379 protein-coding genes, 7 tRNA genes, 7 pseudogenes and 3 riboswitches (2 of these 396 running past the window's edge) are annotated in these 458971 nt (G+C 71.0%); of the genes and pseudogenes, 212 read left to right on the forward strand and 181 right to left on the reverse strand.

Going from position 1 to position 458971, the window contains the following annotated elements:
* The 3 genes from ACZ59A_RS11630 to ACZ59A_RS11640 all read right to left on the reverse strand — a co-directional run.
* Nucleotides 1-729, reverse strand: partial view of a ribonucleotide-diphosphate reductase subunit beta gene (locus ACZ59A_RS11630; protein ID WP_470956704.1) — the 5' portion only. 303 nt of this gene lie to the left of the window's left edge; the window shows 729 of its 1032 coding nt (coding positions 1-729); the start codon lies at nucleotides 727-729; its stop codon lies off the left edge, out of view.
* Between the two features lie 17 nt (nucleotides 730-746).
* Entirely contained in the window at nucleotides 747-3143 is a 2397-nt protein-coding gene (locus ACZ59A_RS11635; protein WP_468054199.1) for a ribonucleoside-diphosphate reductase subunit alpha, read from the reverse strand.
* A 127-nt stretch (nucleotides 3144-3270) separates the two neighbouring features.
* A riboswitch (cobalamin riboswitch) is annotated at nucleotides 3271-3399 on the reverse strand.
* Nucleotides 3400-3507: 108 nt separating this feature from the next.
* Nucleotides 3508-4977, reverse strand: coding sequence for an FGGY family carbohydrate kinase (locus tag ACZ59A_RS11640; RefSeq protein WP_470956708.1), 1470 nt, complete (start codon nucleotides 4975-4977; stop codon nucleotides 3508-3510).
* Nucleotides 4978-5088: 111 nt separating this feature from the next.
* On the opposite strand from ACZ59A_RS11640, the gene ACZ59A_RS11645 reads away from it, so the two are divergent.
* The 3 genes from ACZ59A_RS11645 to ACZ59A_RS11655 are packed head-to-tail and all read left to right on the forward strand — an operon-like array spanning nucleotide 5089 to nucleotide 8056.
* The gene (locus ACZ59A_RS11645; protein ID WP_470956711.1) at nucleotides 5089-5721 is read left to right on the forward strand and encodes a histidine phosphatase family protein; all 633 of its coding nucleotides are present in this window, start codon (nucleotides 5089-5091) and stop codon (nucleotides 5719-5721) included.
* Nucleotides 5718-6497, forward strand: coding sequence for a DeoR/GlpR family DNA-binding transcription regulator (locus ACZ59A_RS11650; protein ID WP_470956713.1), 780 nt, complete (start codon nucleotides 5718-5720; stop codon nucleotides 6495-6497). The genes ACZ59A_RS11645 and ACZ59A_RS11650 overlap by 4 nt, the downstream gene beginning before the upstream one ends.
* Before the next feature lie 47 nt (nucleotides 6498-6544).
* Nucleotides 6545-8056, forward strand: a complete 1512-nt coding sequence (locus tag ACZ59A_RS11655) for an FGGY-family carbohydrate kinase (RefSeq protein ID WP_470956716.1) — start codon at nucleotides 6545-6547, stop codon at nucleotides 8054-8056.
* Here ACZ59A_RS11655 and ACZ59A_RS11660 read toward each other — a convergent pair.
* Nucleotides 8046-8204: a DUF7196 family protein gene (locus tag ACZ59A_RS11660; RefSeq protein ID WP_470956719.1), complete on the reverse strand. Its 159-nt coding sequence runs from the start codon at nucleotides 8202-8204 to the stop codon at nucleotides 8046-8048. The two genes, ACZ59A_RS11655 and ACZ59A_RS11660, sit on opposite strands and share 11 nt — an antisense overlap.
* A 23-nt stretch (nucleotides 8205-8227) precedes the next feature.
* Nucleotides 8228-8515, reverse strand: coding sequence for a hypothetical protein (locus tag ACZ59A_RS11665; RefSeq protein ID WP_470956721.1), 288 nt, complete (start codon nucleotides 8513-8515; stop codon nucleotides 8228-8230).
* 384 nt (nucleotides 8516-8899) lie between these two features.
* Between ACZ59A_RS11665 and ACZ59A_RS11670 the strand changes: the two genes are divergently transcribed.
* Nucleotides 8900-9754 carry an IPT/TIG domain-containing protein gene (locus tag ACZ59A_RS11670; RefSeq protein WP_470956723.1) on the forward strand — a complete coding sequence of 285 codons (855 nt, stop codon included), beginning with the start codon at nucleotides 8900-8902 and terminating at the stop codon, nucleotides 9752-9754.
* A 64-nt stretch (nucleotides 9755-9818) separates the two neighbouring features.
* Here ACZ59A_RS11670 and phsA read toward each other — a convergent pair whose 3' ends face one another.
* Nucleotides 9819-11660, reverse strand: a complete 1842-nt coding sequence (gene phsA / locus ACZ59A_RS11675; protein ID WP_470956726.1) for an O-aminophenol oxidase PhsA — start codon at nucleotides 11658-11660, stop codon at nucleotides 9819-9821.
* Nucleotides 11661-11854: 194 nt separating this feature from the next.
* Nucleotides 11855-11920: riboswitch (guanidine-III (ykkC-III) riboswitch) on the forward strand.
* A gap of 33 nt (nucleotides 11921-11953) precedes the next feature.
* Between phsA and ACZ59A_RS11680 the strand changes: the two genes are divergently transcribed.
* Nucleotides 11954-12268, forward strand: a complete 315-nt coding sequence (locus ACZ59A_RS11680; RefSeq protein WP_468054216.1) for a DMT family transporter — start codon at nucleotides 11954-11956, stop codon at nucleotides 12266-12268.
* Nucleotides 12269-12333: 65 nt separating this feature from the next.
* Here the strand turns inward: ACZ59A_RS11680 and mctP are convergent, their stop codons facing one another.
* From mctP to ACZ59A_RS11695, 3 genes are all read right to left on the reverse strand, one after another.
* Entirely contained in the window at nucleotides 12334-13968 is a 1635-nt protein-coding gene (mctP, locus tag ACZ59A_RS11685) for a monocarboxylate uptake permease MctP (protein WP_470956729.1), read from the reverse strand.
* Nucleotides 13965-14234, reverse strand: coding sequence for a DUF3311 domain-containing protein (locus ACZ59A_RS11690; protein WP_470956731.1), 270 nt, complete (start codon nucleotides 14232-14234; stop codon nucleotides 13965-13967). The genes mctP and ACZ59A_RS11690 overlap by 4 nt, the downstream gene beginning before the upstream one ends.
* A 129-nt stretch (nucleotides 14235-14363) precedes the next feature.
* A complete protein-coding gene (locus tag ACZ59A_RS11695; RefSeq protein WP_470956733.1) occupies nucleotides 14364-15137 on the reverse strand; it encodes a GntR family transcriptional regulator in 774 nt (257 codons plus the stop codon).
* Nucleotides 15138-15489: 352 nt separating this feature from the next.
* On the opposite strand from ACZ59A_RS11695, the gene ACZ59A_RS11700 reads away from it, so the two are divergent.
* The 3 genes from ACZ59A_RS11700 to ACZ59A_RS11710 all read left to right on the forward strand — a co-directional run bounded on the left by ACZ59A_RS11700 (nucleotide 15490) and on the right by ACZ59A_RS11710 (nucleotide 19942).
* Nucleotides 15490-17061: a glycoside hydrolase family 3 protein gene (locus tag ACZ59A_RS11700; RefSeq protein WP_470956735.1), complete on the forward strand. Its 1572-nt coding sequence runs from the start codon at nucleotides 15490-15492 to the stop codon at nucleotides 17059-17061.
* Between the two features lie 41 nt (nucleotides 17062-17102).
* Nucleotides 17103-18173, forward strand: coding sequence for an SIS domain-containing protein (locus ACZ59A_RS11705; protein WP_468054225.1), 1071 nt, complete (start codon nucleotides 17103-17105; stop codon nucleotides 18171-18173).
* Between the two features lie 296 nt (nucleotides 18174-18469).
* Complete coding sequence (locus ACZ59A_RS11710) at nucleotides 18470-19942, forward strand: sensor histidine kinase (RefSeq protein WP_470956739.1); 1473 nt, start codon at nucleotides 18470-18472, stop codon at nucleotides 19940-19942.
* 184 nt (nucleotides 19943-20126) lie between these two features.
* Here the strand turns inward: ACZ59A_RS11710 and ACZ59A_RS11715 are convergent, their stop codons facing one another.
* Together ACZ59A_RS11715 and ACZ59A_RS11720 are read right to left on the reverse strand one after the other, a co-directional pair.
* On the reverse strand, nucleotides 20127-20384 hold the full coding sequence (locus ACZ59A_RS11715) for a WhiB family transcriptional regulator (protein WP_003953983.1): 258 nt from the start codon (nucleotides 20382-20384) through the stop codon (nucleotides 20127-20129).
* A 319-nt stretch (nucleotides 20385-20703) separates the two neighbouring features.
* Nucleotides 20704-21672 (reverse strand): diacylglycerol/lipid kinase family protein, encoded by a 969-nt coding sequence (locus ACZ59A_RS11720; RefSeq protein ID WP_470956743.1) that lies wholly within the window; start codon nucleotides 21670-21672, stop codon nucleotides 20704-20706.
* A 95-nt stretch (nucleotides 21673-21767) separates the two neighbouring features.
* Between ACZ59A_RS11720 and ACZ59A_RS11725 the strand changes: the two genes are divergently transcribed.
* A complete protein-coding gene (locus ACZ59A_RS11725) occupies nucleotides 21768-22289 on the forward strand; it encodes a hypothetical protein (protein WP_470956745.1) in 522 nt (173 codons plus the stop codon).
* Nucleotides 22290-22465: 176 nt separating this feature from the next.
* Here ACZ59A_RS11725 and ACZ59A_RS11730 read toward each other — a convergent pair whose 3' ends face one another.
* The 4 genes from ACZ59A_RS11730 to ACZ59A_RS11745 form a co-directional block, all read right to left on the reverse strand.
* A complete protein-coding gene (locus ACZ59A_RS11730; RefSeq protein WP_470957903.1) occupies nucleotides 22466-23506 on the reverse strand; it encodes an RNA polymerase sigma factor SigF in 1041 nt (346 codons plus the stop codon).
* Nucleotides 23395-23808, reverse strand: a complete 414-nt coding sequence (locus tag ACZ59A_RS11735; RefSeq protein WP_009715155.1) for an ATP-binding protein — start codon at nucleotides 23806-23808, stop codon at nucleotides 23395-23397. The genes ACZ59A_RS11730 and ACZ59A_RS11735 overlap by 112 nt, the downstream gene beginning before the upstream one ends.
* Nucleotides 23809-24054: 246 nt before the next feature.
* Nucleotides 24055-24594 (reverse strand): GNAT family N-acetyltransferase, encoded by a 540-nt coding sequence (locus ACZ59A_RS11740; protein WP_470956748.1) that lies wholly within the window; start codon nucleotides 24592-24594, stop codon nucleotides 24055-24057.
* 101 nt (nucleotides 24595-24695) lie between these two features.
* Nucleotides 24696-24956 (reverse strand): UBP-type zinc finger domain-containing protein, encoded by a 261-nt coding sequence (locus ACZ59A_RS11745; RefSeq protein WP_468054233.1) that lies wholly within the window; start codon nucleotides 24954-24956, stop codon nucleotides 24696-24698.
* 43 nt (nucleotides 24957-24999) lie between these two features.
* On the opposite strand from ACZ59A_RS11745, the gene ACZ59A_RS11750 reads away from it, so the two are divergent.
* On the forward strand, nucleotides 25000-26610 hold the full coding sequence (locus ACZ59A_RS11750; RefSeq protein WP_470956752.1) for a Na+/H+ antiporter: 1611 nt from the start codon (nucleotides 25000-25002) through the stop codon (nucleotides 26608-26610).
* A 37-nt stretch (nucleotides 26611-26647) separates the two neighbouring features.
* Here ACZ59A_RS11750 and ACZ59A_RS11755 read toward each other — a convergent pair whose 3' ends face one another.
* Nucleotides 26648-27238, reverse strand: a complete 591-nt coding sequence (locus tag ACZ59A_RS11755) for an N-acetylmuramoyl-L-alanine amidase (RefSeq protein ID WP_470956754.1) — start codon at nucleotides 27236-27238, stop codon at nucleotides 26648-26650.
* 169 nt (nucleotides 27239-27407) lie between these two features.
* Between ACZ59A_RS11755 and ACZ59A_RS11760 the strand changes: the two genes are divergently transcribed.
* From ACZ59A_RS11760 to ACZ59A_RS11770, 3 genes are all read left to right on the forward strand, one after another.
* Nucleotides 27408-28319 carry a glutaminase gene (locus ACZ59A_RS11760; RefSeq protein ID WP_470956756.1) on the forward strand — a complete coding sequence of 304 codons (912 nt, stop codon included), beginning with the start codon at nucleotides 27408-27410 and terminating at the stop codon, nucleotides 28317-28319.
* Between the two features lie 68 nt (nucleotides 28320-28387).
* Nucleotides 28388-28612 carry a hypothetical protein gene (locus tag ACZ59A_RS11765; RefSeq protein WP_470956758.1) on the forward strand — a complete coding sequence of 75 codons (225 nt, stop codon included), beginning with the start codon at nucleotides 28388-28390 and terminating at the stop codon, nucleotides 28610-28612.
* Nucleotides 28609-29325, forward strand: a complete 717-nt coding sequence (locus tag ACZ59A_RS11770; protein ID WP_470956760.1) for a helix-turn-helix domain-containing protein — start codon at nucleotides 28609-28611, stop codon at nucleotides 29323-29325. The genes ACZ59A_RS11765 and ACZ59A_RS11770 overlap by 4 nt, the downstream gene beginning before the upstream one ends.
* Nucleotides 29326-29399: 74 nt before the next feature.
* Here the strand turns inward: ACZ59A_RS11770 and ACZ59A_RS11775 are convergent, their stop codons facing one another.
* From ACZ59A_RS11775 to ACZ59A_RS11785, 3 genes are all read right to left on the reverse strand, one after another.
* Nucleotides 29400-29771 carry a VOC family protein gene (locus tag ACZ59A_RS11775; RefSeq protein WP_470956761.1) on the reverse strand — a complete coding sequence of 124 codons (372 nt, stop codon included), beginning with the start codon at nucleotides 29769-29771 and terminating at the stop codon, nucleotides 29400-29402.
* A gap of 77 nt (nucleotides 29772-29848) precedes the next feature.
* Entirely contained in the window at nucleotides 29849-30787 is a 939-nt protein-coding gene (locus tag ACZ59A_RS11780; RefSeq protein ID WP_468054247.1) for a beta-ketoacyl-ACP synthase III, read from the reverse strand.
* Nucleotides 30788-30953: 166 nt separating this feature from the next.
* Entirely contained in the window at nucleotides 30954-31595 is a 642-nt protein-coding gene (locus ACZ59A_RS11785; protein WP_470956764.1) for an HAD family acid phosphatase, read from the reverse strand.
* A gap of 302 nt (nucleotides 31596-31897) precedes the next feature.
* Here ACZ59A_RS11785 and ACZ59A_RS11790 point away from each other — a divergent pair, with 302 nt between their 5' ends.
* Together ACZ59A_RS11790 and ACZ59A_RS11795 are read left to right on the forward strand one after the other, a co-directional pair.
* On the forward strand, nucleotides 31898-32290 hold the full coding sequence (locus ACZ59A_RS11790) for an STAS domain-containing protein (protein ID WP_470956767.1): 393 nt from the start codon (nucleotides 31898-31900) through the stop codon (nucleotides 32288-32290).
* A 259-nt stretch (nucleotides 32291-32549) separates the two neighbouring features.
* Nucleotides 32550-33014: an STAS domain-containing protein gene (locus ACZ59A_RS11795; protein WP_470956770.1), complete on the forward strand. Its 465-nt coding sequence runs from the start codon at nucleotides 32550-32552 to the stop codon at nucleotides 33012-33014.
* Nucleotides 33015-33050: 36 nt separating this feature from the next.
* Here ACZ59A_RS11795 and ACZ59A_RS11800 read toward each other — a convergent pair whose 3' ends face one another.
* Both ACZ59A_RS11800 and snpA read right to left on the reverse strand, forming a co-directional pair.
* Nucleotides 33051-33260 carry a hypothetical protein gene (locus ACZ59A_RS11800; protein ID WP_470956773.1) on the reverse strand — a complete coding sequence of 70 codons (210 nt, stop codon included), beginning with the start codon at nucleotides 33258-33260 and terminating at the stop codon, nucleotides 33051-33053.
* Nucleotides 33261-33499: 239 nt separating this feature from the next.
* On the reverse strand, nucleotides 33500-34165 hold the full coding sequence (gene snpA, locus ACZ59A_RS11805) for a snapalysin (protein ID WP_470956776.1): 666 nt from the start codon (nucleotides 34163-34165) through the stop codon (nucleotides 33500-33502).
* A gap of 280 nt (nucleotides 34166-34445) precedes the next feature.
* On the opposite strand from snpA, the gene ACZ59A_RS11810 reads away from it, so the two are divergent.
* Entirely contained in the window at nucleotides 34446-35477 is a 1032-nt protein-coding gene (locus tag ACZ59A_RS11810; protein WP_470956779.1) for a LysR family transcriptional regulator, read from the forward strand.
* 27 nt (nucleotides 35478-35504) lie between these two features.
* Here the strand turns inward: ACZ59A_RS11810 and ACZ59A_RS11815 are convergent, their stop codons facing one another.
* Entirely contained in the window at nucleotides 35505-36719 is a 1215-nt protein-coding gene (locus ACZ59A_RS11815) for a serine hydrolase domain-containing protein (protein ID WP_470956782.1), read from the reverse strand.
* A gap of 121 nt (nucleotides 36720-36840) precedes the next feature.
* Between ACZ59A_RS11815 and ACZ59A_RS11820 the strand changes: the two genes are divergently transcribed.
* Entirely contained in the window at nucleotides 36841-37350 is a 510-nt protein-coding gene (locus ACZ59A_RS11820) for a pyridoxamine 5'-phosphate oxidase family protein (protein ID WP_470956785.1), read from the forward strand.
* Between the two features lie 11 nt (nucleotides 37351-37361).
* Here the strand turns inward: ACZ59A_RS11820 and ACZ59A_RS11825 are convergent, their stop codons facing one another.
* Both ACZ59A_RS11825 and sodN read right to left on the reverse strand, forming a co-directional pair.
* Complete coding sequence (locus ACZ59A_RS11825) at nucleotides 37362-39734, reverse strand: SpoIIE family protein phosphatase (RefSeq protein ID WP_470956788.1); 2373 nt, start codon at nucleotides 39732-39734, stop codon at nucleotides 37362-37364.
* A 90-nt stretch (nucleotides 39735-39824) separates the two neighbouring features.
* The gene (gene sodN / locus ACZ59A_RS11830; protein ID WP_009715136.1) at nucleotides 39825-40220 is read right to left on the reverse strand and encodes a superoxide dismutase, Ni; all 396 of its coding nucleotides are present in this window, start codon (nucleotides 40218-40220) and stop codon (nucleotides 39825-39827) included.
* Between the two features lie 176 nt (nucleotides 40221-40396).
* Between sodN and sodX the strand changes: the two genes are divergently transcribed.
* Nucleotides 40397-40843 carry a nickel-type superoxide dismutase maturation protease gene (gene sodX / locus ACZ59A_RS11835; RefSeq protein WP_470956791.1) on the forward strand — a complete coding sequence of 149 codons (447 nt, stop codon included), beginning with the start codon at nucleotides 40397-40399 and terminating at the stop codon, nucleotides 40841-40843.
* On the opposite strand, the gene ACZ59A_RS11840 is transcribed toward sodX, so the two are convergent.
* Nucleotides 40765-41376 (reverse strand): CGNR zinc finger domain-containing protein, encoded by a 612-nt coding sequence (locus ACZ59A_RS11840; RefSeq protein WP_470956793.1) that lies wholly within the window; start codon nucleotides 41374-41376, stop codon nucleotides 40765-40767. The two genes, sodX and ACZ59A_RS11840, sit on opposite strands and share 79 nt — an antisense overlap.
* 100 nt (nucleotides 41377-41476) lie before the next feature.
* Between ACZ59A_RS11840 and ACZ59A_RS11845 the strand changes: the two genes are divergently transcribed.
* A complete protein-coding gene (locus ACZ59A_RS11845) occupies nucleotides 41477-42253 on the forward strand; it encodes a class I SAM-dependent methyltransferase (protein ID WP_468054267.1) in 777 nt (258 codons plus the stop codon).
* A 91-nt stretch (nucleotides 42254-42344) separates the two neighbouring features.
* Here ACZ59A_RS11845 and ACZ59A_RS11850 read toward each other — a convergent pair whose 3' ends face one another.
* The 3 genes from ACZ59A_RS11850 to ACZ59A_RS11860 are packed head-to-tail and all read right to left on the reverse strand — an operon-like array spanning nucleotide 42345 to nucleotide 45053.
* Nucleotides 42345-43106: an amino acid ABC transporter ATP-binding protein gene (locus tag ACZ59A_RS11850; RefSeq protein ID WP_063727693.1), complete on the reverse strand. Its 762-nt coding sequence runs from the start codon at nucleotides 43104-43106 to the stop codon at nucleotides 42345-42347.
* 4 nt (nucleotides 43107-43110) lie between these two features.
* Nucleotides 43111-44040, reverse strand: a complete 930-nt coding sequence (locus ACZ59A_RS11855) for an amino acid ABC transporter permease (protein WP_470956797.1) — start codon at nucleotides 44038-44040, stop codon at nucleotides 43111-43113.
* A gap of 50 nt (nucleotides 44041-44090) precedes the next feature.
* On the reverse strand, nucleotides 44091-45053 hold the full coding sequence (locus ACZ59A_RS11860; RefSeq protein ID WP_470956800.1) for an ABC transporter substrate-binding protein: 963 nt from the start codon (nucleotides 45051-45053) through the stop codon (nucleotides 44091-44093).
* Nucleotides 45054-45567: 514 nt separating this feature from the next.
* Here ACZ59A_RS11860 and ACZ59A_RS11865 point away from each other — a divergent pair.
* The 3 genes from ACZ59A_RS11865 (at nucleotide 45568) to ACZ59A_RS11875 (ending at nucleotide 50854) form a co-directional block, all read left to right on the forward strand.
* Nucleotides 45568-46800: an NAD(P)-dependent malic enzyme gene (locus tag ACZ59A_RS11865; protein ID WP_470956803.1), complete on the forward strand. Its 1233-nt coding sequence runs from the start codon at nucleotides 45568-45570 to the stop codon at nucleotides 46798-46800.
* Between the two features lie 134 nt (nucleotides 46801-46934).
* Nucleotides 46935-47897 carry a zinc-binding dehydrogenase gene (locus ACZ59A_RS11870; RefSeq protein WP_470956806.1) on the forward strand — a complete coding sequence of 321 codons (963 nt, stop codon included), beginning with the start codon at nucleotides 46935-46937 and terminating at the stop codon, nucleotides 47895-47897.
* Nucleotides 47898-48112: 215 nt separating this feature from the next.
* Nucleotides 48113-50854: a type 1 periplasmic-binding domain-containing protein gene (locus tag ACZ59A_RS11875; RefSeq protein ID WP_470956809.1), complete on the forward strand. Its 2742-nt coding sequence runs from the start codon at nucleotides 48113-48115 to the stop codon at nucleotides 50852-50854.
* Between the two features lie 22 nt (nucleotides 50855-50876).
* On the opposite strand, the gene ACZ59A_RS11880 is transcribed toward ACZ59A_RS11875, so the two are convergent.
* The 3 genes from ACZ59A_RS11880 to ACZ59A_RS11890 form a co-directional block, all read right to left on the reverse strand.
* Entirely contained in the window at nucleotides 50877-51356 is a 480-nt protein-coding gene (locus tag ACZ59A_RS11880; protein WP_470956812.1) for a TIGR03668 family PPOX class F420-dependent oxidoreductase, read from the reverse strand.
* A 69-nt stretch (nucleotides 51357-51425) separates the two neighbouring features.
* Nucleotides 51426-52505 (reverse strand): helix-turn-helix transcriptional regulator, encoded by a 1080-nt coding sequence (locus ACZ59A_RS11885; protein WP_470956814.1) that lies wholly within the window; start codon nucleotides 52503-52505, stop codon nucleotides 51426-51428.
* Complete coding sequence (locus ACZ59A_RS11890; protein ID WP_470956816.1) at nucleotides 52505-53440, reverse strand: DUF4097 family beta strand repeat-containing protein; 936 nt, start codon at nucleotides 53438-53440, stop codon at nucleotides 52505-52507. Before ACZ59A_RS11890 ends, ACZ59A_RS11885 begins: the two co-directional genes overlap by 1 nt.
* Before the next feature lie 322 nt (nucleotides 53441-53762).
* Between ACZ59A_RS11890 and ACZ59A_RS11895 the strand changes: the two genes are divergently transcribed.
* The 3 genes from ACZ59A_RS11895 to ACZ59A_RS11905 are packed head-to-tail and all read left to right on the forward strand — an operon-like array spanning nucleotide 53763 to nucleotide 58003.
* Complete coding sequence (locus ACZ59A_RS11895; protein ID WP_470956819.1) at nucleotides 53763-56582, forward strand: alpha/beta fold hydrolase; 2820 nt, start codon at nucleotides 53763-53765, stop codon at nucleotides 56580-56582.
* A gap of 8 nt (nucleotides 56583-56590) precedes the next feature.
* A complete protein-coding gene (locus tag ACZ59A_RS11900) occupies nucleotides 56591-57589 on the forward strand; it encodes an NAD-dependent epimerase/dehydratase family protein (protein WP_470956822.1) in 999 nt (332 codons plus the stop codon).
* A gap of 6 nt (nucleotides 57590-57595) precedes the next feature.
* A complete protein-coding gene (locus tag ACZ59A_RS11905; RefSeq protein WP_470956824.1) occupies nucleotides 57596-58003 on the forward strand; it encodes a nuclear transport factor 2 family protein in 408 nt (135 codons plus the stop codon).
* A gap of 101 nt (nucleotides 58004-58104) precedes the next feature.
* Here the strand turns inward: ACZ59A_RS11905 and ACZ59A_RS11910 are convergent, their stop codons facing one another.
* Nucleotides 58105-58725 (reverse strand): malonic semialdehyde reductase, encoded by a 621-nt coding sequence (locus tag ACZ59A_RS11910; RefSeq protein ID WP_468054290.1) that lies wholly within the window; start codon nucleotides 58723-58725, stop codon nucleotides 58105-58107.
* 152 nt (nucleotides 58726-58877) lie between these two features.
* Here ACZ59A_RS11910 and ACZ59A_RS11915 point away from each other — a divergent pair, with 152 nt between their 5' ends.
* Nucleotides 58878-59540: a TetR/AcrR family transcriptional regulator gene (locus ACZ59A_RS11915; protein ID WP_470956826.1), complete on the forward strand. Its 663-nt coding sequence runs from the start codon at nucleotides 58878-58880 to the stop codon at nucleotides 59538-59540.
* 20 nt (nucleotides 59541-59560) lie between these two features.
* Nucleotides 59561-60376 (forward strand): AfsR/SARP family transcriptional regulator, encoded by an 816-nt coding sequence (locus ACZ59A_RS11920; RefSeq protein WP_470956827.1) that lies wholly within the window; start codon nucleotides 59561-59563, stop codon nucleotides 60374-60376.
* A gap of 29 nt (nucleotides 60377-60405) precedes the next feature.
* On the opposite strand, the gene ACZ59A_RS11925 is transcribed toward ACZ59A_RS11920, so the two are convergent.
* Both ACZ59A_RS11925 and ACZ59A_RS11930 read right to left on the reverse strand, forming a co-directional pair.
* Nucleotides 60406-60588: a DUF6104 family protein gene (locus tag ACZ59A_RS11925; protein WP_470956830.1), complete on the reverse strand. Its 183-nt coding sequence runs from the start codon at nucleotides 60586-60588 to the stop codon at nucleotides 60406-60408.
* A 64-nt stretch (nucleotides 60589-60652) separates the two neighbouring features.
* Nucleotides 60653-61951, reverse strand: coding sequence for a tetratricopeptide repeat protein (locus ACZ59A_RS11930; RefSeq protein WP_470956833.1), 1299 nt, complete (start codon nucleotides 61949-61951; stop codon nucleotides 60653-60655).
* A gap of 262 nt (nucleotides 61952-62213) precedes the next feature.
* Between ACZ59A_RS11930 and ACZ59A_RS11935 the strand changes: the two genes are divergently transcribed.
* The gene (locus ACZ59A_RS11935) at nucleotides 62214-63323 is read left to right on the forward strand and encodes a methyltransferase domain-containing protein (protein WP_470956836.1); all 1110 of its coding nucleotides are present in this window, start codon (nucleotides 62214-62216) and stop codon (nucleotides 63321-63323) included.
* Nucleotides 63324-63377: 54 nt separating this feature from the next.
* Nucleotides 63378-64079 (forward strand): helix-turn-helix domain-containing protein, encoded by a 702-nt coding sequence (locus ACZ59A_RS11940; protein WP_470956839.1) that lies wholly within the window; start codon nucleotides 63378-63380, stop codon nucleotides 64077-64079.
* 72 nt (nucleotides 64080-64151) lie between these two features.
* Here the strand turns inward: ACZ59A_RS11940 and ACZ59A_RS11945 are convergent, their stop codons facing one another.
* The 4 genes from ACZ59A_RS11945 to ACZ59A_RS11960 form a co-directional block, all read right to left on the reverse strand.
* Nucleotides 64152-67997, reverse strand: coding sequence for a multifunctional oxoglutarate decarboxylase/oxoglutarate dehydrogenase thiamine pyrophosphate-binding subunit/dihydrolipoyllysine-residue succinyltransferase subunit (locus ACZ59A_RS11945; protein ID WP_470956842.1), 3846 nt, complete (start codon nucleotides 67995-67997; stop codon nucleotides 64152-64154).
* Nucleotides 67998-68230: 233 nt separating this feature from the next.
* Nucleotides 68231-69439, reverse strand: coding sequence for a sensor histidine kinase (locus tag ACZ59A_RS11950; RefSeq protein ID WP_470956845.1), 1209 nt, complete (start codon nucleotides 69437-69439; stop codon nucleotides 68231-68233).
* Nucleotides 69436-70176 (reverse strand): response regulator transcription factor, encoded by a 741-nt coding sequence (locus ACZ59A_RS11955; RefSeq protein WP_055547848.1) that lies wholly within the window; start codon nucleotides 70174-70176, stop codon nucleotides 69436-69438. Before ACZ59A_RS11955 ends, ACZ59A_RS11950 begins: the two co-directional genes overlap by 4 nt.
* Nucleotides 70177-70316: 140 nt before the next feature.
* Nucleotides 70317-71072 carry a spermidine synthase gene (locus tag ACZ59A_RS11960; protein WP_470956848.1) on the reverse strand — a complete coding sequence of 252 codons (756 nt, stop codon included), beginning with the start codon at nucleotides 71070-71072 and terminating at the stop codon, nucleotides 70317-70319.
* Nucleotides 71073-71287: 215 nt separating this feature from the next.
* On the opposite strand from ACZ59A_RS11960, the gene ACZ59A_RS11965 reads away from it, so the two are divergent.
* The 4 genes from ACZ59A_RS11965 (at nucleotide 71288) to ACZ59A_RS11980 (ending at nucleotide 75994) form a co-directional block, all read left to right on the forward strand.
* Nucleotides 71288-72127, forward strand: a complete 840-nt coding sequence (locus ACZ59A_RS11965; protein ID WP_470956851.1) for a rhomboid-like protein — start codon at nucleotides 71288-71290, stop codon at nucleotides 72125-72127.
* An 89-nt stretch (nucleotides 72128-72216) separates the two neighbouring features.
* Entirely contained in the window at nucleotides 72217-74625 is a 2409-nt protein-coding gene (gene lon, locus ACZ59A_RS11970) for an endopeptidase La (protein WP_470956853.1), read from the forward strand.
* 144 nt (nucleotides 74626-74769) lie between these two features.
* Nucleotides 74770-75351, forward strand: a complete 582-nt coding sequence (locus ACZ59A_RS11975; protein ID WP_468054314.1) for a Uma2 family endonuclease — start codon at nucleotides 74770-74772, stop codon at nucleotides 75349-75351.
* 91 nt (nucleotides 75352-75442) lie between these two features.
* The gene (locus tag ACZ59A_RS11980; RefSeq protein ID WP_470956855.1) at nucleotides 75443-75994 is read left to right on the forward strand and encodes an NAD(P)H-dependent oxidoreductase; all 552 of its coding nucleotides are present in this window, start codon (nucleotides 75443-75445) and stop codon (nucleotides 75992-75994) included.
* Between the two features lie 68 nt (nucleotides 75995-76062).
* Here the strand turns inward: ACZ59A_RS11980 and ACZ59A_RS11985 are convergent, their stop codons facing one another.
* Both ACZ59A_RS11985 and ACZ59A_RS11990 read right to left on the reverse strand, forming a co-directional pair.
* Complete coding sequence (locus ACZ59A_RS11985) at nucleotides 76063-76641, reverse strand: TetR/AcrR family transcriptional regulator (protein ID WP_470956858.1); 579 nt, start codon at nucleotides 76639-76641, stop codon at nucleotides 76063-76065.
* A 150-nt stretch (nucleotides 76642-76791) separates the two neighbouring features.
* Nucleotides 76792-77667, reverse strand: a complete 876-nt coding sequence (locus tag ACZ59A_RS11990; RefSeq protein WP_470956861.1) for a lysozyme — start codon at nucleotides 77665-77667, stop codon at nucleotides 76792-76794.
* Between the two features lie 210 nt (nucleotides 77668-77877).
* On the opposite strand from ACZ59A_RS11990, the gene ACZ59A_RS11995 reads away from it, so the two are divergent.
* On the forward strand, nucleotides 77878-78411 hold the full coding sequence (locus ACZ59A_RS11995) for a MarR family winged helix-turn-helix transcriptional regulator (protein ID WP_468054322.1): 534 nt from the start codon (nucleotides 77878-77880) through the stop codon (nucleotides 78409-78411).
* 116 nt (nucleotides 78412-78527) lie between these two features.
* Here the strand turns inward: ACZ59A_RS11995 and ACZ59A_RS12000 are convergent, their stop codons facing one another.
* Nucleotides 78528-79298, reverse strand: a complete 771-nt coding sequence (locus tag ACZ59A_RS12000; RefSeq protein WP_470956864.1) for a hypothetical protein — start codon at nucleotides 79296-79298, stop codon at nucleotides 78528-78530.
* Between the two features lie 318 nt (nucleotides 79299-79616).
* Between ACZ59A_RS12000 and ACZ59A_RS12005 the strand changes: the two genes are divergently transcribed.
* The 5 genes from ACZ59A_RS12005 (at nucleotide 79617) to ACZ59A_RS12025 (ending at nucleotide 85517) form a co-directional block, all read left to right on the forward strand.
* Nucleotides 79617-82634: a sensor histidine kinase gene (locus ACZ59A_RS12005; protein ID WP_470956865.1), complete on the forward strand. Its 3018-nt coding sequence runs from the start codon at nucleotides 79617-79619 to the stop codon at nucleotides 82632-82634.
* Complete coding sequence (locus ACZ59A_RS12010) at nucleotides 82631-83116, forward strand: roadblock/LC7 domain-containing protein (RefSeq protein WP_468054328.1); 486 nt, start codon at nucleotides 82631-82633, stop codon at nucleotides 83114-83116. The genes ACZ59A_RS12005 and ACZ59A_RS12010 overlap by 4 nt, the downstream gene beginning before the upstream one ends.
* The gene (locus tag ACZ59A_RS12015) at nucleotides 83113-83538 is read left to right on the forward strand and encodes a DUF742 domain-containing protein (protein ID WP_470956867.1); all 426 of its coding nucleotides are present in this window, start codon (nucleotides 83113-83115) and stop codon (nucleotides 83536-83538) included. Before ACZ59A_RS12010 ends, ACZ59A_RS12015 begins: the two co-directional genes overlap by 4 nt.
* Nucleotides 83539-83542: 4 nt before the next feature.
* Entirely contained in the window at nucleotides 83543-84184 is a 642-nt protein-coding gene (locus ACZ59A_RS12020; RefSeq protein WP_468054332.1) for a GTP-binding protein, read from the forward strand.
* 76 nt (nucleotides 84185-84260) lie between these two features.
* Nucleotides 84261-85517 (forward strand): styrene monooxygenase/indole monooxygenase family protein, encoded by a 1257-nt coding sequence (locus ACZ59A_RS12025; protein WP_470956870.1) that lies wholly within the window; start codon nucleotides 84261-84263, stop codon nucleotides 85515-85517.
* An 8-nt stretch (nucleotides 85518-85525) separates the two neighbouring features.
* Here ACZ59A_RS12025 and ACZ59A_RS12030 read toward each other — a convergent pair whose 3' ends face one another.
* The 4 genes from ACZ59A_RS12030 to ACZ59A_RS12045 all read right to left on the reverse strand — a co-directional run bounded on the left by ACZ59A_RS12030 (nucleotide 85526) and on the right by ACZ59A_RS12045 (nucleotide 89000).
* Entirely contained in the window at nucleotides 85526-86776 is a 1251-nt protein-coding gene (locus tag ACZ59A_RS12030; protein WP_470956872.1) for a C40 family peptidase, read from the reverse strand.
* Nucleotides 86777-86935: 159 nt separating this feature from the next.
* On the reverse strand, nucleotides 86936-87202 hold the full coding sequence (locus ACZ59A_RS12035) for a hypothetical protein (protein ID WP_470956875.1): 267 nt from the start codon (nucleotides 87200-87202) through the stop codon (nucleotides 86936-86938).
* On the reverse strand, nucleotides 87199-87990 hold the full coding sequence (locus tag ACZ59A_RS12040) for a TetR/AcrR family transcriptional regulator (RefSeq protein WP_470956877.1): 792 nt from the start codon (nucleotides 87988-87990) through the stop codon (nucleotides 87199-87201). Before ACZ59A_RS12040 ends, ACZ59A_RS12035 begins: the two co-directional genes overlap by 4 nt.
* 83 nt (nucleotides 87991-88073) lie before the next feature.
* Nucleotides 88074-89000, reverse strand: coding sequence for an AurF N-oxygenase family protein (locus ACZ59A_RS12045; protein ID WP_470956880.1), 927 nt, complete (start codon nucleotides 88998-89000; stop codon nucleotides 88074-88076).
* Between the two features lie 117 nt (nucleotides 89001-89117).
* On the opposite strand from ACZ59A_RS12045, the gene ACZ59A_RS12050 reads away from it, so the two are divergent.
* The gene (locus ACZ59A_RS12050) at nucleotides 89118-90227 is read left to right on the forward strand and encodes a ferritin-like domain-containing protein (RefSeq protein WP_470956883.1); all 1110 of its coding nucleotides are present in this window, start codon (nucleotides 89118-89120) and stop codon (nucleotides 90225-90227) included.
* A 26-nt stretch (nucleotides 90228-90253) separates the two neighbouring features.
* Here the strand turns inward: ACZ59A_RS12050 and ACZ59A_RS12055 are convergent, their stop codons facing one another.
* Entirely contained in the window at nucleotides 90254-90790 is a 537-nt protein-coding gene (locus ACZ59A_RS12055; protein WP_470956886.1) for a hypothetical protein, read from the reverse strand.
* A gap of 87 nt (nucleotides 90791-90877) precedes the next feature.
* Between ACZ59A_RS12055 and ACZ59A_RS12060 the strand changes: the two genes are divergently transcribed.
* The 3 genes from ACZ59A_RS12060 (at nucleotide 90878) to ACZ59A_RS12070 (ending at nucleotide 93368) form a co-directional block, all read left to right on the forward strand.
* On the forward strand, nucleotides 90878-91720 hold the full coding sequence (locus tag ACZ59A_RS12060; protein ID WP_470956888.1) for an isocitrate lyase/PEP mutase family protein: 843 nt from the start codon (nucleotides 90878-90880) through the stop codon (nucleotides 91718-91720).
* A 260-nt stretch (nucleotides 91721-91980) separates the two neighbouring features.
* Complete coding sequence (locus tag ACZ59A_RS12065; RefSeq protein ID WP_470956891.1) at nucleotides 91981-92493, forward strand: GNAT family N-acetyltransferase; 513 nt, start codon at nucleotides 91981-91983, stop codon at nucleotides 92491-92493.
* Entirely contained in the window at nucleotides 92493-93368 is an 876-nt protein-coding gene (locus ACZ59A_RS12070; RefSeq protein WP_470956893.1) for a carbohydrate deacetylase, read from the forward strand. The genes ACZ59A_RS12065 and ACZ59A_RS12070 overlap by 1 nt, the downstream gene beginning before the upstream one ends.
* Here ACZ59A_RS12070 and ACZ59A_RS12075 read toward each other — a convergent pair.
* Complete coding sequence (locus ACZ59A_RS12075) at nucleotides 93335-94375, reverse strand: LysR family transcriptional regulator (protein ID WP_470956896.1); 1041 nt, start codon at nucleotides 94373-94375, stop codon at nucleotides 93335-93337. The two genes, ACZ59A_RS12070 and ACZ59A_RS12075, sit on opposite strands and share 34 nt — an antisense overlap.
* A 91-nt stretch (nucleotides 94376-94466) precedes the next feature.
* On the opposite strand from ACZ59A_RS12075, the gene ACZ59A_RS12080 reads away from it, so the two are divergent.
* Both ACZ59A_RS12080 and ACZ59A_RS12085 read left to right on the forward strand, forming a co-directional pair.
* Nucleotides 94467-95690: an MFS transporter gene (locus ACZ59A_RS12080; protein WP_470956899.1), complete on the forward strand. Its 1224-nt coding sequence runs from the start codon at nucleotides 94467-94469 to the stop codon at nucleotides 95688-95690.
* 52 nt (nucleotides 95691-95742) lie between these two features.
* Nucleotides 95743-95973 carry a hypothetical protein gene (locus tag ACZ59A_RS12085; RefSeq protein WP_468051962.1) on the forward strand — a complete coding sequence of 77 codons (231 nt, stop codon included), beginning with the start codon at nucleotides 95743-95745 and terminating at the stop codon, nucleotides 95971-95973.
* 127 nt (nucleotides 95974-96100) lie between these two features.
* Here ACZ59A_RS12085 and ACZ59A_RS12090 read toward each other — a convergent pair whose 3' ends face one another.
* Nucleotides 96101-98413, reverse strand: coding sequence for an MFS transporter (locus tag ACZ59A_RS12090; RefSeq protein ID WP_470956902.1), 2313 nt, complete (start codon nucleotides 98411-98413; stop codon nucleotides 96101-96103).
* An 86-nt stretch (nucleotides 98414-98499) separates the two neighbouring features.
* Here ACZ59A_RS12090 and ACZ59A_RS12095 point away from each other — a divergent pair, with 86 nt between their 5' ends.
* The 4 genes from ACZ59A_RS12095 to ACZ59A_RS12110 all read left to right on the forward strand — a co-directional run bounded on the left by ACZ59A_RS12095 (nucleotide 98500) and on the right by ACZ59A_RS12110 (nucleotide 105115).
* Nucleotides 98500-99030, forward strand: coding sequence for a MarR family winged helix-turn-helix transcriptional regulator (locus tag ACZ59A_RS12095; protein WP_470956905.1), 531 nt, complete (start codon nucleotides 98500-98502; stop codon nucleotides 99028-99030).
* 47 nt (nucleotides 99031-99077) lie between these two features.
* A complete protein-coding gene (locus ACZ59A_RS12100; protein WP_470956908.1) occupies nucleotides 99078-99458 on the forward strand; it encodes a DUF427 domain-containing protein in 381 nt (126 codons plus the stop codon).
* 71 nt (nucleotides 99459-99529) lie between these two features.
* Complete coding sequence (locus tag ACZ59A_RS12105) at nucleotides 99530-99991, forward strand: hypothetical protein (RefSeq protein WP_470956911.1); 462 nt, start codon at nucleotides 99530-99532, stop codon at nucleotides 99989-99991.
* Nucleotides 99992-100180: 189 nt separating this feature from the next.
* The gene (locus ACZ59A_RS12110; protein WP_470956914.1) at nucleotides 100181-105115 is read left to right on the forward strand and encodes a DUF3320 domain-containing protein; all 4935 of its coding nucleotides are present in this window, start codon (nucleotides 100181-100183) and stop codon (nucleotides 105113-105115) included.
* Nucleotides 105116-105163: 48 nt separating this feature from the next.
* Here the strand turns inward: ACZ59A_RS12110 and ACZ59A_RS12115 are convergent, their stop codons facing one another.
* Nucleotides 105164-107053 (reverse strand): DNA/RNA helicase domain-containing protein, encoded by a 1890-nt coding sequence (locus ACZ59A_RS12115; RefSeq protein WP_470956917.1) that lies wholly within the window; start codon nucleotides 107051-107053, stop codon nucleotides 105164-105166.
* 116 nt (nucleotides 107054-107169) lie between these two features.
* Nucleotides 107170-109071, reverse strand: coding sequence for a DNA/RNA helicase domain-containing protein (locus ACZ59A_RS12120; RefSeq protein WP_470956920.1), 1902 nt, complete (start codon nucleotides 109069-109071; stop codon nucleotides 107170-107172).
* Nucleotides 109072-109183: 112 nt separating this feature from the next.
* Here ACZ59A_RS12120 and ACZ59A_RS12125 point away from each other — a divergent pair, with 112 nt between their 5' ends.
* Nucleotides 109184-109372, forward strand: a complete 189-nt coding sequence (locus ACZ59A_RS12125) for a hypothetical protein (RefSeq protein WP_470956922.1) — start codon at nucleotides 109184-109186, stop codon at nucleotides 109370-109372.
* 32 nt (nucleotides 109373-109404) lie between these two features.
* Here ACZ59A_RS12125 and ACZ59A_RS12130 read toward each other — a convergent pair whose 3' ends face one another.
* Together ACZ59A_RS12130 and brxD are read right to left on the reverse strand one after the other, a co-directional pair.
* The gene (locus ACZ59A_RS12130; RefSeq protein ID WP_470956925.1) at nucleotides 109405-111546 is read right to left on the reverse strand and encodes a DEAD/DEAH box helicase; all 2142 of its coding nucleotides are present in this window, start codon (nucleotides 111544-111546) and stop codon (nucleotides 109405-109407) included.
* Nucleotides 111543-112880: a BREX system ATP-binding protein BrxD gene (brxD, locus tag ACZ59A_RS12135; RefSeq protein ID WP_470956927.1), complete on the reverse strand. Its 1338-nt coding sequence runs from the start codon at nucleotides 112878-112880 to the stop codon at nucleotides 111543-111545. The genes ACZ59A_RS12130 and brxD overlap by 4 nt, the downstream gene beginning before the upstream one ends.
* 164 nt (nucleotides 112881-113044) lie before the next feature.
* Between brxD and ACZ59A_RS12140 the strand changes: the two genes are divergently transcribed.
* Together ACZ59A_RS12140 and ACZ59A_RS12145 are read left to right on the forward strand one after the other, a co-directional pair.
* Nucleotides 113045-114811: a GmrSD restriction endonuclease domain-containing protein gene (locus tag ACZ59A_RS12140; protein WP_470956928.1), complete on the forward strand. Its 1767-nt coding sequence runs from the start codon at nucleotides 113045-113047 to the stop codon at nucleotides 114809-114811.
* An 8-nt stretch (nucleotides 114812-114819) separates the two neighbouring features.
* Nucleotides 114820-115854, forward strand: coding sequence for a CBS domain-containing protein (locus tag ACZ59A_RS12145; protein ID WP_470956930.1), 1035 nt, complete (start codon nucleotides 114820-114822; stop codon nucleotides 115852-115854).
* A 59-nt stretch (nucleotides 115855-115913) separates the two neighbouring features.
* Here the strand turns inward: ACZ59A_RS12145 and pglZ are convergent, their stop codons facing one another.
* The 4 genes from pglZ to ACZ59A_RS12165 all read right to left on the reverse strand — a co-directional run bounded on the left by pglZ (nucleotide 115914) and on the right by ACZ59A_RS12165 (nucleotide 124198).
* A complete protein-coding gene (pglZ, locus tag ACZ59A_RS12150; protein WP_470956932.1) occupies nucleotides 115914-118847 on the reverse strand; it encodes a BREX-2 system phosphatase PglZ in 2934 nt (977 codons plus the stop codon).
* Between the two features lie 19 nt (nucleotides 118848-118866).
* Nucleotides 118867-122823, reverse strand: coding sequence for a BREX-2 system ATPase PglY (pglY, locus tag ACZ59A_RS12155; protein WP_470956935.1), 3957 nt, complete (start codon nucleotides 122821-122823; stop codon nucleotides 118867-118869).
* Between the two features lie 290 nt (nucleotides 122824-123113).
* Nucleotides 123114-123317: a DUF397 domain-containing protein gene (locus ACZ59A_RS12160; protein ID WP_470956938.1), complete on the reverse strand. Its 204-nt coding sequence runs from the start codon at nucleotides 123315-123317 to the stop codon at nucleotides 123114-123116.
* Nucleotides 123314-124198, reverse strand: coding sequence for a helix-turn-helix domain-containing protein (locus ACZ59A_RS12165; RefSeq protein ID WP_470956941.1), 885 nt, complete (start codon nucleotides 124196-124198; stop codon nucleotides 123314-123316). The genes ACZ59A_RS12160 and ACZ59A_RS12165 overlap by 4 nt, the downstream gene beginning before the upstream one ends.
* A 104-nt stretch (nucleotides 124199-124302) precedes the next feature.
* On the opposite strand from ACZ59A_RS12165, the gene ACZ59A_RS12170 reads away from it, so the two are divergent.
* The gene (locus tag ACZ59A_RS12170; RefSeq protein ID WP_470956943.1) at nucleotides 124303-125046 is read left to right on the forward strand and encodes an ATP-binding protein; all 744 of its coding nucleotides are present in this window, start codon (nucleotides 124303-124305) and stop codon (nucleotides 125044-125046) included.
* A gap of 3 nt (nucleotides 125047-125049) precedes the next feature.
* On the opposite strand, the gene pglX (ACZ59A_RS12175) is transcribed toward ACZ59A_RS12170, so the two are convergent.
* From pglX (ACZ59A_RS12175) to pglX (ACZ59A_RS12185), 3 genes are all read right to left on the reverse strand, one after another.
* On the reverse strand, nucleotides 125050-128610 hold the full coding sequence (pglX, locus tag ACZ59A_RS12175) for a BREX-2 system adenine-specific DNA-methyltransferase PglX (protein WP_470957907.1): 3561 nt from the start codon (nucleotides 128608-128610) through the stop codon (nucleotides 125050-125052).
* A 283-nt stretch (nucleotides 128611-128893) separates the two neighbouring features.
* A complete protein-coding gene (gene pglW, locus ACZ59A_RS12180; RefSeq protein ID WP_470956946.1) occupies nucleotides 128894-133630 on the reverse strand; it encodes a BREX system serine/threonine kinase PglW in 4737 nt (1578 codons plus the stop codon).
* Between the two features lie 396 nt (nucleotides 133631-134026).
* On the reverse strand, nucleotides 134027-137839 hold the full coding sequence (gene pglX, locus ACZ59A_RS12185; RefSeq protein WP_470956949.1) for a BREX-2 system adenine-specific DNA-methyltransferase PglX: 3813 nt from the start codon (nucleotides 137837-137839) through the stop codon (nucleotides 134027-134029).
* A gap of 191 nt (nucleotides 137840-138030) precedes the next feature.
* On the opposite strand from pglX (ACZ59A_RS12185), the gene ACZ59A_RS12190 reads away from it, so the two are divergent.
* The 3 genes from ACZ59A_RS12190 (at nucleotide 138031) to ACZ59A_RS12200 (ending at nucleotide 140697) form a co-directional block, all read left to right on the forward strand.
* Nucleotides 138031-139449: an AAA family ATPase gene (locus ACZ59A_RS12190; RefSeq protein ID WP_470956951.1), complete on the forward strand. Its 1419-nt coding sequence runs from the start codon at nucleotides 138031-138033 to the stop codon at nucleotides 139447-139449.
* Nucleotides 139446-140081: a hypothetical protein gene (locus tag ACZ59A_RS12195; protein ID WP_470956954.1), complete on the forward strand. Its 636-nt coding sequence runs from the start codon at nucleotides 139446-139448 to the stop codon at nucleotides 140079-140081. Before ACZ59A_RS12190 ends, ACZ59A_RS12195 begins: the two co-directional genes overlap by 4 nt.
* Nucleotides 140082-140409: 328 nt before the next feature.
* Nucleotides 140410-140697 carry a hypothetical protein gene (locus ACZ59A_RS12200; protein ID WP_470956957.1) on the forward strand — a complete coding sequence of 96 codons (288 nt, stop codon included), beginning with the start codon at nucleotides 140410-140412 and terminating at the stop codon, nucleotides 140695-140697.
* 3 nt (nucleotides 140698-140700) lie between these two features.
* On the opposite strand, the gene ACZ59A_RS12205 is transcribed toward ACZ59A_RS12200, so the two are convergent.
* From ACZ59A_RS12205 to ACZ59A_RS12220, 4 genes are read right to left on the reverse strand one after another with little or no spacing between them, the layout of a single operon-like run.
* On the reverse strand, nucleotides 140701-143655 hold the full coding sequence (locus ACZ59A_RS12205; RefSeq protein ID WP_470956960.1) for a pPIWI_RE module domain-containing protein: 2955 nt from the start codon (nucleotides 143653-143655) through the stop codon (nucleotides 140701-140703).
* A gap of 11 nt (nucleotides 143656-143666) precedes the next feature.
* Nucleotides 143667-147257: a pPIWI_RE_Z domain-containing protein gene (locus ACZ59A_RS12210; RefSeq protein WP_470956963.1), complete on the reverse strand. Its 3591-nt coding sequence runs from the start codon at nucleotides 147255-147257 to the stop codon at nucleotides 143667-143669.
* Nucleotides 147250-148395 carry a pPIWI_RE_Y domain-containing protein gene (locus ACZ59A_RS12215; protein ID WP_470956966.1) on the reverse strand — a complete coding sequence of 382 codons (1146 nt, stop codon included), beginning with the start codon at nucleotides 148393-148395 and terminating at the stop codon, nucleotides 147250-147252. The genes ACZ59A_RS12210 and ACZ59A_RS12215 overlap by 8 nt, the downstream gene beginning before the upstream one ends.
* A 10-nt stretch (nucleotides 148396-148405) precedes the next feature.
* Nucleotides 148406-150034, reverse strand: a complete 1629-nt coding sequence (locus ACZ59A_RS12220) for a PD-(D/E)XK nuclease family protein (protein WP_470956968.1) — start codon at nucleotides 150032-150034, stop codon at nucleotides 148406-148408.
* 141 nt (nucleotides 150035-150175) lie between these two features.
* On the opposite strand from ACZ59A_RS12220, the gene ACZ59A_RS12225 reads away from it, so the two are divergent.
* A complete protein-coding gene (locus tag ACZ59A_RS12225) occupies nucleotides 150176-151663 on the forward strand; it encodes a serine/threonine-protein kinase (protein WP_470956969.1) in 1488 nt (495 codons plus the stop codon).
* Nucleotides 151664-151666: 3 nt separating this feature from the next.
* Here ACZ59A_RS12225 and ACZ59A_RS12230 read toward each other — a convergent pair whose 3' ends face one another.
* From ACZ59A_RS12230 to ACZ59A_RS12255, 6 genes are all read right to left on the reverse strand, one after another.
* On the reverse strand, nucleotides 151667-153667 hold the full coding sequence (locus ACZ59A_RS12230) for an N-6 DNA methylase (RefSeq protein ID WP_470956972.1): 2001 nt from the start codon (nucleotides 153665-153667) through the stop codon (nucleotides 151667-151669).
* 724 nt (nucleotides 153668-154391) lie between these two features.
* Nucleotides 154392-155060 (reverse strand): lytic polysaccharide monooxygenase auxiliary activity family 9 protein, encoded by a 669-nt coding sequence (locus ACZ59A_RS12235; protein WP_470956975.1) that lies wholly within the window; start codon nucleotides 155058-155060, stop codon nucleotides 154392-154394.
* Between the two features lie 110 nt (nucleotides 155061-155170).
* A complete protein-coding gene (locus ACZ59A_RS12240) occupies nucleotides 155171-155992 on the reverse strand; it encodes a hypothetical protein (RefSeq protein ID WP_470956978.1) in 822 nt (273 codons plus the stop codon).
* Between the two features lie 376 nt (nucleotides 155993-156368).
* On the reverse strand, nucleotides 156369-157148 hold the full coding sequence (locus ACZ59A_RS12245) for a hypothetical protein (protein WP_470956981.1): 780 nt from the start codon (nucleotides 157146-157148) through the stop codon (nucleotides 156369-156371).
* Nucleotides 157145-160432, reverse strand: coding sequence for a hypothetical protein (locus ACZ59A_RS12250; RefSeq protein WP_470956984.1), 3288 nt, complete (start codon nucleotides 160430-160432; stop codon nucleotides 157145-157147). Before ACZ59A_RS12250 ends, ACZ59A_RS12245 begins: the two co-directional genes overlap by 4 nt.
* Complete coding sequence (locus tag ACZ59A_RS12255) at nucleotides 160429-160827, reverse strand: DUF6507 family protein (protein ID WP_470956987.1); 399 nt, start codon at nucleotides 160825-160827, stop codon at nucleotides 160429-160431. Before ACZ59A_RS12255 ends, ACZ59A_RS12250 begins: the two co-directional genes overlap by 4 nt.
* Nucleotides 160828-160895: 68 nt before the next feature.
* On the opposite strand from ACZ59A_RS12255, the gene ACZ59A_RS12260 reads away from it, so the two are divergent.
* Complete coding sequence (locus ACZ59A_RS12260; RefSeq protein WP_470956988.1) at nucleotides 160896-161030, forward strand: hypothetical protein; 135 nt, start codon at nucleotides 160896-160898, stop codon at nucleotides 161028-161030.
* 309 nt (nucleotides 161031-161339) lie between these two features.
* On the opposite strand, the gene ACZ59A_RS12265 is transcribed toward ACZ59A_RS12260, so the two are convergent.
* From ACZ59A_RS12265 to ACZ59A_RS12295, 7 genes and pseudogenes are all read right to left on the reverse strand, one after another.
* Nucleotides 161340-161477: a hypothetical protein gene (locus tag ACZ59A_RS12265; RefSeq protein WP_470956991.1), complete on the reverse strand. Its 138-nt coding sequence runs from the start codon at nucleotides 161475-161477 to the stop codon at nucleotides 161340-161342.
* Between the two features lie 68 nt (nucleotides 161478-161545).
* A pseudogene (locus ACZ59A_RS12270) lies at nucleotides 161546-161635 on the reverse strand (DNA-binding protein); the annotation flags it as partial.
* A gap of 14 nt (nucleotides 161636-161649) precedes the next feature.
* The gene (locus ACZ59A_RS12275; protein WP_470956993.1) at nucleotides 161650-161913 is read right to left on the reverse strand and encodes a CopG family transcriptional regulator; all 264 of its coding nucleotides are present in this window, start codon (nucleotides 161911-161913) and stop codon (nucleotides 161650-161652) included.
* A 44-nt stretch (nucleotides 161914-161957) separates the two neighbouring features.
* Nucleotides 161958-163205 carry a TIGR02679 family protein gene (locus ACZ59A_RS12280; RefSeq protein ID WP_470956996.1) on the reverse strand — a complete coding sequence of 416 codons (1248 nt, stop codon included), beginning with the start codon at nucleotides 163203-163205 and terminating at the stop codon, nucleotides 161958-161960.
* A gap of 68 nt (nucleotides 163206-163273) precedes the next feature.
* Nucleotides 163274-167419 carry a TIGR02680 family protein gene (locus ACZ59A_RS12285; protein ID WP_470956998.1) on the reverse strand — a complete coding sequence of 1382 codons (4146 nt, stop codon included), beginning with the start codon at nucleotides 167417-167419 and terminating at the stop codon, nucleotides 163274-163276.
* On the reverse strand, nucleotides 167416-168681 hold the full coding sequence (locus ACZ59A_RS12290; protein ID WP_470957001.1) for a TIGR02678 family protein: 1266 nt from the start codon (nucleotides 168679-168681) through the stop codon (nucleotides 167416-167418). The genes ACZ59A_RS12285 and ACZ59A_RS12290 overlap by 4 nt, the downstream gene beginning before the upstream one ends.
* Nucleotides 168682-168690: 9 nt before the next feature.
* Entirely contained in the window at nucleotides 168691-170280 is a 1590-nt protein-coding gene (locus ACZ59A_RS12295; protein WP_470957004.1) for a TIGR02677 family protein, read from the reverse strand.
* Nucleotides 170281-170755: 475 nt separating this feature from the next.
* On the opposite strand from ACZ59A_RS12295, the pseudogene ACZ59A_RS12300 reads away from it, so the two are divergent.
* Both ACZ59A_RS12300 and ACZ59A_RS12305 read left to right on the forward strand, forming a co-directional pair.
* Nucleotides 170756-170913 (forward strand): annotated as a pseudogene (locus tag ACZ59A_RS12300) (AAA family ATPase); the annotation flags it as partial.
* 226 nt (nucleotides 170914-171139) lie between these two features.
* Nucleotides 171140-171772, forward strand: a complete 633-nt coding sequence (locus ACZ59A_RS12305) for a hypothetical protein (protein ID WP_470957007.1) — start codon at nucleotides 171140-171142, stop codon at nucleotides 171770-171772.
* 177 nt (nucleotides 171773-171949) lie between these two features.
* On the opposite strand, the gene ACZ59A_RS12310 is transcribed toward ACZ59A_RS12305, so the two are convergent.
* Nucleotides 171950-172008, reverse strand: a tRNA-Ser gene (locus tag ACZ59A_RS12310).
* A 321-nt stretch (nucleotides 172009-172329) separates the two neighbouring features.
* Here ACZ59A_RS12310 and ACZ59A_RS12315 point away from each other — a divergent pair.
* Both ACZ59A_RS12315 and ACZ59A_RS12320 read left to right on the forward strand, forming a co-directional pair.
* Nucleotides 172330-172596: pseudogene (locus ACZ59A_RS12315) on the forward strand (helix-turn-helix domain-containing protein); the annotation flags it as partial.
* Between the two features lie 142 nt (nucleotides 172597-172738).
* The gene (locus tag ACZ59A_RS12320) at nucleotides 172739-173284 is read left to right on the forward strand and encodes an NUDIX domain-containing protein (protein WP_470957008.1); all 546 of its coding nucleotides are present in this window, start codon (nucleotides 172739-172741) and stop codon (nucleotides 173282-173284) included.
* A gap of 5 nt (nucleotides 173285-173289) precedes the next feature.
* Here the strand turns inward: ACZ59A_RS12320 and ACZ59A_RS12325 are convergent, their stop codons facing one another.
* The 3 genes from ACZ59A_RS12325 to ACZ59A_RS12335 all read right to left on the reverse strand — a co-directional run bounded on the left by ACZ59A_RS12325 (nucleotide 173290) and on the right by ACZ59A_RS12335 (nucleotide 176995).
* Nucleotides 173290-175824, reverse strand: a complete 2535-nt coding sequence (locus ACZ59A_RS12325) for a TIR domain-containing protein (protein WP_470957010.1) — start codon at nucleotides 175822-175824, stop codon at nucleotides 173290-173292.
* Entirely contained in the window at nucleotides 175821-176411 is a 591-nt protein-coding gene (locus tag ACZ59A_RS12330) for a hypothetical protein (protein WP_470957012.1), read from the reverse strand. The genes ACZ59A_RS12325 and ACZ59A_RS12330 overlap by 4 nt, the downstream gene beginning before the upstream one ends.
* A 512-nt stretch (nucleotides 176412-176923) precedes the next feature.
* Nucleotides 176924-176995, reverse strand: a tRNA-Arg gene (locus ACZ59A_RS12335).
* Between the two features lie 228 nt (nucleotides 176996-177223).
* On the opposite strand from ACZ59A_RS12335, the gene ACZ59A_RS12340 reads away from it, so the two are divergent.
* The 5 genes from ACZ59A_RS12340 (at nucleotide 177224) to thrC (ending at nucleotide 182735) form a co-directional block, all read left to right on the forward strand.
* On the forward strand, nucleotides 177224-177655 hold the full coding sequence (locus tag ACZ59A_RS12340; protein ID WP_470957015.1) for a response regulator: 432 nt from the start codon (nucleotides 177224-177226) through the stop codon (nucleotides 177653-177655).
* A gap of 141 nt (nucleotides 177656-177796) precedes the next feature.
* Entirely contained in the window at nucleotides 177797-178702 is a 906-nt protein-coding gene (locus tag ACZ59A_RS12345; protein ID WP_470957018.1) for an ArgS family protein, read from the forward strand.
* 18 nt (nucleotides 178703-178720) lie between these two features.
* Entirely contained in the window at nucleotides 178721-180112 is a 1392-nt protein-coding gene (lysA, locus tag ACZ59A_RS12350) for a diaminopimelate decarboxylase (RefSeq protein ID WP_470957020.1), read from the forward strand.
* Nucleotides 180113-180238: 126 nt separating this feature from the next.
* Nucleotides 180239-181531 carry a homoserine dehydrogenase gene (locus ACZ59A_RS12355; RefSeq protein ID WP_468052009.1) on the forward strand — a complete coding sequence of 431 codons (1293 nt, stop codon included), beginning with the start codon at nucleotides 180239-180241 and terminating at the stop codon, nucleotides 181529-181531.
* Between the two features lie 97 nt (nucleotides 181532-181628).
* Nucleotides 181629-182735 (forward strand): threonine synthase, encoded by a 1107-nt coding sequence (gene thrC / locus ACZ59A_RS12360; protein ID WP_468052011.1) that lies wholly within the window; start codon nucleotides 181629-181631, stop codon nucleotides 182733-182735.
* A 126-nt stretch (nucleotides 182736-182861) separates the two neighbouring features.
* On the opposite strand, the gene ACZ59A_RS12365 is transcribed toward thrC, so the two are convergent.
* A complete protein-coding gene (locus ACZ59A_RS12365; RefSeq protein WP_470957023.1) occupies nucleotides 182862-183005 on the reverse strand; it encodes a hypothetical protein in 144 nt (47 codons plus the stop codon).
* A gap of 229 nt (nucleotides 183006-183234) precedes the next feature.
* Between ACZ59A_RS12365 and thrB the strand changes: the two genes are divergently transcribed.
* From thrB to ACZ59A_RS12465, 20 genes are all read left to right on the forward strand, one after another.
* Nucleotides 183235-184149: a homoserine kinase gene (thrB, locus tag ACZ59A_RS12370; RefSeq protein ID WP_470957026.1), complete on the forward strand. Its 915-nt coding sequence runs from the start codon at nucleotides 183235-183237 to the stop codon at nucleotides 184147-184149.
* Nucleotides 184150-184547: 398 nt separating this feature from the next.
* Nucleotides 184548-186704 (forward strand): transcription termination factor Rho, encoded by a 2157-nt coding sequence (gene rho / locus ACZ59A_RS12375; protein ID WP_470957028.1) that lies wholly within the window; start codon nucleotides 184548-184550, stop codon nucleotides 186702-186704.
* Between the two features lie 318 nt (nucleotides 186705-187022).
* Nucleotides 187023-188159, forward strand: a complete 1137-nt coding sequence (locus tag ACZ59A_RS12380; RefSeq protein WP_470957031.1) for an LCP family protein — start codon at nucleotides 187023-187025, stop codon at nucleotides 188157-188159.
* Between the two features lie 160 nt (nucleotides 188160-188319).
* Nucleotides 188320-188544, forward strand: coding sequence for a 50S ribosomal protein L31 (gene rpmE / locus ACZ59A_RS12385; RefSeq protein WP_385440252.1), 225 nt, complete (start codon nucleotides 188320-188322; stop codon nucleotides 188542-188544).
* Nucleotides 188545-188716: 172 nt separating this feature from the next.
* Entirely contained in the window at nucleotides 188717-189787 is a 1071-nt protein-coding gene (prfA, locus tag ACZ59A_RS12390) for a peptide chain release factor 1 (RefSeq protein ID WP_470957034.1), read from the forward strand.
* Between the two features lie 41 nt (nucleotides 189788-189828).
* The gene (gene prmC / locus ACZ59A_RS12395; protein ID WP_470957036.1) at nucleotides 189829-190674 is read left to right on the forward strand and encodes a peptide chain release factor N(5)-glutamine methyltransferase; all 846 of its coding nucleotides are present in this window, start codon (nucleotides 189829-189831) and stop codon (nucleotides 190672-190674) included.
* Nucleotides 190675-190721: 47 nt separating this feature from the next.
* Nucleotides 190722-191369, forward strand: a complete 648-nt coding sequence (locus tag ACZ59A_RS12400) for an L-threonylcarbamoyladenylate synthase (protein WP_470957038.1) — start codon at nucleotides 190722-190724, stop codon at nucleotides 191367-191369.
* Nucleotides 191366-192028 (forward strand): arsenate reductase/protein-tyrosine-phosphatase family protein, encoded by a 663-nt coding sequence (locus ACZ59A_RS12405; RefSeq protein WP_468052021.1) that lies wholly within the window; start codon nucleotides 191366-191368, stop codon nucleotides 192026-192028. Before ACZ59A_RS12400 ends, ACZ59A_RS12405 begins: the two co-directional genes overlap by 4 nt.
* A gap of 94 nt (nucleotides 192029-192122) precedes the next feature.
* Nucleotides 192123-193394 (forward strand): serine hydroxymethyltransferase, encoded by a 1272-nt coding sequence (locus tag ACZ59A_RS12410; RefSeq protein ID WP_470957042.1) that lies wholly within the window; start codon nucleotides 192123-192125, stop codon nucleotides 193392-193394.
* Nucleotides 193395-193574: 180 nt separating this feature from the next.
* Complete coding sequence (locus ACZ59A_RS12415; protein WP_470957045.1) at nucleotides 193575-194960, forward strand: MraY family glycosyltransferase; 1386 nt, start codon at nucleotides 193575-193577, stop codon at nucleotides 194958-194960.
* A 234-nt stretch (nucleotides 194961-195194) separates the two neighbouring features.
* Nucleotides 195195-195650 (forward strand): hypothetical protein, encoded by a 456-nt coding sequence (locus ACZ59A_RS12420; RefSeq protein ID WP_470957046.1) that lies wholly within the window; start codon nucleotides 195195-195197, stop codon nucleotides 195648-195650.
* 261 nt (nucleotides 195651-195911) lie between these two features.
* The gene (gene atpB / locus ACZ59A_RS12425) at nucleotides 195912-196721 is read left to right on the forward strand and encodes a F0F1 ATP synthase subunit A (RefSeq protein ID WP_468052026.1); all 810 of its coding nucleotides are present in this window, start codon (nucleotides 195912-195914) and stop codon (nucleotides 196719-196721) included.
* A 78-nt stretch (nucleotides 196722-196799) separates the two neighbouring features.
* Nucleotides 196800-197048, forward strand: a complete 249-nt coding sequence (gene atpE, locus ACZ59A_RS12430; protein WP_358623954.1) for an ATP synthase F0 subunit C — start codon at nucleotides 196800-196802, stop codon at nucleotides 197046-197048.
* A gap of 43 nt (nucleotides 197049-197091) precedes the next feature.
* On the forward strand, nucleotides 197092-197652 hold the full coding sequence (locus tag ACZ59A_RS12435) for a F0F1 ATP synthase subunit B (RefSeq protein ID WP_468052028.1): 561 nt from the start codon (nucleotides 197092-197094) through the stop codon (nucleotides 197650-197652).
* The gene (locus tag ACZ59A_RS12440) at nucleotides 197649-198464 is read left to right on the forward strand and encodes a F0F1 ATP synthase subunit delta (protein WP_470957050.1); all 816 of its coding nucleotides are present in this window, start codon (nucleotides 197649-197651) and stop codon (nucleotides 198462-198464) included. Before ACZ59A_RS12435 ends, ACZ59A_RS12440 begins: the two co-directional genes overlap by 4 nt.
* Before the next feature lie 89 nt (nucleotides 198465-198553).
* Nucleotides 198554-200125: a F0F1 ATP synthase subunit alpha gene (gene atpA / locus ACZ59A_RS12445; protein WP_470957052.1), complete on the forward strand. Its 1572-nt coding sequence runs from the start codon at nucleotides 198554-198556 to the stop codon at nucleotides 200123-200125.
* 2 nt (nucleotides 200126-200127) lie between these two features.
* Nucleotides 200128-201042, forward strand: a complete 915-nt coding sequence (locus ACZ59A_RS12450) for a F0F1 ATP synthase subunit gamma (RefSeq protein ID WP_470957055.1) — start codon at nucleotides 200128-200130, stop codon at nucleotides 201040-201042.
* Nucleotides 201043-201046: 4 nt separating this feature from the next.
* Nucleotides 201047-202489: a F0F1 ATP synthase subunit beta gene (atpD, locus tag ACZ59A_RS12455; protein WP_470957058.1), complete on the forward strand. Its 1443-nt coding sequence runs from the start codon at nucleotides 201047-201049 to the stop codon at nucleotides 202487-202489.
* 112 nt (nucleotides 202490-202601) lie between these two features.
* Entirely contained in the window at nucleotides 202602-202979 is a 378-nt protein-coding gene (locus tag ACZ59A_RS12460; protein ID WP_470957061.1) for a F0F1 ATP synthase subunit epsilon, read from the forward strand.
* Between the two features lie 120 nt (nucleotides 202980-203099).
* Complete coding sequence (locus ACZ59A_RS12465; RefSeq protein WP_470957064.1) at nucleotides 203100-203549, forward strand: DUF2550 domain-containing protein; 450 nt, start codon at nucleotides 203100-203102, stop codon at nucleotides 203547-203549.
* A 9-nt stretch (nucleotides 203550-203558) separates the two neighbouring features.
* Here ACZ59A_RS12465 and ACZ59A_RS12470 read toward each other — a convergent pair whose 3' ends face one another.
* Nucleotides 203559-204236: a response regulator gene (locus tag ACZ59A_RS12470; protein ID WP_470957066.1), complete on the reverse strand. Its 678-nt coding sequence runs from the start codon at nucleotides 204234-204236 to the stop codon at nucleotides 203559-203561.
* Between the two features lie 29 nt (nucleotides 204237-204265).
* A complete protein-coding gene (locus tag ACZ59A_RS12475; protein ID WP_470957069.1) occupies nucleotides 204266-205462 on the reverse strand; it encodes a sensor histidine kinase in 1197 nt (398 codons plus the stop codon).
* A gap of 166 nt (nucleotides 205463-205628) precedes the next feature.
* On the opposite strand from ACZ59A_RS12475, the gene ACZ59A_RS12480 reads away from it, so the two are divergent.
* Nucleotides 205629-206180: a hypothetical protein gene (locus tag ACZ59A_RS12480; RefSeq protein ID WP_470957072.1), complete on the forward strand. Its 552-nt coding sequence runs from the start codon at nucleotides 205629-205631 to the stop codon at nucleotides 206178-206180.
* Between the two features lie 593 nt (nucleotides 206181-206773).
* Here the strand turns inward: ACZ59A_RS12480 and ACZ59A_RS12485 are convergent.
* Genes ACZ59A_RS12485 through ACZ59A_RS12495 form a run of 3 tightly spaced genes read right to left on the reverse strand, consistent with a single transcriptional unit; the run spans nucleotide 206774 to nucleotide 208925 of the window.
* Complete coding sequence (locus ACZ59A_RS12485) at nucleotides 206774-207346, reverse strand: cob(I)yrinic acid a,c-diamide adenosyltransferase (protein ID WP_470957075.1); 573 nt, start codon at nucleotides 207344-207346, stop codon at nucleotides 206774-206776.
* 23 nt (nucleotides 207347-207369) lie between these two features.
* The gene (locus ACZ59A_RS12490; RefSeq protein ID WP_470957076.1) at nucleotides 207370-208125 is read right to left on the reverse strand and encodes an ABC transporter permease; all 756 of its coding nucleotides are present in this window, start codon (nucleotides 208123-208125) and stop codon (nucleotides 207370-207372) included.
* A gap of 17 nt (nucleotides 208126-208142) precedes the next feature.
* A complete protein-coding gene (locus ACZ59A_RS12495) occupies nucleotides 208143-208925 on the reverse strand; it encodes an ABC transporter ATP-binding protein (RefSeq protein WP_470957079.1) in 783 nt (260 codons plus the stop codon).
* A gap of 79 nt (nucleotides 208926-209004) precedes the next feature.
* Between ACZ59A_RS12495 and ACZ59A_RS12500 the strand changes: the two genes are divergently transcribed.
* The 4 genes from ACZ59A_RS12500 (at nucleotide 209005) to ACZ59A_RS12515 (ending at nucleotide 213842) form a co-directional block, all read left to right on the forward strand.
* Nucleotides 209005-209646 (forward strand): TetR/AcrR family transcriptional regulator, encoded by a 642-nt coding sequence (locus tag ACZ59A_RS12500; protein WP_470957082.1) that lies wholly within the window; start codon nucleotides 209005-209007, stop codon nucleotides 209644-209646.
* Between the two features lie 82 nt (nucleotides 209647-209728).
* Nucleotides 209729-210577, forward strand: a complete 849-nt coding sequence (locus tag ACZ59A_RS12505) for a 3-hydroxyacyl-CoA dehydrogenase family protein (protein ID WP_468052053.1) — start codon at nucleotides 209729-209731, stop codon at nucleotides 210575-210577.
* 158 nt (nucleotides 210578-210735) lie between these two features.
* The gene (locus ACZ59A_RS12510; protein ID WP_468052055.1) at nucleotides 210736-211059 is read left to right on the forward strand and encodes an STAS domain-containing protein; all 324 of its coding nucleotides are present in this window, start codon (nucleotides 210736-210738) and stop codon (nucleotides 211057-211059) included.
* A gap of 197 nt (nucleotides 211060-211256) precedes the next feature.
* Nucleotides 211257-213842, forward strand: coding sequence for an ATP-binding protein (locus ACZ59A_RS12515; protein WP_470957084.1), 2586 nt, complete (start codon nucleotides 211257-211259; stop codon nucleotides 213840-213842).
* 222 nt (nucleotides 213843-214064) lie between these two features.
* Here ACZ59A_RS12515 and nucS read toward each other — a convergent pair whose 3' ends face one another.
* Nucleotides 214065-214727 carry an endonuclease NucS gene (gene nucS, locus ACZ59A_RS12520; protein WP_450876151.1) on the reverse strand — a complete coding sequence of 221 codons (663 nt, stop codon included), beginning with the start codon at nucleotides 214725-214727 and terminating at the stop codon, nucleotides 214065-214067.
* 210 nt (nucleotides 214728-214937) lie between these two features.
* Between nucS and ACZ59A_RS12525 the strand changes: the two genes are divergently transcribed.
* Nucleotides 214938-215330 carry an SCO5389 family protein gene (locus ACZ59A_RS12525; protein ID WP_055547655.1) on the forward strand — a complete coding sequence of 131 codons (393 nt, stop codon included), beginning with the start codon at nucleotides 214938-214940 and terminating at the stop codon, nucleotides 215328-215330.
* A gap of 37 nt (nucleotides 215331-215367) precedes the next feature.
* Here ACZ59A_RS12525 and ACZ59A_RS12530 read toward each other — a convergent pair whose 3' ends face one another.
* Complete coding sequence (locus ACZ59A_RS12530; RefSeq protein WP_470957088.1) at nucleotides 215368-216399, reverse strand: LLM class flavin-dependent oxidoreductase; 1032 nt, start codon at nucleotides 216397-216399, stop codon at nucleotides 215368-215370.
* Nucleotides 216400-216604: 205 nt separating this feature from the next.
* On the opposite strand from ACZ59A_RS12530, the gene ACZ59A_RS12535 reads away from it, so the two are divergent.
* Nucleotides 216605-216922 (forward strand): ATP/GTP-binding protein, encoded by a 318-nt coding sequence (locus tag ACZ59A_RS12535; protein ID WP_470957090.1) that lies wholly within the window; start codon nucleotides 216605-216607, stop codon nucleotides 216920-216922.
* Between the two features lie 27 nt (nucleotides 216923-216949).
* On the opposite strand, the gene ACZ59A_RS12540 is transcribed toward ACZ59A_RS12535, so the two are convergent.
* From ACZ59A_RS12540 to mce, 6 genes are all read right to left on the reverse strand, one after another.
* On the reverse strand, nucleotides 216950-217960 hold the full coding sequence (locus tag ACZ59A_RS12540) for an ABC transporter permease (RefSeq protein ID WP_470957091.1): 1011 nt from the start codon (nucleotides 217958-217960) through the stop codon (nucleotides 216950-216952).
* Nucleotides 217960-219147: an ABC transporter ATP-binding protein gene (locus ACZ59A_RS12545; protein WP_470957094.1), complete on the reverse strand. Its 1188-nt coding sequence runs from the start codon at nucleotides 219145-219147 to the stop codon at nucleotides 217960-217962. The genes ACZ59A_RS12540 and ACZ59A_RS12545 overlap by 1 nt, the downstream gene beginning before the upstream one ends.
* Nucleotides 219148-219226: 79 nt before the next feature.
* Nucleotides 219227-219976 (reverse strand): hypothetical protein, encoded by a 750-nt coding sequence (locus tag ACZ59A_RS12550; protein ID WP_470957096.1) that lies wholly within the window; start codon nucleotides 219974-219976, stop codon nucleotides 219227-219229.
* Between the two features lie 236 nt (nucleotides 219977-220212).
* Nucleotides 220213-221151 carry a cellulose-binding protein gene (locus tag ACZ59A_RS12555; RefSeq protein WP_468052065.1) on the reverse strand — a complete coding sequence of 313 codons (939 nt, stop codon included), beginning with the start codon at nucleotides 221149-221151 and terminating at the stop codon, nucleotides 220213-220215.
* 196 nt (nucleotides 221152-221347) lie between these two features.
* On the reverse strand, nucleotides 221348-225349 hold the full coding sequence (gene scy / locus ACZ59A_RS12560; protein WP_470957098.1) for a polarized growth protein Scy: 4002 nt from the start codon (nucleotides 225347-225349) through the stop codon (nucleotides 221348-221350).
* Nucleotides 225350-225600: 251 nt separating this feature from the next.
* On the reverse strand, nucleotides 225601-226041 hold the full coding sequence (gene mce, locus ACZ59A_RS12565) for a methylmalonyl-CoA epimerase (RefSeq protein WP_468052068.1): 441 nt from the start codon (nucleotides 226039-226041) through the stop codon (nucleotides 225601-225603).
* Between the two features lie 155 nt (nucleotides 226042-226196).
* Here mce and ACZ59A_RS12570 point away from each other — a divergent pair, with 155 nt between their 5' ends.
* From ACZ59A_RS12570 to ACZ59A_RS12585, 4 genes are all read left to right on the forward strand, one after another.
* Nucleotides 226197-227372, forward strand: a complete 1176-nt coding sequence (locus ACZ59A_RS12570) for an acetyl-CoA C-acetyltransferase (protein WP_470957909.1) — start codon at nucleotides 226197-226199, stop codon at nucleotides 227370-227372.
* A 55-nt stretch (nucleotides 227373-227427) separates the two neighbouring features.
* The gene (gene meaB / locus ACZ59A_RS12575) at nucleotides 227428-228393 is read left to right on the forward strand and encodes a methylmalonyl Co-A mutase-associated GTPase MeaB (protein ID WP_470957100.1); all 966 of its coding nucleotides are present in this window, start codon (nucleotides 227428-227430) and stop codon (nucleotides 228391-228393) included.
* A gap of 65 nt (nucleotides 228394-228458) precedes the next feature.
* Entirely contained in the window at nucleotides 228459-229115 is a 657-nt protein-coding gene (locus tag ACZ59A_RS12580) for a response regulator transcription factor (RefSeq protein WP_470957103.1), read from the forward strand.
* A complete protein-coding gene (locus tag ACZ59A_RS12585; RefSeq protein ID WP_470957105.1) occupies nucleotides 229108-230493 on the forward strand; it encodes a sensor histidine kinase in 1386 nt (461 codons plus the stop codon). The genes ACZ59A_RS12580 and ACZ59A_RS12585 overlap by 8 nt, the downstream gene beginning before the upstream one ends.
* Before the next feature lie 8 nt (nucleotides 230494-230501).
* Here the strand turns inward: ACZ59A_RS12585 and ACZ59A_RS12590 are convergent, their stop codons facing one another.
* Together ACZ59A_RS12590 and ACZ59A_RS12595 are read right to left on the reverse strand one after the other, a co-directional pair.
* The gene (locus ACZ59A_RS12590) at nucleotides 230502-230978 is read right to left on the reverse strand and encodes a MarR family winged helix-turn-helix transcriptional regulator (protein WP_470957107.1); all 477 of its coding nucleotides are present in this window, start codon (nucleotides 230976-230978) and stop codon (nucleotides 230502-230504) included.
* Nucleotides 230979-231072: 94 nt separating this feature from the next.
* Nucleotides 231073-231753 carry an AIM24 family protein gene (locus tag ACZ59A_RS12595; protein WP_470957110.1) on the reverse strand — a complete coding sequence of 227 codons (681 nt, stop codon included), beginning with the start codon at nucleotides 231751-231753 and terminating at the stop codon, nucleotides 231073-231075.
* A gap of 178 nt (nucleotides 231754-231931) precedes the next feature.
* Between ACZ59A_RS12595 and ACZ59A_RS12600 the strand changes: the two genes are divergently transcribed.
* A complete protein-coding gene (locus tag ACZ59A_RS12600) occupies nucleotides 231932-233137 on the forward strand; it encodes an RNA-guided endonuclease InsQ/TnpB family protein (RefSeq protein ID WP_470957112.1) in 1206 nt (401 codons plus the stop codon).
* A gap of 34 nt (nucleotides 233138-233171) precedes the next feature.
* Here the strand turns inward: ACZ59A_RS12600 and ACZ59A_RS12605 are convergent, their stop codons facing one another.
* Together ACZ59A_RS12605 and ACZ59A_RS12610 are read right to left on the reverse strand one after the other, a co-directional pair.
* Entirely contained in the window at nucleotides 233172-233822 is a 651-nt protein-coding gene (locus tag ACZ59A_RS12605; RefSeq protein WP_470957115.1) for an AIM24 family protein, read from the reverse strand.
* The gene (locus ACZ59A_RS12610; protein ID WP_468052081.1) at nucleotides 233822-234460 is read right to left on the reverse strand and encodes an AIM24 family protein; all 639 of its coding nucleotides are present in this window, start codon (nucleotides 234458-234460) and stop codon (nucleotides 233822-233824) included. The genes ACZ59A_RS12605 and ACZ59A_RS12610 overlap by 1 nt, the downstream gene beginning before the upstream one ends.
* Nucleotides 234461-234596: 136 nt before the next feature.
* Here ACZ59A_RS12610 and ACZ59A_RS12615 point away from each other — a divergent pair, with 136 nt between their 5' ends.
* The 6 genes from ACZ59A_RS12615 (at nucleotide 234597) to ACZ59A_RS12640 (ending at nucleotide 239366) form a co-directional block, all read left to right on the forward strand.
* On the forward strand, nucleotides 234597-234941 hold the full coding sequence (locus tag ACZ59A_RS12615) for a DUF3817 domain-containing protein (protein WP_470957118.1): 345 nt from the start codon (nucleotides 234597-234599) through the stop codon (nucleotides 234939-234941).
* Nucleotides 234938-235231 (forward strand): MTH1187 family thiamine-binding protein, encoded by a 294-nt coding sequence (locus ACZ59A_RS12620; RefSeq protein ID WP_470957120.1) that lies wholly within the window; start codon nucleotides 234938-234940, stop codon nucleotides 235229-235231. Before ACZ59A_RS12615 ends, ACZ59A_RS12620 begins: the two co-directional genes overlap by 4 nt.
* Before the next feature lie 46 nt (nucleotides 235232-235277).
* Nucleotides 235278-236594 (forward strand): MFS transporter, encoded by a 1317-nt coding sequence (locus tag ACZ59A_RS12625; RefSeq protein ID WP_470957123.1) that lies wholly within the window; start codon nucleotides 235278-235280, stop codon nucleotides 236592-236594.
* Nucleotides 236595-236637: 43 nt separating this feature from the next.
* Nucleotides 236638-237162: a MarR family winged helix-turn-helix transcriptional regulator gene (locus tag ACZ59A_RS12630; RefSeq protein ID WP_470957126.1), complete on the forward strand. Its 525-nt coding sequence runs from the start codon at nucleotides 236638-236640 to the stop codon at nucleotides 237160-237162.
* Nucleotides 237163-237214: 52 nt separating this feature from the next.
* Entirely contained in the window at nucleotides 237215-237553 is a 339-nt protein-coding gene (locus ACZ59A_RS12635; protein ID WP_470957128.1) for a DUF3817 domain-containing protein, read from the forward strand.
* Between the two features lie 112 nt (nucleotides 237554-237665).
* Nucleotides 237666-239366 (forward strand): acyl-CoA mutase large subunit family protein, encoded by a 1701-nt coding sequence (locus ACZ59A_RS12640; protein WP_470957130.1) that lies wholly within the window; start codon nucleotides 237666-237668, stop codon nucleotides 239364-239366.
* A gap of 40 nt (nucleotides 239367-239406) precedes the next feature.
* Here the strand turns inward: ACZ59A_RS12640 and ACZ59A_RS12645 are convergent, their stop codons facing one another.
* Nucleotides 239407-240066, reverse strand: coding sequence for a TetR/AcrR family transcriptional regulator (locus ACZ59A_RS12645; RefSeq protein WP_470957133.1), 660 nt, complete (start codon nucleotides 240064-240066; stop codon nucleotides 239407-239409).
* Nucleotides 240067-240201: 135 nt separating this feature from the next.
* Between ACZ59A_RS12645 and ACZ59A_RS12650 the strand changes: the two genes are divergently transcribed.
* The 7 genes from ACZ59A_RS12650 (at nucleotide 240202) to ACZ59A_RS12680 (ending at nucleotide 247775) form a co-directional block, all read left to right on the forward strand.
* The gene (locus ACZ59A_RS12650) at nucleotides 240202-241164 is read left to right on the forward strand and encodes a tetratricopeptide repeat protein (protein ID WP_470957135.1); all 963 of its coding nucleotides are present in this window, start codon (nucleotides 240202-240204) and stop codon (nucleotides 241162-241164) included.
* Between the two features lie 566 nt (nucleotides 241165-241730).
* Entirely contained in the window at nucleotides 241731-242348 is a 618-nt protein-coding gene (locus ACZ59A_RS12655; protein ID WP_470957138.1) for a DUF6230 family protein, read from the forward strand.
* 139 nt (nucleotides 242349-242487) lie between these two features.
* Nucleotides 242488-243018 carry a DUF6114 domain-containing protein gene (locus tag ACZ59A_RS12660; RefSeq protein WP_470957141.1) on the forward strand — a complete coding sequence of 177 codons (531 nt, stop codon included), beginning with the start codon at nucleotides 242488-242490 and terminating at the stop codon, nucleotides 243016-243018.
* Nucleotides 243019-243091: 73 nt separating this feature from the next.
* Nucleotides 243092-244336 (forward strand): hydrogenase expression protein HypF, encoded by a 1245-nt coding sequence (locus ACZ59A_RS12665; RefSeq protein WP_470957144.1) that lies wholly within the window; start codon nucleotides 243092-243094, stop codon nucleotides 244334-244336.
* A 188-nt stretch (nucleotides 244337-244524) separates the two neighbouring features.
* Nucleotides 244525-244890, forward strand: a complete 366-nt coding sequence (locus tag ACZ59A_RS12670) for an effector-associated constant component EACC1 (RefSeq protein ID WP_470957147.1) — start codon at nucleotides 244525-244527, stop codon at nucleotides 244888-244890.
* 2 nt (nucleotides 244891-244892) lie between these two features.
* Entirely contained in the window at nucleotides 244893-246194 is a 1302-nt protein-coding gene (locus tag ACZ59A_RS12675; RefSeq protein ID WP_470957149.1) for a caspase family protein, read from the forward strand.
* A 3-nt stretch (nucleotides 246195-246197) separates the two neighbouring features.
* Entirely contained in the window at nucleotides 246198-247775 is a 1578-nt protein-coding gene (locus ACZ59A_RS12680; RefSeq protein WP_470957152.1) for a Clp protease N-terminal domain-containing protein, read from the forward strand.
* A 47-nt stretch (nucleotides 247776-247822) separates the two neighbouring features.
* Here ACZ59A_RS12680 and pyk read toward each other — a convergent pair whose 3' ends face one another.
* The 3 genes from pyk to pta form a co-directional block, all read right to left on the reverse strand.
* The gene (gene pyk / locus ACZ59A_RS12685; RefSeq protein WP_470957155.1) at nucleotides 247823-249250 is read right to left on the reverse strand and encodes a pyruvate kinase; all 1428 of its coding nucleotides are present in this window, start codon (nucleotides 249248-249250) and stop codon (nucleotides 247823-247825) included.
* A 67-nt stretch (nucleotides 249251-249317) separates the two neighbouring features.
* Nucleotides 249318-250463, reverse strand: a complete 1146-nt coding sequence (locus ACZ59A_RS12690) for an acetate kinase (RefSeq protein ID WP_470957158.1) — start codon at nucleotides 250461-250463, stop codon at nucleotides 249318-249320.
* Nucleotides 250460-252574, reverse strand: a complete 2115-nt coding sequence (gene pta, locus ACZ59A_RS12695; RefSeq protein ID WP_470957161.1) for a phosphate acetyltransferase — start codon at nucleotides 252572-252574, stop codon at nucleotides 250460-250462. Before pta ends, ACZ59A_RS12690 begins: the two co-directional genes overlap by 4 nt.
* Before the next feature lie 200 nt (nucleotides 252575-252774).
* Between pta and ACZ59A_RS12700 the strand changes: the two genes are divergently transcribed.
* The 3 genes from ACZ59A_RS12700 (at nucleotide 252775) to ACZ59A_RS12710 (ending at nucleotide 256272) form a co-directional block, all read left to right on the forward strand.
* A complete protein-coding gene (locus tag ACZ59A_RS12700; protein WP_470957164.1) occupies nucleotides 252775-253800 on the forward strand; it encodes an ATP-dependent 6-phosphofructokinase in 1026 nt (341 codons plus the stop codon).
* 73 nt (nucleotides 253801-253873) lie between these two features.
* Nucleotides 253874-255160: a hypothetical protein gene (locus tag ACZ59A_RS12705; protein ID WP_470957167.1), complete on the forward strand. Its 1287-nt coding sequence runs from the start codon at nucleotides 253874-253876 to the stop codon at nucleotides 255158-255160.
* Nucleotides 255151-256272 (forward strand): hypothetical protein, encoded by a 1122-nt coding sequence (locus ACZ59A_RS12710; protein ID WP_470957170.1) that lies wholly within the window; start codon nucleotides 255151-255153, stop codon nucleotides 256270-256272. Before ACZ59A_RS12705 ends, ACZ59A_RS12710 begins: the two co-directional genes overlap by 10 nt.
* A gap of 6 nt (nucleotides 256273-256278) precedes the next feature.
* On the opposite strand, the gene ACZ59A_RS12715 is transcribed toward ACZ59A_RS12710, so the two are convergent.
* From ACZ59A_RS12715 to ACZ59A_RS12730, 4 genes are all read right to left on the reverse strand, one after another.
* Nucleotides 256279-257103: a carbohydrate ABC transporter permease gene (locus ACZ59A_RS12715; protein WP_470957172.1), complete on the reverse strand. Its 825-nt coding sequence runs from the start codon at nucleotides 257101-257103 to the stop codon at nucleotides 256279-256281.
* 106 nt (nucleotides 257104-257209) lie between these two features.
* Entirely contained in the window at nucleotides 257210-258349 is a 1140-nt protein-coding gene (locus ACZ59A_RS12720) for an LCP family protein (RefSeq protein ID WP_470957173.1), read from the reverse strand.
* A 444-nt stretch (nucleotides 258350-258793) separates the two neighbouring features.
* Nucleotides 258794-260890 carry a bifunctional polysaccharide deacetylase/glycosyltransferase family 2 protein gene (locus ACZ59A_RS12725; protein ID WP_468052124.1) on the reverse strand — a complete coding sequence of 699 codons (2097 nt, stop codon included), beginning with the start codon at nucleotides 260888-260890 and terminating at the stop codon, nucleotides 258794-258796.
* A 264-nt stretch (nucleotides 260891-261154) separates the two neighbouring features.
* Entirely contained in the window at nucleotides 261155-262051 is an 897-nt protein-coding gene (locus ACZ59A_RS12730) for an RNA polymerase sigma-70 factor (RefSeq protein ID WP_470957176.1), read from the reverse strand.
* A gap of 169 nt (nucleotides 262052-262220) precedes the next feature.
* Between ACZ59A_RS12730 and ACZ59A_RS12735 the strand changes: the two genes are divergently transcribed.
* Nucleotides 262221-262706 (forward strand): carboxymuconolactone decarboxylase family protein, encoded by a 486-nt coding sequence (locus ACZ59A_RS12735; protein ID WP_470957178.1) that lies wholly within the window; start codon nucleotides 262221-262223, stop codon nucleotides 262704-262706.
* Nucleotides 262707-262737: 31 nt separating this feature from the next.
* Here ACZ59A_RS12735 and ACZ59A_RS12740 read toward each other — a convergent pair whose 3' ends face one another.
* The gene (locus ACZ59A_RS12740) at nucleotides 262738-263382 is read right to left on the reverse strand and encodes a dihydrofolate reductase family protein (protein WP_470957180.1); all 645 of its coding nucleotides are present in this window, start codon (nucleotides 263380-263382) and stop codon (nucleotides 262738-262740) included.
* A gap of 83 nt (nucleotides 263383-263465) precedes the next feature.
* On the reverse strand, nucleotides 263466-264041 hold the full coding sequence (locus ACZ59A_RS12745) for a TetR/AcrR family transcriptional regulator (RefSeq protein WP_470957183.1): 576 nt from the start codon (nucleotides 264039-264041) through the stop codon (nucleotides 263466-263468).
* A gap of 70 nt (nucleotides 264042-264111) precedes the next feature.
* Here ACZ59A_RS12745 and ACZ59A_RS12750 point away from each other — a divergent pair, with 70 nt between their 5' ends.
* Nucleotides 264112-264702: a dihydrofolate reductase family protein gene (locus ACZ59A_RS12750; RefSeq protein ID WP_470957185.1), complete on the forward strand. Its 591-nt coding sequence runs from the start codon at nucleotides 264112-264114 to the stop codon at nucleotides 264700-264702.
* An 80-nt stretch (nucleotides 264703-264782) separates the two neighbouring features.
* Here the strand turns inward: ACZ59A_RS12750 and ACZ59A_RS12755 are convergent, their stop codons facing one another.
* The 3 genes from ACZ59A_RS12755 to ACZ59A_RS12765 form a co-directional block, all read right to left on the reverse strand.
* The gene (locus ACZ59A_RS12755) at nucleotides 264783-265244 is read right to left on the reverse strand and encodes a hypothetical protein (protein ID WP_470957187.1); all 462 of its coding nucleotides are present in this window, start codon (nucleotides 265242-265244) and stop codon (nucleotides 264783-264785) included.
* A gap of 150 nt (nucleotides 265245-265394) precedes the next feature.
* Nucleotides 265395-266234, reverse strand: a complete 840-nt coding sequence (locus ACZ59A_RS12760; RefSeq protein ID WP_470957189.1) for a DUF1963 domain-containing protein — start codon at nucleotides 266232-266234, stop codon at nucleotides 265395-265397.
* Between the two features lie 64 nt (nucleotides 266235-266298).
* Nucleotides 266299-266988, reverse strand: coding sequence for an SDR family NAD(P)-dependent oxidoreductase (locus tag ACZ59A_RS12765; protein WP_470957192.1), 690 nt, complete (start codon nucleotides 266986-266988; stop codon nucleotides 266299-266301).
* A 221-nt stretch (nucleotides 266989-267209) separates the two neighbouring features.
* On the opposite strand from ACZ59A_RS12765, the gene ACZ59A_RS12770 reads away from it, so the two are divergent.
* Entirely contained in the window at nucleotides 267210-267956 is a 747-nt protein-coding gene (locus ACZ59A_RS12770) for an AAA family ATPase (RefSeq protein ID WP_470957195.1), read from the forward strand.
* 20 nt (nucleotides 267957-267976) lie between these two features.
* On the opposite strand, the gene rox is transcribed toward ACZ59A_RS12770, so the two are convergent.
* The 3 genes from rox to ACZ59A_RS12785 form a co-directional block, all read right to left on the reverse strand.
* On the reverse strand, nucleotides 267977-269455 hold the full coding sequence (rox, locus tag ACZ59A_RS12775; RefSeq protein WP_470957198.1) for a rifampin monooxygenase: 1479 nt from the start codon (nucleotides 269453-269455) through the stop codon (nucleotides 267977-267979).
* A gap of 207 nt (nucleotides 269456-269662) precedes the next feature.
* A complete protein-coding gene (locus ACZ59A_RS12780) occupies nucleotides 269663-270427 on the reverse strand; it encodes an alpha/beta fold hydrolase (RefSeq protein ID WP_470957200.1) in 765 nt (254 codons plus the stop codon).
* Nucleotides 270428-270491: 64 nt separating this feature from the next.
* On the reverse strand, nucleotides 270492-271355 hold the full coding sequence (locus tag ACZ59A_RS12785) for an NAD(P)H-binding protein (RefSeq protein WP_470957202.1): 864 nt from the start codon (nucleotides 271353-271355) through the stop codon (nucleotides 270492-270494).
* Between the two features lie 91 nt (nucleotides 271356-271446).
* Between ACZ59A_RS12785 and ACZ59A_RS12790 the strand changes: the two genes are divergently transcribed.
* From ACZ59A_RS12790 to ACZ59A_RS12800, 3 genes are read left to right on the forward strand one after another with little or no spacing between them, the layout of a single operon-like run.
* Nucleotides 271447-272169, forward strand: coding sequence for a TetR/AcrR family transcriptional regulator (locus tag ACZ59A_RS12790; protein ID WP_470957205.1), 723 nt, complete (start codon nucleotides 271447-271449; stop codon nucleotides 272167-272169).
* A gap of 59 nt (nucleotides 272170-272228) precedes the next feature.
* Nucleotides 272229-272873, forward strand: a complete 645-nt coding sequence (locus ACZ59A_RS12795) for an RNA polymerase sigma factor (RefSeq protein WP_470957208.1) — start codon at nucleotides 272229-272231, stop codon at nucleotides 272871-272873.
* Nucleotides 272870-273943 carry a CU044_5270 family protein gene (locus ACZ59A_RS12800; protein ID WP_470957211.1) on the forward strand — a complete coding sequence of 358 codons (1074 nt, stop codon included), beginning with the start codon at nucleotides 272870-272872 and terminating at the stop codon, nucleotides 273941-273943. The genes ACZ59A_RS12795 and ACZ59A_RS12800 overlap by 4 nt, the downstream gene beginning before the upstream one ends.
* 137 nt (nucleotides 273944-274080) lie before the next feature.
* Here ACZ59A_RS12800 and ACZ59A_RS12805 read toward each other — a convergent pair whose 3' ends face one another.
* Nucleotides 274081-274986 (reverse strand): carbohydrate ABC transporter permease, encoded by a 906-nt coding sequence (locus tag ACZ59A_RS12805; protein ID WP_470957214.1) that lies wholly within the window; start codon nucleotides 274984-274986, stop codon nucleotides 274081-274083.
* On the reverse strand, nucleotides 274986-276350 hold the full coding sequence (locus tag ACZ59A_RS12810; protein WP_470957217.1) for an ABC transporter substrate-binding protein: 1365 nt from the start codon (nucleotides 276348-276350) through the stop codon (nucleotides 274986-274988). Before ACZ59A_RS12810 ends, ACZ59A_RS12805 begins: the two co-directional genes overlap by 1 nt.
* Before the next feature lie 357 nt (nucleotides 276351-276707).
* Here ACZ59A_RS12810 and ACZ59A_RS12815 point away from each other — a divergent pair.
* Nucleotides 276708-277946 (forward strand): annotated as a pseudogene (locus tag ACZ59A_RS12815) (RNA-guided endonuclease InsQ/TnpB family protein).
* Here ACZ59A_RS12815 and ACZ59A_RS12820 read toward each other — a convergent pair.
* Together ACZ59A_RS12820 and ACZ59A_RS12825 are read right to left on the reverse strand one after the other, a co-directional pair.
* Nucleotides 277943-278671: a response regulator gene (locus ACZ59A_RS12820; protein ID WP_470957220.1), complete on the reverse strand. Its 729-nt coding sequence runs from the start codon at nucleotides 278669-278671 to the stop codon at nucleotides 277943-277945. The pseudogene ACZ59A_RS12815 and the gene ACZ59A_RS12820 sit on opposite strands and share 4 nt — an antisense overlap.
* 174 nt (nucleotides 278672-278845) lie before the next feature.
* Nucleotides 278846-280465 carry a sensor histidine kinase gene (locus ACZ59A_RS12825; protein WP_470957223.1) on the reverse strand — a complete coding sequence of 540 codons (1620 nt, stop codon included), beginning with the start codon at nucleotides 280463-280465 and terminating at the stop codon, nucleotides 278846-278848.
* Between the two features lie 164 nt (nucleotides 280466-280629).
* Between ACZ59A_RS12825 and ACZ59A_RS12830 the strand changes: the two genes are divergently transcribed.
* Nucleotides 280630-282078 carry a cation:dicarboxylate symporter family transporter gene (locus ACZ59A_RS12830; protein ID WP_470957226.1) on the forward strand — a complete coding sequence of 483 codons (1449 nt, stop codon included), beginning with the start codon at nucleotides 280630-280632 and terminating at the stop codon, nucleotides 282076-282078.
* A 167-nt stretch (nucleotides 282079-282245) separates the two neighbouring features.
* Here ACZ59A_RS12830 and ACZ59A_RS12835 read toward each other — a convergent pair whose 3' ends face one another.
* Entirely contained in the window at nucleotides 282246-282440 is a 195-nt protein-coding gene (locus ACZ59A_RS12835) for a hypothetical protein (RefSeq protein WP_470957229.1), read from the reverse strand.
* Nucleotides 282441-282586: 146 nt separating this feature from the next.
* Here ACZ59A_RS12835 and ACZ59A_RS12840 point away from each other — a divergent pair, with 146 nt between their 5' ends.
* Nucleotides 282587-285439, forward strand: a complete 2853-nt coding sequence (locus ACZ59A_RS12840; RefSeq protein ID WP_470957233.1) for an AfsR/SARP family transcriptional regulator — start codon at nucleotides 282587-282589, stop codon at nucleotides 285437-285439.
* Here ACZ59A_RS12840 and ACZ59A_RS12845 read toward each other — a convergent pair.
* The 9 genes from ACZ59A_RS12845 to ACZ59A_RS12885 all read right to left on the reverse strand — a co-directional run bounded on the left by ACZ59A_RS12845 (nucleotide 285436) and on the right by ACZ59A_RS12885 (nucleotide 300542).
* Nucleotides 285436-286866: a glycoside hydrolase family 16 protein gene (locus ACZ59A_RS12845; protein ID WP_470957236.1), complete on the reverse strand. Its 1431-nt coding sequence runs from the start codon at nucleotides 286864-286866 to the stop codon at nucleotides 285436-285438. The genes ACZ59A_RS12840 and ACZ59A_RS12845 overlap by 4 nt on opposite strands.
* Nucleotides 286867-286966: 100 nt before the next feature.
* On the reverse strand, nucleotides 286967-289159 hold the full coding sequence (gene glgB, locus ACZ59A_RS12850; protein ID WP_470957912.1) for a 1,4-alpha-glucan branching enzyme: 2193 nt from the start codon (nucleotides 289157-289159) through the stop codon (nucleotides 286967-286969).
* Nucleotides 289160-289496: 337 nt separating this feature from the next.
* Nucleotides 289497-290978 carry a maltokinase N-terminal cap-like domain-containing protein gene (locus ACZ59A_RS12855; protein WP_470957239.1) on the reverse strand — a complete coding sequence of 494 codons (1482 nt, stop codon included), beginning with the start codon at nucleotides 290976-290978 and terminating at the stop codon, nucleotides 289497-289499.
* Nucleotides 290979-291395: 417 nt separating this feature from the next.
* On the reverse strand, nucleotides 291396-293135 hold the full coding sequence (gene treS, locus ACZ59A_RS12860) for a maltose alpha-D-glucosyltransferase (protein WP_470957242.1): 1740 nt from the start codon (nucleotides 293133-293135) through the stop codon (nucleotides 291396-291398).
* The gene (locus ACZ59A_RS12865) at nucleotides 293132-295126 is read right to left on the reverse strand and encodes an alpha-1,4-glucan--maltose-1-phosphate maltosyltransferase (protein ID WP_470957244.1); all 1995 of its coding nucleotides are present in this window, start codon (nucleotides 295124-295126) and stop codon (nucleotides 293132-293134) included. Before ACZ59A_RS12865 ends, treS begins: the two co-directional genes overlap by 4 nt.
* Nucleotides 295127-295472: 346 nt before the next feature.
* Entirely contained in the window at nucleotides 295473-296699 is a 1227-nt protein-coding gene (locus tag ACZ59A_RS12870; RefSeq protein ID WP_470957247.1) for a S8 family peptidase, read from the reverse strand.
* A 113-nt stretch (nucleotides 296700-296812) separates the two neighbouring features.
* The gene (locus tag ACZ59A_RS12875) at nucleotides 296813-297628 is read right to left on the reverse strand and encodes a pectate lyase (RefSeq protein ID WP_470957250.1); all 816 of its coding nucleotides are present in this window, start codon (nucleotides 297626-297628) and stop codon (nucleotides 296813-296815) included.
* A 129-nt stretch (nucleotides 297629-297757) separates the two neighbouring features.
* Entirely contained in the window at nucleotides 297758-298549 is a 792-nt protein-coding gene (locus ACZ59A_RS12880) for a pectate lyase (RefSeq protein WP_470957253.1), read from the reverse strand.
* A gap of 43 nt (nucleotides 298550-298592) precedes the next feature.
* On the reverse strand, nucleotides 298593-300542 hold the full coding sequence (locus tag ACZ59A_RS12885; RefSeq protein ID WP_470957256.1) for a rhamnogalacturonan lyase: 1950 nt from the start codon (nucleotides 300540-300542) through the stop codon (nucleotides 298593-298595).
* Nucleotides 300543-300682: 140 nt separating this feature from the next.
* Between ACZ59A_RS12885 and glgP the strand changes: the two genes are divergently transcribed.
* The gene (glgP, locus tag ACZ59A_RS12890) at nucleotides 300683-303313 is read left to right on the forward strand and encodes an alpha-glucan family phosphorylase (protein WP_470957259.1); all 2631 of its coding nucleotides are present in this window, start codon (nucleotides 300683-300685) and stop codon (nucleotides 303311-303313) included.
* Between the two features lie 3 nt (nucleotides 303314-303316).
* On the opposite strand, the gene ACZ59A_RS12895 is transcribed toward glgP, so the two are convergent.
* Nucleotides 303317-304009, reverse strand: a complete 693-nt coding sequence (locus ACZ59A_RS12895; RefSeq protein WP_470957261.1) for a hypothetical protein — start codon at nucleotides 304007-304009, stop codon at nucleotides 303317-303319.
* Between the two features lie 385 nt (nucleotides 304010-304394).
* Between ACZ59A_RS12895 and ACZ59A_RS12900 the strand changes: the two genes are divergently transcribed.
* Nucleotides 304395-305936 carry a substrate-binding domain-containing protein gene (locus tag ACZ59A_RS12900; RefSeq protein WP_470957264.1) on the forward strand — a complete coding sequence of 514 codons (1542 nt, stop codon included), beginning with the start codon at nucleotides 304395-304397 and terminating at the stop codon, nucleotides 305934-305936.
* Between the two features lie 75 nt (nucleotides 305937-306011).
* Here ACZ59A_RS12900 and ACZ59A_RS12905 read toward each other — a convergent pair whose 3' ends face one another.
* The 3 genes from ACZ59A_RS12905 to ACZ59A_RS12915 form a co-directional block, all read right to left on the reverse strand.
* Complete coding sequence (locus ACZ59A_RS12905; protein ID WP_470957267.1) at nucleotides 306012-307598, reverse strand: M4 family metallopeptidase; 1587 nt, start codon at nucleotides 307596-307598, stop codon at nucleotides 306012-306014.
* Between the two features lie 153 nt (nucleotides 307599-307751).
* On the reverse strand, nucleotides 307752-309392 hold the full coding sequence (locus ACZ59A_RS12910) for a M4 family metallopeptidase (protein ID WP_470957914.1): 1641 nt from the start codon (nucleotides 309390-309392) through the stop codon (nucleotides 307752-307754).
* Nucleotides 309393-309670: 278 nt separating this feature from the next.
* Nucleotides 309671-311902, reverse strand: coding sequence for a M4 family metallopeptidase (locus ACZ59A_RS12915; protein ID WP_470957917.1), 2232 nt, complete (start codon nucleotides 311900-311902; stop codon nucleotides 309671-309673).
* A gap of 365 nt (nucleotides 311903-312267) precedes the next feature.
* Here ACZ59A_RS12915 and ACZ59A_RS12920 point away from each other — a divergent pair, with 365 nt between their 5' ends.
* Nucleotides 312268-312771: a DinB family protein gene (locus tag ACZ59A_RS12920; protein ID WP_470957270.1), complete on the forward strand. Its 504-nt coding sequence runs from the start codon at nucleotides 312268-312270 to the stop codon at nucleotides 312769-312771.
* A 10-nt stretch (nucleotides 312772-312781) separates the two neighbouring features.
* Here ACZ59A_RS12920 and ACZ59A_RS12925 read toward each other — a convergent pair whose 3' ends face one another.
* The 3 genes from ACZ59A_RS12925 to ACZ59A_RS12935 are packed head-to-tail and all read right to left on the reverse strand — an operon-like array spanning nucleotide 312782 to nucleotide 317781.
* Nucleotides 312782-314029, reverse strand: coding sequence for a hypothetical protein (locus ACZ59A_RS12925; protein WP_470957272.1), 1248 nt, complete (start codon nucleotides 314027-314029; stop codon nucleotides 312782-312784).
* Between the two features lie 51 nt (nucleotides 314030-314080).
* Entirely contained in the window at nucleotides 314081-315949 is a 1869-nt protein-coding gene (locus ACZ59A_RS12930) for an ABC transporter ATP-binding protein (RefSeq protein ID WP_470957276.1), read from the reverse strand.
* Nucleotides 315946-317781: an ABC transporter ATP-binding protein gene (locus ACZ59A_RS12935; protein ID WP_470957279.1), complete on the reverse strand. Its 1836-nt coding sequence runs from the start codon at nucleotides 317779-317781 to the stop codon at nucleotides 315946-315948. The genes ACZ59A_RS12930 and ACZ59A_RS12935 overlap by 4 nt, the downstream gene beginning before the upstream one ends.
* A 68-nt stretch (nucleotides 317782-317849) precedes the next feature.
* Here ACZ59A_RS12935 and ACZ59A_RS12940 point away from each other — a divergent pair.
* Nucleotides 317850-318882 (forward strand): annotated as a pseudogene (locus tag ACZ59A_RS12940) (RNA-guided endonuclease InsQ/TnpB family protein); the annotation flags it as partial.
* Nucleotides 318883-318916: 34 nt separating this feature from the next.
* On the opposite strand, the gene glgX reads toward ACZ59A_RS12940, so the two are convergent.
* Complete coding sequence (glgX, locus tag ACZ59A_RS12945; RefSeq protein WP_470957282.1) at nucleotides 318917-321274, reverse strand: glycogen debranching protein GlgX; 2358 nt, start codon at nucleotides 321272-321274, stop codon at nucleotides 318917-318919.
* A 344-nt stretch (nucleotides 321275-321618) separates the two neighbouring features.
* Here glgX and ACZ59A_RS12950 point away from each other — a divergent pair, with 344 nt between their 5' ends.
* The 5 genes from ACZ59A_RS12950 to ACZ59A_RS12970 all read left to right on the forward strand — a co-directional run bounded on the left by ACZ59A_RS12950 (nucleotide 321619) and on the right by ACZ59A_RS12970 (nucleotide 325794).
* Nucleotides 321619-322839: a L,D-transpeptidase gene (locus tag ACZ59A_RS12950; RefSeq protein ID WP_470957285.1), complete on the forward strand. Its 1221-nt coding sequence runs from the start codon at nucleotides 321619-321621 to the stop codon at nucleotides 322837-322839.
* Nucleotides 322840-322926: 87 nt separating this feature from the next.
* Entirely contained in the window at nucleotides 322927-323694 is a 768-nt protein-coding gene (locus tag ACZ59A_RS12955; protein WP_468052199.1) for an enoyl-CoA hydratase/isomerase family protein, read from the forward strand.
* A 257-nt stretch (nucleotides 323695-323951) separates the two neighbouring features.
* The gene (locus ACZ59A_RS12960; RefSeq protein ID WP_470957288.1) at nucleotides 323952-324458 is read left to right on the forward strand and encodes an ATP-binding protein; all 507 of its coding nucleotides are present in this window, start codon (nucleotides 323952-323954) and stop codon (nucleotides 324456-324458) included.
* A gap of 413 nt (nucleotides 324459-324871) precedes the next feature.
* On the forward strand, nucleotides 324872-325501 hold the full coding sequence (locus tag ACZ59A_RS12965; RefSeq protein WP_470957291.1) for an N-acetylmuramoyl-L-alanine amidase: 630 nt from the start codon (nucleotides 324872-324874) through the stop codon (nucleotides 325499-325501).
* Between the two features lie 77 nt (nucleotides 325502-325578).
* Nucleotides 325579-325794 (forward strand): EF-hand domain-containing protein, encoded by a 216-nt coding sequence (locus ACZ59A_RS12970; protein WP_468052204.1) that lies wholly within the window; start codon nucleotides 325579-325581, stop codon nucleotides 325792-325794.
* 57 nt (nucleotides 325795-325851) lie between these two features.
* On the opposite strand, the gene ACZ59A_RS12975 is transcribed toward ACZ59A_RS12970, so the two are convergent.
* The 4 genes from ACZ59A_RS12975 to ACZ59A_RS12990 form a co-directional block, all read right to left on the reverse strand.
* Nucleotides 325852-326160 (reverse strand): hypothetical protein, encoded by a 309-nt coding sequence (locus tag ACZ59A_RS12975; RefSeq protein ID WP_468052206.1) that lies wholly within the window; start codon nucleotides 326158-326160, stop codon nucleotides 325852-325854.
* Between the two features lie 147 nt (nucleotides 326161-326307).
* The gene (locus tag ACZ59A_RS12980; protein WP_470957294.1) at nucleotides 326308-326958 is read right to left on the reverse strand and encodes a glycoside hydrolase family 25 protein; all 651 of its coding nucleotides are present in this window, start codon (nucleotides 326956-326958) and stop codon (nucleotides 326308-326310) included.
* A 170-nt stretch (nucleotides 326959-327128) separates the two neighbouring features.
* Nucleotides 327129-328340 carry an aromatic acid exporter family protein gene (locus ACZ59A_RS12985; RefSeq protein ID WP_470957297.1) on the reverse strand — a complete coding sequence of 404 codons (1212 nt, stop codon included), beginning with the start codon at nucleotides 328338-328340 and terminating at the stop codon, nucleotides 327129-327131.
* 68 nt (nucleotides 328341-328408) lie between these two features.
* On the reverse strand, nucleotides 328409-328921 hold the full coding sequence (locus ACZ59A_RS12990; protein ID WP_470957300.1) for a PadR family transcriptional regulator: 513 nt from the start codon (nucleotides 328919-328921) through the stop codon (nucleotides 328409-328411).
* Between the two features lie 55 nt (nucleotides 328922-328976).
* Here ACZ59A_RS12990 and ACZ59A_RS12995 point away from each other — a divergent pair, with 55 nt between their 5' ends.
* Nucleotides 328977-329654, forward strand: a complete 678-nt coding sequence (locus tag ACZ59A_RS12995; RefSeq protein WP_470957303.1) for a cysteine hydrolase family protein — start codon at nucleotides 328977-328979, stop codon at nucleotides 329652-329654.
* Here ACZ59A_RS12995 and ACZ59A_RS13000 read toward each other — a convergent pair.
* On the reverse strand, nucleotides 329646-330617 hold the full coding sequence (locus ACZ59A_RS13000) for an STM4015 family protein (RefSeq protein ID WP_470957306.1): 972 nt from the start codon (nucleotides 330615-330617) through the stop codon (nucleotides 329646-329648). The two genes, ACZ59A_RS12995 and ACZ59A_RS13000, sit on opposite strands and share 9 nt — an antisense overlap.
* A 198-nt stretch (nucleotides 330618-330815) precedes the next feature.
* On the opposite strand from ACZ59A_RS13000, the gene ACZ59A_RS13005 reads away from it, so the two are divergent.
* On the forward strand, nucleotides 330816-332909 hold the full coding sequence (locus tag ACZ59A_RS13005) for an ATP-binding protein (protein WP_470957308.1): 2094 nt from the start codon (nucleotides 330816-330818) through the stop codon (nucleotides 332907-332909).
* Between the two features lie 330 nt (nucleotides 332910-333239).
* Here the strand turns inward: ACZ59A_RS13005 and ACZ59A_RS13010 are convergent, their stop codons facing one another.
* The 5 genes from ACZ59A_RS13010 to gcvT all read right to left on the reverse strand — a co-directional run bounded on the left by ACZ59A_RS13010 (nucleotide 333240) and on the right by gcvT (nucleotide 339394).
* Nucleotides 333240-334907, reverse strand: a complete 1668-nt coding sequence (locus tag ACZ59A_RS13010; protein ID WP_470957311.1) for a hypothetical protein — start codon at nucleotides 334905-334907, stop codon at nucleotides 333240-333242.
* A 46-nt stretch (nucleotides 334908-334953) separates the two neighbouring features.
* Nucleotides 334954-336336 (reverse strand): L-serine ammonia-lyase, encoded by a 1383-nt coding sequence (locus ACZ59A_RS13015; RefSeq protein ID WP_470957314.1) that lies wholly within the window; start codon nucleotides 336334-336336, stop codon nucleotides 334954-334956.
* A 108-nt stretch (nucleotides 336337-336444) separates the two neighbouring features.
* Nucleotides 336445-337710 carry a serine hydroxymethyltransferase gene (gene glyA, locus ACZ59A_RS13020; RefSeq protein WP_470957317.1) on the reverse strand — a complete coding sequence of 422 codons (1266 nt, stop codon included), beginning with the start codon at nucleotides 337708-337710 and terminating at the stop codon, nucleotides 336445-336447.
* Between the two features lie 25 nt (nucleotides 337711-337735).
* Nucleotides 337736-338116 carry a glycine cleavage system protein GcvH gene (gene gcvH / locus ACZ59A_RS13025; RefSeq protein ID WP_470957320.1) on the reverse strand — a complete coding sequence of 127 codons (381 nt, stop codon included), beginning with the start codon at nucleotides 338114-338116 and terminating at the stop codon, nucleotides 337736-337738.
* Between the two features lie 150 nt (nucleotides 338117-338266).
* Nucleotides 338267-339394: a glycine cleavage system aminomethyltransferase GcvT gene (gcvT, locus tag ACZ59A_RS13030; protein WP_470957322.1), complete on the reverse strand. Its 1128-nt coding sequence runs from the start codon at nucleotides 339392-339394 to the stop codon at nucleotides 338267-338269.
* Between the two features lie 202 nt (nucleotides 339395-339596).
* Nucleotides 339597-339706, reverse strand: a riboswitch (glycine riboswitch).
* Between the two features lie 162 nt (nucleotides 339707-339868).
* On the opposite strand from gcvT, the gene ACZ59A_RS13035 reads away from it, so the two are divergent.
* The 11 genes from ACZ59A_RS13035 to ACZ59A_RS13085 all read left to right on the forward strand — a co-directional run bounded on the left by ACZ59A_RS13035 (nucleotide 339869) and on the right by ACZ59A_RS13085 (nucleotide 350881).
* Nucleotides 339869-340549 (forward strand): AAA family ATPase, encoded by a 681-nt coding sequence (locus ACZ59A_RS13035; protein ID WP_470957324.1) that lies wholly within the window; start codon nucleotides 339869-339871, stop codon nucleotides 340547-340549.
* Nucleotides 340550-340772: 223 nt separating this feature from the next.
* On the forward strand, nucleotides 340773-341570 hold the full coding sequence (locus ACZ59A_RS13040) for an enhanced serine sensitivity protein SseB (protein WP_470957326.1): 798 nt from the start codon (nucleotides 340773-340775) through the stop codon (nucleotides 341568-341570).
* Nucleotides 341571-341725: 155 nt separating this feature from the next.
* Nucleotides 341726-342478 carry an enhanced serine sensitivity protein SseB C-terminal domain-containing protein gene (locus tag ACZ59A_RS13045; protein WP_468042528.1) on the forward strand — a complete coding sequence of 251 codons (753 nt, stop codon included), beginning with the start codon at nucleotides 341726-341728 and terminating at the stop codon, nucleotides 342476-342478.
* A 296-nt stretch (nucleotides 342479-342774) separates the two neighbouring features.
* Nucleotides 342775-343779 (forward strand): ABC transporter permease, encoded by a 1005-nt coding sequence (locus tag ACZ59A_RS13050; RefSeq protein ID WP_470957329.1) that lies wholly within the window; start codon nucleotides 342775-342777, stop codon nucleotides 343777-343779.
* Between the two features lie 86 nt (nucleotides 343780-343865).
* Nucleotides 343866-345626 carry an ABC transporter substrate-binding protein gene (locus tag ACZ59A_RS13055; RefSeq protein WP_470957332.1) on the forward strand — a complete coding sequence of 587 codons (1761 nt, stop codon included), beginning with the start codon at nucleotides 343866-343868 and terminating at the stop codon, nucleotides 345624-345626.
* A 131-nt stretch (nucleotides 345627-345757) separates the two neighbouring features.
* Entirely contained in the window at nucleotides 345758-346756 is a 999-nt protein-coding gene (locus ACZ59A_RS13060; RefSeq protein ID WP_470957335.1) for an ABC transporter permease, read from the forward strand.
* The gene (locus ACZ59A_RS13065) at nucleotides 346753-347862 is read left to right on the forward strand and encodes an ABC transporter ATP-binding protein (protein ID WP_470957338.1); all 1110 of its coding nucleotides are present in this window, start codon (nucleotides 346753-346755) and stop codon (nucleotides 347860-347862) included. Before ACZ59A_RS13060 ends, ACZ59A_RS13065 begins: the two co-directional genes overlap by 4 nt.
* Nucleotides 347863-347882: 20 nt before the next feature.
* Entirely contained in the window at nucleotides 347883-348941 is a 1059-nt protein-coding gene (locus ACZ59A_RS13070; RefSeq protein WP_470957340.1) for an ABC transporter ATP-binding protein, read from the forward strand.
* Between the two features lie 41 nt (nucleotides 348942-348982).
* Nucleotides 348983-349642, forward strand: a complete 660-nt coding sequence (locus ACZ59A_RS13075) for a trimeric intracellular cation channel family protein (RefSeq protein WP_470957343.1) — start codon at nucleotides 348983-348985, stop codon at nucleotides 349640-349642.
* Nucleotides 349643-349688: 46 nt separating this feature from the next.
* A complete protein-coding gene (locus tag ACZ59A_RS13080) occupies nucleotides 349689-350009 on the forward strand; it encodes an ArsR/SmtB family transcription factor (protein ID WP_470957346.1) in 321 nt (106 codons plus the stop codon).
* Complete coding sequence (locus ACZ59A_RS13085) at nucleotides 350006-350881, forward strand: SRPBCC family protein (RefSeq protein ID WP_470957348.1); 876 nt, start codon at nucleotides 350006-350008, stop codon at nucleotides 350879-350881. The genes ACZ59A_RS13080 and ACZ59A_RS13085 overlap by 4 nt, the downstream gene beginning before the upstream one ends.
* 131 nt (nucleotides 350882-351012) lie before the next feature.
* Here the strand turns inward: ACZ59A_RS13085 and ACZ59A_RS13090 are convergent, their stop codons facing one another.
* Complete coding sequence (locus tag ACZ59A_RS13090; protein WP_470957351.1) at nucleotides 351013-351906, reverse strand: alpha/beta fold hydrolase; 894 nt, start codon at nucleotides 351904-351906, stop codon at nucleotides 351013-351015.
* 107 nt (nucleotides 351907-352013) lie between these two features.
* Between ACZ59A_RS13090 and ACZ59A_RS13095 the strand changes: the two genes are divergently transcribed.
* On the forward strand, nucleotides 352014-353183 hold the full coding sequence (locus ACZ59A_RS13095; protein ID WP_470957353.1) for a cysteine desulfurase family protein: 1170 nt from the start codon (nucleotides 352014-352016) through the stop codon (nucleotides 353181-353183).
* Nucleotides 353184-353363: 180 nt separating this feature from the next.
* Nucleotides 353364-354716 (forward strand): hypothetical protein, encoded by a 1353-nt coding sequence (locus ACZ59A_RS13100; RefSeq protein ID WP_470957356.1) that lies wholly within the window; start codon nucleotides 353364-353366, stop codon nucleotides 354714-354716.
* A 7-nt stretch (nucleotides 354717-354723) separates the two neighbouring features.
* On the opposite strand, the gene ACZ59A_RS13105 is transcribed toward ACZ59A_RS13100, so the two are convergent.
* Nucleotides 354724-355416: an N-acetylmuramoyl-L-alanine amidase gene (locus ACZ59A_RS13105; RefSeq protein WP_470957920.1), complete on the reverse strand. Its 693-nt coding sequence runs from the start codon at nucleotides 355414-355416 to the stop codon at nucleotides 354724-354726.
* 137 nt (nucleotides 355417-355553) lie between these two features.
* Here ACZ59A_RS13105 and ACZ59A_RS13110 point away from each other — a divergent pair, with 137 nt between their 5' ends.
* The 3 genes from ACZ59A_RS13110 (at nucleotide 355554) to ACZ59A_RS13120 (ending at nucleotide 359524) form a co-directional block, all read left to right on the forward strand.
* Nucleotides 355554-356465 carry a TIGR03619 family F420-dependent LLM class oxidoreductase gene (locus tag ACZ59A_RS13110; protein ID WP_470957357.1) on the forward strand — a complete coding sequence of 304 codons (912 nt, stop codon included), beginning with the start codon at nucleotides 355554-355556 and terminating at the stop codon, nucleotides 356463-356465.
* 51 nt (nucleotides 356466-356516) lie between these two features.
* Nucleotides 356517-357689: a tRNA 2-thiouridine(34) synthase MnmA gene (gene mnmA, locus ACZ59A_RS13115; protein WP_470957359.1), complete on the forward strand. Its 1173-nt coding sequence runs from the start codon at nucleotides 356517-356519 to the stop codon at nucleotides 357687-357689.
* Nucleotides 357690-357874: 185 nt separating this feature from the next.
* Nucleotides 357875-359524 (forward strand): glycine/sarcosine N-methyltransferase, encoded by a 1650-nt coding sequence (locus tag ACZ59A_RS13120; RefSeq protein WP_470957923.1) that lies wholly within the window; start codon nucleotides 357875-357877, stop codon nucleotides 359522-359524.
* A gap of 78 nt (nucleotides 359525-359602) precedes the next feature.
* Here ACZ59A_RS13120 and ACZ59A_RS13125 read toward each other — a convergent pair whose 3' ends face one another.
* From ACZ59A_RS13125 to ACZ59A_RS13140, 4 genes are all read right to left on the reverse strand, one after another.
* Nucleotides 359603-359866 (reverse strand): hypothetical protein, encoded by a 264-nt coding sequence (locus ACZ59A_RS13125; RefSeq protein ID WP_470957362.1) that lies wholly within the window; start codon nucleotides 359864-359866, stop codon nucleotides 359603-359605.
* Nucleotides 359863-360228, reverse strand: coding sequence for a hypothetical protein (locus ACZ59A_RS13130; RefSeq protein WP_470957364.1), 366 nt, complete (start codon nucleotides 360226-360228; stop codon nucleotides 359863-359865). The genes ACZ59A_RS13125 and ACZ59A_RS13130 overlap by 4 nt, the downstream gene beginning before the upstream one ends.
* Before the next feature lie 208 nt (nucleotides 360229-360436).
* Complete coding sequence (locus ACZ59A_RS13135; protein WP_470957366.1) at nucleotides 360437-361255, reverse strand: hypothetical protein; 819 nt, start codon at nucleotides 361253-361255, stop codon at nucleotides 360437-360439.
* Nucleotides 361256-361524: 269 nt separating this feature from the next.
* A complete protein-coding gene (locus tag ACZ59A_RS13140; RefSeq protein ID WP_470957369.1) occupies nucleotides 361525-361881 on the reverse strand; it encodes a winged helix-turn-helix transcriptional regulator in 357 nt (118 codons plus the stop codon).
* A gap of 140 nt (nucleotides 361882-362021) precedes the next feature.
* Here ACZ59A_RS13140 and ACZ59A_RS13145 point away from each other — a divergent pair, with 140 nt between their 5' ends.
* Entirely contained in the window at nucleotides 362022-362918 is an 897-nt protein-coding gene (locus ACZ59A_RS13145) for an NAD(P)-dependent oxidoreductase (RefSeq protein WP_470957371.1), read from the forward strand.
* 9 nt (nucleotides 362919-362927) lie between these two features.
* Here ACZ59A_RS13145 and ACZ59A_RS13150 read toward each other — a convergent pair whose 3' ends face one another.
* The 4 genes and pseudogenes from ACZ59A_RS13150 to ACZ59A_RS13165 form a co-directional block, all read right to left on the reverse strand.
* Nucleotides 362928-364361: a WGR domain-containing protein gene (locus ACZ59A_RS13150; RefSeq protein WP_470957373.1), complete on the reverse strand. Its 1434-nt coding sequence runs from the start codon at nucleotides 364359-364361 to the stop codon at nucleotides 362928-362930.
* 80 nt (nucleotides 364362-364441) lie between these two features.
* Nucleotides 364442-364693 carry a DUF397 domain-containing protein gene (locus tag ACZ59A_RS13155; protein WP_470957376.1) on the reverse strand — a complete coding sequence of 84 codons (252 nt, stop codon included), beginning with the start codon at nucleotides 364691-364693 and terminating at the stop codon, nucleotides 364442-364444.
* Nucleotides 364690-365067, reverse strand: a complete 378-nt coding sequence (locus ACZ59A_RS13160) for a DUF5753 domain-containing protein (protein WP_470957378.1) — start codon at nucleotides 365065-365067, stop codon at nucleotides 364690-364692. Before ACZ59A_RS13160 ends, ACZ59A_RS13155 begins: the two co-directional genes overlap by 4 nt.
* A gap of 67 nt (nucleotides 365068-365134) precedes the next feature.
* Nucleotides 365135-365509: pseudogene (locus tag ACZ59A_RS13165) on the reverse strand (helix-turn-helix domain-containing protein); the annotation flags it as partial.
* A gap of 99 nt (nucleotides 365510-365608) precedes the next feature.
* Between ACZ59A_RS13165 and ACZ59A_RS13170 the strand changes: the two are divergent.
* Together ACZ59A_RS13170 and ACZ59A_RS13175 are read left to right on the forward strand one after the other, a co-directional pair.
* Nucleotides 365609-365905, forward strand: a complete 297-nt coding sequence (locus ACZ59A_RS13170) for a hypothetical protein (RefSeq protein WP_470957381.1) — start codon at nucleotides 365609-365611, stop codon at nucleotides 365903-365905.
* Nucleotides 365906-365915: 10 nt separating this feature from the next.
* Nucleotides 365916-366443 (forward strand): LOG family protein, encoded by a 528-nt coding sequence (locus ACZ59A_RS13175; RefSeq protein WP_470957384.1) that lies wholly within the window; start codon nucleotides 365916-365918, stop codon nucleotides 366441-366443.
* On the opposite strand, the gene ACZ59A_RS13180 is transcribed toward ACZ59A_RS13175, so the two are convergent.
* Nucleotides 366425-367042 (reverse strand): SRPBCC family protein, encoded by a 618-nt coding sequence (locus ACZ59A_RS13180; RefSeq protein WP_470957386.1) that lies wholly within the window; start codon nucleotides 367040-367042, stop codon nucleotides 366425-366427. The genes ACZ59A_RS13175 and ACZ59A_RS13180 overlap by 19 nt on opposite strands.
* Nucleotides 367043-367154: 112 nt before the next feature.
* On the opposite strand from ACZ59A_RS13180, the gene ACZ59A_RS13185 reads away from it, so the two are divergent.
* From ACZ59A_RS13185 to gatB, 8 genes are all read left to right on the forward strand, one after another.
* Nucleotides 367155-367844, forward strand: coding sequence for an SDR family oxidoreductase (locus tag ACZ59A_RS13185; RefSeq protein ID WP_468042161.1), 690 nt, complete (start codon nucleotides 367155-367157; stop codon nucleotides 367842-367844).
* A 32-nt stretch (nucleotides 367845-367876) separates the two neighbouring features.
* A complete protein-coding gene (locus tag ACZ59A_RS13190; RefSeq protein ID WP_470957389.1) occupies nucleotides 367877-368890 on the forward strand; it encodes a methionine synthase in 1014 nt (337 codons plus the stop codon).
* A gap of 15 nt (nucleotides 368891-368905) precedes the next feature.
* The gene (gene ligA, locus ACZ59A_RS13195; RefSeq protein ID WP_470957392.1) at nucleotides 368906-371140 is read left to right on the forward strand and encodes an NAD-dependent DNA ligase LigA; all 2235 of its coding nucleotides are present in this window, start codon (nucleotides 368906-368908) and stop codon (nucleotides 371138-371140) included.
* A gap of 280 nt (nucleotides 371141-371420) precedes the next feature.
* Complete coding sequence (locus tag ACZ59A_RS13200) at nucleotides 371421-373505, forward strand: putative bifunctional diguanylate cyclase/phosphodiesterase (RefSeq protein WP_470957394.1); 2085 nt, start codon at nucleotides 371421-371423, stop codon at nucleotides 373503-373505.
* A 181-nt stretch (nucleotides 373506-373686) separates the two neighbouring features.
* A complete protein-coding gene (gene gatC / locus ACZ59A_RS13205) occupies nucleotides 373687-373983 on the forward strand; it encodes an Asp-tRNA(Asn)/Glu-tRNA(Gln) amidotransferase subunit GatC (protein ID WP_398322280.1) in 297 nt (98 codons plus the stop codon).
* 5 nt (nucleotides 373984-373988) lie between these two features.
* Entirely contained in the window at nucleotides 373989-375482 is a 1494-nt protein-coding gene (gene gatA / locus ACZ59A_RS13210; protein ID WP_470957396.1) for an Asp-tRNA(Asn)/Glu-tRNA(Gln) amidotransferase subunit GatA, read from the forward strand.
* Nucleotides 375479-375718 (forward strand): hypothetical protein, encoded by a 240-nt coding sequence (locus ACZ59A_RS13215; RefSeq protein ID WP_398322287.1) that lies wholly within the window; start codon nucleotides 375479-375481, stop codon nucleotides 375716-375718. Before gatA ends, ACZ59A_RS13215 begins: the two co-directional genes overlap by 4 nt.
* Nucleotides 375719-375732: 14 nt before the next feature.
* Nucleotides 375733-377238 (forward strand): Asp-tRNA(Asn)/Glu-tRNA(Gln) amidotransferase subunit GatB, encoded by a 1506-nt coding sequence (gene gatB / locus ACZ59A_RS13220; RefSeq protein ID WP_470957400.1) that lies wholly within the window; start codon nucleotides 375733-375735, stop codon nucleotides 377236-377238.
* 197 nt (nucleotides 377239-377435) lie between these two features.
* Here the strand turns inward: gatB and ACZ59A_RS13225 are convergent, their stop codons facing one another.
* Nucleotides 377436-378920, reverse strand: a complete 1485-nt coding sequence (locus ACZ59A_RS13225) for a M81 family metallopeptidase (protein ID WP_470957403.1) — start codon at nucleotides 378918-378920, stop codon at nucleotides 377436-377438.
* Nucleotides 378921-379098: 178 nt separating this feature from the next.
* On the opposite strand from ACZ59A_RS13225, the gene ACZ59A_RS13230 reads away from it, so the two are divergent.
* The gene (locus ACZ59A_RS13230) at nucleotides 379099-381216 is read left to right on the forward strand and encodes a phosphocholine-specific phospholipase C (RefSeq protein ID WP_470957406.1); all 2118 of its coding nucleotides are present in this window, start codon (nucleotides 379099-379101) and stop codon (nucleotides 381214-381216) included.
* A 135-nt stretch (nucleotides 381217-381351) separates the two neighbouring features.
* Entirely contained in the window at nucleotides 381352-383577 is a 2226-nt protein-coding gene (locus tag ACZ59A_RS13235; protein ID WP_470957409.1) for an MMPL family transporter, read from the forward strand.
* Between the two features lie 24 nt (nucleotides 383578-383601).
* Here ACZ59A_RS13235 and ACZ59A_RS13240 read toward each other — a convergent pair whose 3' ends face one another.
* The 3 genes from ACZ59A_RS13240 to ACZ59A_RS13250 form a co-directional block, all read right to left on the reverse strand.
* Complete coding sequence (locus tag ACZ59A_RS13240; RefSeq protein ID WP_468042178.1) at nucleotides 383602-383769, reverse strand: DUF6191 domain-containing protein; 168 nt, start codon at nucleotides 383767-383769, stop codon at nucleotides 383602-383604.
* A gap of 73 nt (nucleotides 383770-383842) precedes the next feature.
* Entirely contained in the window at nucleotides 383843-385030 is a 1188-nt protein-coding gene (locus tag ACZ59A_RS13245; RefSeq protein WP_470957413.1) for a PQQ-dependent sugar dehydrogenase, read from the reverse strand.
* Nucleotides 385031-385166: 136 nt separating this feature from the next.
* Nucleotides 385167-386165 carry an aldo/keto reductase gene (locus tag ACZ59A_RS13250; RefSeq protein WP_468042180.1) on the reverse strand — a complete coding sequence of 333 codons (999 nt, stop codon included), beginning with the start codon at nucleotides 386163-386165 and terminating at the stop codon, nucleotides 385167-385169.
* A 73-nt stretch (nucleotides 386166-386238) separates the two neighbouring features.
* Between ACZ59A_RS13250 and ACZ59A_RS13255 the strand changes: the two genes are divergently transcribed.
* The 8 genes from ACZ59A_RS13255 (at nucleotide 386239) to ACZ59A_RS13290 (ending at nucleotide 398599) form a co-directional block, all read left to right on the forward strand.
* Nucleotides 386239-387243: a 2-hydroxyacid dehydrogenase gene (locus tag ACZ59A_RS13255; RefSeq protein ID WP_470957415.1), complete on the forward strand. Its 1005-nt coding sequence runs from the start codon at nucleotides 386239-386241 to the stop codon at nucleotides 387241-387243.
* 342 nt (nucleotides 387244-387585) lie between these two features.
* Nucleotides 387586-390507, forward strand: a complete 2922-nt coding sequence (locus ACZ59A_RS13260; RefSeq protein WP_470957417.1) for a putative bifunctional diguanylate cyclase/phosphodiesterase — start codon at nucleotides 387586-387588, stop codon at nucleotides 390505-390507.
* Nucleotides 390508-390717: 210 nt separating this feature from the next.
* On the forward strand, nucleotides 390718-392577 hold the full coding sequence (locus ACZ59A_RS13265; RefSeq protein ID WP_468042186.1) for an acetolactate synthase large subunit: 1860 nt from the start codon (nucleotides 390718-390720) through the stop codon (nucleotides 392575-392577).
* A gap of 37 nt (nucleotides 392578-392614) precedes the next feature.
* Nucleotides 392615-393139 carry an acetolactate synthase small subunit gene (gene ilvN / locus ACZ59A_RS13270; RefSeq protein ID WP_470957418.1) on the forward strand — a complete coding sequence of 175 codons (525 nt, stop codon included), beginning with the start codon at nucleotides 392615-392617 and terminating at the stop codon, nucleotides 393137-393139.
* Between the two features lie 75 nt (nucleotides 393140-393214).
* Nucleotides 393215-394213, forward strand: coding sequence for a ketol-acid reductoisomerase (gene ilvC, locus ACZ59A_RS13275; RefSeq protein WP_470957420.1), 999 nt, complete (start codon nucleotides 393215-393217; stop codon nucleotides 394211-394213).
* Nucleotides 394214-394542: 329 nt separating this feature from the next.
* Nucleotides 394543-396144, forward strand: a complete 1602-nt coding sequence (gene serA, locus ACZ59A_RS13280; RefSeq protein WP_470957422.1) for a phosphoglycerate dehydrogenase — start codon at nucleotides 394543-394545, stop codon at nucleotides 396142-396144.
* Nucleotides 396145-396336: 192 nt separating this feature from the next.
* The gene (locus ACZ59A_RS13285; RefSeq protein WP_470957424.1) at nucleotides 396337-397050 is read left to right on the forward strand and encodes a TetR/AcrR family transcriptional regulator; all 714 of its coding nucleotides are present in this window, start codon (nucleotides 396337-396339) and stop codon (nucleotides 397048-397050) included.
* 43 nt (nucleotides 397051-397093) lie between these two features.
* Nucleotides 397094-398599 carry an MFS transporter gene (locus ACZ59A_RS13290; RefSeq protein ID WP_470957425.1) on the forward strand — a complete coding sequence of 502 codons (1506 nt, stop codon included), beginning with the start codon at nucleotides 397094-397096 and terminating at the stop codon, nucleotides 398597-398599.
* Nucleotides 398600-398611: 12 nt separating this feature from the next.
* Here ACZ59A_RS13290 and ACZ59A_RS13295 read toward each other — a convergent pair whose 3' ends face one another.
* The gene (locus ACZ59A_RS13295; protein ID WP_470957426.1) at nucleotides 398612-399568 is read right to left on the reverse strand and encodes a glycoside hydrolase family 6 protein; all 957 of its coding nucleotides are present in this window, start codon (nucleotides 399566-399568) and stop codon (nucleotides 398612-398614) included.
* A 141-nt stretch (nucleotides 399569-399709) separates the two neighbouring features.
* Between ACZ59A_RS13295 and ACZ59A_RS13300 the strand changes: the two genes are divergently transcribed.
* Entirely contained in the window at nucleotides 399710-400303 is a 594-nt protein-coding gene (locus ACZ59A_RS13300) for a TetR/AcrR family transcriptional regulator (protein ID WP_470957428.1), read from the forward strand.
* 75 nt (nucleotides 400304-400378) lie between these two features.
* On the opposite strand, the gene ACZ59A_RS13305 is transcribed toward ACZ59A_RS13300, so the two are convergent.
* Complete coding sequence (locus ACZ59A_RS13305) at nucleotides 400379-401671, reverse strand: PucR family transcriptional regulator (protein WP_470957430.1); 1293 nt, start codon at nucleotides 401669-401671, stop codon at nucleotides 400379-400381.
* A 167-nt stretch (nucleotides 401672-401838) separates the two neighbouring features.
* On the opposite strand from ACZ59A_RS13305, the gene ACZ59A_RS13310 reads away from it, so the two are divergent.
* The 3 genes from ACZ59A_RS13310 (at nucleotide 401839) to ACZ59A_RS13320 (ending at nucleotide 405025) form a co-directional block, all read left to right on the forward strand.
* A complete protein-coding gene (locus ACZ59A_RS13310; protein ID WP_470957431.1) occupies nucleotides 401839-402765 on the forward strand; it encodes a proline dehydrogenase family protein in 927 nt (308 codons plus the stop codon).
* Nucleotides 402766-402822: 57 nt separating this feature from the next.
* Nucleotides 402823-404454: an L-glutamate gamma-semialdehyde dehydrogenase gene (gene pruA, locus ACZ59A_RS13315; protein WP_468042207.1), complete on the forward strand. Its 1632-nt coding sequence runs from the start codon at nucleotides 402823-402825 to the stop codon at nucleotides 404452-404454.
* Between the two features lie 445 nt (nucleotides 404455-404899).
* Nucleotides 404900-405025 (forward strand): hypothetical protein, encoded by a 126-nt coding sequence (locus ACZ59A_RS13320; protein ID WP_470957434.1) that lies wholly within the window; start codon nucleotides 404900-404902, stop codon nucleotides 405023-405025.
* Between the two features lie 63 nt (nucleotides 405026-405088).
* On the opposite strand, the gene ACZ59A_RS13325 is transcribed toward ACZ59A_RS13320, so the two are convergent.
* Entirely contained in the window at nucleotides 405089-406672 is a 1584-nt protein-coding gene (locus ACZ59A_RS13325; protein WP_470957436.1) for a purple acid phosphatase family protein, read from the reverse strand.
* A 130-nt stretch (nucleotides 406673-406802) separates the two neighbouring features.
* Here ACZ59A_RS13325 and ACZ59A_RS13330 point away from each other — a divergent pair, with 130 nt between their 5' ends.
* From ACZ59A_RS13330 to ACZ59A_RS13355, 6 genes are all read left to right on the forward strand, one after another.
* Nucleotides 406803-407840, forward strand: a complete 1038-nt coding sequence (locus tag ACZ59A_RS13330; RefSeq protein WP_470957439.1) for a 3-isopropylmalate dehydrogenase — start codon at nucleotides 406803-406805, stop codon at nucleotides 407838-407840.
* Between the two features lie 206 nt (nucleotides 407841-408046).
* Entirely contained in the window at nucleotides 408047-409132 is a 1086-nt protein-coding gene (locus ACZ59A_RS13335; protein ID WP_470957442.1) for a branched-chain amino acid aminotransferase, read from the forward strand.
* Between the two features lie 312 nt (nucleotides 409133-409444).
* On the forward strand, nucleotides 409445-411043 hold the full coding sequence (cimA, locus tag ACZ59A_RS13340; protein WP_470957444.1) for a citramalate synthase: 1599 nt from the start codon (nucleotides 409445-409447) through the stop codon (nucleotides 411041-411043).
* 179 nt (nucleotides 411044-411222) lie between these two features.
* Entirely contained in the window at nucleotides 411223-413604 is a 2382-nt protein-coding gene (locus ACZ59A_RS13345) for a polysaccharide lyase 8 family protein (RefSeq protein ID WP_470957447.1), read from the forward strand.
* 227 nt (nucleotides 413605-413831) lie between these two features.
* Nucleotides 413832-415415, forward strand: coding sequence for an acyl-CoA carboxylase subunit beta (locus tag ACZ59A_RS13350; protein ID WP_470957450.1), 1584 nt, complete (start codon nucleotides 413832-413834; stop codon nucleotides 415413-415415).
* A gap of 25 nt (nucleotides 415416-415440) precedes the next feature.
* Nucleotides 415441-415683: an acyl-CoA carboxylase subunit epsilon gene (locus ACZ59A_RS13355; protein WP_470957453.1), complete on the forward strand. Its 243-nt coding sequence runs from the start codon at nucleotides 415441-415443 to the stop codon at nucleotides 415681-415683.
* 128 nt (nucleotides 415684-415811) lie between these two features.
* On the opposite strand, the gene ACZ59A_RS13360 is transcribed toward ACZ59A_RS13355, so the two are convergent.
* The 8 genes from ACZ59A_RS13360 to ACZ59A_RS13395 all read right to left on the reverse strand — a co-directional run bounded on the left by ACZ59A_RS13360 (nucleotide 415812) and on the right by ACZ59A_RS13395 (nucleotide 426341).
* Nucleotides 415812-416390 carry a GTP-binding protein gene (locus ACZ59A_RS13360; RefSeq protein WP_468042224.1) on the reverse strand — a complete coding sequence of 193 codons (579 nt, stop codon included), beginning with the start codon at nucleotides 416388-416390 and terminating at the stop codon, nucleotides 415812-415814.
* On the reverse strand, nucleotides 416371-417045 hold the full coding sequence (locus tag ACZ59A_RS13365; RefSeq protein ID WP_470957456.1) for a DUF742 domain-containing protein: 675 nt from the start codon (nucleotides 417043-417045) through the stop codon (nucleotides 416371-416373). Before ACZ59A_RS13365 ends, ACZ59A_RS13360 begins: the two co-directional genes overlap by 20 nt.
* Nucleotides 417046-417132: 87 nt before the next feature.
* The gene (locus ACZ59A_RS13370; protein ID WP_009714795.1) at nucleotides 417133-417546 is read right to left on the reverse strand and encodes a roadblock/LC7 domain-containing protein; all 414 of its coding nucleotides are present in this window, start codon (nucleotides 417544-417546) and stop codon (nucleotides 417133-417135) included.
* A gap of 10 nt (nucleotides 417547-417556) precedes the next feature.
* Nucleotides 417557-420607 carry a sensor histidine kinase gene (locus ACZ59A_RS13375; protein WP_470957458.1) on the reverse strand — a complete coding sequence of 1017 codons (3051 nt, stop codon included), beginning with the start codon at nucleotides 420605-420607 and terminating at the stop codon, nucleotides 417557-417559.
* Nucleotides 420608-420943: 336 nt separating this feature from the next.
* A complete protein-coding gene (locus tag ACZ59A_RS13380; protein ID WP_470957461.1) occupies nucleotides 420944-421531 on the reverse strand; it encodes a GTP-binding protein in 588 nt (195 codons plus the stop codon).
* Nucleotides 421512-421922, reverse strand: a complete 411-nt coding sequence (locus tag ACZ59A_RS13385) for a DUF742 domain-containing protein (RefSeq protein ID WP_055547352.1) — start codon at nucleotides 421920-421922, stop codon at nucleotides 421512-421514. The genes ACZ59A_RS13380 and ACZ59A_RS13385 overlap by 20 nt, the downstream gene beginning before the upstream one ends.
* Before the next feature lie 99 nt (nucleotides 421923-422021).
* Entirely contained in the window at nucleotides 422022-422435 is a 414-nt protein-coding gene (locus ACZ59A_RS13390; RefSeq protein ID WP_009714791.1) for a roadblock/LC7 domain-containing protein, read from the reverse strand.
* Nucleotides 422436-422444: 9 nt separating this feature from the next.
* Entirely contained in the window at nucleotides 422445-426341 is a 3897-nt protein-coding gene (locus ACZ59A_RS13395; RefSeq protein WP_470957464.1) for a sensor histidine kinase, read from the reverse strand.
* 595 nt (nucleotides 426342-426936) lie between these two features.
* Between ACZ59A_RS13395 and ACZ59A_RS13400 the strand changes: the two genes are divergently transcribed.
* From ACZ59A_RS13400 to ACZ59A_RS13435, 8 genes are all read left to right on the forward strand, one after another.
* A complete protein-coding gene (locus ACZ59A_RS13400; RefSeq protein ID WP_470957467.1) occupies nucleotides 426937-427116 on the forward strand; it encodes a hypothetical protein in 180 nt (59 codons plus the stop codon).
* A gap of 121 nt (nucleotides 427117-427237) precedes the next feature.
* Nucleotides 427238-428029 carry a fumarylacetoacetate hydrolase family protein gene (locus ACZ59A_RS13405; RefSeq protein WP_470957470.1) on the forward strand — a complete coding sequence of 264 codons (792 nt, stop codon included), beginning with the start codon at nucleotides 427238-427240 and terminating at the stop codon, nucleotides 428027-428029.
* Entirely contained in the window at nucleotides 428022-429509 is a 1488-nt protein-coding gene (gene gltX, locus ACZ59A_RS13410) for a glutamate--tRNA ligase (RefSeq protein WP_470957473.1), read from the forward strand. Before ACZ59A_RS13405 ends, gltX begins: the two co-directional genes overlap by 8 nt.
* A gap of 168 nt (nucleotides 429510-429677) precedes the next feature.
* Nucleotides 429678-429749, forward strand: a tRNA-Gln gene (locus ACZ59A_RS13415).
* Between the two features lie 50 nt (nucleotides 429750-429799).
* Nucleotides 429800-429872: transfer RNA gene (locus tag ACZ59A_RS13420), tRNA-Glu, on the forward strand.
* Between the two features lie 31 nt (nucleotides 429873-429903).
* Nucleotides 429904-429976 (forward strand) — tRNA-Glu (locus tag ACZ59A_RS13425).
* A gap of 13 nt (nucleotides 429977-429989) precedes the next feature.
* A tRNA-Gln gene (locus tag ACZ59A_RS13430) sits at nucleotides 429990-430061 on the forward strand.
* A gap of 25 nt (nucleotides 430062-430086) precedes the next feature.
* Nucleotides 430087-430159 (forward strand) — tRNA-Glu (locus tag ACZ59A_RS13435).
* A gap of 46 nt (nucleotides 430160-430205) precedes the next feature.
* On the opposite strand, the gene ACZ59A_RS13440 is transcribed toward ACZ59A_RS13435, so the two are convergent.
* Nucleotides 430206-430859: a MerR family transcriptional regulator gene (locus ACZ59A_RS13440; RefSeq protein ID WP_470957476.1), complete on the reverse strand. Its 654-nt coding sequence runs from the start codon at nucleotides 430857-430859 to the stop codon at nucleotides 430206-430208.
* A 103-nt stretch (nucleotides 430860-430962) separates the two neighbouring features.
* Between ACZ59A_RS13440 and ACZ59A_RS13445 the strand changes: the two genes are divergently transcribed.
* Nucleotides 430963-431454 carry a DUF4188 domain-containing protein gene (locus tag ACZ59A_RS13445; protein ID WP_470957478.1) on the forward strand — a complete coding sequence of 164 codons (492 nt, stop codon included), beginning with the start codon at nucleotides 430963-430965 and terminating at the stop codon, nucleotides 431452-431454.
* Between the two features lie 40 nt (nucleotides 431455-431494).
* On the opposite strand, the gene ndgR is transcribed toward ACZ59A_RS13445, so the two are convergent.
* A complete protein-coding gene (gene ndgR / locus ACZ59A_RS13450; protein ID WP_009714784.1) occupies nucleotides 431495-432211 on the reverse strand; it encodes an IclR family transcriptional regulator NdgR in 717 nt (238 codons plus the stop codon).
* A 141-nt stretch (nucleotides 432212-432352) separates the two neighbouring features.
* On the opposite strand from ndgR, the gene leuC reads away from it, so the two are divergent.
* The 4 genes from leuC to ACZ59A_RS13470 all read left to right on the forward strand — a co-directional run bounded on the left by leuC (nucleotide 432353) and on the right by ACZ59A_RS13470 (nucleotide 435466).
* Entirely contained in the window at nucleotides 432353-433783 is a 1431-nt protein-coding gene (leuC, locus tag ACZ59A_RS13455; protein WP_470957481.1) for a 3-isopropylmalate dehydratase large subunit, read from the forward strand.
* Nucleotides 433784-433789: 6 nt separating this feature from the next.
* A complete protein-coding gene (leuD, locus tag ACZ59A_RS13460; protein WP_470957483.1) occupies nucleotides 433790-434383 on the forward strand; it encodes a 3-isopropylmalate dehydratase small subunit in 594 nt (197 codons plus the stop codon).
* A gap of 124 nt (nucleotides 434384-434507) precedes the next feature.
* Nucleotides 434508-434753 (forward strand): SCO5555 family protein, encoded by a 246-nt coding sequence (locus tag ACZ59A_RS13465; protein WP_470957486.1) that lies wholly within the window; start codon nucleotides 434508-434510, stop codon nucleotides 434751-434753.
* A 125-nt stretch (nucleotides 434754-434878) separates the two neighbouring features.
* Nucleotides 434879-435466: an HU family DNA-binding protein gene (locus ACZ59A_RS13470; RefSeq protein ID WP_468042248.1), complete on the forward strand. Its 588-nt coding sequence runs from the start codon at nucleotides 434879-434881 to the stop codon at nucleotides 435464-435466.
* 99 nt (nucleotides 435467-435565) lie between these two features.
* Here the strand turns inward: ACZ59A_RS13470 and ACZ59A_RS13475 are convergent, their stop codons facing one another.
* The gene (locus ACZ59A_RS13475) at nucleotides 435566-435769 is read right to left on the reverse strand and encodes a hypothetical protein (protein ID WP_470957489.1); all 204 of its coding nucleotides are present in this window, start codon (nucleotides 435767-435769) and stop codon (nucleotides 435566-435568) included.
* Nucleotides 435770-435819: 50 nt separating this feature from the next.
* Nucleotides 435820-436509: a 2-phospho-L-lactate guanylyltransferase gene (gene cofC / locus ACZ59A_RS13480; RefSeq protein WP_470957492.1), complete on the reverse strand. Its 690-nt coding sequence runs from the start codon at nucleotides 436507-436509 to the stop codon at nucleotides 435820-435822.
* 142 nt (nucleotides 436510-436651) lie between these two features.
* On the opposite strand from cofC, the gene ACZ59A_RS13485 reads away from it, so the two are divergent.
* Genes ACZ59A_RS13485 through ACZ59A_RS13495 form a run of 3 tightly spaced genes read left to right on the forward strand, consistent with a single transcriptional unit; the run spans nucleotide 436652 to nucleotide 439600 of the window.
* Complete coding sequence (locus ACZ59A_RS13485) at nucleotides 436652-437395, forward strand: lysophospholipid acyltransferase family protein (RefSeq protein WP_470957495.1); 744 nt, start codon at nucleotides 436652-436654, stop codon at nucleotides 437393-437395.
* Nucleotides 437392-438393: an NAD(P)H-dependent glycerol-3-phosphate dehydrogenase gene (locus ACZ59A_RS13490; protein ID WP_470957497.1), complete on the forward strand. Its 1002-nt coding sequence runs from the start codon at nucleotides 437392-437394 to the stop codon at nucleotides 438391-438393. The genes ACZ59A_RS13485 and ACZ59A_RS13490 overlap by 4 nt, the downstream gene beginning before the upstream one ends.
* A 34-nt stretch (nucleotides 438394-438427) precedes the next feature.
* Nucleotides 438428-439600 (forward strand): D-alanine--D-alanine ligase family protein, encoded by a 1173-nt coding sequence (locus ACZ59A_RS13495; RefSeq protein ID WP_470957499.1) that lies wholly within the window; start codon nucleotides 438428-438430, stop codon nucleotides 439598-439600.
* Nucleotides 439601-439625: 25 nt separating this feature from the next.
* Here ACZ59A_RS13495 and ACZ59A_RS13500 read toward each other — a convergent pair whose 3' ends face one another.
* The gene (locus ACZ59A_RS13500) at nucleotides 439626-440138 is read right to left on the reverse strand and encodes a DUF3515 domain-containing protein (RefSeq protein WP_470957501.1); all 513 of its coding nucleotides are present in this window, start codon (nucleotides 440136-440138) and stop codon (nucleotides 439626-439628) included.
* A 20-nt stretch (nucleotides 440139-440158) separates the two neighbouring features.
* Nucleotides 440159-440392, reverse strand: coding sequence for an Lrp/AsnC family transcriptional regulator (locus ACZ59A_RS13505; protein ID WP_398301697.1), 234 nt, complete (start codon nucleotides 440390-440392; stop codon nucleotides 440159-440161).
* 137 nt (nucleotides 440393-440529) lie between these two features.
* Here ACZ59A_RS13505 and ACZ59A_RS13510 point away from each other — a divergent pair, with 137 nt between their 5' ends.
* On the forward strand, nucleotides 440530-441498 hold the full coding sequence (locus ACZ59A_RS13510; protein WP_470957504.1) for a thiamine-phosphate kinase: 969 nt from the start codon (nucleotides 440530-440532) through the stop codon (nucleotides 441496-441498).
* 16 nt (nucleotides 441499-441514) lie between these two features.
* Nucleotides 441515-442357, forward strand: coding sequence for a bifunctional hydroxymethylpyrimidine kinase/phosphomethylpyrimidine kinase (gene thiD, locus ACZ59A_RS13515; RefSeq protein WP_470957927.1), 843 nt, complete (start codon nucleotides 441515-441517; stop codon nucleotides 442355-442357).
* A 204-nt stretch (nucleotides 442358-442561) separates the two neighbouring features.
* Here the strand turns inward: thiD and rpmB are convergent.
* Nucleotides 442562-442672 (reverse strand): annotated as a pseudogene (gene rpmB / locus ACZ59A_RS13520) (50S ribosomal protein L28); the annotation flags it as partial.
* Nucleotides 442673-442924: 252 nt separating this feature from the next.
* Here rpmB and ACZ59A_RS13525 point away from each other — a divergent pair.
* The 9 genes from ACZ59A_RS13525 to mutM all read left to right on the forward strand — a co-directional run bounded on the left by ACZ59A_RS13525 (nucleotide 442925) and on the right by mutM (nucleotide 452295).
* A complete protein-coding gene (locus ACZ59A_RS13525; protein ID WP_470957507.1) occupies nucleotides 442925-444676 on the forward strand; it encodes a DAK2 domain-containing protein in 1752 nt (583 codons plus the stop codon).
* 63 nt (nucleotides 444677-444739) lie between these two features.
* Complete coding sequence (recG, locus tag ACZ59A_RS13530; RefSeq protein ID WP_470957509.1) at nucleotides 444740-446953, forward strand: ATP-dependent DNA helicase RecG; 2214 nt, start codon at nucleotides 444740-444742, stop codon at nucleotides 446951-446953.
* 151 nt (nucleotides 446954-447104) lie between these two features.
* Nucleotides 447105-447692: a 16S rRNA (guanine(966)-N(2))-methyltransferase RsmD gene (gene rsmD / locus ACZ59A_RS13535; protein WP_468042267.1), complete on the forward strand. Its 588-nt coding sequence runs from the start codon at nucleotides 447105-447107 to the stop codon at nucleotides 447690-447692.
* Entirely contained in the window at nucleotides 447689-448198 is a 510-nt protein-coding gene (gene coaD, locus ACZ59A_RS13540) for a pantetheine-phosphate adenylyltransferase (protein ID WP_470957512.1), read from the forward strand. The genes rsmD and coaD overlap by 4 nt, the downstream gene beginning before the upstream one ends.
* Nucleotides 448199-448315: 117 nt before the next feature.
* Entirely contained in the window at nucleotides 448316-449464 is a 1149-nt protein-coding gene (locus tag ACZ59A_RS13545) for a cell division initiation protein (protein WP_468042271.1), read from the forward strand.
* Between the two features lie 86 nt (nucleotides 449465-449550).
* Nucleotides 449551-450213: a YceD family protein gene (locus tag ACZ59A_RS13550; RefSeq protein ID WP_470957515.1), complete on the forward strand. Its 663-nt coding sequence runs from the start codon at nucleotides 449551-449553 to the stop codon at nucleotides 450211-450213.
* A 2-nt stretch (nucleotides 450214-450215) separates the two neighbouring features.
* The gene (rpmF, locus tag ACZ59A_RS13555; protein WP_009714764.1) at nucleotides 450216-450389 is read left to right on the forward strand and encodes a 50S ribosomal protein L32; all 174 of its coding nucleotides are present in this window, start codon (nucleotides 450216-450218) and stop codon (nucleotides 450387-450389) included.
* Nucleotides 450390-450408: 19 nt separating this feature from the next.
* Complete coding sequence (gene rnc, locus ACZ59A_RS13560; protein ID WP_470957518.1) at nucleotides 450409-451338, forward strand: ribonuclease III; 930 nt, start codon at nucleotides 450409-450411, stop codon at nucleotides 451336-451338.
* Between the two features lie 66 nt (nucleotides 451339-451404).
* Nucleotides 451405-452295, forward strand: coding sequence for a bifunctional DNA-formamidopyrimidine glycosylase/DNA-(apurinic or apyrimidinic site) lyase (gene mutM / locus ACZ59A_RS13565; RefSeq protein WP_470957521.1), 891 nt, complete (start codon nucleotides 451405-451407; stop codon nucleotides 452293-452295).
* On the opposite strand, the gene ACZ59A_RS13570 is transcribed toward mutM, so the two are convergent.
* Both ACZ59A_RS13570 and ACZ59A_RS13575 read right to left on the reverse strand, forming a co-directional pair.
* Nucleotides 452247-452687: a winged helix-turn-helix transcriptional regulator gene (locus ACZ59A_RS13570; protein WP_470957524.1), complete on the reverse strand. Its 441-nt coding sequence runs from the start codon at nucleotides 452685-452687 to the stop codon at nucleotides 452247-452249. The two genes, mutM and ACZ59A_RS13570, sit on opposite strands and share 49 nt — an antisense overlap.
* A gap of 65 nt (nucleotides 452688-452752) precedes the next feature.
* Nucleotides 452753-453643, reverse strand: coding sequence for a CAP domain-containing protein (locus ACZ59A_RS13575; RefSeq protein WP_470957527.1), 891 nt, complete (start codon nucleotides 453641-453643; stop codon nucleotides 452753-452755).
* A 156-nt stretch (nucleotides 453644-453799) separates the two neighbouring features.
* Here ACZ59A_RS13575 and ACZ59A_RS13580 point away from each other — a divergent pair, with 156 nt between their 5' ends.
* The 3 genes from ACZ59A_RS13580 to ACZ59A_RS13590 all read left to right on the forward strand — a co-directional run.
* Nucleotides 453800-454081: an acylphosphatase gene (locus tag ACZ59A_RS13580; RefSeq protein WP_468042281.1), complete on the forward strand. Its 282-nt coding sequence runs from the start codon at nucleotides 453800-453802 to the stop codon at nucleotides 454079-454081.
* A gap of 386 nt (nucleotides 454082-454467) precedes the next feature.
* The gene (locus ACZ59A_RS13585) at nucleotides 454468-454674 is read left to right on the forward strand and encodes a hypothetical protein (RefSeq protein ID WP_358621148.1); all 207 of its coding nucleotides are present in this window, start codon (nucleotides 454468-454470) and stop codon (nucleotides 454672-454674) included.
* Between the two features lie 239 nt (nucleotides 454675-454913).
* Nucleotides 454914-458971: the 5' portion of an AAA family ATPase gene (locus tag ACZ59A_RS13590; RefSeq protein WP_470957530.1), read on the forward strand. The gene runs 292 nt beyond the window's last position; the window shows 4058 of its 4350 coding nt (coding positions 1-4058); the start codon lies at nucleotides 454914-454916; the stop codon falls past the right edge of the window.

Here is a 458971-nt window from a genome sequence, read left to right on the forward strand (position 1 = left end):
GTCGTCGAAGAGGTCGGGCTCCTCCTCGCGGACGGTGTCCACGACCGAGAAGGCGAACTCCATGTGCATGGACTCGTCGCGGAACACCCAGTTGGTGCCGGTCGCCAGGCCGTGCAGCAGACCGCGCGAGCGGAACCAGTAGACGTAGGCGAAGGCGCCGTAGAAGAAGAGCCCCTCGATGCACGCCGCGAAGCAGATCAGGTTGAGCAGGAAGCGGCGCCGGTCGGACTTGCTCTCCAGCCGGTCGATCTTCTCCACCGAGTCCATCCAGCGGAAGCAGAAGTCCGCCTTCTCCCGGATGGAGGGGATGTTCTCGACGGCCGCGAAGGACGCCGCCCGGTCGTCCGGGTCGGGGAGGTAGGTGTCCAGCAGGGTCAGATAGAACTGGACGTGCACGGCCTCCTCGAAGAGCTGCCGCGACAGGTACAGCCGCGCCTCGGGGGAGTTGATGTGCTTGTAGAGCGTCAGCACCAGGTTGTTGGAGACGATCGAGTCGCCGGTCGCGAAGAACGCCACCAGCCGGCTGATCATGTGCTGCTCGCCCGGGGAGAGCTTGGCGAGGTCGGCGACGTCCGAGTGGAGGTCGACCTCTTCCACGGTCCAGGTGTTCTTGATCGCGTCCCGGTAGCGGTCGTAGAACTGCGGGTACCGCATCGGCCGCAGGGTCAGCTCGAAGCCCGGGTCCAGCAGGTTCTTGGTATGGCCCGGCGCGGTGTTCACGGTGGTCATCTCGGATGCGGTGGGCATTACTGGCAGGCCTCGCAGGACTCGGGGTTTTCCAGGGAGCAGGCGACCGCGTCGTCGTCGGCGGGCGCCGCCTGAGCGGGGACGGTGGCCGTGGCGGCGCCGCCACGGGCGCTCTGGGCGATCCGGGTCGCCGGGCGGGAGCGCAGGTAGTACGTGGTCTTGATGCCGCGCTTCCAGGCGTACGCGTACATCGAGCTGAGCTTGCCGATGGTCGGCGCCGCCATGAAGAGGTTCAGCGACTGGCTCTGGTCGAGGTACGGGGTACGGGCCGCCGCCATGTCGATCAGGGCGCGCTGCGGGACCTCCCACGCGGTCCGGTACAGGTCGCGTACGTCCTGCGGGACCCAGGAGAGGTCCTGGACCGAGCCGTTGGCCTCGCGCAGCGCGTCCCGGGTCTGGGTGTCCCATACGCCGAGCTTCTTGAGGTCGTTCACCAGGTAGGAGTTGACCTGGAGGAACTCACCGCTGAGCGTTTCGCGCTTGAAGAGGTTGGAGACCTGCGGCTCGATGCACTCGTACACGCCCGCGATGGAGGCGATGGTGGCGGTCGGCGCGATCGCCAGGAGCAGCGAGTTCCGCATGCCGGTCGTCGCCATCCGCTGCCGCAGCGCCTCCCAGCGCTCGGGCCAGGTGGCCCGCGCGCCGGTGTAGTGGTCCGGGTGGAGCACGCCGCGCGCGGTGCGGGTCTCGGCCCAGGCCGGGTGCGGGCCGTGGCGCTCGGCGAGGTCGCAGGACGCCTCGTACGCGGCGAGCATGATGCGCTCGGAGATCCGGGTGGAGAGCGCCGTCGCCTCGGGCGAGTCGAACGGCAGCCGCAGCCGGAAGAAGACGTCCTGGAGGCCCATCAGGCCCAGCCCCACCGGACGCCAGCGGGAGTTGGAGGCGCCCGCCTCCTCGGTGGGGTAGAAGTTGATGTCCACCACGCGGTCGAGGAAGGTCACGGCGGTGCGGACGGTGCGGTCCAGCCGCTCCCAGTCCATCTCGCCGCCCTCACCGAGGTGGGCCGCGAGGTTGACCGAGCCGAGGTTGCAGACGGCCGTCTCGCCGTCGTCGGTGACCTCCAGGATCTCGGTGCACAGGTTGGAGGAGTGGACGACCCGGCCCGGCTCGGCGGTCTGGTTGGCGGTGCGGTTGGCGGCGTCCTTGAACGTCATCCAGCCGTTGCCGGTCTGCGCGAGGGTGCGCATCATCCGGGCGTACAGCTGGCGCGCCGGGACCTGCTTGAGCGCCCGCCCCTCGGCCTCGGCCTTCCGGTACGCGGCCTCGAACTCCTCGCCCCACAGGTCGACCAGCTCGGGCGCGTCCGCGGGCGAGAACAGCGACCAGTCGGCGTCCGCCTCGACCCGGCGCATGAACTCGTCCGGGATCCAGTGCGCGATGTTGAGGTTGTGGGTGCGGCGGGCCTCTTCGCCCGTGTTGTCCCGCAGCTCCAGGAACTCCTCGACGTCCGCGTGCCAGGTCTCCAGGTAGACGCAGGCCGCGCCCTTGCGCCGGCCGCCCTGGTTGACGGCGGCCACCGAGGCGTCGAGCGTGCGCAGGAACGGCACGATGCCGTTGGAGTGCCCGTTGGTGCCGCGGATCAGCGAACCGCGGGCGCGGATGCGGGAGTACGACAGACCGATGCCGCCCGCGTGCTTCGACAGCCGCGCCACCTGGTGGTAGCGGTTGTAGATCGAGTCCAGCTCGTCCAGCGGCGAGTCCAGCAGATAGCAGGAGGACATCTGCGGGTGCCGGGTGCCGGAGTTGAACAGCGTGGGGGAGCTGGGCAGGTACGACAGCGTGCTGGTCATCCGGTACAGCTCGGCGACGTCCGCCAGCGCCCGTGTCGACAGGTCCTCGGCGAGCCCGCAGGCCACGCGCAGCAGGAAGTGCTGCGGGGTCTCGATCACCTGACGGGTAATCGGGTGGCGCAGCAGGTAGCGGCTGTGCAGGGTGCGCAGCCCGAAGTAGCCGAAGCGGTCGTCCGCCCCGTCGGCCAGCGCCTGGTCGACCAGCGCGTCCAGCCGGGCGGCGTGGGTGGTCGCGAACTCGGCCGTGGAGTCGGCGATCAGGCCCTCGCGGTGGCCCACGGCGACGGAGGCGGAGAACGAGTCCGCGCCCTGCCCGGCCGCCTCGTCGGCGATCGCGCGGGTCAGCAGCCGCGCGGCGAGCTTGGAGTACTCCGGCTCCTCGCCGATGAGTCCGGCCGCCGCCTCGGTCGCCAGGGAGCGCAACTCCGCCTCGTCCGAGCCGGGATGGCGGCCGCGCAGGGCGGCGGCCGCGACCTTGCCGGGGTCGGTGGCGGGCAGGTCGGCGGTGAGCGCGGTCAGGGTCCGCAGCAGGGCGGTCCCGGGCGCGTCGGCCACTGCCGGAGTATCGGCTGCCTCTGAAACCGGGTCGGCGGGCGCGATGGTCACTGAAGTGTTCTCCCTCGCTCGGCTGGGGGCCTTCGAGGGCGGTGCGCGATGGCCGCTCACGGGCATGCCGATTTCGTTTCACGGCACACCGCGCAGCGTCCATCGACCCACCCCGCGAGGCCCGGACGTATGCAGACGGCCGTCGGCAGGTCATCGGACTCACGGGTACGCGAAAGCGCACACGTACACCGTTGCGGGACAGTTCCGGATTCGCACCGGATTCCCCTGCGGCGACAGCGAGGACGAGCATACATCTTGTGTCGTGCTGCGCACGCGCCCCCAGATGTTGTGTCGTCAGCTGGGGGGATTCGTATATATGTACGAGTTGCGCCGGGTCTTGGCCGCGCCGGAATCCCAGGAAAAACTAGCTTCCCGGACCGCTCGCCCGCCATTCGCCCAGGGCACGGGCGAGGCGGTCGCGGTAGTCGGCGTAGCCGTCCTCGTAGGCGCCGCGAAGATCGTCCCGCGGCTCGACGGTACGGGACGCGGCGCGCCAGCGGGACGCGTCCACGGGGTCGCCGAGCGACCGCCAGGCGACCGCGGCGGCGCCCCGCGCGCCGACCTCCGGCTCGTCCGGTACGGCCACCGGGCGGCCCAGGACGTTCGCGAAAATCTCCGTCCACGCGGCCGAGCGCACGCCCCCGCCGCACAGCGCGAGCCGCCCCGAGAGCCCGGCCGCCTCCAGGCAGTGGCGGGCCGCGTAGGCGATGGCCTCGCACACGGCCCGTACGGTGTCGGCGCGGGTGGAGGCGAGGGTGAGGCCGTCCAACCGCCCCTGGGCGGCGGGCTCCACGAAGGGGGCGCGCTCCCCGGCGCCGGACAGGAAGGGCAGCGCGGTCACGCCGTTCGCGCGCGGCGGGCTCCGGTCGAGCAGGGTGTCGAGGTCGGCGGTGGTCGTCCCTGTGAGATCGAGCACCCACTCCAGCGCGGCGGTGCCGACCATCGCGGGCATCGCGCGCAGCCAGCGGTCCGGGTCGGGGGTGCACAGCCACATTCCGGCCGGATCGGCCGAAGGGTCCACCGCCGCGCGGTCGGTGAGCACCTGGCAGGCCAGCGTGGTGCCGACGATGAGCAGCCCGTCGCCCACGTCCCGCACCCCGCTGCCGATGGCGCACGCCGGAAGGTCGTACGGACCGGAGACGACGGGCAGTCCGGGCGGCAGCCCGGTCAGCCGGGCCCCCTCGTCGTCCAGTGCGAGTACGGAGCCGGGCGCGGCGGGGCGCGGCAGCAGCCGGGCGTGGTCGGCCAGTCCGCACAGCTCCAGCGCGGCGGGCACATAGGTGCGGGTGGTGACATCGAGGAACGGCAGGGAGGCGTCGGAGGCGTCCACGGTGAGGACACCGGTCAGCCGCTGGGCCACCGCGTCCACGCAGTAACCCGCGACCGCAGCCCGCTCCAGCGCCTCCGGCTCGTGCTCGGCCAGCCAGCGCAGCAGCGGGGCATGGCAGCCCGGGAACAGCCCGGAGCCGGTGCGGGCGTAGAGGGCGGCGAGCGTGCCGTCGGCGCGCCAGCGGGCGATGGTCCCGCCGCCCCGGCCGTCCAGCCAGGAGATCGGCGGACGCACCGCCCGGCCCGCCTCGTCCCGCAGCCACAGCCCGTCGCCCTGGCCGGTGAGCGCGAGCGCGACGGGCGGGCCGGGGAGCGCCGCGGCCACCTCGCGCACCACCTCGGCGACCGTGCGCAGCACGTCCTCCAGGTCCTGTTCGACCCGGCCGCCGGGGAGGCGGTCCAGCGTGCTGGGGCGGGCCGCGGAGGCGAGTGCGACCCCGTCGCGGCCGAAGGCCACGGCCTTGGTGACGGAGGTGCCGACATCCACTCCGATGATCACGCGCATTCCCTGCCGCCCTCCGCAATCCCGGTGCTGTCCGGTGCTCCATCACATGAGCGATGCTAGATTTAACATCCGATACGTGATGAGGCAATGGCTGACGCAGGGGAGCCCCGGATGACCGCCCGACTGCTGCTCGTTCGCCACGGAGAGACCGTGTGGCACGCGGAGAACCGGTACGCCGGAATCTCGGACATCGCGCTGACCGAGCGCGGCCACCGGCAGGCGCGGGCCCTCGCCCACTGGGTGCGGGGCCGCGGGATCGACGCGGTGGCCTGTTCCCCGCTCGGCCGGGCGCGGCAGACCGCCGAACCGGCCGCCACCGCGCTGTCCCTGGTCCCCGAAGTCGTCGGGGATCTGCGGGAGATGGACTTCGGCCGGTGCGAGGGCCGCACCCTCGCCGAGCTGGAGGCGGAGGACCCGGCGGCCGTCCGGGCGTTCCGCGACGACCCCGAGGCCGGTGCCTTCCCCGGCGCGGAGCGCCCCGGCGAGGCCGCGGCCCGGGCCGTCGCCGCCCTGCGCGGGCTGGCCGCCGCGCATCCGGACCGCACGGTGCTCGTCGTGGCGCACAACAGCCTGCTGCGGGCCGCCCTGTGCACCCTGCTCGGCATCCCCGTCGGCCGCTACCGCGCGGTCTTCCCCCGGCTGGACAACGCGGCGGTGACCGAGATCGGGATCGACGGCGACCGCACGGCGCTGCGCTCCCTGAACGTGCCCACCGACGGCGCCACGACAGGATCCCGCCCATGACCGCGGTCCGCTCCCAGGACACCCGCCGACAGACCATCACCGCCTACGTCCTCGCGCACTCCACCGCCACCGCGGCGGAGCTGGCCGACCTCACCGGCGTCAGCCTGATGACCGTGCACCGGGACCTGGACGAGCTGGCCCGGCTCGGCGTGCTGCGCAAGTTCCGGGGCGGGGTCTCGGCCCTGCCCTCGTCGGTCTTCGAGTCCAGCCTCGCCTACCGGATGGGCGCCCACCGGGCCGAGAAGGAGGCGGTGGCGGCCACCGCCGCGGAGCTGGTCGAGCCCGGGATGTCGGTGATGCTGGACGACTCCACGACCGTCCTCGCCCTCGCCCGGCTGCTGGTGGAGTCCGCCCCGCTGACGGTGGTGACCAACGCCCGCCGGGTGATCGAGGTCTTCGCCGGGGTGCCCCGGATCCGGCTCATCGGGCTCGGCGGGGAGTACTCGCACACCCATGACTCCTTCCTCGGCGTGCCGTGCGCGGAGGCGATCGGGGCGCTCTCGGTGGACCTGGCGCTGGTCAGCACCTCGGCCATGGACGCGGCGACCACGTACCACCAGGAGCAGGACGTGGTGCTGGTCAAGCGCGCCATGCTCGCCGCCGCGGCCCGTACGGCGCTGCTGATGGACGCGTCCAAGACCCGGCGCACGGCGCTGCACCGGCTGCGCCCGCTGGCCGACTTCGACCATCTGGTGGTGGACGGCGCGGCGGACGCCCGGCTGGTCGCCGAGTGGCGGGAGCGCACGGATGTCAGGATCGCGCCCGGCCCTTCTTAACATCGCCAGTGTTAACTTGACTCCACGTGTGAGGGGCGTGATCTGTGATGTCCGAGCGGGCTGAGGTCGTCGCGGGAATCGACATCGCCACGGCGGCCGTGCGGGTGGTGTGCGCCGACGCGCACGGGCGCGTACGGGCGCGGGGTGGCGCGGAACTCCCGCCCCCGCGCCGGGGCGCGGGCGGCCGCGGCGAACAGGACGCCACGGCCTGGTGGCCCGCCGTCGCGGCGGCCCTGCGCCAGGCCACCGGGGCGCTCCCGGCGGGCGGCCGGGAGGTCGTGGCGGTGGCCGTCGCCGCCACCTCCGGCACGATCGTCCTCGCGGACGGGCGGGGCGAACCCCGCGGCCCCGCCCTGATGTACGACGACCGCCGCGCCGCCGGGCTCAACGCCCGCGCCCAGGAGGCGGGTGCCGCGCGCTGGCGGGCCCTCGGCCTGTCGGTCGGCCCGACCGCCGCGCTCGGCCGCATCGCCTGGCTGGCGGGAGCGGAGCGGCCTGCGGATGCCCTTGGGCACCGGGCCCATGGGAACCGGCATGTCGCCCATGAGGTCACCCGGCATGTGCTCCACACCCCCGACCTCGTCGGGTGGCGGCTCACCGGCGGGCCTGTCGCCACCGACTGGTCCCACGCGCTCAAGAGCGGCTACGACGCGCGCGCCGGGGAGTGGCCGGGCGAGGTGTTCGACGCGCTCGGCGTCCCCGCCCGGTGGCTGCCGTCCGTCCGGGCACCGGCCACCCCGGTCGGCACGGTGTGCGCGGAAGCCGCCGCGGAGACCGGGCTGCCGACCGGCTGCGCGGTCCGTCTCGGCATGACCGACGGCTGCGCCGGACAACTCGCCACCGGGGCCGTGCGGCCCGGGCAGTTCGTGGGGATCCTCGGCACCACGTACGTCCTCAAGGGCGTCACCCGTGACCTGGTCACCGACCCCTCCGGCGCGCTCTACAGCCACCGCCACCCCGACGGCTGGTGGCTGCCGGGCGGTGCCTCCAGCACCGGTGGCGAGGCCCTCGCGCACCTCCCGTCCGACGGGCTGCCCGCGCTGGACCGCGCCGCCGCGGACCGCGGTCCGGCCTCCGTGGTCGCGTATCCGCTGCGCCGCGAGGGCGAGCGCTTCCCGTTCGTCAGCGGCGCGGCCCGGGGCTTCGTCCTCGGCACTCCGGCCGACGACGCCGACCGGCACCGCGCCACGCTGGAGGGCGTGGCCTTTCTGGAACGCCTCGCGCTGGAGCGGGTCGCGGAGTTGGGTGTCGCTGTGGAGGGCCCGCTGTGGGCCGCGGGCGGCGGCAGCCGCAGCCCGCTGTGGACCCGGATCCGCGCCACCGTCTCCGGTCGCCCCGTGCGCGTCGCCGACCAGGCCGAAACGGCCTTCGGCGCCGCCCTGTTGGCCGCCTCCGGGACCCTCCACCCGGACCTCACGGCGAGCGCCGCCGCGATGGTCCGCCCCGGCCGGGACGTCGAACCGGACGCGCGCGAGCACGCCGCCCTCGATGCCTCGTACGCCACGTTCACCGCGGCTCTGCGGGAGCGTGGCTGGCTGCCGCCGCCCGTCACTGGGTGACGGTGCTGATCACTCCGGTGGAACCGGCGCGCTTGTTGGCCGCCTCGGCTTCCTGATACGTGACGTAGCGGCGGACCGTGCCGTCCGGCAGCGTCAATTGGTAAAGGACGACTCTTCGCGGTGCTCCGCCGCCACAGTTGCAGCCCATGGTGGTTCTTCCTTTCAGTCGCGTCAGTCCAGCCACCGCGATGCCACACCGGCGAGATAGGAAAGCGTCAGGGCGGTGGCCGGGATCTGGAACCACGCGGTGGAGTCCAGTGAAAAGGCGTAGACGGCGGTGGCTCCGGCCACCCACGTGCTCGTACACCAACCGCAGTTGACGAGATAGGTGACCGGGGAATCGTCACCGAAGCGGTCGGCGATCCAGGTCCGGAATCCCGCCGCCAGGGTGTCCTTGGTGATGAAGCGGGTGATACGGCAGGTGGTGCCGAGGGCGAGAAGGAACGCGGCAAGGCTCATCGGATCGTTCCCCATCGGTGCGATGTCATTTATTACAAGCACGACGGGCCCCAACAGGCGATACTCCGTCAGCGGATTCCCCCGAATAGCGGAGCGTTCGTCATATAAATGTGCCACTGTGCGAGCTCGTATGCGCCAAACGAGTGATGGCTGTTCTGAGGTCTTGAGCGACACGGGTGGGCGTGGATAACTGGGAACGTGGCATTCGAGGCTGCCCCATACCTCGTCGGCCATTCAGGAGCCGGGCGTTCGCTCCGCTTCTCCCGCCTCATCCGTGCACCGCTTCTGCGCTCTGCCCGGCGGCCCACCAGCTTTCCTCTCCTCCGCTGTCGGCCTGCGTGCGCCCAGTGCACCTCATCTGACCCTTCCCCGGGAGGACCTGTCATGACCTCGACCGATCTCGTGTCCGCAGCCGCACCCACCGCCGGCTACTGGCCCTGGCCCCCGAACTGGCCCCCGACACCGGTGGGGCCGCCGTTGCTGGTGTCCGTGGTGCCCAACTCGGGCCCCACCAGCGGTGGGAATGTCGTCCAGCTGACCGGGGTGAACCTGCGCAACGTCATCAGCGTGACCTTCGGCGGCATCCCCGCCGCCATCGTCAGCCAGAACGGCAACGACACCATCGTGGTGCTCGCTCCGCCGCACGCGGCCGGGAGCGTCCAGGTCCTCGTCACCACCACCGCCGGCACCAGCAACAGCCAGCCGTACACGTATGTGGCGCCGCCCCCGCCCACCGCCACCTCCATCACCCCTGCCGTGGGCCCGACCACCGGCGGCACGGTGTTCCTGATCAACGGCACCAACCTGAGCACCGTCACCAGCGTCACCTTCGCCAACGTCCCCGCGACCATCGTGGCCGTGAACCCCGCCGGTACCCAACTGGTCGGCGTCACCCCGCCCGGCTCGGCCGGCACCGCCGCCGTGGTCGTCACCGGCCCCGGTGGCTCCGTCTCCATCCCGGGCGGGTTCACCTACTTCGTCGCTCCGCCCGTGCCGGTGCCCGTCAACATCGTTCCCAACACCGGACCGGTGGCCGGCGGTACCCCGTTCACCATCAACGGCACCAACCTCGGCGGCGTGCTGGGCGTGCTGTTCAACGGCGTTCCCGCCACCAGCGTGGTCGCCACCGCCACCACGGTCACCGGCGTCACTCCGCCCGGAGCGGCTGGCACCGCGACCGTCCTCCTGGTGACGGCCTTCGGCACCGCGACCGTCCCGGGCGGCTTCCTGTACGTGTGACACGTGTGAGCCGTACGGCACCGGCAGCCGGGCCAAGCGCCCCGGCTGCCGGTGCCCACGCGTCCTACGCGGCGCCGTGGTGGCCGCCGCCCGGGCGGTGGTGGTCGAAGGCGAGCACCGGCCCAGGGGTGACCAGGAACGGCCGCATCATGGCCATGTCCTCGTGCTCCAGGATGTGGCAGTGGTACATGAAGCGGCCGGTCGCCCCGGTGAAACGGCCGATGACGTTGACCATCTGGCCGCCCGCGACCTGGATGGTGTCCTTCCAGCCCCGCTCGCTCGGCAGCACCTCCAGCTCCCCGGAGTACGTGACCGGCGCGCCCTCGCGGGTACCGCCCAGCGCCGGATCGAAGCCCGTAGCCGCGTACGACTGACGGCTCATCGCCTGAAAGCTGATCAGGTGGATGTGCATCGGGTGGGTCGGACCGCCCAGGTTGAGGAAGCTCCACTGCTCCCAGGAGTCCAGCTCGACGCTGAAGCCCATGGCGTCGTCGAAGGTGCGGGAGATCCGCTGGTACGTGACCGTCTCGCCCTTGTCGTTCCTGACCTGGATCACCCCGTCACCCGGGATCGTCACCTCGGCCGCCGCGACCTCCCGCAGCTCCCATATCTCCGGGTGGCCCTTGCCGCCGGCCGTGCCGGGCGGGGTGAGGGCGATGATCCGGTGCCCGTGCGCCGGGGCGTTGGCGTGGGTGAGCCGCTGGAAGGAGGAGAGCACCTTCGGCAGCACGAAGCGGTCGCGGACCGGCTCGCGGCCCACCCGGAACCGCATCACCTGCGGATACGGCACCCCGCTCGCCTCGTCGGCCTCGCCCGGACGCTTCCCGGCCGGAGTGTTGACCAGACGCAGGCTGCGCCCGCGCAGCCGGGAGAAGTCGATCAGCAGGTCGAGCCGTTCGGCAGGGGCGACGGACACCGGGGCGTCGAGGTCCACCGGGCGGTCCAGCAGCCCGCCGTCGGTGCCGATCTGCTTGACTGCCCCGGTCACCTGCTCACCGGTCGCCTCGTCGATCAGCGCCAGCCGGAAGAAGCGGGCGTTGGACGCGTTGACCACCCGGAACCGGTACCAGCGCGCCTCGACGTCCAGGTACGGCCAGATCACCCCGTTGACCAGCGTGTACGGCCCGGAGAACGGCGTGGTGACATTGCGCCCCTCGGGGTCCTTGCCGACGGTCTGCACCTTGTGCAGCAGCCGCCCGGTCAGCCGTCCGTCGGGGTCCGTGTCGAGGTTGCGGTCCATCAGCACCAGCGGCACCTCGTACTCGTCGCGCGGCAGCCGCAGCGCGTCCTCCTCCTCGTCCCGGACGAGGTACATGCCCGCCAGGCCGGTGAACACGTTCCACCGGGTGATGTGCATGGCGTGGTCGTGGTACCAGAGCGCCGTCGCGCGGCAGTCGTTCGGGTACTCGGAGAGCTGGGAGTCGCCGGGCGAGACCGCGTTCTGCGCCCACCCGTCGTTGCCCGCGCCGGTCGGGGCGCCGTGCAGATGCGTCACCGTCCACGGCGTCAGCTCCGCCACGCCCTTGACCTGCTCGGCGCCGGCCTCGTCGTGCCCCGGCACGTTGCTCGCGGGCGGGGTGGCGGCCGGTACCTCGTACGCGGTCACCGGGTACGCGCCGGACAGCCGGTTCGTCCACGCCACGCGCAGCCGCTGCTTGCGGCGCACCTCGATGGTGGGCCCGGGGAAGTGTCCCTCGTAGGCCCACACCCGGGTCGGCGGCAGCTGTGAGTGCAACCGCACCCAGGTGGCGCGCAGATCGACGTTGATCCCCTGAAGCGCTTCGGCCTTCCCCGGCCGCAGCCGCGGCGGTATGCGCAGGGCGTCCATGAAGGGCACGAGCCCCGCGGCCGGGGCGCTCTGCTCCTCCGTCTCCTCGGAAATGTTCTGGACAAGCGTGTCGGACATGGCCGAAACCCCCGTTTGTGTTTCCCTCGGGCCACCGTTGGTCTTCGGCGCACCCCTTTCGCCCTCTCAGAGGGGCAGGGGGCGCACGGGAGTTGCGCGGAAGATGGCGGAATGCGCCCTTCTGCGAGGATTGGCCGGAACGAGATGGTGGAGGGGCTTGCTCCGGCCCCCTCCGCCCGGTCCGGTGTTACGTTGGAACGCGGAGTCCCTCGGCACCCCGGACGAGCACGTCGTACCCGGTCAGGACAAGACGACGTAGTAAGCGATGCCCGTTACTACGTGAGGTTCCTGTCATGGCGTGGATTCTTCTGATGCTGTCCGGTCTGCTGGAGACGGTCTGGGCGGCGGCACTCTCGGCGTCGCACGGCTTCAGCCGCCTCCGCCCCACCCTGCTGTTCGTCGCGGCCGCCGCGCTGAGCATGGCCGGGCTGTCGTACGCGATGCGCTCCATCCCCATCGGCACCGGCTACGCGGTGTGGGTCGCGATCGGAGCGGTGGGCACCGCGGCCTACGGCATGATCGCGCTCGGCGACCCGGTGAGCGCGGGTCGGATCGTCTGCCTGGGCCTGATCGTCAGCGGTGTGGTGGGCCTGAAGCTGCTGCACTGAGCGCACACGAACGGGCCGCCGGCTCCCACGAGGGAGGCGGCGGCCCGTTCGGCGCCTTGCCGGACTCAGTGGCCGCCGGGGGCGCCCGCCGTGGCCGGGGGCAGGTCGGCCTTGACGCCGGGGTCGCCCGCGTCCGCCTTGTAGTCGGCCGGGGACGTCTCGTCCACGCCGTCGGGGGCCTTCAGCGCCCGCAGGACGAACGTGAGCACCACGGTGACCGCGATGTTGAGGACGAAGGCGGTGAAACCGATGTAGCCGATCTCCCCGATGCCCGGGATCTCGTCCGAGCTGCCGCCGAAGTGCTTCTGGGTGGGGCTGGCCACGCCGTACGCCGCGACCGTGCCGTAGACCATGCCGACCGCCCAGCCGCCGAGCAGTGCCCACCGGTGGAACCAGCGGGTGAACAGGCCGCCCACCAGGGCCGGGAAGGTCTGGAGGATCCAGATGCCGCCCAGCAGCTGGAAGTTGATGGCGACCGTCTTGTCCATGGTCAGGACGAAGGCGAGCGCGCCGACCTTCACCAGCAGCGAGACCAGCTTGGAGACCTTGGTCTCCTGCGCCGGGGTGGCGTCCGGCCGCAGGAAGTCCTTGTAGATGTTGCGGGTGAACAGGTTCGCCGCGGCGATGGACATGATGGCCGCCGGGACGAGGGCGCCGATGCCGATGGCGGCGAAGGCGACGCCCGCGAACCAGTCGGGGAACATGTTCTCGAAGAGCTGGGGGATGGCCAGCTGCCCGTTCTCCACCTTCACGCCCGCCGCGATCGCCATGAAGCCGAGCAGCGCCAGCAGGCCGAGCATCAGCGAGTACAGCGGCAGGATGGTGGCGTTGCGGCGGATCACCTCGCGGCTGCGGCTGGAGAGCGTGGCGGTGATCGAGTGCGGATACATGAACAGCGCCAGCGCCGAGCCGAGGGCGAGCGTGGCGTAGCCCCACTGCTGTTTGTCGCCGCTGGCCAGCGCGCCCTTGGGCTGCCCGGTGGCCGGATTCTCCTGCGACAGCGCGTGGCCCGCCTTGGCGAAGATGTCGTCGAAGCCGCCCAGCTTCATCGGGATGTAGATGATCGCCACCGCGATGACGATGTAGATCAGCGTGTCCTTGACGAAGGCGATGAGCGCGGGGGCGCGCAGCCCGGAGGAGTAGGTGTACGCCGCGAGCACACCGAAGGCGATCAGCAGCGGCAGGTCCTTGATGAACCAGTTGGTGTCCTCGCCGCCGCCCACGCCCATGACGTCCAGCACCGCCTGGATGCCGACGAGCTGGAGGGCGATGTACGGCATGGTGGCGAGGATGCCGGTGATCGCGACGGCCAGCGAGAGCCCCTTGGAGCCGAAGCGGCCGCGGACGAAGTCCGAGGTGGTGACGTATCCGTGCGTGTGGGACACCGACCACAGCCGGGGCAGGAAGGTGAAGATCAGCGGATACACGAGGATCGTGTACGGCACCGCGAAGAACCCGGCCGCGCCCGTCGCGTAGATGGCGGCCGGGACGGCGACGAAGGTGTACGCGGTGTAGAGGTCGCCGCCGAGCAGGAACCAGGTGATCCAGGTGCCGAAGCTGCGGCCGCCGAGCCCCCATTCGTCGAGGTTGTCGGAGTTCTCCGCGGCCCGCCAGCGGGCGGCGAGGAAGCCCATCACCGTGACGGCGAGGAAGAAGAAGATGAAGACGGCGAGTGCGACGCCGTTCACGCCGTCGTTCATGCGGAACCGCCCCCCTCGCGCGCCCGCTTCTCACGGCGGACCAGGATGTACGCGGTCGTCGTCAGCACGGCCGAGATCGGCACCCACAGCATCTGGTACCAGTAGAAGAACGGGATGCCGATGAAGGTGGGCTCGATCTTGGCGTACGAGCCGACCCACAGCATCGCCACAAAGGGCGCGATCAGGCACAGGGCGGCCACCACGCGGGTGGGCGTGACGACCGGGCTCCTGCCCGGCGGACCCGATGAAGCTGACGTGTCTGACATGGCGGCGGGCTCCCGTCCCCTCGGCTCATCACCTGCGCGTGATCATTTGTGCAATGTGCAGGGAAATCTAAGCCCGGGGACCGGTGGCCGTCACTACCCGTCCGTATATCGGTATGAGAAAGAATCCGGTCAGCCGTTGGGGCGCTGCAGTCGGGCGACGAACTTGTAGCGGTCGCCGCGGTAGACCGAGCGCACCCACTCCACCGGCTCGCCCGCCGCGTCCAGCGAGTGGCGCGAGAGCATCAGCATCGGCAGGCCCACATCGGTGCCCAGCAGCCCGGCCTCGCGCGGGGTGGCCAGGGAGGTCTCGATGGTCTCCTCGGCCTCGGCCAGATGCACGTCGTACACCTCGGCGAGGGCGGTGTACAGCGAGGTGTACTTGACCAGGCTGCGGCGCAGCGCGGGGAAGCGCTTGGCCGACAGATGGGTGGTCTCGATCGCCATCGGCTCGCCGCTGGCCAGCCGCAGCCGCTCGATGCGCAGCACCCGGCCGCCGGTCGCGATGTCCAGCAGCGCGGAGAGCCGGTCGTCGGCGGTGACATAGCCGATGTCCAGCAGCTGGGAGGTGGGTTCGAGGCCCTGGGCGCGCATGTCCTCGGTGTACGAGGTGAGTTGGAGGGCCTGGGAGACCTTGGGCTTGGCGACGAAGGTGCCCTTGCCCTGGATCCGCTCCAGCCGTCCCTCGACGACCAGTTCCTGGAGCGCCTGCCGCACGGTGGTGCGCGAGGTGTCGAACTCGGCGGCCAGGGTGCGCTCCGGGGGGACCGAGGTGCCGGGCGGCAGGGTCTCGGTCATCTCCAGCAAGTGGCGCTTGAGGCGGTAGTACTTCGGTACGCGCGCGGTGCGCGTCGCGCCGGAGCTGTTGCCGCCCTCGGCGGTGGCCGTCGTGGCCGTCGCCGCCATTGCCCCCTCGGTCTCCATCGCGCCCTTTCCGACGTCTGGTCTGCTGCCGTCACCGGCCTCTGATGATGTCAGCGGCTCACATCGTGGCACGCCCTGGCCCCGGGGTGGCTGCCCTGCCCGGATCTCGAAAGGTGTCGGTCCGGTAACGGAGCCGGAAGCGGCGTTGTCCACTCTTGACACCCCTATAGGTCTAGGCCACGCTGCGTGAAGTGGTCTAAACCATTAAACCTCTCATTCGGCGATGTGGGGAGTAGGGCGTCGTGAAGTGTGACCGCGTGGCGGCGGCGGAGGCCGCGGCGATGCCGGTGTCGGTGGGCTCGATTCCGGCGCGGTGAAGGGAAGATCCACGTCCATGACGACCCTCGCGCACGGTTCGCCCACCCTCACCCGGGACGCCCTCACCGTCCTCCAGCCCGGCTTCACCGGCACCTCCGCCCCCGACTGGCTGCTGCGCCGGCTCGGCGAGGGACTCTCCTCCGTCGGGCTGTTCGGCCGCAACGTCGCCTCGCCCGAACAGCTCGCCGCGCTCACCGCCCAGCTGCGCGCCGAACGCGACGACGTGCTGGTGGCGATCGACGAGGAGGGCGGCGATGTCACCCGGTTGGAGGTACGCGGCGGCTCCTCCTTCCCCGGCAATCTGGCCCTCGGCGCGGTCGACGACACCGGGCTGACCCACGCCGTCGCCCGCGAACTCGGCCGTCGGCTCGCCGCCTGCGGCGTCAACCTCAACTGGGCACCCTCCGCCGACGTCAACTCCAACCCGGACAACCCGGTCATCGGCGTCCGCTCCTTCGGCGCCTCGCCCCGGCTCGTCGCCCGGCACACCGCCGCCTGGATCGAGGGGCTGCAGGGCGCCGGGGTCGCCGCCTGCGCCAAGCACTTCCCCGGGCACGGCGACACCGCCGTCGACTCCCACCACGCCCTGCCGCGTATCGACGCCTCCCCCGCCACCCTGGCCGACCGCGAACTGGTGCCCTTCCGGGCGGCCGTCGCCGCCGGCACCAAGGCCGTGATGAGCGCGCACATCCTGCTGCCCGCGCTCGACCCGGCCCTGCCCGCGACCCTCAGCCCCGCAGCCCTGCACGGGCTGCTGCGCGCCCCGGCCGCCGACGGCGGGCTCGGCTTCGGCGGACTGATCGTCACCGACGGCATGGAGATGCGGGCCGTCGCCGACGCGTACGGCATCGAGCGGGGCAGCGTCCTGGCGGTCGCCGCCGGGGCCGACGCGATCTGCGTCGGCGGCGGCCTCGCGGATGAGGGCACCGTGCTGCGGCTGCGGGACGCGCTGGTCACGGCCGTCACCGAAGGGCGGCTCCCCGAGGCGCGGCTGGCCGAGGCCGCGGCGCGGGTCCGGGCCCTGGGGGAGTGGGCGAGGACCGCCGGAGGACCGGACGCGGCGCGGCGCGTCGCGCCCGCCCCGCAGGTGGGGCTCGCCGCCGCCCGCCGCGCCCTGCGGATCACCCCGGCGGACCCCGCGTACCGGCCGCCGACCGGTCCCGTCTTCGTCGCCGCGCTCACGCCGGTGGCCAGCATCGCCGTCGGCGACCAGACCCCCTGGGGCGTCGCCGCCGAACTGACCCGGCTGCTCCCCGGCACCACGACCGCCGCCTACGGCCCCGAGGACACCGCGGCCCGGGACGCGTCCGCCGTGGTCGCACAGATGCTCGACGCGGCGGCGGACCGTAGGATCGTCGCTGTGGTACGTGACGTCCACCGCCACGGCTGGATGGCCGGGGTGCTGGACGCCCTGCTCGTGGCCCGGCCGGACACGGTCGTCGTCGAGATGGGGGTGCCCCAGGCACCGCCCGCGGGGGCCCCGCACATCGCGACCCACGGCGCCGCCCGGGTCTGCGGGCAGGCGGCCGCCGAAGTCATCACCGGCGCCGATACCGGCGTCCTCACCGGCAACGAGGCCGGGCACTGACACTCCACGCACAACCGCACAGCCCACTGGAGGCACCCAGTATGTCCGCCACGACGACGGCCCCGCGCAGCGATCAGCCGGGCCGGATCATGTCCGGCGAGATGAACGAGCAGCCCGCAGTGCTGCGCCGCATTCTCGACCAGGGCGCTCCGAAGATCCGCGAGACCGCCGAGCGGATCGCCGCGCGCGCCCCCCGCTTCGTCCTGCTCACCGCGCGGGGCACCTCCGACAACGCGGCGCTGTACGCCAAGTACCTGCTCGAAGTGCTGCTCGGCAAGCCGTGCGGCCTGACCTCCATGTCCACCACCACCGCGTACGGCGCGCGGCAGGACCTCACGGACGTGCTGGTGATCACCGTCAGCCAGTCCGGCGGCTCGCCGGACCTGGTCGCCTCCACCGAGGCCGCCCGGGCCGCCGGGGCGATCACCCTCGCGGTGACCAACAACGCGGACTCGCCGCTGGCCGCCGTCTCCGAGTTCCACATCGACGTACTGGCCGGGCCCGAGAAGGCGCTGCCCGCCACCAAGACCTACACCGCCGAACTCCTCGCCCTCTACCTCTTCGTCGAAGGGCTGCGCGGCGGCGACGGCGCGGCCGCCAAGGTGCTGCCCGACCTCGCCCAGCAGATCCTGGACCGGCAGGACGAGGTGAAGCAGCTCGCGAGCCGCTACCGGTTCGCCGAGCGGATGGTCCTCACGTCCCGGGGCTACGGCTATCCCACCGCCAAGGAAGCGGCCCTGAAGCTGATGGAGACCAGCTACATCCCGGCCCTGTCCTACTCCGGCGCCGATCTGCTGCACGGCCCGCTCGCCATGGTCGACAACATCTCGCCGGTGATCGCGATCGTCACCGAGGGCAGGGGCGGCCAGGCGCTGCAGCCCGTGCTGGAGCGGCTGCGCGGCCGCGGCGCGGACCTGGTCGTGATCGGCAGCCAGGCCGAGGTGGACCGGGCGTCCGCCGGTTTCGCCCTGCCGACCGAGGGGGTTGGCGAGGAGGTCCAGCCGATCCTGGAGATCCTGCCGCTGCAGATGCTGGCGTACGAGGTCACGATCGCCCGGGGGCAGGACCCGGACGCGCCGCGCGCGCTGGCCAAGGTCACCGAGACCCGCTGAGACATCAGGGGGGAGGGGCGAGGAGCCGCGGAAACACCCGCGGGCCGCGGCGCCGGGGCGGGACCCTCAACCCACCCGGCACCGCAGCCCGGAGCTTCGTCGGCCGAACGGCCGACCTCAAGAGGCGTACGGAGCGGTCAGGGCAGAGCGCGCCGTGTGCCTCTGATCCACCCTCCTGTGCGGGGAGGGCGGAAGATCGCATCGCAGGCCATTCTGGACTAGACCAGTCTCATCTGTCCACGCTTATGTGTGAAGAGGCTCATCGTTCATCCGGGTAGGCTCGCCATGTGCCCTCCATGAACGATCTCGTACACCAGCACACCGCACTCGACGAATCCGATCTCGAGTGGCTCCACCTGCTGGTATCGGAGTGGCAGCTGCTCTCCGACCTCTCCTTCGCCGATCTCGTCCTGTGGGTGCCCACCAGCGACGGCACCCGCTATGTCTCGGTCGCGCAGATGCGGCCCAACACCGGGCCCACCTCCTATCAGGACGACATGGTCGGCCATCTCGTTCCCCGTGGCCGCCGTCCCATGCTCGATGCCGCGCTGGACGAGGGCCGCATCGTCCGGGAGGGCGATCCCGAATGGCGCGAGGAGGTCCCGGTGCGGGTGGAGTCCATCCCGGTCCGCCGGGAGAGCCGGGTCCTCGGCGTGATCGCGCGCAACACCAATCTGCTCACCGTACGGACCCCCAGCCGACTGGAGCTGACCTATCTCCAGAGCGCGTCCGACCTGGCCCAGATGATCGCCGCCGGGGCGTTTCCCTTCCCCGGTCAGCAGGTCGACATGGACGCCTCGCCGCGCGTCGGCGACGGGCTGATCCGGCTCGACGCGGACGGTGTGGTCCAGTACGCCAGCCCCAACGCCCTCTCGGCCTATCACCGGCTCGGGCTCGCCGCCGACCTCGTCGGCCACCACCTGGGTGAGACCACCGCCGAACTGGCTCCGGCGCGCGGCCCGGTGGACGAGGCGCTGGTCAAGCTCGCCAGCGGCTGGGCGCCCCGCGAGTTCGAGGTCGAGAGCGGCGAGAACGGCGTCATCCAGCTGCGGGCCATCCCGCTCAAGCCCAAGGGCGTGCACATCGGCTCGCTCGTCCTGCTGCGGGACGTCACCGAACTGCGCCGCCGCGAGCGGGAACTGATCACCAAGGACGCCACCATCCGGGAGATCCACCACCGGGTGAAGAACAACCTCCAGACGGTCGCCGCGCTGCTGCGGCTCCAGGCCCGCCGGATGGACTCCGCGCAGGGGCGGGAGGCGCTCAACGAGGCGGTGCGCCGGGTCGGTTCGATCGCGATCGTCCACGAGACCCTGTCCCAGACCCTCGACGAGCGGGTCGAGTTCGACGACATAGCCGACCGGGTGCTGGCGATGGTGGCCGAGATATCGCCCGGCAAGGTCACCGGCAGCCGCACCGGACGGTTCGGAATCCTCGATGCCGAGGTGGCCACCCCGCTGTCCATGGTCCTCACCGAGGTGCTGCAGAACGCGCTGGAGCACGGCTTCGGGCCGGGGGAGCAGGGCACGGTCGAGGTCTCCGCGGTGCGCGGCGGCACCGGCGAGGAGGGGCGGCTGGTGGTGATGATCCAGGACGACGGGCGCGGGCTGCCCGAGGGATTCGACCCCCAGCGCGCCGGAAATCTCGGCCTCCAGATCGTCCGCACCCTGGTGGAGGGCGAACTGGGCGGCACTTTCGACATGGTGCCCGCTCCGGAGCGCGGTACGCGTGTGGTCCTCGACATACCGGTGGGTGCCGAGAAGACTTGAGCATCTTCACGGACTCTTCGCGGCCCTTTCACCGGGGAGCGCGGGGCGACCGGGGGCAACTGGGGGCCGCGGGCAACGCACTGAGCCCCGGACCGGGATGGTCCGGGGCTCAAAAGCTCACGTTGCTGTGCGCATCGGGGCTACTGCGCGCTGCGGCTCGGGGGCCACGGGGCGTGTCTCAGGGTCAGGCGCTGGCGTTCCGCGCCCGGTTCCGAGCGGCACGGCGCTTCATGGCGCGGCGCTCGTCCTCGCTGAGTCCACCCCAGACGCCGGAGTCCTGGCCGGACTCAAGCGCCCACTGCAGGCACTGCTCCATGACGGGGCAGCGGCGGCAGACGGCCTTGGCTTCCTCGATCTGCAGCAGCGCAGGACCGGTGTTGCCGATGGGGAAGAACAGCTCGGGGTCTTCCTCGCGGCAAACGGCGTTGTGACGCCAGTCCATGGCTGCTCCATCTCCTCGTATTGCGGGCTTGTTGCTTGTGAATGTGAACGCTTTCACGAATCCCTCGACAAGGACAGGGCCGCCGCCAGTTCGGGAACCGGTGCGATCCGTGAGTTTGAGGAGGGGGTTCGGGCTCTCAAGGGGGCCGTTCGTCCGGCCGTCCCGATCGCCAAGAAGAGATTCGCAAACCTCGGCGGCGGATACAACCCCTTCCGGAAAGTTTTTTTTGATTCCTTGGTGTCGGCTGTATCACAGCCGTACTTCCGGGGGGTGGATCCCAGCCTAAACGTTCGACTGGAAGGACTTTATGGGGTCTGACTCACACAATCACACGCAGTGCACGGCGTACGCCTGTGAACGTCACGCTCGTACGCAGTCCCAGATGGTCTCCGTCCATCTGGAACGGCAGTGGCGCCTGGGATTGCAAGGTGAAGTCCGTCAGATCGTGCAGCCCTACCACATGCTTGCCGTGGGGTCCCCGGTCGGGCGTCGACATCAGCAGCTGGGTCGCGTAGCGGGTCATCGCCGGTGCCGACAGTTTGGCGAGTCCCAGCACGTCAAGGGCGGTGTCGAAGGACGCGCGCGGCGCCGCGTAGACCGGGCGGTTGCCCAGGAAGGTCCACGGGGAGGTGTTGCAGACTATGGACAGCGCCAGCTCCCTGACCGGGTCGTGGCCGGGCCGTCCGAGAGTGATGGTGCCCTGCCGCCGGTTCGGCTCCCCGAAGAACTGGCGCATCATCTGCCGTATGTAGAGAGCATGAGTCGAGCGCTTCCCGCGCTCGCGCTGCTGCTCGACCCGGCCGATCACGCTCGCGTCGAAGCCGAAGCCCGCGCAGAAGGTGAACCACCGGGCGGGCACCGACTCGTCCGCGGTGCCGGGGGTGCCGCCCGCGAGCCCGAGGCCCACGGTGCGCTCGGTGCCGTCCCGCAGCGCGTCCAGCAGGGCGCCGGTCGCCTCGACGGGGTCGTTGGGCAGGCCGAGGGCGCGGGCGAACACATTGGTGGAGCCGCCGGGGACCACCGCGAGGCGGGGCAACTCGCCCGGAGCGGGGCCATTGTGCAGCAGTCCGTTGACGACCTCGTTGACGGTGCCGTCGCCGCCCAGCGCCACGACCAGCTCATGAGTGCCGCCGTCGACCGCGCGGCGGGCCAGATCGCGGGCGTGCCCCCGGTACTCCGTGGTCGCCACGTCCAGCTTCAGATCGCTGGCGAGCGCGTGGATCAGGACGTCACGAGTGCGGGCACTGGTGGTGGTTGCTGCCGGATTGACCACGAGGAGTGCGCGCATGAGCGCCAGCCTACCGACCCGCCGGGGCACTCCCCGAATCCCGGGGGCGCCCGCCGGGCCGGGGCGGCGGCCGGGACATGCCCTAGGCTGCTGGCGTGAGCAGGAAGAAGCCCGCCCCCGCCAAGACCGCCAGGACCGCCGCTCCGGCGGCCGGGGCCACGAAGGCCGCCAAGCCCGCCACGAAGGCCGCTCCCGCCGCCGAGACCGCCGACGCGGCGCCCGAGGGGCCCCGGCCGGTCCGGCTGACCGTGGCCGCGGCGCTCGCCGCCGTCGAGGGCCTGGTGCTCGTGGGGTTCGGGATCTACGTCCTGATCATGGGCCTTGCCGGGAACCCGGAGAGCCCGCAGCAGGCGGAGACGCTCGGGATCACCGTGCTCGCCCTGGCCCTGCTGCCGCTGCTGGCGGCCCGCGGGCTGTGGCTGCGGCGCCGGTGGAGCCGCGGCCCCGCGATGATCACCCAGCTGATGGCGCTGCCGGTGGCCTGGACGCTGGTGCAGAACGGCGGCGGGCTGATCGCCATCGGGGTGCTGACCGCCGTAGCGGCCGTCGCCGTCCTGGCCCTGCTGATCAACCCGACCGCGACCGAGGCGCTGGGCATCGGCCCGCGCGACGCGTAGTCCCCCACCCCGCCCCTTCCCGAACCCGGGGGCAAGCCCCCGGACCCCCGCCGGGGCTCTGCCCCGCACCCCGCCGGGGCTCCGCCCCTGGACCCCGTTCGGGGCTCTGCCCCGCGCTCCGTTCCTCGAAGGCCGGAGGGCAGTCCGTGCCCGGGGCGTGCCCCGGGCACCGCTCGCTATTCCTCGACCAGGAGCCTGTCCCGCAGCTGGGCGAGGGTGCGCGCCAGCAGCCGTGAGACGTGCATCTGGGAGATGCCGACCTCCTGGGCGATCTGCGACTGCGTCATGTTCCCGAAGAAGCGCAGCAGCAGGATCTTCTTCTCGCGCGGCGGCAGATCCTCCAGCAGCGGCTTGAGGGATTCGCGGTACTCGACGCCCTCCAGCGCCTCGTCCTCCGCGCCGAGGGTGTCGGCCACCGCCGGGGACTCGTCGTCCGTGTCCGGTACGTCCAGCGACAGCGTGCTGTACGCGTTGGCGGACTCCAGGCCCTCCAGCACCTCTTCCTCGGAGATGGCCAGATGCTCGGCCAGCTCATGGACGGTCGGGGCGCGCCCGTGCCGCTGGGACAGCTCGGCGGTGGCCGTGGTCAGCGAGAGCCGCAGCTCCTGGAGCCGACGCGGCACCCGCACCGCCCAGCCCTTGTCGCGGAAGTGCCGCTTGATCTCGCCGACGACCGTGGGGGTCGCGTAGGTCGAGAACTCCACACCGCGGTCCGGGTCGAACCGGTCCACGGACTTGATCAGTCCGATGGTGGCCACCTGGGTCAGGTCGTCCAGCGGCTCGCCGCGGTTGCGGAAGCGCCGGGCCAGGTGCTCGACCAGGGGCAGGTGCATTCGCACGAGGTTGTTGCGCAGCTCGGCCCGCTCCGTGGAGCCCTCGGGGAGTCCCCGGAGCTCGATGAACATCGCCCGCGCGCCGCTCCGGTCGTGCGGATCGTGCTGCTGATGCACCTGCTCCTGCTCGTGCTGATCCATGTGGTCCGCCCGCTCTGGTCGGTCTCCTGCCGCCTCCGAGTCCGCGGGATGCGGTCGGGCCGGCGGGTGCGGGATGGCCGGGGTGCGTACTCCCCGCGATGATGCAGTGCTCACGGAGCCCCCTTTTTCCGTCACGGCTGTCCGGGGCCGGCGCCGCGCTCCTTGTACAGGCTGATGCTGACCGTACGGTCCTCGGCGACGGTCGAATCCACCTTGCCCGCCAGTGCGGAGAGCACCGTCCAGGCGAAGGTGTCGCGCTCGGGGGCGCGGCCGTCGGTGGTCGGAGCCGCCACGGTCACCTGCAGTGCGTCGTCGATCAGTCGGAAGACGCAGCTCAGCACACTGCCGGGGACGGCTTGCTGCAGCAGGATCGCGCAGGCCTCGTCGACCGCGATGCGCAGATCCTCGATCTCGTCGAGGGTGAAGTCCAAGCGGGCTGCCAGGCCGGCGGTCGCCGTACGCAGCACCGACAGATAGGCCCCCGCAGCGGGCAGCCGGACTTCCACGAAGTCCTGGGTCCCGGGCTCGCCTGCGATCTGGGACACCCTCACCTCCAAGGTGACACAAGCTGTTTGAGCTGAGCTGATTGGAGCGTCGGCCATATGCCCTTATGGTGGAGGGATAACGGACCGGCGCGATGTGCGGTTCGGCTGCGACGCTATCGCGATCTGCCACTCGGTGTCGCCCGGACGAAGCACGGCCCCCGTCACGGGTGAACCCCCGAGATGAACATTCCCGATATCACTCATAGTAAGCATATGAGTACGCAGCGTGGCTAGGGGTCTGCGGTCTCAATTCGAAAGAGATGTCGCCTCACTCAACGAACCGCTGGTCGAAGCTATGCCCGGCGCCTGGGCGGCCAGCGCCCGCAGCGGCTCTCCCGACATCCTTCGCACGGTCCATTCGTCCATCGGCTCCGCGCCGAGGGACGCGTAGAAGCCGATCGCCGGTTCGTTCCAGTCCAGCACCGACCATTCGAAGCGGGCATATCCCCGCTCCACGCAGATCCGTGCCAGCGCGGCCAGCAGCGCCTTGCCGTGGCCGCCGCCGCGGGCCCGCGGCGTGACGTACAGATCCTCCAGATACACCCCGTGGGTGCCCGTCCAGGTGGAGAAGTTACGGAACCACAGGGCGAACCCGACCGGCTCGGCCGCTCCCTCGCCGACTTCCTCGGCGATCAGGGCGAACACCGCCGGATGCTCGCCGAAGAGCGCCGTGCGCAACTGCTCCTCGGTGGCCCTGGCCTCCTGCGGTGCCCGCTCGTACTCGGCCAGCTCGCGGATCATGGCGAGGATGGCCGGGACGTCGGACGGCTCGGCTGTTCGGATCATGTGGTGAAGGCTAGCTCGCCACACCGACAACACGGCAGCGGATTCCCCCGCGCACCACGTCCCGGCACCCGCGTCCGCCCTGCCCGGGATGCCGGAGGCGGCTAGACAATCAGCAGGTCCACGTAGCACCAGCGCCAGTCCTCGCCCGGTTCGAAGCTGCGCATCACCGGGTGCCCGGTCTCCTCGAAGTGCCCGGTGGAGTGTCGATAGGTCGATGAATCGCAGCACCCCACGTAGCCGCACTCCAGACAGATCCGCAGCTGCACCGGATGGCTGTCGAGCGCCTGGCACTCCGGACAGGTGGCGGCCTGCGGCTCCGGTTCGGGGCGCGGCAGGGCCGGTACGTGCGGGCACTCCTTCATGATTGCCAGACTAGCGAGCTGACGAATCGGGACGGGCCGGGGCATGGACGTAACTCCGCTGTTGATGCTGGTCGCGGGCAGCGCGGCGGTCGCGGGCGCGGCCCGGCGCACCCCGGTGCCCCCGCCGCTGCTGCTGGTCGCGGCCGGGCTGGTGGTGTCGTATCTGCCGGGGGTGCCGGACTACACGCTGGAGCCGGAGATCGTGCTCCCCCTGGTGCTGCCGCCGCTGCTGCACACCGCCGCGCTCGACAGCTCCTATCTGGACCTGCGCGCCAATCTGCGTCCCGTGGCGCTGCTGTCGTTCGGCTACGTGCTGTTCGCCACCCTCGCCGTCGGCTGGATCGCCCATCTGCTGGTGCCCGGGCTGCCGCTGACCGCCGCCCTGGTGCTGGGCGCGGTGATCGCCCCGCCGGACGCGGTGGCGGCCACCGCCATCGCCCGCCGGGTCGGGCTGCCCTCCCGGCTGACGACCGTCCTGCGGGGCGAGTCCCTGGTCAACGACGCGACCGCGATCACCGCCTACCGGGTGGCGCTCGCCGCGGCGGTGGGGGAGGGCGCCACCTGGACCCATGCCGCCGGGGAGTTCCTGCTCGCGTCGGTGGGCGGCGTCGGCGTCGGCCTGGTCCTCATGGTGCCGCTGCACTGGCTGCGCACCCGGCTGCGCGATCCGCTGCTGCAGAACACCCTGTCGCTGCTGATCCCTTACACCGCCTACGCGGCCGCCGAACAGGTCGAGGCGTCGGGCGTGCTGGCGGTCGTGGTGGTCGCGCTCTACCTCGGGCACCGGTCCTGGCAGGTCGACTTCGCGACCCGGCTCCAGGAGGCGGCCGTGTGGAAGATGATCGCCTTCATCCTGGAGTCGGCCGTGTTCGCGCTGATCGGGCTGCAACTGCGGTTCGTGGTGGGCGGCCTGGGGGAGTACGGGGCGGGCGAGGCGGCCTGGTACGCGGTGGCCGTCTTCCTGGCCGTGGTGGCCGTACGGTTCGTCTGGGTCTTCCCGGCGACCTTCGTGCCGCGCGGGCTCTCCCGCCGGATCCGGGAGCGGGAGCCCGGCACCGACTGGCGGGCGGCGGTGATCGTCGGCTGGGCCGGGATGCGCGGAGTGGTGTCGCTGGCCATCGCCTTCTCGATCCCGGAGACCGTGCACGGCGGAGGCGGCTTCCCGGCCCGCACCCTGATCCTCTTCCTGGCCTTCACCACCGTCATCGGGACCCTGGTCCTCCAGGGGCTCACCCTGCCCGCCCTGATCCGGGCGCTGGGCGTGCCGGGGCGCGACGTCCAGGCCGAGACGCTCGCCGAGGCCCAGGCGCAGGCCCAGGCGTCGCGGGCCGCCGAGGACCGGCTGGACGCGCTCCTCGCCGACGAGCGCAACGCGCTGCCGCCACCGCTGGCCGACCGGCTGCGCCAGGTGCTGGAGCGGCGCCGCAACGCGGTGTGGGAACGGCTCGGCACGGTCAACGAGGTGACGGGGGAGTCGGCGGACGACACCTACCGCAGGCTGGCGCGCGACGTGATCAGCAGCGAGCGCGAGGTGTTCGTGAAGCTGCGGGACGCGCGCCGGATCGACGACGAGATGCTCCGTACGCTGCTGCGCCGACTGGATCTGGAGGAGGCGGCGGCCTACCGCGAGGAGACCGCGGAGGGCGGAACCTGACCGGCTCCGGCCGGGGCCCGCCCACCGCGGCGGGCTCCTACTTCAGCCGCTCATGGACGCGTGCGCGCATCGAGGCCATCGTGAACCCCCGGGGATCGATCTTGCCAGGCTGCCATTCGAGATGGCCGATCACGGACCGCTCCGTCCAGCCGTGACGGCGGCAGACCGCCGCCGCTGCCCGGGCGATCGCGTCCAGTTGGGCCTCGGGCCACGGGTCCTCGCCGTCGCCGAGGTTCTCGCATTCGAAGCCGTAGAACGCGCGATTGCCGTCCGTGTTGGCCTCGTTGTCGGGCGGGAGCGCCTTTTCGGCGATCACGGCGCGCAGCACGTCGTCGTCGCCGAGCCCCGCGTGGTTGGCGCGGCCGTAGCCGACGAGATGCACCCCGCCGTCCTTGGCGATCACGCCGTGGCACAGCGGGCCGGGCAGCTCCTCGTCACCGTCGCGGCAGATCTCGACGGTGAGGTCGGTGCCCGAGGTGACGGTGTGGTGGATCATCACACCGTGCACTCCGCCCCACGGCCCCTTGTGGTTCCGGTTGTGGTTCCGCCAGTCGCCGACCTGCACCACGCGCAGGCCCTCGTTCTTCAGCACCGCCAGGAAGTCCCCCGCGGACATGGGTGAGGCCATGACCGCCTCCGTTCTGATCGTGCGGCGGACGCCGGTCGCGCCGCGCCTGCATCACCATATGCTTACCCATAAACACGCTTGGTCATCGAGTCCTGGCTGAGGGACGGTCGAGAGCGGCCGTTATGGTGCGTCTGACCCGCTCGACGACGCGCAGGAGAACCACCGCACCATGGACTACCAGGATGTACTCGACGAGGTCGCGGCCCATGTGGCGCCCCATATCGGCCGGGGTCAGGTGGCCCAGTACATCCCCGCGCTCGCGGCGGTCGACCCGGACCGCTTCGGTATCGCCCTCGCGGACGTCGACGGCAATGTGACCGGCGTCGGCGACTGGGAGCGGCCCTTCTCCGTGCAGTCGATCTCCAAGGCGTTCGGCCTCGCGCTGGTCCTCGCGCAGGACGGGGAGAAGCTGTGGCGCCGCGTCGGCCGGGAGCCCTCGGGCAATCCGTTCAACTCCCTGGTGCAGCTGGAGCACGAGAACGGCATCCCGCGCAATCCGTTCATCAACGCGGGCGCGCTGGTCGTCACCGACCGGCTGCACAGCCTCACCGGCGACGCCAGCACCACCATGCTGGACTTCCTGCGCGCCGAGAGCGGCAACCCGGGGCTGGCCTTCGACCCGGTCGTCGCCGAGTCCGAGTCCGGCCACGGCGACCGCAACGCCGCCCTCGCGCATTTCATGGCGAGCTACGGCAACCTCGACAACCCCGTACCGACCGTCCTCGAACACTACTTCTGGCAGTGCTCGATCGAGATGAGCTGCCGCGACCTGGCCCTCGCGGGCGGCTTCCTGGCCCGCCACGGACTGCGCGCGGACGGCTCCCGGCTGTTGTCGCGGCGCGAGGCGAAGCGGGTCAACGCGGTCATGCTCACCTGTGGGACGTACGACGCGGCGGGCGACTTCGCGTACCGCGTGGGGCTGCCCGGCAAGAGCGGCGTGGGCGGCGGGATCGTCGCCGTGATCCCGGGGCGGTGCACGCTGTGCGTATGGAGCCCCGGTCTGGACGCCCGCGGCAACTCGGTGGCCGGGGTGGCGGCGCTGGACCACTTCACGACGGTGACCGAGTGGTCGGTGTTCTAGGCGGCCCTCAGGGTGGCGCCGGGCCGGTGGCGGCGGGAGCATGGAGGGGTAGCAGGAGGTGTGGCGCCATGCAGCACGAGATGCGCGCGGAGTACGAGGAAGGCAGCTCCGGGCGGGTGGCGGGCGCGCCGGTCAAGATCTGGCACATGGTCCGGAGCAACGGCACGACCGCGATGTGCGGCCGTGAGCTGGCCCCGGACGCCGAGACGCAGGCGGCGGACCTGTGGGCCACGGGCGACTCCGGGCCCTTCTGCCACTCCTGCGGCGCGATGTATCTGCGCGAGGTCCCTTGAGCGACGGCGGGGGCGACTACCGGGAGCGGACGTCGCGGCTGGGCGGCGGCGCGGTGGTGTGGACCCGCACCGCGGGAGCCGGGCCGCAGCGGGTCCTGCCCGACGGCTGTACGGACCTGATCTGGGCCGACGGCAGGCTGCTGGTCGCCGGGCCCGATACGCACGCCCAGCTGGCCGCCGGGCCCGCGGGGACGCGCGCGGTGGGGCTGCGCTTCGCCCCGGGGACGGGGCCCGCGGTGCTGGGCGTACCCGCCTGTGAACTGCGTGATCAGCGGGTGCCGTTGGCCGCGCTCTGGCCGGAGGCCGAGGTGCGCCGCCTGGCGGAGCGGGCCTTCGACGGGCGGGCCGGGCAGGCCGGGCAGGTGGCGCGGGCGCTGGAGGCCGTGGCGCTGGACCGGCTGCGGGAGGCGGAGCCCGCGGATCCGGTGGTGGGCGTGGTCGTGGCGGGGCTCTCGGGCGGGCGGAGCGTGGCGGAGGTGGCCCGGGTAGCGGGGCTGGGCGCCCGGCAGCTGCACCGCAGGTCGCTGGCGGCCTTCGGGTACGGGCCCAAGACGCTGGGGCGGGTGCTGCGGCTGAACCGGGCGCTGGAGCTGGCGCGCGGCGGGGTGCCGTTCGCGGAGGTGGCGGCGGTGGCCGGGTACGCGGACCAGGCGCATCTGGCGCGGGAGGTGCGGGGGCTGGCGGGCGTACCGCTGGGCGGGCTGCTGGGGTAGCCGTGGCGGTGTGCCACCGCAGTTTCCCGGGGCGGGTCCCGCGGCGGTGCCCCGGCCCTGCCCCCGCGAGGCCGTCAGCCGGGCAGCGGTGCGAACAGGTCGACGGTGTTGCCGTCCGGGTCCAGGACGGTCGCGTAGCGCTGCCCCCAGAAGGCGTCCCAGGGCTCCTTGGCGCCCCGTACGCCCGCTCCCGTGAGCTTCGCGTACAGGGCGTCCACCTCCGCCGGGCTGTCGCACAGGAAGGCCGGTGCCATCCGTCCCGGCCCGCCGGGCGGCGGGGTCTCGGCCCGGTCCCACATCAGCCGTACGCCGCCCGGCAGCACGGCCTCGGCGTGCGGCTGGGCGTCGGCCTCGGCGGGGATGTCCAGGCCGAGCATGCGGTAGAAGGCGAGGGAGGCGGCCATGTCCGCGACGGCCATGCCGATCGCGTCGAATCGTGGTGTCATGCGGGCAGCGTAGGCAGCCCCCGACCCGCCGGTCTTGAACGAATCGGACGCCGGAGGGTGAGGGTCGCGGGAGGGCGTCAGGGGCAGCGGATGACCTGGCCGCCGTAGCTCAGGTTGCCGCCGAAGCCGAACAGCAGCACCGGGCTGCCGGACGCGATCTCGCCGCGTTCGACCAGCTTGGACAGGGCGAGCGGGATGCTGGCCGCCGAGGTGTTCCCGGAGTCCACGACGTCCCGCGCGATCACCGCGTTGACCGCGCCGAGCTTGCGGGCGACCGGTTCGATGATCCGCAGGTTGGCCTGGTGGAGCACGACCCCGGCCAGGTCCACCGGTTCGATCCCGGCCCGGGCGCACACCTCGCGGGCTATGGGCGGCAGTTGGGTGGTGGCCCAGCGGTACACGGACTGGCCCTCCTGCGCGAAGCGCGGCGGGGTGCCCTCGATACGGACGGCGTTGCCCATCTCGGGCACCGAACCCCACACCACCGGCCCGATGCCCGGCTCCTCGGCCGCCGTCACCACGGCCGCGCCCGCACCGTCGCCCAGCAGGACGCAGGAGGAGCGGTCGGTCCAGTCGGCGGCCTCGGTGAACTTGTCCGCGCCGATGACCAGCGCCGCGGTGGCCGAGCCCGCCCGTATCGCGTGGTCGGCGGTGGCCAGGGCGTGGGTGAATCCGGCGCACACCACGTTGATGTCCATGGCGGCGGGGCAGGTCAGGCCCAGCCGGGCGGCGACGCGGGCGGCCATGTTGGGGCTGCGGTCGATGGCGGTGGACGTGGCGACCAGCACCATGTCGATGTCGGTGGCGGCGAGGCCGCTGTGGGCGAGGGCCTTGGCGGCGGCCGCCGCGGCCATCTCGTCCACCGTCTCGTCGGGGCGTGCCACATGGCGGGTGCGGATCCCGACCCGGGCGCGGATCCACTCGTCGCTGGTGTCGACCATGGCGGCGAGGTCGTCGTTGGTGAGCACCTTCGCGGGCTGGTAGTGGCCGAGCGCCCGTACGCGTGAACCGGTCATCACTCCAGTCTTGGGGGAGACGGGCTCGTCCGGTGCGCGGGCACCTGCCAACGTTCGGGCCCGAGATCTGGAGCTTTCGGCCTTCCCAGGCGTCGGTGGCGGCCTTCCGGGGCCTGTCCGGGGGCCTTCCGGCGAGGTCCGCCACCGCGCGCTCATGGCCGTACGGTCAGGACAGCTGGCCGTCGTAGTCCGGGAGCTTGAAGGTCTTCTCGGCGTGGCCGCCGACCAGGTCGGTGGGGCTGTTGCCGATGTTGGCGATGATCGTGTAGCCCTTCTTCTCGATCTCCGCGCGCTTGGCCGTCTTGTACGCGCCGACCTCGTCGAAGAGGTCGGGGAGGCTGCGCACGTACAGCCCGGCCACCGGGTAGCCCACCGACTCCAGGTTGTAACGGGTGGGCAGGGTCAGGATGTCCGGGCGCGCGGTGACGAAGAAGAGGTCCACGCCGCGGGTGTGCGCGTACTTCGCGAGCTGGAGGGCCGGCTCCACGGCAGGCGCCGGGTAGCTGAACTTGAAGTCCGACTCCAGCGTGGTGTTGTCGATGTCGAAGACGATGGCCTGCTTCTGGCCCCCGGGGTTCTGGGTGCGCTGCTCGATGTAGGGCCGGGCCTGGTCGATGACGGCCTTCACGTCGCGCTTCCAGGTCTCGTAGTCGACCTTCGCGGCGGTGGTGGTGGCGGTGGTGCCGGTGGCGCTCGACGTGGCGGCCGATGTGGCCGCGGCGGTGGCCGTGCCGCCAAGGCCGATGGCGAGGCTGAAGGCCACCGCCGTCACGCCGAGCCGTCGTGATCGCACGCGTGCTGCAGTCATGGGTTCCGTCCCTCGTCGTCGTGTCGAAGTGTTTGCCCGGGTGGCATGTTCACGTTCGACGGTGGACATGAGAAGACCGCTGCGTTTACTGATGAGTAACGATTGGCGCGGAGTGAGCCTCCCGTGCCGGAAATAGGCCAACGACACGTGCCGTGCCGTTCTTTGACTGGTCAGCCGGTAGATGGGTATGTCATGTACTGAAGGGCCGGCCTGGACCTCGGCGGTGCACGCACCCCGCCCGGACGTCGTGTCATCCCCAGGGCTCCGGTGTCGCGCGCCTCCACCCTGCCGAGGAGGCTTGCATGTTCGATGATCGGCCCGCCTTCGGTGTCCGTGTGCGTGTGCTGGGCGGTGTCACGGTTGCCGAGGTCGCGGGAGAGCTGGACATCTTCGCCGCGGGACGGATCTCCGCACGGCTCGATTCCCTGGCCCGTACGGGATGTCCGGATCTGGTGCTGGATCTGCGGCGGGTCACTTTTCTGGACTGCGCCGGGGTGTCGTTACTGTGCCGGCTGCGCAACCGTGTGCTGGAACGGGAGGGCCGGCTGCGGCTCGTCATCGTCGATTCGCGGTTCCTGCGACTGCTGCGGATGGTCCGGCTGGAGGACGCCTTCGAGGTGCTGGAGGATCTGACACCGGCGGTCGCGGGCGCGGGGAACGCGGCGGCGGGCGGGAGCGGCGACGCTCTCGCCTGAGACGCGGACACGGCGGCGGATGCGTGCCGTCGCGCATCTGATCAGGCGTCAATAGGAAGAAACGAATTTCACTCGAACGGGGGTTTTTCGCTCGGGGAATGCCGCGTCCCTCTCTCTGTAACCGGCGGTCACCCCCTTACGCTCGCCTGCACGTCACCCAGGGCCCGGCGGAACCGCACCCTATGCTCCACTCTGCCCGCTTCCGGGAGTCCGAGGACGGTGAAAAGGGGGCAGTGTGCCGTTCCGAGGGGAATTCGTGATGTCGCAGCAAGGCGCTCCCCGTGGCGCATCCATGCCGCAGGGGTCGTCGCACGCGACGCCGGACGCCGCGCCGGGTTCCGACGCGGCCGCCGGTGACTTATGCCGCCTGCCGGACCGCCCGGTCCCGGCCCCGTACGCCCGTACGTCCCTGGTCGGCGGATACACCGTCGTGGCGCTGCACGGCGAGATCGACATCGCCGGGCTGGCGGACGTCGGCCCGGCGCTGGACGCCGCCACGGGGGCCCGGGCGCCCCGGGTCGTCGTCGACCTGACGCCGACGACGTTCTTCGACTGCTCCGGTCTGGGGCTGCTGTGCCGTGCCCATCGGCGCGTCGCCGAGCGCGGCGGGCGGCTGCGGCTGGTGTGCGGCGACCCCCTGATCCTGCGCACCCTGCGGGTGGGCGGGCTGCTCGACGAGCTCGGCCCGGTGGCCACGCTGGAGGAGGCGGTCGGCGAGGAGTGACGCGTCGGACGCGCGGTACGCCGGACCCTCGGTACCTCAGACCCGCGGCGGCGCCACCCCGTGGCCCCGGTGCGACCGCCCGCGGCCCCAGCCGCGGCGGTGGGAGTGGTGGCGGTGGTGGGCCGGGACATCGCTGTGGCGATCGGGCGCGATCTTGTTGCCGGTCTGGGCGTTGACCCGGTGGATCAGCAGCACACCCACGGCGATCATCGCCAGGATCACGGCCACGGTGACGAGGGTCTCCATGGTGTTCACTCCCTGGGGCCGGGCCCCGGCCTGGAGGAATTCCGGCCGAAATGCGCGGAACCTCAATGAATACACGGTACCTCCGCACACGGGCGGGAGCGCTCCGCGCGCAGGTCCTTCGGAAAACACCGGCCGCCCGCACCGGCGTCGAGGGACCGGGTGCGGGCGGCGTGCCCTGATTCAGTGGCTCAGTGACTCAGTAGCTCAGTGACTCAGGGGCGCATCGGTGGCGCGGGTGCTCAGTGGGTCTTGGCCAGCTCCTTCTTCTGCAGGGCGGCCAGGCCGTTGGCCCACAGCTGGTTCACGCGGTTGACCTCGGCCTGGTTGGGCTTCGAGTTCGTGCAGGACGTCCCCGGGCCGCCGCCGGACATCAGCTCGCTGCACGGGCCCGTGTAGTGGTCCGGCAGACCGAGCACATGGCCGGTCTCGTGCGCGGTGACCCGCGTGGAGTCGTACTGCTGGTTCTGCTTGTAGTCCAGGAACACGTAGCCGCTGCCGTGGCCGTCGGTGCTCGCGTACGACCCTCTGGAGTCGTTGCCCTCGCGGTAGGTGAAGTCGGGGCTGCTGCCCTCCCGCAGCTTCACGTTGGTCACCGCCGCGTTCCATATCTGGGTGCTGCGCGCTATGACCGACTTGAAGGTCGGCGCCGAGCTGGCGCTGTAGGTGACGGTGACCGCGGCGGTCAGGCTGGGCGCCTTCGCCCGCTTGGCCAGCGCCGACTTCATCACGGCCTTGATGAAGGCGTCGGTGTCGGCCTTGTCCTCGGCACCGGGGACGTACCCGGCGGACGCGGTGGTCGTCGCGGTGTGGTGTTCGGGCGTGGCCGCCGACGCGGGCACGGCGGCGAGGCTCGCCGCCAGACCGAGGCCGAGGGTCGCGGACAGCGCCAGCTTGGGAAGTGTCACGTGGGGGGCTCCTCATCGTCCTCGGGCCCCGGCCGCCGTGTGGGGTGCGGCGGGCGGAGCCCTGGATGAACTCTTGGTGCCGCAGAGTCTTGAGGAGATCCGGCGTGGCGCGGAGATGCCAACCGGCGATAGGCCCAGGGCATATCCCACCACCGGCCGGGCCGATCCCCCGTCGGCGCCGTCGGCTCGCCCCGCGAAACCCGACTCGCCCCGCAGAAAGGGGAATTGGTGCGGTATCAGTGTCTGGTGTGACGCGCGAGAGCGCCGTTATGCTCCCGCCGTGGAGCTCGAGGTGAGGCACCTTCGTGCGCTGTGCGCCATCGCCGACACCGGCAGCCTACGGAAGGCGGCGCGGCAGCTGGGCATGACCCAGCCCTCTTTGACGACACAGCTCCGGCGCATAGAGAACACCGTCGGCGGCCGGTTGTTCTCGCGGGAGGTCACCGGCAGCCGTCCCACCCCGCTGGGGCGAGTCCTGCTGAACCGGGCCCGGCCCATAGTGGCCGAGATGAACGACCTGGTCAGCGAGGTCCGGTCGGAGGTGGGGCAGGCCGCGGGCGAAGCCTTGCGCATCGGCAGCACCGGCAGCAGGGCCGTGGTCGGATGGCTGCGCAGGCTCCGGGCCCGCTTCCCGGACACCGACACCACCATCCACATCGACGTGTCCGCGAACGCCCTGCTGGAGATGGTCGCCGCGGACCAGCTCGACGCCGCGTTCGTCCATGAGGTCGAGGGCGCCCCGCTGCGGGTCCCCGAGGGCGTGCGGCGCCGCGTACTGCTGGCCCGCGAGCCGCAGTTCGTGGCCCTCGCCGAGACGCATCCGGCCGCCGCCGCGCCGGTCGTACGGCTCACGGACCTCGCCGGGGACCAGTGGATGGTCGACCCCGCGGGGGACGGTGAAGGTGCCGGGCTGCGCCGCGTCCTCACCGCCGCCGGGCTGAATCCCCGGGTGGTGTACGGGGACTATCTGACCGCGGCCGACTTGGTCGCCTCCGGGGAGGTGGTCGCCCCGTGCCAGCCCACGGCCCGGTCGCGCTCGGGCATGGCGGTGCGGCCGCTGCACGGGGATCCGCTGGGGGTCGGGCTGTTTCTGGCCTCGCGCGTGCCGGACGCGGCGACCCCGGCCGTCTCCGCCGACGTCGACGCGCTCTTCGCCGAGCTGGAGACCGCGTACCTGGAGATCGCCTGGGGGAGCGACACCTACCGCCAGTGGCTGCTGCGGAACGACAGCCCCCTGGTGCGGATCCGCGACGCCGGTACGACGGTCCCGCTGGCCGGGATCGGCCTCGCGGGCCCGTCGGACGGCGCGTAGCGCTCGCGGCGTCGAGGCGTCGCCGCCTCAGTCGTCGATCGCCTGGTAGGCCAGCGTCCAGAAGTCGAGGTACAACGGGGAGAACAGCGGGAACTGCGCGCGCTGGGTCAGCAGGACCGACACCATCTCCTCCGCGGGATCCGAGGCCCATGAGGTGCCGAACCCGCCGTCCCAGCCGAACCGCCCCGGCACCGCCGCGACGCCGTCCCGCCCGGTGACCACCGAAACCCCGAACCCCCAGCCCAGGTGGGACCACGCCCCGGGGACCAGGCCGGACACCGCCTTCTGCGCGGGGGTGAGCTGATCGGTCGTCATCAGCTCCACGGACGGCCGGGACAGGACGCGCTCGCCCTCGCCGTACCGCCCCCGGTCCAGCATCATCCGGCCGAACGCCAGAAAGTCGTCCACCGTGGAGACCAGGCCCCCGCCGCCGTCCGGGAACGCGGGCGGGACGGCCCATCGGCTGTCCTCGACCCCGTCGTACCGTTCGAGCTTCCCCGACTCGGGGTCGGCGAGGTACGAAGTGGCCAGTCGGCCGAGCTTCTCCGGCGGTACGTGGAAGCCGGTGTCCGCCATGCCCAGCGGCTCGAAGATCCGCTCGCGCAGGAACTCCTCCAGCGGGCGGCCGGTGGCCCGCGCGATGAGCACCCCCAGCACCTGGGAGCCGGTGTGATACATCCACTTCTCGCCCGGCTGGTGCATCAGCGGCAGCGTGCCCAGGCGCCGCATCCACTCATCGGGCTCCGGCACCGCGGCGGGGTCCGGCATCCCCACCCCGACCCCCAGCTCCTGTACGGCGCGCGCCACCGGATACGTGTCCTCCCCGGGGCCCGCGAGCATGCCGAGGCCCAGCCGGAAGGTCAGCAGATCGCGCACGGTGATCGGGCGGATCGCCGGAACGGTGTCCTCCAGCGGCGCGTCGATCCTGCTGAGCACCCGCCGGTCCGCCAGCTCGGGCAGCAGCCGGTCCACCGGGTCGTCCAGCCGCAGCACACACTCCTCGACGAGGATCATCGTCGCGACCGCGACGACCGGCTTCGTCATCGAGGCGATCCGGAAGAGGGTGTCCCGGCGCATCGGGTCCTCGGAGCCGACCGCTTTCGTACCGATCACATCGACATGTGTCTCACCGCGCCTGCTGAGCGCCGTGATGAGCCCGGGCGCCTCGCCCCGGTCGACGTGGCGGGCCATGACGTCGTGCATCCGGCCCAGCCGTGCGGTCGAGAATCCTCCGGTACGCATACGCGCGTCCCCCTTCGTCCGGTGAGAGCTGCCCGTGAAGATTCCCATACGGGCGCCGATGAGTTCCGGCCCGCCGCGCGGTCCCCCTTACCCGAGCCCGCGACAGCAAGGAGCGTCCCCGATGACCACGAGCCCCGAGCCGCGCACCGAACTGGACACCCGCTTCAGCGGCCCCGGCGCCACCGCCACCGCCTGGCCCGAGGGGCGCGCGGGGCTGGCGGACGCGCGGCTGTACTGGCTGTCGACCGTGCGCCCCGACGGCCGTCCGCACGTCACCCCGCTGATCGCGGTCTGGCTCGACGGCGCCCTGTACTTCTGCACCGGACCCGACGAGCAGAAGGCCAGAAACCTCGCGCGCAACCCGCACTGCGCCCTCGCCACGGGCGAAGGCGCCCTCCACGAGGGCCTGGACCTGGTGGTCGAGGGCGATGCGGCGGTGGTGCGCGACGAGGACCGGCTGCGCCGCGTCGCCGACGCGTACGTGGCGAAGTACGGCGAGGAGTGGCGCTTCCGGGTGCGGGACGGCGCCTTCCACCACGAGGGCGGTGAGGCGCTGGTCCACGAGGTCGCCCCGGCCCGGGCGTTCGGCTTCCGCAAGGGCGAGTACAGCCAGACGCGGTGGCGCTTCTGACCCCCTGCCGGTCAGCCGAGGTCGGGCGGCGCGCCCGGCAGCGGCTGCTCCGCCCAGATCGTCTTTCCGTCCGCGGTCTGGCGGCTGCCCCAGCGGCGGCTGAGCTGGGCGACCAGCAGCAGCCCGCGGCCGCCCTCGTCGAAGGTGCGGGCGCGGCGCAGATGCGGGGCGGTGTTGCTGGCGTCGGACACCTCGCAGATCAGCGAGTGGTCGTGGATCAGGCGCAGCTGGATGGGCGGAATTGCGTGCCGGATGGCGTTGGTGACCAGCTCGCTGACGACCAGTTCGGTGGTGAACACGGCCTCGTCGAGACCCCAGTCGGTCAGCCGCTCGGTGACGTCCCGGCGGGAGCGGGCGACACAGGCCGGGTCGGCGGGCACGTCCCAGGTGGCCACGTGCGCCGCGTCCAGGGCGTGGGTCCGGGCGAGGAGCAGGGCGACGTCGTCCAGCACGCCGTGCTCGGGCAGCAGCGTGCGCAGTACGGAGTCGCAGGTGCCCTCCAGCGAGGCGGCGGGGTGGGCCAGCGCGTCGGCCAGCAGCACGCGCCCCTCGTCCACGTCGCGGTCCCAGCCGCCCAGCAGGCCGTTGGTGTAGAGGGCGAGCACGGTGTCCTCGGGCAGTTCGAGGTCCATCGCCTCGAACGGCAGCCCGCCCACCCCGAGCGGCGGGCCCACCGGCAGGGTGAGGAACTCCACCGGCCCGCCGGGGGTGACCACGGCCGGTGCGGGATGCCCGGCCGCGGCCATGGAGCAGCGGTGCGACACCGGGTCGTAGACCGCGTACAGGCAGGTGGCGCCGACGTCCCCGGTGGTCTCCTCGTCCCCGGCCTCCGCGGACAGATGGATCACGAGGTCGTCGAGACGGGTGAGGAGTTCGTCCGGCGGCAGATCCACATCGGCGAGCGTCCGCACCGCGGTGCGCAGCCGCCCCATGGTGGCCGACGCCTGGATGCCGTGGCCGACCACATCGCCCACCACCAGCGCGACCCGCGCCCCGGACAGCGGAATCACGTCGAACCAGTCCCCGCCCGCCGCCGTGTACGGCCCGGCGGGCAGATAGCGGGAGGCCACCTCCACCGCCGACGGCCGCAGCACCGCCTGCGGCAGCAGACTGCGCTGGAGGGCCAGCGCGGTGTCGCGTTCCCGGGTGAAGCGGCGGGCGTTGTCCACACAGACCGCGGCCCGCGTGGTGATCTCCTCGGCCAGCAGCACATCGTCCTGGGTGAACGGCCCGGGGCGGCGGTGGCGGACGAACATGGCCACCCCCAGGGTCGTGCCCCTGGCCCGGATCGGCACCGACATGACCGAATGGATGCCGAATTCCTGGATCTTGGCGCCGCGGGCCGGTTTGAGAGCGGTCCATGCCGTGATGACGGGATCGTCGGCGGCGTAGATGATGGGCCGCCCCGCCACCAGGCACTCGGCCGTCGGCGAGATCTCCGGATAGGTGTCCACCTGCCCCGGCGCGATCACCGCCTCCGGACACCCCTCGATGACCGACTTCCGGGCGGCGCGGCGCAGCACGACCGGGCCGGTGAGCGGGCCGGTCGGCAGCTCCTCGTCCTGGTCGAGCCGGTCCAGCAGATCGACGGTCACGAAGTCGGCCAGCCGCGGTACGCACACCTCGGCGAGCTCCTGCGCGGTGCGGGTGATGTCGAGGGTGCTGCCGATTCGTACGCTGGCCTCGCTCAGCAGGAGCAGCCGCTGCCGGGCCCGGTACTGCTCGGTGATGTCGTGCGCCGCCAGGCATACGCCGTGCACCTGGCCGTCCTTGGTCTTCAGCGGCGCGAAGTGGGCCGACCAGGCGTGCTCCCGCTCCTCGCCGCCGGTGCGCGGATACGTCTCCATATGGCGCCGTTCGCCGGTGCGCAGGACATGCCGCATCAGCGCTTCAAGACCCTCGCTGCGCAGTGTCCCGGCGATGTCCTTGAGCCGCAGCCCGTGGAGGTCCCCCTCGGGCAGCCCGATGACGCGCGCCATCTCGGCGTTCACCTTGCGCAGCCGCAGATCGGTGTCGTAGATCGCCATGGGGCAGGGCGACTGGGCGTACGCCCAGGTCAGGAGCGTCGCATCGGAGGGTGCCGCGGTGTCGTCGGCGGGGATCGGGGCGATCAGCAGCCAGCCGTCCCCGGTGCGGTGGGCCAGCAGCCTCACCTCCAGCCGCCGCCCGTCGCGGTGGCGCACCGCCAGCGTGCCGTGCCGGCTCGCCCGTACCGCCCGGGCCCGCTCCACCACGCCCTCGACCGGCTCGGCCAGCAGCGCCGTGGCGGGCCGCCCCACCACTTCCGACGGCGGGTATCCCAGCAGCCGCCGGGCACCGTCGTTCCAGCCGGTCACCGTGGCATCGCCGCCGACGGTGACCCGCGCCGCGCCCGCTTCGTCCACGTGTCCAGTATGGCCGTCAAACGAAGACCGCACCCGGCCGCGGTGGCGTGCCGGGTGCGGGCAGAGGGCCTCAAGGGCCCCAGGGCCGGGTCAGGCCTTCTTGGTCTCCCAGAAGATCTTGTCGATCTGGGCGATGTAGTCCAGAGCCTTCTGGCCCGTGGCCGGGTCGGTCGACCCCTTGGCGGCGCTGAGCGCCTTCAGGGTCTCGTTCACCAGCTGGTGCAGCTCCGGGTACTTCTCGAAGTGCGGGGGCTTGAAGTAGTCGCTCCACAGCACCGAGACGTGGTGCTTCGCCAGCTCCGCGCGCTCTTCCTTGATGACAGTGGCGCGGGCACGGAAGTGCGGGTCCTCGTTGGCCTGGAACTTCTCCTGGACGGCCTTGACGGACTCGGCTTCGATGCGGGCCTGGGCCGGGTCGTACACGCCGCACGGCAGGTCGCAGTGCGCGCTGACCTGAACCTTGGGGGCGAACAGGCGGGAGAGCATAGAGCTGTCCTTCCATTCGTGATCGTCTTCTCAGGTGCGAGATTACTCCGTGTGGGAAGGCTTTTCTCGGGCGGGCTGGGGGGCCTAGGTCAAAAGTCCGGTGACATTCCGGGCGGCCTGGGCGTGTGACCTGGGATGGTGGGGCGGATGACGGCGTATGGACCGGAGGTGCCGTGATGCAGGAGCAGCTGCACGATCGCGGGCAGGAGCGGGACCGCGAGCAGCATGGGCTGCTGCGGATGGGGCTGGCCGAGGTGTACAACCCGTCGATGCAGCCGTCGCTCTACCCGGGTGACCAGTTGGTGGTGCGCTACGGGGTGTCCGTGCGGCCGGGGGACGTGGTGGTGCTCCGGCATCCGTTCCGGCAGGACCTGCTCATCGTCAAGCGCGCGGTGGAGCGGCGCGAGGGCGGCTGGTGGGTGAAGGGGGACAACCCGGACGTGGAGAACGACAGCCGGGAGTTCGGCGTCGTACCGGACGAGCTGGTGGTGGCCCGGGCGTGGTTGCGGGTGCGGCCCATGCCGGGGCGGTCCGGGGCGCGGGGTCAGCGGTCGATGGCGGGGCTGCTGTCGTGGGCGCTGTCGGCGGTGCGGCCCGCGTCGAGGCGCTTACGGGCGCGATAGGCGGCGACGTTGGCGCGGGTGGCGCAGCGGTCGGAGCAGTAGCGTCGGGAGCGATTTGTCGACGTATCGAGATAGGCGTTGCGACAGGGCGGCGCCTCGCAGATGCCGAGCCGGTCCGCGCCCAGTTCGGTGAGGTGGAAGGCGAGCCCCATGGAGGCGGTCGCGGCGAAACCGGAGCTGGCGTTGGCGGCGTAGTCGGCGATGTGCATGTGCCAGTCGGGGCGGCCGTCCGCGTCCCGTAGCTCGTGGCCGGAGATCTGCGGGCTCACCGGGAACTCGATGAGCAGCGCGTTGAGCAGATCCACCGCCAGCACCTCGTCCCGGTCCGCCGCCGCCTCGAAGACCGCGCGCAGCCGGGCCCGGACCGACCGCAGCCGTGTGACGTCGGCGTCCGTCGCGCGCCTGGCCGACTGCTGGCTCTCGCCGAAGAGGGTGCGGACGGCGTCGACCGAGGTGAGCGCGTCGGTGCCACGTGCGGGCTCCTCGCTGTTGACCAGACGCACGGCGAGGTCCGAGTAATAAGCCAGTTCCACTTGTGGTCCTTACGGGGGCGGTCTAGGGTCGGTTCCGTCAGGTCAGGTAATGGGTGCTATAGGTGCCAGGGTATTACGGACTACGGCATGGAGGAGCGCGATGACGGACACCCTCGCCGCGGCGGACTGGCAGGCGTGGCAACGGAGCTGGGACCGGCAGCAGGAGTGGTACCTCCCCGATCGTGAGGAGCGGTTCCGGGCGATGCTCGACGCGGTCGAGGCGCTGGTCGGACCGGAGCCGAGAATCCTCGACCTCGCGTGCGGCACGGGCAGTATCTCGGATCGGGCGCTGCGCCGCTTCCCCGGCGCCACCAGCACCGGCGTCGATCTGGACCCCGCGCTGCTGGCCATCGCGCGCGGGTATTTCGCGGGGGACGGCCGCATCACCTTCGTCAGCGTGGACCTGCGCGACCCGGGGTGGACGGGGCGGCTGCCGCACCCCACATACGACGCCGTGCTCACCGCGACGGCCCTCCACTGGCTGGGCTCCGATGAACTCCGGGCGCTGTACGGCCAGGTGGCGGGCGTGGTGCGGGACGGCGGGGTGTTCCTGAACGCCGACCACATGCCGGACCCGGACACGCCCCGGCTCAACGACGCCGACCGCACGTACCGCAAGGAGCGGCAGGCCCGGGCCAAGGCCGAGGGCGCCCAGGACTGGGTGGACTGGTGGGGCGCCGCCGCGGCGGACCCGGTGCTGGCGGAGCCCGTCGCCGAGCGGTTCACGATCTTCGGCAATCCGGCGGACGGCGACCACGCGGACGGCGAGGTGCAGTCCGCGGGCTGGCACGCGGACGCGCTGCGCGAGGCGGGGTTCGCCGAGGCGCGGCCCGTGTGGTGCTCGGTGTCGGACGCGATGGTGCTCGGGCTCAAGTAGCTCACGTAGCTCATGTAGCTCGCGTGCTCGCATCACTGCGCGAGGGCGGTACGGGGCCCTGGAGCCCCGTACCGCCCTCGTGATCGCTTCTCTACAGCACCTTCGACAGGAACGACTTCGTCCGCTCGTGCTGCGGGTTCGTCAGCACCTCGCGCGGAAGTCCGGACTCCACGACCACTCCGTCGTCCATGAAGACGACGGAGTCCCCGACCTCGCGGGCGAAGCCCATCTCATGCGTGACGACGATCATCGTCATGCCGTCCTCCGCGAGCCCGCGCATCACATCGAGGACGTCGCCGACCAGCTCCGGGTCGAGCGCCGAGGTCGGCTCGTCGAAGAGCATCAGCTTCGGCTCCATGGCCAGCGCCCGCGCGATGGCGACCCGCTGCTGCTGGCCGCCGGAGAGCTGCGAGGGGTAGTTGCCCGCCTTGTCGGCCAGGCCGACCCGGTCCAGCAGCTTCAGCGCGCGCTCCCGGGCGACCGCCTTGGTCTCCCGCTTGACCTGCACCGGCGCCTCGATCACGTTCTCCAGCGCGGTCATGTGCGGGAAGAGGTTGAAGCGCTGGAAGACCATGCCGATGTCGCGGCGCTTCGCGGCGACCTCGCGGTCCTTCAGCTCGAAGAGCTTGTCGCCCTTCTGCCGGTAGCCGACCAGGTCGCCGTCCACGTACAGCCGCCCGGAGTTGATCTTCTCCAGGTGGTTGATGCAGCGCAGGAAGGTGGACTTCCCGGAGCCGGACGGGCCGATCAGACAGAACACCTCGCGGGGGGCGACCTCCAGGTCGATGCCCTTGAGGACCTGTACCGCGCCGAAGGACTTGTGGACGCCCTCGGCCTTCACCATGGCGTTCATACGCTCACATCCCCTGGCGGTTGGAGCCGGACAGCAGGTTGACCCGGATGCGCTGCAGCGGCGTGGTGGGCAGGTTCCGGGTGGTGCCGCGCGCGTAGTACCGCTCCAGGTAGTACTGGCCCACGCTGAGCACCGAGGTGAGGATCAGGTACCAGGCGGCGGCGAGGAAGAGCATCTCCGCGGTGGCACCGGAGTTCTGGCCGACCTCCGAGGTGGCCTGCAGCAGGTCCCAGTACTGGACCGCGATCACCAGCGAGGTGGTCTTGAGCATGTTGATGAACTCGTTGCCGGTCGGCGGCACGATCACCCGCATGGCCTGCGGCAGGACGACCCGGCGCAGGGTCTTGGTGTGGCTCATGCCCAGCGCCTGGGCGGCCTCGGTCTGGCCCTCGTCGACCGACTGGATGCCCGCCCGGCAGATCTCCGCCATGTACGCGGCCTCGTTCAGCCCGAGGCCCAGCAGGGCGGCCAGGAACGGGGTCATGAAGTCCGACCACTCGTCCTTGTAGATCGGCATGATGTTGATGTAGTGGAAGACCAGCCCCAGGTTGAACCACACCAGCAGCTGCACATACACCGGGGTGCCGCGGAAGAACCAGATGTAGCCCCAGGCGATGGAGGACGTCACCGGGTTCTTCGACAGCCGCATCACGGCCAGGACGATGCCGAGGGCCACGCCGAGGACCATCGAGAGGATGGTGATCCAGATGGTGTTGCGGACGCCCTTGAGGACTTCGCCGTCGAAGAAGTAGTCCGGGATGGCGGCCCAGTTCACATCGCCTTCGGCGAAGGCGAAGACGAGCATCGCCAGCAGGGCGATGGCGACGACCGCGGAGATCCAGCGGCCGTAGTGCCGCACCGGGATGGCCTTGATGTTCTCCGGCGCGGGAGACGGGGTGCCGACGGGCCCCGTCTTGTCGATCTTTGTTGTCACGGGTGAGTGCCTTTCAGCGCGAGCGCGCGAGCTTCAGGGTCGGCCGGGGGTCACTTGCCGCCGTTGACGATGGCCTTGGTGACCGCGCCGTCCTTCACGCCCCACTTCGCGATGATCTTGTCGTAGTCGCCGTTCGCGATGATGAGGGCGAGCGCCTGCTGGAGGGCGTCGCGCAGCTCGGTGTTGTCCTTGGAGACGGCGATGCCGTACGGAGCGGCGTCCACCTGCTCGCCGACCAGCTCGAAGTCCTTGCCGCCGCCGGACGTCTTCACCGCGTACGCGGCCACCGGGAAGTCGCTGGAGCCCGCCGTGGCACCCCCGCCGCGCAGCCGGGTCTGGGCCTCGGTGTCATTGCCGAACGCCTCGACGCCGATCTTCTTCTTGCCCTTGGTCTCGCACTTCTTCGACTCGGCCTTGGCCAGGTCGTGCGAGACGGTGCCGCGCTGCACGACGATCTTCTTGCCGCAGAGGTCGTCCCAGGTCTTGATCCCCTGGTCGGCGCCCTTCTTGGTGTAGATCGAGACACCGGCGGTGAAGTAGTCGACGAAGTCGACGCCCTCGCCCGCCTTCTTGCCGGTGTCGGGGTCCACGCCGTCCTGGCGGCCCTTGTTGTCGGTCATGGCCGACATGGCGATGTCGTAGCGCTGCGAGCGCAGACCGGACAGCAGGGTGTCGAACGTGGCGTTGTTGAACTCGAACTTGACGCCGAGGACCTTGCCGAGGGCGTCCGCCAGGTCCGGGTCGATCCCCATGGGCTTGCCGTTCTTCTTGAACTCGACCGGCGGGTAGTTCATGTCGGAGCCGACCTTGACCACGCCGGCGTCCTGGATCTTCTTCGGCAGCTTGCTGAAGAGCGGCCCCTTCTCGGAGGCGTTGCCGGAGCTTCCCGTGTTCGCCTTGTCGGTCTGGTCGCCACAGCCCGTCAGCAGCAGGGCGCCCATGGCCATGACGGCGCCGACAGCGGCCGTCCGGGACGTCGTGGTGACCCGACGGCGCGTGAAGCTGGCGGTCATGCTGGTTCCTCCGGCAGGGTGAGGGGGTATCCGAGGGGCGGGAACACTCGTGTGGATGTCGCGCTCTCGTGTGATTGGGGCATCTTGCCATCTGGACGGGCCCGCCCGGGCGGCGATCCATGTCAAAATCGGATAACGGGCGATCCCCGTGGTGCACAGGAAACGGACACCGGGCTGTACAGCCCAGGTGCGGGGAGCGGTACGAAATTGTGATCATGCGGCGAACGACGTGTGACGGCGGCCTGCACATTCGAGGCTGCTTCGACCGCTTCCGACGGTTATGAGAAGTTTCCGAACACCAATGCAGCGGAACCCGTTCGTTCTGGGCATCCGCTTCCGGTAGAAAAGACGGCTACACCCCTCATCCGGGGCTCAGGGCGCGAGTGCGACGCGTCCGGCGTCCGTATCTGACTCCGCGTGGCAGATGTCTGTTCCGCGGCACCGGACGCGGTGCCCGCCCGCTCCCAACCTGGGGCGGTTACCCTCGACAGAAAAACGACAAAGGGGTCTAAAAGTGGCAGCGGAGATGGTGAATCCTCGCAGCGACAAGGCAGGCGACAGCGGCGAAGGAGCCGACGGAGTGACCGACGGAGAGCCCTTCGACCCCGCGTTCGCGCTGCACCGCGGCGGCAAGATGGCCGTCCAGGCGACCGTGCCCGTGCGCGACCGGGACGATCTGTCCCTCGCCTACACGCCGGGCGTCGCGAAGGTCTGCAGCGCGATCGCCGAGCAGCCCGAACTCGTCCATGACTACACCTGGAAGTCCCAGGTCGTGGCCGTGGTGACGGACGGCAGCGCGGTGCTCGGGCTCGGCGACATCGGTCCGGAGGCGTCGCTGCCGGTGATGGAGGGCAAGGCGATCCTCTTCAAGCAGTTCGGCGGCGTGGACGCGGTGCCCATCGCGCTCGACTGCCGCGACGTGGACGAGATCGTCGAGACCGTGGTCCGGCTCGCGCCCTCGTTCGGCGGCGTCAATCTGGAGGACATCTCCGCGCCCCGCTGCTTCGAGATCGAGCGCAAGCTCCAGGAGCGCGTCGACATCCCGATCTTCCATGACGACCAGCACGGCACGGCCGTCGTCACGCTGGCCGCGCTGCGCAACGCGGCCAAGCTGACCGACCGCGCCCTCGGCCAGCTGCGCGCCGTCATCTCCGGCGCGGGCGCCGCCGGTGTGGCCATCGCCCGGATCCTCACCGAGGCGGGCATCGGAGACGTCGCGGTCTGCGACCGCAAGGGCGTCGTCTCCGCCGACCGCGAAGACCTCACCGAGGTCAAGCGCGAGCTGGCCGGCTTCACCAACAAGGCCGGGCTCACCGGTTCGCTGGAGGCCGCGCTGGACGGCGCCGACGTCTTCATCGGCGTCAGCGGCGGCACGGTGCCGGAGGAGGCGGTGGCGAAGATGGCGCCCGGCGCCTTCATCTTCGCGATGGCCAACCCCAACCCGGAGATCCACCCCGAGGTCGCGCACCAGTACGCGGCCGTGGTCGCCACCGGGCGCAGCGACTTCCCGAACCAGATCAACAACGTGCTCGCGTTCCCCGGCATCTTCGCCGGTGCCCTCCAGGTCCGGGCCTCCCGGATCACCGAGGGCATGAAGCTCGCCGCCGCCGAGGCGCTGGCCTCGGTCGTGGCCGACGAGCTGAGCGCGGACAAGGTCATCCCGTCGCCGTTCGACGAGCGGGTCGCCCCGGCCGTCACCGCGGCCGTGGCCGCCGCCGCCCGCGCGGAGGGCGTGGCGCGCCGCTGAAGCCTTCGCCGACCGGCGTACGGGGCCGGGCCGTCCACGGGGCGGCCCGGCCCCGCTGCTTTCGCGGACAGGCGGTGTGACTCACACCGCGCCGTGGTTCCGTCGCCCTCGGGTCGCGGCCTATCGTCGGGATCATGTTCGCTGCCTACGCCGCACGTATCGACCGCGACCAGCCGCTCAGCGGCCTCGAACTGGGCGAGCGCCCCGAGCCGGAGGCGCGGCCCGGCTGGACGACCGTCAACGTCAAGGCCGCCTCGCTCAACCACCACGACCTGTGGTCGCTGCGCGGGGTCGGGCTCGGCGAGGAGGCGCTGCCGATGATCCTCGGCTGTGACGCCGCCGGGATCGACGAGGACGGCAACGAGGTCGTCCTCCATTCGGTCATCGGCCAGAGCGGCCACGGCGTCGGACCGCGCGAGCCCCGCACCATCCTCACCGAGCGCTACCAGGGCACCTTCGCGGAGAAGGTCACCGTCCCCAGCTGGAATCTGCTGCCCAAGCCGAAGGAGCTGTCCTTCGAGGAGGCCGCATGCCTCCCGACGGCCTGGCTGACCGCCTACCGCATGCTGTTCACCAACGCGGGCGTACGGCCCGGGGACAGCGTGCTGGTGCAGGGCGCGGGCGGTGGCGTGGCCACCGCCGCGATCGTGCTGGGCGCCGCCGCGGGCTTGCGGATGCTCGCCACCAGCCGGGACGAGGCCAAGCGCAAGCGGGCGGTCGAACTCGGCGCCGAGGGGGCGTACGAGCCGGGGGAGCGGCTGCCGCGTCGGGTGGACGCGGTGATCGAGACGGTCGGCGCCGCGACCTGGTCGCATTCGGTGAAGTCCCTCAAGCCGGGCGGCACGCTCGTCATTTCGGGTGCCACCAGCGGCCCCAACCCGCAGGCCACCGAGCTGAACCGGATCTTCTTCCTGGAGCTGAAGGTCGTCGGGTCGACGATGGGCGGCAAGGACGAGCTGGAGGACCTGCTGAGCTTCTGCGCCGCGCGGGGGGTGCGGCCGGTGATCGACTCGGTGCTGCCGCTGGACCGGGCGCGCGAGGGGTTCGAGAAGATGGCGGGCGGCGATCTGTTCGGCAAGGTCGTGCTGACGGTCTGACGGTCTGACGTGCTGGCAGCCTGGCGGTCTGACGTGCTGGCAGCCTGGCGCGCTGGCGGCCTGATGTGCTGGCGGCCTGATGGGCGGTCACATCTGGCTCAAATTGCACTCTTGTTCGGCCCTTCGCGGTCAAGAGCGATGTATTGCCATCACTCTCGGTAAAGGGTCTGGTGCTCTCCGAAGTGGGCGCGGATAATCGTGCCGGGGGGATGCACATGACTGCTTCAGTACCGCCTTTGCCGAAAATCGAGTTGCTGGTCGACGCGCTCGAACAGCTCGTCACCCTGCCGCCGGGCCGCCGCGGCCCGGCGCCGCAGATCCTGCTCACCCAGCTGGCCGAGGGGCCCGAGGCCGGGCGGGTCGCGGACGGCCTGTGCGCGCGCTTCAGCGCGGGCGGCCGCGCCCGCGTGCCGTTCGCCCAGGTGGCGGGCGAGGCCGAGGCCCCGCGCCGGGAGCGGGTGGGGGCCACGTTCCAGAAGATCGAGGAGGAACTGCTGCGCAACCGGCCCGGCGGCTTCGGCAGACTGCGGCTGCCGCAGTTCCGGCTGATGTGCGGCATCGTCGAGGCCGACCTCGCCGGATGCCCGGCCGGCACACAGGCCACCGAGCTGCGCGACCAGAGCTACGAGGCGCACTGCGCCCGCTCGGTCTTCCTGCGCACCCTCCAGGCCGTGAGCGGTGGGGAGGAGCCGCCGCCGAGCATCCCGGGCACCGCCTGGTACTGGCTGCGCCGACCGCTGTTCGGCCTGCTCCCGCGCTGGTGGTACGGGCGGCGCCAGGGCCGCCGGATGACCCGCAAGGGCAGCTGGTACCGCACCTGGGCCGAACTGCCCGAGGGCGGGCCCGGCTTCTTCGCCGACGCCTGTCGGCTGACCGTGGGCGCGCCCGGCGCCGCGCGGCGCGAGCCGATCGTCGATGTGCTGCTGCGGGCGCTGCTCGCCGACCTCGAGCGGGCCTTCCGCCACCCCCGGCTCTCGCCCTGGGGGCGGCGCCGCCGCCATCGCGTGGTGCTCGTCTTTCCGCAGCCCCCGGCCATCGGTGATGACACCGGGCGACTGCTGGAGCAGTTCCCCCGGGCGGTCGAGCAGACGGGCTGCACCGGGGTGATGCTGGTGGCCGCGGTGCGCCCGGGCCGGGAGCGTACGGAGAGCTTCGCCGAAGCCGCCATCACGCTGAAGTCCTGGATCGGGACCACCGGCGCGGGCGGCGCCCGGGTGGTCCGGGTGGGCGTCGAGCCGCACGCGGACGACGAGGACGCGGCCCGCTGGCTCGGCCGCTATCCGGAGATCGCCGTCGGCAGGAGCCGTTCCGATGCGGCGCCGCGGGTGGAGGCAGCCGTCGCGGCGGTGGCGGGCGTCGCGGTGTTCGGGCTGCTCGGTGGCTACGTCGTGGAAGTGGTGACGGCGCGCAGCGACACCTCCTGCCTCGGCGGGGGCGGCGGTGCGTCGTCGGCGGCCCCGGCCGCGTCCGCTTCCCCCGCCTCGTCGTCCGGTGACGGGCGGGGCCGCCTGCCGAAGCAGACCCCGCGGGAGGTCTACGAGGAGGCGGTGGACGCCATCACCGGCCAGAACAAGCAGGCGGACAAGGCGGCCCGGTCCGGCGCCGTGGTCCGGACGGTCGGCTATCTGGGTGTGCCGGTGACGGCCGAAGACTGGGGCGAGGCCAAGTACAGCGGCGCCATCCCCGAGGTGCGCGGCATCGCGCTGGCCCAGGCGGAGATCAACGAGCAGGCGTCCGACCAGAAGAGCAGCAAGGTCTGGCTGAAGGTCCGCCTGATGGACGCGGGCGAGCGCTTCTCACGGGCGTCCGCGGTGGCCACGAAACTCAAGAAGGAGGTCAAGGCCGCCGAGCAGGCCGGGCACGGCGAACAGTTCCTGGGTGTGGTCGGCCTCGGCCAGAGCCGCCCGGGCACGCTGAGCGCCCGGGACCACCTCGCCGAGGCCGGGCTGCCCATGATCGGCACCGCCGCGACGGCCGAGGAGATGCAGGACTCGCCGATGTACCGTCAGGTCGCCCCCGACAACCACCGGGAGGCGCGCATCGCGGCGGACTTCGCGCGGCACGCCAATATCGTGCAGACCGGCCCGAAGACATGCGCACCCGCCAGGAGGGCGGTGGTGATCGGGGACCCGACCGACATCTACAGCGCGAATCTCAGCGACCGGTTCGCCGAGGAATTCGAGGACGTCCACCGCATCTGGTATCCGGTGCAGCGTCCCTCCGCCTCGCCGTCCACAGAGCAGAAGGCCCGAGGGGACGAATGGGTCTCCCACACCTCCCAGATGGCCGAAAGCATATGCCGGAGGCTCAAGGAGGAACCGCGCACCGTGGTGTACTGGGCGGCCCGCGCCCATGAATTCGAGAATTTCCTCAACGACTTCGACCGCCTCACCGGCTGCAACGGCCAATCGACCGTGCTCGGCGGCAACGACCTCGACAATGCGGTGGTCGAGCAGCAGCGCCCCAGCGAGAAGCACCTCAAGCTCCGGCTGTACTACACGGCGCAGGCCCTGGCGAAGGACAACTCGCCCAATGTGAAGGGCGACGACTTCCGCCGGAGGTACGCCGCCGCCCATGGAAGCGACCTGTGGAGCAATGACGCCCGGGTGCCGCTCGCCTCGGACGCGCTCGGAGTGCTGTCCGAAGGGATCAACGCGGCGTACCAGAGCGCGGGCACGGCGCCCTTCGGGCGGGGCGGGGTGCAGTCGGCGCTGGAGCGCGGGGCGGGCGGAGCGGAGGGGCTGCGCGGGGCCACCGGTTCACTGATCTTCGGCGAGGGCGCCAAGGTGCCCGCCAACAAGCGGCTGCTCATCCTGCACGACACCAGGGGCGCGTCGCCGGAGATCGCGCTGGAGTGCGGCATACGCGACAGCGGTGACGAGGCGAAAACCTGGGGGCCGAGGAGCGCGTTCGACTGTCCGCGCGACCAGGACGACGACGAGGGGGACGACGACTGAGACCGAGGCGGGCGACGACTGATCAGCGGTCCGGCTGCTCCTCGGCGAACGCCCAGCCCGACCAGCGGGTGACCTCGACGGCGATCACCGGTCCGTGTGGCGGCCGGTCGGCGTACTGCGGGTACTTGTCGACCAGCCGTCGCACCGGGTCCGCCCGCTCGGCCGCCGCCTCGGCCGGGACGATCCGCGCCCGGCCGTCGGCCCGCACCCACCACAGCTGCCGCCAGTCCTCGTCGTAGTGGTCGACCAGGAGGGAGACCGCCGGGTTGGTGCGGATGTTGCGCAGCCGCTTGAGGTCCTGGTGCCGCTTGGGCTTGTGGTCCACCGCGGTGACCACGGTGTCCATGCCGTCCCCGCCGCCTCCGCCTTCCGCGCCGTCCCGGGCGGTGAGCGCGAAGGTGGCGGGCACGAGATGCGGTCGGCCGCCCTCGTCGGTGGTGGCCAGCCGCAGCACCCGGGCGCGGGCGAAGCGCCGCCGCGCCTCGGGGGTCTCCAGTCGCATAGCGGCGAGGCTACTGCCGCGCCTCGTCCCGCGGCGGGACGAAGCGCCGCCGGGCGCGCGCGACCGGGGCTACTCCTTGGCCGGGCCGCGCAGCCGACCGTTGATCCGGGCCGCCGTCTCCGCCAGCCGCCGATGGGCGTCGGCCAGTTGGGCATCGGTCACCCCGTGGTCCCGGGCGGTATCGCGGATGTCGTCGCGGAAGCGGTCGAGCAGCCGGTCCAGATCGCGGGCGGGGTTGCCCGACGGCGTGAACTCCCCGGCCCACGCGGGCTCAGGCGCCGCGCTGTCGCTGTCGCCGTCGATGTCGCCGTCCTGCCGGGCGGCGCCGGACGCCGGTTCCGGTGCGTCGGTGCGCGGGGCGGTGGTCTTCGTTCCCTCGTCCGGGGCCGTCCGCCCCGACGGGGACATGCCCTGCCGGGAGATGCGGCTCATGCTGCGCGACACCTCGGACAGCCCCTCCCGCACGGCCTGCTGCCAGTCGCCCGCCCGGATGTGCTCCTGGGTCTGCTCCTGAACGCGCCGGGCGATCCGCTGGACCTCTTCGACCGCGAACTCCTGGGCGTCCTTGGCCTGCTTACGGGCGCGCTGGGCGTCCTGCCGGGCGCGGCGGCTCTCCTCCTTCGCGCGGCGGGCCTGCTCCTTCCACTCGTCCTTCGCCCGCCGCAGCTCCTCCTTCGCCTGCCGCCACCCCTCGCTGTTGTCCCACGGCCCCTCCCAGGGGCTGTGTGCGCTCTCGCCGGTGCCGGTACCGGTACCGGAGGCGCGGGCCTGCTGGGCGGCCTCCCGCATCTCCCGCCGCAGGTCGTCGGCGGAGCCGCGCACGTCCTCGCGGATCTCGGCGGCGAGTTCGGCCACCGATTCGCGGATCTCCAGCTCCAGGTCGGCCAGCTCACCACTGCGGTCGGCGAGTTCGGCGCGTCCGGCGTCGGTGATGGAGTAGACCTTGCGGCCGCCCTCGGTGGTGTGGGTGACCAGACCTTCGGCCTCCAGCTTGGCCAGGCGCGGGTAGACGGTTCCCGCGGAGGGCGCGTATAGCCCCTGGAAGCGCTCCTCCAGCAGCCGGATGACCTCATAGCCGTGGCGCGGGGCCTCGTCGAGCAGCTTGAGGAGATACAGGCGGAGTCGGCCGTGGGCGAATACGGGGGGCATCAGAGGACCTTTCCCTGCGAGCCGCCAGTGCTGTCGGCCGTGCTGTCGGCCTGGCTGTCGGCCGTGTTGTCGGTGCCGCCGCCGGGCGGCCCGTCACTGTAGCCGTCGCCGTCCTCGTCGGCGGGCGGGCGGCGCAACAGGGCTATCGCACCGGAGACGGTGGTGGCCTTGAGGCTGCCCCGGCCCGAGCCCAGGTTCCCGGTGATCCGCTTGGCGCCCCACTGGCCGGTGACGCGCAAGTCCTCGAACGCGTTGGAGACGGGCCCGCTCGCGGTGTTGGCCTCGATCCTGGCGTCGGCGGGGTGCGGCAGCCGGATGGCGATCTCGCCGGAGACGGTGCTGAGGCTGATGTTCGCGTGCTTCGCGGTGGGGGCGAGGTCGAGCACCATGTTGCCGCTGACGGAGTCGGCCTTGACGACCGGACCCGAGCCCTCGATCACGGTGAGGTCGCCGGAGACGGAGTTGAAGCGCAGATCGCCGGTGACGGCCTGGGCCGCGACCCGGCCGGAGACGGTGTCCGCGCGCACCGGACCGGTCAGCCCGACGAGGGTGGCGTCGCCCGAGACCCCGCGCAGATCCGTCCGGCCGCTCAGCCCGGAGGCGACGGCGGAGGCGTTGACGACCCCGATCGAGGTGGCGGTGCCGGTGGGCACGGCGAGGGTGACATGGACCGTGCGGTGGAATCCCTTGCGGTCGAGCCACTTGAGCAGGCCCTTCCAGGGGAGGTCGTCGTACGCGACGCTCAGGGTGCCGTCCTCCAGGGTCACCTTCAGCGGTGGCCCCTCGATCTCGGAGAGCTCCAGCCGCGCCGGGCCGCCATCCGTCCCGACCACGTTGACCGTGCCCTCCACGATGCGTAGGTGGAGGGCGGAGACGGGCTCGTCGAAGGTGAGCTTGTGTGGTTCGCCGAACGACCACTCTGACCGGGCTGACATCCCTGGCCTCCCTGGCTGGATGCGGTCACGCAACATATCGTGTCTTGGTAGACACGATATATCGTGGATCGCTGGAGTCAACCCCCTCGCGGGCCGCCCGCGGGCGCCCGGACCCGGACGCCTTTACCGCGCGTATGTGTCCGGTGCGGAGCGTGGCGATGGTTTACCTGTTGCGTAAATCGCATGCCGCCCGGTCCAATGCCGCTCCAGGAATTTCCGCTAGAGCATCGCTAGAGCATTGGTAGAGCATCATGGAGTACGAATGTTCGAGGCTGTTACCTTCGTGCCTTCAGAATCGGGAAGAAAGAGGGCAGTGAAGGTAATGGCGTCACAACCCTTGAAATGCTCGGCACCCATCGATTCCCATGATCTGCGCTCCGTCGCCCAGTTGCTCTTGCGGGCAGCGCACGACCACCCCGATTCCGGGGTACGTTACGTGACCGCCGAGGCGGGGCGCGACACAACACGCCAGTCCTATACGGAACTTCTGAGATCCGCGCGGCAACTCCTCGCGCCGCTCCGCGGGTACGGGCTGCGGCCGGGCGACAACGTGGCCCTGCTGCTGGACGGTCAGCGGGAATTCCTGACGGTCTTCTGGGCCTGTCTGCTGGGCGGGTTCGTACCGTGCCCGATGGTGCCGATCCCCGGTGACCCGGCCCGCTGGGCCGCCCAACTTTCCCACGTCAACGAGCTGCTGGACCGTCCGCTGCTGGTCACCACGGAGGCGATGAGCGCCGAGCTGCCCGACGTGCCCGGGCTCGCCGTGGCCACGGAGGAGCGCCTGCGGGACGCGGTCGGCGCATCCGGCGCGGACGGCGGCGTCTCGCCCGGGATTCACCTCGCCGCACCGGAGGATCTTGCCCTGCTGGTGCTGACCTCCGGCTCCACCGGGAATTCCAAAGCGGTCATGCTCACCCATGGAAACCTTCTCGCTGCCATGGCGGGAAAGGCCGGAAAGCAGCGGCTCACGGAGGCCGACACCACCTTCAACTGGATTTCCTACGACCATGTCGCCGCGCTTCTGGAAGCCCATATGCTGCCGCTGTACGTCGGCGCGGACCAATTGCATGCGGCGGCGTCGGTCGTTCTTGAGGAACCGTTGAATTTCCTCCGTATCATCTCCCGTCACAAGGTCACGATGACCTTCACCCCGAATTTCCTCCTCGGCCCGCTGAATGCCTCGGCGCGCGATCTGTCCGAGGAGATATCGGCGGGCGGTGAAGCGCTCGACCTCGGCTCGCTGCGGCATATCGTGAGTGGCGGCGAGGCCAATGTCGTCGCCACCGGCGAGGCGTTCCTCGCCCACTACGCCCCGTACGGACTGCGGGCCTCCGCGCTCTGGCCCGCCTTCGGGATGACCGAGACCTGCGCCGGGTCCCTCTACAACCCTGCCTTTCCCCTCACCGACGCGGGCCAGGAGTTCGCCAACCTCGGCACCCCCGTCGAGGGGCTGAGCATCCGGGTCGCCGACGACGACCACCGGCCGCTGGCCGCGGGCGAGGTCGGGGAACTCCAGCTCAGCGGGCCGATGATCACCAGCGGCTACTACCACGACGAGGCCGCCACCAAGGAGGCGTTCACCCCCGACGGCTGGTTCCGCAGCGGTGACCTCGGCCGCGTCGACGACGGTCGGCTGACCCTCGTCGGACGCAGTAAGGACAGCGTCATCGTCAACGGCGTCAACTACTTCAGCCATGAGATGGAGGCCGTGCTGGAGCAGCTCGACGGGGTGGCGGGCGGCTATGTCGCGGCGTTCCCCACCCGGCGCCCGGGCAGCGACACCGAACAGCTGGTGATCGCCGTCCACCCCGAGCTCGCGGACGACGACGAGTCCGGACTGCACCGTCTGATCACCGCGGTGCGCTCCACCGTGGTGATCCACTGGGGCTTCCGGCCGTCCCTCGTCCTGCCGCTGCCCAAGGACGCGTTCCCCAAGACCAGCCTGGGCAAGACGCTGCGCAGGCGGATGCGCGAGCGGCTGGAGTCCGGCGGCTTCGACGAGGTCATCGGGCGGGTGGCGGAGCTGACCACCCGGCGGCTGGGCGGCCACACCCCGCCGGAGGGCGAGACGGAACGGGTCCTCGCCGAGATCTACGCCGAGCTGTTCGACACCGGCCCGGAACGGATCAGCGCGACGGCGAGCTTCTTCGATCTCGGCGGCACCTCGCTGGACATCCTGCGGCTGCGGCGCCAGGTCACCCGGCGGCTCGGGGTGGCGGACCTGCCGATCATCACCGTGCTCACGGCGCCCTCGGTGCGGCAGCTCGCCGCCCGGCTGACCGGGGGCGGCACGCCCGCCGCCGAGGCGTACGACCCGATCGTGCCGCTCCAGACGGGCGGCGGGCGGACGCCGCTGTTCTGTGTGCACCCGGGCGTCGGCGAGGTGCTGGTCTTCGTCAATCTCGCCAAGTACTTCGTCGGCGACCGGCCGTTCTACGCCCTGCGCGCCCGCGGGTTCAACGAGGGGGAGAGGCCCTTCGAGAGCTTCCAGGAGATGGTGGACTGCTATGTGCGGGCCATCCGCGCCAGACAGCCGCACGGCCCGTACGCGGTCGCCGGGTACTCGTACGGCGGCGCCGTGGCCTTCGAGATCGCCAAGGCGCTGGAGGCGGAGGGCGAGCGCGTCGACTTCGTCGGCAGCTTCAACCTGCCGCCGCACATCAAGTACCGCATGGACGAGCTCGACTTCATCGAGACGGCCGTCAATCTGGCCTTCTTCCTCGACCTGATCAACAAGAGGCAGGCCCTCGACCTCCCGGGCGAGCTGCGCGCCCTGCCCCGGCGGGAACAGCTCACCCGGCTGCTGCGGATCGCCCCACAGCGCCGACTGGACGAACTCGACCTGGCCATGGACAAGTTCGCCGCCTGGGCGGAGCTGGCCCATGGGCTCACCGGCCTCGGCCGCACCTTCCGGCCCAGCGGCACCACCCGGTCCATGACGGTCTTCTACGCCATCCCGCTGCGCGGCACCAAGGAGGACTGGCTGAACCACGAGCTGCGCAGATGGGACGAGCACACCACGGAGCCGAACCGGTACCTCGACGTACCCGGTGAGCACTACACCCTCATGGGCCCCCGGCATGTCGCGGCCTTCCAGGCCATCCTCCGCAAGGAGCTGGACCGCGCGCTGGGCGACGTATGACCCGGCGGATGACCGTACGGACAGCGGAACGGACAGAGGAGAAGAGCACGGTGGAAGGCAAGAAGATCCTGGTCACCGGCGCCACTGGGCAGGTCGCCCGGCCGGTGGCGGAAGCGCTGGCGGTACACAACGAGGTGTGGTGCCTGGGCCGGTTCGGCGCCCCCGGCGTCGAGGAGGAGCTGCGCGCCCGCGGCATCACCACCTTCCGCTGGGACATGAACGACCCGGGGGCGTCCGGATACGAGGGGCTGCCGGACGACTTCACCCATGTCTTCCACTCGGCGGTGCGGCGCGGCGAGGACGGCGACTTCAATGCCGCCGCCGAGGTCAACTCCGTCGCCTGCGGACGGCTGATGAACCACTGCCGCACCGCCGAATCGTTTCTGTTCGTCTCGACCGGCGCGCTCTACAAGCGGCAGACCCTCGACCATCCGTACGCCGAGGACGACCCCGTCGACGGCGTGGCCGACTGGCTGCCCTGCTACCCCGTGGGCAAGATCGCCGCCGAGGGTGCGGCGCGGGCGTTCGCCGGGGTGCTGAACCTGCCGACCACCATCGCCCGGCTCAACATCGCGTACGGCCCGGGCGGTTACGGCGGGGTGCCGATGCTGTACTTCAAGCGGATGCTCGCGGGCGAGCCGATCCCGGTGCCCGTCGAGGGCCAGAACTGGTGCTCGCTGCTGCACACCGACGACCTGGTCGCCCAGGTGCCCGCGCTGTGGGCAGCCGCGTCGTCCCCGGCCGCCCTGGTCAATTGGGGCGGCGACGAGCCGGTCGGAGTGACCGATCTGGTGCGGTACCTGGAGGAACTGAGCGGGATAGAGGCGCGGCTCGTACCGAGTGAGGTGACGAGGGAGACGTACCAGTTCGCCCCCACGCGCCGCCGGGAGATCACCGGGCCCTGCCGGGTGCCGTGGCGCGAGGGCGTACGCCGCACGCTCCGGGCCCTGTACCCCGAGCACATCAAGCCGCGGTACGCCGCCCTGAGGGGAACTGAGGAGACCTGAGGAGTGATGAAGACCGTGGCATCACGAAACGTCGAGGCCATCCGCGCCGCCTACGCGGGATTCCGGGACCGCGACATCGAGGGGGTCCTGTCGGCCATGCACCCGGACGTCGCCTGGGTCCATCCGGAGGGGATGGAGAAGTACGGCCTCGGCGGCACCAAGCTGGGCCACACGGGGATCAAGGAGTTCCTGGCGCATGTGCCGAGCGTCCTGGGCGGGATGAGACTCGCGCCGCGGGAGTTCATCGAGCAGGGCGACCGGGTCGTGGTGTTCGGCACCCGGGAGGTGACGTCGCGCGGCGGCAGAACCGTGACCCTGGACTTCGTCCACTCGTGGACGATGCGGGACGGCAGGGCGACGAGGATGGAGGACATCTTCGACACCGTGGCGTTCCACGACCTGATCGAGGGCTGACGCCCCCGCGGGCCCCGGGCCGCCCGCCCTCATTTGTCGCGAGGGCGGGCCCGCCTGCGGGGGAGACGGCGGCCGAACGGTTCGGACGGCGGCCGAACGGGTCAGACGGTGGTGACGACGTCGTCGTACGTCAGCCGCGGCAGGCGGCCCATCCAGGCGTCCGGGCCCGGCTTGCCGATGTTGACGACGCAGATCGCCCGGTGGCGGCCGTCGCTGAAGAACTCCTTCGACACGGCGGCGTGATCGAAACCGATCATCGGTCCGGCGGCCAGCCCGGCGGCGCGCACGCCCATGATGAAGTAGCCCAGCTGAATGGCGGTGTTGAACCGCGCCGAGGTCTCCCGGGGGCCGGGGTCCGCGAAGATGTTCTGCGGGTTCTCGATGAACGGTACGAGCCGGGGCAGCTCCTCGTGGAAATCCAGGTCCGCGGCGAGGATCGCCGTCAGCGGCGCCTGCGCCGTCTTCCCCTGGTTGTTCCCCGCCATGTGCGCCACCAGGCGGCCGCGGGCCTCCTCCGAGCGCACCATGACGATGCGCAGCGGCTGCTGGTTCAGCGAGGTGGGCGCGTACTTCACCAGCTCGTAGATGGCACGGACCTGCTCCTCGGTCACCGGTTCGTCGGTGAAGGTGTTGGCCGTACGGGCCTCCAGGAACAGCTGCTTCTGCGCCTCCGGCGCGAGGGTGAGGTGCCGCAGGGCGTCGCTGTTCTCCGGTGCGCTCATGGAGCTTCTCCTCATGGCTCGTACGCGGTCCGTGGACGCGTACGTGATGATGAATTAAATGGACTGGACGGGCTAGTCCATTATGGTGAGGGAAGGCTAGACTCACAGGTCCATCGAGAGCAAGACCCGCTCGGAGTGAGGAGGTTGGACCGTTGCGGACGGACAACGGTCCGCGGCGCGGTGTCGCGGGACGGCCGGTGGGCCCGCAGCCCGCCAAGCGCCAGGCGATACTGGAGGCGGCCGTCGCGGTCTTCCTGCGCGAGGGCTACACACGGGCCGGTGTCGACGCCATCGCCGACCAGGCGCGGGTCTCCAAGCAGACCGTCTACAACCACTTCGGCGACAAGGAACGGCTGTTCCTCGCCGCCGTCGACGGCGAACGGGAGCGGGTCGCCGCGGGCTTCGCCCCCGAATCGCTGCGCACCCCCTCCGCGGAGGACGACCGGGCGGACGTCCGCGCGGCTCTCACCGCCTTCGGCCACCGCGTCCTCGGCGTACTCCTCGACGACCGGGCCTCCGCGCTGCGCCGCCTGATCATCGCCGAGGTCGCCCGCCACCCCGCGCTGCGTCCGGCCTGTGCCGAGGGCGAGTCCCAGCAAATGGTGAAATACCTGGCCGAAATGCTCGGCCGCCGTACCGACCGGGGCCAGCTGGACGTCCCCGACCCGGCCTCCGCCGCCCAGCAGTTCGTGGCCCTCGTCGTCCAGCAGGGCCTGTACCAGTCGATGTACGGCACCCGCCCGATCGCCGCCGTCGATGCCACGGCCATCTGCGAGAAGGCCGCCGACCTGATTGTCCGCGCGTACCGCACATGACGTGCGAGGAGGTGGCACCCATGCGTGCGAACGTTCTCGGACCGCTGACCCTGCGCCACGGCGCTCTGTCCGGAGTCCCCAGCGCGATGAAACCGCGCAAAGTCCTGTCCCTGCTGCTCCTCGGCGACGGCCGCTTGGTGCCGGTGCAGGCGCTGATGGCCGAGCTGTGGGGCGACAAGCCGCCGCGCACCGGGCTCACCACCCTGCAGACGTACATCCTGCACCTGCGCAAACTGCTCGCCCAGGTGTTCGATATGTCACCCGCCGTGGTCACCCGTGACGTCCTCCAGACCAGACCCGGCGGCTACGCGTTAGTGCTGCGCCCCGGCCAGCTCGACGTCCACGACTACCGCACCCTCGTCGCCCAGGCCGAATGCGCCCTGGAGGTCGGCGACGAACGGGCCGCCGACGCCGCCTTCCGGCAGGCCCTCTCCCTCTGGCAGGGCCCCGCCCTGGTCGACGTCGCCCCGCACGGCCGCCCGCTCCAGGCCGAGGTCGCCCGGCTGGAGCAGTCCCGGCTCACCGTCACCGAGCGCGGCATCGAGACCCGGCTGCGGCTCGGCGGCCATCTGGAGGTGCTGAGCGACCTCGCCTCGCTCGTCGTCGAACACCGCTTCCACGAGGGGCTGCACGGCCAGTACATGCTGGCCCTCCACCGCTCCGGCCAGCGCACCCGCGCCCTCGGCGTCTACCAGCGGCTGCGCATGACCATGGCCGAGGAGCTGGGCCTCGAACCCTCCGCCAAGCTCCAGCGCCTCCAGCAGGCCGTCCTGGCCTCCGACCCCCGCCTCGACCACGAAGCGGGCACCCCGGGCCGCGGCCCGGTGGTGGCGTAGCGGCTGCGCCCTCGACGACGGCGGCGTCCTCAGATGTCGTCGTCCTCGTCATCGAGCCGCGCCAGCCACGTCGCCAGCCGCTCCACCGGAACCTCGAAGTCCGGGTTCAGGTCGACGAACGTCCGCAGCTGCTCGGCGAGCCACTCGAAGGTGACCTCCTCGTCGCCGCGTCGCTGCGCCAGCTCCTCGATGCCGCGGTCGGTGAAGTACAAGGGTCGCTCCGGGGGTGGATGAGGCGGATCTACGGCCCCAGGATATGCGGCCCGGCCCGGACGCTCAGCCGCAGTCGCCCAGTGCGTCGATCAGCCCCCGCGCCTGGGGCGCGCCCCGCCGGAGGAGCAGCGCGGCGGTGGTGTGCAACTCGTTCCAGGCGTGAGGTCGGCCCACGTCCGAGGCGTCGGCAGTGCAGCCGAGCGCGGTGTGCGCGGCCGCGTCGGCATGACCGGCCGCGGCGAGCGCGTGCGCGAGGCACGCGCTGAACCAGGACCGATCGCGCCGGTAGGAGGCGGGGAGGGCGTCGATGCCGGTGCGCAGCAGGTCTGCGGCGGCGTCCCAGCGGCGGAGATGCATCGCGGCCATGCCGCGCTGAAGGGTGAACCAGTTCTCGCCGTAGAAGTACATCCACGGCGGCTCGTCCTCCGGTCGCTCGGCGGCGCGGGCTATGAGGTGCTGCGCCTCGTCGAGGAGGCGGTGGGCCGCGTCGGCCTCGCCGCTCAGCGCGTATCCGCGAGCCTCCATCTGGGCCGCCATGCCGTGGACGCCCCGTGACGTCCCGGGCGAGGCCCAGCGGGCGGCCTGTGCCAGGCGGGCGCAGCGGCGGCCGTCGCCCACTGACCAGGCCACGTGTGCCTTCATGCTGAGCGTCGTGGCCGCCATGTCGCCGTCGGCCGCTTCCATGGCCCATTCGTGGGAACGGTCGTACCAGGCGAGAGCGGTCGATGAGTCCCCCTGGTCCTGTGCCATCCAGGCGAGGAATTGCGCGTGCTCGGAGGCGAGCCGTACGACGCGGGTGGCCACGTCACCCGAGGCCGCGTCGTGGAGCCCGGCCACCGTGGCCAGCTGCTGCCGCATGATCCCGACGAGCGGGCGCGAGCCGATGTCGTCCTCGGCCTTGCGATGCTCGGCGAGGAGCCGGTCGAGCCAGTCGAGAGTCGCGCTGTCGGCACGGGTAGCGCCGCGTACGGTCTTCGTCAATCGGTCGAGCAGATCGGGATCCGGGGCGAGGGAGGGCAGCTCAAGCGATGCGATGGGAGCCGCTTCGTCAGTAGCCGCTTGTGGTCGGCCGCTTTCCCAGGGGCGGGGGCTGAGACCCACCAGGTGGCCTGGGATGCGTAATGCGTCGGCGATCTGCGTGATCTTCTCGTACGTCGTGATCGAGCCCTCGCCCCGGGCCAACTTGCCCACGCGTTCCGGCTTGATGTCGCAGGCATCCGCGATCTTCGAGAAGCTGATCCCGCCCCATTGCCGGGCGAGTTTGAAGACGGCCCCGAAATCATGGCGCTCCAGGGCCCTCCGCACATCGGATCGGTCGAGAACGTGGGGAGGAAGCGCGGCGGGGGAGAGGTAGCTGGACATGTGATTCCCAAGTTTCAGTGATGACAGGGAGATATCAGCACTCTCAAGCCGGATTGTACCCATCATGGGGATACCTCTGATGGGGAATCGGGACCTTCCCCGCAGCGGCACGCTGGTCACACGCCAATCGAAGGGGACCCAACTCCATGGGCAATCACGGGAAGCCGCCGGCGCCGAACCCGCAGCCTCCGCAGCTATCGCCACGGGACAGCGACGGTCAGCATCCGGATGTGTCGAGGCCCGGAGGCGGGACGCACCGGAAATGAGTCCCGATGAGTTGCGGGCACGGGCCGCCGAGGCCCTCGACGGCCTGGAGGGGTTCGCCGAGCCGTGGATGCGCGCGGCTTTCCTCAAGGTCCCGCGGCATGCCTTTGTCCCCGACACCGTATGGATCTGGCGCGGCGATGCCTACCGCCCGCTGCGTGCCGCCGACGACCCCGGCGCATGGGCCGCGCTGGTCCACGATCCGCTGGCGTCCGTCGTCACCCAGGTCGACGACGGGGCCGCCGAGGCCGAGGGCACGCTGCCGACCAGCTCCCTCAGCGCCCCCAACGCCGTCTTCACCATGCTCGCCGCCGCAGGTGTGCGCCCCGGCATGCGGGTGTTGGAGATCGGCACCGGCACGGGGTACAACGCCGCCCTGCTGTGCGAACGGGCCGGGGCGGCGAACGTGACGTCGGTGGAGGTGGACGCGGGGATTGCGGCCTCGGCCACCCGGCGCCTGGCGGAGGTCGGATACCACCCCCGCGTGGTGGCCGCGGACGGCGAGGACGGCTGGGCACCCGAGGCCCCGTACGACCGGGTGCTGTGCACGGCCTCGCTCCAGCGGGTCCCCTTCGCCTGGGTGGAGCAGACCCGCCCCGGCGGGCTCATCGTCACGCCGTGGAAGACGACGCTACAGCCGCATGGGATGGTGCGCCTGCGCGTCTCCGATGACGGCACGTCGGCGAGCGGCCACTTCGGCCAGCCGATGTCATTCATGGATCTGCGTGGCCAGCGCCGACCGGATTCGCCGCTCGGCGCGGTGTACTCCGCCGCGTCGTGGGAGGAGAGCCGCGACAGCCGTACCGCGCTCGACCCGTCGTTCCTGGACACCGGCTTCCACGCCCGATTCGCCCTGGGGCTCCGGCTTCCCGGAGTGCACTGGGCCGACGACGGATGGCTCGCCACCACCGACTCATGGGCGCACGTCCGGGACGGGTGCGTCCAGCAGTGGGGCCCGCGTGACCTGTTCGGCGAGCTGGAGCGGGCGTACGAGTGGTGGCGGGAGGCCGGTTCGCCCGAGCTGTACGACTTCGGCCTCACCATCACCGCCGACGGCCAGACCGCCTGGCTCGGCAGCCCCGGCGCGGTCATTGCGTCGTCCGGCTGAGGAGGCCAGGCCACCACCGCGCGCACGGCGCCGGTGAGGGCGGCGGCGGTCAGGGTGAGGAGGGCGGTGGGGGTGTCGCTGCGGGTCTTCGCCGTACGGGTGCATTACGACGCGGGAACCGTCTCGCGCTACCTCAACGGGACCGTCGTACCGCCCGCTGAGTTCGTGGACCAGCTGCTCACGCACGCGGCCAAGGCCACCGGGCGGGCCTCCTCGGCGGAGGTGATGGCCCATGTGCACGCCCTGCAGCGGCGGGCGTTGCAGGCCACCAACAGGGTGGGCTGGGAGCTTCAGCGGCTCCGTGATTGCCATTGGCTCGGGAACCAACACCCCTACAGCATCGGCGCCTCTGCGAATCATGCGCTCGTCCTGACGGAGGCGGACGTGAGGGCCCAGATGCTGGAGAGGGCCCTGACGGACATGACCGCCGCGCTCGGCCCCCGGCACCCCTGGACGCTGGGCATCGCACTCAACGCGTCGGCGGTCCAGTTGCCCACAGACGCCTGCGCCATGAGCCGGGAGACCGCCCGCCGGGCCGCCGAGGCGCTGGGGGAGCGGCATCCGCTGACCCTGCTGGCCCAGGTCGCGCTGGCCGCGGATCTGCGCGCGATCCGTGGCGGACGGGACGAGGCGGACGTGATCGAGGAGGTGGCCGTGCGCGCGCTGGAGGCCGTCCTGGGGCCGGAGCATCCCGAGACCGTGGCGGCCCGCCACCGCGTCCGGCCCGTCTGGGACTTCGAGCCGCTGCCGGTCTGAGCCGCCCGGGACGCCGGAAGGCCCGGCCCCGCGCGAAGCGGGAGCCGGGCCTTCCGTAGCAAGCCAGGTGAATCAGATGTCGAAGGCCTCGCTCACCAGCGCCTGCTGCTCCGCCTGGTGCCGCTTGTTCGACCCCACCGCGGGCGAGGACGAGTGCGAGCGCGACACGCGGACCAGCCGCTCGGCCGCCGGGACGTCGGCGCCGACCGCCAGCTCCAGGTGGTCGATCAGGTTGAGGGCCATGAAGGGCCAGCCGCCCTGGTTGGCCGGTTCTTCCTGCGCCCAGACGAACTTCTCGACGTTCGCGTACTTGGCGATCTCGGCCTGCACCTCGGCGCCCGGCAGCGGGTACAGCCGCTCCAGCCGGATGATGGCCGTGTCCGTCGCACCGCGCTTCTGACGCTCCGCGTCCAGGTCGTAGTAGACCTTGCCGGAGCAGAAGATCACCTTGCGGACGCCCGCCGGGTCCACCGTCTCGTCGCCGATGACGGGGCGGAAGGCACCGGAGGTGAACTCCTCGGTCTTCGACGCCGCGGCCTTCAGACGCAGCATCGACTTCGGGGTGAAGACGACCAGCGGCCGGTGGTGCGGGTTGTGGACCTGCCAGCGCAGCAGGTGGAAGTAGTTCGACGGCAGCGTCGGCGTGGCGACCGTCATGTTGTTCTGCGCGCACAGCTGGAGGAAGCGCTCGATCCGGGCCGAGGAGTGGTCCGGCCCCTGGCCCTCGTAGCCGTGCGGCAGGAGCAGGGTGACGCCAGAGGTCTGGTTCCACTTCTGCTCGGCGGACGAGATGAACTCGTCGACGATGGTCTGCGCGCCGTTGACGAAGTCGCCGAACTGCGCCTCCCACAGGACCAGCGCCTCCGGGCGGGCCAGCGAGTAGCCGTACTCGAAGCCCATCGCCGCGTACTCGCTGAGCAGCGAGTCGTAGACGTTGTAGCGGGCCTGGTCGTCGGAGAGGTAGAGCAGCGGGGTGTAGTCGTCGCCGGTCTCGCGGTCGACGAGCACCGCGTGGCGCTGGCCGAAGGTGCCGCGGCGGGAGTCCTGGCCGGCGAGCCGGACCGGGGTGCCCTCCATGAGCAGCGAGCCGATGGCGAGAGTCTCGCCCATGCCCCAGTCGATCGTGTCGTCCTCGATCATCGCCGCGCGCCGCTGGAGCTGCGGGAACAGCCGCGGGTGGACGGTGATCCGGTCGGGGGTGTTGACCTGGGACTCGGCGATCCGCTTGACGACCTCCTGGGAGATCGCCGTGTTCACCGGGACCGGGAACTCCGGCTGCGGCTCGGGAACCTCGGGCTGGGCCGGGGTCGAGATGGCGTCGCGGACCTCGGTGAAGACCTTCTCCAGCTGGCCCTGGAAGTCCTGGAGCGCCTGCTCGGCCTCTTCGAGGGTGATGTCGCCGCGCCCGATCAGCGACTCGGTGTAGAGCTTGCGCACCGAGCGCTTCTTGTCGATCAGGTCGTACATCAGCGGCTGGGTGAAACCGGGGTTGTCGGTCTCGTTGTGGCCGCGGCGGCGGTAGCAGATGAGGTCGATGACCACGTCCTTGTTGAACGCCTGGCGGAACTCGAAGGCCAGCCGGGCGACGCGGACGACGGCCTCGGGGTCGTCACCGTTGACGTGGAAGATCGGCGCCTCGATCATGCGCGCCACGTCGGTGGCGTACATCGAGGAGCGGGACGCGGCCGGGGCGGCGGTGAAGCCGACCTGGTTGTTGATGACGATGTGCACGGTGCCGCCGGTGCGGTAGCCGCGCAGCTGCGACATGTTCAGCGTCTCGGCGACCACGCCCTGGCCGGCGAAGGCGGCGTCGCCGTGGAGCTGCACCGGCAGGACGGTGAAGTCCGTACCGGCCTTGCCGATGATGTCCTGCTTGGCGCGGGCGACACCCTCGACGACCGGGTCCACCGCCTCCAGGTGGGAGGGGTTGGCGGTGAGCGAGACCTTGATCTGCTCGCCGTCGAGGCCGGTGAAGGTGCCCTCGGCGCCCAGGTGGTACTTGACGTCGCCGGAGCCGTGCATCGACTTCGGGTCGAGGTTGCCCTCGAACTCGCGGAAGATCTGCGCGTACGACTTGCCGACGATGTTGGCGAGGACGTTGAGGCGGCCGCGGTGGGCCATGCCGATGACGACCTCGTCCAGCCGCGACTCGGCGGCCGCGTCCAGCACGGCGTCCAGCAGCGGGATGCTGGACTCGCCGCCCTCCAGGGAGAACCGCTTCTGGCCGACGTACTTCGTCTGCAGGAAGGTCTCGAACGCCTCGGCCGCGTTGAGGCGGCGCAGGATGCGCAGCTGCTCCTCGCGCTCCGGCTTGTCGTGGCTGCGCTCGACGCGGTCCTGGATCCACTTGCGCTGCTTCGGGTCCTGGATGTGCATGAACTCGATGCCGGTGGTGCGGCAGTACGAGTCGCGCAGCACGCCCAGGATGTCGCGCAGCTTCATCATGGACTTGCTCGCGAAGCCGCCGACCGCGAACTCGCGCTCCAGGTCCCACAGGGTGAGCCCGTGCTCGATGATGTCGAGGTCGGGGTGCTTGCGCTGGCGGTACTCCAGCGGGTCGGTGTCGGCCATGACGTGGCCGCGGACCCGGTAGGCGTGGATCAGGTCGAAGACCCGGGCCGCCTTGGTGACGTCGTCGTCGTGGCTGACGTCGATGTCCTTGAGCCAGCGGACCGGCTCGTACGGGATGCGCAGCGCCTTGAAGATCTCGTCCCAGAAATCGTTCTCGCCGAGCAGCAGCTGGTTCATGATCCGCAGGAACTCGCCGGAGGCGGCGCCCTGGATCACCCGGTGGTCGTAGGTGCTGGTCAGCGTCATGACCTTGGAGACGCCCAGCTTGTTCAGGGTGTCCTGGGAGGTGCCCTGGAACTCGGCCGGGTACTCCATCGCGCCGACGCCCACGATCAGGCCCTGGCCGGGCATCAGCCGCGGCACCGAGTGCACGGTGCCGATGCCGCCGGGGTTGGTGAGGGAGGCGGTGACGCCGGTGAAGTCATCCATCGTCAGCTTGTTCGCGCGGGCGCGGCGGACGATGTCCTCGTAGGCCTGCCAGAACTCGAAGAAGTTCAGCGTCTCGGCCTTCTTGATCGCCGCGACGACGAGCTGGCGGTCGCCGTTGGGCTTGACCAGGTCGATGGCGAGGCCGAGGTTGACGTGCTCCGGCTTGACCAGGGTCGGCTTGCCGTCCTTCTCGGTGAACGAGTAGTTCATCGAGGGCATCGCCTTCAGCGCCTGCACCATGGCGTAGCCGATGAGGTGCGTGAAGGACACCTTGCCGCCGCGGGCGCGCTTGAGGTGGTTGTTGATGACGATGCGCTGGTCGAACAGCAGCTTGACCGGGACCGCGCGGACCGAGGTGGCCGTCGGCAGCTCCAGCGACGCGTTCATGTTCTTCGCGACGGCCGCGGAGGGGCCGCGCAGCGTGACCAGCTCGGGACCGGCGGCCGGCTCGGCCTTCGCGGGCTTCGCGGCGGCCGTGGGCTCGGCGGGCGTCGGCTTGGCCGGCGCGGGCTTGGCCGGGGCCGGAGCCTTCGCCGCGGGGGCCGCGGCGGGCTTCGCGGGCGCCGGGGCAGCCGCGGCGGGCTTCGCGTCCGCGGGCTTGGCCTCCGCGGGCTTGGCCGGGGCCGGGGCCTTCGCGGGCTGAGCGGCGGCAGGAGCCGCCGCGGCGGGAGCCGGGGCAGAGCCACCGGTCGCTCCCTGTGGTGGCGTGGCCACCGCGGAACCGGTGTCCTGGCCCGGCTTGTAGTCGGCGAAGAAGTCCCACCAGGCTCGGTCGACCGAGTTCGGGTCCTGGAGGTACTGCTGGTAGATCTCGTCGACGAGCCACTCATTGGGGCCGAAGGCAGCGGCAGGGCTAGTTCCCTGCCCGTCCTGCTCGTCGGTCGAGACGCTCGAGGTGTTGGGGGACTGTGGCGACACGGCGGTAACCGCCCTCTTCCGCTTCACAAGGTGGTGGACAGCGGGAATAAAGGCTACGCCTCTCGACCCCTTACGTGCAGGCCGCACTGGTCATCGTCGTCTAAGTCACACTCATCGGCGGGTTTCAGCGCATGGCGTGGCGGGAAACACACGTGGTTCCGCTACGACCGTCCAGCATGTGGGAACGCAAAAGAGCACCCACACCGCTCAGATGTGTGCTTCCGTCCTCGACTTTACGTCAATTTTGATCTCTGGACGTCCCCCGGAAGGGTGACTTTGATCCGGCAGCCCCGAGAGGATTCGGCCACCCCGATGCGTCCGCCGTGCAGATCGACGGCCCAGCGCGCGATGGCCAGACCCAGACCGGTCCCCCCGTCGCTGCCCTGACCGGGCCGCGGGCGGGCGCCGGGCGCCGGGCCTGCCGGGTTCGGTGAGAGGCTGCCCCGGTTGAAGCGTTCGAACACCCGGTGCCGCTCCGCCTCCGGGATGCCCGGCCCCTCGTCCTGCACCTCCAGCTCCAGGCTCCCCGGCCCCTCACCGCGCCGCGCCCGCACGCTGACCCGGCCGTGCGCCGGGCTGTGCTTCATCGCGTTGTCGATCAGGTTGGCCATGACCTGGTGCAGCCGCTCGGCGTCCGCGTACGCGGCCAGCTCTGGCGGGGAGACGTCGAGATCGAGATGGACGTCCTTACGGGTGTGCTTGCCCGAGCCCGCGTCCGCCCCCTTGGCCATGCTGGCCTCCTTGAGGATCCCGGCCAGATACGGCCAGACCTCGAAGCTGCGCGCGTGCAGCGGTACGACCCCGTTGTCCAGCCGCGACAGATCGAGCAGCTGTTCGACCAGCCTGCCCAGCCGCTCGGTCTGGCGCAGCGCGACCCGCATCGTCTCCGGGTCCGCCTCCGAGACGCCGTCCACGACGTTCTCCAGCACCGCCCGCAGCGCCGCGATCGGCGTGCGCAGCTCGTGCGAGACGTTCGCGACCAGCTCCTTGCGGTGGGTGTCCACCGCCTCCAGATCGGCCGCCATCCGGTTGAACGAACTCGCCAGGTCGCCGAACTCGTCCCGGCGCTGGGCCGCCCGCACCCGCTGGGTGTAGTCACCGTGGGCCATGGCCTTGGTGACGAGGGTCATCTCGTCCAGCGGGGCGGTCAGCCCGTGCGCCACGAACTGGGTGATCAGCAGCGAGGCGATGATCGAGAAGACCGTGATCACGCGCAGCTCGGTGTCCGAGTGCATCGCCGCGAACACCAGCAGGGTCGTGATGATGACCGACCCGATGACCAGCGCGCCCAGCGCCGCCTTGACCGAGCGGTACGGGTCGAACGGCCGCAGCGCCTTCCACACCCGGCTCCACGTGGTGCGGATCCGCTCGCTCCGGGGCAGGCTCCGGACCCGCCGGAGGTGCCGGTCCAGATCCCAAGGTGTCCCGGGAGGCTTCCTCATGCCGCGGGCGTCTCCAGGGCGTAGCCGACGCCGTGCACCGTACGGATCCGTTCCGCGCCGATCTTCCGGCGCAGCGCCTTGATGTGGCTGTCGACGGTCCTCGTACCGGAGGCGTCCGCCCAGTCCCACACCTCGGCCAGCAGCTGTTCCCGGGAGAGCACCGCGCGCGGGGTGTTCGCCAGACAGACCAGCAGGTCGAACTCGGTCGGCGTCAGATGGACGTCCGAGCCGCGCACCCGCACCCGGCGCTGGGCGTGGTCGATCTCCAGCTCGCCCAGCCGCAGGATCCCGCTGCGCGGGGTGTTCGCGGCCAGCGCCGCGCGCTCGACCCGGCGCAGCAGCACATGCACCCGGGCCGCCACCTCGCGCATCGAGAACGGCTTGGTCATGTAGTCGTCGGCGCCGACTCCGAGCCCCACCAGCATGTCGGTCTCGTCGTCCCGCGCGGTCAGCATCAGAACCGGCACCGGCCGCCGCGCCTGCACCCGGCGGCAGACCTCCAGGCCGTCGAAGCCCGGCAGCATCACGTCGAGGACCAGCAGATCGGGCTGCCACGCCTCGGCCGTATCGACGGCCGCCGGGCCGTCCGAGGCCGTCTGTACCTGGAATCCTTCGGCGCGCAAGCGGGCCGCGATGGCGTCCACTATGGTCGGGTCGTCCTCGACGACGAGGATCCGGCGTTGCGCGCCCGGGGTGGTCGTGGCGCCCCCGTTGTGGCCGTTGTGCATCTGCTCCATACGCCCGCCCCTGCGTCGTTCCCGTGAATCCGCGGCCGCCTACCGTCACGCGGGTGTCGAAACCCACGCCTTCCGCGCCTGGTCATTAACCGGCCACATTTCGTAGGCATGCAAGCGTAAGGGCAGCCTACGCGGCTCGGCTACGCGCCTCGAATTCCGAGATGCACCACGTCGGGAACACCCCGGGCAACCGCGATCTCTTCCGTACGCACCCGCGTGAACCCGGCATTCCGGAGAGCCTGCTCGAACGCGGGCGACGGCTGGGCCGACCACACGGCCAGCACTCCGCCGGGGGTGAGACGGCTCGCGCAGGCGGCGAGCCCGGCGGGGGAGTACAGCCCCTCGTTGTCCTCGGTGACGGTCCAGTCGGGGCCGTTGTCGATGTCCAGACACAGCGCGTCGTACGGCTCCGCGCCCTCCGCACCGGCCCGCAGATGCGCGACCAGATCGGCCTGGACGATCTTCGCCCGCGGATCGCCCAGCGCCTCGCCGGACACCGCCGCCAGCGGTCCGTTCCGATGCCAGTCGATCACCGCCGCCTCCCGCTCGACCACCGCGATCCGCCCCCACCGAGGCTCGGACACCGCCTCGACCAGCGAAAACCCGACCCCCAGGCCGCCGATGAGCAGCGCGGGGGAGCGGCGGCCGGACGGCAGCGCGTCGAGCGCGGCGCGGATCAGCAGCCGCTCGGAGCGGCCGTCGGAGGTGTCCATGAGGAAGCACCCGTTGGCGATGATCTCGAAGACGGCCCCGTCTCCGCGGCCGCCCTCGCCGACCGCGCCACCCCCGCTCGCGCCGCCCCCGCCCCGCCGCCGCAGCACGACCTCGCCGTAGGGGCCCTCCCGGCGGTCGACCGTCACCGGCCGGTCCTCAGCGATGTCGTACGGCGACTGCATGGGGCGGGTCCTCCCGGGCTTCCAAGCGTGACGTCCACGCGCGCGGACGGCCTCATCCTTGCGCCGCGGCGCCCCGCCGGTCCAGCCGAATATGTGGCTACCTTCACATCGCGGGACCGGTGAGATGACTCACCGGCCGATGGTTGTTGAGGCGTCTGCGGGGAAATGCGCCGCATAGCCGCCGGGAGCGGCGCGTGAGGAGAGAGGGGCCCGCCGTGACGACATCGGTGGAACGGGCCGAAGCGCCCGCCGGGGCAGTGTTCCCCCCGAACCCCCGTACCGCCCCGCCCGCTGCCCACCCACCGGACACCGCCCCGCCGACCCAGGCCGCCGTGCCGGGCCCGGCCGCCCCGCCGACCCCGACCGCCTCGTCGGCCCCGGCCGCCCCCGGCGCCGGTACGCCCCAGATACCGGCCCACCGGCCCCGTACGCCCGGGTGGTCCCGGCTCCAGGGCCTCCTCCCCACCCCCACCGGGACGCCGTTCGCCCTCTGCTACTCCCTGATCCTCCTCGGCACCGGCCTCTACGCCCACCTCGGCGACCCCCACACCGTGCACGCCCTGCTCACCGGCTCCAGCACCGATGTCTCGAACCTGTCCCAGCGGCCGCTGCTGACCCTGCTGGCCAGCGGGCTGTGGGTGGTGGGCGGCATCACCTCGCCGTATCTCGTCGTCCTCCTCCTCGTGCTCGGCGCGCTCGAACGGCGCGTCGGCGGACTGCGCACTGCCGGGGTCTTCCTGCTGGGCCACGTCCTCGCGACGCTGCTCACCGAGATCCCGGTCGCCGCGTCCGTCGCCGTCGGCCAGCTCCCCGACAGCTCCCTGCGCCGCCTCGACTACGGCGTCAGCTACGGCCTCCTCGCCTGCGCCGGAGCCCTCGCCGGGCTCCTGCCGCCCCGGCCGCGATGGGCGCTGACCGGCGGGATCGGCGCGGCGCTGGTCGCCGGAAGCCTGGTGCACTTCGACCCCCTCACCGACTGGGGCCATGCCCTCGCCCTCCTGATCGGCGTCGCCTGCTGGCCGTTCGTACGCCGCGTCGCTCGGCGCCGAGGGTGATCGCTCACAGCGAACGCCGGGTCGGGAACACCTGAGGGCTCAGCGGCATTGAGTCTGCATAGCTCAACTTGCCTGCCTAAGGGGAGATCATGGCTTCGCTGTCCACACCGCTCACCCTGCCCGTGCTGCCCCTCGACGACGAGGTGGTGCTGCCCGGCATGGTGGTGCCGCTGGACCTTTCCGACACCGACGTTCGCGCCGCGGTGGAGGCCGCGCAGGCCGCCGCGCGGTCCGACGGCGGGAAACCACGGGTGCTGCTGGTGCCGCGCGTCGACGGGACGTACGCGGGCATCGGCACGCTCGGCACCGTCGAGCAGGTGGGGCGGCTGTCCGACGGTGATCCGGGGGCGCTCATCCGCGGGGTGCGGCGGGTGCGGGTGGGGGCCGGGACCACCGGGCCCGGGGCCGCGCTCTGGATCGAGGGCACCACGGTCGAGGAGATCGTTCCGGATCCGCTGCCCGGTTCCGTCACCGAGCTGATGAAGGAGTACAAGGCGCTGGCCACCAGCTGGCTGCGCAAGCGCGGCGCCTGGCAGGTCGTGGACCGGGTGCAGCAGATCGACGACGTCTCGCAGCTCGCCGACAACTCCGGATACTCGCCCTTCCTCAGCGTCGCCCAGCGCGTGGAGCTGCTGGAGACCGCCGATCCGGTGGCCCGGCTCAAGCTGGCCGTGTCCTGGCTGAGCGACCACATGGCCGAGCAGGACGTGGCCGAGTCGATCGCCAAGGACGTCCAGGAGGGCGTCGACAAGCAGCAGCGCGAGTTCCTGCTGCGGCGGCAGATGGAGGCCGTGCGCAAGGAACTGGCCGAGCTGAACGGCGATCCCGAGGACGAGTCCGACGACTACCGGTCCCGGGTCGAGGCCGCCGAGCTGCCCGAGAAGGTGCGCGAGGCGGCGCTGAAGGAGGTCGACAAGCTGGAGCGGGCCAGCGACCAGAGCCCCGAGGGCAGCTGGATCCGCACCTGGCTGGACACCGTTCTGGAGCTGCCGTGGAACGAGCGCACCGAGGACGCGTACGACATCCAGGGCGCCAAGGCGGTGCTCGACGCCGACCACGCGGGCCTGGCGGACGTGAAGGAGCGGATCACCGAGTACCTGGCGGTGCGCAAGCGCCGCGCCGACCGCGGCCTCGGGGTCGTGGGCGGCCGGCGCGGCGGGGCCGTGCTGGCGCTCGTCGGTCCGCCCGGCGTCGGGAAGACCAGCCTCGGCGAGAGCGTGGCGCGCGCGATGGGGCGGAAGTTCGTCCGGGTCGCGCTCGGCGGCGTCCGCGACGAGGCGGAGATCCGCGGCCACCGGCGTACGTACGTGGGCGCGCTGCCCGGCCGGGTCGTACGGGCCATCAAGGAGGCGGGCTCGATGAACCCGGTGGTCCTCCTGGACGAGGTCGACAAGGTCGGTTCCGACTACCGAGGCGACCCGGCCGCGGCCCTGCTGGAGGTCCTGGACCCGGCGCAGAACCACACCTTCCGGGACCACTACCTGGAGGTCGAACTCGACCTGTCCGACGTGGTCTTCCTGGCCACGGCCAACGTCCTGGAGGCCATTCCGGAAGCGCTGCTGGACCGCATGGAGCTGGTGCGGCTGGACGGCTACACGGAGGACGAGAAGGTCACCATCGCCCGCGACCACCTGCTGCCCCGGCAGCTGGAGCGCTCCGGTCTGGAGCCGGGCGAGGTCGAGGTGGCGGACGAGGCGCTGCGCAAGCTCGCCGGGGAGTACACCCGGGAGGCGGGCGTACGGACCCTGGAGCGCTCCATCGCGCGGCTGCTGCGCAAGGTGGCGGCCCAGCACGAGCTGGGTGAGCGCGAACTGCCCTTCACCGTCGGGGCGGAGGAGCTGCGTCCGCTGATCGGGCGGCCGCACCACACCCCGGAGTCCGCACAGGACCCCGCCGAGCGCCGCACCTCCGTCCCCGGAGTGGCGACCGGGCTCGCGGTGACGGGCGCGGGCGGCGACGTGCTGTACGTGGAGGCGTCGCTCGCGGACGCCGAGGCGGGCGGCGCGGGGCTGACCCTCACCGGCCAGCTGGGCGACGTCATGAAGGAGTCTGCCCAGATCGCCCTGTCGTTCCTGCGCTCCCACGGCGCGGAGCTGGAGCTTCCGGTCGGCGACCTGAAGGAACGCGGCATCCACCTCCACGTACCGGCGGGCGCGGTGCCCAAGGACGGCCCGAGCGCGGGCATCACCATGACCACCGCGCTGGCCTCGCTGCTGTCGGGCCGCCAGGTGCGGCCGGACGTGGCGATGACGGGCGAGGTCTCGCTGACCGGGCGGGTGCTGCCGATCGGCGGCGTCAAGCAGAAGCTGCTGGCGGCGCACCGGGCCGGGGTGACCACCGTGATCATCCCCAAGCGGAACGAGCCGGACCTGGACGACGTGCCCGCGGAGGTCCTGGCGAAGCTCGACGTTCACCCGGTCTCGGACGTCCGCCAGGTCCTGGAGCTGGCTCTCCAGTCCGCCTCGGCGAGCACCCCGGAGGTCCCGGTGGCGGCGTGACGGACGCCGCCGGTGACCGTGGCCCGGAACCCCGTGTCGAACGGGATTCCGGGCCACGCGTGACCTGGCGCCGTGCGTATCGTTGGACTAACCGCTCGCGCGCGTTCTCGGTGTGCGGCGGGGAGGAGCGGCACAGTGACCGTCATGCCGATTGACAGGATCGAGATGGCCGACAGCGACGAACTCAGCCTGGACGCGTTGTTCGACTGGTTGGAGCGGAGCCACGTCCCCGAGGGCTACAAGGTCGAGGTCGTCGAAGGGGCCGTCTTCATGTCACCACAACGGACCGTGCACTGGCGCATCATCCGTCGCATCGTGCGGGCGCTGGAAGACCGCTTCGGCGTGGATGTGAATGTGCTGTCGGACGTGCGGATCGACTTCCCCGGAGAGGGGAACGGCTTCGCCCCTGACGTCGTCAAGCTCGCGGATGCCGCCCAGATGGCCTCCCCCGGCGGCTGGCGGCACCAGGACGTCGAATTCGTCGCCGAGGTGATCTCCAAGGACACGGCGAGGAACGACTACGGACCGAAGAAGCTGGCCTACGCGACGGCCGGGGTGCCCGTCTATCTGATTGTCGACGCGTACACCGGCAGGTGTCACGTCTTCACCGAGCCCAAGGACGGCGACTACCTCACCGAGTTGACCGTCTCCTTCGGCGGGGAACTCGATCTGACCGACACCGTCGTGGGGCTGACGCTCAAGACCGACGAGTTCCCCCGGGACTGATACGAGAGCAGGCAGACAGGTCTGTCTGGTAGCTTTGGCGGCGAACCAGACAGACCTGTCTGTTCGTTTATCGCTCTCGCGGAGGAAAGCCGTGCGCACTCTCGTCGTCCTCGCCCACCCCGACCTCGCCGCCTCCCGCGTCAACGCCGCCCTCGCCGAGGCCGCCGGGCCGGTGGACGGCGTCACGCTGCACGACCTGTACGCCACCTACCCGGACCTGCTCCTCGACGTCGAGCGGGAGCAGCGGCTGCTGCTGGAGCACGACCGGATCGTGCTCCAGTTCCCCTTCTACTGGTACTCGGCGCCGCCGCTGCTGAAGAAGTGGCTGGACGAGGTGTTCCTGCGCGGCTTCGCGTACGGCTCGAACGGCACCTCGCTGCGCGGCAAGGCGCTGCTCGTCGCCACCACGACGGGGGCGTCGGAGGAGATGTATCGCCCCGAGGGGTTCAAGCGCTTCACGGTCGCCGACCTGCTGGTCCCCTTCGACGCGACCGCGAACATCACCGGCATGCGGTACGAGGAGCCGTTCGTCGTCCATGGCACCCACGGGCTGGACGACGCGGCGCTCGCCGCGCATCAGGAGCGCTACCGCGCGCTGCTGGCATCCCGGGTGCTGAGGGAACGCGACCTCGCCGTCGCGTGACGCCCAATAAAGAAACGAAGGGCCCGGCCGCATCGCGTGCGGCCGGGCCCTGAGTCGTCTCCGGGGAGCTACACCCGCGCCGGGCACGCCTCCGTGACCAGCTCCCGCGCGGCCTCCCGCGCCGCCTCCGCGAACTCCGGCCGGGGCTCCAGCGCCGCCGCGGCCATCGCGCCGTCGACGAGGAGCGAGATCCGGAGGGCGAGCTGCGCGGGGTCGGCGGCCCCGGCCGCCTCGGCCAGTTCGGTCAGCCAGGCCCGTACGGCGCGCTTGTGCTCGGCCGTCGCGGTGTGCGAGTCGCTGCCCGGCTCGGTCTCGCCCGCGGTCCTGATGAACGCGCAGCCGCGGAAGCCGTCCCGCAGGGTCGCCGCGCTCAGCGCGTCGAAGAGGCCGGTGAGCTGGTCGCGCGGATCGGGCCCGGCCGCCTCGGCGGCCTGGGCCAGCGCGCCGCGCCAGTGGGTGTCCGCCTGGCGCAGATAGGTCAGGACGAGGTCGTCCTTGCAGCGGAAGTGGGAGTAGAGCGTCGCCTTGGCCACGCCCGACTCGGCGATGATCCGGTCGACTCCGACGCCCCGGATGCCGTGCGCGTTGAACAGCTCCGTGGCGGTGGACACGATCCGCTCGCGGGCGGATGGCCGGGCGCTGCTCATGGTGACGCTCCTCGGGTGGGGCAGGGGCGCGGCCGGAGGGTACGGCCGACGCCCTCCAGCGTACAGACAGACCTGTCCGTGCACCGGAGGGCGAGGAGCGCCGGGGGTGGCCGCCGGGTGTGGGGGGTGGGCGGCTCAGCGGTCGTGGTCTCAGCCGTTGGCGAGCGCCTTCAGCCGGTCGATCGCGCCGTTGAACAGGTTGTGGTCGCCGACCGTCGGGCCGGAGGAGGTGTACTGCCAGATGGTGTGGAAGCCCCAGCCCGCGGGCAGCTCGCCGACGGAGGAGCCGTAGCGCGGGATCCACAGCGGGTTGACGGCGCCGAAGGCGCTGGAGTTGCCGGTGCAGCTCTTCCACCAGCTGGTGGAGGTGTAGATCACCGGATCGCGCCCGGTGCGCGCTTTGTAGGTGCTGGTGAAGTCCTTGATCCAGCTGACCATCGCGCTGGCGCTCTTGCCGTAGCAGGTGGCGCCGTACGGGTTGTACTCCATGTCCAGCGCGCCCGGCAGCGTCTTGCCGTCCTTGCTCCAGCCGCCGCCGTGGTCGACGAAGTAGTTGGCCTGGGCGGCGCCGGTGGAGTTGTCCGGCAGTGCGAAGTGGTACGAGCCGCGGATCATGCCGACGTCGTACGAGCCGGTGTACTGCTGGGCGAAGTACGGATTGGTGTAGCTGGTGCCCTCGGTCGCCTTGACGTAGGCGAACTTGACCCCGCTGCTCCAGAGGGTCGACCAGGCGACGTTGCCCTGGTGGCTGCTGACGTCCACGCCTTCGACGGTGGCGAGCAGATCGGACGGCGGTTCACCGGACGTGGAGCCGCCCTCGTGTTTGAGGATCTGCGAACCCGCCCAGTCGTCCTCGGGGTGGGGGATGGCCTTCGTGCCGCCGTCCACGGCCGGATCGTCGCTGTCGGCGAACGCGGGGCCGGACAGCGCGAGGGTCGCGGTCAGGAGGGCGGTGAGGAGGGCGGCGAGCAGGCCGGTCAGCGCGCTGGGGGTGCGCCGGGTCGGGCCGGATCTGTGCACAGGCATGGCGTGCCTCCGAAGCCTCGGTGGGGGGAGCGGGGAAGACATGCGGTTGGGATGGCCATGTCATAAATGACGCTACGGGCGTAGATAGCGAGGGGGAAGAGCCGGAGCGGGCTGCCGTTGGTCTAATCCTGCGAAATACTGGTGGAGCTGCGGTAACAGCCGTGCGTGCAAGAAAGTTTCACGATGTGAAAACCCGGAGAGGGCTCTGACGTGCACAACAACGGGGCAACGCCCCCCGAGGAGGGTGCGGGCGGCACCTTGGGCGGAATTGGTGTAGACCACGCGTTCCTGGCGCTGGAGCGCGAATTGGCGGTCTTCCTCCGCCGCGCCCGCGCCTCCTCGGGCGAATTGGCCCGCGAGGTCCACCCCGATCTGGAGTCCGCCGCGTACGGACTGCTGATGCGCCTGGAGGACGCGGGGGAGCAGCGTGCGACGGACCTGGCGGCCTATATCGGCGTGGGCAAGGCGACGATGAGCCGTCAGCTGCGCGCGCTGGAAGGGCTCGGACTGGTGACCCGGGCGCCCGACCCGGCGGACGGCCGGGCCTTCCTGGTGCAGCTCACGGACGAGGGCCGGGCCCGCTTCCGGCGGGTCCGGGTCGCCCGGCGCGCGCGGTACGCCCGCCGCCTCGCCGCCTGGGAGCGCAGCGAGGTCGCCGAACTCGCGCGGCTGCTGCACCGGTTGAACAGTACGCAGGAAGCCGACGAGCCCGGGCAGGCGGCCCGCGTGGAGCGGGACCAGTAGGGCGCTCATGTACGTCAGGATCCGCGAGCCGCGCGGATCCGGCGACGTGGGTGTGGCGACTGCGCTACGCGTCCCCTGAATGAGCGGGTGTCAGACCCCTGCGGCCCCTGCCGTGGCTACGGCTCGACGAGCACGGCCGCCGCGTCGTCGTGGGCCTTGCCGCGCGGGAAGGCCGTCCGGTCCGGGTCGGCCCGCTCCGCCGCCCGCACCCGGTCGATCAGCGCCTGCGGCCCCTCCTTGCGCAGCAGCCCGAGGCAGGCGGCCCAGTCGCCCTCGCGGAACACCTCGACCCAGCGCGACGCGCCGTCGGTGAGGGCCGCCAGGGCCCGTACCTCCGTGCGCGGCAGGCTGCCGGTGACCGCCTTGGCGGTGACCGCCGGATCGGCCGCGGCGGTGAAGAAGCCGCCCTCGACGTTGCGCAGCGGGCCGACCCGCCGCCCCTCGGCGCGCAACCGGTCGATGCGGTCGTCCAGCACGGCCGTCACCCCGCCCCCGGTCCGCTCGATGAGCAGGGCGGAGTCGGAGAGCACCAGGTACTCGACCCGCTCCACGTCCCAGCGCGCCACGACCACGGTCGCCTGGGGAGTGAGGGGGTGAGAAAGGTCACAAGTTGAACTATGTGCCTCGGCGGTGCGCGCGATGGCGTACGCGAGGCAGTCGGCCGGTGACGTATCCGGGCGCGAGCCGGTCAGTTCGAGCAGCGCGCCGCCGAGCCGGGCGGTGTACCAGGGCACGCCGTGGGCGCATCCGGAGTCGCCCTCGGGCGGGGTCACCCCGTCCAGCACCACGAGCGCGCCGCCGTGTCCGGACGCGGGCAGGGCCACGGACGCGTAGTCCTCGTTGGGGCGCCGCGGATCGCCGGGGGCGGTCGCGAGTTCGATGCGCATGCCGTCATTCTGCCGCTCACACCTCGTGCGGGTGCGGGCAGGGGGATGCGCATCCTGCCAGGACGGGCAAGCGTTTTCCAGCCCGTGAAATTCGGCCGCCGGGTATGGTCCGTGACGAAAGTTGGTGCTCAACTACGCAATGCGGTTCACTCGTTCGGGTGGGCCGAGTGGGTGATGCGTACCCGCTCCGGAGCCGTCCCTGGAAGGGTCGGAATCCCCACCGGAGGTGGGGAAACGCAATGTTGATCCGTCGTCACCTCCGGAACCACAAGCGGTCTGGAACCACAGCGGTCGGGCGAGAAAAGATGGTGAGCACCGGTGCGGAAGAAGCGGCTTCGCGGCACCCAGCGCGAGCACATCAGTGAGCCCCGCGAGCAGCACGAGCAGGAGACGGCCGGGGCTGCTCCGAAAGCCTTAGCGCCACAGCCGCCGCGGGGGCGCCCCGCGCGCGTCCGCAACCGGCTGACCGCGTCCGTCGCCCTCGTCTCCGTCGCCGTCCTCGCCGCCGGGGCCCCCGCCGTCCTCAGCGCCCTCGACGACGCCACCGAGGCCCAGCGGCTGGTCGACCTCGCCGAGGCCAACCGCGGCACGGTGACCCTCGCGCACTCGCTCGCCGACGAACGCGACGCCATGACCGCGTTCGTCGCCGCGGGCCGCACCACCACCGCGGGCGGAGGCGTCTCCGAGGACCAGCGCGCCCGCGTCGACCGGCAGGTCGCGGAGGTGCGCGGCCAGGTCCCGGCCGCCCTCGCCGCGCGCTTGAGTACCCTCCCCGAGATCCGTCAGCAGGCCCTGACCGGCAAGGGGTCCTCGCTCGACGTCTTCGACGCGTACACCGAGGCCGTCCAGGCGCTGAACCGGGTCGCCGACACCCTCGCCCGCAAGCTACCGGCCGATGCCGACACCGGTCCCGCCCCCGCGCTCGCCCCGCTCGGCCGCGCCGTGGAGGAGGCGTCCGCCACCCGCGGGCTGCTGCTCGCCGCGCTCGCCGACCCCGGCGGCCAGTCCCGGCTGACCACCGCCGCCCAGCGCACCGAGGTGCGCGAGCAGTCCGCGCTCGCCGACTTCCACCAGCTCGCCCCGGCCTCCGCGCGCGACGCCTACGGCCGCACCGTCAACGGCACCGAGGTCACCACCGCCGAGCGCTACCTCGACCGGCTCACCGATCAGCCCCAGCTCTCCGGCCAGGAGCTGGCCGTCGACAAGACCCGCCTCGAAGCGGCGCTGACCGCCCGCATCGACCGGATGCGCGGGGCCGAATCGGCGCTCGCCTCCACCGAGATCACCCGGCTCGGGCAGCTGCGCGACGACGACGTCACCGCCCTCGAAGTGAGCATCGCCCTGGCCGGTGCCTGTCTGCTGCTCGCCCTCGGCACCAGCATCCACAGCGCCCGCTCGATGACCCGCCCGCTGGCCGCGCTGCGGCTCGGCGCCCGCCGGGTCGCAGCCGACCCGGCCGCCGAGGGCCAAATCGCCTACAAGGGCCGTAACGACGAGTTCGCCGACGCCGTACGGGCTGTCAACGAGCTCCACCGGGCCGCACTGCGCCACCACGAGCACCTGGCCGAGCTGCGCGGCGACCACACCCGGCTGGCCGGTGAGCGGCAGCGGCTGGCCGACGAGGCCGCCGAGCTGCGCGCCGAACGGGACGCGGTCGCCACCCGGCTGGAGGGGCTGCGCGCCCGGGTCCACAGCAGCTTCGTCAACCTGGCGCTGCGCAGCCTCGGGCTGATCGAGCGCCAACTGGCGATCATCGAGTCCATGGAGGAGCAGGAGCAGGACCCCGACCGGCTCGAAACGCTCTTCCAGCTCGACCACCTCGCCACCGGCATGCGCCGCTACGGCGAGAACCTGCTGATCGTCGCGGGCTCCGAGCACCAGGCGAACCATCCAGGGCCGGTGCCCCTGCTGGACGTGCTGCGCGCCTCGATCAGCGAGGTCGAGCGGTACGACCGGGTGCACCTCCAGTCGCTGCCGCCGCACGCCCAGGTCGCCGGGTTCGCGGCCGACAGCATCAGCCATCTGATCGCCGAACTGCTGGAGAACGCCACGACGTTCTCGCCGCCGGACGTCGGGGTGCAGGTGTCCGGCTGGCTGCTGGAGAGCGGCGAGGTCATGCTCTCCGTCCAGGACGAGGGCATCGGCATGACGCCCGAGCGCCTCACGGAGCTGAACGAGCGGCTCGCCGACCCGGTCCCCGAGTACTGCCAGGGCCCGCAGCCGGACGATCCACTGGGGCTCGGCCTGTACGTGGTGACCCGGCTCGCCGCACGGCACGGCGTACGGGTGTCGCTGCGCGAGCAGCAGCCGGGCGGCGGGGTGGCCGCCGTCGTCGTCCTGCCCACCAGGATCCTCCCGTCGGGCCCGCCCGGCGCCGGACTCCCGCCCGCCCCTCCCGCCACCACCGGCCTGCCCGCCTTCCCGGGCGCCGCGGCCGAGGCCAACGGCAACGCCCTCCCGTCCCACGACCGTCCGGGCGCCCCGGCCGGAGCGGGGGCCGGAGCCGGTGCCAGTGCCGCCGCCGCGGCCGCCGAGGCGGAGGGCCCGGCCGGTACGGAGGTCCCGGGCGTACCGGGCCAGCGCCGCCCGGAGCCGACCGCCGAGGAGCCGGACCCGGCGCCCCAGGCGCCCGCCGCGCCCGCCGCGCAGGACCCGGGCCCCGAGACGGTGTCGTGGGCCGCCCCCGGCGAGGCATGGGCGGACGCCGCGGACGAGGACCCGTACCTCATGGAGCCGACCCCGCCGCGCGGGCATCCGGCCCCGGGCGCGACGGGGGAGGAGCTGCCGGTCCTGCCGAAGCGCACCCCGAAGACGCCCAGGGCCGACGACCCCGCCGAGCCCGCCACTCACGCCCCGCCCGCCGCCGAGCGCACGATGGAGCTGACCGTGCCCGGCGCCGAGCAGGCGTTCGACAGCCGCGCCGTACGGCCCGCGAGCGCGGACGCCTGGGGCCCGGCCGAGCCGGAGCGGGAGCCGGAGCAGGGCGAGGAGCAGGAGCAGGAGCCGCGGGACGAGCCCGCCAACCCGTACGCGATCGGCCCCGACCAGCACTCGCACGCCCCGGAGCCGACCGGCGAACTGCCCCGCACCGGCAAGGGACTTCCCAAGCGGACACCGCGGAACGTGGCCCGCCGCGACCCCGACCCGCAGGAGCGCACGGGGTCGGTGAACGCGGAGGAATTGCGGCGTAGGCTGGGCGGGTTTCAGCGCGGCGCACGGGACGGCCACCGGGACGCGGAGGCCGAGATCGCCGCTCGCGGCACGGCCGGGCAGCGGGGCACGGCGCCAACGGGGGCGCAGGACGGGGGCGGCACGGTTGAGGAGGCACGCGGGTGAATGCGCCCAGTAGTACGTACGGGTTGAGTCCTCAGGCCCGTAATCTGCACTGGCTGCTGTCGAGCCTGGTCGAGGAGGTGCCGGGCGTCCGCTCGGTGGCCGTCGTCTCGTCCGACGGGCTGATGCTGCTGTCCTCCGACGCGCGGCACACCGCCGCCCCCGCGGGCCCGACGGTCCAGGACGGCCCGAAGGGCTCCACCGCGGACCTCGCGACCATCGTGTCGGGGCTGGGCAGTCTGACGCTCGGCGCGGCGAAGCTGATGGACGGCGGCGGCGTCAAGCAGACGGTGGTGGCGATGGACGAGGGCAGTCTCTTCGTCATGTCGATCAGCGACGGTTCGCTGCTCGGGGTGCACGCCACCCCGGACTGCGACATGTCCGTCGTCGCGTACCACATGGCGCTGTTCGTGGGCCGGGCCGGGCATGTGCTCACCCCCGAACTGCGTTCCGAACTACGGAGGTCGATGGAGTCGGCGCAGTGACGGCAGGGTCCGGCCGGGCCGCTCGCAGACCGGCCCGGGTGCGCCCGTATTCGCTCACCGGCGGGCGCACCCGCTCGGGGCATGTGCTGCTGGTGGAGACGTTCGTGGCCTCGCTGGAGCCCGCGGACGGCCCGGTGGACGGACCGCTGGATCCGGCGCCGGGCGCGGCGCGGGAAGCCGCACCGGGCGGTCCGGGGGCGCGGATGCTGCCGGAGATACGGGCCATCATCGAGCTGTGCCGCAGGATGCGTTCGGTCGCGGAGGTCTCCGCGATGCTCAAGATTCCGCTGGGCGTGGTGCGCGTCCTGCTCAGCGACCTCGCCGACCAGGGAAAGATCCGTGTGTACGGCACCGGGCGGGGCCCGGGACAGCCGGATCGCGCGTTGCTCGAAAGGGTGCTCGTTGGACTTCGCAGACTCTGAGACGATGACGGTGACGCCGCCGCATGTGTCGGAGATACCCGGCGCCGGTATACCCGGGGCCGAAGAACGGCTGCAGAGCTGGCAGACGGACCGCTCGCGGGCGCCGATTGCCACGAAGATAGTGATAGCGGGGGGTTTCGGCGTCGGGAAGACGACGTTCGTGGGCTCGGTCTCGGAGATCACTCCGCTGCAGACCGAGGCCCTGATGACACAGGCCAGTGAGGACGTGGACGACCTCGGCGCGACGCCGGAGAAGCTGACCACGACCGTGGCGATGGACTTCGGGCGGATCACGCTCGAATCCGATCTGGTGCTCTATCTCTTCGGCACCCCGGGCCAGCAGCGGTTCTGGTTCATGTGGGACGACCTGATGCGCGGGGCGATCGGGGCGGTCGTGATGGCCGACACCCGGCGGCTGGAGGACAGCTTCCCGGCGCTGGACTACTTCGAGAGTCTCGGCCTGCCGTATGTGGTGGCGGTCAACCACTTCGAGGGGACCCCGCTCTACGGCCCCGAGGACGTCCGGGACGCGCTCTCCGTATCGCCCGGGGTACCGGTGGTGACCATGGACGCGCGGCAGCGGGTCGCGGCGGTGGACGCGCTGCTCGCGCTGGTGGGGCACGCCGTTGACGTGTCACCCGGGTGAACTAACCTCGGCTCCGCTCGCGGAATGGAATGTCCCGTTCCTTTTCCTGTCCTGAGCCTGAGAGAGAGCCACCGTCATGCGGAAGATACTCATCGTCGGAGCCGGGCAGTCCGGTCTCCAACTCGCCCTCGGCCTCCAGTCCGAGGGCTACGAGGTCACCTTGATGGCCAACCGCACGGCCGACGAGATCCGCTCCGGGCGCGTCATGTCCACGCAGTGCATGTTCCGCACCGCGCTGCAGCACGAGCGCGACCTGACGCTCAACTTCTGGGAGGGGCAGGCGCCGCGCATCGAGGGCCTCGGCGTGTCCGTCGCCGGACCGCCGACGCCCGAGGGGCCCCACTCCCGCGCCGTCGACTGGGTCGGGCGGCTCGACGGATACGCCCAGTCCGTCGACCAGCGGGTCAAGATGGCCGGGTGGCTGGAGCTGTTCGAACAGCGCGGCGGCCGACTGGTCATCCATGGTGTTTCCGTCTCCGACCTGGACTTCTTCACCCAGAGCCACGATCTGGTGCTGGTGGCCGCGGGCAAGGGCGAACTCGTCTCGCTCTTCGGCCGCGACGCCGCCCGCTCCCCGTACGACACCCCGCAGCGCACGCTGGCCGTCGCTTACGTGCACGGGCTGGACCCGCGCCCCGAGCACCCCGACCACGACGCGGTGCGCTGCAATCTGGTCCCCGGCGTCGGCGAGCTGTTCGTCATGCCGGCCCTCACCACCAGCGGGCGCGCCGACATCCTCTTCTGGGAGGGCGTCCCGGGCGGTCCGGCCGATGTCTTCCAGGGCGTCACCGACCCGTCCGAGCACCTGGCCCGCACGCTGGAGCTGATGGAGCGGTTCACCCCGTGGGAGTACGCGCGGGCCACCAAGGTCGAGCTGACCGACGCGGGCGGCACGCTCGCCGGTCGGTACGCCCCGACCGTACGCAACCCGGTCGGCGAACTGCCCGGCGGCGGCCTGGTCCTCGGCGTCGCCGACGTCGTGGTCGCCAACGACCCGCTCACCGGCCAGGGCTCCAACTCGGCCGCCAAGTGCGCAGCCTCCTACCTGGACAGCATCGTGGCCCACGGTGACCGGCCGTTCGACGCCGCGTGGATGCGGGACACCTTCGACCGCTACTGGGCCACCGCCCGGCACGCCACCAAGTGGACCAACGCGATGCTCGCCCCGCCGCCCGGGCACATCGTGGAGCTGCTCGGCGCGGCGGGCGGCCTGCCGCCGGTGGCCGACCGGATCGCCAACGGCTTCGACGACCCGTCCGACTTCGAGCGCTTCTTCTACGAGCCGGACAAGGCCGCGGCCTACCTCTCGTCCGTGGCCGCCGGATCCTCCTAGGGGGTGACCTAGCGCCGGGCCGCGCCCGGACGGACCACGCCCTGCACCGGATTGGACGCCAGCGCCGAGAGCCGCACCGTGGTGCCGGGCCGGGGCGCCTGCACCACCTGGCCGCCTCCCGCGTAGATCGCCACATGGCTTGCGCCCTTGTTGTAGATCACCAGGTCACCGGGGCGGATCTGGCTGAGCGAGATCCTCGGCAGCCGTCGCCACTGCTCCTGGCTGGTGCGCGGGATGACCCGTCCGGCGTGCGCCCACGCCTGGGAGGTCAGCCCCGAGCAGTCGAAGGAGTTCGGCCCTTCGGCGCCCCACACATACGGTTTGCCGATCTGGTTGAGCGCCCACCGCAGCGCCCGCTGCCCGGCCGACGCCGAGGCCATCGGGAGGCGGCCCGGTGTCTTCGGCACGGAGGGAGTGGTGGCCGTGCCCCCTGCCGGGGCGCTCGGGGTCTGGGCGGCGCCCGAGTCCTGGCCGCCGCCGGTGTCCTGGCCGCCGCCCGTGTCCGCGCCCTGGTCCTGACCGGGGTCCGGGAGGGGCGGCGGGGCGGCGGCGCCCTGGGCCCGGCGACCGCCCAGCGCCCCGGAGGCGACCAGCTTGCGCTGCGCCTTGTCGGTCTCCTCGCGCTCCTTCTCCGCCACCTGGGTGATCTGGCGGGCGGTCAGCGAGGCGAGCATCTTCTCGATCTTCGTGAGCCGCTTTTTCACCTTGTCGCGCTGTTTCTTCTTCTTCGCGCTCAGCGACAGCTGCTTGTCCAGGGCGGCCCGGGCCTTGGTGGCGAGGGCGTCGGCGTGCCGCTCGCCCTTGATCAGCCGCGCCACGACGGCGGCCTCGCGGCCCGCCGCCCGGTCCAGCTCGCGCGCCTGGTCGACGGCCTTCTCCGGGTGCGGGGTGAGCAGCGTCAGCAGGAAGGTGTACGTGGAGAGCTGGGTGTGGCCCTGGTACTGCTGGCGGGCCAGCCGCCCCGCGTCCTGGCGGCTGTCGGCCAGGTCGGTGCGGCTGTGGGCGAGGTCGTCGGTCAGCTTCCGGGTCTTCGAGCGCTGTTTGCGCAGCTTCTCCTCGGTCGCGTTGTACGCCTCGGTCGCCTCCTCGGCCTTCCGGTACAGCGTCTTGAGCTGGGTGAGCAGCCCGGCGACGGACCGGTCGGCGGGACGGGCGGAGGGCTGGACGGGGGCGGCCGTGGCCGCCGGGACGGGCGGGACGAGCGCGGCGGCCGCGGTGATCGCTGCCGCGCAGACCGAGCCTACGATCCGTCCTGACACGGGCTCACACCTCCGGCTGCGGGAACAGGGTCCGACGACTACCTCAGCAGGAACGTGGCGCGACAGTCGTATCTTCGGGAGAATGATGGGCGAGTCGGCTCAATACGGTCACCCGTGCGGAGGGCGGTCGCGGCTGGCGGAGCGGCTTTCGGGCACGTCTCAGCCCGGCTTGGACCACGGCCACTTCGGTCCGCTGCCCGGCCTGCCCTCCGGGTCGTACTCGTAAGCCCAGCCCCGGATCAGCCCCAGCCGCCGGGTCGTGCCCACCGGGACGCGGCGGTAGACGTACACGGTCGGCGGTCCACCGGCGTCGTCCGGGACCGGGACCTCGTACGTCTTCGGCGGCTGTCCCGTGGCGCCGACCAGCACCGACAGCACCCGGCCGTCCAGCGGCCCGCCGACGAACGGCGTCTCCTCGCTTCTCACAGCAGGTGCCGCGCCGCGCCGAACACCGGCGCCACGCGCCGCGCCAGCGCGCCCACCGGGCCCTGCGCGGGCTCCGCGGCGAGCGCCGCCCGTATCACCCGGGCCGCCTGCGGATCGGTCGCCGCGGTGGCGGCCAGCAGGGCCACGAAGTGGTCCACCAGCCAGTCCCGCAGCTCCCGGGCCGACGGCTGCTTGTCCTCGTCCAGCCAGATCAGCGAGGCCGCCTCGACCGCCGTGATCCAGGTGCGCACCATCATCCGCAGCCGGGCGCCGGGTTCCTCGGCGGGTTCCTCGGCCGCCAGATGCCGCAGGATCTGCTCGGCCGCGGCCCGCCGCACCTCGTCCACTATGGCGCTCGTCCGCGAGGTCTCGGCCACGCTGCCGCCGTGCAGCAGTGCGCTGAACCCCGCGTCGTGCTCGTCCACGAAGGTGAGATAGCGGTCCAGCACGTTGGCCAGGCGGCCGCTGAGCGGGCCGGTCCGCGGCTCCTCGAAGCACCCCTCCAGCTCATCGGCCGCGCTGCGCAGCGCGGCCTCGTACAACTGCTGCTTGCCGCCGGGGAAGTAGCGGTAGACGAGCGGGCGGGAGGCACCGGCGGCCGAGGCGACGTCGTCCAGCGACACGTCCTCGGGCACGTGGTGGGCGAACAGGCCGAGCGCGGCGGTGATCAGTTCGGCGCGCCGCGCCTCGACGCTGAGCCTGCGGTACGTCCCGCGGCGCACGGTGGCCGGGGGCGCCGGGGTCGCCCGGTCCGCGTCCGCCGGGGCGGTGCCACTGCTCGTCGTCATGCCTGGCAGCGTAACCGCACCCGGGCGGATGGCGCGGGGCGGCCCGTTGACGGAGGCGCCTCGCGGCCCGCCGGCGAAGCCCCCTACAGCAGGCCGCTGCTCTGCCACAGCCTGCGGCCCACGCCGCGCAGCACCCCGACGTCGTCGAGGAATTCGGTCAGCCGCCGGGCGCCGCCGCGCATCACCTCGCGGCGGTGGCCGCTCGCCCGCACCTGGGCGACGGCCGCCCGCCGGTCGAGGCCGACATCCGTGTACACCTGAGGGTTGACGAAGGCGAGCGAGAAGAGCCGGGCGAACTCGCCCGAGCCGACGCGGGTCAGCTCCTTCTCCCAGCGCGGCGCCCGTACCATCTGGCGGCGCAGCTCCTCCCGGGCGTACCGCACATGGCGCGCCTCCTCCACCACATGGATCCGGGTCACGCCGCGCACCAGCGGCTGGACCCGCTCATCGGGGAACGTCAGCCGCTGCATCCAGTCCAGCACCTCCTCGCCGAGCAGGGTGGCGGTGAACGAACCGGGCGTGGTGGAGCACGTCTTGAAGAACCGGCCCACGTTCTGGTGGAGCCGGGACACCGGGTACGCGGGGGTGCCGCCCTTGGCGATCAGCCGGGCGAACATCTGGGAGTGGCGGCACTCGTCGGCGATTTCGGTGAGCGCGTAGCGGACGTGGGCGCTGGTCGGGGACTTGTCGTAGATGTGCCGGGTGAGCAGCTGGATCAGGATGATCTCGAACCAGATGCCGAGCGAGGCCAGCGCCGCGGCCTCGTGCCGCGCCAGCAGCATCCGCTGCTCCTCGGGCATCCGCCGCCACATCGGGGTGCCGTAGAGGGAGACCAGCTCCGGCGGCCAGAACCACTTGTCCGGCTCGTGCGGGGCGTCCCAGTCCAGCTCGGTGTCGGGGTCGAACGAGTGCCGGGCGGAGGCCAGCAGCAGCCGCTCCGCCACCTGTTCCCGGTCCCTGAGGAGCCCGAGCGCGTCCCGGGACGCGGCTGATGCGGTCGCGGTCGTCATCGCTGGAGACACCTCGGAGGAATGGTCGCGGCTGGACACCCCTTATGAGACTCTGTGTCAGCAAGCCCGTCAATCCCCCGCGGAAGTGTTGGTGCGCAGCGAGGCGAAGGAGACGCCGTGTCGACGCAGGAGCTGTACTCCATGGACCCCGGCGACCCGATGTGGCAGGTGCCCGCCGCCGGTGCCGCCCGGTTCAGCTGGGAGTACGACGACCACCGGTCCCGGCTGCTCGCCCTGTACCAGAAGGGCAAGGACAAGCAGTGGGACGCGACGAAGCGGATCGACTGGGACCTGGAGGTCGACCCGTACGACCCGCTCGGCACCCCCGACGAGGCCCTGGCCCTCTACGGCACGCCCCACTGGGACCGGATGTCCGAGCGGGAGCGGGCCGAACTGCGCCGCCACGCCGCCTCCTGGCAGTTCAGCCAGTTCCTGCACGGCGAACAGGGCGCGATGGTGTGCGCCGCCCGCATCGTAGAATCGGCGCCCGACCTCGACGCCAAGTTCTACTCCGCCACCCAGACCATGGACGAGGCCCGCCACGCCGAGCTGTACGGCCGCTTCCTGCACGAGAAGATCGGCCTGCTCTACCCGATCAACGACAACCTGCAGGCGCTGCTCGGCGACACCCTCCGCGACTCCCGCTGGGACATGGCCTATCTGGGCATGCAGGTCCTCATCGAGGGCCTGGCGCTGGCCGCCTTCGGCCTCATCCGCGACACCACGGACAAGCCCCTGCCGAAGCAGCTCCTCGCCTACGTCATGCAGGACGAGGCCCGCCACGTCGCGTTCGGCCGGATGGCGCTGCGCGACTACTACCGCGACCTGACCGACGCGGAGCTGCGCGAGCGCGAGGAGTTCGTCATCGAGGGCTGCTACCTCATGCGCGACCGGCTGCGCGGCGTCGAGATCATGGAGAACCTGGGCATCCCGAAGGCCGAGGCCGAGGAGTACGCCGAGCGCTCCCCGTACCTCCACATGTTCCGCAAGCTGCTCTTCAGCCGCATCGTGCCGTGCGTGAAGGACATCGGCCTGTGGGGCGAACGCCTCCAGCGCGCCTACGTCGACATGGGCGTCCTGGAACTCGGCGACAGCAATCTGGACCTGCTGATGAACCAGGACGAGGAAATCGCCCAGCGGCTGGACGCCGAGCGCTTCGCCGCCGAGGAGGCCGCCCGGACGGGCGAGGTGGAGGAGGCCATCGCGCAGGGCGCGGCCGAGGACTGAGGCGGCTCAGCCGTCGCCGGAGGGGCTCAGACGCCGGCCGGGCGGGCCGGGCGGATGGCCTCGGCGGCCGCTGAGGCGAATCCGGCGAGGGCGCGGGGGCAGCGCCAGCGGGATTCCACCTCGGCGGGGGAGAGTTCGCCGGAGTCGGACCCGCCGGACCGCTCGGCGAGCTCGTCCCAGGACACGTCCTCGCTCGCGGGGTCGCCGATCAGCTCCAGGGCGGTGGGGAAGCCCTCCAGCTGTCCGATGTCGAGGCCCTCGTCACTCGGGTGCCCCGGATGGCCGCAGGGCGCCTGCGCTCCGTCCGCCGCGACGGCGCGCAGCGCGGCGGCGGTCCGGTCCGCGAGGCCGGGGGCCGAGTGCCACATCACGTGCCCGTACATCAGCACCAGCCCGAGGGCCGGGAACGCCACTTCGGCGGAGCCGGTGCCGTGCGCCGCCCGGGCCGCTTCGAGCCGGTCCACGCACGCGGTCACCACCGCGTCGATCTCCTCGTCCTCGCCCAGGTAGTAGCCGTGGTGGATGCACTCGTAGTCGTCGATCAGGTCCTGCAGCTCATTCATGATCGCTGCGACGCGTTGTCGGTGGCGTGTGGTTCCCTCGGTGCTACGAGCGTCGCCTGCCGTTCCGCCGCCGAGAGGACCCGCCCCATGACCACCCGCCGCCCCGCCGCCGCCTTCCGCCGCCTCCACGACGACCGCACCGGCTTCCTGATGCCGAACGCCTGGGACGCCGGGAGCGCGATCGTGCTGGCGGAGGCGGGGTTCGAGGCGCTCGCGACGACCAGCGCCGGGATCGCCTTCTCGCTGGGCAGGCCCGACCACACCATCCCGGAAGGCGGCAAGGCGGTCTCCCGGGCCGAGATGTTCGACCGCGTCCGCCAGATCACCGAGGCCGTGGACCTGCCGGTCAACGGCGACCTGGAGGACGGGTACGGGGCGGAGCCCGAGGCGGTCGCCGAGACCATCCGGCTGGCCGTCGACGCGGGCCTCGCGGGCGGCAACATCGAGGACTTCGCGGACGGCGCCCTGTACGACGAGGAGCTGGCCGTCGCCCGGATCGCCGCCGCCCGCGAGGCCGCGGACGCGGGCGGCACCGGCTTCGTCGTCACCGCCCGCACCGACGGCCTGATGCTGCGCTCCCCGGACCCGCTCGCCGACGCGATCCGGCGCGCGGGCCGTTACCGGGAGGCGGGCGCGGACTGCCTCTACGTACCGGGCGTCAACGACCTCGCGAGCATCACCACCCTGGTGAACGAGATCGACGGCCCGCTCAACGTCGTGATGGGCCTCGGCGCCACCAGCCTCACCGCCGACGCCCTGCGCTCCGCCGGCGTCGCCCGCCTCAGCCTCGGCGGCAGCATCGCCCGCGCCGCGCTGGGCTTCGTACGGGACAGCGCCCGGGAGCTGCGGGAGCGGGGGACGCTGACGTTCGCCGAGACCCAGATCCCGCAGGGCGAGCTGAACGAGCTGTTCGCCCGAGACCGCCCCTGACCCGTTCTTGGGCGCGGTTTCCCCGTCGGATCGCCTCTCCGGCCAGGGTGTTTCGCGCCATGTGGCGGGGACGTGACCGCTCCAACACCGGTCCGTTACCCGGGTTTTGCTAGGTTCTTGATCACCGCCACCGGAAAGGCCGAGGTCATGTGGGGATGACTCGGGCCGGGGGCGGGTTGTGTGATGGAACGGCCAAAGGGTGCTCTCCACGGCGGTGGGGGGCACCCCTTTGTCAGGCCGATCCGGAGGATGATGGTGGGGTGCGGATTCGAACGAGCACCATCGAGGAACTTCCCCAACTCCAGGACATAGAGCGCGCCGCGGGACGGTGCTTCCGGGACATCGGGATGGACGAGATCGCCGACGACGAGCCGCTGACCCTGGCCGAGCTGGAGCGCTATCAGCGCGCCGGGCGGGCCTGGGTCGCGGTGGACGGCACGGACCGGGCCATGGCCTACGTGATCACCGACCCCGTCGACGGGAACACGCACATCGAGCAGATCTCGGTGCACCCGGACAGCGCCCGCCGCGGAGTGGGCCGGGCGCTGATCGAGCACGTCGCGGCGCGGGCCGCCGCCGACCGCGTACCCGCCCTGACCCTGACCACCTTCGTGGACGTGGCGTGGAACGCCCCCTACTACGCGGCCCGTTGCGGCTTCCGGACGCTGACGGAGGACGAACTGACCCCCGGGCTGTGGCAGATCCGCCGCAGCGAGGCCGGGCACGGGCTGGACCGGTGGCCACGGGTCTGCATGCGAAGGGACACCCGCTGATGGGCCCCGCCGACCCGATGGACCCCGCGCCCCCGGCCACCTCCACCGAGCTGCTCGGCCTGGCAGCCGACGCCCGCGCGCTCCTGGTCAACGCCGACGACTTCGGGATGTACCCGGCCGTCAACACCGCCGTCGTCGAGGCCATCGAGGACGGCATCGCGGCGTCGTGCAGCCTGATGGTGCCGTGCCCGGCGGCGCCGCACGCCATGGAACTGCTGCGCGAGCGGCCGCACATCCCCTTCGGCATCCACCTCACCCTCGTCCGCGACCTGCCCCGCCTCCCCTGGGGACCGCTGTCGCCGAAGGAGCGGGTGCCCTCGCTGCTGAACGGGGCGGGGGAGCTGTACGACCCCGCCGGGATCCCGGAACTGCGGGCCCGGGCCCACCCGGCGGAGGTCGAGAGCGAGTTCCGCGCCCAGATCGAAGCCGTACTGGACGCCGGACTCGCACCCGCCCACCTGGACTGGCACTGTCTGGCCGACGGCGGCCGCGAGGACATCCGCGACCTGACGCTCGCACTGGCCGCGGAGTACGGCCTGGCGGTACGGATCTGGCTCGATCCCGCGCGGCGCACGCTGCGGCGGCGCGGGCTGCCCGCCCTCGACCACCCGTTTCTGGACAGCTTCAGCCTCGCCCTCGACGGCAAGGCGGCCCGGTACGCCCAGTTGCTGCGCGACCTGCCGCCCGGGCTCAGCGAATGGGCCGTACACCCGGGGCTGGACGACGCGCACGCCCGGGCGGCCGACCCCGGCGGCTGGCCGGTCCGCAGCACTGACCACGCCTTCCTGACCTCACCGCAGGCCCGCGACATCCTCCGAGAGGAGGGCATCGCGGTGGTCGACTACCGGGCGCTGCAGCGGATCTGGGCTGCCTGAAAGGGGGCTGCCTGGAAGGGGGCTGCCTGGAAGGAGGCTGCCTGAAAGGGGGCGACGCACAGCTCGTCCACGGCCCGCCGCAGCGCCCGTATCCGCGCCGTCTCGCCGCCCCGCCGCCACACCAGGCCGAGCATCGAGTCCGGCAGCCCCGCCACCGGGAGGGACGTGATGTCGCGGCGGCCGTGGTACTCGGCGGTCGGCGCGCACAGCAGCATCCCGCCCCGGCCCGCCGCGACCGCCGTCAGCCCCTCCTGGAGGGTGCGCACCCGCGGGCCGCGGGGGATCGGACGGCCGCCGGGGGTGACGGGCGGGGCCATGAACTCCCGCCAGTAGCGGGGCGCGGGATCCGACGGGGCGACGAGCGGGCAGTCGGCCAGCTCCTCGGCGTCCACCGCGCCCGCGCCGTCCACCGTGCCCGTGCCGCCCACCGTGCCTGCGCCCGTACCCATGCCCGCACGCCCGCCCCGCCCCGCGAGCCGGTGCCCGGCGCGGACCACCAGCGTCTGCGGCTGCCGGGAGAACACCGGACCGAGGACCAGATCCGGTTCCTCGACCGGCAGACAGACGATCGCCGCGTCCACCTCACCGCCCCGCACCGCGCCGAACGGATCCGCCATCGGGATCTCCACGGTCTCCGGTTCGCAGCCCGGATGCCGGTCCCGGAAGGCCGCCAGCGCGGCCATCACCCGCTCGTCGGCGGCACCTTGGAAGCCGACGCGCAGCACGCCCGTGAGGCCGCGCGCCGCGCCCCTGGCGCCCTCGACCGCCCCGGACAGCGCGTCGTACGCGGGCCGCAGTTCGGCCAGGAACCGCTCGCCCAGCGGCGTCAGCCGCACCCGTCGGCTGGTGCGGTCCAGCAGCCGGGCACCGATCCGCCCCTCCAGCGCGCGCAGCAACTGGCTGACCCTGCTCTGCGATACGTACAGCCGCTCCGCCGCGCGGCCGAAGTGCAACTCCTCGCTGAGCGCCAGAAAACACTCCAATTCGCGCATTTCCAGCCCGGACATCGGCCTCCCTCCACTGATCCATGAGTCCCGCTCATAGAAGACTGAAGACTTCGGCGTTGTTCCCGGCCGAACCCAGCGGTTCATTTGAGTCATGTCGAATTCCACGCCCCCTACCACGGAACTCACCGCTCCGGCAGGCGCATCCGGGTCAGCCGCGCCCGACCCCGCGCACTCGCCGCTCAGAGCCTGGCTCGCCGTCGTCGCCGTGGCGTTCGGCACCTTCTCCGTCGTCACCACCGAGATGCTCCCGGTCGGCCTGCTCACCTCCATCGGCTCCGCACTGCGGGTGTCGCCCGGTACGGCGGGCCTGACCATGACCGTGCCCGGGCTGGTCGCCGCGGCCGCCGCGCCGCTCCTGACCGTCACCGTCGGCCGCCTCGACCGGCGGCTGGTGCTGTGCGCCCTGATGGGGCTCCTCGCGGCCGCCAACCTGGCCTCGGCCCTCGCCCCCGGCTTCGCCGTGCTGCTGCTGTCCCGGGTGCTGGTCGGGGTGTGCATCGGCGGGGTGTGGACCCTGGCCGCGGGGCTCGCCGTACGGCTGGTGCCGGAGAAGTCCGTAGGCCCCGCCACCTCGCTGATCTTCAGCGGGATCGCCGTCGCCTCCGTCCTGGGCGTACCGGTCGGGACGCTCATCGGCGACCTGCTCCACTGGCGCGCCGCGTTCGCCCTCATGGCCGCGCTGGCGCTGGCGATCGCCGTGGCCCTCGCCGTCACCCTGCCGCCGCTGCCCGCCACCGAGACCATCCGGCTGCGCGAGGTGCCGGGGCTGTTCCGCAACGCCCGGTTGCGGGTCGCGCTGATCACCACGCTGCTGCTGGTCACCGGCCACTTCGGCGCGTACACCTACGTCCGCCCGGTGCTGGAGGACGTCTCGGGCGTACGGCCGGGGCTGATCAGCACCCTGCTGCTGGCGTACGGCGTGGCGGGCATCGCCGGGAACTTCCTCGCGGGCGCCACCGCCCACCGCGACCCCCGCCGCACCCTCATGGTCATCTTCACCGCTCTGGCCACCGCGGTCCTGCTCGTACCCGTGGCGGGCGGCACCCTCGGCGGCGCGGTCGCGCTGCTGGTGCTGTGGGGGCTGGCGTACGGCGGGGTGTCGGTGACCTCGCAGACCTGGGTGCTGCACGCGGCGCCGGACACGCGGGAGGCCGCCTCGGCGCTGTTCGTCGGCGTCTTCAACATCGCGATATCGCTGGGCGCGCTGCTCGGCGGCCAGGCGGCGGACGGGATCGCGCTCGTGGGCGTGATGTGGTTCGGCGGAGCGCTCGCGGTCCTGGCCCTGGCGCATGTGGCGATCTTCGGAAGGCGGTAGCCGCGTGCCGTGAGACCCTGAAACCAGGGGGCTCGTCTTCGGGAGTGGTCCGATGGCAGTGAGCATGCACGTGGTCTGGAGCAAGACCGAGCCGGGGCGCGTCATCTACGAGACGCACTCGATCGAAACGATCACCGACGGCAAGGGCGTCCACGCGACGGTCGACAGCCACACCTACGAGATCTCCGTCAGCAGCCGCGCGGAGGCCGAGTCGATCGCGGACGCGGAGGGTTACGAGCTGTTCCGCAAGGGCGAGGCGTGGGAGAGCCTGCCCGAGGAATGAGCGGGACCAGCGCCGCCGGGGGCCGCTTTTCGCTGCGCGTATCGCCGCGCTGATCGCTGCGCGTATCGCTGCCGTGCGCCGCTCAGCCCAGCCCGGGCTGAGCGGCGTATCGCGTCTCAGCCGCGTCTCAGCCGTGACTCAGCAGGAAGTCGACGTCCCGGGCCTCCGGCGCGTCCCCGCCGACCGTGACCGGCCGGGTGGCCGGGGCGTAACCGCTGGCGACCACCGTGTAGTGCTCACCGGTCAGGCCCTCGAAACCGAAAGCCCCGTCCGCACCCGTGATGAACTGCCCGACGACATCGCCGGAGCCGTCCAGCAGCGCCACGCGGGCGTCCTCCAGCGGCCGTCCGCCCTGGTCACGTACGGTGCCCCGGACGCGAGCCGCGGCCCGCAGCGACACCTCGACCCGCACCGGCTCACCGGCGGTCAGCTCGACCTGGGTGGCGTGCGGACGGTGATCCTCGGCGCTGAGCGTCAGCGTGTACGTGCCGGAGCCCAGCTCCGGAAGCGCGAACTCACCCTTCTCGTCCGTCCTCGCCGAGCCCGCCACCTCGCCGTCCGCGCCGGTCGCGGTGGCCGTGGCCCCGGCCAGCGGCGCGCCGCCCTCGGCCCGTACGGACCCGGTCAGCCCGCCGCCTCCGGCCAGCCGGAGATCGCAGACGACCGGGACGTCCGACACCATCAGCGTGGCGGCCTGCGGCTGATGGCCGGGGGCCGAGCCGATGAGGACGACGCTCGCGCTGCCGGGCGCGGCCACGGTGTAGCCGCCGTCGCGCCCGCTGACCGTACGGCCGAGCTGGCGGCCGCCGGTGTCGATCAGGGTGACGGCGGCGTCGGCCAGCGGGGTGCCGTCGGGGCCGAGGACCCGGCCGTGGATGACGCTGCCGGTGAGTGCGGCCTTCTCGACGACGGCCTCGACCGGCTCGTCGACGGGCTCCTCCACTACGGTCGGCGTCGAGGCGGTCGCAGGCGCGGACGTGACACTTCCGACGGAAGCCCGCCGCTGCCCCGGCAGACAGAAGGCGATGAGCAGACCCACGACCGAGGCCGCGCACGCCACCATGAACGACATCTGGAAGCCGTCCTTGCTCGGCAGCGCGACCCCGCCGAAGTCCGTCGTCTGGTGGGCCAGGATCACCCCCACCACCGCGCTGGAGGTGGACATGCCGATGGACCGCATCAGGGTGTTCAGCCCGTTCGCCGCGCCCGTCTCCCGGGCCGGTACGGCGCTGACGATCAGGGTCGGCATGGCCGAGTACGCGATGCCGATGCCGATGCCGAGCGCGGTGGACAGCACCACGATCTGCCAGATGTGGTCGATCATCACCAGGCCCGCGCCGTACGTCGCACCGATCACGATGATGCCGCTGATCAGCGAGACCTTGGGGCCGCGGGAGGCGTTGATGCGCGCGGACAGCGGCGAGACCAGCATCATCGCGACGCCCATCGGGGCGAAGTACAGCCCCGCCATGACCATCGACTGGCCGAGTCCGTAGCCGGTGGCCTCCGGCAGCTGGAGCAGCTGCGGCAGGATCAGCGACATCGCGTAGAACGAGAAGCCGACCATGATCGAAGCGAGGTTGGTCAGCAGCACCTGGCGGCGCGCGGTGGTCCGCAGGTCGACCAGCGGTTCGGCGGTGCGCAGCTCGAAGAGGCCCCACAGGAGCAGGATCACCAGGGCCGCGCCGAACAGCCCGAGCGTCGTGCCGCTCGTCCAGCCCCAGTCGCCGCCCTTGGTGATGGGCAGCAGCAGACAGACGAGCCCGGCCGTCAGCCCGACCGTACCGATCAGGTCGAAGCGGCTGGGCGTACGTACGGAGGACTCCGGTACGACGGCGAGCACCAGCGCGATCGATATCGCGCCCAGCCCGGCGGCCCCGTAGAACAGCACGTGCCAGCTGGTGTGCTGCGCGACGAACGCGGCGGCGGGCAGGCCCAGCGCACCGCCGATGCCGAGCGACGAACTCATCAGGGCCATCGCCGAGCCCAGCCGCTGCGGCGGCAGCTCGTCCCGCATGATGCTGATGCCGAGCGGAATGGCGCCCATCGCCCCGCCCTGGATGGCCCGGCCGACCACCATCACGACCAGATCGGAGGTGACGGCGCAGGTCAGCGAGCCGATGACGAGCAGCGTCAGCGCGACCATCAGCATCCGGCGCTTGCCGAACATGTCCCCGAGCCGCCCCATGACGGGAGTCGAGACCGCCCCGGCGAGCAGGGTCGAGGTGACCACCCAGGACGCGTTCGAGCTGGTGGTGTGCAGCAGCTGCGGCAGCTCGCTCACGAGCGGGACGACCAGCGTCTGCATCACCGATACGGCGATGCCGCAGAACGCGAGCACCGCCACGAAACCGCCACCGACCTCGCGCTGCGAGAGCGACGTGCCGGGCGGCGCGGCGCTCAAGGGCTCCTCGACGCGGGCTGGGGCTGACTGGGCCATGCGGATGCGGCCTCCAAGCGGTACAACAGGGATGAGTGGGAGATGTGCATCCTACACATGATGTGTATCGTGCACACTTCTGTTTCATGGAGCGGGGGCAACGAGGAGGAAGCGTGCTGGAGCGGCTGGAACTGCTGGAACGCGAGCTGATGCTGGTAGCCAGGTGCCACGTCCTGACACCGAGGGACCGCAAGACATCTTCTGATGAACCCTGCGCGCCAGACCGCCTCGACCGCTCCGCCTACCTCCTCCTCTCCCGTCTGGACACGGAGGGCGCGATGTCGATCGGCCAGCTGGCCGACGCGTTCCAGCTCGACGTCTCGACCGTCAACCGCCAGACCGGCGCCCTGCTGCGCGGCGGCCTGGTCGAGCGCATCCCCGACCCCGACGGCGGCCTCGCCCGCAAACTCCGCGTCACCGCCCTGGGCGCCGACCGCCTCACCGCCGAACGCGACCGCCGCCGCACCAGCCTGGCCCGGCTGCTCGAAGACTGGACCGAGGAGGACCTGTCCCGCTTCGGCGAGGCCCTGACCCGCTTCAACCGCGAGGTCGAGACGCTGGACGGCCACCCCTGGCCCCGCGAGGAGACGGAATCCCCGACCGAGGCCAAGCGTTGACCTGAACAGAACCGCTCAGCCCGCCCGCTCCGAGGAGGACTCCCACCATGCCCACTCACCCCCACACCGGCTCCGGAACCGGCCACCGCGTGGAGGTGGCCCGCGGCACGCAGCACGTGAAGGTCACCATCGACGACCAGGTCGTAGCCGAGACGAACCGCCCCCTGCTGCTCCACGAGACCGGCCTGCCCGTGCGCTACTACCTCCCGCCGGAGGACGTGGACCTGACCCTCTTCGAGCCCACCGACACCCGCACCACCTGCCCCTTCAAGGGCGAGGCGGCGTACTGGACGTACATCGGCGCGGACAGCGGAGGCGAACTGCGCCCGGACGTGGTCTGGGCATACCCGCAGCCGATCGACGCGGTGGCCGAAATCAAGAACCACCTCTGCTTCTACGACACAACGGCCAAGCTCACCATCTCCTAGCCCCCAGGGCCAACGCCCCCATCACCCCATCAGTGGCCTTCCCCTGAACCCTCCGGGGGAACGGCTGACGCGTGCACCTCCACGCGTACTCCTGGCTGGGCGAGAAGGAGCTGTTCGACCACGAAAACCTCCGCCGCCTCCCCGACCGCCCCCTGCCCCCGGTCACGCCGGAGGACGAGGAGCACTACCGCGCCGCCCTCGACACCTTCCGCCGCTCCGAGCTGCCGCCCATGGAAACGGCGTACTGGCTCCTCAAAGCCCCCACCCTCATCCGCGCCACCTTCCACGAACCCAAGGACGCCGCCACCTGGCTGGGCCAACAGCTCACCGAACACGCCCCCGGCTTCCTCTCCCGAGACGAAGCCAACACCGCCCGCCTCTCCCGCCTGCTGGCCACCACCACAACCCGCCTCACCCAAGGCGCCGACGTCTCCTTGGGCTTCTACACAGGCCGCACGTCCTTCCTCTCCCTGGCCGTAGTCCAGTGCTCCCCGAACCCCTCGTCCCCGGACCTCCTCTGCCCTGCTCGGTGACATACCTCGCCCGAGCCCATGCGATCACCTGCGGGACCTGCTCTGTGCCGTGCTCAGGGCGTCCGATCGGCATCGGAGTCGCCGTTTCAGGTGTGTTGTGTGTACTGGGCTGGTAGATACGGTGTTTAGGGGGCTCTCGGTAGTGGATCGTCCCCATATGCGTTCTTGCTCCTGGGAGGTAACGCCCGTATGACACCCCGGCACGTGACCGGCGCCGCACGCCCCCGCATCAGCGATCCCGGTCTGGATCGGTTGAAGGCGGTCCTCGGTGGCTGGCGCGGTTCGCTGCTCGATATGGGCGGACGGAACAGACTTCTGAACTTCCGCCACACGAGGACCGCCACCCTGGAAATCACCTCGCCCGGCGCCGCGGCCGTGCTGAACGGCCTGGCGCGGGGCTGGGACTTCGCTCCTGTCGAGGAGCGAGAGGACGACGAAGGCGACGAGGAGACAACCCAGAAGACGCTGCCTCCCGAGGAACGCCACAAGGCGGTATTAGGCGGGCGACTCGTCACCCAGAAGACCCGACAAACAGCTCTGCACGGGGCGCTCCGCCTCCTTCGCGGCAAGTCGGCCCAGGTGTACAACGACTACGGTCTGTGGGTGCTGTGGCTGGGCGTGGGCATGCTCGACTGGCGGGAAGCGGGCGCCCAGGAAACCAGCTCGGCCCCGCTGCTGCTCGTTCCGGTGGAGTTGCGCCGCGATCGGCGAACCGGCCAGGCGCGACTCTACCCGGCGGAGGGCCAGGAGCCGGTCCACAATCCGGCCTTGGAAGTGAAGTGCGACCGGCTGGGCATCGACTGGTCACCGGTGACGGGAAACGACGTCGCCGACCTCGGCCCGGTACTCGCCGCCGCGCGTCACATCGCCTCCGGGCAGGACGGCTGGTCCGTCGACGAGCGGGTGGTGCTCGGCCTCTTCTCCTCGTACAAGGAGGCCATGTACCAGGACCTCCAGCAGAACGAGGACCGTATCCTGGCCCACCCTCTGGTACGCGCGGTCGCGCTCGGCCCCGACGCCGAACTGCCCGCCGACGCGATCTCCTTCGAGCCACCCGAGCTTGACCGTATCGACGAGGTCCAGCTTCCAGAGCGGACCCCGCTGGTCCTCAACGCCGACGCGTCCCAGCGCCAGTGCATCGCGGCGGCCCTCGACGGGCGTTCCTTCGTGATGAACGGTCCGCCCGGAACGGGCAAGAGCCAGACCATCACCAACATGATCGCCGCGCTCATGCACGCGGGCCGCAGCGTGCTCTTCGTCAGCGAGAAGGCGGCGGCCCTCGATGTCGTACGCAATCGGCTGCGCCGCGTGGGCCTCGGTGATTTCGCCCTGGCCCTGCACAGCGGCGACACCACCAAGAGGGCCGTGGCGACGGAACTCGCCCGGGTGCTCACCACCGAGGCACGGGTCTCCGGAGCAGCCGAGCACGAACTGGAGCGGGCCCGCCGGCTGCGTGAGGACCTCTCCAGCTACGCGGCGGCAATGAACCAGGTGCGGGAGCCGATGGAGCGCACGCTGCATGACGTCCTGGGCCGCTTGGTACTCCTCGAACAGGACGGCACGCCTCAGCTCACCCTCCGCGCGGACCACCGCAAGGCCGTCAGCGCCCTCGATGCCGGGGCTGTGGGGAACCTCCTGGTCGCCGCCGAAGCCATCAGCCGCGCCTGGCGACCGGCGGCTGAGGGGGAGGCGTTCGCCTGGCGAGGGTTGGTGGGGTCCTCCGCCCTGCCGACCGTGTCAGAGGCCGCCGAAGCGCTGTCCGCGCTGCGCGCCGTCGGTGAGCGCAGGCCCTTCGCGGCCACGATCGGCGAACCCCGTACGGTGCACGATCTCACGCGGGCCGTAGGGACACTCCGTGCCGGACTGCCGGAGCGGAGCCCCGTGTCGGGGGCCGCTCTCCCCGAGGACATCTCGGGCACCCTCGCCCAGCTCGCGGACCACCTCGGCGCCCGCAAACCGGATACGGCAGAGGACGCGTTCGCGCTGTTCGCGCTGACCGATCTTGCCTCTGAGGCCCATCGGCCGCTGAGCGGTTGGTTCGGTCCGGACACCCTGCGCGACGCTCACGCGGCCGCGGAGGAGCTGCGCCGAGCATTCGTGATTCTTGCGGAAGCGCGCGGCGCGGCCGGTGACGTCTTCGGCGAGCAGGTCCTCACCGCAACGGAACTTCCCGAACTCGTACGCCGCTTCTCGGAGGAGCACCGAGGTCTCACAGCCCGCTTTTCCGCCCAGTACAAGGCCGACCGGGCGGCCGTCACCGCGCTCACCCGGGACGGCACCTGGCACAAGAAGCTCATCGGCCGGCTCGACCAAGCCCTGGCATGGCAGCGGGCGGATGCGGAGGCCGCTCGCCTCGCCAGCCTGCACGGCGACCTCCTGGGACGGTATACGCCCCGGACCGAGGCGGACCTGGCGCCACTCGACAAGGCACTGGCGACGGCCGACCGCATAGCCCGGCTCTCGGGCGGCATCGAGCGCACGAGCGTGCTCGTCTCCTACCTCGCCGACGGCGATTCGGTCCCGGACCCGCTGCCACGGCTGCTGGCCCGCAGCGGACGGGACGCCCTGGGAGACTGGTGCGACGCCGCCGCGCAGCGTGCCGACCGCTGGTCCAGCGCGGCGACGGCACTGCTCGGACTCTTCGACGACACGCGGCGATCACAGCTTTCCCCCGCGCTGCTGGGCACCCTCGATCAGGCTCAGCGGATCGTGGACGCTCTCCTGGCGGACCCGCAGGGGCCCGAGGAGTGGCGGGCGTACCACGACGGGCTGACCGTGCTGGCCGGCCACCGGATCGACGAACTCGTCTCCCGTGCGGCGGAGCGCGCCATCCCGGCGGAGCGGCTGTCCGCCGTCGTGGAGTACGCGGTGCTCAGGGCGTGGGCGGACGAGCTTCTCGACACCGATGAGAGGCTTCGTACGACCCGCTCCGCGGATCTGGACGCACGGGTGGCGGACTTCCAGGAGGCCGATCGCCGCCTGGTCGAGGCCGCGGGCGGCGCAGTGGTCGAGGCGTGTAACCGGCGCAGGCCCCGCAGCTTCAGCAGTGGCTCGGGCAAGGTGATCATTCGGCAGGCGGAGCTGCAGCGACGCCACATGCCCGTACGCGAACTGCTCGGCCGTACGAGGGAGGTGGTGCAGAAGATCAAGCCGTGCTTCATGATGAGTCCTCTGACAGTCAGCCAGTTTCTCCCTGCCGACTACCACTTCGATGTCGTGATCTTCGACGAGGCGTCGCAGGTGCGTCCCGCCGACGCCATCAACTGCATCTACCGGGGTGACTCCCTCGTCGTCGCCGGCGATGAGAAGCAGCTTCCGCCGACGTCCTTCTTCGACTCGGCCGTCGAGGACGACAGCGACGAGTACGACGAGGACGTGCCGGACTCCTTCCAGTCCTTGCTCGACGCCTGCAAGGCCGGTGCCTTGAACGTGCTGTCCTTGCGATGGCACTACCGCAGCCGTCACGAGGACCTGATCACCTTCAGCAACCGGGAGTTCTACAACAACTCCATGGTCACCTTCCCCGGCGCACTGGACCACGGAAACGACGTGGGCGTCCGTTTCTTCCCCGTGGACGGTACGTACGACAGGGGCGGACGGCGGGACAATCAGCTCGAGGCCGAGGCCGTCGCCCAGCGCGTCATCCACCATTTCGACACCCGCCCCGGTCACACCCTGGGCGTCGTAGCCCTGTCCCAGGCCCAGGCATCGGCCATCGACCTGGCGGTCCAGCAAGCCCGCCTGATGCGCCCCGACCTCGACCACCGCTTCACCGAAGACCGGCTCGACGGCTTCTTCATCAAGAACCTCGAATCGGTCCAGGGCGATGAGCGAGACGTCATGATCATGTCCGTCGGGTACGGCCCCGACGAGAACGGCAAACTCGGTCTCAACTTCGGCCCCATCAACAAGGACGGCGGCTGGCGCCGGCTCAACGTGGCCGTCACCCGTGCCCGCTACCGCATGGAGGTCGTCGCCTCCTTCCGCGGCGGCAGCCTCGGCGAAAGCCCGAACAAGAGCGTCCAGCACCTCAAGCGCTACCTCCAGTACGCCGAGGACGGACCCGGCGTCCTCGCGCAGGACCTCCTGCAGTCGGCCGACGCCGAGCCTGAGAGCCCCTTCGAGGAATCGGTGCTCCAGGTGCTGCGCGACTGGGGATACGACGTCCAGCCACAGGTCGGCGTCGCCGGTTTCCGTATCGACATGGGCCTGCGTCACCCCGACGCACCCGGCACGTATGCCCTGGGCATCGAGTGCGACGGGGCGATGTACCACTCCTCCAAGACGGCCCGCGACCGTGACCGGCTGCGTGAAGAAGTCCTGCGGGGCCTGGGCTGGAAACTCCACCGCATCTGGGGCACGGACTGGTACCGGGCGCGGGCCGCCGCCGAGGAGCGGCTCAAGGAGGCGGTCGCGCGGGCCCTCGCGATGGATCCGCTGACGGCACCGGCTCCCGAGCCGCCGCTCCCCGCGCCGGACCGCGCTGCGATCCCGGCTCAGCCGACGACGAGCCCGGACGCCGGGCCCACCGCCGAGGACCATGAGCGAGTCCCCGTCGACACGGAGCCCGACCGCCCCTGGAGCGCCCCGTACGCCGTGTACGAGGCACACGTGACGTCGACGGCCGAACTCCACACCCCCGAAGCCCAGCCCGCGCTGCGCCGGATCCTGACCCGGGTCATCGAAGCCGAGGGTCCCATCCACGAGGAGCTGCTGGTTCAGCGTGCCCGTGAGGCATGGGGTGTGGCGAGGGCGGGCTCCAGGATCCGCGAGAACATCCGGCAGGTGGTGCGTGGCCTCCGACGCACAGGAGCGGTCAACGCGGACGGTGACTTCCTCGACACGGCGGACAGGCAGGACCTCAAGGCCCGCCACCCGGCGGACGGCGCCCCCGCACGCCAGGCTGCCCACATCGCCCCGGCCGAGCGCCGGCTCGCACTCCGGGAGCTGGCCGCCGAATGCCCGGGCATGTCGCGCGAGGAACTGCTCCGCCAGGCATGCGATTTCTTCGGCTGGCGGCGGCTTGGCCAGGACATTCGAGCAGCCCTGGAGTCGGATGTCGCCGAGCTGTACGCACAGGGTGTGTTCATGGGAGCGGAGGGCCGCATCACGGTGACGCGATGAGCCCGGTCGCCCAGCACGGCGGATCCCGCAGGCCGCATCAGGGCACCGTCAGCCCACCGGCTCCGGGGTCCGGGCCTCGGCCTGGACGAGTTCGCGCAGCTTGGCACGCGTCTCGGCGTCCGTGGAGTAGATCACGGTGCCTTTCATGCCCCGGGTCAGCAGCACCTTGTACGTGTTGCGGATCAGCCGGTCCACATCCTCATACGGGGTGGATTTCTTGAACACCGGGTCCTTCGAGGCCGAACGGTCGGCCACCCATCGGTCATCGCGCCACACCAGGTCCGGCCCCATGATGACGCCACTCCAGTCGTACTCGAACCCCTGTGCCGTATAGACACAGCCGACCTGACCGAAGCCGGCCGGGTCGGTTGCCCACAGCGCGGCCGGGGGCGCACCCGCCACCGCCCGGTCACCGTAGACGTTCCACGGCCTGGCCCAGCCGCCGATGACGACATCCTCCGGGAGCGACTGACCCGGCGCGATCTTGGTGGTCCACTTCCAGCAGTACCCTGCGGACATGCGGGCGCCGTACCCCTGAGCGCGTCGGCTCTCCAGGAACGCCTCCATCTGCTCTGGAGTGTCCGCCACCATGAGTTCCATTTTGGAGTCGGGCTCCCAGTCGACCGGGCTCTCGTCCTCCAGGCCGAGCAGCCGCACCACCCAGTCCAGGTAGGCGTCACTGCCACCGCAACGGAACTGGCCGTCGAGGGGCACTGTAGTGACGGGCAGCCCCTTGGCAGCCGCCGCGTCTTCGATCTCGCCCAGGGAGCCCATCTCGCCGGGTCGTACGACCTGGTGCTCGTCCAGGAGGAAGACCGGCACCCGGGCCGCGTCGATGAGTTCCTCCACCTGGCGCTTGCCGGTGCGATCAGCGGCCCGCGTGTAGCGGTTGGCTGAAGTCTGGCGCATCCGGTGTGCCTCGTCGCAGATCAGCACGTCGAGACCGTTGCGCTCGGCGGTCATGAAACTGTTGAAGTACTTGAAGAGATCCTGGACTTCCCGCTTACGGGACCCCGCGACCTTCCGCATGGTCTTGGTGAAGGAAGCCGAACCCGTGGCGTGCAACGCGGACCGCCCCTGGCGGTACAGCTCGCCGAGAAGGGACAGCGCGATCACGCTCTTCCCGCTCCCTGGGCCACCGGTGACGACGATGACTTCCTTGTTGTCGGCCTGCCGCGAGTTCCTAACGGCTTTGAGCACGAGTTCGTACGCGATCTGCTGCTCAGCGAGCAAGCGGAACTGTTCCCGGTCTCGGACCTCCTGAGCGGCGACATCGATGAGCTGAGTGGACGGCTTGATCTTTCCTGCTTGGAGGGCATCGGCAGCAAGGGCGCCGGCCTCCGGTGCGAGGTGCTCCTGGAGGAACTCGATGAACTTGCCCCGCTTGTCCCCGGTGAAGAAGCGACCGCGCGGACTCTGCCCGGCGACATCCAGCGCTCCGACTCCGAACTCAGTGGCGTTGTGGAGGTAGGCCGCACCGACGACCTGGTGTTCCCGCCCGTCCAGCGCCCCGTTGAACCGGGCCAGGTAGTCGCAGTACCCCCGGACCTGCTCGATGGGATTGAGCATCGGGCGGGAGCGCATTCCGTCGACGTGGCAGAGCCTCGGGGCTTCCTCGTCCGGATGCGCCTCGGTCCACTGCTTCAGTTCCACGACCACGTAGGAGGGTTCACGGGTCTTCGGGTGTACGCCGGCGAGTATGGCGTCGGCACGCTTGCTGGTGAGCGGCAGCGTGTACTCCAGCATCACCTCGACCTCGCCGAGACCAGCCTCCATCACGGCGTTCACCAGCGCGGGCAGAGAACGCTCCCACGATCGGCGCTCGCCGTAAGAGGGCTGATGTCCGTGGGCGTGAACGAATCGGTCCGCCAGATGGAAGTACAGCGCTCCCGACTGGATCTCGGCGGCGGCCGACGCGACGGATTCACGGATCAACAAGAAGAGCCCCCAGACAGCACACGATCGCTGGTGCGGGTGGGGGCGTGTCCTTCACATCCTGTACGGGGGGAAGCCCGTCAGAAGCGGAAGCCCGGCGGGCCGCAGAAAAGTCGGTATCAACTGTAGTTGCCTTCGACGGCGCTGTGGCCGGGGAGCACAGTTCGGAGGAACTTCTGGGTCTCGGGATCGGTGGAGTACAGACGCGTGCCTCGCGTGCCCCGAGTGGAGAGGACCCGGTAGGAGTTCAGCGCGTACCGCAGGTACTGCTGAGGGGTGAGGTGTTTCATGACCGGGTCTTCGCTCTCGCCAGGCTGGGCGCGCCACCCCTGGGCCGTCCAGACAAGGTCCTTTCCCAGAATGACCGCCCCGTAGTCGTACTCCATGCCTTGCGCGGTGTAGACGCACCCGACCTGGTGCTGTCCGCCCTCGTCCGTGGCCCAGAAGGCGCGTCCCGGGACCCCGTCTCCGGCGACGATCATGTCGGCCCGTGAGTTCCAGGGCCGCTCCCACAGGTGCTCCCCGGAAGCGTCCTTCCAGCGAATGGAAACGTCCGGCAACAGAGGTGGGACATCGGGGGAATTCCAGCGCCAGCAGTAGCCGGCGGTGATGCGCGCGCTCAGGCCGTCGCGGATGTGACCGGTGATCCACTCCTCAAGCTGTGCGGGATTCTCCGCGAGGGCCAGGTCGTAATCGTCGCCACTCCAGCGCCGCGGGCGTGCTTCCGGAGACAGCAGGGCGTCCACCCAGTCCAGATAGGGGCGAGAGCCGCTGCATCGGAACTGGGCGGGTAGATCGACGTGGGCAAAGCTGCAGCTCTCCTGCTCGGCCATGCGCCGCAGCTCATCCACGGTGGTGCCTTCGCCCGGGCGGACGATCTGGCTTTCGTCGAGGAAGAGGACAAGGACGGCACACTCAGCTATCAGGTCGGTCAGCAGCTTGGGGAATTCTTTGGTGCGCAAGCCTTGGCCCGTGCGGGCACGGTGGGCCTCATCCAGCAGCACAACGCTCGAATCTTTGTTGAGCTCGCGGGGCAGGCGGGTGGTGAATGTGGCGATGAGCCCCCGCGCCGTTTCTCCGACGGCGCGACCGAGCTGCTGAGACAGGGTCCCCGTAGGGGAGAGAAGACGCGGGTTGGCGCCGGGGTCCCGACAGAGGTCACCAAAAATCCGGGTCGCGATGGCGGTTTTCCCGGTCCCAGGTCCTCCGGTGACGACGACGATGTGCCCACGGCGTCCCTGCCGTGCGGCTTTGATGGCGCTGTCGATGCGCTGACGCGCCTCGTCCTGCTCTCCGATGAGGCGAAACGTTTCGTGGCCGCTGATGACGTCGGCGACCCTGGCCAGCAGCTTCGGAGACGGGCGGTGTCGCGTCTCCAGGAATTCGGTGACACGTTCCGGGGCCGCTGGCTGCAGGCCCGGGCAGTGGAGGCGTTCGGCCAGCAGATGCGGCGGAGTGTCAGCGGTCACGTCGTCGGGGCCGAGTATGGAGTACGCGGCGCTGGGGCCCGACTCCTGAAGCCCCCGCAAGCCGTCGATCAGGTCCGGAGGAGCCGCATGGAGATAAGCGAGGCCTTCGACGTCGAGGTGCAGCTCGGGAGGAACCCACTCGTTGAGGTAGTTGACGTAGCCACCGACCTGACGCGCCGGGTGGAGCACTTCCCTCTTTCCTACGTGGAGCATCCCCGACCCCGCGTCGTGGGGCGCGGCATATTTCCACTGCTTGAGTTCGACGGCCACAGCGACCAGGGACTCTGCCCCGGGACGATGGCCAAGAAGGAGCGCGTCGATGCGCTGGCTGGTGCCCGGCAGCTCGTACTCCAGCAAGAGGTGCAGCTCGCTCAGCTTCGCTGCGAGCAGGACCTCCAGCAAGGGCGGCCAGCTGTTCACCCAACTCTCTACTTCTTCTTCGCCGGGGGAGCGTCCGTGGATGGTGCGGTAGCGATGGGTGCACTCTCTGATGAACTCGGGATCGGTGACCTTCACCGCAGCCTCAGCTACCGTTCCTCCGAAAATATGCATGGCCACGATCTAATCAGTGGTGCCCGCAGTCAGCCGCGTCGCCCCTTGGGCACGCGGCGGTGGCTGATTTCGCCCTCTACCTGTCCACACCCGGCCAGGTCACGCTGGTCAGATGCGGCACCACGTGCAGTTCGACAGGCTCGCCATCTACATCGACCAGGACTGGGTGGTACGGCGGAGTGCGGACGACACGTTCGTCGGCGGTCTCCATCGGCACCCTGAGCACTTCATCAATGAAGAGCACGTCCGTTACCACCGAGGCTTGTGCGGCCGGAACCCGGTGGACACGGAAGCAGAGTGACCCGGCCAGGTGCCCCAAGCGGCATCGCGGCGTTATCCAACCCGGGTCAGGAACCTGACGGCCTCGCGTAGCGCCGCTGCCGCTCCGTCCAGGTCGGCCAGGCGGGAGGCGAGCGTCGCCTCTGCCAGCCGCTGTGGAAGAGCCGCGCTGAACTTCAAGCCGGTCAGGGCGCGCGGGTCCACTGCGGGCAGGCACAGGTGCTCGGCGCCCTCCGCAGCGGCCTTCTTCCATTCCAGTGGGGTGATGTCCTCGCGCAGCCGGACGTACGCGTCCGTGGGGCGCTGGAGGGGGTCGGCGACAGAGGTTAGCGTGGCGGCGAGGGTGGCGTTGGCGCGGTATCCCGCCCACGTCCACCAGCGGACGTTCGTGTCCCGCCCGCCCCGCATGATCACGGTGCCGCCGGAGTGCACCAGGTTGGTGCTCGCTTCGCGGGCCTGGGTGAGCGCGCGCTCGGCGCGCCGGGTGAGTGCGACCGGAGGTGTCGCGCCAAGCAGCACTTCGCGTGCCGCCCGCGACAGCTCGTACGAAGCGGCGCGGGCGAAGCCGACGCTGCCCCAGCGGGCCCTTCCACCGCTGTCCACCGGCTCGACGAAACAGCGGCGCCGCGACCAGTCGATGTAGGTCACCTGCCAGCTGCGTCCGGCGAGCAACAGTCGGCGCGGCCCGACGATCTCGTCGGTGAGCAGCGCGGGGTCCGTGGTGCCGATCACGGTACGGCCGGACAGCACGGTGAACTCCGGCGCGGCGGTGAACACCGCAGTGAGGTCCATGAAGTGCCGGAAGCCGAAGCGCTGTTCGGCTTCGGGACCGATGAACATCAGCCCATCGTCCCGGTCGAGATATCCCTCGTCGACCAGGTGGCGCACGATGGGCTCGGCCGAAGCGCCGAACGGGCCGAGTCCGCCCCACCAATCCCGCCACAGCCGGTCACCGACCCGGTGCTCCTGAAGGCACAGGGCGAGGATCTGCTGGGCCGCGATGTGCCGGGGTTCCGGCGGAGCGACGACCGGTTCCACCCAGCCGCGGGACCAGAGCAGGAGAAGGGCGGCCGCCGAGAGCAGACCAGGCTCGTCCACCGCCAGGAAGAGGCAATTACGCAGCGAGCCCGGTCGCCGTCCCGTGCGGCCGAGGCGTTGCAGGAACGAGGCGACCGTGCCGGGAGCGTCGATCTGGATGACCCGGTCCAGGTCACCGACGTCGATGCCGAGTTCCAGCGTGCTCGTGGAGACGATCACGCAGTCACGGGCCTCCGCGAAGGCTTCCTCCGCGCGGCGTCGCTCGTCAGCGGACAGCGAGGCGTGCGACAGGAAGGTGGTGACGCCTTTCGCCCGCAGCGCTTCGCCGAGCTTCTCCACATCCCGGCGCGCCTCGCAGAACACCAGACGCTTCTCGCCCCGGTGCAGCGCCGCGATCACGGTCGCCGCGTTGGCCAGGGAACCCACATAGTCGAGTTCGACCTCCCCGGGCGGCGGAAGCGCCGGAGCCTTCTCCCGCAGGTGGGGAGCGACGACCCGCGCCGTGCGCTTGCCCGCACCGGATCCCTGGAGCCAGGTCAGCAGCTCCTGCGGATTGCCCACCGTCGCGGAGAGGCCGACACGCTGGACCGGCCGGTTTGCCACCCGCTCCAGACGCTCCAGTACGGCCAGCAGATGCCAGCCCCGGTCGTCCCCCGCGAAGGCATGCACCTCGTCGACGACGATCGTGCGCAGCCCCGAGAAGAAGGCCCGGTGATCGACGTTGGCACTGACCAGCATCGCTTCCAGCGACTCCGGAGTGGTCAGCAGCACGTCCGGCCGGTCGTGCAAGATGCGCTTACGACGGGTCTGGGGTACGTCACCGTGCCAGAGGGCGGAGGTGCGCCCCAGCCACGAGGTGTACGTCTCCAGCCGGGGCAGCAGGTTGTTCAGCAGCGCCTTCAGCGGACAGACGTAGAGCACCGAGGTGCCGGTCCAACCTCCCTCCGCCATCCGCGACAACAGAGGGAAGCATGCCGCCTCGGTCTTGCCTCCGGCGGTGGGCGCCAGCAGCACCGCGTCCGCCCCGTCCATCAGCGGCGCGATCGCCTCTTCCTGGAGCGGCCGCAGGCCCGGCCAGCCCAGAGAATTCACGATGTGGTGCACCAGACCTCGGTGCAGTCGGTCCAGCGGGTCGGGGCCCGCGGGCGCCTCCGTCACGGGAGGTCCAGCGCGATGTCATCGGCGCTCGTGGTTGCCGCGGCGTTGCGTTCGACCTCGCTCAGCTCCGTCGCGTTCACGGTCAGGGCGTAATGCTCGCGCGGGTCGAAGTCCTCGAACTGATCGATGCGGTCGAGGACATCGCCGACGAGCTTCTTCAGGAACACCCGGGGTGCCACACCCACCTTGCCGCCCAGCGCCCCGCCCACGGCCTTGGCGAGGTCGGCGATATAGACCTCGTCCGCGAGGGCCTTGACGCGCTCCGGGTTCGATGAACCACTCGCGTACAGATCACGAATCGTCAGCCCCAGACCGATGAGCGAGTCGAGCGTGAAGCCGGACAGCCGGAGCTGCACCGCGCGGGGGTTGTCGAAGCGGGGGTCCGTGCTGAAGTCGGTGGCCAACCGCTGTGCGAGCGGCGCCAGTCGCTGCACGCCCTGCTGTCCGTCGTAGAACGCCGGTGTTCCGGTGATCATCAGGTACAGCCCCGGGAAGCGCCCGGAGTGCACCTCGTCGATCAGCTGGCGCAGCGCGTTGAGCGCCTTGTCGCGCGCGTCGGAGCGGACCCGCTGGAGCGTCTCCACCTCGTCCAGGACGACGAACAGCCCGGCATGCCCCGAGTCGCGCAGCACCGTCAACAGCCCCTGCAGGAAGCCGAGGGCGCCGAAGTGGTCCAGATCGCCGCGCACCCCGGCCGCCTTGCGGGCAGCGGCGGCCACGTGCGGCTGTCCGCCCAGCCAGGCCATAACCGCTGACGCGGTGGCCTCGTCGCCCGCCGCGAGCGCGTTCCGGTATCCGCGCAGCGCGATGGCGAACGACGGAGCGTGCCGGGAGACCTCGACGAGCCGGGCCGTCATCAGCCGTTCGACCTCGTCGGGCAGCTCCTCCTCCGAGACTCCGTCGGCGAGCGCGTCCTCCTCCAGGGCGTAGGACCAGGCGTCCACCACGGGCCGCAGGGCGCTTGGGGGAAATCCAGGTGTGGTCAGCCGCTCGGTGAGACGGCGGTAGACGGTCTCCAGCTTGTGCAGGGGCGTCTCGTTCTCGGAGACCTGGATCTCGGCGACGGCGAACTTACGGCGCTTGGCACGCTCGCCGAGCCACCGCGTGAAAAACGTCTTGCCGGATCCGTACTCGCCACGGACGGCCTTGAAGACGGAAGCGCCCGACGCGGCAGCGTCGAGTTCCGCGTCGAGCGCGCTCTCGAACCGTTGCAGACCTGTCGCGAGGAGATCGAGCCCGCTTTCGGGGACGGCACCACGCCGAAGCGCGTCGATGACGTCACGGCGCCGGGCCGCGCTGACGGGTCCGGTTCGGGCAGGGCTGTCTGTACTCACCCCATCAGTCTCGCACTGCGGTGGGCGGCCCTGGCGGCCCTGCCGTAGCACTTGACGCACGGTTGGTCACTTGGTGCAATCGTGAGTTCACCGCTCAGCCTCAAACGGGGAGAAGACCCAGCGTGGCGCTCGACGGCCTCAATCTAGGCGCTGTACTCAAGGACGTGGCTACAGGAGCCCTGCAGCTACCTGATTTCCAACGCGAGTGGAAATGGGATGACGAACGCATCAGGGCCCTCATCGCGACCGTGACGCTCGAATATCCGCTCGGTGTCGTGATGGCGCTGCAGACTGGTGGAACGGCCCAGTTCAAGCCCCGCACGCTGAGTGGTGCGGAGAGCGCCGAGGGGACGACGCCGGACTTACTGCTCCTGGACGGGCAGCAGCGCATGACCTCCTTGTACCAGTCCCTGTACCGGGATCAACCGGTTGAGACGGTCGACGCGCGGGGGAAGGACCTCAAGCGCTGGTACTACATCGACATCGCCAAGGCCATCGGAGCACCGGCGGACCGTGACGACGCGGTCGTCTCCGTGCCCGAGGACCGCATTCTCCGGAGTGACTTCGCCCGCAAGGTCGTCCTCGATCTGAGCACGGTCGAGAAGGAGTGCGCGACCGGTTTCTTCCCGCTCCACATCGTGTTCGACATGCAGCGCGTGACCCAGTGGCTGCAGGAGTTCGTGAAGGCCGACGGTGCGAACTGGGAGATCTGGAGCACGTTCCAGGAGCAGGTCCTCAACCATGTGACGCAGTTCCAGGTGCCGATGATCAAGCTCCCGGCCTCCACCACGATGGACGCCGTGTGTGCCGTCTTCGAGCGGGTGAACACCGGCGGAGTGTCACTCAACGTCTTCGAGCTGCTCACCGCCACCTACGCGGGCAACCAGGAGCATCTCGCGGAACGCGGCGACTACTACCGGCTCCCGGTCGAGTGGGAGCAGATCAAGAAGGACCTGACCTCCTCCTACCCGGTGTTCGGCCGCATGGAGGCCGGTGTTGAGGACGGTCTGAGCAGCAGCGACTTCCTCCAGGCCGTCGCGCTCGTCCGCACCTGGGAGGAGAAGGGGGCCGGGCAGCGCAGCGCGGTGTCCTGCAAGCGTCGCGACCTGCTGCAGCTGCCGCTCACGGACTTCCGGCGCCTGGCGCCCCGGGTGGCGGAGGCGTTCAAGTGGGTGGGGGCCTTCCTGGAGCAGCAGTGCATCGTCCGCACGGCGGACCTTCCGTACCGCACCCAGCTCGTGCCCCTGGCCGCCGTCCGCGCCATCCTCGGGGAGGAGCTGGACACGCCGGGCTCGGATGAGCGGATCGCCCAGTGGTACTGGTGCGGTGTGCTCGGCGAGATGTACGGCGGGTCGACCGAGAGCCGTTTCACGCGCGACGTCGAGCAGCTCATCGGCTGGATCCGTGGTGAGGAAGGGACCATCCCCGACACGATCGCCGAAGCCGCCTTCCTGGACGACCGGCTGGACAGCCTCACCACCCGCAACAGCGCCGCCTACAAGGGCATCTACGCCCTGCTGGTCAAGCAGGGTGCCGTGGACTGGTACTTCACCGACGCGCCTCTCACGGCGGGCCGGCTGATCGAGTACAACGTGGAGGTGCGGCAGATCTTCCCCAAGGGGTGGATCGCCAAGAACGGCTCGGCGCAATCGGGCAAGGCGAATTCCATCGTCAACAAGACGCCGTTGTCCGCCCGGGCGAGCCGCAGCCTCGTGGGATCTCCCGCCGTGTACCTCAAGTCGCTGACGCTGGAGTCCGGGATGCGCCCGGAGTGGTTCGACGACGTTCTCGCCACTCATCTCATCGATCCGGCCGCCCTGCACGAAGCCGACTTCGAGCGCTTCTACGAGAACCGTGCGCTGCAGCTGCTCGACCTGGTGAGGTCCGCCATGGGTAAGCGCACCGTCTTCCGTGACACGGCGAGCTGGTGAGCGCGGGGATGTCGCATACACCGTCCGAGGAGCAGCTCCGCGAACTCCGGGGCAAGCTGATCCCGGTCTCCGAGCTTCTCGCGCTCTTCGGTACGCGAGTGAGGAACGACCAGTCCGTCCTGTTCATCACGCAGACGCTGAAAGATGCCGGACTCTCGACCATCCCCTATTTCGCCCACTGCAGCCTCAGGGCCGATGTGCAGGTCGTCCCCGAGGAGTCGGTCGCGCCCCCGGAACCCGACGGCGGGGAGGACGAGGAGGCGGAGCGGGACGCACTGTCACGAGGGACGCTGCCGCAGCATTCCTTCAGAATCGGTGATCTCCCGGCTGCCCGTAACGGGGTCGACTCCGTTCCGTCCACCGCACAGGTCAAGACGGCCACCCATCTCATGCTCGTCAAGAACTACTCCCAGGTCCCGGTCATCGACGGCATGTCGACGCTGCGTGGTGTGGTCACGTGGAGTTCGGTGGCCAGGATGTACGAGAAGAACGATGACACCGCCCTCGCGAACGCGATGGTGGAAGATCCACCGACGGCCGATGTCCACGGAGACTTCTTCTCCTTGTTGCCGATGATCAGCGAGTACGGCTATCTGCTCGTCCGGGACATGAGCGGCCGTATCACCGGCATCGTGACGGCCGCCGACGTCACCGAGCGTTTCGAGGCGACGGCATGGCCCTTCTTCGTCATCGGTGAGATCGAGTTCCGGCTCCGCAAGTGCCTGGGCGCGGCGCTCGAACCGGACGCCATCCGCGCGGTGCAGCGGAAGAACAAGCAGACGGGCCAGATCACGGACCTGATGTTCAACGGCTACGTGAAACTTCTCGACGGCCACCAGGAGAACCCGGCGCTCTGCCAGAAGGCGGACCAGAACTGGCAAGCTCTTGGCTGGTCGCTCGCGGACCGCGTCCAGTTCGTGCGGCAGCTCGACCGGGTGCGGGAGATCCGCAACATGATCGCGCACTTCGACCCCGAGCCGCTGTCGCAGAAGCTCTGCCAGGAACTACGCCAGTTCCTCGGGCTGCTCCGCCTGTACACCTGACGGCCGCCGGGTGCCGGACCGGCTGTCCGGTCCGGCACGCAGCGGCCTGCCTCAATCCGTCACCGCAGCTCGAACTGGTCCCGCAGCAGGCCGGTGTGCAGCCGCACCGTCCTGCCGTCCGGCAGCGTCTCCAGGACCTGCACCCCGTCGTGGTTCAGCAGCTGCCGCAGTACGGCGGCGAAGCCGTCGGCCGCCCTGGAGGCGGGCAGGCCGACGCGCTGCGCCAGCGCCGTCACCGGAAGCGTGCCACCGGCGTCCAGCAGCGCCCGTACGGCCCTCTCCACCCGCGCCAGCTCCGGCGGGCGGGGCCTGCGGGCGAGCAGGTCCACCTGAGCCTCGAAGATCTCGGACGCCATCAGCCCCTCGACCAGCGCGTCATCCGGAGAGACCGGTGAGACCGGTGTCTTGGAGAGCAGGGCGTCATCCCCTTCCGAGGGGACCAGCGCCACGTCGAAGAGCGAGTCGTGGCTCTTGGCCAGATCGGCGTCCGCCTTCGCCCGCTTGGACGGCTTCCTCGCCGGGGCGGGCGCCGCGGCGGGCCGTACCGGCGTCGGCGCGTCGGCTGCCGTGTCGAGCGGCCACCACGGCGGCTGCTGGCTGCCCAGCTCACGCCAGCCGCTCGGTGGCTCGGCGCCGAAGGGGAGGAAGGCCAGGACGGGGATGGCGACTTCGGCTAGGGAAGCGCCGCCGTGGTAACCGGCCTTGTGCGAGGTGTAGCGGGAGTCCGCGTCCCAGAGGGCGACGATCTCGCCGCCGGGCTCCGGGGCGACCACGCGCGGTCCCGAGAGCGCGATCTCCGTCTCGGCGAGCGGGCTGTTGCCGGAGCGGTGGCGGGCCGACTCCACGCGCTCCGGATCGGTGCCGACCCGGTTCCCGCGCCGGTCGATGACATGGCCGTGGTCGCTGGTGAGGATCACGGCCCGGCCCTGGGTGGCGGCGAAGTGCAGCAGGTCCCGCAGCCGCCCTATGTCCCCGAGCCGCCAGGCGCCGTCGCCGAGCTTCTGCTCGGTGGCGAGCCGGTCGTCGACGGTGTTGAGCACCACGGCGACATGGGTACGGTCGCCCTCCAGTGCCTCGTGCAGTTCGGGCCCGAGGGGCGCACCGCTGGTGTCGCCGCGCAGGTCGTCCTTGTGGAAGACGGCGGCCTCCTCCTCGCCCCAGAAGCGGTGCTCCGGGAAGAGCCGCTTCTCGTCGGCCTGGGTGCCGTTCATGAGGCGGGCGGCGAACAGAGAGGTGCGCGACACGGCCGTGACGGTGGGCAGCGCGGCGGCCATCGCCCGGCGCACCGGGGTGCCCTTCGCCTTGGGCAGCGGGTCGTACTCCACCCAGTGCTCGCGCAGTTCCTCGCCGAGCTGGGCGGCGATGGCCGCGCTCATCCCGTCGAGGACCAGCAGCAGCACCCGGCGCTTCCCCGCCTTCACCACGGGGGCGACGACCTTGGGCAGGAAGGTCTCCACCGTCAGCATGTCCTCCGGGGGCCTGCCGCCCGCCGTCCAGGCCGCGAGGGACCGGGCGAAGTGGCGGTCGATGTCCCGGCGGCGGGCGCGTACGGAGGTGCCCAGGACGTCGTAGGCGGACTTCAGCGTCGCATCGGGGTCCCCGCCGGACTCGATGTGGTCGAGTGCGAGGTCCACCCAGCCGGTGTCGGTGACGTGCCGTCCGATTCCGGCCCGCACGCTTTCGCTCTCCGCCTCGCCACCGGTCGCCGGTTCGGTCGCGAGCCACCGGGTGAGCCGCTGCGCCATGCGGGCCCGCTCGATCCGCGGCCGGGCATCGGGTTCGGGCGCGAGCCGGTGGTGGTCGAGCGCCGCCACCGCCCGCGCGATCCGCGCCTGCTCTCCGGCCGACAGCGCTTCCCCGACGGCGGTGAAGCGGGCCTCCAGCCCCGCGGCCAGCACAGGGCTCGTACGGGTGGCCCGCTCCGCGCCGAACTGCCGCGCCAGCGAGGCCGCACGGTCGCGTACGGAGCCGGAGAGGCGCCGCGCTGTCGCCGCCGACTCCTCATGGGCCGACCGTCCCGTCAGCAGCAGCCCGGAGACGTACTCCTCGCAGGCGCGGCCGAAGGCCGCCACCAGGATGTCCAGGGCCTCGCCGTGGGCGGGCGGCTCCTCGCCGAACCAGCGTTCGGCCCGCCCCCGGGCCCGGTAGTTCTCCGCGTCCGCCGCCGCGTCGGCATGCACCCACAGCGCGGCGCAGACCAGGCCGAAGGCGACGGCGTCCGGTCCGTGCTCGGCCTCGGCCAGGGCGAGCAGCGCCCGTCCGGCCTGGCCCGCCTGGTCCGACGAGCCGAGGAACTCACGGATACCGGCCCGCTCGGGGGCGCGCAGCGCCAGGTAGCGGTCCGGGCCGCCGGACGCGAGCGACCACCGCAACAGCGTGTGGATGTCGAGTTCGTCGCCGTTCGCGGACAGGGTGTGCTGCTGATCGCGGTCCGGGTCGTACCGGCCGATGCCGAGCCTGCGGAGAGTGAGTTCGCCCAGCGCCTTGTCCCGGGACAGCACCCCGCCCGGAAGCCGCGGCCAGCCGCCCGGCGGGGTGGCGTCCAGCAGCGCCTCGGCCGCCCAGGTCTCATCCACCAGCCAGCGGTCGGCGCTGGCCGCGCCGAAGGATTCCCGGACGACGTCCCACGAGTCCACCACGTTGACGCGGTGCCGGTGCACCTTGGCCAGCAGGTCGGGGCCGAGTTCGGCCTCTTCCCGGTCGGTGAGCACCACCAGCACGTCGGGGCCGGGCGCCGCCGGCGCCTGGTGCGCCAGCACCAGTTCGTACGCGGCGAGCGGCGAGGGCGCGGTGGCCACCGACGCGTGCCGGTGCTCGCCCCACGCCAGTTCGGCCGGGCCGTCCCAGCGCGGCGCGGCGCGCAGCAGTACGGCCCGGCGCTTGCCCGGGGTCAGGCCGGGCTGGGACGCCAGGTACTGGGCGATGGTGGCGGAGTTGAGCCGTGCCGCACTGGTGGTGGGCCCCGCGCTCGTGTTCGTCGTCGTGGTCGTCACCGCACCTGCCTCGTTCCGCTCATTCCACGACCCGCCAGCTGATCTCGATCGTCGCGTCGGGGTCGGTGGCCGTCAGTTCGTCCAGTTCGGCCCGGAGCTGGGCGATCACCTGGGACGCCTTGGCCCGTCCGCCGCCCGACCGGCGCGCCGCACGCGGGCCGGGGAGCGGGTGGTTGGTGGACACCGGCGGCCGGGCGGTGTCGTCGTTCAGGCTCACCGCGTCGGGCGTGGTGAGCTGGGCGGGCGGGGACACGGGGACCGGCGGGACCGTGGGCGTGGGCGGCTGCGGGCGGGCTGCCGCCTGGCTGCGTTCGATGACCGAGACGATGGACTTCCGCGCGTCCCGCAACGCGTCCTCGAGCCGCATCGTGCGCTGATCGGCGCGCGCCGCGCCGCGCAGTGCCTCCAGCACCGCCTCGCCCTGCGGCCCGTAGTTGGGCGCGAGCTTCAGCATGTCCCAGGCCGCGACGACGAGCGCGTCGGCGACGGTCTTGGCCTGCTTGATCGTGGCCCCGTAGCGGCCGGCGGACGCCTCGCCCAGCTCGAAGGTGGCGAACGTCGTGATGACCTGCTTGGCCGCCGCCGAACCCCCGACCGTGCTCTCGGAGAGGTCGCGCAGCTCCTTGAGCAGGTCGCGGGCGCGGCGGGCGAGGGTCAGCCTGCCCGTCGCGGACTCGTCGGCGCCGTCCAGGCCGAGCAGCTTCGCGTGCTTCTCCAGCTCCTCGACCAGCGTGTCCACATGCGGCTTGTAGTCGCGGGCCTTGGCCGTGATCTGCCGGGCGAAGTGGCTGACCAGTCGGCCCCGCCGCAGCTTCGGGGGCTGCTCGCCGAAGATGTCCCAGAACCGGCGCCCCGCCTCCTCCCAGACCGCCTCGTCCGGCAGCGGCTGGGAGCGCAGACCGTCCTGGGGCTTGATGGCCGACAGTTCGGGCGCGGGGTCGAGCAGCGACCCGGCGCGCACCCACACCCGGTCGTCCATCTCCGCGTACGAGGCGATGACCAGGTTGACGAGGAACGCGTCGAGGCCCATCGGCTCGGGCCGGTCGATCCACTCGGCCAGCTTGACCACGCTCAGATCGCCCGGACCGCCGTCGGTACGGGCCTGCAGGTTGAAGTGGTCCACCCAGCGGCTGGAGGGCCGGAAGTAGACCTCTCCCTGCTGGCCGAGCCCGAGGGGCGCGGCGATCCGCCGCATCAGGGGCCGGTCCTTCGAGGGAACCTCGACCTGCCGCTCGGCGGATTCCGCCGCCGCCCGGATGTGCCCGAACACGGTACGGGCCTGCGCGGGCGTGACCGCCGTGTTGGTGCCGTCGGGGTCGAGGTCGGGGTGCGCGGGGAACTGGTGCGCCAGCAGCTTCTTCGCGATGTGCCGCGCCCCGTCGGACAGGCTCTGGCCGATGGAGACCTTGAGGTCGGAAACGTCACGCAGCGATGCGAAGTGGTCATCGAAGGACACATCGACGTCGGACGCCTTCTTGTCCGCGCAGCCGTACGCCTGCTTGAAGGCCGCCGTCACGGTCTTGATCAGGGACTCCCGCTGCTCTTCGAGAAGCACCCTGGCCCGCGCCCGGTTGTCGGCGTTGAGGTGCTGGGCGTAGTGGGTGTCGAAGCGCCGCTGGTCGGCCAGCGCGTAGTCGATGACGACCAGCTTCTGGAAGTCCTTGTAGCGGGGGGCCGACAGGTAGGTGGGGATCCAGCCCACGGTGCGGGTCCCCGTACCGGACTGCTCGCGTAGCGTGCGCAGCCGGTTGACCGCCTCGACGGAACCGTGTTCGCTCTCCTGGTACGGCAGGTCGATGACCAGCCGCCACAGCCCGTCCTGGCTCGGCGAGAACTCGTGGTCGGGCAGGTTCTCCTGGTCGTTGACATCGCCGATGACGACTTCCGCCGTGCGGTTCGAGCCGCGCCAGACGAGCGCCAGATCGTCCGCGCTGCCCAGCCGCTCGTGCACCTCCAGGCCCAGTTCCTTGGCCAGGAGCCGCCGGGCCAGGGCCCGGCGGTTGGAGCGGTTGTTGTTCACGTTCGCGTTGGCGATGACGGAGTCGACGTCCACCCCGGCCAGTTCGAGCCGCACGCCGGGGTTGAGCTTGGTGCCGGTCGACTTGATCTCCACGAAGTGGGTGGCCCACTCGTCGACCTTCGCCTTGATCATCCCGACCTCCGCCCCGGGAATGGGGGAGAGGACCGAGCCGTGGTTGAGCGCGCCGAGCCGCCGGATGGTGAGGTCGCGGAGGGCGGGCACGCCGGGGGCGAGGGCGGACAGCAGCAGCGTGCACATCAGCCGGTTGTCGCCGACGAAGCCCCGGCAGCGTTCGAGGAGCTGCTGGTCGGTGATGGTCTCGCGGCGGTGCTGGTAGCGCTCGACGTCCTCCTCGGTGATTTCGTACGTCCCGAGGAGGTGCGGCCGCAGCTTGGTCCGGTACAGCTTGTCGGCGACCTTGAACTCCACCTTCAGGCTGTCCACGAACGGCCTGTCGCCGCCGTCTGCGATGACGGGGTAGAGGTCGCCGAGGGGGATCAGGTTCTCCAGCGTCGCGTCGTCGCGGTGGTTGGCGAGGAGCTGGCCCATGAGCTTGAGGCCGGTGCGGGACCGCTGGAGGGCGGAGGAGATGTGGACGAGGGTGTCCATGAAGGCGGGGGAGAAGGGGTACGTCAGCCGGAACGACTCCTCGTCGGCCCCGGTCGTGATCTCGTCCGAGCCGAGCAGTACGTCCCAGATCTGCGGCCCCACGCGCTTGACCTTCGCGAAGGCGGCCTCCAGCTTGGCGGCGGCTTCCGCGTCCTTGGGCGTGAGGAGGCGCGCGTGGGCGATCTGGGGGAGGTTGCGGTCCTCGAGGGTGATCTTGTCGAAGCGGCCGGAGGCGAGGTTGAGGCTGTCCTGGATCGCGGTCTCGGCCGCGCCGGAGGTCTCCTCGCCGACGAGTTCACGCAGGTCGCGCTGGCGGGCGATGAACGACACGATCGGGATGGCGCGGCGGGAGTCGGCGCCCTCCACGAAGTTGGTGATCTTGTCGGTTTCGCGGGAGACGAACTTCTGGTCGTGGATGCGGTTCGCGAGCCAGAGGATCAGCTCGTCCAGGAAGAGGATCAGTCCGTCGTAGCCGAGCGACTTCGCATGCTCGGCGATGACGGCGAGGCCGGCGTCGAGGGAGATGAACCCGTGCTCGTCCTCGGCCGCGTGCCGGGCGAAGCCGGGGAACCAGGTCATGCTCGCGTCGTGAACCAGCTTCGCGCGTAGCTCGGCCGGGGTGCTGGGGTTGACGAGGTTGAGGTTCACCTCGCCGCCGTCCAGCTCCTCGGCGGCGAGTGCGGCGTCCAGGAGTTCCGGCGTCCAGGTGAACGGATCGCCCCACTCGTCGTCGTCCTCGTCGTCGGCGCTGGCGCCGGGGGTGGGGGCGTCGGCGAGCCCCGCGATGAAGGCTTCGTCGCCGACGCGGTGGCGGTGGGAGCGGATGTCCTCGAAGAGCGAGTCCGTCCGGTACACCTGCGGGGTCGGGGCGTCCTTGTGCTGGGGCAGGGACTTGACGTGGCTGACGTAGCCGCCGAGGACGCGCTGCTCCAGCGACTTCGCGCCGAGCATGTGGTAGGGGACGAGCAGGAACCGCTTGCCGTCGGCGCCCAGCCACTCGTGCTTGGTCAGCACGGGGTCGAAGTCCCCGCGGCTACGGACGGCAGCGTCGCCCCGGAGGAGGGCGTGGAGCACGGCCATGAAGTGGGACTTACCGGAACCGAAGGAGCCGTGGAGATAGGCGGCCTTCGAGGTGTGCCCGTCGAGGGATGCCTTGATGAGGCTGAGGGCCTCGTCGAAGTTCTCCAGGAGCCGTTCGGTGACGACGTAGTCCCGCAGCGCGCGGGCCGCCCCTTCCTCGGTGACGGCCTCGGCGAGCTTCAGCACGAAGTCGGAGGTGGAGATCGACGTCTTGATGTCGATGACGTCGCGGAGGAGAGGTGCCGTGCCGGTGGCGTTCGGGGCCATCTGTGTCTCGCTTCTCCTGGTTCCTGCGTCCTGGGTGCGCGTGAGCGCGTGGGCTGGACAGCAGGGTCTCCCCCCCCTGACCCGGGGCGGCGACGGTTACGGATGGTCTCCGCGCGGCCCCGGTGTGTTGTCGTCAGTCGTCGTGCGACGGCTGTGGCCCGTCCACGATCGTAACGGTTTGTGTAAAGGGGAGAACCGCTGCGCGGGGCGGGCCGGGGTGGAGTGACCGGTGGGGGAGGGACTACAGGTTGTCGAAGTCCCCGGCCGTCATTCCGGCCTTTTGGCCCGGCTCAGCGCAGGTGCGTGACGAATGCGGCCCAGGCCGCCCGGCTGACGCGTATGACGGGACCGGCGGGGTGCTTGCTGTCGCGGACGTGGACGAGGTGGGAGAGGTTGTCCGCGACCTCGACGCACTCATTGTTGCCACCGCTGTACGTGCTCCTGCGCCATCTCGCACCTGGCAGGTCCGGTGCTATGTGGTGTGCGCTCTTCATGATCTGTGCTCCTTGGCCCGGCGACGGATGATGCCACGGGACTCCATCGGAGAGAGCGCAGACGTGCGTGCGGCGCCGAAGAGGTCTTGGTAACGGGAGACCTCGGCCTCCTGCTCGAACCAGATGGAGCCGGTTGGGTTGTCCGCCAGCACGACGTCGAGTGCACTCTCCTCGGGGAAACCCAGCACTACGTACGGCCCGAACATACTCGCATGTGCTCCGCGCGAGAACGGCAGCACCTGGATGGTCACGTTGGGGTTCTCGGAGAGGTCCAGCAGGCGCTGGAGCTGCGCCTTCATCACCTCGGCTCCGCCAACTTGTTGGAGGAGCACGGCCTCTGACAGAACCGCCCAGACATGCAAGGCGGAGTCGCCAGTGAGGCGTTCCTGCCGGGCGAGCCGCACTCGGACGAACGCTTCGATCTCGTCTGCGGTCTGCCACTGCTGGGAAGCAACGGTCACGGCCCGGATGTACTCGGGGATCTGGAGCAGACCGGGGACGAGTTGCGCCTGGAACGTGTGGATAGAGCTGGCCATGGCCTCCAGAGCGATGTAGTCGCGGTAGGTATCGGCGAGCACCGAGCCGTACTGGTTCCACCAGCCCTGCCTACGTCGGCGATTGGCCTTGCGCGCCAGCGCAGCCAGTCGTCCTCTCACCTCGGCATCAGTCACGCCGTACGCCTGCAGCATCGCCGTCAGATCCGGCAATCGCACCGCTACGCGTCCGTTTTCGATGCGGCTGATCTTGCCTTTTGTGCAGTCGAGGGCCTCGGCGGCTTGGGCGGTGGTGAGACCTGACGCGTCTCGTAACCGCTTCAGCTCATCGCCAAGTTGGCGGCCGAGAACGGTCGACGGGTTCGGGCTGGTGCTTTTCGCAGGCATGCGTACAGCTCTAGCAAAACAGCGGCCCCGGCGGGCTGAGCTTAACTCGAAAGGGGGAAATTTGACATCATTCCAGTTGGCAACGTTGCAGATTCGTGTGGTGCATGGCCATTCTGCTGGGCACGGACATCGGCGTCCTGCGGCTGTCGGCCATGGGATTCCGGGCGAACTTGGACCTCATGGGGGCCGTCATGGCTGCACCGAACGAAGTCACCTTCCGGCTGTCCCGGCGTCGCAGTAGCGTCCGAAGGGCGCGGGCCTTGCTGTACGCAGCACTCGGCAGTTGGGGAGTCGAACAAGACGCTGTGGAGACAGGGGAGTTAGTTCTGTCCGAGTTGGTGACCAACGCGCTGCGGGTGCGAGTACCGCGTGACCGGCTGGTGGGCGTACGGATCGCTTGGCTGATGGAAGAGGGCATGCTGCGCCTGGAGGTCAGCGACGCAGGAGAAGGGAAGCCCGAGGTGCGGGCGCCCGGTGAGGACGACACGGGCGGGCGGGGGCTCATGCTCGTGGAGGCGTTGGCTGATCGTTGGGGTTTCGAGCAACGTGCGTGCGGGATTGGAAAAACCGTCTGGGCCGAGCTGCAGGCCCCGGACCGGGTTCCTGAACACGACGGAGCTGAGATCGCTGCGGCAGCGGTCCGCCCGGGTCAGTGCGTACGGGTGTGGGGCGCTTGGCGGACGGTCCGAAGCGTGGGTACTGAGCGTTCTGCGTCCGGCGACGGGTGCACTGTCGTGCTTGAGCTGGACGACGGCCCCGCGCTGCGGGTCGACCCCACCGCGCCGTTGACCGTACGAGACGCCGCTGTGTCCTCCCCGCGCAAAGGCGGGGAGGACACAGCGGGATAGTGATCAGCCCTTGGCCGAGCGCCGGCCACGAGTGGCCGGGGCAGGCCGCCAGGCCCGCAGGTCGTCATCGGTCAGGTCGTGTTCGCCTTGCTGGGTGGCGCGGTAGCCCGCGAAGAAGGCTGCGGGAGAGCTGCCGTAGAGCGGGTCGAAGTCGTTGTGCCACTGGTCGAGCCACGGCTGTAGTTCGAGCAGCCCCGCGAGCAGCGGTGTCATCTCTTCGGAGGACAGCCCGTCGTGGTTGGTGAAGTACGTGGCGAGCGCCTGCGCCTGCTCTCGATGGTCCCAGCCCGCCCAGCCGAACAGCTTCGGCGTCCCAGAGATCGCCCCGGTCGCATACGAGATGAACCGTTCCTTGGGCACGTCCAGCTTGCCCCGGGCCCGCCAGTAGGACGGCTTGAGGAAGTCGGCCGAGGTGTACTTCGGCGGCACCGGGATGGTGTCCCGGATCTTCCGCTTGGCGGGCTCGTCCGGGGCGGCGTCTTCCTTCCGCTGGAGATCCCAGACGTGCTCCCAGTCTTCGCGCTTCTTAAGGCCGCTGGGCTTGTAGCGGAGCGCAGGGAGGAACGGCACGTGCTCCTCGGTGAGGAGGTCGGCGACGACGGTCGCCAGCTCTGTGCGCGGGGCGTACAGCTCCGCGACGGACACGAAATCCTCATCGAGGGACAGCGCGGAGGTGAGCTGGCCGAGGGTGAGGATGGTCGGCTGCCCGTCCGGGAACCACAGCTCACGGTTCTCCATCCGGTTCAGCAACCAACTCTTGAGCGCACGCTCCTGGAGGACATCCCAACCCTCGGTTGCCCAGCGACGCTTGTATTCAGGGCGCTCGATCATCCCGATGGCTCGGGACGTCTCGATGACATCGATGCGCTTCTGGACGACGGCCTTGTAAGCGTCGGACCAGTGGTCGGGCAGCTCAGTGATGGGAGTGGAGCCGTGCCGCTTAAACCACTCGTCGGATGCCTCCCCCTTCTTCATACGCCGGGCGAGCACGATCTCAAAGGCGCGCTCACCGAGGGAAAGTGCTGGGACTTCCGCTTCGGGGGTACGTAGATCTTCCGAGTGCAACTTATACAGAGAGTAAACCTGCCAGTCCAGCTCTTCTTGGAGCGCGATCATCCGAGTACGAATGGACTCCCACTTGCCTTGGGCTTCGCTTAGGGATGCGGCAGTGGGGGCGGGGTACTCAGTCCTGGTAAGTGCCGCAGGGATCGTGGCAGCAAGTTCCTGCGCGCAGTTCTCGAGAGAAGTCGCAAGTACCGTCGGGTAAGTCGACGGTAGGGGGAATCGTTCCAGATTTGTTCCGTTGAATTGATAGCTCCAAGACCACGGTTGATCCGATTGGCCCCCGCCAGATTCTGGGCTTCCGCCCTTCTTGTGGCAGTTCATCTTGAGCCAGAAGCAAGCAGCCGAGCTGTTAAGGAGTCCCAGTAGCTTGAGGTGCGCCTCCTCGCTGGCCTCATCCTGAAGCTTGATCACAGGTGCTGTTTGCTTAAATACGCTTCCGCCTCGATCCAGCACGAAGTGATTGTGCGTGGAAACTTCAGCGAAGCTGATGGACAGGGGTGTCCGGTAGGCGGAAGCGGTGAACTGCATATAATCCCACCACTTCAGGCCAGCATCTTCCATGTCGCCTTGGAAGGTGCGTCGCGCTTCGAGTACGCGCCGCAGGGACCAGAGTTCGACTTCGAGGTCGCCAGGACCAAGCTGCTCAGCGTATGGAAACCAGATTGCTTCATGCGGTTGTGCGCTCCAGTCGCGCACGATTTCGCCGACCATTAGGGGGCGAAGGGCGCGTCGGTCCGCCACCGTACGATAGCTGGAGCGCCTAGGGCGAATATAAGCTTCATCGGCACCAGCCCGAATGCCTCGACCAATTGGCGGTTCGATGGCACCCTTCAGGGGCGATACTCTTGCTTTGTCTAGCTGTTCGACCATTTCGAGCCCGCCGTCAGCCAGCATCCAAGGCTGCTTCGAGAAGTAGCGATCGCGATCGAGATCGTCCACCGAAATCCACTGATCGGTTGAACCAGGCTTATCGATCTGATCTACGATTGCTCTCCATACGAGACCATCCTCGCCATTTTCTGGCGCTCCCGGCTCGCCTTGAATGCTACGAGCGGTGCGAATTGTTGGATTGCGTCCATGTCCGGATCGTCGTCGACCCACAAGGATGACCGTAGGTGTTCCGTGGCCCGGGATGAACGCTCCCGAAGTGTCAACGACTTCGGTCAATTCGACCTTGTGTGCGAAATATTCTTCAATCAGTTTATTTCCGAACTCGCGTTTCATGAAGGAGTTCGCGGTGATTTGACCAACCAATCCGTAACCGCAGCCATCTGGTTCCCCTGTTTTGGCTAGCTGGAAGAATCGCTCGGCGAAGGGAACAGACAGTGCGTAGGTTCCAGCACAGGAAGCGTACAGACTCCGATACAACTCGTTCAGTTTTTTGTCCTTGACCGTGATGTAGGGCGGGTTCCCCACCACCACGTCGTACCGCCCCTGTTCCAGAATCCCCGGATACTCGTGCACGTCCTCCGTCGCGTACGAGAACTCCGCCAGCGGATCCCCGGACTCCTCACCCAGCAGCGTCAACTCAAGCTGCCGCGCCTTGATCAGTGAGTCGCCCACCGCCAGGTGAATCGGCCAGTCGTACCTGCCCGCCTGCGCCAGCCTCCGCACACCCGCCGCCGCCATCCCCGCAACCAGCAGCCGGAACCGCGCAATCGCCACCGCGAACGGGTTGATGTCCACCCCGTGCACCGCGTTCAGCGCATCCCGCACTCGCTCGTGCACATCCCGCCCCGGCTCTCGCTCCGTAAACAGCCGGACCATCCGCCGAAACGCACCCAGCACGAAGTGCCCCGACCCGCACGTCGGGTCGATCATCTTCAGCTCGCCGAACTTGCCGCCCAGCTCCCGCACCACCGGGTCCATCGTCCGGTCGAGGATGAACTCCTCCACGAACTCCGGCGTCTGAAGCAGCGCATACGTCTTCCGCGCCGACTCCGACAGCCACTGGTATAGGTCACCCAGGAACCGGGTGTCCCACCCCTTCGTGGGGTCGTTCTCATCCAACGGGTCGGTGAAGTCGTGAACCAGCCGGTCCCCGTCCTCCCCCTCACCCCGCTCACGCCAGAACTCCACCAGCGCCCGAGCCGCATCATGCGACAACGGAATCTGGTACAGCGGATTGCGCCGCTTGTCGAACAGCAGCTTCCCGGCCTGCCCCCCGCCCAGTTCCTCGAACGCCCGCTCCAGCCACCCGCGATACGTCGGGTCCGGGTTCTCCTCCACGTACTGCGCGTACCGGGCCTCCGCCAGGTCCCGACGCTCCGCGTCCGGGCCCGTCAGAAACGGCTCCTCAATCAGCCGGTTGTCCTCACAGAACCGCACGAACACCGTGCCCAGCACCCACGCCACCGCGACCTGCGTGACCCGTTCGTCCAGCCACGCGTTCCACGTCGCCGCCGTACGACCCAGCTTCCGCGCCTCGTCGTACTCCGTCCGGAGCCGCCCCGCGACCGCGTCCGCCGCCCGCACTCGCTCCACGCGGTCCGCCGACAACTCACCCTCAGCCGAACCCGAACCCGAACCCAAACGCGCATCCAGCCACGCACTCCACCTCGGGGTCGCCGGATCCGCCTTGCTCGCCTTCTCGAACTCCTGCCGCAGCGGTTTGAGGACCGACTCCCCGTCCTTGACCTGCTTGGCGAGATCCACCTCGATCGCCTTGACCTGCTTGATCAGGTCCGTCCGCAGCGCTGGAGCGTCAATCACGTCGTCACATCTCCCGTGTTCCCCGTTGTCCCCAATGTGCCCATCGCTCCGGCGGCTCCCGCCCCCGCCGCTAGCCGTCCCCCGGCGAGCCCGCGCGCGCCGCCAACGCCTCCGCCCGGTGGGCGTTGGCCACCCACGACTCGGGCAACTCGATCCATTCTCCCAGCCCGGACTGGTACGGCACAGCAACCGCGCCCAGCCTCGGCGGTCGGGCCGGGTCGCTCTGCGGGCACAGCAGCCACAGCCCGCGCCCGCCGTCCCGCGCCGCGTCGGCGAGTCGTTCCAGGACCGCCATCGCGTCGTACCGCGCGAACGCGCCCGCGTCCGTCAGCAGCACAGGAGACCCCGAGCCCGACCCCCGTGCCCCTGACACCAGCTCCCGCAGCCGGGGCTCCACCGTGCCCCAGCTCGTCCGCGCGTACTCACCGAACCGCATCGCCGCCTTCGAACCCGGCTCCGCCGCGTCCGCGCGCAGGATGGTCTCCCACGTCGGCTTCGGCCGCGGGTCCACCTGCTCGTGCAGGGCCCGCACGAACAGGTCGGTCACCGACACCGCCTCCGCGCCGAAGCGGTCCGACGTCAGCTCGCACACCGCGCGGCCGGCCAGCCCCGTCCGTACTGTCAGCACCCGGAAGCCGTCCCGCGGGGCCGAGGCCAGCAGCCGCTCCTCGGCCACCGCCGCGCCCGCGAGCTGCGGGTCGTCGGAGTAGCGGTGCGCGGTGAGGACGCCGGTGGCCTGGCGGGCGGCGTCCGACGACAGGTACGTGGACTGGCCGTCCCGCTGGCGCGGGATGTAGCGCAGCGTCCCGTGGCCCTCGCGGGTCTTCAGCTCCAGGTCGAACCCGGCCTCCCGCAGTGCCCGCGTCAGCGGCCCGTCCGTCGGCAGCGCGTGCCCGCGCCGCTCGTTGAGCAGCTCGGGGAAACGGGCCCGTACCCGTTCGTGGATGTCCTTGGCCGTGAGCCCCGGCTGCCGCTCGTCCGGCATGCCGGGGATGCGCGGCACCAGACCCGCCTGGGTGAGGCGCAGCGCCCGTACGAGCGGCAGATCGCGGGGGTAGATCTCCAGGCGGGGGGTCGCGGCGGCCCGGCGGGAGGCGGCGGCGGCGATCTCGACGATGCGCCGCTCGTCCCATTCCACGGCCGGGCTCGGAGGCGCGATGGTGCCCAGCTCGGCCAGGACCGTGGCCGCCGTCGGCAGGGTGTCGAGCTTCGCCAGCCGGTCGGCGGCCTTGCCCAGACGCTGGGCGTAGTGGAGCAGACCGGGCCCGGACGGGGTCTCGGGCGCGTCGTCGGGGACGACCTCCAGGGCCAGGAGCCCCGCGCCCATGCCCTCGTCGGCCGCGTCACGGTTCGGCGCGTGCTGGAACTCGGCCTCGTCGGGGACGAGTTGCTCGACCTCGACCACCGCGCGTACGGCGGCCAGCGCGAGCGCCCGGCGCTGCTCGCGCTCGGGGAGCTGGGTGCCGCGCCGCACCGCCAGGGCGTCGGCGATCTCCGCCGCGGAGGCGACCCGGCCCAGGTCGCGCAGCAGATCGAGGATCTCGGCGCGCAGCACCCGTACCGCCGGTTGTTTCTTCCAGCGGGTGCGCTGGTTCTTCAGCATCTGCGGGATGCGGCCGGCCGACAGCCCGAGCGCGCTCGCCACGTCCTTCTGCTTGGGCCAGACGCCGATGTCGGGCAGGGTGCCCCGCTCGTCGGGGAGCCGGAGCAGCAGCCGCACCATCTCGCACTCGTTGCGGTTCGCCTCGTCCTTCTTCAACTCCGGTACGAAGATGGTGGCGAGGGTGTCCAGGGTGACCCTGCGCAGGGCGCGTTCGGGCAGGCCCTCCGCGTCGCCGTTCTCCGCGATCGCGGTCGCGAGGGCTGCCTCCGCGACCGACAGTTCCTCCTTGGCGTCCTTGCGCCCCTCGGGGGTGAGTGGGGCGGCGGGCTGTTCGGCGAGCCGCTGCCGCCACTCCTTGATGCGGCGGAGGACTTCCTTACGGGTCTTGGCGCCCAGGCCGGGCGCGTTGACGAGCTGATGGCGGCTGTAGTCGAGCAGACCACCGACGTCGTTGACGTGCAGCCCGTAGACGAAGGACTGGGCGGCCGGGCTGAGGCCCGAGGCCGAGATGGGGGTTTCGCGGTCGGCCTCGGCAGCCAGCCGGTCGCGCTGCTGCTCTGCGCTCTCCTCCTCGGCTTCCGGGATCGGGGCTTCCTGGGCCTCCGCAGGCGTCTCCCCGGAGCCGCCCGTACCGCCGCCCGTACCGCCCGTACCGCTCGCGCTGCCCGGCGCGGCGGTGGGCTGACGGGAGCGGCGCGACGACGGCTTCGCCTCGTCCATGGCCAGGAAGATCTTCTTCCAGGCGTCCCGCATCGGCTTGAGATCGGGGTAGCGCCGAGCTGCGTCCCGGTGCAGGGCCTTGCGGAAGAAGTCGACGAGGCCGTCCTGCACCGCCGGATCGAACGCATCGGCCGCGATCTTCGGGTACGGCTCCTTCTTGGCATCGGTCTGGCGGGGCGAGACCCGGCCGTCGCCCCAGACGGGAAGCTCCCGGGACGCCATCTCGTGCAGGGTGACCGCCAGGGCGTACCGCTCGGCGTGCCCGTCGTACACCGAACGCTCGGTGAGCGTGCCGATGAACGGATCCAGATAGCCGTCCGTCCCGGCCCCGGTCTCCTGCACCGGATAAGCGGCCAGCGAGAAGTCGATGAGCACCAGCTCACGGGTGCGGTTGGGGCGGATGCGGATGGCGATGTTGTCCGGCTTGATGTCGCGGTGCCACACGCCCTCGCCCTCGAGGAAGTCCACCGCGCCGAACAGGTAGTCGCCGTACGCCTCGAGCTGGTCCACGGACAGGCGGCCGAACTCCCGGAGCTGGCGGGCGACGGTCTCCTCGCGCCGCCTGCTCCTGCGCTCCCCGGGCCCGGCCGGTTCGCCGTCCTCGGCCTCGCGCTCGTTCCCGACGTACTCCATGACGAGGACGGTGCGGCCGCCGATGCGCTGCGGCTCCGGCTCGACGAGGCGGATGATCCGCGAATCGGGGCGCAGCCGTCCCATGATCTCGGCTTCGCGGGCGAGCATCTCGCCCTTGCTGTCCGAGTTGGCGACCTTCAGCACCGCGAGGGTCTTGGAGAAGCGCACCTCGGGGCCCGCCGTCAGGTCCCGTACGAGGAACGCGCGGCTGGTCGACCCCGTACCGAGGCGGCGCCTGACCTCCCAGCGGCCTGCCAGCACATCGCCCGCGACCGCTTCCAGCGGGTCCTTCTCGGGCTGGGCCGGCCGTGCGGGCTCCGCGGGGGCGGGTTCGGTCAGGTCCGCCTCGACGACCTCCAGCATCTCCAGGAAGTCGTCCACCGAGTCCAGGCGGTGGTCGACGTGGTAGGCGGTGGCCGCCTGCACCAGCTCGTCGACATACCCCGACAGGCCGTCCACCACGGCGCTCGGCCGGAGCCCCTCGCCCGCCTCGTACCGGGCCAGCAGCTCGGCCTGGCTGGCGGCCGGGGCCTTGCCGGTGGCCAGCAGGTAGGTGAGGACGCCGAGGCCGTAGATGTCCAGCGCCACGGGGTCGGCCTTCAGCGCGGTCAACTCGGGGGCGAGGTACGGGTCCGCGCCCTCCGCGAGATGGGCGCCGGCGCGCGAGAGCGTGGTCGGCGCGAACCGCTCACCACTGCTCGGCGTGCCGGACCCCGGGCCGCGCTGGACGGCGACCTGCCAGTCCGAGATCTGCAGATACGGGGCGAGCCAGGCCGCCTCCTCGCCGTTCCCGTTCCCGTTGCTGTGCGCGTTTCCGTCCGCGCCCGCCGCCTGCTTCCGGGGGCGGGGCATGACGTGGATGGCGCGGGCCGCGAGCGTGCGGTGGTAGATCCGGCGGCCGTGCGCCGAGCGCACGGTCTCGGCGAGCTGCCGGACCAGCGCCATGCGGCTGAGGATGTCCAGCTTCTCGCCGTACTGCGCCAGATACTCGTCCAGGCGCAGCGTCCGCGGATCGAAGTCGAAGATCAGCGCGGGGCCCGCCGAGTGCCCGGACGGGTCGTACTGCTTCAGATAGACGACACCGGGGTGCTGGAAGCGCCGCAGCACCGCGGCCTCGCGCCGCGCCGCCCGGTCCACCGAGGCCCGCAGCTCGGCGTCCGAACCGCGCTCCCGCAGGTAGACGCGGATACGGGCGGCCTCGGGCAGCTCGCTGTGCCGGGCCAGGTAGTCCGCCCAGGTCGGCCCCGAGTCGAAGGACTTCCGGTGCAGCAGGTACGGGCCGACTTTGTACTCGGCGTCGCTCCGGCCGATGCCCACCCGCTCCAGGGCCGACTTGATGCGGCGCGACCGCGACCGGTCGATCCGGCGGTGCTCGTCGCGCGGGGGCTGGGCCAGCATCTGTGTGAGCTGGTGGACGGTGTGGAGGCCGTGCTGGTCGTGGGCGGGCAGCCGGTTCTTCAACGAGGAGTCGGTGAAGCAGACGGCCTCCGACACCCACACCCGCTCGCCCTCCTGGGCCAGAAGGCCGGCCAGCTCCTTGGCCTTCTTGTTGGCCAGGTGGAGCGGGTTGCCGTGGGTGATCTGCCGTCCGCTGGGCTGGGTCTGGAGCCAGGTGCCGTTGCGGGACTCGACCGAGCCGTGCCAGTCCTTCAGCTCGATCAGATACACGCCGCCGGGGGCGACGACGAGCAGGTCCACTTCCCTGACGTGGCCGGTGTGCGCGGTGAAGGTGAAGTTCGACCAGGCCCGCCACGGATCGTTGTCGGGGAGCTTCTCCCGGATGGCCTCCAGCCCCCGGCGCTCGTGCTGGAACTCGGATTCGGTGACCGTGACCCACCGGCCGTCCCGCATGCGCCATCCCCGCTTCGTGTTCACGTCGATCTGTACTGATTGCGGCTGCTCGGCAGCAATATCCCCGGCACAGATCGTAACTGTTGCCAGGACGGTCCGGGAGCTTCGCGGCATTCGCCGGAGCTGGGGCACCCCCATCCCGTGGCGTGCGATGGGATCCGGTCTCGGGGCAGGGTTTGAGACTGCGCCCCCGCCAGAGGCTCGCATTGGACATGCCCCCGCGAGTCAGCTTCTCCTATCAGGGGACGGATCTGTCGTCCCATGCGTGTCGGATCATCTGGCGGTCCGCCAACGCGCCCGCACCCGCCCATCACAAGGACCCAGGTCGGCGGCGCCACGGGGGTACCTGGGTGGGGTACTCGGAGGCATTCTCAGCTTAGCTCGGTGGAAGCCGGCTCAGGGGAGCCACCGTCTGGCTTGAGCACGGCTGACGCGCGCCGCGTCGACGTACCACAAGCGACTCTGTGCGTCCCAGTGTGCGTGGAGCTGTTCCTTCGCCGTGTCCTTCTCGTCGTAAGGAACCTGGAGATAGAGCCGACCGTCCACGACATCGCCGGGTGAAATGCTCTTGCGTGACTCTCTGCGGGGCCGCCAGGCAGCCACGTCGTGCCTGCTGAGTCCGTAAGCTGTCCGCAGATCGTCCAGGCGCTGTTGGAATTCCTCGGCGCTTTGGGCTTCCCACTGGCGGACCCACGGGAGCAGTTCCTGAACGCCTGCGAGGAGGGGAGTGAGTTGGTACACGGTCCAGTCGGGCCGCTGGCAGAGCTCACTCGTCAGATCCAGCAGGACGTGCACGCGGTCCGTCTCGCTCCAGCCGGACCAGCCGAGCAGCAGAGAGCCGTCTTCGGCGGCGCCTTCAGGATAGGAGAGGAAGCGCTCCCGGGGGATATCAAGGCCGCCTCGACGCGACCAGTAGGAAATACGACGAAAATCGTGCGCACTGAACTTGGGCGGGACCGGGATCCCGAGCGCCTCGCCCGTCCTGTCCTCGCTCCGCTGGAGTTCCCAGACCTGTTCCCACTGGGCGCGCTTACGCAGCCCCGACTCCTTGTATCGCAGCGCTGAGACGCAGGGCACGTGCTCGCTGGCCAGGACCGCCGCCAGCACGTCACCGAGAGTCGCGTCCCGCATCCCCAGGTGATCTGCCGCGTAGAGGGCAGCGACGGAACGCAGGTCGGCGTCGTCACCGAGTTCCTGAGCGAGTTGGCCCGCAGTCCGGGGACGCGGGCGGGCAGCACCGCTCCCGCGGTCGAACCACAGCCGCTCGTCCTCACAGCGGTCGAGCAGCCAGGAGCGCAAGGCTTGTGCCTCGCGCCTTTCCCAAGGCTCCGAAAACCACCGCCGCTTGTACTCCGGGCGCTCGACGAGAGTGATGACCGGGTGCGATTCGATGGCGTCAATCCTGGCCCGCACGATTTCCCGATAGGCGGTCGGCCAGTGCGACGGAATCTCGGTGATGGGTGCCGCATCGCTTTCCGTGAACCAACGGTCTCTCGTGAACCAGGAGTCCGCTGCTTCTTCGGCGCGCACTTTGCGTGCCAGCACGATTTCGAAGGCACGCTCACCTGGCCGCAGCGGAGGCGGCGCGGAACCAGGAGGCATGGCCAGGCGGGTTTGATCACCGGCGGAGAGCAGTCCGTAGGAGCCGTAGACCTCCCAGTCCAGTTCTTCCTGATGGGCGATCATCTGGTGACGCAGCTCCTCCTGAGAAGATCGCGCCATATCCAGGGCCTCCCGGTCGGGCGGGCGTTCATCCGCGCACATGGCGCTCGGCTCATGGGCATCGAGGCGGAGCCCGAGGGCGTGCAGCGCCCGTGCGTGGCCGAGGGGGGCGTCGGCGGGCAGCGGAAACCGGGAAAAGGATGTCGTCGCGAAGGTGCAGGACCGTGCCCATTCCTCGCCCGGCAGCGGAATGCCCAGCCCGTCGGATCCGGTACTGGAGTTGACCTGCTTGAGCCAGAAGCAGGCCGTCGACGAGTTGAGGATTCCCAGAAGGGCGACGTACTCCTCCTCGTCCGCGGTTGAGGGCAGCCGCAGGACCGGAGCGGTTCGGCTGAATGCCTTTCCGTCCTCCTCCAGCGCGAAGTGGTTGTGTGAGGCCACATACGCGAACGTGATGGCTGGCCCTTTTACCCCACCGCGCGGCCAGCGCCTCCAGGCCCACCAGTGCCGGGTCCGTGACGGCTGGTGCGACCCGGGTGCCGCCCGCAGAACCTGCCGCATCGTCCAGAGATGGCGTCCCCACGAGGTGGTGAGGTCCGGGAGGAGCGGCGAGCCGTCCGCGTCATAGGGGGCCAGGACCTCCGTCGCCGTACCCGCACGCCAATCCCGTACGGCCTCGCCCGTGACCAGGCGGCGGCCCAGTGCGGCCGAGTCCGGATGCCTGCTGAACCAGGGCCGGCCGAGAGCGAAGACGTCTTGCTGCCCTGGATCGGTGACGACGCCGACCGGGGCGGCGAGAACGTCGGTCAACTGCCGCGGCGCTCGGGAGAGCGCGTCCATGAGGTCCGCTCCTCCTCCACCCGTGAGAGTCCACGGGAAGCGGTGGAAGCGCTGACGGGGTTCGTCCTGGACACTTACCCACTCAGAGGTGCTGCCGGGCCGCCCCGCTTGGCCGAGGATCGCCTGCCACACGAACCCTTGGGCTGGATCCGCCGGCCGCATCGGTTCTCCGTGCACGCCGAGGACTGTCCGCACGGGCATGTCAGGCATGCCTGGATCATTGCGCCCGACCAAGATCAGAGTTGGGGTTCGATGGCCTGGTACGAAGACTCCTGAGGTGTCGATGACGTGCGTGAGCCGGACACGTGGAAAGAATTCCTCGATCAGCTTTTCGCCGAAATTGCGTTGCGTGAACGAACTCGATGTGTACATTCCGACGTAGCCGCCGTGCTGTCCGTCGGCTTTTCGTGCCGCGAGCTGGAACATGCGCTCGGTGAAGAAATTGGAAAGAGGGGGTGTCCCTGTGGCCGATGAGTAAGCGTCGCGGTATGCCGCGCTCATCATCTTGTCGCGCGCCAAGATAAAGGGCGGCTCTCCTAGTACGGCATGGTAGGAGAAACGGCTCAAAAGGTTGCAGCGTTCGGAAAATTCTCGGATATGCCGGACTGTTCCGCCACCTTCATCCTCCGTCTCGGGGAAAAGATGCGGCGGTGTCTCCTCGGGCGCACCGGCTCCCTCCAGCAAGGCGTCGCCCACCGCTACGTTGATGATGTGGCCGGGGGTCTGGTCCAGGGTCCCCGCGCCACTCTCCCGGGTGGCAGCGAGCAGTAGCCTGAAGCGCGTGATGCTGACGGCGAACGGATTGAGGTCGCAGCCGTGGACGGACTCCAGCGATCGCAAGATCAGCTCATGGTTCGCGGTTTTGGGTTCCGCCAATCGCCACGCGGTCAGTAGCCGTTGGAAGACTCCGAGCGGAAACTCCCCCGATCCGCATGCCGGATCGATACTACGGAACCCCTTGAGGCCGAACTCCGCGACAGCCGGGTCAACGACGAGGTCGAGAACGAAGTCCGCGATGAACTCAGGCGTTCGGATGAGCCCGTAGCTCTTCCGCGCGGCCTCGCTGATGTCCTGGTACAGATCCCCCAGGAAGCGTGTGTCGAGTTCAGGATCGGTGAAGTCGAAACGGACCGAGCCGTCCTTCTCGCGTCGTCGCCAGAACGCCACCAGCGCGGCCGCGGCCTCAGGGGAGGGCGATAGCTCCCCGAGCGGGCCGTGCTCCATATCGAAGATGCGGGACATCGCCTCGTGCGAACGAGCCAGGTGTATGAACGCTTCCAGCAACCAGTCCCGGTCGTTCTTCTCCGGGTACTTCGCGCCATAGGCTTCGTGCCGCTCTTCCGCCTCCACCGAGCGGTCTCCAGGCCCCGTGAGAAACGGTTGGCGGATTAGTCTGTTGTCCTCGCAGAAGCGCACGAATACCGTGCCCAGAACCCACGCGACAGCGGCCTGCGTGATGCGCTCATTCCGCCAAGCTCCGTACGTGCTTGCCGTACGGGAGGACGTCCTCGCATGTTCGTACGCGCTCTTCAGACGGGCGCGAAACCGCTCAACGTTGTCGCTGCGCTCACGGAGGTCGTCCTCCATCGCCAGAACCTGCTTGCGCAGGTGAGGAATGAGCCCAGCCCTGTCCAGCGAGGACGTCCCTGCATCAGCTCCGCCAGTCGGAGGCACAGCGGCGACCTCTCCTCCGTACATCGTCAACATTCACGATCCACTGTCCTGTCGGATACATCCTGCCAGCTCTCGGGTCCGACAGCCCGGATCGCCGACCGTCGTCGGCCGGTGTGCACGACCCGTCACGGCTTGGGCCCTATCATTCCTGTGCGTGCCGGTCTGAGCACAGCCGGGCACCGCTGTGTCAGGGTGAGGTCGGGCTGGATGATCAAGGGGGACACATGCTGACACGGCTTGAAGTCGATGGCTTCAAGAACCTTCTGGATCTCAGGGTCGAGTTCGGCCCGTTCACCTGCATCGCGGGCGAGAACGGCACGGGGAAGTCGAACGTCTTCGACGCGATCCAGTTCCTCAGCCTGCTCGCCGACCACTCCATGATCGAGGCTGCCCAGGGAGTCCGTGGAACCCACGGCGAGCTGCACGGCGACGCGCGCGACCTGTTCTGGAACGGTTACGCGGCCGGCGAGCACATGATGACGTTCGCCGCGGAGATGATCGTCCCGGGTGAGGTGGAGGACGATTTCGGCCGCCTGGCCGAGCCGACGTCCACGTTCCTCCGCTACGAGCTCCGGCTCGGGTACCAGCCGCCGCGCGGCGGGGAGCGGGGCGGCAGACTGACGCTGCGGTCCGAGGACCTGATCCAGATCCGACCGCGTGACGCCGGATCACATCTGCGGTTCTCGCACAGTGCCAAAGGTTTCCGGAACGCCGTGGTCCGCGGACGCCGGTCGCCCGCGCCCTACATCTCCACGACACTCGATACCGGTGACGCCGTCGTCCGTATCCACGCTGACGGAGGCCGTAGAGGTCAGCCGCGTCCCGCACCCGCGAGCCGGGCCCCGCGGACCATGCTGTCCACGATCAACGAAAATGACGATCCGACCATCCTGGCGGCGCGGCGTGAGATGCAGTCCTGGCGGCGGCTGGCGCTTGAACCCTCTGCACTGCGCACCGCCGACCCCTATACGGACCCCGACGAGATGCAGCCCGACGGCCGACATCTGCCGCGGTACCTGGACCGGATCGCCCGGGAGAAGTCGCCGGACGACCCTGCTCGGATCTACTCGCGCGTGGCGGGGCGCCTCTCGGACCTGTCGGGGCTGCATGTCCGCACACTGGATGTAGAGGCCGACGGCACGCGCGAGTTGCTGACGATCAAGCTTCACGAGATCGACGGCATGGTGCTGCCCGCCCGTAGCTTGTCCGAGGGGACTCTGCGCTTCCTGGCCCTGTGCGTCCTCCTGGAGGACCCGCGGGCAGGCGGTCTGATGTGCATGGAAGAGCCGGAGAACGGCATCCACCCGGCCAACCTCTTCGCGATGGTGAGCCTGGTGCGTGACCTGGCGGCGGACGCCACCGAGCAGGTTGATGAGGAGGACAACCCGTTCCGGCAGGTTCTCATCAACACCCACTCGCCGGGGGTCGTGGAGCTGGTCGGCGCGGCGGATCTGCTGATCGCCGACACCTCGACCGTTCCCGAGGCCGGTGGCAGGACGGCACGCAGTTTGCGTCTGCGCCCCCTGGCCGACACCTGGCGCGCCGGCGGTGCCGAGAAGGGGTACGGCACCAAGGCCGACATCCTCGCGTACCTCACGACTCCGCCACAGGCCCGGCTGACCCTCGAGGGGAGCGACTCGTGACCGTGCGCGCCCTCTACCTTTGCGAAGGGTCCAGCGACACGGGCCTGCGCTTCCACATCGAGGCGATCGCCGCAGAGACGGGCCGGGAGGTGCTCGTGACGGTTCCCGACCTCAATCGCCTGCCCGACAAGCCTGGCCACTCGGTCAAGGACAAGCTCCGAGCCGCACAGCATCTCAGCGATGGCGGGCACCCGTACGACCTCGTCGTCATCCACCGCGATTCGGACGGCCACCCCGCGGATGTTCGCCGCAGAGAGATCGCCGAAGCGGTGGCCCAAGTAAGCCCAGGCCTGGCACACGTACCGGTGATCCCCGTGCGAATGCTGGAAGCGTGGCTGGTGCTCGACCATGCCGCGATCCGCGAAGTGGCAGGAAATCCCAACGGCAAAGTGGCACTTGACCTGCCGAAGGCGACCCGGGTCGAATCGGAGTCCAATCCCAAGGCTTTGCTCAAACAAGCGCTCGCCACGGCAAGCGAAGAGAAGGGCCGCGGTCTGAAGAAGCTCCAGGCACGCTTCCCGGAGAATCGCGCGCGACTCCTGCAGATGCTGGATCGCGAAGGGCCTGTCAAGCAGCTCGCGTCATGGCAGTCGTTCACATACGACTTGCACGAGGCGTTAGGCAACGCTTGACCGGCACCCACTCGGGCTCCTGCGCTGAAGTGGAGTAGGGGCGAGACGCATGTGGGGCTCCCGTAGGTTGGAGGAGGCCACCCGGCCGCAGAGCGTCGCTCTCGTACTGGCGTCGCTCACCCGGTAGCGCGCGGCGCCACAACGACGAGTTGGCTCAGGACCGTCACACGGTCACCGCGGCCGGATTCACCGCCCGTCACCTCGCTGCGGCGGACGGTCTGCACTCTCCCCTCCGCCGCCGTCTCGGCCTGCACCTGCCGCCCGCATGCACGAAATGGTCTCGGGCGAGCCGTTGTTCACTCACGACTCGCCGCTTCTCATACCCGGGATGCACGGCGAGGCCCAGCCCACCCCGCTGCGCCAACTCGTACCGGACGTCCCCGCCGCCTTCGAATCCCTCGTTCTCGAACTGCTCGACAAGGACCCCGGCGACCGGCCCGCGCACCCGGGTGAGGTCTACCGTCGGCCGGCCGCCAGGCTGCCCGTTCCCGACCTGCCGGAGAACACTCTGCGGCCGTGGACGGAGGTCGATCCGGCCCGGCCCTTCCGGTACCCGAGGGGGCCCGACGCCCGCCCTGTCCGCCGGTGGCCGAACGAGGCGGGCGGTATGCCCTGACCGTTACGGCAGGCCAGGCCCGTCGTCGAACAGCGACAACTGCCCCGGTGCGTCGTCCGGTTCCGGCCCCGTGGTCAAGCCGGGGGCGGCCGCGGCGTCCGGGTCGGTGTCTGCCGTCGGGTCGGCGGCGTTCGGCTCCGTTTCCGAGGTTTCTTCCTCCTCGGTGCGCGTCGGCAGCACGTACTCCTGGGCGAGACCCGCCAGATGGAGCGGCAGCGGCAGACTCAGCGCGTCCGGCAGGTCCGGCGCCTGACGGAGCTGGTGAGCCGCGAGGGCCAGGGCCTCCGGAGAATCGCCGTCCTCCCGGTGGCAGCCGAGGACGGCGAGCTCCACGAGCCCTGGATTCCAGGCCGCCTTGTCGGTGTCCACCGTCATCTCGCCGGCCCGAGGTCCCAGAGTGAGGGCGCGCGGGGCGAGCTTGTCGGCCGCCACCGACAGCTTGAACGTGCGTGCCTTCGGCGTCGTGGACCAGAACACGCGTGCCGTCTCAGGATTAGCGGACGGGTCGGTCCACAGATGGGCGGCGAATCCGTTCGGGCCCTCGGGGTTCACGGCCCACCACTGCGCCGTCTCCCGGCCACGGGCCGTACGGACCCGCACCAGCCGCAGATCCGGCTCCAGGCGACGGGCCGGGGCGTGGCCGTCGCGGAACTTGTCGGCCTCCACCCGGCCGTCCTGCAGCCAGGTCCAGTGGGACCGCATGTTCTGCGCGTGCGCCAGCATCATCGTCGGCTCGCCGAGCACCGAGTCGCGTACCTTCTGCAGCCACTCCTCTGTGGCGCGACGCTGCTCGGTCATGTCCGTCCACCACGACACGCGCCCACCGTTCTCCGCTTCGCCGTCACCCGCGGGCGGCATCAGGTCCTTGGGGACCTCCGCGCGCCGGGTCAGCCGCAGCAGCAGCTCCGGGTAGGGGATCCACTCACGGGCGTCCTCATCCCACCCCTGCACCCGTGCCAGGCCGGAGCCGGGCCGCTCCGGCGTGACGAGGACCGCCACCGGCACGTGCCCGGCCCAGCGGGTCCGGCTGCGCTTGTTCTTCCGGACCATCCAGACCGCCAGATACCGCAGTCCCGTCGGCAGCTGTTCACCGAGACTGTGCTCGGGATGGACCCGTACGCCCAGCTGCCGCAGCCCGTCGTCCCAGGCCTTCGCGGCCCTGAAGCCCGCGTTCTTCTCGCTGTTGTACCCCTTCGCCTTCTTCGGAACGCCCATGAACTGCGTCAGCACGCGCGCGTCCGCGCAACCCAGCCGGAGCGCGAACTTCGGATCATGGGCGGCGGAGCTGAAGTCCTTGGCCCGGTCGAGCTCCACCAGGGCCAGGGACGGCAGGCCGACCCGCCCCGCGGCGGTGAGAAAGGCCGCCGTCTCCTTCCGGCGGAGAGCGAGTGCAGCCGTCACCGACTCGCGTGAGTGCCGAGTGCCCTCGGGCAGTGGAAGATCGCCGCCGAGCGAGCCGGTGAGCTTCAAGCAGCGCAGCCGTATCCTCAGCTCCGGCATCTCCCACTCCAGGATCACCGGCCCGCTCTCGTAGCCGCCGGCGTCCTCCGGTGCCCCGCCGTCGCCCTTCAGATCCAGATGCTCGGCGAGCGCGGTGATGGCGGTGTCACGCATCGTCGAGGTCTGCCACAGCACACTGGCTTCAAGGACCGGAATATCGCCGGGGTCGGCGTCCGGAGCCAGGCAGCGCAGCGCGAACGCGGCTCCCAGGCGGCGCGCTTCCGCCCGCTTGCGCTCCTCGGCCGCCTTCTTCTCCGCCTGGGAAGGATCGCGGCGCGGATTGGCCGGGACGCTGCCCGACAGCCGGGTGTGCACCAGCGCGGGAGCCGGACGCAGCTCATCGGGCAGGGCTTGCTCCGCCCACCGGGTGATCTCGGAACGCTGATGGGACATCAGGCCCGCACCCACCTCGTGCGAGCCCATGGCGGTGCTGTACACGACAGCCGCCCGCATGCCGTCCCGAAGCCACTCCTCGGGGCCGGTGAGAATGGACTCGGCGTCCGGGAAAGGCTCGGAGAGCGAGATGTTCCGCAGAATGCCGGCGGGCCCGCCGCCCACCCAGTCGTGGCCTCCCTTCCCCCAGGCGAGCCGGGCCAACGCGAACCGGTCGGTCGCCGGAGCCCCGGGCAGCCACGGCACGCGAGGCCGCAGCAGCACCGTGGTCCGGCGGCCGTACGGGAGATGGAGCCGCCCCGACTTCGCCCCGATCCGCGTGGCGTAACGCCGGATGTGCGTGTGCAGATGGAACCGCGGGCGCGGGTCGAACGGCACCGTGTGCAGCGTGATGTTGAGGACCACGGAGAACCACTCGGTGCCACGGCTCCCCTCGTGGGGCAGCGCCTGTGACACCAGCTCCGCGCCCTGGTCACGGGGCCCGCGGGGCACGGCGCGGAAGCGCAGCCGGCCGGCGCCGAAGTCGTACGGCTCCAGGGCGAGGATCCGCCGGGCCAGCCAGTCGGTCGTCAGCTGGAACTGCCGGGAGTCCGGAGCGGCGGTGCCTCCCTTGGCGGACTCGCACCGCACCAGCTCCACCTCCACGCCTTCCTGCCACTCAGGTGGTTGCTCCCACAGCAGCGCCCGCGTCTCGGTGAGGAGCGAGCGGTACTCCGGTTCGGGCCGCAGGTCGCGCAGCCAGGCGCCGAGCAGCCCGCGGAAGGCGGCCGGCGGAAGGGGATCGGGGACGCTCTCCGGCGCGTACAGCCAGAAGTCCGGGCCCTCGCCGCGGTGCCGGGCCGGCCGCGGCCGCACCAGCAGATCCGGGGCGAGCGACTGGAGCACCTGGTCCATGCGGAACGTCGGGACGGTCTCCAGGGGCTTCTCACGGCCCTCGTTGCACAGCGCGAGGAGTGGACCACGCCACTGCTCGGGAAAGGGGAGGGCGCGGTAGCGCGCCGTCACGGAGGTGTCGGGGGCGGGCAGCCAGGAGGCGGTGCGGATCGCGTCGTAGCGCTGGGCCATGTCGGTGTCCCTCAGGAGGTGTGGTGGGTGATGTCGCGCAGGGCCTTGTACAGGGGCGCGTACAGCAGGCGGGCGACTGCCGGATCACCGGGATCGGTGACGTACGGAGGGGGAACGCTCGCGTTGAAGTACGGCGCGAGGACGTCCCGGAGCCCGGTCAGCAGGCCGTCCTCGCGCGGCAGGGTGGACGCCGCCACGCTGGGGGCCAGCGCTCTGGCGGTCTTCGGCGCGAAACGCGCGTCCACGAACACCACGCGGGCGGGTACGCCGCCGCGTACAAGTCGCCCGATGACCTGCCAGATGGTCACCAGCTGGTCCCAGGTGAAGGACCGCCTCTCACGCTCGGACAGCCGCGAGTAGATGTAGCGGCGGGCCAGCAGCCTGCGCCATTCGGCGCGCGCCACATGGCGGAAGGCGAGTCCGGCGGCGTCGAGCGTTTCCGCGCCGACGGCGAGCTTGCCGAACGTGCCCTGCTCCAGGCCGGGTTCGTCGCGGACGAACCGGGCTGCCCAGTCGTTGATCGCGAAGACGGCCAGGGCCAGGTCGTCGGGTCGCGGGTGCGGCCGGGCGAGGAACAGCGCGGCACCGAACGCCGCGTTGCGCTGGGCGTTGAGGATGTTGTGGCCACGCTCGACGGCCATCAGCGGCGCCACCAGGATCTCCGCGCTGGAGTCCTCGGCGAACGAGGCGAGGTCACCCCTGCGCAGCACGGTGGCGCGCTCCGCCTCCGGGCGCCCGGGGGGACCGGAGCCGCGTACGGACTGCTCCAGGTCGGCGTCGTCCGCCGCCAGGACCCGCACCCGCCCGTGCCAGCGCTCGATCCCGTTCAGCACGTCGGCGGCGGTGCCGGCCTCCTTGTAGCTGCCGACCAGCAGGATCGCGCGCCTGCGGCGGTCGTCGGCGATCCTCGCCAGCTCCTGCTCCAGAGGGCTGGGCGAACCGCCAGGCCCCGGGGAGCCCAGCCGACTGACCAGCGCCCGCGCCGCCGCCGGCCTGGCCTTGGGCTCGGTGCCGGACAGGCTCATCGGGCGACCCTCGTCGTCGTACAGGAAGTGGGTGGTGAATACGGACTCGCCGACGGCCTCCAGCGAACTCTCCGACGGCTTGAGCACCGCCCCTACAGGGGCGAGCACATGGGCGCGGGTGGAGGTTCCCGCCCAGCTCGTACCGGACATCAGCACCACGTGTGGCCCCGGGCGGCCGGCGCCCGGGTCGGCACCCACCTCGTGCAGGGAGAGCAACAGCTCCCGGCCGATGCCCGCGCAGCGGAAGAAGCGCAGGGTGCCGCTGTGCCGCCCGTCGTCGTCCCGCTCGCGTTCGTCAGGCAGGTACTGGAAGCCCAGCACATTGCCCATCGGGGCCTCCGGAACCAAGGGCGCGTAGTCCAGCGGAGGGCGGCGGGAGAGCTCGTTGCCGGTCGAATCCAGATGCAGGGCCGCCTCGACCTGCGGCCACAGGAAGACGAGGCGGTCGAGACGTTGGTTGAGCGCGCTCAGCAGCAGCATGAACTCAAGTCGCCGGGCCGTCAGATCGAGCCAGCTCTCGTCCGCCGCCTTCACAGCCGCCGGTGTCCCCTCCAGCAGTTTGTGCAGGACGGTCAGAACGCGCTCCCGCGTGGCCGGGGCGGACAGGGTGGTGAGCAGGTCATGGGCGAGGGTGACCAAGCCGTCCGTCACGTCGCCGTACGGGCCGTTGCCGCCCAGCGGATCATCGCGGAAGGCGTCGAAGCGGTCCCTCAGCTCCGCGCGGCGGTCGTCGGCCTCGGCCCCCGCCGATTCCGGTTCGGGAGCGTCGTCCTCGTACGCCTCGTACAGCTCAGACTCATCCGCCACCCCGTCCGGCGCTCCCGACGTGTGGTCCACCGAGAACCAGTCGCCCAGCAGCTTCTCCTGGAGAGTCCAGGGGCTGAAGTATTCGATGTCGGCCCACTCGCGCAGCTCACCGTCGGAGATCAGCAGTTTGTACAGCCGGTCCGTCGCCGAGTGGGCCACGGTCAGGGAAGCCGACCAGCGTTCGATCTCCTGGTCCGTGAGAGGCAGTCGCCCTTGCTTGGACAGCTCCTCGATCCGATGGGTCTGCACCGTGTCGAGCCAGGAGTCCAGGCCCGGGGAGACCAAGGTGGCGGAGGGCGCGAAGATCTCGTCCAGCTTCATCTGCACCGAGTCCGCCTCATCCACGATGATGATGTCGCTGCGCAGGCAGGCGAGCTCGAGGTGTCGCAGCCGCTCCGCGCCCAGATGCCGGGGCACGGCCGACTGCACCAGACTTGCCGGGTTCGCCACCCAGATCAGCGAGTCCACCAACTCGCGCGCCGGGCGGTGGCGCGGGCAGGCATGCCACAACGGGCAGCCATGCGGGGCGCCCTTCGGCTCGGCGGGCCGCTCGGCGGCGGTGCGCTGGGTCCCGCCCGGACGGTACGGGGCGGGCAGCGACGTCGCCTCCGAAGCCGGGGCCGTCTTCTCCGGGTAAAGCGAGGCACAGGGCGCGTCCGCGTACCGCAACGGCTCGGCCGCTTCCGTGCCACGCAGCGCGTCCACCACGCATACGGTGCTCAGATCGTCGAAGCCGGGCGCGTCGTGGTCGAGGAGGTTGTCCAGGCCCCGGGCGGCGAGCCTGCGGTGCAGCCGCTGGACATGCGTCGGGCGTGTGGTCAGGCCCAGCACGGGGGGTGCGGCCAGCCCCAGGTCACCGAGCAGACCGCTCAGACGCAGCTGCTCGGCGACATCGCCGACGACGAGCGTGGTACGCAGCCCTCGCCGCGCACCCCACACGGCGATGAGGATCATCAAGGTCGACTTGCCCGCGCCGACCATGCCGGCGAGGTGCAGCAGCCCGTCGAGGCGGAGGACGTCGGAGTCGGTGAAGGACCTTCCGTCGGCGTTCCGTGGAGCGATCCGCAACTCCGCCAGCCGTTCCTGCCAGTGTCCAGGGCCGGCGGCATCGTTCTCCCGCTCCGTCTCGTCCATCCAGCGGGCCGTCTCGGAGAGTTCGGTCCGCGTGATGGTGAGGGGGATTCCGTCTCCGGGGCGTCCGGCCTCCGGATCGTGGCCGGGAGCGGGTTCGGGACGCGGCCGCTCGGGCAGCGTCACGGACATGGGCCGCCGCCAGGCGAGAAAGGTCGACCGTCCCGCCGGGGCCAGGGGCAGCTCCTTGCGGGCGAGTGGTGGCAGGGAAGCCACAGCGGCGTCGTAGACGGCGAACCGGTCCGATGCGACGGCCGGATCCACGCGGGTTGCCGGAGAATCCTCGGACGGCACCTCGTACGCGCGCAAGCGCGGCGGCAGTGCTCGGTAGGTCTCCAGAGCCTGCTGCCAGGTGCGGCGACGCCGCAGCGTCCACAGCAGGTGTCGACCCGACAGGAGCATCGCCGTGTGAGCGTCCGTGACGGACAGACTTCGCGCGGGCATGAAGGGGTAGCCCCCGAACATGACGTAGGCCCCTCGCACCGGTTCCTCCGGTGCGATCCGCTCCAACAGCCGCAGCGCGAGTTCGACCTGACACACCAGCGAGGGCTTCACACCGGAGAGTTCAGGAGGCACCTCGCTCCACAACCGGGCCAACTCCTTGCTCACCGGCCTGTGCCAGCTGTCCCGGTCACGCACCTTGTACTCCTTCCGTCTCGTCCCGTCGCGCGCGGGCCCGCTCGATCAGCGCGGTGTCCGTAAGCAGCTCCAGTCCGCGCGCCGCGGCGGGGCGGTTGCGCTCGTACGAGGCGACGTAGCCGGGGCGGTCGTCCGCCCGGCTCTGCGGCACCACCCAGAAGGCCTCGTTGTACGGCGGCTCCTGCGGAACCGGCCGCGCGGCCCGGCCGAGGAACGCGGGATGGGCCCAGTCCTTCACATCGACGGCCCAGACCCAGCCGTCGGGGAAGGAAATGTGCAGGTCGTAGGCGTCATACGCCGGCCACATCCGTACCCGCAGCCCCAGCGCACTCAGCTGTGTTTCCAGCTCCGTCTCCGCCTGGCCCGGGGCGGTGACGAACTGGCGCAATGGACGTTCCAGCTGGAGGAGCTCGCCTGCTTCGTCGCGTGTGATGCGGTGCCCCACCGGGGGCGGGCCCTGGCGGCGGCAGCGGTCCCTCTCGCACCACCAGGAGCCGTCACGGACCGGCGTCAGCAGGGTGCGGCAGCGTCCGCAGGTCGCGTAGACGTCGCCGCGAAGATAGCTCTCCGGTACCGGCTGGTAGACGCGGCCGATCAGCTCCTTCACCGGATCCAGCACGTGGTCCACGGAGACGACGAAGGCTTCGGCGGACGTCAGGACGGGCCGGGTGACGAGCAACCGCCGGAACTCGGTATACGCGTCCTCCTCGCCGTACTCCCGGCACAGCCGGAGCGCGTAGTGAATCACTTCACGGTCCCGGTGAACCTGGGCGCTGTCCCGGGACTTCTCCGCCCACTCGTGGCACAGCTCGGTGGGGCGGGAAGAATCCGGATCCAGCAGCAGGTCGCCCGGGCCGACGGCATCCGCGGGCAGGTCCACCGGCCAGTCGGCCACCGGCCGTGCGCGGCACCAGGCCAGCAGGTCGGGGAGGCTCACCGGCGGCTCCGCGCCCCGCTCCAGGCAGGCCAGCACCGTGCGGTCCAGGGCCTGCTGCACCCGAGGCGGGTACGGCAGGGTGAAGGCGTCCAGACCCGTGACGTCCTCCAGCACGGCGAGCGCGGAAGCGACCGTTCGCATCAGCGGGACACCGGCGTGAGCCGACCAGTCGGAGGCGTGCGGCGGGAGATCGTCTGTCATCCGCACCTCGTCACCCGGCCTTCACATGGGCCTGGCCGGCGTCGCAGAGGCCGAGCATCTCACAGCCGCCGCAGTGCTTTCCGGTCTTCGGCTCGTATGTCTCGTCCACGGCCCACGGACCCGCCATGCCCGCTATGGTCCGTCGTGCTTCAGCCTGGGTGTCCGGCTCTCCCGGGTCTATCACCTCACGCCATGACGTGTCCTCGAGCAGAAGCTCCAGTTCGATCCGGGACCGGCGCGGATCGCCGCCGGGGACGTCGGCGGACATCAGCAGAATGGCCAGAGCGAGCTGGGGGTAGGTCTGCAGGAGCTCCTCCCCTTCCCAAGGGGGACGGGTCGTCGTCTTGGTCTCGTGCCAGATCCACCCCCCGGACCGGGTGTACAGCAGATCCGGGTCGGCGATGATCAGCACATCGAGCTCCGGGTCGTACGCGGTCAGGCGTTTCTGCACGAGGACTTCCTCGCCGGGGGCGAGGCCATCCAGCGGGCAGGCGCGCACATGCTGCGCGAGCATGGCGAGCGCGGTCGCCTGCTCTTCGTCGGCCAAGCCGGGCAGCGCGTCCGGGAGCGTCACTCCTCGGCAGCGTCCCTGCCGGTGCCGCTGGTTGAGCCAGTCATCGACGGCACGTCCCCTGCGGATCGCCGGGCTCTCCGGTGCGGCCGACCGCAGGTGCAGGACCCGGGTGAGGTGGAACAAGGCCGGACAGCGGGCGTGCATGCGCAGATCGGTGGCCGAGACGGAGCGGCGTTTGCGGGGGCGACGCGGTCCCGGTACACCAAGCAGGCCGTGCGCCCTCGGAGGCTGCTCACAGCCGAGGAGAGCCTCGCACCGCGTACAGCTGGAGCCGGGATTCAGCCGGTCATCGGCGATGACGCGGCCGAGCGCGGGCTTGGCGTCCCGGGAGAACTTCTGAGCGACCTCGTGGGCATCCCAGTCGGCGAGGACGGTGTGCTCGCCGTCGCCGCAGCCGACGCCGACGATCCGCACCCGGTCCGGACGGACGGTATTCCCGGGAACAGGATGGTGGGGCTCGCGGAAGGCCGAGCGGGACGGGGCTCCCGTGGCCACGACCGACGCCGCTTCGGCGATCAGCGCCGACGGACGGTCCTCCTTGAGGACGTTGACCGACAGCAGCCACAGCTCACGCTCCGAGCCGTCGGCGGACGCGTAGCGTCGGCCCCAGGCGGTGCGCTCGTAGCGGGTTGCCCCGTGGGCGGTGGGAGTTCTGAGATTCGTGATGGATGTCCACTCCTCCCGGACGGCGACCGTCTTGGGCCGTCCGGACGCGACCCGGCCCGTCTCAGCCCTTTCGCGCGCCGCCAGGTAGTTCCGTACCGCTTTGTGGGTCCAACGCACGTGCGATGGGTGATACTTGCGGTTGCGGGCGATTCGCCGGAGTGCCTCCGCTGCTTCGACGCCGTCCAGTTCGATGGCGTCGAGAGCGTTCATGACCGGCGCCAGGGAGAAGTCCTCGATGGGCTTGCCGCGGGGCCGCTCCGGTGCTTGCTCGATGAGGGGCCTGGCTCGCAGAGCGTTGCCGCGTGGGCAGTCCTGGGGGTCTTCCTGGAACAGGGGGAGCGAGGTGCGGATGAGCCAGGCGCCGCCATCCGTATCGGGCGGAGGCAGTTGAAGCGTCACGGCGAACCCCTCACTGGAGACAGGAACGGTTCACTCAGGGAAGCGCATGTCTGTGAACTAAGTCAAGCGATGCACTTCGCGTGAGTCGCGCAACGGGTATGGTGGTGATGCGTAAAGGCGCCATGGAGAACGGGGTGCGTTGTGGAAGCCGGGGACGTCCTCGACGGCCGCTATCGGGTCGACGAGCCGCTCGACCAGGGCGGGATGGGCAGTATCTGGAAGGCGGTGGACAGCGACACCGGGGCGTGGGTGGCCGTCAAGGTGTTGCGGCTCGACGCCTACACGCAAGGCCGGTTCAGCCAGAGTGAACGGACGCGGCGAAGGATCGAGCTCCTCAAGCGGTTCGAGCGCGAGGGCACGATCCTCGAAGAGCTGAAGCACCCCGCGATCCCGCGCCTGCTGCACCGTGGATACCACCGCGAGGAGCCGTACCTCGTCATGGAATACGTCGAGGGGGAGACCTTGCGCGACTTCCTGGACCGTCGCCGTCCCCTTCCCCTGGGAGCCGCCTGCGCGATCGCCGTGGACGTCGCCGAAGCGCTCGTGCACGCACATACCCGCGGCGTGGTGCATCGAGACCTCAAGCCCGGCAACATCGTGCTGGCCGCCGATGGGGCCGCGAAACTGCTCGACTTCGGCATCGCGTTCCTCACCGACCCTGACGCGACCCGCTACACCGTGCTCGGCGCCACCCCGGGCAGTGCTGGTTACATGGCTCCGGAGCAACTGCGCGGGCAGCAGACGGTCTCCGCCTCCGTGGACCTCTACGCCCTTGGCTGCGTGCTCTTCGAGCTGGTGACCGGGCGGGCCCCGTTCGAGGATCAGCCGGACCGCAACAAGGACACGCAGCACCTGGAGGATCTGCCCCCGCGCATCAGGGCTTTCAACCTCGGCCTTCCTGCTGACCTCGATGACCTCGTCTGGGATCTTCTCGGCAAAGCTCCGGCGGACCGTCCCGCGCATGTGGGCGTGGCTCTTGAGGTGCTGCGTGGTTACTTGCCGGCACCGGGCGAACCACCGCCTGAGCCCGCGCTGGATCCCGATCCCACGGCGCGCCACCGGTCGAGTTCCTCCACGGGTTCCGAGTCGGTCCGTGGCCCCGCGGACGTCGCGCGACGCCCGGCCCGGCGGCGCGCTGCCTGGCTCGGGCGCCAGGAGTTCGCGGCCCTGCTGCGCCGGGCGCGTGACGAACTCGACGCGCACAACCCCAGCCGCGCGTGCGAACAGCTCTCGCGCTCGCTCGAGCGGGCTGTCGCGAATTGGGGGCTGGGAGAGTCCACCGTTGCCGATGCCCAATTGGCATGTGCCGATGTGGTGCGGCTCGAAGGCGACACCCACCTGGCGAAGCCGCTGTACGAGCAGGTCGCGATGGCCCTCGGTCATCACGGGGATCAGGCGTCGCGGGCGCTGGCGCTGGAGGCCCGGGTCGGGGTGGCCGAGTGCAGGGTGCCCGAGGGGGATCTGCGTGGCGCGCTGCAAGGGTGGACGGACGCGGTCGCCGATGTGCTCAGCCTGGTGTCCCCACCCGCGAGGCTTGTGGCGCGGTGCCGTGAAGTCGCGCTGGAACTCAACGAACGGGGTTGCGCGGTGACGATCGCACCATTGGTCGCCGAGCTCGAGGAGAGGTGAGGGTCAGTTTCGCGGGAGTCGGCCGGTGGCCAGGAGGTCGCTGAGCGACCGGGCCAGTTCGCCACCCGATGCGCGTAGCTGGCCCAGTTCCCGTTGGAATACGGTCAGTCTCCGGTAAATCTCACCGTAACCCTGCTGCTCATCGAGTGACAGGCGAGGGACCCGAAGGCGACGTACGTCCACGCGCGAGGACGTGGAGGCATGTGTGCCTGCCCGGCGGACATTGCCGGGCGCGTGCAGGCACCCCGCGAGGAACCACGGGTCGAGAACCGCTGGATCCGTGCGGAGCGCGTACAACTGGGGCCCTAGCACCGACGGCGCATCGGTGTCCACGCGCACCTCAAATGCTCTGACCGCCCCCACCACGATGACATCCGGTGAAGCGGTCACGGTGAGGCTGCCATCGGCTTCACCACGCGCCACGTACTCCGTTGGCAGCCAGTACTCGGTCTCCTCCGCGATCATGAGACCTGGGACGGTCAGGACGGGGACCGCGTCTTCGGGCCGTTCACCTCGCTGGACGAGCTCATCGGGCAGGCCCTGACCACCGTGGATTTCGAGAGCGCCGGCTCGCTCGAGCTCGGCCACAGTCGTGTGCGTAGCGGAACCGTCGACTTCCTGAGGGGCGACAGCGGACAACAGCCCTGCCACTTCTCGTAGTTCACGCAGATGTGTATTAAATCGTGTCCACGATCGATGCAAATCAGCAATATTCGCCACATCGACGCCCGGAATGTGGCGACCCGGAGTCAGGTCGACTTGCTCGTCGAGCAGCTCTATCACCGGGACGGACGCGCTCTCCGAAAGGCGCTCACCGCTCAGAGCCGCCGTCACGCTCTTCGTCAACCGGGGCCAATCGATGCTGCCCTTGCCCATCGAGGCAGGTCCCAGCCCGTGCGCGGTGTCCACGAGGAGCAGGCGATCGCTGCACGGAAGGCCCTCCGAGGTGCCCAATACCCACAGATGGAGGCCCACGCCATGCGGCGGGGCGGCCCCGGGCGGCAGGGCGATCACGGCGCGGAGCATGCCGGCGCGCAGGAGCCCTGCCCGGATGCGTCGTCCTGCCCGTCGGGCCGCGACCGCGGGAGGGAGTACCAGTACCGCGACTCCACCCGGGGCCAAGGCGGCGACAGCGTGCTGAACCCAGGCGAGTTCGGGCTCGGTGCGCGGCGGGTACCCATAAGCCCAGCGGTGGTCGGTCGCGAGCTCCGCGTGTCCCCAGTCGCGTTCGTTCGACGGGGGATTGCACAGCACCACATCGGTGCGCACGTCCGCGTGGGCGTCTGCTCGCAGCGTGTCCGCAGTGGTCACTTCGGCTGCGGAGCCGGCCATGGCAAGCCGGGCGGTGGCCAGGGCCGCGAGTACGGGATCCCTGTCCTGGCCGAAGAGCTTCGGCGCGCGCGTCGCCTCCTCGCGTGGCTTCCCAGCCGCCTGGAGGAGCGTTCCGGTCCCGCACGCAGGATCGAGCACCGTGTGCACTTCTCCGCGGTGGACGAGTGCGGAGATGTGCGTCATGAGGTCGGCCAACGGCTCTGGTGTGGCGCTGACCTGGCGGAAATGCGTCCGTAGCCACCGTTCGAGCAGAAAATCGAACGTCCTCTCCGCTCCTTCGTCGGCGGCAATCCCGATGGCTCGTTCCAAGAGGTCGGTCTGCTGAGCATCCAGAGCAGGTGGTTCCATTACACGGCTGAGATCACCGCCCGAGCCCAGCCTCAAGCCCACGGCTGCCACGAGGTAGCCCATCGTCTCGCGGTCGCCGAGTGCCTCAAACTCTGGCCAGAGACGATCCAGAGGTTCCACCGTGGCTTTGATCTTGTTCTCGGCCCGTAGCCACTGCTCGACATCGAGCAGAGAGAACTGGGGGCTGGTGTCGCTGCCCCCGACCGGGGCGGGAAAGGTCTCGTAGCGTCGTCGCCAATTACTGACGGCGGCACGGCCGACCCCGGCGAGCCGCGCGATCTCCGCGAGGGTCACGAACACGACCGACTCGGAGGCTTTGCTCATCACGGTCTCCAACGGGCGACGATGGGTCGTTAGGGCAAAGTACTCGCCTGTAGGCGGCACCCCTGCGATCCAGCCGTGGCGGATGTTCCTTGACTTAGTTTACAGATGGGTGGTCGAAAGTCGGAGCAGCGGGTTCACTGCAGGGAGTAGAGATAGCACAGATGTTCGCCATGCTGGGGCTGGGCTGTGGGGAGCGTATGAGGCGCCGCCCCGTCGGGCGGAGGCGAGCGACGACGCGGCATCCGCCCCGCCGTCCGTCTGCTGCCGAGGGACTTGGCGGAGCTGGTCGCGCTGGGTCTGAAACCTCTTCCTCGGCGACGGGGGCGCGGTTGGCCTCGGCGGCCTGGATGATTCGTTGAGATCGTCTCGCTCGATCAGTGCCTACGCGTGAGACAGGGCTACCCCTTCTGACGGGGGCGTCCCTCGTAGACTGGGTGGCCTGATCCTTGGGCCCGACCTCACCTGGGACGGCGGCGCATGGACCGTGCACCGCAACCATATGCGAAGCAAAGCCAGGAGGATCCGTTCGGGTGACGAGCTCGTACGCGGCATTCGCAATGCCCGCGGTGCCCTCATGACGCGATCGATCCGTGGCACGGTCCTGTATTCAACCGACCCGGTCACCAGGCAGCCTTTTGCCGATCTCGGCGTTCCAAAGATCTGACCGCCGGGCCGCAGAGGTTGTCCCGCCGGACGCGGCGGCGCCCGGCGGGGACGGGGCGGCTCAGGAGAAGTTCACGTCGCTGCACAGGAAGTACGTCTGGTCCATGTGCGAGGCCTGCCAGATCGTGTAGACGACGTGGCGGCCGGTGTAGCCGGAGGTGCTGACGTCGATCGAGTAGTTCTGGCTGGGCGCGTACTTACCGGTCGTGGTGACCAGTTGCAGGTCGCTCCACTTCAGCGGCTGGGTGGTGGGGTCGTACCCCTGCCGGGTGACGTAGACCTTGAAGTAGTCGGCGCCGTGGCTGGCCTGGTCGTACAGCTTCACGGTGAAGTTCTTGCCGATGGTCGTGGTCTTCCAGGCGCCCGGGGTGTCCAGGGAGTCGTAGCGGCCACCTTCGGTGTGGCCGCCGCTGCACAGCTGTCCGTCGGGGACGGCGGCCGGGAAGTTGCCGGCGGAGCCGTTGCGGTAGAGCCCGTTCCAGTTCCACATGGCGTTGGGGTTGGCCTGCCAGGCCTGCCAGCACATGGGGTCTTTCTGGGCCATCTCCGGGTTCAGGTGGTCGCTGCCCCAGCGCAGCCAGCAGCCGTAGTTGCGGGAGGCGGGGTCGATGACGGATCCGTGCGCGCTGGCGGTGCCGGACCAGGGGATCAGGCCGAGCAGCAGCGCGGACAGCAGGCCGAGGACGCGAGTTGCCCAAGATAAGAGATTGCCGCGTTCATGACAAATCATTGCGCGATCTTCCTCCATCGTCCGTGGGGGAGCGGGAGAGATATGGGAGCGCTCCCAATCGCCAGCTTGCCCGACGGCGCCTATGCGAAACGTTCCGTTGCCCGCGCGGACTACGCCGGAGGCGACGCCAGCGAGACCGTCACCACCACCGGCAGCAAGCGCCCCGCCCCACGCAAACCCTCCGCGACCATCTCCAGCAGCCACACCGCGATATCCGGCGACCACTCCCGCGTACGGCAGCTCAACCGCATCGCCTCACGCATCCCCTCGGTGTGCGGCACCCGGTCGAGATCGAGTTCCAGTCCCGTCAGGTCGCCTTCCGGCGCGGACGCGGAGACATCCACCGTCCCCTGCGCCATCTCCCGCACCGCTTCGCGAACGGCCGCCGCATCGCCCGAGCCCACCCCGCCCGCCTCGGGATGGCAGGAGACGGTGACCACCACCTCGTACCGAACATCCGGATCCGCCAGGCCGAACCACGGCGCCAATTCGGTCTGGCGGAAAGCCGCATTGTGTTCGGCCGCCTGCAACGGCAGCAGGGCATGCAGACCGGTGAACGTTACGGTGCCCACGCGAGCCAAAGTCTCGGACAACACCAAAGACATCGGCCGAACAGGAAGACCCGGACGCGGAGGGTCGGTAAGAACCCCCGCCTGCAACCAGGCCAGCTGATGAACCCCGCCATCCTGCGTCCAATCACCGCCGACCTCCTCATGAGCCCAGGAAGTGGGCTCATGGCGAGCCGTGACCTCTCCGTCCTCATGAAGCCAACTGGTCAGGGATTGCCAGCCGTAGGAATCGGCCCGGTCGATCGCAAAGCCGAGGACATCTTCCTCAACCGTGCCTTCGTCGTCCTGCTCTACTGCCCGCTCAAACCAGGGATTCCGCTGGAGAATCCCATGCAGACCAACAATCACGGTGGGCGGAATCACGGGCACTCCCGGAAAATGTGCGGCGCTGGAAGGTGTCCTTCCAACGCCGCTCTCAGCTCTTGATCACGTGCCACAGTAGTGGCACACCTTGCCGACAGAGCACCGATCAAGGCATCGCCCAAATGCGCGTACTTCTAGGCATTGGTCAACGGCGCGGGTTCCCGATGATGCTCCAGCCAGGTGCGGCTTAGACGTCGTCTCATTTGGACCTGTCAGCTCCCCCCTTTCAGGGCCCGCAACGGTGCCCGTACGGGCCTGGGCTGACGCTGTGGTGGAACAAGCCCCCCCGGCCAATCAGGCCGGAAGGAAGCAGCGACCCGTATGGAAGTCACCCTCGGGCAGCCGTGCCGGCCTGGCGGGCAGCTTGTATGAGAACTCAGTTGCCACTGGTGAGTTTCTTCGTTACCGATTCAATGAATGCGGCGGCTTCTGGCTCGGTGATCTCCACATGGTCGACATCGTTGTGCCCCAAGTCGTAGAGTCGCAAGTATTCGGTGGGCTCCCAGCGGAGGTTGCGAGTGAAAGCCTCGTCATGCCTTTCGTCGCCACTGCCGATGAGGCGCCGCCGTACGATGCCCCGCGGACTGCTGCGCGGATAACCCTCGCTGACCTTCGCGTAGTACGTGATTCGCCCTTTACCGTCGAGAGCGTCGAGCGTGGTCGGCGCGAGGGTGAGGAATGGCATGGCGGAGAGATTCTCCGCCAGATTCCCCTGAGGGATGGCCACACCTTGCAGATCGATGAACTGTCCGATCGCATAGTCGCCACCGCGCTCGAACAGGAGCAACAACGGCTCGTACATTTCCGGGATGTCCGGCAGCGTGGCCTTGCTCTCGGCGCGGACCGCGGCCCAGTGCACCACGCCGCGGCAGGTGGCCTGGATCGATGGCGTGCCCACGTTCAGCCGGATGAATTCCTCGAGATCGGCGGAGATCTCGGGGTCCAGTTCGACGGACGGATCTACGTACTCGGCAAGGTCGAAGAAAGGCCAGGCGGCTTCGGCGTCATACGCCCGCGCCCACTGGGCCGCCCGTCGCAGATACTCCCGCATCAGCAGGGCGCGGGAGCGGGCGTGACGGAGTGACGTGGCGAAGTCGTCGTCCCAGGTAATGGCGCGCAGCCGATCAAGGACGATGCGCGGTTCCTCTGCGGTCACTTCAGGTTCAGCCCCTTCGAACGCAGCTCCTGCGCGACAGCCTTCACTACGTCGTCAATGTTGGACATGTCTTCCCGAAGCATGACATCGGGTTCCCTGAGCCCCAGAGCGCCCCAGTGCTTGAAGCCGCCCTTCCGCTCGTTCGGAGCCAGGTCGTGTGCTCCGGCATCCCGAGGTTTGTCCGGGAAGTTTTTATAATACTTTCCATCCGCCGGGTCCACTTCCCAGAGGTGGGGGTGCGGCTGGGTGTACGGCAGTCCCGCCTTCATGAGCCGGCTCTCCACGTACTCGTGTGCCATCAGTGACCGGAAACGCAACATTTCCGCTTCTGAAAGGCCGCCCCGCTGTGCCTTGGGCCACAGCTCGGCGATGTCGTCGGCCGGTTCGAACAGGCCGTGGCGAACCTGGTTGGGGCCGGTCGTCACATCGTGCTGCGCCCGGAACAGGTGAGTCTTGACTTGCCGGAGTACGGACTCGTCGATGCCCGTATTCTGGGCGATTCTGGGTAGATCCTCTCGGTTGGGCGTCGCCCGGATCTCGTCGTAGACGCGCCCGGCGAACTCCGAGGGTTCGGTTACCCAGTAGGCGCCGCCGGGGCCACCGGTCGGACCGCCCTCGCGAGGCATGCCAGGAACATCGGTGTCGTGCTCATCGTTTCGAGTGCCGTCCGCAGCGTCGTCTGCGGTGTCTGCCGCGTCGTCGCCCACATCTCCGAGATCGTCACCCACCGACCCGAGGTCGTGGGCCGTCGAGTCGAGGTCCTTGCCGAGCGCGGGTGTCACGTCGTCGGTGCCGTGCGCGCCGATCCTGATGACGCCCGCGTCGCGCGGTACCGGCACCCTGCCGAACAGCTCCGCCTGCTCGGCCCTGATCGCGGTGAGTTCCTCCGGGGAGACGCCGGGTAGACGCTCCTTCTCGTACAGGGCGTGACCGTCCATCTTGGCCGCGAAGCTGTCCGCCGTGTGGAACTGAAGCTCGAAGACCTGGCCACTGACCGTGTCTCGCCAGGTCGAGTTGATGCCCTTGTAGCCTGCGGAGTCCCAGGTGTTCTTGAACGTGACGTTCTCGAACCCTTTTGCCCGAAGGTCGTTGATCGCCTGCTGGACACCGTGGGTGTAGCTGTTGCTGGGGACCTCCATCGTGTAGCGGATGGAGTCCTTGATGCCGCCGAGTACCGCGCCGTGGTCCACGCCGATGTCTTCGAGCATGTCCGTGGCGAGCTTGCGCTTGAGGGAGTCCTCGCCCTTGAGGCGATACTCGAGGCCGGTCAGCTTGCCGTCGTCGACCCTGCCCGCGATGTCCTGCATCGACTCGGTGATCCGCGGTTCCGCCTCCGTGGATCTGCGCATGAAGTCGTCCGCGGCGGCATTTGCCTCACGGTCCAGGCGCAGACCGTTCTCGCCTGCCCAGGCGCCGTCAGGCAGATTGCCCTCCGGGCCCTCGGGCAGGGCCGCCCCGGGGCTGCCGAGGTCACCTCCATGGGGCGGAGTCGGGACATCGGCTCCGGAGCTGCCCGGAATGTGATCGTCCCCGGCGCCCCCTGGGGTGCGGTCACCGGTGGCTGGTACTTCATGACCGCCGCTTCCCGGGCCGTCCCCGTGCTCACCGCGGGCGGGGGGTTCGTGGCTGGCGGATGGGCTGTGGCCGAGGTCGTCGGCGTGTCCGCCGGAGAGGTGGTCGCCTGCCCCGCCGCCGGGGAGGCCGTCGCCGGTGCGGCCGATGTCGTCGAGGTTGTGGTCGAGGCTGTCACCGAGGCGGATGACGTTGCCTGCGTTGCCGGCAGTGTGGGTGCCCGCGCCGACCAGGGCAGGTTCCTTGACGGGGGCGTCCACCCGGGGGGTGTCGGCTCCGGTGGTGGGGTGAGTGGTCTTGTCCACCGCGCCCGTGGGGGCTTTCTCGACTTTCTGGAGGACGTTGCCCTTCTCGTCGAGGAGGTTGCCGTCGCCGTCGTAGTACCGGGCGGGCTCGCCCGGACCGGTCGGCAGTTTTGTGGCGTCCTCGGGGAGTGCGGGGACGTCGTCGGGCAGTTTGACGGTGCCGTCGGGGAGCTTGGCCGCGCCCTCGGGGATGGCGGCTCCCTCGGGGAGGTCGATGGTGCCGTCGGGGAGTCTGACGGTGCCTTCGGGGAGTTTGATCGTGCCGTCGGGGAGTTTGGGGATCTCGATCGCTTGGATGCCCTTGAGGCCCTTGGCGATGTCGCCGATCTTGGAGAGTCCTGCTCCGGCGCCCTTGGCGACGTAGGTCATGGGGTCGATGACGCGGCCGACTTTTCCGGTGGCGGAGAGGACCTTGGCGACGGCTCCGGCTTTGCCGGCGCCGGAGGCGGCGCCGCCTGCGCCGCCGGTGAAGACGGTGGTGACGACGTTGAAGGTGACGGCTCCGGCGGCCCGGCCGGGGTTCTTGCCCCATTCGTCCCAGGCGACGAGGGCTTTGCCGGTCTGTTTCATGGTGTTGCGGGAGTCGCGGAGCCAGGAGGGGAGCTTGTCGTCGGGCAGGCCCCAGAAGGCTTCTCTGGCGCCGGGGATGGCGCTGATGGCCAGGCCGGTGCCGAGTTGGGCCAGGCCTTTCCAGGCTTTGCCTGCCGCGTCCCAGCCGTCGACGCCGACGAGGGTGCCCAGGCCCTTGATGGTGCCCCAGACGCCGTCGACGATGACGCCGTCCCAGACGAAGGATTTGACCCAGTGGCCGACTTCCCAGGCGTGGTGTTTTTCCTCGACCGGGTCGCCCCAGGGGAGTTTGGCGTTCTTCAGGTCGTCGGCCGCGAAGCCGTACTGGTTCTTGGCTTTCGATCCGTCGCCGGCGACCATCTGGGTGCCGCCGAACAGGGCGGTGATCTTGTTGTGGCAGGTGCGCTCGGCTGCCCAGAAGGCTGCGACGGCGGCGGTGATGTCGTCGCGGAGCTGGTTGTGCTCGTCGACCTTGTCGCCGTCGTACTCCCAGTCGTCGTCATCCTTGTTGTCGTTGACGAAGGTGGTGGCGTCGGCTTTGAGCTGGGTGAGTTTGGTGACCAGGGGGCGGATCTCGGTCGCGTATTCCGAGAGGGCGGAGGAGACTTTGCCCAGGTCGTCGGCGAAGGTGTCGGCGCGGTCCTTGACCGGTTTGGTGGTCGCGAAGAGCCGTTCGGCCTCAGGGGCCTTGTAGTAGGCGGACAGGCCCTGGAAGTGGGTGTGCACATCCGCGCCGGTGTCGCGGATGTGCCCGGCGTCCTTCGTCAGGTCGCCGTGAGCCTTCTCCAGCAGTTCCAGGTTGCCGGTGTACTGGGGGATCTCCTCCGGCTTGATCACTTGGTCTGCACCCCCGGTTTCTTCAAGTCCAGATCCGGTACACCAAGAGCCTTGTGCTGTGCGTTCGCCGCCAGTTGGAGATCCCCGTCCAGGTACGCTGTCGTCGCGTCCATCGCACCCTTCAACGACTTCACAGCACTCGCGGCGTTGAACTTCAGATCCGTGGACACCTGCTCTGCGAACTGCGACAACGCCAGCGCGCCCAGTCCGCCCGCGGCCTTCTGAGCGCCCTTACTGCCGCCGCTGTTGCCCTCGGCACTGATCGTGTCCGCGCGCGCCGCCGACCGCAGATGCCCCCCGTACGACTTCGCGTGCTTCTCGATCTTCCTCGCGAACTCATCCGCCGTCTTCGGGACACCCGAAGAACCCTGCGGTCTCAGGTCCCACCTCGCCATGCCCCTGCCCCTGTTCCCCCGCACCCCGAGGGCGGGTCAACCGATCTCGTCCACCGTAGCCTTCGCCCGTGACAGCGTGTGCCGCGCCGTCCCGTCGCTCAGCGGCCACCGGAGTGCGCCGCTATTCGCTGCCGACATCCGCGACGCGCGTTGTCACCCTGCTCCTGGTCACCCTGGACCACGCCGAGGCCAACCCCGACTGACCCATCCGAACTCCCCGACAGCGAACTCTGGAACGATGACCAGATCTCATCCGACCGCGCCTTGAACGAGTCGAACGCCGCTTCCCCGGCCGTTGAACTTCCCCTCCAACAGTTGCGCCTGCCTGCGCCAACTACGGAGCTATCCTTACAACTCCGCGAAATCAGCGCAATCGAGAATCGCCGCGCTGTGACGCAGACGTGACAGGGACAGCTGGACGGTTGATTCTGGGGTACCCCACGAAGCGCTGACTGCCCCGCACCATGGTTGCTGGCCGAGCAGGTCTGAGCGGGCATCAGGCCGTACACCCGTTAAAGGAGGCGACGGGCGGACGCCGAGGCGGCCCGTCGTACGGCGGCGTCCGCCACGGTGCCGCCATCGCCTCCCACCGTGGCGGTGAAGCGGGCGGCGAATTCATCCTCGTCCCGGCTCAGCACCCAGTTGTCCACGGCCGTGGTCAGTACGGTTCGCTGAGCGCGGCGGCGTACTCGGCGAGGAGTCCGACGTATGCGCGCCGTCAGATCTTGATGACGGTGACGTGTCCGCCGCACAGTGCCGTGCTGTCCTCGGGGTCGGAGGTGAGCACTGTGGCGGGTCCGGGTACGGCAGCGGGTGATCGCATCACGCCGCGTCCGCTCCGTCGGGTGTCTGCTGCTTACGGGCCTGCTGGAGTTGGTCCCGGAGCGCTTGGACCTCCTCGTCGGTGATCGGTCCGTGTTCGGCCTCGGCGACCGTGATGAGCTCGTTGAGGTTGTCGCGCTCGATCTGGCGGGCCACGGCCGCGGCGACGTATGCGGACAGGCCGGACGGCCCGCTGCGAGCGCGAGCGGCTTCGGCGATGTCCCGTGGCATCGTGATCGAGCACTTCTGGGCGGGCTCGGACATGCTCCTTACGCTGCTACGCATACTCCCCGTGTTCCCGTGAGTTGTCAGGGCGCGAGGTCGGCCAGGAGATCGTCGAGGACGGTTTCCTCCTCGACGCGTACGCCGAGTTCGCCGAGGGCGGCCCGCAGGTCCGGGTCCCAGGGAGCGGAGGCAGGCGTGCCCGTCAGGGATGGTGCCATGGGGCTTCTGCCGGCGGCGGCGCGGTAGTCGACGGTGGTGTAGCGCCAGGGGCGCCAGGGCACGCGCTGCAGCAAGGCGGCGGCGATGCGTATGCCGCCCCAGTCGAAGTCGCCGTGGTAGAGCAGCTTTGCCCGGTGGGAGTGCAGGTGGCGCAGCAGGGTGAGGGCGGCGGCCGAGGGCTGGCCCTGGAGACAGATCAGGGGTGGGCAGGCCGGGCCGTAGGTGTCGGCCGCGGTGGCGAGCACGGTCGGGTTCTCGCAGATGTGCACCGCGGGGGGCGCCTCGCGGGGAGGGGTGCGGGTGAGCTGGCGCAGGGTGAGCACGGCGGGTTCCCCGGTGCCGGTGGCCCAGTCCAGCGCGGGTGTGCCGCGTAGGCCCAGGGTCAGGACGGTGGAGGACAGGGCGTCTTTGAGGAGGCCCGCGGAGGCCCATGCTTCGCGGCGCCACTCGGCTCCGGTGCCGTCGGGGAAGCCGGTCAGGGCGCGGATGCCGGAGTGGACGAGGGTGGCGAGCGGGGCGCCGTCGTCGAGGGCGTGGGCATCGCCGAGAGTGCGGGCGGCGAAGGCCGGGAGGGAGACGGCCGGATCCGTGGGCAGGCTCCGCAGCGCCGTCGCGGTGGAGGCGAGAAGGGCCCGGGCGGTCTCCGGGGTGCGGGCGAGGCGGCGGACGAGGCCGCTCACACGTATGTGCTCGCCCCAGTCGGTCAGTTCGGGCCGCTCGGAGCACAGGCCGGTGAGCGGGGTGTACGCGTCGTGCCAGGCGTCCGCCTCCCGCTGGCGTGCGTCGCTGAGGAGGGTGACGGGTCCGGTGAGGGCGATGATGGCGGTGGCGAGGCCGTCGGGGCTGACGCCGGAGCGGCGCAGGATGGTGTCGACGGCGTCGAGCCGGATGCTCAGCGAGCGCCCGCCACCGGGGGTTCGGCCCAGCAGGCGCTCGGCGGCGGCCCGTTCGCCGTCGGTGGGCGCGGCCAGGATGACCGGGCCGGTGAGTGGCTCGGCGCGTTCCATGCGGCGGCGTATCCGGTCCAGCAGCCAGGCACAGCCCGGATCGCCGAGGAGACGGGTGAGGCGGTTGTGGTCGACGCGCCCGATGGGGGCGTCGGGTGTGCTCATGTGAGTGTCTTCCCCTTTTCTCGCCATGGGCGGCCCTTTCCTCTCCACGGTCGGTCCTGGGTCACTTCTCAGGCCCACAGGGCGTCCTGGCCGGGTGCGGGATTCTCGGTGGGGGTGGACCCAGGCTCCCCGGGGGAGTGTGCCGGTGCGGGGACCGTCGCCATGCGGCGGTCGGGTTCGGGGGCCCGTGCCCGCTCGGCGCCGTCCCACTGCCAGCGGGTCACCAGGACCGCGGCGATGTCGTCGACGCGGGAGAGCTGCGCGATGGCGATGCCGGGTACTTGCGGGTAGCAGGCCCATTCACGCTCGCTGGTCATCACCACGTCCAGGTCGAAGGCGTGGAGCAGGCCCAGGCACTTGGCGCGGGAGTCGTCGTCGACGCCGGCGAAGGCTTCGTCCAGGGTGACCAGGCGCGGGGCGTGTGGAGCGGCGGTGGCGTAGTGAGCGGAGGCGGCGGCGAACAGGGGTACGGAGACGGCCAGGACGCGTTCGCCGCCGGAGGCAGGCCCGGTGGCGGGCACCCAGGCGCCGTGCTGGTGGCGTTCGATGCCGAATTCGTGCCAGGCGCGGTAGTCGAGCGCGGTGGTGAGCACTTCCAGCCAGCTGCCTGTGGCGTTCTCGGCCTGCGCGCGGGCGATCTGGGCTTGCAGGAACTCGCCGACCGCCGCCCGGTCCTCGGCCGCCCAGGCGTCGGCGGACTGGCGCAGCCGCGCCCGCGCCTGTGCCAGTCCGACCGGTGCCTTCCGGGAGGGACGCCACATCAGGCGCAGCTTCATGCCGGTGGAGGTGGGCCGCTGCTCAAGTTCGGTGTTCATGGCGTGTACCTGGCGCTCAGCAGTGTTGATCAGCTCCTGCAGGGTGCCGGCGACCTCGGTCAGCAGGTGGGTTTCCAGGATTTCGCGTTCGTGCGCCGACAATATGCGGGTCAGCTCCTGGACCTCGGTGGCCAGGGCCTCGGCCAGTTCGGGCACGGCCCGCCCGTGGCCCTGGTAGACGAGGTCGACGATCATCCCGTCCTCGGTCATGCGCGCCGTGGCGCTGTGGCCGCCCCGGGAGAGGACGTCCTGGAGCTTCTTGTACTCCTCGCTGAGCCGCTTCTGCACGCGTTCCCAGGCGCCCTCGGAGTCGTCCGTACCGGACAGTGCCGCCTCGATCGCCCGGGCGAGGGCGATCGCCGGGGTGGCGGCCCAGGATCCGCCGTCCAGCGGCGGTACGGGAGCCTCAGGCAGGGCGACGGTCAGCAGACCGGTGGCCGTGAACCGCTGGAGCGCGGCGATGGCCTCGGCGCGTGTGGCCGCCGCTTCATGGACGTCCTTGTCCAGCTGCTCGATACGGCCCTCGGCACGACCAGCGCGGCGGTCTGCGGCGGAGTACTCGTGACGGGCCTGCTTCTGGTCCCGCTCGCAACGCTCGAGAGCACCCGCGGTTTCGGCCAGACGGTGCTCCAGTTCGGCGACGGCCGCGCCGACGGTCGAGCGGAGAGTGGTGTGGTGTTCGTCCGCGGCGGCGGCGAGCCGGGCCGCCTCGGCCATACGCTGGTCCAGTTCGGCCACCCGCTCCCCGGTCCGGCCGGCTTCCGCCTGCTCGTCGGCGACACTGCGTCGCGCCTCGACCCGGTCGCGCAGGGCCGGCCACAGGGCGGCGAGGGCGGCCGTATGGTCGGCCAGGGCCTGGCGGACGGCCGTGAGAGCCGGTCGATCGGCGGGCAGGTTCACGGCGTCGGCCGTCTCGGTCAGTGCGGTGGCCGCTTCGGCCTCGCGGCGGGCCGCCTCGGTGAGTTCGGCCGCGCGTTCCTCCTGGCGGGTGTGGGACCGGTGGGCGGCGTCCGCCGCTGCGGCGGCCACCGCGTGGGCGTGGCGCAGGGGGGCGTCGTCGGGGACAGCGGCCAGTTCGGCGTCCAGGGTGCGCCGGCGTGCGGCCACCGTGGCGCGTTCGGCTTCATGGCGTGCCGTGTCGGCGGCCAGGGCGTCCAGTTCGCCGCGCAGGGTGGCGATCCGGGCGCGGCGTGCTTCCTCGCGAGCGCCTTCACCCACGTACACGGCCGCTTCCTTCGACCAGCTGCCGGTCAGCGCGCCGATGCGGAAGTGACCGTCCGCCGCCACCCATGTGCCGGGCGCACCGGTATCCCCGAGACCGATGGCCGCCAGGAGGGCGGACACGGCCGGTTCACCGACCTGCGTGGCCCGGGGATCGCCGTGGTCGACGGCGGGCCGCAGCGCGTCGGCGAGCACGGAGCCGGCCCGCGACGCATGCGAAGGCAGCGGGGACAGCAGCACGTCGTGCCCGCCCGCCTCCAGCATGGTGCCGTCCGGACACACCCACGCGTCCAGGAGCCCGGACGCCTCCAACGCGGCCTCCAGCCCCGCCCGTTCGTCCGGAGTGACGTGGTCGTGGAAGTCGACCAGCCTCCACAGAGGCGCACCGGGAGTCCGGTCGCGCAGGCCCGGGGTACGGGTGCGGGGTGCCTCCGGTCCGCGCTGGCCACCGGCCTCCAGCTCCGCCAGCTCCCTTTTCGCCGCGGTGCACCGCTCGGCCAGTTCGGCCAGCCGCTGGCCGAGTGCGGCGGCCTGGTCGGCCAGGTCCGCGGCCTGCCCGCGGTGGGCTGCCGCGGCCTGCTCCCGGGCGGGGCTGGGGCCGTGCAGATGCGTGCCCCAGTCGTGCAGAGCGTCCAGGAGCCCCGCCGGGTCGGGAAGGTCCAGTTCCGTGCACTGGTCGAGGTGTTCGCGTACGGCACCCACCAGGTCCTGGCCAGCCTGTGTGGCGGATGCCTCCGCCTGGGCCTGGCGTTCGGCGGTGTGGGCGGCCTCGGTCTGGGCCTCGTCCAGCCGGCGAGCGGCGGCCCGCCGTTCGCCGGCGGCCTGCTCGGCCCCCGCGGCCAGCTCCTCCACGTGGTCGAGGGTGCGCCTCCGGCGTGCCACCGACTCCTCGGCCGCGTGGCGCAGTTCTGCCTCCGGGACCGCGTCGTGGGGCCCCAGCACGTCGTCGATCCGGGCCGCCCGGGCCGTCTCCCCTGCCTGGCGCAGTGTGCTCTCGACCCGCTGCTCGGCCGCTGCCAGCCGTCCTTCGGCGCCCGTCAGGCGGTCGAGGGCGCGAGAGTTCACCTGGGCGGCCTGGTCCCGGTCCGTTTCCGCTCGGGCCCGTTCGTCGGCGGTGCGCCGCGCATCGGCCGCCGCCTGCTCCAGCTCCCGGGCGCTGCGCATCTCCGGACCCGCGCGCAGCGCGGCATCCTGGGCCGTCAGCCGCACGGCCGTCTCCTCCAGCTGGGCGATCCGCTCCGCGGCCTCCGCCCGTTGCCCCTCGGCATCCTCCCGCTCGGTCCGCGCCTGGGACAGGTCGCGGTGCAGCTGTTCGTAGCGGGCGTGTTCGCTGCGCGGCAGCCGGGCCCGTCGGCGGGTAGCCACGCGGGCGTAGCGGCGGTAGTGGTCGAGGAAGGCGGAAGCGGCCCGTTCGGCCTCACCGGCCGCCCGCAGTTCCTCCTTCTCCTCGTCCAGGGAGCGGAACGCCTCGGCCACATCGGCGATCACCGCCTGGTCCATGGGCGGCAGCGCCTCGGTCAGCGCGCGGGACAGCGCCGTCTCATTGGGGCGCTTGGACAGCTGGGGCTGGCGCAGCTGGATGAGCAGGTCGACCAGGGCGGCGTAGCGCCGCTCGCCGAGCCCGAACAGCGCCTCGTCAACCGCCCTGCGGTACGCCTTCGCCTGGTCGTGGACCATACCGCGTCCGGCGACGGCCTCGGCCAGGCGATCCCGCGACAGCGCGGTGCCGGTGGCGTCGAGCAAGCTCAGCTCCTCGCCGACGCGCTGGTCGGTGACCGCGTACCAGTGGCGGGCGATGCCGCGGCCCGTTACCGCTTTCAGCCCGCACAGCAGCGTGCGGAAGTGGGCCCGGCCCGATTCCTGGTCACGGCGGCCGAATTCGATCCAGGTGTAGCCGAGCCGCTCCGGGTGCGGGTGCCGGCCGCCGAGCAGCAGGTTCCACTCCATGCGCTTGCCCGGGTCGGCGTCGGGTTCCACCCGACGGGCGGACAGGTCGCCGTCCAGGAGGAAGGGCAGGGTCAGGGCGAGCACCTTGGACTTGCCGGTGCCGTTGTTGCCGCGCAGCAGCAGGCGGCCGTCACGGAACCAGAACTCCTCCGTGTCGTAGTGGAAGAGGTCGACCAGGCCGATGCGCAGCGGTTGCCACCGGCCGGGTGTCGGGTCGGGCAGGGCGGTCACGACTGCGGTGCCTTTCGCTTGGGTGTGCGGGGCGTGCGAGGAGCACGGGGTGTGCGGGAGGACACCTGTCCCGGTTCCGCCACGACGGTCTCGCCGACCGCGTACCGCGCGAGCGCGGGCAGCGGGACGATGCCCTTCGGGGCGGCGGCGGCCAGGCCGAGCGCGGTGAGCCTCTCCAGCGCCTGGCCGACCAGCTCCGCCTCCGCGCCGGGCTGCTTGGCACTCTTCGACCAGAACGCACCGTGTTCGGCGGCCAGCTCCTGAACCTTGCGTTCGAGGTCGGCGCGGCTCACCTCGCCGTCCATGGCCGCCAGGTGTTCGGCGAGCAGCAGGGTGACGTGCCCGTGGGTGCCCTGCTCCGGCATGCGTACGTCGGTCAGATCGTCGTACGGGTCGACCATGGCGATGCCCTCGGCCCGCACCTCGGCGACCAGGCCGGTCAGTTCCGTGATGCGGGCGGTGAGGAAGGCGCGCTGGCGGGTCAGGTAGACGAGTTCCTCGTCGGTCAGCTCCTCGTAGTACAGCACCGGGTCGTCCAGCAGCTTCCGGGTCAGCCGCTGGCGGATCGCGCGGAAACGGAGCTCGTCGCTGTCCAGCGCGCTCTCGGCGGTCAGCTCGGCCAGTCGGTCCTCGAAGTCCTCGGTGATGATCGTCGACGGGCCCCGGCGGGCGGCCAGCAGCCCGGCCAGGACGCGCCGCTGCACGTCGTAGAGCACGTCGCCGCTACCGCTGACGTATGCCTCTTCCTCGCCGGCCACCCGCCGCAGCACCCCATGGCGCAGCAGCAGCCGCACCACCGCCGCCAGATCCAGGCGTTCGTCGCGGCGCTCCATGGTGAACTCCACCCCGGCGGCGGCCAGGTGGGGATCGGCGGCGTCCAGCACCACCTGCTCGGCCAGGCGGCCCAGGGCGATCTGCGCCTCACCCCGCTCCAGCGCGGCCAGCGCCAGACACAGCAGCACATACCGGCGGCGCGTGAACGCGGCGCGGCCACGGGACGCCTCGCGCGCCGGATGGGTGGGATCGGCCAAGGTGCCGGGCGTCCGGGCCAGCCGGGCGGCCTCCGCGTCCACCCGCAGCGACCAGCCGGTGTTGCGGTCGAACCAGTCGCGCAGTTCCGAGGCGTGCTGCCGCACCAGCCGGAACTCGTCCGCGTGCGGGCCCTGCGCCAGCAGCAGCGGCTCCTTCAACAGCGTCCGGGCCGCCTTGTGCACCTCGGCCGTTCGCCGGCCGTCCAGCACCTCGCCCAGGGGCGTGGTCATGGTTCCCCCTCAATCGTCTCGGCCGGTGCGCGGCCGTCCCGCGCGGCCGGGCCGGGTGAGGTCGGTGATCTCGATCAGGTGGTCGGGGCCGCGGAAGGTCCCGCCCGGCGTACGGATCTCGGCCGTCGTCCCGTCGGCGAGGGCCGTCAGCCGGATCTCCATCGAGCCGTCGTTGCTGGTCGCCACCGTGTTCGTCATACCGGGGCGCCACGTGGCCAGGGCATCGCCGAGCAGCTGCAAGAACAGCCCGAAGGCCACCGGGTCCAGTTCTCCCACCGCGGACAACCGTATGGTGTCGTCCGTCGCGAGCCGGGCACGGGCGGCGGCGATCTCCTCCGCCTGCCTGGCGGCGATCTCGGCGAGCCGGTGTCGCTGCTCGGAGCGGTCCTGCACCCGGCGGGCCCGCCCGCGGCGTTCGTAGCTTCCGGTACGGCGCAGTTGCGGGCTGATCCGCAGCGGCTCGGCCTCGGCCCACGACGTGGACGCGGGCACCGGGCGGGCCGTGCGCTCGGCCAGGGTATCGGCGTCCACGGTCAGATGACGCGCGGAGTACAGACCGAAGGCGGCGCGCCACAGCCGGTGCCGCGCCTCGTCGTCCGGGGCCTCGGCGAACCAGCGGGCCAGGGTACGGAAGTCCGCGGACCGGTCCGAACGCCCGGCCCGACGCTCGTTCAACTGTCTGACAACCGCGAGGAGTTGCGGGATCGCCCCGAGGGCCCGCCCGCGCAGCAGCCGGGCCTGTGACTCACGGCCGTCCGCGGAGACGAACCAGGCGGTGAGCCCCGACCACTTCGCCGCCCACCGCTCATACGCCTGCTCCTCGGCGCTTTCGGCATCCTCGGGCGCGGCGTCGGCCGCCTCACGGGCCGCCGCCAGCCGCAGCAGCGCACCGGCCCGCCCGTCCTGCTCCAGCTCGCCGATGAGCACCGCGATCCGCCCGCCCAGCGTGATCAGGTCCTGGATGAACCGCTCCAGGTACTGGATCAGCCGGTCCTTGTAGGCGAGGAACACCTCGACCTCCACACCGTGCAGATCCATGGTGCGCTGCAGCGACCCCATGAACGCCCGCGCGTTCTCCGCCAGCGCCTCGAACCGGCCCGTCAGCGCCGACAGTGCCAGATGCGCCTTCGCCGCGTCCGGCCCGCCCTCCTCCCGCTCAGCCGCGATCACCAGAAGGGCCCGGAGCTGCGTGACGATGTCGTGCAGCGCCACCGCCTGTAGCGCACCGCGCCGCCCCAGCGCCTCGTCGTACACCGACAACGCCTGCTCGGCGGCTTCCCCGGCCTGCGTGAGCTGGTAGATGAACCGCTTGCGGTAGAAGTCCTCGACCGCGGTGACCCGGGAGGTGTCCGGATCCGCCCGCAGATTGCCCCACTCCACGAGGCTGTCCAGGGCCTTCACCACCGCGTCCGGATCCGTCGGCCGGTGCTCCGGCGGCAGCGCGGCGTGCACGTCCTCGGGCCGCAGATGCACCGCGAACCGCTCCTTCGCCGCGAGGAACGCACACATCACCTGACGGTACAAAGCCGCGTTCGGCACGGTCAGATGGATGAACGGCGCGTGCTCGCTGCCGCGCGGACCGGAAGCTGGTGACGTCATCGTCCCGGCATTCTTCCCGACACGTACAGCGGGACGGAAATCCCCGCCGCGGGGCTTGACAGGACGCCCCGCCGCTTACGCGTCACACTCCGCTTGCGCAGAGCGACCGATCGCTTGCAGACCACACCGACCTCCCACCGAGAGCGCAATGACGCGACGTTCCGCCTCCGCAGCCGGCGTCGCCGCCAGGAACATCGCCGGCCAGGAAGAAAACGGTACGGCGCACCACTGACAGACCCGGCGAACGCAGCGCGACTGCCGCCGCGCGTGGGGGTGAGAACACGTCTTGCCCACGTCCCCGGCCAGATCTTGATAACGGTGACCAGGCTGCCGCGCAGTGTGGCAGGGCGACCACCAGCAAACGTGCCGTCGTGCGTATCGCCTCCTTGGTGTCGGCCGACGATCATGTGCGGCGAAGGCTGATCTGTTGCGGGATCTGTCTTTGCCGCGACCGCGTACCGGATAGGTTCATCCCATGCCCAGCCGTCTCCTCGAACTCCACGTCGAGAACTTCCGAAGCCTGCGCGACGTGACCATCCCGCTCGGTCCGCTGACCGTGCTGGTGGGGCCGAACGGCGTGGGCAAATCGAACGTGTGAAGGTTTTCGACTTCCTTGCCGACATCATTCGCACGGCCCCCGCTGTCGGACGCGTCTCCTGAAGCTCGATCCGGGCGTGGACCGATCGACGCCGAGAGCACGACCGGCGGCCTGAAGCAGCGCGACGACGGCGAGGCGCGGGTCGAGAGCCCCGGAGCGATCCGGGGCTTTCGTCATGCTGAGACGGCAGGCGCCGGACCTTCCGGAGGTGGCGGGAACGCCCGTTGCTGAGGGTAGGCCGACCTGCGGATCATGTCGTGTGTGCCGAACTGGACTGATCTCATAAGCCAAGCGCTCAGCGCCTTACTGGGGACCGTCGTCGGCGGCGCCATCACGGTATTTGTTGCTCGCTGGCAGACTGCCAAGACGATCAACGCACAGACTCAACTTGCAGCTGACCAGCATGCCGCCAGCGTTCAACTGGCGCGGGCCGAGAGGGAGCGGGAGAACTCGGCGGCGGCAGCCAAGCAGCTTCTTGAACGCTTGGCCGATCTCTATGCCTGGTTGCCCTCACTGCCAGACGTAGCTCTTGAAAATCCCAGGCTGAGTGAACATGCGCGGGTGCGATGCGCTGACGCGGTGGAATCTGTCCGGCGTGCGATGTTCACCGAGCTATTCTCGATCACGGACGCCGAGATGCGTGAGCGGTATCGAGCATTGGTACGTCTCGTCTACGACGCAGGCTGGCGCGGGGCAGGAGGCCAGCGTCCTGAACGGCTGATCCGCGATGTGCGCAACTACCTGCGTTACGTGCAGGTGTCTCTCGGGTGCGTCATAGACGGCGAGTCTCTGCCCATCCACGAAGAGCCTCCGATTCTCGACCGAGACTCACCTGCTGTCTGGTTGCCGTCCAGTTCTTCGGTGATCTGGAGCGATCCGGCCGACGGCAGCTGAAGAAGGAGACGGCGCTCAAAGTGCATGTGGCCTGTGTATTTGGCCTTCAAGATCATTACGTGGTCATTGCGTGATCACTGTCATGAGGCTGATTTCGGCGGCGTCCGGCCGCGTATACGCGAAGACCCCGCATCCAGCGTTGCGGCTGATGTCGGGGTCTGCTGGCACCTTTCGAGGTGCCCCCGGCAGGATTCGAACCTGCGCACACGGCTCCGGAGGCCGCTTCGGTCCCTGGCGTATGCACAGGTCAGCGCTACCCCGCAGCGCGGTGGGTCGGAACTCGTCCACAGATAGTCCACGATCTCTGGCTGCGGACGAGTTTGACGACAAGATCAGCTGTCAGCGGTCATGTGTTGGGTGCGCCTAAAGAGGTAGAAGCCAACGGTTTGCCCCTTGAGCGCGACGTTCTGGCCAGAGGACATGAACTTGTCGCGGCTCTGCTGCCCCTGCTCTCGGCGTCGATCGAACTCTGACCCTTTGACGGCGTGTCAATACTGACCCATTTGTGGATCTTCATCTGATTCTTGGCCTTGGTGATCAAGGTCAGGAGGGAAGGGGTGATCCTCGTGGAAGACTGGGCAGAGATCCGTCGTCTGCACCGGGCGGAGGAGATGCCGATCCGGGCGATCGCGCGGCATCTGGGCATCTCGAAGAACACGGTCAGGCGGGCCCTGGCCAGTGACCGGCCGCCGAAGTACGAGCGGCCGGCGAAGGGCTCGGCGGTGGACGCGGTCGAGGTGCAGATCCGCGAACTGCTGCGGGAGACGCCGACGATGCCCGCGACGCGGATGTGGCGTTTGCACAGGTGGTCGCGGATGGCGCGGGAGGAGGACGCCTTGTCGGTCAGGACCATGCCCGGTCTGGTGCGGGGTCATCCACGGTGTTGGGGAACCCGCCCGAGCGCCGCGGCACGTACCATCGCAGCACGCTGACGCCGAACTGGTGAACCCCGGCAGGACTTCCACCATGACCGAACGACGAGGACCATGGACCCGCCACGGCCGGATGCCACTGTGCACGACACCATGCCTCACCGCCTACCGGGACGAGGTCACGCTTCCGCACGGAGAGCGAGGCATCTACGACTGGGTGCAGGTGCCGGATCAGGTGCGGGTGGCCGCGTTGGTCGACGGGGCGCTTCTCGTCGTCGAGCAGTACCATTACCTCGCGGGACCGATGTGGCAACTGCCAGGCGGGTCCGTGGATCCGGTGGACCGCGGCAGTCGCGCAGCGGCCCAGCGGGAACTGGCCGAGGAGACCGGCTACCGCGACGGACGGTGGGGCGACAAGGGCTCGCTCCACGCCCTGCCCGGGCTCACGCCCGCCCGCGTCCACCTGTGGAGCACGATCGACCCCACGCCGTCCCGTGCCGCACCGGAACCCGCAGAGGCAGACCTGGTGATCCGCCTCATTTCCCTGGATGAGGCGGTGTTCGCGGTACGGGACGGGCGCCTGCGGTGTGCGGCCAGTGCTGCCCTGGTGATGATGCTGGCCCTGGAACGGAGTCCGTGAACCCGTCAGCCCAGGTCGCCCCGCGCGTCTAGGTCGAAGTCCTCCTCACGGCCGGCGAGCCGGTCCTCGCACCGCTTCAGCTCCGCCTTGAGATCGGCGCGCCGCTGCGGGGCGAGCGCGGTCCGTTCGAGCATTCCCCGCAGGGCGTCCCGCCGGATCAGGAGGTGGACGGGACGCTCGGGGCTGATGAACTGCTCCGTGTATGCGTACGCGGTCTGGTAGTCCTGCTGGGCAATGCTCAGCCGGGCCCTGAGGCCGGTCCGAATGTCACGGCGCTGCCTGCTGAACTTGCGGTCGAGTTGGTCCAAGGCTGTGCTTGCCTCGTCGACGCGTGAGGTGCGCAGCGCACAGAGCACGTAGTTGGCCAGCACCTCGAAGCGTACGTTGTCGGACTTCTCCACTGCCTTCTGGGCGAATTCATAGGCAGTTCCCACGTTGCCGCAGAGGTACTCCACGCGTGACGCGCGGTGGCTGACCATCTCGGCGCGATCGATGTCCGCCAGGCGCACGAGTAGCGAGAGTGCCGTGTCCCGGTCGCCCAACTTGCAGGCGATCTGGATCTTCAGGTCTACGACGTAACGGTTGTCGGGCTGCTTCTCCTCCGCTCGCGAGATGTGTTCGTTGGCCCGGGGCAGATCGCCCAGACGAAGACAGCAGTCGGCCATCTCGCGGTGAATCGCCATACCACCGCGGCCGCTGTCGAGTGCCTTCTGGTAGTGGTTCAGGGCCTCTCGGTGCTCGCCCCTGTGCCTCTCCAAAAAGCCCATGAGGAAGAACGCGTCGCGCACCTGACCACGCTTCTTGAGCTCTGCGATGTGTTTGTCCGCCTCCGCGAACTCGCCGAGCTTCACATGGGCGCGAATGAGCGTCGTCCGGGCCTGGTGGATGCTGGGATCGGCGTCGAGCGCGTCGGTCGCCATGTCGGCGGAGCGCTGGTACTCCTGCTCGTGGTAGTAGTGCTCGGCCAGCTTCACTCGGTCGGTGAGCAGGGCGTACGCCCGGGGAGTGGACTGCTGCCCGGCCTTGTCCATGGCGCGGAACAGGGTGCGTTGCAGGGCCAAGTAGTCGGTTCCGTCTTCGGACCGGGCCAGGAACTCGTCGAGTTTGCTCGCGACCGCACCGTACTCGGCCTTACTGCAAGCACCGAACTCGCGGCGGATCGCGTCCACGGCGGGCCCGGACACTTCGTACCAGCCGCCGGCGGTCGGGACGATCAGAGAGACGTCGATGAGATGGATCAAGGCCTTCTCAACACCGTCGTCCGAGGTACTGGTTGTCTCTTGCAGGACGGACAGCGGAAGCGGGCTGTTCGCCGCCATGACTCGGAGGATCTTCTGCTCCAGGTTGCTGAACTTGTTCTGTTTGAGATAGGTGGTGAGCGGCGACGCGCCGAAATCCGAGAGCATCCGGCCGCGGATCCCGAGGTCGGGCCCGTAGGCCGTGATCAGTTCGAGCGCGTACATGACCGAGGGCGGATAGCCGCGGACCGCTGTGGTGATCTCCTTGACGGCCGCGGGGGCCAAGGTGATCTGGTGGGCCTTCGCCATGAGGCCGACGAGACGGCTGATGTCTGCATCTTCCAGGGGCCGGAGATGGACCACGCCGAGCGGGCGCATTCCTCGTGCGATGAAGTGATCCGGCGAGGGCCGCCTGTTCGTGAGCAACGCGGTGACGATGTCCGGGTACTGGCTCAGCGACTCGATCAGGTCGAGGATGTACGGCGCGATGTCACCGTCGTTGTCCAGGAGCCCACCCTCGTCATGGAGCACGGGCATCTGGTGGTACTGGCAGATCTCCTGGAACTTGGCCAGCGCATGTGCAAGGGCCTGCGCGTCACTGAGCGCGGTGATCTCTCTGGTCCGCTGCAGGGACTCTTCGGGGGTCTCCGAGGGATCGACCAGCGCGGAGAGCTTTGCGGCCAGGGACTGCACCGTGTCGCCGGGTTCCACGTCGATGACCAGGAGGGTCTCCAGGTCCAGCGACTCGCGGACCATCTTGGTCAACGTGGCGCGTCGGCCTATGCGGGGAAGCCCTGTCACGCAGGCGACCTGGCTCTCCGCTCCCGGTTCCGGCGCGGAGTACACGTCCTGAAGTGCCGCGATCTCGGCGGCCCGGCCGACGAAGCGGGGGCTCTGGCCCTGACGCACCAGATCGTCGATGAGGGTTCTGATCCCGCGTGCGGCAGGCTTCGCCGCGATCGTCGTGATGTGCTTGGTGCGGTTCAACCACTCCGGCAGATCCTCGGGCGCGATGTCCGGGTCCAGGCGGACCACCAGGACGTTCTTGATCCGCCCCATCGCTGTCTGGAAGCGTGCCTCACGGATCTCGTGTGCCACCCAGGGGGAGGCCAGGGCGGCCTTACTGAGGAAGAAGACGAAAGCCGCTGATTCCTTGAGGGCCTCGTCGATGGAGCCAAGGATGTCGCCGCCAGCGTGGAACGACCGGTAGTCGATCGTGGCAAAGGCGCGGCCGACCTCGGACGCTACTTCTCGTACGAAGGCGGCGTCCTGGGTCGAGTAGGAGAAGAACGCCTTGATCACGGAACGGCCGGTCCTCTCGGGGCGGGCGGCTGGGACGAGACGGACGCTCGCGGAGCCTGGGCTGGAACGACCTCCGAGGTCCCGATCAGATCCGCGGCCCCTGCGACGTTACCCAGCACCTGGGCCAGTTCCAGGAGAACCAGACGCAGCGAGTCGAGATCGGCTCGTAGAGCGCCGATCTCCTGCCAGGTGTTCTCGTGCTCGATGGCGGAACGGCCGGCCGGGGCGGAGTTCTCCCAGGCCGTGAGCCGCGGATGCCACTTGCTGAGGACGGGCCGCACCGCCCTGTTCAGCACGGTTACGGCGAGGATCCCGAACGACACCTCGTTACGCGCCCCGGGTGGCGCGACGTCGGGGCCGTACCGTTTGAGGATGTCGCGGACCGTTGCGAAGAGGACGTACATGGAGGTCAACGCCTCACGTGCCGAACCTTCGTCCTCACGCAACGGGGCGACGGAAACCCGCGTTACCAACTCCACGTAGAGCTCCCAGGCAGCCCTCTGCTCGGCGTCGTCGGGCTCCCACTCACCACCAATCTCCCCCAGGAATGGAATGGTGATCTTGACGTTCAGACGCTTTGGCCGCATGTGTCCCCCTGTGCCCCCTGCACGTGTCGATCCGTCAGATGGTAGATCAGTCACGGGAGCACCGGAGGCCGGATTCAGAGAGGGGGGGAGGGACTGCTTCCCCGAGTGCTGACCATGGCAGTGGTGAGGCAAGGCGGTAAGGGTGTGTGACTTCAACGCGTCGCTTCAGGTCGTCACCGGGACCTGGCACGCCACAACCCCTCAAGTTACTTCTCTTCTCTGGCATCCGTGCGGATGATCGCAACCGTGGCCTTTAACCTCCAGCGGCCGTGGCGTTCGTTTGCCGATCTAGCCACCTTGGATGGTGCGCGGGACTGAGCGGCGAGCGCGTAAGAAGAGCGCCGAACCGCTGTCCGTCCATTTACCTGCGGCGATGCCCCAAGATCCCGTCCACAGCTCGTCCACGGACCCCGACATACAGCCGCTTCGAGCGGCATACGCCTGCACAAACACGAAGACCCCGGCCTCAGCGTTTCCGCTGGTGACGGGGTCTCTGGGCACCTCATACAGGGTGCCCCCGGCAGGATTCGAACCTGCGCACACGGCTCCGGAGGCCGTTGCTCTATCCCCTGAGCTACGGGGGCTTGCCTGTCGCTGCTGTCTCGCGGCGACGGGTAGAACACTACCAGTTCGCCGGGGGTGGTCATGAACGCTTATCGGGAGAGAGGCGGGGGAGGGGACGGGCGGGAGCGGAGGGGGGTATACCGCATGTGGAGGGTGGGGCGCAGGGGAGTGGGGGAAAGGTCCCTCGCACGTGGCGGAAGTGGGCAAAACGCGGACGCGGGGGCGGGGGCGCGCCTACTCTTCGGGGTGTGCCTGGCTTGTCCGGCCGGGTCCTTGTCGTCGACGACAACAAGGTCATCCGGCAGCTGATCAGGGTCAACCTCGAGCTGGAGGGCTTCGAGGTCGTGACCGCGGCCGATGGTGCCGAGTGCCTGGAGATCGTTCACCAGGTGCGGCCCGATGTGATCACTCTCGATGTCGTCATGCCCAGACTGGATGGGCTGCAGACGGCGTCCAGGTTGCGTGCTGATGCTCGGACCCGGCAGGTGCCGGTGGCGATGATCAGTGCGTGTACGCAGGTGGAGGTGGACCGGGGGCGGGTGCTGGGGGTGGATGCCTTTCTGGCGAAACCCTTCGAGCCCGCTGAGCTGGTGAAGCTCGTGGGGCGGCTGATGAAGCGAGGGGCTGCTGGGGCGGCGGCGCCCGGTGATGCTGAGCCGGCTGTGGGGCCCACCGGCTAGCCGAGGTATTGGGTTGGCCGGTGGGCGCCGGTCTGGAAGGTGAGGGGGAGGGGCTCGTCGCGCCCCGGTTGAAGGGGTGCGCACGTCCGAAGGGCGAAACCGGTTCGCGGGGGCACCCCCCTCCTCCCATACGCTTGTGCCGTGACACCCGCCCAGCTCTCCCGCACTGTGCTGCACACCGTGCGTCGCGCCGTCGAGGCCGACGAGCTGTGTGTCGATGTGCCGGAGCGGGTGAAGGTGCAGACCCCGCCGCGGCCCGGGTGCGGGGATTACGCCACGAACGTTGCCTTGCAGCTCGCTCGGGGGCGGGGCCCAGGGGCTGCCGCGGGCATTGCTGAGGTTTTGCGGCGGCGGCTCGTTTCTGCGCCCGGGATCGCGGCCGTGGATATCGCCGGGCCCGGGTTTCTCAACATCACCCTTGATGCGCGCTCGCATGAGCAGATGGTCGGGGTCGTGCTGGAGCAGGGGGATGCTTACGGGCTCGGGGACGGGCTCGCGGGGACCCACGAGTGCTTCGCGCCTGCCCACGAGGTGCGGGCCGCGCTGGTGCTGCATGTGGTCAGGGGGCTTGTTGAAGGGTGTGGGGGGTCCGTCGACGTAGCGGTCGGCGGTGAGGTTATTTCTGTGCGGGATGCTGGGGTCGGGGCCCGTGAGCTGCTTACTCGGCTTGGGGGAGATGCCGCTCGGTGGGGGTTGTTGCGGTCCGCCGCCCATGACGTTCCCGACCTCGACCCGGCGCACCTGCTGGCCCAGCGGGAGGGGAATCCGCTCTTCCGGGTGCGGTATGCGCATGCCCTCGCTCACCGGTCCCGCAACGACGCGGAGGGTGCCGACGACGGCGCGCTGCTCGGGTTGCTCGGCGACTTTCCCCGTACCGTCGAGGCCGCCGCCCGGCACCGGGCGCCCGATCGGCTTGCGCGGCACCTTGTTGCCACTGCTGATGCCTTCCTTCCGGGTACGCGGCGAAAACGTCTTGCCGAGGCCACCCGCGTCGTGCTCGCGAATGGCCTCCGCCTGCTTGGCATCAGCGCCCCGATACGCCTTTGATCAATTGAGAGAGACAGCATGAGCCGTTCCGCCCACCCCGCCGGGCCCCGTCACGCCGATGTTCTGCCCGAGGGGCATTACGCCGCGCCGCCCGCCGATCTCAATCAGCTCGATGCCCGGGTCTGGTCCCGCACGGTCAGCCGGAATGCCGACGGTGTCGTCACCGTCGGCGGGCTCGACGTCGCGACGCTCGCCGAGCAGTTCGGGACGCCCGCGTACTTCCTCGACGAGGACGACTTCCGCGCCCGCTGCCGGGCCTGGCGGGAGGCGTTCGGGGAGGACGCGGACGTGTTCTACGCCGGGAAGGCGTTCCTGTCCCGCGCCGTGGTGCGCTGGCTGCACGAGGAGGGGCTGAACCTCGACGTCTGCTCCGAGGGGGAGCTGGCCACCGCGCTCGCCGCCGGGATGCCCGCCGAGCGGATCGCGTTGCATGGGAACAACAAGAGCGGTCAGGAGATCGAGAGGGCCGTCGGCGCCGGGGTCGGGCGGATCGTGCTCGACTCCTTCCAGGAGATCGTGCGCGTCGCGCACATCGCGCAGAAGCTGGGCAAGCGGCAGAAGGTCCAGATCCGGGTCACGGTCGGCGTCGAGGCGCATACGCACGAGTTCATCGCGACCGCCCACGAGGACCAGAAGTTCGGCATTCCGCTCGCGGGCGGGCAGGCGGCCGAGGCGGTACGGCGGGCGCTGAAGCTCGACGGGCTCGAGCTGATCGGCGTGCACTCGCACATCGGGTCGCAGATCTTCGACACCTCCGGCTTCGAGGTGGCCGCCCACCGCGTGGTGGGGCTGCTCAAGGAGGTCCGGGACGAGCACGGGGTCGAGCTGCCCGAGATCGACCTCGGCGGCGGTCTCGGCATCGCGTACACCCCGGACGACGATCCGAGCGAGCCGCACGACATCGCGAAGGCACTGCGGGAGATCGTCACCCGGGAGTGCGCGAGTGCCGGGCTCTCCGTGCCGCGGCTGTCCGTCGAGCCGGGGCGGGCGATCGTCGGGCCGACCGCGTTCACGCTGTACGAGGTGGGTACGGTCAAGGAGCTGCCGGGGCTGCGGACGTACGTCAGCGTCGATGGGGGCATGTCCGACAACATCCGTACGGCGCTCTACGATGCGGAGTACTCGGTGGCGCTGGTCTCCCGTTCGTCCACGGCCGAGCCGATGGTGTCCCGGGTCGTCGGCAAGCACTGCGAGTCCGGAGACATCGTCGTACGGGACGCCTTCCTGCCCGCCGACCTGGCGCCCGGCGATCTGATCGCCGTCCCGGCCACCGGCGCGTACTGCCGCTCGATGGCCAGCAACTACAACCACGCGCTGCGGCCGCCGGTCGTCGCCGTCCGGGACGGTCAGGCGCGGGAAATCGTCCGGCGGGAGACGGAGGAGGACCTTCTGCGGCTCGATGTCGGATAGCGACTAACGGCGTCAGTCGGCGTCGGTTAGCGAGAAGTAAATCTCGGATACTGGACCCGGGGCAGGAAACCCCGACCCAGTGCAAGAGACTGGTGCACCACCTAGATGGATGAGAAGCGAGGTCGGATGATGCGTACGCGTCCGCTGAAAGTGGCGCTGCTGGGCTGTGGAGTCGTCGGCTCAGAGGTGACGCGCATCATGACGACGCACGCGGACGACCTCGCGGCGCGCATCGGCGCCCCGGTCGAGCTGGCCGGGATCGCGGTGCGGCGCCCGGGGCGGGTCCGGGAGGGCGTACCGGCCGAGCTGGTGACCACCGACGCCACCGCCCTGGTCAAGCGCGGGGACATCGACGTGGTGGTCGAGGTCATCGGCGGTATCGAGCCCGCCCGCACGCTGATCACCACCGCCTTCGAGCACGGCGCGAGCGTGGTGTCGGCCAACAAGGCGCTGGTCGCCAAGGACGGCGCGGCGCTGCACGCCGCCGCCCAGGAGCGCGGGGCGGACCTGTACTACGAGGCGGCGGTCGCGGGCGCGATTCCGCTGGTGCGGCCGCTGCGCGAGTCGCTCGCGGGCGACAACATCAACCGCGTCCTCGGCATCGTCAACGGCACCACGAACTTCATCCTCGACCGGATGGACGGCAGCGGAGCCGGGTATTCCGAGGCGCTGGACGAGGCCACCGCCCTCGGGTACGCCGAGGCCGATCCGACCGCCGACGTCGAGGGCTTCGACGCCGCCGCCAAGGCCGCGATCCTGGCCGGGATCGCCTTCCACACCCGGGTCACCCTCGACGATGTGCACCGTGAGGGCATCACCGAGGTGACCGCGGCCGATATCGCCTCCGCCAAGCGCATGGGGTGCACGGTCAAGCTGCTCGCCATCTGCGAGCGGGCCGCGGACGGCCGGTCGGTGACCGCGCGGGTGCATCCGGCGATGATTCCGCTGGCCCATCCGCTGGCCTCCGTCCGCGAGGCGTACAACGCGGTCTTCGTGGAGGCCGACGCCGCGGGTCAGCTGATGTTCTACGGACCGGGCGCGGGCGGTTCGCCGACCGCCTCGGCCGTCCTCGGGGACCTGGTCGCGGCGTGCCGCAACAAGCTGGCGGGCACCGCCGGGCCGGGGGAGTCCGCGTACAGCCAACTGCCCGTGAGTCCCATGGGCGAGGTCGTCACGCGCTACCACATCAGCCTTGACGTCGCCGACAAGCCGGGTGTCCTCGCTCAGGTCGCGACAGTCTTCGCCGAGCACGGCGTGTCGATCGATACGGTCCGGCAGCAGGGGAAGGACGGCGAGGCGTCCCTCGTCGTCGTGACCCACCGCGCGAGCGACGCCGCGCTCTCGGCGACCGTCGAAACACTGCGTCGGCTCGACACCGTTCGTGATGTCGCGAGCATCATGCGGGTCGAGGGCGAATAAGCAGGCGGCCGATTGCAGGGCCGATAGCAGGCCGATTGAGGGCCGACAGAGGCGGAGCAGAGGCCGAGTAGAGGGCGAGCGGAGAAAAAGGGAAATCATGAACGCAATTGCTGACGCCGGGCCTCGAATGTCCGGCACCCGCCAATGGCACGGCTGGCGGGGCATCATCGAGGAGTACCGCGACCGCCTGCCGGTCGGCGAGACGAGCCCCGTCGTCACCCTCCGCGAGGGCGGGACGCCGCTGGTGCCCGCGCAGGTGCTCTCCGAGCGCACCGGCTGCGAGGTCCACCTCAAGGTCGAGGGCGCCAACCCCACCGGGTCCTTCAAGGACCGCGGCATGACGATGGCCATCAGCGCGGCCAAGGAGGCCGGCGCGAAGGCCGTCATCTGCGCCTCCACCGGAAACACCTCGGCCTCGGCGGCGGCGTACGCCGTACGGGCCGGGATGGTCTGCGCGGTGCTGGTCCCGCAGGGCAAGATCGCCCTGGGCAAGATGGGCCAGGCGCTGGTGCACGGCGCGAAGATCCTCCAGGTCGACGGCAACTTCGACGACTGCCTGACGCTCGCGCGCGGCCTGTCCGAGAAGTACCCGGTGGCGCTGGTCAATTCGGTCAACCCGGCCCGTATCGAGGGGCAGAAGACCGCGGCCTTCGAGATCGTCGACATGCTCGGCGACGCGCCCGACATCCATGTGCTGCCGGTCGGGAACGCGGGCAACATCACCGCCTACTGGAAGGGCTACCAGGAGTACGCGGCCGAGGGCGGCCCGTCCTCCCGCACCCCCCGGATGTGGGGCTTCCAGGCGGCGGGCTCGGCTCCCATCGTGCGCGGTGCGCCGGTCAAGGAGCCCGCCACCATCGCCACCGCGATCCGGATCGGCAACCCGGCCTCCTGGTCGCAGGCCGAGCGGGCGCGGGACGAGTCGGGCGGCTTCATCGACGAGGTGACCGACCGTCAGATCCTCGCCGCCTACCGGCTGCTCGCCTCCCAGGAGGGCGTCTTCGTCGAGCCCGCCTCCGCGGCGAGCGTGGCCGGGCTGCTGAAGGCGGCCGAAGAGGGCAAGGTCGACCCGGGCCAGCGCATCGTGTGCACGGTGACCGGCAACGGGCTGAAGGACCCCGACTGGGCGGTCGCGGGCGCACCGCAGCCGGTCATCGTCCCGGTGGACGCCGACGCGGCGGCCGTACGGCTCGGACTGGCGTAACGCGCGAGGCGGGCCGGGGCGATCCGAGGACGGCACCCCGGCCCGGCCCCGGCCCGCTCTCGGCCCGGCCCCGGCCGCTCTCGGCCCGGCCCCGGCCCGGCTTCCGTGCCTGCATGAACTTCCACGTCAGCGGGTGCTGGGCCCCGCGCAGGAGAGCGCCGGGCCGCCCATGAGGGGGGCGTGCGCCCGCTTCCCGCCGCCACCGTTCGGCGGGGCGATCTCAAGATCCAGTCGAGTGATGGACGAGATGCGCAGGAACGATGAGGGCACGTGGAACCCTCCAGTAGAGTGGACCTGGTCGACGACAGGGAGTGCGACACGCATCGTGCGCCTCCCGTGCGCCCTATGTCGCCACAGAACCTTCCTTCGATAGGCTGTACTGAATCCGCCCCGACGCAGAGCGTCCACCTCTGTGCGGCGTCGCCGTACTGTCACGGCCCCCGCGGTGTTCCGTACCTCTTCGAGCAATCTCACGTCACACAAGGAGAGTCATCGAGCGATGGCCGGTCCAGCGTTCCGCGCCGCCGCCGTCCGAGTGCGCGTCCCTGCCTCGAGCGCCAATCTCGGTCCCGGCTATGACGCCTTCGGTCTCGCCCTGGGGCTCTACGACGACGTGGTGGTGCGGGTAGCCGACTCCGGTCTCCACGTCGACATCGCGGGCGAGGGCGCCGAGGGCCTGCCGCGCGACGAGAGCCATCTGCTCGTACGGTCCCTCCGTACCGCCTTCGACCTGCTGGGCGGGCAGCCGCGCGGCCTCGAGGTGGTCTGCGCCAACCGCATTCCGCACGGCCGCGGGCTCGGCTCCTCCTCCGCCGCCATCTGCGCCGGGATCACCGCCGCGCGCGCCGTGACGATAGGCGGCGCCGAAAAACTCGACGACGAGGCGCTCGTGGAGCTGGCCACCGAGATCGAGGGCCACCCCGACAATGTCGCCGCCTGTCTGCTCGGCGGCTTCACCCTCGCCTGGACGGACGCGGGAGCCGCCAGGGCGATCAGAATGGACCCTGCCGATTCCATCGTTCCGGTGGTCTTCGTGCCCGGGAAGCCGGTGCTCACCGAGACCGCCCGAGGACTGCTGCCGCGCACCGTCCCGCATGTGGACGCGGCCGTCAACGCGGGGCGTGCGGCCCTGCTCGTGGAGGCCCTGACCAGGCGTCCCGAGCTGCTGCTCGCGGCGACGGAGGACCGGCTCCACCAGGAATACCGCGCTCCGGCGATGCCCGAGAGCGTGCGCCTGGTGCACCGACTGCGCGCGGACGGCGTCCCCGCGGTCGTTTCCGGCGCGGGCCCCACGGTGCTCGCGCTGGTCGAGGACGGTGCGGCCGACAAGGTCGCACGACTGGCGGGCGAGGGATGGGCGGCCAACCGGCTGGCTCTCGACGCCGGGGGGGCGAGCGTCCTGCCGCTCAGCTGACCCAGCCGCCCGGGGCGTCCCCGGGCCCAGCACAACTCGATTGCCGGTTGGAGAGGGGGAATGTTTGTTGGATCCGGTAGTGTTAACCTCAAGTCTGCACTCAAAGCCTCTTGGATGTATTCGGAGGCGTAGTGCTCAGTGTCCCCATCCGGGACCACCCTTCTTCCGGGAGCCTCCCACACTGCCTGAGCAGCCTGCCTGAGCAGTGTCGTGCACGCTCCGGAATCGGCGTGGCGGTCGAAGCGAACCATTCTGCCGCGTCGGAACCATGAATGTTCTCTCCGCCGTACCGGCGGACCACCGCCCCGGCCCGGTCCGTAACGGAAGGACCACAGCCGGACAGCACAACCGGTCGCCGAGCCAGACAGGCCGACGCCCGCTCCAGGGAAGGACCCTTCGTGAGCGACACCACCGATCTGATGGGCGTGAACGCCTCCGGCACCTCCGACAGCGGTGTCGGCAATGCCGCCGCGCCCGCTACGGACGCTTCCGCGCCTGCCACCGGTGCTGCCACTGGCACTGCCCCGCGGCGACGCCGCTCGGGCACCGGCCTTGACGCCATGGTCTTGGCAGAGCTGCAGCAGCTCGCCTCGAGCCTGGGAATCAAGGGCACCGCGCGGATGCGCAAGAGCCAGCTGATCGAGGTCATCAAGGAGAAGCAGGCCGCATCCGGCGGCGGAGCCCAGGGCTCCGAGTCCGCCCCGTCCGCCGAGGGGGGGACCAAGCCGAAGCGCCGCGCGACCTCCAAGGCCCGTACGGGCGATGACAGCGCGGACGCGGGTAAGCAGAACCAGGCGGACAAGGCCGAGAAGGCCGCCAAGGCCGACCAGGCCGCGGATGCCGAGAAGGCCGGCAAGGCCGGTAAGGGCGGCAAGGCGGACAAGGCCGCCGCGCAGGGGCAGATCGACATCCCGGGTCAGTCCGGGGAGCCCGCCGCCGACGAGCAGCCGGCCGGTGAGCGCCGTCGCCGCCGGGCGACCGCGCCCGCCACCGCCAACGCCGAGTCGGGCGGCACGGCCACCGCCGTCGAGACCCGGACGGAGAACCGGACCGACGCCCGTTCCGAGGCCAGGACCGACACCAAGGGCGACGCGGCGGCGGACACCGCCGAGGGCAAGGGCGCCAAGGGCGGCGACCGTCAGGACCGCCAGGAGCGCGGCCAGAAGGGCGACCGCCGCGAGCGCGGCGGCCAGCGCGACCGGGGCCGCGGCGGCAAGGGCGACGACGCCCAGCAGGGTGGCGGCGGCCGTCAGCAGCGCGACGGCGGGCGCGGCCAGGGCCAGCAGCAGCAGCGCCCGGACGACGACGACGACTTCGAGGGCGGTCGCCGCGGGCGCCGCGGCCGCTACCGCGACCGGCGTGGCCGTCGTGGCCGCGACGACTTCGGCAACGAGCCGCAGGTCTCCGAGGACGATGTCCTGATCCCGGTCGCGGGCATCCTCGACATCCTCGACAACTACGCGTTCATCCGGACCTCCGGCTACCTGCCGGGCCCGAACGACGTGTACGTCTCGCTCGCCCAGGTCCGCAAGAACGGTCTGCGCAAGGGCGATCACGTCACCGGTGCGGTCCGTCAGCCGCGCGAGGGCGAGCGCCGCGAGAAGTTCAACGCGCTGGTGCGGCTCGACTCGGTCAACGGCATGGCGCCCGAAACCGGTCGCGGACGGCCCGAGTTCGGGAAGCTGACGCCGCTTTACCCGCAGGACCGGCTGCGGCTGGAGAGCGAGGCCGGCGGGCTGACGACCCGGATCATCGACCTGGTCGCGCCGATCGGCAAGGGCCAGCGCGGTCTGATCGTGGCCCCGCCGAAGACCGGTAAGACCATGATCATGCAGGCGATCGCCAACGCGATCACCCGCAACAGCCCCGAGTGCCATCTGATGGTCGTCCTCGTCGACGAGCGGCCGGAAGAGGTCACCGACATGCAGCGCTCGGTCAAGGGCGAGGTCATCTCCTCGACCTTCGACCGTCCCGCCGAGGACCACACCACCGTCGCCGAGCTGGCGATCGAGCGGGCCAAGCGGCTGGTGGAGCTGGGCCACGACGTGGTCGTGCTGCTGGACTCGATCACGCGTCTGGGCCGTGCGTACAACCTGGCGGCGCCCGCCTCCGGCCGCATCCTGTCCGGTGGTGTCGACTCGACCGCGCTCTACCCGCCGAAGAAGTTCTTCGGTGCCGCGCGGAACATCGAGGACGGCGGCTCGCTGACCATCCTGGCCACCGCGCTGGTCGAGACCGGCTCGCGGATGGACGAGGTGATCTTCGAGGAGTTCAAGGGCACCGGCAACATGGAGCTCAAGCTCGACCGGAAGCTCGCCGACAAGCGCATCTTCCCGGCGGTCGACGTCGACCCGTCGAGCACCCGTAAGGAAGAGATCCTGCTGGCGCCGGACGAGCTGAACATCGTCTGGAAGCTGCGCCGGGTGCTGCACGCGCTCGACTCGCAGCAGGCGATCGAGCTGCTGCTGGACAAGATGAAGCAGACGAAGTCGAACGCCGAGTTCCTGATGCAGATCGCCAAGACCACGCCCAGCCCGGGCAACAACGGCGACTGATCGCATAGGGAGTGGTCACACTCCGTCGTCCGAGGTCCCCCCGCACCGCGGGGGGACCTCGGTTTTTTATGAGAGGTGAACCACACCAAAAGGGACAGTCACGGAACGGTCTCGATGCCCTTATCACCTGCGAAAGCGCAGGTGGGAGCGGTAAGGCGGACGAACGGGACGAACGGCGCCGGGGGCGCCCCGGACGAAAACAGACGGCGCTCCGTATGCAACCCTGGCGCTCGGCCTGTCATCTGTCAGGTCGAATCCGCGACGCCACGCCTGACCGTGACGGCAGGGGGTACCCGGGATACGAGGACTGAGGAGCACATGGCTGACGACCAGCAGAGCACGCCGGTGAACCCGGGCCGTCATCGAGCCCGTGGAGGCGGCTCGACGAACCGCCCCTCAGGCCGCCGACGCAAGCGCCCCAGCACGCGCCGCAGGGCCACCCACGTCACCGTCTGGTCGGTCGCCTCCGTCCTGGTCCTCGGCGGCGCCGGGGCCGGGTACCTCTACTACAAGCTCAACGGCAACCTCACCGGCGTCGACGTCAACGCGGCCCTGGGTTCCGACCGCCCCAAGAACGTCGACAACGGCTCGATGGACATCCTCGTCCTCGGCTCCGACTCGCGGGCCGGGAAGAACGCCAAGTACGGCACGGATGAGGGCACCTCCCGTTCCGACACCTCGATGATCGTCCACGTCTACAAGGGCCGTAAGAAGGCCAGTGTGGTCAGCGTGCCCCGGGACACGCTCGTCAAGCGCCCGTCGTGCGAGAAGGACGGCAAGGAGAGCCCCGCGGTCCAGGAGGCGATGTTCAACAGCGCCTACGAGACCGGCGGCCCGGCCTGCACCATCAAGACCGTCGAGGCCATGAGCGGCATACGCATGGACCACTTCCTGGAGGTCGACTTCTCCGGCTTCCAGCAGCTGATCGACGACCTCGGCGGCGTCGACATCACCACCACCCAGGCGATCCACGACCCTAAGAGCCACCTCGACCTGAACCCCGGCCCGCACACCCTCAACGGTGAGCAGTCGCTGGGCCTGGTGCGGACCCGGCACGGCGTCGGCGACGGCAGCGACCTCGGCCGGATCAAGCTCCAGCAGGCGTTCGTCAAGGCGCTTCTCGACCAGATCAAGCAGGTCAACCTCTTCGGCAACCCGAAGAAGCTGTACGACCTGGCGGACACCTCCACGAAGGCGCTCACCACCGACTCCGAGCTGGCCTCGGTCAACAAGCTGTCGGGCTTCGCCAAGAGCCTCCAGGGCATCGGCTCGGGCAACATGAAGATGACCACGCTGCCCGTGCAGTACGACCCGAACGACCCGGCCCGGGTGCTGCCCATGGAGTCCAAGACCAAGCTGATCTGGAAGGCGCTGCGGGCGGACAAGCCGATCCCGGCGGCCGCCACCAAGGGGTCCGCGGGCGACGCGAACGACGCCGGCAAGGTGGTCAAGTAGGACCACCGGGCGGATGTCGGACGGGGTCGGGAATATCCCGGCCCCACCCCCGGTTTTGGGGGATACGGCCAGTGCTGGCAAACTGGTTCGTCGGCCCCGGTTCACGACGTGCAAACCCGCCCGTCGACCCGGCGCCCTCCCGAGAACACAGGAGAACCCCTTGAAGCGCGACATTCACCCCGAGTACGTCGAGACGCAGGTCAGCTGCACCTGTGGGGCGTCCTTCACCACCCGCAGCACGATGAGCGGCGGCACCGTCCGTGCCGACATCTGCTCCGAGTGCCACCCGTTCTACACGGGCAAGCAGAAGATCCTCGACACCGGTGGCCGTGTGGCGCGGTTCGAGGCCCGCTTCGGCAAGAGCGCTGGGTCCGCCAAGAAGTAGCGACCCGCACGGCGCCGGTCCTCGGTCGCCCCCGCGCAGGGGCGACCGGACCGGCGTTTTGCGTCGGCCAGCCCTTCGGCCGGTCCGTCAGCCGGTCCGTCGGCAGTCCTGCCCGGCGTCCTGACCGGCCTGTATCCCCCCGCGTCCACGCAGACCCACCCAGGGAGCCCTCATGTTCGAGGCGGTCGAGGAACTGATCGGCGAACACGCCGACCTCGAAAAGCGGCTCGCCGACCCCGCGGTCCACGCCGACCAGCGCGAGGCGAAGCGGCTGAACAAGCGCTACGCCGAGCTGACCCCGATCATCGGCACCTACCGCGGCTGGAAGCAGACCGGGGACGACATCGAGACGGCCCAGGAGCTGGCCCAGGACGACCCCGACTTCGCCGACGAGGTCAAGGAGCTGGAGGTGCGCCGCGCGGAGCTGACCGACCGGCTGCGGCTGCTGCTGGTTCCGCGCGACCCCAGCGACGACAAGGACGTCATCCTCGAGGTCAAGGCGGGCGAGGGCGGCGAGGAGTCCGCGCTGTTCGCCGGTGACCTGCTGCGGATGTATCTGCGGTACGCCGAGCGGATCGGCTGGAAGACCGAGATCATCGACGCCAACGAGTCCGACCTCGGCGGCTACAAGGACGTCCAGGTGGCCGTGAAGGCCAAGGGCACCATCGAGCCCGGCCAGGGCGTGTGGGCCCGGCTGAAGTACGAGGGCGGGGTGCACCGCGTGCAGCGGGTGCCCGCCACCGAGTCCCAGGGCCGTATCCACACCTCCGCGGCCGGTGTGCTGGTCACGCCCGAGGCCGAGGAGGTCGAGGTCGAGATCGGCCCCAACGACCTGCGGATCGACGTCTACCGCTCCTCGGGCCCCGGCGGCCAGTCGGTGAACACCACCGACTCCGCGGTGCGCATCACCCACCTGCCCACCGGCATCGTCGTCTCCTGTCAGAACGAGAAGAGCCAGCTCCAGAACAAGGAGCAGGCGCTGCGCATCCTGCGCTCGCGGCTGCTGGCCGCCGCCCAGGAGGAGGCCGAGCGGGAGGCGTCGGACGCCCGCCGCAGCCAGGTCCGCACCGTCGACCGCTCCGAGCGCATCCGTACGTACAACTTCCCGGAAAACCGTATTTCGGACCACCGGGTCGGTTTCAAGGCGTACAACCTGGATCAGGTGCTCGACGGGGAGCTGGCGCCCGTCATCCAGGCGTGTGTCGACGCCGACGCGGCGGCGAAGCTCGCGGCCGCGCAGTAGGACCTTCCTCTTCGCAACTACGGACCGGCTGGAGGAATTCAGTGAATGTGCTGCTCGCCGAGGTGGCCCAGGCCACCCAGCGGCTGGCCGACGCGGGCGTGCCCTCCCCGCGCTTCGACGCGGAGGAGCTGGCCGCCTTCGTGCACGGCGTCAAGCGGGGGGAGCTGCACGGCGTGCTCGACGCCGACTTCGACGCCCGCTACTGGGAGGCGGTGGCCCGTCGCGAGGCCCGCGAACCCCTGCAGCACATCACCGGCCGCGCCTTCTTCCGCTACCTGGAACTCCAGGTGGGCCCCGGCGTCTTCGTCCCCCGGCCGGAGACCGAGTCGGTCGTCGGCTGGGCCATAGACGCGGTCCGGGCCATGGACGTCGTCGAACCCCTCATCGTGGACCTGTGTACCGGCTCCGGCGCCATCGCGCTGGCCCTCGCGCAGGAGGTGCCCCGCTCCCGGGTGCACGCCGTGGAGCTGGACGAGGGTGCTCTCCTGTGGGCCCGCAAGAACGTCGAGGGGTCCCGCGTCGTTCTCCAGCGAGGAGACGCGTTGACGGCCCTGCCCGAGCTGGACGGGCAGGTGGACCTCGTCATCAGCAACCCCCCGTACATCCCGCTGACCGAGTGGGAGTACGTGGCGCCGGAGGCGCGCGACCACGACCCCCAGCTCGCGCTCTTCTCCGGTGAGGACGGCCTCGATGTGATCCGCGGCCTGGAGCGCACGGCCCACCGGCTGCTGCGGCCGGGCGGCGTCGTCGTCATCGAACACGCAGACACCCAGGGCGGCCAGGTGCCGTGGATCTTCACGGAGGAGCGTGGCTGGGCGGACGCCGCCGACCACCCCGACCTGAACAAACGGCCCCGATTCGCCACCGCGCGGAAGGCCATGCCGTGACCGCGGCACCGCACCACACACTGGCCACGTACGAGGAGGACCGTTAAATGGCACGGCGATACGACTGCGGGGACGCGACCGACCGCAAGACCGGCCTGCGCGAGGCCGCGTCCGCCGTCCGCCGCGGCGAACTGGTCGTGCTGCCCACCGACACCGTCTACGGGATCGGTGCGGACGCCTTCAGCGCGGAGGCGGTCGGCGATCTGCTGGAGGCCAAGGGCCGGGGCCGCAACATGCCGACCCCCGTCCTGGTCGGTTCCCCGAACACCCTCCACGGCCTGGTCACCGACTTCTCCGAGATGGCCTGGGAGCTGGTCGACGCCTTCTGGCCCGGCGCCCTCACCCTCGTCGCCCGGCACCAGCCGTCGCTGACCTGGGACCTGGGCGAGACCCGGGGCACCGTCGCGGTACGGATGCCGCTGCACCCGGTCGCGATCGAGCTGCTGACCGACTTCGGCCCGATGGCGGTCTCCAGCGCCAACCTCACGGGACACCCGTCCCCGCAGGACTGCGACGCCGCCCAGGACATGCTGGGGGACTCCGTCTCGGTCTACCTCGACGGCGGCCCCACCCCCGCCGCGGTGCCCTCCTCCATCGTCGACGTCACCGGCAAGGTCCCGGTGCTGCTGCGTGCGGGCGCGCTCTCCGCCGAGCAGCTCCGTGAGGTCGTACCCGACCTCGAGGTGGCGAATTGACAGCCCCTGAGACGGGCCGTGGCATAGCGGAACACCGTGCGAAGCACGCCGAGACCTCGTTCCGCATCCTCCACGTCAGCACCGGCAACGTCTGCCGCTCGCCGATCACCGAGCGGCTGACCCGGCATGCCCTCACCCACCGGCTCGGCACCGCCCGCACCAGCGGGCTGATCGTGGAGAGCGCGGGCACCTGGGGCCACGAGGGCGCGCCGATGGAGGCGCACGCCGCCACCGTCCTGACCGACTTCGGCGCCGACCCGGACGGCTTCCTCGGCCGGGAGCTGCTGGACGAGCACGTCATCCGCGCCGACCTCGTGCTGACCGCGACCCGGGACCACCGGGCCCAGGTCATCTCGATGGGCCACTCGGCGGGCCTGCGCACCTTCACGCTCAAGGAGTTCACCCGGCTGGTACGGGCCATAGACCCCGCGACGCTGCCCGATCCGGAGGAGGCGGGCGGCGTGGTCGAGCGCGCCCGCTCCCTGGTTCAGGCCGCGGCCGCGCTGCGCGGCTGGCTGCTCGCGCCGACCGAGGAGGCGGACGAGGTGCACGACCCCTACGGGGCGCCCATCACCTTCTTCCGCTCCATCGGCGACGAGATCAACCAGGCGCTGGACCCGGTCGTCACCGCGCTCACGGGAGTCCCGGCCCCCGCGTAGGCCCCGTCGCCGCCCCCGTGGCCCCGGCCGCGGCGCGCGCCGCTTCGGTCGCGGGCCTACATTGGGGGTGACGCCCGACGAATGTGAGCACGCGATGGCCGTCAGCGCGGTTCCGTGGGGGCCCGACTTCGGCGAGCTGGCCCGGCAGGACCCCGAGCTGGCCGGGATCATCATGAGCGAGTCGGAGCGCGTCCGGGGCAGTCTGCAGCTGATCGCCGCGGAGAACCACACCTCGCGGGCCGTACTGGCCGCCCTGGCCTCGCCGCTGGCCAACAAGTACGCCGAGGGCTACCCCGGGGCCCGCCACCACGGCGGCTGCGAGCTGGTGGACGTCGCCGAGCGGGTGGCCCAGAGCCGGGCGACGGCGCTGTTCGGCGCGAGCCACGCCAATGTGCAGCCGCATTCGGGCTCCTCCGCGGTGCTCGCCGCGTACGCGGCGCTGCTGCGGCCCGGCGACACCGTGCTGGCGATGGCGCTGCCGCACGGCGGCCACCTCACCCATGGCTCCCCGGCGAACTTCTCCGGCCGCTGGTTCCGCTTCATCGGCTACGGCGTCGACCCGGCCACCGGGCTGATCGACTACGACCGGCTGCGCGAGCTGGCGCTCGCCCACCGTCCGAAGGCGATCGTGTGCGGCTCGATCTCGTACCCCCGGCATCTGGACTACGCCGCCTTCCGCGAGGTCGCCGACGAGGTGGACGCGTACCTCGTCGCCGACGCCGCGCACCCCATCGGCCTGGTGGCGGGGAAGGCGGCGCCGAGCCCGGTGCCGTACGCGGATGTGGTGTGCGCCACCACACACAAGGTGCTGCGCGGGCCGCGCGGCGGAATGCTGCTGTGCGGCGCGGAGCTGGCCGAGCGGGTCGACCGCGCCGTGTTCCCCTTCACTCAGGGCGGCGCCCAGATGCACACCGTGGCGGCCAAGGCGGTGGCGTTCGGCGAGGCCGCCACGCCCGCGTTCGCCGCGTACGCCCGGCAGGTCGTCGCCAACGCGCGCACCCTCGCGGACGGGCTGGCGGCGGCGGGGCTGACGGTGGCCACCGGAGGCACCGACACCCATATGATCACCGTCGACGTGTCCCCGCTGGGGCTGGACGGCCGTACGGCGAAGGCCCGTTGCGCGGCCGCCGGGATCATCCTGGACACCTGCGCGCTGGCCTCCGCCACCGAACCCGGCGGCTGCGTCAGGGGGCTGCGGCTGGGCAGCGCGGCGGTGACGACGCAGGGCATGGGGGAGGCGGAGATGGAGCGGATCGGCGCGCTGCTGATGATTGCCCTGCGCGAGGACGAGGAGGCGCCCCGGACGCGCGGGGTGCGCGCGGAGGTCGGCGAACTGGCCGCCGCTTTTCCGCCGTATCCACCGTGAGCGTGTGCGGCATCCGCTGTGATCAAGTTCGGCCCTTCGGGCTAGTGTGAGGGTGCCCACGGTGCGCGTATCGCAGCACCTGTGCCGCTGCCGGTCCCGGGCACACCGGGAACCGGAGCAGGCTAGGGTGAGGTCTCCTAGGGTGTGGCCCTGATCTGCCTCGCGACGTCTGGGGAATAGGTGCGTGAATACCTGCTGACTCTGTGCATCGTGGCCGCGGTGACGTATCTGCTCACCGGGCCGGTGCGGAAATTCGCCATCGCCGCTGGTGCGATGCCGGAGATCCGCGCGCGCGATGTGCACCGTGAGCCCACTCCGCGGCTCGGAGGCATCGCCATGTTCGGCGGGCTCTGCGCGGGGTTGCTGGTGGCCGCTCACCTCACCAACCTCAAGGACGTCTTCGAGACGTCCAACGAGCCGCGCGCGCTGCTCTCCGGCGCCGGGCTCATCTGGCTGCTCGGGGTGCTGGACGACAAGTGGGGCGTGGACGCGCTGATCAAGCTGGGCGGCCAGATGATCGCCGCCGGTGTGATGGTGCTCCAGGGTCTGACCATCCTGTGGCTCCCGGTGCCCGGTGTGGGCCCGGTCTCCCTGACGCCCTGGCAGGGCACGCTGCTGACGGTGGCTCTGGTCGTCATCACCATCAACGCCGTCAACTTCGTTGACGGGCTTGATGGTTTGGCGTCCGGCATGGTGTGCATCGCCGCCGCCGCGTTCTTCATGTACGCGTACCGCATCTGGTTCGGCTACGGGCTGGAGGCCGCCGCCCCCGCGACCCTGTTCGCCGCCGTCCTCATGGGCATGTGCCTGGGCTTCCTGCCGCACAACGCCCATCCCGCGCGGATCTTCATGGGCGATTCGGGCTCGATGCTCATCGGGCTGGTGCTCGCGGCGGGGGCGATCTCGATCACGGGCCAGGTGGACCCGGACGCGATGAAGCTGTTCGCCGGATCCGAGACGGCCGCGGTGCACGCCACCGTGCCGGTCTACATTCCGCTGCTGCTGCCGCTCACCGTCATCGCGGTGCCCTTCGCGGACCTGGTGCTCGCCATCGTCCGGCGCACCTGGCGGGGCCAGTCGCCGTTCGCGGCGGACCGCGGCCATCTGCACCACCGGCTGCTGGAGATCGGCCACTCGCACAGCCGGGCCGTGCTGATCATGTACTTCTGGTCGGCGCTGATCGCCTTCGGCGCGGTCGCGTACTCGGTGAACTCGGCGGGTGTGTGGTTCGTGCTCGCGATCGTCGTGCTGAGCGCGGTGGGGCTGGTGCTGTTGCTGCTGCCGCGGTTCACTCCGCGCGTACCGCGGTGGGCGGAGGCGTTCGTACCGCCCCGCTACCGGCGCCGGGCCGCGACCGCGCAGCCCGCGGCGGCCGAGCCGGTCCCGTCCGCCGAGGTCGCGCAGGTGGTTTCGCCGGAGCAGTCCGAGCAGCCGGACGCGACCGGGCGGCCCGAGCAGCCGGAGGTGGCCGAGCCCGAGCCGGTTCCGGCCGGACTCAACGGCGCCACCGCCATCGGCGACCGGTCCCGTTTCACCCACCGCAGGAGGATCGGAACTCCGCAGTAGCGGCGACGCAGCGCGTCAAATCCCTACACTCGCTGTAACCCACTCGTGTGACGTGCAGCACACTGGACGGGTAAAGACCTCATCAAATAGTTTGTGATACCGTTCACTAAACCCGGTGCTTAGAGCCGAGGGGCCGCAGTGCGACGGCTCTTCGTCGCGAGGTTCCCTCTGTCCCCGGGGATACGCTCGTCCACGACGAATCGTTGCTTCCGACTCTTGCCGGAGAAACCCTTCATGCAGTCCAACGACGCCAGAACGCTGCTCAGTTGCGCCGTGCCCACCGCTGTGGTCGGCGTTGTCGCAGCCGTGCTCAGTGGTGTGCTCGCCGGTGGCAAGGGTGTGTTGGGAGCCGTCTTCGGCACGGTCCTTGTGGTTGCGGTCATGACAGTCGACCTGATCGTGCTGCAGCGGACGGCGAAGTACATGCCGCATCTCTTCCAGATGATGGGGCTCGCGCTCTTCGCGGTGCAGTTCCTGCTGATCGCGGTCGCGCTCGCCGTCTTCAAGGACACCACCCTGTTCAACACCAGGGCCTTCGCGGCCGCGCTGCTCGCCGCGACGCTGACGTGGGTTGCCGCGCAGACCCGCGCACACATGAAGGCCAAGATTCTTTACGTGCAGCCGGAAGCCGAGGACGAACGGAAGCCCGCGGGGGAGAAGAATGCCTCCCCTGCCGGGCACCCGTCGTGATCTGTAGGGCCGGTATAAGAGCACACACGCTCACCTGCTATCGTCCGGTGCCATCTGAGGCACAGCGGGCGCAGGTGGCTGAACCCCCGGAATCCACGGGACGGAATCGGCCGCCCATGCAGCTGCTGCCCACCATGACCGCTGGCTTGCGCCGACAAGCCGCCCCCACATTCGCAAGACGTCCAGTGCCGTTCCGCGGCAATGCCCCGCGCCGACACAACGAGGTTGCCGTACCCATGCGCCACGCTGAAGGAGCTCGCGGTGAGTCCTGACCAGACGCTCGCCTTCGAGACCGATTGCCACATCTTCGACGGGTGCGGCTTCCCGGCCCCAGGGCTTCACTCGTTCACGTTCGAGCCGATCGCGACGATCGGCGGCTTCGAGCTCAACAAGCCGATGCTGCTGGCCTTCCTGGGGACCATCGTCGTCGTGGCGTTCTTCTGGGCCGCCTTCGGGAAGGCCAAGGTCGTCCCCGGCAAGCTCCAGATGGTCGGCGAGGCGGGCTACGACTTCGTACGCCGCGGCGTCGTCTACGAGGCCCTGGGGAAGAAGGAGGGCGACAAGTACGTCCCCCTCATGGTTTCCCTGTTCTTCTTCATCTGGATCATGAACCTCTGGTCCGTGATTCCGCTGGCCCAGTTCCCGGTGACGTCGGTCATCGCCTTCCCGGCGGGACTCGCGGCGATCGTCTACATCCTCTGGGTCAGCCTCACCTTCAAGAAGCACGGCTTCGTCGGTGGCTGGAAGAACATCTCCGGCTACGACAAGTCGCTCGGCGGGGTTCTGCCGGTGGTCATGGCGCTGGAGCTGCTCTCCAACCTGATCATCCGGCCCTTCACCCACGCCGTCCGGCTCTTCGCCAACATGTTCGCCGGACACGTCCTGCTGCTGATCTTCACGATCGCCAGCTGGTACCTGCTGAACGGCATCGGGATCGCCTACGCGAGCATCTCGTTCGCGATGACCATCCTGCTGACCGCCTTCGAGCTTTTCATTCAGGCCCTTCAGGCGTACGTCTTCGTCCTGCTGGCCTGTAACTACATCCAGGGCGCTCTCGCCGAGCATCACTGAGCACCCAGTCAGCTCCCGTCCTAAAGGGCGTCCGGTGGCCAACCCCCACCGGTCCGTGAAAGAGAAGGAAGAAACGGCATGTCCGCTCTCGAGACGTCCCTCGCCGCTGTCCAGCTCAAGGGCAACCTCGGCTCGATCGGCTACGGTCTCGCCGCGATCGGCCCCGGTGTCGGCGTCGGCATCATCTTCGGTAACGGCACCCAGGCCATGGCCCGCCAGCCCGAGGCCGCCGGTCTGATCCGTGCCAACCAGATCCTCGGCTTCGTGCTCTGTGAGGCGCTGGCCCTGATCGGTCTGGTTATGCCGTTCGTCTACCCGTCCAGCTGACGACGCGGCGTAAGCCCAGCCGTATCCGACGAAAGGCAATGATGTGAACGCCCTGGTACACCTGGCGGAGGAGCAGCAGAACCCGCTCATCCCGCCGATCCCAGAGCTTGTCATCGGCCTGATCGCCTTCGCCATCGTTTTCATCTTCTTCGCCAAGAAGCTCCTCCCGAACATCAACCGTGTTCTGGACGAGCGTCGCGAGGCGATCGAGGGCGGAATGGAGAAGGCCGAGGCAACTCAGGCCGAGGCCCAGCAGGTCCTCGAGGACTACCGCGCCCAGCTCGCCGACGCCCGTCACGAGGCCGCCCGCCTGCGCCAGGAGGCGCAGGAGCAGGGTGCCGCGCTCATCGCTGAGATGCGCGCGGAGGGTCAGCGGCAGCGCGACGAGATCGTCGCGGCCGGGCACGCCCAGATCGAGGCAGAGCGCAAGCAGGCCGGTACGGCCCTGCGCCAGGACGTGGGCAAGCTCGCCACCGACCTGGCCGGGAAGATCGTCGGCGAGTCCCTCGAGGACGTCGCCCGGCAGAGCCGCACCATCGACCGCTTCCTCGACGACCTCGAGGCCAAGGCGGCCGACGACTCGAAGGCCGAGGCCGGACGATGAACGGAGCGAGCAGGGAGGCTCTGGCAGCCGCGCGCGAGCGCTTCGACGCGCTGACGGACAACACGTCCGTCGACGCGGGCGTTGCCGCCGACGAGCTGGCCGCCGTCACCGCGCTGCTCGACCGTGAGGTCTCGCTGCGCCGGGTCCTCACCGACCCGGCGCAGTCCGGCGAGGCCAAGGCCGAACTGGCCCAGCGCCTGCTGAGCGGGCAGGTCGGCGGCGAGGTCATCGACCTGGTCTCCGGCATGGTCCGCTCCCGCTGGTCGCGCTCGCGCGACCTCGCGGACGCGGTCGAGGAGCTGGCGAGCAGCGCCGACCTGGTGGCGGCCCAGCGGGCCGGCACGCTGGACAACGTGGAGGACGAGCTGTTCCGGTTCGGCCGGATCGTCTCCTCCTCGTCCGAGCTGCGGTCGGCGCTGGCCGACCGGCGCGCGACCGGTACGGCCAAGGCCGGGCTGGTCGGCGAGCTGCTGGGCGGCCGGGCCGACCGGGTCACCGAGCGGCTTGTCGTGCGTCTTGTGACCCAGCCGCGCGGACGTAGCCTGGAGGCGGGTCTCGACGAGCTGTCCAGGCTCGCCGCGGCGCGCCGGGACCGGATGGTCGCGATCGTCACCTCGGCGGTGCCGCTCGGCGACCAGCAGAAGGAGCGCCTCGGCGCCGCCCTGGCGAAGCTGTACGGACACAAGGTGCACCTCAACCTTGATGTGGACCCGGAGGTCCTCGGCGGGGTCGAGGTGCGCATCGGCGACGAGGTCATCAACGGGACCATCGCGGACCGCCTCGGCGAGGCGAGCCGACGGATGGCCGGCTGACCCAGCCACCAACTCAACAAGCATGTAAGCGGCCCGAGTTGGGCCGTAGTCACTTACTTCGGGCCCAACAAGGAGAGCAGGGAACCCAGATGGCGGAGCTCACGATCCGGCCGGAGGAGATCCGGGACGCGCTGGAGAACTTTGTCCAGGCGTACAAGCCGGACGCGGCCTCGCGCGAGGAGGTCGGTACGGTCAGCGTTGCCGGCGACGGCATCGCGAGGGTCGAGGGTCTTCCCTCGGCCATGGCGAACGAACTGCTGAAGTTCGAGGACGGCACCCTCGGCCTCGCCCTCAACCTCGAGGAGCGCGAGATCGGTGCCGTTGTCCTCGGCGAGTTCAGCGGCATCGAGGAGGGCCAGCAGGTGCACCGCACCGGCGAGGTCCTCTCGGTAGCTGTCGGCGAGGGCTACCTCGGCCGCGTCGTCGACCCGCTGGGCAACCCGATCGACGGCCTCGGCGAGATCGAGACCGAGGGCCGCCGCGCCCTCGAACTGCAGGCCCCCACGGTCATGGACCGCAAGTCGGTTCACGAGCCGATGGAGACCGGCTACAAGGCCGTCGACGCCATGACCCCGATCGGCCGCGGCCAGCGTCAGCTGGTCATCGGCGACCGGCAGACCGGCAAGACCGCGCTCTGCGTCGACACGATCATCAACCAGCGTGACAACTGGCGCTCCGGTGACCCGAAGAAGCAGGTCCGCTGCATCTACGTCGCCGTCGGCCAGAAGGGCTCCACCATCGCGTCCGTGCGCGGCGCGCTGGAAGAGGCCGGCGCCCTGGAGTACACGACGATCGTCGCCGCCCCGGCGTCCGACCCGGCGGGCTTCAAGTACCTGGCCCCCTACACCGGCTCGGCCATCGGCCAGCACTGGATGTACCAGGGCAAGCACGTCCTGATCGTCTTCGACGACCTGTCCAAGCAGGCCGACGCGTACCGCGCCGTGTCGCTGCTGCTGCGCCGCCCGCCGGGCCGTGAGGCCTACCCGGGTGACGTCTTCTACCTGCACTCCCGGCTGCTGGAGCGCTGCGCCAAGCTCTCCGACGAGATGGGCTCCGGCTCGATGACCGGTCTGCCGATCGTCGAGACCAAGGCGAACGACGTGTCGGCGTTCATTCCGACCAACGTCATCTCCATCACCGACGGTCAGTGCTTCCTGGAGTCCGACCTGTTCAACGCCGGTCAGCGCCCGGCCCTGAACGTCGGTATCTCGGTCTCCCGAGTCGGTGGCTCCGCGCAGCACAAGGCGATGCGCCAGGTCTCCGGCCGACTCCGCGTGGACCTCGCCCAGTACCGCGAGCTGGAGGCGTTCGCCGCCTTCGGTTCCGACCTGGACGCGGCCTCGAAGGCGTCGCTGGAGCGCGGTGCGCGCATGGTCGAGCTGCTGAAGCAGGGCCAGTACGCCCCGTTCTCCACCGAGGACGAGATCGTCTCCGTCTGGTCCGGCACCAACGGCAAGATGGACGACGTGCCCGTCGAGGACGTCCGCCGCTTCGAGCGTGAGCTGCTGGACTACCTGCACCGCGAGCACAAGGGTCTGCTGACCAGCATCGTCGAGGGCGGCAAGATGTCCGCCGACACGATCGAGGCGCTCGGCGAGGCCGTCGACGGTTTCAAGAAGCAGTTCGAGACCTCGGACGGCAAGCTGCTGGGCGAGGGCTGAGTATGGGTGCCCAGGTCAAGGTCTACAAGAGGCGGATCAAGTCCGTCTCCGCGACCAAGAAGATCACCAAGGCGATGGAGATGATCGCCGCCTCGCGCGTCGTCAAGGCGCAGCGGCAGGTGGCGGCGTCGACCCCGTACGCCACCGAGCTGACCCGCGCGGTCGGCGCCGTGGCCAAGGGCTCCACCACCAAGCACGCGCTGACCACGGAGTCCCAGAGCCCGACCCGCGCCGCGGTGCTGCTCATCACGAGCGACCGCGGGCTCGCGGGCGGCTACTCCTCCAACGTCATCAAGTCGGCCGAGCAGCTCACCGAGCGGCTCACCGGTGAGGGCAAGGAGGTCGACACCTACATCGTCGGCCGCAAGGGCGTCGCCTACTACACCTTCCGTGAGCGCAAGGTCACGGAGTCGTGGACGGGCTTCACCGACAACCCGACCTACGCCGACGCCAAGAAGATCGCCGGACCGCTGATCGAGGCCGTGCTCCAGGAGACGGCCGACGGCGGCGTGGACGAGCTGCACATCGTGTCCACCGAGTTCGTCTCGATGCTGACGCAGACCCCGGTCCAGGACCGGCTGCTGCCGCTCAGCCTCGAGGAGAAGGCGGAGGAGCAGCAGAAGAAGGGCGAGATCCTCCCGCTCTTCGAGTTCGAGCCGTCGGCCGAGGACGTCTTGGACGCCCTGCTGCCGCGGTACGTCGAGGCTCGGATCTACAACGCTCTGCTGCAGGCCGCCGCCTCCAAGCACGCGGCCACCCGGCGGGCGATGAAGTCGGCGACCGACAATGCCGACGAGCTCATCAAGTCGCTCACGCGGCTTGCCAACGCGGCCCGCCAGGCCGACATCACCCAGGAAATCAGCGAGATCGTCGGTGGCGCGAGCGCTCTGGCCGACGCCTCTGCGGGGAGTGACTGACAATATGACCACCACTGTTGAGACGGCCACGGCGACGGGCCGCGTCGCGCGGGTCATCGGCCCGGTCGTCGACGTGGAGTTCCCCGTCGACGCGATGCCGGAGATCTACAACGCACTGACCGTCGAGATCGCCGACCCGGCCCAGGACGGGGCGAAGAAGACCCTGACGCTCGAGGTCGCGCAGCACCTCGGCGAGGGCCTGGTGCGCTCCATCTCCATGCAGCCCACCGACGGCCTGGTCCGCCAGGCCCCGGTGACCGACACCGGCAGCGGCATCACCGTGCCGGTCGGCGACGTCACCAAGGGTCGGGTGTTCAACACCCTCGGGCAGATCCTCAACGAGCCGGAGGCCGAGTCCGAGGTCACCGAGCGCTGGGCGATCCACCGCAAGGCCCCGGCCTTCGACCAGCTCGAGTCCAAGACCGAGATGTTCGAGACCGGCCTGAAGGTCGTCGACCTGCTGACCCCGTACGTCAAGGGCGGCAAGATCGGCCTGTTCGGCGGCGCGGGCGTCGGCAAGACCGTCCTCATCCAGGAAATGATCATGCGTGTGGCCAAGCTGCACGAGGGCGTTTCCGTGTTCGCCGGTGTCGGCGAGCGCACCCGTGAGGGCAACGACCTCATCGAGGAGATGGCCGAGTCCGGCGTGCTCCCGCAGACCGCGCTGGTCTTCGGTCAGATGGACGAGCCCCCGGGCACCCGTCTGCGCGTCGCCCTGGCCGGTCTGACCATGGCGGAGTACTTCCGCGATGTGCAGAAGCAGGACGTGCTGTTCTTCATCGACAACATCTTCCGCTTCACCCAGGCCGGTTCCGAGGTCTCGACCCTGCTCGGCCGCATGCCCTCCGCGGTGGGCTACCAGCCGAACCTGGCCGACGAGATGGGCATCCTCCAGGAGCGCATCACCTCGACCCGTGGTCACTCGATCACCTCGATGCAGGCGATCTACGTCCCCGCGGACGACCTCACCGACCCGGCCCCGGCGACCACCTTCGCGCACCTCGACGCGACCACGGTGCTCTCCCGGCCGATCTCGGAGAAGGGCATCTACCCGGCGGTGGACCCGCTGGACTCGACGTCCCGGATCCTGGACCCGCGCTACATCTCGCAGGACCACTACGACTGCGCCTCGCGCGTGAAGTCGATCCTGCAGAAGTACAAGGACCTCCAGGACATCATCAACATCCTGGGCATCGACGAGCTGGGCGAAGAGGACAAGCTCACCGTCTTCCGCGCCCGCCGCATCGAGCGCTTCCTGTCGCAGAACACCCACGCGGCGAAGCAGTTCACCGGTCTCGACGGATCGGACGTGCCGCTGGACGAGTCGATCGCCGCGTTCAACGCGATCGCCGACGGCGAGTACGACCACTTCCCCGAGCAGGCGTTCTTCATGTGCGGTGGCCTGGACGACCTGAAGGCCAAGGCCAAGGAGCTGGGCGTCTCCTGAGCCCCGTAGTCTGAGGAGAGGGGTGGGCCCGGTCCCGCCCCTCTCCGCACGCCCGTTATTCTTTGACGAAAGCCCTGTCGTCCCCGGCAGGATTCAGACCCGAGGAGCCACGTTGGCTGCTGAGCTGCACGTCGAGATGGTCGCGGCGGACCGTAGTGTCTGGTCCGGCACGGCCACCTTGGTCATCGCGCGCACCACATCGGGTGACATCGGCGTCATGCCCGGCCACCAGCCGCTGCTCGGTGTGCTGGAGTCCGGCCCGGTGACCATCCGTACGAGTGACGGCGGAACGGTCCTCGCCGCGGTGCACGGCGGGTTCATCTCCTTCTCCGACGACAAGCTCTCGCTGCTGGCCGAGGTCGCGGAGTTGTCCGACGAGATCGATGTCAAGCGCGCGGAGCGGGCGCTGGAGCGCGCCAAGTCGGCGGCGGACGCCGCCGCCGAGCGGCGCGCCGACGTCCGGCTGCGTGCGGTGGCGGGAGTGCACTGAGCCTGTCACGTACGGTCGGAAAGCCTCAGCCGCGGACCTCGCTGGAGTTCCTCTTCAGCGGTCCGCGGCTGAGGCGATGCAGGTGCGGTTTTTCCGGATGAGGCGAGGAGGTCGGTGAAGATGGTCCTCGCTCTGCTTGTGAGCGGCGTGGTCGTCGCGCTGGTGGTGGCGGGACTCTTCGTCTTCGGGCTGCGGCGGCGGCTGATCCAGCGGTCCGGCGGCACCTTCGACTGTTCGATGCGCTGGGGCGCGCCCGGATCCGAGGCGGAGCCCAGCGGCAAGGGGTGGGTGTACGGCATCGCCCGCTACAACGGTGACCGGATCGAATGGTTCCGGGTCTTCTCGTACGCGTACCGCCCTCGGCGGACGCTTGAGCGCGCCTCGATCGAGGTGCTGGAGCGGCGTACCCCCAAGGGCGAGGAAGAGCTGGCCCTGCTCTCCGACGCGGTGATCCTGGCCTGTCGGCACACCGGTACGCGGCTGGAGCTGGCGATGAGCGAGGACGCCCTGACCGGCTTCCTGGCCTGGCTGGAGGCCGCCCCGCCCGGCCAGCGCGTCAACGTCGCGTAGCGCCCCGTCTCACACCCCCAACTCCTGGGCCAGGACGGCCGCCTGGACCCGGCTGCGCAGCTCCAGCTTGGCGAGCAACCGGCTGACGTGGGTCTTCACCGTCGCCTCCGCCATGGTGAGATGGCCCGCGATCTGCGCGTTCGACATCCCCCGGCCCAGCGCGCCCAGCACCTCGCGCTCGCGCGGGGTGAGCGCGGCGAGCACCGAGGGATCGGCCGCCGTTCCCCTTGCCCCCTTGGCGAACTCCGCGATCAGCCGACGGGTCACCGCGGGCGCGATCAGCCCCTCGCCGTCCGCGACCGTACGGACCGCCTCGACCAGCCGCGCCGCGTCGCTGTCCTTGAGCAGAAACCCGGCCGCCCCGGCGCGCAGCGCCCCGAAGACGTACTCGTCCAGGTCGAACGTGGTCAGCACCAGGACATCGGCCAGCCCCTCGGCGACCACCTGCCGGGTCGCGGAGACCCCGTCGAGCCGGGGCATCTGGACGTCCATCAGCACCACGTCGGGCCGCAGCTCCCGGGCCCGCGCCACGGCCTGTTCGCCGTCGGTGGCCTCGCCGACCACCTCGATGCCGGGCGCCGACCGCAGGATGAGCACGAGCCCGGAGCGCACCGCGGCCTGGTCCTCGGCGACGAGCACCCGGATGGGTCCCGGCGTCGTCTCCGGCGTGGGGTGTAGCTGATTCACCGCGGCTCCTGCGCTGTCGTGGGTGGTCGTCATGGCTCGTCCCCCAGCGGCAGGGCGGCCCGGACCCGCCACACCGTGCCGGAGGGGCCGGGGGCGGGGCCCGCGTCGAGGGTGCCGCCGAGCAGTGTGACGCGTTCCCGCATCCCGATCAGCCCGGTGCCGGAGCCGGGCGCCCGCGGCGCGGGGCGCTCGCCGTACGGGCTGACCACGCTGACCTCCAGCGCACCGTCCGTACCGCCGCCGGGATGCGCCAGCGTCACGTCCACCTTGCCCGGCCCGGCGTGCTTGAGGGCGTTGGTCAGGGACTCCTGGACGATGCGGTACGCGGCGAGCTCGACCGGGGCGGGCAGCGCGGCGGAGCCCGCCGGGCGCTCGTCGTACAGGACGAAGTCCTGGCCGCCGGGGGTGCTGGCCGTCCTGGCCTGCTCCAGCAGGGCGTCCAGGGCGTCGAGGGTGGGTGCGGGCGCCGTCTGCTCCTCGCCGTCGCGCGCGTCGCGCAGCAGACCGATCAGCCGCCGCATCTCGGCGAGCCCGCGCACGCTGTTCTCCCGGATGACGCCGAGTGCCTCCTCCGTGGCGGCCGGGTCCTTGAGGGACTGGGCGGCGGTGGAGTGGATGGCGATGGCGGAGAGGTGGTTGGCCACCATGTCGTGCAGCTCGCGGGCCATTCGGGAACGCTCCGCGGTGACCGCCTCCCGGCGGTCCAACTCCACGAGCAGCGCGACGCGTTCGGCCTCCAGACGGGCGGCCTCGGCCTCCTCCCGGTGGCCACGGACCAGCACCCCGGTCCATGCCGGGCTGATGGTGAACACCGCGACGAGCATGCCGATCAGCAGCGTCTCGGGCTCCTGGACGACCGCCAGCGGCACCGCCGTCGCCAGCGCCGTGACCAGCAGGCACAGGCGCGGTACGCGGCGGGCGGTGGCGGGGGTGCCGTACATGACGCACGCGTAGATCAGGTCCGTGTACATCAGGAGCGTCGCGGCGAGCCCACCGCTGCACAAGTCCGCGGCCACGGCGGCGGTCCCGATGCCGAGCCCCGCGACCGGCGCCGTACGCCGCAGCAGCTCCGCCCCCGAGATGACGACCAGGGCGACCAGCCCCAGCCACTGGGGCGTACCGAAGAACGGCGGATTGTTGTGCAGCCCCAGCGTCCACAGCAGCAGCCCGCCGAGCACCCCGGCGAGGCCGATCAGCATGTCGTCGCGGTGCGGGCGGGAAGGCATGGCTCCATCACAGCACGCGGCGCGGGGCGCGGTCCTCCCCTCCGGGTCGGTCCTGCGGGCGCGCGGCGTACATCGAAGGATGCAGCCGCGTCTCGTCGCCCGCGACGAGGCGGACGCCCGGATCGCACGGAACGGTGAGAGAGGAGAAAACGAGAGGAGCGAAACCGTGATTGTCGCGCTGATCATCGCCTGTGAGGTCGGCTTCTGGGTGCTGCTGGCCGTGGGGCTGGCGCTGCGGTACGTGGCCAAGATGCCGCGCGCGAGTGTGGCCGTGCTGCTGTGTGAACCGATGCTGGAGCTGGTGCTGTTCGTGGCGACCGCGATCGACCTCAAGAACGGCGCCGAACCGGACATGCGGCACGGGATCGCCGCGGCCTACATCGGCTTCTCGGTCGCCCTGGGCCACCAGACGATCAAGTGGGTCGACGCCCGGGTGGCCCACCGCTTCTTCGACGGCCCGCCGCCGGTGAAGCCGCCGAAGTACGGCATGGCGCGGGCGGCCCACGAATGGAAGACCGCCGCCCGCTGGATCCTGGCGGCGCTCATCGCGATGGCGCTGCTCCAGGGCGCGGTCTGGTACGTCGGCGACGACGGCGACATCGGCTCGCTGCGCGAGTGGCAGACGAAGATGCTGTTCGTGATCGGCATCAACGTGATCATCGCCCTGTGCTACACCCTCTGGCCGAAGCAGGAACCCGCGAGGTCGAACGCGAGGTAGCCCCCACCCCGCCCCTTCCCGAACCCGGGTGCTCCGCCCCTGGACCCCGGCTGGGGCTGCGCCCCTGGCCCTGCTCGGGGTTGGGCCCTCGCTGGGGGTGCGCCGCTCGGCGCTGGTTGGGTTGCGCACCTGGGGCCTCGCTCTAGGTTGCCCGGGCCCCGGTTGGAGGCTGCGCCTCCGACCCCGTTGGGGCTCCGCCCCGGGCCCGCCGGGGCTGCGCTCTTGGCCCTCGGCTGTGGGCTGCGCCCCGGGGCCCGCGGGGGTTGTGCCCTCGCGCCCGGGCTGGGGTTGTGCCTTCGTCTTCGGCGGGGCTTCGTTGGGGCTGGGCCTCTGGGCTCCCACCGGGGCTGTGCCTCCGCCCTCGCCGGGGCACGGCCGGGGTTGCGTTCCCGGGGCCCGCCGGGGTTGCGCCCCCCGCCCCCCGGCTGGGGTCGCGCGCCCCTCCAATGGGGCTGTGTGCCGGGCACTCCCGGGCTCGTAGGAGTCGCGCTGGACCTCACGTGTCTCCGGCGGGGCCTCAAACGGCCGGGGTCCGGGGGCTTGCCCCCGGTTTCGGGAAGGGGCGGGGTGGGGGAGGCCCCGCGCCAGCGGTTCTAGCGGTTTTCGCCGGGGACCCAGAGGACGTCGCCCACCTCCTTGTTGGCCGCGCGGGCCAGGATGAAGAGGAGGTCCGAGAGGCGGTTGAGGTAGGTGGCGGTGAGAGGGTTCATCGTGTCGCCGTGGACGGCGAAGGCCGCCCACGTGGCGCGCTCCGCGCGCCGTACGACCGTGCACGCCTGGTGCAGCAGGGCCGCGCCGGGCGTACCGCCGGGGAGGATGAAGCTGCGCAGCTTCTCCAGGTCCTCCAGGAAGCGGTCGCAGTCCGCCTCCAGCTTGTCGATGTAGGTCTGCTCGACCCGCAGCGGCGGATGCTCGGGGTTCTCGACCACCGGGGTGGACAGGTCGGCGCCCACGTCGAACAGGTCGTTCTGGACCCGGACCAGGACGTCGGCGATCTCGGCAGGCAGCGAGCCCAGTGCGATGGCCACCCCGATCGCGGCGTTCGCCTCGTTCGCGTCGGCGTACGCGGCGATCCGCAGGTCGGTCTTGTCGGTGCGGCTCATGTCGCCGAGGGAGGTGGTGCCCTTGTCCCCGGTGCGCGTGTAGATGCGGGTGAGATTGACCATGAGTCCGAGCCTACGCGCAGCCGCTACGCCCCGGCCTGCCGGAAGAGCCGGGTTCCGAGGGTGAGGGCGACGGCGGCGAGCCCGGTGGCGACCAGGCAGGCGAGGCCGATCTTGCCGTCCCCGTAGTCCCCGGCGAAGGCGGCCCGTACGCCGTCCACGAGGTAGCGGAACGGCACGAAGTGCGAGGTGATGTCGAGCCAGCGCGGGCCGAGCGACATCGGCAGCAGGATGCCGGAGAGCAGCATCGCGGGCATGGTGACGGAGTTGATGACGGGGGCGAAGCCCTGCGGCGACTCCACGCGCATGGCCAGTGCGTACGAGAGCGAGGCCAGCGAGATGGTCAGCGCGGCGACGAACGCGAAGCCGATCAGGATGCCCGGCACGGGCGCGCGCAGCCCCATGGCGACGGCGACGAGCACGACCACCACCGACTGGAACAGGAGCTGCACGACGTCCTTGAGCACCCGGCCCATGAGCAGGGCCAGTCGGCTGACCGGGGTGACCCGCATCCGCTCGATGACGCCCATGCGCTTTTCGAAGATGATGCCGATCCCGGCGAACGAGGCGCTGAACATGCCGAGCTGGATGAGGATGCCGGGGACGATGGTCTGCCAGGAGTCGCCCTCGCCGCCCAGCGGTATGCCGGTGAGCAGCGGGCCGAAGAAGACCAGGAACAGCAGCGGCTGGACGAGGCCGAAGACCATGGCGGGCTTGGAGCGCAGGGTCTGGCGGAGGTGACGGCGGAAGATCAGGGCCGTGTCGGAGACGACGTGAGACATGAGGGCTTCTTCCGGGGTCAGAGGGCGAGCGGGGCGGGGTCGTTCGGCGCGGTGCGCCGCCCGGTGATGGCGATGAAGGTGTCCTGGAGCGTGGCGTCCGGCGAGCCGCCGTACTCGGTCTTGAGCCGCTTCGCCGTGCCCTCGGCGGCCACCCGGCCCTGGTCGACGATGACGAGCCGGTCGGCGAGGGCGTCCGCCTCGTCGAGGTAGTGGGTGGTCAGGAAGACGGTCGTGCCGTGCTCGGCGCGCAGGCGGCGGATCAGGTCCCACAGGTCGGCGCGGGCGGCCGGGTCCAGCCCCGTCGTCGGCTCGTCCAGGAACAGGATCCCGGGCCGGTGGACCAGGCCCAGCGCGATGTCCAGCCGCCGCCGCTGCCCGCCGGAGAGCGCGGCGCAGGGGCGGTCGAGCAGGTCGGTCAGGCCCAGGTCGTGGGCCAGTTCGTCGGCGCGGGCCAGGGCTTCGGCCTTGGGGAGCCGGTAGAGGCGCCCCTGGGTGACGAGTTCCTCCCGTACGGAGACGGTGAGGTCGACCCCGCCGGACTGGGCGACGTACCCGATGCGGCGGCGCACCCCGGCCGGGTCGGTGGCGAGGTCGTGACCGGCGACCGTGGCGGTGCCGCCGGTGGGCGGGAGCAGCGTGGTGAGCATGCGGAGCGTGGTGGTCTTGCCCGCGCCGTTGGGGCCGAGGAACCCCAGGATCTCCCCGGCCTCCACGGTCAGGTCGATGCCGCGGACGGCCTCCACGGGGCCGCGCTTGGTCCGGAAGGTGCGGGCGAGCCCGCTCGTGGTGATGACTGGCATGGCCCAAGAAAAGCAGGGTCACTTAAATTTTGCAATGACCCCAAAGATGTAGCAGACCCAGCGAAGCTAGGATGGGGGCATGGCGGAAGGGCTCAGGGAGCGGAAGAAGCGGCAGACCAGGCAGCACATCTCGGATGTCGCGACCGGGCTGTTCATGGAGCGCGGCTTCGAGGCGGTCACGATCGCGGAGATCGCCGAGGCGGCCGAGGTCTCCGTGAACACGGTCTACAACTACTTCCCGGCCAAGGAGGACCTCTTCGTCGACCGCGAGGAGGAGATCGTCGACCGCCCCTCCCGGCTCGTACGGGAGCGCGCGACCGGCCAGTCGGCGGCGCGGGCGATCGTGGAGCAGCTGCGCCGGGACATCCGCGAGCGGCACGCCTACGTCGGGCTGACCGAGGGCTACGACCGGTTCCGGCAGGTCATGACGGAGTCGCCCGCCCTGATGGCCCGGCTGTTCACCATCCAGGGCAAGGCCGTCAACCAGCTCGGTGTCACGCTGCGCGAGGAGGCGGCCGCGGCTCCTGAGGACCCGACCCCCGAGTTCGTCGCCCACCAACTGGTCGGCCTTCAGAACGCCGTTCAGCGCTGCATCATGCGCGCTCTCACGGAGGGCGGTGGCGTGGACGAGGTCGCCGAGGACGCGCTGCGGAAAGTGGACGTCATGGAGTCGCTTCTCAGCGACACGGTCCTCAACTATGCGGCGAAGAACACACCGTGACGCGCCTTACTGGGGGCTGCCCCAAGGGGTGAACGGGCGTTAAGGTCCACGCACACCGAACGTCGACGAAGGGGTGTGTGTCGTGGCCAAGAAGCTCGCGGTCATCGGAGCCGGACTCATGGGGTCCGGTATCGCGCAGGTCTCCGCCCAGGCGGGCTGGGACGTCGTGCTGCGCGATGTGACCGATGAGGCGTTGCGGCGCGGCACCGACGGCATCCGCGCCTCGTACGAGAAGTTCGTCTCCAAGGGCAAGCTGGACGCCGGGGACGCCGAGCAGGCGCTGGCCCGCATCACCACCACGACCGACCTCGACGCCGCCGCCGACGCGGATGTCGTGGTGGAGGCCGTCTTCGAGAGGATCGACGTCAAGCGGGAGATCTTCCGCACCCTCGACGGACTGGTCAAGGACGACACCATTCTCGCGTCCAACACCTCCGCCATTCCGATCACCAAGATCGCCTCGGTCACGGAGCGCCCGGAGCGGGTCGTGGGCACGCATTTCTTCTCGCCCGTCCCGATGATGCAACTGTGCGAACTGGTGCGCGGTTACAAGACGAGCGACGAAACGCTCGCCACGGCAAGGGAGTTCGCGGAGGGCGTGGGCAAGACCTGTATTGTCGTCAATCGCGATGTCGCGGGCTTCGTCACCACGCGCCTGATCTCGGCACTCGTGGTCGAGGCCGCCAAGCTCTACGAGTCCGGGGTCGCCACGGCCGAGGACATCGACATCGCCTGCAAGCTGGGCTTCGGCCACGCGATGGGACCCCTCGCGACGGCCGACCTCACCGGCGTGGACATCCTGCTCCACGCCACCGACAACATTTACACCGAGTCCCAGGACGAGAAGTTCGCGCCACCGGAGATCATGCGCCGGATGGTCGACGCGGGTGACATCGGCCGCAAGAGCGGTGGGGGCTTTTACCGCTACTGAGGGCTCTGGTGCGGCGCCAGGCCCGTAACTCACCCTCTCGGGTGAATTCGGTATCGGTTCGCTTACAGACGGCAACTTCCTCGGGTGAGAGGCAGTCAGTTCTGTAGAGAGAAATGGCGCATTGACGAAACGACGACGCACCATCCAGGGGAGCGCATATGCACATCAGGGGCGACCACGCCGAGCTGGTCGTCGGGGGCCGTCTGGACGTCCGGAGCGCGGCGGACGCCCGTACGGCCCTGCACACCGCCGTTGATTCCGGTGGAGGGGATCTCGTACTCGACCTGACCGAGCTGGACTCCTGGGACGCCACCGGCCTCGGCGTGATCATGGAGGCACATCGGAGAGCGGGCCGCGCGGGCAGGCGGCTCGTCCTGCGCGGGGTGCCGCCGCAGATGCAGCGGCTGCTGGTGGCCACCCGGCTGCACCGCATTCTGGCGATCGAGGGCGGGCTCGAGGCGGAGACCTTGCCGCGCGTCTGAATCCCGGGCGGCCCGGATCCCCGGGTGGTCCCGGATCCTCGGGTGGTCCCGGATCCTCGGGCGGCCCGAATCCCCGGGGTGGCGCGGGCCGTTCCGGGGCCGGTGGATACTGTGACGAGGTCTTGTCCGGCGTTCGCCGGACATCATCCCTACGGCGGCACACACGGGCGCGCCACGCATCTGGGGGGCACAGGGCCATGGAGCAGCACAACCGCGCACCGCACGAGCAGGGCCACGACGACCCGAGCCCGCGTTCCGCGGATGCCGCCGCCGGGCCGCAGCCGCCGCGGGACGCGGACGCGCCCGCGGCCCTGCCCGCGGTCCCGTCCGCGGTTCCGCCCGCCCGGGGCGGCTCGGGCGCGGCGGAGGGCGTCCCGGAGCCCGGGCCCGTCCGTACCGTACGCATCGTCGCCGGCGACCATCTGCTGACCGTCAACCCGGTCGACGGCAGCGAGATAGAGCCCTGCCCGCCCGGAGACCGGCGGGCCCGGCCCGAGCGGCACACCCCCGACCAGCGGGCCGAGCTGCGCCGGGCCGCGGCCGCGCCCCGGCCGTCCGGCACGGTGGTGCCCGACCTGCCGATGCTGGAGCGGGACGAGGAGCGCGAGCGGGTGGCCCGGCTGCTGGCCCGCGGCCGCTCCGTACGGGTCACCGGGCCGTCCGGCGCCGGGCGCAGCGTGCTGCTGGAGGCCATCGCCGCGGACTGCGAACGCCTGGCGCCCGACGGCGTCGTACGGCTCTCCGGCTACCGCCGCACCCCCACCGACCTGCTGTACGACCTGTACGCCGCCGTCTACCGCGCCCCGCTGTACCGGCCCGAACGGGCGGAACTGCTGGCGGCGGTGCAGGAGATCGGCGCGGTCGTCGTCCTCGACGACATCGAGTTCGGCGGTGCCGCGCTCGACGAGTTCCTCGACGCGACGCCCGAATGCGCCTTCCTGATCTCCGCCACGCCGGATGTCGCTGCCCCGTCCGCCGAATCGCACCTCGAAGAGGTCTTCCTCCCCGGGCTGAGCCGGACCGCCGGTCTGGAACTGCTGGAGCGGGCCCTGCGGCGCCCGTTGGAGGAGGACGAGTCGAGCTGGGCGGCGGACCTGTGGTTCGAATCGGAGGGGCTGCCGCTGCGGTTCGTCCAGGCGGGTGCGCTGCTGCGGCAGCGCGAGGCGGTGGCCGCCGACGCGGACGCCGAGCGGGGCGACGTCGAGCCGGGTGACGCCGAGCCGCGTGACGCGGTGCCCCTGCCCTCGATACCCGACGCCGCGGCTCCGGCCGCGCTGCTCGCCGCGGGGCCGGGGCTGGGCGAAGCGGCCCGCGACGCCCTGCGGTTCGCGGTCGCGCTCGGCGGCGAATGCCCGCACCAGGCCCATCTGCCCGCCCTCACCGACGACCCGCACGCGGACGCGGCCCTCGGCGAACTGCTCGCCCACGGCCTGGTCACCACCGTCGGCCCGCACTACCGGCTGGCGGCCGGGGCGGCGGCCCAGCTCGCGGCGGAGGGGTACGCGGGCGACGCGGCCGAGTCCGCCGGGCGGGCGCACGCCGTGGCTCGGCACTACACCTGGTGGGCCGGTCACCCCTCGGTGGCCCCCGAGCGCGTCGCCGTCGAGGCGGACGCGATACTCGCCGCGATGGCCGCCCTGGTCGCCGACCGGGAAGCCGGTCGCGCCGACGCCGCCGTCGAGCTGGCCCGGGCCGCCGCCCCCGCCTTCGCCGCGGCGCTGCACTGGGGCGCCTGGGAGCGCGCCGTGCGGCACGGCCAGGAGGCGGCGAGGCTGGCCGGACAGGTCGCCGACGAGGCGTACTTCCACCACGAGCTGGGCGTCCTCGCCCTGTGCACCGGCAACCTCGACCGGGCCCGCGCCGAACTGGAGGCGTCCATCGGGCTGCGCGGCGCCCTCGCCGACAAGCGCGGAACGGTCGCGGGGCGCAGGGCGCTGGCGCTGGTGAGCGACCGTACGGGCGCGGCGATGCCCGGCGCGTTCGGGCCCGGTGTCGTACGGCCGCGTCCGGAGCCGGAACCGGAAACGACGCCGATTCCGGTGCCGGGGGCGAGCGCGACCACGATCATCACGCCGGTGGTGGGCGAGACGGCGAAGATACCCCCGGCCGTCGCCACGGCGACGCTGGCGACGGTGGCGACCGCCGCCGCCGATGCCACTCCGCCCGCCAAGCGCGCCCTGCCGGGGCTGAAGGGCCTGAAGGGTCTGAAGGGGCTGCGAGGGGTCGGGCTGACCGGCGCCCGGCGCAATCTCGCTGCCGCGGGGGCGGGGGTGCTGCTGGTCGCCGTGCTCGGCACGGTGGTGACGCTCGGTGCCATGGGCGGCGACGACAAGGAGTCGCCCGACCGGGTCAAGCCGCGTGAGACGGCCTCGCAGCAGGACGACGACAAGGACCTGACGGCTGATGAGCCGTCGGACGCCCCCAGCCAGGGCGCGCCCCAGCCGGGGCTGAGCAACGTGCCGCTGTCGTCGCCGTCCTCGGTGCCGACGAGCAGCGGGGCGCCGAGCGGGTCGACCGGGCCGGTGGATCCGTCCACGAGTGGTGGGCCGACGCAGCCGCAGAGCCCGTCGGCGCCGTCGTCGCCGCCGACCACGGACGAGCCGACGCACGAGCCGACGCACGCGCCGACGGATACGCCCACGGCTCCGACGACGCCCCCGTCCGACACTCCGACGGATCCGCCGACGACGGCGCCCACGAACACCACGTCGAACACGGCCAGTGGCCCGCCCGCGAGCGGCTCGCCGTCCCCGGCGGGGTCGTCGTCGCCCGTGACGGCGTAACGGGGGCTTTTCCCCCACCCCGCCCCTTCCCGTAACCGGGGCTCCGCCCCGGACCCCGGTCCTCAATCGCCGGACGGGCTGGATTTTCCAGCCCGTACGGCGATTGAGGACACGCCCGGAGGGCGTTCGGGGGCCGGGGGCTTGCCCCCGGTATCGGGAAGAGGCCGCCGGAAACCGGCCAGGCGGGGTCGGCCAGCGTGGCCGGAATGGGTGGGTCCGGGGTCAGAAGAGGCGGAGCTTGTCGTCCTCGATGCCACGGAGCGCGTTGTAGTCGAGGACGGCGCAGCCGATGCCACGGTCGGTGGCGAGCACCCGGGCCTGCGGCTTGATCTCCTGCGCCGCGAACACACCCTTCACCGGCGCCAGGTGCGGATCCCGGTTGAGCAGTTCGAGATAGCGCGTGAGCTGCTCGACGCCGTCGATCTCGCCCCGCCGCTTGATCTCGACGGCCACCGTCGTGCCGTCCGCGTCACGGCAGAGAATGTCCACGGGGCCAATGGCAGTGGGGTATTCACGCCGAATAAGCGTCCAGCCATCGCCCAGTGTCTCGATACGATCGGCGAGCAGCTCCTGCAGATGGGCCTCGACGCCGTCCTTGATCAACCCGGGGTCCACCCCGAGTTCATGCGAGGAATCATGGAGAACGTCCTCCATGGTGATGATGAGCTTCTCGCCCGCTTTGTTCACGACCGTCCACACATTGTCATCGCCTTCCTTCAGCGTGCACGGCGGAGACATCCAGTTGAGGGGTTTGTAGGCCCTGTCGTCCGCGTGAATGGACACACTGCCGTCGGCCTTGACGAGGATCAGGCGGGGTGCCGAGGGAAGGTGGGCGGTGAGGCGGCCGGCGTAGTCCACGGAGCACCGGGCGATGACGAGACGCATGGTCGGCAACGCTACTCGACCACTGAGGCTCCACGCGATTCGTCCGGCGATGGACCCGTTCAGCATTGGCTTGTGTATGCCCATTCTGGTGGTGCGGGCACAGTGGCCGGAATACCTTTGAAGCGGGCGGTCGTCGGGCGCGTACGCTGCGTCGCCGTTCGCCCATCCCATCCCTGAGACCCCGCATCCGGGGTCGCGAGAGGAGAACCCATGTCGCTCGACGTCTCACCGGCCCTGCTCGAACAGGCCGAGCGAGGCGAGGTCGACGAAGCCGCATTCGTCGACTGCGTCCGGAACTCCCTACCGTACGCATGGGAGATGATCAGCTCTCTGGTGGCCCAGTTGAAGGTCGACGGCGGGGAGTTCGCCGACAACCAGACGCCGCCGCCGGACGAGCAGGCCCGCGGTCAGCTGCTCCGCGCGCTGGCGAGTGACGCGATACGTGGCGCGCTGCAGCGTCACTTCGGGGTGCGGCTGGCCTTCCAGAACTGCCATCGGGTGGCGGTCTTCCCGCTCGACGCGTCGTCCGATGACCGCCTGGCCCGCTTCACCTCGATCCGGGGCCAGCTGCTGAACCAGTCGCCCACGCTGCGCGACTGCTGACGCGATGTCCGCTGCCGCTCCACCAGGGGGAGGTGTTTCAGTGCAGGAGCGGCAGCACCTCACCACCGAGACGCCGTACGTTCTCCTCCGTGGCCGCCAGATCGCCCGACCCCTCCACCATCAGCGCGAAGCGTGTGATGCCGGTGCGCTCCGCGGTGGCCGCCAGCCGGTCGGCGCACAGTCGGGGCGGGCCCACCGGATGCAGCTCGCACAACAGCTCCGTGTAGGCGTCCGGGTCGCGCATCCGGCGCTCCCGGCCGTCGACCGTGACATGGGCGCCCAGCCCCTGGCGTAACCAGCCGGGCATCGCCTTGGCGAGGGCCTCCGCCGCCGCGGGACGGGCGTCCTCGATCTGCACCACCCCGGCCGAGACATGCTCCGCCGCCACCGCCGCGACCGCGTCGGGGGAGTGGCCCGCGGCCAGCGCGGACGTCTTCCACAGCCCGACCGCCTCGGCCTTCTCCTCGTCGCCGCAGTGCATGCCGAGCAGCATGGGCAGCCCGCGCTCGGCGGCCATCCGCACGCTGCCGGGCGAGGTGCACGCCATGATCACGGGCGGGGTGCCGGTCGTGCCGGGGTCGTCCGGGCGCGGTACGACGGGGACCTCGCGGAAGGTGAACCGCTCGCCGTCCGCCCCCACCCGGGGCTCCCGCAGCCAGCGCAGCAGCAGGTCGAGAGCTTCGGGGTAGCCGTGCTCGTACGCCCGCAGCCCGGTGCCGAAGACCTCCAGATCCACCCAGGGCCCGCCGCGGCCGACGCCTAGGGTGAACCGGCCACCGGAGCTGAGATGAAGCAGTGCCGCTTGCTCACCCAGAGCGACGGGGTGCGCCGTTGGAAGTACGCTCACCGCAGTACCGACGCCTATGCGCCGGGTGCGCCCCAGCAGCAGGGCGGCCAGGGTGACGGCGGACGGGCAGACGCCGTACGGCACGAAGTGGTGCTCGGCGAGCCAGACCGCGTCGAGCCCGGCGTCCTCGGACAGTTCGGCCGAGCGGGCCGCCCGGTGCAGCGCCTCTTCCTGTCCTTGGCCGGGAAATTGAGCGGCCAGAATGAAAGCCCCCACACGCATTGCCATCTGCCTCCTTGTCGCGGCTCCATCGCCGACGCGGGCATCCCCCTACTGGCAATAACGCCTGACACGTGCCAAGGGCACGGCCTGGCAAGTATTTTTCATGATGATCTGAGAGTGGCTGTGGATGACGACTTACCACGTGCGTGACCGCAGCGACTACGCTGGTCACAGTCAGTAGCTCCCAGCCCTGTCGAGGTGCCCCGTGTCTCCACGCCGAAACCGTCCGCGAGGTGGCGAGAAGTCCGTTGAGCGCGTGGGCACGGACCGTTACGGGCTGGAGCGCACCGAGGACTGGCAGGGCGAGGAGTGGGTGGTGCGCCTGGTGGGCGGCGGAGCCGCCGGCAAGCACTACCGCTGCCCCGGATGCGACCAGGGGATCCCGCCCGGAGTGCCGCATGTGGTGGCCTGGCAGCAGCACATGGGCGTGGACGACCGGCGCCACTGGCACAAGGCGTGCTGGAACGCACGAGACCGCCGGAGCGCCAAGCTCCAGCGGTCCCGTAACGCTCCGCGGTACTGAGCCCGCGGCTACTGCCGAGCGCTTCCGCTACACGTCGCGCTTCTCCAGCAGCGTGAACGCCCCGAGGAAGGCGGCCGCGGTGATGCCCCCCAGCACGCCCAGCTGCGACCAGCCGGAGCCCACCGTGTCGTCGATCTGGAAGAGCGCGGCCAGCGCGAAGGGCGAGGAGTACTTCTGCATCGTCTGCCCCAGGTCCGCCAGGCTCGGCGACATCATCAGGAACGCCGGGAGGATGGAGGGGAGCAGCACCACACCCAGCATCGTGGTGATCGCCCCGGCCGAGTGCCGCAGCATGCTGCCGACGGCGAGCGAGAGCAGCCCGAGCAGGGAGACATACAGCCCGACGCCGAACGTCGCGCCGATCAGCTGGTCGTTGTTCGGCTGTGTGACGTCCGGGCCGCTGTGCATGCCGGAGCTGATGAAGACCACGAGGGCGAGCGAGAGGGTCGTGGTGACGAACGCGAGCGTGAAGAAGACCAGCGCCTTGGCGGTCAGCACGCGGGAGCGCGCCGGGGAGGCGGTGAAGGTGGCGCGGATCATGCCGGTGCCGTACTCGGACGAGACCACCAGCACGCCCAGGGTGACGATGCACAGCTGACCGAGCAGGGCGCCGAAGAACCCGGGGAGGGTGGTGGGGGCGTTGGTGTAGTCGCTGTCGTTGGTGCTCGCCGACGTCAGGAACCCGATCCCGACGACCAGCGCGACCATGACGCTCAGCGTCCAGATCGTCGAGCGCACCGACTTGATCTTGGTCCACTCGGAGGCGAGGGCGTTGCCGAGGTGGGTGCGCTGGATCGGGATCGGCGAGGTGTAGGTGCCCACGGCGGCGTACGGCTGCGCGGGCGCGCCGGGCGGCGGCGAGACGTACCCCGGCGGCAGATGCGGTGCCTGGTGCTGGGGCGCCTGCGGCTGCTGCGGCGGCGGCTGCTGTGCATACGGTTGCGGCTGCTGCGGCGGCTGTGGCGGCTGCTGTGGTGCATACGGCGGCTGCTGCGGCGGGGCGGGCGCCTGGCCCTGCTGCTGGTACGGCGTCGTCATCAGGCGTCCTCGTTGTCGCGCTTGGTCATCACGGCGGGTGCGGAGGCGGGCGGCTGGGCCGGGGGAGCGGCCGGGGGTTGCGCGGGCGCGGCGGCGCCCTGCGGCGGCGCGGGCGGATCCGCGTACCCCGGCATCACGGTCCCGGGCGGGTACGGCCCGGGCGGCTGCCCCGGAACGCCCGGTGCGCCCGGCGCACCCGGCGCGTAGCCGTACGCCCCGCCCTGCGGGCCGTACGCTCCGGCCGCCTGCTGCAGCCCGGCCCGCTGGTCGGCCGTCGAGCGGTAGTCCACGGCGCCCTGCGTCATCCGCATGTACGCCTCCTCCAGCGACGCCTGGTGCGGGGACAGCTCCCACAGCCGGACGTTCGCCGAATGCGCCAGGTCGCTGATGCGCGGCAGCGGCAGCCCGGTCACCCGCAGGGCGCCGTCCTGCTCCGGCAGCACCTGGCCCCCTGCCTCGCTCAGCGCGGCGGTCAGCTTCTCGCGCTGCTGCGGCTCGCTGTCGGGGGTGCGGACCCGGGCGAAGTCCGCGGAGTTGTACGAGATGAAGTCCTTGACGCTCATGTCCGCCATCAGCTGCCCGCGGCCGATCACGATCAGCTGGTCGGCGGTGAGCGCCATCTCGCTCATGAGGTGGCTGGAGACGAAGACCGTGCGGCCCTCGGAGGCCAGCTGCTTCATGAGGTTGCGGACCCACAGGATGCCCTCGGGGTCCAGACCGTTGACCGGCTCGTCGAAGAGCAGTACCTGCGGGTCGCCGAGCAGCGCGGCGGCTATGCCCAGGCGCTGGCCCATGCCGAGCGAGAAGCCCTTGGAGCGCTTGCGGGCGACGTTCTGCAGGCCGACCACGCCCAGCACCTCGTCCACCCGGCGGGCCGGGATGCCGGACAGCTGGGCGAGGCACAGCAGATGCTGGCGGGCGCTGCGGCCGCCGTGCACGGCCTTGGCGTCGAGGAGCGCGCCGACCTGGCGCGGGGCGTTGGGCAGCTTGCGGAAGGGGTAGCCGCCGACCGTGACGTGTCCCGCGGTGGGCGCGTCGAGTCCGAGGATCATGCGCATCGTCGTCGACTTGCCGGAGCCGTTCGGCCCCAGGAAGCCGGTGACGGCGCCGGGCCGGACCTGGAACGACAGGTTGTACACGGCCGTCTTGTCGCCATAGCGTTTCGTCAGGCCGACTGCCTCGATCATGCTCCGCCCCTCGTGCGAATGGGTCGGGGCGCTCGCCCCCGTGCGTCTTAGGAGCTTAAACGCCAGCTGGCGGTTCCCGTTATCGCAAGGTTGAGAGCGGATCGTGACCCCGTGGCCCGGCCCAGCCCTCGTCGTGGAACACCCGGGTGCCCGCCGCCCGCACCGCAGCGTCGGCGCCCGCCCGGCCGACCCAGGCGCGCGGATCGGGGCCGAGGAGGTCCCGCAGCCGCGCGGAGGAGGCGAGCAGCCGGGTCAGCAGCGCGCTCTGGTCGCCGCCGCCCGGCAGGGGCCGGTCGCCGTCGCCGGGCGCGGTGAGCACGCCGTGCGTGCTGACGTAGAGGTACGCCGCGTCCAGCGGCTCCCCGGACGGCATCACCATCGGGAAGTCCGCCCCGGGCAGCCGGACCCGCCGGTAGTTGGGCACTTCGGTGCGGTCCACGGCGTCGAGCTGCGCGTCGTCGAGCCAGCTGACGACGAGGGGCGTACGGGCGGCGGGGTCGCCGTACGGGGCGGAGGCGACGTACCCGTACCGCCCGATGTGCGCCGAGCAGCCGACCGCGATCCCGTGCACCAGGACCGGCACCATGGGCACGGTGGCGGGGTGCCCGGGACGGCTGAGCTTGTGGTGCAGCTGGGCGGGGGAGGCGTTGGAGCCGACCGCGATGACGGGGTGCCGGTGCCGGTACCGCTCCAGCAGCGCCGGGCCGAGGGGGTGCAGTTCGCCGCCGGTGAGGAGCGTGGGCGTGGTGACGGGCCGCCCGGGGTAGGTGAGCGGCGCCTTGGCGGGCACATCGCCGAAACCGAGTGCGGCGAGGCTGAGGTCATCCACTCTGCCGAGGCTACGCGAGACCCGGGCCGGGCCGCCCAAGGCCCCCAGCGCGGGACCCCCGGCGAGCGTCGATCGCGCGGCGGACCGGCGCGCATGGCGCCGTACGGCGAGCGGGGCATCTGTACGTACGGCGAACAGCGCACGAACACCTACGCGGAGCGGCGCACCACATGCGCGTGCCCCGCGCCGCAACTACTTGCGGCACGGGGCACGAAGCGCTAAGTCGTGACCGAGCGTCACCGGGTCTGCTGGGCCGGGACGCCGCGCTGGACGGCCTCTTCCTCGCCCGGGTTCCCGGCGGCGGCCACCGCCGCGCCGGTCAGCGTGGCCAGCATCTCGCGGACGTTGGTCAGCTGGGCGTTGATGCTGTCGCGGCGGTTGGTCAGCGCCGCCAGCTCGCGCTCGGACTCGCTGCGGATGCGGTCCGCCTTGGCGTTGGCGTCGGCCACGATGTCCTCGGCCTGGCGCTGGGCGGTCTCCACCGTCTGACGGGCCCGGCGCTCGGCGTCGGTGCGCAGCTTCTCGGCCTCCAGGCGCAGCTGCTCGGCGCGGTGCTCGATCTCCGCGAGCCGCTTCTCGGCCTTGGCCTGACGGGAGGCCAGGTCGCGCTCGGACTGCTCGCGGCGCTTGGCCAGGTTCGTCTCGAAGTCGGCGGCGGCCTGCGCGGCCTTGGCGCGGGTCTCCTCGAAGAGGGAGTCCGCCTCCTCGCGCTTGGACTGGGCGTCCTTCTGCGCGTCCTGACGCAGCGTGGCGGCTTCGCCCTTCGCCTTCTCGACGATCCGCGCGCCCTCGTCCTCGGCCTTGGACTTGCGGTCGGCGGCGAACGCCTCGGCGTCGTTACGGACCTGCTGGGCGGAGGACTCGGCCAGCTCGCGGTGCTGCTCGGCGGCCCGGCGGGCCTCCTCGCGCAGGTCCTTCGCCTCTTCCTCGGCGAGGCGGAGGATCTTCTCGACCCGGGCGCCGAGTCCCGCGTAGGACGGCTCCGCGTCGTTGATCTGGGCCTGAGCGTTCTGCGTTTCGAGGTGCAGCTCCTCGATGCGCTTCTCGAGCGAGGTGATACGGGACAGGGCGCTGTCACGGTCGGCGATGAGCTTGGTAATGCGGTCGTCCACCTGACCGCGGTCGTACCCACGCCGCACGAGCTCGAAGCCGAAGGGGGAGGAAGTGTCGCTCATGGGGTTCCTGTCGAAAGAGACCGGTGAGGTGATAGAGCAAATCCTAGGGGGCCGAACGGCGTGTCATCGAGTCAACGTCCGTTTGATCTGGAGAATGTCCAGCCTTTTGAGTGGACGTAAGACGGAGACCTTGTCACTCGTCGGGATGATACGGACACGACACACCGGATACAGCTAGCCGTCGGACCGTGTTCCCCTACCCATCGGACCGCTTTCCACTCGACCGTGTCGCTCCCGCTCCCGCCGCCGTTTTCACGCCGCCGCTCTCCTTGCCGCCCGCGCCGCCCGACGCGGGGGTCTCGAAAGACTCCAACGCCTCAAGGACGTCCTGGACACGGGTGATTTCCGCGTTGATGTCCTCACGGCGCCGCTTGAGCAACTCCAGCTCGCGCTTGCCCTCGTCGACGATCTCCTTGGCCTCGTCCGTCGCCTCGGACTTGGTGCGCTCGGCGTCCTTCTCGGCCTCCAGCCGCTTCTGCTCGGCTTCCTTCAGCAGCCCCTCGGCCTTCTTGACGGCCTGGATCCGCACCCGGCTCGCCTCGGTCTCGGCCTCCGAGACCAGCGTGTTCGCCTTCTCCTCGGCCTTCATCAGCTGCGCGGTCGCCGCCGCGACGAGCTTGTCGACCCGTTCGCCGGTCGCCTTCATCTGCTCCGCCGACTCCCGGCGGGCCCGCTCGTGCAGCTCCTCCACCTCGGCCGCGGTCGTCGTCCGCAGCTCCTCGGCGCGCTCCCGGATGGCCGTCGCGTCGCCGCGGGCCTCGGACAGCATGGTGTCGGAGTCCGTACGGGCCTTCTCCACCAGGCCATTGGCCTGCGCGGTGGCCTCGGAGACCAGCCGCTCGGCCTCCTGGCGGGCCGCGCCCACCATGACGTCCGCCTGCTCCTCGGCCGCGGCCGTCGCCTGCAGCGCGGACTCCTGCGCCTCCGTGGTGAGCCGCTCGGCCTCCGCCGCGGACTCGGTGACCAGCCGGTCCGCCTGCTCGGCCGCGTCGGAGCGGCGCTTGTTGGCGTCCTCGCGCGCCTTGTCGACCAGCCGGTCGGACTCGTTCTGCGCCTCGGTACGGATGCGCTCCGCCTCGGCCGCCGCGTCGGCCGCGATCCGCTCCGACTCGGCGCGGGTGCGCGTCGCGTGCTGCTGCGCCGAGCTGACCGTCTCCGCGGCCTCGGTGCGCAGCCGCTCGGCCTCGGCGTTGGCCTCGGTGCGCAGCCGGTCCGCCTCGTTCGACGCCTCGCCGACCAGCCGGTCGGCCTGGGCCGCCGCCTCCGAGCGGATGTTGTTGGCGTCGCCGCGGGCCTGCGCCCGGGTGCGCGCCGCGTCCTGCTCCGCGGCCGCCCGCGCGTCCGCCGCCTCCGTACGCAGCGCCTGCGACCGGGTGGTGGCCTCGGCGACGATCCGCTGCGCCTCCTCCGTGGCGCCGCCGACCAGCGTGTCGGCCTGCTCGGCGGCCTCCGCGCGCGTCTTGTTGGCGCTCCTGCGGGCCTCGTCCAGCGTCTCGTTGGCTTCGGCGCGCAGCCGCTCGCCCTCGTGGTGCGCCTCGCCGAGCAGCCGGTCCGCCTGCTCCGCGGCCTCCGAGCGGCGCCGGTTGGCGTCGTCGCGGGAGCGCGCGCCCAACTGCTCGGCCTCGGCGATCGCCTCCGCGACCGTACGCTCCGCGAGCGACTTGGCGGCCTCCGCCTCCTCGTGCGCGGCACGCCGCTCACGCGATGCGTCGACCGCGGCGCGCTCCCGCTCCGCGTACGCGTCTGCGCGGACCCGGTCGGCCTCTTCCTGCGCGTCGTGCCGGGTGCGCTCCGCGGCGTGCTCGGCGGCCTGCCGCAGCCCGGTGATCTCCGCCTCGGCCTGCTCGTGCAGCCCCGCGACCGAGTCCCGTACGGACTGGGCGTGCTGCTCGGCGGCCGACACCAGGTCCGCCGCGTGCTGTTCGGCCTCCTCGACCAGCCGCTGCGCCTCGGTCTGCGCCTCGCTCACCCGGGTCCGGGCCGCCGCCAGCAGCTCCTCGGCCTGCTCGCGTGCCGCCGTACGCTCCTGCTGCGCCTCCTCGCGGGCGTCGCTCAGCAGCTCCTCGGCCTCGCGGCGGCGGCGCGCCGCCTCCTCCTGGGAGGCCGCCAGGGCCTCGGCGGCCTCGGTGCCGATCCGCTCGGCGGCGCTCGCCGCCTCCGCCCGCACCCGGTCCGCGGTCTCCTGCGCCTCGCTGCGCAGCCGCTCTGCCTCCGCGGCGGCCTCGCTGCGCAGCCGCACCGCCACCGACTCGCCCTCGGCGCGCGCGTTGGACGCGTCCGCGGCGGCCTCGTCGCGCAGCCGGTCGGCCTCCTCCTCGGCCTGCTGGCGCAGGGCGTCCAGCCGCTCCGAGGACTCGGCGCGCTGCCGCTCGACGTCCTCGGTGGTCTCCCGGCGCAGCCGCTCGGCCTCGGTCCGGGCGTCGTTCAGCTCCTGCTCGGCGGAGCTGAACCGGGCCTCCGCCTCCTCGTGCCGCCGGGTCAGCTCGGCCTCGGCCTCGCTGCGCCGCGCCTCGGCGGCCTGCTCGGCCTCCTCGCGCAGCTCCTCGGCGCTCCGGGACGCCTCTTCCTTGACCTGCTGGGCCTGCTCCTCGGCCGAGGTCACCAGCTCCTCGGCCTCGCCACGGGCCCGCTTCAGCAGCTCGTCGGCCTGCCGCCGCAGCGCGTTCGCCCGCTCGATCGCCTCGGTGCGGACCCGCTCGCTCTCGTTGGTCGCGCCCGAACGCGTCTCCTCCGCGTCCTGCTTGGCCTTCGTCAGCAGGTCCTCGGCGGTGCTGGCCGCCTCCTCGATCTGCTCGACCGCCTCGCGGCGCGCCTCGGCCCGGATCCGCTCGCCCTCGGCGACCGCGTCCGACCGCGTCTGCTCGGCCTCGCCGCGCAGTCGGCGCGCCTCCTCCTGCAGCTCGGCGGTCTTGGCGCGGTACTCCTTGGTGTCGTCCTTCGCCGCGCCCTTGAGCTGGTTGGCGGTGTCGTGCGCCTCCGAGCGCAGCCGGTCGGCCTCCGCCTCGGCCTCGCCGCGGATCCGCTCGGCTTCCTCGGCCGCGGCCTTGGTGGTGGCCTGCGCCTTCTCCGAGGCGCGGGACAGCACCTCCTCGGCGCTGCGCGCCGCCTTGGCCAGCTGCGCCGCCGAGTCCTCGGCGACCCTGGCCCGGGCGTCGTCACCGGCCTCGGAGAGCAGCCGCTCGGCCTCGGCGCGGGCGTCGTCCCGCATCTCCTCGGCCTCGGCGCGGATCACCTCGGCCTGCTTGGTGGCCTCGCCGACCAGCCGGGCGACCTCCGCCTTGGCGGTGCGGGCGCGCTGCTCGTTGTCCGATTCGGTGGCCGAAAGCCGCTTGGCCGCCGCGTCCTTCGCCTCGGTGAGCACCTTCTCGGCCTCGGCGCGCGCCTCGCGCAGCGCCGTCTCGGCCTCCAGCATCCGGGCTTCCGCGGCGCGGGTCTGCTCGATGGCGTGCCGACGGGCCTGGTCCGACTCCTGGGTGGTGGAGGTGCGCAGCTGCTCGGCGTGCTCGGTGGCCTCCTGGGCCTGCGCCCCGGCCTTGTTCAGCAGCCGCTCGGCGTCGGTGCGGGCCCGGCGCAGGATCGACTCGGCCTCGGCACGGGCGGCCTCCGCCTCCGAGCCCAGCCGGTCCCTGGCCTGGTCGGCGAGGCGCTGCGCCTCGGCGCGGGCGGCGGTCAGCGCCTGCTCGGCCTCGGCCCGGGACTCGTCCAGCAACCGGCGGGCCTGCGCCTCGGTACGGGCGCGCAGCTGCTCGGCCCAGGCGACGTTCTCGTTGACGTGCGACTCGACGGTGGCGCGGCGCTCGGCCAGCTCCTGGTCGAGGCGCTGACGGCGGGCCACCGCCTCGGCGTGCAGCTCGGCTTCGAGACGGGACTGCTGCTCGGCCTGCTCCTGGAGCAGCCGCTGGGTCTGGGCGCGGGTCTGCCGCAGCTCGCGCTCGGCGTCGGCGCGCACCTGCTCCGCCTGGAGCTGGGCGTCCCGCAGCAACTGCTCTGCCTGGTAGCCGAGGTTGGCGCTGTCGTAGGCAGGACGGCTCGCCAGCGCGCGCCGCGCCTCGTGCAGCTTGGCGCGCAGCACCTCGACCTGGTAGCCGAGGTCGTCGGCGTGCTGGACGGCCTTCTCCCGCTCGTTCTTCAGCCGCTCCATCTCGGCCTCGAACTTCGAGAGGTGATCGTCAGGCTCGTAGCGGTCGTAGCCCCGCACTGCGCGGTCCCATCCGTCCCCTGGTCGCGTTGGCAGCCGGCTCCGTACCGCGCGGTTCCTGGCAGTCCCTTGCGGTCCCTCTCGGCCCCGACCCGGCGTGATGTGTGCCGGGCGGACCGGAGCTGGCCCTTCCGAAGAAATGGTGTCAGATCATCGGCTCAGCCCGGGCCGGACCCCGAACCCTCCGATTCCCGTACCCCGGCCGAGCCTGCACTCTACCGGCCGGGGAAGGGGTAGGTCAGTGGTCCGCTTCAGTGGTCCGCTTCACCGGGTGTCGCAGCGGTCACGAGTTCGGTCAGCACGCCGTGGCAGTCCTTGGGGTGGAGGAAGGTGATGCGCGAGTCCATCGACCCACGTCGGGGCTGTTCGTACAGCACCCGGACGCCCTTGTCGCGAATGGCCTCGGAGTCGGCGTCGACGTCGGCGGTGCCGAACGCGATGTGATGGACGCCCTCACCGTTCTTCGCCAGCCACTTGCCGACCGCGGAGTCCTCCCGGGTCGGTTCCAGCAGCTGGAGGTACGAAGACCCGCCGTCCGAGGTCTCGTTGATCTTGAGCATGGCCTCGCGGACCCCCTGCTCCTCGTTGACCTCGGTGTGGAACACCTCGAAGCCGTACGTGGCACGGTAGAACTCGACGGTCTTGTCCAGGTCGAAGCAGGCGATCCCGATGTGGTCGATTCTCGTCAGCATGGGCTTAGTGCACCGCTACACGGCCGGTTACGCAACGTGCGCGCGATCACACCGATGGGGCGGTGACCGGGCGGGTACTCGTCAGTACATTGACGATAACCCTCGTTAACTTCCTTCTCCCCGTGAAGGGACGCACCATGACTCGTACGACCTCTGTGATTGTGGCGGGAGCCCGTACTCCCATGGGCCGCCTGCTCGGCAGCCTGCGCTCGTTCTCCGGCGCCGACCTGGGCGGTTTCGCGATCAAGGCCGCGCTGGAGCGCGCCGGAGTGACCGGTGACCAGGTGCAGTACGTGATCATGGGGCAGGTGCTCCAGGCCGGTGCCGGGCAGATCCCCGCACGTCAGGCGGCCGTCAAGGGCGGTATCCCGATGGGCGTCCCCGCCCTCACCGTCAACAAGGTGTGCCTGTCCGGACTGGACGCCATCGCGCTCGCCGACCAGCTCATCCGGGCCGGGGAGTTCGACATCGTGGTGGCCGGCGGGCAGGAGTCCATGACCAACGCCCCCCATCTGCTCCCGGGCTCCCGCGACGGCCATAAGTACGGCGCGATCCAGATGCTCGACGCCATGGCCCACGACGGGCTGACCGACGCGTTCGAGAACGTCGCCATGGGCGAGTCCACCGAACACCACAACACCCGGCTCGGCATCGGCCGCCCCGAGCAGGACGAGATCGCCGCCCGCTCCCACCAGCGCGCCGCCGCCGCCCAGAAGAACGGCCTGTTCGACGCCGAGATCACCCCGGTCGAGATCCCGCAGCGCAAGGGCGACCCGGTCGTCTTCGCCAAGGACGAGGGCATCCGCGGCGAGACCACCGCGGAGTCCCTGGCCAAGCTGCGCCCGGCCTTCGCGAAGGACGGGACGATCACGGCCGGGTCGGCCTCGCAGATCTCGGACGGCGCGGCCGCCGTCGTCGTCATGAGCCGGGCCAAGGCCGAGGAACTGGGCCTGGAGTGGATCGCCGAGATCGGCGCCCACGGGAATGTGGCCGGTCCCGACAACTCGCTGCAGTCCCAGCCGTCCAACGCGATCGCGCACGCGCTCGGCAAGGAGGGGCTGACGGCTGACGATCTCGACCTGATCGAGATCAACGAGGCGTTCGCCGCGGTCGCCGTGCAGTCAATGAAGGACCTGGGTCTTTCCTCCGAAAAGGTGAACGTGAACGGCGGCGCGATCGCCCTCGGCCACCCCATCGGCATGTCCGGCGCCCGCATCGTGCTGCATCTGGCGCTGGAGCTGCGGCGGCGCGGCGGCGGCGTCGGGGCGGCGGCGCTGTGCGGCGGCGGCGGCCAGGGCGACGCGCTGATCGTCCGCGTGCCGGGCGCGTAGCCGCGGCAGGCATTCGCCCAGACCGTCCGTACGAGTGATGAGGAGCGCGGCACCCATGGCTGACGCTGATGTGCCCACGCTGGTGGAGCAGGCCCGGCAGGGGCGTCCGCGCGCGGTCGCCCGGCTCATCTCGCTGATCGAGGGCGACTCCCCGCGGCTGCGCGAGGTGATGGCCGCGCTGGCGCCGCTGGCGCAGGGCGCGTACGTGGTCGGGGTGACCGGTTCGCCGGGGGTCGGCAAGTCCACGTCGACCTCCGCGCTCGTCTCGGCGTACCGGAGGGCGGGGAGGCGGGTCGGGGTGCTCGCGGTCGACCCCTCCTCGCCCTTCTCGGGCGGCGCGCTCCTCGGCGACCGGATCCGGATGTCCGAGCACGCCTCGGACCCCGGCGTCTACATCCGCTCCATGGCCACCCGCGGGCATCTGGGCGGCCTCGCCTGGGCCGCCCCGCAGGCCATCCGGGTGCTGGACGTGGCCGGATGCGAGGTGGTGATCGTGGAGACGGTCGGCGTCGGCCAGTCCGAGGTGGAGATCGCCGCCCAGGCCGATACGACGATGGTGCTCCTCGCCCCGGGCATGGGCGACGGCATCCAGGCGGCCAAGGCCGGGATCCTGGAGATCGGCGATGTGTACGTGGTCAACAAGGCCGACCGGGACGGCGCCGACGCCACCGCCCGCGAGCTGAACCACATGCTGGGCCTGGGCGAGGCCCGCTCGCCGGGGGACTGGCGGCCGCCGATCGTGAAGACCGTGGCGGCGCGCGGCGAGGGCGTCGACGAGGTCGTGCAGGCCCTGGAGAAGCACCGGGCGTGGATGGAGGAGCACGGTGTGCTGGCCGAGCGCCGGATGCGGCGGGCGGCGGGCGAGGTCGAGACGATCGCGGTGACCGCGCTGCGGGCCCGGATCGGCGATCTGCACGGCGACCGCCGCCTGGGCGTGCTGGCGGAGCGGGTCGTGGCGGGCGAGCTGGATCCGTACACGGCGGCGGACGAGCTGGTGGCGGGCGTCACGGAAGCCTCGTAGGGGCGTAAGCGGGGGGAGCGGCCCACCTGAAGGGTTCTTCAGGTGGGCTCTGCGACGCTGGCCCCATGCGTTTGCTGATTGTGGAGGACGAGCGGCGGCTCGCCCTGTCGCTGGCCAAGGGGCTGCGGGCCGAGGGGTTCGCGGTCGACGTGGTGCACGACGGGCGGGAAGGGCTGCACCGGGCCCAGGAGGGCACCTACGACCTGGTCGTCCTCGACATCATGCTGCCGGGCCTGAACGGCTACCGCGTCTGCGCCACCCTGCGGGCGGCCGGGAGCGAGGTGCCGATCCTGATGCTCACGGCGAAGGACGGCGAGTACGACGAGGCCGAGGGTCTGGACACCGGCGCCGACGACTATCTGACCAAGCCCTTCTCGTACGTCGTGCTGGTCGCCCGGGTGCGGGCGCTGCTGCGGCGGCGCGGCTCCGGGGCCTCGCCCGTGGTGCGGCTGGGGGCGCTCGCGGTGGACCGGGGCGCGCGCCGGGTGGAGCGGGACGGGGACGAGGTGTCCCTGACCGCCAAGGAGTTCTCGGTGCTGGAGCATCTGGCCATGAACGGCGGGGACGTCGTCTCCAAGGCGGACATCCTGGAGCACGTCTGGGACTTCGCGTACGACGGCGACCCCAACATCGTCGAGGTGTACGTGAGCGCGCTGCGCCGCAAGCTGGGGCCCGGGTTCATCGAGACCGTGCGGGGAGCGGGGTACCGGCTCCGTGGGTAGGGCGTTCGGTTCGGTACGGGCGCGGGCCGCGCTGGGCGCGACCGTGGTGGTGGCCGTGGCGCTGGTGGCCGCGGGGCTCGCGGTGCTGCGGGTGCTCCAGGGCAACCTGGCGGACCAGGCCGGGCTGCACGCCCAGGTGGAGGCGCGCGAGGTGGCCTCGAAGATAGCCGCCGGGACCGGCTACCGGGAGCTGGACCTGGACGACGACGCCCCGGTGCAGGTGGTGGACGACAAGCGCCGGGTGCGGGCGGTCAGCGAGGAGCTGGAGGCCGTGACCGGGACGGCGAGCCCGTCGGTGCGTCCGGTGTCCGTGGCCCCGGACGCCGAGCGCGAGGAGGGCGAGGTCGACGGGGACGTGCGGTACGCGGACGGCTCGGCCCGGATCGACGGCACGACCGCCGACTACCGCTGGGCGGCCGTGGAGGCCACCGACCCGCACGGCGAGGACGTCACCGTCTACGCGGGCGCGCCGCTGGCCACCGAGCGCGACGCGGTCGGCACGGTACGGCAGGCCATGCTGATCGGGCTGCCGCTGCTGCTGCTCGTGGTGGCCGCCGTGACCTGGCTGGTGACCCGGCGCGCGCTGCGGCCGGTGGAGGGGATCCGGCGGGAGATGTCCGCGATCACGGCGAGTACGGATCTGTCCCGGCGGGTGCCCGAGCCGGACTCGCACGACGAGGTGGCGCGGCTGGCCCGGACCACCAACGAGACGCTCACCGCGCTGGAGGCGGCGGTGGAGCGGCAGCGGGCGTTCGTAGCCGACGCCTCGCACGAGCTGCGCTCCCCGGTGGCCTCGCTCCGTACCCAGCTGGAGGTGGGCGTGGCCCACCCCGAGCTGCTGGACCTGCCGGGCGCGGTCGAGGACGTGGTGCGGCTCCAGCGGCTGGCGGCCGATCTGCTGCTGCTGGCCCGGCTGGACGCGGGGGAGCGCCCCCGCGCCGACAGCAGGGTGCGGCTGGACGCGCTGGTGCGCGAGGCGGTGGAGCAGCGGACCGGGGACCGGGTGCCGGTGCGCACCGAGCTGGCGGAGGTGGCCGCCACGGGCTCCCGCGGGCAGCTCACCCAGGTGCTGGGCAATCTGGTCGACAACGCGCAGCGGCACGCGCGCGGCGAGGTGCGGGTGTCGCTGCGGGCGGACGGCGCCGAGGGTGTGGTCGCGGTCGCCGACGACGGCGCCGGGGTGCCGGAGGCCGAACGGGAGCGGATCTTCGAGCGGTTCGTACGGCTCGACGACGCCCGCAGCCGCGACGATGGCGGGGCCGGGCTCGGCCTCGCCATCGCGCGGGACGTGGTGCTGCGGCACGGCGGCACGCTGACCGTGGGTGAGGCGCCGGGCGGCGGCGCGCTGTTCGAGGTGCGGCTGCCGCTGGCGGGCTGAGGGGTGCTCTAGACCCGGCCGCGCTGGATGCGCAGATGGTCGGCTACGGGCACCAGCGACCCGTACAGCGCCTCCAGGTCGGCCGGGGCGAGCAGGTCGATGAAGTGCTTGCGCACCGACTCGACATGATGGGGCGCGACCTTGCGCATGGTGTCCCAGCCGTGCTCGGTGAGGACGGCGTACAGCCCGCGCCGGTCGGATTCGCAGTTCTCGCGGCGGACCAGCCCGGCGTTCTCCATCCGGGTGATCTGGTGGGAGAGACGGCTCTTGGACTGGAGCGTCGCGGACGCGAGGTCGCTCATCCGCATCCGGCGCTCTTCCGACTCCGAGAGGTTGACCAGGATCTCGTAGTCGTTCATGGTCAGGCCGAACGGCTGGAGGTCCCGTTCGAGCTGGTAGGTCAGCAGCCTGCTGACATCCAGGTGGGTGCGCCAGGCGCGCTGTTCCTCGTCGCTGAGCCAGCGCGTGCCGTTCTCGGTCTCCATGGGATGTATTCTACCTATAGAAGTTGAATTCCGAACCAATGGATGTATCGGGCTAGAGGTCACCTGTTCGACGTTACACTCCGCGTCTTCGCAATCACGAACCGGTACCCCCTGTCTCGCCGACGGCTATCTCCGCCATCAGCTCCTCCGTGGACTGGAGCAATACGGTCCCGGCGCCCACGAACTCGAACTGGTGCTCCTCGCCCGAGGTGCCGCCGAGGCCGGTGTGTGCCCGGATGCCGCCCATGACCCCGCGCAAGTACTCGTGGTCGTAGTGGTGGTTGGGCGTGGGGCAGTCCGCCCAGCCGACCAGCGCCTGCGGATCGACGCGGATCGGCGGCTCCACGAAGACCACGGGCCCGTTGGACGCCGCCACGAACTTCCCCGTCCCGATGAGGGTCAGAAAGCCCGGCACGATCGACTGCTTCAGCGCCAGCGACGGCTGGTAGGCGAGCAGATTGCCCGACCGGATGGTGAGGTTCCCGTCGTCCAGGTCAAAGGAGTTGACGTCGAACGCGCGGTCCGCGAGCACCATCTTGCCCTTGCCCTCGGCCACCACCCACTCGGCGGCGTGCAGGGGCGAGTGGAAGCTGCCCGCGACGAGCCGGTCGAGACGGCCGAGCCCTATGCCCTCGAAGCCGATCTGCCCGTAGTAGGCGACCATCTTCCCCTTCTGCAGGAACCACTGACCGTCCAGTTCCACGCTGAAGGCGTACGGGTTGACGTTGTCGTCGGCGGGCAGCGTGTGGGCGTCGTGGATGACGGGGCCGTTCACTCGGGTCCTCCGAGGATGGCCCGGCCGTCGGGCCAGAGAGGGATCGGACTCTCGCGGAGCGGGGCAGGGCGAGGCAAGCCGCTGTCAGGGTGACTCAGGGGCCACCCCGCGCAGTGCCGGGGCGAGCCGTACAGGCTGGAAACTCTCAACTGTCGTACCTCCCGGTTAGATTGTGATCGTGGCGGCGGAAGCGGAGATCAGCGAGGGCACCGGGTATGTCCGGTGGACCTTCCGGCTTCGCGTGTCTGCCAGTGCCCGCGCGTCGCTTGAGGCGGAGTGGGGCCGGTGCCGGTGGGTGTGGAACGAGTGTGTTGCTCGCTCGAAGAAGGCCCACCGGGGCGGGGAGAGGTGCGGACCGGCCGCGCTCGACAGGATGCTGACCGAGGCCCGTCGCATCACTCCCTGGCTCCGTGAGGGCTCCTCGGTTCCTCAGCAGCAGTTCATACGCGACTTCGCCAGGTCCCGTGCGAAGGCGCTGAAGGACATCAAGGACCGGCTGCCCATGCACCGGCGGGCGGGCATGCCCCGCTGGAAGAAGAAGCGGGACGCCGACCCGACTCTGAACTACACCCGGCGCGGTTTTCGCCTGAAAGATGGGCGCCTGCACTTGGCGGGCGGCATCGTGGTGACGGTGGTGTGGTCGCGCGAGCTTCCGGCCGACCCGTCCAGCGTGCGCGTCTACCGGGACCGCGTCGGCCACTGGCATGCGTCGTTCGTCGTCCCCGCCCAGGTCGAGCCGCTTCCCCGAACCGGCCTGGTGCTGGGCGTGGACTGGGGCGTGCGCGAGACCGCCACCACCACGTCCGACGCCCACGACCTTCCCCACCCCGGGCACGGCCAAAAGGCCATGGCCAAGCTGGGCCGGTACCAGCGGATGATGGCCCGCCGCCGTGCGCCGAAGGGCAAGCGGCAGTCGAACGGCTACCGCGCCGCCAAGCGGCGGGCGGCGAAGCTGCATCAGAAGATCGCCCGGCAGCGGCAGGACACCGCGCGTAAATGGGCGAAGAGGGTGGTTCGTGACCATGACGTGGTGGCGGTGGAGGATTTCCGCCCGAAGTTCCTTGCCAGAACGTCGATGGCGCGTAAGGCGGCCGATGCCGCCATCGGTGCCACGAAGGCGGCCCTGATCGAGATGGGCCGCAAGCACCAGCGGGACATCCGGCTGGTGCACCCTGCGCACACCACCATGGACTGCGCATCGTGCGGAGCGAGAACCAAGCACGCACTACCTCTCTCGGAACGTACCTACACCTGCACCGCGTGCGGAGTCATATCCCCCAGGGACAAGAACTCCGCCCGTGTGATGCTCGTCCGGGCTGGTCTGAACCCGGCTGGTGCCGAGGGCGTAAGACCTCCCGGGCCGCCGGTCCGGAAGGCGGCCTGAGCCAGAAATCTCCCGTCCTCGGACGGGAGAGCGGTCAAAGCTTCTCCTCCGATGCCTGGACATAGACCGTGCCGGTGCCGGACAGCTCCAGCTGGAAGGCCTCCCCCGAGCCGCGGCCCACCATGTCGCGCCAGCCGAGGGCCGTCGAGAGCTTATTGCGAACATCACCCCGGTGGGCTACATATGCCTGCGGATCGACATGGACCGGACGCCCCGGCTGTATCGGCAGCTCGATCACCCCGCCGTGCGCCATCACCGCGGCCGAACCCTGCCCCTCCAGCGTGGTGGTGAACAGCCCCTGGCCGGTCGCCTGACCGCGCACCAGGCCCATCACCCCGCCCTGCGACCCCAGGAACATCGTGCCCTGGCGCAGCGAGCCGTCGAACGCCAGCAGCCGGTCCGACTCCACGTAGAGCGTGTCGCCGACCAGGTCGATCACCTGCACATGGTGTCCGCCGTGCCCGAACATCACGGTGCCCTGGCCTTCTATCGTCATCAGCGGCGTGGCCTCATTGGCGACCCGCCGCCCGATCATGCTCATCACCCCGCGCTGGCCGCCGGTGATGCTCGGCGTGAACCGCACCTGGCCGCGGTACGCCAGCATCGCGCCGCGCTGGCTGAACAGCGTCCGGCCGGGCGTCACCTGGGCCTCCACCATGCGGGAGGTGAGATTGGTGAACGGCATCAGACCTCGCCCCCGATCGTTTCGCGCTCGCTGGGCTGCACGTACACCAGTCCCTCGCCCTCGAAGCGGATCTGGAAGGACTCGCCGCCGCTCTCGCCTATCAGCGCGCGGAAGTTCACGCCCGACTGGAAGTGCTGCCTGAGGTCCCCGGTGTGGGCCACGTACGCGCCCGGGTCGACCTGGAGCGGCGTCTGCGGGGTGACGCGCAGCACGACCGCCATGCCGTGCGAGACGATCGCCGCCTGGCCGGTGCCCTCCACGGTCGTGGTGAACAGCCCGTTGCCCTGGGCGGAGCCGCGCAGCCCGGTGAAGGAGGTGCCGGTGCGCAGGGCCGCGTCCGTGCACAGCAGGTTCCCGGCCTCCACGTACAGCTTCTCGCCGTGCAGCGACACCAGGTTGATCTCGCTCGCCCGGTCGGCGAAGTAGCACGTGCCGTGCCCCTTCACCTCCATGACCTCCATCTGCTCGCCGGTGAGCCGCCGGGTCACCATCCCGCGCAGGCCCTCACCGCCGCCCGTCCTCTTCTTGAAGGTCATGTCCCCCTCGTACGCGACCATCGCGCCGTTCTTCGCCTTCACGGAGTCGCCGGTCAGGTCGACGGCGAGCACCCTGGATCCCTGGAGCCGAAAGTGAGCCACGCAGCCGACCGTATCGGTCCCGCCACCCTGGAGAAATGATCGCGGGTGAGGCTGCGACAATAGGAGCGCTTGTGCATGGCTTCACAAGCTGCTTTTCCGTCCCGTCGTCCGTGTCTCCTCATGCGAAGGTGTTCTCGTGGACTTCAAGATCGCCAACGCGCTGCGCCGGCTCCGTCTGGTCTCCGCGCCCGAGGCCGTGTCCTTCCTGCTGCTGCTCGTCTCCTCGGTGCTCAAGCGCACCACGGACTTCAACGCGGTGCCGGTGATGGGGTGGGTGCACGCCGCCCTCTTCCTCCTCTACCTGCTCTTCTGGGCGCTCGCCTGGTACCGCGCCAAGTGGGACTGGAAGCCCGCCGCGCTCTACTTCGCCCTCGGCGTCCTGCCCACCGGCGGCTTCTTCGCCGAGCGCATGCTCAAGCGCGAGGCCGAGGCCGGTGTGATCGCGGCCAGGGCCCGCCGCGAGGGCGTGGTCAACGTATGATCGTCGCCTTTTCGGTGACGCCGCTCGGTGTCGGCGAGGACGTGGGGGAGTACGTCGCGGACGCGGTGCGGGTGGTGCGCGAGTCGGGCCTGCCGAACCATACGGACGCCATGTTCACCTCGGTCGAAGGTGAGTGGGACGAGGTCATGGCCGTGGTCAAGCGCGCCGTGGCGGCGGTGGAGGCGCGCGCCCCGCGCGTCTCCGTCGTCATGAAGGCCGACATCCGCCCGGGCGTGACGGACGGCCTCACCTCGAAGGTGGACACGGTGGAGCGCCACCTCTCCGCGTAGCACGCGCCCTCTGGAGCCGGGCCGCCCGTGCGGGCAGGCTGAGGGCATGACGACAACTTCAGGGTCCGGGGCGACGGATCCGGCCGGGTTACGCCCCGGCGCCGAGCGCCCCGCCGCCGTCCCCGGACCGGCGCCGCGCACGGGCTACGGCGCCGTCTTCGCCTTCCCGGAGTTCCGCACGGTCTTCGCCGCGCATCTGATCTCGATGCTGGGCGAGATGGCGGGCGGGATCGCGCTGTCCGTCCTCGTCTACCGGCTCACCGGATCGCCCCTCCTCAGCGCCCTCACGTTCGCGACCGCCCTGCTGCCGTACATGATCGGCGGCACCCTGCTGTCCTCCGTCGCCGACCGGTACCCGGCCCGCCGGGTGCTCGTCGTGTGCGATCTGCTGCACGCGGGCTGTATCGCCGCCATGACCGTGCCCGGGATGCCGGTGGCCGTGCTGCTCGCGCTGCGCTGCGTGCCCGCGGCGATCTCGCCCGTGTTCAGCGGCACCCGGTCGGCCACGCTCGGCGACATCGTCGGCGAGGGCGATCTGTTCGTGCTGGGCCGCTCGGTTATCCGGATCACGGCGCAGAGCGCCCAGCTGGCCGGGTTCGCGGCGGGCGGGCTGCTGCTGGCCGCCGTATCCCCGCGCGCTGTGCTGGCGATCACGGCCGCGGCGCTGTGCTGCTCGGCGCTGCTGCTCCGCTTCGGCACCCGCCACCGCCCCGCCCGCCGGGTGGCGGGCGGAGCGGGCGGGGCGGTGCTCGGGGACTCGCTGCGCGGCGTCCGGCGGCTGTTCGCCGACCGCCGGATCCGGGCGCTGATGCTGCTGTCCTGGGTGCCACCGACGTTCGTGGTGATGCCGGAGGCGCTGCTGACGCCGTACGCGGACGCCCAGGGCCTCGGCCCGGCCGGGCTGGGGCTGCTGATGTGCGCGATGCCGGTGGGCGCGGTGGTGAGCGAGGTCCTGGCGGGCTCCCTGCTGGGGCCGCGCGGCCGGGCCCGGCTGACGCTGCCGGTGGGCGTGCTCGCGGCGCTGCCCGCCGTCGGGTACGCCTGGGCTCCCCCGTTCGGCTGGGCGCTGGCCCTCCAGGCGGTGACCGGCTTCGGGGTCGCGTACAGCCTCGGCCTCGACCAGTGGTTCCTGGCGGCCGTGCCGGAGGAGCTGCGGGGCCGGGCGATGACCGTGCTGACGGCCGGGCTGATGACCGCGCAGGGCCTGGGGATGGCGGTGTCGGGGGCGGTCGCGGAGTTCGTGCCGGTGCATACCGTGGCGGCGCTGGCGGGCGGCTGCGGCGCGCTGTGCTCACTCCTGGTGGCGCTGGAGGTGCGGCGTACGGTCGGCGGGGGCGGGCCCGGGGCCGAGTTCGAGGGGTGAGACCGGGCTGACCGCGATATGACCGGCCGGTAGGGTCGGTACCGTGCCGAAGCCGCTCAGCCTTCCGTTCGACCCCATCGCCCGCGCCGACGAGCGCTGGAAGCAGCGATGGGGATCCGTGCCGTCGATGGCCGCCATCACCTCGATCATGCGGGCCCACCAGATCCTGCTCGGCCAGGTCGACGCGGTGGTCAAGCCGTACGGACTGACCTTCGCGCGCTACGAGGCGCTGGTGCTGCTCACCTTCTCCAAGTCCGGTGAGCTGCCCATGTCCAAGATCGGCGAGCGGCTGATGGTGCACCCCACCTCGGTCACCAACACGGTGGACCGCCTGGTCAAGTCGGGTCTGGTCGCCAAGCGCCCCAATCCCGCCGACGGCCGCGGCACCCTCGCCACCATCACCGGCCAGGGCCGCGAGGTGGTCGAGTCGGCCACCCGCGACCTGATGGCGATGGACTTCGGGCTCGGGGGGTACGACGCGGAGGGGTGCGCGGAGATCTTCCGGATGCTGCGCCCGCTGCGGATCGCCGCGGAGGACTTCGAGGACACCGGCGAAGAGGGCGCGTAACGGGCCGGGGGCGGCGAAGATCGCCCCGGAACGGACGGTTACGCTCAACCGCATGAAACGATCCGTCCTGACCCGCTATCGGACGATGGCCTACGTCACCGGTGTGCTGCTGATCCTGCTGACCATCGGCGTGATCGCCAAGTATCTGCTGGACGTGGACGGCGCGGCCGGGTTCACCAGCGTCGTCGGTATCGCGCACGGCTGGCTGTACGTCCTCTACCTGGTCTTCGCCTTCGACATGGGCTCCAAGGCGAAGTGGCCGTTCGGCAAGCTGGCCTGGGTGCTGCTCGCGGGCACGATCCCGACGGCGGCCTTCTTCGTCGAGCGCAAGGTCTCCCGCGAGCTGGAGCCGCTCGTCAGCGGCACCGAGCCGCGTACCGCCGAGGTCTGAGCCGCTCTTCCCCTCTCCGACCTGCGCCGAACGGGTCGGCCGGACACCCGGTCGGCCCGTTACGGGCGGTTTGCCATCGACAATTAGTAGGACGTCCTAGTAAATTTGAAGCATGGACGCCGAAGGCATTGAGGCGGGCCGCCGTCGCTGGCAGGCCCGGTACGACGCGTCGCACAAGCGCGACGCTGACTTCACCACCCTGTCCGGGGACCCGGTCGAGCCGCTGTACGGCCCGGCGCCCGGGGATGCGGTCGAGGGGTTCGAGCGGATCGGCTGGCCCGGTGAGTTCCCGTACACCCGTGGCCTCTACGCCACCGGCTACCGGGGCCGCGCCTGGACGATCCGCCAGTTCGCGGGCTTCGGCAACGCCGAGCAGACCAATGAGCGCTACAAGATGATCCTCAAAGCGGGCGGCGGCGGGCTGTCGGTCGCCTTCGACATGCCGACGCTCATGGGCCGCGACTCCGACGATCCGCGCTCGCTCGGCGAGGTCGGCCACTGCGGCGTCGCCATCGACTCCGCGGCCGACATGGAGATCCTGTTCAAGGACATCCCGCTGGGCGACGTCACCACCTCGATGACGATCAGCGGCCCGGCCGTGCCCGTCTTCTGCATGTACCTGGTCGCCGCCGAGCGCCAGGGCATGGACCACGCGGTGCTCAACGGCACGCTCCAGACCGACATCTTCAAGGAGTACATCGCGCAGAAGGAGTGGCTCTTCCCGCCCGAGCCCCATCTGCGGCTGATCGGCGACCTGATGGAGTACTGCGCGCGCGGCATCCCCGCGTACAAGCCGCTCTCGGTCTCCGGCTACCACATCCGCGAGGCGGGGGCGACGGCCGCGCAGGAGCTGGCGTACACCCTCGCCGACGGCTTCGGCTACGTCGAACTGGGCCTGTCCCGCGGCATGGACGTCAACACGTTCGCGCCGGGCCTGTCCTTCTTCTTCGACGCCCACGTCGACTTCTTCGAGGAGATCGCCAAGTTCCGGGCGGCCCGCCGCATCTGGGCCCGCTGGATGCGCGACGTCTACGGGGCGACGTCCGAGAAGGCGCAGTGGCTGCGCTTCCACACCCAGACCGCCGGGGTCTCGCTCACCGCGCAGCAGCCGTACAACAACGTCGTACGGACCGCCGTGGAGGCCCTGTCCGCCGTGCTCGGCGGCACCAACTCGCTGCACACCAACGCGCTGGACGAGACCCTCGCGCTGCCCAGCGAGCAGGCCGCCGAGATCGCCCTGCGCACCCAGCAGGTGCTGATGGAGGAGACCGGCATCCTCAACGTGGCCGACCCGCTGGGCGGTTCCTGGTACGTCGAGGCGCTCACCGACCGCATCGAGGCCGACGCCGAGAAGATCTTCGAGCAGATCAAGGAGCGCGGCCGCCGGGCCGTACCGGACGGGCAGCACCCCATCGGGCCGATCACCTCCGGCATCCTGCGCGGCATCGAGGACGGCTGGTTCACCGGCGAGATCGCCGAGTCCGCCTTCACCTACCAGCGGGCGCTGGAGAAGGGGGACAAGAAGGTCGTCGGCGTCAACTGCCACCACGGCTCGGTCACCGGCGATCTGGAGATCCTGCGGGTCAGCCACGAGGTCGAGCGCGAGCAGGTACGGGAACTGGGCTCGCGGCGGACCGGACGGGACGAGGCCAAGGTGGCCGAGGGGCTGAAGGCGCTGATGGTGGCCGCCCGGGACGGCTCCAACATGATCGAGCCGATGCTGGAGGCGGTGCGCGCCGAGGCGACGCTCGGCGAGATCTGTGACGCGCTGCGCGAGGAGTGGGGTGTCTACACCGAACCCGCCGGGTTCTGACCGTATCCAGCCCCGCTCGCCGTCTGTCCCCGCTCGCCGTCTATCCCGGCTCGCCGCTCCCCGGCGGCGCGTCCGGCCCGCCGGGGAGCGCCGCCGCGGCCAGCCCGTGCAGCAGCAGCGCAGCGAAGCCCTGGGCCCACTCGGTGTCCACCGGCTCCGCGCTGACCAGCAGCCGGTGCACCACCGCGCCCGCGATCACGTCGAATATCAGATCCGCGTTGCGGGCCGCCGTGCCCGGATCCGCCTCGCGCGGCAGTTCCCCGCGCAGCTGCGCGCGCTCCCGGCCGATCAGCACCAGCCGCTTCTGCCGGTCCACGATCGCGGACCGGACCCGGGCCCCCAACGCCTCGTCGTGGGTGGCCTCGGCGACCACGGCCATCAGCGCCGTCTTGGTCTCGGGCAGCTCCAGCAGCTCGGCGAAGCGCACCACCACGTTCTCGATGTCCGCCCGCAGGCTGCCGCAGTCGGCCGACCTCAGATGCTCGTCGAAGACCGCCGCGACCGCGTCCACGACCAGCTCGTTCTTGCCCGCCCAGCGGCGGTAGAGGGTCGTCTTGGCGACTCCGGCGCGGGCCGCGACGTCGCTCATCGTGAGCTTTCCCCAGCCCAGCTCGACCAGGGCGGCACGCGTCGCGCCGAGGATGGCACGGTCGGCCTCGACGCTGCGGGGGCGCCCTGTGCGCCGCTTGGGCGGGCTCATGGCGCATGACCCTACTCGCAGGTAGACGCCGGTGTCCCGGCCGGTTACGCTACGTCTCGTAGCGTAAGACCGGCCTGTCCGAGGATCGGCTGAGGCGCTTTTCCATTCACCGCGTCGAGAGGGGAGGATAGGACCATGCAGCCACGGAACATGTCCATGAGTGGAGTGGTCGACCTCGCCGCGGTGAAGGCGGCCGGGGAAGCGAAGCAGAAGGCGGAGAAGGCACGGGCCGATACCGCCCGCACGGGCGTGCCCGCGCCCACGCGTCTGGTCTTCGACGTCGACGAGGCGGGTTTTCAGCAGGAGGTCCTGCAGCGCTCCACCGAAGTACCGGTCGTCATCGACTTCTGGGCTGAGTGGTGCGAGCCGTGCAAGCAGCTCGGACCGATCCTGGAGAAGCTGGCCGGTGAGTATGCGGGGAAGTTCGTCCTCGCGAAGATCGACGTCGATGCCAACCAGATGCTCTTCCAGCAGTTCGGCGTGCAGGGGATCCCCGCGGTGTTCGCGGTGGTCGCCGGGCAGCCGGTGCCGCTGTTCCAGGGCGCGGCGCCGGAGGCGCAGATCCGCCAGGTGCTGGATCAGCTGGTCCAGGCCGCGGAGCAGCAGTTCGGCATCGTCGGCGCCCCCGCCGAGGCGGCGGCCGAGGAGGACGCGGAGCAGGAGGCTCCGGTGCCCGCGGGCCCGTACGACAGCGCGCTGGCCGCGGCCCATGAGGCGCTGGACGCGGGCGACCTGGGCGGTGCCGTCCGCGCCTATCAGAACGTGCTGAACGACGACCCGGCCAACGCGGAGGCCAAGCTCGGCCTCGCCCAGGCCCAGTTGCTGGAGCGGGTGCAGGGTCTGGACGCGCAGGCGGTGCGCAAGCAGGCCGCCGACAGCCCGGCGGACGCGGCGGCGCAGATCGCGGCGGCCGACCTGGATCTGGTGGGCGGTCATGTGGAGGACGCCTTCGGCCGCTTGGTCGACGCGGTGCGGCGCACCGCGGGTGACGACCGGGAGGCGGCCCGGCTTCATCTGCTGAGCCTCTTCGAGGTGATCGGCGGTGACGACCCCCGAGTGGTCACGGCGCGTAGTGCGTTGGCGCGCGTCCTGTTCTGACCTGCCGGGTCTCAAACGGAACAGCGGCCGCGCTTTACCAAAACTTGGTAAACGCGGCTGCTGTTACTGCTAGTAAGTGAACGCCACGGCTTTGTCCGTTCTTGGTGTCAAATCTCCCCCTCTTTCCGGCAGTCGGGCGACGACCCTGTGTGCCCGGGCTCGACCGACCTGCCGCAGATCGGTTATCTGCCCGTTACTCGCTAGTAACGAACCCCTTGTGCCCCGGCCGTGAATGGACCACGATCGGCCAAGCTCGGTCCATCCTCTTCGAAGCCCGGCAACCGGTCGGTGCGGTGCTGCGGGTGGGTCCCCACCGGGCAGGCCGGCGGCAGTGGCGCCGGCCGTGGACAGGGGGGTCTCTGCCCAACGGGCAGGGCCTGTCCAGGAGGTTGCGCGAGAAGCGTGGCCAGTGGTTGTCGCTCGGGGGTGATCGCCGGTGTTTCGGCGGGTGCGGTTCGCGCCTGTGAGACGTGGGCGCTCTCCTTCCCGAGGACGTAGCACTTCTCCCATCCCAGTTCGGGGCCGCGGCCTCGGCCGGAGATGTACGTCCGAGAAGGAGGAAAGTCATGGAGTCCCTGGCTCGTGGCGGGACCAGATGGAAGCGGTTCGCCGTTGTCATGGTCCCGAGCGTTGCTGCCACGGCCGCGATCGGCGTCGCCCTGTCACAGGGTGCGCTCGCGGCTTCGTTCAACGTGTCAGGCCAGCAGTTCAAGGTCGCGGTCGACCGGCTCGACGGTACGGGCTTCGCCCAGTACGGCGCGATAGACACCCAGCACGGCGGGAAGAACATCCCCGTCGCGGTGTCCGCGTTCAAGAGCGCCAAGCTCAAGGGCCTGTGCCAGTCGGTGGTCGTCCCGGTCCCGGTCTTCGGCGACGTGTCGCTGAAGCTGTCGGCCGGTAACGGCGCCAAGGTGGTCGAGGCGAAGAACCTCTTCATCGATCTCGATCAGCTGGACGCCGACGCGACGTTCCGCGGCATCGACATCGGTGTGGCGGCGGGTGACGCGAACAAGGGTCCGGGAATCAACAAGGGTGACAAGGCCCTTCCCGGCTCGTTCGCGCAGCAAGCCGATTCGGCGACGCTGACCGGTGTGAAGCAGACCGCCTGGGCGACCAGCGCGGGAACGTTCAAGCTCTCCGGCCTTTCGATGAAGGTCAGCAAGGGCAAGAACGAGTGCTTCTGAAGCGCTGAGCTGGAAGGGTGGGGGGCCGCGGCGCTGCCCCTCACCCGGCATCGCCCAGCAGCGCGAAGGCGCCGCAGTTCAGTACCGCAGTAGAACACTTGCGATCGCCTAGATCGCCAGCCCCAGGGAGCTGTTTTCAATGAGTGCCGAGTCGCCGGGGGCGCGTGACCGTACCAGCCATTGGCGCAAGACCTTCAGGGCGTGGCGCTGGCAGCGCCCGTTCTGGGCGGGGCTGCTCACCACCCTGGCCGGGCTGCCGATCATGTACTTCCCGTACAACTCCCTCAACGCGGGCGGGTTCACGATCAACCTGTCCACCACCGCCGGATCCGCCTCGCTCATCATCGGCGTACTACTGGTGATGCTGGGGCTGACCATGTGGTTCCAGCCCATGGTGCGGGTGTTCGCGGGGGTCGCCTCGATCCTGCTCGGCCTGGTCTCGCTGCCCGTGTCCAATATCGGCGGCTTCCTGGTCGGGTTCCTGCTCGCCCTCTTCGGCGGGGGCATGGGGGTCGCCTGGGCGCCCGGCGAGGCCCCTTCGGCGCAGCCCGCCTCAGGACCGGGAACCGCGCCCGAGGACGGCGCCGACGATGGCGGTGTGCCGGAACCGGCGGGGGCCGGAGCCGGGCCGGACCAGGAAGCCACGAATGGGAGGCACCGTGCGGGGTGAAGAGGAGCAGGCCGCGGACGGAAGTCCGCGCCGGGCCAGAACCGGACCGCGGCATGCGGCGCCGAGGAAGTCGATGCTCACTCGCCTTCAGATGCCCGCGGGAAAAGCGATAGCGCTGGCCGCCATGCCGACGGCCGTGCTCATGGGCATGGGGCTGACCCCGCAACTCGCGTCGGCGAGCACGCGGGCCGAGGACCGTTACAAGGCCGGACCGTGTGTCTCCCAGCCGGATGAGGCCGACAAGGACGACGCCGAGGGCAAGAAGGACGCGTCCGACGGCAAGGACAAGGACAGCAAGGACCAGGACGGCAAGGGCAAGGACGCGGGCGACGAGGACCAGGGCTCGAAGGCCCCGTCCGGCTCGTCCGGGGGCGGGGACACCGCACCGTCGAAGCCGGCCCCGACGCCGAGCCCGTCCGGCACGTCGGGTTCCGGGGACGAGAAGGAGTCCGAGGAGCCGAGCGCGTCGCCGAGCCCGTCGGAGTCCGAGACCAAGAACCCGCTGGACCCGCTGGGCATCGGGGACAAGCTGCACGACATCTTCACCCCGGACAAGGGCGACGAGGCCGACAAGGGGGACGACGCCTCGGCCGAGCCGAGCGCCACGCCCAGCCCGTCGGCGTCCTCCGCCGCGCCCAGTCCCTCCCCGTCCACCGGGGAGAAGGCCGACAACCCGGTCAAGGACACGGTGGACAAGGTCGGCGACGGCGCCAAGGACACCGTCGACAAGGCGAAGAAGGCCGCCGAGGACGCCAAGGACAAGGCCGACAAGGCCCTGCCGAAGCCCTCGCCGTCCGCGAGTGACGGCGCCGCGGACGGGGACAAGGTGGGCTACCCCTGCCCCGAGTTCGACGCCGACGCGTACAAGAACGCCGACGAGGAGCAGACGGCCAGCGCGCTGCCCGACGACCCCTGGGTCCTCAAGAGCACGCTGCTGTCCCTGCACGGCCTGGACTACAAGGGCATCGTCGAGGTCAGGACGCACAACGGCCAGACGAAGAAGGTCCTCAAGTTCACCGCCTCGGGCGTGGACATCAAGGATCTGCACCAGCTGGTCAAGGGCCCGGCCGGGACCACCACCAACGTGGCGGCGCGCGAGGGGTCCACCTCGAACTTCCAGAACGGCACGGTCACGATGTACACCGAGGAGCTGAAGGGCAACCTCCTGGGCATCATCCCGATCACCTTCAGCCCGAAGACCCCGCCGCCGGTGAACATCCCCGAGGTGTTCTTCACCGATGTGACGGTCACCCAGGCCGGTCAGTTCGGCGGCGAACTGACCATCCCGGGAATGCACGTGTACACGACCGGGGAATAACCCCGGAAAACCACATACCTGTTCGGGAGCCGCAAGGCCCTCCTCGGAGGGCACCGCCCGCGGGTACCAGGCCGACGGCCCGGTGCCCGCGGGCGCGTTTGTCCGCGCCGGGCTCTATCATTACCTTGAGTGTTCGCATGGACGCGCACCATGCCGCTTGGTGTGCGCCGGGGGGAATGGGGGCAGCGGTGGAGAGCCATATTTCGGTCGACGGCCCGGAGCCGGACGAAAGCCTGGAGAGCCTGCGGCAGCTGGCCGAATGGCTGCGCGGCGAGCCCGAACTGGCGGGCCGGGTGAAGCCGAAGGCCCCGCCGCCGCGCGAAGGCGAGATGGGGGCGGCCGCGGAGCTGCTCGTGGTGTCGCTGGGCGCGGGCGGCGCCCTCTCCGTCCTCGCGGGCTCGCTGCGGGCCTGGCTGTCCCAGCCGCGCCGCTCCGGCATCAAGGTCACGGTCCACCGCCCCGACGGGCAGCGGCTGGAGATCGACGCCCGGGATGTGACGAAGGAGTCCGTCGAGGAGATTCTCCGGCAGGCGCTGCGCGCAGAAGAGGAATAGCCATGCGCTTGCCCGATTCCGAGCGTTCCCGGGCGATCCTGATCGGCACAAGTCGCTATTCCGATCCAAAACTTCCGGACCTTCCCGCAGTGGCCGACACCATCGTGGATCTGGTCGCGACCCTCACCGATCCCGCGTACGGAGGTCTCGCGCACGACCATTGCACCGTGCTGCTGGACCGGAGCGACATCCAGCGCGTGGGCCGTTCCTTACGGGCGACGGCGGCCGAGGCGGAGGACCTGCTGCTGGTCTATTACGTCGGGCACGGCCTGATCGCGCCCCGGCGGCAGGACCTGTATCTGTCGCTCGCCGACAGCGAATTCGAGGATCCCGAGTTCGGCTCCCTGGAATACCGGAAATTACGCGATGTCGTTCTCGACAGCCGCGCCACCTCGAAGGTCATCATCCTCGACTGCTGCTTCTCCGGCCGCGCGCTGAGCGGCACCATGGCCGGACCGGAGGCCGCCGTGCTGGGGCAGGTCGACGTGGCGGGCACCTATGTGATGGCGTCCTCCCAGGGCAACGAGGTCTCCCTGATCCAGGACGGCGAGAAGAACACGGCCTTCACCGGGCGGCTGATCCGGCTGCTGCGGGACGGCGTGGCGGGCGGGCCCGAGCTGCTCAGCATCGACGAGGTCTACCGGCGGCTCCAGAGCACCATGGCCGCGGAGGGCCTGCCCGCCCCCCTCCAGCGCGGCTCGCGGAACGCCGCCCTGCTCGCCCTCGCCCGCAACCGCGCCCACCGGCTCCCCGACGACCCCGCCCGGCACGAGGCCGCGGTGGCGCTGTGCGAGGCGGGGAAGTACGCGGAGGCGGCGGAGGCGTTCGGCGTCCTGCTGGCGGAGCAGGAACCCCTGCTGGGCGCCGACCACGCGGCGACGCTGCGCACCCGTCAGTGGCTCGCGCACACGCGCGGCGGGGTCGGTGCGCCCGGGGAGTCGGCCGACCGGCTGCGGGAGATCCACGCCCGGCAGGCCCGGCTGCTGGGCGCCGACCACCCGGACACCCTGCGCAGCCGCCAGTTCCTCGCCGTCAACCTGGGCGAGTCGGGGCGGCGGCCGGAGGCGATACGGATGCTGCGGCTGCTGCTGCTCGACCGGCGGCGCCTCTTGGGCGACGACGACGCCGCGACCCTGCGCACCCGCCACGTCCTGGCCCACAACCTGGCGCGGACGGGCGAGCGCGACGAGGCGGTGGCGCTGCTGCGCGAACTGGCCGCGGACCGGGAGCGGGTGCTCGGCCCGGACCATCCGCACACGCTGCGGGCCCATCGGGATCTGTCCGTGCTCCTGACTGCGGGGTGAGAGATGTTCGAGCGCTTCACCGATCAGGCGCGGCGTGCGGTGGTGCTGGCCCAGGAGGAGGCCCGGGAGCACCGGCACAACTACATCGGCACGGAGCACATGCTGCTCGGCCTGATCCGCGAGGAGCAGAGCCCCGGCGCCCAGTTCCTGGCGAGCTGCGGGGCGCCCCCGGCCGGGGTGCGCGACCAGGTGGAGCGCACCCTCACCAGGGGCACGGTGGTGCCGAGCGGGCACCTCCCCTTCACCCCCGAGGCCAAGCGGGTGCTGGAGGACGCCCGTGAGGAGTCCGTATCGCTCGGCATGGGCAGCGTCGGCCCGGAGCATCTGATGCTCGGCCTGATGCGGGACCGGGACGGCATCGCCTCCCGGACCCTGGGGGCGTACGGCCTCCGGCTGGAGGCCATGCGGGAGCGGGCCCGCGAGCGCGCCGCGGGAAGCGAGTTCTTCGGGCGGTTCACCGACCGGGCGCGCCAGGCCCTGATGGAGGGCCAGGAGGCCGCGCGGAAGCTCAACCACAACTACCTCGGGACCGAGCACATCCTGCTGGGCCTGTTCCCGGTGGAGGGTGTCGCCGCCACCGCTCTGCACAATCTCGGCATCACGCACGAGGCGGTCCGCGAGCGGCTGATCAGGACCGCCGGTTTCGGTGAGAAGCCGCCGACCGGTTACCTGTCGTTCTCGGTGCGGGCCAAGAAGGCGCTGGAGATGGCGCTCAAGGACGCCCTGACGCTCGGCCACAACTACATCGGCACGGAGCATCTGCTGCTGGGGCTGATGCGCGAGAGCGAGGGGGCGGGGGCGCAGCTGCTGCGCGGGTTCGCCGCCCAGCACCAGGTGCGGGACGAGGTCATCCGTATCCTCAACGCCCCGCAGGCCGCGCCGGAGCCGCCGTCCGTGGTCGTCGGACGCGAGCGGGAGATCCAGCGCATCATGCAGATCCTGATGCGCAAGTCCCGTAACAACGCCCTGCTGGTGGGGGAGCCGGGCACCGGGCGCACGTCGATCGTCTCGGGGCTGGCCCAGCGCATCGCCCAAGGCGACGTACCGGCGAGCCTGGCCGAGGTGCGGCTGCGGGCGGTCGATCTCGCGACGGCCGCGCAGGAGACCGTGGAGGACCCGGAGCGCACGGTGCTGTTCCTGGACGACGTCCGGGCGGCCGACGCCGACGCGCTGCGCGCGCTCGCGCGGCAGCAGCCGCGGATCATCGCCGTCACCGACTCCGCGGCCTACGGCGCGCTCCATGACATCGGCGCGCACTTCCAGACGGTCCCGGTGAGCGAGCCCACCCATGACGAGGCCGTCGGCATCCTGAAGCTGCTGCGCGGCGAGTACGAGGCCCACCACGAGGTCACCATCACCGATGACGCCCTCGCCGCCGCCGTCACCCTGTCCGCGCGGCACATCACCGACCGCGTGCTGCCGGGCAAGGCCGTGGAGGTGCTGGACGAGGCGGGGGCCAGGGTGCGGATCACGGACGGCGCCGTGCGGACCGTGGACGCACGGCACATCGCGGAGCTGTTCGCGGACCGGGCCGCGGGCGAGCCGTCCGTGGACGACCGCTACATCTGGGCCATGAGCTGAGCGGCCGGGCTCTCCGAGGAGCCCGGCCGCTCAGCGCCACGGTGTGGCTACTTGCTCTCGCCGCCCAGGTGGTGCACCCGGACCATGTTGGTGGTGCCGGGGACGCCGGGGGGCGAGCCCGCCGTCATGATCATGATGTCGCCCGCGGTGTAGCGGCCGAGCTTCGACAGCTCGGCGTCCACGAGGTCCACCATCGCGTCGGTGTGCTCCACGTACGGCACCACGAAGGAGTCCACGCCCCAGCTCAGCGTCAGCTGGTTGCGGGTCTCCGGGTCCGTGGTGAAGGCCACGATCGGCTGCTGGGCGCGGTAGCGGGAGAGCCGCCGCGCGGTGTCGCCGGACTGGGTGAAGGCGACCAGCGACTTGGCGCCCAGGAAGTCGGCGATCTCACACGCCGCACGGGCCACCGAACCGCCCTGGGTACGCGGCTTCTTGCCGGGCACCAGCGGCTGGAGGCCGCGCGAGAGCAGCTCCTCCTCGGCGGCCTGGACGATGCGGGACATCACCTTGACCGTCTCGATCGGGTACGAGCCGACCGACGACTCGGCGGACAGCATGACCGCGTCCGCGCCGTCCAGGATGGCGTTGGCGACGTCGGACGCCTCGGCGCGGGTCGGCCGGGAGTTGGTGATCATCGACTCCATCATCTGGGTCGCCACGATCACCGGCTTGGCGTTCCGGCGGCACAGCTCGATCAGCCGCTTCTGCACCATCGGGACCTTCTCCAGCGGGTATTCCACCGCCAGGTCGCCGCGGGCCACCATGACGCCGTCGAACGCCGCGACGACGTCGGCCATGTTGGCGACGGCCTGCGGCTTCTCGACCTTGGCGATCACCGGCACCCGGCGGCCGACCTCGTCCATGATCCGGTGCACATCGCGGACGTCGGCCGCGTCCCGGACGAAGGACAGCGCGACCATGTCGCACCCCATCGTCAGCGCGAACCGCAGGTCGTCGATGTCCTTCTCGGACAGCGCGGGCACGTTGACCGCCGCACCCGGCAGGTTGATCCCCTTGTGGTCGGAGATCACCCCGCCCTCGATGACGATCGTCCGCACCCGGGGACCCTCGACCGCGGTGACCCGCAGCTCGACGTTGCCGTCGTTGATCAGGATCTGGTCGCCCTTGGAGACGTCGCCCGGCAGCCCCTTGTAGGTGGTGCCGCAGATCGTGCGGTCGCCCGCGACGTCCTCGGTGGTGATGACGAACTCATCCCCGCGGACCAGCTCCACCGGGCCGTCCGCGAAGGTCTCCAGACGGATCTTGGGGCCCTGGAGGTCGGCGAGGACGCCGACCGCGTGCCCCGTCTCCTCGGACGCCTTGCGAACGCGGTGGTAGCGCTCCTCGTGCTCCGGGTGGCTTCCGTGGCTCATGTTGAATCGGGCCACGTTCATACCGGCCTCGATCAGCGACTTGAGCTGGTCGTAGGAGTCGACGGCGGGGCCCAGTGTGCAGACGATTTTGGAACGGCGCATGAGGCTGATCCTATCGGTTTTGTTTCGGAGCGGAATATTTGAGCGCGAGTCGAAGCCGAACCGAAGGTTAGTCGCTGACCAGATCGAACGTCTGGCTGGCGATCTCCAGCTCCTCGTCGGTCGGCACCACCGCCACGGCGACCCGGCTGGTCTCCGCGGAGATCAGCCGCGCCGCGGAGCCGCGCACCGCGTTGCGCACCGCGTCCACCTCGATGCCGAACGCGGGAAGATCGCGCAGCGCGGCCTCCCGCACCGCCGCGGAGTTCTCCCCGACACCGGCGGTGAACGCGATGGCGTCCAGCCGCCCCAGCACCGCGGTGTACGCGCCCACGTACTTCCGCAGCCGGTGGATGTAGATGTCGAACGCGAGCTGCGCGGCCGGGTCGCCCTCGCCCATGCGGCGGCCGATCTCGCGCATGTCGTTGTCCCCGCACAGCCCGAGCAGCCCGCTGCGCTTGTTGAGCAGGGTGTCGATCTCGTCGATCGACATCCCGCCCACCCGGGACAGGTGGAAGATCGCCGCCGGGTCCAGATCGCCCGCGCGGGTGCCCATGACCAGGCCCTCCAGCGGGGTCAGCCCCATGGAGGTGTCCACGCACTCCCCGCCGCGCACGGCGGAGGCGCTGGCGCCGTTGCCCAGGTGCAGCACGATCGTGTTCAGCTCGGCGACGTCCTTGCCGAGCAGGTCGGCCGTCGCCCGCGAGACGTACGCGTGCGAGGTGCCGTGGAAGCCGTACCGCCGCACCCCGAACCGGTCGGCGGTCTCGGCGTCGATCGCGTACCGGGCCGCCGACTCCGGCATCGTGGAGTGGAACGCGGTGTCGAAGACCGCGACCTGCGGCAGGTCCGGGCGCAGCGCCCGGGCGACCTTGATGCCGGTGACGTTCGCCGGGTTGTGCAGCGGGGCCAGCGGGATCAGCTTCTCGATCTCCTCGACCACCTCGTCGGTGATCAGGGCGGGCTCGGTGAACCGGGTGCCGCCGTGCACCACCCGGTGGCCGATCGCCGCCAGCTCGGGCGAGTCCAGGCCCAGGCCCTTGCCCGCCAGCTCCTCGGCGACCTGTTTGAGCGCGGCCGTGTGGTCGGCGACGGGGCCCTCCCCGATGCGCTCCACCAGGCCGGAGGCGAGCCGGGTGCCGTCCGCCATGTCCAGCAGCTGGTATTTGACGGACGAGGAGCCGGAGTTGAGGACGAGGACGCGGGAGCCGTTCACGCGGGCTGCACTTTCTGTGTCGGGTCGGCCGGGACGGCCGGAGGGGTCTGGGACTGGGCCTGCACGGCGGTGATCGCGACGGTGTTCACAATGTCGGACACCATCGCCCCGCGGGACAGGTCGTTCACGGGCTTACGGAGGCCCTGGAGCACCGGGCCGACCGCGACGGCGCCCGCCGAGCGCTGCACGGCCTTGTAGGTGTTGTTGCCGGTGTTGAGGTCCGGGAAGATCAGCACGGTGGCCCTGCCCGCCACCTCGGAGTCCGGCAGCTTGGTCGCCGCGACCGCCGCGTCCACCGCGGCGTCGTACTGGATCGGGCCCTCGACCAGCAGATCCGGGCGGCGCTCGCGCACCAGGTCGGTGGCCTTGCGCACCTTGTCGACGTCCGCGCCGGAGCCGGAGGTGCCGGTGGAGTACGACAGCATCGCGATCCGCGGCTCCACCCCGAATTGGGCGGCCGTGGTCGCCGACTGGATGGCGATGTCGGCCAGCTGCTCGGCGTCCGGGTCCGGGTTGACCGCGCAGTCGCCGTACACCAGCACCCGGTCGGCCAGGCACATGAAGAAGACCGACGAGACGATCTGCGCGCCCGGCGCGGTCTTGATGATCTCGAAGGCGGGCCGGATGGTGGCGGCGGTCGAATGCACCGCGCCGGAGACCATGCCGTCGGCCAGCCCCTCCTGGACCATGAGCGTGCCGAAGTACGAGACCTCGGCGACCACGTCGTACGCCAGCTCGTAGGAGACGCCCCGGTGGGCGCGCAGCTTCGCGTAGCTCTCCGCGAAGCGCTCCCGCAGCGGCGAGGTCTGCGGGTCGACGATCTGCGCCTCGGCGAGCTGGATGCCCAGCTCGGCGGCGCGCTTGCGGATCGCCTCCTCGTCGCCCAGCAGTGTGAGGTCGCACACATCGCGGCGCAGCAGGACGTCGGCGGCGCGCAGCACCCGCTCCTCGGTGCCCTCGGGCAGCACCACCCGGCGGCGGCCGGACCGGGACCGCTCGATCAGCTCGTGCTCGAACATCATCGGGGTGACCCGGCCGGAGCGGGCCACCGCGATGCGGTCGGTCAGCGCGGCGGTGTCCACATGGCGCTCGAAGAGGCCGAGGGCGGTCTCGGCCTTGCGCGGCGCGCCCGCGTTGAGCTTGCCCTCGATGGCGAACAGCTCGGCCGCGGTCGGGAAGGAGCCGCCCGCCACCGCCGCCACCGGGGTGCCGGGGGCCAGCCGGGACGCCAGCGCCAGGATGTCGGGGCCGGGCCGCTCGTCCAGGGTGAGCAGGACCCCGGCGATGGCGGGGGCGCCCGCGCTGTGCGCGGCGAGCGAGCCGACGATCAGGTCAGCGCGGTCGCCGGGCGTCACCACGAGGCAGCCCTCGGTGAGGGCGGGCAGGAAGTTGGGCAGCATCGCGCCGCCGAAGACGAAGTCCCGGACGTCCCGGGAGAGTCCGGCGTGATCGCCGAGCAGCACGTCGGCACCGAGGGTGCGCACGATCTGCGAGACGGTGGGCGCGGACAGCGCCGGGTCCTCGGGCAGGACGTAGCCGGGCACCGGAAGCCGGGTGAGCCGCTCGGCGATCTCCGCGTGGTCGTCCGGCACGGCCCGGTTGACGACGACGGCGACGACGTCGCAGCCCTGTGCGTCGTACGCGCGGTAGGCGTTGTGGGCCTCCGCGCCGACGGCCTCGGCGCTCTGGTCCTGGCCGCCGACGACCGTGATCACCGAGGCGCCGAACTCGTTGGCGAGCCGGGCGTTCAGCCCCAGTTCGTCCGGGAGGCTGGTGTCGGCGTAGTCGCTGCCGAGGACGAGGACGTACTCGTACTCCCTGGCCACCTCGTGGAAGCGGCCGACCAGCCGCGAGACCAGCTCGTCGGAGCCCTTCTCGGCCTGGAGGGCGGCCGCCTCCTCGTAGCTCATGCCGCTGGCCGAGGCGGGCGGCTGGCTGAGCCGGTAGCGGGCCCGCAGCAGATCGAAGAGGCGGTCGGGGTCGTCGTGCACCAGGGGACGGAAGACGCCGACCCGGTCGACATGGCGGGTCAGCAGCTCCATGACCCCCAGCTCCACGACCTGGCGGCCGTCACCCCGTTCGATCCCGGTCACGTACACGCTGCGCGTCACGCGTGCTCTCCGTTTCCTCGGCATTTTCCTTACATGCATCCTTCGGACACAAATTGGCCGTTTTCGGTGGCCCAGTCCTCTTGACAATACCTGCGGCCAAAGTTAAGGCGCTCGGCAGCATGGGGGACACAGCATCACCCCGCCCATGAAACAATCGGACTGGCTCACATCTACCCGTAGGGAGCAGGAGACACAGCACGATGCGCATCGGAGTTCTCACCGCGGGCGGCGACTGCCCCGGCCTCAACGCTGTGATCCGCTCGGTGGTCCATCGCGCGGTCGCCGGTCACGGAGACGAGGTGATCGGTTTCGAGGACGGCTTCAAGGGGCTCCTCGACGGCCGTCACCGCAAGCTCGACCTGGACGACGTGAGCGGCATCCTGGCCCGGGGCGGCACCATCCTCGGCTCCTCCCGTCTGGAGCGCGCCCGGCTGCGCGAGGCGTGCGAGACCTCCAAGGACCACGCCCGCGACTACGGCATAGACGTGCTGATCCCGATCGGCGGCGAGGGCACCCTGACCGCCGCCCGGATGCTGTCGGACGCGGGGCTGCCCATCGTCGGCGTCCCCAAGACCATCGACAACGACATCTCCTCCACCGACCGCACCTTCGGCTTCGACACCGCCGTCGGCGTCGCCACCGAGGCCATGGACCGCCTCAAGACCACCGCCGAGTCGCATCAGCGGGTCATGGTCGTCGAGGTCATGGGGCGGCACGCGGGCTGGATCGCCCTGGAGTCCGGCATGGCGGGCGGTGCCCACGGCATCTGCCTCCCGGAGCGGCCCTTCGAGGTCGACGGGCTGGTCAAGATGATCGAGGAGCGCTTCTCGCGCGGCAAGAAGTTCGCGGTCATCTGCGTCGCCGAGGGCGCGCATCCCGCCGAGGGCGCGATGGACTACCAGAAGGGCGAGATCGACCAGTACGGGCACGAGCGGTTCGCCGGAATCGGCAACCGGCTCGCGGCCGAGCTGGAGCGGCGGCTCGGCAAGGAGGCCCGCCCGGTCATCCTCGGCCATGTGCAGCGCGGCGGCACGCCCACCGCGTACGACCGCGTGCTGGCCACCCGCTTCGGCTGGCACGCCGTCGAGGCCGCCCACCGCGGCGACTTCGGCATGATGACCGCGCTGCGCGGCACCGACATCTCCATGGTGCCGATCGCCGAGGCGGTCACCGCGCTGAAGACCGTCCCGGCCCACCGCATGGACGAGGCCGAATCCGTCTTCTGAGGCACCGCCTGTACGGTCCCCGCCTGACCCGTGGGGACGGAGTCGAGCGGGGGGTGAGTGGAGTTACCGGCGGATGGGCGGGTTAACGGACCGTGTGTGGCTGCGCTACGCGCTCCTCTTCTTACTGATCACCGCACTGGTCACCGGTGCGGTCATCGCGATCGGCGGCAACGGCGGCGGCCATCTCGACGCCAACCGCGACCAGTTACGCAGGGCCTGCGACGGCGCCCTGCCGTACGGCGACCTCGAACCGCTGGTGCGGGACGCCCGGCCCGGTGAGCTGCGGCAGCACGGCACCATGCTCGCTCCCGGCCAGGACAGCCGCTCCCTGCTCGACTGCTCGCTGACCTGGGGCGGCGGCAACGGGGTCCGCGTCCACGCCGAGGCGCTGGTCTCGGACGTGCCGCAGGGCATGGAGACGCGCCAGATCGTGAACCCGGGCCAGGGCGGCACCTTCACGGCCCCCGGCACCACCGGCCGGTACGGCGCCCGGGGCGCCTGGCTGGTCGCCGACTGCCGGAGCGGGCTGGACGGCCGGGTCCGGCCGACGACCGATCTGTACGTCACCGCCAAGGTCACCGACGGAGACGCGGGGCAAGCGGGCCGGGCCGACCGTACGACCGCGCTCACCGGCTTCCGTACCGCCGTCCACGTCGCCAACGCCATCACCCGGGCGCAGCGCTGCGGCGGGCGCCCGCTGGACCCGCCGTCCCAGGTCGTGGCCACGGCCCGGGACCGGGACGACGGCGTGACCGGCCCCGCCGCGCGGCGATGCGACTGGATCAGCCCGTCCTCCGTCCCGGGGCTCAGGCCCGGGGCATGGGCCACCCACGGCGACGCACAGGACTCCACCGCCCTGAGCGCCTGCACCGGCGACTGGGACCCGGACGCCCGGCCCAACGCGGGCGCCACGCCGCGGGACTGGCAGATCACCGGGGTCGAGGCGGCCAGCTGGACGGGGGTCCTGGGCCGGTCCGCGTACGACTCGTACGAACGCGAGGGCCATGTGCCCGGCTGGGGCGCGGACGAGGAGAACCGGCTCGTGAACGACGGCCCCGACAGCCCGGAGGCGGGGGAGGACCGGGTGGACCGTGTCCCCTCCTACCTCACCCATCCCCAACTCGCCCTGTGGGCCCAGTCGGTGTGCGGCGGCCGGGTCACCTACCACCGCGTCTCGGTCCTGCCCCGGCTGCGCATACCCGACGGCGAGACCGTCCCGCTCGGCCCCGCGCGGCGCGCCGCGCTCGCCGAGACCGCGCACACGCTGCTGGCCCGCTATCTGGGCGCCGACGGCGGCTGGCCGAAGGCGGCGGGCTGCCGCGACACGAAGGTGCTCGGAGAGGTGGAGGAGTGGCACTGACCACCGGCCCGCGGTCGCTGCTCACCCAGCGGCAGGTACGGGGCATCTCGGCGGCCGCGCTCGCGCTGGCCCTCCTCACCGGCGTGATGGTCTGGTTCGCGGGCAGCGACGACCGGGCGCTGGACGAGGCGTGCGGCGGGGCGCTCGCGGCGGACGAGGTCCGCTCGGTGCTCGGCGACAGCGGCGTGGACGTGACCAGCAGCACCGAGGGCGCGTTCGGCGGCGACCACGGCACCTCCCTGGCGGTGCGCTGCGCGGTGACCGCCGAGGGCAGGGGCCGCGTCGACGTCACCATCTCCGGGGCGCCGCGCCCCCGCGCCGAGTACGGCACCGGCGAGCTGTACACCGCCGTACCCGCGCACGACACCCTCCCCGCCCCGATCGGGCACGGCTGGTCCGGCCTCTTCGCCACCGACAACGCCCGCCAGGGCGACGCGGGGGACGGCAAGGCGACGGCGGCCGTGCTGCTCGGCTGCGCCGGGGGCGGCCGCAGCCTGCTGATCACCGTCGAGACCGCGCTCGGCGGCGCCACCCTGGACGACCCCGCAACCCGCCCCTCCTTCGTCCGCACCGCCACCGCCACCGCGCGGCGGGCCGACGACCGCTGGAACTGCGGCGCCCGGCTGGGCAAGCCGGTCGGCAGCGTGGACCTCCCGGTGAACGAGGACGAGTACGAACCGCTGCTCGGCGCCACGGGCACCTGCGGATCCGTCCCCACCGCCGCCCGCTCCGCCGTCTCCACGGCCCGCGAGACCGCCCGGGCCCGCGCCCCGCGCGAGATCTGCGCCCTCGGCGCCCGCGACGGTTCGCCCCGCTACCGGCTGGACGCCTACTACGGGCCGTACGCGGAGGAAGCCCGCGCCCAGTACGCCGGTCACGGCGAGGGCGTCACCCCCGCCGAGAAGCCCGCCGGACGGCTCGGCCGGAGCGCGTACTGGGCGGGGGCGGACTGCCCGGACGGCGCGCCGCGCGCCCTGTATCTGATCCGCGCGGACGACGCCGACGGCGACGCCCGCGCCCGCCCGGACCTCGACTACGAACGCGCGGCCCTGTCCGCCTTCGCCGCCCGCTCGGCCCGGGACCACGGCTGCGCGGCGCCCGTCACCCCTTGAGGACCGTCACCCCTTGACGGCGCCGCCGAGCGTGAAGCCGCCGCCGAGCCGCCGGGCGATGAGCACGTACAGCAGCAGCACCGGGGTGGAGAAGAGGATCGAGAACGCGGCCAGCTGCCCGTAGACGATCTGCCCGTGGTTGCCGAAGAAGGTGAAGATGGAGACGGACGCCGGGAGTTGTTCGGGGGAGAGCAGCAGCATGAAGGGGACGAAGAAGTTGCCCCACATCATGATGAAGCTGTAGATCGTCACGACCGTGATGCCCGGGCCCATCAGCGGCAGGATGACCCGCGTCAGGCTCTGCGCCCAGGACGCGCCGTCCGTCCAGGCCGCCTCCTCCAGGATCACCGGCACGCCGTCCATGAAGTTCTTCATCAGCCAGATGGCGAAGGGGAGTTGCGAGGCGGCGAGGAAGAGCGCGGTGCCGGACATGGTGTCGATCAGGTCGACCTGTACGAAGAGCCCGTAGACCGGGACCATGATCGCGGTGATCGGCAGACACGTCGTGAACAGCACGGTCATCAGATACGGCCGCACCATGCGGGAGCGGAACCGCGACAGCGGATACGCGGCGAGCGCCGCGCACGCGACCGTCAGCGCGGTGGCGCTGCCGCACAGCACCAGGCTGTTGAGCATCGGCGTGAAGGTGATCTCGTCGGTCCACACCGCCGAGAAGTTCTCCAGCGTCGGGGTGCCGGGCGCCGAGACCCGTAACGTCGCCTCACCGTCGACCGAGGCCAGCACCAGCCAGGCCAGCGGGAGGACGAAGGCCGCCGCGACGACCAGCAGCGCGGCGTCCGCCGCCAGCCGACGGCGTGAGAGCACGGACACCTCGGACCTCCTCGCGCGCTCGCGAGCGCAGTCGATGAGCGCCGTCGATCAGCGTTCCGTCCATGAAACCGTCCGCCCCGCCGGGAGGGGAAGACGGCGGCACCCCCTAACGCTGCACCGCCGCCGCCGGGCGCCCGGGCAGGGACGCGGGCACGTCCACCGGCTGATCCTCGCGGATCTGGTCGAAGAGCCGCTTCGCCTGCGTGGTGTCCCACTGCACGGCGCTGCCCTTGGAGGTACGGAGGTTGGTGTTGGACACCGGGACGTTGAGCTGCTTGCCCGCGCCCGAGGTGACGCCCTTCATCGCCTGGAACAGGGACATGAGGGTCTGGAGGTTCATCGTCTTGTCCACGATGAGCGTGTCCAGCCCCGCGCTGACGGTCGGGAAGGCCGCGAACGGGTTGGCCAGCACGCCCGGGGTGGCGGCCTTCTTCGCGAGGGCGGCCAGGAACTTCTGCTGGTTCTGGGTGCGCCCCAGGTCGCCGTTGGCCTCCTGCTTGCGCTGCCGGACGAAGGAGAGCGCCGTGCCGCCGTCGAGGGTCTGGCAGCCCTTCTTCAGGTCCAGCCCGGACTTCTCGTCCTTGATGTCGCGGTCCACACACATCCGTACGCCGCCGACCGCGTCCACGATGTCCACGAAGCCGCCGAAGCCGATCTCCGCGTAGTGGTTGATGTGCAGTCCCGTGTTGCGCTCGATGGTCTGTACGAGCAGATCGGGACCGCCCCGCGAATAGGCCGCGTTGAGCTTGTTCTGCTCCTCGCCGTAGCGCTTGCCGGTCTCGGGGCGGACGTACGAGGGCACTCTCACCCAGGAGTCGCGCGGCAGGCTCATCATCGTGGTGCCGTTGGCGCCGGTGTGCAGCACCATCATCGAGTCGGTACGGCCGCCCTCGGCCGAGCCGGTGCGCAGGGTCTGCTTGGCCTGGGCGGACAGCCCGGCACGGCTGTCGGAGCCCACGATGAGGTAGTTGGTGCCCTTGCCGAGCGGGGGCCGGTTCGCGGACTTGTCGAGGTCGACCTGCCGGTTCATCTGGGTGTCGGCCCAGATGTACGCGCTGCCGGTGGCGACGAGCAGCGTCGACACGACGACGATCGCGAGGCGGGTGAGGCGGCGGCGTCGGCTGAGCGGCTCTCTGGGGGCACGCCGCCGCAGGACGGGAGGCTCGGCGTCGTCCTCGTACGGCGCCCGCGGGGCGGGGGCCTCCGGGCGCCACAGCCCGGCGGCGGTCCGGACCGGCTGTGTCACGCCCGGAAGCCGCTGGGTGGCTCCCGGCCCCGGTCCCGGCCTCGCCCCCGGTCGCCCTGGTCCCGGCCTTGGTCCCGGCGGGGCGACGCCCGGAACCGCCTGAGTGGACCCCGGCCCCGGCCCGGCGGTGCCCGGGGTCGGCGGCGGAGGCGGCGGTGGTGCGGGAGCGGGCGGCACCACGGGGAACGACTCGGTCGGCGCGTTGGCCGTCTCCCGGGCCTGCGCCGCCTCTCCCGTCTCTCTCGTCCGCCCCGTCCCCCGCGTCGGCTGCTGAAGGTACGCCGCCGTCCCCCGCTGCTGCTCGCCCGGGGTGATGTGGCTCGGTGGCACCCCGCCCTCGTTCGCGTCCGCCCACCCGTCCCGCCGGTCACTCATGGGGGCAGCCTCCCTTCGCATGGAAACGTCCGTACGCCTGCTGACTACTGATACGGCCGCGGGCGCCCGTTATCTCGATGTCAGGCTCTGGTACGCGGGAGCTGTGCCCAACGTCTCGCCCGCCGTCCCGGAGCGCTGGATGCGGTGCCACTTCAGCCGGGCCCCGAGCAGCAGGGCGACCACGGACTGGATGACCACCAGATACATCAACTGCCGGTAGGCGAAGAGCTGGAAGGGCAGCGACCACAGGGTCCGCATCCGCTCCCCGTCCAGCCGCAGCGCGTACCCGGCGCACACCACCTGGATCCCGAGGTAAGCGAGCCACACCCCGGCCGACTCCGTCGGGTTCTGGAAGAGGATCCCGTACAGCGCGAACAGGTCGATCACGGGCGCGAGCAGCGGCAGCACGACCTGGAACAGCGCGAGATAGGTCAGTCCGCGGCGCCCGAAGCGCCCGTCCGAGCCCCGGGCGATGACCGCGCGCCGGTGCTTCCACATGGCCTGGAGGGTGCCGTAGCCCCAGCGGTAGCGCTGCCGCCACAGCTGGCGCAGCGAGGCGGGGACCTCGGTCCAGGCGACGGCGGTCTCCTCGTAGACCACCCGCCAACCGGCGCGCCACAGCGACATCGTGAGGTCGGTGTCCTCGGCGAGGGTGTCCTCGCTGACCCCGCCGACCTCCATCAGCGCCTTGCGCCGGAAGGCCCCGATGGCGCCCGGAACGGTCGGCATGCACTCCAGCACCTCGAACATCCGGCGGTCGAGGTTGAACCCGAAGACGTACTCCAGGTGCTGCCAGCGGCCCAGCAGGCTGCGCCGGTTGCCGACCTTGGTGTTCCCGCTCACCGCGCCGATGTCCTGCTGGGCGAGCGGCTGGATGAGCTGGCGGATGGCGTCCGGTTCGAAGACGGTGTCGGCGTCGACCATGACCACGATGTCGTGCTTGGCGTGCGCCAGCCCGGAGTTGAGCGCGGTCGGCTTGCCCGAGTTGGGCTGACGTATCACCAGCACCCGGGAGTCGTTGCTCGCGGCGGCGATCTCGGCCGTCCGGTCCGTCGACCCGTCGTCGATCACGATGATCTGGAGCTTCTGGTGGGTGGAGGCCAGCAGCGAGCGGATGGTCCCCTCGATGCCCGCCTCCTCGTTGTACGCGGGCACCAGCACGGTCACCGGCTCGTTCACCACCGGGGGCGGCAGGTCCTCCGGCCGGTAGCGGGTGAGCCGCCGGACATGGGCGCGGGCGAACACCACGAGCAGCACCAGCCGCAGCACACCCAGCGCGCCCGCGATGCCCAGCACCCACGTCATGATGGTCACGAAGGCGCGGCCGACGGCCGCGAGCCAGATCAGGGCGGTGCCCTGCCAGCGCTCCACGGTGGACGACCGGGTCTCCACCGGAGGCACCCCGAGCCCGCCCGTGACGGTGGTGAACCGCTGCACCCGCGGGTTCTTCAGCAGCTGTTCCGTCTCCTGGTACGCGGTGTCCGTCTGGGACAGCTGCCGGACCAGCCCCTGCGACGGCCGCCTCGACGGCTTGTCGGCGGCGACCAGCGCGTACCCCTGCGCGGCGACGCGGCGCGCGGCCTGCCACTCGACGCCGCACAGCGTCTCCACGTCGGTGGTCAGCGGCATCCGCATCAGCCGCGGCTCGGCGCCCACGGTGCCCGCGAGCGCCGACTCGGTGAGCGACAGTTCCATCGAGGAGCGGACGGAGGACGCGGTGCCCATGTCGGCGCCGGTGTAGGTGTTGGACCCGATCTCATGGCCCTCGGCCCTGATCCGCCGCACCAGCTCCGGGTGCTCGGCCGCCTTGGAACCGTTGAGGAAGAACGTCGCGCGTGCCTTGTTCCGGCGCAGCAGGTCGAGGATGCGCGGCGTCCACTGGGGGTCGGGCCCGCCGTCGTAGGTGAGCGCCACCGTCCCGGCGGGCATGCTCGCCGTTCTCACCTGGCCGTTGTTGATCTGCACCACCGGGCCGCCGCCGACGATGTCCTTGGGCACCGGGCTGGTGCAGGCGGGCCGCGACTTCGCCGCGTCGACCTCGTGCGTGGTCCAGCCCTGGAACATCAGCAGGCCGAACATGACGGGCAGGATCAGCGAAAGCAGCAGCCAGTGCGCGCGCGGGTCACGGGACCGCTTGTGTCGGCCTCCTCGTATCGGGTGGCTCATCGGCTGGATCGTCCCCCAGGGTCAGGGTCGCATGAGCCACGGCCGCCGTGGCACGTCTTCGGTCGGTGATGGTCGGGCCGCCTCACGCGGCCCGGACGGTCTCACCGTAGTGACGAGCGATCACCGGCCCGGCCGAACCGGCGGCAACGGATAAGAATCCGCCGACGGCGCACTCCGGGACCGTCCGATCCCGTATCGTCTGTCGGCGGCCCGGCCATGGCCCCCGGAACGGACCCGGAATCCCCCCGGATCTCCCCGGATCGCTCAGCGGCGCAGGGCCGTCTCCTCCCGCATGTGCGAGAGCTTCTCGGGGTTGCGCACGGCGTAGAGCCCGGTGATGAGGCCGTCGTCGATGCGCACCGCCATGACGGTGTCGACCTCGCCGTCCTGCCGGAGGATCAGCGCCGGGTGGCCGTTGACCTGGGCGGGCCGCAGCGACCCCATGGCCGCGATCCGGCCCAGTCCGGCGGCCAGCAGGCGGCCCACCTTGTCGGCCCCCACGACGGGCCGCGGGACGGCCTGCTTGATCCCGCCGCCGTCGCCGAGGAAGACGACGTCGGGCGCGAGGATGTCGAGCAGGCCCTGCAGATCGCCGGTCTCGGCCGCCCGCTGGAACGCGTCGAGCGCGTCGCGGGTCTCGGCCGGGGACACCGCACCGCGCGGGCGGCGCGCCGCGACGTGCTCCCGCGCCCGGTGCGCCACCTGGCGGACCGCGGCCGGGCTCTTGTCGACGGCTTCGGCGATCTCGTCGTACCCGAGGGCGAACACCTCGCGCAGCACGAACACCGCCCGCTCGGTCGGCGTGAGCGTCTCCAGCACCAGCAGCATCGCCATCGAGACGCTCTCCGCCAGCTCGATGTCCTCGGCCACGTCCGGGGCGGTCAGCAGCGGCTCGGGCAGCCAGGAGCCGACGTAGGACTCCTTGCGGCGGCCGAGCGTACGCAGCCGGGTCAGCGCCTGGCGGGTGGTGATCCGGACCAGATACGCACGCTGATCCCGTACGGCGTCGAGATCGACGCCCACCCAGCGCAGCCAGGTCTCCTGGAGGACGTCCTCCGCGTCGGCGGCCGAGCCGAGCATCTCGTAGGCGACGGTGAACAGCAGATTGCGATGGGCGACGAACGCCTCGGTGGCAGTGTCCTGCGCGTGCTCGCTGTTCACCGGCTGCTCCTGCCTGCTCTCTCTCCACGATGTCACGCGCACAAGACGCCGGTCGCGGCTGCCGTGTGACACCCATGGCCGGTGGCGCACGTCACACGGCCGCCGCGTCACGGGGCGCGGGCCGTCGGCATCTCGTGTCCAGCGCACCACCACGAGAGAGGACACCACCATGGACACCCGCTTCAACCTCTTCGAGAACGAGTTCGGCGCCAAGTTCGCCAAGCGGTTCGCCAATGCCGGACTGCTGATCCACCAGTCGTCGCTGCCGAAGTCCACGCAGGAGCTGGTGTCGCTGCGCGCCAGCCAGATCAACGGCTGCGGCTGGTGCATCGACATGCACACCAAGGAGGCCGCGGCCTCCGGAGAGACCGCGGTCCGGCTCCACCTCGTCGCCGCCTGGCGCGAGTCCACCGTGTTCACCGAGGCCGAGCAGGCCGCGCTGGCCCTCGCCGAAGAGGGCACCCGGCTCGCCGACGCCCAGCTCGGGGTGTCCGACGAGACCTGGGCCCGGGTGCGCGAGCACTACGACGACGATCAGATCGCCGCGCTGGTCTCGCTGGTCGCCCTGATCAACGCGGCCAACCGGCTCGCCGTGATCGTGCACCAGCGGGGAGGCTCGTACGAGCCCGGCATGTTCGCCGCCGCGACCAGCTGACCCATGCGTGCGCGCCCGGCCCGGGATCGTGTCACTTCCGCCAGAACAGGTGGTGCGTCACGCCGCTCGGGCTGGGCACGACGTCGAGGTGGTACCGGTCGAGCAGCTCGTCGGGCGACTCCCACAGCCGCGTCCCCGACCCGATCCGTACCGGCGAGACCGCCACATGCAGGGTGTCGACAAGGTCGGCGTCGAGGAACGCCCGGACGGTCGTGGCCCCGCCGCCGAGCCGCACGTCCTTGCCCCGCGCCGCCTCCCGCGCCTGCGCGAGGACCGCGGCCGGGTCCCCGCCGACGAAGTGGAACGTGGTGTCGGAGAGCGTGAACGAGGGGCGCGGGTGGTGCGTCATGACGAACACCGGGGTGTGGAACGGGGGCTCGTCACCCCACCAGCCCTGCCACTCGTAGTCCTGCCAGGGCCCGCGCTGCGGCCCGAACTTGTTGCGGCCCATGATCTCGGCGCCGATGTTGTGGGCGAAGTCCCGCGCGAAGTAGTCGTCCAGCCCGCGGCTCCCGCCGGGGTCGGTGCGCCCGGGCCAGCTCGCCGTGGCCCCGGCCCAGGCCATCAGCTCCCCGGGGTCGGCGTCGCCGAACGGCCTCTCCAAGGTCTGGTGCTCACCGGCACCGAATCCGTCCCGCGAGACGGTGAAGTTCTGGACTCTCAGCAGCTGGGTCATGCGGCTCGCTCCTCCTGTGGGTGTCGACGATGATTGGACCGCCCGGCCCGGCAAAACTCATCGCCGCCACCGCTTCCTGGGTTTCACGGCGTCACAATGCGCTCGACGGCGGCCGCGACGAGGGCGTCCCGCTCGGCTTCCGAGAACACGTCCGGCAGGGTGAGCTGCTCCACGATCAGCCAGTTGAGCGCCAGATACAGCAGCCGGACCGCCGTCGCGTCACCGGGCAGGCCGGACTCCTCGTGATACGCCACGTTGGCCGCCATGTCGGCGCGGACGCGCTCGGTCAGCACCGTGCGCAGGGCGGGCCGCCGGGTGGCCTCCAGGCGGAGTTCGAGGAGCGCCAGATAGCCGGTGCGGAAGGCGCTGATCCGGCCGACCAGCTCGCGCATCAGCGCCGCGTACCCCTCCCGGTCCCGGGTGCTCGCCCGCTGCCGGGCGATGGTCGCCTCGTCGGGCTGGAGCCGTTCGTAGACCCGGGCCCCGGCCTGGGTGAGCAGATCGTCGCGGTTGGCGAAGTAGTTGGAGGCCGTCCCGGCGGGCACGGCGGCCTCGGTGTCCACGGCCCGGAAGGTCAGCCCGCGCGCGCCCTCCGCGGCCAGCACCTCGATGGCGGCGTCGACCAGGGCCGCCCTTCGCTCGTCGTTCCTGCGCACCATTGACACCACTCCATCTGTAGTACTACATTCACACCGCTCTCAACAGAGTACTACGACTGGAGTGGTGTGAATGCGAGAACTCGTCTACTACGTCGCCGTCAGCATCGACGGCTATATCGCCGGGCCCGGCGGCGAGTACGACTTCTACCCCTCGGGCGACGAGGCCCAGACCGCCGCCTACATGGGGTCGATGAACACGCGCTACCCCGAGACGGTCCCCACCGCCATGCGCGCCGCCCACGGCCTCGCCGACGCGCCCAACCCGCACTTCGACACCATCCTGATGGGCCTCGGCGCCTACCGCCCGGCGCTGGACGCGGGCATCACGAGCCCGTACGCCCACCTGCGCCAGTACGTCGTCTCCAGCACCCTCGGCCCCAGCCCCGACCCGGCCGTGACGGTGGTCGGCACCGACCCGCTCGCCCTGGTCCGGGACCTCAAGCGGGAGGCGGGCCAGGACATCTGGCTGTGCGGCGGCGGCCGCCTCGCGGGCGCCCTGCTGCCCGAGATCGACCGGCTGATCGTCAAGAGCTACCCGGTGGTCGCCGGATCCGGAATCCCCGCCTTCCACGGCGAGTTCGACCCCACCGTCTTCCGTGTGACCGACCGCGAGTCGTTCGACAACGGCGTGACGGTCACGTGGTTCACCCGCCACCGCTGACCCGGACACCACAACGCCCCTCCGCTTCCCGTCGTCGGGGAAGCGGAGAGGCGCTTCGTGCGGCCCGGGCGACGCCGGGGTTATGCGGTGACGCTGACGGCCGAGAGGCAGGACTCCCAGTCGCCCTTGACCACGCAGACCTTCATGGTGTGGTGGGAGCCCTCGGCGAGGTTGCCGGTCTTCCAGGCGCTCCAGTAGGGCGAGCCGTGACCGCGCGTCGAGGCCACGCGACCGGTGTCGAGGCGGGCCTCGACCCCCAGACCGTCGGCGCCGCCGTCATAGGCGATGAGGGCGTCACCGGGGTCGGTGGCACCGTCCCCATTGATGTCGCCACCCGGGTCCTGGCTCCATATGCCCGTCCCGGCGTAGGAGCCGTCGGCGTAGATGTCCACCGCGATGTACGGGCTCTGGACCACCTGCGATCTGAGCACGTAGCTGAGCTTGGGCTTGCCGTCGTCGGCCTGGGCAGTGGCCTGGGTGGCCGTCACCGCGCCCAGAGCGAGCAGACCGGCGACGCCCGCCTTAAGAATCTTTCGAGTCATATATCCCCCTTGTGTCTCGAAATACCCACTGAGTATCAGCGAGCACCATGCTTAACCGGGCGCTCACGTGCAACAAGTCCGATTCCGGTCACCGGTGACGGAGGTATAGGACATTCCGCTGCTGACTGTGAATGGCCTATGAGGGGGCTGTCACCAGATGTCCGGGGTCGGGATGGCCCGGCTGAAGCCGCCTGCCCGCAGGGCCTCGGTGGGGATCGACCAGTGCATCCAGCCGCCGTCGCCGCCTATGTGCCACTCGCCCTGCCCGGACAGCTGGAGCAGGTGGTGGTAGAGGTTCGGGTCCGCGTCGTCCGGCAGGAACGGTGCGCTGCCGGTGGGGTATTCAGGTCGGCCGAAGGCGATGTCCTCGGAATCGAGCGCGCCCGGCCGTTCCGACCACTCGGTCAGCAGGCCCTCCAGGTGCATGGCGGGCATGGCCCGGGCCATGTCGTCGGCCTCGGGCCCCAGGTCGAACGTGTCCCAGGCGGGGTCAAAGGAGTCGGGGAAGGCGAACCCGGGCGACGCGGCCCACGGGACCGGGTCGAAGACGCTCGACCGGGCGGGCGGGGCCGTCTCTACGGCGTGTGTGGAGCGGGCCGGGATGACCCGCCCCACCTGCGGGTCGGTGCAGTCGTACTTCAGCGACAGCTTCATGGCGGCCGGGTCCGCCCTCTCGGAGTCGCTGTCGAGGGCGAAGAAGTTGAGCAGCCCCGTCCCGGCCGGGAGGACGTCGTCGAGCCACGGCGCCAGGGCGTCGGTGTCGAGGACGGCGAGCAGGCTCAGCGGAAGGCCGTCGCAGGTCGGCCACGCCGTACCCGGTTCGAGCATCGCCCGCCCCCCGAACCGACTGTGCCCGGCGGCCTCGCCGGGCCCGGCCTCGGTGAGCGCGAACCCCGGCCGGGCGAGGCGGACGAAACGGTCTGCGAGGTCCGCGCCGAGACGTTCGGCGCAGAAGTCGCGCAGGGCGGTGAGCGTGGCGTTCGGTTCCATGCGGGGATTCAAGCAGCCACGTATGACACCGCGTGGCCGAGGCCGGCCGCCGTAACGACGCCGTCTACCAGGGGATCGGGCCCGCCGCGTCGAAGTAGCCGCCGGTCGGGCCGTCCGGCTTCAACTGAGCCATCCGGACGATGATCTCGGCCCCCTGCTCGACGGTCTGCGTGCCCTCGTGCCCGTTCAGATCCGTCGCGGTGTAGCCGGGCTCCACGGCGTTGATCCGCATCCGCGGGTACGCCTTGGCGAACTGCACGGTGAGCATGTTGACCGTGGCCTTGGAGGCCGGGTACGCGACCCCCGGGTACCCCTTTCCGGCCTGGGCCAGCGAGGCGGTGCCGCTGCTGACGTTGACCACCACCGGGGCGGTGGAGCGCTCCAGCAGCGGCAGGAAGGCGTGGGTCACCCGGACCAGGCCGAAGACGTTGGTCTCGAACACCTCCCGCATCACGTCGGCGGTCAGCTCCCCGGCGCGGATGATGTCGCCCGCGGGCGAACGCACCTCGATCCCGGCGTTGTTGACCAGCACGTCGAGGCCGCCGGCGGCCTCGACGGTGGCGACCGCGGCGGCGACCGACGCGTCGTCGGTGACATCGAGCTGTACGAACCGGGCGCCGAGCGCGGCCGCGGCCGCCCTGCCCCGGTCGGCGTCGCGCGCTCCCAGGTAGACGGTGTGTCCCTCGGCGAGCAGGCGGCGGGCGGTCTCATGGCCGAGGCCCTTGTTGGCCCCGGTGACTAACGTTGTCGTCATGGGGCTCAGCCTCCCTCCGGGCCGAGGTGATCGGCCACTGGTTTACGACCGCGACCGGGCTCATGGAGGCTTCACCGAGCGCCGCGACACGGCGATGCGCAGCCGGGCTTGGCCGCTCTTCGGCTGAGCATCGTGCTGCCTGGCCGATACGCTGGGCAGCCCTGCGGCCCAGCGGATGTCGCTGAATGGAGGCTGCCGGCCGAGCTACGACCAGGAGCGCTGTGTTCGTCGACCGGGTATACGTACCGGAGGGCCTGGCGCCCGGCCCTGCCGAGCGCGGGCGGTGGCCGTTCACCGTGCCTGCCGTGGCCCAGCTCCTCGAAGAGGATCTTGCTTTCACCCGGCCGGTGACGTTCCTGGTGGGGGACAACGGTTCGGGCAAGTCGACTCTGGTCGAGGCGGTCGCGGAGAGCTTCAAGCTGGACGCGTACGGCGGGCGTCTGGCCCGGGTCACCGGTCGGCCCGATGCGACGAGGACTCCGCTGGGTGAGGTGCTGCGGGCGGACACCACCCGGGCCGGGGCACGGATGCTCGCCGGGCCCCGCAAGAACAAGAAGGGGTTCTTCCTGCGGGCCGAGACCGCGTTCGACATGACCGAGAACCTCGGCGGCGTGCCGGGTTACTGGGACGAGGACACCAGCCGCATGAGCCACGGCGAGGGCTTCCTCACCATGTTCCGCGCCATGTTCGCCGCGCCCGGCTTCTACGTCATGGACGAGCCGGAGGCCGCGTTGTCCTTCACCTCCTGCCTCCAGCTCGTCGCGGTCATGCACCAGCTCGGCGAGAGCGGCGCCCAGGTCGTCTGCGCCACCCACTCGCCCATCCTCGCCAGCACCCCCGGCGCTGACATCATCGAAGTCGGCGATGACGGCTTCCACCGGGTGAATTGGGAGGACCTGGAGGTGGTCGACCATTGGCGTCGCTACATGAGCAACCCGACCGCCTACCTGCGGCACATCGTTCCGTGATCGCCGCCCCTGCCACGGAATCAGCTGGCGGGCTTGCCGAACCAGCGGGAGAGGTGGTGGTCCAGGTCCTGCTGATCGTCGCCGATCCAGGCGACGTGGCCGTCGGGGCGCAGCAGGACGCAGGGGACATCGAGTGCCGCGGTGGCGTCCGAGAGGTAGTCGACCCGGTCCGACCAGCCGCCGACGGTCAGGCGTTCGGTACGGTCCAGCAGCAGGCCGCGGCCGCGATGCAGCAGACCGTAGACGTGGCCGTGTTTCACGTCGATGTCGGGCAGGCGGCGACCGAGCAGGTCGGGGCCTTCGCCGAAGTCGTAGCGGATACCGATCGCGGTGATCTTCTCGATGAGATGCCGGTTCACCTCGTCGAAGTCCATCAGTTCGGTGAGCAGTCTGCGCACGGCCTGCGGGCCCGGTTCGGTGGAGAGCAGTTCCCTCTGGGCGCGGGTGTTGTCCAGCACGTCCTCGGCGACCGGATGGCGTTCGGCCTGGTAGGTGTCCAGCAGCGGTTCCGGCGCCCAGCCGCGGATTTTCGCGGCCAGTTTCCAGCCGAGGTTGAACGCGTCCTGAACGCCCAGGTTGAGGCCCTGGCCGCCGGTGGGTGGGTGGATGTGTGCCGCATCGCCGGCCAGCAGCACCCGCCCGACCCGATAGCGTTCGGCCAGCCGGGTGGCATCCCCGAAGCGGGACAACCAGCGCGGGGAGTGCACGCCGAAATCGGTTCCGGCGATGGCGCGCAGCTGCTGTTTGAAATCGTCGAGGGTGGGTGGCTCCGCGCGGTCGCTGACTCCCGCGGCGGGGACGACGACGCTGTAGACCCGTCCGCCGAAGGGCCTGAGCCAGAACCGCCTATCGGTCGCGCCGATTTCGGCCACCTTGGCGGCGATCTCTTCCTGCTGCGCACCCACTTCCATCTCGCCCATCAGCGTCTCGGTCCGCGAGGGCTCGCCGGGGAAGCCGACGCCGAGCAGTTTGCGCACCGTACTGCGCCCGCCGTCACAGCCGAGGAGATAGCGCGAACGCAGCCGCTCGCCGTCGGCCAGCTCGACGGTCACACCCTCGTCGTCCTGCTCGAAACCGGCCACCGCACAACCACGCCGGACCTGTGCGCCCAGTTGGGTCGCATGCTCTTCGAGCAGGCGAACGATGACCGGCTGCGGGATGCCCAGCAGATAGGCGTGCGCGGAATCCAGGCCCTGGGGCGCTGGCTTGTTGATGGCGGCGAAGAATCCGGCGGCCGGACGCTGCCTTCCGTGTTCGCGCATGCGGTCCAGCAGTCCGCGCATTGCCATCAGCTCGACACTGCGAATGTGCAGACCGACGATGCGGACGAACGACACGGGCTCGGTTTCCTTCTCCAGAACGAGTACCCGCACATCGTGCAGCCGCAGTTCGGCGGCCAGCATCGCGCCGGTCGGTCCGCACCCGGAAATGATCACGTCGAAGTCGTGCTCAACCGCATCGTTCGTCGACGGTTCGGCGGTGAACTGTGGAGAGTGCATAGGTGTGGCCTTTCGGGAGTGCCTGTGGTGGAGGCGCTCCCGGCGACACCTACGTCAATCGCCGGCCGTGACGGGAAAGGGGGAGCACCCACGTCGATACAGCGTTCATGGGTCTCACCTCCTCGGGCGATGTCACGGTCGACTTGAAGCTATAAGCCCGAGCATCACCCCGTCCAATCATTTTCCCAGCCATGTGATCACCGTGGGTCAGAGACAGGCGGCGGCCGTGGCGCGGGCGAAGGCGTCGGGGTTGTCGAGCATGATGTTGTGGCCGCAGTCCGGGACCGGGATCACGGAGACACCCGCTTCGGCGAGCGCGTCCGCGCCGGGGAGCGGCCCGTTGGCCTCGGGCAGCAGGTAGGTGCGGGGCAGCTTCAGGTCCAGCAGGAGTTCGCGCATGGTGGGGACCGTGCCGCGGGTGAGGTTGACCGCGCTGCGGTGCAGGGCCTCGCGGCCTGCCAGGCGCATGGTGGACCACCAGTGGGGGCCGACCCGGTCGCGGACCTCCTCCCAGCCACCGGCCAGGAACTCCCGCTCGGAGTAGGCGGCGATGCCGCTGCTGCCGCCGGAGCCGGGCACGCGGGGGATCGGGTCGAGGTTGGCGTCGACCAGGACCAGGCGGGAGACCAGGTGCGGGTGCCGGGCGGCGAGGACGATGGCCACCGAGCCGCCCATGCTGTGGGCGATCAGCTCCGCACCGGTGACCGCCGCCGAGTTCAGCGCCTCGGCGAGGGCGTCGGCGTGCGCCTCCAGGGTGTAGTCGAAGGTCGTCGGGCGGTCGCTGATGCCGTGACCGAGCAGGTCGATGAGCAGGGAACGGTGGCCTGTCAGCAGCGGGTGGAGCGCGATCTCGGCGAAGTAGGCGGGCGAGGTGGCGCCCAGACCGTGTACGTAGACGCGGGAAGGTTCCCGCCCCGGCAGCTCGGCCCAGCGGATCTGGTCGCCCTCGGTCGTCACGGTGGCGCTGCGCACAGTTCGGCTCCCCTGTCGGCGGATCGGTAGGAGGACGAGAGTAGACGTCGGCGGCCGGTGTCGGTCATGCGTTCAGCCGAGTCTTCAGTACGTCCAACAGGGGTGTGGCTGGCCGCCCCAGCAGGCGGGCGAGCGTGGGGTTCGCCGGGGCGAAGTCGCCCCGGCGGCTTGCCGCGAACAGGCCGACGAGCATGTCGGCCTGGGCCTCGGGCAGGCCGTGGTGCAGCAGGCGCGCGCGGTAGTCGGCGTCGGAGACGACGACCCTGCGGACCGGACGGCCCGTCAGCCGGGTGGCGAGGGCCGCGACACCGGCCAGGTCGATCGCCTCGGGGCCGGTGAGCGCGGGGGTCGGTCCGTCGAGGTCGCCGCCGCCCGCGGTGAGGGCGAGTGCCGCCGCCTCGGCGAGGTCGGCGTGGTCGGTCCAGGCGACCGGGCCGTCCTCGGGGGCGATCAGTTCGCCCGTGTCGAGGGCGGCGCCGAGCAGCATCACGGTCGTCGCGGCGTAGAAGCCGTTGCGCAGCGAGGTGAAGGGGGCGCCGGACTTCCGCAGCGCCGCCTCGGTGGCGGCGTGATCGGGCATCGGGGCGAAGGGCGAGGACGGGTCCGCGCCCATGTGGCTGGTGTAGAGGATGCGGTCCGCCCCGGCCGCCGCCGCGGCCTCGATCGCCGTGCGGTGTGCGCGTAAGGCCGCCTCGCCGGTGGTGTCCGTGGAGACGATCAGGACCTGCGAGGCGCCCTCGAAGGCGTGGGCGAGGCTCGACGGGTCGGTGAAGTCGCCCCGGCGGACGCGTACGCCCCGGTCGCCGAGGTCTCGCGCCTTCTCCGGGTCGCGCACGCTGACGCCGATGTCCCCGGCGGGGGCGCGTCGCAGCAGCCGCTCGGTGACCGCGCGGCCGAGCGTGCCGTTGGCGCCGGTGACGATGATCATGGCGAACTCCTCAGCTGTTTCCAATGATAACAAGTTGAGCGTAGCACTGGAAACGAAGAGTCGTTAACGCCGTGCTGTTATCGTTGGAAACATGGAGAACGACGACGCCAGCGCCCCGGACGGGCACCGGGAACGCATCGTCGCGGCCGCCGCCCGGCTGCTCGCCGAAGGGGGATCCGACGCGGTCTCGACCCGGGCGGTGAGCACCGCGGCCGGGGTGCAGCCGCCGACCATCTACCGGCTCTTCGGTGACAAGCAGGGCCTGCTCGACGCCGTCGTCGCGCACGGCTTCGCCGCCTACCTGGCCGACAAGACCGCCGCGGAGCCCACCGACGACCCGGTCGAGGACCTCCGCGCCGGCTGGGATCTCCACGTCGGGCTCGGCCTGGCGAACCCGGCGCTGTATCTGCTGATGTACGGGCAGCAGCGCTCCGGGGCGTCGTCCCTGGCGGCCCTCGCCGCCTTCGATGTCCTCGCCGGGCACATCCGGCGCATCGCCGAGGCGGGTCGGCTGCGCGTTCCCGAGGACCGCGCCGCGGCCCTCGTGCACGCCGCCGGATCCGGTACGACGCTCGCGCTCATCGCCACGCCCGAGGGTGCGCGCGACCCGGAGCTGTCCCGTGCCGCCCGCGAGGCGGTTCTCGCGGCGATCACGACCGAAGCTCCCGTCGCCCCCGAATCCGGCCCCGGCCCCGGGCCCGCCGCGGCCGCTGTCACCCTGCGCGCCGTACTGCCGCGCACCGACGCCCTGACCGCGTCCGAGAGCGCCCTCATGCGGGAGTGGCTCGACCGGATCGCCGACCAGGCCCGCTGAATCCGGGGCTGTGACGCACGTCACCGGAACTCCCCTGCCCTCGCGGGTCAGTTGAAGACGTGACCACAGATATGCGAACCCGGGTGCGGGCCGGGGATCCGGACGCCTTCGCGGAGTTGTTCGACGACTACGCGCGCGCGGTGTACAACCACGCCTTCCGGCTGACGGCCGACTGGTCCGTGGCCGAGGACGTCATGTCGGCGACGTTTCTGGAGGCGTGGCGGCGCCATGCGTCGGTCGAGGCCGAAGGGGGCTCGCTGCGGCCCTGGTTGCTGGGGGTCGCCACCAACGTGGCGCGCTCGCACTGCCGGAGCAACCGGCGCTACCGGGCCGCTGCCGCCGCGGCCGCCGACGCGGGGGAGGAGTCCGTACGGGTCCCCGACCACGCCGAGGAGACGGCGGGCCGGGTGGACGACCGGCGGCGCATCAACGCCACGCTGACCGCCCTCGGCTCGCTGAAGCGCCCCGAGCGCGAGGTGCTGACGCTGTGCCTGTGGGAGGGCATGGAGTACGCGGACGTCGCCCGCACCCTCGGCATCCCCCTCGGAACCGTCCGCTCCAGGCTGTCCCGGGCCCGTACGAAGCTGCGCAAACTCGCCGATGCCGAACTCGTCAGGAAAAAACGGGAACCCGCCGCTCCCATCCGGCAGACAAGAGGTGATCGCGGCTACGCGATCCGGTCCGCAGAGGAAGGAAACCGATGAACGCCAGCCCCTCCCAGCCGCACCCGGCTGAGTGGCCGGAGACCCGGGAGCTCCGGGACACCGAGGAGCGGGGTCTGCCGGCGGGCCGCCATGCGCTGCACAAGGAGCACCTGATGGCCCAGATCCGTGACGACATCCGCGGCACCACCGCACCCGCCGCCCCCGCGCGGCAGCGCAACCCGTTCCTCCGCAAGGCGATCCTGCTGCCCGCCGCGGCCTGCGCCCTGGCCGGGGCGACCGTGGGCGGGGTGGCCCTGTACGGAAGCGACAGCGGCGACAGTACGACGCCCCTGGCCACCGGACCCGCGCTGACGACCACGGTCGGCACCGCCGACACCAAGGGCGCCCCCCGGCTGCTGGACCGCATCTCGCTGGCCGCCGCCGACGTCTCCGGGCCCGCGGTGCGCGACGGCCAGTTCCTCTACATCGCCTCGAAGGTGGCCAGCACCTACCCGAAGACGGTGGACGACAAGACCACGGTGGTCAGCCAGGAGCTGCACGACCGTCAGGTCTGGCAGTCCCCCGACGGGAAGGACGGCTGGCTGATCGAGGCGGGCGAGACCGGCGAGGCGGGCATGACCCTCGCCGGCAAGTACCCGGCGAGTTCGGCCTACGACCGCCTCGCCGGGCTGCCCACCGACCCCGACGCACTCCTGAAGAAGATCAATCAGGAGGCCGCGGAGAACCGGGACAAGGAGGTCCCCCAGGACCAGGCGGCCTTCGTCGCCTTCGGCGACCTGCTGACCGAGAGCTACCCGCCCGCGAAGCTCACCGCCGCCGTCTACAAGGCCGCGGCCAAGATCCCCGGGGTCGTCACGGTGGACGACGCGGTCGACGCCACGGGCCGTCACGGGGTCGCGGTGGCGCGGCTGAACGAACAGGACGGCCAGCGCACCGAGTGGATCTTCGACAAGAAGACCCTGCGATTCCTCGGTGAGCGCAGCGTCCAGGTCAAGCCCGACGAGAGCGGAGTGTTCAAGGTCGGCACCGTGACGTTCACCAGCGCGATCACCCAGCGCGCGGTCGTGGACGGCAACAAGCAGCTGCCCGCGGAACAACAGGCGGGCTGACATGAGGCCGTCGACGACCTCCACGGCGGCGCTGTGCACCCTGCTGGTCGCGGTGGCGATGACGGGGGTCGCGTACGCGGCCCCCGGGTCCGGCCTCGGCGTACGGACGACCGGCACCGCCACCGTCGACGGCGGCGTCAGACCTCCTCGCGCATCAACCGCAGATACACCACCGAGAACACCGCCCCCACCAGCAGCAGCAACAGCGCCACCGCCGTGCCGTAGCCGATCAGGGACTTGTTGAACGCCTGGTCGTACATGAACACCGGCAGCGTCTGGCTGCGGTTGCCGGGTCCGCCGCGCGTCATGGCCCAGATGAGGCCGAACACCGACAGCGTCTGCAGGGTGTTCAGCATCAGATTGGTGCCGATGGAGCGGCGGATCATCGGCAGGGTCACATGCCAGAAGCGGCGGAGGCCGCCCGCGCCGTCGACCTCCGCCGCCTCGGTGATCTCCTGGGGGACCTCGGACAGCGCGGCGGAGTAGACGAGCATCGAGAAGGCCGTACCGCGCCAGACGTTGGCGAACGACACGGCGAGGATGGGCAGGGTGTACAGCCAGTTCTGGGACGGCAGGCCCAGCCCGTCCAGGAGCGCGTTGAGCGTGCCCTCGCGGCGGAAGAAGGCGTACAGCAGGAAGCCCGCGACGATTTCGGGGACGACCCAGGCCGCGACCACGATCGAGCCGACCAGTGTGCGCACCGGCTTGGAGGCGCGCTGCATCAGGGCGGCCAGGGCCAGGCCCAGGGTGTTCTGGCCGAGGAGGGAGGAGATGACCGTGAAGACGAGGGTGAGGACGACCGCGTTGCGGAAGTCGTCGTCCCCGAAGGCGCGGCGGAAGTTGGCCAGGCCGGTGAAGTCCGTGGTGGACGTGCCGGTCAGCTGCATATTGGTGAAGGCGATGTAGCAGCAGTACGCGATCGGCCCGCCGAGGAAGAGCAGCAGCAGAACGGTGGCGGGGGCGAGGGGGAGCCAGCGCAGGGGGCGGCCCCGGCGTACGGGGGAGACCGCCGCCGGGGAAGCCGCCTTGGTCGCGGTGGACATCAGTCCGCGGCGCCGTCGGTGAGCGACTTCAGCTGCTCGTCGTATGCCTTCGCCGCGCCGCTCGGCGAGGAGTCACCCGTGGTCGCCGCCTCCATGGCCTCGCCGATGGCCGAGGAGACCTGGGGGTAGACGGGGAGCGCAGGGCGGTAGTGGGTGTTCGCGACCAGGCTGGTGAAGAAGCGGATGCCGGGCATGGAGGAGAGGTATTCCGGGTCCTTCGCCACGTCCTTACGGACCGCGATCTGGGCGTTGACGATGTCCCACCGGACCGCGTTCTTCCTGGTCTGGAACTGCTCGATGAACTTCCAGGCCAGATCGGGGTTCTTGGACTTCGCGCTGATCGCCCAGGTCCAGCCGCCGGACATGCTGACCTTGCCGGGCGCCTGGCCGTGTTGGGTCGGCATCGGGGCCTGGCCGAGGGTCTTCGACCACTCGGGCCAGGGCTTGCCGCCGGTCTTCAGCCAGTTCTGGCCGAGCCAGGAGCCGTCGAGGGCGATGGCGAGCTTGCCCTCGGGGAGCCATTCGCTGAAGACGGTGGTGCCGACGTTGGGGTCGAGGGCGTCGGAGATGTCGGGGCCGAGCTTCTCGTCGTAGACGGTCTTCAGGAACGCCAGGGAGTCCCGGAAGCCCTTGCCGCCCGTGACCCACTTCTTGGTCTTCGGGTTGTAGAGCGGTTCGCCGCCCGCCGCGCCCGTGCCGTACAGCAGCATCTCGAAGCCCTGCATGACGGAGGTCTCGCCCGGGGCCTTGCCGGTGTACACGTTGAGCGGGGTGACGCCGGGGACCTTCTTCTTGACGGTGCGGGCGGCCTTCAGGATGTCGTCCCAGTTCTTCGGGGCCCAGTCGGCGGGCAGTCCGGCCTTCGCGAAGAGGTCCTTGTTGAACCACAGCCCGCGGGTGTCGGTGCCGTCCGGGACGCCGTACGTCTTGCCGTCCTCGGCCCTGGCCGCCGTCTTCGCCGTGTCGACGAACTGGTCCCAGGTCTTCCACTTGGCCAGGTAGTCGTCCAGCGGCCGCAGATAGCCCGCCTTGATGTCCGCGTTGATCCGGAAGGTGTCCTCGTAGACCAGGTCGGGCGCGGTCTTCGGGGACCGCATCATCTGCTGGACCTTGGTGGCGTAGTCGTTGTCCTGCGCCTGGATCGGGATCAGCTTGACCTTCTTGCCGGGGTTCGCCTTCTCGAACTGCTTCTTCACCGCGGCGAGATGGTTGTCCTTGAAACGGATCTTGTTGTCGGTGCTGCGGTTGTACGCGACCTTGACGGTGTCCGGATCGCTGCCCGAGCCGCCACCGCAGGCGGTGAGCCCGGCGGTGGCGACGAGGGCGGTGGCGGTGAGGATCAGTGGGGCGGTGGTGGGGCGCACGGCACGACCTCCTTGCCGGCCTCTATGGCCTGCGGGCCGACCGTAAGGTGGCCCTCAACGCAAGGTCAATCCCCGTACAAGAGGATGTGGTTGGTCTGTCGGGCGCTCGAACACGCGGTGCGAGAGGAGGAGTTCAGCACGATGTTGCCAGTAACCCCCATTGTATTTAGGGGAATCGCATCCTCCACCGCGGCGCGGAGCGCAGCGGTATCGCTCGCGTGTACTCGGCCATGAAGCGGCCCAGTGTCGTGTCCGGCGGAGCCTGTGTTGCGTCCACCTGGCGACGCGTTCACTCGGTTGAGTGATGCGCGGTGAACATACGGTGGATAGCCGTACGCATGTGTAGATTTGCTCATCGTGAAGCTGGTGGTGCAGGTCAGGCTGTTGCCGACGCCCGTTCAGGCGGCGGCGCTGGAGGCGACCCTGCGTGCCTGCAACGAAGCGGCGACCTGGGCCAGTGGCGAGGCGTTCGAGAAGGATGTGAAGAGCAACTTCGCGCTGCGTGAGCACACCTACCGTCAAATCAAGGCCCGCTGGGGGCTGGGGGCGCAGGCCGCCCAGCACGTCATCAAGAAGACCTGCGACGCGTACGCCACGATGAAGGCCGCCCTGAAGGCCGGAAACCTGGGCAGGCCGGGTTCGAAGCGGTACCGCAGGGCGGTGGAGAAGCCGGTCACCTTCCGCCCGCAGGGCGCGCAGCCCTACGACGACCGGATGCTGTCCTGGCAGATCGACCAGCGCCGCATCTCGATCTGGACCACCGCCGGGCGGATGAAGGACCTGGCATTCACCGCCGCGCCGGAGCAACTGGCCACCCTGACGCTCCACCGCAAGGGCGAGTCCGATCTCATGTACCGCGACGGCATGTGGTTCCTGGGTGCCACCTGCGACGTGCCCGAAGCCGCGCCGAACCCCGATCCGGTGGACTTCCTCGGCATCGACCTGGGCATCGTCAACATCGCCACCACCTCCGACGGCGAGATCATGGCCGGGCGTGCACTCAACCGCATCCGCGCCCGGGAACGCACGCTGCGCACCAAGCTTCAGAAGAAGAGCACCGCGTCCGCCAGACGTCGCTTGAAGAAGCGGCGCCGCAAGGAGGCCCGGCGGGCGAGGGATATCAACCACAAGATCGCGAAACATGTGGTGGCCGAGGCAGAACGCACCGGTCGCGGGATCGCCCTGGAAAACCTGAAGGGCATCCGCGAGCGGGTACGGCTTCGCAAGCCCCAACGGGCCGCCCTCCACTCCTGGGCGTTTGCCCAGCTCGGAGCGTTCATCGCGTACAAGGCCCGTAAGGCCGGAGTGCCGGTGGTGTACGTCGACCCGGCGTACACCTCCCGCACCTGCGCCGAGTGCGGGCACATCGACAAGGCGAACCGGGTCTCGCAGGCCTGGTTCGCGTGCCGGACCTGCGGATTCGTTGATCACGCAGACCGGAACAGCTCCCGCAACATCCGCGCTCGCGCGTGGGCGTTGTGGCGACGCGGGGCGTAGTCAACCGCCCCAGCCCCACATCCCGAACCAGAGGGTGGGGCAGGACGCAAACGCAGCACCACAGCCAGTGGCGCCCGTTGTGCAAGCCCGGGACCTTAGTCCCGGGTCGTTGACTGCTCGCTGAGCCAGCGGTAGACCAGCTCCGGGCGCCCGATCTGCCCGTAATGCGGGGCGCGGGCGGCGCGGCCCGCCTCCACCAGATGCTCCAGGTAGCGGCGTGCGGTGATCCGCGAGATCCCCACCGTCTCGGCCGCCGCGGCGGCCGACAGGCCGTCCTCGGCGCCGCGCAGCGCCTCGGTGACCGCCTGCAGGGTGGCCTGGGTGAGCCCCTTGGGCATCGAGGCGGGCTGCGGTGCGCGCAGCGAGGCCAGCGCCCGGTCCACCTCGTCCTGCCCGCTGGCCTCGCCCGCGGTCGACCGGAACTCGGCGTACCGCATGAGCCGGTCGCGGAGGGTGGAGAAGGTGAACGGCTTCAGCACGTACTGGACGACCCCGAGCGAGACCCCGTCCCGGACCACAGCCAGATCCCGGGCCGAGGTGACGGCGATGACATCCGCCGCGTGCCCGGCCGCCCGCAGCGCCCGCACCAGCTGGAGGCCGTGCCCGTCGGGCAGGTAGAGGTCCAGCAGGACGAGGTCGGCGGGGGTGCGCTCCAGCAGCCGCTGGGCGTCGCCGCCGGTGCGCGCGGTGCCGACGACGGCGTATCCGGGGACGCGCTCGACGTACATCCGGTGCGCGTCCGCCGCGACGGGGTCGTCCTCGACGACGAGCACCCGGATCGGCTCCGGGGTCGGGGTCGCCGAGTTCGCCTGCGGCGGGCTCATGGGTCGGGATTCCTCTCGGGGGCGGGTAGGCGGGACAGGTCTATCAGGGGCGGGTGCGTCGGGGCAGGTCCATCATGGGCAGGCAAAAAGCTCGGGGCCCCAATTTACGGAGCGTAATGAAGAGTGGCCAGGGTTACGGGCCTGTGAATCCGCCGACCGTGGTCTTCGGCGGGCTCACGGCGCCGGGGCCGCCGTGGCCAGCGGTAGGCGGACGGTGAACTCGGCGCCGGAGCCGGGCGCCCCGGCCACGTCCACGGTGCCCGCGTTGCGGCGTACGGCCTGCTGGACCAGGGCCAGCCCCAGACCGCGGCCCGCGGACTTGGTGGACCAGCCGCGGCGGAACGCGTCCTCGGTCGCCGCCGGGTCGAGACCGGCGCCGGTATCCGCGACGCACAGGGTCAGCTCGCCGTCGTCCGCGCGGACGGTGACCGTGACGCGGGCGCTGCGGGCGGCGCCGCTGCCGACGCCCTCGGTGGCGGCGTCGATCGCGTTGTCGATGAGGTTGCCGACGATGGTCACCAGGTCGCGGGCGGCGAGACCGGGCGGCAGCAGCCCGTCGTCGATGCGGCTCTCGGGGGTGAGGACGAGTTCGACGCCGCGCTCGCTGGCCTGGGCGGCCTTGCCCAGCAGCAGCGCGGCCAGTACGGGTTCGGCGACGGCCGCCACCACCTGGTCGGTGAGGGCCTGGGCCAGCTCCAGCTCGGCCGTCGCGAACTCGACCGCCTCGTCCTCCCGGCCCAGCTCGATCAGCGAGACGACGGCGTGCAGCCGGTTGGCCGCCTCATGGGCCTGGGAGCGCAGCGCCTCGGCGAAGCCGCGTACGGAGTCCAGCTCGCCGGACAGCGCCTGCAGCTCGGTGTGGTCGCGCAGCGTGACGACTGTGCCGCGCTGTTCGCCGCTGCTCACCGGGGAGGTGTTCACCACGACCACCCGCTCCGCGGTCAGATGCAGTTCGTCCACGCGCGGCTCGGTGGCCAGCAGGGCCCCGGTCAGCGGGCTGGGCAGGCCCAGCTCGGAGACGTAGCGGCCCACGGCGTCGCCGGACAGCCCGAGCAGTTCCCGGCCGCCGTCGTTGATGAGCGCGATCCGCCGCTGCCCGTCCAGCATCAGCAGCCCCTCGCGCACCGCGTGCAGCGCCGCCTCGTGGTAGTCGTGCATGCGGCTCAGCTCGTTGGCGTTCATGCCGTGGGTGTGGCGGCGCAGCCGGGCGTTGATGACGTACGCGCACAGGCCCCCGACGGCGAGCGCACCGGCCGCCACGCCGAGCAGGGCCAGCAGCTGGCCCCGCACCTGGGCGCTGATGGTCTCCACCGTGATTCCCGCGCTGACCAGCGCGGTGATCCGGCCCCCGGCCTTCTGGTCGCGCACCGGGGCGACCACCCGCACCGAGGGGCCGAGGGTGCCGGTGTACGTCTCGGGGAAGATCCGGCCGCGCAGCGCGGGCTCGATGTGGCCGAGGTAGCGCTCCCCGATCCTGTCCGGATCGGGGTGTGTCCAACGGATACCGCGCGGGTTCATGATGGTCACGAAGGTGACGCCGGTGTCCCGGCGCACCTTCTCCGCGTACGGCTGGAGCCGGGCACTGGGGTCGTCGGACCGTACGGCGTCGGCCACCGACGGGGAGTCGGCGACGGCAGCGGCGGCGGCCGTGGCCTGGCTGCGCGCGGCGGCCGTGGCCTGGTTGCGGTCGGTGATGTACGCGAAGACGGCGCATCCCGCCACCAGGGCGGCGACCAGCACGACCTGCATCGCGAAGAGCTGGCCCGCCAGGCTCCGCGGGTGGGGGATGCGCATGTCCATCAGTCTGCACACGAATCTTTGTGTGAACGAAATGAACGGAAGGGTGACCCCCGTCACAGGCGTGGGGCATAGTCGCCGGAACCGTTCAAGGCGGTGTGCGAGCCGCACACGGTACAGCGCCGGGACAGTTGGACGGCCGAAGAGAAGGAGGCAGCACCGTGGCTGCGGAGATCACGCCGCCCGCATCGGGACGTACAGAGCCGGAGCGGCCGAAGGCGAAGAAGAAGGAAAAGATCCACTACCTCTACCTCGCCGTGATCGGCGCGGTGGCGCTGGGGATCCTCGTGGGCTTCGTCGCCCCCGACACGGCGGTCGAGCTGAAGCCCATCGGCGAAGGCTTCGTCAACCTGATCAAGATGCTGATCTCGCCGATCATCTTCTGCACGATCGTGCTCGGCGTCGGTTCGGTACGGAAGGCCGCCAAGGTCGGCAAGGTCGGCGGGCTCGCCCTCGGCTACTTCATGGTGATGTCGACCGTCGCGCTCGCCGTCGGCCTCGTCGTCGGCAACATCCTGGAGCCCGGCAGCGGGCTGCACATCAGCGAGGAAGTGGCGAAGGCCGGTCAGGGCCAGGTCGACAGCGGCGCCAGCGAGGGCCTGTCCGGGTTCGTGCTGAGCATCATCCCCACCACCCTGATCTCCGCGTTCACCTCGGAGCAGGTGCTCCAGACCCTGTTCGTCGCCCTCCTCGTGGGCTTCGGCCTCCAGGCCATGGGCAAGAACGGTGAGCCGGTGCTGCGCGGCATAGGCCACATACAGCAGCTCGTCTTCAAGCTGCTGTCGATGGTCATGTGGCTGGCCCCGGTGGGTGCCTTCGGTGCCATTGCCGCAGTGGTCGGTGAGACGGGGCTGGACGCGCTCAAGGCGCTCGCCGTCATCATGATCGGCTTCTACACCACCTGCGTCCTCTTCGTGTTCGTCGTGCTGGGCACGATCCTGCGCCTGGTGGCGGGCGTGAACCTGTTCCTGCTGCTGAAGTACCTGGCGCGGGAGTTCCTGCTGATCCTCTCGACGTCCTCGTCGGAGTCCGCGCTGCCGCTGCTCATCGCCAAGATGGAGCACGCGGGCGTCAGCCGCCCGGTCGTCGGCATCACCGTGCCGACCGGCTACTCCTTCAACCTGGACGGCACCGCGATCTACCTGACCATGACGTCGCTGTTCATCGCCGACGCCATGGGCAAGCCGCTCGCGATCGGCGAGCAGATATCCCTGCTGCTCTTCATGATCGTCGCCTCCAAGGGCGCGGCCGGTGTCACCGGCGCCGGTATGGCGACCCTCGCGGGCGGTCTGCAGTCGCACCGGCCCGACCTGGTCGGCGGCGTCGGCCTGGTCGTCGGCGTCGACCGCTTCATGAGCGAGGCCCGCGCCCTCACCAACTTCGCGGGCAACGCGGTCGCCACCGTCCTGGTCGGCACCTGGACCAAGGAGATCGACAAGGAACGGATGAACGAGGTCCTCGCCGGGCGGCTCCCGTTCGACGCCGCGGCCTTCGCGGCGAACGGCGGCGGCCACGGTCCGTCCGCCGACGACTCCGAGGACGGTGCCGGCACCAAGGCACTCCCCGAGCAGCGTGACGGTGACACGGCCAAGGAGCACGTGCCTGCCTGACACCCCACGCCCCTGCGGCCCTGCCCTCCTGAATCGGGGCAGGGCCGCGGTCTTGTCCCGGACCGGGCCCGGGTCCGAGTCCGGGCCCGGAGACTTTCGGGGAGCGGTGGTGTCCCGCGTCCTCCCCCCGTGGCAGGACACGGGACACCGGCACAGGGAAGGGCGGGTCAGCCCTCTCCGTCCACCGCCGGACGCAGCTGTTCGGGAAGCGCGGTCCATTCGGGGCCGCCGTCCCGCGGCTTGACCCACGCGATGTTGCCACCGGTGTCGATATACGCCACGCGGCCGATGGCCTCGCGCTCGATGTCGTAGACGAGATCGCCTATCCGGGGTCTGCGGCGGGTGCGTCCGGCCGTGGTCATGACGCCCAGCGTCCTACGAGCCGCTGATGTGCGGCTGATGCCTCGCTGACCTGGCCCGGTGGGTAGGCTGCGGGATTGACGAAGTGAATCTCTGGTACCGACGGGGGCAGCGCGTGGACGGGACCGGATTACGCCTCTTGGGGCCCGTGGGGATATGGCGGGACGACCAGCTGCTGGGCCCGACCGCCGCTCAGCAGCGTTCCGTCCTGGCGATGCTGGTCATGGAGCCGGGCCGGGTGGTCTCCGTCGACCGGCTGGTGATGGCCGTATGGGGCGAGGACCCGCCGGGCTCCGCGCGCAACGCCGTACAGGTCCAGATATCCAAGCTGCGCCGCATCCTCGCCGCACTGCCCGAAACCGAACTCACCACCTCCGCCAAGGGATACTGCCTCACCGCCCCGCGCACCGCGGTCGACCTGCACCGCTTCCGGGACCTGGTGCGCGAGGCGCGCACGGAGAACGACGACCGGGCCGCGGAACTGCTGCGCGCCGCACTGCAGTTGTGGCGCGGGCCCGCGCTCGCCGATGTGGCGGGCGGCTGGCTGTCCGACACCGTGGGGGCCGGTCTGGAGGAGGAGCGGCGGGCCGTGGTGGAGGAGTGCGCCGCGCTCGACGTACGGGCCGGGCGCCACCACGAGGCCGTCGCGCAGCTGTCCGCCCTGGTCGCCGAACACCCGCTGCGCGAGCGCTCGGTGGCCCTGCTGATGGAGGCGCTGCGCCGGTCCGGGCGGCGGGCCGACGCCCTCGCACTGTTCCGCGCCACCCGGCGGCGGTACGCGGAGGAGCTGGGCATCGAACCCGGCGAGGAGCTGCAACGGCTGCACCGCGAGGCGCTCGACACCCGGCCCGGCGCCCCTGCCGCGCATGAGGCGTCCGAGGCGCACGAGGTGTCCGAGGCGGCCGACGCGCCCGGGGACACCGGCGACACCGCCGCCACCCCGGTCGCCGCCACCTCCGGCGGCATCGCCGTGCCGCAGCAACTGCCGCCCGACGTCGCCCACTTCACCGGCCGCGAGCGCGAGGTCGCCGGGCTGGACGCGCTGCTGCGCACCGGCCGTGCGCCCACCGCCGCCGTGATCGGGGTGATCGCGGGCAGCGGCGGCCTCGGCAAGACCACCCTCGCGGTGCACTGGGCGCACCGGGTCCGCGACCGCTTCCCCGACGGGCAGCTGTACGTCAACCTGCGCGGCTTCGGCCCCACCGGCTCGGCGATGACCGTGGCCGAGGCGGTCCGCGGCTTCCTCGACGCCTTCCAGGTGCCCGCGCACCGCATCCCGGCCACCGTGGAGGCGCAGACCGCCCTCTACCGCAGCCTGCTGGCCGACCGCCGGGTGCTGATCCTGCTCGACAACGCCCGCGACGCCGAGCAGGTACGCCCGCTGCTGCCCGGCTCGCCCGGCTGTCTGGTGGTGCTGACCAGCCGTAACGAACTCACCGGGCTGGTCGTCGCGGAGCAGGCCCGGCCGCTGCCGCTGGATCTGCTCGGCCGGGCCGAGGCGCGCGATCTGCTCGTCGGCCGCATCGGCGCCGACCGCGCCGCCGCCGAGCCGCAGGCCGTCGAGGACGTCGTCACGGTGTGCGCGGGGCTGCCCCTCGCGCTCGCCATCGTGGCCGCCCGCGCCGCCACCCACCCCCGCTTCAGCATCGCGGCGCTCGCCGACGAGCTGCACGACGCCCGCGGCAGCCTCGACGCGTTCGAGGGCGGGGATGCCACCACCGACGTCCGGGCCGTGTTCTCGTGGTCGTACCACACCCTCGGCGACGACACCGCCCGGCTGTTCCGGCTGCTGGGCGTCCACCCCGGCCCGTACATCGCCGCGCCCGCCGCGGCCTCCCTCGCCGGGGTGGGCGTGGCCCAGGCCCGCAGGCTGCTGGGCAGGCTCACCCGGGCCCATCTGATCGCCGAGCGCAGCCCGGGCCGGTACGCCTTCCACGATCTGCTACGCGCGTACGCCATGGAGTTGACCCAGGAGTACGACTCGGCGGACGACCGCCGGGCCGCGCTGCACCGGGTGCTCGACCACTATCTGCACTCCGCCTTCGCCGCCGGGCGCGCCTTCACCCCGCACCGGGAGCCGATCGCCCCCGCCCCGGCGCGGTCCGGCGTGGCCGTCGAGACGTTCGGCGCACACGCGCAGGCGCTCGCCTGGTTCACCCAGGAGCACCCGGTGCTGATCGCGGCCCTCCAGCGGGCCGCGGACGCCGGGTTCGAGACCCATGCCTGGCAACTGGCCTGGTCGCTGATGGAGTTCCTGGACCAGCTCGGCCACTGGCACGACCAGCGCACCATCCATCGCATCGCCCTGGGCGCCGCCCACCGCATCGCCGATCCGGCCGGTCAGGCCCACGCCTGCCACGGGCTGGGCCTCGCCGATCTGCGGATGGGGTGGTACGACCGGGCCCGCGGCCATCTGCTGCGCTCGCTCAGCCTGCACACCGAGACCGGCAACCACATCGGCCAGGCCCGTCTGCACGTCGCGCTCAACATGACGGCCGAGCGCCAGGGCCGCGACGAGGAGCTGCTGTACCACGCCCGGCGCTCGCTGGAGCTGTACCAGGTGGCCGGTCACCGCAAGGGCGAGGCGTACGCCCTCAACAACCTGGGCTGGGCGTACGCCGTGCTGGGCGACTTCCAGGAAACCCTGGTGCACTGCGCCAAGGCGCTCGCCCTCCTGAAGGAGACGGGCGACGGGCGCGGGGAGTCGGCCGCCTGGGACAGCCTCGGCTACGCCCACCACCGCCTCGGCGACCACGAGCAGGCCATCACCTGCTACCGGCACGCCGTCGCGCTGCGCCGCGGCCTGGACGAGCGGGTGCGGGAGGCCGAGTCGCTGCACCGGCTGGGCGACGCCCAGCGGACCGCCGGGGACGTGGCCGGGGCGCGGAGCAGCTGGTGCGCGGCGCTGAGCCGCTTCGACGCCCTCGGCCACCCGGACGCGGACCGGGTACGGGACGAACTCGCCCGGCTGGGCGGCCCCGGGCCCGGCCCCGGTGACTAGTCGAAGGGGATGCGGACGGTGGACTGGTTGCCGGTGCCGAGGGTGCTGGCGCCCTTGCCGATGGCGTTCCACACCTCGACCCGGACCTTGCCGCCTGTCATGTTGCCCAGTGAGCCGGTGGCGGATTTGAGGCCGCGGGCCTGGGTGTAGTGCTCGTAGCCGGGGGCGGGATCGGTGGCGAAGTACTGGTAGGTCTCGGTGCGGTCCCAGCTGCCGTCGCCGGTGAGGTCGTAGGAGATCCGCGCCTGCTGCCCGTTGGCCACCGTCGTGCCCGCGTCCACGAACAGGTCGAAGGCCGTCGAGCCGCCGTTGTACGTCCGGGTGATGCCGGACGAGGTGAAGGTCTGCGGCTGGTACGGCGTCCCGTCGTGGTTGGTGCCGCCCGCCGAGGCCAGGGTCGTGGCGCTCGCGGAAGTGGAGGCCGCGCCGAGGGCGCCGCCCGTGCCCGGGTAGAGGGTGGCGGAGCCGCCGGGGTCGGTTCCGCCGCCTCCGCCGCGGGTCCACACCCCGACGTAGTCGACGACCATGGGGTGGCCGGGGTCGGTGGCCGCGACGGGTGTGGCCGCGCCGTGGACGCCGTTCGGGAAGGCGCCGCCCATCGCCACGTTGAGGAGCAGGAAGTAGCCCGCGTGGTCGGTCATGTTCGACCAGGTGGCGGCGTCGACCTGGCTCTGGCTGACGCTGTGGAACTGCTGGCCGTCCACGTACCAGCGGAGCTGGTTCGGGGTGGTCGAGCGGTCCCATTCGAAGCGGTAGGTGTGGAACGCCGACTGGCAGCTCGACCCCGGGCAGGCGCGGTTGGCGCCGAGGCCGGTGCTCTCGTTGCAGGCGCCGCCGGGGTTCACACCGCAGTGGAGCACGCCCCATACGGAGTTGAGCCCGTTGACGTTCTCCATGATGTCGAACTCGCCGATGCCGGGCCAGTTCTGGTAGTTGCCCCGGTACGGGCTGCCGAGCGCCCAGAAGGCGGGCCAGTAGCCGAGGGCGGCGTCGCCGGTGACGTTCGGCATCTGGATCCGGCCCTCCATGCGCAGCACACCGCCCGCCGGGGCCTTGAAGTCGGCGCGCTTGGTCTCGATGCGGGCCGAGGTCCAGTTGCCCGCGCCGTCGCGGAGCGGGGTGATGCGGAGGTTGCCGGAGCCGTCCAGGCCGAGGTTGCCGGTGGAGTCCGTATAGCGCTGGATCTCGCCGGTGCCCCAGTTGCCGGGGCCGCCGGGGTAGCTGTAGCCGGTGTCGATCTGCCAGTTGGCGGCGGAGGGGAGGGTGCCCGCCGCGCCGGTGAAGTCATCGCTCCACTGAAGGGTCCAGCCGGTGGGTGTGGGCGGCACGTCGGCCTGCGAGGACGTGGCGCCGAGGAGGGCGACGGCGGTGGCGGCGAGTGCCGCTAAGCAGGTTCTCAGGGCGGATCTGTGTCTGCGGGGACGCATGGACGTACCTCCTGAAGGGGGGGTGAGAGCGCTCTCACCCCCTCTTTAGGCGTGTCCACGTCAGTCGTCAACCTCTTGCGTCAACCTTGTGAACGCGGGCTCAGGCCGGGCGCAGCCAGATCGTGGCCAGCGGCGGGAGGGTCGGCAGGACGCTGGCCGGGCGGCCGTGCGCGGCCGTCGGCTCGGCCTTCAGCGGCTCCGGGTTGAGGACGCCGCTTCCGCCGTACCGCTCGTCGTCGGTGTTCAGCACCTCCCGCCACAGCGGCACCGGGTCCGGTACGCCCACCCGGTACGCCTGCCGCACCACCGGCGAGAAGTTGCTGACCGCCAGCAGCGGGGAGCCGTCCGCGTCGAAGCGGAGGAAGGCGAACACGTTGTCCTCGTGTCCGTCCCCCTCCACCCACGCGAACCCCTCCGGCACCGTGTCCCGCTGCCACAGCGGCGGCGTCGCCGCGTACACCCGGTTGAGGTCGCGGACCAGATCGCGCACCCCCCGGTGGTCGGCTTCGGCGGAGTACGAGGGGTCCAGCAGCCACCAGTCGGGGCCGTGGCGCTCCGACCACTCCGCGCCCTGCGCGAACTCCTGCCCCATGAAGAGGAGTTGCTTGCCCGGATGCGCCCACATGAAGCCGAGATACGCCCGGTGGTCGGCGCGCTGCTGCCACCAGTCGCCCGGCATCTTGCTCACCAGCGCCCGCTTGCCGTGCACCACCTCGTCGTGCGAGATGGGGAGGACGTAGTTCTCGCTGTACGCGTACACCATCGAGAACGTCATCTCATGGTGGTGGTACTTCCGGTGCACCGGCTCGTGCGCCACGTAGCCCAGCGAGTCGTGCATCCACCCCATGTTCCACTTCAGCCCGAAGCCGAGCCCGCCGAAGCCGCTCGCGCCCACGTGGTGGGTGGCCCGGGTGACGCCGTCCCAGGCGGTGGACTCCTCGGCGATGGTCACGACGCCCGGGCAGCGGCGGTAGACCGTGGCGTTCATCTCCTGGAGGAACGCCACCGCGTCCAGATTCTCCCGGCCGCCGTGCGCGTTGGGCGTCCACTGGCCGGGTTCGCGGGAGTAGTCGAGGTAGAGCATGGAGGCGACCGCGTCGACGCGCAGACCGTCAATGTGGAACTCCTCGCACCAGTAGACCGCGTTCGCCACCAGGAAGTTGCGCACCTCCGTGCGCCCGTAGTCGAACTCCAGCGTTCCCCAGTCCGGGTGCGCGGCGCGCAGCGGGTCGGCCGGTTCGTACAGCGGCCGGCCGTCGAACTCCGCCAGCGCCCATTCGTCCCGGGGGAAGTGCGCGGGCACCCAGTCCACCAGCACCCCGATCCCCGCCCGGTGCAGCGCGTCGACCAGGTACTTGAAGTCGTCGGGCGGGCCGAGGCGGGCCGTGGGCGCGTAGAGGCCGGTCACCTGGTAGCCCCAGGAGCCGCCGAAGGGGTGCTCGGCCACCGGCATCAGCTCGACATGGGTGAACCCGAGATCCTTGACGTACGCGGGCAGCTGCTCGGCGAGCTGCCGGTAGGTCAGCCCGGGCCGCCACGACGGCAGGTGCACCTCGTACACCGAGAACGGCAGCTCGTGCACGCGCCCGCCGTTCCGCCGCGCCATCCAGTCGCCGTCGCCCCAGCGGTGGTGCGAGGCGTGCACGACCGAGGCCGTCGCGGGCGGGCACTCGCTGCGCCGCGCCATCGGGTCCGCGCGCAGCGTGCGGCTGCCGTCGGGCCGGGTGATCTCGAACTTGTACAGCGCGCCCTCGCCGACCCCCGGCACGAACAGCTCCCATACGCCGCTGGAGCCGAGCGAACGCAGCGGGAATCCGGTGCCGTCCCAGTAGCAGAAGTCCCCGGTGACCCGCACGCCGCGCGCGTTCGGAGCCCAGACGGTGAACCGCGTCCCGGCCACCCCGTGGTGCGTCATCGGCTGCGCGCCGAGCGCCCGCCACAGCTCCTCGTGGCGGCCCTCGCCGATGAGGTGGAGATCGAGCTCGCCGAGCGCGGGCAGGAACCGGTACGGGTCGTGGACCAGCGTCTCGGCGTCGTCGTACGCCACGAGCAGCTGATAGTCGGGGACGGACGTCAGCGGCAGTACGCCCGAGAACAGCCCGTCCCCCTCGGCCCGCAGCCGCCCCCGCACACCGTCGGCGGTGACGGTGACGGCCCGGGCGTACGGGCGCAGCGCCCGGAACAGCACCCCGCCGCGGACCGGGTGTACGCCGAGGAGCGCGTGCGGATCGTGATGCGCCCCGGTGAGCAGCCGCTGCCGCTCACCCTCGCCGAGCGGACTCGCGGCCCGCACCCCGTCGTGGTCGTCGTACGGCTCGGGCTCGGGTGGCCGCCGTACGGCAGGCGCGTCCTCCGGGACCTCCGGCGCGCGTGGCGCCCGCGGCTCGGGCGGCGCCCCGTACGACGGCCGCGAGGTGGGGCCGGGCAGTGGCACGTCCTCGATCCGAGGCGGCTGCGCACGGCCCCGGCCGGGGAGAAACGTGGGCGGGACCGCCGGGGCTGCCGGGACCGCCGGGGTCGTCCCGGCGCCGGTCGGGTCGGGGCCCGGGCCCTCGTCGGACGGGTGCTGGCCGGACGGCGGTCGTGCGGTCACGGGGTGGTCCTCCCGGGGGTGTCGGTGGAGTGGTGGATCAGCGGACGGCGGCGGCCAGCCGTCGGATCGCGGTCATCGGGACCGGCAGCCAGTCGGGGCGGTGGCGGGCCTCGTAGAGGACCTCGTACACCGCCTTGTCCGTCTCATGGGCGCGCAGCAGCTCCGGCTCGTCGCGCGGATCCGAACCGGAGCCTTCCGCGTACCCCGCGCAGTAGGCGGCGCGCATGCGTCCGGCCCAGTCCTGCGGGGTGTCGTGGCCCCCCACGGCCGCCGCGTAGTCGAAGGAGCGGAGCATTCCCGCGATGTCGCGGACCGGCGGCTGCGGGCGGCGGCGTTCGGCCAGCGGACGGGACGGCTCGCCCTCGAAGTCGATCAGCGACCACTGCCGTTCCGCCGTCAGCAGGGCCTGCCCCAGGTGCAGATCGCCGTGGATGCGCTGGGCCGCCCAGGTGCGCCCGGCGCGGCCGAGGGCGGCGACGTCCTCGTACGCGGCGTGCAGCGCGGCCCGGTACGGCTGGAGCGCGGGCACCGCGGCGGCGGCCGAGTCGAGGCGTTCGCTCATGGCCGCCGCGAGGTGTTCGATCTGCGGGCGGCGCAGAACGGAGACGGGGAGCGTGCGCGCCATCGCGAGGTGCACCTCGGCGGTGGCGTGGCCGAGGGCGTGCGCGGCGTCGGTGAAGTCGGCGCGCACGGCGAGGGCGTCGAGGGCGAGCTGCCAGCCGTCCGTGGACCCGGCGAGGTAGGGCTGGAGGACGCCGAGGGTGAACGGTTCCGGGCGCGGCCCGGGACCCTCCGGCGGCGGAGCGGCCTCGCACCAGGCGGCGGGGGCGGGCACGCGGGTGCAGCCGGTGCGGGCGAGGGCGAGGGGGAGTTCGAGGTCGGGGTTGGTGCCGGGGCTGACCCGCCGGAAGAGCTTGAGGATGAACGTATCTCCGTACACCACCGAGGAGTTGGACTGCTCGGCGGTCATCAGCCGGGGCGGCAGGATGGACGGGATGGCGCTGGAGGGTTCGCGTACGAAGCGCAGGGGCCCCAGGCGGCCGGGGACGCGGAGCCGCTCCAGGAGGAGCGAGGCGAGCCGGGGGTCGGCCAGCGCCTCGTACACGGTGCGGCTGTCCAGCGGCCCGCCGCTGGGGCGCCCGATGAGCGCGGGGGCGAGCGAGGGCGGCAGGGTCGAGCGGACCCCGAGCAGGATCTGATAGCAGTCGCTGGCGGCCGCGCCGCGGCGGTGGCCGCAGCCGAAGCCGTGCCGGTGGCCGGGCGGCTCCGGCTGCTGGGCGCGGATGAGCAGATGGAGCAGCCCGGGGGTCGTGCCGCCCGGCGGGCAGGGCAGTATCTCGGTCGCCGAGACGAGGGCGAAGCCGGTGACGGGGCGGCCCTTGCCCGCGAACCAGCGCTGCCGGGGCAGCCACTCGGCGAGTAACGGCGCGAGCGAACCGAGCAGCCCGGCCGGGCCGTCGGCTGGCGGTACGACGGTCGGCGGGTGGTGTGCCCCCCGGGAAAACGAGGCTTCCGGCATGGCGTCGCGTCCTTTCCCCGGGCACACGACAGATCAGGGCAAAGTGTCCCGGATTGCGGCATTGACTGTGCGACGGTGCGGGACGTGTCGGGCGAGGATCGTCCGTACGGCGAGTACGGAGTACGCGATCGGCTCCGCCGGTGGCGGTACGTAGTCAGAGTGCCCATGAACCCCGGACGAAAACGCCCGGGGTGAGCGGAGAGGGTGCTTTTCCCCCACCCCGCCCCTTCCCGAAACCGAGGCTGCGCCCCGGCCCCCGCCCCGAGGCGTCGCCCCGGATCCCTGCTTGGGCTGCACCAGAGACCCGCCCCCGCCCCGGGGCTGCGCCCCCGGCCTCGTTCCGGGGGTCCGGCCCCGGGCCCGCGGGTGGCGCGTGCGGGCGCGCCGGGGGGCCGGGGGCGGAGCACCGGGATCGGGTTAGAGCGGGGGGCGGTGGGGGGTGGGGTCGGGGCGGCGTAGGCGGAACCAGTAGAAGCCGTGGCCCGCCAGGGTGAGCAGGTAGGGGAGTTCGCCGATGGCGGGGAAGCGGACGCCGCCGATCAGCTCCACCGGGTGGCGGCCCGCGAAGGACTGGAGGTCCAGCTCCGTCGGCTGGGCGAAGCGCGAGAAGTTGTGCACGCACAGCACCAGGTCGTCCTCCCCGTCCGGGGTCCGCGGGGCCTCGCGGAGGAAGGCGAGGACGGCGGGGTTGGAGGAGGGCAGCTCGGTGAAGGAGCCCAGCCCGAAGGCGGGATTCTGCTTGCGGATCTCGATCATCCGCCGGGTCCAGTGGAGCAGCGAGGACGGGCTGCTCATGGCGGCCTCGACGTTGGTGACCTGGTATCCGTAGACCGGGTCCATGATCGTGGGCAGGAAGAGCCGCCCGGGATCGCAGGAGGAGAAGCCCGCGTTGCGGTCGGGGGTCCACTGCATGGGGGTGCGCACCGCGTCGCGGTCGCCGAGCCAGATGTTGTCGCCCATGCCGATCTCGTCGCCGTAGTACAGGATCGGCGAGCCGGGCAGCGACAGCAGCAGCGCGGTGAACAGCTCGATCTGGTTGCGGTCGTTGTCCAGCAGCGGAGCCAGCCTGCGGCGGATGCCGATGTTGGCGCGCATCCGCGGATCCTTGGCGTACTCCGCGTACATGTAGTCGCGCTCTTCGTCGGTGACCATTTCCAGCGTCAGCTCGTCGTGGTTGCGCAGGAAGATGCCCCACTGGCAGCCGGACGGGATGGCCGGGGTCTTGGCGAGGATTTCCGAGACCGGGTAGCGGGACTCGCGCCGCACCGCCATGAAGATGCGCGGCATGACCGGGAAGTGGAACGCCATGTGGCATTCGTCGCCGCCCGCCTCGTAGTCGCCGAAGTAGTCGACGACGTCCTCCGGCCACTGGTTGGCCTCGGCCAGCAGCACGGTGTCGGGGTAGTGGGCGTCGATCTCGGCGCGGACGCGCTTGAGGAGCTCATGGGTGCGGGGGAGGTTCTCGCAGTTGGTGCCCTCCTCCGCGTACAGATACGGCACGGCGTCGAGCCGGAAGCCGTCGATGCCGAGGTCCAGCCAGAAGCGCAGGGCGGCCAGTACCTCTTCCTGGACGGCCGGGTTCTCGAAGTTGAGATCCGGCTGATGCGAGAAGAAGCGGTGCCAGTAGTACTGCTTGCGTACCGGATCAAAGGTCCAGTTGGACGTCTCGGTGTCGACGAAGATGATGCGGGCGTCCTGGTACTGCTTGTCGTCGTCGGCCCAGACGTAGTAGTCCCCGTACGGTCCGTCGGGATCGGTGCGGGACTCCTGGAACCACGGATGCTGATCGCTGGTGTGGTTCATGACAAAGTCGATGATGACGCGCATGCCGCGCTGATGCGCGGCGTCCACGAACTCGACGAAGTCGGCGAGATCCCCGAACTCCGGCAGCACGGCCGTGTAGTCCGAGACGTCGTAGCCGCCGTCGCGCAGCGGCGAGGCGAAGAACGGCGGCAGCCAGAGGCAGTCGACGCCGAGCCACTGGAGGTAGTCGAGCTTGGCGGTGATCCCCTTGAGGTCGCCGACGCCGTCACCGTTGCTGTCCTGGAAGGAGCGGACCAGGACCTCGTAGAAGACGGCACGTTTGAACCAGTCGGGGTCACGGTCCTTGGCCGGAGTGTCCTCGAAGGTGTCCGGTACGGGCTCGTTGACGATCATGTTGTGGGTGACCCTCCGATCGGTGAGGACGGTCGCAGAGAGAGCACGTGCGCGGGAGCCATTTCACGCCCCGGCTCCAGGCGCACATAGTTGTCCCTGCCCCAGTGATAGGTCTCGCCGGTGAGCTCGTCGCGCACCGGGGCGGACTCGTGCCAGTCGAGGCCGAGTTCCGGCATGTTCAACGAGACCGTCGCCTCCTGGGTGTGGTGGGGGTCCAGGTTGACGACGGTGAGCACGCACGAGTCGCCCGTGCGCTTGGAGTAGGCGATGACGGAGTCGTTGTCGGCGTGGTGGAATCGCAGGTTGCGCAGCCGGCGCAGGGCGGGGTGCCGCCGGCGCAGCCGGTTGAGCCGGGTGAGGAGCGGGGTGAGCGTCGTACCGTCGCGCTCCGCGGCCGCCCAGTCGCGCGGGCGCAGCTGGTACTTCTCGGAGTCCAGGTACTCCTCGCTGCCGGTGCGCAGCGGGGTGCCCTCGCACAGCTCGTAGCCCGCGTAGACACCCCAGGTGGGGGAGAGGGTGGCGGCCAGGACGGCCCGTACCGCGAAGGCCGGGCGGCCGCCGTCCTGCAGATAGGCGTGCAGGATGTCGGGGGTGTTGACGAAGAAGTTGGGCCGCGTCCGGGCGGCCGCCTCCCCGGACAGCTCGGTGAGGTAGTCGGTCAGCTCCTGCTTGCCGGTGCGCCAGGTGAAGTACGTATACGACTGCTGGAAGCCGATCATGCCGAGCGTGTCCATCATCGCGGGCCGGGTGAACGCCTCGGCGAGGAAGAGGACGTCGGGGTCGGTGCGGTTGATGTCCCCGATCACCTTCTCCCAGAACACCACGGGCTTGGTGTGCGGATTGTCGACCCGGAAGATCCGTACGCCGTGGGACATCCAGAACCGCAGCAGCCGCTCGGTCTCGCGGACGATGCCGGTGAAGTCGGCGTCGAAGGCGAGGGGGTAGATGTCCTGGTACTTCTTGGGCGGGTTCTCGGCGTACGCGATCGTCCCGTCGGCGCGCCGGTGGAACCATTCGGGGTGCTTCGCGACCCAGGGGTGGTCGGGCGAGCACTGGAGCGCGAAGTCGAGCGCCACCTCCATGCGCAGCTCGCGCGCCCGGCCCACGAAGTGGTCGAAGTCGTCCAGGGTGCCGAGGTCGGGGTGGATCGCGTCGTGGCCGCCGTCCGGGGAGCCGATCGCCCAGGGGGAGCCGACGTCGAAGGGGCCCGCGGAGAGCGCGTTGTTGGGGCCCTTGCGGAACGAGGTGCCGATGGGGTGGACGGGCGGCAGATAGACGACGTCGAACCCGGCGGCGGCGATGGCGGGCAGCCGCTCGGCGGCGGTGCGCAGCGTGCCGCTGACCGGCCGCCGCCCTTCGGTGACCTTGGCGCCCTCGGAGCGCGGGAACAGCTCGTACCAGGAGCCGAACAGCGCGCGCTCCCGCTCGACCTGGAGCGGCATCGGGCGCGAGGAGGTGACCAGTTCGCGCAGCGGATGGCGGCCGAGGGCGGCGGTGACGCCGGGGGCGAGGGCCGCGGCGAGCCGGTCGGCGACCGGGCGGCGCTCGTCGCGCAGCCCGTCGACGGCGGCCAGCACCGCTTCCCGGCCGTCGTTCTTGGGCACTCCGGCCGCGGCTCTCTCGTGCAGCCCGGCGCCTTCCGCCAGCACCAGGTCGGTGTCGATCCCGGCCGGGATCTTGATACGGGCGTGATGGCGCCAGGTGGCGACGGGGTCGCTCCACGCCTCGACCGTGTACGACCATCGGCCGGGCGTGGTGGGGGTGACCTCGGCGCCCCAGCGGTCGGTGCCGGGGGCGAGTTCGCGTAAGGGGGTCCACGGCCCCGACCGTCCGGCCGGGTCGCGGAGGACGACATTGGCGCTGACCGCGTCGTGGCCCTCCCGGAACACGGTGGCACTGACCTCGAAGGTCTCGTCCACCACCGCCTTGGCGGGACGGCGGCCGCAGTCGATCAGCGGACGGATATCCAGAATGGGAATGCGACCGATCATAGGATCACCTGACGGCGTTGCGGGCTGATGTGCGGAGGGCGCTCGATGGTCGGCGGCGGCTTCTGTCCTTTGTATAGGCTTTACCGCCGGGCGATGGGTTGCGGGCATGACAGCTCCTGTCCGCGTTCACTCTGGTGGGCGGATGGGGTCGGCCATGGGGGGCGCGTTCGGGAAGCCTTCCCACCGGACACCGGGAGACAATCCGGGTTCCCGTTAACTACCGGTTCGTAACGCGGGGTACATGGCTCAGCCCCGCGCGTATCCGTGCGGGGCTGATGATATGACCGTAATCGTGGGTGCTGTCAGGTGCTCCGTCAGTCAGATGTGGTGTCGGTCAGATGCGGTGTCAGCCGCCCACCCGCAGCAGCCGGTTCGGCGAGCCGCGCCCCGCGCCCCGTACCGCGCCCTTGGTCGACTCGGCCGCGAGCGCCGCGCCGACCTGGGCCGGGGTCGCCGCGCGGTGGGCGGCGAGGTAGAGCGCCGCCGCGCCCGCGACGTGGGGCGCTGCCATCGACGTGCCCGACAGCGTCGCCGCCGCCGTATCGCTCGTATACGACGCCGAGACGATCCGGTCGCCCGGCGCGAACAGGTCGACCGCCGGGCCCCAGTTGGAGAACGGCGAGCGGCGGTCGGCCCGGTCCGTCGAGCCCACCGTGATCGCCTGGGGCACCCGGCCCGGCGAGAACGAGCCCGCGGACCGGTCCGCGTTGCCCGCCGCGACCGTGAAGGTGAGACCGGCGCGCACCCCGGCCCGAACGCCTGCGTCCCACTCCGGCACCGGCCCCGCGACCGCCGACCCGAGGCTCAGATTGACCACCGACGGCTTACGGGCGTGCTTCAGCACCCAGTCCAGCCCGGCCAGCACCTCCGCGCTGGTGCCCTCGCCCCGGTCGTCCAGCACCCGCACGGCGACGACCTCCGCCCGCTTCGCCACCCCGTACTGCGCACCCGCGGCGGTCGCGGCCACATGGGTGCCGTGGCCGTTGCCGTCCTGCGCCACCGGGTCGTCGTCCACGAAGTCCCAGCCGGAGCGGGCCCGGCCGCCGAAGTCCCGGTGACCGGTGCGCACTCCGGAGTCGATGACGTAGATGGTCGTACCGCGTCCGCCTCCCGACGGTGCCGTATACGCCCCGTCCAGCACCCCGGCGGGCTGATCGACCCGGTCCAGACCCCACGACGGCGGATACGCCTGGGTGCGGGGGGCGGCGGCGCTGGCGGCGGCGGTGGCGCGCAGCGACACCTCGGCGTCCCGGGTCACCGAGGCGACTCCCGGGTCCGCCGCGAGCCGCCTCGCCTGCGCCTCGTCGGCCCGCACGGCGAAGCCGTTCAGGGCCCTGCTGTACGTATGGCGCACCGTCGCCCCGTACCGCTCGACGATGCCTCTGCCCCGCCCGGACGACGCCGACGGCGCCCCCGCCCCCCGGTGCAGCGTCACGATGTAGGTGTGGTGCGCCGCCGTGTCCGCGCCCGTGCCCGCGGCCTGTGCGGGCAGCGCCCCGCCCGCCAGCACCACCGCGGCGGCGGCCAGCGCCCGGGCCGTTCGGCGGCGGCCTCTGTTCCTCCTGTGCACCATGGACGATCCCCTCCCCGATGCGGAGCGCCAGGGTCTCGTGGGCACGGGACCCCGACAAGTGCGCATCGAGGGGGGCCCACCGCGCGCCGCGCGCGGTGGGCCCGTTCCCGCGCCTACTTGTAGGAGATGTCGGACTCCTTGTAGAGGCAGGTCTTGCCGTCCGGGCCGGAGCCGGTCTCCTCGGGCTCCTCACCGGTGTCGTTGCCCTTGAAGCGGACGCACGGGTCGATCTTCTTCTTCGCATCGCCGATGATCGTGACGTTGCTGAGCTTCGCGGTGTCCCCGAAGTTCTCGTTGACGCCGACCAGCGACTTGCCCGGAGCGGTCACCTCCACGCCGTCCACCACCACCGCGCGCTTCTGCTGCTTGGAGCAGTTGCCGCACGAGCGGTAGAGCTTGCCGAAGTCCTGTACGGCGAAGTCGCGGATGGTGAGCGTGCCGCCGCCGTTGTGCTGGAAGACCTTGTCGTCGGCCTTGCGCGCGCCACCGCCCTTGACCGTGTACGTGGCGTTAGCGCCGCCCAGGAAGGTGGCGGCGTCCTCGCCGACGTCCTCCCACCAGACGTTCTGCAGCGTGCAGCTGCCCTCGCAGTGGATGCCGTCGGCGGCGGGGGAGCCGATGACGACGTTCTTGAGCGTGGCGCCGTCGGCCAGTTCGAACATCGCGGGCTGGCCCTCGTCCTGGCCGCCGTCGCCGAGTTCGCCCTCGCCGATGTAGCGCCGCATCTCGCCGTCGACGACTCCGGAGATCTTCTGGGTCGAGCTGACCGGCTTGTCGTCACCGGGGGTGGGCCACTCGGCGGACGCCGAGGCCGAGGAGAGCAGCGTCCCGGCCGTGATCGCGCCGAGGGTGAGGGCGGCGGCGCCGAGGCCGCCGATCAGGGCGCGCTTGCGGGCGGTGGGACGCGGTCTGTGGTGCTGCCGTGCCATGTGTATCCATTCCGTGGGGGGAGTGGGGGGATCATGTACGCCCTGAAGTCGCCACCGCCCCGGGAGACGTTGCCGCCCGGCCCGTAAAAGTTCACGGACCAAGCGGCGGACCTCACCTGCGCGCGCCTGCTACTTGTAGGTGATGTCGGAGCTGCTGTACTTGCAGTAGGTGCCGTCGGCGTTGCTGCCGTTCTTCGTCGGCTCCTTGCCGGTGTTGTTCCCGATGTACTTCTGGCACGGGACGATCTTCTTGCTGCTGTCCCCGACGATCGTGACCTTGCGCAGGGTCAGCGAGTCGCCGTAGTTGGTGTTGATCCCGCCGATGACCTTGCCCGGCGCGGTGATCTCGGTGTTGGTCACGTTGATCGTGCGCTTGTACTGGCTGGAACAGTTGCCGCACGAGCGGACGAAGGTCGAGAAGTCCTGTCCGGCGAAGTTGGAGATGTTGAGCGTGCCGCCGCCGTTGAACTGGAAGATCTTGTCATCGGCCTTGCGGGCGCCGCCCCCGATGACGTTGTACGTCTTGCCGGTGCCGCGGAAGGTGGCGGCGTCCTCGCCGACGTCCTCCCACCAGACGTTCTGCAGCGTGCAGCTGCCCTTGCAGTGGACGCCGTCGGCGGCCGGGGCGCCGATGATGACGTTCTTCAGGGTCGCGCCGTCCGCCAGCTCGAACAGCGGGCCCTGGTCCTCGTCCTGGCCGCCGGTGCCGAGGTCGCCGGAGCCGTAGTAGCGCTTCATGCCGCCGTCGGTGGTCCCGCTGACCGGGATCGTCTTGGTGACCGCCTGCGGGCTGCCGCTGGGCGAGGGCCAGGTGGCGGCCGACGCGGCCGACAGGGAAAGGCCGGTGGTGATCGCGCCCGCGGTGAGGGCGATGGCGCCGAGGGCGCCGCCGATCGCCCGCCGCCTCATGCGTAACTCCATGTCACAGCTCCTTGTGCGGAAGGGGATGTACGGGGGTGGTGCGTCAGGGGGTGGTGATGGTCGGCCGCGGAGGGGTCGCCATCTTGTTGCCGATGAAGAAGCTGGGGTGCGGAGGCTGGTTGTAGGCGGTGTTCTGCCAGGCCAGCGCCTCGCGGTACTGCCGGTCGTGCAGCAGCGTGGTGATCCGCCGGTCGGTCTCGTACGGCGTGGAGTAGATCCGCAGCGCCTTGTTGTCGCTGGTCGGCCAGATCACTTCCTCGCGCCAGTCGCCGAGGATGTCGCCGGACAGCGACGGGTTCGCCTTGGTGCCGTTGTTGGAGTGCACCCCGGAGGCGGTGAGCTGCCGGGTCTCGCCCGACGTGCCGTACTTGTCGATGCGCGTACCGTCCAGCAGCTCGCGCACCGGGTCGCCGTCCCACCAGGACAGGAAGTTCATGGACGACGGCTTACGGCCCTTGGTGGCGCCGGAGGCCGAGCGGATCTCGCCGTCCTTCGCGGACCACATCTCGGCGCCGTCGTTGCCCGCCCAGATGTCACCGGCCACGCCGCGCCCGTTGTCGCCGCTGGCCGGGGTCGACCACAGCACCTGGCCGGTCCTGGCGTCGGCCAGGTACGAGGACGGCTTGGAGGAGTCCTCGTCGACCTTGAAGTACTCCAGGCCCGCCCGGGACGGGTCGAGGTCGCCGAGGTGGGCGGCGTCGCCGTGGCCGTTCTTCGTCGTCCAGAGCCCGGAGCCGTTGTCGTCCACCGCCATCGAGCCGTAGACGATCTCGTCCTTGCTGTCGCCGTCCACGTCGCCGATCGCCAGCGCGTGGTTGCCCTGCCCGTCGTAGCCCTTGCCGCTGTTGGTGGAGCTGTTCGTGTCGAACGTCCACTTGCGGGTCAGCTGGCCGCCCTTGAAGTCCCAGGCGGCGATGACGGTGCGGGTGTAGTAGCCGCGCGCCGCGATCAGGGAGGGCGTGGAGCCGTTCAGATACGCCGTACCGGCCAGGAAGCGGTCCACCCGGTTGCCGTACGAATCGCCCCACGAGGAGACCGTGCCGCGCGCCGGGACGTAGTCCACGGTGGACATCGCGGCGCCGGTGCTCCCGTTGAACATCGTCAGGAACTCGGGCCCGCTCAGCACATAGCCGCTGGAGTTACGGTAGTCGGCGGACGCGCTGCCGATCGTCTTGCCCGCGCCGTCGACCGTGCCGTCCGCGGTCTTCATCGCGACCTCGGCCTTGCCGTCGCCGTCGTAGTCGTACACCTGGAACTGGGTGTAGTGCGCGCCGGAGCGGATGTTGCGGCCCAGGTCGATGCGCCACAGCCGCTTGCCCTGCAGGGTGTACCCGTCCACGATCGTGTTGCCGGTGACGCCGGACTGCGAGTTGTCCTTCGCGTTCGTCGGCTGCCACTTGAGGACGAGATCGAGATCGCCGTCGCCGTCCAGGTCGCCGACGGAGGCGTCGTTGGCCTCGTACGTGTAGTCGGAACCGGCGGCCGGGGGCGAGATCGGGACATCGAGGTAGCCCGAGCGGAACGCGAGGGCGGCGGGCGAGGCGGCCTGCTCGGCGCCGTTCACCACGGCGCGCACCGTGTACGTCTCCGTGGCCGCCGCGCCCTTGTCGAGGTAGTTGGTCGAGCCCGTGACCGGGGACGCGTTGACCTTGGTGGAGCCGCGGTAGACGTTGAAAGCAACATTGGCCGGGTCGGTGGCGAGCCAGCGCCAGCTGACCAGGTTGTCGCTGCCCGAGCGGACGCTGACCAGGCCCCGGTCCAGCTTCTCCAGCTGGGCGGCCGCGGCCGCCTTGGCCGTCGCCCCCTTCGCCGCCGTCGCTCCCCCGGCCCCCGGCCCGGTCTCGGCCGCTCCCGAGACGCTCGCCAGACCGGTGACGGCCAGCGCGCCCGCCGCGAGCGCCGTGACCAGCGTCCGGGGGCGGCCGAGCCGCTCGCGCGCGGCGTGTCTGGGCGGGTGACCGGGTGCGGGCTGCGCTCTGTCCCGGATACGCACGGGGCCTCCAAGGCATGGGGGGATGTGAACGCCCCCTAGTGGTCGCCCTGGCCGGAAAGGTTGCCGCCTCCCGACCGAACTTCGCGGGGCTCGGTCGAAACAGCCGAAACAGGGGCGGGTCGGCCGCTACCGTCGAGGGTGTGAAGGCCATCCGTCGCTTCAGCGTGCGTCCCGTGCTCCCGGAATCCCTACGACCGCTCCACCGACTGGCGCGCAATCTGCGCTGGTCGTGGCATCCCGAGACCCGCGAGCTGTTCGAGGCCATGGACCCCGAGGGCTGGCGGGCGTGCGGCGGCGACCCCGTGCGGCTGCTGAGCGCCGTACCCGTCGCCCGGCTGGCGGAACTCGCCGCGGACCGCGCCTTTGTGCGGCGGCTCGGGGCGGCCGCCGAGGAACTGGACGACTATCTGACCGGCCCCCGCTGGTACCAGGGCCGCACGGCGGCCCCGGACGAGCCGGACCGTCCGGCCGGGGGCGGGTCCTCCCGGCTGCCCGATGCCGTCGCCTACTTCTCGCCGGAATTCGGCATCACCGCCGCCCTGCCCCAGTACTCCGGCGGCCTCGGCATCCTCGCCGGTGATCACCTGAAGGCCGCCAGCGACCTCGGCGTCCCCCTCATCGGCGTCGGACTGCTCTACCGCCACGGCTACTTCCGGCAGTCCCTCTCCCGCGAGGGCTGGCAGCAGGAGCAGTACCCCCTCCTCGACCCCAACGAGCTGCCGCTCACCCTGCTGCACGAGCACAAGCCCGGCGCGGGCATGGGCCGTCCCGCCAGGGTCACCCTCGCGCTCCCCGGCGGCCGTCCGCTGCACGCCCAGATCTGGCAGGCGCAGGTCGGCCGGGTGCCGCTGCTGCTCCTCGACTCGGACGTGGAGGGCAACGCCCCCGGTGAGCGCGATGTCACCGACCGGCTCTACGGCGGCGGCAGCGAACACCGGCTGCTGCAGGAGATGCTGCTCGGCATCGGCGGCGTGCGCGCCGTCCGCGCGTACTGCCGTATCACCGGGCACGCCGAGCCCGAGGTGTTCCACACCAACGAGGGCCACGCCGGGTTCCTCGGCCTGGAGCGCATCCGCGAACTCATGGACACGGCGGGTACGGACTTCGACGCCGCCCACGAGACGGTGCGGGCCGGGACCGTCTTCACCACCCACACCCCGGTCCCCGCCGGGATCGACCGCTTCGACCGGGAGCTGGTGGTACGGCACTTCGGGGACGACGGCGAACTCCCCGGCATCGGCGTCGACCGGATCCTCGCCCTCGGCCGGGAGACCTACCCCGGCGGCGAGCCGGGCCTGTTCAACATGGCCGTCATGGGGCTGCGGCTGGCCCAGCGCGCCAACGGGGTCTCCACCCTCCACGGCCGGGTCAGCCGCGAGATGTTCGCCGGGCTGTGGCCCGGCTTCGACGCCGACGAGGTGCCCATCACCTCCGTCACCAACGGCGTCCACGCGCCCACCTGGCGCGCCCCCGAGGTCACCCGGCTCGGCGCCCGCCAGTTCGGCCATCTGCCCGCCGGGGAGCTGTGGGAGCTGCGCCGCACCCTGCGCAAGCAGCTCGTCGCCGAGGTACGGCGGCGGCTGTACGCGTCCTGGCGGCAGCGCGGCGCGGGCACCGCCGAACTGGGCTGGATCGACTCCGTCCTCGACCCCGATGTCCTCACCATCGGCTTCGCCCGCCGCGTCCCCTCGTACAAGCGGCTCACCCTCATGCTGCGCGACCGCGACCGGCTCACCGAGCTGCTGCTGCACCCCGAGCGGCCGGTCCAGATCGTCGTCGCGGGCAAGGCGCACCCGGCCGACGACGGCGGCAAGCGCCTCATCCAGGAGCTCGTCCGCTTCGCCGACGACGCCGGGGTGCGGCACCGCCTCGTCTTCCTGCCCGACTACGGCATGGGCATGGCCCAGAAGCTCTACCCCGGCTGCGACGTCTGGCTCAACAACCCCCTGCGCCCGCTGGAGGCGTGCGGCACCAGCGGCATGAAGGCCGCCCTCAACGGCTGCCTCAACCTCTCCGTCCTCGACGGCTGGTGGGACGAGTGGTACGAACCCGACTTCGGCTGGGCCATCCCCACCGCCGACGGCTCCGCCGTGGACGACGACCGCCGCGACGACCTGGAGGCGGCCGCCCTCTACGAGCTGCTGGAGAACCGGATCGCGCCGCAGTTCTACGACCGCGGCCCCGACGGACTCCCCGGCCACTGGATCGACATGGTGCGCCAGACCCTCACCACCCTCGCCCCCAAGGTGCTCGCGGGGCGCATGGTGCGCGAGTACGTCGAGCGGCTCTACGCCCCGGCCGCCCGCGCCCACCGCGCCCTCGACCCCGCCACGGCCCGCGACCTGGCCACCTGGAAGGCCCGGGTCCGCGAGGTCTGGCCCCGGGTGACCGTCGACCATGTGGAGACCCGGCTCACCCCGCCCGCCCCGGGCGGCGCCGCCGAACTCGGCTCCGCCCTCTCCCTCCGCGTCCAGGTCCGCCTCGGCGGCCTCGACCCCACCGACGTCGAGGTCCAGGCCGTCGCGGGCCGCGTCGACGAGGCCGACCACCTCACGGACACCGCCCACATCCCCCTCAAGCCCACCGCGGGCCCCGACGACGAGGGCCGCCACCTCTACGAGGGCCCCCTCGCCCTCGACCGCACGGGCCCCTTCGGCTACACCGTCCGCATCCTCCCCGCCCACCCCCTCCTGGCCTCCCCGGCCGAACTCGGCCTCACGGCCCTCCCGTCGGACTCCACCTCCGAGGCCGCCGGAGTCCTGATGCGGTGAGCGTCAGCGGCCCTCTCCGTCCGAGGACGACTCGGACATCGCCTCCAGGTTCTTGAGCGCCTTGGCGGAGAGCGGCTTCTTCCCGGACGCCGCTTCGCGGAAGGTCTGTGCCCCACCGCCCTGGGCCATCGGAAAGTCCTGTTCGAACTCGTCCGCCTCGACATACGGGTCGCCCTGCCTGGCCACGGCTGCGCGGTGGGCCTTGCCGGCTCCCGGGTACCTGAGTTCTTCGGACTGCGAGGTTCCGAAGAGCATGGCGGCGGCTCGCCGCTGCTCCTGGCTCATGCCGTCGAGGGTCTCTTGGTCCGGAAGCTTGCCCCGCAGGGCGTCCGCGACGAGTGCGTGGTGCTCCGCGTCCAGCTCCGGGACCATCTCGTTGTACTTGGTCCCGACGTGCCCGCTCCCCGGATACTGCGTCGTCTTGTTCGACACGACGTGGGGACCCGGGTCATTGGGCCGGCCCTTCTTCGCCGTGTAGGGGCCGAAAGGGGTCTTGATCTCCCCATAGGCGGGCGGTGCCTGACCGCGCTTCTCCGCCCGCTCATGGGCCCGCCGCAACCTGCTCAGCCCGTCGTTGGGCTTCTCTTCGGCCGGACCCTGGGGACTGCGCTGGACAGTCGGGGCCCGTCCGGAGGCCGCCACGACGGCCGCGTTGCCGGCGGTGCGCTGAAGGGCCAGTGCCTGATCCGGCGTCATCGGCCCCCCGGCTGCTGGCCGCGCCGCCTCGGGGCCGTTCGGGCGCGGTCGGCCCGGGGGCCGGTGCGCGTGTCCGGCTCGCGCGTCCGCCTCCGGGGACCGGTCGCGCTTACGCATCCACATCACCCTTCGTCTCTCCAGTACGCGCACCAGCCGGTCCGGTGCGCCGCCATTCTCCGGGGGAGCACGAGGCGGGGGCAGCGGCCGGGAGGGCGGTCTCGTGGGCATGATCCGCTGCTCGAACGGCCGTCCTCCGCGCAACCGAGAGCGGTGGCTGTTGAACGGACGACGAACAGTGCGGGATGTTTTGGCCATGGCCGCCCCATGTCCGATTTGGGACCGTACATTCGCCCCCCAAGACATGCGTCCGACGGGGGATATGGACATGGAGTGGCTGGAACAGCTGCTGGCTCCGGAGAATCTGCTGGCGCTCCTCGGTGTCGTCGTCACGCTCGGCGGGCTGTCGTACGAGCGGCTGATTCCGGGGCGCAAGCGCATCGGCTACCGCGTGCAGATGGACACGCTGATAGACGACAGCGCCGAGGACGGGCAGCTGCATCAGCGGCTGCGGATGCTGGAGAACACCCCGGATCTGGCCGGGGCCTCACTGGTGCTGCTGCGGATCGAGAACGACGGCTTCCGCAGCATCGACGCGGACGACTACATCACCGCGCCGTCGACGGAGCACCGCGGGCTCACCGCCACGTTCCCGAACCGGATCGTCCGGGACGTGGCGGTGACCGAGCCCAGCCACCCGGATCTGCTGCGGCATCTGCCGCAGCGGGGGACGGCGGGGACTCCCGGGCTGATCTGTCAGGGCCATGAGATCGCCCTGCCGCGGGTGCCGTTGAACAAGGGGGACCACTTCAAGCTGCTGGTGCTGCTGACGGGGGCCGGGACCGACAAGCCGCCGCATGTGGGCGGGCGCATCAAGGAAGGCCGGATCCGGAACAACGAGAAGTTCCGGCGGCCCAGCAACCGGGTGCTGGGGCTCATCGGGAGCCTGCTGGCCCTGCTGATCTTCCAGTCGTTCGGCGCGCAGCTGTGGCAGAAGGATCCGCTGCCGCGCGGGTGCGCCGGGGGATCGCTGACGGTCGTCGGCTCGACCGCGTTCAGCCCGGTGGCGCGGGATCTGGGCGCGGCGTACCAGAGCGACTGCCCCGGTGCCCGGGTCGAGGTGCGGGCCGAGGGCAGCGGGCGCGGTACCGGCACGCTGCGCGAGGCGGGGGAGGCGGCGAAGGGCGGGTTCCCCTCGTACCTCGCCTTCTCCGACGGTCCGGACGGGGAGGACGACCCGAAGCTCAAGGAGCACCTGGTGGCGCTGTCCGTCTTCACGATGGTGGTGAACAAGGACGTCCGGCTGCCGGATCTCTCGCTCCGGGAGCTGCGCTCGCTCTACTCGGGCCGGATCACCAACTGGAAGCAGCTGCCCGGCGGCCCCGATCTGCCGGTGCGGCTGGTGAGCCGGGACGCGAAGTCGGGGACGCGCGGGGTGTTCGAGGACCGGGTGCTGGGCGGCAACGAGATCTCGCGGACCTCCGACAACTGCCGGACCCCGAACTTCGCCAGGGACACGGTCGTCCGCTGCGAACTCGACAGCACCCAGGAGGTGCTGAAGACCGTGGCCCGCACCCCGGGCGCGATCGGCTACGCCGAACTGCGCTCCGCCGAGGGGAGCGCCGCCGGGGGCGAGGTCCGGCTGCCGCGGCTGGACGGGCGGATGCCCTCCATCGAGGCGGTGCGGACGCGGACGTACCCCTTCTGGGAGCCCGAGTACGCGTACACCTACACCCGGCCGCCCGCGAACTCCCTGACCTCGAAGTTCCTCGACTATCTGGCGGGCGACACCGGACGGAACGTCATCGAGACCCACGGCCATCTGCCGTGTTCGGTCCCCGAGAACCAGCGGGCGTGCCAGGCGGGTTGAGGCGGGGACCGCTTCCGGCCGGGCGGGTCACGGGACCCGCCCGGCCGGACGTCATCTCAGGGCGTCAGCCGAACGTCACTTGACGTTGACGCCGCCCCAGGCGTTGTTGACCGTCTTGTACTCGGTGCTGTTCGCGCCGTACAGCTTCTTCGCGGCGTTGAGCGTCGCGGTGCGTGCCTTGGCGTAGTTGGTGGTCGAGGTCATGTACGTGCTCAGGGCCTTGTACCAGATCTTCTCGGCCTTGGCGCGGCCGATGCCCTTCACGACCCGGCCGTCCTTGGTCGGGCTGTTGTACGTGACGCCGCCGATCACCTTGCGGCCACTGCCCTCGGCCAGCAGGTAGAAGAAGTGGTTGGCGATGCCGGAGGTGAAGTGCGGGTCGTCGTCGCCGACGCCGCTCTTCCAGTAGTCGTAGGACAGCCCGTCCTTGCTGGGCTTGTCCATGTAGCGCAGCGGGGTGCCGTCGCCGTTGATGTCGATCTTCTCGCCGATGAGGTAGTCGCCCGGGTCCTTGGCGTTCTTGGAATAGAACTCGACGGCGGTGCCGAAGATGTCGGAGGTGGCCTCGTTGAGGCCGCCCGACTCGCCGCTGTACTCCAGGTTCGCGGTGGCCGAGGTGAGGCCGTGGCTCATCTCGTGGCCCGCGACGTCCAGCGAGGTGAGCGGCTTCTTGTCGCCCTCGCCGTCCCCGTAGGTCATGCAGAAGCAGTCGTCGTCCCAGAAGGCGTTGACGTATCCCGTGCCGTAGTGGACGCGGGAGTAGGCGGCCTTGCCGTTGTTCTTGATGCCGTTGCGGCCGAGGACCTTCTTGTAGTAGTCCCAGGTCATGGCCGCGCCGTAGTGGGCGTCCACGGCGGCGGTCTGGGCGATGGTCGGCTTGCCGTTGCCCCACACGTTGTCGGGGTCGAGGAACGCCGACCCCTTGCCGCTCTCCTTGTGCTTGAGGTTGTACGTCTGGTGGCCGCCGCGCGCGGTGTCCTTCAGCAGCCACTGGCTGCCGCTCTTGACCGAGCCGACGGTCACCTTGCCGTTGTGCTGGCCGGTGCCGGTGCCGTTCTCGATGGCCTGGTACTCGTACAGCTTCTTGCCGCTGTCGGCGTCCGTGACGACGTGCAGCCGGTTCGGCGTGCCGTCCTTCTGGAGGCCGCCGATGACGGTTTCGTACGCGAGGACGGGCTTGCCGGAGGCGGCCCAGATCACCTTGCGCGGGGCGCGCTCGGTGGTGGCGCCGGTGACGTCGGCGGCCTTCGCGGCGGCCAGGGCGGTCCGCTGGGCGCCGGAGGCGGCGAAGGAGGCGCGGGTGTCGGCGACCTTGATGTCGGCGTCGGTGGCCTTGGTGACGCCGTCCTTGGCGCCGCTCGGCGTCTGGTGGACGATCAGGTCGCCGCCGAGGACGGGCAGTCCGTCGTAGGTGCGCTCGTAGCGGGTGTGGGTGGAGCCGTCGGCGTCCTTGACGACGTCACGGACGATCAGCTTCTCCTTGCCGCCGAGCCCGAGGGCCTTGGCGGTGTCGGACTTCGGAGTGGCCGCGCCCGCGGGGGCCGCGGTGGCACCGGCGGCGAGCAGGGAGGCGACCAGGGTGGCCGCACCGGCGGCGAGGGCGGTACGCGAGCGTCTGTGACGGGATATACCGGATATGGCAGACGTCGAGCGTGAATCCACGCGTATCTCCTGTTGTCATGGGAGGTTGGCCGACGTATCGGCCAACCGGGCAAAGATGTGACTTTGCTGTGAAGAAAACATACCGGTGCCCGGGGCGTGAACCCCGGGCACCGGCACTGTGTTGTGCGTTACGCATCGGTAACGCCTGTGGTTCTACTTGACGTTGACCCCGGCCCAGGCGGCTTCCACGCCCTTGGTCTCGGCGCTGTCCGCCCCGTAGATGTCGTTCGCGGCCTTCACCGTGGCCTCACGCGCGGCGTGGTAGTCCGTGGTGGAGGTCATGTACGTGGTCAGGGCCTTGAACCAGATCTTCTCGGCCTTGTCCCGCCCGATGCCCTCGACCTTCTTGCCGTCGGAGGTCGGGCTGTCGTACTTGACGCCGCCGATCTCCTTCGCGCCGCTGCCCTCGGACAGCAGGTAGAAGAAGTGGTTGGCGACCCCGGAGGAGTAGTGCACGTCGAGGTCGCCGACGCTGTCGGACCAGGCGTCCGCGGACTGGCCGTCCTTGCTGGGCTTGTCCATGTAGCGCAGCGGGGTGCCGTCGCCGTTGATGTCGATCTTCTCGCCGATGAGGTAGTCACCGGCGTCGGTGGAGTTCTTGGCGTTGAACTCGACCGAGGTGCCGAAGATGTCGGAGGTGGCCTCGTTGAGGCCGCCGGACTCGCCGCTGTACTCCAGGCCCGCGGTCTTGGAGGTGACACCGTGGGTCATCTCGTGCGCCGCGACGTCGAGGGCGGTCAGCGGGGCCTTGTTGCCCTCGCCGTCGCCGTACGTCATGCAGAAGCAGGAGTCTTCCCAGAAGGCGTTGACGTAGCTGTCGCCGTAGTGGACGCGGGAGGTGGCGGCCTTGCCGTCGCCGCCGATGCCGTCGCGGCCGTGCACCTTCTTGTAGTAGTCCCAGGTCGTGGCGGCGCCGTAGTGGGCGTCCACGGCGGCGGTCTGCGGGTCGTCGCCCTTGCCGTTGCCCCAGGCGTCGTCCTCGTCGGTGAACGCCTTGCCCTCGCCGTCCTCCTTGTTCTCCAGGTTGAGGGTCTTGTGGCCGCCGCGGTCGGCGTCGGTCAGGGTGAAGCCGCTGCCCTCCTTGGAGGTGCCCAGCTCCACCTTGCCGCTGTACTCGCTCTGGCCGCTGCCGGTTTCGACGCCCTGGCGCTCGTAGAGCTTCTTGCCGGTGGCCGCGTCGGTGATGACGTGCAGCTCGTTCGGGGTGCCGTCCTTCTGGACGCCGCCGACGACCGTCTCGTACGCCAGGACCGGCTTGCCGGTGGCGGCCCAGATCACCTTGTGCGGGGTCTGCGCCTTCGCCTGCGTGCTCTTGTCCGCCTCGGCGGCCTTCACCGCGGTCCGCGCGGCCCCGCTCGGGGCGGCCTCGGCCTTGGTGGTGGCGACCTTGACGGTGGCCTTGGTCGCCTTGCTGACGCTGTTCACCTTGCCGCTTCTGGCCTGGTGGACGATCAGGTCGCCGCCGAGGACGGGGAGTCCCTCATAGGTGCGGTCGTAGCGGGTGTGGGTGGTGCCGTCGGCGTCCTTGATGACGTCCTTGACGACAAGCTTCTCCTTCGCGCCGAGGCCGAGGGTCTTCGCCGTGTCGGCCTTGGTGGCGTTCGCGTCGCGCAGCAGCTCCGCGCGGGCGGACGCGCTGAGCTTGGCGGGCTGGGCGCCCGCCCTGGCGTCCGCGTCGGCCGGTGCGGCGCCGGCCGATCCGGTGGTCAGCCCGGTGGCCAGCAGCGCCGCGGTGGCGACAGCGGCACCGGCGGCGATGGCCGAACGGCGCTTGCCGCCACCGGATATGGGCATGCTGAAGGTCTTGCTCACGCTAACTCCCTCGTTGCTGTGGGGGGTCAGTGCCGGGCAGCGGCGGACCGCGGCACGGCACTGAACAAGAGGTACTGGTGCGTAATGCGTGGGCAGACTGTCATACAAGCCGCGGACATGTCACGGGTTTCCTGGCGGGTCTAGCCGAATTTGTTCATGGAAACGCAGGGCCGCGCGGGGGAAAACATGGAGACGCCGCCAGGAGGAGTCGGGTCACCCCTGGCGGCGTCTGGTTCTGAGCAAACTTCGCTGACGCTATGTCAGAAGGTCATCTTCCAGCCATTGATCGTGCCGGAGTCCGACGCGTAGACGTCCTGGACCTTCAGGTTCCAGGTGCCGACGGCCGTCTCGGAGGAGGCGTCCACGGTGTACGTGGCCTTCACGTCGTCCGCCGAGTCGAAGATGCTGGAGCTCTTGAGCCGGTAGGCCGTACCGTCCGGGGCGATCAGGTCGATCACCAGGTCGCCGCGGTAGCTGTGGGTGATGTCCACGGTCACCTGGAGGGCGGACGGGGCGTTCCCGGCCCGGCTCACGGTGATCGGCGAGGTCACGGCGTTCCCGCCGTCCGGAATGGCGACGTCCGTGGTGTTCTCGAAGACGTTGCCGCCGGTGGTGTTGACGGTCCAGGTGAACGACGCGGTGCCGGTCTCGCCCGCCGAGTCGGTCACCGTCACGGTCACCGCGCTGGAGCCCTCGGTGGTCGGGGTGCCGGAGATCAGGCCGGTGGCGGAGTCGAGCGCGAGGCCCGCGGGAAGCCCGGTGGCCGCGTAGCTCAGCGCGCCCGCGTTAGAGCTGGTGGCCTTGATCTGCACGCTGGTGGCCTGGCCGACGATGCTGGTCTGGTCGCCGGGCGGGGTGACGCTGACGCCGTCGACGATCCGGGACCCGACGTTGACTCCGGCCCAGGCGTTCGCCACCGCGTTGTACTGGGCGCTGCCCTGCCCGTACAGCTCGCCCGCCGCCCACAGCGTCGCCTCGCGCGCGGCGGCGTAGTTGGTGTTGGACGTCATGCGCTGGCTGAGCGCCTTGAACCAGACCTGCTCGGCGGCGTCCCGGCCGATGCCGGTGACCGCCAGCCCGTCGGAGGTCGGGCTGTTGTAGCTGACGCCGTTGATGACCTTGGCGCCGCTGCCCTCGGAGAGCAGGTAGAAGAAGTGGTTGGCGACACCGGACGAGTAGTGCACGTCCACGTTGCCGACGCCCGAGTACCAGCTGTCCTTGGACGCGCCGTCCTTGCTGGGCTTGTCCATGTAGCGCAGCGGGGTGCCGTCGCCGTTGATGTCGATCTTCTCGCCGACGAGGTAGTCGCCGACGTCGGACGCGTTGTCCGCGTAGAACTCGACCGCCGCGGCGAAGATGTCGGAGGTGCCCTCGTTGAGGCCGCCGGACTCGCCGCTGTAGACCAGCTTGGCGGTGGCCGCGGTGACGCCGTGGCTCATCTCGTGCGCCGCCACGTCGATCGAGGTCAGCGGCTTGGCGTTGCCCGAGCCGTCGCCGTAGGTCATGCAGAAGCAGGAGTCCTGCCAGAAGGCGTTGACGTAGCCGCTGCTGTAGTGGACCCGGGAGTACGCGCCGACGCCGTCGCCCCGGATGCCGCTGCGGCCGTGCACGTTCTTGTAGTAGTCCCACGTCTCGGCGGCGCCGTAGTGCGCGTCGACCCCGGCGGTGGCGGTGTCGGCGGTGGTGCCGCTGCCCCAGACGTCGTCGGCGTCGGTGAACAGGGTGCCGGTGCCCGAGGTGCCGCGGTTCAGGTTGTACGTCTTGTGGCTGCCGCGGCCCGTGTCGGTCAGGCTGTACGAGCCCGAGCTGCCCGAGGTGCCGAGGGCGACCTGCCCGCTGTACTGGCTGTTGCCGGTGCCGTTCTTGACGCCCTGGTACTGGAACAGCTTCTTGCCGGTGGCCGCGTCGCTTATGACGTGCAGCTCGTTGGGCGTGCCGTCCTCCTGGAGGCCGCCGACGACGGTCTCGTACGCGAGCGTCGGCGTGCCGTCCGCCGCCCAGATCACCTTGCGCGGCGCCCGGTCGGCCCCGGTCTTCCGCGAGCCCTCCGCCTTCGCCGCCTTCACGGCGGCCTGCTCGGCGGTGGCGGGCTTGACGGCGGCCGTGGTCGTCGCGACCGTCAGCCGGGCCTTGGTGGACTTCGTGACCGTCTCCACCGCGCCGCCCTTGGCGCGGTCCACGACCAGGTCGCCGCCGAGGACGGGGAGCCCGGCGTAGGTGCGCTCGTAGCGGGTGTGGGTGGTGCCGTCGGCGTCCTTGACGACGTCCCTGACGACCAGCTTCTCCTGCGAACCGAGGCGCAGCGTCTTCGCGGTGGCGGCCTTCGCGGAAGCGGCGTCGGCGGCGCGGATCAGCGAGGCGCGGGCCGCGGGGGACAGCTGCGCGGGCAGCGCCCCGGGCCGTGCCTTGGCGGCCATCGTGCCGCCCGCGGCGGTGGTGGCGTCGCCCGCGCGTGCGGTCGCGGGACCGGTCTGGACACCGACGACGATCATCGCGGCGGCGGCCACCAGGGCGCCGGTCGCGGTGGCGCGTCGGTGGGATCTGTGCGGTCTGAGGTGCCGTTGGGGGAAGGGTCTCACGCTGACTCCTTCTGCGCTGGCCGCGCGCTGGCACGGCCGTCCGGGCAGGGCATGGCGGAGCAGGTGGTACGGCGTGGGGGGTGGCCCGGGGCGATGAGCTGTGCAATCGCAGCACCCCGGTCGGGGGAAGAGTGCCATCATTGGACTCAACCTGTCAGGAGCGCGACAACAAGTTGACCGGAAAGCGTCCGTTGACACGTGTGCTGTATCCGCATACCGGATAGGAAAGTTCACTCCGAGCCACGCCCGGTGTCGGCACCGGCTCGTACCCTCATCGCATGACCGAGCCGCCCCACTCCCTCACCGACACCCGCGAGATGCTCGACGCCTACCTCGACTACTACCGGTCCGTGGTCCTGCGGAAGCTCGACGGGCTCTCCGAGACCGAGCTGCGCACCAGCCGACTCCCCTCCGGCTGGACCCCGCTGGAGCTGCTGCGCCACCTGACCTTCGTCGAACGGCGCTGGCTGCGCTGGGGCTTCCTCGGCGAGCCGGTGGACGCCCCCTGGGGCGACCGAGGCCCCGACGACCGCTGGCACGTCCCCGACGGCCTCCCGACCGCCGAGGTCCGGGCCCGGTTCGAGGAGCAGTGCGCCTGGTCGCGCGCGGCCGTCGCGGGCATACCGCTGGACCAGCGAGCGCGCACCGGCGGCCGCTTCCCCACCGAACCCGACGCCCCCGCCCTGGGCTGGATCCTCTTCCACCTGCTCCAGGAATACGCCCGCCACGCCGGACAGCTCGACGTCGTACGGGAACTGGCGGACGGCGCGACCGGGGAGTGACCGGCCCCGGTCAGCCCAGCAGTTCCCGCCGCCAGCGCCAGGCGAGCGCCAGACAGGCCCGCCCGGCGGGCAGGGTGTCCTCGTGGGCGGCGTACCCCAGCACGTTGTCCTCGGTGAAGGGGATGCCGCGATAGCCCTCGCGGGCCCGGGTGCCCACGACGAGGACACCTTCCTCGTTGCGGTCGCCCATCGCCGCGAAGATCTCGTCGAACGCCGCCGCGTCCCAGACGCACACCAGGCAGAACTCCGGCTTCCAGGTCAGCGGGTCGAGCCCGAGCCCCAGGAACCGGACCCGGACCCGGCCGGTGCGCAGCGCCTCCTCGAAGCGGGCGTAGGGCCCGTCGTGCGCGTAGTCGAGGGTCACCCCGCCGCTTCCGGTGGCATCGGCGGCGCCGAGGAACTCCTCTGCGTACTCGCGCATGGTGGTCCGCCACAGGTCCAGATCGGACTGCCAGACGGGCAGCACGTCCGCGTGCGGCTGGAACTCCCCGGCGGGGGCTACATGGGTGGTGTCCATGGCCACCGCGACCTTCCCGGCCTCGCGGCGGTGCAGGAAGAAGTACGGGTCGTCGCCCTCGACCCGGATCGTCAGCGCGCTCACCCCCGGCAGCGCGGAGCGCCGGTCCAGCGCGAAGGGGTCCATGAGCGCGCGGCGGTACGGCCCGCTCAGCGCCCTGGCCCCGGCCCCGCCCCTGAGGTGGCGCAGCGCCTCCTCGTACGCGAGCGACTCCGTGGTGTCGAGGCCGTCGAAGTAGTGGCCGAGCGTGAAATCGAGGGCGAACCCGTCCTCGGGGCGGTCCGCGGGCGGCGGCGTGACCTCCAGCAGACGGTAGGAGGGGCCGTTGAACCAGACGCCGGGCCGGTCGAACGCCTCGATCGCGGCCGAGTAGCTCTCCAGAGGCCGCGCCCCGGTGTCGCGCGGCCAGTACCGCAGCAGCTCCTTGCGGCGGACGGTGGGCCGCTCCTGGGGCCGGGCCTCCCGCAGGGTCATGCGGACCGCGTCCAGCGGGAGCGGCCGGTCCGGCACCCAGCCGGGCCGGGTGAGCAGGGCGAGCTCCCGGTCCGCCCGGTGCTCCGTCTGGTGCGCCACGCACGCGGCGCTCAACTGGGCGCGCTGCGACTTGAGATGGCGGCGCGCCTCCGCGAACAGGGCGGCGCTGCGCTCCCGGCTCGCCATGCGCTGCGGCGCCCAGGCCAGCGCCGCGGCCACGATCGCCACCAGCAGCCCGGCGGCACCGATCGCGGTCTCCAGCTCCATTGACCGTCCCTCCCCCCGTGGACCGGGCCATTCAACCAGGTCGGCGCCGCGTCAGACGAGGCTGTCGCGCCATGCCTGGTGCAGGGCCGCGAAGCGGCCCTCGCCCGCTATGAGGGCGGCGGGGGTGCCGTCCTCGACGATGTGGCCGTCGGCCATGACCAGGACCCGGTCGGCGATCTCCACCGTGGAGAGGCGGTGGGCGATGACGACGGCGGTGCGGCCGCGCAGGACCGTGTCCATGGCGCGCTGGACGGCGCGTTCGCCCGGGATGTCGAGGGAGGACGTGGCCTCGTCGAGTATGAGGACGGCCGGGTCGGCGAGGAGTGCGCGGGCGAAGGCGACCAGTTGGCGCTGGCCCGCGGAGATCCGGCCGCCGCGCTTGCGCACATCGGTGTCGTAGCCGTCGGGCAGGGCGGCGATGAAGTCGTGCGCGCCGATGGCCTTGGCGGCCTGCTCGACGTCGGCGCGGGTGGCGTCGGGGCGGCCGATGGCGATGTTGTCGGCGACCGTGCCGGAGAACAGGAACGCCTCCTGGGTCACCATGACCACCCCGCGGCGCAGTTCGGGCGTGGCCAGGTCGCGCAGGTCGACGCCGTCGAGCAGCACCCGGCCGTCGGTGGGGTCGTAGAAGCGGGCGAGCAGCTTGGCGAGGGTGGACTTGCCCGCGCCGGTCGCGCCGACCACGGCGACCGTCTGCCCGGCGGGCAGGGTGAGGCCGAAGCGGGGCAGCACCTCGCCGCCGGTGCGGTAGGCGAAGCGCACCCCGTCGAAGACGACCTCGCGGCCGGGCGTGAGGGAGGGGCGCGGCGGCAGGGGCCGCGGGTCGGCCGGTTCGGGAACCGAGGGCCGCTGGGCCAGCAGGCCCGCGATCTTCTCCAGGGAGGCGGCGGCGGACTGGTAGGAGTTGAGGAACATGCCCAGGCGGTCGATCGGGTCGTACAGCCTGCGCAGGTAGAGCGCCGCCGCGGCCAGCACCCCCAGCTCCAGATCGCCCGCGGCGACCCGGTAGGCGCCCCACAGCACGATGACGGCGACCGCCGTATTGGCGATCAGCCGGGAGCCGATGACATAGCGGGCCATCTCCAGGATCGCGGTCCCGTTGATCCGCTGATGGCGGCCGTTCAGCTCGTCGAACCGGGTGTCGTTGGCGCGCTCGCGGCGGAACGCCTGCACCGGGCGGATGCCGTTCATGGTCTCGGTGAAGGCGACGATGACCGCGGCGGTGGCAGTCGACCGCTTGCGGTAGACGCGCATCGACCGGCGCTGGAAGGAGCGGATGAGCAGATACAGCGGCCAGAAGGAGAGCACGGCCGCGCCGCCGAGCCCCCAGTCCAGATACAGCAGGGTGATGGCGATGTAGACGACGGACAGCGCGATGCCGAGCAGCTCCTCCAGCCCCTCGGTCATCAGCTCCCGCAGCGATTCGACGTCCGTCGTGGCGCGGGAGATGAGCCGCCCCGAGGTGTACCGCTCGTGGAAGTCCACGCTGAGGACCTGGGCGTGGCGATAGATCCGGCCCCGCAGGTCCAGCAGCACGTCCTGGCTGATGCGGGCGGAAGAGCGGATGAACGCGAACTGCAGGGCCCCGGAGGCGAGCGCGCAGCCCGCGTAACCGGCGCCGACGGCGAGGAGCGGGCCGTGGTCGCCGTCCCGGAAGGCGGGCACCGCGCGGTCGATGGCGAACGCGACGAGCAGCGGGCCCGCCTGCACCGCGGCCTGTTGCAGCAGCAGAAGGACGGACGCGAGCCAGACGCGGGCGCGGCGCGGGGCGAGCAGCGAGCGCAGCAGGGAGAAGGAGGCGCCCTTGGGGGTGGGCAGCACATCGTGGTCGAAGGGGTCGTCCGCGGCCGGGACCGCTGCCGCTTCCCCGGCCGTGTTCTCCGTGGCGTCGTTCTCCGTGGCGTCCTCGGCCGTCGTCATGGGCCGTCCTCCCCGTCCTCGCTGTCGTGCGCGCCGTCCTGTCCCGACATCAGCACCCGGTAGGCGGCGCTGTCCCGCAGCAGTTGGTGGTGGGTGCCGACGGCGGTGATACGGCCCTCCTCCAGCAGCGCCACCCGGTCGGCGAGCAGCACCGTCGACGGCCGGTGCGCCACGACCAGCGCGGTCGTGGTCGCGAGGACCTGCCGCAGCGCGGCCTCCACCCGCGCCTCGGTGTGCACGTCCAGCGCGGACAGCGGGTCGTCCAGCACCAGGAAGCGCGGTGCGCCGACGACGGCGCGGGCCAGCGCGAGCCGCTGCCGCTGCCCGCCGGACAGGCTGAGCCCCTGCTCGCCCACCTCGGTGTCGGTGCCCTGCGGCAGGGCGTGCACGAAGTCGGCCTGCGCCACCTTCAGGGCGCGCGCCAGCGCCGCCCGGTCCGCGCCGTCCGCGCCCATCAGCACGTTCTCACCGGCCGTCGCCGAGAACAGCGTGGGCTCCTCGAAGGCGACGGCGACGAGGGCGCGCAGCTCGTCGCGGGGGAGCGCGGCGATGTCCCGCCCGTCGAGGGTGATCCGCCCGCGCGTCACCTCGTGCAGCCGCGGTACGAGGGCGGTGAGCGTGGTCTTCCCGGAACCGGTCGCGCCGACCAGCGCCATGGTCTCGCCGGGCCGGATGTGCAGGTCCACCCCGCGCAGCACGGGCGGGGCGGCCGCAGGAGCGTCGTCGTACCGGAACTCCACGCCCTCGAACCGCATCCCGCCCTCGCCCCGCTGCCGGGGCAGCACGGCTCCGGCAGCCGGACTGTCGGCCGCGTCCGCCGGGGTGGCGTCCATGACCTCGAAGAAACGGTCGGTGGCCGTCGCCGAATCCTGGCTCATCGCCAGCAGGAAGCCCAGCGACTCCACCGGCCAGCGCAGGGCCAGGGCCGTGGACAGGAAGGCGACGAGCGTGCCCGCCGAAAGGCCGCCGTCGGCGACCTGGATGGTGCCGAGGACCAGCGCCGCGCCGATCGCCAGCTCCGGCAGGGTCATGATCAGCGCCCAGATGGTGGCCAGCATCCCCGCCTTGCGCAGCTCGGTGGCCCGCACCCGCTCCGACAGGGTCCGGAATGCGCGGGCCTGGCTGCGGTGGCGGCCGAAGCCCTTGACGATACGGACGCCGAGCACGCCCTCCTCGACGACCGTCGTCAGATCGCCGGTCTGGTCCTGAGCGGTGCGTGCCACGGACGCGTAGCGCGTCTCGAACAGCGAGCAGAAGATCATCAGCGGTACGGCCGGGACCAGGAGCACCAGCCCCAGCGTCCACTCCTGCGCCAGCAGGATCGCGAACCCGACCAGGATGGTGACCCCGTTGACCACCAGGAAGGTCAGCGGGAAGGCCAGGAACAGCCGCAGCAGCATCAGATCGGTCGTGGCCCGCGAGAGCAGCTGCCCGGAGGCCCAGCGGTCGTGGAAGGACACCGGCAGCCGCTGGAGATGACGGTAGAGAGAGGCCCGCATCGAAGCCTCGACGGACGCCAGCGGCCGCGCCACCAGCCAGCGCCGCAGCCCGAACAGCCCGGCCTCGGCCAGTCCGAGGGCGAACAGCAGCGCACCGCCCAGCCACACCCCGCCCGGGTCGCGGCCGGCGACCGGCCCGTCCACCATCCACTTGAGGACGAGCGGGATGAGCAGGCCCAGGCAGGAGGCGACGACCGCCACCGCGGCCGCCGTGAACAGCCGGGCCCGCACCGGGCGCACATAGGGCCACAGGCGCAGCAGGGAGCGCGTGGCGGAGCGGTGCCGCGGGGCGGCTCCGCCCTCCTGGGCCCGGGGTGTCGTCGTCACAGCCATCAGTGGCGAGACTACGGTCCGCCACCGACAGCGCTCACTCGGTTTTTCCGTTCAGGGTGCGGAGCGGCGGCCCGGCTCAGCTCGACAGGATGCTGACCGAAGCCAGGCAGGCCACGCCATGGCTGCGTGAGGGTTCCTCGGTTCCTCAGCAGCAGGTCATCCGCGACTTCGGCCGCTCCCGCGCCAAGGCGCACAAGGACATCCGCGCAGGCCTGTCTATGGTGCGTCGGGCCGGGATGCCAAAAGTGGAAATCCAAGCGCGAGGCGCTGCCGACCCTCAACTACACCCGGCGCGGGTTCCGGTTGAAGGACGCCCGTCTGCACCTGGCGGGCGGCATCGTCGTGGCGGTGGTGTGGTCGCGGGAACTGCCGGCTGAGCCGTCCTCGGTGCGGGTGTACCAGGACAGTCTCGGGCACTGGTACTGCTCCTTCGTCGTGCCCGCCCAGGTGCAGCCCCTGCGGGAGACGGGTCGTGTACTCGGTGTCGACTGGGGCGTGAAGGAGATCGCGACAACCACGTCCGACGCGCACGACCTGACGCACGCCGGGTACGGCAGGAAGGTCCAGGCGAAGCTGACCCGGTACGACCGGATGATGGCCCGTCGCAGGCCGAAGAAGGGGCAACCGGCGTCGAAGGGCTACCGCGAGGCGAGGAAACTGCGGGCGAAGACGTACAAGAAGGCCGCCAGGCAGCGCGAGGACACCGGGCGAAAGTGGGCCAAGAAGGTGGTCCGCGACCACGACGCTGTCGCTGTCGAGGATTTCCGCTCGAAGTTCCTGGCCAGGACCACCATGGCCCGCAAGGCCGCTGATGCCGCCATCGGCGCCACCAAGGCCGCTCTGGTGGCGATGGGCCGTAAGCATGGGCGGCACATCCGCCTTGTCCACCCCGTGTACACCACGATGGACTGCGCGCACTGCGATGCGAGAGCCAAGCATCGCCTGCCGCTGGGTGAGCGGACCTACACCTGCGCCGTGTGTGGAACCGTGTGCCCACGGGACAAGAACTCCGCACGCGTGATGCTCGTCCGGGCTGGTCTCAACCCGGCTGGTGCTGATGGCGGAAGACCTCCTGGAGCGCTGCTCCAGGAGGCGGCCTGAGCCAGGAATCCCCTCCCTGAAGGGAGGGGAGGATTCAATCGGTTTTTTGGTGTAGGTCCGCGCTGGTCGGAGCGCGCAGCAGCAGAACCGAGCGTTCCGGTAGCTCGATCGACGCACCCGCCGGGTACCGTGCGCCCGGTGGGGCGTCCTGGTCCTCGCGCGAGGTGTCCAGCAGGAGTTCGTAGCCCGTGGCCCACGGCGGTCCGGGCAGGTGGAAGGTCAGCGGCCCGGGGCCCGCGTGGAGCAGTACCAGGAACGTGTCGTCGGTGACCGGCGCGCCGCGCGGATCCCGCTGCGGCAGGTCCTGGCCGGAGAGGTAGACGCCGAGGGCGGTCGTGGGCGCGTACCAGTCGGCTTCGGTCATCTCCTCGCCCCGCGGCGTGAACCAGGCGAGGTCGCGCACCCCGTCCGACGGCCGGGCGCGGCCGGAGAAGAAGGCGGGCTGCCGCAGCACCGGGTGGGCGCGGCGCAGCCGGATCAGCCGGGCGGTGAGATCGGTGAGCGCCTGCCAGCCGGGGTCCTCCAGCAGCGACCAGTCGACCCAGCCGGTGGCGTTGTCCTGGCAGTACGCGTTGTTGTTGCCGCCCTGGGTGCGGCCCAGCTCGTCGCCCGCGACGAGCATCGGCACTCCGGTGGACAGCAGCAGCGTGGCGAGCAGACCGCGCAGCCTGCGGCGGCGCAGGGCGCGGACGCCCGGGTCGTCCGTCTCGCCCTCGGCGCCGCTGTTCCAGGCGCGGTTGTCGTCCGTGCCGTCGCGGTTGCCCTCGCCGTTGTCCTCGTTGTGCTTGCGGTCGTAACTCACCAGGTCGCGCAGGGTGAAGCCGTCGTGGGCGGTGATGAAGTTGACCGAGGCGCACGGTCCGCGGCCGCCGTGTCCGTACAGGTCGCTGGAGCCGGAGAGCCGGTAGCCGAGGTCGCGCACATCGGGCAGGGCGCCGCGCCAGAAGTCCCGTACGGCATCGCGGTAGCGGTCGTTCCACTCGGCCCACAGCGGCGGGAACGCGCCCACCTGGTAGCCGCCGGAGCCCACGTCCCAGGGCTCGGCGATCAGCTTGACGCGGCGCAGCACCGGATCCTGGGCGATCACGGCGAGGAACGGGGAGAGCATGTCGACCCCCGTGTCGCCGCCGTGCGCGGCGCGGGCCAGCGCGCTCGCCAGGTCGAAGCGGAACCCGTCCACGCCCATCTCGGTGACCCAGTAGCGCAGCGAGTCGGTGATCAGCCGGAGCACCTGCGGCCGGACGGTCTGCAGGGTGTTGCCGCAGCCGGTGAAGTCGGCGTAGCGGCGCGGGTCCTGCTGGAGCCGGTAGTAGCCGCGGTTGTCGATGCCGCGCAGCGAGAGGGTCGGGCCCAGCTCGCCCGCCTCGGCGGTGTGGTTGTAGACGACGTCGAGGATCACCTCGATCCCCGCGGCGTGCAGGGCGCGCACCATCCGCCGGAACTCGTCCACCTGCTGGCCCCGGGTGCCGGTGGCCGCGTAGCCGGAGTGCGGCGCGAAGTAGCCGATGGAGTTGTAGCCCCAGTAGTTGCGCAGGTCGCGCCGCAGCAGATGGTCCTCGTGCGCGAACTGGTGCACCGGCAGCAGCTCCACCGCCGTCACCCCGAGCCGGGTGAGGTGCTCGACCGCGGCGGGGTGGGCCAGCCCGGCGTAGGTGCCGCGCAGCTCGGGCGGGACGCCGGGGTGGCGCATGGTGAAGCCGCGCACATGGAGTTCGTAGATCACCGACTCGGCCCACGGGGTCTTGGGGCGGCGGTCCTCTGTCCACTCGTCGGGCGGCGGCCCGCCCCGGGCGTCGTCGCCCACGACCACGCCCTTGGGCACGTACGGAGCCGAGTCGCGCTCGTCCCGTACGGTGTCGGCGACATGCTGCTGCGGCCAGTCCCGCACATGGCCGTAGACCTCGGCGGGCAGCGGACCGCCGGGCGGCCCGAAGTCGCCGTCCACGGCGCGCGCGTACGGGTCCAGCAGCAGCTTGGCCGGGTTCCAGCGGGCGCCGGTCCACGGGTCCCAGCGGCCGTGCACGCGGTAGCCGTACCGGCGCCCGGGCAGCACCCCGGGCACGAAGCCGTGCCAGACCTCATGGGTCTGCTCGGCCAGCCGGTGGCGGGTCTCCGTGCCGTCGTCGTCGAACAGGCACAGCTCCACGGCCTCCGCGCCGCCCGCCCACAGCGCGAAGTTGGTGCCGGGAACCCCCTCGGGCCCCCGGTGCACCCGCGCCCCGAGCGGCTGCGGACTGCCCGGCCACGCGGCCGGTCCGGCCGCGGGGGAGCCGCCGCGCGGGGCGGGCAGCGGCACGGGCACGGCGGAGCGGCGGACGGCCGGTCCGGCGGCGGGCGGGGCGGGTAAGCCGTCGGCAGGGCCCAGGGTGTGCTGCTCGGCTGCTTTCGACACATGCGCCTCCGGCGGCTCGCACGGGACCGGGCTCCGCACCTCCCGTCCGGAGCCCGACTTCACCGGGCGGCACCGCCCCGCGGCGTCCCGACCGCGTCCGGCTGTGCCCGGTAGCCGTGTTGTGCCCGCAATCCCGCCAACCCTCACGTTTCCGCGCCCGGACGCGGCGCCGAGCGCGCCCGCGGCCGGTCACGGGGACCGCTCCCACCTGGGACAGAACCGTAACCATCGCAAATGATCCCGCTGTCAGTGCGATGTGATTACCTATCGGCAGGCGCGCCTGTGCGCGTCCGTGCTGTCGGAGCTGCCGCGGGGGACTGCGGCTCCGGAGAGGGGAGAGCGTTGTGAGGGTGCAGCCGATATCGGGGGTGGCGCGGGGCCGCAGGGGGCTGCTCGCCCTGCTGCTCGGGGCGCTGCTGGCGCTGGTGACCGCGTGCGGCGGAGGCGGCGGTTCCGGCGAGGAAGGCAAGGGCAAGGACACCGAGGCCGCCAAGCCGCGGCCGTCCCGGGCCAAGGTCACGGTCGAGCCGGGGGACGGGGCGAAGGGCGTCGACACCAGCGGTGCGCTCAAGGTCACCGTCGCCAAGGGCAAGCTGACCTCCGTCAAGGTCGAGGACGAGAAGGGCCGTGCGGTCGCCGGGAAGACCGCCGGGGGCGGCGCGAGCTGGAAGCCGGACGGGCGCCTGCGCGCCGATTCGACGTACACGGTGGACGCCCTCGCGAAGGACGCGGACGGCCGTGCCGCGCGCAAGCACACCACCTTCCACACGCTCAAGCCCAAGGAGACCTTCGTCGGCGTCTACAGCCCCGAGGACGGCTCCGAGGTCGGCGTCGGCATGCCGGTCTCGCTCCGCTTCAACCGGGGCATCACCGACCCGGGCGCGGTCGAGAAGAGCATCAAGGTCAGCGCCTCCCCGTCGGTGCCGGTCGCGAGCCACTGGTTCGGCAACGACCGGCTGGACTTCCGGCCCGAGAAGTACTGGAAGCCCGGCACCAAGGTGACGCTGAAGATGGACCTCGACGGCGTCGAGGGACGGCCCGGGGTGTACGGGGAGCAGAGCAAGACGGTCCAGTTCACCATCGGCCGCAGCCAGATATCCGTCGTGGACTCCAAGGCCCACACGATGAAGATCAAGCGGGACGGCAAGACCCTCAAGACGCTCCCGATCACCTCGGGCGCGCCCGGCCACGAGACGTACAACGGGATCATGGTCATCAGCGAGAAGCTCGTCGTGACCCGGATGGACGGCGCGACGGTCGGTTTCAAGGGCGAGTACGACATCAAGGACGTGCCGCACGCGATGCGGCTGTCGGACTCGGGCACCTTCCTCCACGGCAACTACTGGGCGGGCCGGTCCACCTTCGGCACAGCCAATGTCAGCCACGGCTGCGTCGGCCTCTTCGACCAGCGCGGCGGCGGCGATCCGTCCACCCCGGCGGCCTGGTTCTACGGCCAGTCGCTCATCGGGGACGTGGTCATCGTGAAGAACTCGGACGACGAAACGATCCAGCCGGGCAACGGGCTCAGCGACTGGAACATGTCCTGGGAGAAGTGGAAGGCGTAACGCCGCCAGCCCGGCGTGAGACGCCCCGGTGCGCTGTGACCAAGCGCACCGGGGCGTGTCCCGTTAGCGGCCGCTAACCTGCCGCGTATGACTGTGAATCTTGAGGTCGCCGACGGAGTGGCCACCTTCCGCCTCGACCGCCCCCCGATGAACGCGCTCGACGTCGCCACCCAGGACCGGCTGCGGGAACTCGCCGCCGAGGTGACCCGCCGCGACGACGTACGGGCCGTGGTCGTCTGGGGCGGCGAGAAGGTGTTCGCGGCGGGCGCGGACATCAAGGAGATGCGGGACATGGACCACGCCGCGATGGTGGCCCGCTCCCGTGACCTCCAGGACGCCTTCACCGCCGTCGCCCGCATCCCCAAGCCCGTGGTCGCCGCCGTCACCGGCTATGCCCTCGGTGGCGGCTGCGAACTGGCGCTGTGCGCCGACTTCCGGATCGCTGCCGAGAACGCCAAGTTCGGCCAGCCCGAGATCCTGCTCGGGCTGATCCCGGGCGCGGGCGGCACCCAGCGCCTGGCCCGGCTGGTGGGCCCGTCGCGGGCCAAGGACCTCATCTTCACGGGCCGTCAGGTGAAGGCCGACGAGGCGGTGGCCATCGGTCTTGTCGACCGGGTGGTACCGGCCGAGGAGGTATACGAGCAGGCGCACGCCTGGGCGGCGAAGCTGGCCAAGGGCCCGGCGATGGCGCTGCGCGCCGCCAAGGAGGCGGTGGACGCGGGTCTGGAGACGGACCTCGACACCGGGCTCGCCATCGAACGCAACTGGTTCGCCGGGCTGTTCGCCACCGAGGACCGGGAGATCGGGATGCGGAGCTTCGTCGAGGACGGTCCGGGCAAGGCACGGTTCTCCTGACCGAGACCCTCCCGACCGGGCTGGGCATGCCCCGTGCGAGCGAATTTCTTCGCTTGCCGGGCGGCCGCCCGTGGGCCGTTTCCGGTACGCTGTGTGATCAGCTATACGCGTGGTGACATCGCTGGTCAGGTGGGGTGTTTTGACTCCCTGGGCTGTTAATGGCATAGCTGGGATCGGTTTGTGGAGCCTGGGGCTCCGGTGTTCGGAATCACCTGGTTCCGCCCCGGACGGCCTTTCGGGCGGCCATCATGGGGGGCATGGCGGGCTTGGAGGGAATGGAGCAGCCGCAGCAGCGCACGGGTACGGCTGCGGTCCGGCGGCTGCCGTCCGCCGACGAGGATCCGGCTCTCAGGGCGCTCGAACTGTTCGGGAATCCTGCGGTCGAAGAGGTGCGGCTGCCGTCCCGGCCCGAATCCGCGGCCACCGCCCGCCGGTTGACGGAATTCGTGGTACTGCGCGACTGGGGGCTCGCCTGTCAGCTCGCCGAGTACGCGGTGCTGCTCGTCTCGGAGCTGGTGGGCAACGCCGTACGGCACACCGGCGCCCGCACGTTCGGGCTGCGGATGCTGCGCCGCCGCGGCTGGATCCGGGTCGAGGTGCGTGATCCGTCGCGCGGGCTGCCGTGTCTGCTGCCGGTGGGGGCTCTCGACACCAGCGGGCGCGGCCTCATGCTGGTGGATCAGCTTTCCCAGCGCTGGGGCGTGGACCTGCTGCCATGCGGCAAGACGACGTGGTTCGAAATGCGGGTGACGGAGAGCGCCTAGTGCGCGCATAGGCAGAGGTCCCCACCGTCGGGGTGCGACGGCTCGGGGACCTCTGTCCGCCCCGCCGCGAAGCGGAAGGGGTGTGGCTCCGCGGCATTCGGGGGAACGACCTGGCCCGGGTCAATGGGGGTCGCTGGCCCGACTATTGCAGACCCGGCAGAGCGCCACCAACTCAATCCAAGGTGAGCTGTGACACCCGCCTTGTTAATGGCGGGTAGATTTACGAGTTTCCCTTGTTGTTCATCTCTCGACATGAACGGCACGGAATTGCCACTGGTTCAGACCGGGACGCGCATTCTTTCTTTGCCTGTCGGTTCTTGGCATGGCCCTGGCGACGCCTCACCATGGAAAGCGCGCTACGCGCGTCACATCCCGTCAGATCCTCTGTACCGGCACTGCATTCGGGAGCCCCCATGGAAGCGCACGGCCCTGCCCCCACCCGACGCACCCTCCTCCGCTCCGGCGCCGGTCTCGGCGCCGCCGCCCTCGGACTCGCCGCCACCGCCACCACCGCAGCCACCACCGCCAACGCCGCCGAAAGACGCCCCCGCCGCGCCGCCGCCTATCCCCCCACCCACTGGATCCCGGCCTCGGCCTCCAACTACCGCGTCTCCAGCCGCCCCACCGCATACCCGATCGACTTCGTCGTCATCCATGTGACGCAGGAGACCTTCCCGGACGCGGTGAAGATCTTCCAGGACCCGGCCCGGCAGGTCTCCACCCACTACATGGTCGCCTCGGCCGACGGCTACATCGGGCAGTTCGTCCGCGAGAAGGACGTCGCCTGGCACGCGGGCAACAAGGACTACAACAACCGGGGCATCGGCATCGAGCACGAGGGGTGGGTGGACGACCCCGCGTGGTTCACCGATGAGATGTACGCCTCGTCCGCCGCGCTCACCGCCGCCGTCTGCGACCGCTTCGGCATCCTCAAGGACCGCGAGCACATCATCGGCCACAGCGAAGTCCCCGGCGCCGACCACACCGACCCCGGTCCGCTGTGGGACTGGGACCGCTATCTGGAGCTGGTCAACCAGGGCTGACCGTACGCCCGCCGGACCTCCGGCCCCGGGCCGCTAATGTGTGCGGGTCAGACTCACGCACGAAAGGGGCGGAACAGGTGGCGGACATCGAGGCGGCGCGCAAGGCGTTCGAGCGGTACGACCTCAACGGGGACGGGCTGATCACGGCGGCCGAGTACAAGAGCGTGATGGCGCAGCTGGGGGACCCGTATGTCACGGAGCCCGTCGCCCAGGCCGTGATCAACTCCCACGACGGCAACGGTGACGGTCAGCTCAACTTCGACGAGTTCTGGGCCGCCCAGAACAAGGACTGACCCATCGGGTGCGCCCAGCGGGTCCGGCCCGGGCCGCATGGCGGCGCCGCCGGCGCGTCAGCGCCAGCCGCGCCGCTGTGCGCTCGCCCGCCGACGGCGGTCGTTGCACAGCAGGCAGCGGCCGTAGCCGGGTGGCAGCGGATCGTCCGGGTCCCCGTACAGCGGGTCGACGGCACCGCGCGGATGCTGGGCGCAGCCGGTCGCCCCGTGCTCGGCGGTCAGCGCACCGGCTGCGGCGAGCGCCCGGCGCAGGGCGTCGGTCAGCAGCTCGGTCTCCTGCCCCGAGGGCGCGGCATCGAGCGAGAAGGCGATGTCGGACGCGGTGGTGAGCGCGCTGCGGAGTTCGCGTAGGTCTGCGTAGCTCATACCGGGCAGCGTAGGCGCCCCCACCGACAACGCCCCGACCGACCGCCCCTACGCCTCGCCCGACCGCCCTCACGCCCGGCTCTGGCCGTCCGCCCTCACGCCTGGCTCTGGCCGTCCGCCCTTACGCCTGGCTCTGGCCGTCCGCCCTTACGCCTGGCTCTGGCCGTCCGTCCCGCTCTCCTGCTCCTGGCGCTCGTCCTCGTCATCGTCGCCGTCCACGAGATCCTCGATCGCGTTCGCCACCCGGGTGACCGTGGCCCACGTCTTCAGCGATGCCTTGCTGGAGAAGTCCGCCACGTTCTTGTCGACCGGCCGGTCGGTGTACTGGTGGATCCGCCACTTCGCCTTGATCCGCGGCTTGCCCGCCGAGACGTAGTCGGCGATCCACAGCCCGTCCCCGGCGTAGGAGGTGGTGTCGTGGTTGAGCCAGAAATTCCGGTTGCAGTAGAGCATCACGCGGTGCGTGGGCCGCAGCTTCTTGACCTCCCGGATGAACCGGTCCTTCTCGGCGTTGCTGGCGCGCGTCCCCGAGCCGGTGGTCTCCCAGTCCACGGCGAGCAGATCGTGTTTCTCGGAGGCGCATTTCTCGACGAAGTACCGGGCCTGCGCGGCGATGTTCCCGGGCCACAGGAAGTGGTAGAAGCCGACGACGCATCCCGCCTTCCGCGCCCGCGCCGCCTGGGAGGTCTGCTTCGGGTTGATATACGACCGGCCCTCGGTGGCCTTGATGAAGACGAAGGCCAGTCCGTCCGTGTCGAAGCTGGACTGGTGCGAACTCACGTCGATGCCGTGCAGCATGGTTCCTGCCTCAGGGGAGAAGTTGAAAACGGGACGGGCGTCTCCCTTGTCATGCCCGGCCCAGGACCCTACGCAACGCAGTCGGGGTCACGCACGGTATTTGCACAAGCGACTGATTTGGCAAGGAAATTCGTGTATTTCCTCCGTCCCCGTGATACGCCGCCGCGGGCTCATTCCCGGACATGGGTCTGGAGGACATCGCAGGTGTACTGGAACTCCTCCGTCAGCCGGGTGGCCTCGATCACCAGCACCCCGTACGGCCGGGTGGGGTCGCCCAGCGGCAGCCCGTCGCTCTCCGCCTGCTCGGTGACGGTCCGGCGCTGCCGCTGCATGTCCTCGGCCAGCTGGCACAGCTGCGCGGCCTGGTCCGGCAGCTGCGCCTCGTCCAGGCGCGCCAGCACCCGTACGAGCTCCTCCAGCGCGCCGAGAAAGGTGCCGTAGCACCGCAGGAACCGCCGGTAGGAATAGTCCCGCTCCTCCTCGCGCCACCGCTCCAGACTCCTGGTGAGCGACGCCAGTTGATACGCGGCCCGCTCCAGCGCGTCCAGGACGGCGCGGTAGTTGGCGAACGACGTGCGCCCCCGATGCCGGGGCAGTAGCCGCCGCGGATTGAACGGAACGCTCTCCTCCGCGGTCCGGAGCCCCGACCTCGCCTGCGTGACCAGCGCCTGCGCGTGGTCGGACCGGGAACGCCAGTGCTTCGCGTGCTCCTCGGCGAACTCCCCGTCGCGCATCGCCGGTCCCATGTCGGCGAGCAGCGACTCCAGCGCCCCGGCCAGGGCCCGGATGCCGTGCTCCGCACTGCGGTACCGCAGCGGCGGTACGAGGACGACGTTCACCAGCAGCCCGAGCGAGCACCCGACGAGCACCAGCAGCACGATCTGGCCCAGCTGGGTGGCCCGTTCCGTGTTGTCGGTCGCGGAGACGTACGTGGAGAACGCGAAGAACGCCGCCGTCGCGACCTGCGACCGCTGCGCCCCCAGCGCCTTCCACTGCCCGATGGTCAGCGCGATCGCCGCCACCAGGACGAACGTCACCGGATCCGGCCCGGCCAGAAACCCCAGCGCCGCCTGGACGGCCACCCCCGTCACCACCGCGGCGACATAGCGCAGGGACTGCGCGATCGACTGGTACACCGTCACGTTCATGATGAGGACGGCGGAGAAGGGCGCGAACGCGGGGGACTGCGCGTGCAGCAGGTCCGCCGCCGTGAACCACGCGAGGGTGGCCGCGAGCGTGCTCTTGCCGATCAGCAGCAGCGTGTGCCGCTCCGGCCCCCGCGCCCCCAGGGCCCGCCGCCCCCACCCCCGCAGCCGCCCGCGCCGCCCCTGCTCCGTCCGCTCCTCGTCATGCCCACCACCTGTGCTCGTCTGGCCGTCCATCCGCCTATGGGTTCCCCCTCAGCCGGACCTCTCACCTGGTCGGAAGGCCTTTCTCGGGTGCGGCTGCGTCACATCAGCTGCTCCCTCAGCCAGGACCGCTCGGCCTGGCTGGTGGCGCGGGCGATGAGGAGCATGCCGCGGCGGTAGGGGTCGGCGGTGTCCTCGGCGCGCAGCGGACCGTTGCCGTCGTGGAAGAAGCTCGCGGGCCGCTCCAGGAACTCCAGCCGTCGGCGCAGCACCGCGTGCTGGGCGGCGGTGTCGGGCAGCTGGGAGAGGAAGGCCAGGATCGTGAAGTACCGGGTGCTGTCGCTGATCTCCAGCTCGTCGGGCTCGCGGAGCCGGTGCAGCAGCTCGGTGCGGCCCTCGGCGGTCAGGCTCAGGGTGTGCCGCTGGGCGGCCGAGGCTCCCGGCTCGGTGCGTCGGTCCAGCAGCCCGGCCTTGACCAGCCGGTTGATGGCCGGATAGAGGCTGCCGTCGCTGACCGGCCGGGAGTGGCCGGACAAGCGCGCGATGAGGCGGCGCAGTTGGTAGCCGTGCAGGGGGCCGTCGGCCAGGAATCCCAGGATCGCGAGTTCCAGCATGCTGCTACCCTCGCACATCGAAACGAGATATCTCGAATCGAGGTAGGGGGTCAAGGTGAGCTATACCGAGGAGTGGGTGACCGCGCGGGCGCGTGACGCCTACGCGCATGGCCGGGCGGCGTTCGGCATACGGCCCGAACGGACGGCGCTGCTGGTCATCGACATGCAGGACGAATTCGTACGCCCCGGCTTCAGCCCCTACTGGGTCCCCGCGGCGACGCGGATGGCGCCAAGGCTCCGCCGACTGGTCGAGACCTGCCGGAGCGCCTCCGTCCCCGTCATCTGGACCCTCTTCGACGACACCCACCTCGGCCTCGACCGGCCGCACGCCCTGCGCCACCTCCCGCACGCCGACACCGACTGGCGGCGGCCGGGCCCCGCGGCGGTGTGGGACCGGATGGGCCACCGCGCCGACGAGGCCCTGATCCGCAAGCCCTCCTACGGCGCCTTCTACGACACCCCACTCGACACGATGCTGCGCAACCTCGCCCGCGACACGGTCATCGTCACGGGAACGCTCACCAACTACTGCTGCGGCACCACGGCCCGGCAGGCGTACGAACGCGGCTACAAGGTCGTGTTCGGGGCCGACGTCACGGCCACCGACGACGAGTCCATGCAGGAACCCGAACTCGCCGTCCTGCGCAAGGGCTTCGCCCTGGTCGCGACCGCCCAGGAGATCACGAACCGGCTGACACGCGGGGGGACGGCCGGATCCGAGGCGTCATTCTGAGGCGGCCACGTACCGGTATTCCTCATCCTCCTCGTCCTTCTCCCGCTCCGACAGGTCGACCTCGACGCCGGACGGTTCGAGGGCCTCGCGGACGCGGCGCGTCATCGCCTCGCCGAGGAAGTGGTGGTGCAGGTCGAGGCGGTGCAGGTGGGTGAGGGGGTGGCCGCTCAGGAGGGCTTCGGCGCCGGTGTCGGAGAGGGTGCCGTAGCCCAGGCACAGGGAGGTGAGCCGGGCGAGGACGGGCGCGGTGGCGACGGCGGCGGCGATCTCGTCCTGGATCTCGCTGTTCTGCAGGCCCAGGTGGCGCAGGGCGGGCAGTCGGCCGCCGTCGAGGATGGGGGCCAGGTCGGCCACGGTGGCGTCGCCGCCGTAGTCGCCGACCCCGAGCCATATCTCCAGGTGCTCCAGATGGGGCAGGTCGGAGGCGGCCACGCCACGGACCACCTCGCCGGGCAGGCTGCCGCTGTGGAACCGGAGGGTGCGCAGGCCCTCGTGGCGCAGCGGCGGGAAGCGCAGGCCCTCGGTGTCGTGGTGGCCATAGGCGCCGCCGCGCACCGCGAGTTCCCGCAGGCGCGGGTACGCCGCCAGGATCGGGGTGACGTCGCCCTGGGTGATCGAGGACAGGTCGGCTATCTCGGGCTCGACGTCGGCGAGGTACAGCGCCTCCAGACCCGTGAGGCGGTCACCGGCGTCGACGAGGCGTCGGACCGTGCTGGTGGGGCTGGCGTCCAAGTCGGTGCCGTACGCCCCGGCGCCGAGCACCAGGGCCCGTACGCGCGCCACGTCGACGGTGTCGAAGAACCGGTCCCAGCAGGTGCCGAAGTCCTCCTCGCCGCTGTACAGGCCGGACCGGGAGATTCGCCAGGCGACCGTCTCCGCCCGTGGCAGCCCCTGCTCGCCCGCCTCCGGGGCCGGGAAGTCGAAGACGGGCAGCCCGTGCAGTTCCGTGACGTCAGGGATCAAGGCAGGCGCCTTTCGGAGGGGACGGGCGGTCGGCGGCCGACCGGCACGGACTCGTGGGTAGGTCTGTTCTGGCAACCGCCACCGACAGCACCGGCCCGGTGGCCGGGGTGACACCCCGGCCGACCTGTCCGACCAGGTGGATACCTTCGGCGATACAGTCCCGCCAGGGACCGGGCCGGGGCCATGGGAGGGGATGGCGTGTTTGAGATCGTGACGGTGAGTGCGCTCACCGCGTTCCTCACGGCGGTGGGCAACGGCGCCGCCGGGGAAGTCGGCAAGCAGGTGCTCCTGTCGACGGGCACGCTGGTGCGGCGGAGCCTGGGCCGGGAGACGCCGCTGCCGACCACCCCCGAGGGATGGGAGCTGCTGGCGCGTCAGATGCATCCGCGGCTCGGCGAGGATCCACGGCGGAACGACGAGCTGGCGCTGCTGCTGCGCAGCCTGCCGGAGGCGGCCCTGCGGCCGGGGGCCGGACTGCCACCCGCCACGCGGGACTTCACCGACCGTCAGAGCGTGCTGCGGCAACTGCGCCGCGAGGCGACCCGGGCCGCCGCGGGGCGGCCGCGGGTCGCGTTGCTGTACGGGCCGCCCGGCATCGGCACCAGCGCGGTCGCGCTGCACTGGGGCGCCGACCGGATCGCGCGGTACCCCGACGGGCAGTTCTACGTGGACGTCCGCGACGCCCCCGGCGAGCACGGGCTCGAACCCGCCGCCGTCCTGCTGCGCCTGCTGCAGCAGATGGGCGTCGAGCCCGGCGCGATGCCGACCACCGAGGCGGGGCGCGAACAGCTGTACCGGCGGCTGACGGCGGGCCGCCGGGCGCTGGTGGTCATCGACCACGCCTCCTCGGCTGCCCAGGTCCGCGGCCTCGTCCCGGCCACGCCGGAGGTGTTCCTGCTGGTCGTCGCGTCCGGGCCGCCGTTCGTGCTGGAGGCCGAGCGGATCTCCGTACCTCCGCTGAAGGACCGGGACGCCGTGCAGCTGCTGCGCAAGGTCGCGGGGCCGGAACCGGTCGCGCGCGCCAAGCCGCACATGCCCGCCCTGCTGGACGGCTGCGCGGGCAACGCCTTCGCCCTCAAGGCCGCGGCGATGCGCCTGCTTTCCGGGGGCCCGCCCGTCGCCGACGCGACGGATCCGCATCCGGTGCGCGGCATGGCCCAGGACGCCTGCCGCCGTCTGCGCCCGGAGGCGGCGCGGCTCCTCAGGCTGACCGCGCTGGGCGGCTGGCCCGCGTTCGACGCCCGCCTGGCCGGGGAGACCGCCGACACGGCGGACGCCGCCCGCATGCTCACCGAGGCGGCGGACGTGCAGTTGGTGGAGCCGCTGGGCGACGGCCGCTACCGCTTCCGGCCCGAGGTCCGCCGCCATCTGGCCGACGCCGCTGGGCCGGAGCATGGCATCCCGGAGTGCTCCGCGGCCGTGTCCCGGGCGCTCGACGGCCTGCTGAACCGGGCCCTGCACGCCGCCCACGCCGCCCTGCCGCAGAGCTGGCGCACCGAGGACGCACCGGACAGGGAAACCCCGTACGCCGACGAGGCCGAGGGTATGACGGCGCTGCTCGCCGAGGCGGACAACCTGGTCCAGGCCGTCTCCGTCGCCGAGGAGTACCAGCACGTCGACACGTCGCTGCGCCTGGCCCGCGCGCTGTGGCCCCTGCAGTTGAAGGCCGGGAAGGTGGACGAGGCGCTGCCCGCCCTCCGCATCGCGGCCCGGTGCGCCGACGAGCACCACCCCGAAACCCGCCTGGCAGGCGCGCTGCACTTCCAGCTCGGCCACTGCCTGGGCGAACTGCGGCAGTGGGACGAGGCCGAACGCGCGGTGCGCGCCGCCGTCGCCTGCGAGCGCGCGGCGGGGCATGTGCGGGGCGAGGCGTCGTCCGTGGAGATGCTGGGCCTGCAGTGCCTGTACCAGTGGCGGTGGGAAGAGGCGTACGAACGCTTCGCCGAGGCGGAACGCGTTTACGGGCGCATCGCCCCCGGCGAGGAGGGCGCCCGGGACCTTCCGCGCGCCCTCGCCCTGATCGAGCGCCACCAGGGCCGCGCCCTGCGCGGTATGGGGAACCTGGCGGAATCCCGTACCCGGCTGGAGGCCGCGCGGGACTTCTTCACGGCGCAGGGCGAGGCGTACAACCTGGCCCGCACCCTCACGGACCTCGCCGAGACCCTGCACGACGCCGGGGACGACGCCGACGCCCTGACGAAGATCGCCGAAGCGGAGCGCCTCCTCACCCCGGAACGGGCTGCTCCGCATCTGGCTTACCTGGCCGGTCTGCGGGAGCGGTGCGAGGCGTAACGGCTGCGCCTGGCGGGTTTCCCCTACCCCGCCCCTTCCCGAAACCGGGGGCACTGGGCCCCGGGGTGGTGGGGGCTGGGGCTTCGCGACCGGGTGCGGGCCGGTGGCCGGGTTGTGCCCGCCCGTTCCGCCCAGCGGAACGATTGCCCACAACCTGGGGGTCGGGGTCACCGGCGGGAGGGGCCGGGGTCGCAGGGGTGGGGTCCTGGACACCACGTGTATTTGTGGCGCCAATCGCCCCGCGTTCACCCCACGTTCTGCGTCAGCGGCGCCGTAAATAGACGGTCCAGGGCCCTGCCCCGGAGGCCCCGGACCCGCACCCACCACCCCTCACCCACGCACCACCCGCACCTCGTGCACCCCACCCGCCACCCGCACCCGCAACATCACCGGAACCGGTACCGAGCCGCCGCCCGCCAGCCACGCGTGCAGCGCCGACGCGTACGCCGCCGGGTCGGCGTCCGCCTCCGTATCCGCCGACATCACCAGCACGCCGCCCTCACCCCGCACCCGGCACACGCAGGTGTCCGGACCCGTCACGTACGCGGCCAGGGCACAGTGCGGGTACCGGCGCAGCACCTCCGCCGTCCAGCCCTCCGCGCCGCCCAGCCGCGGGTCGTCCGGGGCGCCCTCGCGCACGATCACGTCGGCCCGCACCAGATCACCGGGGTCGCGGGTGTCCTCGTGGACGGCGAGGTGGGCGTCGCCGACCGCGTCGTACGGGTGGCCCGTGGTGCGTTCGAGCCAGACGTCCGCCCCGTGGACGCGCGTACGGACGTTCAGGGGCGCCGTACGCCGCGGTGGCCCGTACGGCGGCAGGGGCAGGGCCTCCAGCAGGGCGGGGGCCGGGGGCTCGGGCAGGTCCATCAGCGCGTAGAAGTGCCGCCGCAGCAGCGCGGCGGAGGCGCCCGGGGCCGACGTGGTGAACGACGCCGGGCCAGGGGCCGGACGGTGGCGCGCCAACAGGCCCTCCACCTGATCCCGCAGCCCCCCGCCCGGATCGAGCCGTGGCGCGTCCCGGACGAACGCCGCGAGCGGCGCCTCCGGGTCCAGCCGGTCCTGGGCGGCGGAGGCCAGCAGTACGGGGGTGCCCAGGGCCGCCGCGTAGTACGAGACCGCCCCGAAGTCCCCGACGACGGCGTCGGCCGCCAGCAGGGCCTGCCGCCAGGCGTGCACGGGGTCGACCAGGGTCAGCCCGCTGCGCAGGGCCCGGTCCAGCCAGACGCGGAGCTGGCCCGGCCCGTGGCCGTACCAGATGTTGGGGTGCAGCACGGCCGCCAGCCGGTAGTCGTCGGCGGGCAGTTCGGCGGCGAGCCGGGGGAGGAGGCTGGGCAGCAGGTCCTGGTCGCCGCCGTTGCCGAAGAAACCCTCCGGGTTCCAGGTGGAGTTCAGTACGACGAGGCGCTGCCCCCGGCGTACGCCCAGGGCGCGCCGGAACCGCTCCCGGTGCGGCGCGGCGGCCAGCATGCGGTCGAAGCAGGGGTCACCGGCCAGGACCGACGCGGCCTCGGCCTCGGGGCAGACCCGCCGCAGCCGCTCCAGCTGCTCGGGGTGGGACAGGACGAGCCCGTCCACGAAGGGCCGCCCGTCCACCAGCAGCCATTCCGGCGCGAGGCCGAACGTCGGCTCACGGCTGCGGACTCCCGTCACGGAGAGCCGCTTCGTGTAGCCGACGCCGTGCGACAGGACGGTCAGCTTGCCGCGCAGACCGCTGAGCTGGCCGCCGAAGCTCGCGGAGACCGCCAGATCCACCGGCGTCGCCAGCGCCTGTTCCCACGGCAGCACCGGCAGCTCCAGATCCGCGAACAGCTCGCGCACTCCGCCCTGGAAGGCGGACGACTCCGTCGAGGTGACCAGGAGCTGCACCCGGAAGTCGTCGTGGAACAGCGGCAGTACGTCCAGCAGCCGCCCGGCCGAGGTGACGTTGTGCACGACGAGCAGGACGCGGCGGCTCGCCGCACGGCTCGCCCAGCGCTCCGCGTCGTCCCCGACCGGCACGCGTATCGCCCGAGGATCAGCCGACGTCACCGGCCACCGCCATTCGTCAGCACTCGATGACGTTGACCGCGAGTCCGCCCCGCGCCGTCTCCTTGTACTTGACCTTCATGTCGGCGCCGGTGTCCTTCATGGTCTTGATGACCTTGTCCAGCGACACATGGTGGCGGCCGTCGCCGCGCAGGGCCATCCGCGCGGCGGTGACGGCCTTGACCGCCGCCATGCCGTTGCGCTCGATGCAGGGGATCTGCACGAGGCCGCCGACGGGGTCGCAGGTGAGGCCGAGGTTGTGTTCCATGCCGATCTCGGCGGCGTTCTCGACCTGCTCGGGGCTGCCGCCGAGGACCTCGGCGAGGCCGCCCGCGGCCATGGAGCAGGCGGAGCCGACCTCGCCCTGGCAGCCGACCTCGGCGCCGGAGATGGAGGCGTTCTCCTTGAAGAGCATGCCGATGGCACCGGCCGCGAGGAGGAAGCGGATGACGCCTTCCTCGTCGGCGCCCGGAACGAAGCGGGTGTAGTAGTGCAGGACGGCCGGGATGATCCCGGCGGCGCCGTTCGTCGGGGCGGTGACGACCCGCCCCCCGGCGGCGTTCTCCTCGTTGACCGCCATGGCGTACAGCGTGGTCCACTCCATGGCGCGGGCGGGCGCGTCGCCCTCGGAGCGCAGGGCGCGGGCGGCGTTGGCGGCGCGGCGGCGGACCTTCAGGCCGCCGGGCAGGATGCCCTCCTGGGTGAGGCCGCGGGAGACGCACGCCTCCATGGCCCGCCAGATCTCCAGCAGGCCCGCGCGGATCTCCGCCTCAGTGCGCCATTCCTTCTCGTTCTCCAGCATCAGCGCGGAGATGGACAGGCCGGTCTCGCGGGAGATGCGCAGGAGTTCGTCGCCGGTGCGGAAGGAGTGGGTGAGGACGGTGTCGTCCAGCTTGATGCGGTCTTCGCCGACCGCGTCCTCGTCCACGACGAAGCCGCCGCCGACCGAGTAGTAGGTCTTCTCCAGCAGCGGATGGCCGGTGTCGTCGTACGCGAAGAGCGTCATGCCGTTGGCGTGGTACGGCAGGGAGCGGCGGCGGTGCAGTATCAGTTCTTCGGACTCGTCGAAGTCGATCTCGTGGCCGCCCTCGGTCTCGGCGGCGAGCAGCCGCAGCCGCTTGGTGGTGCGGATGCGCTCCACCTCGCCGTCGGCGGACTCGACGTCGACGGAGCGCGGGGAGTGCCCCTCCAGGCCGAGCAGGACGGCCTTGGGGGTGCCGTGGCCGTGGCCGGTGGCGCCGAGGGAGCCGAAGAGTTCGGCGCGTACGGAGGAGGTGTGGGCCAGCAGCCCTTCGTTCTTCAACCGGCGGACGAACATCCGTGCCGCCCGCATCGGGCCGACCGTGTGCGAGCTGGACGGGCCGATGCCGATCGAGAAGAGATCGAATACGGAGATGGCCACCGGGGACTCCTTCGTCTGCACGTGGGGTGCGTGCGGGTGGTGCGGTGCGGGGGGCGCGCCGGTGGGCGCGCCCCCCGGGGTCCGGGCCCCGGGAGGCCGGGACCCGGATTACTTCGACAGGTGCGGGTACAGCGGGTGCTTGTCGGCGAGGGCGGTGACCCGCGCCTTCAGCGCCTCGGCGTCGTAGGCGGGCTTGAGCGCCTCGGCGATGATGTCCGAGACCTCGCGGAAGTCCTCGGCCGTGAAGCCGCGGGTGGCCAGGGCCGGGGTGCCGATCCGCAGACCCGAGGTGACCATCGGGGGCCGCGGGTCGTTCGGGATGGCGTTGCGGTTGACCGTGATGCCGACCTCGTGGAGCCGGTCCTCGGCCTGCTTGCCGTCCAGTTCGGAGTTGCGCAGGTCGACCAGGACCAGGTGGACGTCGGTGCCGCCGGAGAGGACGGAGACGCCCGCCTCGGTGACGTCGGCCTGGGTGAGCCGCTCGGCGAGGATCTTGGCGCCCTCGACCGTGCGCTCCTGGCGCTCCTTGAATTCGGAGCCGGCCGCGACCTTGAAGGAGACCGCCTTGGCCGCGATGACGTGCTCCAGCGGGCCGCCCTGCTGGCCGGGGAAGACCGCGGAGTTGATCTTCTTGGCCAGCTCGGCGGTGGACAGGATCACGCCGCCGCGCGGGCCGCCCAGGGTCTTGTGGGTGGTGGTGGTCACGACGTGGGCGTGCGGTACGGGCGAGGGGTGGAGCCCGGCCGCGACGAGGCCCGCGAAGTGGGCCATGTCGACCATCAGGTATGCGCCGACCTCGTCCGCGACCCGGCGGAAGGCGGCGAAGTCCAGCTGGCGCGGGTACGCCGACCAGCCCGCGATGACCAGCTTGGGGCGGTGCTCCTTGGCCAGGCGCTCGACCTCGTCCATGTCGACCAGACCGGTCTCGGCGTCCACGTGGTAGGGGACCACGTTGTAGAGCTTGCCGGAGAAGTTGAGCTTCATGCCGTGGGTGAGGTGGCCGCCGTGGGCCAGGTTCAGCCCCAGGATGGTGTCACCGGGCTGGAGCAGCGCGAACATCGCGGCGGCGTTGGCCTGGGCGCCGGAGTGCGGCTGGACGTTGGCCGCCTCGGCGCCGAAGAGCGCCTTGATCCGGTCGATGGCGATCTGCTCGACCACGTCGACGTGCTCACAGCCGCCGTAGTAGCGGCGGCCCGGGTAGCCCTCGGCGTACTTGTTGGTCAGGACCGAGCCCTGGGCCTCCATGACCGCGGCCGGAGCGAAATTCTCCGAGGCGATCATTTCGAGGGTGGACTGCTGGCGGTGGAGTTCGGCGTCGACAGCAGCGGCGACGTCAGGGTCGAGCTCGTGCAGGGAGCTGTTCAGAAGCGACATCGGGGTCCCGATCGGAATAGGAGGGTCAGTTGTGGGAGAAGGCGGCGTATTCCTCGGCGGAGAGCAGGTCGCCCGGCTCGTCCGTCACCTTCACCTTGAACAGCCAGCCGCCCTCGAAGGGGGCGGAATTCACCAGCGCCGGGTCGTTCACCACGTCCTCGTTGATCTCGGTGACCTCGCCGGAGACCGGCGCGTACAGGTCGCTGACCGACTTCGTGGACTCCAGCTCACCGCAGGTTTCACCGGCGGCGACGGTGGTGCCGACATCCGGGAGCTGGACGTACACGACATCGCCGAGCGCGTTGGCCGCGTATTCGGTGATGCCGATCGTCGACACGCCGTCCTGGTCGGCGGCCGACAGCCACTCGTGCTCCTTGCTGTAGCGCAGCTGCTGGGGGTTGCTCATGGTCCGATTCTCCTGGATAGAGGGGAGTGCTTGGGAAACGGGTCTTCAGTGGTGAGACACACGGGTCGCGGGAGGTTTAGGCGCTCGCGTCGCCAGAAGGCGGGAGAAGGCGACAAAGGCGGCAGGGGCGGCCCGGGAAAACGGGGGGTTTCAGCGCTCGCGGCGATAGAAGGGGAGCGCGACGACCTCGTACGGCTCCCGGGTACCGCGGATGTCCACCGATACTCCCGGGCTGCCGGGCGCGGCGTGCTCCGCGTCGACGTACGCCATCGCGATCGGCTTCCCCAGCGTCGGGGAGGGGGCGCCCGAGGTGACCCGGCCGATCTCCGCGCCGTCCGGGCCGACCACGGCGTATCCGGCGCGCGGCACCCGGCGGCCCTCGGCGACCAGACCGGTCAGGGTGCGCGGCGGCCGGGCCTCGGCCTCGCGCGCCGCGGCCTCCAGGGCCCCGCGCCCCACGAAGTCACCGGTCTTGCCGAACTTCACCACCCGGCCGAGCCCCGCGTCGAACGGGGTCGTGTCGGTGCTCAGCTCATGCCCGTACAGCGGCATCCCCGCCTCAAGGCGCAGCGTGTCCCGGCAGGACAGCCCGCACGGCACCAGGCCCACCGGGTCGCCCGCCTCGGTCAGCGCCTGCCAGACCCGCTCGGCGTCGTCCGGCGCGACGAACAGCTCGAAGCCGTCCTCGCCGGTGTAGCCGGTGCGGGCGATCAGGGCGGACACGCCCGCGACGGTGCCCGGCAGCCCCGCGTAGTACTTCAGCCCGTCCAGGTCGGCGTCGGTCAGGCCCTTCAGGATCCCGGCGGACTGCGGCCCCTGGACGGCGATCAGCGCGTACGCGTCGCGGTCGTCCCGTACGGCCGCGTCGAAGCCGGTGGCGCGCTCGGTCAGCGCGTCCAGCACCACCTGGGCGTTCGAGGCGTTGGCCACGACCAGGAACTCCTGCTCGGCGAGCCGGTAGACGATCAGGTCGTCGAGGATGCCGCCCTCGCTGTCGCAGATCATGGTGTAGCGGGCGCGGCCCACGGCGAGCGCGGAGAGATGGCCGACCAGGGCGTGGTCGAGAGCGTCGGCGGCCTGCGGCCCGGTGAGAGCGATCTCACCCATGTGGGAGAGGTCGAAGAGCCCCGCGCGGGTGCGCACGGCGGTGTGCTCGTCGCGCTCGCTCCCGTAACGCAGCGGCATGTCCCAGCCCGCGAAGTCGGTCATGGTGGCGCCGAGCGCGCGGTGGACCGCGTCCAGCGCGGTATGGCGGGGCACGGGCGGGGCGTCGGTCATGGTTCAGCTCCCAGGGTCACAGGTCATGATCATGTCGATGACGGGACGGACGGGCCGTATGGGACGACAAGGACGGCACAGCGTCCTCCCCATCTGTCATCGGAACCTGAGAGGTTCGCCGTGACCAATCCCGCTGGGCGGGGCTGGCCGGCTTGCACCTTGGGTGGAGCCACATACGGCGTGGCCCGCTTTTCAGATCTGCCTCATCCGTGCGGTATCGGGGCCTGAGAGATTCAAGGGAGGGCTTGCTCCTTCGGCGCCCCGGGAAAATCGGCGAATGCCGGTGACCGAGGACTCTCCCGCGCGGATTCAAGCGGCCGGTATGCAGTTGGCGCGGCCATCATCGCACGTCCGCTCCGGAAGGGAACCCCCCTCTGTGAGCGGGGTCGCGCCGGGGCCTCCTTGATGGGCATTACCTTTTCTTGACACTCTCGGGGTACGGAGCCGCTTGACCGACCTTGGAGGACGATCACGGTGCACGGGCAGGGAACATACGCGACAACCCGAGGAACCCTGCCCGCGCGGCAGGAGGGGACGCGCTCAGGCGGCACGGTCAGACCGGACCGCCGCGCGGCCGTGCACGACCTGCGCGGCGGTGTGGGGGCGGAGCTGCGCTACCCGGCGCGTGACCTGATCATCGCCTCGGGGCTGCCCGGCAGCGGCAAGTCGACGCTGATCAACCGGCTGGTCCCCGGGGCCGACCCGAGCGGCGAGGCCGTGGTGCGGGTGGACTCGCAGCACACCCGGGAGTCCTGGGACAGACGCATGCCCCGCTGGCTGCCGTACGCGGTCTACCGGCCGCTGGTCCGCTGCGCCCACTACGCGGGGCTGCGCCGGGCGCTCGCCTCCGGCGCGAGCGTCGTCGTCCACGACTGCGGCTCGCAGCCCTGGGTGCGCCGCTGGCTGGCCCGGGACGCCCGGCGCACCGGCCGCGGGCTGCATCTGGTGCTGCTCGACGTGGACCCCGCGGTCGCCCTGGAGGGCCAGGCCGCCCGCGGCCGGGGAGTCTCCGGCTTCGCCTTCGGGCGGCACCGGCGGGCGATGGACCGCCTCGTCGCGCGCGTGGAGGGCGGGGAGCCGCCCGAGGGGTGCGCCTCCGCCGTGCTGCTCGACCGGGCGACCGCGAGCGTGCTGCGGGGCATCTCCTTCGAGTGACGGATTCGAGCGACGGATTCGAGTGACGGCGAGCGACGGACGAGTCGGGCACTCGAACCAGTAGGAAATGAGCCATCCGAGAGTCACCGAACGTGACGGCGCCTCCGGGGGCGCGCCTTCGGCGTGGGGAAGTGCTGTGGAGATGCCCGGGCGACCCCTGGCGTTCCGGCGTGCAGCCGTTAGGGTGCTCGTGCAGGTCGGACGAGATGGCGGTTGGACGAAGATGAGTATCCCGGAGCACCAGGGCATAACCCCCGCTCACGGAGGGTTTCCGGACGGCGCTTATCCCGCGTTCCCCGGTAACGAACTGGAAGAGGTGCTCGCCGCCTCGATCGGGGTCCCGGGCGCAGGAGCGCGGATCGTCGAGGTGCTCGCCCGAAGTTATGTCTGGATCCCGCTGCCGAACGGCGGGGGCCCCGACAGTCGCAGCCTCGACCTGCCCACCGTGGAGATCGAGGGCCAGGCGTACGTGCCCGTCTTCAGCTCCGAGCAGCAGTTCCTGCAGATCGTCGGCGGCCATATGTCGTTCACCGTCGCCCCGGCCGTCGAGTTCGCCCGCGGGCTGCCGCCGCAGCTCGGCGTCGCGGTGAACCCGGACGGGCCGGTCGGCGTCCCGCTGCCGCCGTCCGCGGTCGAGGAGCTGTGCAAGGCCGGGCGCAGCGAGCTGGACGGCCCCGCGCGCGGGGGCCGGGTGCGGCTGTTCGAGCCGGACTGGCAGGAGGAGCCGGTCGACTTCCTGGCATCCGCCGGGATCGAGTTCGGGAAGGAGCCCGGGGTACGCACCGCGCGGCGCGCGCTGGCCAGCGTCGAGGGCGATCAGCCTGCGCTCTTCGTCGGTGTCCAGCTGGACGCGCCGGGCCCGGAGGGACAGGCCCTCGCGGTGGAGGCGCTCGGCCGGGCGCTCGGAACGGTGCCGGTCCCGTGGACCGTTCAGCTCGTCGCGCTGGATATCGCGCAGGGTGATCCCGTGGCCACGTGGATGCTGGAGCGCGTACGGCCGTTCTACGACCGTGACCTGTGACGCACTCGGGGGACGGCCACGGGGGCCCGTAAGCTGGTTGGATGACCAGGCGGGGCGGCGCGCGTCCCGGTGAGGTGCGGGCAAGGCCGAGAGAGGGGCGGACCCAGGTGAGCGCGGGCGCGGATTGGGGGGCGGCTGCCGGTCAGGTCGAGCGGATGCTGCAGCAGGTCGCTCCCGGCCGGTACGACGCGTACGAGGCGCTGCTGCACGCCCTCGCCGAGGGCCAGGTCTGGATGCTGCTGTGGAACGGTGCGCCCGGCGCTCCCGACGCCCAGTACGGCAACATGGACGTGGACGGCCATGGTTACGCACCGTGTGTGACCTCCGCCCAGGAGCTGGCCGCAAGTGGCTGGAATCGCGCGCATGAAGTGGTGGACGCGCGCCGGATCGCCGACTCCCTCTACCGCGACCACTACGGCCTGTGGCTCAACCCGCACGCCCCCGGCGGCGGCGTCGGCATTCCCTGGCTGGACCTGCGGCGGATCGCGGGCGGGCTGGACCGGCTGCCCGCCGGACCGCTGCGGCTGTCCGAACCGGCCATCGAAATCCCGCAGTTCTACGCCCTGCTGGGGCAGAACGCGCATCGCACCGCCGCGGTGCGCTCGCTGCGCCGCGCCTGGGTGCAACCCGCGCTGGGCGCCCCGTATCTGGCCATCGGCCTCGATCTGTACGACAACAGCCAGCACGCCGTGGAGTCGGTGCGGCTGATGATGCAGCAGTCGGTCGGTGTGGTGCCGGAGGGGCTGCCGGTCTCCACGGTCGAGCTGTCGGACGAGCACGACCCGGTGGCGATGTGGATGCGCGCCAGCGCCCGGCCGTTCTTCGACCGGGACGCCTACAACGCCGCGCCCGCGCCGCCGCCCCCGTCGTACGGGTACGGCTATCCGCCGCCCCGCCACGCGTACTGAGCCGCTGAGCTGACCCGCTCCCGTAACCGCCCCTCGCGAATTGCCCGCGGTGGGGCGGTTGTTACTGATGCGTTCACGGGTCACAACTGTCCGTATACCGGAACCGCTTACTGCACATCACGGTTAGGCATCCATTGCCCGTGGGTACTGGCGGGTGATCACAAACGCGATGAAGACTCCCGCTCCAAGGGGAGCGGTTCCGCATAACGACCCCTTTCGCTCATCTTGTGAACTTAAGCCGCCACAGCGGCGAGCCGTGGGCCGGTCACCACCGGTCGAGAGGGGTCCCCACCACGATGACGGCACCATTGCCCGGCACGAGCACCGACGAGGGGCCGGTCGCGACTGCCGATGTAGCGGCGAATGTGGTCAAGGCGTCGGTCGAGGGAAGATCGCTGCGACAGATCGCCTGGAGACGCCTCAAGCGCGACAAGTTGGCGCTTGCGGGCGGAGCCGTGGTCATCTTTCTCGTGCTAGTGGCGATCTTCGCGCCGCTGATCGTGAGTCTGCTGGGCCACCCGCCGAACGAGTTCCACCAGGAAGAGATCGACCCCCTCTTCGGCACCCCCAAGGGCGGCCTCGGCGGCATCAGTTCGGACTTCCTCTTCGGCGTCGAACCCTCCAACGGCCGGGACGTGTTCAGCCGCGTCGTCTACGGCGCCCGCATCTCGCTGCTGGTGGCGTTCCTCGCGGCCCTGGTCGCCGTTGTCCTCGGCACCGTTTTCGGCATCATCGCCGGATATTTCGGTGGCTGGGTGGACTCGGCGATCAGCCGGGTGATGGACATGCTGCTGGCCTTCCCGCAGCTGCTGTTCATCATCTCCCTGGTCTCGGTGCTCCCGAACGACCTGCTGGGGCTGACCGGCAGCGGGGTGCGCATCGCGGTACTGGTCTCCGTCATCGGCTTCTTCGGCTGGCCGTACGTCGGCCGCATCGTGCGCGGCCAGACGCTGTCGCTGCGCGAGAAGGAGTACGTGGAGGCCGCGCGCAGCCTCGGCGCGGGCCGCCGCTACATCCTCTTCAAGGAGCTGCTGCCCAACCTGGTGGCGCCGATCACCGTCTACGCGACGCTGATGATCCCCACCAACATCCTCACCGAGGCGGCCCTCAGCTTCCTGGGGGCGGGCGTGAAACCGCCGACCGCGTCCTGGGGGCAGATGCTCTCCAAGGCGGTGGGCACCTACGAGGACGATCCCATGTTCATGATCATCCCGGGTGCGGCGATCTTCGTGACCGTGCTGGCCTTCAACCTGTTCGGCGACGGCGTCCGCGACGCCCTCGACCCCAAGGGCACCCGATGAGGCGCCCCGGCCGCGGCTGTCAGGCGGCTCCCCGAAGCTTTCCCCGCGCCATGCCACGTACCGCTATCCCGGAGGTTGCAGGAACCATGAAACCCCTACGTTCGTCGAGAAGCAGGCGGATCGTCGGCGCGACGGCTGTCGTCTGCGCCCTGCTGGCCACCGCGGCGTGCGGCGGCGGCAGCGACGAAAAAGGCTCCGGTGCCGGATTCAACGCGGGGGCGGAGGGCATAGCCAACAAGTCCGCCAAGAAGGGCGGCACCCTCAAGTTCATCAACAAGCAGAACTTCGACTCGCTCGACCCGCAGCGCCAGTACTACGGCTTCGCCTGGGACTTCGCCCGGTTCTACTCGCGTCAACTCATCACGTTCTCGCCGAAGCCGGGCGAGGCGTCCAACGAGCTGATTCCCGACCTGGCCACCTCCACCGCCAAGATCACCGACGGCGGCAAGACGTACACGTACACCATGCGTGACGGGATCACCTGGGAGGACGGCTCGGCCATCACCTCCAAGGACGTCAAGTACGGCATCGAGCGCATCTGGGCCAAGGACGTCGTCTCCGGCGGCCCCGGCTATCTGCGCCAGGCCCTCGACCCCAAGGGCGAGTACCCGGGCCCGTACAAGGACAAGTCCAAGGACAAGCTCGGGCTGAAGACGATCGAGACGCCGGACGACAAGACCATCGTCTTCCGTCTCGCCGAGCCCAACGGTGACTTCGAGCAGATGCTCGCGATGCCCACCGGCTCCCCGGTCAAGCAGGAGAAGGACACCGGCGCCAAGTACACCAACCGGCCGTTCTCCTCCGGCCCGTACAAGGTCCAGTCGTTCACCCCGGGCAAGAGCCTGGCCCTGGTGCGCAACGACAAGTGGAAGAAGTCGTCCGACCCGATCCGCGCCGCTCTGCCGGACCAGGTCACGGTCACCTTCAACTCCAACCTGGAAGCCATCGACAAGCTGCTCGTCAAGGGCGACTACGACGTCTTCCTCAGCGCCACCGGCATGGGCCAGTCCGGCCGCGCCGCCGCGCTCAAGGAGCACAAGGGCAACGTCGACAACATGAACACGAACTTCGTGCGCTATGTCGACATCGCCACCAAGGTGAAGCCGTTCGACAACATCCACTGCCGCAAGGCGGTCTTCTACGCGACCGACTACACCCAGCTCCAGACCACCCGCGGCGGCCCCCAGGCCGGTGGCGACCTCGCCCCCAACATGCTCCCCAAGACCGTCAAGGGCTCGGACGACTACGACCCGTACGGCGTCCTGAAGCGCAAGGGCAAGCCGGACGCGGCCAAGGCCAAGGACGAGCTGAAGCAGTGCGGCAAGCCGAACGGCTTCTCCGCCAAGATCGTCTCCCGTAACGACCAGCCCAACGAGACGGCGGCCGCCGAGGCGCTCCAGGAGTCGCTGGAGAAGGTCGGCATCAAGCTCGACATCAACGAGATCGAGGGCGGCTCGTCGGCCAGCATCACCGGCTCCCCGTCCGTGATGCACAAGCGCGGCTACGGCCTCAACATGACCGGCTGGGGCCCCGACTTCCCGACCGGCCAGGGCTTCTCCCGCCCGCTGTTCGACGGCCGCTTCATCGAGCAGACCGGCAACTACAACGTCTCCGAGACCAACAACAGCGCGATCAACAAGGACTTCGACAGCGCGCTCAAGGAGACCGACCCCGCCAAGGCCGGCCAGATCTACGCGGACATGAACCACAAGGTCGCCGACCTGGCCATCGCGATGCCGTTCCTCTACGAGAAGAACATCACCTGGCGCAGCTCGCGGCTGACCAACGCCTACTCGTCCTCGGCCTACAACGGCCGGTACGACTACGTGTCCCTCGGGGTCAAGTGACGGTCGGCCACCGGCCACCCCACCCCCACCGTCGCTTCATCCGATAGGCCCGAAGGGCAGGTGATGGCCACGCGTGGCGGTCCCGGAACCCCGCACCCCGGGGTTCCGGAACCGCCACCGGGCCGCGCACAGTGCTTGCTTACGTCATCCGGCGCTTGTTCGCCGTCGTCATGATGCTGCTGGTCGTCACCCTGACGACCTTCGCCATCTTCTTCGTGATCCCGAAGTGGGCCGGTTCCGACCCGGCGCTGCTCTTCGTCGGCAAACAGGCCGACCCCGCGGCCATCGAGGGCATCAGGACGAAGCTGGGGCTCAGCGATCCGGTCCTGGTGCAGTTCTGGCACTTCGTCGAGGGGCTGTTCGCCGGGCGCGACTACGCCAACGGCGCCGACGTCACCCACTGCCCGAGGCCCTGCTTCGGCTACTCCTTCCGCACCGAGCAGGCGGTGTGGCCGCAGCTGACCGACGCCATGCCGGTCACCCTCTCGCTCGCCGCGGGCGCGTGCGTGCTGTGGCTCGTCGGCGGCATCGCCACCGGCGTCGTCTCCGCGCTGCGCCGGGGCACCCTGTGGGACCGCTCGGCGATGACCGCCGCGCTCGCCGGTGTCTCGCTGCCGATCTACTTCACCGGTCTGCTCTCGCTGGCGATCTTCAGTTACCAGCTGAAGTGGGTCGACGTGGACTACAAGGGGCTCGGCGACGACCCCGCCAAGTGGTTCGAGAGCCTGATCCTGCCGTGGATCACGCTCGCCTTCCTCTACGCCGCCATGTACGCCCGGCTCACCCGCGCCACCATGCTGGAGATCATGGGCGAGGACTACATCCGCACCGCCCGCGCCAAGGGGCTGCGGGAGCGGACGGTCATCGGGCGGCACGCGATGCGCTCCACCTGGACCCCGATCCTCACCCTGCTCGGGCTGGACCTGGGCGCGCTGCTCGGCGGCGCGGTGCTCACCGAGAGTACGTACAACCTGCCCGGCCTCGGCCGGCTCGCGGTCAACGCGATCAGCGACAAGGACCTGCCGCTCATCCTGGGCGTCACCCTGATCGCCGCGTTGTGCATCGTGGTCGCCAACCTCGTCGTGGACCTCCTGTACGCCGTCATCGACCCACGAGTGAGGCTCGGATGACCGACCTGAACAAGCCCGCTACCGCTGCCGTGGGGGAGGTGGCCGCGGCCGGTTCGCCCGCCCCGACGGCCTTCCTCGAAGTGCGGGATCTGCGGGTCCACTTCCCGACCGACGACGGCCTGGTCAAGTCCGTGGACGGGCTCAGCTTCCGGCTGGAGAAGGGCAAGACGCTCGGCATCGTCGGCGAGTCCGGCTCCGGCAAGTCCGTCACCTCGCTCGGCATCATGGGGCTGCACACCGCCGGGCAGTACGGCCGCCGCAAGGCCCGGATCTCCGGGGAGATCTGGCTGAACGGGCAGGAGCTGCTGGGCGCCGACCCCGACGAGGTGCGCAAGCTGCGCGGCCGCGAGATGTCGATGATCTTCCAGGACCCGCTGTCGGCGCTGCACCCGTACTACACGATCGGCCGCCAGATCACCGAGGCGTACCGGGTCCACCACGAGGTCAGCAAGGAGGTCGCCCGCAAGCGCGCGGTCGACATGCTCGACCGGGTGGGCATCCCGCAGCCGGACAAGCGGGTGGACAGCTACCCGCACGAGTTCTCCGGCGGCATGCGCCAGCGCGCGATGATCGCGATGTCGCTGGTCAACAACCCCGAGCTGCTGATCGCCGACGAGCCGACCACCGCCCTCGACGTCACCGTCCAGGCGCAGATCCTCGACCTCATCCGGGATCTGCAGAAGGAGTTCGGCTCGGCGGTCATCGTCATCACCCACGACCTGGGCGTGGTCGCCGAACTCGCCGACGACCTGCTGGTGATGTACGGAGGCCGCTGCGTCGAGCGGGGACCCGCCGAGAAGGTCTTCTACGAGCCCCAGCACCCGTACACCTGGGGGCTGCTCGGCTCGATGCCCCGCATCGACCGCGACCAGACCGAGCGGCTGATCCCGGTCAAGGGCTCCCCGCCCAGCCTGATCAACGTGCCGTCCGGCTGCGCCTTCCACCCGCGCTGCCCGTACGCGGACGTCCCCGAGGGCGGCGTCACCCGCACCGAGCGGCCGGAGCTGCGCGAAGTGCCGGGCGCGGGCGGGCACTTCTCCGCCTGCCACATGGCGCAGGAGGACCGTACGCGGATCTGGACCGAAGAGATTGCGCCGAAGCTGTGACCGACACGAAGGATCCGACAATGACGGTCCCGGAGCAGGCGACCACCACCCCCGAACCCCTGCTCACGGTGTCCGGCCTGGTCAAGCACTTCCCCATCAAGAAGGGGCTGCTGCAGCGGCAGAGCGGCGCGGTGCAGGCGGTCGACGGCCTCGACTTCGACGTACGCCCGGGGGAGACCCTGGGCGTGGTCGGCGAGTCGGGCTGCGGCAAGTCCACCATGGGACGGCTGATCACCCGGCTGCTCGAACCCACCTCCGGGAAGATCCGGTTCGAGGGCAAGGACATCACGCATCTGGGCACCGCGGCGATGCGGCCGATGCGCCGCGACGTCCAGATGATCTTCCAGGATCCGTACTCCTCGCTGAACCCCCGGCACACGGTCGGCGCGATCGTCGGCGCGCCCTTCCGGCTGCAGGGCGTCACCCCGGAGGGCGGCATCAAGGCGGAGGTGCAGCGGCTGCTGGCGCTGGTCGGCCTCAACCCCGAGCACTACAACCGCTATCCGCACGAGTTCTCCGGCGGCCAGCGGCAGCGCATCGGCATCGCCCGGGCGCTGGCCCTCAAGCCCAAGCTGGTCGTCGCCGACGAGCCGGTCTCCGCGCTGGACGTCTCCATCCAGGCCCAGGTGGTCAACCTGCTGGACGACCTCCAGGACGAGCTGGGGCTGACGTACGTGATCATCGCGCACGACCTGTCCGTCATCCGGCACGTCTCGGACCGGATCGCGGTGATGTACCTCGGGAAGATCGTCGAACTGGCCGACCGCAAGGCCCTGTACGAGAACCCCATGCACCCGTACACCAAGGCGCTGCTCTCCGCGGTGCCCGTGCCCGACCCCCGGCGGCGCGCCCAGCGCGAGCGGATCCTGCTCAAGGGCGATGTGCCCTCGCCGATCTCGCCGCCGTCCGGCTGCCGCTTCCACACCCGCTGCTGGAAGGCGACCGAGGTGTGCAAGCGGGAGGAACCCCCGCTGGTGGCGCTCGCCACCGGCCACCAGGTGGCCTGCCACCACCCGGAGAACGGTCCGTCGCATGTCGCCGGGCCGGTGCGGAGCGCGACGAAGAAGACCGAGAGCTGAGACGGGGCGGGCGCGGCGGCCCCGTCGTTTAACAATGTCGGGTGTTCATCGAACTGGTCACCCCGTCCGTCCAGCACGCGTTCGAGGTCGTCGGGATCTTTGTCTTCGCGATCTCCGGTGCGCTGCTCGCGGTGCGCAAGAACTTCGATGTCTTCGGCATGGCGGTGCTCGCCGAGGTCACCGCGCTGGGCGGCGGGGTGTTCCGGGACCTGGTGATCGGCGCGGTGCCGCCGGCCGCGTTCGTGGACCTCGGCTACTTCTTCACCCCGCTCATCGCCACCGTCCTCGTCTTCTTCCTGCATCCGCAGGTCGAGCGCATCACCCGGGCCGTGGGCGTCTTCGACGCGGCCGGGCTCGGGCTGTTCTGCGTCGAGGGCACCGTGAAGGCGCATCAGCACGGGCTCGGCCTCACCTCGTCCGTCACCCTCGGCATGGCGACCGCGGTCGGCGGCGGCGTGCTGCGCGACGTCCTCGCGAACGAGGTGCCCTCGCTGCTGCGCTGGGACCGCGACCTGTACGCCGTACCGGCCATCGTCGGCGCGTCCATAGCGGCGCTGCTCATCCACCTCGACGCGCTGACCGGCGCCACCAGCGCGGTCGCGGCCGTGGTGGCGTTCGTGACCCGGCTGCTGGCGATGCGGTACGGATGGCGGGCGCCGAGGGCGTGGAACCGCCGCAGCACGGCGACGGAGGAGCCCTAGCTATATCCCGTTGCGGGTATATAACCGCAGGGCTATATTGGCTCGCATGCCCATACCGTTCGACGTGCTCGCGGAGCCGAGCCGACGGCAGATCCTGGACCTCCTCCTGGAGCGCCCCCGCCTGGTCGGCGAGCTGACCGACCAGCTGGGGCTGACCCAGCCCGGCACCTCCAAGCATCTGCGCGTGCTGCGCGAGGCCGGGTTGGTGCGGGTGCGCCGGGACGCCCAGCGGCGGTGGTACGAGCTGTGCCCCGAGCCGCTGGCCGAGATCGACGCCTGGCTCGCCCCGTACCGGCGGCTGTGGACGGACCGCCTGGACGCACTGGAACGCCACCTCGATGCCAGCGCCACGAAGGACACACCATGAAGGACACCCTCAGCCAGTCCGGCGGCGGCCGCTCCGCCCTGCGCCTGGAGCGGCGGATCGCCCATCCCCCGGAGAAGGTCTGGCAGGCCCTGACCGACCCGGCCGAGCTGGCCCACTGGTTCCCCTCCGAGGTTCAGGTGGACCTCAGGGTCGGCGGCCGGATGGGCTTCGTCTTCCCCGGCCGCGAGGCCCCCGACATGGAGGGCGTGGTCACCGAGCTGGACCCGCCCCGGGTCTTCGCCTTCACCTGGGGCGACGACCAGCTCCGCTGGGAGCTGCGCCCCGACGGCGACGGCTGCCTGCTGACCCTCACCCACACCTTCGGCGACCGCTTCGGCGCCGCGAGCTTCGCCTCCGGCTGGCACGCCTGCGTCACCGCCCTCGCCGCGCTGCTCGACGGCGAGAAGCCCGCCCCGGGCGACATGGCCGAGCTGCACGAGTCGTACGTCGAGGCGTTCGGCCTGGCCGAGGGCGCGGTGGAGACCACCGAGGACGGCGGCTGGCGGCTCCGCTTCGAGCGCCAGCTCGTCCGCCCGGCGGAAACGGTCTGGCAGGCCCTGGCGGGCCAGACCGGCGCGGCGGGCCTCACCGCCGGTGACCCCGTCCCCTTCGGATTCCGCACGGACGGCGTCCCGGCAGGCCCGATCACCGAGGCCGAGGCCCCCCGGACCCTGTCCTACGCCTGGGAGCACGCGGGCCGGCCCGCAGGCCAGGTCCACTGGGAGCTGGCCCAGGGCACCGGCCACGGTGCCCGCCTCATCCTCACCCAGACCGGCCCCCCGGACACAGCAGAGGCCCAATCCCGCTCCCTGACCTCCTGGCGCCACCACATCGCCCTACTAGCGGCAAAGCTCCTCCGCATGCGCGGCTGACCCTGTGCAATCCAGCCCGTCCGGCGTTTGAGGACCGGGGGTCTGGGGGCGGAGCCCCCAGCGGGCGCCGGGGCGGAGCCCCGGGTTCGGGAAGGGGCGGGGTGGGGAACAGGCCCGCCGCGGGCGCGACCTCACCCCCAGCCGAGGAACCCGCCCAGCGCAGCGCAAAGCTCCGCCCCCGCGTCCACCGGCACCAGGTGCCCCGCCCCCTCGATCAGCCGCACCCGAGCCCCCGGAATCCGCGCGGCCAGCGCTCCCGCATGGGCGACCGGAATCCACGCGTCCTCCGTGCCCCAACACACCAGCACCGGCACGGAAACCTCCCCGTACCGCCCCTCGACCTCATCGATGAACCGCTGATCGTTCTGCGCGATCTGCCGATAGAACGCGGGCTGCCCCGCCTCCCCGCACCACGGCTCGACCAGCCGCTCCCACACATCCGGCCGCAGCCCCGGCCCGCTCGCCGAGCCGACGTACTCCCGCACCAGCGCCCGGTGCAGCGCCGCGGGAAGCCGCTCGAAGACCTCGGCGTTGCCGCCGAGCAGCTGATAGGCGGCGGAGCCGAAGGGCGGCAGGGCGACCGGGTCGACCAAGGCCAGCCGCCGGTAGCGCGCACCGTGCAGCAGATGCGCGCGCAGCGCGACGCAGCCGCCGAAGTCATGGGCGACGACGTCCGGTTCCGAACCGGCCGCCCCCAGCCCCCAGTGGTCGAGCAGCTCGCCGAAGACCCGCCCCTGCGCGGCGAGCGAGACGTCCTGGCCGACGGCCTTCTCCGACGCCCCATAGCCCGGCATGTCCCAGACGTACACCCGGCGGCGCTGGGCGAGCGCCCGGCCGACGTCCCGCCAGACGTACGAGGAGAACGGCGTCCCGTGCAGCAGCACCACCGGCGGGGCATCGGCGGCGTCAGGGGCATCGGCGGCGTCAGGGGCGTCAGGCGCGTCGGAGCCGCCGAAAACGGCCCAGCGGACCTCGCCGGAGGCGCTGCGGTAGGTGCGGTCCAGTACCCAGTCAGAAGCTGTCATGAGTAAAACTCTAGACACACCTTACCGAAGAAAAAAGGGGCCGCGCGGACTCCGCGCCCCCACGCCCGGTACGGCTTCGCGCCACGGCTCGTAGAATCGAGCCCACCATGGTTTATCTCGACCACGCCGCCACCACCCCGATGCTTCCGGAGGCGGTGCAGGCGATGACCGCCCAGCTCGCCGCCACCGGCAACGCCTCGTCGCTGCACGCCGCGGGCCGCAGGGCCCGCCGTACCGTCGAGGAGGCCCGGGAATCCCTCGCCGAATCGCTGGGCGCGCGCCCCAGCGAAGTCGTGTTCACCTCGGGCGGGACCGAGGCCGACAACCTCGCCGTCAAGGGGCTCTACTGGTCCCGCCGCGATGCCGACCCGGCCCGCACCCGGGTGCTCGCCAGCCCCGTCGAGCACCACGCCGTGCTCGACGCGGTCGACTGGCTCGCCGAGCACGAGGGCGCGCGGGTCGAATGGCTGCCGGTCGACGCGTACGGGCGCGTCCACCCCGACGCGCTGCGCGAGGCGATCGCCCGCGACCCCGCGGACGTCGCCCTCGCGACCGTCATGTGGGCCAACAACGAGATCGGCACCGTCCAGCCGGTGCGCGCACTCGCCGACGTGGCCGCGGAGTTCGGCATTCCGCTGCATGCCGACGCGGTGCAGGCGGTCGGTCAGCTCGACGTCGGCTTCGCCGCCTCGGGCCTGTCCGCCATGACCGTCAGCGCCCACAAGATAGGCGGCCCGTACGGCATCGGCGCGCTGCTGCTGGGCCGCGAATACGCCCCCGTACCCGTCCTGCACGGCGGCGGCCAGGAGCGCCAGGTGCGCTCCGGCACCCTCGACGTCCCCGCCATCGCCTCGTTCGCCGTGGCCGGTGCGCACGCCACCGCGCACCGCGAGGAGTTCGCGCGCGAGATCGGCGTCCTGCGCGACGCGCTCATCACCGCCGTCCGCACCGCCGTCCCCGACGCGATCCTCGGCGGCGACCCCGATCCGGCGGGCCGCCTCCCGGCCAACGCGCACTTCTCCTTCCCCGGCTGCGAGGGCGACTCGCTGCTCCTGCTGCTGGACGCGCGGGGCATCGAGTGCTCGACGGGCTCGGCCTGCACCGCCGGGGTCGCCCAGCCCAGCCATGTGGTGCTGGCCACCGGCACCGACGTGGACCTGGCGCGCGGCACCCTGCGCTTCTCCCTCGGTCATACGTCGACCAAGGCCGACATCGAGGCGGTGGCGGACGCGATCGGCCCGGCCGTGGAACGGGCACGCAGCGCGGGCCTCAGCTGACCGAACAATAACCGAAGAATTCCCGCTGTTCTCCCGGCCATTTCAAATAACCCACGGAACATCAAGCTCCGCTTGAAATAGCGAAGAGCGGTCGGCAAGGATCTACCCCGTCAACGGGCCCGGCATGCACGGAAAAAAGTGCGCCGGGCCTCTTAAACGGGGAAAAACGGGAGAACTCTGATGTCGCAGCGTTCGGGCCGACTGGCCATAGCGGCACTGGCGGCGGGCGGTCTCATGCTGCTTTCCGCATGCGGGGACAGCGAGGACGGGGGGAAGGGCGGCGAATCGTCCTCCCAGGGCGCCCAGGCGAAGACGCTTGGCAAGGTCGGCATGCCGAAAGTCACCAAGGACACCAATGTCATGGGTATGTGGGTGACCGGCGAGAATTTCGTGAAGGGCGATATCGACAAGATCGTCGGATATTCCCCGGACGGTGCCAAAGCCCAGTGGACGATACAGCTCGACGGGGAAATCTGCTGGGCATCGCCGCACACCACCGAGGACGGCCGCACGGCGGTGCTGTTCAAGGACGGCAAGGGCAGTGACGCGGAATGCACCCAGGTCGGTCTGGTCGACCTGAACAAGGGCGAGCTGCTCTGGCAGAAGGAGGGGACGGACACCGAGGGCAACGACGGCGTCGACTTCGACGAGGTCACGATCACCGGGAACACCATCGCCGCCGGAGGCACCAGCGGCGGCGGCGCCTGGTCGCTCGAAGGCAAGCCGCTGTGGAAGCCGGAGTACATCGCGGACTGCGACGACGACGGCTACGCGGGCGGCGACGGCAAGCTCGTCGCGCTGCACGGCTGCAGCAGCGCGGACTCCAGCACCGAGAAGCTGGAGCTCCAGACCGTGGATCCGACCACGCGCAAGGTGCTGTCGTCCTACAAGCTCGACGGCGAGTTCGAGCGCGCCCACGTCCTGTCCACCGCGCCCCTCGTCGTGGCCGCCGACACCGGCGACTCCGACGGCGGCTCCGGGGTCACCGACATCCTGACCATCGACGACAGCGGCAAGCAGGGCAAGCTGGTCAACTCGATCGACGTCCTGGCCAAGGGGTTCAAGCCCGACTGCCCCGCCGTCAACGTAGAGGGCTGCAAGAACCTCGCCCTCGACAAGAAGAGCGACACCGTCTACCTCGCCTCCGAGGTGGACGTGGACGACGGCGGCCCCGGCGAGAAGATCACCGGCGTGAACATCAAGACCGGCAAGGAGACCGGCCGGACGAAGATGGCCGAGAGCCGGTCGCTCACCCCTCTCAGCACCGAGAAGGACGGCTCGCTGCTCGCCTACCAGGGCAGCATGTACAGCGAGGCGGGCGGGGTCGTGCGCATCGACCCCAAGTCCTTCGAGGTCGAGCAGATCCAGCGGAACCCCGACGCCATGAAGGACGCCGAGTCGGACATGGAGACATACGGCGACGCCCGGATGCTCTTCGCCGACAAGAAGCTCTACATCGGCAGCGACACGGCCACCAGGCCCACCAGCGACAGCAAGAACCGCCCGCTCGCCGTCGTCTTCGGCACCGCCTGATCCGTTCTCACTTGGTGACCCGCACCGCCCGCACCAGCTCCAGATAGCGGTCCCAGTCCCAGTGGCGGCCGGGGTCGGTGTGGTCGGTGCCCGGCACCTCCGAGTGGGCCACGATGTGATCGCGGTCCCGCCCCATCCCGTAGCGCTCGCAGATCGCCGCGGTCAGCCGGGCCGAGGACCGGTACATGGCGTCCGTGAAGTCCTGGGGGCGGGTGACGAACCCCTCGTGCTCGATGCCCACGCTGCGCTCGTTGTACGAGCGGTTGCCCGCGTGGAACGCCACGTCCAGCTCGCGGACCGTCTGCGCTATATGCCCGTCGCGGCGCACCACATAGTGCGCCGCGGCGAGGTGCCCGGGGTCCCGGAAGACCTTGAGCGCGTCCTCGTAGGAGCCCTGCACGACATGGATCACCACCCGGTCCACCGTGTAGTCGTACGGCCGGTCGGCGCGCCGGTAGTTCGCCCCGGAGGCCGCCACCCAGTCCGCGCCCGGGTGGTCGACCGCGCCCTCGACGCGCTCCTGGTCCACCCCGGGGACGCGCCACCACAGCCGCTTCAGGTCGTCCCGCGCGGCATATCCGCCGATTCCGGCCGCGCCCAGCCCGGCCGCGGTGCCGCCCAGCAGCAGGGTGCGCCGGTTCACATGGCGGCGCACGCCGCCGTCGGTTCCGCTCACGAAGGATTCAACGCGCGGGCCCATGTGTGCGGTTCCGCCAAAGCGGATCATGGCGCGAACCGTATGCCGCCGGGTAGCTGAATGTTGAACCAACCGCGAGGATCACCGGCAGCCCACGGGCAACGAGGCCCGGGGACAACGAGCCCACGAGGAGCCGTCGTATGCGCATCGGGTTCACCCTTCCCCAGTTCGGTGAGCTGGCCCACCACCCGCGGCACGCCGCGCGGTTCGCCCGGGAGGCCGAAGCGCTCGGCGCGCACAGCCTGTGGGTCGGCGACCGGCTGCTCGCCCCGGTCGACCCGAAGGTCGGCTACGCCGGTACGGACGTGATCCCGCCGGAATTCCGGTCCGCCCTGGACCCGTTCGCGCTGCTGGCCACCGCCGCCGCGGTCACCGAACGCGTCGAGCTCGGCACCAATGTCATCAACGCGCCCTGGTACGCCCCGGCGCTGCTCGCCCGCTCCCTCACCAGCATCGACCTGCTGAGCGCGGGACGGCTGCTGGTCGGCCTCGGCACCGGCTGGTCGCCCGAGGAGTACGAGACGACGGGCATCCCCATGGCCGAGCGCGGCCGCCGCCTGGACGAATGCCTGGACGTCCTGACCGCCTGGTGGACGGAGAACCCGGTCGCCTACCGCGGCGAGCACTGGACCGTGCCCGCCAGCCACATCGACCTCAAACCCGCCGCCCGTCCCCGCCCGCCGGTCTACCTGGGCGCCTTCGCCCCCGCCGCCCTCGACCGGGCCGCCCGGCGCGCCGACGGCTGGCTGCCCATCGCGCCCGTCGGCCGGAAGTACGCCGGATCCGATCCCGTAGCCGCCCTCGCCCGGACCCTGGCCGGACTGCGCGAGACGGCCGAGCGGGAGGGGCGGGATCCGGCCCGTTTCGACGCGATCCTCCGGGTCAACCCCGACGCCGATGCCTCGGTCGACGACATCGCGGCCACGATCGTGCGGGCGGAGCGGGAGGCGGGCGTCGCGCACTGCTTCGTCGAGCTGTCCTATCTCGCCAAGGATGTCGATCAGGCCCTCGACCTGGTCCGGCGCGTGCTGTACCGGGCCCGCGAGAGCTGAGCGGCTAACCCGTTATTCGTTCCCCACGGAGCGAATTAAGCTGGTGGGGTTATGACTGACTTCCCCGGTGCGCCCACAGGTCCCCGCGACGGCCGTCGCCTGCGCGTTCTCGCCGCCATGTCCGGCGGTGTGGACTCGGCGGTCGCCGCCGCGCGGGCGGCCGAGGCGGGCCACGATGTGACCGGCGTCCACCTCGCGCTCTCCGCCAACCCGCAGTCCTTCCGCACCGGCGCCCGCGGCTGCTGCACGATCGAGGACTCGCGCGACGCCCGCCGGGCCGCCGATGTGATCGGCATCCCGTTCTACGTGTGGGACCTGGCCGAGCGGTTCCGCGAGGACGTGGTCGAGGACTTCATCGCCGAGTACGAGGCGGGCCGCACCCCCAACCCCTGCCTGCGCTGCAACGAGAAGATCAAGTTCGCCGCACTGCTGGACAAGGCCCTCGCGCTCGGCTTCGACGCCGTGTGCACCGGCCATTACGCCACAGTCGTCCGCGGCGAGGACGGCGCTCTGGAGCTGCACCGCGCCAGCGACATGGCCAAGGACCAGTCGTACGTCCTCGGCGTCCTGGACGAGCGGCAGCTCGCCCACGCCATGTTCCCGCTCGGCGACACGCTCACCACCAAGGACGAGATCCGGGCCGAGGCCGAGCAGCGCGGCCTGGCCGTCGCCAAGAAGCCCGACAGCCATGACATCTGCTTTATCGCGGACGGCGACACCCAGGGCTTCCTCGCCGGCCACCTCGGCACCGCCGAGGGCGACATCGTGGACGAGGGCGGCCACAAGCTCGGCAGCCACGACGGCGCGTACGGCTTCACCATCGGCCAGCGCAAGGGGCTGCGTATCGGCCATCCGGCGCCGGACGGCAAGCCGCGGTACGTGCTCGACATCTCCCCGGTGGACAACACGGTCACCGTCGGCCCCGTCGAGGCCCTGGACGTCTCGGCGCTCACCGCCGTCAGGCCCCGCTGGTGCGGCGCCGCCCCCACCGGCCCCGGCACCTACACCGCCCAGCTCCGCGCCCACGGCGGCGAGACCGAGGTGACGGCCGAGCCGGTCGAGCCGGTGGACGGCGCCGACGGCGCTGAGCTGCGGGTGAGCTTCGCCGAGCCGGTCCGCGGGGTCGCCCCCGGCCAGGCGATCGTGCTCTACGACGGCACCCGGGTCGTGGGCTCGGCCACCATCGCGGCGACGGAGCGCTCCCGTCCGGCCGTGCAGGCGTAACGGGTCAAAAACGCTAAAAACCCGCATAACTCCGATAAAGCGGTGTATTCCGGATTAGCCGGTCCGTGTTGCTTTGTATTTACATACAATTGGCCTCGTGGGTGGCATAGATCACGGAACTTCGGGGAGGCGCACATCTGGACACGGGTGCCGTTGTCCGCTGTCTCAGCACCGGAGGTTTCGTTATTTCTGCGCGATCGGTTCAGAAATTCGGAGACAAGCCATTCGAGGTCAGGGACACCGATCACTACACCGAGGAGTATGTACCAAGCTTCGTCGAAAAGTGGGACTCGCTCATCGACTGGGAAAAGCGATCAGAAAGTGAGGGTACGTTCTTCATAGATCTCCTACGGGAGCGTGGCGTAAAAAAGGTCCTCGATGTCGCCACCGGGACCGGTTTTCATTCGGTACGGCTTCTTGAAGCCGGGTTCGAGACCGCGAGCGTCGACGGAAGCGCCGAAATGCTTGCCCAGGCGTTCGACAACGGGCTCAAAAACGGCGAACACATCCTCCGCGTCGTCCAGGCCGACTGGCGCTGGCTCAACCGCGACGTGCACGGCCCGTACGACGCCATCGTCTGCCTCGGCAACTCCTTCACGCACCTCTTCTCGGAGCGTGACCGCCGCAAGGCACTCGCCGAGTTCTACGCGATGCTCAAGCACGATGGCGTCCTCATCCTTGACCATCGCAACTACGACGCGATGCTCGACAACGGCTACACCAGCAAGCATGTGTACTACTACTGCGGAGAAGACGTCGCCGTAGAGCCGGAGCACGTCGACGAGGGGCTGTGCCGCATGCGCTACAGCTTCCCCGACGATTCCGTCTACCACCTCAACATGTTTCCGCTGCGTAAGGACTACACGCGCCGGCTCATGCAGGAGGTCGGCTTCCAGCGGATCGAGACGTACGGCGACTTCCAGCACACCTACCGGGAGGAGCAGCCCGACTTCTTCATCCACGTCGCGGAGAAGGAGTACATCGCGACGGACGACCCGTCCGGGGACTATTCCCCGGCCGTCGGTACCGCCCGCGACTACTACAACTCCACGGACGCCGACGAGTTCTACTGGCGCGTCTGGGGCGGCGAAGACATCCACATCGGCTTCTACGACCGGCCCGACGAGCCGATCGCCGAGGCCAGCAGGCGCACCGTCGCCCGCATGGCGGGCCGCCTCGACCTCACCCCGGACTCCCGCGTCCTCGACCTCGGAGCGGGCTTCGGCGGCTCGGCGCGCTATCTCGCCGAGACGTACGGCTGCCACGTCACCGCCCTCAACCTCAGCGAGGTGGAGAACGAGCGGCACCGCGCGATCAACGCCGAGCGCGGGCTGAACGAGACCATCGAGGTGCTGGACGGCTCCTTCGAGTCCATCCCGCTGCCGGACAACAGCGTCGACGTCGTCTGGTCCCAGGACGCGTTCCTGCACAGCGGCAACCGCCGCCGCCCCCTGGAGGAGGCCGCCCGCGTCCTGCGCCCCGGCGGCCAGATCATCTTCACCGACCCCATGGCGGCGGACGGCTGCCCGACCGAGACCCTGCGGCCCATCCTGGACCGCATCCACCTCGACACCATGGGCTCCCCGGACTTCTACCGCCACGAACTGGCCCGCCTCGGCTTCACCGAGGTCGGCGGCGGCTTCGAGGAGCACCGCGACCACTTGGTCACGCACTACAGCCGGGTCCTGGAGGAGACCCGCCGCCAGGAAGATGAAGGCTTGGCGGAACACGTCAGTGCCGACTACCTCGCCCACATGAAGAAAGGTCTCACCAACTGGGTCGAGGGCGGCAAGAACAACAACGTGACGTGGGGCATCTTCCACTTCACCCGGTAACCCGGTTCATCCGGTAACCCGGTACGGCCGGTGGCGGGCCCAGCCCGCCACCGGCCGCCTGTGGTCTGATGTCGATTGTCAGATCGATGACACGCTGACAATGACAATGCGTTCTCCACGCACGTCGGTCAGAAAGCTCAGCATGATGTGCGCCCCGTCCGCGGAGCTCCCGTACTCGACCCGCAGCCCTGGTGACCGGCCCTGGTAGGCAGCCCCTTCCAGATACACCATGGAATTGACCACGGCCAGCTCAGCGGCTATTCGCTCAACCTCTGCCCGGACGGAGGGAGCCAGACTCTCGCCGAGATCGTGGGAGATGTACTCCCACGTCCAGTCGCTCACCCGGTCTCCAGCGCTTCGACTTCGCGCTCCGCGGCCTGCACGATGGCCCCGATCTCATGGATTGCCGCTTGCCGCGCATCTGGGCTGTCGCTGGTGTGCAGAACCTCCTCCGCGGCATGCAAACGAGCTGCCCGCTCCGGGATTCTTTCAATGGCGACGAAGGTGCCCCACCGGCGGTAGAACAAGCGGATAGGCGCGGTGCTGCCGTCTTGTCCGGCGCGGTCGAATGCCTGCTGCATCTCGGCGATCAGTTCCGACAGCTTGCCGGGCGCCAGACCGGCGACCGCAGCGCGTAGCGCGGGGAGCGTGAGTGCAGGCATCGGCATGATCGGCCCGTCGTGGTTCACAGGTTGGCTGCTCATGCGGAAGTCGTCTCCTCGCTCGTCGGACCGCTTCAGCCTACCGGCGCCCGGCGGCCCCAGAAGGTGTCGTCGCAGGGCCACCTCGTGATCCTTCCGGGACATCGGGCCCGAGCGTGACAGAGCACGTGGGCGGTAGAGCGAAACCTGTTTCCGCGTCGTCATGCGGTCGTACCTCTTCCAGGTCGGAGAGTGTTGGTTCACGTCATGGTCAAGCGGCGAGTGGCGGCGAGCCGGGCGCCGAGTTCCGGCAGTCGCGGCAGCGGCCCGGGTGGGGTGCGCGGAAGACTCGGTCGCAGCCGTCGCAGTCCTGGAAGGGGATCGGGCGGGGCGGTGTCGGGGCGGTGGGCGGCTCGGGCGGCCGCAGGGCGGCCAGGCGGTAGGCCAGCAGCCGCGCCGGGCGGCGGTCTATGGAGGCGGGGAGCCCGGAGGTCAGTGCCTCGGCGATCTCGTACGGCCCGACCCCACGGTCCAGCCACTCCGCGACGGCGGGCGCCAGCGCGGCGGTCTCCCGCTCGGACAGGGCCAGCCGCCGGTCCCGGTGGCGCAGGGAGCCGAGGACGGCGGCGGCGCGGGGGTCGGGCGCGACGCCGAGCTCCGGTTCGGGCTGCGGTTCCGGTTCCGGCTTCGGGGCGGGCGCCTCGGGCGCGGGTACGGCCGGGGGCGCCTCGCGCTCCGCACTGCCCGGCGCGTCGTACACGAACGTCCGGGTGACGATCCGCCCGCCCGGCCCCCGCTCGACCTTCCGCTCCAGCCAGCCTTCCGCCTCCAGCTCGTTGAGCGCGGCGGAGATCCGGGCCCGGCCCTCCTTGAAGTGGGCGCAGAGCGCGTCGATGCGGATGGAGGCGCCGTCGGGCAGCGACAGGATGTACGCGGCGACGCCGACCGTCACCGCGCTGCCCGCCCGCTGGGCGAGCCGATTCGAGAGCACCGTGAAGTTGGCGGTGTGCCGGGTGCGGACGTGGACGACGCCGGACGCGGGAGCGTCGGCGTGAGCGCGCAGGGGCGCACTAGACTGCTTGTCAGCCATCGGGAAGCTCGACTCTTCCTGGTAGGTCAGGCCCTCGTCTCGGGATGGCAGTCCCGGCGAGGGCCGACGTCTGTCTGAGGTTGTTGCGGCGAGACTAACCCGACCCTTGGCATATGCGCGCCCAAGTCACCCGATGGGGTGATGAGTTGGGCGGGGTGGGTGGGTGGGGAGTTCTCTACCAGGGTTCTTGGTTAGTGCGCCGCCCCACCGGCTGTCGGCTCCCCGGCACCTGGCCCCGCCCCACCGGGCGACGGTCGCCCGGCATCCGGTCAGGGCGCCGCCGCGTCGACCACGCCGAGCCCATCGCGGCGTATCCGCCCCCGGCCCCACTCACCCAGCGGCTGAAGCGCTTCGTTGAGTGCCGCGCCCGCCTCGGTCAGGGCGTATTCGACCCGGGGTGGCACCTCCGCGTGGACCGTGCGGCTGATGAGGCCGTCCTCTTCCATCTGGCGCAGATGCTGCGTGAGCATCTTCTCGCTGACCCCGTGCAGGGCACGGCGCAGTTCGGCGTAGCGGCGGGTGCCGTGGGCGTGCAGCTCCCACAGGACGAGGCCCTTCCACTTGCCGCTGACGACATCGAGCGCGGCGTCGATTCCGCAGATGTAAGGGCCCTTGCGGGGTGCCATGAGTGTTCCTCGCTCCGTCTCGGCGACGGGGTACGCACCAAAGGGTGCGTACCCCACTAATTAGTCGGTACTTCCGCGTGATCGTCGCGGCGGCGAAAGTGATGGGCAAGCGATATTCGAACATTTGAGGGGATGCCGTTATGCCCGCGCTTTCACCTGTCACCGTGCTCGGCCTGGGGCCCATGGGCCAGGCGATGACACGTACCTTGATCGAGGCCGGGCACCCGGTCACGGTGTGGAACCGCACGCCGAGCCGTGCGGACGACGTGGTTTCGGCCGGGGCGAAGCTCGCGGCCACCCCCTCCGACGCGGTGGCCGCCAGCAAGCTCGTCATTCTCAGCCTGACCGACTATCAGGCCATGTGGGACGTCCTCGGCGACGCGACGGAATCGCTGGCCGGGCGCACGTTGGTCAATCTCAGCTCGGACACCCCCGGCAAGACCCGCGAGGCGGCGTCATGGGCGGCCTCGCACGGAGCGTCGTTCGTGGCGGGCGGGGTGATGGTGCCCGAGCCCATGGTCGGCACGGACCTGTCGTACGTGTACTACAGCGGCGACGCGGAGGCGTTCGGCACCCACCGCGCCACGCTCGCCCGCATCGGCGAACCGCGCTTCCTGGGCGACGATCCGGGGCGTGCCCAGCTGATGTACCAGGCCCATCTCGACGTCTTCCTGACGACGCTGGCCGGGTTCATGCACGCCACCGCTCTTGTCGGCTCGGCGGGAATCAGCGCGGAGGTGTTCCTGCCCGAGGTCATGCAACTGTTCAAGGCGATCCCGGACATGATGGCCGCCGACGGCATGGAGAAGCTCGGAGCGCGCATCGACGCGGGCGAACACCCGGGTGAGGCCGCCAACGCGATCATGATGGGCGCCACCGCCGACCACATCTACGCGACCGCGAAGTCCGTCGGTGTCGACACATCACTCCCGGGTGCCGTGCAGGCGTACTACCGCCGAGCCATCGACGCCGGGCACGGCACCGACAGTTGGACCCGCATCCTCGACGGCATGCGCGAGCCCCGCGCGCACGCCTGAGCGGCCGGGTCAGAGCAGCCGCTGGATGTCACCGCGGACCCGGTAGAAGCCGCCCGCCGCCGCGTGCAGGGTGTCCACGACATAGCGCGCGCCGGGCTCCCGTATGGCCCGGGGGAACTGGACGTTCCAGGACGGGTCGTAGCCCTCGGACACCACGTGCACCCGGACCCGGCCACCGTCCTGCACGCACTCGACGACGACCGACCCGGCCGGGGCCTGGGCGACGGTGGTCACCGAGCCCACGGCCGTGGCCGGGGCGTAGGTCGGCAGCGCGGCGGCGAGCTTGACGTCGCGCACAGCGGGCACTGTGCCCTGATGCGCGGCTGAGATGGCCGCCTCGCTCGCGTCCACGCACACCAGCGAGCCGTCCGTGGTCACCAGGTACAGCCGGGTCTCGTGGTACTGCATCGACAGCGCCGAGCCGCCGCCCGTGCCGAGCTTCCACAGGCGCGTGCCGTCCTGGTCGAAGCAGTAGACGGACGACGCCGAGTCACCGGCGAAGACGAACCGCCCACCGGGCGAGGTGGCGCACGAGTACACCGCGTGGTCGCAGGCATAGGTGGCCTCGACCGCGCCGGTCGCCTTCGACAGCCGCTCGACCACGTGGCGCCCGGTCCCCGCGTACACGCTGTCGGCCTCCTGCCAGCCGAACAGAACGGAGCCCGTGGTCTGCCTGTGCCACAGCTCGCCGCCGCCGTCGGGAGCGTAGGCGGTGACGCCCTGCTCGTGGCCGTGGTAGACGGCCCGGTCATCGGCGCGGACCATCCAGCCGCTCCGGCCCACGCTGCGGCGGGCCCACTGGTGCTCGTCCTCGTGGTCGATGACGGTGAGCCGACCGTCCTGGTCAGAGACGTTCAGGACGCCCTCATGGATGTCCAGCCAGAAGATGTCGATGTCGGCCGCGATGTCGTACGCCGCGAACGGCAGCTTCGAGGACAGGTCGTAGACCTTGCCGTCGTCACAGCCCGCGTAGATCCAGAAGTCGTCGGCCACCAGGCACTTCACCCCGTCCGGCAGGCTGAAGCGGGCGAGGACGCCGCCGTCGTGGTCCAGGGTGAAGACATCCCCCGCCTGGTTGCCGACCCAGCAACGGTCGTCATCGACGTGGATGCCGAATGCCGACGAGCCGGTGCGGAACCGCCACAGCACGGGGGCCACGGCGCGGGCGGTGGACGGAGCGGAGGTCACCTGGCGCCGCGTCACCCGGCGCGGGGCCCGCTGCCCGGGAACGGCCGGGGCGTACCCCTTGCGGACCTTCTCCCCGAGCTTCTTCGCGGCGGCGGCCTTCGCCTTCTCGGCCGTGGCGAACGTCGACGTCTGCGTCTGCCCGCCGGCGCCGATCCGCCCGTACCGCACCGTCACGGTCAGCCCGTCGACGGCGACCTCGTAGAACTTGTGCGCGCCTTCGCCTTCCTGCGACAGCTCCAGATACGTCGTCGACACGGCAGACCCCTCCCCAGGACGGACCCGCCGCCTTGTCCGGCGGGTCTCACTGCTCAGACCGTAGGAGGGGCCACTGACAATCAGCCCGCGTCGCGGGCGGCGGCGAAGGCGACGAAGGCCGCCCAGGCGGGGGCGGTGACGGTGAGGGCCGGTATCGCGATGTCCTTGGAGTCGCGGACGTGCACGGCGCCGGGGCACGCGGCGACCTCGACGCAGGCGTTGCCTTCGGCACCGCTGTAGCTGGACTTGCGCCATTCGATGGCGACTTCGACACATGCCTCCCCAGAGCCGCCGCTGTAGCTGCTCTTGAACCAGGCCAGTTCGCTACTCATTGGTCTCCCGCCAACAGTCGCTTGATGAAGGCCACCGACGCTTCGGGGTCCAGGGCTTGCGACTGGATCGTGCCATAGGCGTGGCTGAGCGCGCTTACGTCATCGGGGTCCGGCAGGAAGTAGCTGCCACGTTGGCCTTCGACATATGCGATCGTGCGGTGGTCCGGAGTCTCCAGCAGCACGAAGGGGCCATCGACACCCGCGTTGGTCTCTCGCGAGTCGAGCATGATCTGAAGCTGGAGGTTATGGAGCGCGGCGCACTGCAGCACGTGCTGCAACTGTGCTTGCCACACCTCGCTGCCGCCCAGTGTCTTCCGCAGGACGGCTTCCTCCAGCACGAAGTGCAATCTGGGCGCGGGCTTGAGGCTTAGCACCTGTTGTGCCGCCAGTCGTCTCTGGACGGCCTGCTCCAATTCCGCGTCGTCCCAGACTGGGACGCAGGGATCGGAACACCGCCCGGGCGAAACCCTCGGTCTGGAGCAGTCCAGGGAACACGTGCGTGGAGTAGAAGTGCAGGGCCAAGGCTTGTGCCTGCAAGTCCATGTACTCGTGGGCCCATTCGAACGGCCCGTCCTGCCACAGCAGCTTCGCCGCTTCAATCAGCAGCCCCTGCGCGCCCAGCGCATCATCCACCGCCACCACATACGGCGGCTTCGGCACCCGCTCCGCCCGCTCCACCTTGGCGATCATCGACTCCGTATAGGGAACCCGCTTCTCCAGGTCCTTCATCGTCCATCCGAGCCGTTCCCGCATCATGCGGGACTGCGCACCGAACACCCTCGCGGCCGGTGACGGCTTCTTCTTCCGTTGGGTCATGCCCCCTCCACATCGCACAGATCGCACAGTCGCGGAGCGCTAACGCACCGTCACGACGATTCGGTGACCAGGCTAGACGCGACCTGTGACAGTAGGCACATGTCACGCGAAGTCACCTCACAGACCGGCCTCCGCTTGCTACCCTGGTCGACTCCCGACGGCCGTCCCTGCTATCTCTCCACCGATGGCGACGGCCCCGTAGCCGCCCTCGCTGACGAGGTCGAGGACATGCAGCTCTCCACCGGAGACGAACTGCTCACCCACGCCCGCGCGATGCTCGCTGACCCCAAAGTCCCGCCCGGCGAGTTCCGTTTTCTCTCCTCCCGGCTCGCCGAGGCCCTGTACGACGCGCTCCGCGTGGCGCGGAGCCGTGAAGGTGCCGCACCCGGCTCGTAGGGTGACGGCCATGAATATCTGCGTCTTCTGCTCCGCCGCCGACCTCGACGACCGCTACACCGCCCCCGCCCGGGAGTTCGCCGAGCTGATCGGCAAGGGCGGGCACTCCCTCGTCTGGGGCGGGTCGGACGTCGGGCTGATGAAGGTGATGGCCGACGGGGTGCAGGAGCACGGCGGGCGGCTGGTCGGGATCTCGGTGGAGTTCCTGGCGGACCGGGCCCGGGAGGGTGCCGACGAGATGGTGGTCACCAAGGACCTCGCCGAGCGCAAGGCGCAGCTGCTCGCCCGGGCCGACGCGGTCGTGATCATGGTGGGCGGGACCGGGACGCTGGATGAGGCGACGGAGATCCTGGAGCTGAAGAAGCACGGGCTGCACATCAAGCCGGTCGTGCTGCTGAACACGGCGGGGTTCTACGACGGGCTGAAGCAGCAGTTCCAGCGCATGGAGGCGGAAGGCTTCCTGCCGCGCCCGCTGAGCGAGCTGGTGCACTTCGCGGAGAACGGCGCGGAGGCCATGGCCTACCTGGAGGCCGTCTGATCCGCCTCGGCGGTGGCCTTCAGGTCGCGCAGCCACTGTTCGAGACCCCGGCCGAGGGCCTCGGTCGCGGTGGGGACATCGGCTTCGACCTGGTCGCCGGTCCACGTCTCTTCGGTGTGCACCCGCACGCCGCCCCGGACCTTGGTGAAGGTCCATAGATGGACGCCCTCGTCGATGCGCAGCCCTTCGCCGATCGCGGGTCCCTTCCACAGGATGCAGGAGCCGCGCTGGAGTTGGCGGACGGTCGAGGTGATGTTCAGGGTGGTCTCGGGTGTCGTGGGGGTGGCGGGCGCCGGGGTGGTCCAGCGGAACCGCGACCCCTTCCGCAGCGGGCCCGGGTCGAGGCGCTTCATGGTGAGGACGGGGGCCTGCCAGTCGGGCCAGCGCTCCACCTCGGTCTGCAGCTTCCAAATGGTGCTCAGCGGCGCCTTGATCACGGTGTCGGTCCGGTGGCGGATGAGCGCGCCGGGGTCGACGCCCGCTCCATGGCAGGTGGACGAAGGGCTCGGGGTCGCGGCCTGCGCCTGGGCGGGGGCGGCGACCGCGAGGATGCCGGTGACGGCGATGGCGGCACGCACTAACGGACGAATGCTCGGCATGAGGGCCTCCAGTTAGGACTTCTTGTGTTCGTGAGAAGTTCTAACGCAAGTTCGAGCGGAGCGTCAAGAGGGTGATGCCGTGCGCCCGGAGAAGGTGCGGCAAGCTGGGGGCATGGGAACGCATCTGATCACTGGGGCAGGCTCGGGCATCGGCACGGCGCTCACCGAGCGGCTGGCCGGGCGCGGCGACGAGGTGTGGCTGCTGGCGCGGGATGCCGGGCGGGCGAAGGAGCTGGCCGGGCGGTTCCCGGGGGCGCACACGATCGTCGGCGACCTGGCGGACCCGGAGAAGCTGTCATGGGCGCTGAGCCACCAGGAGCTGCCCGAGCGGCTGGACTCGCTGCTGCACAGCGCGGGCGTGGTCGATCTCGGCGAGATCGGCGAGCTGACCCCCAAGGCGTGGAACCGCCAGCTCGCCGCCAACCTGGTCTCGCCCGCCGAGCTGACCCGGCTGCTGCTGCCGCAGCTCCGGCTGGCCCAGGGCCATGTCATCTTCCTCAACTCCGGCGCGGGGCTGCGCGCCAACGCCCAGTGGGGCGCGTACGCGGCCAGCAAGCACGGGCTGAAGGCCCTGGCGGACGCGCTGCGCTGGGAGGAGAGCGGCAACGGCGTGCGGGTGACGACCGTCTACCCGGGGCGCACGGCGACGCCGATGCAGGTGAAGGTGCATCAGCAGGAGGGCAAGGAGTACGACGCGGAGCGCTGGATCGCGCCCGAGACCGTCGCCACGACCGTCCTCACCGCGCTCGACCTGCCGCGCGACGCGGAGATCACGGATCTTCAGGTGCGCCCGCGCGGCTGAGGGCGGTGCGGTCCACCCCATAGGCTTTCGGGGTGAGCGAGAAGACCAACAAGCACAGCTGGGGCGCGGGCGCCGCGACCGGCATCGGGTCGATGCCGGAGGGCGATGCGCGGGAGGCCGCCAAGACCGTCACCGGGTCCCTCGAAGCCCTGCCGTACCTTCCGGAGCTGCCCTCGCGGGGGCCCGGCGCGGACATGATCGGGCGCACCGCCGGGATGCTCGTCGAGGTGTACGCCCATGTGGAGCCGAGCGGCTGGCGGATCAGCGACCGGCCGGGGCGGGACACCCGGCGGGCGCGGTCCTGGCTGGGCGAGGACCTGGACGCGCTGGAGGAGTTCGCGCAAGGCCACCGCGGGGCGCTCAAGGTGTCGGCCGTCGGGCCGTGGACCCTGGCCGGGAGCCTGGAGCTGCGGAACGGCGAGGTCGCGCTGAGCGACCCGGGGGCCTGCCGCGACCTGACGGCCTCGCTGGCCGAGGGCGTGCGCGCGCATCTGGCCGAGGTGCGCCGCAGGGTGCCCGGCGCCGAGGTGGTGCTCCAGCTGGACGAGCCGTCGCTGACGGCGGTGCTGACCGGAACCGTCCGTACCGCCAGCGGCTACCGCACCCACGCCGCCGTGGACCGGGGCGTGGTGGAGGGCGCGCTGCGGGACCTGGTGGCGGCGGCGGAGGCGCCCGTGGTGGTGCACTCGTGCGCGCCGAACGTGCCGTTCGGGCTGCTGCGGCGCTCGGGGGCGAGCGGGGTCTCGTTCGACTTCTCGCTGCTCACGGAGCGTGAGGAGGAGGCGATCGGGGAGGCCGTGGAGGGTGGCACGGCGCTGTTCGTCGGCGCCGTCCCCGGCACCGACACCGCGTTGTCGGACCCTGCCGGTAGCGTCGGGGGTGTCAGGACGCTGTGGCGCAGGCTGGGGCTGTCACCGGGGACTCTCGCGGAGTCCGTGGTGATCACGCCGTCGTGCGGGCTCGCGGGCGCTTCGCCCGGGTACGCGCGCGCCGCGCTGGCCCACTGTGTCCGGGCCGCGAGATCGCTCGCGGACAACCCTGAGTGACTGGAGGACGACACGGTGGCTGGCGAACAGCAGTCGACGGTGCCCGCTGAGGCACGGGATGAGCACGCCAAGCTCGCTGAGCAGGTAGAGGAGCACCGCTTCCGGTACTACGTGAAGGACTCCCCGATCGTCAGCGACGCGGAGTTCGACAGGCTCCTGCGCAGGCTGGAGGCGCTGGAGGAGGAGCACTCCGAGCTGCGGACCCCCGATTCGCCCACCCAGAAGGTGGCGGGGGCGTACGAGACGGAGTTCACCGAGGTCGCGCACCGCGAGCGGATGCTCAGCCTGGACAACGCGTTCGACGACGACGAGCTGGGCACCTGGGCCGACCGGATCGCCAAGGAGCTGGGCACCGGCGCGTACCACTTCCTGTGCGAGCTGAAGGTGGACGGCCTCGCGGTCAACCTCACCTATGAGCACGGGCGGCTGACCCGCGCCGCGACCCGTGGCGACGGGCGCACCGGCGAGGACATCACCCCCAACGTGCGCACCATCGCCCAGATCCCCAACCGGCTGACGGGCGACAGCGTCCCGGCGCTGGTGGAGGTGCGCGGCGAGGTCTTCCTGCCCCGGAAGGCGTTCGACGAGCTGAACGCGCGGCTGGTGGAGGCGGGCAAGGCGCCGTTCGCCAACCCGCGGAACGCGGCGGCGGGTTCGCTGCGCCAGAAGGACCCGAAGGTCACCGCCAGCCGTCCGCTGGACATGGTGGTCCACGGGATCGGTGCGCGCGAGGGCTTCGCCATCGACCGGCTGTCGCAGGCGTACGAGCTGCTGCACGCGTGGGGGCTGCCGACCGCGGGCCACTTCAAGGTGGTCGACACGATCGAGGGCGTCCGCGAGTACATCGCGTACTACGGGGACAGCGAGCACCGGCACTCGGTGGCGCACGAGATCGACGGCGCGGTCATCAAGCTGGACGAGATCCCGCTGCAGGGGCGGCTCGGCTCCACCTCGCGGGCACCGCGCTGGGCCATCGCCTGGAAGTTCCCGCCCGAGGAGGTCAACACCAAGCTGGTCGACATCCGGGTAGGGGTGGGGCGCACGGGGCGGGTGACGCCTTATGCGGTGGTTGAGCCGATCACAGTCGCGGGCTCGGAGGTCGAATTCGCGACACTGCACAACCAGGACGTAGTCAAGGCCAAAGGTGTGCTGATCGGTGACACCGTCGTGCTGCGTAAAGCGGGCGATGTCATTCCGGAGATCCTGGGTCCGGTCGCCGATCTGCGGGACGGCAGCGAGCGCGAATTCGTGATGCCGTCCGAGTGCCCGGAGTGCGGAACGCCGCTCCAGCCCGCCAAGGAGGGCGACATCGATCTTCGGTGTCCCAACAGCCGGTCCTGCCCGGCGCAGCTGCGCGAGCGGATTTTCTATCTCGCGGGGCGGAAATCCCTGGACATCGAGAACCTCGGTTATGTCGCCGCGGCCGCCCTCACCCAGCCGCTGGAGCCCGCCGAGCCGCCGCTGAGGGACGAGGGCGATCTCTTCGATCTGAAGATCGAACAACTGTTGCCCATTCGGTCGTATGTGATGGACCCGGACAGCGGGCTGCCCAAGCGCGATCCGGAGACGGGGGAGGAGAAGGTCGTCACCTTCTTCGCCACCCAGAAGGGCGAGGCGAAGAAGAACGCCCTGGCGATGCTGGCCAATATCGAGGCCGCCAAGCAGCGCCCGCTGGCCCGGATCATCACCGGCCTTTCGATCCGTCATGTCGGCCCGGTCGCGGCCACCGCGCTGGCCCGGGAATTCCGCTCGCTGGACCGGATCGCCGAGGCCAGCGAGGAGGAGCTGGCGGCCACCGAGGGCGTCGGCGGAATCATCGCCACCTCGGTGAAGCAGTGGTTCGCCGTGGACTGGCACCGGGAGATCGTGGAGAAGTGGCGGCGCGCCGGGGTGCGCCTGGAGGAGGAGGCGGCCGAGGATGAGGGCCCGCTGCCGCTCAAGGGGCTGACCGTGGTGGTCACGGGCACGCTGGAATCGCACACCCGGGACGGTGCCAAGGAGGCCCTGCAGAACCGTGGTGCGAAAGTCACCGGCTCTGTTTCGAAAAAGACCGATTTCGTGGTCGTCGGCGACAATCCCGGTTCGAAGTACGACAAGGCCATGCAGTTGAAGGTCCCCGTGCTCGATGACGACGGATTCGGCGTCCTCCTCGAACAAGGCCCCGACGCCGCACGCGAGGTCGCCGTAGCGCCTCCGGAAGAGCCCGCGGAGGAGTCGGCGGAGGAGCCCGCGGAGAAGTCCGAGGGGTAGTCAAGTCGCTCACTATGAGTAGTCCGGCCACCCGTCCGGCGCAGTAGTCCGGCCAACTTCGGCGCTAACCCCGTTCAAAGCTGGCCGGAATGCGACTGGGAGCACTTCCCGGGCACAGCCAGCGGGCATCACCCTTACAGCGCATACCAGAAGGTTATGGATCGTCGGGCGGCATTCGGGCAACCGCTGCCGATCGCCGCCCGCCATGACCTTCTGCCGCCTACTGTTGAGGTGTGCGCCTGCCGTGGCGCTGGCACCGCCGGCTGTGAGAGGGACGGGTATGAAACCGACCGAAAGCGCCGCACCGGCGTCGCGGCTGCGCCGGGTTCTGCTTCCCGCGTTGCCCGCCGCCGCGGTCGCCATGGCCGCTTTCGCACTCGGCATCGGAGTATTCCGAGTGCTCGACGCGGGCCATGCGCTCTTTCCCGACGGCACCGTGGGCTGGTCGCTCGCGGTCCTCACCGGAATCATCGTCGGTCATCTGGTCGCCCTCGGCCGGGACCGCTGGTGGGGCGGCACCGGATCGGGCTCCGCGTTAACCCTGGCCGCGCTGCTGCTCTACGGCTGGATGCCCGCGATGCTCGTCAGCCTCGCTGTGGTGGTCCTGGTCGGCGCCGCCCGGCGGCACCGCTGGCGGCAGGCGGTGACACACGGCGCGGTCGACATCCTCGGCGTCGGCGCGGCCGCCCTCACCCTCGCCGCCTTCGGCACCACCCCCTCCGTCGAGCGGCCCTGGCACACCGACACCTGGCAGGCATCCGCCATCCCCCAGACGATCCTGGCCGCCGCCGTGTACCTCGTGATCACCCGCGGCCTGCTGTGGTACTCCCTCGCGCCCCCCGGCGCCGGACTGCCCACCGTCGCCCGCACCGCCCTCTTCCGGCAGGCCCTCGTGGGCATCGCGCTGCTGGGCATCGCCCCGCTCATCGTCGTCGTCGCCGGGGACACCCCGCTGCTGCTCCCGCTGTTCGCGGTGCCGCTGGTCGCCCTCGACTCCACGCTGTGGATCGCCCGGGTGCGGGCCGAGGAGCAGCTGCGCGACCCGCTCACCGGGCTGCCCAACCGCCAGTGGCTGCTGGAGCGCACCTGGACCGCGCTGGACGAGGCCGAGCGGGCCGGGGCCCGCACCGCGCTCGTCCTGCTGGACCTCGACCGCTTCCGCTCGGTCAACGACACCCTCGGCCATCTGGCGGGCGACCGGCTGCTGCTCCAGATCGCCGAGCGGCTGCGGCTGGCGCTGCCCCGCGGCGCCGAGGTGGCGCGGCTCGGCGGCGACGAGTTCGCCGTCCTGCTGCCCACCACCGACTCGCTCACCAGCGCCCAGCGCAGCGCCCGCGTCCTCGTCGGCGACCTCGGGTCGCCGCTCGACCTGGACGGGCTGACCCTGGTGCTGGAGGCTAGCGCCGGGGTCGCCGTCTACCCCGACCACGCGCTCGACGCCGAGGGGCTGCTGCGCCGCGCGGACGTCGCCATGTACCAGGCCAAGCGGGACCGCAGCGGCGTCGAGCTGTACGAGGCGCGGCGCGACGGCAACACCCCCGACCGGCTCGGTCTGCTGGGCGATCTGCGGCGCGCCCTGGACGCGGGCGACGTCGAGCTGCACTACCAGCCCAAGGTCGGCTTCGACGGCCATGTCGCCGGGCTGGAGGCGCTGGTCCGCTGGGTGCACCCGGACCGGGGGAAGGTGCCGCCGGACGAGTTCATCTCCATGGCCGAGAGCTCCGGGCTGATGCCCCGGCTCACCGAATACGTCCTGGAGACCGCGCTCGGCCAGGTCGCGCGCTGGCGCGCCGACGGGCTGATGGTGCCGGTCGCCGTCAACGTCTCGCCGCGCGATGTGCACACCCCCGGCTTCGCCGGAGCCGTCGCCGGGCGGCTCGCCCGGCACGGGGTCCCGGCCGGGGCGCTCCAGCTGGAGATAACGGAGCACGTGCTGCTGGAGGACCCGCAGCGGGCCGCCGACACCCTCGCCGGGCTCACCGGGCACGGGGTGAAGATGTCCCTGGACGACTTCGGCACCGGCTATTCGTCGCTGGTCCATCTGCGGCGGCTGCCGGTGAGCGAGCTGAAGATCGACCGTTCGTTCGTGGCCCGGCTCGCCGTGGACAACGAGGACGCGGAGATCGTGCGCTGCACGGTCGATCTCGCGCATTCGCTGGGTCTGCTGGTGGTCGCCGAGGGCGTCGAGGACGACGAGACGTGGGAGCGGCTGCGGGACCTGGGCTGTGACGCGGTGCAGGGCTGGCTGGTGGCGGCCGCGATGCCGCCCGACGAGACCACGGCGTGGCTCCGCGCCCGAGGCGAAAGCGGCTGGCACCGCGAGGAGCGGGATTCCGCTCCCGCGGAAGAGGACGCGGTGACGTAGCAGGTTGTGGGCAATCGTTCCGCGGGGCGGAACGGGTGGGCACAACCCACCCACCGGCCCGCACCCGGCAACGAAACCCACAGGGCTGAGCGCGGCACCGCTAAGCGTTTCGCGCGGGGTGTGGGGGGCGCCATAGGATTGGGCCCGGAAAACACTTCACACTCACCCTGAGGATCGCTGCATGCCTGGCATCACGCGCGAGGAGGTTGCCCACCTCGCACGGCTGGCGCGTCTGGAGCTGAAGGCCGAAGAGCTGGATCACTTCGCCGGACAGCTGGACGACATCATCGGCGCGGTGGCCCGCGTCTCCGAGGTCGCCGATCAAGACGTACCGCCGACCTCCCACCCGCTGCCCCTGACCAACGTCATGCGGCCGGACGAGGTCCGTCCGTCGCTGACCCCGAAGGAGGCGCTGTCCGGCGCCCCGGCCCAGGAGCAGCAGCGTTTCAAGGTGCCGCAGATCCTGGGGGAGGACTGACCCGCATGACTGATCTGATCAGGCTCACCGCGGCGGAGATCGCCGCCAAGGTCGCTTCCGGCGAGCTGACCGCCGTCGAGGTCACCGAAGCCCATCTGGCCCGTATCGAGGCCGTGGACGAGAAGGTGCACGCCTTCCTGCACGTGGACCGCGAGGGCGCCCTCGCGCAGGCCCGCGCCGTCGACGAGAAGCGGGCGCGCGGAGCGGAACTGGGCCCGCTGGCCGGGGTCCCGCTCGCGCTCAAGGACATCTTCACCACCAAGGGGATCCCGACCACCGTCGGCTCCAAGATCCTCGAAGGGTGGATTCCGCCGTACGACGCGACGCTGACCCAGCGGCTGAAGGCCGCGGACGTCATCGTGCTCGGCAAGACCAACATGGACGAGTTCGCCATGGGGTCCTCGACCGAGAACAGCGCGTACGGACCCACCGGCAACCCGTGGGACCTCACCCGCATCCCCGGCGGATCGGGCGGCGGCTCCTCCGCCTCCCTCGCGTCCTTCCAGGCGCCGCTGGCCATCGGCACCGACACCGGCGGCTCCATCCGGCAGCCCGCCGCCGTCACCGGCACGGTCGGCGTCAAGCCGACGTACGGGGCGGTCTCCCGGTACGGCATGGTCGCCTTCTCGTCCTCGCTCGACCAGGGCGGCCCCTGCGCCCGTACCGTGCTGGACGCGGCCCTGCTGCACGAGGTGATCGCCGGGCACGACCCGCTCGACTCGACCTCCATCGACGCCCCCGTTCCGGCGGTCGTCGAGGCGGCCCGTAACGGCAGCGTGCACGGCATGCGCGTCGGCGTGGTCAAGGAGTTCGCGGGCGAGGGCTACCAGGCCGGTGTCATGCAGCGCTTCGACGAGTCGGTCGAGCTGCTGCGCGAGCTGGGTGCCGAGATCGTGGAGATCTCCTGCCCGTCCTTCGACAAGGCGCTGGCCGCGTACTACCTGATCGCGCCTTCGGAGTGCTCGTCCAACCTGGCCCGCTTCGACGCCATGCGCTACGGCCTGCGGGCGGGCGACGACGGCACCAAGTCCGCCGAGGAGGTCACCGCGCTCACCCGGGCCGAGGGCTTCGGCGCGGAGGTCAAGCGCCGGATCATCCTCGGTACGTACGCGCTCAGCTCCGGCTACTACGACGCGTACTACGGCTCGGCGCAGAAGGTCCGTACCCTGATCACCCAGGACTTCGAGAAGGCGTTCGAGCAGGTCGACGTGTTGATCTCGCCGACCACGCCGACCACCGCCTTCCCGATCGGCGAGCGCGCCGACGACCCGATGGCGATGTACCTCGCCGACCTGTGCACGATTCCGTCGAACCTGGCGGGGAACGCGGCCATGTCACTGCCCTGTGGCCTGTCGCCGGAGGACGGTCTGCCCGTCGGACTGCAGATCATCGCTCCGGCCATGGCCGACGACCGGCTCTACCGGGTCGGTGCCGCGGTCGAGGCCGCGCTCACCGAACGCTGGGGCCACCCGCTGATCGAGGAGGCACCGTCCCTATGAGCGCCATCAAGAAGGCCAAGGGTTTCAAGAAGTCCAAGGCCGGCACCTACCTGTCCATCGGGACCTCGCTGTTCGGCGCGGTCAGTGTGATCAAGCAGGCCAAGAAGGCCCGCTTCGAGAACGACAAGCTGCAGCTGGTCGACGCGGTGGTGTCCGCCGCCGCCATCGCCACCGGCGTCGCCCTGCTCGTCCGCGAGCTGAAGCGCATGGGCGACGACGACGTCCTCGCGGGTTGAGAGGTTAGTTTTCCGTGACCGTCACTGAACTGGTGTCGTACGAGGACGCCCTGGCCGCTTACGAGCCCGTGATGGGGCTTGAGGTCCATGTCGAACTCGGCACCAAGACCAAGATGTTCTGCGGGTGTTCGACGTCGCTCGGCGCCGACGCCAACTCGCAGACCTGCCCCACCTGCCTCGGCCTGCCCGGCTCGCTGCCCGTCGTCAACGCGATCGGCGTCGAGTCCGCCATCAAGATCGGTCTCGCGCTGAACTGCGAGATCGCCGAATGGTGCCGCTTCGCCCGGAAGAACTACTTCTATCCGGACATGCCGAAGAACTTCCAGACCTCGCAGTACGACGAGCCGATCGCCTTCAACGGCTATCTGGACGTCGACGTCGACGGCGAGATCTTCCGCGTCGAGATCGAGCGCGCCCACATGGAGGAGGACACCGGCAAGTCCACCCACGTGGGCGGCGCGACGGGCCGTATCCACGGCGCCTCGCACTCCCTCCTGGACTACAACCGGGCCGGGATCCCGCTCATCGAGATCGTCACCAAGCCGATCGTCGGAGCCGGGGAGAAGGCCCCCGAGGTCGCCCGGGCGTACGTCGCCGAGCTGCGCGAGCTGATCAAGGCGCTCGGGGTCTCCGAGGCGCGCATGGAGATGGGCCAGATGCGGTGCGACGTGAACCTGTCGCTGCGGCCGCACGGCGCCGACAAGTTCGGCACCCGCTCCGAGACGAAGAACGTCAACTCGCTGCGGTCCGTCGAGCGCGCCGCCCGCTTCGAGATCCAGCGCCACGCGGCGGTGCTGGGCGATGGCGGGACGATCATCCAGGAGACCCGTCACTTCCACGAGGAGGACGGCTCCACGACCTCCGGCCGGATCAAGGAAGAGGCCGAGGACTACCGCTACTTCCCCGAGCCGGACCTCGTGCCCGTCGCGCCCTCGCGCGAGTGGGTCGAGGAGCTGCGCGGCACGCTTCCGGAGCTGCCGCGGGTGCGGCGCACCCGGCTGCGGGAGGAGTGGGGCATCTCGCAGCACGAGATGCAGTCCGTGCTCAACGCGGGCGCCATCGACCTCATCACCGCGACGATGGACGCGGGGGCGGATGCGGGCGCTGCACGCAAGTGGTGGATGGGCGAGCTGGCCCGCCGCGCCAACGAGGAGGGCACCGAGCTCGCCGCCCTCCCCATCACCCCGGCCCAGGTCGCCCGGGTCTGCGCCCTGGTCGACGAGGGCTCCCTCAACGACAAGCTGGCCCGCCAGACGATCGAGGGCGTGCTGGCCGGTGAGGGCTCCCCGGACGAGGTCGTGGCCGCCCGCGGCCTGAAGGTCGTCTCCGACGAGGGCGCGCTGGGCACGGCCGTGGACGAGGCGATCGCCGCCAATGCCGCTATCGCGGACAAGATCCGCGGCGGCAAGGTCGCGGCGGCGGGCGCGCTGGTCGGTGCCGTCATGAAGGCGACGCGCGGCCAGGCGGATGCGGCGCGGGTGCGCGAGCTGATCCTGCAGAAGCTGGGCGTAGAGGGCTAGGCCCTCTCACCGACGGCGGCGGGGTGCGCGGTGAGCACCCCGCCGCCGTCGCGTGCGGCCCGGTGGCCGGGTTGTGCCCACCCGTTCCGCCCAGCGGAACAGTTGCCCACAACGTGGGGCATATCCAGCCCCTCCGGCGTTTGAGGAGCGGGGGTTTGGGGGCGGAGCCCCCAACCGGGGGCCGCGCGCCGCAGGCGCTACAGCAGGGCCGGGGTCAGGTCCGGTTCTGGCATGGGGTCGTCGAAGGGGTACAGGGGGCGCGTCACCCGCCGGTGGCCCAGCCGCAGCAGGTCCTGGTCCACCCCACCCGGCGTCAGGGCCAGCCGCCAATCGGCCGCCATTTCGTACAGCTCCGGCTCCAGATAGCCGATCTTCACCACCACCAGGTCGTACATCCGAGGATCCAGCCCCCCGAAATCCACCAGCCGATGGAACGGCTTGCGACGGCCCGTCAGGATCACGGTCACCCCACCGCGCCGAACGGCCGCGACGTCACCGCCCACGTCGTCCCGCCACAAAGCGACCACCTCGCCGGTCAGTGAATAGCGCGCCGAGGCACCACTGATGTGCCCGCCGACGAACAGCGAGACCGCCGCCCCCACTCCCGCGGCAAGGCATCGCGCGACCGCCCCCGGGTCGGTGATGCCCGCGTGGAGGGCGGTGGCGCGCCCGGCGGCCAGATCGTCGTGGGCGAGCAGACGACGCAGCATGTACGCGAGGTCACCGGCCCCACCCGCCGTCGGGTTGTCGCCGGAGTCGCTGATGAGGAAGGGACGGTCGGGGGAGGCGAGGGCGGCGGCGACGCATTCGTCGGCGCTGCCGGTGGGCCCGACGAAGGCGAAGTCGCGCCGCACCTCCCAGTATTCGCGGGCCAGCGACCGCGCCTGGTCGACGACGAGCGCGGGATCGTCCCCGGTGACGACCACCGTGGCGCGGCAGCGCGGCTCGTCGGCCCAGGCGTAGCCGACCCAGATCGCCGCGTCCACGACCCCGTCCAGCGCCTCGACGGCGGCCAGCCGCCCGTACAGCGAGGCGGCGGGCTCCAGCCGGGTGCTGGTCTTCTCGCCGGGCAGCAGCACCGGGATCTGGACCCAGGCGACGTGCGGACGGCCCTTGCCGGAGGCGAGGCGAGCGACGAGGGTGCGGGCGGCGCGCTCGCGCGTCTCCCAGGCGTCCTCGTGCGGGGCGAGCCGGTGCGCGGTGAGCAGGTCGAGGCGGTCGGCGAAGCGGCGCGAGACGTTGCCGTGCAGATCCATGGCGGCGGAGATCAGCGCGTCGGGCCCGATGGCGCCCCGTACCGCGTCGGTGAGATCGCCCTCGGCGTCCTCCATGCCGACGACGCTCATCGCGCCGTGGATGTCGTACACCAGCCCGTCGAGGGGACCGGCCGCCCGGATCCGGTCGGTGAGTTCGGCCTTGATACGGGCGTACGCCGCGGGCTCGACGGGCCCGCCGGGGAGCGAGACGGCGTGCACCAGGGGCACCCATTCGACGACTCCGGCCAGGTCGCCGTCCGCACGGGTCCAGCCGTAGCGGGCCAGCAGCTCGTCGCCGCGGGTGACCCGGAAGTCGTCGTAGGCGGCGCGGTGCGGGCTGAAGGTGCTGGATTCGATGTGCATACCGCCGATGCCGATCCGCAGGCGACGGCCCGGAGAGGGGACATGGGAGGTGGTGGCTGCCATGGTGTCTCGCTTTCCGCGTTCGGATGGCGCCCACGGTATGCGCTCGCCCGGATGAGGACGCGGAACAACGGTCCGGCCGCCGCTCCGTAACGCCGCGGACTTTCACCGGCCACCTGCCCTCACTAGCGTCCGTGCGGACGCTCACGGACTCACGGACTCAGGGACAGGGGAGGCACAGGTGGCATCGGACATCGCACGCCGGAAGCTGGTCGCACTCGGTGCGGGCGCGACGGGCGCGGTCGCGGCGGGGTCGTTGCTGCCACCGTCGATGCAGGCCGCCCTCGCCGCGCACCAGGCCCCGCCGCCCGGCGGTCTCGACGCCATCGAGCATGTGGTCCTGCTGATGCAGGAGAACCGTTCCTTCGATCACTACTTCGGCACGCTCCGGGGCGTCCGCGGCTATGCCGACCCCAACGCCGTCACCCTGCCCGGCGGGCAGAGCGTCTTCGCGCAGCCGAAGCCGGGCGGCGGCCACGTCCTGCCGTTCGGGGCGCGCGAGGCGGCCGAGGCGCAGCGCGAGGACCTGCGCTTCGTGGGCCAGCTCGACCACTCCTGGGACGGCGGGGCGAAAGCCTGGCACGGCGGCTGGATGGACAACTGGATCGCCGCCAAGTCCCCGGCCACCATGGTCCACTTCGACCGTGCGGACATCCCGTTCCACTACGAGCTGGCGGACACGTTCACCATCTGCGACGCGTACCACTCCGCCATCCACTCCTCCACCAGCCCCAACCGCAACTACTGGGTCAGCGGCACCACCGGCTACGAGCCGGGGCCGGGCGGGGGGCGCGCGGTCGGCAACGACGTGTACGAGGAGGACACCCACCCCGGCTACGACTGGACCACGACCGCCGAGGTGCTGGAGCGCGTCGGGGTGAGCTGGCAGGTCTACCAGGAGTGGGACAACTTCCAGGACAACAACATCGAGTTCTACCGGCCGTTCAAGGACGTCGCCCGCAAGGCGCTGGCCGGGCTGGGCTTCACCACGGCCAACGCGTTCTACACCAAGGTGCTGAAGGCGTCCGGCGACGAGCGGCGGCGGCTTCTGGACGGGCTGGAAGCGGGCCTGGAGAAGCTGACCGAGGAGGAACGGCGGCTGTTCGAGCGGGGCCTGCGCCGGGTCCCGGAGGGCGGCTTCGAGGAGGCGTTCCGCGCCGACGTGGCGGCCGGGCGGCTGCCCAAGGTGTCGTACCTGGTGCCGTCCCCGCTGGACTCCGAGCACCCCGATGTCTCCACCCCCGCGCACAGCGCCAGCGTGACGTACGCGGTGCTGGACGCGCTCGCCGCCCACCCCGAGGTGTGGCGCAAGACCGCGGTCTTCCTCACCTACGACGAGAACGACGGCTTCTTCGACCATGTGGTGCCGCCCAACCCGCCCGCCGACGTGGCCGAGGAGTGGTGGCAGGACCGGCCGCTGGGCCTGGGGATGCGGGTGCCGATGCTGGTGATCTCGCCGTGGACGGTCGGCGGCTACGTCTGCTCCGAACTGTTCGACCACACCTCCGCCACCCGCTTCCTGGAGAAGTGGCTGGGCATCGAGGTGCCGAACGTCTCCGCCTGGCGCCGGACCGTATGCGGCGATCTGACCGGCGCCTTCGCCTTCGGCGGTGCCGCCGCCCCGCAGCCGCTGCGCCACCCGGGGCCGCCCCCGGCGGACCGCGAGCACTGGACGCCGGAGCCGCCCGCCGACCAGCGGATGCCGCGGCAGGAGGAGGGCACGCGCCCGGCCCGCCCGCTGCCGTATCAGCCGGAGGTGTGCGGCGTGTTCGAGCCGCGGGCGGGGGTGATGCGGCTGGCGCTCGCCAACGCCGGGGTACGCAGCGCGCACACCATCCTCTTCCCGTACGCGGGCGAGTACGAGGCGCCCCGGCATCGCGACGTGGCCCCCGGGTCCCTGTCCACCTGGGACGTTCCGGTGCGGGACGGCCGTTACGACTTCACCGTCACCGGGCCGAACGGCTTCCGCCGCGAGTTCCGGGGCACGGCCGAGGGCGGGGCGGCCGGGCTGCGGGTGCGCGGCGGCATCGACGCCCGCCGTCGGCAGCTCACGCTCACCATCACCAACAAGGGGGAGCGCGCGATCGAGGTCACCGTGCGGCCGCGCGCCTATGTGGCCGACGCGGAGGCGCGGCAGCTGACGGTGAACGTGCGCGCGGGCTCGACGCGGGCCGTGGAGTTCTCGGCGAAGGAGGGCCACGGCTGGTACGACCTGGTGCTGACGGCCGAGGGCGACGCCTCCTTCCACCGCCGCCTCACCGGGCACATCGAGAACGGACGCCCCTCGGTCAGCGGCTGAACCGACGGCTTCCGGAGGCACTTGCTCCGGATGTGGCGAAGCCCACAAAGGGGACAAAGGATCTTTTCCGGCTGACACAGTGCTTTGGTCACAAGCACATCACGCCGCACTCGGTGCACAGACCGGAAAGCAGCCATGGCCGCACTCGCACGATGGTGTATCAGGCGCAGCGCCGTCGTGATCGTGCTCTGGCTGGCCGCCTTCGCCGGGGTCGCCGCCGCGGCGGCGGTGACCGGCTCCGCGTACTCGAACGACTACGACATCCCGGGCACCGATTCCTCCAAGGTCTCGCGCCTGCTGGAGCAGCGGTTCCCGGACCGGGCGGGCGACACCGACACCATCGTCTGGCACACCGCCGACCGCGCCGGAACCGTGCGCTCCGCGGACGTCGAGCGGCGGATGACCGCGGCGCTGCGGCGCACCGCCGAACTGCCCGGCGTCGTCTCCGTCACCGGCCCGTACGGCACCGACGACACCAGCCGCATCAGCGCCGACCAGCGCACCGCCTACGCCACCGTCATCTTCCGCGAACCCGCCGCCGGTCTGGGCAAGGACGAGGTGCGCCGGGTCCTGGACACCGCGCGCTCGGCCGCCGCCCCCGGGCTGGAGATCGAGATGGGCGGCGCGGGCGCCGGGCTCACCGAGACGGCCGGGTCCGCGCATCTCAGCGAGGCCATCGGCGTCGCCGTGGCCGCCGTCGTCCTCTTCCTCGCCTTCGGCTCGCTCGCGGCGGCCCTGCTGCCGATCGCCACCGCGCTCGTCGGCGTCGGCACCGCGTACGCGGCGATCGGGCTGCTCGGCCACGCCATGACCGTCGCCGACTTCGCGCCCATGCTCGGCATGCTGATCGGGCTCGGCGTCGGCATCGACTACGCGCTGTTCATCGTGACCCGGCACCGCCGGGGCCTGCGGCAGGGGCTGCCGGTCGCCGAGGCGGCACAGCGCGCGGTGACCACCTCGGGCCGTGCGGTGATCTTCGCGGGCGCGACCGTGTGCCTGGCCCTGCTCGGCATGCTGGTGCTGCGGCTGAGCTTCCTGAACGGCGTCGCGGTCGCTGCCGCGCTGACGGTCGCGCTCACCGTCGCCGCCTCCATCACCCTGCTGCCCGCGCTGCTCGGGCTGATGGGGATGCGGGCCCTCAGCCGCCGCGAACGCCGACGGCTGGCCGAGCACGGGCCACGGCCCAGGACGGTGCCCGGCCTCGCCACCCGCTGGGCGTCCTTCGTGGAGCGCCACCCCAAGGTGCTGGGCGCGGTCGCCCTCGCCGTGATGCTGGCCCTCGCCCTGCCCACCCTCTCGCTCCGGCTCGGCACCTCCGACCAGGGCAACAACCCCGAGACCTCGACCACCCGGCAGGCGTACGACCTGCTCGCCGAGGGATTCGGGCCCGGCTTCAACGGACCGCTGACGCTCATCGGCAGCATCGACGGCGCCGAGGACCGGATGGCCTTCACCCGGCTGACCACCACCCTGCGCACCGCCGAGGGCGTCGCCTCGGTGAGCGCCGCGGAACTGGGCGGCGGAGGCGACACCGGCGTGATCACCGTCGTGCCCACCACCGCCCCGCAGTCGCCCGACACCTCGCGGCTCGTCGAGCGGCTGCGGTCCGAGGTCCTGCCGAAGGCCGAGGAGGGCACCTCGCTGCGGGTGTACGTCGGCGGGCTGACCGCCGGGTACGACGACTTCGCGGCGGTGATCGTCTCCAAACTGCCGCTGTTCGTCGGGGTGGTGGTGGCGCTCGGCTGTGTGCTGCTGCTGCTCGCGTTCCGCAGCATCGGCATCCCGGTCAAGGCGGCGGTCATGAATGTGGCCGCCGTCGCGTCGTCCTTCGGGGTCGTCGTCGCGGTGTTCCAGTGGGGCTGGGGGAGCGAACCGCTGGGGCTCGGCCGGGCGGGCCCGATCGAGCCCTTCCTGCCGGTGATCATGGTGTCGGTGCTCTTCGGGCTCTCCATGGACTACCAGGTGTTCCTGGTCAGCCGGATGTACGAGGAGTGGCAGCACACCCGCGACAACCGGCTCGCGGTCCGGGTGGGCCTCGCCGAGACCAGCCGGGTCATCAACTCCGCGGCCGTCATCATGATCGCCGTCTTCTCGGCGTTCGTGCTCAGCGGCGACCGGATCATCGCCATGTTCGGTATCGGGCTGGCGGCCGCGGTCGCCCTGGACGCCTTCGTCCTGCGCACGCTGCTGGTGCCCGCCCTGATGCATCTGCTCGGCGGCGCCAACTGGTGGCTGCCGGGCTGGCTGGAGCGGACGCTGCCGCGCATCAGCATCGAGGCGCCGGAGGAGGAGCGCGGCCCGCTGCCCCTGCCCGGACAGCGCGCGCCCGAGGAAGACCCGGTGCGCACACCCGTGCCGTAGAGCGCGCCCGTGCCGTAGCGGCCGTCAGCCCTCGCGGGGGCGGATCACCACCTGGCCGGAGTCGAGGTCTATCGGCCCCTTCCACGGAGGGGCGCCGTCGCCGATGTCCTCCAGCGTCAACTCCATCCGGTTGCGCTCCTCTTCGGTGTGCTTGCGGCCGGGCGCGAACAGCTCGTCGATGAGGTTGAACATGGCGACCCCCGTAGATGTGGGACTGCCGCCAGTGTAAGCAGACCGCCAGAAAAGGGGCCGGAACCGCCCAACCTCAGCTGATGTCCAGCCGCAGGATCCGGTCATCCTCCTTGCTAGGGTCACCCCGCCCGTCCGTGTTGCTCGTGGTCACCCACAGATCGCCGTCGTCCGTGGCGACCACGCTGCGCAGCCGCCCGTACTTGCCCGTCAGGAACGCCTGCGGCTCGGCCACCGGTTTGGCGCCCTTCAGCGGGATCCGCCACAGCCGCTCACCGCGCAGCCCCGCCATCCAGATCGAGCCCTTGGCGAACGCGATGCCGCTCGGCGAGGCCTCCGAGGTCTTCCACTGCTCGACCGGATCGACGAAGCCCTTCTTCCCGCCCTTGCCCTCCGCGTCCGGCCAGCCGTAGTTCTTGCCGGGCCGGATCAGATTCAGCTCGTCCCAGGTGTCCTGGCCGAATTCCGATGCCCACAGCCGCTTGTCGGTGTCCCAGGCCAGCCCCTGCACATTGCGGTGGCCGTAGGAGTAGACGACGGAATCGGCCGACGGATTGCCGTGTACCGGCTCGCCGTCCGGGGTCATCCGGAGGATCTTGCCGCCGAACGAGTCCTTGTCCTGGGCGAGCCCGCGCTCACCGCTCTCGCCCGTGCCCGCGTACAGCATCTTGTCCGGGCCGAAGGCGATCCGGCCGCCGTTGTGGATCGCGCCCTTGGGGATGCCCTTGAAGATCGTGTCCGGGGCGCCCAGCTGATCTCCCGAGGGGCGCTTCTCGTCATACACCATGCGGGCGATCCGGTTGTCCGAGTCAGTCGTGAAATACGCGTACACCATGTGGTCCGTGCCGAAGTCGGAGGAGACCGCCAGCCCCAGCAGACCGCCCTCGCCCGCGGGGGAGACGCCGGGCACGGACCCCAGCTCGGTCTGCTTCCCCGAGTCCGCCGCGATCCTGAAGATCCTCCCGGTGTCACGGGAGGACACCAGCAGATCCCCGCCCGGCAGCGGGGCCACCCCCCAGGGCGATTTCAGATTGGTGGTGAGCATGCTCACCACCTTCGCCGAACCCTTCTTCGGCGCCGCCGATTCACTGGCCGAGGGCGCCGCCGACGGGGAGCCGCCCTTGGACCCCTCCTTGCCGGGCGCGGACGAACCCGGCCGCTCGAAGGGAGACGGCCCGTCGCCGGTCGAGCAGCCGGTGATCAGCAGCAGCGCGGCCGTGGCGGCGGGGGCGGCGAGGGCGGGGGTGAGGCGAGGACGTCGCACGGTCGGGTTCCTCTCGGTGGGGCGCGTGTGCCGCGGCACGGCACTGATTCTTATACACCGCAGCTCCGCGGCGGGTTCCCTTCCCCGAACCGGAGGCCCACCCGCACCATCTGTCCTACCTGCCCCAAAGTCCCCCTCAGTCCCACGAGCCCCGGGCGGGCGGCAGCGTCGCGATCTCGGCGAGGTCCTCGGCCGTCAGCATCACGTCCGCCGCCGCGGCGTTCTCCGCCGCCCAGCGCTCCCGCTTGGTCCCCGGCACCGGCACCACGTGCGGCCCCTGGGCCAGCAGCCACGCCAGCGCCACCTGAGCCGCCGTCACCGACTCCCCGTGCCGCCGCGCGACCCGCCGCAGCCCGGCCACGACGGGCTGGTTCGCCGCCATCATCTCCGCCGTGAAGCGCGGGTGCCGGGCGCGCATGTCCTCCGGCTCGAACCCCTGCCCCGGCGTGAGCGTCCCGCTCAGGAAGCCGTTGCCCAGCGGCATCGCCGCCAGGAAGCCCACTCCGCGCGAGGCGCACCACGGCACCAGGGCCTCCAGCGCCTCGGGCGACCACACCGACAGCTCCGCCTGCACACAGCTCACCGGGAAGACCTGCTGCACCCGCTCCAGCTGCCGCACCGTCGCGTCGTGCATCCGGGCACCGGCCCGCCGCGTCGCCCGCGCCCCCACCGCGCACAGCCCCAGCGCCCGGACCTTTCCCGCCGCGACCAGCTCCGCCATCGCGCCCCAGGTCTCCTCTATCGGCACCTCGGGGTCGGCCCGGTGCAGCTGGTAGAGATCGATCACATCGGTCTGCAGCCGCCGCAGCGAGGCGTCGCACGCCCGCTTCACATAGCCGGGCCGCCCGTTGGCCACGATGTGCTGCTCACCGACCAGCAGTCCGCACTTGGTGGACACGAAGGCGTCCGCGCGCCGCTCCTTGAGTGCCCGGCCCACCAGCAGTTCATTGGTGAAGGGTCCGTACATGTCGGCGGTGTCGAGCAGACTCGCGCCCGCGTCGAGCGCGGCGTGCACGGTGCGCAGCGAATGCTCGCCGTTGCGCTGCGAAGCGGTGTACGCCCAGCTCATGGGCATGCATCCAAGGCCGATCGCACCCACTTCGAGCGCCGCCGCTCCGATTGTCCTGCGCTCCACCTGGACTGACCCCTCCCGTTTCTCGCACCAAACTAACCTCTGCGGAGAGCCTCACTTCGCATAGCCTCCTGGCATGAGTGCAGATCACAGCGATACGTTCCGGCACCACGATTCGTCTCATGCCGCGCCCGGCGGCCCGGCCCGCCCCCTCGCCTGGCTGCCCATCGCTCCCGAGGGGATCGAGGGGCTGCCCGAGGGCCTGGAATACGCCCACTGGGACGGCGGTCCCGACTACCCCACCGACCCCGCCCGCGTCGCCTTCTACTGTGCGCCGTACATGAAGAGCCCCGAGGTGCTGGCCCGTCCGCTGGAGGCCATGACGGGCCTGCGGGTGATCCAGACGCTCACCGCGGGCATAGACAGCCTGCTGCCCGCCATGTCACGCGTCGTCCCCGGGGTGCAGCTGTGCAACGCCCGCGGGCTGCACGACGCGAGCACCGCCGAGCTGGCCCTGACCCTGATCCTCGCCTCGCTCCGCGACATCCCCGGTTTCGTCCGCGCCCAGGACGCCGAGGAATGGAACTCCGGCTTCCGTCCGGCGCTCGCCGACAAGTCCGTTCTGATCGTCGGGTACGGCTCGATCGGCAGCGCCATCGAGGACCGGCTCGAACCGTTTGAGTGCGAGCGGGTGGCGCGCGTCGCGCGCTCCCCGCGTACGACCGAGCGCGGTCCGGTGCACCCGATCGACGCCTTGCCTCAACTGCTTCCGGACGCCGACGTCGTTGTCCTGGTGACCCCGCTGACCGACCGGACCCGGGGGCTGGCCGGGGCGGACTTCCTGGCGAAGATGAAGGACGGAGCACTGTTGGTGAACGTCGCACGGGGCGCGGTGGTGGACACCAAGGCGCTCCTCGCCGAGGTGGAGAGCGGTCGGCTGCGGGCCGCGCTGGATGTGACCGACCCCGAACCACTGCCCGTCGGGCATCCGCTGTGGCACGCTCCAGGAGTGCTCATCACCCCGCACGTGGGCGGCCCTTCGTCGGCCTTCCTGCCCCGCGCCAAGCGGCTGTTGCGCGCCCAGCTGCACCGGTTCGCCGCGGGTGAGCCGATGGAACATCTCATGATGACCACGGGGTAGACGAGGGGGCAACATGCCCCTGACAGTACATACAGGCATCGATTGACTGCACTCCGTATATACATCGCCGTAGTCGGTTACGGTGAGTAGATGACCTATGTCCCTGAGTGACCAGTCTGGTGTATCGTCCCGAGCGGGGGCTGCGCCAATGACCTGACGGCGTCAGCGATGGACCGGAACTCGAGGGGGGCGACGGGCGATGTATGGCCAATGGACCAACGACCCGACGCAGCTCAGGCGTCGACCGCGACTTTTCCGCGCAGCCGCGCGGCTCTCGATGACGAAGCTCATGGGGATACGGCCGGTGCGGCCGCGCCCCTTCGCACGACGGGTGGCAGCGCGGTGAGCGCCACCGGAGCGGTGCTCGCCCGGCCGTCGGTCTCCGGCGGTGCCCGGCTGCTGCCCCAGGTCGTCCTCGCCCTGGTCTGCGGCGGGTACGCGGTGGGTGCGGTGCTCGGCTGGGGCTCATCCGAACTGGCCGTCTTCATGGGCGACTTCGGCCTGGCCGCCGCCGCCCTCGCCGCCGCCGTCTCCTGCCTGTGGCACGGCCGCAGGAACTCGGGGCGGATGCGCCCGGCCTGGCTGCTGTTCGCGGCCTCGTCCGCCATGGCGGCGCTGGGCAACGGCACTTGGGGCTGGTACGAGGTGGTGCTGAGCCGCCCCGTGCCCACCCCCTCGTTCGCCGATGTCAGCTTCCTGCTCTTCGCGCCGCCCGCGATCGTGGGCATGCTGGTGCTCGCCAAGCGCCCGCAGAACCGGGCCGGATGGATCTGCCTGGGGCTGGACGCCTGGCTGATCGCCGGATCGCTGATGACCCTGTCGTGGAGCCTCGCGCTCGCCCACACCGGGCAGTTCGGCGGGGACGCCGAGAGCGTGGCCCGCAGGGCCTTCTCGCTCGCCTATCCGCTGCTGGACATCGTGCTGGTCAGCATGGTGATCGTGCTGCACTTCCGGCGCTCGGCGTCGGCCAACCGGTCGGCGGTGAACACCGCGATAGCGGCGTTCGCCCTGACCGTGCTGTGCGACGCGCTCTTCACCTCGCCGCTGCTGCACGACCACTACCGCTCCGGCCAGATCCTGGACGCGGGCTGGTTCGCCGGTTCGCTGCTGCTCGCCTACGCGCCCTGGGTGGCCCGGCGGGACGCCGCCGAGACCCCGCCGCCCGTGGTGCGCCGCTCCGACCGGCCGAGCCGTCCCTCGGCGGGCGCGTTCGCCGCCCTGGCGCCGTATCTCGCCGCCGCCGTCTGCACCCTGGGCATCCTGTTCAACGTGATGGACGGCCGTCCGGTCGACGGAGTGGTGCTGTGCACCGCCAGCGCGGTCGTGCTCGCCCTCCTCGTCCGACAGGCGATCATGCTGATGGACAACATCGCGCTCACCCAGGAGCTGGCGCACAAGGAGAACCACTTCCGGTCCCTGGTGCAGAGCTCCAGCGACGTGATCATGATCGCCGCGCCCACCGGCATCCTGCGGTACGTCAGCCCCGCCGCCTCCGGTGTCTACGGGCGGGAGGCGGACGAGCTGATCGACTCCGAACTGGCCTCGCTCATCCACCCCCAGGACCTGGGCCCGGTGGTCCACGAGGTGCGCCGGTTCCTGGCCGCCTCGCCGGGGGAGGAGCCCACCACCCGCATCGAGTGCCGCTTCCGCTCCGGCTCCGGCGACTGGCTCAACGTGGAGTCGACGGTCAGCCGCCACCACGGCGGCCTGATCTTCAACAGCCGCGATGTCACCGAGCGGGTCCGGCTTCAGGCCCAGCTCCAGCACAGCGCCGAGCACGACCCGCTCACCGACCTGCCCAACCGCGCCCTGTTCACCAAGCGGGTCCGGCACGCGGTCGGCGGGCGCCGCCGCACGGACGCGGGCACCGCCGTGCTCTTCATCGACCTCGACGGCTTCAAGGCCGTCAACGACACCGTCGGCCACCAGGCGGGCGACGAGCTGCTCGTCCAGGCCGCCCGGCGGCTCCAGGAGTCCGTCCGGTCCGGCTCCGGCGACTGCGCCGCCCGGCTCGGGGGCGACGAGTTCGCCGCCCTCATCGTGGGCGACGGCGACGGGGACACCAGCACCCGCGAATGCCGCATCCTGGAGATCGCCGACCGGCTGCGGGCCCGCCTCTCCCAGCCCTACCGGGTGGAGGGCGGCACCGAGGTGCGGGTCGCCGCCAGCATCGGCGTCGCCTTCGCCGAGTCCGGCACCAGCCCCGGCGCCCTCATGCGCAACGCCGACCTGGCCATGTACCGGGCCAAGGCCGCCGGAAAGAACCGGGTCGAGCTGTACGCCCCGCAGATGCAGGCCGAGGTGGCCCGCCGCGCCGAGGTCGCCACCAGGCTGCGCGCCGCCCTGCACGACGGTGAGTTCGTGCTGCTGCACCAGCCCGTCGTGGAGCTGGCGACCGGCCGGGTCACCGCCGTCGCGGCGCAGCCCCGCTGGCGCTCCGCCCAGGGCATCCTGTTCACCCCCGCCGAGTTCCTGAGGGTCGCCGACAACGGGCGCGGCGGCGACCGCGGCCGCGCCGGTGAGGAGGGCGCCCGCACCGCCGAGCTGGCCCGCTGGACGCTGGAGGCCGCCGTCGAGCAGGCCGCCCAGCGCCGCCGCGACGGCCACATGGCGCCCGTCTGCGTCCGGCTGCCCGCAGGCCGTCTGGTCGACAAGTCGATGCCGCCCAAGGTCGTGGAGACCCTTCTCGTCCGGCACGGCCTGCCGTCCGGGGCGCTGATCCTGGAGCTGACCGACAGCGACCCACGGGTGCCGCTGGACGAGCTGGAGCACCGCCTCGGCGCGCTGCGCCGACTGGGGGTGCGGATCGCCCTCGACGGGTTCGGCAGCGGCTATGCCGCGATCAGGGCGCTGCGCAGGCTCCCCATCGACGTGCTCAAGCTGGACCAGGGGCTGGTCGAAGGGGTGGTCGAGTCGTCCCGGCTGCACAAGATCACCTCAGGGCTGCTGCGGATCGGCGGCGACCTCGGGATGCAGTCCATCGCGGAGGGCGTGGACCTGCCCGAACAGCTCGTGACCCTGCGCGGCATGGGGTGCACCCACGCCCAGGGCATGGTCTTCAGCGGGCCGCTGGACGAGCACCGGCTGCGCCGGGCGCTGACCCGCGGCAGCTATCCTGTGCCGCGCTCGGACGCTCCGGTGCTGGTCGGTGGCGGGCTGCCGATGCGGCACGGCGGCTTCGGCGGCCATGGGCCCCGGCGCCCGGAGGCGCACACCCATCCACCGACCCGCTCAAATACTGAGACTCCCGTCCCACCCACTTGACACCTGATACGCGCGAGGTGGAGGGTCGGAGCCATGCGCACCCGAATTCTCGTACTTGGACAGCGCGTCGGCTGAGCAGGGTCATGTTGAAGCCCTGCGGACCCTCACCGGCGCGCTCCCCTCGCTTGCCTAACGGCACGAGGGGTTTTTTGTTGCACTGACGCCTGTGCACCGCCTTCCTCCCCGCATCACACCTCATTCGAGAAGAGAATGCCGATGACCGAGCAGGCCTCCGGGGCCCATCATCCCCAGCCGCGGGCCCGTAACGGCGGACCGCAGTCCGCCACCGTCGAGCACGTCACGGGCGCGCAGTCCCTCATTCGTTCGCTCGAGGAGGTGGGCGCCGACACCGTCTTCGGGATCCCCGGCGGTGCGATCCTCCCCGCGTACGACCCGATGATGGACTCCTCGAAGGTCAGGCACGTACTCGTCCGCCATGAGCAGGGTGCGGGTCACGCCGCCACCGGTTACGCCCAGGCCACCGGCAAGGTCGGCGTCTGCATGGCGACCTCGGGCCCCGGCGCCACCAACCTGGTCACCCCGATCGCCGACGCCCACATGGACTCGGTCCCGATCGTCGCGATCACCGGCCAGGTGGCCTCCAAGGCGATCGGCACGGACGCCTTCCAGGAGGCGGACATCTGCGGCATCACGATGCCGATCACCAAGCACAACTTCCTGGTCACCAAGGCCGAGGACATTCCGCGCACGATCGCCGAGGCGTTCCACATCGCCGCCACCGGCCGTCCCGGCCCGGTCCTGGTCGACATCGCCAAGGACGCGCTCCAGGCCAAGACCACCTTCTCCTGGCCGCCGCAGACCGACCTGCCCGGCTACCGCCCGGTGACCAAGCCGCACGCCAAGCAGATCCGCGAGGCCGCCCGGCTGATCACCCAGGCCGAGCGCCCGGTGCTGTACGTGGGCGGCGGCGTCCTCAAGGCGCACGCCACCGCCGAGCTGAAGGTGCTGGCCGAGCTGACCGGGGCGCCGGTCACCACCACCCTGATGGGGCTCGGTGCCTTCCCCGACAGCCACCACCTCCACCTCGGCATGCCGGGCATGCACGGCACCGTCGCCGCCGTCACCAGCCTGCAGAAGGCGGACCTGATCGTGGCGCTCGGCGCGCGCTTCGACGACCGGGTCACCGGCAAGCTCGATTCGTTCGCCCCGTACGCCAAGATCGTGCACGCGGACATCGACCCGGCGGAGATCGGCAAGAACCGCGCCGCCGACGTGCCGATCGTCGGTGACGCCCGCGAGGTCATCGCGGATCTGGTCGTCGCGGTCCAGACCGAGCACGAAGCGGGCCACACCGGCGACTACGCCGGCTGGTGGGAGGACCTGAACCGGTGGCGCGAGACCTACCCGCTCGGCTATGACCTGCCCGAGGACGGCAGCCTGTCGCCGCAGCAGGTCATCCAGCGGATCGGCGAGCTGGCCCCGGAGGGCACGATCTTCGCCGCGGGCGTCGGCCAGCACCAGATGTGGTCCGCCCACTTCATCCAGTACGAGAAGCCCGCGACCTGGCTGAACTCGGGCGGCGCCGGGACCATGGGCTACGCCGTCCCGGCCGCCATGGGCGCCAAGGCCGGTATGGAGGACCGTACGGTCTGGGCGGTCGACGGCGACGGCTGCTTCCAGATGACCAACCAGGAGCTGGTCACCTGCGCGCTGAACAACATCCCGATCAAGGTCGCGATCATCAACAACGGCGCGCTGGGGATGGTCCGCCAGTGGCAGACCCTGTTCTACAACCAGCGCTATTCCAACACCGTGCTGCACTCCGGCCCGGGGGCGGACACCACTCAGCCGAGCGCGGGCACCCGGGTCCCGGACTTCGTGAAGCTGTCCGAGGCCATGGGCTGCGTCGGCATCCGCTGTGAGGACCCGGCCGACCTCGACGCCGTGATCGAGAAGGCCAACGCGATCAACGACCGGCCGGTGGTCGTGGACTTCATCGTCCACGAGGACGCCATGGTCTGGCCGATGGTCGCGGCAGGCACCTCCAACGACGAGATCCTGGCGGCGCGCGACACCCGTCCGGACTTCGGCGACAGCGAAGACGACTGAGGCCCGGGACCGAGAGAGAAGAAGAGAGACGCAACGCATGTCCAAGCACACGCTCTCCGTCCTGGTGGAGAACACCCCCGGCATCCTCGCCCGGATCGCCGCCCTGTTCTCCCGCCGCGGTTTCAACATCGACTCGCTCGCCGTGGGCGTCACCGAGCACCCCGACATCTCCCGCATCACCATCGTGGTCAATGTCGAGGAGCTGCCGCTGGAGCAGGTGACCAAGCAGCTCAACAAGCTCGTCAACGTCCTGAAGATCGTCGAGCTGGAGGACAACTCGGCGATTCAGCGGGAACTCGTTCTCGTGAAGGTCCGCGCCGACAACGAGACCCGCTCCCAGATCGTCGAGATCGTCCAGCTGTTCCGCGCCAAGACCGTGGACGTCTCCCCGGAGGCCGTGACCATCGAGGCCACCGGGGGCAGCGACAAGCTCGAAGCCATGCTCAAGATGCTGGAACCGTACGGCATCAAGGAGCTGGTGCAGTCCGGCACGATCGCCATAGGGCGCGGCGCCCGCTCCATCACCGACCGGAGCCTGCGCGCGCTCGACCGGTCCGCCTGACGAGACCCCCGAACCTTCACCCGCCCGCCCGTCATACGGTGGGACGCACAACCCACACGCTAGGAGAATCCCGAAGTGGCCGAGCTGTTCTACGACGACGATGCCGACCTGTCCATCATCCAGGGCCGCAAGGTCGCGATCCTTGGCTACGGCAGCCAGGGCCACGCCCACGCGCTGTCGCTGCGTGACTCGGGCGTCGACGTCCGGGTCGGTCTGCACGAGGGCTCGAAGTCCAAGGCCAAGGCCGAGGAGCAGGGGCTGCGCGTGGTCACCCCGGCCGAGGCGGCCGCCGAGGCCGACGTGATCATGATCCTGGTCCCGGACCCGATCCAGGCCAAGGTCTACGAGGAGTCCGTGAAGGACAACCTGAAGGACGGCGACGCGCTGTTCTTCGGCCACGGCCTCAACATCCGGTACGGCTTCATCAAGCCGTCGGCCAACGTCGACGTCTGCATGGTCGCCCCCAAGGGCCCGGGCCACCTGGTCCGCCGCCAGTACGAAGAGGGCCGCGGCGTGCCGTGCATCGCGGCCGTCGAGCAGGACGCGACCGGCAAGGCCTTCCCGCTCGCCCTCTCGTACGCCAAGGGCATCGGCGGCACCCGCGCCGGGGTCATCAAGACCACCTTCACCGAGGAGACCGAGACCGACCTCTTCGGTGAGCAGGCGGTGCTGTGCGGTGGCACCGCGGCGCTGGTCAAGGCCGGGTTCGAGACCCTGACCGAGGCCGGTTACCAGCCGGAGATCGCGTACTTCGAGTGCCTCCACGAGCTGAAGCTGATCGTGGACCTCATGTACGAGGGCGGCCTGGAGAAGATGCGCTGGTCGATCTCCGAGACCGCCGAGTGGGGCGACTACGTCTCCGGCCCGCGGATCATCAACGACTCCACCAAGGCCGAGATGAAGAAGATCCTCGGCGAGATCCAGGACGGCACCTTCGCCAAGAACTGGATGGCGGAGTACAACGCCGGTCTGCCGAAGTACAACGAGCTGAAGAAGGCGGACGAGGACCACCTCCTGGAGACCACCGGCAAGGAGCTGCGCAAGCTCATGAGCTGGGTCGACGACGAGGCGTAAGCGCCCGAACGGCGCGGCGGGCCGCGCCCCGGGTGTGGGGGGGGGGGGGGGGGGGGGGGGGAAACACCCCCCCCCCCCCCCCCCCCCCCCCCCCCCCCCCCCCCCCACACCCCGTTCGCCTTTGTCCGCCGCTTTGTCCGCCGCGCATCACCACGTGCGGGTGATCCTGCCGCATTGGCGCATTACACAGGCCCGATCGCTACTACACTTTCGTGCAACAAACGCGTCAGGCTCACAGCGTCGTGCGTCTTCCACGCGGCTGGACCCCTTCACCGCCTGCGGCCGTCGGGACGGCCGTCCGCTGAGGACTAGTGAGGACTGAAGACCACGTGAGCACTGCTTCCCCCGGTAAACCTGTCGTACTCATCGCCGAAGAGCTGTCGCCGGCCACGGTCGACGCCCTTGGCCCGGATTTCGAGATCCGGAGCTGCAACGGCGCGAACCGAGACGAGCTGCTTCCCGCCCTTGCCGACGTGGACGCGATCCTCGTCCGCAGCGCGACCAAGGTCGACGCGGAAGCCATCGCCGCGGCGAAGAAGCTGAAGGTGGTCGCCCGCGCGGGCGTCGGCCTGGACAATGTGGACGTCTCCGCCGCCACCAAGGCGGGCGTCATGGTCGTCAACGCGCCGACGTCCAACATCGTCACCGCCGCCGAGCTGGCCTGTGGCCTGCTGGTCGCCACCGCCCGTAACATTCCGCAGGCGAACGCCGCCCTGAAGAACGGCGAGTGGAAGCGCAGCAAGTACACCGGTGTGGAGCTGAGCGAGAAGACCCTCGGCGTCGTCGGCCTCGGCCGCATCGGCGTCCTGGTCGCCCAGCGGATGTCCGCCTTCGGGATGAAGGTCGTCGCGTACGACCCGTACGTCCAGCCCGCGCGCGCCGCGCAGATGGGCGTGAAGCTGCTCACTCTCGACGAGCTGCTCGAGGTCTCGGACTTCATCACCGTCCACCTGCCGAAGACCCCCGAGACGGTCGGTCTGATCGGCGACGAGGCGCTGCGCAAGGTCAAGCCCGACGTCCGCATCGTCAACGCCGCGCGCGGCGGGATCGTGGACGAGGCGGCGCTCGCCGCGGCCCTCAAGGAGGGCCGGGTGGCCGGTGCCGGTCTGGACGTGTTCTCCAAGGAGCCGTGCACCGACTCGCCGCTGTTCGAGTTCGACAACGTGGTCGCCACCCCGCACCTGGGCGCCTCCACCGGTGAGGCCCAGGAGAAGGCGGGCATCGCCGTCGCCCGCTCGGTGCGGCTGGCCCTCGCGGGCGAGCTGGTCCCGGACGCGGTCAACGTGCAGGGCGGCGTGATCGCCGAGGACGTGCGCCCCGGGCTGCCGCTGGCCGAGAAGCTGGGCCGGATCTTCACCGCGCTCGCGGGCGAGGTCTCCGTCCGGCTCGACGTCGAGGTGTACGGCGAGATCACCCAGCACGACGTCAAGGTGCTGGAGCTGTCCGCGCTCAAGGGCGTCTTCGAGGACATCGTCGACGAGACCGTGTCCTACGTGAACGCCCCGCTGTTCGCGCAGGAGCGCGGCGTCGAGGTGCGGCTGACCACCAGCTCGGAGTCCTCGGAGCACCGGAACGTGGTGACCGTGCGCGGCACCCTGTCCGACGGCGCCGAGGTCTCGATCTCCGGCACGCTGGCCGGGCCGAAGCACCTCCAGAAGATCGTCGCGGTCGGGGAGTACGACGTCGACCTGGCGCTCGCCGACCACATGGCCTTCCTGCGCTACACGGACCGCCCCGGCATCGTCGGCACGCTCGGCCGCATCCTGGGCGAGGCGGGCATCAACATCGCGGGCATGCAGGTCTCGCGTGCCGCCGTGGGCGGTGCGGCGCTGGTCGCGCTGACCGTGGACGACACGATTCCGCAGACCGTGCTCACCGAGATCGCCGAGGAGATCGGCGCCACGTCGGCCCGTTCGGTCAACCTGGTCTGATCCGCTCGCAGCACCCACGCGTCACAGGGCCCGGCCCCCGCTTCGGCGGGGGCCGGGCCGTTTCTTTCGCGGGCCCCGCGGCCACTTTTTCATCAGGCGTTGAATAAAGTGTCGGGGAGGGCTACGCTCTGAGCTATGTGGAGAAAAATTCTCCACATAGCTCCGCCGTGTGCCCTTCGCAGGAGACCCGTCGTGTCCGATGACACTCCCCGCATGCGCGCCGACGCGCGCCGCAACCGCGAGCAGATCCTGCGCGCCGCCCGTGAGGTCTTCGCCGACCAGGGGCCGGACGCCCCGCTGGACGAGATCGCCCGGCGCGCCGGAGTCGGCATCGCCACCCTCTACCGGCGGTTCCCCACCCGCCCCGACCTCTTCCGCGGCGTCGCCGCCGAGGTCTTCGCCGCGGTGGACCGGGCCGCGCGGCACGCCGTCGACGCGGAGGACGATCCGGCCGACGCCCTGCGGCGCTTCATGCACGCCGCCGTCGATCTCAAGATCGGATCGGTGGTGCCCGCGCTGCTGGGCCACTTCAGCGCCGACGAACTCTTCGGCCGGGAGCGCGCCGACGCCGCCCATCCCGCCGACGCCGCCCGTCCCGCCGACCCCGTCGAGACCGTCGACCACCTCCTCGCCCGGGGCCGCGCTGCCGGTGCGATCCGCCCCGATGTCGTCTTCGGCGACATCGTGCTGATGATCATCCGGCTGACGCGGCCGCTGCCCGGCGGGGGCCGCATTCCGCAGGACGACGCCCTCGCCCACCGCCAGCTCGATCTGTACGTGGACGGGCTGCGCCCCACCGGCTCCCCGCGGCCCACCACCGCCCTCGGCGGCCCGGCCGTGGACGCCGCCGCCTTCACCCGCATCCGGGAGCGAGTGATCGGCGACGCCCGTGCCGACGTCGACTGATCACCGCCTGCCGCCCGTACCGCACGACCAGAAAGGCACCCTCATGTCCGAGCCCACAGGCATACCGCCCACTGCCGCACCGTCCGACGCCAACCCCCGGCGCTGGTTCGCCCTGCTCTTCATCGGCCTCGCCCAGCTGATGATCGTTCTCGACATCACCATCGTGAACATCGCCCTGCCCTCCGCCCAGCGCGACCTGGGCATCTCCGCCGGTGACCGGCAGTGGGTCATCACCGCGTACACCCTGGCCTTCGGCAGCCTGCTGCTGTTCGGCGGCCGGATCGCCGACTACACCGGCCGCAAGCGCGCCTTCCTGGTCGGTCTGATCGGCTTCGCCGGGGCCTCCGCGCTCGGCGGCGCCGCCCAGGGGCTCGGGATGCTGCTCGGGGCCCGCGCGCTCCAGGGCGCCTTCGCCGCGCTGCTCGCGCCCTCGGCGCTGTCGCTGCTGGCCGTGAACTTCACCGAGCCGCGCGAGCGCGCCAAGGCGTTCGGCATCTTCGGCGCCATCGCGGCGGGCGGCGGCGCGATCGGCCTCGTCGTCGGCGGGCTGCTGACCGAGTACCTGGACTGGCGCTGGTGCCTGTACGTGAACGTCCCGATCGCCGTCATCGCGGCGTTCAGCTGGTCCGTCCTGCCCGCCGACCGGCGCGCGGAGGAGCGCGCGCGCTTCGACATCCCCGGCGTGCTGCTGGCCGTCGCCGGTCTGGTGTCGCTGGTCTACGGATGCAGCGAGGCCGAGTCCGAGGGCTGGGGCTCCCGGCTGGTCACCGGGCTGCTCATCCTGGGCGCGGTGCTGCTCATCGCCTTCGTCCTGGTGGAGCGGAACACCGCGCGGCCGCTGCTGCCGATCCGGGTGATCGCGGACCGCACCCGGGGCAGCGCCTATCTGGCGGTCGGCCTGTCGGTGGTCGGCATGTTCGCGATGTTCCTCTTCCTCACCTACTACATGCAGATCGTCAAGGGGTTCTCGGCGCTGGTCACCGGCGTGGCCTTCCTGCCGATGACCGCGGCGGTGCTGGCGGGCGCGGGCGGCGTCGCCGTGCGGCTCATCCCCAAGGTGCCGCCTCGGGTGCTGGTGGTGCCCGGCCTGCTGATCGCGGCCACCGGGGTGGCGCTGCTGATCCCGCTGGAGGCCGGAAGCTCGTACGCGGCGGGCGTGCTGCCCTCCGAACTCCTCGTCGGCTTCGGCATGGGCCTGGTGATGGCCCCCTCGATGAACTACGCGACCCACGGCGTCCGGCCGCAGGACGCGGGCATCGCCTCCGCCACGGTGAACACGGCCCAGCAGATCGGTGGTTCGATCGGCACGGCGCTCCTCAACACCATCGCCACCAGCGCGACCGCCGACTACCTCCGCGGCCACGCCCGCCACATGACGCCGGACACGGCCAAGGACGGCCTGGTCGAGGGCTTCTCCCACGCGTTCGTCTGGTCGTCGGTGATCCTCACGGCGGCAGCGGTGGCGGTGGCCCTCCTGATGAACACCCCGCGCCCACCCCGCGACAAGGCCGCCCAGGGGGCGCTGTCGGCTTCCGTACACCTCGGATGACCCGGGTCACGGTCAGCCCGCCAGTTCGTAGGCGTAGTCCGGCGAGAACGCGCCCGCCGCGCCCGCGCAGCCGTCCAGCTCGCCCGGCGGTTTGATCCACAGGTAGGCGTCGATGGCCGGGTCGCCGGTGGCGGCCGTGGGGTTCTCGCCGACCTTGCGGCCGCGCGGGTCGCACCAGGCGTTGTCGGGCGCGGGGCCGTTGCCGTTGCGGCTGGTGTCGATGACCGCGGTGAGGCCCGAGGAACTGCCGAGCTGGCCGAGCACGGCCTTGGCGAAGGCCACCTCGTCGGCGGTGCGGCGGTAGTTGGAGACATTGCTGTAGATGCCGTCGCCGCTGCTCAGCACGCCCGCCGAGCGCAGCCGGGACGCCTGGACGGCGGGGCTGTTCCACGCGGAGTGACCGGCGTCGAAGTACACCCGGGCCTGGGGCGCGGCCGCGTGGATGGCGGCGGAGGCGCGGGCGAGCGAGGCGTAGCGGCCGCTCAGCTCGGTGGGGGACAGGCAGCTGATGAGGGCTATCGAGTCCGGTTCGAGGATGACGGCCGAGGGCCCGCTGCCCAGCCCGGCGGCGAAGCCGCGCACCCAGGCGTCGTAGCTCGCCAGATCGGGGGCCCCGCCCGCGGAGGCGCCGCCGCAGTCGCGGTTGGGGAGCTGGTACGCGACGAGCACCGGCACCTGGCCCTTGGCGGAGGCGGCCGAGGTGATCTTACGAACGTCCGCGGTGACGGTGCCGGGGGTGTACCGCGAGAACCAGACGGCCTGCGGCTGGGAGGCGATCCGCGAGGCGATGCGGGCCCGGCGGGAGTCGTTCGGGTTGGCGGCGACCCACTTGTTGACGAGCGAGTCGGGGTGGTTGAAGAAGGCGGTGGCGGAGGGCAGTTCGCCCGCGGCGGCGCGGGGCGCGTGGCCCACGCCGACCAGGAAGGTGGTGGCGAGTGCGGCGGCCGCCAACGCTCTGATGATGCGCACGGTGCATCAGTCCTCTCGCGGACCGGGGACGGGAACGGGGACTGCTTCCTGGTTGCCGCCGTGCGCGGGAAGGTTGCCGCCCCGGCGTTCCGGCATACGGGCGTCTTAGACGCTCGTATGGGGCGGAGATAGGCTGACGGCATGGGACATCGAGAGGACCTGCTCGCCGGGGCGAAGCGCTGCCTGCTGGAAAAGGGCTGGTCACGCACGACCGCACGGGACATCGTGGCCGCCTCCGGGGCCAACCTGGCGTCCATCGGCTACCACTACGGCTCCAAGGACGCCCTCATGCGGGAGGCGCTGTTCGCCGCCATGGGCGACTGGGCCGACGAGGTGCAGGCGTCCCTCGCCCAGGACACGACGACCGGCAGTGAGCTGACGGAGCGTTTCGAGTCGGGCTGGTCCCGGGCCCTCGAACTGTTCGGCAAGCACCAGGCGATGTGGCGGGCCCAACTGGAGGCCGTCATGCAGGCCGAGCACGACCCGGCGCTGCGGGAAGCCTTCGACCGGGCCCAGCCGGGCGCACGCCAGGGGCTGGTGGGGCTCTTCCACGGCGTCGACGAGAGCGAGGTCGACGAGGAGACCGCCCGGGTGCTGGGCTCGTTCTACACGACCCTGGTGAGCGGGATGGTCGTCCAGCAGGCCATCAACCCCGGCGTCACCCCCGACGCCCGGGACCTGATCGAGGCGATGCGCCGCATCGTCGGCGGCGCGCCGCGGGATCCGGCCGCCTGAGCCCTGGCGGGAGCGATCGCCGCGACGGTGGTCGCCCCGGCCGTCGAGGCGGAGTTCTGCGGCTGAGCCCCGCTGCTACCGCAGCCGGGCGGCCTTGAGCGCCATGTGGAGGAGCAGCCGGTCGTCGCCCGCGTCGAGGTCCAGGCCGGTGAGCTGGCGTACCCGGGAGAGGCGGTAGTAGAGCGTCTGCCGGTGGATCCCGAGGATCTGCGCGGTACGGCTTGCCTGGCCCGCGCAGTCCAGGAACGTCTCGGCGGTGCGGGCCAGTTCCGCGTGCGTGCGCTCCAGGAGGGGGCGTACGGAGGCGTCGGGGGCGGTCGGGGGGAGCGTGGCCAGCAGCCGGTACGGGCCGATGGCCGTCCACTCCGCGATCGGGTCGAGCCGGGCGTCCGCCCGCGCGGCCCGGGCGGCGGCCAGCGCCTCGCGCCAGGCGGCGGGCAGCTCGTCCAGCCCGCGCCGCGCCTCGCTGACCCCGGCGGCGCTCTCCCGCCCGCCGCCGCACGGGAGGTCGGCGCCGTGCGGCTCGGCGGGCCGGGTCGTCCCCCCGGCGCCGGGCGCGTGGAGGGGATGGGCGGGCGGCGCGCTGTCGTGGGCCGCGGCGCGGGGGGAGCGGAGGAGCTGTTCGGCGGTGGCCCGGGCGGGGCCCAGGGAGGTGGGGGCGCGCAGCCGGACGAGCGCCGCCAGCGCCGTCTCGTCGGGGATCACGCAGGCCGCGGCGATGCCCGGCAGATGGGGGAGGCCCGGGTGGTCCTGGTCCTCGCCCGTGTCCGGAACCCACGGCAGGACCGCCACCAGCGCCTGCGGCCCGTCGGCCGCGCCGCGCAGCGCGGTGTGCAGGCCCGAGCAGGCCGCGTCGCGGGTGGCCGGGGGGCCGGTGAGCAGCTCGCGCAGCAGCTCGCCCAGCTCCTCGCCCGCCCGCGCCTCGGCCGCCAGCAGGGCGCCGATCCGGGCCGTGGTCTCCATCGCCCGGACCAGCCGCGGGTCGGAGGGCGGCCCGGCGGGGCCGCCCAGCTCCAGGTCGGAGAGGTGGCCGTCGTCCAGCAGCCAGACATAGCCGTGGACGACGCCGCGGTGCCGCACCGGCAGGCAGATGCGGCCCATGAAGACCCCGGCGCCCGGGTCCGGCGGGATCCGCAGCGGGGCCTGCGCCCGGGCGATCCCGAACGCCTCGAACCAGGCCCGCACCGCTGCCGTCGAGCGGCGCTGGAGAATGGAACGTGTACGGACCGGATCCAGCGTCGGTTCCTCCGCGTCGTCGCTGTCCTGCGCTCCGAAGGCGATCAGCGCGAAGTCGCGGTTCTCCAGGGTGGCGGGTGCCCCGAGCGTCGCGGTGATCTCGTCCACCAGCTGCTGATAGTCCTCGCGCATGGCGCTCCGGCCTCCTTCCCCGAATATCGCCTCAGCCTCTCATACAGGTGTCTGAGATCCCGGACACGGATGCGTGACAGCTGTCGATGGCCCCGATTCCGCGCAATCCTTAGGTTTCACGGTGAGTTGTTGGAGCCGTTCACCGGCCGTCATCGTGGAGGTGCCCTGTGCTGGGACCCGTGCTGCTCGCCGCTTCGCGCAGTGCCGCCATCCGTCGGATTGTCTCCGGCGCGCCGGTCACCCGGCCGATGGTGGATCGCTTTGTCGCCGGTGAGCGACTGACCGAATCCATGGCGGCGGTGCGGGGGCTCGCCTCCCGCGGCCTGGAAGTCACCCTGGACCACCTGGGTGAGGACGTTACCGAGCGCTCCGAGGCGCTGCGCAGCCGGGACGCCTATCTGGCGCTCACCGAGGCGCTCGCCGGGGTGGGGCTCGGCGCCCGCGCGGAGATGTCCGTGAAACTCTCCGCCTTCGGCCAGGCGCTGCCCGGCGGCCACGACCTCGCGCTCGCCAACGTGACCCCGGTCGTCGAGGCCGCGGCGGAGGCCGGTACGACGGTCACGCTCGACATGGAGGACCACACCACCGTGGACTCCACCCTCGCGATCCTCGGCGAGCTGCGCACCCGGTTCCCGCAGACCGGCGCGGTCGTCCAGTCGTACCTCTTCCGGACCGAGGACGACTGCCGCGCACTCGCCGGGGAAGGCTCGCGTGTACGGCTGGTGAAGGGCGCGTACAACGAGCCTGCGGCGGTCGCGTACCAGGACAAGCGTGAGGTCGACCGGGCCTTTGTGCGCTGTCTGAAGATCCTCATGTCCGGCGACGGATACCCCATGATCGGCTCGCACGATCCGCGCATGGTCGCCATAGCGCAGGACCTCGCGCACCGCCAGGGCCGCAAACTGGACGAGTACGAATTCCAGATGCTGTACGGAATCCGCCCGGCCGAGCAGGAGCGCCTGGTCGCGGAGGGTCACCGTATGCGGGTTTACGTCCCGTATGGAACAGACTGGTATGGGTACTTCATGCGGCGGCTCGCCGAGCGCCCGGCGAACCTCACGTTCTTCCTGCGCTCGCTCGTCGGCCGCGGCTGACCGCCCTCGGCTCACGACCACCACGACGACCCCACGAAAAAGGAGACAACGGCCACCATGGACGCTGTGACCCAGGTCCCCGTGCCGGTGAACGAGCCGGTGCACACCTACGCCCCCGGCAGCGCCGAGCGCATCCGCCTTGAGACCAAGCTCAAGGAGCTGTCCGAGAACCCGATCGACCTGCCGATGACCATCAACGGCGAGCAGCGGATGGGTGGCGGCGAGCGCTTCGACGTCGTACAGCCGCACAACCACGCGGCCCGCCTCGGCACCTTCGGGACCGCCACCAAGGCGGACGCCCAGGACGCGGTCGACGCCGCGCTGGCCGCCGCCCCGGCGTGGCGCGCGCTCAGCTTCGACGACCGCGCCGCGATCATCCTCAAGGCCGCCGACCTGCTGTCCGGCCCGTGGCGCGAGACCCTGGCCGCCTCCACCATGCTGGGCCAGTCGAAAACCGCGCAGCAGGCCGAGATCGACACGCCCTGCGAGCTGATCGACTTCTGGCGCTTCAACGTCCACTTCGCCCGCCAGATCCTGACCGAGCAGCCGATCGCCAACTCCCCGGGCGTCTGGAACCGCAGCGACCACCGGCCGCTGGAGGGCTTCGTCTACGCGATCACGCCCTTCAACTTCACGGCCATCGCGGGCAACCTCCCCACCGCCCCCGCCCTGATGGGCAACACCGTCGTGTGGAAGCCCTCCCCGACGCAGACCCACGCCGCCGTGCTGCTGATGCGGCTGCTGGAGGAGGCCGGGCTGCCCAAGGGCGTGATCAACCTGGTCACGGGCGACGGCAAGGACGTCTCCGAGGTCGCGCTGACCCACCCGGACCTCGCGGGCATCCACTTCACCGGCTCGACCCGTACCTTCCAGCACCTGTGGAAGACGGTCGGCAACAACATCGAGAACTACAAGACGTACCCGCGGCTGGTCGGCGAGACCGGCGGCAAGGACTTCATCGTCGCCCACCCGTCCGCCGACCCGGCGGTGCTGAAGACGGCGATCACCCGTGGCGCCTTCGAGTTCCAGGGCCAGAAGTGTTCCGCCGCCTCGCGCGCCTACGTCCCGCGCTCTTTGTGGGAGGGCGGCCTCAAGGAGGAGCTGGCCACGGAGGTCGACGGCCTGGCCATGGGCCCCGTCACCGACCTCGGCAACTTCATGGGCGCCGTCATCGACGACCGCTCGTTCGCCAAGAACAAGGCGGCGATCGACCGGGCGAAGTCCGACCCGACGATCGAGGTCGTCGCGGGCGGCACGTACGACGACAGCGAGGGCTACTTCGTCCGTCCGACCGTCCTCGTCTCCACCGACCCGGAGAACGAGATCTTCAAGGACGAGTACTTCGGCCCGATCATCGGTGTGTTCGTGTACGAGGACGCCGAGTACGACGCGATGCTGGAGCAGATGGAGTCGGCGTCGGCGTACGCCCTGACCGGCTGCGTCATCGCCCAGGACCGCGCCGCGGCCGCCGCCACCTGCGAGGCGCTGCGCTTCGCGGCCGGCAACTTCTACATCAACGACAAGCCCACCGGTGCCGTGGTCGGCCAGCAGCCCTTCGGCGGCGGCCGCGCGTCCGGCACCAACGACAAGGCGGGCGCGAAGCAGAACCTGATGCGCTGGAGCTCCACCCGCTCCATCAAGGAGACGATGGTCCCGCCGACGGACTACCGCTACCCGCACATGGGCTGACCCGCCCGGCGCACCCGCGCCCCCTGGGCCCCGCCCCCGACCTGGCTGTGAGCCGGTCGGGGGCGGCGTGCGTGAAGAGGGGGTGAAACGGCATAAACCTGTGGACGCCCGAGGCGCGCGAATGCTAGCGTCTTGCATTCAAGTCAGCGTTATTTACGGCAGTTTACGTCGATAACCAGTCATGGTCGAGGTCGGACGGGGGTCGGCCTCGGCCATGTCTCGTCTCAGATAGTAGGACGTCCGACTAAATGTGCAGACACTGACGCTCCTCTCCCTTACTTTTGTGGAAGCCGAACCTCCCGCTCCATCGAGCGACGGCGGAAGCGGCCCGGTGCATCCGCGCAGGTGATCCCTGCCGCACCCCGGCCCCCGCCCCTTTACGGCAGCCACCTTCTCGGGGATTCGACCCGGCCGTGCGCCGGGGTTCAGCAGAGGAGACGTGATCATGGCAGAGCAGACTGTCCGCCGCAGGGTCCGCCGCAAGAACGACGACGCCGACCGGCGGAACGCCGCCGCCGCGCTCCAGCGCGCGCTCGACCGCCGCGACAACGGCGGCTCCACCGGTCACTGAGAGGCCACTGAGCGGCTGCTGAGAGGCCGCACGGCAGGTCCGTACGGCCCCAGGGGCGCCCCTTTACGTGCGGCGGGGGCGGGTGACCTCGAAGTGGTCCACCCGTTCACCGGACTCGGCCAGTGCCGTGACCTTCAGGCGCGGGTCCGTGCCCGGCTCGACCTCCACCGCGAGGAACGAGAAGCCGGTGTAGCGGACCCGTGACCACTCCACGGTGTCCTTGTTCTTCTCGCCGTCCTTCGTCCAGTGGTAGCTCTTCACCTCGTCGAGGTCCTTGACGTGCCCCTCGTAGCTGTCGGGCACCGGGAACTCGTACAGGTCCGCCCCGGCGCCGCCCGCCGTGACGTACACGATCCCGTCGCGCACGGCGTCCGCGCTCCCGCCGACCGGCACCTTCCGGGCCACCTTGCCGCCGCGGATCGCGTCGGTGCGCTCGTAGACGTGGTTGTGGCCGTTGATGACCAGATCCACCTGGTGCTTCTCGAAGAGCGGCACCCAGTCGTCGCGCACCCCGCCGTCCGAGGCGTGCGAGCTGGTCGTGGAGTACGCGCAGTGGTGGAAGAAGACCACCAGGAAGTCGATGTCGGAGCGCTCGCGCAGCTGCTTCAGCCGCCGGTCCAGCCAGCGGGTCTGCTCGCCGCCCGTGTAGCCCTTGTTGGCGGGGATCTCGTAGCTCACGTCATTGGCGTCCAGCGCGACGACGCCGACGCCCGCGTACGTGAAGGAGTAGATGCCGGGCGCCTTGCGGGGGTCGGGCCCGTTGTCCGGGAGCGACCAGCGGGCCAGCTGGCCGCCGTAGCCGTCGGGGGAGTACCACGCCTCCATGTCGTGGTTCCCGGTCGTCACCATCCACGGCACGCTCGCCGCGACCGAGTCGGTCTGGGCGAGGAAGTTGTCCCAGACCCGGGCGTCGTACAGGTCGGACTTCTTGCCGTGGCCGGTGGTGTCCGCGTAGCAGATGTCCCCGGCGTGCAGATGGAACGACGGGTTCTGGCCCAGGATCAGCTGGTCGTTGGCGAGCGCGTCATAGCTCACGCCCTGGTCGCCGAAGGCCGTGAAGACGAACTTCTCCCGCTCCTTGGGGGCGGTGCGGAACGTGCCCAGCGAGGAGAAGTGACGCGGGTCGGCGGGGTCGTAGCCCTCGTGGCCGACGCCGTAGTAGTAGGTGACGTCGGGGCTCAGCCCGTCCACCGCGGCGTGCAGGTAGTACTGGTCGACCGCGGGCAGCTTGTCGCCGAGCGACGGGGTGTGCAGATGGCGGACCTCCGCCTCCACCTTCCGGGTCAGCTCCGTCGGCCGGGGCCCGATCCGCAGATAGGGCTTGCGCACCGCGAACGGCACCTGCCAGGAGACCCGCATCTGCGTCGTCGGGTCGGCGCCGAGGGCCAGATGGCGGCCGAAGGGGGCCACCAGCGCGCCGTCCACCTTCAGCGTCGCGGGGCGGGCGTCCGCCGCGGGCGACGGCTTGGACCCGGTGGCGGCGGCGCACCCGGCGCCGCCCAGCGCCACCGCGGCCGCCCCGGCCGTCGCGGCGCCCCCGCGCAGCACCCGTCGGCGGGGGAAGGCGTCGCGCAGGTACTCATGCTGCTCCGCCATGGTCATCCGGCTCGCTAGCGGCTCCGGAATGCCGAACCGTGGTGTATGCATGATCCGGAATCTCCCCCGGGCGGACGACGTCACGCCGTACTGCGGGTGAACGCGGCCTGTCCGGTGGACGATCTGTCCGTATGGCGGACTCCCGATGTCATGGGATGGGACGAGGGCGTAGGGTCCCGGTATGTCTCGCAGCATTCGCCTCGCAGCGATCCCCGGTGACGGTATCGGCCAGGAAGTCGTGGCCCAGGGCCTGAAGGTTCTCGGCGCCGTCCTTCCGCAGGACGTGAAGCTGGAGACCAAGAGTTACGACCTCGGCGCCCGTCGCTGGCACGCCACCGGCGAGACCCTGACGGACGCCGAGCTGGAGTCGCTGAAGGACCACGACGCGATCCTGCTCGGAGCGATCGGCGACCCGTCGGTCCCGTCCGGGGTGCTGGAGCGCGGGCTGCTGCTCAAGCTGCGCTTCGCCTTCGACCACTACGTCAACCTGCGTCCGTCGAAGCTCTTCCCGAACACGGCCACCCCGCTGGCCGGGCGCCCCGACATCGACTTCGTCGTCGTCCGGGAGGGCACCGAGGGCCCGTACGTGGGCAACGGCGGCTCCCTGCGGACCGGTACCCCGGCCGAGGTCGCCACCGAGGTCAGCCTGAACACCGCGTACGGCGTCGAGCGCGTCGTCCGGGACGCGTACGAGCGCGCCAACAGCCGCCCGCGCAAGAAGCTGACCCTCGTGCACAAGAACAACGTCCTGGTGTACGCCGGTCACCTGTGGAAGAACATCTTCGACAAGGTCGGCGCCGAGTACCCCGACGTCACCACGGACTACCTGCACGTCGACGCCGCGACGATCTTCTTCGTCACCCAGCCCGAGCGGTTCGACGTGATCGTGACGGACAACCTCTTCGGTGACATCCTCACCGACCTCGCCGCCGCCGTCACCGGCGGCATCGGGCTCGCCGCGAGCGGAAACATCAACCCCTCCGGCGCCTTCCCGTCGATGTTCGAGCCGGTCCACGGCTCCGCGCCGGACATCGCGGGCACCGGCAAGGCCGACCCGACCGCGACCATCCTGTCGGTGGCCCTGCTCCTCCAGCACCTCGGCTACGCGGACGAGGCCGCCCGTATCGAGGCCGCCGTCGCCGCGGACCTCGCCGAGCGGGACGCGCCGCGCACCACCGACGAGATCGGCGACGCGCTCGCTGCCCGAGTATCCGGCTGACCCCAGCCTGTGCCTGTGCGCGGCTGGGTGCGACCATCGACCTTGGGCCGCGCATGACGCACGCATCCTGCAGACCTCCGGCCCCACGTCAGCGATAATCGCTCGTGGGGCCGCCGTGTGCAGGGAAGCTCGGACGTCCTAGTACCGATCACGGGCAGGATGGTGTGAGCGCGGTCCGCCACAACGGAAGTGAAGGACTACCACTCATGACGACGCCCTCGATCGAGCTCAAGCCCTCCTCGCACCCGCTCTCCGATGCGGAGCGGGAGGAGATTCTGGCCAATCCCGGATTCGGCCGCCACTTCACCGACCACATGGTGACGATCAAGTGGACGGAGGGCCGCGGCTGGCACGAGGCCCAGCTCGTGCCCTATGCCCCGCTTTCGCTCGACCCGGCGAACATGACGCTGCACTACGCGCAGACGATCTTCGAAGGGCTCAAGGCGTACCGTCAGCCCGACGGGACCGTGGCCACTTTCCGCCCCGAGCAGAACGCCGAGCGCTTCCAGTCGTCCGCCCGCCGCATGGCGATGCCCGAGCTGCCGGTCGACCTGTTCCTCGCGGCCTGCGACGCCCTGGTCACCCAGGACAAGGCGTGGGTGCCGGGCAGCGGTGAGGAGTCCCTCTACCTGCGGCCGTTCATGATCGCGACCGAGGTCGGCCTGGGCGTCCGGCCCGCCAACGAGTACCTGTTCGTCATCATCGCCTCCCCGGCCGGTGCCTACTTCCCGCGCGGCGTCCAGCCCGTCTCGGTCTGGCTCTCCGAGGAGTACGTGCGCGCGGCGCCCGGCGGCACCGGCACCGCCAAGGCGGGCGGCAACTACGCCGCCTCGCTGGTGGCCCAGGCGCAGGCCGCCGAGCAGGGCTGCGACCAGGTGGTCTGGCTGGACGCCATCGAGCGCCGCTGGATCGAGGAAATGGGCGGCATGAACCTGTACTTCGTGTACGGGAACCGCATCGTCACCCCGGAGCTGTCCGGGGCGCTGCTGCCCGGCATCACCCGCGCCTCGCTGCTGCGGATCGCGGCCGACCTCGGCTACGAGGTCGCCGAGGGCCGGATCTCGGTCGACGACTGGCGCGAGGCGAACGCGGACGGCAGCCTGACCGAGGTCTTCGCCTGCGGCACCGCGGCCGTGATCACCCCGGTCGGCTCGGTCAAGTCCGCCCGGTCGGGCTGGACGGTGGGCGACGGACAGCCCGGCGAGGTCACGATGAAGCTGCGCAAGGCCCTGCTGGACATCCAGACCGGCGCCGCCCCCGACCCCCACGGCTGGCTGCACCGCCTGGGCTGAGCCTTTTAAGGGCTTATGGCTCGCATTCTGAGACGGGTGGAGAGCGCGGGGGCGGAATGTGCTTGACTGCCCCCGTGCTCTCGTTCGCCATGATTATTGGCAGCAGGCGCGCCGGTCCGCAGTGATCGCCCCGTACGACCCGGTACGGCGCGGCCACCGTGCCCCAGACCCGCGCGCAGACCTCTCGCACCCGCGAGGGGTCTTTTCGTTTTCCGGACCATCCCACCGGATGCGGAGCGTGCGGGACTATGGGAGGGCGCGGAACCGGTTATTCCGGTAGCCCTAGATCCATCCGACAGGAGCCAGACCACCATGAAGCATCGGCCCGACGACAGCTTCCATGTCTTCGACACCACTCTGCGCGACGGCGCGCAGCGCGAGGGCATCAACCTGACGGTCGCGGACAAGCTCACCATCGCCCGTCACCTGGACGACTTCGGCGTGGGCTTCATCGAGGGCGGCTGGCCCGGCGCGAACCCGCGGGACACGGAGTTCTTCGCCCGTGCCCAAGCGGAGATCGACTTCAAGCACGCCCAGCTCGTCGCGTTCGGCGCCACCCGCAAGGCGGGCGTCAGCGCCGAGGACGACGCGCAGGTCAAGGCGCTGCTCGACTCGGGCGCGCCGGTGATCACCCTGGTGGCCAAGTCCCACGACCGCCATGTGGAGCTGGCCCTGCGCACCACGCTGGAGGAGAACCTGGCGATGGTCCGCGACACCGTCGCCTATCTGCGGTCCCAGGGCCGCCGGGTGTTCCTCGACTGCGAGCACTTCTTCGACGGCTACCGCGCCAACGCCGACTACGCCAAGCGCGTCGTCTCCGCCGCCCACGAGGCGGGCGCCGACGTGGTCATCCTCTGCGACACCAACGGCGGCATGCTCCCCGGCCAGATCGACGCCGTGGTCCGTACCGTCCTCGCCGACACCGGCGCGCGCCTGGGCATCCACGCCCAGGACGACACCGGCTGCGCCGTCGCCAACAGCCTGGCCGCGGTCGACGCGGGCGCCACCCACGTCCAGTGCACCGCCAACGGCTACGGCGAGCGGGTCGGCAACGCCAACCTGTTCCCGGTCGTCGCCGCCCTGGAGCTGAAGTACGGCCGCCGGGTGCTGCCGCCCGGCGCGATGGAGGAGATGACCCGGATCTCCCACGCCATCGCCGAGGTCGTCAACCTGACGCCGTCGACCCACCAGCCCTATGTGGGTGTCTCCGCCTTCGCCCACAAGGCCGGACTGCACGCCTCCGCGATCAAGGTCGACCCGGATCTGTACCAGCACATCGACCCCGAGCGGGTCGGCAACACGATGCGCATGCTGGTCTCCGACATGGCGGGCCGCGCCTCGATCGAGCTGAAGGGCAAGGAGCTGGGCATCGACCTCGGCGACGACCGGGCGCTGGTGGGCCGGGTGGTCGAGCGGGTCAAGGAGCGCGAGCTGGCGGGCTACACGTACGAGGCCGCCGACGCCTCGTTCGAGCTGCTGCTGCGCGCGGAGGCCGAGGGCCGGACCCGCCGCTACTTCCGGGTCGAGTCCTGGCGCGCGATCGTCGAGACCCGCCCGGACGGCACCCACGCCAACGAGGCGACCGTGAAGCTGTGGGCCAAGGGCGAGCGCATCGTCGCCACGGCGGAGGGCAACGGTCCGGTCAACGCGCTGGACAAGGCGCTGCGTGTGGGCCTGGAGCGGATCTACCCGCAGCTCGCCAAGATGGAGCTGGTCGACTACAAGGTCCGCATCCTGGAGGGCAAGCACGGTACGGAGTCCACGACCCGGGTGCTTGTCTCGACCACGGACGGACAGGGGGAGTGGTCCACCGTCGGCGTCGCCGAGAACGTGATCGACGCCTCCTGGCAGGCGCTGGACGACGCGTACGCGTACGGGCTGCTGCGGGCCGGGGTGGAGCCGCAGGAGTAGCCGCCGGGGCGGAACCGGAAGTCCGCGGCCCCGGCAGAGCCTTTCGGGGAGGTTCTGCCGGGGCCGCGGCGCACCGGGGCACGGGGACGGACCGACGCCGTCGTATGGATGGGGCCGAAGCCGGGCATCATCCCGCTGCCCGGGTTCACCGCGGAGGTTCGGCCACCTCAGGAGGTCCCATGCCAGCGCGCCCGTTCGGCTTCTGGTCCCGGCGGGGGTTTCTGGCCGTGGCCGCCGCCGGGGCGTTATGCCCCGCGCTCGCCGTACCCGCGTACGCGACGGGGCCAGACTTCGCCGCGCTGCGCCGCCGCTGGACCGACCTCGCGCTCGGCACCGGCTACGACCCCGCCGCCGAGCCGTACGCGGGCCGCCTGGCCGAGACCGGCCGCCTGGCCACCCGGTTCCGGACGAGCATGGCGCCCGCCGCCGCCTCGCTCTGGCCCGACCAGCCCTTCGACCCGCCCGCGGGCATCACCCAGAGCTACGCCCGGCTCAACACCATGGCCCAGGCGTACGCCCAGCCCGGCACCGGCCTCACCGGCGCCCCCGGTCTCGCCGACGACATCGCGCGCGGCATCGACCACCTCGACGCCACCGTCTACCACCCCGCCACCACCCGCTACGGCAACTGGTGGGAGTGGCAGATCGGCAGCCCCCGGCTGCTCCTGGACACCCTCGCGATCCTGTACGACCGGCTCGGCGACGAGCGGCGGGCACGCTGTCTGGCGGCCGTGGACCACTTCGTACCCGACACCATGCTCGGCGACTACACCGGCACCAGCACCGGCGCCAACCGCGTCGACCTGTGCCGGGTGGTGGCCCTGCGCGGCATCCTCGGCGCGGCGCCCGCCAAGGTCGCGCTCGCCCGGGACGCGCTCTCGCCCGTCTTCCCGTATGTGACGAAGGGTGACGGGCTCTACGCCGACGGATCGTTCATCCAGCACACCTGGGTCGCCTACTCCGGCACCTACGGCTACGTCCTGCTCGACGGCCTCGGCCGCCTCTTCACCCTGCTGGCCGGGTCGGAGTGGGAGGTCACCGACCCCAACCGGCAGATCATCCTGGACAGCGTGGAGCACGCGTACGCACCCCTGCTGCACGACGGGCTGATGATGGACTGCGTCTCCGGCCGGGCCGTCAGCCGCGGCGTCCAGGTGAACGATCCGCGCGGGATCACCCAGAGCGACCATCAGCGCGGCCATCTGCTGCTCGCCGCCATCGCCCTGCTCGGCACGGGCGCGGACGACGCCGCGCGGGAGCGGTGGAACGGCATGGTCCGGGGGTGGATCGCCCGCGACACCGGCCACCCCGTGCTGACCGACCCGCAGTTCGGCGTCGCGGACCTGGCACGGCTGGCGGCCGTGGCGAAGGAGCCGGGACCGGCGCTGCCCGAGCCCGTGGGGCACCGGCTGTTCCCGGCCATGGACCGGGCCGTGCACCGGCGCCCCGGCTGGACCGCCACCCTGGCCATGGCCTCGAACCGGATCGCGTACTACGAGAACGGCAACGGCGAGCACCCGCGCGGCTGGCACACCGGCGCCGGAATGCTCTCCTGGTGGGCGGGCGGTGACACCGCGAACCAGTACACGGACGCCTTCTGGCCCACCGTCGACCCCTACCGGCTGCCCGGAACCACCGCCTCCGCACGGCCGCTCGCCGACAACGAGGGCGGCGGCTGGGGCGAACCCAAACCCGCCGCGGCATGGGTCGGCGGCACCACCGACGGCGAGTTCGCCGCCATCGGCCAGGACCTGCGCGGACTCGGCTCCACCCTGCGCGCCAAGAAGTCCTGGTTCTGCGTGGCCGACGCGGTCGTCTGCCTCGGCGCGGACATCACCGCCCGCGACGGCGCCCCGGTCGTCACCGTCGTCGACAACCGCGACCTCGGCGCCGACGGCACCGCCGCCCTCACGGTCGACGGGCACCCCCAGCCCGCCGCACCGGACCGGACCCGCACCTTCCGCCGGGCGCGCTGGGCGCATCTCGCCGGGCACGGCGGCTACGTCTTCCCCGGCGGCGCCACCTTGCGCACCCGGCGGGAGGCCCGCACCGGCTCCTGGCGGGACATCAACACCGGCGGCTCCCCGGCCCCGGTCACCCGCCGCTACCTCACCCTCTGGAACGACCACGGCACCGACCCCGACGGCGGGAGTTACGCCTACCTCCTGATGCCGGGCGCGGGCCCGGCAGCCCTCGCCGCCCGCGCCGCCGACCGCCGCTGGCTGACCGTGCTCGCCAACTCCGCCGCGCGGCAGGCGATCGTCATCCCGTCGCTCGGCGTCACGGCGGCGAACTTCTGGGCCCCGGGCACGGCCGGCGCACTCACCGCGGGCGCCCCGGCGAGCGTGCTCCTGCGCCGCACCGGGCGGCACACCGCCCACCTGACGGTCGCCGAGCCGCCCCGTACCGGTGAGCCGTTCGACCTCCGCTGGGCGCATCCGGTGCGCGCCGTGACGGCCCACGACGCCACGGTCGAGGTGCTGGCCACCGGCGGCGCGCTGCGGCTGCGCGTCACCCCCGGCACGGCCTGCGCCACGCACCGCTGCGAGATCGCGCTGTAACTAGGGGTGTGCCCCTGGTGGCCGCCGACCATCCGGGTGGTTAAGCCCACCGGTTACGGTGCGTCGCCCGCAAGATTGTGGGGTGCCGACAGCGCTCCTCCCCCTTAGGGGTGGCGGGTAAGGGGAAATCCGCTGTCCAGTTCTGTTCCGCCTGCCCACGAAAACGGGCCCGACGTTGTATGGAATTGACATGCGTTTCCGGGGGTCGGGGAACGTACCGTCGTTCCATGACCAATCTCGAAGGTGCGCCCGAAGAGGCGAGTGACGTCCGCGGGCGCGTCGCCGAGCTGCACGCGATCCGCGAGCAGGCTCGGCGCGGCCCGAGCGAGCGGGCGACCGAGGCCCAGAAGGCCAAGGGCAAGCTGACGGCTCGCGAGCGGATCGATCTCCTGCTGGACGAGGGGTCCTTCAACGAGGTGGAGTCGCTGCGGCGGCACCGCGCGACCGGATTCGGGCTCGAGGCGAAGAAGCCCTACACCGACGGGGTCGTCACCGGCTGGGGGACCGTCCACGGACGGACGGTGTTCGTCTACGCACACGACTTCCGGATCTTCGGCGGGGCGCTGGGCGAGGCCCACGCCACCAAGATCCACAAAATCATGGACATGGCCATCTCGGCCGGGGCGCCGCTGGTGTCCCTCAACGACGGCGCCGGGGCCCGCATCCAGGAGGGCGTCTCGGCGCTCGCGGGCTACGGCGGCATCTTCCAGCGCAACACCAAGGCGTCCGGCGTCATCCCGCAGATCAGCGTGATGCTCGGCCCGTGCGCCGGTGGCGCCGCGTACTCCCCGGCGCTCACGGACTTCGTGTTCATGGTCCGCGAGACGTCGCAGATGTTCATCACCGGACCCGACGTGGTCCAGGCGGTGACCGGCGAGAAGGTCTCCCAGAACGGTCTGGGCGGCGCGGACGTGCACGCCGAGACCTCGGGCGTGTGCCACTTCGCGTACGACGACGAGGAGACCTGCCTGGAGGAGGTGCGCTACCTCCTCTCGCTGCTGCCGCAGAACAACCGGGAGAACCCGCCGACCGCCGACGCCGACGACCCTGCCGACCGGCGCGGCGAGTCGCTGCTCGACCTCGTCCCGGCGGACGGCAACCGCCCGTACGACATGCGCAAGGTCATCGAGGAGATCGTCGACGACGGCGAGTACCTGGAGGTCCACGAGCGCTGGGCGACCAACATCATCTGCGCGCTGACCCGGCTCGACGGCCAGGTGGTGGGCATCATCGCCAACCAGCCGCAGTCGCTGGCCGGGGTGCTGGACATCGAGGCGTCGGAGAAGTCCGCGCGCTTCATCCAGATGTGCGACGCGTTCAACATCCCGCTGATCACCTTCCTCGACGTGCCCGGCTTCCTGCCCGGCGTCGACCAGGAGCACGGCGGGATCATCCGGCACGGCGCCAAGATGCTGTACGCGTACTGCAACGCGACCGTGCCGCGGATCTCGGTCATCCTGCGCAAGGCGTACGGCGGCGCGTACATCGTCATGGACTCCCAGTCCATCGGCGCCGACCTGACCTACGCCTGGCCGACCAACGAGATCGCGGTGATGGGCGCCGAGGGCGCCGCCAACGTGATCTTCCGCCGTCAGATCGCCGACGCCGACGACCCCGAGGCCATGCGCGCGCGCATGGTCAAGGAGTACAAGTCCGAGCTGATGCACCCCTACTACGCGGCCGAGCGGGGCCTGGTGGACGACGTCATCGACCCGTCCGAAACCCGTGAGGTCCTGATCCGGTCCCTGGCGATGCTGCGCGACAAGCACGCCGACCTGCCGTCCCGCAAGCACGGCAACCCGCCGCAGTAACGCCCACGAGGGAGACGAAGACACCGTGAGCACGCCCAGCGACATCGCCGATACCGCCGCCGCGACGGCCACCCTGGTCCGGGTCGAGAAGGGCCACGCCGACGCCGAGGAGCTGGCCGCGGTCACCGCCGTGCTGCTCGCCCGCGCGGCCGCCACCGCCGGTCACCCCCGCGACGACGCCGCGGGCCGCCCGCGCCGCAGCGCCGCCCGCTGGCGCCGCCTGGAGCGCCGCCCGGCGTTCAGCGCCCCGCACAGCTGGCAGGGCTGACGCCCGGCGCACGACACGCGGACACGAGAAATCCCCCGTCTTCCATCGGAGGCGGGGGATTTCTCGTGTCCGATACCGGCGGTCCCGGTCGGTTCCGGCGGGCCGGGGCCCGCCGGAACCGGACGCGGCTAACGCAGCCGGGCCATCAGCGCGTGCTCGACCAGTGTGATCAGCGCGCTCTTGGCCTCGCTGCGGTGGCGCGCGTCGGTGATGATGATCGGCGCGTCCGGGCCGATCTGCAGGGCCTCGCGGACCTCTTCGGGATTGTAGGGCTGGTGTCCGTCGAAGCCGTTGAGGGCGATGACGAAGGGGAGGCCGGAGTTCTCGAAGTAGTCGACGGCGGGGAAGCAGTCGGCGAGGCGGCGGGTGTCGACCAGGACGACGGCGCCGATGGCGCCGCGTACCAGGTCGTCCCACATGAACCAGAACCGGTCCTGTCCGGGCGTGCCGAACAGGTACAGGATCAGGTCCTGGTCGAGCGTGATGCGGCCGAAGTCCATGGCCACCGTGGTGGTGGTCTTGTCCGGCGCGTGGGTGAGATCGTCGATCCCCGCCGAGGCGGAGGTCATCACGGCTTCGGTACGCAGCGGGTTGATCTCCGAGACCGCGCCGACGAACGTGGTCTTGCCCACGCCGAAGCCGCCCGCCACCACGATCTTCGCGGAGGTGGTGGAGCGGGCTGCACCGCTAGAGCTTGCGAAGTCCACTGAGCACCCTTTCGAGCAGTGTCACGTCAGGCTGGCCGCCGGCGGACTCGTCGCCGCCGGGCTGGTGAATGGCGACGAGCCCGGCCTCGGCCAGGTCGGCTACGAGGATCCGGGCGACGCCGAGGGGGATGGTGAGCAGTGCGGAGATCTCGGCGACCGACTTGATCTCGCGGCACAGTTGGCAGATCCGCTGATGCTCGGGCAATTGGCCTTGGAGCTGGCTGGGATCGGCCGTGGTGTGTACCAGTGCCTCGATGGCGAGCTGGTACCGGGGCCGGGTCCGGCCCCCGGTCATGGCGTACGGCCGCACCAGGGGGTTATGCGCGCCCCCCGTGGGGGAAGGTTCCGGTGCGAGGCGCTGAGGCGGCTGTACGGGCTGGATGCGGGGAGGCTGCGGTGGTTCGTACATCGGACTCTCGGGAGGCGCGTAGGACGGCGCGTAGAGGTCCTGCTGGCCCTGCTGGATCCAGGGCTGCGGGGGCATCGGCTCCTGAGGCTGCTCGCCCGGGTACTCCCGGGACGGCTCGCCCGGGTACGGGGAGCGGGCCTGGTGGCTCGGCGCGGAGGGGAAGTTGAAGCGCTTCATCGGGGCTTCTCCGCGCGGTTCGGACGGCTGCCCATGGCCGTACGGATATCCGCTAGGGGGCGTTGCCACGTTTCCTCCTCCAACTCCAACGTGCCTGTCGGCCGGTCGCGCCACCGCACCCTATGGCGCGGTGGCGCGAAACGCACTCCATGTTTGCTAGTTGAGAAGACTGCCTTGCAATTCGGCGCGCAGGTCGGGGGTGAGGACGTTGCCCGCGCGATCGACGAGCAGGGCCATCTCGTAGCCGACGAGGCCGATGTCGCACTCCGGGTGGGCGAGTACGGCGAGGGAGGAGCCGTCGGAGATGGACATGATGAAGAGGAACCCTCGTTCCATTTCGACGACGGTCTGGTTGACCGCGCCGCCTTCGAAGATGCGGGAGGCTCCGGCGGTGAGCGAGGTCAGGCCGGAGGCGACCGCCGCCAGTTGATCGGCTCGGTCACGGGGGAAGCCTTCGGACATCGCCAGAAGGAGTCCGTCGGCGGAGACCACCACGGTGTGGGACACCCCGGGGGTGTTGTCCACGAAGTTGGTGATCAACCAGTTCAGGTTCTGCGCCGCCTGGCTCATCGGGCTCACACTAACGCTCCTGATCGTAGGTGCTGCCGGGGCCGAAGCCCTGTTGGTCATGCTGGTCACGCGGGGTGATCCCGGCTCCCGCGTCGCGTCCCCGCTGGACGCCGCGGCGCAGGTTGCTGAGCCTGCCGCGGATGTCCTCCGGGGCCCGGGAGACCTGGGAGCCGCCCTGTCCGGTGGGCTCCGCGGCGCCCTCGACCAGGTTGGCCTTGGGCACCCTCCGGGGCAGACCGGAGGAGGTGACCCCGCCGGCCTTCGGCTCGCGGAGCTGTTCGGCGCGGTGCCAGCGCTGGTCGTTCTCCGACTGCCACTGGCCGCCGTCCACCTGCGGGGTCTGCCGCGGCCGTTCCGGCGCCGCAGCCGCCGCCGGCTCCCCGACTGCCGCCTGTGCCCCTGTCTCGTCGGACGGCTCCCACTGCTTGTCGCGACGCGGAAGCCCTGCGTCGGTCATGGAGTGGACGCCACTCGGAGAGGGGCCCGGACGGTGGAACTCTACGCGGTCCCGGGAAACTTCGGGACCGCCGGGTCCCGATTCCGTTTGCGTCCCGAACTGCGAAGCGAAGGGGTTTTCAAAAGATCCGGAATCGCCCCACTCTCCCTGCTGGGAGGGTGAGTTATAGCCAACGTACGGCTGATGTTCCGGCTCTGTCCGGGTGCTGAAGTCCGCTTCCGGTTCAGAAAAGGCGGAATCCTGGTACCCGGGCGTGACCGGTGCCGGGCCGGGCTGGGCCAGCAGATCCGGCCGGGCCGGGTCGTGCCGCGGCTCCTGCTCGTGCTGCATGGCCTGCAGCCCGCCGTACTGCCGCTGCAGCTGCTCCTGGGCGTACGACGAGTCGTCGAAGCCCAGCTCGGCGGCCGTACGCGAGGACAGGGCGGCGTCCTCGGCGGTGTACATGGGCTGCGGCTGCGGCTCCGGCTCCGGGGCGATCCGGGAGACCGTGAAGTCGTCCTGAGACAGCTCCTCGCCGCCACCGCCGTGGGTGATCGCCTCGGGCAGCATCACCAGCGAGGTGGTGCCCGCCTGCTCCCCGGCCGGGCGCAGCTGCACCCGGATGCCGTGCCGGTCGGCGAGCCGGCCGACCACGAACAGGCCCATGCGCTGGGAGACCGCGGCGTCCACGGTCGGCGGCTTGGCCAGCTTGTGGTTGATGTCGGCGAAGTCCTCGGCAGTCAGGCCGATGCCCTTGTCGTGGATCTCGACCACCACCCGGCCGTCCGGCAGCCGGGTCGCGGTGACCCGCACCTTGGTGTGCGGCGAGGAGAAGGTGGTGGCGTTCTCCAGCAGCTCGGCCAGCAGATGGACGAGGTCGGTCACCGTGGTGCCGTGGATCTCGCTCTCGGAGATCCCGGCCAGCTCGATCCGCTCGTACGACTCCACCTCGGAGGAGGCGGCGCGCAGCACGTCGATCAGCGGCACCGGCTGGTTCCAGCGGCGGCCCGGCTCCTCGCCCGCGAGGATCAGCAGGTTCTCGCCGTTGCGCCGCATACGGGTGGCCAGGTGGTCCAGCCGGAAGAGGTGCTCCAGCTGGTCCGGATCGGCCTCCCGGCTCTCCAGCTCGGAGATCAGGGTGAGCTGTCGCTCGATCAGGCCCTGATTGCGACTGGAAAGGTTCGTGAAGATCGCGTTGACGTTGCCCCGCAGCATCGCCTGCTCGGCCGCGAGCCGGATCGCCTCGCGGTGCACCTGGTCGAAGGCGCGGGCGACCTCGCCCAGTTCGTCCCGGGTGTTGATCGGAATCGGGGTCACCCGGGTGTTCACCCGGCCCGGGTCGGTACGGGAGAGTTGGTCGACCACCATGGGCAGCCGCTGCTCGGCGACGTCGAAGGCGGCGTTGCGCAGCTGGAGCATGCTGTGGCTCATCGAGCGGGCCATCCGGCCGGCCACGATGAACGCCACGAGCAGCGCGACGAGCACGATCGCGGCGTTCACGATCGTGTCCTGCTTTGCGTTCGCGGATATTTGCGATGCCTCGTTCACGGCCTTGTCGACGAGGTTCTGCTCCGCGTCGCGGTAGGCGTCGAACTTGACCGTGGACGCGGCGAACCAGGCGTCCGGGGTGATGCCCTGGTCCGCCAGGTCCTTGGGGTCCGATCCACCGGCAATGGCCTGGACCATCCGGTCCATGGAGGGCGGTTCGGCGTACGTCTTCCCCGCCGCCTCGGCCTTCTGCTTGGCCGCGGCGCTCTGGTCCTCCGCCCGCTTCTTGGCCGCGGTGAGGGTGTCCTCGAGCCGGGTCACGTCCTCCGGGGTACCGGCGGCGTTGAACTCCCCGAGGGCGATGCCCTCCAGGTAGACATAGCTGCCGAAAGCGGTCAGCTGGGTCTTGCGGTCGGTCGCCGACGGACCGGGCTTGACCAGCAGATGCGTGCCGATGGAGCGCTGCAGCGACTCGGCGCCCTTGGCCAGCGAGACCGCGTAGACGGTGCGGCCGTAGGAGGTGATGTTGCCGGTGCCCAGGCCCAGTTCGTTGGCGAACTCGATCAGCGAGTGCTCGACGCCGACGTAGCCCTCTTCGGTCTTCACCGCGCCCAGCCGGTCGGTGTAGGCGTTCCGCCGCAGCGCCGCCAGCTGGGGTTCGGCCGACTTGAACGCCTTGAGACGGCGTTTGAGGGTCGCCGTCTGCGGCATGTCGGCGGCCGCGTTGTCGAACTCGTTCGCCGCCGCGTCGGTCGTCGCGCGCACCTTGCGCACCAGGTCGGCGTTGGTGCCGGTCAGCAGCGGTCCCGCGGTCCGGTCGCGCTCGTCGACCAGGGCGTGGGCGTAGGTCTCGGCGGCCCGGACCAGCTTGGCGGTGCGCTCCGCGTCCTGCGCCTCGTTCCAGGTGGCGACCGACGCCGACACCTGGAAGCCGCCGAAGACCAGCGCCACCAGCACGGGGATCAGCAGAATGGCGTACAGCCGCGTGCGCACCCCCCAGTTCCGCGGGGTGATCCGGCCACCGGTGGGGGCGGGCGGATCCGACGCATCTGCGGACGGAGCCGCTGTGCGTGTACGCGGCGGCGGGGTGAAGTTCCCTCGCGCTTCTTGCGCGGGGTCCGGCGTGCTTCGCCTCACTCGACCAACAACCTCTCGGCGTCGGCACCGATCTCGTGCCGTTCCCAGTTGAGCCCTTACTGCCCAGTTCAGCGAATTCCAGCACGCCCCGCAGGTGCTTTCCAAACACTGTGCAAACCGATCAGTCTGTTGTCTAGACCAGAGATAAAACGGGCGTTACGGGTGAGCCATGTCAAATCTCGAACTAATTGAGTGCGCAACGGAGTCGATCACTCGCACTCCGTGGTGACAGGCCGCGTTTTTCTCTGTCGAAACGTTATGAAGGCACGAGCGGGCCGTGTCGTTGGACACAGCCCGCTCGTACCTTGCCGCCGGACAACCTCCGGCGATCCGCCCCTACTTGAGCCGGGCCATCAACGCGTGCTCGACCAAGGTGATAAGCGCGCTCTTGGTCTCGCTGCGGTGGCGGGCGTCCGTGGTGATGATCGGAGTGTCGGGGCCGATCTGCAGGGCCTCGCGAACTTCCTCCGGGTTGTAGGGCTGGTGTCCGTCGAAGCCGTTGAGGGCGATGACGAAGGGGAGGCCGGAGTTCTCGAAGTAGTCGACGGCGGGGAAGCAGTCGGCGAGGCGGCGGGTGTCGACGAGGACGATGGCGCCGATGGCGCCGCGTACCAGGTCGTCCCACATGAACCAGAACCGGTCCTGTCCGGGCGTGCCGAACAGGTACAGGATCAGATCGTCGTCCAGCGTGATGCGGCCGAAGTCCATCGCCACGGTCGTCGTGGTCTTGTCCTGCACATGGCTCAGGTCGTCGATCCCCGCCGAGGCGGAGGTCATGACGGCTTCGGTACGCAGCGGGTCGATCTCCGAGACCGCGCCGACGAACGTGGTCTTGCCCACGCCGAAGCCGCCCGCCACCACGATCTTCGCCGAGGTGGTCGCGCGGGCCGGCGGGGCGCCGCCACTAGAGCTTGCGAAGTCCACTGAGCACCCTTTCGAGCAGTGTCACATCCGGCGTACCGCCCGTCTCCGAGCTGCCCCCCGGCTGGTGAATGGCCACCATGCCGGCTTCCGCCAGGTCGGCCACCAGGATCCGCGCCACCCCGAGGGGTATGTTCAGCAGCGCCGACACCTCCGCGACCGACTTGACCTCCCCGCAGAGATGACAGATGCGCTGATGCTCGGGAAGCAGCCCCGCCAGATGCGCGGGGTCGGCAGTGGTACTGACCAGTGCCTCGATGGCGAGCTGATAGCGCGGCCGGGTCCGGCCTCCGGTCATGGCGTAGGGACGCACCAATGGCTGGTCGCCTTCACCCCCGTACGGCGTGTGGTGATGGCCGCCGTACGGGCCGGTCGAGGCAGGGGGCGGGGTCATGAGTCCTCCGGTCGGACAACAAGGTGACGACGTGTGCCGTCGGTCGGTGCCGGTGGGGGGCGCCCGGCCGTACGGCCGGGCGGGCGGTCGGTGGGTGGGTCAGTTCAACAAGCTGCCTTGCAATTCGGCGCGCAGGTCGGGGGTGAGGACGTTGCCCGCGCGATCGACGAGCAGGGCCATCTCGTAGCCGACGAGGCCGATGTCGCACTCCGGGTGGGCGAGTACGGCGAGGGAGGAGCCGTCGGAGATGGACATGATGAAGAGGAACCCTCGTTCCATTTCGACGACGGTCTGGTTGACCGTGCCACCTTCGAAGATGCGCGAGGCCCCGGTGGTGAGCGAGGTCAGGCCGGAGGCGACCGCCGCCAGTTGATCGGCTCGGTCACGGGGGAAGCCTTCGGACATCGCCAGAAGGAGTCCGTCGGCGGAGACCACCACGGTGTGGGACACCCCGGGGGTGTTGTCCACGAAGTTGGTGATCAACCAGTTCAGATTCTGCGCCGCCTGGCTCATCGGGCTCAACTAACGCTCCTGCTGGTAAGTCGGGCCTACGCCGCGATCATGGTTGCCTTCGAGACCGGTTCCGGCCCGACGGCCCTGCTGAATCCCCCGGCGGAGGTTGGTAAGCCTCCCGCGCACATCGTCGGGCGAGCGGGACACCTGGGGCCCCACCTGCTCGGGTTGCTCCGAAGACTGTGCGGCGCCCTCCACGAGATTCGCGCGGGGTACGCGCCGTGGCAAGCCGGACGCCGTGATACCACCGGCGGCGGGCTCGCGGATCTGCCCGGCGCGGCGCCAGCGCTCGTCGTTGGCGGACGAGGACTGCCACGCCGACTCTCCCGAACCGCCCAGCCCCTGGAAACCGGCGCCGTTGGTGCCGCCGTTGCGCGGGGCTCCGTTGGTGTCGCCGCCGGTTCCGTTCGCCCCGATGCCCTGGTACTCGCCGGTGTCGTACTCACCGGTGTTCCAGGACGGCTGCTGCGGCTCACGGCCCCGGGCGGGCGGAACGGCCGAGGCGTGCTGCCCGGGCGCGGGCGGCTCCGGAGCCCGGGCGGGCGGCTCGGCGGTGTACCGGCCGCCGTCGCCCTGGCCGCTCGGGGCCTCGGGCTGCTGGTGGAGCCAGGAGGATTCGATGGTGTCGAATATCGGCGTCCGGCCGTCGCCGGGACCGGCGGGCGGCAGGGCGTCGTCCGGCTGGCGGCCGCCCCGGTCGTCCCGCACCTGCGGGAACTCACCGGTGTCGCCGTGCCCCTGGCCCAGCTCCGGCCGGGCGAACTCGCTGGTGTCGCCGGGGCCGCGCCCGTAGTCGGGGCGCTGGAACTGCGCGGTGTCGCCCGGGCCGCGGCCCTCCTGGCCGGGTACGGCGAACTCGCCGGTGTCACCGGGACCACGGCCGTAGTCCGGGCGCTGGAACTCGCTGGTGTCGCCGGGGCCACGCCCGTAGTCGGGGCGCTGGAACTCTCCGGTGTCACCCGGACCGCGGCCGACGTCGGGGCGCTGGAACTCGCCCGTGTCACCGGGACCGCGGCCGAAGTCCGGACGCGGGAACTCGCCCGTGTCGCCCGGGCCGCGGCGCGGCTCGAACAGGTTGGGGCCGTCGCTCAGCTGGGGCAGCTCGCCGGTGTCGCCGGGGCCGCGGTTGCCGAACGGGTCGCGGCGCCCGCCCCCGGGGCCGAGGTCCGGGCGGGCGAACTGGCCCGAGGTCTCGGGCTCCTCGTGCCCGCGCGGCTGGTCGCCCGCGTCCCGCCGTCCGGCGGTCCAGTCGTCCTGGGGGCTCGCGCCCCAGCTGGTGCCGGGCGCCTGCGGCCCGGGAAGCTCACGTGCCGGGTCGCGCGAGGGCAGCTGCGGACGGTTGCCCTGGTCACCGGCGTCGGCACGGCTGGGCGCACCGGTCGGCGGGGCGACCGTCGGCCCCTGGTCGCCGCGCGTGGGCAGCGGGGGACGGCCGGAGGGGGCACCGGCACCGCTGCCGGGCCCGGCCGGGGGGTCGTTGCGCGGCGGCTCGTTCCGTGGCGGTTCGTTCCGCGGCGGGGTGGCCGACCGGCCGGGCGCCTCGAAGAGGTTCGGGCCGGAGGGGGCGCCACCGCCCGCGGGACCCGCACCGGCGCCCGCCGGCCGGGTCGGCAGGCCGCCGCCGTTGCCAGGCAGCGCGGTGCGCGGACCCGAGCCGGGGACCTGCCGCCGCGAGGGCGGCGAACCGAGCAGTCCCGCCGAGCCGTTGCCCTGCCCGCCGGAACCGGGACCGCCCTGGCTGCCGGGCCCCTGCGGGGCAGGCTTGCGGCCGCCCTGGGCGACGTCCACCGGCAGCATGACGAGCGCCGTCGTACCGCCCGAGTCGGACGGCCGGAGCTGGATGCGGATGCCGTGCCGCAGCGACAGCCGGCCGACCACGAACAGGCCCATGCGCCGGGACACCGACACGTCGACCGTGGGCGGCGAGGCCAGCCGCTCGTTGATCGCGGCCAGGTCCTCGGGCGAGAGCCCGATACCGGTGTCGTGGATCTCGACCAGCACCCGCCCGTCGGGCAGCGCGTGACCGGTGACCTTGACCTTGGTCTGCGGCGAGGAGAAGGAGGTGGCGTTCTCCAGCAGCTCGGCGAGCAGGTGCACGAGGTCGTTGACGACCCGGCCCGCGACCTCGGTCGCCGGGACCGAGCTGAGTTCGATGCGCTCGTACTGCTCCACCTCGGAGGCGGCCGCGCGGAGCACGTCCACCAGCGGGACCGGCCGGGTCCAGCGGCGGCCGGGCTCCTCGCCCGCGAGGACCAGCAGGTTCTCACCGTTACGGCGCATGCGGGTCGCGAGGTGGTCGAGCTTGAACAGCGAGGACAGCTGGTCCGGGTCGGCCTCGCGGCTCTCCAGCTCGGAGATGAGCGAGAGCTGACGCTGGATGAGGCCCTGGCTGCGGCGCGAGAGGTTGGTGAACATCGCGTTGACGTTGCCCCGCAGCAGCGCCTGTTCGGCGGCCAGCCGGACCGCCTCGCGGTGCACGTCGTCGAAGGCCGCGGCCACCCGGCCGATCTCGTCCCGGCTGTGCACACCGACGGACTCGACGGAGGTGTCCACGTCCTGCGGGTCGGACTCGGACAGCTGCTTGACCAGCTCGGGCAGCCGCTTCTCGGCGACGTCCTGCGCGGTGTCCTGGAGGCGGCGCAGCGAGCGCACCATGGAGCGGGCCACCACGAACGCGCCGACGAGCGAGACACCGAGGACGAGCAGGATCAGCGCACCGTTGAGGATCGCGTCCTGCTGGGCGGAATCGCGCAGCTCACGAGACTTCTGGGTCATCTCGCTGAGCAGCGTCTGCTCGATCTTGCCCATCTCGTCGATCTTGATACTGTCCTGGTCGTACCAGTCCAGATAGGTGCGCTTCTCGGCCTTGAGGCCGTCCGGGTCGCGCACCGCCCGGTCGGCGTACATCGTCGCCGCCTTGATGTCCGGGCGGCTGTCCAGCGGCTCCAGCAGGTCTTCGGAGTTGCCCTGGCGGATCTGCTTGAAGCTGCCCAGGGCCTCGTTCTCCTTGTCGACCGCGGTCCTGGCGAACCGGCTGTCGTTGGCGGAGAACTCGGCGCCCTTGGGGTCGGCGAGGGCGGCGCTGATGAGCGCGCGCTGGATGGAGGCGTACTCCTTGGCCGAGGAGAAGGTGGCGAGCGCGCGGGTGTTGTTGATCATCGCGCGGTTGCTGGTCGCCTGGGCCATGTCCTGCGACAGCGACAGCAGCGAGTTGATCAGCTCGTTGTAGTCCTGGACCGTCAGCGAGTAGTACTGGCTGTTGTCGTACGCCGTGTCACGGATATCGTTGATCTTGCCCAGCTGGCGGTCGATGTTGACCAGCGTGGACTGCACACCGGCCATCGACTGGTCGCCGGGCTCGACGTTGTCGGTGGCCTTGCGGAAGGCCGCGATGGCGCGGTTGGTGTCCTCGCGCGTCGAGACGACACCGTCGTCCTTCTCGTTGCCCTTGCTCGCCAGCGGCCCCGCCGACTTGTCCCGCTCCGCCTGGAGCGCGTTCGACAGCTGGGTGGCCTGCTGCGTCATGTCGGTGAGCAGCTTCATCTGGTCGAGCTGCTGGATGTTGTCCAGCGAGGTGTCAATGCGCAGCGCCCCCAGCGTGGTCGCGGCGACCACGGGGAGCGCCAGCAGGGAGACCAGCCTGGTGCTGATGCGCCAGTTCTTGAGGGCCATCCGGGCGCCGGGCCCGCTGGGTGCCGTCGGCGTGCCGGACTCGGCAGCGCCGCCGCCCCCGCTGGGCGCGCTGGTCTTCGTAGCGCTCTGGGTGCCCCCCTCGGAGCCCTGGTCGGCCGGGGGCCGGCCGCTGCCCTGGGCGCGCTGGGGCGTGGAGCCGCGGTCGGTCCCACCGCGCTGCTCCGGGTCCGCCGAAGCTTCCCCACGGCCCTGGCGGGCCTGGGGTGACCCCATTCCATCCCTCTTGAAACGTCCCTGCACTAGCGTCGCAACCTCTGGACCAGGCGCTCCACCGGTTCAGCGGTGGAGCGGTGTCGAGTCGAGGGGGACCGCGGCCCCCCAATTCGGTCGTGAGTGACCGGCGCGCTTCCTTTCGTATATCGACAAGAGGAGCCCCCGCCGCTCGGCGCCTCTGTCTTGCGCCCCCATGCGCGCCGGTTGATTCCCACGGCGGTCCCGGGAATTCCAGCACAGTGCCGGATGCTGCAACAAGGGCAAGCGGTAAGGCTGTGACGCGCGTGACGCTGAGTACGGGCGTTATTACCGGACGTAGAAAGTCATGTCTGCGATAACGGACTTTTGCGAACGAGTCGACCGTGTCCACGGCGTGTCCGGCTAGCGATGATCGAGAGCGGAACGTCTGGTTCGGGGGTGCAATGTCCGATTCGGGGCGCGAAGGGTGTGTCGTGAATGCGGCATTTGCCGGATCATTCGTGAGCAAAATCACATGCCGGTCAAGACTTTTTCCGCGATTCCATGGGCAAGGCCGCACCTAGCCTGACGCTTTACACCACCAGTGCATACGACAACAACGCGAGGCGTAAACCCAGTGAAGACGACGATGATGTTCCGCACGATAGCCAACCCCCGGCGCACCACCCTGGCCCATCTCGGGGACGCCGAGGAGCTGCGGACCGAGACCGGCGATCAGCCGGAGCAGTCCGTCGAACTGCCCACCCAGACCGCCAACCCCCGGCGCACCGTGCTGACCGAGGCCCCCGGCCACTGAACCGCACGTGCCGCGTCCCCGCACCGGGGACGCGCGAGCCGACCCGGCGGCGCGCGGGAGGCGGGGCGATAGCCTGGAGCGTCAGTCTCCAGCGAGTTCAGTTAAGGGGCACCAGCTTCCCGTGCGCATCGCCAGATTCTCCATCGATGGCAACGTCGCCTTCGGAGTGGTCGAGGGCGAGCCGTCCGATCAGGGCGGCCCCGTCGTCGACATCATCAAGGGACACCCCTTCGCCGAATTCGAGCGCTCGGGGCAGAAGATCCCCCTCAGCAAGGTCCGGCTGCTGCCGCCCGTCCTGCCCAACAAGGTCGTGGGCGTGGGCCGCAACTACGCCGAGCACGCCGCCGAACTCGGCAACGAGGTCCCCGACGTTCCGGTCGTCTTCTTCAAGCCGTCCACGTCGGTGATCGGCCCCGGCGACCCGATCGCCTACCCCTCCTTCTCCTCCGAGGTGCACCACGAGGCCGAGCTGGCCGTGGTCATCGGACGGATGTGCCGCGAGGTGCCGCGCGAGCGCGTGGCCGACGTCATCCTCGGCTACACCTGCGGCAACGACGTCACCGCGCGCGACGCGCAGCGGCGGGAGAAGCAGTGGGCGCGGGCGAAGGGCTTCGACGCCTCCTGCCCGCTGGGCCCCTGGGTGGAGACCGGCATCGACCTGGAGCGGGCCGGCGACCTCGGGGTCATGTGCACCGTCAACGGCGAGCAGCGGCAGCTGGGCCGCACCAGCGAGATGGTCCGCTCGATCGAGGACCTGATCGTGCACATCACCGAGGCGATGACGCTGCTCCCCGGCGACGTCGTGCTCACCGGCACCCCGGCGGGCGTCGGCCCCCTCACCGTCGGCGACGAGGTCGCCGTCACCATCGAAGGCATCGGCACTCTCACCAACAAGGTGATCAAGCGTGGCTAGCGCAACCTCCCCCGCCCCCGTGCGGGTTCGTTTCTGTCCCTCGCCGACCGGCAACCCCCATGTGGGCCTGGTCCGCACCGCCCTCTTCAACTGGGCGTTCGCCCGCCACCACGGCGGCACCCTGGTCTTCCGCATCGAGGACACCGACGCGGCGCGCGACTCCGAGGAGTCGTACACGCAGCTGCTGGACGCGATGCGCTGGCTGGGCTTCGACTGGGACGAGGGCCCCGAGATCGGCGGCCCGCACGCGCCCTACCGCCAGTCGCAGCGCATGGACATCTACGCCGACGTCGCGGCCAAGCTGCAGGAAGCGGGCCACGCCTACCGCTGCTACTGCACGGCCGAGGAGCTGGACGAGCGCCGCGAGGCGGCCCGCAAGGCCGGGCGCCCGTCCGGCTACGACGGCACCTGCCGCGCGCTTAACCCCGAGCAGATCGCGGCGCATGAGGCCGAGGGCCGCGCCTCGATCGTCCGCTTCCGGATGCCCGACGAGCCGATCACCTTCACCGACCTGGTGCGCGGCGAGCTGACCTTCACCCCGGACAACGTTCCGGACTACGGCATCGTGCGCGCCAACGGCGCCCCCCTCTACACGCTCGTCAACCCCGTCGACGACGCGCTGATGGAGATCACCCACGTGCTGCGCGGCGAGGACCTGCTGTCCTCCACCCCGCGCCAGATCGCGCTCTACCGGGCGCTCGCCGAGATCGGCGTGGGCGGCGGCCAGGTGCCCGCGTTCGGCCATCTCCCGTACGTCATGGGCGAGGGCAACAAGAAGCTGTCCAAGCGCGACCCCCAGGCGTCGCTGAACCTCTACCGGGAGCGCGGCTTCCTCCCCGAGGGGCTGCTCAACTACCTCTCCCTGCTGGGCTGGTCGCTCTCGGCCGACCGGGACGTCTTCTCGCGGGAGGAGATGGTCGCCGCGTTCGACATCTCGGGTGTCAACGCCAACCCGGCGCGCTTCGACCTCAAGAAGGCCGAGGCGATCAACGCGGACCACATCAGGCAGCTGGACGTGAAGACGTTCATCGAGGCGTGCGGCCCCTGGCTGCAGGCCCCGCACGCGCCCTGGGACCCGGAGCGCTTCGACGCGGCCGCCTTCGAGGAGCTGGCCCCGCTGGCCCAGACCCGGCTGACGGTGCTGTCCGACATCACCGCCAACGTCGACTTCCTCTTCCTGGCCGAGCCGGTGCAGGACGAGGCGTCGTGGACGAAGGCCATGAAGCCCGGCGCGGACGCCCTGCTCGCCACCGCCCGTACGAAGATCGCCGAGGCCCAGTGGCAGGCCGAGCCCCTCAAGGAGGCCGTCCTCGCCGCCGGTGAGGAGCACGGTCTCAAGCTGGGCAAGGCGCAGGCCCCGGTCCGCGTCGCCGTCACCGGCCGTACGGTCGGCCTGCCGCTGTTCGAGTCCCTGGAGGTCCTGGGACGCGAGCGCACCCTGGCCCGCATCGACGCGGCGCTGGCCAAGCTGTCGGCCTGACGGTGCCGGAGGGCGCCGCGTGCCCCGGCACGCGGCGCCACCGACCCGGCAATCCGTTTTGGTGGCCCGTCCACCATCGGGTAATGTTCTTCCTGCGCCGCTCGGGCGGGCCGAAAGGCCGGACGGAGGCGTAACCCAGACAAAACCCCTACGGGGGTGGCGTTTTGGTGGGGTATGGTGTAATTGGCAGCACGAGTGATTCTGGTTCACTTAGTCTAGGTTCGAGTCCTGGTACCCCAGCAAGAGATCTTCCCGATTTTGTCGAGAATCTCTTGATCAAGCAAAACCAGGCCCCCGTTGTGTAGCGGCCTAGCACGCCGCCCTCTCAAGGCGGTAGCGCCGGTTCGAATCCGGTCGGGGGTACGGATCTCCAGGTGTTACGGAGATCGCTAGGGCCCCCGTTGTGTAGCGGCCTAGCACGCCGCCCTCTCAAGGCGGTAGCGCCGGTTCGAATCCGGTCGGGGGTACTGGTCTATACCATGGGCTATGGTGTAATTGGCAGCACGAGTGATTCTGGTTCATTTAGTCTAGGTTCGAGTCCTGGTAGCCCAGCGCAGTACAGGATGTGCTGATTCAGGCCCCCGTTGTGTAGCGGCCTAGCACGCCGCCCTCTCAAGGCGGTAGCGCCGGTTCGAATCCGGTCGGGGGTACAGAAACGAGAAGGCCCCCCGTGGAGACACGGGGGGCCTTCTCGCGTCATGCGTCGTCGAACCGGCGGCCGGACTCCTCGGCCTGGGCGAGCCGTCGCAGGCTCAGCAGTACGGGCTCGTATAGCACGGTGAGCGCGACCGACGCCTCGATCTGCTCGGTCTGCGTGTCGTACGTCTCCACCACATCCAGTTCGTGGACGGCCAGTTCGGACACCAGCCGGGCGTACGGCAGCAAGTGGGCGGTGTCGTGCGGGTATCCGAGACGGGCCAGGGAGGCGATGGCCTCCACCAGCATCCGGTAGGCGGGCGAGATGTCGCCGCCCTCCCCGTGGCACGCCCAGCCGATCCGCTCCAGCAGCGCGTCCGCCTGCTCCCGGGCGCGGGCCGTCTCCGGGGCGTCCGCGGTGCCTTCCTGGGGTTCGGGACCATGCGGCAGCGCCCAGATCGCGGCGCCCAGCCGCAGATGCTGGTTCAGCGACTCGTCCTCGGCGGCCTTCAGTACCTCGCGCGCGGTGGCCACCGGCATCCGGCCGACCTGGATCAGCGCCCGCACCAGCCGCAGTCTGCGCAGATGCTCCTGGCCGTACTCGGCCTGCGTCGCGGTGACGCGCTCGCCCGGCGGCAGCAGCCCCTCGCGCAGGTAGTACTTGATCGTCGCGGTGGACACTCCGCTGCGCTCGCTCAGCTCCGCCAGTCGCATGCCATGCCTTTCTCTTGCGTTTCGAGTTGGAGAGTGTCACTATCCAAGTGATGGATAGCTCCACTATCCAATTCTATCGCGACGTCGGAACGAGGGGATCACCATGGGTGCCGATGTGATCGAAGGCCGGATGACCGCCGAGGCGGAGGGGGAAGTGACCGTCTTCCTCATCGGGATGCGCGTCAACCGCTTCCGCGCGCTGCGCAGCTGGCTGCCGGTGTTCAACGCCATGCCGCGGATGCTGCGCGAGCTGTCACGGGACAAGGAGAGCGGGCTGCTGGGCTACCAGCTGCTGGTCGGCCCGCCGCGGGTGCTGTACGTCGTCCAGTACTGGGACTCGCACGAGAAGCTCCTGGCGTACGCGTCGGCGCAGGAGAAGGAGCACCGCCCGGCCTGGGCCGCGTTCAACCGGCGGGCACGGGAGGGCCGGGGGAAGGTCGGCATCTGGCACGAGACGTACGCCGTACCGGCCGGTGCGCATGAGGCGATCTACTACGACATGCCCGCGTTCGGGCTGGCCAAGGCCACCGGAGTCGTCCCGGTCGGCCGCCGCGGTGAGCGTGCGGCCGACCGGCTGTCGCTGAAGGGCGCGTAGGGGCCGGGTCCCGGGGGGAGGCGGCGCCGTAACGCCGTGATCAATTGCCCCGGCGCAGGGCGTCGGAGAGGCGGGCGGCCGCGTCGATGACGGCCTGGGCGTGCATCCGGCCCGGGTGCCGGGTCAGCCGCTCGATCGGTCCGGAGACCGAGACGGAGGCGACCACGCGGTTGGACGGGCCCCGCACCGGCGCGGACACGGACGCCACGCCCGGCTCCCGCTCGCCGATCGACTGGGCCCAGCCCCGCCGCCGCACGCCGGACAGCGCCGTCGCGGTGAAGCGGGCCCCTTGCAGGCCCCGGTGCAGCCGCTCCGGCTCTTCCCAGGCCATCAGGATCTGGGCCGCCGAGCCCGCCTTCATGGGGAGGGTGGAGCCGACCGGCACGGTGTCCCGCAATCCGGACAGCCGCTCGGCCGCCGCGACGCAGATGCGCATGTCGCCCTGGCGCCGGTAGAGCTGCGCGCTCTCCCCGGTCACGTCCCTGAGGTGGGTGAGGACCGGCCCGGCCGTCGCGAGCAGCCGGTCCTCGCCCGCCGCCGCGGCCAGCTCGGCCAGGCGCGGGCCCAGTATGAAGCGGCCTTGCATGTCGCGCGCCACCATCCGGTGGTGCTCGAGTGCGACCGCGAGTCGGTGCGCCGTGGGGCGCGCGAGACCGGTGGCCCCGACCAGCCCCGCGAGGGTGGCCGGACCGGACTCCAGAGCGCTCAATACCAGAGCCGCCTTGTCGAGAACGCCGACGCCGCTAGAGTTGTCCATGAAACGATACTCGCGTCTCACAGTGTGAAACGCAAGTTCAATTTTTCGGGATTCCCGCCACTCTGGTAGTGGCGGCCCGAAGGCCAGGGCACGCACTCGACACGAGTTGGGCCGGCGAAGTGGCCGGTCGGAGGGAAAGCGATGGGACGGACACTCGCGGAGAAGGTCTGGGACGACCATGTCGTCCGGCACGCGGAAGGCGAGCCGGACCTCCTCTTCATCGATCTGCACCTGCTGCACGAGGTGACCAGCCCGCAGGCGTTCGACGGCCTCCGCAAGGCCGGACGCCAGGTGCGTCGTACCGACCTCACCATCGCCACCGAGGATCACAACACCCCGACCCTCGACATCGACAAGCCGATCGCGGACCCCGTCTCCCGCACCCAGTTGGAGACGCTGCGCAAGAACTGCGCGGAGTTCGGGGTGCGTCTGCATCCGCTCGGAGACGTCGAGCAGGGCGTCGTCCACGTAGTGGGACCGCAGCTGGGACTGACCCAGCCCGGCACCACCGTCGTCTGCGGTGACAGCCACACCTCCACCCACGGCGCCTTCGGCGCGCTCGCGTTCGGTATCGGCACCAGCCAGGTCGAGCACGTGCTGGCCACGCAGACGCTGCCGCTCGCGCCGTTCAAGACCATGGCCGTCACGGTCGAGGGCGAGCTGCCCGAGACCGTCACCGCCAAGGACCTGATCCTGGCGATCATCGCCCGCATCGGCACCGGCGGCGGCCAGGGCTTCGTGATCGAGTACCGCGGCTCCGCCATCGAGAAGCTCTCGATGGAGTCCCGGATGACCGTGTGCAACATGTCCATCGAGGCGGGTGCCCGGGCGGGCATGATCGCCCCGGACGAGACCACCTTCGACTACCTCAAGGGCCGCCCGCACGCCCCTGAGGGCGCGGAGTGGGACGAGGCCGTCGCGTACTGGCGCACGCTGCGCAGCGACGACGGCGCGGCGTTCGACCGCGAGGTGGTCATCGACGCCTCCGAGCTGGCCCCGTTCGTCACCTGGGGCACCAACCCCGGTCAGGGCGCGCCGCTGTCGGAGTCGGTGCCGGACCCGGCCAGCTTCGAGGACGCCAGCGAGAGTTACGCCGCCGAGAAGGCCCTGGAGTACATGGGTCTGACGGCCGGTCAGCCGCTGCGCGAGATCAAGGTCGACACCGTCTTCGTCGGCTCCTGCACCAACGGCCGCATCGAGGACCTGCGCTCCGCGGCCTCGGTCCTGTACGGCCGTTCGGTGGCCGACGGGGTGCGGATGCTGGTGGTCCCGGGCTCGGTGCGGGTGGCGCTGCAGGCCGTGGAAGAGGGGCTGGACAAGGTCTTCACCCAGGCCGGTGCCGAGTGGCGGCACGCGGGCTGCTCGATGTGTCTGGGCATGAACCCCGACCAGCTCGCGCCCGGTGAGCGCTCGGCGTCCACCTCCAACCGCAACTTCGAGGGCAGGCAGGGCAAGGGCGGCCGTACCCACCTGGTCTCGCCGCAGGTCGCCGCCGCCACCGCGGTGCTCGGCCATCTGGCCTCGCCCGCCGACCTGTCCGACGCCGACGTCACCGTTCCCGTGGGGGTCTGAGCAGCCATGGAAGCATTCACCACGCACACCGGCCGGGCCGTCCCGCTGCGCCGCAGCAACGTCGACACCGACCAGATCATCCCGGCGCACTGGCTCAAGAAGGTCACCCGCGACGGTTTCGAGGACGGGCTGTTCGAGGCCTGGCGCAAGGACCCGGAGTTCGTGCTCAACCAGTCCGCGCACAAGGGCGGCACGGTGCTGGTGGCCGGACCCGACTTCGGCACCGGCTCCTCGCGCGAGCACGCGGTGTGGGCGCTGCAGAACTACGGCTTCAAGGCCGTGATCTCCCCGCGCTTCGCCGACATCTTCCGCGGCAACTCCCTCAAGAACGGGCTGCTGACCGTCGTCCTGCCGCAGGACACCGTGGACCGGCTGTGGAAGCTGGTCGAGGCGGACCCCACCGCGGAGGTCACGGTGGACCTCGTCGACCGTCAGGTTCGAGCCGAGGGAATCACGGCTGATTTTGAGCTTGACGAGAACGCCCGGTGGCGACTCCTGGAGGGGCTGGATGACATCAGCCTCACCCTCAGGGAGGAGGCCGACATCGTCGCGTACGAGGCTCGTCGCCCCTCCTTCAAGCCCAGCACGACGGTGCTCTGACCCCCCGGTTTCCCCTGCACAGAGCGGGTTTGGCATGATGCGCCGCCAGTCCTCGGACTGGCGGCGCATCGTCATGTTGAGGCCCCGTGAAGCGACAACTCGCCTCAGATGGCACAATCAGTGCATGGAACGCGACGGCCAACTCGAGCTCTACGGTCTTGTCGCCGACCGGCTCAAGGAAGCGCACACAAGGGTGCGCACACTGCAAGTCCCGGAGGGCGTACGGATGGCGCTGTCCCGGAAGCTGCTGGTGATCACGGCAGCGTCAAAACACGATCTCGCAGGCGCGGCAAGGCGTCTGGAGCGGTTGATGAACGACCTCGACGAGGGTCGTTTCCCCGAAGATCCCGACTCCGGCAGAAGTCCATGACGACCGAGTGCGTTGCGGCACAAGGGTGATTAGCCCGTTTCGTGTTTGATTTGCGGTATATATCTGCCTAACGTGCGAAAAAGCTTGAACACATTCGTTCTGGCAATGTCTCCGAAGGGGAAGACGTGAACAAGGCGCAGCTCGTAGAAGCGATTGCAGACAAGGTCGGCGGGCGACAGCAGGCCGCCGAGGCGGTCGACGCGGTACTGGACGCCATCGTCCGTGCGGTGGTCGGCGGGGATCGAGTTTCGGTCACCGGTTTCGGTTCGTTCGAGAAGGTGGAACGGCCCGCCCGGTACGCCCGTAACCCCCAGACCGGTGAGCGGGTCCGGGTCAAGAAGACCTCGGTGCCCCGTTTCCGCGCGGGCCAGGGCTTCAAGGACCTGGTGAGCGGTTCGAAGAAGCTGCCGCGAGGCGGCGAGGTGGCCGTGAAGAAGGCCCCCAAGGGCAGCCTCCAGGTCGCCGCCAAGAAGGCCGCGGCCAAGAAGGCCACCGCCAAGAAGGCGGCTCCGGCGAAGAAGGCGGCCGCCAAGAAGGCCACGGCCAAGAAGGCGCCCGCCAAGAAGGCCCCGGCGAAGAAGGCCACTGCCAAGAAGGCGGCTCCGGCGAAGAAGGCGACCGCCAAGAAGGCCGCCGCGAAGAAGGCCCCGGCGCGCAAGACGACCGCGCGCAAGGCCCCCGCCAAGAAGACCACCACCGCCAGGAAGCGCTAGTCGTCGCCGCACAGCGGCACCGTTCACGCGCCGGGCCGGGCTCCGAAGTGGGAGCCCGGCCCGCGGTGCGTCATGGGCCCGGAACCACGGCCGGGGGCGTCAGAACGTCTGCAGGGTGATGAACACGACGCGCCGGTCGTCGCCCTCGCCCGACACCTCGATCCGCACCCGCTGCCCGGGCCGCAGCATCCGCAGCCCCCCGGCGTCGAAGGCCGCCGCGTCGAAGGGCACGGGCGTGCCGTCGTCGAGCAGCACACTGCCCGTACGGGCGTCGGGGTCGTAGGTGTAGGCCGTTCCCTGCATGCCCGCCAGCCTAGTGCGCGCCGCCCGGGTCCGCCCCGCCGGGCTCCGCCCTACGTACCGGGCAACGCGGCCCGCGGGCCGGGCGGGCGAGGGGTGCCGCACAGGCGGGCCGTGTGGGTGCCGACGCCCAGTGCCAGCGCCGCGCGCAGATCCTCGCCGGTGTCCACGTCGCGCCGCACCGAGTCGACCCCGGGCAGCTCGATCTCGTACGCGCCGGACGCCCGGTGCCGGGCCCGGGAGGCGCCCCCGAAGGCGGGCGCGAGGTCGGTGCCAGGCGCCGCCGCGAGGAGTGTCGTGCCGACCCCCGCCGCGTCCGCCAGAAAGGCGCGTGGGAACTCCGCGGCGGTTTCGAGCACCTGGTCGAGGTCGGCCGTCCGCAGTGCCGGGAGATCGGCGTTCAGCGCCGCTACGAAGGCCCTGGGATGGCCCTCCCGTACCGTCCGGGCGCCGTGCGCGAGCGCCGCGTTCAGCCCGCGCCCCGGTGAATCGGGCAGGATCCGGGCACCGAGGGCCGCCAGCTCGCGCCCGGCCAGCGGATCGTCCGTGACCACGGTCACCCCGCCGACGCGCCGCCCGGCCAGCGCGGCACCCACCGTGTCCTTGGCGAACGCCAGCGCGAGGCCCGGGCGCGGGGCGTCCCCGGCGGCGGCGGAGAGCCTGCTCTTCGCCCGTGACAAGGGCTTCAGCGGCACCACCAGCGTCCACATCACAGGGCTTGCGTTTCTTCCCACGGCTCCCATTGTCGCCTGCTGCCCGGCTCGCCCCGGACGGTGCGGGGTTACGGTGTCCTCGACAGACCGAGTACCTGGAGCGACACTTGTGCGGCTGCCCGGACGGCAGCAAGCCAGCAGGTCAGCAGGGTCCAAGAGGAGGATGTTCCGAGTGTCCGGCCGCAGAATCGGCTTCTGGTACCGCATGGCGGCGGTCATGGTGAAACCGCCCATGGTGGTTCTGTTCAAGCGGGACTGGCACGGAATGGAGCACATTCCCGCCGACGGTGGCTTTATCACCGCGATCAACCACAACTCGTATCTCGACCCGCTGTCCTACGCGCACTTCCAGTACAACAGCGGACGCGTGCCCCGCTTCCTCGCCAAGGCCGCCCTCTTCAAGGGCGGCTTCGTCGGCACGATGCTGCGCGGCACCGGGCAGATCCCGGTCTTCCGCGAGTCGACCGACGCGGCCAACGCCTTCCGGGCGGCTGTCGACGCCATCAACAAGGGCGAGTGCGTGGCCTTCTATCCCGAGGGCACCCTGACCCGCGACCCCGACCTGTGGCCGATGCGCGGCAAGACCGGCGCCGCCCGGGTCGCCCTGCTCACCAAGGCCCCGGTCATCCCGGTCGCCCAGTGGGGTGCCAACGAGGCCGTACCGCCGTACGCCAAGGACAAGAAGGTCCGGCTGTTCCCGCGCAAGACCCTCAAGGTGCACGCGGGCCCGCCGGTGGACCTGTCCGAGTACTACGGCCAGGAGCCGACCGCCGACGTGCTGCGGGCGGCCACCGACACCATCATGGCCGCGGTCACCGAACTCCTCGCCGAAGTCCGCGGCGAGCAGGTGCCCGCCCGGGCGCGCGACATCGACGCCGACCAGCCGCGCCCCGTAGCCGAAGAGGAGAGCAAGTGACGCGCTGCGCCGTCTACGGCACCGGGTCCTGGGGCACCGCCTTCGCGATGGTGCTCGCCGACGCCGGCTGCGAGGTGACGCTGTGGGGCCGCCGCCCCGATGTCGTCGAGGCCATCAACACCGGCCGCACCAATCCCGACTACTTCCCCGGCATCCGCCTCCCCGACGGGGTGCGGGCCACCACCGACCCGGCCGAGGCCGCGCGGGAGGCGGAGTTCACCGTCTTCTCCGTGCCCTCCCAGACGCTGCGCGGCAACCTCGCCGCATGGGCCCCGCTGCTGCCCGCCGACACCGTGCTGGTCTCCCTGATGAAGGGCGTCGAACTCGGCACGGCCAAGCGGATGAGCGAGGTCATCGCGGAGGTCGCGGGGGCGCCCGAGGAGCGCGTCGCGGTACTCACCGGCCCCAACCTCGCCAAGGAGATCGCCGCCCGGCAGCCCGCTGCCTCCGTGGTGGCCTGCCGGGACGAGGACGTGGCGCGCCGCCTCCAGACCGCGTGCCACACCCCTTACTTCCGCCCGTACACCAACACCGACGTGGTCGGCTGCGAACTCGGCGGCGCGGTGAAGAACGTCATCGCGCTGGCCGTCGGCATCGCGGACGGCATGGGCCTCGGCGACAACGCCAAGGCGTCCCTCATCACCCGCGGGCTCGCCGAAACGACCCGGCTGGGCCTCGCGATGGGCGCCGACGCGCACACCTTCGCGGGCCTGGCGGGCATGGGCGACCTGGTCGCCACCTGCTCCTCGCCGCTGTCCCGCAACCACACCTTCGGCACCAACCTGGGCCGCGGCATGACGCTGGAGGAGACCATCGCGGTCACCCGGCAGACCGCGGAGGGCGTCAAGTCGTGCGAGTCCGTGGCGGAACTCGCCCGGCGCCACGACGTCGACATGCCCCTCACCGAGACCGTGGTCGGCATCGTCCATGACGGCAAACAGCCGCTCGTCGCGCTCAAAGAGCTGATGTCGCGCAGCGCGAAGGCGGAGCGGCACTGACGCCGTCCGAACCGCAAGGTAACCTCAACGCGATATGAGCAGCCAGACTCCTTCCTCAAGCCCTGCCCCGGCTTCCTCCTCCGGCGAGCCGCGGAAGCCGCGCGTCGCCGTCGTCTTCGGCGGACGCAGCTCCGAGCACGCCATTTCCGTGGTCACCGCGGGGGCCGTGCTGCGTGCCATCGACCGCGAGAAGTACGACGTGCTGCCGATCGGCATCACGGCGGACGGCCGTTGGGCGCTGACCGCCGACGCGCCCGAGCGGATGGCCATCGCGGACCGGCAGCTGCCGAGCGTCGAACGGCTCGCCGAGTCCACGGAGGGGTCGGTCGTGCTGCCGGTCGACCCGGGCAGCCGCGAGGTCGTCTACAGCGAGCCGGGCTCGGTGCCCAAGGCGCTCGGCGACGTCGACGTCGTCTTCCCCATGCTGCACGGCCCGTACGGCGAGGACGGCACCCTCCAGGGGCTGCTGGAGCTGTCCGGGGTGCCCTATGTGGGCGCCGGAGTGCTGGCCTCCGCCGTCGGCATGGACAAGGAGTACATGAAGCGGGTGTTCGTCTCGTTCGGGCTGCCCGTCGGCCCGTACGAGGTGATCCGCCCCCGCGACTGGGAGCGGGACCCGGCCGCCGCCCGCGCCAGGATCACCGACTTCGCCGGTGAGCACGGCTGGCCGCTGTTCGTGAAGCCCTCGCGGGCCGGTTCCTCCATCGGCATCACCAAGGTCGAAGGACCGGAGCAGCTGGACGCGGCCATCGAGGAGGCCCGGCACCACGACCCGAAGGTCATCGTGGAGGCGCTGCTGCGCGGCCGCGAGATCGAGTGCGGGGTGCTGGAATTCGAGGACGGGCCGCGGGCCAGCGTGCCCGCCGAGATCCCCCCGGTCTCCACCCACGACTTCTACGACTTCGAGGCCAAGTACATCGACGCGGCCCCCGGCGTCGTCCCGGCGCCGCTCACCGAGGAGCAGACCGAGCGGGTCCGGGAGCTGGCGGTGCGCGCGTTCGACGCGGTGTCCTGCGAGGGCCTGGTGCGCGCGGACTTCTTCCTGCTGGACAGCGGCGAGTTCGTGATCAACGAGATCAACACGATGCCCGGCTTCACCCCGATCTCCATGTATCCGCGCATGTGGCAGGAGAGCGGTGTGAGCTACCCGGAGCTGGTGGACCGGCTCATCCAGGCCGCGCTGCGCCGCTCCACGGGGCTGCGCTAGAACCGGCTCGCCCGCCGCGGGCGCGTCACACCACACCCGCCGGAATGGTCTTCTTGACGGGGCCCGCGAGGTCGATCAGCGCATCGACCTCGGGGGCGTACTTCCCCGGCACCGTGACCTCCACGAACGCCCTGCGCAGCACGGTGGTGAAGCGATAACCGTCGCCCTGCTTCCGCGGCAGCCAGTCGACGCCGTTCACCTCGGCCGCCTCGGACCGGGGGTTGTAGTGTTCGTCGCCGGGGTCGAGCACCTTCGGCCGGGCGACCCCGCAGCGCAGCCGCACCGCGGGATCGCCCCAGACGGCGGTGAAGTCCGAAGCGGGCCCGGCGGTGCGCCGCCGCAGCCCGTCCACCGTCCCGGGCAGAACCTTGTGCAACGCCCGGCACAGCGCGGCAGCCTGCGCCGGGGGCGTGGGAACCGTGAGCGCGCCGGTGGCGTCGGAACCGTCGGCGCAGCCGCCCGCCGACAGCACGATCAGCGCCGCAGCGGCGGACAGCGGCACCGACCGACGGGTGACAGTACGGTGTGCGGAACTCACCGGCCGAGCATACGGGGGAGCTAGATATGGACCACCGGGCAGGTGAGCGTGCGCGTGATCCCTTCTACTTTCTGGACTTTCGCGACCACCATGCGGCCGAGTTCGTCGACCGTCTCGGCCTGGGCGCGCACGATCACGTCGTACGGACCCGTGACGTCCTCGGCTTGTATCACCCCCGGGAGCTTGGCGATGACGTCGGCGACGGTCGACGCCTTGCCGACCTCGGTCTGGATCAGGATGTACGCCTGTACCACGGAACCTCCAGGGCGGCTACGAGGATCATGTGGGGAGAAGGGACGCCACGGTACCGCGTCGCCACCTGGCGCGGGGAGACCCGCGCGGCGTGCGCGGCGCGGTGGGCACAGGGCCACGAGCACGAAGGGGCAATGCGATGAAGGGCACCGTGGGCGAGTTGGGGGAGTTCGGGCTCATCAGAGAGCTGACCTCCCGGCTCACCACCACCTCGGCGGTGAGGCTGGGGCCCGGGGACGACGCTGCGGTCGTGGCCGCACCGGACCGCAGGGTGGTAGCCAGTACGGACGTCCTGCTGGAGGGCAGGCATTTCCGCCGGGACTGGTCCACCGCCTATGACGTCGGCCGCAAGGCCGCCGCACAGAACCTCGCGGACATCGCGGCCATGGGCGCGGTGCCGACCGCGCTGCTGCTGGGCCTGGTGGTGCCCGCCGATCTGCCGGTGACCTGGCCGGCCGAGATGATGGACGGGATCCGCGACGAATGCCAGGTGGCGGGCGCCGCGGTGGTCGGCGGCGACGTGGTGCGCGGCGACGCCATCACCATCGCCATCACTGCCCTGGGCGATCTGCGCAACCACGAGCCGGTCACCCGATCCGGTGCCCGGCCGGGCGACGTTGTCGCCGTCACCGGCTGGCTGGGCTGGTCGGCCGCCGGGCACGCGGTGCTCTCGCGCGGCTTCCGCTCACCGCGCGCCTTCGTCGAGGCGCACCGCCGTCCGGAGCCGCCGTACCACGCGGGACCGGCCGCCGCCGGGCTCGGCGCGACCGCGATGACCGACGTCAGCGACGGGCTGGTGGCCGACCTCGGGCATATCGCCGAGGCCAGCCAGGTCCGTATCGATCTGCGCTCGGGGGACATCGACATCCCCTCGCAGATGTCGGACATCGGGCAGGCGGTGGGCGTCGACCCGATCCAGTGGGTGCTCAGCGGGGGAGAGGACCACGCGATCGTGGCCACCTTCCCGTCCGACGTGAAGCTGCCCGCCCGCTGGAAGGTGATCGGCGAGGTGCTCAACCCGTCGGCGCTGCCGCAGGTGACGGTCGACGGGGCGCCCTGGCTGCACGCGGGCTGGGACCATTTCGGGGATGACCAGGGCGCCGAGTAGATTCGGCCGTATGGCCATGTCGAACGATGCCACCCGTGTTCCCCGCGTCCCTCGTGACCGCCGGGCGCCCGTCCGCGTCCTCACCGTCGCCGGATCGGACTCCGGCGGCGGTGCGGGCATCCAGGCCGACCTGAAGACGATGCTGGCCCTGGGCGCGCACGGGATGAGCGTGCTCACCGCGGTGACGGCGCAGAACTCCCAGGGCGTCCAGGGCGCCTGGGAGCTGCCCGCGGAGGCCGTCCGCGCCCAGTTCCGCAGTGTGGTGGACGACATCGGCGTCCAGGCGGTCAAGACGGGCATGCTGGCGACCCCCGAGCTGGTCGAGACCGTCGCCGGGCTGCTCGCGGGGCTGCCCGCCCCGGTGGTCGTCGACCCGGTCGGGGTCTCCAAGCACGGCGATTCGCTGCTGGCCGCCGAGGCGCTGGACGCGGTCCGCACCAAGCTGCTGCCCACCGCCACCGTCGCCACCCCCAACCTGGACGAGGTCGCCCAGCTGACCGGCATCCGGGCCGGTTCGGAGGGCGACCTGCGGCGGGCGGCGCGCGCGGTGCTGGACTTCGGCCCGCGGTGGGCGCTGATCAAGGGCGGCCATCTGCCGGGCGACGCGGTGGACCTGCTCACCGACGGCACCGAGGAGCACTGGCTGCGGGCGCCGCGCTACGACAACCGCCACACCCATGGCACCGGCTGCACCCTCGCCTCGGCGATCGCCACCTACCTCGCGGGCGGCATGGCCGTCCCGGAGGCCGTGGGGGCGGCCAAGGAGTACGTCACGGGCGCGATCGCCGCGGGCTTCCCCCTGGGCGCGGGCATCGGCCCGGTCGACCACGGCTGGCTGTCCGCCCGGCCCGCTACGTAGCCGGTCCCGGCGTGGCCCCGCCGCATAGCCGGTCCTGGCGTTTCGGGGCATGCGTAAAGGCCGGTCCACTGTCATGTGTGGACCGGCCTCGGCAACCGGCAATCCCGCTTGCGCGGGGAAGGCGTGCGCCTAGCGCGAGACCTTGCCGGCCTTGATGCACGAGGTGCAGACATTGAGCCGCTTCGGGGTCCGACCGACCACAGCGCGCACCGTCTGGATGTTGGGGTTCCAACGACGGCGGGTGCGGCGGTGCGAGTGCGAGATGTTGTTGCCGAAGCCCGGCCCCTTGCCGCAGACGTCGCAGTTGGCAGCCACGGGTTACTCCAAAGACGGGTCAGCCTCGCTTCCCGCGAGGAGACAGAAACTTAACGGGAACCCCGGCGTAGCCAGGATCGAGGATGACCGGCGGCGCCAGGGGGAATAGCCCGACTCTCATCGGGCAACCGGAGCAGCATACAACGGCCACTCCCGTACAACGAAACTATCATGGCTGCCCCAGCCCCCGCGGAGGGCGGCGACTAGCCTGCGATGACGCCCAGCCGGACCCCCGTCCCGAGGAGAACGTACGTGCCGCACACGCTCGACGCCGATGCGGTACGGATCTGGTGCGGGCTCGCGCTGGACGCGCTGGGCCGGGCCCGCGAGGACATCGACGCGATCAATGTCTATCCGGTCGCGGACGGTGACACCGGCACCAATCTCTATCTGACCGTCGAGTCCGCCGCCCAGGCCGTCGACGCCGCCTTCGACGGCCACCCCGCCTCGGCCGGTGCCGCCGGGCCCGGCCTCGCCGACGTGGCGCGCGCCATGGCCCATGGCGCCCTGATCGGCGCGCGCGGCAACTCCGGCACCATCCTGGCCCAGCTGCTGCGCGGCATGGCGGACGTCCTGGCCGAAGGCGTCGACGAGGACGGCAAGGACGGCAAGAACGATGGGGACGGCGGCAGGGACGGGGACGGCGGAGCCGAGGCGGCCGGGCTGCGGCGGGCCCTGCGGCGCGCCGTCGACCTGGCGTACCTCGCCGTCGCGCATCCCGTGGAGGGCACCGTGCTGACCGTGGCCGTGGCGGCGGCCGAGGGCGCGGAGCGGGCCACCGGGGATGTCGGCGCGGTGGCCCGGGCGGCGTACGAGGCGGCGCGCGCCGCGCTCCAGGCGACCCCCGGGCAGCTCGACGTCCTGGCCCGCGCGGGCGTCGTCGACGCGGGCGGCTACGGCCTGGTCACGGTGTTGGGCGGGCTCGCCGAGGCCCTGTCCGGCGAACCCCCGGCGGCGCCGCCCGCCGCCCCCGCCCTCCCCGCTCCCACCCCTGCCCCCGCCTTCCCCGGGGAGACCGGGGCCGGGCCGGTGGACTGTTCCGCCGACGGGCCCGCGTACGAGGTGATCTACCTCCTGGAGGCCGTCGCCGGCGCCGTCGCCGGCCTGCGCGAGCGGCTGGACGCACTCGGCGACTCGCTCGTGATCGTCGGCGGCGACGGACTGTGGAACGTCCACGTCCACGTGGACGACGCGGGCGCCGCGGTCGAGGCGGGCGTCGAGGCCGGACGCCCGTACCGCATCCGCATCACCCACTTCGGCGCGCCCGCGGAGCGCCGTCCGGCCGCCGTCCCGGAGCCGGGCCGCCCCGAGCGGCGGCCGGACGAGCCGTCCGGCGAGCGCGCGACCCGCGCCGTGGTCGCCGTCGTCCCCGGCGACGGGCTCGCCGCGCTGTGCACCGAGGCCGGTGCCACCGTGGTCGCCACCGGGCCGGGGAAGCCGCCCGGCGGCAGCGAGCTGGCCGAGGCGATCCGGCGGGCCCACGCGCGCGAGGTGGTGCTGCTGCCCAACGACGCCGAGCTGCGCCACCCGGCCGCGGCCGCCGCCGCGCAGGCCCGCGCCGAGGGCGTACGGGTCGCCGTCATCCCCACCCGCTCCCCGGTCCAGGGCATCGCCGCGCTCGCCGTGCACGAGCCCGCCCGCAGCTTCGACGAGGACGTCGTCGCGATGACCTCCGCCGCGGGCGCCACCCGCTGCGCCGAACTGGCGATCGCCGAGCACCGGTCCTGGACCATGGCCGGGGTCTGCCAGGCCGGGGACGTCCTGGGCCTGATCGACGGCGACGTGGCGGTGATCGGCACCGAGCTGGCCCCGACCGCCGAGACGGTTCTGGACCGGATGCTGGCCGCGGGCGGGGAGATGGTCACGCTGGTGCTCGGCGCGGACCTCCCGGACGACATCGCCGAGCGGCTGGAGCGGCACGTACGGGAGGGCCACTTCGCCGTCGACACGGTCGTCTACCGGGGCGACCAGCCCTCCGCGCCGCTGATCATAGGCGTCGAATGATCCCGGGCATGATCTTGGGCACGACCCCGTGAATGGCCCCGCTTGTCGGTGGCGTGGTGTGCAATGGACTGCGTGCCCGTGCTGGATGAACCCCTGAAGAAGGTCCTCGGCGGCAACACCGCGAAGGTGATGGCCGAGCACCTCGGCCTGCAGACGGTCGGCGACCTGCTGCACCACTACCCGCGGCGGTACGCGGAGCGCGGCGAGCTGACACGCCTGGCCGATCTGCCGCTGGACGAGCATGTGACCGTCGTCGCGCAGGTCGCGGACGCCCGGGTGCACAAGTTCAACAGCGGCCGGGGCCAGCGGCTGGAGGTCACCATCACCGACGGCAGCGGCCGCCTCCAGCTCGTCTTCTTCGGCAAGGGCGTCCACAAGCCGCGATCGGAGCTGCTGCCCGGCAGCCGCGCCATGTTCGCCGGGAAGGTCTCGGTCTTCAACCACAAGCGGCAGCTGGCCCACCCCGAGTTCAAGCTGCTGCGCCCGGACAGCGGCTCGGACGCCGTGGAGGCGTTCGCCAACCAGCTGCTGCCGCTCTACCCGGCCTGCAAGCAGATGGAGTCCTGGCAGATCCAGCAGGCGGTCGACACCGTCCTGGGCCCGCCGGGCCAGGAGGACACCGTGCTGGCCGGGCTGATCGATCCGCTGCCCGAGAGCCTCCGCGAGGGCCGCGGTCTGGACACGCTGCCCGAGGCGCTGCGCCGGATCCACCGCCCGCGCACCAAGGCCGACATCGCCGGGGCGCGCGACCGGCTCAAGTGGGACGAGGCGTTCGTCCTCCAGGTCGCCCTGGCCCGGCGCCGCCAGGCCGACGCGACGGCACCCGCCGCACCCCGCAGGCCGGTGAAGGGCGGTCTGCTGGACGCCTTCGACGCCCGGCTGCCGTTCACCCTCACCGACGGCCAGCAGCGGGTCAGCGCCGAGATCTTCGCCGAGCTGGCCACCGACCACCCCATGCACCGGCTGCTCCAGGGCGAAGTGGGCTCCGGGAAGACGATGGTCGCGCTGCGCGCCATGCTCGGGGTCGTCGACGCCGGGGGACAGGCGGCGATGCTCGCGCCGACCGAGGTCCTCGCCCAGCAGCACCACCGGTCGGTCACCGAGATGATGGGGGAGCTGGCCGAGGGCGGCATGCTGGGCGGCGCCGAGCAGGGCACCAAGGTCGTGCTGCTCACCGGCTCCATGGGCGCCGCGGCGCGCCGCCAGGCGCTGCTGGACCTGGTCACCGGCGAGGCCGGGATCGTGATCGGCACCCATGCCCTCATCGAGGACAAGGTCCAGTTCCACGATCTGGGCCTGGTGGTCGTCGACGAGCAGCACCGCTTCGGTGTCGAGCAGCGCGACGCCCTGCGTTCCAAGGGCAAGCAGCCCCCGCATCTGCTGGTGATGACGGCCACCCCGATTCCGCGGACCGTCGCGATGACCGTCTTCGGCGACCTGGAGACGTCCGTACTGGACCAGCTGCCGGCCGGCCGTTCCCCGATCGCCTCCCATGTGGTGCCCGCCAAGGACAAGCCGCACTTCCTGGCCCGGACCTGGGAGCGGGTGCGGGAGGAGGTGGCGGGCGGACACCAGGCGTATGTGGTGTGCCCGCGCATCGGGGACGACGAGGACGAGGCGAAGGCGGCGAAGGAGAAGACGGCCGAGGACGAGGCGGAGAAGCGCCCGCCGCTCGCGGTCCTCGACGTCGCCGACCAGCTCGCCGCGGGCCCGCTGCGCGACCTGCGGGTGGAGGTGCTGCACGGCCGGATGGCGCCGGAGGCCAAGGACGAGGTGATGCGCCGCTTCGCCGCGGGCGGGGTGGACGTGCTGGTCGCCACGACCGTCATCGAGGTGGGCGTCAACGTCCCCAACGCCACCGCCATGGTGATCATGGATGCCGACCGGTTCGGCGTCTCCCAGCTGCACCAGCTGCGCGGCCGGGTCGGACGTGGCTCGGCCCCGGGGCTGTGCCTGCTGGTGACCGAGATGCCCGAGGCGAGCCCCGCCCGGGGGCGGCTCGGCGCGGTCGCGGCCACGCTCGACGGCTTCGAGCTGTCCCGGATCGACCTGGAGCAGCGCCGGGAGGGCGATGTCCTCGGCCAGGCCCAGTCCGGCGTCCGTTCCTCGCTGCGGGTGCTCGCCGTCATCGACGACGAGGAGGTCATCGCCGCCGCCCGGGAGGAGGCCACCGCGATCGTCACGGCCGACCCCGAGCTGACCGGCTACCCGGAGCTGCGCACCGCGCTGGACGCCCTGCTGGACAAGGAGCGGGAGGAATTCCTCGACAAGGGATGAGCCCCCGGCGCCCGGCGGGGTCCCGCGCGGCGCCGGACGCCATATCGTGGAGGGGCAGCGGCCCGGCGTACCGAGCAGGCCGCTGCTCCGACCACCGAGACGATCACCGCGAAGACCACCGCGACGACCACCGTGAAGGACTGCCTCACCCATGACCCGCGTGATCGCCGGAGCGGCAGGCGGACGCCGCCTGGCCGTGCCGCCGGGAAACGGCACCCGACCCACCTCGGACCGGGCGCGCGAGGGCCTGTTCTCCACCTGGGAGTCGCTGCTCGGCTCGCTGAGCGGGGCCCGGGTCCTCGATCTGTACGGCGGCTCGGGCGCGGTCGGCCTGGAGGCGCTGTCCCGGGGCGCGGCCCATGTGCTGCTGGTCGAGTCGGATCCGCGCGCCGCCCGCACCATCCGGGAGAACGTCCGGGCGCTGGGGCTGCCCGGCGTGGAGCTGCGGACCGCGAAGGCCGAAGCGACCATTGACGGACAGCCTCCGGCCACCGGCCCGTACGACGTCGTTTTTCTGGATCCGCCCTATGTGGTCGGCGACGACGATCTGCGCGAGATCCTGCTCACACTCCGTGGCAAAGGCTGGCTCGCACCCGATGCGCTGGCCACCGTGGAGCGCAGCACCAGAGGCGGGGAGTTCGGGTGGCCGGCCGGTTTCGAGGGGCTACGGTCCCGTCGCTACGGCGAGGGCACCCTTTGGTACGGTCGCGCCGCCTCGACGTGCGACAACGCGTCATGACCGGACCCGAGAGCGAGGAACTTCCGTTGCGCCGCGCAGTCTGTCCGGGGTCCTTCGACCCCGTCACCAATGGGCACCTGGACATCATCGGCCGAGCCTCCAAGCTGTACGACGTCGTCCACGTCGCCGTGATGATCAACAAGTCCAAGCAAGGGCTGTTCACGGTGGAGGAGCGGATGGATCTGCTCCGCCAGACCACCGCCGAGTACGGCAACGTGGAGGTGGAGTCCTTCCACGGCCTGCTCGTGGACTTCTGCAAGCAGCGCGACATCCCCGCCATCGTCAAGGGGCTGCGGGCCGTCAGCGACTTCGACTACGAGTTGCAGATGGCCCAGATGAACAACGGCCTGTCGGGGGTGGAAACCCTCTTCGTGCCCACCAACCCCACCTACAGCTTCCTCTCCTCCAGCCTGGTCAAGGAGGTCGCGGCCTGGGGCGGCGACATCTCCCATCTGGTGCCGCCGCTCGTCCTGGAAGCACTGGGCGACCGGCTCCGGCGGAAGTGACCGCGGGCTGACCGCGGGCCGGGACTGACGGCGCGTCAGCGGGTGTCGGGCAGGCGCCCGCTGGCCGTACAGTCGGTCCCGTCTCATCCCTTTCGACTCAGACTGCGAGCACCCAAGGTGGACGTGCAGAAGAAGCTCGACGAGATCGTGAGCGCCGTCGGCAGCGCCCGGGCCATGCCCATGTCGGCCTCGTGCGTGGTCAACCGCGCCGACCTGCTCGCCATGCTCGAAGAGGTGCGCGCCGCGCTCCCCGACTCCCTCGCCCATGCCGAGGAGCTGATCGGCGGGCGGGACCGGATGGTGGACGACGCCCGCCAGGAGGCGACGCGGATCATCGAGTCCGCGCACGCCGAGCGCGCCCAGCTGATCTCGGGGACCGAGGTGGCCCGCACGTCCCAGGAGGAGGCCGACCGGATCCTGGGGGAGGCCCGCCGGGAGGCCGAGGAGATCCGCGCCGAGGCCGATGACTACGTCGACAGCAAGCTCGCCAACTTCGAGGTCGTGCTGACCAAGACCATCGGTTCGGTGGACCGCGGCCGCGACAAGCTGCTCGGCCGTGCGCCCGGCGGCGACGGCATGGACGACGAGCCGGAGCGCAGCGCCGACCCGCACACCCTGCGGCAGCGCGCCGACGAATACGTGGACACCAAGCTGGGGGCCGTCTCCGCAGTCCTCGGCAAGACCCTGGAGGCGGTCGGCCGGGGCAGGCAGAAGCTGCTCGGCTCCCGTCCGGCCGATGAGCTGGGCGCGCATATGGCCGCCCAGGACGCGACCGCCCAGGCCCTGCGGACCAGCGACGACGACTACTACGCGGAGCTGGCCCAGGCCCAGGGCGGCGCCGTACAGCCCGCGCCCGTGCAGCCGCCCGTCGTCCAGCCCGCCGCCATCCAGCCCGCGGCCGTGCAGCCCGGCGCCGTCGAGCCCGCCGCGATGGACCCCGCGGCGGCCGACGCCGGGTACTACGCCGCCACCGCGGGCTACCCCCAGCAGGACGCGTACGGCTATCAGCAGCAGGGTTACGTCCAGCAGCAGGACCCGTACGCCCAGCAGGCCGGATATCCGCAGCAGGACGCCTACGGCTGGCAGCAGCAGCCCCAGGGCTACGACCCGAACGCGTACGACCCGAACGGCTACGCCCAGCAGCAGGTCCCGCAGCAGCCCCCGTACCCCCCGCAGCAGCCGGGGGCGGCGCTCGACGAGACCAGCCTGTTCGACACGAGCATGATCGACCTCGATCAGCTGCGCCAGTACGAGCAGGGGCGCTAGCCCGATTGGGCCTGGAGCGGCCCGTCCAGTATCCTGGCTCTTCGGTCGCGAGTACGTCCGCGATCTCGGCTGCCCGCTTCAAGTCCATGCCGGGCGGCCCGCCGCAGCGTAGAAAGCAGGAAGCCCTGAACGCCCGCCTCGACCACCGTGCCCCCCTCGTGTTCGACACACGCGAGCTGGGGCGGCGTCCTGGTGCGCTGAAGAGGCTCTCCCGCTCCGTGGCGGCCCCCAAGGACCTCGGTATCGAGGTCGTCGGGGTGCCGGAGGGCGCGACCGTGGAGCTGGAGCTCCGTCTGGAGTCGGTCATGGAAGGGGTGCTTGTCACAGGCACCGCCCGTGCACCGCTCAAGGGGGAGTGCGTAAGGTGTCTGGAGCCGCTGGAGCGAGAGCTCGAAGTGGACTTCCAGGAGATGTACTCCTACCCCGACGCCGACGACCGGAGCCGCGACGCGGACACCGGCGACGACGCCGAGGAGGAGGACACTCTCTTCCTCGAGGCCGACCTGTTCGACCTCGAGCCCGTGCTGCGCGACGCGGTGGTGCTCTCACTGCCGCTGCAGCCGGTGTGCCGGGAGGACTGCCCGGGGCTGTGTGCCGATTGTGGTGCGCGGCTCGTGGACGACCCGGACCACCACCACGAAGCCGTCGACATCCGTTGGGCGGCATTGCAGGGACTCGCCGGGTCCATTCAGGACGGCGAGAAGGACAACGCCCCCCGCCAGCGCGGGGATGACCCACAGGAGAAGTAGCCGTGGCTGTTCCGAAGCGGAAGATGTCGCGCAGCAACACGCGCCACCGCCGGTCGCAGTGGAAGGCTGCGGTCCCCACCCTGGTGGCGTGCGAGCGCTGCCACGAGCCGAAGCAGCAGCACATCGCGTGCCCGAGCTGCGGCACCTACAACCGCCGCCAGGTCCTCGAGGTCTGATCGGCGGGTGACAGGCTCTATGTCGGACGCCAGCACGCCGTCCCGCAAGCGCGCGGGTGAACCTCGCGGAGGTCATCAGCGCGGCGGCGATACGGCACAGGCGGACAAGGCCTCGTCCCACACGATCCTGGAAGGGCGGCTCGGGTATCAACTCGAGTCCGCCCTTCTGGTGCGTGCACTGACCCATCGCTCCTTCGCGTACGAGAACGGCGGGCTGCCCACCAACGAGCGGCTGGAATTCCTCGGGGATTCCGTGCTCGGCCTGGTGGTCACCGACACGCTGTACCGCATCCACCCGGATCTGCCCGAAGGCCAGCTGGCCAAGCTGCGGGCCGCGGTGGTCAACTCTCGCGCGCTCGCCGAGGTGGGCCGGGGTCTGGATCTCGGCGCCTTCATCCGGCTCGGCCGGGGCGAAGAGGGCACCGGGGGCAGGGACAAGGCATCCATTCTCGCCGACACCCTGGAAGCGGTGATCGGCGCTGTCTATCTCGACCGGGGACTCGACGCCGCCGCCGAACTGGTGCACCGGCTCTTCGACCCGTTGATCGAGAAGTCCTCGAACCTCGGCGCCGGCCTGGACTGGAAGACCAGTCTCCAGGAGCTGACCGCCACCGAGGGTCTTGGCGTTCCGGAGTACCTGGTCTCCGAGACCGGGCCCGACCACGAGAAGACCTTCACGGCTGCTGCCCGCGTCGGTGGTGTCGCGTACGGCACCGGCACCGGCCGCAGCAAGAAGGAAGCCGAGCAGCAGGCGGCCGAGGCCGCCTGGCGCGCGATCCGCGCGGCCGCCGACGAGGCCCAGACGAAGGCCGAGGCGGAGGCCGAAGCGGCTGCCGAGGCCGAGGCGGAGGCAGCGGCGGAAGCCGAGGCGGAGGCCGAAGCGGCCGCCGCCGAAGGCGCCGAGGCCACGAGCGTCCCGGCCGCGGACTCGGCCACTACCACCCGTTAGACGCCGCCCCGGCCCCGGTCACCGACCGGGGCCGGAGTGCCGGTGATCCCTCCTTCAGGAGTCACGTTGCCCGAGCTGCCCGAGGTCGAGGTGGTCCGGCGTGGTCTGGAGCGCTGGATCAGCGGCCGTACGGTCGACGAGGTCCAGGTGCTGCACCCCCGCGCGGTCCGCCGCCATCTGGGCGGCGCGGAGGACTTCGCGGCCCGTCTGAAGGGCCGCCGCACCGGGGCGGTCCGCCGCCGCGGCAAGTATCTGTGGCTGCCGTTCGAGGACACCGCCGAAGCGGTGCTGGCCCACCTCGGCATGAGCGGCCAGCTGCTCGTCCAGCCCGGCGACGCCCCGGACGAGAAGCATCTGCGCATCCGGGTCCGGTTCGCCGACGAGGTGGGCACCGAGCTGCGCTTCGTCGACCAGCGCACTTTCGGCGGGCTCTCGCTGCACGGCTCCGTCCCCGACGATCCGGAGGGGCTGCCGGACGCCATCGCGCACATCGCCCGCGACCCGCTGGACCCCGCCTTCGACGAGGCGGCCTTCCACCTCGCGCTGCGCCGCCGCCGTACCACCGTCAAGCGCGCCCTGCTGGACCAGTCGCTGATCAGCGGCGTCGGCAACATCTACGCCGACGAGGCGCTGTGGCGCGCCCGGCTGCACTACGACCGGCCGACCGCCACCCTCACCCGGCCGCACTCCATCGAACTCCTCGGCCATGTGCGGGATGTCATGAGCGCGGCACTGGCGGTGGGCGGCACCAGCTTCGACAGCCTCTACGTCAACGTGAACGGCGAGTCGGGCTACTTCGAGCGCTCCCTCGACGCGTACGGCCGGGAGGACGAGCCGTGCCGCCGCTGCGGCACCGCCATGCGCCGTCGCCCCTGGATGAACCGCTCCAGCTACTTCTGCCCGCGCTGTCAGCGCCCGCCGCGCCCCGCCGGGGCCTCGGCGCTCCGCCGCTCGTAAGCCTCCCGGGCCGCCAGCACCTCCGGCATCCGCTCCTCGACCAGGCCGATCAGCGCGAGCAGCCGCTCGGCGACCGCATGCCCCAGCGGGGTGAGCCGGTAGTCCACGCGCGGCGGATTGACCGGCTGGGCCTCGCGGTGCACCAGCCCGTCCCGCTCCAGCGCGTGCAGCGTCTGGGACAGCATCTTCTCGCTGACCCCGTCGACCCGCCGCCGCAGCTCGTTGAAGCGGCAGCCGCTCTCGTACAGCGCGGTCAGGGTGAGGCCGCCCCACTTGCCGGTGATGTGCTCCAGCGTGGCGCGGGACGGACAGGCGCGCGCGAACACGTCGAAGGCCAGGTCCCCGGCGGTGTCCTCCGCCGGGTGGCTCGCGGCGGTGCGTTCACATTCCATGCACACACCATACGCGCAGCGCTCTCTTCCGGATCGCGCTGTCGTCCGGTGAGCGCTCTCTGTGGCTAGTAGCCGAAGTCCTGGGTCCACCAGGGGCCGTCGTCGCCGAAGTGCGCGCCGACGCCGAGTGTCTTGTACTGGCAGTTGAGGATGTTCGCGCGATGGTCGGGGCTGTCCATCCACGAGTCCATCACGTCCTGCGCGGTGGACTGGCCGCGGCCGATGTTCTCCCCGCCCAGGTCCAGGATGCCCGCGAGCTTGGCGCGGTCCCAGGGGTCCGCGCCGTCCGGGCTGGTGTGGTCGAAGAAGTCGCGTATCGCCATGTCGTCGCTGAAGTCCTGCGCCAGCTGGGCGAGTTTCCGGTCCTCGGTCACCGGCTGGCAGCCGGCCGAGGCCCGCTCCTGGTTCACCAGTGCGATGACGGCCTTCTCGGCCGCCGCCGCCCGGTCGGGCTTCTCCGGCGGAAGGCTGGGCACCGGGTCGGTCGTGGGGGTGCGGGACGGAGTGGACGAGCCCGAGCCGCCACCGTCGGAGGAGGAGCCGCCGGGCTTGCTGCCGGACGGGCGCTCGGACGGCGTCGTGGACGGCGTTCCGGCGGGTGTGGACGGCGTAGCGGAGGGGGTCGTGGACGGGGCCTGCGGGCTGCTTCCGCCGGGGTTCGCCGAGGTCCCGGCGCCGCTCGACGGGAAGCCGGTGCCCGGGTCCTGGGTGTCGGGGCCGGTGCCGGGCGAGCCACCGGCCTGCACCTGCCCGGCGGGCTCACTGCCGCCGAGGCCCGCGGGGCCCGGCAATAAGCCGGAGGCCATGGCCACGGCGCCGACCGCGACGGCGGCGGACACACTCAACAGCCCGGTCCTCACCGGTGCGAGAGGGCTACGGCGCGGTCCCCGGTGGCGTCCGGCGCCCACCTCGGGCGGCGTCGCGGTTCCGGGGGCAGATCGTCGATGGCGGCCCATCTCCTGCCTTCCTTATGTGCGAGGGAGTCAAATGTGTGGCTTGTGTGGGCAACTCATGTGTCACTCGTGTGAGTGAGTCTCGTTGAGCCGGGACTGTACGCCATGCGGCAGGAGGTGGATGTGCCGAGGCGCCAATTAGCCGGTTAGCGTGCACACATGAACGACAACGTGCGCCTCACCGCGTGGGTCCGCGGCCGCGTCCAGGGCGTCGGCTTCCGATGGTTCACCCGGGCCAACGCGCTGCGCATCGGAGACCTCGCGGGCTTCGCCTCCAACCTCGCCGACGGCCGCGTACAGGTCGTCGCGGAGGGCCCGCGTACGGGGTGCGAACAGCTGCTCGACTGGTTGCGGGAGGGCGACACGCCCGGGCGGGTCGACGGTGTCACCGAGATCTGGGACACACCGCGGGGCGGTTACGACAGCTTCGAGATCCGCTGAGCGAGCCCCCGCGGGACCCCCGTTCGGCCCTCTTCGGGCACCCTTCTGACCACGGCTTCCGTGCGCGCTGTGAGCAGAAATCGGCTGATGGTTGCGAATGGCGCCGCTCCGTGGAAGGCTGCGGAGCGTAGGAAGATCCCCAACCGCAACGGGTCCTCTGGAGAGCGGGCGGCGCGGCCGCTGCCCCTTGGTACTCTCGCCCCTCGCGGTGTCGGTGGCATGTGATCGTGTTGACCCTCAAACCAATTGGTGAGACTCTGGAAGTCCCCGCGCACCTTAACTTGTCCGCCACCTCAGCACGGCAATATCGGCGGACATCGCGGGTGCGAATCCCTCACGACCCACCACCGCTTCGGTCGGTCACTCATTGTGGAGGACCATCCATCATGGCAAAGGCGCTTCTCGGTTACGTCGGCGGCTCCGACCCCCGAGTCCTCGCCGAGATGCGACGGCTTCAGCAGCGCGTTCAGGATCTTGAATCCGAGCTGGTTCGGATTCAGGCCGAGAACGACTCGCTGTCCGCCGCCGCTCGTCACGGCGACTCGCTGCTCGACAGCATCGACGTACCCCAGGCGGAGCCTGCGCTCGCCTGACCCAGCCCTCGGGCCGGTCGGGCTGAACCGTCAGCCGCTTGAGAATCTTCAAGGGACGCCTCGGCGTCCCTTCGTCGTTCCCCCCGTGTACCTTCGGCTTTCCCTTACCGACTGATGTGCCCCACCCCTTCCCCGGTGAAACCGATCATTGAGGAAAGCGGGAAAAACCCGGGGCCGGTCCGTGGCGCCACGCGCTCGGGACGCTGCCGGAGCAGGCCCGGAAGGTAGAGTCCAACGGCGTGCACCTGAAGAGCCTGACCTTGCGAGGCTTCAAGTCCTTCGCCTCTGCCACGACGCTCCGCTTCGAGCCGGGTATCACCTGCGTCGTCGGCCCCAACGGTTCGGGCAAGTCCAATGTCGTGGACGCACTGTCCTGGGTCATGGGCGAACAGGGTGCCAAGTCGCTGCGCGGCGGCAAGATGGAGGACGTCATCTTCGCCGGGACCACCGGCCGTCCTCCGCTCGGCCGCGCCGAGGTCTCGCTGACCATCGACAACGCCGACGGCGCGCTGCCCATCGACTACGCCGAAGTCACCATCACGCGGATCATGTTCCGCAACGGCGGCAGCGAGTACCAGCTCAACGGCGACACCTGCCGTCTGCTGGACATCCAGGAACTGCTGTCCGACTCCGGCATCGGCCGCGAGATGCACGTCATCGTCGGTCAGGGCCAGCTCGACGGCGTCCTGCACGCCGACCCGACCGGCCGCCGGGCCTTCATCGAGGAGGCCGCGGGCGTCCTCAAGCACCGCAGACGCAAGGAGAAGGCGCTGCGGAAGCTGGACGCGATGCAGGCCAACCTGGCCCGGGTCCAGGACCTCACCGATGAGCTGCGTCGGCAGCTCAAACCCCTCGGCCGGCAGGCCGCGGTCGCCCGCCGGGCCGCCGTCATCCAGGCCGATCTGCGCGACGCCCGGCTGCGGCTGCTCGCCGACGACCTGGTCACCCTGCGCGAGGCGCTGAGCGCCGAGGTCGCCGACGAGGCCGAGCTGAAGAAGCGCAAGGAGGCCACGGAGGCCGAGCTGCGCACCGCGCAGCAGCGCGAGGCCGCCAAGGAGGAGCAGGTGCGGCAGCTGGCACCGCGGCTGCGCGACGCCCAGCAGACCTGGTACGAGCTGTCCCAGCTCGCCGAGCGGGTGCGCGGCACGGTCAGCCTGGCCGACGCCCGGGTCAAGAGCGCCACCACCGCCCCCGCCGAGGAGCGGCGCGGCCGGGACCCGGAGGACATGGAGCGCGAGGCCGCCCGCGTCCGGGAACAGGAAGCCGAGCTGGAGGCCGCCTTGGAGGCGGCCAGCCGCGCCCTCGACGACACGGTCGCGCACCGCGCGGACCTCGAACGGAGCCTGGCAGAGGAGGAGCGTCGGCTGAAGGACGTGGCCCGCGCCATCGCCGACCGCCGCGAAGGGCTCGCCCGGCTACAGGGCCAGGTCAACGCCGCCCGCGGCCGCGCCGCTTCGGCCCGCGCCGAGATCGAACGGCTGGCCGCCGCCCGCGACGAGGCCCGGTCCCGGGCCACGGCCGCGCAGGAGGAGTACGAACAGCTCAAGGCCGAGGTCGACGGACTGGACGCGGACGACGCGGAGTTGGCGGAACACCATGAGGCCGCCAAGCGGGAGCTGTCCGAGGCGGAGACGGCGCTGAGCGCGGCTCGCGAGGCCGCCACCGCCGCCGAACGGGACCGCGCAGCGACCGCCGCCCGGCACGACGCGCTGGCGCTCGGCCTGCGCCGCAAGGACGGTACGGGCGCGCTGATGGCCGCGGCCGACCGCCTCACCGGCCTGCTCGGCCCGGCCGCCGAACTGCTGACCGTCAGCCCCGGCTTCGAGGTCCCGGTCGCCGCGGCCCTGGGCGCGGCCGCCGACGCGATCGCCGTCACCGACCCCACGGCCGCCGCCGAGGCGATCCGCCTCCTCCGTACCGAAGACGCGGGCCGCGCCACGCTTCTCCCCAGCCGGACCCTCGACGGCCCGGCGCCCGCCGATTCCGGCGAGCGGCCGGGACACGGCGCGGCCGTCCCCGGCACCCGGGCGCCCGCCGCCGACCAGGTCCATCCGGCGCCGGGCACGGGACGGGCCGCCCACGGGGTCCCGGACACGCGGGCGCCCGCCGCCGACGTGGCCACCGGGGTTCCTGCGGACCCGGGGCCGCACTCCGGTACGGGACGGGGTGGCGCCCACGGGGAGTCGGGCGGCGCTGATGCGGTGGTGCCGGGCACGCGGGAGCCTGCTGTCGATCAGGTCAGCGGCGTCCCCACGGCCGAGGGGGACCGGGCACACGCGGCGGATCCGGAAGGGGACGGCGGCGAGGAACGGGGCCCGCTGCCCGTCCCTGGGGCGGCTACCGGCGGCTCTGGCGCGGCAGGGGCAGCCGGTGCCGCCGGTACAACGGACGGCCCGGCAGGCCCGCCCTCGGGCGGCGCGGTGCGGGGCACGCGGACGCCTTCCGCAGCGGATGGCGCCCCGCCTCCTGACGCCGCTCGCGCAGTGGCGTCCGCTGCCGGTGAGGCACCCGGCATTCCCGCGGACGCGGGGGGCCTGCTGCCGGACGCGCGTTCCGCGGACGCGGGGGTTCGGAACCGGGTGGCGCCCGACGGTGCGGCCCCGGGCTTTTCGGCCGCACAGGAGGCCACGGCCGTGACCGCCGACGGGAACGGGCCGTCGGCTCACCCCGCCGTGCCGCGTGGCGGACACGGCCCGGAGACCGGGGGCGTGGTTGCTGCCGAGGAAACGGATCGGCGGGAGGTGCCCGTGCGGGTGCCGCAGCCCGCCGGGACCGGCGCCGCCGGGGGGCCGCCGCGGGTGGGGGAGTTGGTGGACGGGCCCGCCGGGCTGGTGGGGGCCGTGCGGCGGCTGCTCGACGGCATGGTGGCGGTCCGCACGCTGGAGGAGGCCGAGGAGCTCGTCCGGGCTCACCCCGAGGTGACCGCGGTGACCGCCGACGGCGATCTGCTCGGGGCGCACTTCGCGCAGGGCGGCTCGGCCGGGGCGCCCAGCCTGCTGGAGGTGCAGGCGTCGGTCGACGAGGCGGCGGCGGAGCTGGAGGAGCTGGCCGTACGGTGCGAGGAGCTGGCCGGGGCGCAGCGTGCGGCGGGGGAGCGGCGTACCGAGTGCGTGGCGCTGGTGGACGAGCTGGCGGCCCGGCGCAGCGCGGCCGACCGGGAGAAGTCGCAGGTCGCGCAGTCCCTCGGGCGGCTGTCGGGGCAGGCGCGGGGCGCGGCGGGGGAGGCGGAGCGGTCGGCCGCGGCCGCCGCCCGGGCCGAGGAGGCGTTGGAGAAGGCGACCGAGGAGGCCGAGGAGCTGGCCGAGCGGCTGGCGGTGGCCGAGGAGCAGCCGGGGGAGGAGGAGCCGGACACCTCCGTACGGGACCGGCTCGCCGCGGACGGCGCCAACGCCCGGCAGACCGAGATGGAGGCGCGGCTCCAGGCCCGTACGCATGAGGAGCGCGTGAAGGGGCTCGCGGGGCGGGCCGACGCGCTCGACCGGGGCGCGCGCGCCGAGCGCGAGGCGCGGGCGCGCGCTGAACAGCGCCGCGCGCGGCTGCGCCACGAGGCGCAGGTGGCGTCGGCGGTGGCGGCCGGTACCCGGCAGCTGCTCGCCCACGTGGAGGTGTCGCTCGTACGGGCGGCAGAGGAGCGGGACGCGGCCGAGCAGGCCAAGGCGACGCGCGAACGCGAGCTGGAGACCGCGCGCAACCGGGGCCGTGACCTCAAGGGCGAGCTGGACAAGCTGACCGATTCGGTGCACCGGGGCGAGGTGCTGGGTGCCGAGAAGCGGATGCGGATCGAGCAGCTGGAGTCGAAGGCGCTGGAGGAGCTGGGCGTGGAACCGGCCGGGCTGATCGCCGAGTACGGCCCCGACCAGCTCGTACCGCCGTCCCCGCCCGCCGAGGGCGAGGAGCTTCCCGAGGACCCCGAGCACCCGCGCAACCGGCCGGTGCGGTACGTCCGGGCGCAGCAGGAGAAGCGGCTGAGGGCCGCCGAGCGGGCGTACCAGCAGCTCGGCAAGGTCAACCCGCTGGCGCTGGAGGAGTTCGCGGCGCTGGAGGAGCGGCATCAGTTCCTGAGCGAGCAGCTGGAGGACCTGAAGAAGACGCGGGCGGACCTCCTCCAGGTGGTCAAGGAGGTCGACGAGCGGGTCGAGCAGGTGTTCACGGAGGCGTACCGGGACACCGCGCGCGAGTTCGAGGGGGTCTTCTCGCGGCTCTTCCCGGGCGGCGAGGGGCGGTTGGTGCTCACCGACCCGGACAACATGCTGACCACGGGCGTGGACGTGGAGGCCCGGCCGCCGGGCAAGAAGGT

This window comes from Streptomyces sp. NPDC040405 (genome assembly GCF_055595765.1).

Excerpts from the sequence above, each read along its gene's own strand:
- ACZ59A_RS11640 (WP_470956708.1), bottom strand. The coding sequence starts at position 4,977 with ATGCGCGTGATCATCGGAGTGGATGTCGGCACCTCCGTCACCAAGGCC.
- ACZ59A_RS11645 (WP_470956711.1), top strand. The coding sequence starts at position 5,089 with ATGACCGCCCGACTGCTGCTCGTTCGCCACGGAGAGACCGTGTGGCAC.
- ACZ59A_RS11650 (WP_470956713.1), top strand. The coding sequence starts at position 5,718 with ATGACCGCGGTCCGCTCCCAGGACACCCGCCGACAGACCATCACCGCC.
- ACZ59A_RS11655 (WP_470956716.1), top strand. The coding sequence starts at position 6,545 with ATGTCCGAGCGGGCTGAGGTCGTCGCGGGAATCGACATCGCCACGGCG.
- ACZ59A_RS11660 (WP_470956719.1), bottom strand. The coding sequence starts at position 8,204 with ATGGGCTGCAACTGTGGCGGCGGAGCACCGCGAAGAGTCGTCCTTTAC.
- ACZ59A_RS11665 (WP_470956721.1), bottom strand. The coding sequence starts at position 8,515 with ATGAGCCTTGCCGCGTTCCTTCTCGCCCTCGGCACCACCTGCCGTATC.
- ACZ59A_RS11670 (WP_470956723.1), top strand. The coding sequence starts at position 8,900 with ATGACCTCGACCGATCTCGTGTCCGCAGCCGCACCCACCGCCGGCTAC.
- phsA (WP_470956726.1), bottom strand. The coding sequence starts at position 11,660 with ATGTCCGACACGCTTGTCCAGAACATTTCCGAGGAGACGGAGGAGCAG.
- ACZ59A_RS11680 (WP_468054216.1), top strand. The coding sequence starts at position 11,954 with ATGGCGTGGATTCTTCTGATGCTGTCCGGTCTGCTGGAGACGGTCTGG.
- mctP (WP_470956729.1), bottom strand. The coding sequence starts at position 13,968 with ATGAACGACGGCGTGAACGGCGTCGCACTCGCCGTCTTCATCTTCTTC.
- ACZ59A_RS11690 (WP_470956731.1), bottom strand. The coding sequence starts at position 14,234 with ATGTCAGACACGTCAGCTTCATCGGGTCCGCCGGGCAGGAGCCCGGTC.
- ACZ59A_RS11695 (WP_470956733.1), bottom strand. The coding sequence starts at position 15,137 with ATGGCGGCGACGGCCACGACGGCCACCGCCGAGGGCGGCAACAGCTCC.
- ACZ59A_RS11700 (WP_470956735.1), top strand. The coding sequence starts at position 15,490 with ATGACGACCCTCGCGCACGGTTCGCCCACCCTCACCCGGGACGCCCTC.
- ACZ59A_RS11705 (WP_468054225.1), top strand. The coding sequence starts at position 17,103 with ATGTCCGCCACGACGACGGCCCCGCGCAGCGATCAGCCGGGCCGGATC.
- ACZ59A_RS11710 (WP_470956739.1), top strand. The coding sequence starts at position 18,470 with ATGAACGATCTCGTACACCAGCACACCGCACTCGACGAATCCGATCTC.
- ACZ59A_RS11715 (WP_003953983.1), bottom strand. The coding sequence starts at position 20,384 with ATGGACTGGCGTCACAACGCCGTTTGCCGCGAGGAAGACCCCGAGCTG.
- ACZ59A_RS11720 (WP_470956743.1), bottom strand. The coding sequence starts at position 21,672 with ATGCGCGCACTCCTCGTGGTCAATCCGGCAGCAACCACCACCAGTGCC.
- ACZ59A_RS11740 (WP_470956748.1), bottom strand. The coding sequence starts at position 24,594 with ATGATCCGAACAGCCGAGCCGTCCGACGTCCCGGCCATCCTCGCCATG.
- ACZ59A_RS11745 (WP_468054233.1), bottom strand. The coding sequence starts at position 24,956 with ATGAAGGAGTGCCCGCACGTACCGGCCCTGCCGCGCCCCGAACCGGAG.
- ACZ59A_RS11750 (WP_470956752.1), top strand. The coding sequence starts at position 25,000 with ATGGACGTAACTCCGCTGTTGATGCTGGTCGCGGGCAGCGCGGCGGTC.
- ACZ59A_RS11755 (WP_470956754.1), bottom strand. The coding sequence starts at position 27,238 with ATGGCCTCACCCATGTCCGCGGGGGACTTCCTGGCGGTGCTGAAGAAC.
- ACZ59A_RS11760 (WP_470956756.1), top strand. The coding sequence starts at position 27,408 with ATGGACTACCAGGATGTACTCGACGAGGTCGCGGCCCATGTGGCGCCC.
- ACZ59A_RS11765 (WP_470956758.1), top strand. The coding sequence starts at position 28,388 with ATGCAGCACGAGATGCGCGCGGAGTACGAGGAAGGCAGCTCCGGGCGG.
- ACZ59A_RS11775 (WP_470956761.1), bottom strand. The coding sequence starts at position 29,771 with ATGACACCACGATTCGACGCGATCGGCATGGCCGTCGCGGACATGGCC.
- ACZ59A_RS11780 (WP_468054247.1), bottom strand. The coding sequence starts at position 30,787 with ATGACCGGTTCACGCGTACGGGCGCTCGGCCACTACCAGCCCGCGAAG.
- ACZ59A_RS11785 (WP_470956764.1), bottom strand. The coding sequence starts at position 31,595 with ATGACTGCAGCACGCGTGCGATCACGACGGCTCGGCGTGACGGCGGTG.
- ACZ59A_RS11790 (WP_470956767.1), top strand. The coding sequence starts at position 31,898 with ATGTTCGATGATCGGCCCGCCTTCGGTGTCCGTGTGCGTGTGCTGGGC.
- ACZ59A_RS11795 (WP_470956770.1), top strand. The coding sequence starts at position 32,550 with ATGTCGCAGCAAGGCGCTCCCCGTGGCGCATCCATGCCGCAGGGGTCG.
- ACZ59A_RS11800 (WP_470956773.1), bottom strand. The coding sequence starts at position 33,260 with ATGGAGACCCTCGTCACCGTGGCCGTGATCCTGGCGATGATCGCCGTG.
- ACZ59A_RS11815 (WP_470956782.1), bottom strand. The coding sequence starts at position 36,719 with ATGCGTACCGGAGGATTCTCGACCGCACGGCTGGGCCGGATGCACGAC.
- ACZ59A_RS11820 (WP_470956785.1), top strand. The coding sequence starts at position 36,841 with ATGACCACGAGCCCCGAGCCGCGCACCGAACTGGACACCCGCTTCAGC.
- sodN (WP_009715136.1), bottom strand. The coding sequence starts at position 40,220 with ATGCTCTCCCGCCTGTTCGCCCCCAAGGTTCAGGTCAGCGCGCACTGC.
- sodX (WP_470956791.1), top strand. The coding sequence starts at position 40,397 with ATGCAGGAGCAGCTGCACGATCGCGGGCAGGAGCGGGACCGCGAGCAG.
- ACZ59A_RS11845 (WP_468054267.1), top strand. The coding sequence starts at position 41,477 with ATGACGGACACCCTCGCCGCGGCGGACTGGCAGGCGTGGCAACGGAGC.
- ACZ59A_RS11850 (WP_063727693.1), bottom strand. The coding sequence starts at position 43,106 with ATGAACGCCATGGTGAAGGCCGAGGGCGTCCACAAGTCCTTCGGCGCG.
- ACZ59A_RS11860 (WP_470956800.1), bottom strand. The coding sequence starts at position 45,053 with ATGACCGCCAGCTTCACGCGCCGTCGGGTCACCACGACGTCCCGGACG.
- ACZ59A_RS11870 (WP_470956806.1), top strand. The coding sequence starts at position 46,935 with ATGTTCGCTGCCTACGCCGCACGTATCGACCGCGACCAGCCGCTCAGC.
- ACZ59A_RS11875 (WP_470956809.1), top strand. The coding sequence starts at position 48,113 with ATGACTGCTTCAGTACCGCCTTTGCCGAAAATCGAGTTGCTGGTCGAC.
- ACZ59A_RS11880 (WP_470956812.1), bottom strand. The coding sequence starts at position 51,356 with ATGCGACTGGAGACCCCCGAGGCGCGGCGGCGCTTCGCCCGCGCCCGG.
- ACZ59A_RS11885 (WP_470956814.1), bottom strand. The coding sequence starts at position 52,505 with ATGCCCCCCGTATTCGCCCACGGCCGACTCCGCCTGTATCTCCTCAAG.
- ACZ59A_RS11890 (WP_470956816.1), bottom strand. The coding sequence starts at position 53,440 with ATGTCAGCCCGGTCAGAGTGGTCGTTCGGCGAACCACACAAGCTCACC.
- ACZ59A_RS11895 (WP_470956819.1), top strand. The coding sequence starts at position 53,763 with ATGGCGTCACAACCCTTGAAATGCTCGGCACCCATCGATTCCCATGAT.
- ACZ59A_RS11900 (WP_470956822.1), top strand. The coding sequence starts at position 56,591 with ATGACCGTACGGACAGCGGAACGGACAGAGGAGAAGAGCACGGTGGAA.
- ACZ59A_RS11905 (WP_470956824.1), top strand. The coding sequence starts at position 57,596 with ATGAAGACCGTGGCATCACGAAACGTCGAGGCCATCCGCGCCGCCTAC.
- ACZ59A_RS11910 (WP_468054290.1), bottom strand. The coding sequence starts at position 58,725 with ATGAGCGCACCGGAGAACAGCGACGCCCTGCGGCACCTCACCCTCGCG.
- ACZ59A_RS11920 (WP_470956827.1), top strand. The coding sequence starts at position 59,561 with ATGCGTGCGAACGTTCTCGGACCGCTGACCCTGCGCCACGGCGCTCTG.
- ACZ59A_RS11930 (WP_470956833.1), bottom strand. The coding sequence starts at position 61,951 with ATGTCCAGCTACCTCTCCCCCGCCGCGCTTCCTCCCCACGTTCTCGAC.
- ACZ59A_RS11935 (WP_470956836.1), top strand. The coding sequence starts at position 62,214 with ATGAGTCCCGATGAGTTGCGGGCACGGGCCGCCGAGGCCCTCGACGGC.
- ACZ59A_RS11950 (WP_470956845.1), bottom strand. The coding sequence starts at position 69,439 with ATGAGGAAGCCTCCCGGGACACCTTGGGATCTGGACCGGCACCTCCGG.
- ACZ59A_RS11955 (WP_055547848.1), bottom strand. The coding sequence starts at position 70,176 with ATGGAGCAGATGCACAACGGCCACAACGGGGGCGCCACGACCACCCCG.
- ACZ59A_RS11960 (WP_470956848.1), bottom strand. The coding sequence starts at position 71,072 with ATGCAGTCGCCGTACGACATCGCTGAGGACCGGCCGGTGACGGTCGAC.
- lon (WP_470956853.1), top strand. The coding sequence starts at position 72,217 with ATGGCTTCGCTGTCCACACCGCTCACCCTGCCCGTGCTGCCCCTCGAC.
- ACZ59A_RS11975 (WP_468054314.1), top strand. The coding sequence starts at position 74,770 with ATGCCGATTGACAGGATCGAGATGGCCGACAGCGACGAACTCAGCCTG.
- ACZ59A_RS11985 (WP_470956858.1), bottom strand. The coding sequence starts at position 76,641 with ATGAGCAGCGCCCGGCCATCCGCCCGCGAGCGGATCGTGTCCACCGCC.
- ACZ59A_RS11990 (WP_470956861.1), bottom strand. The coding sequence starts at position 77,667 with ATGCCTGTGCACAGATCCGGCCCGACCCGGCGCACCCCCAGCGCGCTG.
- ACZ59A_RS12000 (WP_470956864.1), bottom strand. The coding sequence starts at position 79,298 with ATGCGCATCGAACTCGCGACCGCCCCCGGCGATCCGCGGCGCCCCAAC.
- ACZ59A_RS12020 (WP_468054332.1), top strand. The coding sequence starts at position 83,543 with ATGACGGTGACGCCGCCGCATGTGTCGGAGATACCCGGCGCCGGTATA.
- ACZ59A_RS12025 (WP_470956870.1), top strand. The coding sequence starts at position 84,261 with ATGCGGAAGATACTCATCGTCGGAGCCGGGCAGTCCGGTCTCCAACTC.
- ACZ59A_RS12040 (WP_470956877.1), bottom strand. The coding sequence starts at position 87,990 with ATGACGACGAGCAGTGGCACCGCCCCGGCGGACGCGGACCGGGCGACC.
- ACZ59A_RS12045 (WP_470956880.1), bottom strand. The coding sequence starts at position 89,000 with ATGACGACCGCGACCGCATCAGCCGCGTCCCGGGACGCGCTCGGGCTC.
- ACZ59A_RS12055 (WP_470956886.1), bottom strand. The coding sequence starts at position 90,790 with ATGAATGAGCTGCAGGACCTGATCGACGACTACGAGTGCATCCACCAC.
- ACZ59A_RS12060 (WP_470956888.1), top strand. The coding sequence starts at position 90,878 with ATGACCACCCGCCGCCCCGCCGCCGCCTTCCGCCGCCTCCACGACGAC.
- ACZ59A_RS12070 (WP_470956893.1), top strand. The coding sequence starts at position 92,493 with ATGGGCCCCGCCGACCCGATGGACCCCGCGCCCCCGGCCACCTCCACC.
- ACZ59A_RS12075 (WP_470956896.1), bottom strand. The coding sequence starts at position 94,375 with ATGTCCGGGCTGGAAATGCGCGAATTGGAGTGTTTTCTGGCGCTCAGC.
- ACZ59A_RS12080 (WP_470956899.1), top strand. The coding sequence starts at position 94,467 with ATGTCGAATTCCACGCCCCCTACCACGGAACTCACCGCTCCGGCAGGC.
- ACZ59A_RS12085 (WP_468051962.1), top strand. The coding sequence starts at position 95,743 with ATGGCAGTGAGCATGCACGTGGTCTGGAGCAAGACCGAGCCGGGGCGC.
- ACZ59A_RS12090 (WP_470956902.1), bottom strand. The coding sequence starts at position 98,413 with ATGGCCCAGTCAGCCCCAGCCCGCGTCGAGGAGCCCTTGAGCGCCGCG.
- ACZ59A_RS12095 (WP_470956905.1), top strand. The coding sequence starts at position 98,500 with ATGGAGCGGGGGCAACGAGGAGGAAGCGTGCTGGAGCGGCTGGAACTG.
- ACZ59A_RS12100 (WP_470956908.1), top strand. The coding sequence starts at position 99,078 with ATGCCCACTCACCCCCACACCGGCTCCGGAACCGGCCACCGCGTGGAG.
- ACZ59A_RS12110 (WP_470956914.1), top strand. The coding sequence starts at position 100,181 with ATGACACCCCGGCACGTGACCGGCGCCGCACGCCCCCGCATCAGCGAT.
- ACZ59A_RS12120 (WP_470956920.1), bottom strand. The coding sequence starts at position 109,071 with ATGCATATTTTCGGAGGAACGGTAGCTGAGGCTGCGGTGAAGGTCACC.
- ACZ59A_RS12125 (WP_470956922.1), top strand. The coding sequence starts at position 109,184 with ATGCGGCACCACGTGCAGTTCGACAGGCTCGCCATCTACATCGACCAG.
- ACZ59A_RS12145 (WP_470956930.1), top strand. The coding sequence starts at position 114,820 with ATGTCGCATACACCGTCCGAGGAGCAGCTCCGCGAACTCCGGGGCAAG.
- pglY (WP_470956935.1), bottom strand. The coding sequence starts at position 122,823 with ATGGCCCCGAACGCCACCGGCACGGCACCTCTCCTCCGCGACGTCATC.
- ACZ59A_RS12160 (WP_470956938.1), bottom strand. The coding sequence starts at position 123,317 with ATGAAGAGCGCACACCACATAGCACCGGACCTGCCAGGTGCGAGATGG.
- ACZ59A_RS12165 (WP_470956941.1), bottom strand. The coding sequence starts at position 124,198 with ATGCCTGCGAAAAGCACCAGCCCGAACCCGTCGACCGTTCTCGGCCGC.
- ACZ59A_RS12170 (WP_470956943.1), top strand. The coding sequence starts at position 124,303 with ATGGCCATTCTGCTGGGCACGGACATCGGCGTCCTGCGGCTGTCGGCC.
- pglW (WP_470956946.1), bottom strand. The coding sequence starts at position 133,630 with ATGCGGGACGGCCGGTGGGTCACGGTCACCGAATCCGAGTTCCAGCAC.
- pglX (WP_470956949.1), bottom strand. The coding sequence starts at position 137,839 with ATGTTGACGATGTACGGAGGAGAGGTCGCCGCTGTGCCTCCGACTGGC.
- ACZ59A_RS12190 (WP_470956951.1), top strand. The coding sequence starts at position 138,031 with ATGCTGACACGGCTTGAAGTCGATGGCTTCAAGAACCTTCTGGATCTC.
- ACZ59A_RS12200 (WP_470956957.1), top strand. The coding sequence starts at position 140,410 with ATGCACGGCGAGGCCCAGCCCACCCCGCTGCGCCAACTCGTACCGGAC.
- ACZ59A_RS12205 (WP_470956960.1), bottom strand. The coding sequence starts at position 143,655 with ATGGCCCAGCGCTACGACGCGATCCGCACCGCCTCCTGGCTGCCCGCC.
- ACZ59A_RS12215 (WP_470956966.1), bottom strand. The coding sequence starts at position 148,395 with ATGACAGACGATCTCCCGCCGCACGCCTCCGACTGGTCGGCTCACGCC.
- ACZ59A_RS12230 (WP_470956972.1), bottom strand. The coding sequence starts at position 153,667 with ATGAGCAAAGCCTCCGAGTCGGTCGTGTTCGTGACCCTCGCGGAGATC.
- ACZ59A_RS12235 (WP_470956975.1), bottom strand. The coding sequence starts at position 155,060 with ATGATTTGTCATGAACGCGGCAATCTCTTATCTTGGGCAACTCGCGTC.
- ACZ59A_RS12255 (WP_470956987.1), bottom strand. The coding sequence starts at position 160,827 with ATGGCGAGGTGGGACCTGAGACCGCAGGGTTCTTCGGGTGTCCCGAAG.
- ACZ59A_RS12275 (WP_470956993.1), bottom strand. The coding sequence starts at position 161,913 with ATGTCCGAGCCCGCCCAGAAGTGCTCGATCACGATGCCACGGGACATC.
- ACZ59A_RS12280 (WP_470956996.1), bottom strand. The coding sequence starts at position 163,205 with ATGAGCACACCCGACGCCCCCATCGGGCGCGTCGACCACAACCGCCTC.
- ACZ59A_RS12290 (WP_470957001.1), bottom strand. The coding sequence starts at position 168,681 with ATGACCACGCCCCTGGGCGAGGTGCTGGACGGCCGGCGAACGGCCGAG.
- ACZ59A_RS12295 (WP_470957004.1), bottom strand. The coding sequence starts at position 170,280 with ATGACGTCACCAGCTTCCGGTCCGCGCGGCAGCGAGCACGCGCCGTTC.
- ACZ59A_RS12320 (WP_470957008.1), top strand. The coding sequence starts at position 172,739 with ATGACCGAACGACGAGGACCATGGACCCGCCACGGCCGGATGCCACTG.
- ACZ59A_RS12330 (WP_470957012.1), bottom strand. The coding sequence starts at position 176,411 with ATGCGGCCAAAGCGTCTGAACGTCAAGATCACCATTCCATTCCTGGGG.
- lysA (WP_470957020.1), top strand. The coding sequence starts at position 178,721 with ATGAGCCGTTCCGCCCACCCCGCCGGGCCCCGTCACGCCGATGTTCTG.
- ACZ59A_RS12355 (WP_468052009.1), top strand. The coding sequence starts at position 180,239 with ATGATGCGTACGCGTCCGCTGAAAGTGGCGCTGCTGGGCTGTGGAGTC.
- thrC (WP_468052011.1), top strand. The coding sequence starts at position 181,629 with ATGAACGCAATTGCTGACGCCGGGCCTCGAATGTCCGGCACCCGCCAA.
- thrB (WP_470957026.1), top strand. The coding sequence starts at position 183,235 with ATGGCCGGTCCAGCGTTCCGCGCCGCCGCCGTCCGAGTGCGCGTCCCT.
- ACZ59A_RS12380 (WP_470957031.1), top strand. The coding sequence starts at position 187,023 with ATGGCTGACGACCAGCAGAGCACGCCGGTGAACCCGGGCCGTCATCGA.
- prfA (WP_470957034.1), top strand. The coding sequence starts at position 188,717 with ATGTTCGAGGCGGTCGAGGAACTGATCGGCGAACACGCCGACCTCGAA.
- ACZ59A_RS12400 (WP_470957038.1), top strand. The coding sequence starts at position 190,722 with ATGGCACGGCGATACGACTGCGGGGACGCGACCGACCGCAAGACCGGC.
- ACZ59A_RS12410 (WP_470957042.1), top strand. The coding sequence starts at position 192,123 with ATGGCCGTCAGCGCGGTTCCGTGGGGGCCCGACTTCGGCGAGCTGGCC.
- ACZ59A_RS12420 (WP_470957046.1), top strand. The coding sequence starts at position 195,195 with ATGCAGTCCAACGACGCCAGAACGCTGCTCAGTTGCGCCGTGCCCACC.
- atpE (WP_358623954.1), top strand. The coding sequence starts at position 196,800 with ATGTCCGCTCTCGAGACGTCCCTCGCCGCTGTCCAGCTCAAGGGCAAC.
- ACZ59A_RS12440 (WP_470957050.1), top strand. The coding sequence starts at position 197,649 with ATGAACGGAGCGAGCAGGGAGGCTCTGGCAGCCGCGCGCGAGCGCTTC.
- atpA (WP_470957052.1), top strand. The coding sequence starts at position 198,554 with ATGGCGGAGCTCACGATCCGGCCGGAGGAGATCCGGGACGCGCTGGAG.
- ACZ59A_RS12450 (WP_470957055.1), top strand. The coding sequence starts at position 200,128 with ATGGGTGCCCAGGTCAAGGTCTACAAGAGGCGGATCAAGTCCGTCTCC.
- atpD (WP_470957058.1), top strand. The coding sequence starts at position 201,047 with ATGACCACCACTGTTGAGACGGCCACGGCGACGGGCCGCGTCGCGCGG.
- ACZ59A_RS12465 (WP_470957064.1), top strand. The coding sequence starts at position 203,100 with ATGGTCCTCGCTCTGCTTGTGAGCGGCGTGGTCGTCGCGCTGGTGGTG.
- ACZ59A_RS12475 (WP_470957069.1), bottom strand. The coding sequence starts at position 205,462 with ATGCCTTCCCGCCCGCACCGCGACGACATGCTGATCGGCCTCGCCGGG.
- ACZ59A_RS12485 (WP_470957075.1), bottom strand. The coding sequence starts at position 207,346 with ATGGTCAATCTCACCCGCATCTACACGCGCACCGGGGACAAGGGCACC.
- ACZ59A_RS12490 (WP_470957076.1), bottom strand. The coding sequence starts at position 208,125 with ATGTCTCACGTCGTCTCCGACACGGCCCTGATCTTCCGCCGTCACCTC.
- ACZ59A_RS12495 (WP_470957079.1), bottom strand. The coding sequence starts at position 208,925 with ATGCCAGTCATCACCACGAGCGGGCTCGCCCGCACCTTCCGGACCAAG.
- ACZ59A_RS12500 (WP_470957082.1), top strand. The coding sequence starts at position 209,005 with ATGGCGGAAGGGCTCAGGGAGCGGAAGAAGCGGCAGACCAGGCAGCAC.
- ACZ59A_RS12510 (WP_468052055.1), top strand. The coding sequence starts at position 210,736 with ATGCACATCAGGGGCGACCACGCCGAGCTGGTCGTCGGGGGCCGTCTG.
- ACZ59A_RS12515 (WP_470957084.1), top strand. The coding sequence starts at position 211,257 with ATGGAGCAGCACAACCGCGCACCGCACGAGCAGGGCCACGACGACCCG.
- nucS (WP_450876151.1), bottom strand. The coding sequence starts at position 214,727 with ATGCGTCTCGTCATCGCCCGGTGCTCCGTGGACTACGCCGGCCGCCTC.
- ACZ59A_RS12525 (WP_055547655.1), top strand. The coding sequence starts at position 214,938 with ATGTCGCTCGACGTCTCACCGGCCCTGCTCGAACAGGCCGAGCGAGGC.
- ACZ59A_RS12530 (WP_470957088.1), bottom strand. The coding sequence starts at position 216,399 with ATGCGTGTGGGGGCTTTCATTCTGGCCGCTCAATTTCCCGGCCAAGGA.
- ACZ59A_RS12540 (WP_470957091.1), bottom strand. The coding sequence starts at position 217,960 with ATGACGACGCCGTACCAGCAGCAGGGCCAGGCGCCCGCCCCGCCGCAG.
- ACZ59A_RS12545 (WP_470957094.1), bottom strand. The coding sequence starts at position 219,147 with ATGATCGAGGCAGTCGGCCTGACGAAACGCTATGGCGACAAGACGGCC.
- ACZ59A_RS12555 (WP_468052065.1), bottom strand. The coding sequence starts at position 221,151 with ATGAGCGACACTTCCTCCCCCTTCGGCTTCGAGCTCGTGCGGCGTGGG.
- mce (WP_468052068.1), bottom strand. The coding sequence starts at position 226,041 with ATGCTGACGAGAATCGACCACATCGGGATCGCCTGCTTCGACCTGGAC.
- meaB (WP_470957100.1), top strand. The coding sequence starts at position 227,428 with ATGGCTGACGCTGATGTGCCCACGCTGGTGGAGCAGGCCCGGCAGGGG.
- ACZ59A_RS12580 (WP_470957103.1), top strand. The coding sequence starts at position 228,459 with ATGCGTTTGCTGATTGTGGAGGACGAGCGGCGGCTCGCCCTGTCGCTG.
- ACZ59A_RS12590 (WP_470957107.1), bottom strand. The coding sequence starts at position 230,978 with ATGGAGACCGAGAACGGCACGCGCTGGCTCAGCGACGAGGAACAGCGC.
- ACZ59A_RS12605 (WP_470957115.1), bottom strand. The coding sequence starts at position 233,822 with ATGCCGTTCACCAATCTCACCTCCCGCATGGTGGAGGCCCAGGTGACG.
- ACZ59A_RS12620 (WP_470957120.1), top strand. The coding sequence starts at position 234,938 with ATGATCGTCGCCTTTTCGGTGACGCCGCTCGGTGTCGGCGAGGACGTG.
- ACZ59A_RS12625 (WP_470957123.1), top strand. The coding sequence starts at position 235,278 with ATGACGACAACTTCAGGGTCCGGGGCGACGGATCCGGCCGGGTTACGC.
- ACZ59A_RS12635 (WP_470957128.1), top strand. The coding sequence starts at position 237,215 with ATGAAACGATCCGTCCTGACCCGCTATCGGACGATGGCCTACGTCACC.
- ACZ59A_RS12640 (WP_470957130.1), top strand. The coding sequence starts at position 237,666 with ATGGACGCCGAAGGCATTGAGGCGGGCCGCCGTCGCTGGCAGGCCCGG.
- ACZ59A_RS12645 (WP_470957133.1), bottom strand. The coding sequence starts at position 240,066 with ATGAGCCCGCCCAAGCGGCGCACAGGGCGCCCCCGCAGCGTCGAGGCC.
- ACZ59A_RS12650 (WP_470957135.1), top strand. The coding sequence starts at position 240,202 with ATGCAGCCACGGAACATGTCCATGAGTGGAGTGGTCGACCTCGCCGCG.
- ACZ59A_RS12655 (WP_470957138.1), top strand. The coding sequence starts at position 241,731 with ATGGAGTCCCTGGCTCGTGGCGGGACCAGATGGAAGCGGTTCGCCGTT.
- ACZ59A_RS12660 (WP_470957141.1), top strand. The coding sequence starts at position 242,488 with ATGAGTGCCGAGTCGCCGGGGGCGCGTGACCGTACCAGCCATTGGCGC.
- ACZ59A_RS12665 (WP_470957144.1), top strand. The coding sequence starts at position 243,092 with ATGCTCACTCGCCTTCAGATGCCCGCGGGAAAAGCGATAGCGCTGGCC.
- ACZ59A_RS12675 (WP_470957149.1), top strand. The coding sequence starts at position 244,893 with ATGCGCTTGCCCGATTCCGAGCGTTCCCGGGCGATCCTGATCGGCACA.
- ACZ59A_RS12680 (WP_470957152.1), top strand. The coding sequence starts at position 246,198 with ATGTTCGAGCGCTTCACCGATCAGGCGCGGCGTGCGGTGGTGCTGGCC.
- pyk (WP_470957155.1), bottom strand. The coding sequence starts at position 249,250 with ATGCGCCGTTCCAAAATCGTCTGCACACTGGGCCCCGCCGTCGACTCC.
- ACZ59A_RS12700 (WP_470957164.1), top strand. The coding sequence starts at position 252,775 with ATGCGCATCGGAGTTCTCACCGCGGGCGGCGACTGCCCCGGCCTCAAC.
- ACZ59A_RS12705 (WP_470957167.1), top strand. The coding sequence starts at position 253,874 with ATGGGCGGGTTAACGGACCGTGTGTGGCTGCGCTACGCGCTCCTCTTC.
- ACZ59A_RS12725 (WP_468052124.1), bottom strand. The coding sequence starts at position 260,890 with ATGAGCCACCCGATACGAGGAGGCCGACACAAGCGGTCCCGTGACCCG.
- ACZ59A_RS12735 (WP_470957178.1), top strand. The coding sequence starts at position 262,221 with ATGGACACCCGCTTCAACCTCTTCGAGAACGAGTTCGGCGCCAAGTTC.
- ACZ59A_RS12740 (WP_470957180.1), bottom strand. The coding sequence starts at position 263,382 with ATGACCCAGCTGCTGAGAGTCCAGAACTTCACCGTCTCGCGGGACGGA.
- ACZ59A_RS12745 (WP_470957183.1), bottom strand. The coding sequence starts at position 264,041 with ATGGTGCGCAGGAACGACGAGCGAAGGGCGGCCCTGGTCGACGCCGCC.
- ACZ59A_RS12750 (WP_470957185.1), top strand. The coding sequence starts at position 264,112 with ATGCGAGAACTCGTCTACTACGTCGCCGTCAGCATCGACGGCTATATC.
- ACZ59A_RS12755 (WP_470957187.1), bottom strand. The coding sequence starts at position 265,244 with ATGACTCGAAAGATTCTTAAGGCGGGCGTCGCCGGTCTGCTCGCTCTG.
- ACZ59A_RS12760 (WP_470957189.1), bottom strand. The coding sequence starts at position 266,234 with ATGGAACCGAACGCCACGCTCACCGCCCTGCGCGACTTCTGCGCCGAA.
- ACZ59A_RS12765 (WP_470957192.1), bottom strand. The coding sequence starts at position 266,988 with ATGACGACAACGTTAGTCACCGGGGCCAACAAGGGCCTCGGCCATGAG.
- rox (WP_470957198.1), bottom strand. The coding sequence starts at position 269,455 with ATGCACTCTCCACAGTTCACCGCCGAACCGTCGACGAACGATGCGGTT.
- ACZ59A_RS12785 (WP_470957202.1), bottom strand. The coding sequence starts at position 271,355 with ATGATCATCGTCACCGGCGCCAACGGCACGCTCGGCCGCGCGGTCACC.
- ACZ59A_RS12790 (WP_470957205.1), top strand. The coding sequence starts at position 271,447 with ATGGAGAACGACGACGCCAGCGCCCCGGACGGGCACCGGGAACGCATC.
- ACZ59A_RS12800 (WP_470957211.1), top strand. The coding sequence starts at position 272,870 with ATGAACGCCAGCCCCTCCCAGCCGCACCCGGCTGAGTGGCCGGAGACC.
- ACZ59A_RS12805 (WP_470957214.1), bottom strand. The coding sequence starts at position 274,986 with ATGTCCACCGCGACCAAGGCGGCTTCCCCGGCGGCGGTCTCCCCCGTA.
- ACZ59A_RS12820 (WP_470957220.1), bottom strand. The coding sequence starts at position 278,671 with ATGAGCCCGCCGCAGGCGAACTCGGCGACCCCGACCCCGGAGCCGATC.
- ACZ59A_RS12825 (WP_470957223.1), bottom strand. The coding sequence starts at position 280,465 with ATGCGCATCCCCCACCCGCGGAGCCTGGCGGGCCAGCTCTTCGCGATG.
- ACZ59A_RS12835 (WP_470957229.1), bottom strand. The coding sequence starts at position 282,440 with ATGACCACGGCCGGACGCACCCGCCGCAGACCCCGGATAGGCGATCTC.
- ACZ59A_RS12845 (WP_470957236.1), bottom strand. The coding sequence starts at position 286,866 with ATGCGTCCCCGCAGACACAGATCCGCCCTGAGAACCTGCTTAGCGGCA.
- ACZ59A_RS12855 (WP_470957239.1), bottom strand. The coding sequence starts at position 290,978 with ATGCCGGAAGCCTCGTTTTCCCGGGGGGCACACCACCCGCCGACCGTC.
- treS (WP_470957242.1), bottom strand. The coding sequence starts at position 293,135 with ATGATCGTCAACGAGCCCGTACCGGACACCTTCGAGGACACTCCGGCC.
- ACZ59A_RS12865 (WP_470957244.1), bottom strand. The coding sequence starts at position 295,126 with ATGATCGGTCGCATTCCCATTCTGGATATCCGTCCGCTGATCGACTGC.
- ACZ59A_RS12870 (WP_470957247.1), bottom strand. The coding sequence starts at position 296,699 with ATGGTGCACAGGAGGAACAGAGGCCGCCGCCGAACGGCCCGGGCGCTG.
- ACZ59A_RS12875 (WP_470957250.1), bottom strand. The coding sequence starts at position 297,628 with ATGGCACGGCAGCACCACAGACCGCGTCCCACCGCCCGCAAGCGCGCC.
- ACZ59A_RS12880 (WP_470957253.1), bottom strand. The coding sequence starts at position 298,549 with ATGGAGTTACGCATGAGGCGGCGGGCGATCGGCGGCGCCCTCGGCGCC.
- ACZ59A_RS12895 (WP_470957261.1), bottom strand. The coding sequence starts at position 304,009 with ATGACGCCGGATCAGGCACTGGCCCTTCAGCGCACCGCCGGCAACGCG.
- ACZ59A_RS12900 (WP_470957264.1), top strand. The coding sequence starts at position 304,395 with ATGGAGTGGCTGGAACAGCTGCTGGCTCCGGAGAATCTGCTGGCGCTC.
- ACZ59A_RS12910 (WP_470957914.1), bottom strand. The coding sequence starts at position 309,392 with ATGCCCATATCCGGTGGCGGCAAGCGCCGTTCGGCCATCGCCGCCGGT.
- ACZ59A_RS12915 (WP_470957917.1), bottom strand. The coding sequence starts at position 311,902 with ATGATCGTCGTCGGTGTCCAGACCGGTCCCGCGACCGCACGCGCGGGC.
- ACZ59A_RS12920 (WP_470957270.1), top strand. The coding sequence starts at position 312,268 with ATGACCGAGCCGCCCCACTCCCTCACCGACACCCGCGAGATGCTCGAC.
- ACZ59A_RS12925 (WP_470957272.1), bottom strand. The coding sequence starts at position 314,029 with ATGGAGCTGGAGACCGCGATCGGTGCCGCCGGGCTGCTGGTGGCGATC.
- ACZ59A_RS12930 (WP_470957276.1), bottom strand. The coding sequence starts at position 315,949 with ATGACGACGGCCGAGGACGCCACGGAGAACGACGCCACGGAGAACACG.
- ACZ59A_RS12935 (WP_470957279.1), bottom strand. The coding sequence starts at position 317,781 with ATGGCTGTGACGACGACACCCCGGGCCCAGGAGGGCGGAGCCGCCCCG.
- ACZ59A_RS12955 (WP_468052199.1), top strand. The coding sequence starts at position 322,927 with ATGACTGTGAATCTTGAGGTCGCCGACGGAGTGGCCACCTTCCGCCTC.
- ACZ59A_RS12960 (WP_470957288.1), top strand. The coding sequence starts at position 323,952 with ATGGCGGGCTTGGAGGGAATGGAGCAGCCGCAGCAGCGCACGGGTACG.
- ACZ59A_RS12965 (WP_470957291.1), top strand. The coding sequence starts at position 324,872 with ATGGAAGCGCACGGCCCTGCCCCCACCCGACGCACCCTCCTCCGCTCC.
- ACZ59A_RS12975 (WP_468052206.1), bottom strand. The coding sequence starts at position 326,160 with ATGAGCTACGCAGACCTACGCGAACTCCGCAGCGCGCTCACCACCGCG.
- ACZ59A_RS12980 (WP_470957294.1), bottom strand. The coding sequence starts at position 326,958 with ATGCTGCACGGCATCGACGTGAGTTCGCACCAGTCCAGCTTCGACACG.
- ACZ59A_RS12985 (WP_470957297.1), bottom strand. The coding sequence starts at position 328,340 with ATGGACGGCCAGACGAGCACAGGTGGTGGGCATGACGAGGAGCGGACG.
- ACZ59A_RS12990 (WP_470957300.1), bottom strand. The coding sequence starts at position 328,921 with ATGCTGGAACTCGCGATCCTGGGATTCCTGGCCGACGGCCCCCTGCAC.
- glyA (WP_470957317.1), bottom strand. The coding sequence starts at position 337,710 with ATGTCGCTTCTGAACAGCTCCCTGCACGAGCTCGACCCTGACGTCGCC.
- gcvH (WP_470957320.1), bottom strand. The coding sequence starts at position 338,116 with ATGAGCAACCCCCAGCAGCTGCGCTACAGCAAGGAGCACGAGTGGCTG.
- gcvT (WP_470957322.1), bottom strand. The coding sequence starts at position 339,394 with ATGACCGACGCCCCGCCCGTGCCCCGCCATACCGCGCTGGACGCGGTC.
- ACZ59A_RS13040 (WP_470957326.1), top strand. The coding sequence starts at position 340,773 with ATGAGTATCCCGGAGCACCAGGGCATAACCCCCGCTCACGGAGGGTTT.
- ACZ59A_RS13045 (WP_468042528.1), top strand. The coding sequence starts at position 341,726 with ATGCTGCAGCAGGTCGCTCCCGGCCGGTACGACGCGTACGAGGCGCTG.
- ACZ59A_RS13050 (WP_470957329.1), top strand. The coding sequence starts at position 342,775 with ATGACGGCACCATTGCCCGGCACGAGCACCGACGAGGGGCCGGTCGCG.
- ACZ59A_RS13055 (WP_470957332.1), top strand. The coding sequence starts at position 343,866 with ATGAAACCCCTACGTTCGTCGAGAAGCAGGCGGATCGTCGGCGCGACG.
- ACZ59A_RS13065 (WP_470957338.1), top strand. The coding sequence starts at position 346,753 with ATGACCGACCTGAACAAGCCCGCTACCGCTGCCGTGGGGGAGGTGGCC.
- ACZ59A_RS13070 (WP_470957340.1), top strand. The coding sequence starts at position 347,883 with ATGACGGTCCCGGAGCAGGCGACCACCACCCCCGAACCCCTGCTCACG.
- ACZ59A_RS13080 (WP_470957346.1), top strand. The coding sequence starts at position 349,689 with ATGCCCATACCGTTCGACGTGCTCGCGGAGCCGAGCCGACGGCAGATC.
- ACZ59A_RS13085 (WP_470957348.1), top strand. The coding sequence starts at position 350,006 with ATGAAGGACACCCTCAGCCAGTCCGGCGGCGGCCGCTCCGCCCTGCGC.
- ACZ59A_RS13090 (WP_470957351.1), bottom strand. The coding sequence starts at position 351,906 with ATGACAGCTTCTGACTGGGTACTGGACCGCACCTACCGCAGCGCCTCC.
- ACZ59A_RS13095 (WP_470957353.1), top strand. The coding sequence starts at position 352,014 with ATGGTTTATCTCGACCACGCCGCCACCACCCCGATGCTTCCGGAGGCG.
- ACZ59A_RS13100 (WP_470957356.1), top strand. The coding sequence starts at position 353,364 with ATGTCGCAGCGTTCGGGCCGACTGGCCATAGCGGCACTGGCGGCGGGC.
- ACZ59A_RS13105 (WP_470957920.1), bottom strand. The coding sequence starts at position 355,416 with ATGGGCCCGCGCGTTGAATCCTTCGTGAGCGGAACCGACGGCGGCGTG.
- ACZ59A_RS13110 (WP_470957357.1), top strand. The coding sequence starts at position 355,554 with ATGCGCATCGGGTTCACCCTTCCCCAGTTCGGTGAGCTGGCCCACCAC.
- mnmA (WP_470957359.1), top strand. The coding sequence starts at position 356,517 with ATGACTGACTTCCCCGGTGCGCCCACAGGTCCCCGCGACGGCCGTCGC.
- ACZ59A_RS13130 (WP_470957364.1), bottom strand. The coding sequence starts at position 360,228 with ATGAGCAGCCAACCTGTGAACCACGACGGGCCGATCATGCCGATGCCT.
- ACZ59A_RS13135 (WP_470957366.1), bottom strand. The coding sequence starts at position 361,255 with ATGGCTGACAAGCAGTCTAGTGCGCCCCTGCGCGCTCACGCCGACGCT.
- ACZ59A_RS13140 (WP_470957369.1), bottom strand. The coding sequence starts at position 361,881 with ATGGCACCCCGCAAGGGCCCTTACATCTGCGGAATCGACGCCGCGCTC.
- ACZ59A_RS13145 (WP_470957371.1), top strand. The coding sequence starts at position 362,022 with ATGCCCGCGCTTTCACCTGTCACCGTGCTCGGCCTGGGGCCCATGGGC.
- ACZ59A_RS13155 (WP_470957376.1), bottom strand. The coding sequence starts at position 364,693 with ATGAGTAGCGAACTGGCCTGGTTCAAGAGCAGCTACAGCGGCGGCTCT.
- ACZ59A_RS13170 (WP_470957381.1), top strand. The coding sequence starts at position 365,609 with ATGTCACGCGAAGTCACCTCACAGACCGGCCTCCGCTTGCTACCCTGG.
- ACZ59A_RS13175 (WP_470957384.1), top strand. The coding sequence starts at position 365,916 with ATGAATATCTGCGTCTTCTGCTCCGCCGCCGACCTCGACGACCGCTAC.
- ACZ59A_RS13180 (WP_470957386.1), bottom strand. The coding sequence starts at position 367,042 with ATGCCGAGCATTCGTCCGTTAGTGCGTGCCGCCATCGCCGTCACCGGC.
- ACZ59A_RS13185 (WP_468042161.1), top strand. The coding sequence starts at position 367,155 with ATGGGAACGCATCTGATCACTGGGGCAGGCTCGGGCATCGGCACGGCG.
- ACZ59A_RS13200 (WP_470957394.1), top strand. The coding sequence starts at position 371,421 with ATGAAACCGACCGAAAGCGCCGCACCGGCGTCGCGGCTGCGCCGGGTT.
- gatC (WP_398322280.1), top strand. The coding sequence starts at position 373,687 with ATGCCTGGCATCACGCGCGAGGAGGTTGCCCACCTCGCACGGCTGGCG.
- gatA (WP_470957396.1), top strand. The coding sequence starts at position 373,989 with ATGACTGATCTGATCAGGCTCACCGCGGCGGAGATCGCCGCCAAGGTC.
- ACZ59A_RS13215 (WP_398322287.1), top strand. The coding sequence starts at position 375,479 with ATGAGCGCCATCAAGAAGGCCAAGGGTTTCAAGAAGTCCAAGGCCGGC.
- ACZ59A_RS13225 (WP_470957403.1), bottom strand. The coding sequence starts at position 378,920 with ATGGCAGCCACCACCTCCCATGTCCCCTCTCCGGGCCGTCGCCTGCGG.
- ACZ59A_RS13235 (WP_470957409.1), top strand. The coding sequence starts at position 381,352 with ATGGCCGCACTCGCACGATGGTGTATCAGGCGCAGCGCCGTCGTGATC.
- ACZ59A_RS13240 (WP_468042178.1), bottom strand. The coding sequence starts at position 383,769 with ATGTTCAACCTCATCGACGAGCTGTTCGCGCCCGGCCGCAAGCACACC.
- ACZ59A_RS13255 (WP_470957415.1), top strand. The coding sequence starts at position 386,239 with ATGAGTGCAGATCACAGCGATACGTTCCGGCACCACGATTCGTCTCAT.
- ACZ59A_RS13265 (WP_468042186.1), top strand. The coding sequence starts at position 390,718 with ATGCCGATGACCGAGCAGGCCTCCGGGGCCCATCATCCCCAGCCGCGG.
- ilvN (WP_470957418.1), top strand. The coding sequence starts at position 392,615 with ATGTCCAAGCACACGCTCTCCGTCCTGGTGGAGAACACCCCCGGCATC.
- ACZ59A_RS13290 (WP_470957425.1), top strand. The coding sequence starts at position 397,094 with ATGTCCGAGCCCACAGGCATACCGCCCACTGCCGCACCGTCCGACGCC.
- ACZ59A_RS13300 (WP_470957428.1), top strand. The coding sequence starts at position 399,710 with ATGGGACATCGAGAGGACCTGCTCGCCGGGGCGAAGCGCTGCCTGCTG.
- ACZ59A_RS13305 (WP_470957430.1), bottom strand. The coding sequence starts at position 401,671 with ATGCGCGAGGACTATCAGCAGCTGGTGGACGAGATCACCGCGACGCTC.
- pruA (WP_468042207.1), top strand. The coding sequence starts at position 402,823 with ATGGACGCTGTGACCCAGGTCCCCGTGCCGGTGAACGAGCCGGTGCAC.
- ACZ59A_RS13320 (WP_470957434.1), top strand. The coding sequence starts at position 404,900 with ATGGCAGAGCAGACTGTCCGCCGCAGGGTCCGCCGCAAGAACGACGAC.
- ACZ59A_RS13325 (WP_470957436.1), bottom strand. The coding sequence starts at position 406,672 with ATGCATACACCACGGTTCGGCATTCCGGAGCCGCTAGCGAGCCGGATG.
- ACZ59A_RS13330 (WP_470957439.1), top strand. The coding sequence starts at position 406,803 with ATGTCTCGCAGCATTCGCCTCGCAGCGATCCCCGGTGACGGTATCGGC.
- ACZ59A_RS13335 (WP_470957442.1), top strand. The coding sequence starts at position 408,047 with ATGACGACGCCCTCGATCGAGCTCAAGCCCTCCTCGCACCCGCTCTCC.
- cimA (WP_470957444.1), top strand. The coding sequence starts at position 409,445 with ATGAAGCATCGGCCCGACGACAGCTTCCATGTCTTCGACACCACTCTG.
- ACZ59A_RS13345 (WP_470957447.1), top strand. The coding sequence starts at position 411,223 with ATGCCAGCGCGCCCGTTCGGCTTCTGGTCCCGGCGGGGGTTTCTGGCC.
- ACZ59A_RS13350 (WP_470957450.1), top strand. The coding sequence starts at position 413,832 with ATGACCAATCTCGAAGGTGCGCCCGAAGAGGCGAGTGACGTCCGCGGG.
- ACZ59A_RS13370 (WP_009714795.1), bottom strand. The coding sequence starts at position 417,546 with ATGAGCCAGGCGGCGCAGAACCTGAACTGGTTGATCACCAACTTCGTG.
- ACZ59A_RS13385 (WP_055547352.1), bottom strand. The coding sequence starts at position 421,922 with ATGACCCCGCCCCCTGCCTCGACCGGCCCGTACGGCGGCCATCACCAC.
- ACZ59A_RS13390 (WP_009714791.1), bottom strand. The coding sequence starts at position 422,435 with ATGAGCCAGGCGGCGCAGAATCTGAACTGGTTGATCACCAACTTCGTG.
- ACZ59A_RS13395 (WP_470957464.1), bottom strand. The coding sequence starts at position 426,341 with ATGGGGTCACCCCAGGCCCGCCAGGGCCGTGGGGAAGCTTCGGCGGAC.
- ACZ59A_RS13440 (WP_470957476.1), bottom strand. The coding sequence starts at position 430,859 with ATGCGACTGGCGGAGCTGAGCGAGCGCAGCGGAGTGTCCACCGCGACG.
- ACZ59A_RS13445 (WP_470957478.1), top strand. The coding sequence starts at position 430,963 with ATGGGTGCCGATGTGATCGAAGGCCGGATGACCGCCGAGGCGGAGGGG.
- ndgR (WP_009714784.1), bottom strand. The coding sequence starts at position 432,211 with ATGGACAACTCTAGCGGCGTCGGCGTTCTCGACAAGGCGGCTCTGGTA.
- leuC (WP_470957481.1), top strand. The coding sequence starts at position 432,353 with ATGGGACGGACACTCGCGGAGAAGGTCTGGGACGACCATGTCGTCCGG.
- leuD (WP_470957483.1), top strand. The coding sequence starts at position 433,790 with ATGGAAGCATTCACCACGCACACCGGCCGGGCCGTCCCGCTGCGCCGC.
- ACZ59A_RS13465 (WP_470957486.1), top strand. The coding sequence starts at position 434,508 with ATGGAACGCGACGGCCAACTCGAGCTCTACGGTCTTGTCGCCGACCGG.
- ACZ59A_RS13475 (WP_470957489.1), bottom strand. The coding sequence starts at position 435,769 with ATGCAGGGAACGGCCTACACCTACGACCCCGACGCCCGTACGGGCAGT.
- cofC (WP_470957492.1), bottom strand. The coding sequence starts at position 436,509 with ATGGGAGCCGTGGGAAGAAACGCAAGCCCTGTGATGTGGACGCTGGTG.
- ACZ59A_RS13495 (WP_470957499.1), top strand. The coding sequence starts at position 438,428 with ATGAGCAGCCAGACTCCTTCCTCAAGCCCTGCCCCGGCTTCCTCCTCC.
- ACZ59A_RS13510 (WP_470957504.1), top strand. The coding sequence starts at position 440,530 with ATGAAGGGCACCGTGGGCGAGTTGGGGGAGTTCGGGCTCATCAGAGAG.
- thiD (WP_470957927.1), top strand. The coding sequence starts at position 441,515 with ATGTCGAACGATGCCACCCGTGTTCCCCGCGTCCCTCGTGACCGCCGG.
- recG (WP_470957509.1), top strand. The coding sequence starts at position 444,740 with ATGGACTGCGTGCCCGTGCTGGATGAACCCCTGAAGAAGGTCCTCGGC.
- rsmD (WP_468042267.1), top strand. The coding sequence starts at position 447,105 with ATGACCCGCGTGATCGCCGGAGCGGCAGGCGGACGCCGCCTGGCCGTG.
- coaD (WP_470957512.1), top strand. The coding sequence starts at position 447,689 with ATGACCGGACCCGAGAGCGAGGAACTTCCGTTGCGCCGCGCAGTCTGT.
- ACZ59A_RS13550 (WP_470957515.1), top strand. The coding sequence starts at position 449,551 with ATGCCGGGCGGCCCGCCGCAGCGTAGAAAGCAGGAAGCCCTGAACGCC.
- rnc (WP_470957518.1), top strand. The coding sequence starts at position 450,409 with ATGTCGGACGCCAGCACGCCGTCCCGCAAGCGCGCGGGTGAACCTCGC.
- ACZ59A_RS13570 (WP_470957524.1), bottom strand. The coding sequence starts at position 452,687 with ATGGAATGTGAACGCACCGCCGCGAGCCACCCGGCGGAGGACACCGCC.
- ACZ59A_RS13575 (WP_470957527.1), bottom strand. The coding sequence starts at position 453,643 with ATGGGCCGCCATCGACGATCTGCCCCCGGAACCGCGACGCCGCCCGAG.
- ACZ59A_RS13580 (WP_468042281.1), top strand. The coding sequence starts at position 453,800 with ATGAACGACAACGTGCGCCTCACCGCGTGGGTCCGCGGCCGCGTCCAG.
- ACZ59A_RS13585 (WP_358621148.1), top strand. The coding sequence starts at position 454,468 with ATGGCAAAGGCGCTTCTCGGTTACGTCGGCGGCTCCGACCCCCGAGTC.